The following is a 444,741-nucleotide window of genomic DNA, read 5'->3' on the forward strand; positions in this document are numbered from 1 at the left end:
TCGGACGCCTCGGCGCTGGCATTGCAGATCTGATCGGGATGTTCTGGCTGGTGCGCCGCGGTAAACCCGGCATCGCCGAAGAGTGGAATGATCCGCGCGCCGCCGATCAGGCAATCGACGCGAAAAAGTCCTCATAAAGCGGCGCAGCCTCAACCGACAGAAAGCCCGTCTGGACGCTTACACCAGCCTCCTTCAGCACGGCGCAGCCGCCGGACCCTTTCGGATGCTCATCCATCACAGCGACAAATACCTCACTGACCCCGGCATTGATCAGCCGAGTTGAGCAGGCATCTTCGCCCGTGGACCGCTCGCGGCACGGCTCAAGCGTGACATAGGCGACAGTGCCTTTGGGCAGCGGCCGCCTGAGCTTTTCAAGCGCCAGCTGTTCGGCATGCGGTCGCCCGCCATCGCCGGTGGCCGCTTCACTGATCCGGCTTCCATCCGGCCCGACAATAACGCAGCCAACGGCGGGGTTCGCGCCGGTGCGGCCATGCTGGGTCCGGGCGAGGGCAATCGCCCGGCGCATCTGATCTTCAGCAGACGGGATCATTCGAAGACAACCGTGCGAATACCGTTGAGGAAAACCCGGCCTTCGGCGTGGGCAGTTACGGCCCGTGTCAGAACACGCGCCTCGATGTCTCGTCCAATTTCGGCCATGCGTGCCGCCTTCATCCTGTGATCGATCGGGGCCACATCCTGCGCAATGATCGGGCCTTCATCGAGGTCGGCTGTCACATAGTGCGCCGACGCCCCAATCAGTTTCACGCCCCGCTTATGCGCCTGGTGATAGGGCTTGGCGCCTTTGAAGCTCGGCAGGAATGAGTGGTGAATATTGATACAACGCCCGGCAAGCTCGCGGCACAGATCATCTGACAAGACCTGCATGTACCGCGCCAGCACAACGAAGTCGCTGCCGGTTTGCGAAATGAGCTGCCGAAGCTGATCTTCAGCCTTGGTCTTGGTCTCCGCCGTTACCGGGACATGATGGAAAGGCAGATCGTGGCGCTCTGCCAGCCAGCGCGCATCCTCGTGATTGGACACGATGGCGCTGATCTCAGCCCCCAATTGTCCACGGCGATGGCGATACAGAAGATCGTTCAGACAATGATCGCCCTTCGAGACGAGGATCAGTGCCCGCGGCTCATCCTTTTTGGGTCTGAGGGACCAGTCCATCTCGCGCTTGCGCGCAAGGTCGGCAAAGCCCGCCTCAAACGTCGCCGGATTAAACGCTTCAGGCGCGGCAAATTCAGCCCAGATGAAAAATCGCCCGGTTTCAGCATCGCCAAAGTCCTGGCTCTCCAGAACATTCAGCCCGGCCTGCGCCAGATACGTCGCGACATCCGCCACGATGCCAATGGCATCAGGCGCTGCCGCACGCAGGATGTAGGCCTTGCCGCTCAATTTCGTCTCACGGAAGCGCTGGCAGGTCGGTCGCCCGCGACCCGTCAAGATACCGCGCGGACACAGGCTTCAAGCCCTCGTCCAGCTCGATCAGCAATGGGTTGCCGGTCGGGATCTCGACACCGGTAATCGTCTCATCCGGCACCTGGAACAGATGCTTCACCAGCGCGCGCAGCGAATTGCCATGCGCCGCGATCACCGTATCGGTGCCGTCGCGCAGCTTCGGCGAAATCGTCTCATGCCAGTAAGGCAGAACCCGCTCCAGCGTCAGCTTCAGGCTCTCGGTCGTCGGGACAGTCACGCCCTCATAGCGCGGGTCTTTCGACAGATCGAACTTGCTGCCCGCTTCCATTTCTGGCGGCGGAATGTCGTAGGAACGGCGCCAGACATGAACCTGATCGGCGCCATGCTTCTCAGCGGTCTCTTTCTTGTCGAGCCCCGTCAGCCCACCATAATGACGCTCATTCAGGCGCCAGTGCTTTTCCACCGGCAGCCAGACGCGGTTCATTTCTGTCAGGGTCAGCCAGAGCGTCCGGATGGCCCGTGTCTGAACGCTTGAAAAGGCTTGACGCGGCTCGAAACCGGCCTCTTTGAGCAACTCGCCTGCGCGCTTGGCCTCAGCCTCGCCCTTCGACGTCAGATCAGCGTCCCACCATCCGGTGAACCGGTTCTCGAGATTCCACTGGCTCTGGCCGTGACGGATAAGGGCAAGAATAGGCATGGGAGGTCCTGTCTGTCGTAGGAGTCGTATAAAGTTCGCGCTCTTAAAGCTCAGACGCCGCTTACGCGCAACAGTTCGGCGAAAGCGAGCACGACATGATAGCCGGTCGAGGCAGGCATCGTGTCAGACGCCAACTGGCCATCAGCATGATACTGATCGATCCAGCCACCTTCCGGGGTGAGGTATTCATCCATCAACACATCGAAGCACTGGACGGCGCGCGCATCACAATGCTCGTCGGCGTCCAGCTCCAGCATGGCGAGATGGGCCTTCAGCGCCTCGGTCTGCATCCAGGCCCGCCTCGATCCATCGACAATCTGCCCGCCGCGCGTGCACCCGGCAAAGACCCGGCCGTCCTGATCAAGGGTCTTGAGGCCCGTATCATAGAGCTTTGCCATGGCCGGGTTGAGGTCATCACCCGTCAGATCCGCATGGCGTTGCAGCAGCCACACCCACTCAAACTGATGGCCAGGTTCGACATAGTCATGCGCCTGCCCGGTCTCTGGCGACCAGTCCGGCTTGAAATACTCGCCCAGCGTACCGGTATCGGCCTCGAACATCTTTTCATCAAACAGCGCAACAATCGCCCGCGCGCGATCAAGATAACCGCCCTCCGGATTGGAGTTATGCAGCGCGTGAAAGGCTTCCAGCAGATGCATATGCGGGTTCTGTAGACGCTGCGGGCCACGCGGCAATGTCTCGGCAAACCCGCCATGGTCGGCATCAGACAGTTTCGCATCCACGGCTGTCAGAAGGCTACGCGCATGCCCGAGCGCCTCATCATGATCGCTCATCGAAGCCTCGGCGAGCGCAAACAGCGTAAATGCGATGTCGTAGAGATCGGCCGTGTCATCGATCAGGCCACCGCCATCGCTGGCCAGCAGACGCCCGACCAGACCATCAGGGCGCTGCGCCGGGCCGGTGAGTGTACCGACCCCCATCGACACCAGCCGCTCCGCGCGATCTGGCTCCCAGCCGAGCTTCAGCGCCTGGCTGAAAACATAGGTCTGGCGCGCCTGCACCCGCACCCGCGAGCTGTCCCTGTCGACCGGGCGGTGGGTAATGTCCAACGCCTCACGAAACAGATTGTTTGGTCCGACGCCGTCGCGGCTCCAGAGCGGGAAACAGCCTTCGAGCATCCAGTAGCGTGCTTCGCGCGCACGCCGCTTCAGGGCAGACGATGTCATTGAAATCTACTCCGATGGGTTTTCGGCTCGATTCGACGGAGTGTCATTGCTATCAAGCGCTCAGCGTGTTTTCCAGCTTATTCACAAGTGAACTTCCGCAGGCAAAGGATCGGCCCGCCAATATGTCTGACAAGATCTTCTTTTTTGGCGCGTTCCTCGTCGCCATCCTGCTCGTCACGCTCGCTCTGCTCCCGGGAATGAACCAGATGCCCACTGGCCCCGTCAGCGGCGGCAATACAGACTACACCCGCATTGAGATCAGCGGCGACCAGCTCAATCGCATGGTGGCCGGCGGCGCCTCGGACATCTCGCTAGAGCGCGTCGATGGCCAGACCGTGCTGCGCATCGAGGTTGAGGCCGACACGCTCAGCGAAGACCCTTTGCGCGGGCCGCATTTCGTGCTGGCGGCAGACCTTGAAACCGTCTTCGCTGACCGCAAGCTCAAAATTACGGTCCGCGCCCGCGCCGCAGACCGGTACGGCGCCGAAGGCATCCGGATCAATTACGCCGTCGGCAATGCCGAGTCCTCTGGCTGGCAGGACTTCGGCATGACGCGCGAATTTCAGGATGTGAGCTTTGAGTACATCCTGCCTCCCCGCAATGTTGGCAGCGAACAAGGCTATGACTATCTCGCCATCCGCCCGGAAGTCCCGGAAAAACAGCGCGCGGTCTATGTCCAGTCCGTGATCTTTGAACCAATTGGGCCACCCCGCTCAGCCGTGGCACCTTGATCGAGACCTGGTAAGCTCATGGCCGACCATCAACAGACACGCCGTTTCTGCCGTCCCGTCCTGATCGCCTGCCTCGCCCTCATCGGCTTGTCAGCCTGCCAGACACGCCCGGTGACCATCGTGCCCGCAACGCAGGGAGAGGTCATTCGCGTGTCAGATGACACACACGTCTCCGGCGCACGAATTCTTGTGATCGGAGCCGAAGTCGAGGCTATTTCCGGCGATGACGGCGCCTTCACCCTGCCCGCCCAGACCACAACGACCACTTCCGTCCCCCTGCCCGTCTCTGGCGTGTTCCGCAAAACGGCGGTGCTAAAAGCCGTCACAGACGACGCCCGCGGCTATGGCCCGGCCGATTTCATCAGCATTTCGGACACTGCGCTCCACCCGGTGAACCTCTTTCTCCTGCCCCCCACCGCGCCCTATGACACCGGTGATATCCCGGCGGACTGCGAACTCCCGGATGAAGCGATTTACGCCCTTCAGCTACTGGATCGGTCAGACTGGCTCCGCACCGCGCTCGCCGACACGCCCGAATATCGCTTTTCCCTGACAAGCTGGCTCGACCGGACGCTGGTTCGAGAACTACCGGACACGTGCGAGATACCGCTCGCTCAGCTAACCGGCTGGAATGCTGAGATCAATGCGCTCGACGCGGCAGCGGACTAGAGCGCCGAGCCGCCCAATCCACCGGATAAAGTTACCAGAAATTGCCAATCGGTTAACCAACCGGTCACTCTCCCTGTGGCATGGCGAGAGACTATGTCATTTCGCGCCTCCCTCCTGCTTGTGCCTCTCGCCTTTGTGTTGCTCGCCGCAACACCGAGCGAGTACACGCGCGAAGAGTTAAAAGCGCTCGAAGCCCAGAAAGAGGCGGCGCTTCGCCAACTCAAAGCCCTTGAAGAGGCCGAGACCAGTAGCGTTCAGGACGTTACACAGTTGGAGCAAAGCCTGATCGCCGCCGCGCTCGAAAGCCGTCGCCGCGAAGAGCAGGCCGCCGCGTCAGAGCTCAAGCTTATCGATCTCTCGACCCGTCTCGCCGGGGCCCGCCGCGAAATGCTCGAAGGCAATGCCAACCTTGAAGACATCATGGCGAGCCTCGCGGTCTCAGGCCGCCACCGTCCGCCGGCGCTTGTCGCCTCGCCGGGGGAGGCCAATTCCGCCATCCGCGCCGCCATCGTCATGGGCGCAACTGCCCCGGCGCTGAATGAAAAGACAAAACGCCTTGCTGGCGAAATCGACGCGATGAAAGCGCTGGAAGTCTCGATCAAGCGCGAGCAGGCCCGCCTTGAGGCCACCGAAGCCCGGCTTGCGGTCAAACAGGCCGAGATCGAGAAGCTTGTGGCCGCCAAACGCGCCCAGTATGAAAGCGTCACCGACGAGGCCTCAGCCCTGCGCGCCCGTGTCGACAAGATCGGTTCGGAAGCTGAAACGCTGCGGGACCTGCTGATCGCGCTCGAAAATGCGGCCCCGCGCGCCCCCGGCATGAAGCCGACCGCAAAAATCCAGCTCGCCGCCAGTTCCGTGCGCACACCGAGCGTCTCAAATCCCGTGATTTCAGACGCCCCGAAAACATCGACGCCTGCGCTCAGAAACCTCAAACCGCTTGGAAACAGTGCGATTGGCGGGCTGCAGCGTCCAGTTTCCGGCATGGTCGCCCGTAGCTGGGGCGACAAGCTGCCGGGCGGGGAATCCTCCAAAGGCATCTACATTCAGCCGCGCCCAAATTCAGACGTTGTGGCCCCTGTAGACGGCAAGATCGAGTATGCCGGCATGTTCCGCAGCTACGGTCAACTCTTGATCATTTCGACAAGTGATGGGTACCATATTCTCCTCAGCGGAATGGCCCGCATCCACGGCACCCCCGGACAGACCGTAAAGTCCGGTGAACCGGTCGGACGCATGCCAGACCGTGAAATACCGCCGCCGGAACTCTATCTAGAAGTCAGGCGGTCGGGCGAACCAATGGATCCAGCTCGCTGGATGAAAGGCGGTTAGCCGCCAAGGGAGAGTAAAGCGATGCGTGCAATGCTGACCGGTGCGGCAATTGGTGTGGTTCTCGGCGGCCTCGCCGTCGGCGTTTCCTCTTTCGCTTGGCCTGATGCCCAGCCGGTGGACAGCCGCGCTGAAACCTATCGCCAGCTCGACCTGTTTGCCGAAGTCCTGGCGCGTGCGCGCGCTGACTATGTCACCGAGATTGACGAGAAAGAAGCCATGGAAGCGGCCATCAATGGCATGCTCGGCTCACTCGACCCGCATTCATCCTACATGTCCGCTGAAGACTTCGAGGCGATGCAGGTGCAGACCTCCGGCCAATATGGCGGCCTCGGAATTGAGGTCACGATGGAAGACGGCTTTGTCAAAGTCGTCACGCCCATGGATGACACGCCTGCCAGCCGCGCTGGCCTTGAAAGCGGTGACCTGCTGACCGCCATCAATGGCAAGCCGATTGTGGGTCTCAACATTGACGACGCCGTCCGCGATATGCGCGGCGAACCCGGCACCGAAATTATCGTCACTGTCCTGCGTGAAGGCGAAGATGCCTTCGACGTGACACTAGAGCGCGAAGTGATCCGCCCGAAATCGGTCACCTGGAAAGCGCTGGACGATGACATCGCCTATTTCCGTATCTCGACCTTCAATGAGCGGACAACTGAACTGCTTGAAGAGGCCATCTCCGAAGTCTCACGTGAAATCGGCGGGCGCCCTGCCGGCATCGTGCTCGATCTTCGCAATAATGGCGGCGGCCTGCTCGATCAGGCCATCTCCGTCAGCGACAAATTCCTGTCCGGCGGCGAAGTCGTCTCCACGATCGGCCGCAGGCCGGGCGATATTGCTCGCTACAATGCCCGCAAGGGTGAGGTCTTCAAGAACGTCCCGATGGTCGTTCTGATCAATAATGGCTCAGCCTCGGCCTCCGAGATTGTCGCAGGCGCCCTTCAGGACCGTGACCGCGCCACGGTTCTCGGCATGACAAGCTTCGGCAAAGGGTCGGTCCAGACGGTGATCCCGCTCGGCACCGATCGCGGCGCCATGCGCCTCACCACCTCGCGCTATTACACGCCAGCCGGACGCTCGATCCAGGCCACCGGCATCGAACCGGACATGGAAGTTGCCCAGGCCCGCGTCACCGAGGATGAACTTGACCGTATCCGCCGGTTCTCCGAGGCAGACCTGCCGCACGCCCTCACCAATGAGGACGGCGTGGAACGCCAGATTCCAAAACTGCCGGATGACCAGCCGCCAGAAGATTATGACGGCGAGGACTATCAGCTCGACCGCGCCATCCAGACGCTGCATGGCGGACTGCTGACCGCCAAGGAAACCGCCCAGCCGGGTTAACAGCGATTTGCGTTATCTTAACCTATCAAGGCCATCCTGAACGCTCGACGTCAGAATGGCCCTGGTAGGAGACGCAAGGCGATGAGCACCCGTGTTGCGAAGGACCCGTCTCCGCTGCGCAGCGGCCTCGTCCATGGTGCGATCAGTCTCACCGTTTTTTCTGGGCTGGCCTTTGTCGGCGGCGCGCTCATTCATTTCAAAGGCGATGCGAGTGCGGCCACCGAGGCCCGCCAGATCGCTCTGTTCGATGACAGCGAACCTGTCGCGCCCGCCCCCGTCCACAAGACGCGCTTCTCCCGCCTCGACGAAGACACAGCGCCCGTCCGCCCAACCACGGTCGCCTACGACCCGCCCGAGAACATCCAGTTTGCGGAGACGGATCTGCCAGATCTTGGCGTGACCTATGGCTCACCCAATGCAAAAGTGGTTCAGGTCGCCTCCAGTGAAGCGGCCGCAGACACGGTTCGCATCAATGGCGTTGCCGTCTCGACCGGCCAGTCCTGGCAAGCCTCGCGCCAGGAAACATCCCTTCCTAAGGCGCCCATCGATGCGGTTAGCGAACAGACCGCGCGCGGCCGCCTTCCTGCCATCTCCGCCGATGGCCGCACACCTGCAGGTGCCTATGCGCGCCCCTTCGCCAACCCTGAAGGCCGCCCGACCGTGTCTATCGTGCTCGGCGGGCTCGGGATCAATTACACGCACACCAAATCCGCAATCGATGAGCTTCCGCCGGAAATCACGCTCTCTTTCGCCCCGACGGCCCGCGGCCTGCAGGGCTGGATCGACAAGGCCCGCGCCGCCGGACACGAAGTCCTGCTGGAAGTGCCGATGGAGCCTTACGACTTCGGCCGAGAGCGCCCGCACGCGCAGACGCTCTATGTCAACAATGATGCGCGCGATCTGACCTCCCGCCTCGAAACCCTGATGGCGAGCGCCACCGGCTATTTCGGGATCACCAATTATCAGGGCAGCAAGTTTGCGACGAACGAAGCCGCTACGGATGCTGTCATCAGCGTCCTTAAGGCGCGCGGCGTGGCTTTCGTGGAAGATGGCAGCCTCGCCCGCTCGAGCTTTCCAGATGCCGCCTCCTCTGCGGGCCTGCGCTTCAGACGCGCCGATACCCCGATCGATGTGCGCCCTGAAGGCGAGGATATTCAGGCCCGCCTGCTGGAGCTTGAAACCCTTGCGCTGGAAAATGGCAGCTCACTTGGCTCAGGCTTTGCCTACCCGATCACGATTGATCTACTGAAGGCCTGGACTGAGCAACTGGACGGAAAAGGCGTCGTCCTTGCGCCAGCTTCAGCTGTCACCCGGATCAACCGCGCGGACGCGGATCTGGCGAAATCTGCGGCCAACGACGCAAGCGACACTGGGCAATCGTCTGAAAAAACCCTAGATACAACTGGGTGACGATACAGACCCGGGACCCAAAGCTTTATAGACCGAATGTTGGCCTCGCGCTCTTCTCGAGTGCTGGACACGTTTTCCTTGGTCGCCGCATAAATGGCCGCGGCGCCTTCCAGTGGCAAATGCCTCAGGGCGGCATCGATGAAGGCGAAACCCCAGCCGATGCAGCCCTGCGTGAGCTTGAAGAAGAGGTCGGCGTTTCGGGCAAGCTTGTCGATGTGATGGAAGAAACATCAGACTGGCTGCACTATGATTTCCCGGCCGATGTGAAGCGCCGCATGCCCGGCCCCTATATCGGCCAGCGCCAGAAATGGTTCGCCTTGCGCTTCAAGGGCTCTGACAGCGACATAAGGCTGGACCGGCACACACCCGAATTCGATGCCTGGAGATGGGCACGGCTCGAAGAGGCCCCCGGCGTCATCGTCCCGTTCAAACGCCCCATCTATGAGGAAGTCTCCGTGCGCTTTCGCAAATTTACCGGTGACAAAGACCAGGCTTAACCCACGCTCTCTCAAAAGGACTGCCCGATGACCAAATCCATCCTGATGATCCACGGTGTTGGTTGCGGCGGCGATGTCTGGGACCGGATGCGCCCCGCTTTTGAAGCCGATGGATGGCGCGTCGACGCCCCTACCCTTTATCCTGAACAGCGCACGATCACTGAGCCGCCTGCCTCGCTCAGTGAGCTTCGCCTCAGCGACTATGTTGACCGCATGTCTGCCGCCTGCGCCCGCCTGACCGAAGAGACCGGCGAGAAACCGGCCATTATGGGCCACTCCATGGGTGGCTATATCGCCCAGAAACTTGCCGCCCAGGGCGATGCGAGCGCCGCAGTCTTTCTCACCCCGGCCCAGACGCCAGACTGCCAGGTGCGCGATCTGCGCCTCCTCATCACCTTCTGGAGCATCCTCAAATCCGGTCAGAAGAAGATCCCCGAAAACAGCTACAAGGTCGGCCGTTTCGGTTTCGGCTGGGGCGTTGTCAACGAAGTCGATAAATCTCGCCATGACGAGATTTATGCCAAGGCGCGCTATGATTCCGGCAAGGTCTACATGGATCTGCAGAACTCAGATCCGATTGACGAAAAGACCATCAACATTCCGACCCTCACAATCGGCGCGGGCAAGGACAGGGCGACGCCCATCAAGGCCGTGCGCCGGGTCGGACAGAAATATTCAGAGGCCGCAAAGCCGGGCGATTATCTGGAATACCCCCACAATGCCCACTGGATCCTTGATGAACCCGGCACCGACAAGGTCATTGCGGACATTCTTGGCTGGCTCAACAGAACCCGCCCGGCATCAACTCAGTCGAGCGCACCGATATAGGGCAGGCCGCGGTATTTGCCGGCATCATCCATGCCATAGCCGACGAGAAAGCGCGGCGGCGCATCGAAGGCGTGGAAATCGACATCATCGGCCCCCTCCGGCGCCCATGGCTTACGCGCCAGCGCAACGGTGATCACTTCGCGTGCGCCTTTCGTCATCAGATGTGAGCGCGCAAAGGCAAGTGTACGGCCCGTATCAAAGACATCATCGATGATGAGAACGCCGCGCCCCTTCACAGGCCGGGCAATATCGGCCCGCACCAGCACCCGGCCAGAGCTTTCGCGCTCATCGCGGTAACTTTCCAGCCAGAGCGCATCAAGCACAGGGTGGACCGAGCGGCGCGCCAGCGCTTTCATCAGATCGCTCGTGAACGGCGTCGCCCCGACAAGAATATTCACCGCCGACCAGTCGCCCGTCAGGCGCGGCAAGAGCCGGTCAGCGAGATCGTCGACCCGTTTCATCAACTCATCTTCGCTCAGCACGACTTCGATCGGTTTATCCAACTGGCTCATCCTGCCTCGCCTGCATCTGCTATCGACCGCACATCTCCCGGCGTGCCCGATCCCGGCGCAGCCAATTGCAGCTCTAGCTCAAAAGCCTCATAGGGCGGGTTCTCGACACGGGTCACGAATTTGCCGGTATCGCCCGCCGCAATATTGTCCGGGGAAACCGTCGCAAAGGATTCGCCGATCTCGACGCCCTTTTCGTCCAGCATCACCACGCGGATAAGCGGGGCTGTCCGCACGCTGCCCGTCACATTCTTCACTTCGCCGGTAATTTCCAGAACAGGCGTCGTGCCCTCCAGAAAGCGCTCGGCCTCTGTCTCGGTGAACGTCATGCCGAACCGGTTCACTTCCAGCCCGATCGCATCGAACGCCGAGGCCGATTGCGGCCAGACCTCGACAACCCGGTCCCGGAATAGCAAGCCACCTGCAAGAATGCCTGCAAAAACACTGCCCACGACCACCCAGGCGATCACCGCGACAGACCGGCTGGCCTTCTCCCGGCGCGCGCGCACTTTCTCGCGATACGCCTCATGTGCGCCGCCCGTCACACGCCCGGCTGCAAGCGCTTCACCTTTTGGATCAACAAACCATGTATTGTCACACGCAGCGCACTTTACGCTCCGCCCGGATTCGCCGATCGTGGAGTCGTCAGCAAAATACTGGGTCTCGCAATTGGGACAGGTGAGAATCATGGCTTGGATAATCACTCAATTCGCGGGATTAGTCGATTGGACCGCTGCGGATTTGAAAGGTGGGGCATGAGCCGAATCGGCCCGGACAATTCGAATATGCCAGCTGTCGAACTCAGCGGCGTCAGCCTGCGTTACGACACCTCGGACGCAGTCCTGTCGGATATTAACTTCCGGCTGCGGCCTGGCACATTCTCATTCCTGACGGGCGCCTCCGGCGCGGGCAAATCCTCGCTGCTGAAATTGCTCTACCTCGCACATGCCCCAACAAGCGGCGGCATCCGCCTGTTTGGCCAGCAGACAAGTACATTGTCGCGCAAACAGCTCTCGGCCCTTCGCCGGCGCATCGGCGTCGTCTTTCAGGACTTCCGCCTGCTCGACCACCTCACCGCCTTCGAGAACGTCGCTTTGCCACTTCGTGTGCTCGGCCAGAAAGAGCCTGAATACGCCGCCGAAGTGACTGACCTTATCCGCTGGGTTGGCCTCGGCGCCCGCCTGCACGCCCTGCCCCAAGCGATGTCCGGCGGCGAGCAGCAGCGCCTTGCGATTGCGCGCGCGCTTATCAACAAGCCCGATCTCCTGATTGCTGACGAGCCAACCGGCAATGTTGATCCTGAGATGGCGCGGCGTATCTTCCGCCTCTTCATCGAACTCAACCGCCGCCTCGGCACCACGATCATCATCGCCACGCACGACATGCACATCATCCGCGAGTTTAACGCGCCCGTTTACAAACTGCAGGATGGCCTGCTGTTTCAGGATCAGGAGTTTGGCGCCGCCTGATGTCCAAGCCGACCCCCCTCCTGCCTGAAAGCGATGCGCGCGAAGCGGCCCTCTTCTTTGTGGTCGCTGCGCTCTGCTTTCTCGCCGTGCTCGCCACGCTGATCGCGCGCGGCACCTATACAGCAGCTCATGCCTGGTCGGCGCAGGTCGAAGGTCAGATGACGGTGCGCCTCACCGAAACCGATATGCGCGGCGCAGATGCGGCCGCCGAGCTGATTGAAGAGGTCTCAGGCGTCGATTCTGCCCGCGTCCTTTCGCGTGAGGATCTGGAAGTCCTTCTCGCCCCGAGCTTCGGCCCGGGCGGTATTCCAGAGGGCATTCCCCTGCCCGTCCTCATCGCCGTCGAAGTGAACGGCGAGGCAGCCGATATCTCCACTGATATCAATGCAGAGCTTGCCCGCGCGGGCTATACCGGCGTGGCCGAGGCGCATTCTGAATATGCCGCCGAAGTGCGCAGCGCGCTCGGCACCTTGCGCGTCGCCGCCATCGGCATGGTCATCCTGCTGGCCGCGACCGCCATTGCCGTGATCGCCTTCGCGACCCACGCCGCCCTCCTCGCCCGAAAAGACATCGTCGATGTGTTGCATCTTGCCGGTGCAGAAGACAGCTTCATTGCGAGACTATTTGAGCGCCGCTTCTGGACGCTTGGGCTGAAAGCAGGGTCCGCCGGATCGGTCGCCGCGCTTGCGGTTACCGCCCTCATCGTCTTTTCCGCCCAGAGCACCGCCTCTCATAGCGAGCTATTGCCCCGCCTCTCGCTCGACTTCTGGGACCTCGTCATCCTCGCCGTCACGCCGGTTATCGGCGGCCTGGCCTCACGCTTCGCAGCCGGCGGCACCGTCAGCCAGTCACTGAAGAACGTCCTTTGAACACGATCCGCTCAATCCTCTTTTTTCTGTGGCTCTATGGCGGCATGGCCGTCATCGGAGTCGCCTGCTTGCCGACCCTGCTTTTGTCCCGGCGCTTCGCGATCAAGGCTGTCGCCTTCTTTGCCGAATATGTCCGGCTCGGCCTTCGGCTGATCTGCGGCGTCCGCGTTGAACTGCGAGGCCGCGAACGTATCCCCGACGGCGCCCTGCTGATTGCCGGCAAGCATCAGGCGATGCTGGACGTGTTTATCCCGTTCATCCTGTTCTCGGATGCCGCCGTCATCATGAAGCGCGAGCTGCTCTGGTATCCAGCCCTTGGCTGGTACGCCCTCAAGACGCGCATGATCCCGATTGACCGGGCGGGAACGACAAAAACGCTGAAAGCCATGCTGAAAGAGGCGAGCGTTCGCGCCAAAAACGGCCGCCAGATCCTGATCTACCCGGAGGGCACACGGGCCGCCCCCGGCGCGCCGCCAGAGTACAAGGCCGCTGGCGTCACCGCGCTCTACAATGCGCTCAACATCCCGGTCGTGCCGCTTGCGACCAATTCCGGCCTCTGCTGGCCAGCGCGCGGTCTCACCCGCAAACCGGGACACGTCGTCTATGAGGTTCTCCCCCCGATCCCGGCCGATCTCAATCGCAAGGAAATGTTCGCGCGCATGTCCGCCGATCTAGAGGCCGCCTCTGAGCGCCTCCTCGATGAAGGTCTTGCCGCGCAGGGGCGGACACGAGACGATCTTGCATGAGCGCCCCCTCGCAAGCTGACCTAGTAGAGGCTTGCACCTGGCTGAGCGAACGCGACGCATCCCTCGCCCGCGCCTATAGAGACCTCGGGCTCCCAACATGGCGCTACCGCGAACCGAACTATTCCGTCATTGCCCGCATGATCGCCTATCAGCAGATCACAACCAAGGCCGCCGCCAGCATCTGGGCCCGCGTCGAAGACGCGCTCGGTACGGTCTCGACCGCCTCAGTCCTCGCTGCCTCGGATGACACCCTTCGCGGCTGCGGCCTCTCACGCCCGAAAGTCAGACACCTCCGCTCCATTGCCGACGCGATAGAAAGCGGCGCACTCGACCTCACCCGCGTCTACAGCGCCGAGATAGACGACGCCCGCGCCGAATTGATTGCCGTTAAGGGCATCGGCCCATGGACCGCGGACCTTTTCCTGCTCTATTGCGGCCGGCTCGACGCCTTCCCCGTCGGCGATGTCGGCCTGATGGAAGCCTACAAACTGCTGAGCGATGCGAGCGACCGGCACGACACCAAATCGTTCAACACGCTGGCCGAAAGCTGGCGCCCCTATCGGGGCGTCGCGGCACACCTGCTCTGGGGCTGGATAAATGCTGAGCGCGACAAGGCCAGCGCCCAATAGTGACCGCACAAGGGACAGAAAATGCGCGCCCCCTCTAGCCAAGGGCCAATTCTGTCATAAACTCGTCTCAGGGAATCAGTAATGATACCCTCACAACCGATGGAGGCGCGTGTTCACTGACCGAAAGCCAACAGGATCGACCAGGACTGAAAGAGGGCGTTCACATGCCTGAAGTCCTGACCAGCCCACCAAGTGGGCGACCAGCTCTCGTATTGAACGCGGACTTCCGCCCCCTCTCCTATTATCCGCTATCTCTGTGGCCCTGGCAGGACGTCGTCAAAGCCGTCTTCCTCGACCGCGTCGACATCATCGCCGAATATGACACGGTGGTGCGCAGCCCAAGCTTCGAGATGCGCCTTCCCTCGGTCATCGCCTTGCGCGAATTCGTTCGGCAGGACCGCTCCCCCGCTTTCACCCGGTTCAACGTGTTCCTGCGGGACGGCTTCCAGTGTGCCTATTGCGGCGCGCATGAGGAACTTACCTTCGATCATGTCATTCCCCGCTCAAAGGGCGGGCGCACCAGCTGGACGAACATCGTCGCGGCCTGTTCGCCTTGCAATCTGAAGAAGGGCGGGCGCATGCCCGAGGACGCCAAGATGATACCGGCGCGCAAACCTGCCCGTCCGACCAATTACCAGCTGCAGGAAATCGGCCGCCGCTTCCCGCCAAACCACCTGCACGCCACCTGGATGGACTACCTTTACTGGGATGTTGAGCTGGAAGCCTGATCCCGGCATCCCACAAAAAAGGCCCCGTCACCTCTCAGGGTGCGGGGCCTTCTTCTTTAAAACGGGTCAGACCTAGTATTCCAGATCTTCCTCCGGCTCGATCGTGTCGGCGTCTTCAACAGCCTCAGGACCGGCATTTTCCAGCTGCCCTTCGACATAGCTGTTGAGCTCAGGATCATTCAGCTCGACGTTCGCACCGGCTTCGGCGTTCAGATCGGAGTCAGCCATGGCGGCCGCTTCGTCTTCATAATATTCGCCGCCTTGTCCGTCGCTCATGTCCGCTTCGGTGTCAGTTTCGCCATCAGCGCCAAATTCGGCCTCTGGCACGAGAGCATCACCGCCTTCGTCTGGCTCCAGAACGGCATCGGCTTCGGCATCTTCTTCACTCTCATAATAGAGACCGCCTTCGCCATCGCTCTCGGTCTCCATCTCGGTGCCAAGCTCTGACTCGACATCGTCCTCAGTCGCTATGTCCGGCGTCGTGACATCGACGTCCGCATCGGCGCTCCAGTCAGCATCAGCTTCTGCCTCTGCCTCATTCTCGTAATATTCGCCGCCAATGCCGGTTTCGACATTGCCGTCTGTTTCCAGTTCGGCATCACCATCCCAGCTTGGGGTGGTATCTGTTGGCGTTTCGGCCTCCAGGTCGGTCATGGCGCTATTGCCAGTCTCGACAGCAGTGTCCGGCAGATCGATGGCGACTTCAGCCTCAGTCTTCGCCTGGATGTCGTCATTGACGACCTGCGCAGTTGCAGCGGATGCCATCAGGGCGACGGCAGCGGTAGCGGTAAGCAGTGTGCGTTTCATAACTTTCTCCTTTAGCCTTTCTAGCTATGGGGAAAGAACGGCAGGTCGCTCGGTGGTGTTCCCATTGCCGCGTTAATTCTCCTTAAGGTCGCAAAGCTTCTCTCTACGCCTCTGATTCAACTGATTTAATTTCACACCGATCTCTATCTGACGCCTCTAAACGGCACCTGAAACCGGTCTTTTTTGCTGGTCGAAAGCGTGAAATTATTGTCAGATTCAGCGCAAAATGGGCGTTTGAAGCGCTCCCACCATGAAGGCCCGGCCTGTTTTATCGCCGCGCGAAAGGTTTTGAATGCCAGACATGCCACGCCTGCGCGGCCGCAACGCCAAGATCCTCGCCACACTCGGTCCGAAAAGCAGCAGCCCTGAACAGGTGCAACGCCTCGCCGAAGCTGGCGCTGATCTTTTCCGGCTGAACTTCAGTCACGGCTCGCATGAAGATCACAAGAAGACGTTCGACGCTGTGCGACGCGCTGAGAAAACACTCGGTCGCCCGCTCGCCATACTCGCAGACCTGCAAGGGCCAAAAGTCCGCGTCGGTACCTTTCCGGACGGCAAGATCCAGCTCAGCGAGGGCACCGAATACGCTCTGATCGACGAAGAGAGCACTGACAAGCCCGACACGATTCCCGTGCCCCACCCGGAAATCCTGGCCGAACTGGAAGAAGGCGACACCGTCTTTTGCGATGACGGGATGATCTCGCTCACTGTCAGCGAGGCAGGCGACACGCCGAAAGTCACCGCCGATTTCGCCGGCGAACTCTCAGACCGCAAGGGCTTCACCATTCGCGGCAAGACCCTGCCCCTTAAAGCCCTCACCCCAAAGGACCGTGAAGACCTCGCCTTCGCACTACAGCTTGGCGTGGACCTCTTCGCCCTTAGCTTCGTGCAATCAGTTTCAGACGTCGAAGAAGCCAAGGCCGAGATCGGCGGCGCCGCCCCGCTCATCGCCAAACTCGAAAAGCCCGGCGCGATCAATGAGCTTGAAGCCATCATCGAAGCCGCTGATGGCGTCATGGTCGCGCGCGGCGATCTCGGTGTCGAATATCCGCCTGAACATGTCCCGATTATCCAGCGGCAGATTGTGCGCGAGGCGCGTGAACGGGGTCGCCCGGTCATCGTCGCGACGCAGATGCTGGAATCGATGATTGAGCATGCCGCGCCCACCCGCGCCGAAACCAGCGATGTCGCCACGGCCATCTATCAGGGTGTGGATGCCGTCATGCTGTCAGCCGAGACCGCGATTGGCCATGACCCGGTCGCCGCCGTCTCTGTGATGAGCCGCATCATCTCGGCGACCGAAGATGCACCTGACTTCCGGGGGTCGCTTCGCCAGTTCATGGGTGATCGGGAGGCCGAGCTTAGCATCGATGTCGTCGCCCGCGCCGCCCAGGCGTTCGCGCTGGTCGAACAGGCCGCAGCTCTGGCCCTGCGCACAGGGTCTGCCAGGCGGCTCGCCCAGTTTTCCAAGCATCGCGGCCGCTTCAAGATCCTCTATGGCTCAGCAGACCGCCCCCGCCTCCGCCGCGCGCAACTCCTCTGGGGCGTCCACCCGATCCATATCGAGAACATCGAACAGGAAGACTGGCCTCTCGCTTTGATGAAAGCCGCAAACCTCGACGGCGCCATCGCCTATGCCGCCTGGAAAGGCGACGACGACGAAACCGCATGGGAAATTGGGGTGCGGCGGGGGTAAGGGACGCGTTCTCTTTTGCTCATCTTTTATCGTGTGAGGTCGCGCCTTCCCGTGCCTTTTTTAGCTAAAGCAAGCGAACTCAGCGCATTGAACATACCCGGTGCCCAGTTCGGACCGGATTTCCCGTACACATCATGCTTCTGACCAGCCCCCCCTCTGCGTGCCGGCGAGTCATGTTCGACCCCCGTGGCCCCCCTCCTCCCCAGAAACGAAAGGCTCTTGCCTTGGCAAAATGTTATGTCATTACACAACTCGTTGTTGGAGACATGCATGACCCCTTTCGATGAAGACCACGCGGCCATTTACGACACCCAGTTCGGCAATATGGCCCCCATCCGCGACTGTCTGAATTTGACGGCCATGCTTGCGCTCGAGCCAGTGCCGGAAGACGCTCACATCCTTTGCGCCGGGGCAGGCACGGGCGCGGAAGTATTGACCCTCGCGGCCACTTATCCAGGCTGGCGCTTCTGTCTGGCTGATCCCGCACCCGCGATGCTCGCCGTTGCACGAACCAAACTCGAAGCCGCAGGCATTCTAGGCCGCTGCACCTTCCATGAGGGCTATCTGGAGACGTTGGAAGAGGGAGAAGCCTATGATGGGGCGACCTCGCTTCTGGTGTCTCACTTCCTGACAGACGCGAGCGAGCGCGAAGCCTATTTCCGTGAGATCGCCGCCCGCCTCAAACCCGGCGCCCTCTTCGTCAATGCAGACCTTGCCGCAGATCGCGCCGATCCCGGTTTCGACCAGCTGATGGATATCTGGATCAGAGGCATGAATGCGAGCCAGATGTCCGCCGACCAGAAGTCTCAGTACCGCGAGAACTTCGGCCACGCCTTCGCCGCGCATTCCCCGCAAGACGTCGCCGCCATGATGACAGCGGTCGGCTTCAGTGATCCGGTCCAGATCTTTCAGGGCATGCTCATCCGGTCATGGGTCACCGTGCGCACCTGACGCTGCCCCTCAAAAACAAAACGCCCGGCCATTTCTGACCGGGCGCTTTCATATCTATCTTCTTAACTCCGACTAGATGTCGAGCAGCAGGCGCTCTGGATCTTCCAGCGCTTCCTTGACGCGGACGAGGAAGGTCACAGCCTCCTTGCCGTCAACGATGCGGTGGTCATAGGAGAGTGCCAGATACATCATCGGGCGGATCTCGACCTTGCCATCAATGGCGACAGGGCGCTGCTCGATCCGGTGCATGCCGAGCACGCCGGACTGCGGCGGGTTGAGGATCGGCGTCGACATCAGCGAGCCATAGACCCCGCCATTCGTCACGGTGAACGTGCCGCCCTGCATGTCGCCAATCGTCAGATCGCCATCGCGCGCCTTGCGGGCAAGATTGCCCAGCTCACGTTCGATCCCGGCAATCGACAGCTCATCACAGTCACGGATAACTGGCACAACGAGGCCCTTATCGGTGCCGACAGCCATGCCGATATCGTAGAAGTTCTTGTAGATGATGTCAGAGCCATCAATCTCGGCATTCACGGCCGGGATTTCTTTCAGCGCCGAGACGATCGCCTTGGTGAAGAAGCCCATGAAGCCAAGCTTCACGCCATGCTTCTCGACAAAGCTCTCTTTATACTTCGAGCGCAGCGCCATCACTGCAGACATGTCGACATCGTTGAATGTCGTCAGCATGGCGGCAGTATCCTGCGCCTCTTTCAGGCGGCGGGCGATGGTCTGGCGAAGCCGGGTCATCTTCACGCGTTCTTCGCGTGGGCCCACTTCGCGTGTGGCCTTTGGTGCTTCCGGGGCCTTGGAGGCCGCAGAGGACTGGGCCGCCTTGTTCACATAATCGATCGCATCGGCCTTGGTCGCGCGGCCATCACGGCCTGACCCTGGAATGTCCTGCGGATTGACGCCGCCTTCGCTGGCCACACGGCGCACCGATGGAGACACCGGACGGTCTTCCTGCCCAGAAGCGGACTCGCCGGTTTCTGCAGGGGTTTCGCCTTTGACAGCGCCCTGGCTGACCCGCGCTTCCTTTTCAGGCGCCGAAGAGGCCGCAGCAGAACCACCGCTTGTGCTGATCCGCGCGATGACTGCGCCGGGCGTCACCGTATCACCGGCTGACACCAGCAGCTCGGCAATCGTGCCGTCTGCACTGGCCGGCACTTCCAGCGCGACCTTGTCTGTCTCGATCTCGGCGATCGTCTCATCCTTGGAGACCTTGTCGCCGACCTTCTTGGTGAACTCGGAGATCGTACCTTCTGTGACGCTTTCGCCCATGGTTGGCACGGCCACATCGGTCAGGTCGCCGCCGGAGGACTTCGCAGCCGGCGCGGCCTTTGCGTCTTCCTTCGCAGGCTCAGCTTTTGGCTTTTCTTCAGCTTTCGGCGCTTCAGACTTGGCGGCTTTCTTGTCGTCCTTGGCAGGCGCGTCGGATGCCTTGGCATCGCCGCCGCCGAGACGGCCGAGCACAGCGCCAATCTCAACCGTATCGCCTTCATTCGCGACGATTTCAGACAGCGTGCCGTCTGCCGTTGCGGCAACCTCAACTGAAACCTTGTCGGTTTCCAGCTCGACCAGAACTTCGTCTTTGGAGACAGCGTCACCGGCCTTTTTCAGCCACTGGCCGACAGTCGCCTCGGTTACGCTCTCGCCGAGCTGAGGTACGATAATGTCCGTCATGTCTATTCCGTTTCTTAGTGGTCGGTGATCAGGGGTCAGGCGGAAACGATGCTGTCTTCCACCGGCTGGTCGCCCAGCGCAGCGGCGATCAGGGCATCGCGTTCCTTATTGTGTTGTGAGAGCAGGCCGGTTGCCGTCGCTGCCGATGGCGGGCGACCTGCATATTTCGGGCGCGGCGCTTTCACGCCGACCTGGTTACAGGCCCATTCGATCTCGTCGCGCATGAAAGTCCAGCCACCCATATTGCGTGGCTCTTCTTGGCACCAGATCATCTCGGCCTGCGGGAAGCGCTTCAGCTCCTGCATCAGCGATTTACGCGGCACCGGATAGAATTGCTCGACGCGCAGCAGATAGATGTCGTCGCTGCCTTTTTCCTCGCGCGCTTCGAACAGGTCGTAATAGACCTTGCCCGAACAGAGCACGACGCGGCGGATCTTCTTGTCCTCGACGAGCTTCACCTTGCCTTCGCGGCCCGGCGTCTCGGCATCGTCCCACAGAACACGGTGGAAGGATGACTGCGTATTGAGATCATCCAGCGACGAGGTCGCCAGCTTGTGACGCAGAAGCGATTTCGGCGTCATGATGATCAGCGGCTTGCGGAAATCGCGGTGAATCTGACGGCGCAGGGCATGGAAATAGTTCGCCGGCGTGGTCAGGTTACACACCTGCATATTGTCTTCCGCGCACATCTGCAGGAAGCGTTCGAGCCGCGCAGATGAGTGCTCCGGCCCTTGCCCCTCATAGCCATGCGGCAGAAGGCAAACGAGACCGCTCATCCGCAGCCATTTGCGCTCAGCCGATGAGATGAACTGGTCGAAGAAGACCTGCGCGCCGTTCGAGAAGTCACCAAACTGCGCTTCCCAGAGAACAAGACAGTTCGGGTCAGCCAGCGAGTAGCCATACTCATAGCCAAGAACTGCCTCTTCCGAGAGAAGCGAATCGATCACTTCATAATGGGCCGCATTCTCGCCGAGATTATCCAGCGGCGTGTAGCGCTCGCCTGTATTCTGGTCGACGAAATGGCTGTGGCGCTGGGAGAATGTCCCGCGGCCGGAATCCTGGCCGGACAGGCGGACAGGGAAGCCCTCTTCCAACAGTGTCGCATAGGCGAGATGCTCAGCGGTGGCCCAGTCGAGCCCCTTGCCGGACGAGATCGCCTCACGGCGCCCATCGATAACGCGTTTCAGCGTCTTATGGATGTCCACGCCTTCCGGCACCGTGGTGATCAGCTCACCCAGCTCCTTGAGTTTCTTGACGGTGACGCCGGTCTTGCCACGGCGCTCATCATCCTCGGGCAGGCCGAGGCCTTTCCATTCGCCGTCGAGCCAGTCGGCCTTGGTCGCCTCGAATTCCTTGCCCTCATCGAAGGCCTTGTCGAGGAAATCGCCGAAATCATTGACCTGCGTCTCAACCTCTTCAGCCGTGACGAGACCTTCTTCCACCAGGCGGCGCGCATAGATTTCGCGCGTCGATTCATGTTCCTTGATGTTCTTGTACATGACCGGCTGGGTGAACATCGGTTCGTCACCCTCATTGTGGCCGAACCGGCGATAGCAGAACATGTCGATGACAACGTCCTTGCCGAATTTCTGACGGTACTCGGTGGCGACTTTCGCCACATAGGTCACCGCTTCCGGGTCATCCCCGTTCACATGGAAGATCGGCGCCTGCACCATCAGCGCGACATCTGATGGATACGGCGAGGAGCGCGAATACATCGGGCTCGTCGTAAAGCCGATCTGGTTGTTCACGATGAAATGGATCGTGCCACCGGTGCGATACCCGGCAAGGCCGGACAGCGCGAAACACTCGGACACAACGCCCTGTCCCGCAAAGGCCGCATCACCGTGCAGCAGCAGAGGCAGTTTGTGCGAACGGTCCAGAACGCCGGTTTCTTCAGCTTCCATCGCCTGTTTAGCGCGTGTCCGGCCCAAAACAACCGGGTTCACCGCCTCAAGGTGAGATGGGTTGGCGTTCATGGTGAGGTGGACCTCATTGCCATCGAACGACCGGTCCGATGAGGCGCCGAGGTGGTATTTCACATCGCCGGAGCCGAAGCCTTCAGCGGCTTGCGTTGAGCCACCCTGGAACTCGTGGAAAATTTTCTCGTATGGCTTGCCCATCACGGCAGCGAGCATATTGAGGCGGCCACGGTGAGGCATGCCAACAACGATCTCGTTTACGCCAAGGGCGCCGCCGCGCTTGATGATCTGTTCCAGCGCAGGCACGGCCGCTTCACCGCCATCGAGGCCGAAGCGCTTGGTGCCGGGATAGCGGCGATGCAGGAAGCGTTCGAACGTCTCTGCTTCGATCAGCTTGGTCAGGATCGCCTTCTTGCCTTCCGGCGTGAACGCAACCCCTTTGTCCGGCCCCTCGATCCGCTCCTGCAGCCAGGATTTCTCTTCAGGGCTGGAGATGTGCTGAAACTCGATCCCGATCGTCGAACAATAGGTCCGGCGCAGAATGTCGACCATTTCAGAAATAGTCGCATATTCGACGCCGAGATAACCATCGATATAAATCTTGCGATCCATGTCGTCTGGCCCGAAGCCATAATTGGCCGGGTCCAGCTCAGGCTGGTCACCCTTATTGTCCATGGCCAGCGGGTCGAGCTGGGCAGCGAGGTGTCCGCGCACGCGATAGGCGCGGATCATCATCAGCGCGCGAATGGAATCCTTGACCGCACCGGCCACGTCTTCCAGCGTCGCGGCGGGCTGGTCCGCCTTGATCTTCTTCTCAAGCTTCGGCTCGAGCGCAGCCCAGTTGCCGTCAAAGGCGGCAAGCTGATCTGCATCGGCAGGTTTCGGCCATTTTTCACGCTTCCAGCTCGCGCCATCCGCATTGCGGGTGGCATCATCACCGCCATCGCCAAGCTCGCGGAAGAAGTCCCGCCAGCTTTCGGGCACCGAATTGGGGTCGCGCGAATAGGCGGCCTGCATCTTCTCGATCCAGACCGCACTGCCACCGTAAAGGAACGCGGTATCCAGCATCGCGCTGTTCTGCGCACTGCGCTTTCCCGTTACCGGTGATCCATCATCTGCCATTTAACTAACCGTCCTGAGAGTGTTCAGATGACGGCCCGGCGTGGTCCATAAAGGCCGCGTCTGGCCGTCGTGCGAACCATATAGTCCGCGATTATCCTTTAAGAACCTCTACCATGGTCGTTCCGAGTCGGGCAGGGCTCGGGCTCACACGAATGCCAGCCTCTTCCATTGCCGCGATTTTGGATGGCGCGTCGCCTTTTCCGCCCGAAACGATAGCACCGGCATGGCCCATAGTCCGGCCTTCTGGCGCTGTGCGGCCCGCGATGAACCCAACCATTGGCTTCTTGCGGCCCTTCTTGGCCTCGTCGATCAGGAATTGTGCAGCTTCTTCTTCAGCAGAACCGCCGATTTCACCGATCATGATGATCGATTTGGTCGCGTCGTCGCCGAGGAATTTCTCCAGCACGTCGATAAAGTTGGTGCCGTTGACCGGGTCACCGCCAATGCCGACAGCTGTCGTCTGGCCAAGGCCAGCCTGCGAGGTCTGGAACACAGCTTCATAGGTCAGTGTGCCGGAGCGCGAAACGACGCCGACAGAGCCCTTCTGGAAGATCTTGCCAGGCATGATACCGATCTTGCACTCTTCCGGGGTCAGAACGCCTGGGCAGTTCGGGCCGATCAGGCGGGAGTTTGATTTCTCAAGCTTGGCTTTCACGCGCACCATGTCGAGCACCGGAACGCCCTCAGTGATACAGGTGATCAGCTCGATGCCTGCATCAATGGCTTCTTCGATAGCCGCTGCTGCGCCAGCTGGTGGCACGTAGATCACAGACGCGTTCGCGCCGGTGGCTTCCTTGGCTTCGCCTGCATTGGCGTAGATAGGCAGCTCGGTGCCATTGTCGGCTTTCCATTTCTGGCCAGCCTTCTTCGGGTGCGTGCCGGCCACCATCTTGGTGCCGTAATATTCCAGCGCCTGATTGGTGTGGAACGAACCGGTATTGCCGGTCAGCCCCTGGACAATGACTTTAGTGTTCTTGTCGATAAGAATGGACATGTATTTGGTCCCTGAATGTGTGTCGCGCCTCAGGCGCGGAAAATTCGAAAAAGAAGGCTAGCCTTTGATCGCGTCAGTGATCTTCTTGGCTGCATCGTCGAGATCGTCGGCCGGAATGACGTTCAGGCCGCTCTCCTTGATGATCGCCTTGCCTTCGTCGACATTCGTGCCTTCGAGACGAACGACCAGCGGCACAGCCAGATTGGTCTCTTTCACCGCGGCGATCACGCCCTCGGCGATGACGTCACATTTCATGATGCCGCCAAAGATGTTGACCAGGATGCCTTTGACGTTCGGGTCCTTCATGATGATCTTGAAGGCCGCTGCGACTTTCTCCTTGCCGGCGCCGCCGCCAACATCACAGAAGTTCGCTGGCTCTTCGCCGTACAGCTTGATGATATCCATCGTCGCCATGGCGAGGCCTGCACCGTTCACCATACAGCCGATTGTGCCGTCGAGGGCGATATAGGCGAGGTCCCATTCGGACGCCTCGATCTCTTTTTCGTCTTCTTCAGTCTTGTCGCGAAGCTCAACAATGTCCGGATGACGGAAAAGCGCGTTGCCGTCGAAGCTGACCTTGGCGTCGAGGACGCGCAGATGGCCGTTTTCCATGACGATCAGCGGGTTGATCTCCAGCATCGCCATGTCCTTCTCGGTGAAGGCTTTGTAGAGGATCGGGAAGAGCTTCATGCCGTCGGTGCGGGCATCGCCTTCCAGCTTCAGCGCATCACAAAGCGCGGCGCTATCCTTGTCGGTGACACCGGCAACAGGGTCGATTGGCAGGGTGAGGATTTTCTCTGGCGTCGAATGCGCGACTTCCTCAATGTCCATGCCGCCCTCAGTGGACGCCACGAAGGCCGGCTGGCCGGAGGCGCGATCGACGAGCAGGGAGAGGTAAAGCTCTTTCTCGATGTCAGCGCCGTCTTCGATGTAGAGACGGTTGACCTGCTTGCCCTTGGCATTGGTCTGGGCGGTGACGAGGTGATTGCCGAGCATCTGCTTGGCATGCTCCATCACTTCTTCTTTTGTGAAGGCGAGGCGGACGCCGCCCTTTTCGCCGGCTTCCTTCTCCACGAATTTGCCCTTGCCGCGTCCACCTGCGTGGATCTGGCTTTTGACAACCCAGAGCGGTCCGGGAAGCGTGTCGACGGCCTTTTGGACGTCATCGAGCGAGAGCACTGGCACCCCATCTGCAACGGGCGCACCATAGGATTTCAGGACAGCTTTGGCCTGATATTCGTGAATATTCATGTAGAAAATAGCCTCTTCATAGCGTCGGCAAGTCAGGCGCCAACGCGCCCGTTTGAACTGCTGGCCTTATAACACCGCAAAACTCAGGCGCAACAGAATGGGTCCAGATGTTGAACCAAGCTATTTCAATCGGCCCGTGGATCAATCTCACCTGTTGTAGCCATTGTTGGTAGCGTAATATTCCACGGCTCCTGCGCATCGCGGGGCGGTTCTTGCCGTTTTGCCCTGCGCCACAGCATGGAAATTGTCAGAACGGTCGACAAAATCGCCGCCAACAGGAACAGACCGCCATCTGTAAAAGGCAGCCGGAAGGCGAGACCGGAGAGCGGCGGACCCACAACAGACCCGACCGCCCAGACAAAAAGAAGCCCGGTCATCACGCGTGAAATCTGGCTTGAATCGGCCCGATCAATCGCATGCGCAACGCCGATCCCGTAGAATGAGAGAGAGCCTGCGCCCCAGACGCCCAGCGCGATCAGGATCCACGTCGTCGGCAGGCCGGGAAACAGCCCCAGCACCAGCGCCGCAAACCCGGCAATCCCGGCCATCACAGCGATCACCAGCCGCCGGTCGACATGGTCTGAAAAGCGCCCGGCCGGCCACTGGCTGATCAGCCCGCCGCTCCAGGCTGCCGCCGCCGCAAGCGCCGCAGCCCCCGTCGCGCCACCCGCCGCCTCCGGAAGGGCCACGCCCGCATAGATCGGCAGCAGCGCCATCGTCCCGCTATTGATAAGTCCCGCCAGAAAAACCGCCACGACAGCGCCCGGCGCCATGTTAAACAGCGTGCGAAGCGCCATCCGCTCACTCGTCGGGGGAGGCGGCTCCCCGCGCCGCGTCAGACAGACCGGCAGCAAGGAGAGACAGAGGAAAATCGCGCACCAGAGATACGGCCTGAAATCGAGCGGCGCGAGACCGGCCACAAAGAACGGGCCGATCACAAGCGCGACCTTGGCAATCAGGTGATAAAAGCCGCTGACACTGCCCCGGCTCTTCGGCGACACCGTCGCGCCAAGCCAGCACTCGATGCTCGCAAACATCCACGCAAAGGCGCCGCCCTGAATGATCCGAACCGCCGTCCAGCCCCACGGGTCGAGCGCCAGCTGCATGAAGAGAACGCTCGCGCCGCAAACTGCCGCCGCTGCCGAGAAGACGCGGATATTGCCGAAGGCCAGCACCGCATTGGACGCGGTATACGCCCCCGCCATGAAGCCCATCGCATAACCGGCCGCAATCAGACCGATCAACCCCGGGCTAACGCCGAGCGTTTCCAGCCCCAGCGGCGTGACAACACCAAGAATGCCCCCGCCAAGCTGCAGAAAAGCCGCCGCCGCAATCAGGGCCCAGACATTGCGATAATCAGCCATTTATTGAGCCGGGCTCCCTTTCCCCGGACGGGATGTCCGGACCGGGCTTATTCCAGCCCGATATCGGCAAAATCAACATCGTTCTGCCGCACGACCTGCCCATTAGCATCCTTAAGCTGAAGCGAAAGTTTACGCCCCGCCCAGTCGATCTCGACCTCGCCATAATTTTCCGGCGGGAAGGCCGCGCCGATCTGGCGCTCATCCATCTCGGCGAGCTCCTTGGCAAAGGAGACGTTCAGCGATGACGCCGTCAGCTCATTCGCCTCATAGGGCAGCACGTCTGCCTCTTCATAGATATAGCCAGAATGCCGGTCACCCGAGAGGAGGACAACGCCCTTGGCATCGGTCGATTTCACCAGGTCGAACAGGCGCTGGCGCTCAGCCGGCAGGGTCGACCAGGCTTCCCAGCCATGCACTGTTGGCATCACCTGAATGGACGACACGATCAGACGAATATCAGCCGGGTCCTGCAGCTGGTTTTCCAGCCAGGTCCACTGCGCCGCGCCGAGCATGTCCTGCAGCGAGCCCTCCGGCGCCGGCATATACCGTTCCTTGCCGGGGGCATTGTACTCATCGGTTGGGGTCAGATCACTGCGGAAGAAGCGCGTATCCAGCATGATGATCTGCGTGCGCTGGCCTTCGGGCCCAAAGCTGCGCGCATAATAGGTGCCAGGCCACTGGCCGACATCCTCATCAGCAAGCCCCCAGAACGTCTCATGCACCCGCTCGGCAAGGCCCTTGAACGGGAAGTCCCGGCCGCCATCATTCTCGCCCATATCATGGTCGTCCCAGGCCACCATCATCGGGAATTTCGCGCGCACCGCCTGGAAAACCGGGCTCGCGGCAAGATCGGCAAAGCTTTCGCGCAATTCTGTCAGCTCGACATCATTGACCGCATAGTCGCGCCCGTCGCGGTCACCATAGACATTATCGCCAATCATCAGGAACAGGTCAGCGTCTTCCTTCCCCAATTGGGCGAGCGTCGGGCTGTCCTTTTCCTCGTCATTGCAGGAAGCAACGAGGATACGCGTCAGCACCGCATCATCGGCCGGTAGCGGCACCCCCTCCGGTGCAACCGGCAGCTCAGAGGCCGGGATCGTCTCGTAATACCGGTTCAGGGCCTCAACGGCCGTTTCCGGATCGCCTTCGAACAGGTTCGAAAGAGGCGTCTGCGTCGTGGTGCAGGAAGCAAGGGCAAAAACGGATACAGCGGCGAGAGGTCTGACAAGCATGGGCGGGGCTCCTGGTGGTCGATCTACCCCCTAGCTAAACACCCGCCCGCGACATTGTTCAACGACTTACCACTCGCCGCCGCCAATTTAGTGCGCCTCAGGCCCATGTCCCATGGAAGCCCAGCGGCCAGGACCGCGTCCCCCGCCAGATGCAGACCGGGCCATCGCTGACATGCGCAGCATCGAAAACGCAGATATCCGTCGTGCCGGTTTTAAGGTTCAGCACAGGCCCCACCAGCCAGCTTTCAGCTTCACCCGCCTTGCCGGGCTTCGGCACGAACAGAAACTCTTCCACCATCCGCGTATCGCCAAAGTCGAACGTGTCAGTCTGACCAGTCTCCCAGTCCAGCACACTGATCGCCGTATGCCCCGGATGGACTTTGCTCGGACCGCTCACAAGCGCCGTCATCCGGCGCGACAGGCCATGCCGACGCGGATCGACCTGCGGAAAATCGCCTTCCAGCCCGGTTTCGATCAACCGCGCATCTCCGCTTGGCGGAATGACGATCTGGGTAAAGTTGCTGGTGAACCCGTCATTGCGACCACCCCATTTCCCACGGATCTCATCAACACCGCCGCCAACACCAAGGATTGGCTCTTTATAGAGCGCCGCATCCAGCCGGATCGTACCATCGCTCTCTTCCCAGGCCGCACCTGTATGGAAGAAGGCGCGAGCCGGGCCTTGCGCCCAGCGCTGGTTAGAAAAGTCGTCCTTGTCGACGATCAGGAAGCGGAAGCCCTCTTCCGGGCGCCATTCAAAGCCTTCAACAATCGGCGGGCGCAAATTCTCATTGACCCAGGGCTGGACCATGATGACGAGGTGGCGATCGGTCATCGCCCAGTCATGGATATACGCCGCCTTGCCGATGTTCAGCATGTCGAAGCTCTTGAAGCTGCCATCTGCGCCGATCTTGTAGACCCCGACATTGCGTCCGCCGACCGCGAGATTCCAGACGGTGCCGTCCGGCTCGGTTTTCGGGTGTGCCAGGAAGGGCATCGCCTCAAGATCCGGGCGCCAGTCCTTCACGCCGATTGTCTTCAACGTCTCCGGCTCCAGCTCGATGGCCGATCCGCCTTCCCACAGCGCATAGAGTTTACCGTCGATCACGATCACGGACGTGTTTGCGGCATTGAGGTCATCCGGGCGCTCAATCGGGAAATCAGGGTCGCCATGCGTGCCGAAGCCTGCCGCCATGAACCGGCCTTCGGCCTGCTCAATGCGACGCTTGACGGTTTCGACGAACTTTCCCGAATGCACGGCCTTGCCGCCCTGGATATCGATCCGCTGGACCATGCCGTCGCCGTCAAACCAGTGGCTCGCATAATCATCCTTGCCATAGAGGAATTGCGCCGGGCCGTTGCGATAGAGCGTTCCCGTCAGGCCCTCAGGCACATTGCCATAGACCAGCCGCATCGGCGCCGGATCAAACCCGCCCGCTGGCGCAGTTGAATAGCCAAGGTGCCAGTCCGGCATGCCCTTGGTGTCCGCAAAGACAGACGGGAGACCAAACCCGATTGCTGCAGAGGCAGCCGTACCGGTGAGAAGAAAGTGACGACGTGAAACTTGCATGGCGATCATCCTTGAAAGGTCGAGCTAGCTGGCCGCTGACCCTCCAGGGGCCAGTCGGCTCATGAGCGATTAGTTGATGGAAATGGTCTGGTCGGCGCCGTCTTCGGTGACCTCGAACTTCGCCGCATCCCAGCTTGGCGGGCCGAACCGGCCCTTGGCATTGTTGGAGAAGGCATAGGGCTCGGTCGGCATGCCAAACGGGTTCGTTCTCATTTCTCCGTTGCCATCGACGTCGTGATAGATTTTCAGGCCGTACTCGCCGGGCGCCAGCCCATCGATCGACACCGTGACGGTTGCCCCATCGACGGTCACATCTGCCCCGGTCAGGCTATCGCCATTGTCGTAACCAGCCGCATCATAGACGCCGAGCCGGATTTCGCCGGTCTGCTCGGCGATATTGTCGAATGTGATGTTCAGCGTACCAGCCTGCGCAAAAGGGGCGGCGGCGACAGCGGCGAAGGCGAAAGCGATAAGGGTCTTGCGGCTCATTTGAAGTCTCCTGATGTGTCTGGTCAGCGGCGTTTGCCTGCTGTGAAACAACAGATGACAGGCCCTTTTACCGGCTTCATCCGGGACTTCATGAGCGGACTGGAATCTTTCGCGAAATGCCGCCAATGTCATTCACGAAACGCCAATGACCGGGGGAAAACCGTTTGCGCGACGCGATTGACTGGCCAAAAAGGCGGCGCGAAGTGCTGGTCTACTTCGTCGTCTCCATCTTTCTGACGTTCATGAACCCGTATTATGCGACGCGGGACCTCATCTTTCCGCTCGCCTTTCTCTACTGGTTCGTTCTGATCCTCTCCGGCTCGGTCGCCGGCTGGCTTTGCTCCATCGCCTATCAACGCCTCTGGCCGACCGGCCCAAGATGGCCGATGCTGGCCTTCAGCGCGGCTGGCGCTGCCTTGGCGGTTACAGGTTTCATCATCCTGCTTGAAAGCCGGTTTTTCATGCGGCCCATCCCGCTTAACGAAATCCCGCGTGTCTATGGTCTGGTTCTGGTCATCTCCATCGCCCTGACGATATTATCAGAGCTTGTCGACCGCGCTTTCGTAAAAGACCCGGCAGCCGCAGGCGAAGCCGCCGCCAATCCTCAAGCCAAATTCCTCGAACGCCTGCCCGTGCGCTATCGAACCGCAGAGCTCTGGGCCATCGCGTCAGAGGATCATTACTGCCGCGTCTATACCAGCCTTGGCAGCGAAATGGTGCTGCTTCGCCTGTCAGATGCCGAGCGGGAACTGACAGGGGCGAACGGGCTACGCGTCCACCGCTCCTGGTGGGTCGCACGCGATGGCGTTGCGGACTCAAAACGCGAAGATGGCCGCATCAAGCTGGTCCTAAAATCGGGCGAAGACGTCCCCGTCTCCCGCTCCTATCAGGCCGCCGTCCGCGAAGCTGGCCTCGCGCCCTGAACGCGCGCCAGACCGCCAATCTGCAGATGTCTTGATCTGGCCCCAATCAGGCCCGGAATGGAACCTATTCCTGAATGAGTATGTTTCTTGCACGATGCCGGCTCCATATGGGTTGCTTCAACTGAAGGCTCCGCCAGAGGGCCATTATTCGCAAGATGAGATATTAAGATGACCAGAGCCTTCTCGAAAGGTGTCACCATCGCGCTTCTGGGTGCGATCGCCACCGCGACCCTGATCATGGCATTTGCGCCATCAGGTTCGATCTATAACGGCTAGACCGGCCGCCCCCCTTTAAAATCAGCCCGCAACCTGTTCGACGCCCTCGGTGTCGATCGTGTCTCTATGCTGCGTAATTGTTCGGCCTTCGATCATGAGGTCCGGCAAGATTTTCGCCAGCGGCACAAGCACAAATGCCCGCTCCAGTATCCGTGGATGCGGCAGGGTGAGCGTTGGCGACCTGAGAGCGACCCCGTCCATCCATAGGACGTCGACATCAATCAGCCGCGGCCCCCAGCGCACCCCCGCCTGCCGGCCAAGCGCCTTTTCCACGCCCTTGCAGACGCTGAGCAGGGCCTCAGGCTCAAGAGACGTCTCGATGAGCGCACACGAATTGATGAAATCAGGCTGATCCTCCAGCCCCCAGGGCGGCGTCGAATAGGCGGGCGACAGGGATAGAACCTCAATGCCGGGTTCATCCCGCAGCGCCGCAATCGCCGCCTCGATCATGCCAATTCGGTCCCCGAGATTGGACCCGAAACCGAGCGCGGCCTTACGCATCCCGCTCCAGCATGATCTCCACGCCGACCGTATCAATAAAATGCCGGATCGGCGCATTTGGCTTACGGATACACACCCGCACACTTTGCACCAGAGGAAAGCCGTCCAGCACTGCGCTCGCAATCCGTTCTGCCAGCGTCTCGATGAGATTGAACTTTACGCTTGCAGACACTTCATGCGCGAGATCGCAGATGTGCCCATAGTTTACGGCCTCCTCCATATCATCGCGCATCGGCGCCTCACGGCGCACCTTGCATTCGATATCGGCGAAGAATTTCTGCCCCAGCGTCTTTTCCTGCGGCATCACACCGTGAAAGCCGTGGATCGCCAGATTGGTTACGAAAACTTTTTCAGTCCGCCGCATCTTCCAGTCCTTCCCAGACGGCCAGAGCCTGCCTGTGTTCGCTGACATCGTGGACGCGCAGGATACGCGCCCCGTTCATCACCCCATGCAATCCGGCCGCAATCGTGCCGGGCAACCGCTTTGACTTGCTCGCCCCGGTGCGCTTACCGATCATCGACTTGCGCGACACCCCGACCAGCACCGGCAGGCCAAAAGCCTTAAGCGCGCCTAGATGCGCCATCACCAGATAGTTCTGCCGGTAGGTCTTCGAAAAACCGACGCCCGGATCAAGGATGACATGCGCGCGGTTGAGACCTTCCGAATCGCAGGCCTTGAGCGCCGCCTCGAAGAAGGCCGGCATATCGCGCGCCACATCGCACGCTTCGTCCGCCTCGCCGCGATTATAGGTGATCACCAGCGCAGACCCGGTTTCCACCGCCGCCGCAATCATGTCCGGGTCAGAAAGGCCCGACACATCATTGATGATGACCGCACCTCTCTCAGCCGCAGCCCGCGCCACGCTCGCCTTATAGGTGTCGATCGACACCGGCACACCGCCCGGCGACACAATCGCCTCGATCACGGGGATAACCCGCGCCAGCTCATCGGCCTCGCTCACCGGCACAGCCCCCGGCCGCGTCGATTCCCCGCCGACATCGATGATGTCCGCGCCTTCATCCTCCATCACGCGGGCCCGCGCGACCGCATCGCTCCGCCTCACATGCGCCCCGCCATCGGAAAAACTGTCTGGCGTGACATTCAGAATGCCCATGATGAGCGTCTGTTTGCGCGCGCCGTCGAGGACGCGCGCCCTTTGCAGGTTCCGTTCTGAGCCTGGCAGGCTCACGCTTTTGGTCCGCCTGGCATCACCGGACGGTCTCTGAAAGCGCCGAGTGAGACGGCCCGGTCATACATGACCAGCGCGCCCGCGAGGCTCACATTGATGCAGAACTTGGTCGGGATCTTCACCACATGGTCACACCGCGCCAGCATCTCCGGGCTGAGATCGCCCCGCTCACGGCCGAGCACATAGGCTGCCGCTTTCGGGTGACGAAATTCCGGCAGGGTGATCGCATCCTCGGTCAGCTCAATCCCGACCAGCTGGCAGCCCTTGGGAAACGCCATCTCGTCCATGCTGTCCCACTGATAATACGGCACGCTCTCGAACGTCTTCGACGTGTCTGCCTTGTAGGCGACCTTCACCCGGTCCGCCGCACCGACCGAAAACACGAAACTCGCGCCAAATGCATTCGATGTCCGCATCAGCGCGCCCAGATTCATCGGCTTGGAAATCCCTTCAGCGCCGATGGCGAAATAACCCCGCATCCGTCCTAAACCTCTCCACCTGTGGTCAGTCGCCACGCCACTATGATCACCAGTAGAACCCCCGGCATGATAAGGCTCACCTTACGCGCCAGCCTGATATGCGCCAGCGCCGATGGGTATTCTGCTGTAAGATACTTTGCTGCATCGCCAGCTTCGTCACCCGGCTCAAGCGTATCGCTGCCATTCACCGCATGCAGAACGGCAAACCGCGCCGGGCCATCCTCCAGCGTGTCAAACTTCGCCCGCGCCGCCCGCTTCAGGGCCACCCCTGCCAGGAGGCGCATCTGCACCGCCAGCGCAAACACGAAAAAGACCAGCACGCCGGCAATGAAAAAGATCAGTGTCGTCCCACTCATCGCCCAGTCACCTCATTGTCGCCACTTCAAACCGTCCGGCGCTTGTTACCACACCGCGCTTCATCGTTTCCGCATTGAACGGCATCTCGACATGGCCGAGCACATCGAGACAGATCATGCCGCCATCACCGCCGAGCAAATTGAGATCTTCCAGCGCGCCATCAGACGCGGCCTTAAGGTTCTGCTTGCCATAACGCACGCGGGACGACACATCCGCCGCCGCATTCGTCCGCAGGAAGTACTCGCCCTGCCCCGTACAGCAGACAGCCACCCGCTCATCGGCCCAGATGCCAGCGCCAATAATTGGCGTATCGCCCACCCGGCCGGGCGTCTTGCCAAGCAGCCCGCCGGTCGAGGTCGCCGCGGCCAGCCGTCCCTTGGTGTCGAGCGCAATCGCGCCAACCGTGCCGTGCGACAGCTCGCCCTTCTTCACCGGGATAGTCACCGCCGGCTTGTAATATTTCTTCGGTTTGTGGACGCGCTCCAGCTTGTGTTCGCGCGCAATCATCGCCGCGCCCTTGCCGACGATCAGCACATGCTTTGTCTCTTCCATCACAAGCCGCGCCGCCGTCACCGGGCTTTTAAAGCCGCGCAAAGAGGCCACCGCGCCCGCATTGCGAGAGCGCCCGTCCATGATCGCCGCATCCAGCTCCCATTGCCCGATCGCATTGGGAGAAGACCCGCGCCCGGCAATATGATGACCGCACTCTTCCAGCGCGATGACCAGCGAATGCACAACCTCCAGCGCCGCTTCCCCGCGCGCCAGCCGCGTCTGCCCTTCGCGCAACAGCTCTGCCATATGCGCCTCGGCGCCAGCATGATCGCGCGGCCGCAAAGGCCCCGCACCACCATGAAGGGCCAGCGCCCAGTTCTCAGCCATCGACCCGTTTCTCCTTGCCCAAACCGGATTTTCCCTGTGGAACGCTTCACAGCGCGCGGTGCCATGGATAGGTTCGCCCCGTCAATGCGAACAATCATACACAGTAGAAGAGGAATACGCCCATGAAAGCCCTTTTGTCCAAGACACCAGGTGGCCCCGAAGCCCTCGTCCTTGAGGATGTCGATTCCCCGACCCCCGGTGACGGCGACGTCGTGGTCGACGTAAAGGCCATCGGCGTAAACTATCCTGACGTGCTGATCATTCAGGACAAGTACCAGTTCAAGCCAGAGCGCCCCTTCTCACCTGGCGGCGAAATTTCCGGCACGGTCAGCGCCGTCGGCAAGGGCGTCACCAATGTGAAAGTCGGGGACCGCGTGATGGGCTCGACCGGCTGGGGCGGCATGGCCGAACAGATCGCCGTCGACGCAGGCCGCGTGCGCAAATTCCCTGAATCCATGTCCTATGAAGAGGCCGCCGCCCTTCTGATGACCTATGGCACCTCCTATTACGCGCTGAAAGATCGCGGCAATTGCAAGCCGGGTGAGACCCTGCTCGTCCTCGGCGCGGCTGGCGGCGTTGGTCTTGCTGCCGTTGAGCTTGGCAAGGCAATGGGCATGACGGTGATCGCCGCTGCCTCCAGCCAGGACAAGGTTGACCTCTGCCTCGAAAAAGGCGCCGACAAAGGCCTCGTCTATGATCGTGGGCCCCTGGACCGGGATCAGCAGAAAGAGTTCTCCAACAAGATCAAGGAACTTGGCGGCGGCGGCGTGGACGTCATCTATGACGGCGTCGGCGGCGACTATGCAGAACCTGCCCTTCGCGCCATGAACTGGGATGGCCGCTTCCTCGTCATCGGCTTCCCGGCCGGCATCCCGAAAATGCCGCTCAACCTCACCCTGCTCAAATCCTGCAACATTGTCGGCGTCTTCTGGGGCGCAGCCGTCGCACGCGATCCAAAGGCCAATGAGCAGAACGTCAAGGAGCTGTTCGAGATGTATGAAAGCGGCAAGATCAAGCCGCACGTCTCCAACACCTACCCCCTCGACAAAGCCGCCGACGCCATCACCGAACTGATGGAACGCCGGGCCAAGGGCAAGGTCGTTGTGACGGTTTAATCCAGCCGCTCATCCCCGCGCCCTTAGAGGGGCTCGTGATGAGGGGCGGGGATCTTTCAGCAAAACAGAAACGCCCGGCGGACTAAGGTTCGCCGGGCGTTTTTTCATCGCCGAATGGCAAGCCCGCCCACCCGCCACAGCCAGACCGGACACCAACAAAAAACGAGCCGCACTCGCTTTTCCAATGAATTCGGCGTCCCGTTTCCAATGAATTCGGCGTCCCGACCTTCAGTCAGGTGGCAATAAATGATAGTGGCATTTGGCGTACGTGATTAATAAAAATCGTGGGAACCCTTGCGCTTGCTGTGAAATGGAAAGGATATCGACGATGCGGATGAGAAGCTTCCGCCAATTGACTACTTTTGGTTTAATGTCTTGAAATTCCATACGGATATGGTGATTGAGAACCTGTAAGCTGGGAGATTTAAATGCCGCTGGATACTCCAAGTCAAACAGGCGAAAACCCTCAGAGAAACAACATTGTAAAGTTGCTGGAGGATGCTCGGCGGCGGCTGGTAGAAACTGGCACACGTAATCGGCTAGTTCATACTAACCGCACAAGTAATCGCTCAAAAGTAGTTAATGTCATCAATGAACGCGCGGATGACGTATACCAATTGCTCCGAATAAAATCGAAACGAATGAAGTTTCTGGCGTTGGGCAAAGATGAGAAAGATGACACTCCTGAGACTTTTTCTCTCGCAGCAACAACTGCCCATGCAGATTTTGATGAGGCCCGATTCACCGACAACCTCCTAGAAACGGCGCTCGGGCCAGACAAGCTCGCAAAGCGGCTGTTGAGTTTGGCGAGGGACGCAAAGACGGGCGAAGAAGAACAAGGCATTAACCTGCTCTATCTCGCGATAGGTTTTCTTAACTGGCGAGAGGACAAATCTTCTGCAGTTGATCGGTCTGCTCCTCTCATCCTGTTGCCGGTTGAGTTGGTAAGAAATCAGCAGACTTCGACATACGACCTCAAGTGCCGAAGCGACGAAATTGTTACCAACCTGCCATTGCAGGAAAGGTTGCGCGAAGATTTCGGTATCATCCTGCCCGATATCGATGAAAGTGAAGACTGGTCCCCTGCTCAGTATTTTGACTTGGTGCAGCCCTTGGTCGAGGAGCGGAAACACTGGTCGTTAGATCGCGACGGAATGCAGCTTGGGTTGTTTTCATTCGCCAAAATACTGATGATGCGAGATCTCGACCCCCAGAATTGGTCAGGCACTGAGTTGATCGATCATGATCTCATTTCAGGTCTTCTGGTGTCGGGATTCGAACCAGAGCCACCTCTGTTTCCGGAAAAAGCAAATCTTGATGAGTACCTGGAACCAAAGGATTTGCTTCAGGTGGTTGATGCGGATGCATCCCAGACGAAAGTCGTTGAAGAAGTGCGCGCGGGCAGAAACCTTGTTGTGCAGGGTCCTCCCGGAACAGGTAAATCGCAAACGATCACCAACATTATTGCTTCTGCCGTTTATGATGGCAAAACCGTACTCTTCCTCGCGGAAAAAATGGCCGCGCTTTCTGTCGTTCACAAACGACTTGTCGATTCTGGGCTAGAAGATATCTGCCTCGAACTTCATTCAAGAAATGCCAATAAGAAATCCGTTCTTGTACATCTGAAAAAGACCCTCTCTGCAGCTGCTACCGGCGCAGAGGTTTCCGACTCGTCCACAAATTTGAAAGCCATTCGCGACCAATTGAATGATGTCTCCACGATGCTTCACCAGCCTGTACCGGGACATTCGTTTTCAGCTTACGACGCCTTGGGACGGCTCATCCGCTCTGTGGGCAAGGATACGCCCCCTCCCAAACTGGAAGCATCAAATTTGGCGGACCTGCCCCAAGATGAACTGGACCGCGTACGGGAAGGGCTGACCCGTTATGGAAGCCTGATTGAAGAGATAGGCAATGCTAAGCAGCACCCATTTGCCGGGACAAATGAACTCGGTTTGCAACCCACCGATCTCGAAAGGATAAAGCGCGATGCCGCGAATTTGGCCGAGACTATCGACAGTATTCGGGAGCAGCTTTCCGGCTCTTTGAGGGGGCTTCATATTCAGAAAGAGCCCACAATCAATATGGTGGACAGGCTCTTGAGGTTCGCCGAACATGTCTCGGCGGCTCCATGTAATACAGCGTCGTTAGTCGACTCGCTTGAACCTGATACGTCCCTGGAAAACCTCGAATTCGCGGCTCAAAAAGCTCTTGACTATACCGAAGCTTGGGCCGTCGCCGGAAGCACCTATGTCGAAGCTGCGCTGGCGCATGAAATGCCTCCGCTTCGCACCGCTATTGCTGGCGGCACTTCCTTTTGGTCACGACTGGGCGGCAAATACCGAAGCGCCTCAAAAGAACTAGCTTCGCTCTTGAAGCAAAGCCTCCCAAAGACACAGTTGGATCGTTTGTCTCTCATAGACAACGTTATCGAACTCCAGAAAAAGCGATCTGCTTATATCAGTCAGTCGAGCCAGTTGCGCGTTTTTCTCGGCAATAACTGGCGAGAAGAAGAGACTGACTTTCAATGGGTTCTAAATGCTCTCGAATGGCTCATAGCATTCCAAAAGAACAATCTGGCTGTTTCGCAAGACGTGCTCAAATCGGTGTTGACGAACGCCGACAACAAGATTTTGTCTTCACTTCCGCAAAAGCACGAGATTGATGCTCTGAAATCAGAGCTAAAAGGCGTCATCAACAAACTCAAACTGAACGTGGAGTGGCGGTTTTCATCCAAAGCTAGTGAGCTTCCGCTGAAGGAGTTTCAGGACTTATTATCAAAAATCTCTGCGCAATCTGGTCGTTATGATCAGTGGCGAGAGTACTACATACTTCGGAAGTTCTTTTCTGGTTTGTCCCTCGCGAGCCTGATCACCCGGATCGATAAAGGAGAACTAACCCCGGCAGGAGCAGACGCCGAACTTCTATATGCCCGAGCCGAAGCTCAGTGGCACATCTGTACCGAAGCCCTCCCAAAACTCGCGGATCTTCGCGACACTTCGCGGCATGACCTTGTTCAGGCATTCCGCGAATTAGAGGAAAACCGAATAATCGAAATTCGTGAAGCCGTTCGTCTCAGACACCTGAATCAAGTGCCGCGAGGCGCCGTTGGGGAGATGCAGTACATTCGAGGCGAATTGGCTCGTAAGCGGGGACACAAATCCATCCGCAAGCTGATGGAAAATGCAGGCACCATGCTACAAAGGATAAAGCCCGCACTTTTAATGAGCCCCATTTCGGTCGCCCAATTTCTTCCTCCCGACAGTATAACTTTCGATTTGCTGGTGATTGATGAAGCTAGTCAAGTAAGGCCGGAAGACGCGCTAGGCGCAATTGTACGTGCACGCCAGATCGTGGTGGTGGGCGATCAGAAGCAGCTTCCACCGACGTCGTTTTTCGACCGGGTCTCCAGCCCCGACGAGCAAGATGAAGATGACGCTCTGTCCGACGAGCAGGTCGCTAGGCCTACAGAACTGGAGAGCATTCTCACGCTTTGTGACGCAAAAGGTCTCCGACAGGAAATGCTCGAATGGCATTATCGCTCGCGTGATCCCTCTCTCATCAAAGTCTCCAACAGTGAGTTCTATGATCACAGGCTAATACTACCCCCATCTCCCTTGGAAAGGGACGAGAGCTACGGACTCAAATTGACGAGGGTGCCAGGTGTCTATGCACGAAAGGGAACTGAATCGGGACGACCAAGCACCAACCGAATCGAAGGCCAGGCCATTGTCAAACGAGTGGCGGAGCATGCCCGAAAATCCCCCAATCAATCGCTCGGGGTTGTCACATTCTCAATGGCGCAGCGCGCAATGGTCGAAGAACTGCTCGAATTCGAAAGGCGAACCGACGCGACACTTGACCAATTTCTGCGAGAAGGTCGAAACGAAGACTTCTTCGTAAAGAATATTGAGAACGTCCAAGGCGACGAGAGAGACGTCATCCTTATCAGTGTCTGTTATGGACCACTTGAACCGAATGGGAAGCTTGCGAGTATGAGCTTCGGTCCCGTCAATAGCGAGGGCGGCGAGCGTAGGCTGAACGTCCTTTTTTCCCGCGCACGAATTCGTTGCGAAGTATTTGTTTCTTTTAATCCACGGGACATTGATCTGTCGCGCACCCAGAAGGAAGGCCCCCGCGTCCTCAAGCGCTTTCTCGAATTTGCGCAAACTGGCCATCTCGATGAAAAAGTAGCCACTGGTTTCCTGGCGGACAGCCCTTTTGAGGAAGACGTGGGCGATGTCATACGACGGCTTGGTTATGACCTTGATCATCAAGTCGGCAGTGGAGGATTCCTGATTGATATTGGTGTGAAGAATCCAAAACACCCCGGTCAGTATCTAATGGCTGTCGAATGTGACGGGGCCACCTATCATAGCGCTTTGTGGGCGCGAGAACGTGACCGCCTGCGCCAAGGCGTTCTGGAACACTTGGGATGGAAGTTCCACCGCATCTGGAGCACCGATTGGTTTCACAGACGCGACCATGAAATCGAAAGACTAAAACGTGTTCTGGAGCAGGCCACGGAACAGAGTAGTGAAGGCGTGTCCGTTTCAGGCGCTAACGATTTTGATCCCTTAGGGGAACCTGAAGAAGAAGGCACGGACTGGGGCCTGGAAGTTCCGCTTGAAACGCCGCAACTGAAGGGAGAGCCTTACAAGAGATTTGAGCATATTCTGGGCACATCGCGGGAGCCGCACGATGTTGCGACTGCTTCACTCTCCAAATTGGCAGAGGCCGTTATTCAGACCGAAGGTCCGGTCCACGAAGAGGAAGTTGCCCGAAGAGTTGCATATGCCTTTGGAAAAGAGCGGACTGGAGCACGAATAGTCGACGCCACGGGCAAGGCGTTGAAACACCTTTCAGCCACGACCCCTGAAGTTTTCTCCGTAGATGGCTTCTGGATGACGAAAGCGCAGCACAGCAACCCGGTAGTCAGAGATCGCTCAGGTGAAACTGGTCCTACCCTTAAGGGATCAATGATCCCGCCGATCGAAATCGCGATGGCGAAGAATTTGATTTTCAAGGAATGCGGTGCGGTGGATCGTGAAGAGCTCGTCAAAGCAATCGCATACATGTTTGGATTCAAGCGAGTTGGACCTGATCTCAGGAGTTCGATTGAGCGTGTTCTTGAGGCAAGTCCAAGACCGCGCTAGTCGAAGGCTTTGATCACTCCTCACCCCAACACCCCGCTTCCAATCTTCGCGCACTCACGCCATTCTGTCCGTCACACATCCGGGAGTGCTGACGATGAGTTATGAAGGCCACGAAGAACACCATTTGATCCACCGGGCCGGCTGGCTGCGGGCCGCCGTCCTCGGGGCCAATGATGGCATTCTCTCCACGGCCAGCCTTCTGGCGGGTGTCGCGGCAGCTTCGACCGGGCGAACCGAGTTGCTGGTGGTTGGCGTTGCCGCCCTGATCGCGGGCGCCCTTTCCATGGCAGCCGGGGAATATGTCTCGGTCAGCTCTCAGGCCGACACTGAGCGCGCGGACCTCGACAAGGAAAAACGCGCCCTGAAGGCGATGCCCGAAGAGGAGCTGAAGGAACTTGCAGAGATTTATGAGGCACGCGGGGTTGAGCCAGCAACGGCCCTCACGGTCGCCAAACAATTAATGGCGCATGACGCGCTTGATGCCCATGCCCGGGACGAGATCGGCATTTCGCCGACCGTCATCGCCCGGCCGCTACAGGCGGCTGTGTCGTCGGCGTTGAGCTTTTCAGCCGGGGCGGCTCTTCCGCTAATTGCCGCCTTGCTGGCCCCAGACAATGCCATCGTCGCCACGATCATCGCCGCGTCCCTCGTAAGCCTTGCCCTGCTCGGCTTTGTGTCGGCAAGGATGGGCGGGGCGAAACCGGCGCGCGCGGTGATCCGCGTTGTTGTGTGGGGCGCGCTCGCCATGGCCGCAACCGCCCTGGTCGGCCATCTCTTTGGCGCGGCGGTCTAGACGTCGCCAATCGGCGGCGTCCCTTGCGCCAATTGCTTCGAAACACATCCCAACGACACCCTGATTTGTCCCACACAAGCGGCGCACGACCTAGATCTCAGGATAGAGCGTCCGCGCGACCGTCTATTCTAACAACCGGTCGCCTGGCAGGAGTGCGCTATCATGTCATTATGTTGCTGGATGCGCCGAGACTCTGCTTCACCGTCGCTGTAGTCGTAATTATCGTAGCCGCCGGAGGCGCTGCTGCTAAGCATGCTCACCGCCAGCCCCGCCAGCATCGGACCGGACGGGGAAGCCGCGTTAACAGGACGGCATTGACCCGAAAAATCATGGTATTCGAAACAGCTTACCACTCCGCCAACGAGATGAGCTCTGACCCAGCCGCGCAGTCCCCCATTGTAGGTATACTCGGCAACTGCATCAGCATTCTGACCATCGTCCGACTGGTTAACTAGCTGCACGGAATAGACCGAGCCACGATCATAACGATTCAAAACCCATGACCGCGCATCTGCGGAAATGATGTCGTCCATGTATCCCGCAAGTGTCAGATTCTCTGGCGCGATTCCGCTCTTTGCATTTGCCGCCATCTCCAGCGCTCGCGCTTGACGCGCCTCTGCTTCGAGCTGGCGCTGTCTGTCTCGCTCGTCATAGTCTTCGTAAACAGTCGCATTAGCGGTCCAGTTTACTTTGACCCGCTCTCCGGTCTGGGGGTTCTTGTAATCGCTGAAACCGGACAGAGACCTTTTATCACAAAAGAAGGGTATCAGGACGCCGCTTTCGTAAACGGCGCAGCTATTTCCGTTCAGGCTGCCATTGTATCTGCAGGGCGATAGCGATCCGGAGTTATTGCTCTTCAATTGGCAGCTGCCGGTTATGATGCCTCGGTTGAACTCGAATTCTCCAGTGTACCCACCGCTGATTTGCTTGGTATGAGACATGAGGTTTTGCGGATTGATATTGATAGACCGGCCGCTAAACGAAACGGCGGGCCGTTGCGGGGGCATTTCTGCCGTCCCGTTGTAGAATCCCTCATAGCGAATTCTACCGCGAAAATCTGGTGGTATGGAAAAGTCTTCGATCGTTTGAACATACTCTCCTGGAGCGGATGGGGCTTGTGAGAATGCCGATTGCGACGCAGCCAGCAGGCCAGCCCCGATACACATCCCGCGCCAAATTTTGGTCCATAACAACGGCGTCTTCATGGCGCCGAATGATGACGTTTCCACCCTGCTTTCCCCCAAAACTGGCTTTCGCCAAACTTTCCCACAAGTTAAATATCTTAACCCTAATTTTCAGTCTAGCGCTTTTTTTAGGTGAGCTTGCAGAGTTAAAATCAAAGTCTTTTTGGCGTCTTGGCTTTGTCAAAACGAGCCAGCAGATTGGGAAATAGCAGATAAGAGCAAATCAGTTTGAAGCGCTAATGGCCCCTGATTTCGCATTTGCAGCCCTTTTTGGTCCTCCCTGTCTTGCTCACGGCTAATCTCGCCTGCATGTCGCCCTTTGATCCTTTTACCCTTCGCGCCATTGAGCGCGCCTGGCCGCTTCTGATCGGTCTTGGACGTGAGATCGCAGGGTTAACAGGCAAGACGGAACGAGGCGTACATTTTGTAATTTCGCGCCATAAGCGTAATTTTCTGCTCCGTTTGCTCTGTCCAGCTGAAGCCCTGCTTCGGCGCCTCATCATGGCGATGGCGATTAACCTTCTGGCCGAGAAAAAGGTCCGCCTTTGCGTGCGACCGCCTGCCGCCAAACCGAATCTGGTCGCCCCGCGCGCAAAGCGTGCGGCGCGTGAGGCCTCTGTTCGCAATTTCAGTCTGAATGAACCGGTGCCGAGCCTTGCAAGCTGTATTGGAGCGCCCGGCCCCAACCCCTTCAAGCGGGGCAATCCGCGCATCCTCGATCTCAGCAAACCCTATCCAGTATTGCAGGTTACGACCGACACAGCCCCGCGCCCACCGCGGCTTGAGGCGCGGATCAACGCATTCCTTGCCCGGCTTGAGAAGCCGGCCCCAGCCGCTGAAAAACTGGCCCGCGCGATCCTCCGCTTTCGCGCCGCGCCGCCCGGAAAACGCAAACGTGGCCCAATCCGTCCCGGCCTGCCGCCTGGCCTCAGAAGTCAGCACGTCCCACGTTGGCTCGCCGAAATTCTTCGGCATCTCAGCGTGGAAATCCGGCGCGCCGATCCCCGGTTTTACCCGCCAGACCACCCCTTGTTTGCCCGTTAACCAAAAAGCCGCTCATCGCGGCGATTCGCGCTGCAGGCGAGTCGCAATCAGCCTTCATTTCGAACCCGGAACGGTAGTTATGGTTAACAAAGTACGAACGGTATGATTTGCATGGCGTGTGGGCAGCGCCCTTTCGTCATGCATTTACGGATAGAAAGGCGCGAAAGCCCCGTTTTCTTCGCCGCGAATGCCAAGAAAAAGGCCCGCCTCTTATCTGAGACGGGCCTTCCAAAAACGATCGGTCAAAAGCCTCGATCAGGCGACGCGCTCGACCATCATATGCTTGATCTTGGCGATGGCCTTGGCCGGGTTCAGCCCCTTCGGGCAAACCTGCGCACAGTTCATGATGGTGTGGCAACGATAGAGCTTGAACGGGTCTTCAAGATCATCGAGGCGCTCACCGGTGCTCTCATCCCGGCTGTCGATCAGCCAGCGATAGGCCTGGAGCAGCGCGGCTGGCCCAAGATATTTGTCGCCATTCCACCAATAGGACGGGCAGGAGGTCGAACAACAAGCGCAAAGGATGCACTCATAAAGGCCGTTCAGCTCGCTGCGCTGTTCTTCGGACTGTTTCCACTCTTTCTCAGGCTCCGGCGTATCGGTCTTGAGGAAGGGCTGCACATAGGCGTGCTGGGCGTAGAAATTGGTCAGGTCCGGAATAAGGTCCTTCACCACTGGCAGGTGCGGCAGCGGCGCGATCGTAATCGTCGAGCCAGCCACTTCATCCCAGCCCTTGGTGCAGGCAATCGTGTTGTGGCCACCAATGTTCATCGAACAGGAACCGCAAACACCTTCCCGGCACGACCGGCGGAAGGCCAGCGTCGGGTCAACATTGTTCTTGATCCAGATCAGCACGTCGAGAACCATCGGGCCGCAACGGTCCATGTCGACATGATAGGTATCCCAACGCGGGCTTCCGCCCTCCTCGGGAGAATACCGATAGATCTTGAAAGCCTTGGTGTTCTTAGCACCGTCCGGCTTCGGCCACTGCTTGCCCTTTTGCGGGGCGGACCCTTTCGGGAGTCTCAGCTGTACCATGGTTTTCCCCTAATAGACCCGCGCCTTCGGCTCGATATACTCGATCTCGTTCGACATCGTGTATTCGTGCACGGGGCGGTAATCGATTGTCACCTTGCCGGCCTCATCGACCCAGGCAAGCGTGTGCTTCATCCATTCCTTGTCATCGCGGTCAGAATAGTCCTCGCGGGCATGCGCGCCGCGGCTCTCTGTCCGGTTTGCCGCGGAGTTCACCGTCACAGCGGCCTGCGCGATGAGGTTGTCGAACTCCAGGGCCTCGATGAGGTCCGTGTTCCAGATCATTCCGCGATCCTTCACGTCCATGCCGCCGACGCGGGAATAGACTTCCGCGATCTTCTCGACACCTTCGTCCAGAACCTCGCCGGTGCGGAACACCGCGCAATTGGCCTGCATCGCCTTCTGCATATCGAGACGCAGCTTGGCGACCGGCTGGTCACCCGATGCGTTACGGATGCGGTCAAAGCGGGCGAGGTGGCTTTCGGTCATCTTGTCGCTGACTTCCGGCTGGCTCGCACCTGCATCAACCGTCGCGCCGCAGCGCAGGCCAGCGGCCCGGCCGAAGACGACAAGGTCAATCAGCGAGTTGGAACCAAGACGGTTCGCGCCGTGGACGGACACGCAAGCGGCTTCACCAACCGCCATCAGGCCCGGCACGACGCTGTCAGGGTCTGCGCCCTTCTTCGTCAGCACTTCGCCGTGATAATTGGTCGGGATACCGCCCATATTATAGTGGACCGTCGGCAGGACCGGGATCGGCTCTTTCGTGACATCCACGCCAGAGAAGACTTTCGCCGTCTCGGAAATGCCAGGCAGACGCTCAGCCAGCGTTTCAGGCGGCAAGTGTTCGAGGTGGAGATGGATGTGATCCTTCTCTTCGCCAACGCCGCGCCCTTCGCGGATCTCAACTGTCATCGCGCGGGACACCACATCGCGGGAGGCAAGGTCCTTCGCGCTTGGCGCGTAGCGCTCCATGAAGCGCTCGCCTTCGGAATTGGTGAGATACCCGCCTTCGCCGCGTGCGCCTTCAGTGATGAGACAGCCCGCGCCATAAATACCGGTCGGGTGGAACTGGATAAACTCGGTATCCTGAAGCGGCAGACCGGCACGCAGCACCATCGCATTGCCGTCGCCGGTACATGTGTGCGCCGAGGTACAGGAGAAGAAGGCGCGGCCATAGCCGCCTGTCGCGAGAATTGTCTTCTGGGCACGGAAGCGGTGGATCGTGCCATCATCGAGTTTCCAAGCCGTCACGCCGCGGCAGACACCCTCATCATCCATGATGAGGTCGAGCGCGAAATACTCGATGAAGAACTCGGTCTCTTCCTTCACGCACTGACCGTAGAGCGTGTGCAGCATCGCATGACCGGTCCGGTCAGCGGCTGCGCAGGTGCGTTGGACCGGTGGGCCTTCGCCAAACTCGGTTGTGTGGCCGCCGAACGGACGCTGATAGATGCGGCCCTGCTCGTTCCGCGAGAACGGCATGCCCCAGTGCTCAAGCTCGTAAACCGCTTTCGGCGCTTCGCGGCAGAGATATTCGATCGAGTCCTGGTCGCCGAGCCAGTCGGAGCCCTTGACCGTATCGTACATGTGCCAGCGCCAGTTATCCGGGCCCATATTGCCGAGCGAGGCGGCGATACCGCCCTGCGCCGCAACCGTGTGGGAGCGGGTCGGGAAGACCTTCGAAATACAGGCCGTGCGAAGACCTGCCTGCGCCGCCCCAAGAGCCGCGCGAAGGCCGGAGCCGCCGGCGCCAACCACGACGACGTCAAAAGTGTGATCGATAAATTTGTAGTCAGACATTGATGACTTTCCTTCCGGGGCCGGGCGCTCTACGCGCCTGCCGAAATCCAGATTTTCAGGACCGACAATGCGGTCGCGGCAAACAGGCCGATGCAGGCAAACGTGTTGAGGATAAGCAGACCCTGCTTCATCCCCGCCTTACCGATGTAGTCCTCGATCACGACCTGCATACCCAAACGCATGTGATAGAACGCCGCGCCGAGCGTCAAAATCATGAGGATCGCGTTCCACGGCTGGGACATCCAGGCCGTCGCGCCTTCAAAGCCGGACCGGCTGGCGGCGATGACGGCATAGAGAAACCACGGAACGAGGAAAACCAGTGCAATCGCGGAGACGCGCTGGCGGATGTGGTGATCTGTGCCTGACTTGGCGGAACCAAGGCCTCTTGCAACAGCGGCTGGCGTTTTGAAATTCGTGCTCATCATCGCCCCCTAGAACAGATTGGTCGCGAGCGACCAGATCGTGGCAGCGGCGACCAGCGCGGCTGCGAAATTGAAGATTGACCAGAGGCTGGCGACCTTCGGGGTGAACCCGGCTTTCGGGCCGTCCCAGATAAGGTGCCGGATCCCGTTGAAGAAGTGAAACAACACCGATGCCAGCCAGAAGAAGAGCAGAATCTGCCCCACAGGCGACAGCATGATACCTTCGACAAAGCCATAGGCCTCTTCGCCGGCCGCGATGGAGATGATCCATACACTGACCAGAATTGCGCCAAGATAGTTGCCGACACCGGTAACACGATGGAAAATTGATGCAGCCATCGTCCAGTGCCACTTCCACACCTGCAAGTGTGGTGACATCGGGCGTGGATCAGTCCACTCTGAACCTGACATTGGATACTCCCGAACCAGCTGATTTATATATGACGGGTTCTAGATAGGTGAGGCGCGGTGTCAACGCGGCAAGGAGATCAAACAGCGCATGAACATACGATATCTGCTGCCCGCATTCGCAATTGCCGCTGCGTTACCCGCCTGCGCTCACCAGACCAGCGCCCCCGCTGAGGCGCAAACCGTCGAAGCCCCCGCCACACTTGCAGATATCGTCGATGACTATGAAGCGTTGGTGTTGCTGGATAGTCCATCCGCCGCCGCACGGGCCGAAAATCAGGCCGCGCGGCGCTGGTCGGATGTCAGCGATCTCCATGTCTCACACATGGCAGACCGGGCTCGCCATCTAAAAATGCGTCTCGACGCGCTGGACGATCACACCGCTCCGGAATGGGCCATTCTCTCCCACCTGCTTGATCAGATGATCGCCGCCGAGACGTTTGATACCGCACGTATACCGTTCACCGGCGACTGGGGGTTTCACGCCGAGCCGTTTTTTGCCGCCCGCTCTTTAAAACTGAAATCTGCAGACGATGCGGATGCCTGGATTGCCCGCCTCTATGACGTTCCGCGCTATTTCGCGGACCACACGACTAATATGCGCCGGGGCGTCAGCAACGGCTGGACGGCTCATACCGACCCGCTCGGGACAACCATCGAGCAGGTTCGCGAACAGGTCGTCGACATGCCCGAAGATAGCCCGCTATGGGCGCCGTTCGAAGACTTGCCGGACACGATTAGCGATGAAGACGCAGTCGCCATCCGCCGCAGCGGACGGCAGGCCGTCAGCGCTGCCATCGGCGCCTATGCCGACCTGCTCGCCTATCTCGAAACCGAGTATCTCCCCCATGCGCGCGCCGAGCCGGGAGTCGTCACCCTCTCCGGCGGGCGTCCTTATTATGCACAGGAGATCAAGACGCATACGGCTGGCGCAGGCTATTCACCATCAGAGATCCACGAGCTTGGCCTGTCAGAAGTCGCGCGCATCCGCGCCGAAATGGAGATCATCATCGAAGAGCTCGGCTATCCCGGCACCTTTGATGAGTTTCTGAACTTCCTGCGGACCGATCCGCAGTTCTATTCCGAGACGCCGGAAGACCTGCTTGAGAAAGCCGCGCGCATTTCAAAGCGTCTCGATGCGATCCTGCCGCAATATTTCGGCAAACTTCCGCGCCTGACCTATGGTGTCGAGCCTGTGCCTGATGCCATCGCGCCCGGTTATACGACAGGCCGCTATGCTGGCGGTGACCCTGAAAAGGGCGTGTCAGGGACGTATCTGGTCAACACCTACGCGCTCGATCAGCGCCCGCTCTACGAGCTGCCGGCCCTCTCGGCGCATGAGGCGGTGCCGGGCCACCATTTGCAGATCTCGCTGGCGCAGGAATTGGAAGACGTCTCACGTTTCCGAAAGCAATATTACGCGACCGCCTTTGGCGAAGGCTGGGGCCTTTATGCCGAAAAACTCGCCGGGGAAGCGGGCATCTATCAGACGCCTTATGAGCGCTTCGGCCAGCTCTCCTATGAGATGTGGCGGGCTTGCCGTCTGGTCGCAGACACCGGCATGCACTGGTACGGCTGGTCCCGCGAGGAAGCAGAGGCGTGTTTCACCGACAATTCAGCGCTTGCCCCGCTCAATATTAAAACCGAAGTCACCCGCTATATCGGCTGGCCCGGCCAAGCGACGGCCTACAAGATGGGCGAGCTGAAAATCCTGGAGCTGCGCCAGACAGCCAGGGACGCCCTCGGCGAAGATTTTGACATCCGCGCCTTCCACGACGAACTGCTTGGCGCAGGATCGCTGCCGCTCGACGCACTTGAAGTCAGGATCAAGGCGTGGATCGAGCGCCAGCTCTCCGTGGACGAACCAGAGCCTACTGTTCCTGCGTAACCGGTATCTTCAGATAGGTCCGCCCGTCGGTATCTTCGGGCGGCATTGAGCCGGCGCGAATATTGACCTGAAGGGATGGCAGGATGAGGCGCGGTGGCTGCAGCGTTGCGTCCCGCGCATCCCGCATCTCAACGAACTCTTCCTCGCTGATACCGTCGTGGACATGGCGGTTTGCAGCGCGTTGTTCCGCCACTGTGGTTTCCCAGCGATAATCAGTCCGGCCTTCAGGGAGATAATCGTGACCCACAAAGATGCGCGTTTCGGGTGGAAGCGAGAGAATTTTGGCAATCGACCGGTACAGCGTTGCAGAATCCCCGCCCGGAAAGTCGGCCCGTGCCGTGCCATAGTCTGGCATGAAAAGCGTATCGCCAACAAAGGCGGCGTCTTCGATGACATAGGTCAGACAGGCCGGCGTATGACCCGGCGTATGCAAGACACGCACATTCAGGCCGCCAATCGCGAAAGTTTCGCCATCGCTGAAAAGGTGGTCGAAGACATGCCCGTCCGGCGTGATGTCCACCGCATTGAAGACAGGTCGGAAAATCTTTTGAACGTCGCGAATGTGCTCACCAATGCCATACTCCGCGCCGGTCTTGCGACGGATGTAATCGCCTGCCGAGAGGTGGTCGGCGTGCGCATGAGTGTCGAGCACATAGTCGACGTGAAGCCCCCGCGCTTCAACTTCGGCAAGGACCTCGTCGGCGGAGCTCGTCCTCAGCTTGCCGGATGCAGGATCAAAATCGAGCACCGGGTCGATGATTGCCGCTTTCGAGCTCGCTTCGTCGACCACAAGATAGGTCACTGTTGAGGTGTCGGGGTCAAAAAATGCCTTGATGTCCATGAGAATATCTCCTGTTTGTGAAATACATATATTAGCTATTGCTTATTTAGCAAGAACTAATATATTGGGCGCATGATCAGAACAAAAATGGACCCCGCCCAGCTTGAGGCCAACGCGACTGCCGCTGCGGCTTTCCTGCGCGCGCTTGCGAATGAAAAACGGCTGATGGTGTTGTGTCAGCTCGTCGAAGGCGAAAAGAGCGTTGGCGAACTCCTCGAAGGCGCAGGCGTCTCCCAGTCGGCGCTGTCACAACATCTGGCGAAGCTGCGTGACGAAAAGCTCGTAAAGACGCGGCGCGCCGGGCAGGTTATTTATTATTCCATCGACGACCCGGCTGCAGCGAAACTTCTCGAGACGCTGGCCGACATATTTTGCCCGGAGGATGGACAGTGACCGCCATTTTCGCCGACCCATCCATCATCCTGCCCGCTCTGATCAGCGGCGCCCTCGTCGGCCTGCTCCTGTCGACATTTGGCGGTGGCGGCTCGGTTCTGGCCGCGCCCCTGCTGCTCTATTTTGTCGGTGTCGATGACCCGCATATCGCCATCGGCACGTCGGCGGCCGCCGTCGCCATGACCGCGCTCATCAGCCTGGCCGGTCACTGGAGGGGCGGACGCGTAAAATGGCCCTGCGCCAGCGTCTTCGCCCTTGCCGGACTGGTTGGCTCCATCCTCGGATCCAGCATCGCCAAGATAGTCGACGGGCAACAGCTCCTCCTGGGATTCTCGGTCGCAATGGTAGCGATTGCGCTCTCCATGTTCAGAAAACCAAAGCTGGCTGGTAATCCCGATGTACATCTGGAGCCGAGACTTCTCATCCGTCTCGTCCCGCTTGGTGTCATCGTCGGTTTTGCAGCGGGTTTTTTCGGGATTGGCGGCGGCTTTCTGATCGTCCCCGGACTGCTCTACGCCACCGGCATGACAATGGCCGCAGCCACGGCCTCCTCGCTCGTTTCGGTCGCGCTTTTCGGCACCGCGACATCTGCCAATTATGCGCTAGATGGCCTGATCGACCTCAGATTGGCCCTGTTGCTGGTTGTTGGCGGCCTGATCGGCGGTATTGCAGGACAATATATCGCGAAACTGCTGGTGCCGCGGGCGCAAGTCGCCCGGAGGCTGTTTGCCGGATTTATCATATTGGTGGCGCTCTACGTTGCCTGGAATGCCATCATGGCGATGACATCTGCGGCGTAGAATCGCCTTATCGCGCGCGGCAAACTGCTCTATCCGGTCAGGCATGAAACTGACCATTCTTGAAACCGGCCTGCCACCCGAGGCCATCCGTGCTGACTGGCCGCGTTATCCGGCCATGTTCGAGAGCCTGATCAAGCCGCATATGCCTGGCTTTACCTGCGAAAGCGTGGCCGTTTCGTCCGGCGACGATTTCCCCGATCTTGATGGGATCGATGCCATTCTTGTCACCGGCTCTGCGGCTGGCGTCTATGAGCAGCATCCGTGGATGGGGCCACTCCTGAATTTCATCCAGCGCGCGGCGGCAAAGAAAACCCCGCAGATTGGCGTCTGCTTTGGCCATCAGGCTATCGCAAAAGCGCTGGGCGGTCGGGTCGAGAAGTCCGACAAAGGCTGGGGCCTCGGACGGCATGTCTATGACATTATTGAACGACCAGACTGGATGGGCGACTATCGCGGCGAGACATTCTCGCTTGGCGTCAGCCATCAGGATCAGGTGCTGAGCCTGCCGCCAGGCGCGCAGGTCGTGGCGCGGTCAGACTTCACGCCCTTCGCTGTTCTCGACTATGGCGCTGTCCCCGCGATCAGCTTTCAGGGCCATCCGGAGTTTTCCGCCGGGTTCTGCAACGCGCTATATAATGTGCGCCGGGGCACGGCCTTTTCCCCTGAACGCGTTGATGCCGCCAGCAAGAGCCTCGAAACGCCTGTGGACAATGATCTTGTTGGCAAATGGATGGCAAACTTCCTTAAAGAGGCGTCACATCGGGAATAAATCGCTCGCGGGACTGGAAAAGCTTCACACATTCATGCCATCTGGGGGCTGCAGGAAATAAGGAGTCACCGGCCCATGATGCCGAAACCACGCGCTGATATTGCCCCTAATTCAATCGAGTTTGAAACGCTCCCGCTGGTGAAGCCAACCGGCTTTCGCGAATATGATGCACGCTGGTGGTTTGGCGGGACGGGGCACGAAAAGGCGCCGGAGCTGAACCTGCTCGGCGTCGAGGCGCTCGGTCTTGGCATGGCAACGCTGTTTCATGAGCTGGGCGTGACGCCGAAAGTCGTCACCGGCCATGATTTCCGGTCGATTTCGCTCGGTATCAAGAACGCGCTGAAGCTCGGCCTGGTCGCGGGTGGATGCGAAGTGCTCGACGTGGGCCTGGCGCTCTCGCCGATGGTCTACTGGTCACAGTTCGAGCTCGATGCCGATTGCTGCGCGATGGTGACGGCGAGCCACAATGAAAACGGCTGGACCGGCGTCAAGATGGGCGCGAACAAGCCGCTCACCTTCGGTCCGGAAGAAATGGGCCGTCTGAAAGAGATCGTTCTCAATGGTGATTTCCAGCCGCGCGCTGGTGGCGGCAGCTACCGCGTCGATGACATGCGGGAAAAGTACATCGCATCCGTCTCCGAAGGCGTCAGCCTGAAGCGCAAGCTCCGCGTGATCGCGGCCTGCGGCAATGGCACGGCCGGCGCGTTTGCGCCAGATGCGCTGCGGGCTATGGGCGCCGAGGTCATCGAGATGGACTGTAATCTCGACAACACCTTCCCGAAATACAATCCGAACCCTGAAGACAGCGAGATGCTGCACGCCATGGCGAAGGCCGTAAAAGAGCACGGCGCTGATGTCGCGCTCGGTTTTGATGGCGACGGCGACCGCTGCGGCGTTGTTGATAATACGGGCGAGGAAATCTTCGCCGACAAGATCGGCCTGATGCTGGCCCGTGACCTCTCCAAGGTTCATCCTGGCGCGAATTTCGTCGTCGATGTGAAATCGACCGGCCTCTACAAGACAGACCCCGTTCTGAAAGAGAACGGATCCACAGTCGACTATTACAAGACCGGCCATTCCTACATCAAACGCCGCACGACCGACCTCGGCGCGCTGGCAGGCTTTGAGAAGTCCGGCCACTTCTTCTTCCGCCCACCGATCGGACTTGGCTATGATGATGGCCTCGTCGCAGCCGGCGCGATCCTGCAAATGCTCGACCGGAACCCCGGCAAGACAATGGCCGACCTCAAATCAGAGCTTGGCGTCGCCTATACCTCGCTGACCATGTCGCCCCATTGCGATGATGAGCTGAAATATGACGTCGTCGACAAGATGGTCACCGAATATGAAGGCATGGCGGGCAAGGAAGTCCTCGGCCGTAAAGTTGTCGACGTAAACACCGTCAATGGCGCCCGCGTGACGCTGGATGATGGCTCCTGGGTGCTGGTGCGCGCCTCATCAAACAAGCCGGAACTGGTTGTGGTCGTCGAAAGCCTGCAGTCCGAAGACGATATGCGCGACCTCTTCCACAAGGAAGTCAAACCGCGCCTCGGCAAGCACGAACAGGTCGGCAAGTATAACCAGGAGATCTAGTGTTCGAAGTTGCCTTCTAACGGGAAATTCTCTACCTACGCGTGGTTCAATCAAGGGGGGTTAGCATGCGTTTGTTCTGCATTTCAGGTTTGGCCATTCTAGCGAGCGCTTGCGTGTCTCCGCTCCCACCGGAAGATCAACGCCCGTCATTTGATTATGCGCCCGCAGGGCCTGTGATGGTGTCGGTCATCGAGGACAGGGTTCGCACCAAGGATGGCAAGCCGGACGATTTGATCGGTTATGCGCGCAGCTATGGCATTCCTAACCATTGGAAGCTGAACGTCTTTCGCCAGAAGGACATTCCGGAAGGTGCAGATCTCGGCGATTTTCTGGAACAGCGAATTGTTGAAGGCATGACCGACAGTGGTTGGTCCGCAATCGCCGTTGAAACTGATGAGCCGGTCGCAGACGCGGACGTAGATCAATTTCTATCGCCACAACAGGCTAGCCGGCTTCTGACCATAGTCATCAAGGACTGGCACACCGATGTTAATTTGAACTGGGTTGGCAAATTCCGTTTTGACCACGACGCCGAACTCGCCGTCCAGGGCCCGGATGGCACCATACTGAGCAAGTCATTCAAGGAAACCGAGTCTGTTCCTGGCGACGCAAATGACAGCTGGCCCAACGCAATCCTGCGAGCATTTTCAGCCCAAGTGCAAGAAATGCTGGACGATCCAGAGGTCGTATCGGCCTTGCACGCTGAAGACGGCAAAGGCGAAGAGGCCGCCGAAGCGGCTGGCGCTGTCGCATCAAGGTGACGGAGGTTCTTGACCTTTCGGCCTAAAAAACGCACCCCTCGCAACTCTTCTATGGCGGTGAAAAATACAGGACGAAATCCATGCGCGTAGCGATGATCGGGACAGGTTATGTGGGCCTGGTAAGCGGGGCGTGTTTCGCCGATTTCGGGCATGTTGTGACATGCGTCGACAAGGATGCCTCCAAGATCGAGCGCCTGAAGAAGGGCGAGATTCCGATCTATGAGCCGGGCCTCGATGATCTCGTTGCGCAGAACGTTTCTGCTGGTCGGCTGAAATTCACCACCGAAGCAGCTGATGCAATTGCCGACGCCGATGCGGTCTTCATCGCAGTCGGCACCCCATCGCGCCGCGGCGATGGCCACGCTGATCTCTCTTATGTCTATGCCGCCGCTGAAGAGATTGCTGGCCTTATGGACGGGTTTACCGTCATCGTGACAAAGTCGACAGTGCCTGTCGGTACGGGCGACGAGGTCGAGGCGATCATTCGCAAGGCTGCGCCTGATGGTGATTTTGCCGTTGTCTCAAACCCTGAATTCCTGCGCGAAGGCGCGGCCATCAAGGATTTCAAGATTCCTGACCGGGTTGTTGTCGGCACGGATGATGAACGCGCCCGCGAAGTGATGCGTGAGCTTTATCGCCCGCTTTTCCTCAATGAGACGCCGATCCTGTTTACGACACGGCGCACGTCTGAGCTGATCAAGTATGCGGCGAATGCGTTCCTGGCCGTGAAGATCACCTTCATCAACGAGATGGCGGACCTCTGTGAGGCCGTTGGCGCAAATGTGCAGGAAGTTTCGCGCGGGATCGGGCTTGATGGCCGGATCGGCCGCAAGTTTCTCAATGCAGGCCCCGGCTATGGCGGCTCGTGCTTTCCAAAAGACACGCTGGCGCTGACCAAGACCGCCAGTGACTACAACTCGCCTGTCCGCATCGTCGATACGGTGGTTGAGGTCAACGCGGCCCGCAAGAAGGCGATGGCGCAGAAAATCATCCGGGCGATGGGCGGCGACGTCAAAGGCAAGACGGTTGGCGTGCTGGGCCTCGCCTTCAAGCAGAATACCGATGATATGCGCGATGCCCCGAGCCTCGACATCCTGCCGGCACTGATCGAAGCCGGCGCAACTGTGCGGGCCTATGACCCGGAAAGCATGGATGAGGCGAAAAAGCTAATGGACGGCATCGACTATGCCGAGAATGCCTATGATGCCATCGACGGCGCCGATGCGATGGTGATCATCACGGAGTGGGACCAGTTCCGCGCGCTCGATATGGACCGGGTCAAGGCATCCCTGAAAACTGACACCGTCATTGACCTGCGAAATATCTATTCGCCCGAAGACATGGCTAAACGCGGCTTTACCTATTTCTCCATTGGTCGGTAGTCGGCACCGCGAGTTGACCCTTGTGTTTCATCTCGCGAATGCCGCATAAACCCATATGCACCTAGCTCCTCGCATTCTGGTTACGGGCGGCGCCGGCTTTATCGGCTCTTTCCTCTGTGAACGCCTGCTCGATGACGGGGCGGAAGTCCTCTGCGTCGACAATTTCTTCACGGGCACGCGCACCAATGTCGCCCATTTGATGAGCAATCCGCGCTTTGAGCTGATGCGTCATGATGTGACGGTGCCGCTCTTTGTCGAAGTAGATCAGATCTACAATCTTGCCTGCCCGGCAAGCCCGGTTCACTACCAGTTCGACCCGGTCCAGACGACCAAGACCAGTGTTCATGGCGCGATCAATGTGCTTGGGCTCGCCAAACGGACCAAAGCCCGCATTCTCCAGGCTTCGACCTCCGAGGTGTACGGCGATCCGGAAGTGCATCCTCAGCGCGAGGATTACTGGGGCAATGTGAACCCGATCGGCCCTCGGTCTTGCTATGATGAGGGCAAGCGCTGCGCCGAGACGCTGTTCTTTGACTATCACCGTCAGCACAGGACCGAGATCAAGGTGGCGCGGATCTTCAATACTTACGGGCCTCGCATGCACCCCAATGACGGACGCGTGGTCTCGAATTTCATCATGCAGGCCCTGCGCGGTGAGGACATCACGCTGTATGGCGACGGCCAGCAGACCCGCAGCTTCTGTTTTGTTGAGGATCTCGTTGAAGGCCTGATCCGGCTGATGAAAACGTCGGCAGACGTCACCGGCCCGATAAATCTCGGCAATCCGCGCGAGTTCACGATCAGGGAACTCGCCGAAATTGTGATCGAGCTGACGGGCGCCTCATCAAAGCTGGTTCACAAACCCTTGCCACAAGATGATCCGCGTCAGCGCCAGCCCGATATCACCAGAGCGCACGAAACCCTGGGCTGGGAACCAACCATCGCCCTGCGTGACGGCCTTGCCAGAACAATTGCTTACTTTCGCGCATTGCATGAAGCCGCCTAGCGGCACAGCTGCATCACTGTTAAAGCGCGGCACAGATACTTTCAGGAGCCAGACATGAAATTCTTCGTCGACACGGCCGACACGGCAGAGATCAAGACGCTTGCCGAGACCGGACTGATAGATGGCGTCACGACCAATCCGTCGCTGATTGCCAAGTCCGGACGCAAATTTGCGGACGTCATTGCCGAAATCTGTGAGCTGACCGACGGCCATGTCAGCGCGGAAGTCGTGGCGACTGACTACGAAACCATGGTCAGTGAGGGCAAGAAGCTCCAGGCCATCGCGTCTAATGTCGCGGTCAAACTGCCGCTGACGATGGACGGGCTGCGGGCCTGCCGGGCCCTCACCGATGCAGGCACAGCCGTGAACGTCACGCTCTGCTTTTCGGCCAATCAGGCACTTCTCGCGGCAAAGGCGGGCGCGGCCTATATCTCACCCTTCATCGGTCGGCTGGACGATATCAATATCGATGGCATGGAGCTGATCGAGGATATCCGCACGATCTACGACAACTATCTGTTTGAGACAGAAATCCTCGCCGCATCGATCCGTAGCGCCAACCATGTCCGGCTGTCCGCGCTGGCAGGCGCTGACGTCGCAACGGTGCCACCGAACGTTCTTCGCGGCCTTGCCGATCACCCGCTGACGGACAAAGGCCTCGCAGCCTTTCTTGCCGACGCCAAAAAGGCCGGCATCGAAGTCTAGATCCAGGCTGCCCAATCAGACGTTTTTCCCGAACAAAGAAGTGAGACCAGAGTGACAGATACCCGTTATGACGTTGTTGGGCTTGGCAATGCCATCGTCGATATCATCGCGCCCGTCGAAGACCGTTTTCTTGAGGAACATGACATCCGCAAGAATGGCATGACGCTGATCGATGAGGCGCGGGCCGCAGAGCTGACAGAAGCGGCAAAGGATGCCCGCCAGCTGTCTGGTGGATCAGGCGCCAATACAATTGTCGGGATCTCCAGCTTTGGCGGCACAGCGGCCTATATCGGCAAGGTCGCCGAAGACGAGCTTGGCACCGTCTTTCGCAGCGACATGAAGACGGTCGGCGTTCCTTTTGATACGCCAGCCCTGTCGAGCGGCCCGGCGACGGCACGCTGCATCATCTTCGTCACCCCGGATGGGGCCCGCAGCATGAACACCTATCTCGGCGCGTCTGTTCTGTTCTCGCCTGAGGACGTTCAGGAAGAGACCGTCCGCGCCGGCAAAATCCTCTATCTTGAGGGTTACCTCTTTGACCAGGAAGCGGCGAAAGCTGCCTTCGTACATGCCTCAGAAATCGCGACAGCCGCCGGCCGCAAGGTGGCGCTGACCCTGTCTGACAGCTTCTGCGTCGAGCGTCACCGCGACAGCTTCCTCCACCTTATCAAGAACCATGTCGATATTGTCTTCGCCAATGAGGACGAGGCCCTGTCGCTTTATGAGACGGAAGATTTCGATACGGCTGTGGCGCGCATGCAGGCCGATACGGCGCTGGCGGCAATCACACGGTCCGAGAAAGGCTCAGTCGTGATTGGCGACGGCGAAGCGATTACCGTGCCGGCCGAACCTGTCAGCAAGGTCGTTGATACGACCGGGGCTGGCGACCAGTATGCCGCCGGATTCCTGTTCGGTATTTCGCATGACTTGCCTCTGGCAACCTCCGCGAAGCTTGGACACATGGCGGCGGCCGAGGTGATCTCCCATTACGGCCCACGCCCGGAGACGCCTTATGCAACGCTCGCCAAGGCTGCCGGCGTTTCAGGCTAACGCCCGATTGTGCCAACTCATGGTTGACGGGCTGTTATCCACTTTTTGGAAAGGATGTGGCGCTAGCACTGTATGAACAGGTTCGATCTGGCTGGTATAAATAAATAGAATGGCCTTACCTATGGGTGCCGCAGATAATCTGGAACGTGAGCTTCCTTATTTGCGCCGCTATGCGCGCGCAGTTACCGGAAATGGCGTCCAGGGCGACAAAATTGTAGAATCGATGCTTGTCTCCATGCTGGACAACATTCCGAGCGACTTCAGCCGTATCGCACTTTTCTCCAGTCTCGATGCCCGGTTCAGCATGATGAATACAGGCGAAGTGTCGAGCGAGATTGCCGCGCTGTCGACGGATGCGCGGCGCGCGCTGATGCTGACAGCGATGGAAGGTTTCCCGCTGAACGATGCCGCCAGTATCATGCGCAAGAATTCCGATGAGCTCCTGGAGCTCATCGCTGACGCTGAGAATGATCTGACTGAGTCTCTGGCGAGCAAGGTCTTCATCATCGAAGACGAACCACTTGTTGCCGCTCATATTGCCCAGATTGCACGGCAGGTCGGACACACTGTTATCGGCCAGGCGGTGACGCGGGAAGAAGCTGTGCGGGCCTGCGCAGAGCTGAGACCGGAACTTATCCTCGCAGATGTACAGCTTGCCGACGGCTCTTCCGGGGCCGATGCGGTGGCTTCAATTAAAGAGAATCTGGATGTGCCCGTCATCTTTATAACGGCGTTTCCGCAAAAACTTTTAACGGGGCGGCACGGCGAGCCAGCTTATCTGATTCCGAAGCCTTTTCGACCGGACATGGTCAAGGCGGTCATGAGCCAGGCTTTGATCCAGCGCCGCGTTCGGCATTCAGCCAAAAAATAACCGGCGCCAAAAAGCGCCGGTTGAGAGTTGGTGTCATGGAAGTTGGAGTAGTTATGCTTCACCTGTCCTATGCAGAGCTCCCCAAGACCGTTCCAAAATTTATTCAGGTTTTATTTTCCCGCTTCATTGAGCGCCTCAACCGCATAATCGAGACGGTCATGGCCGAAGAATAGCGTTTCTCCGACGAAGAAGCTGGGAGCGCCGAACGCGCCCCTCTGGATCACTCCATCTGTGTTGGTGCGTAGCTGGTCCTTGGTAGTTTCGTCTTCCATCGCCGCTTTGACCTGCGACCAGTCGAGGCCCGCATTGATACAAAGCGCTTCGACCTGGGCCTGATCCTCGGTGTCGAGCGGCTCGGGCGCGGCCCACATGGCGTGAAAGACCGCATCCATCAGCTTTTTCTGTTCACCTGGTTGATCATCCAGCGCGATGACTGCGCGCAGGAGCGGGCGGGTGTTAATCGCCGGAAATTTCGGATGCATGCGAAACTCAATGCCGTAGCGCTTGCAGCACCTCTGCAGATCGTCAGCCATATAGGCCCCTTTGGCCGGCACCAGACCGGGTGGACGATTGCCGGTGTTCTGCATGATCGCGCCGAGGAAGACGGGCGTGATCTTCAGCTCTGCATCTGTCTGTTCGAGATAGTGGGGCAAGGCGTGCCAGGCGACATATGAGAACGGGCTTATGAAATCGAAGCAGAATTCGAGCGGTTTTGACATGCGGCAGTTTCCAGTCAGGTCTGTAGTGTCTTAGAAGGTTTCCATCCAGGGGCGCAGGTCCAGCTCATGCGTCCAGGCGGAGCGCGGCTGTTGATGCAGCGTCCAGTATGTCTCGGCGATGGCCTCAGGATCGAGAATGCCGTCAACATCCTTGAGCTTGTAACGCTCGGGGAAATTGTCACGGATGAAGGCGGTGTCGATCGCGCCATCGATGATCGTGTGCGCGACATGGATACCGCGTGGGCCAAGCTCTCGCGCCATGGATTGCGCGAGGGCCCGAAGCGCGAACTTGGCGCCGGCAAAGGCCGAAAAGCCCGCACCGCCACGCAGGGACGCGGTTGCCCCGGTAAAAATAATTGTGCCGGCTTCGCGCGGGCTCATCACCCGAGCCGCTTCCCGACCTGCAAGAAAACCTGCAAAGGCCGCCATCTCCCAGACCTTGCGATAGACGCGCACCGTCATTTCCGTGATCGGGAAATTCACGTTTGCGCCAATATTGAAGACGACCACGTCAACGGGGCCAATGTCGCGCTCGACCTCATCGAAGAGGGCGATCATTTCATCTTCAGAGCGCGCATCGCAGCCACGTCCAACCGCTTTGTATCCGTCAGCCTCAATAGTTTCGACGAGCGGCATGACCGCCTCGCGGGTGCGCCGCGTACACACTGCCGTCAAACCTTCACGTGCGAACCGGCGAGCAATTGCGCCCCCGGTTGCATCCCCTGCTCCGATAATAATCGCCGCTGATTTCATGAATTACTCCATTCCATTTTGGAACTCTAGCAAATCAGTCTATACATTGTCATCATGAAATGGACCGATCTTGACGAAAACTGGTGCCCGGTCGCGCGGACGCTTTCCCTTGTGGGGGATCGCTGGACGCTGCTGATCCTGCGCGACTGTTTCCTGGGTCGCTCAAAATTTGAAGAGTTTGCAGAAAGCACCGGCGCGACCCGCCACATCGTGGCAGGCCGGCTCAAGCGTCTGGTTGAAGCAGGGATTCTGGCGCGCGAGCTCTATAATGAGCGGCCGAAACGCTACAGATATGTCCTTACCGACAAGGGGAAGGAGCTCGGCCCGGCGCTCGCGACCTTCCGGGACTGGGGCAAGACCCACCTGCCCGTCCGGAGGATCGCTTCAAGCGCCGAGAGCGCTACAGGATAAATTTCGACAGGTCGCTATTGCCTGCAAGGTCTGAAAGCTGAGCGCTGACATAGTCTGCAGTGATCGTAACGGTTTCTCCGTCTCGATCCGACGCGGTGAAACTGATTTCATCCAGCATCCGCTCAAGCACAGTCTGCAACCGCCGCGCACCGATATTCTCAACCGTGTCGTTGACCCGAACGGCGATGTCAGCCAGCGCATCGATCGCATCGTCTTCGAAGACCAGATCAACGCCTTCGGCCTTCATCAGCGCTTCGTGCTGGCGAATGAGGGAGGCTTCCGGCTCGACTAGAATGCGGCGCATGTCGTCACGGCTGAGCGGTTTGAGCTCCACCCGGATCGGCAGGCGGCCCTGAAGTTCAGGCAGCAAGTCAGACGGTTTGGAGACGTGGAAAGCGCCCGAGGCGATAAACAGGATATGATCCGTGCGGACGGGGCCGCGCTTGGTCGAGACAGTTGTGCCTTCGATCAGGGGCAGAAGATCGCGTTGCACGCCTTCGCGAGAGACATCTGCGCCGCTACGGCCACTGGAGCCGGCGACCTTGTCGATCTCATCGAGGAAAACGATCCCGTCAGACTCGACCAGACGGATCGCTTCACGTGTGACGCTCTCCTCATCGATCAGCTTGTCGGCTTCTTCGCCGATCAATGGCTTGTAAGCGTCGCGCACCGTAGTGCGGACACGTTTGGTGCGCCCGCCCATCGCCTTGCCGAGCAGATCACCAATGTTGATCATGCCCATGGAGCCGCCACCGCCTGGAATATCCATCATCGGCATACCCCCGCCGGTATCGGCGAGCTCAATGTCGATGTCACGGTCATCGAGTTCCCCGTCGCGCAGCTTGCGGCGGAAGACTTCACGCGTGGAGCTTTGCGCATCCTCGCCAACGAGGGAATCGAGCAGGCGTTTTTCTGCCGCCTCGCGGGCCTGATCCTCGACCAGCTTGCGGCGCTGGCTTTTGACCATGCCGACGGCCGACTCGACGAGATCGCGGACGATCTGTTCGACATCGCGCCCGACATAGCCGACCTCAGTAAATTTCGTGGCTTCGACTTTCAGGAAGGGCGCATTTGCGAGCTTGGCGAGCCGACGTGAGACTTCCGTCTTACCGACGCCGGTTGGCCCGATCATCAGTATGTTTTTCGGCGTGATTTCGTCGCGCAGCTCTTCCGGGGCCTGCTTGCGGCGCCAGCGATTGCGAAGCGCCAGGGCGACAGCGCGTTTGGCATCGGCCTGCCCAACAATGTGGCGGTCGAGTTCAGCAACGATTTCTTTTGGGGTCAGAACGTCCATCAGCTTTTCAGGTCCAACTTCTCAATCGAAAAATTCGAGTTTGTGTAGACGCAAATGTCGGCGGCGATTTCCATCGCCTGACGGCCAAGCTTTTCAGCGTCTTTTTCGTAGGAATACAGCGCGCGGGCAGCCGAGAGGGCATAATTGCCGCCCGATCCGACCGCCACGACATTGTGTTCAGGCTCGAGCACGTCGCCAGCGCCTGTGATGACGAGCGTCGTTTCCTTGTCGGCGACGATCAGCAAAGCTTCGAGCTTTTGCAGATATTTCTCAGTGCGCCAGTCCTTGGCCAGTTCGACGGCAGCGCGCTGCAACTGGTTCGGGAAGCGTTCGAGTTTCTGCTCGAGACGCTCAAATAAGGTGAAGGCATCTGCCGTGGCGCCTGCAAAGCCGGCGAGGATGTCGCCATTGCCAAGCCGGCGCACCTTGCGCGCATTACCCTTCATCACGGTCTGACCCATCGAGACCTGGCCATCGCTCAGGATCACGACATGGTCTTCTGTCCGCACAGCAAGGATCGTAGTCCCGTGCCAGGGCGGCGAATGTCTTTGATCAGTATCTGTCACGCCCGGTGATGTGGCGCACCGGACCCCTCTCCGCAAGAGGTAGCGCGCCGATCAGGTCAGTCAGGCGACCTGGCTCTGGTTGTTTTCGCTCAGCATTTCCATGAATCGGTCGATCATGACGGGCGGGCTGAAGTAATAGCCCTGATACTGATCGCAGCCCCGGCGGCGCAGGAAGTTCAGTTGGGCTTCGGTTTCAACGCCTTCGGCCACTGTTTCCATACCGAGCGTCTCGGCCATACCGAGGATCATCTCCACGATCGCCGGCGCCTGCCTGTCTGTGTGCAGGTTGGAGATGAACTGACGGTCGATCTTGAACACATCAAACGGAAGACGGCCGAGCATGGACAGGTTGGAATGTCCTGTTCCGAAATCGTCGATTGCAAGACGCACACCCATAGACTTGAGCGGGTTGATCACATCCTTGAGGCGGTCAGGGTCTTCGACGGCGACGCTTTCGGTGATTTCCAGCTGCAGCAGGCGCGGCGGCAGGCCTGCATCCGTCATCGCATTGATGACCATTTCGCCGAGATCATCGCTCTCGAACTGAAGCGGCGAGACGTTCACCGCAATTGAGACATTGTCAAAGTCGAGACTGTTCCAGCGGGCGGCATCCTCGCACGCCTTGCGAGCGATCTGACGGCCGATATCGCCAATCATGCCACAGCTCTCGGCGACGGGAATGAAGATATTGGGCGAAACGATACGGCCGCTTTCCAGTTTCCAGCGGGCGAGCGCCTCGGCGCCGACGATTTTACCTGTCTGCAGGTCAACCTTCGGCTGGTACATCGGAATGAAGCGTTCAGCCTCGACGGCCGCCAGAACCTCGGCCTCCAGGCGCTTGCGGGCCGCATTCTGCCGGTCGAGTTTGGGTGAATAGAACTGCATGTCGCTGCCCTCGACCCGGCGGGCCTGTAAAAGGGCAGACGAGGCGCGCTTGCGAATATCTGCAGGGGTCTGACCATCTTCCGGGATCATCACGATCCCGGCATGTGCTGGCAGGCGGACCATCTTGCCGGCCAGGCTGTAGGGTTCTCGAAGCTCGTCGAGCACCTGACGCGCCAGACGAATGACTTCCGGGCGGGCGCCAACCCGGTCGACCAGAATCCCGAACTCATCGGATTGAAGCGAGAAGGTCGGCCAATGCCCATGCGGCAGGCTGAGCGCGGCTTCCTGCTCGGACACGATTTTTGAGAACCGGCGCGCGAACGCGGTATGCATCTCCAGCGTTGTGGCCGCGTCATGCGAGTCGGAGAATTGCTGCATGCCATCAGCGTCAATCAGAATGAAAGCTGCCGGGGAGCTGAAAGATGAGCGCGAAATGAACTGCGTCAGCTTGCGCGTAAGGCGCGCGGAGTTGCCAAGACCTGTGCGTTCATCCGTGTAGGCCGCGCTTTTGAGGCGTCTGTTTTCAGCCTGCAAATTCCGCAACTGTCGAACAATGGCAGCTCGAAGCAGGCGAAACTCCCGATACACCAGCGGCGCATGGTTGGTTTCGGCTTTCTGATTGAGCGACAAATGATTGGTCAGTCGGGTGATCTCCTCGACCTGTCGACCAGCGAGTTTGGAAAAGTAATTGGCCATGGCATAGGCCGTTCCGCAAAGAACAAGGATGCAGAAAACGGCCATCACCCCGGGCAAAGGAGGCCTGAAAGGCATCAGCCTGACCATCACCAGTTCGCCAAGCTGCTTGCCATCTGCTGTGATCGGATAAACTCGTCCGTGAGCGATGGCCCGGTCTGAATAATCGCCGCCGATCAGCTCACCGCGCTCATCAAGCAGATAGGCGTGTTCTGGCGCGAAACTCGTAAGTGTACGCGTCGCATTTTCCGGGCGGCCGGCTTCAAGATCAACGCGCAACGTTTCAACGACGCGCAGCGCCATCTCGTCAGACTGCTGCGAAGCCCGCATTTCGGCCGCGACCAAATACACGCCAGCAAACAGCATGCCCGAAACTAACGCGAATATCGCCGCCACCACAGGCACGACGTTCGCGAATCGCATTTTCGAGATGCGGCGTTGTATTCCGGATGATTTGGGCAGCGTCTTCCCCCTTAGAAACACGAAGCTATAGGTATCCAGATCCCACCTTCAGGCTGAACCTTTATAATTCCGTGAACAAATCTGCTGTAGAAGTCTTTGCCTGACTGCCCTATCTGGACGACATATGACCACGAACCGCACCGCCACCGTCACGCGCACGACCCGCGAAACCGATATCACCGTCACCGTCGATCTCGACGGAACGGGAAAAGCCGACATTTCGACCGGCGTCGGCTTTTTCGATCACATGCTGGACTCCCTCGCCCGTCACAGCTTCATCGACCTCACCGTAAAGGCCGAGGGCGACCTGCACATCGATGCCCACCACACCGTGGAAGACACCGGCATCGTGATCGGCCAGGCCATCAAGAAAGCCCTCGGTGACTTTGCCGGCATAACCCGCTTTGGCCACGCCTATATCCCCATGGACGAAACCCTGAGCCGGGCCTCGATCGATCTCTGCAAGCGGCCATATCTTGTCTGGAAAGTGGATTTCCGGCGCGACAAGGTTGGCGATCTCGACACCGAGCTGTTCAAGGAGTTCTTCCACGCGCTGTCCGGCAATGGCGGCATGTGCCTGCACGTCGAGAACGTCTATGGCGAGAATAATCACCACATCGCCGAAAGCTGCTTCAAGGCCACAGCCCGCGCCCTGCGCATGGCGGTGACGCCTGATCCGCGCCTTCAAGGCAAACCGGCGAGCACCAAGGGCAGCCTCTAAACGAGATTCTGAGCATGACGAATTTAAAAGCCGTCATGTTCGATCTCGATGAGACACTCCTGAACCGGCCAGCATCGCTGAAGCACTTCGTTTCAGATCAGAGAACCCGCTTTCCGGTGCTTCAGCAGCTTGAACAGAGCGAGCTTCAGACCCGGTTTATCGATCTCGACCGGCGCGGCACCGTTTCAAAGGATCGCGTGTACGAGCAATTGCTGGAGGCTATATCGATAGAAGACGCTGAGATGCGGGATGTCCTCTGGCGCGACTATGAGACGAATTTCTGGCGCTTTGCAGTTGCGTTTCCCGGACTAAAAAGTCTCTTCAGCGATCTGCACAAGGCCCGGCTGAAAACGGCGATCATCACAAATGGCCAGACGCATATTCAGCTGCGATCAATTCTGGCGCTCAATCTGGACAGGCTTGTCGACACCTATCTCATCTCCGAGGTCGAAGGCTTACGCAAACCAGACCCGGAAATCTTTCATCGAGCCGCCCGGCGCCTGAATGTAGCTTCCGCCGACTGCGTCTTTGTCGGAGACAACCCGGTCGCCGATATTCTGGGCGCCCGGACCTGCGGGATGCGAACGATCTGGTTCGCCAATAGTGCCGACTGGCCTGAAACAGCGACCGAAGGCCCGGACGGAACAATATCTCACCTGGGAGACATCGCGCCGCTTATCGCCCAATGGGGCTGATGGGGCCAGGGCATTATTTGCGATAATCGAGCGGCGGATCGCGGTCGCCAAGCAGCGATTTGTATTCGTAGTTAGGTCCACGTTTCTCGTCGAACTCCGCCTTGGCCGCGTCGATCAGCTCTTCATTCTCATAAAGCTCAATGGCCGCTGCCGTCAGCGTCTTGGCCGCAAGTTCAGCGCCTTTGTGCCCGATCGACATGCCGCTGGCCGCAACGGCCTGCCAGCTATGGGCGGACGTTCCGGGCACCCAGGTGGCCGTGCGCAGACCAACCGTTGGCGCGGCATAGGAGACATCGCCGACATCGGTTGAGCCATAGCCGAGCGAAACATTATAGGGCTGGACCTCTTCCTGAGAGCCAAGTCTGGCATTCGGGTCATTCAGCGTTTGCGAGATCTGTTCAGCAAAATCCTGTTCCTGCGGCGTGTAGGTGATCCCGCCAAATTCGCGCAGCTTGCTATCCATCATCCTGGCGAGCGTCTCGTTCACCAGAAGCGGGTTGTTGCCATGAATGACTTCCCAGTCGACCTCAGTGCCCGTCCCCATGGCTGCGCCGCGCGCCGCGTCCTCAAGACGCGACCATATAGCCTCGACACCATCGGCGTCAGGGTGGCGGACATAGTAGAAGACCTCGGCAAAGTCCGGCACCACGTTCGGAGCTTCGCCGCCAGAGGTGATGACATAATGCATCCGGGCATCCTGCGGGATGTGCTCATGCATCATATTGGCCATCATGTTCATCGCCTCAACACCGTCCAGCGCTGAGCGACCGCGTTCTGGCGCGCCAGCTGCATGCGCGGAAATGCCATGAAAGCGGAACTTGGCAGAGCGGTTGGCGAGTGTCGTGTTCGCGGCGGCTGAGTTCACATCGTCGGCATGCCAGTGCATGGCAATGTCGACATCATCAAAAAGACCCGCCCGGACCATATAGACCTTGCCGCTGCCGCCTTCTTCGGCAGGTGTCCCATAGAGGCGGATGGTGCCTTCAGTGCCGGTATCTTCAAGCCAGTGACGGATCGCGATCGCGGCCGCGACCGAACCTGCCCCGAAGAGATTGTGGCCACAGGCATGCCCGGCGCCGACATTTTCTCTTTGCTCGCGCTCAGGGCTGGCGGTCTGATTAATGCCGGGCAGGGCGTCATATTCAGCCAATATCGCGATAACCGGCTCCCCAGAGCCATATTCGGCGATAAAAGCAGTTGGAATCCCCGCAACACCCGCCTCGATCCTGAACTCTTCGAGTGAAAGCGTGTCCTGCAATAGCTGCGAGGATTTGGTTTCCTGATAGCCAACCTCAGCCCAGTCCCAGAGTTTTTCAGCCAATTCCTGCGTCAGTTGCGGCCGATCTTCCACGAGGCTGGAGGCAGTATCGGTCGAGGGATCCGCAAGCGCGGGCAGGGCGCTCAGCGTGGCCGCGAGGCTGAATGAGGCAAGGGTTCGAGGCAGACGCATGTGGCAACTCCAATCATTTCAGCTGTGACCTTGCGACACGCCGAGCGGCCGATCAAGCCAATCCCTCTTTCACTTCTCGCCCCGCCCGGTTAAGAGCGCGGCAGATGGCAAACCTCGCACTCATCGATTATGGCGCCGGCAATCTGCATTCGGCTGAACGCGCGCTTCGCGCCGCTGCGACGCTGAGCGATGTGGACTGCTCAATTATTGTGACCAGCGACGCCGAGACTGCCGCAAAGGCTGAGCGGATTGTCCTTCCCGGCGTTGGCCACTTTGCCGATTGCGCGAAGGGCTTGCTGGCGCTCGATGGTATGGTGAGCGCGCTGGAAGCGGCTGTCCTGAAACGCGGTGTGCCGTTTCTCGGCATCTGCGTCGGTATGCAGCTTATGGCGACACGCGGCCTGGAAGATGGCGCGACGGCCGGACTTGGCTGGATCGCAGGCGACGTCGACCGGATCACGCCAGCAGGCGGGCTTGTCGTGCCGCATATGGGCTGGAACGATCTTGATTTGCGCGGCGATCACCCGGTTCTCTCGGGTCTAGGGGACGATCCGCACGTCTATTTCACCCATTCCTATGCGTTCCGCCCGGAATCGACGGACTGCATCATGGCAACGGCGGACTATGGCGGCGAGATTGTCGCCGCCGTCGGCCGGGACAATATCTTCGGCACACAGTTTCATCCCGAGAAAAGCCAGCGCGTTGGCCAGAAACTGCTCGCCAACTTTCTTGAGTGGAGCCCGTCATGACATCGAGTTTCGAACTTTGGCCTGCCATCGACCTGAAGGATGGCCAGTGCGTCAGACTGCTCCGCGGGGAAATGGACAAGGCAACCGCCTTTAATCCTGATCCGGCAGACCAGGCAGACCGCTTCCGCAAGATGGGGTTTGACCGGTTGCACGTGGTGGACCTTAACGGGGCCTTTGCTGGCGATAGCGCCAATGGTGATGCCGTTCGCGCGATCCTCGCATCCACCGATGTTCCAGTGCAGCTCGGCGGCGGCATCCGTACCCGCGCGCAGATCGATGCCTGGCTCGAGGCCGGTTTGTCGCGTGTGATCCTCGGAACAGCCGCCTTGCGCGACCCGGAGCTTGTGAAATCAGCGGCCAAAGCACTGCCAGGACAAGTCGTTGTCGGCATTGATGCCAAGGATGGCTATGTGGCTGTCGAAGGCTGGGCAGAAACATCCGACATGAAGGCAGTTGAGCTTGCCAAGATCTTTGAGGGCTGCGGCGTGGCCGGGCTCGTCGTTACCGATATTTCGCGCGACGGCATGAAGACAGGGGTTAATATCGCATTCACTGCCGAGATGGCCGACGCTGTTGCGATTCCCGTGATCGCATCTGGCGGGGTTGCCAGTGTGGACGATATTTCCGGGCTGAAAAATGCCGGTGGGCGCACCGCGATTTCCGGCACCATTCTTGGCCGGGCGCTCTACGATGGCGATATCGATCCTGCCCAAGCCATAGCAACCGCAAAAGCCTGATATCATGCTGAAAGCCCGCATCATTCCATGTCTGGACGTCAAGGATGGGCGCACCGTGAAGGGCGTCAATTTTGTCGATCTGAGAGACGCTGGCGATCCGGTCGCGCTGGCCAAGGCCTATGATGCCCAAGGCGCGGATGAACTCTGTTTTCTTGATATCACAGCCTCGCATGAAGGCCGGGGCACGATGCTGGATGTGGTACGCCGTACCGCCGAGCAATGCTTCATGCCGCTGACGGTTGGGGGCGGAGTAAGATCAGGGTCTGACCTGGTCCAACTCCTGCGCTCCGGGGCAGACAAGGTCGCGATTAATTCGGCAGCCGTTGCGAACCCGGCGGTTATATCGGAATGCGCCGCCAAGGCTGGGAGTCAGGCTGTGGTCGTCGCCATCGATGCAAGGCGCAATGGCGAGAGCTGGGAAATCTTTACCCATGGCGGGCGGACACCGACCGGCATAAATGCGGTCGCCTTTGCCAAAGAGGCGCAAAAGCGCGGCGCTGGTGAGATTCTCCTGACCTCAATGGACCGGGATGGCACCAAGTCCGGCTATGATGTCGAACTGCTTCGCGCCGTCACATCAGCTGTAACAATTCCGGTTATAGCCTCAGGTGGCGCCGGGTCCGCAGAAGACCTCGCGCCCGCCATTCTTGACGGCGGCGCAACGGCAGTGCTTGCAGCTTCGATCTTTCACTTTGGCGAGGTGAGCTTATCTGAAGCGCGTAAGGCATTGTCTGATGCTGGCGCACCTGTTCGCCCATTCTAGTCTCGGAGCTATGGATTTTATTATGTCGAAACAAGACCTTGGATCAGCCAAACGCCTGAACGAGCTTCTCGCGACCCTGGCTGAAACGGTCGATAGCCGGGCCGATGGAAATCCAGAAAAGTCCTATACGGCGAGATTGCTGAAATCCGGGCCCGTCCGGTGCGGAAAAAAGATTGCCGAGGAAGGCGCCGAAGTCGCCCTCGCCATCGCGGCTGAAACCCGTAAGGATGTGGCTGCCGAAACGGCCGATCTTCTGTTCCATCTTTTGGTTGGACTGCGCGTTCGTGGGGTACAGCTGGACATGGTGGCAGATGCTTTGTCAGAGCGCCGCGGTGTGTCTGGTATTGCCGAGAAGGCCGCGCGTCAGACGAAAGCCTAGCGGCGCCGGATAAACACGTAGAATGCGCCCGCTCCGCCATGGCGGGGATGCGCCTCGGCAAAGCCGCTGACCAGCATCCGGGCTTCGGGCATTTCCAGCCAACGCAGGAAATTGTGCCGCAAGATACCCCCGCCCTGCTTACCTTTTCCGGTAATCACGATGACACAGCTGCTGCCGCGCGCCTGTTCGCGCATCAGGAAAGATGGAAGTGCCGACCACGCCGACGCCTGGGTATGACCGTGCAGGTCAAACTTGGCGGAAATGTCGACCTTGCCGCGTCTGACCAGACGTTCACCGCCCCGGTTTTGAGGCCCGACCGAGGCCGCAGAGGGGTGTTGTAACCGTGTTTTTTTGACGGGTTCGGGTGTCGTAGCAGGGCTTTTTCCGATTGCCTTGAGGATTGGATGCTCGGTGACATCGCGTTTGATGCGCGGAGACTTGCCACCCTGAAGCGGACGCACAGACCGGCGAATGGCGTCCCAGGCTTTCTGGTCGTCAGGTTTGAGGGGCCGGTCTGTCATGCCCCACAACTAGGGTGCGACAGGCTCAGCGCCAAGGCCGGCAAACGCTTCGACCCCACCCATCCTGTCTGCAACGGCGCGGGGCAGCAACACCCACATGCGGCCAGGCGCATTCATCGTACCGGCGCGTTGGCCCGCTTCATAGCCGGTGCCAAAATAGATATCGCCGCGCACAGGGCCCTTGATGGCGCCGCCGGTATCCTGCGCGATGAGAAGGCCGGACCAATCCCCACCAAGGCCGGGCGCACTTGTCTGGACAAAGACCGGAACACCCATCGGATTATAGCTGCGATCAATCGCGATAGAGCCAAACGGGGTCAGCGGGACGCCCATTGCACCGACCGGGCCGCTTTCATCATCGGCTGGTTCCAGATTGAAGAACACAAAGCGCGGATTGGCATTCATCGCTTCGCGGACCTGCGCATCGGTGGCGCGATCCATCCAGTCGCGGATGCCCTGCATGTTGGACTGGCCGCGCGTGATCCAGCCGCGTTTCAGCAGCCAATTCGCGGTCGATTTGAAAGGCTGGGCGTTATGGGCGGCAAAAGACGCTTTGCGCACCGATCCGTCTGGAAAGTGGAGCTTTCCAGAGCCCTGGATCTGGAGAAAGAACACGTCGCCCGGATGCGCATAGGCCAGCGCGCGCACGCCAGCCTTGGTGATCTCGGCGCGGGTCGGGTAGGGCCGCCGCGAGCCGTTGGATAGTCGCTGATAAACCTTGCTGCTGCTTTCGGCGATAAGGTCTGACGGTACGCCTGGGACAGGCTCTGTAAAGTCGCCTTCAGGCTGCATACGGGCTTCATAAACAGGCTCAAAATAGCCGGTGAAGCGCGACTCGCCATCTGGCGACTCAATTTCGACGGGACGGAAAAGCGCATGGATGACAGCCCGTGCGCTGTCTTCGTCGCGGACCACATCAAGCGCTTCGCAGGCTGGCATCCAGTCGAGCACCGAGCCGGCCCAAGGGGCGCTGCCAGACAAGGGGGCGTCTGCCGCCCCTTCCTTGAATTTGAGGCAGCTTTTCCGCATCGCACTGACAGCCGGTACCAGCTGAGCCTCGTCCCAACCGGGCAGGGCGGCGAAAGCTGCGGGCACAGGCGGCTTGTAATTCTCAGGCGGATGCTGGGTCTCAGGCTCACCGAGCGTGCCATTGTCTTGCGGCGGCTCATCGATCATGACGCGGTGGGCGCCCTTGTGACGCGCGAAAAATGGCTTGCTAGCGGCGGTTTCGACGCCGCCGTCTTCTGCCGGCTTGTCAGGCGTTGTTGAACAAGCTGCAAGCAGAACAGCGGCGGCCATCAGGGGAATAAGTCTACGCATGGGCCGCAAATTGGCTGGCTTCTGGTTTTTCGACAACCGGAAATTCCCGCTTCAGATGATTTCAGCCCTCGAGCAAAGCATCATCAAGCTGGTCGGCGCGTTGCTTGGCTTCGCGCGAGCTTATCCTGTGCCAGTAGTCCTCAAAGGGTTTGCGCTTTTCGAGCGTTCCGTACTGAAGACCCCAGCCGATCTGAGAGCCCGCATAGACATCGACAGCGGAAAAATCATTACCGGCCAGATAGGGCATCGCCTCGACAGCTTTTTCCAGCGTATCGAGGACCGTCGCCATCGTATCGTAGCCAACCATGCGGCGCTGGTCCTCTGACGGCGATACGTTCAGCATCTGATTTGTCGTAGCAGCTTCCAGCGGCCCGGCGGCGAAGAAGAACCAGCGATAATAGGCCGACCGGCTTTCGGGCGGGGGTGCCAGCCCGGCATTTGGAAAAGCGTCGGCAAGATAGGCGCAAATCGCGGCGCATTCGGTGACTGTCGCGCTTTTATGGACAATGGCGGGGACCTTCCCCATCGGATTGATCTGGCGGTAGGTGTCCGCCTTCATCTCATCGCCATACCCGACCAAAACCGTTTCGTAAGGCGCGCCGACCTCTTCCAGCATCCAGCGCACCATACGTCCGCGTGACATCGGATTGGTGTAGAAAGTGATATCCTTGGGCATTCAACGCTCCCGGTCTTATCCAAGCGTCCTTGATCGTGCCGTCATGGGCCGATCAAGTCACGCCAAAAATGGATCAGCCGGCTGTGTCGACATCATCGAGAAGCCAGTTCGGGTCTGCCGAGCTGGTATCACGCATGAAGGTCCAGAACTCTTCAGAGCGCCGGTTCATATCGCCAACACCGAGTTCTGCCTCAAACCGGACGGTGACGCGCGCGGTCGTTCCGGTCATGCTGGCATCGTCGATCTCGCTATTGCGCAATCTCAATAGCTGCGGTGGTTCGCCGCCATTGGCCTCACGGTCAGCAATCGCCGCATCCCATGTCTCATAGACATCGGTGTCGAGCCATTTTCCAAGCGTCGCGCGGTCACCTTCAGCAAAAGCACCGACAAGCATTTCATAGGCTGAGCGGGCACCTGCCAGGAATTCTCGCGGGTTGAAATCCGGGTCAGCTGCATGGATCGCTTCAAGGCCGGCAGCTGCCGGGCCGGTGAAGGCCGGGCGCAGATCCGCTTTCTGTTCGCGCGAGGGCTGTTTCTCGGCGTCAGGTGTCGGCGGCGTTTGCGAGCGCGGGCGGCCTTCCGGCGGCCCGGCATCACTGCCAAGTGTGGTATAGAGCCGCCAGCCGACGAACAGGGCGATCGCGGCAAGCAACATCAATTCTATAATCGAAGAGGACATTTCGTCTCCATCGGGACTCTCGTTCACCCAACCATATAGGTACGATTTCCGCTGTGCCACCCAATGTTGCGCAAGCAAGGGCCGCATGATAGGCGCGAAAACCAGTTTCCAGAGGATTTCCTGCCGATGACCGATACCCCAGACATGGCGACACAGCCCCAGCAACCTACCGGACCAAGCCTTCGTGTGCTGAATCAGTACATCAAGGACCTGTCTTTCGAGAATCCTGGTGCGCGGGTCAATGAGCAGCCAAATGTGGATCTCGGCATCGACGTCCAGGCCAATGCGCAGAACGCCAATGACGGTGTTTTTGAAGTTGTCCTGAAACTGAACGCCCGCGCAGGAACGGCAGAAACCACGCTTTTCCTCGTCGAGCTCGAATATGCTGGCATGTTCCAGATCCAGGGCGCATCGCAATCAGATGCCGAAGCGATGCTGCTGATCGAATGTCCGCGTCTTCTCTTCCCGTTTGCGCGCCGCATTGTCGCTGATCTGACGCAGGAAGGCGGCTTCCCAGCCCTTCGCATCGACCCGGTCGACTTCACCGCGCTCTACCGCAAGCAACGCGCTGCAGCGACTGCCCAGGGCGCAGCCCCTCAGCCGGTGCAGGACAATCCTGGTGTTGGCACGCAGCCAACCACGCCGCCAAATGGCAACGGCACCAGCGAAAGCTAAAACCAGTAAAACTCGAAGATCAGGAATTCAGGTAGCGTGACCAGATCGCGTTTTCGCCAAGTGTGGCGATGAAAGCGCGGTGCTGGTCAGCTTCCGTTTCTGTCACAGCAGATGGCAGAGGTGTCGGGCGCTGTTTCGCCGTACGGAACCGCGTTCCATCTGCGCCGTCTTCGCCATTCGAGAAGTCGAAGGCGCGGGCACGTCCGCCGCGAAGCTCCAGATAGACTTCTGCCAGGAGCTGACTATCGAGCAGGGCGCCGTGAAGCGTACGGGCTTCAAGACCGACATTGAAACGTTTACACAAGGCATCGAGCGATGCCGGTGCGCCGGGATAACGCTTTTTCGCAATGTCGAGCGTATCGACCCATTGCTCGAGCGGGATTTCAGGTTTGCCGCAGCGGGCGAGCTCTGCGTTCAGAAATCCGCGGTCGAATGCAGCATTATGCGCGACGACTGGCGCATCCCCGATAAAGGCCAAGAGCGCATCAACAATCTTTGGGTCTTCGAAAAACGGTTTGTCGACCAGCATCTCATCCGTAATGCCTGTGATCTCAACCGTTTTGTCCGACACCGGGCGGCGCGGATTAATCCGCTCATGAAAGGTTCGCCCGGTCGGCACATAGTTGACCAGTTCGACCGCACCGACCTCGATGATCCGGTCGTCGCCCGACCAGTTTAGGCCCGTGGTTTCGGTATCGAAGGCGATTTCACGCAAGGGGGTTGTCATTCTGACGGCCTTTCCATGCTGCTCAACAGGTCGATAATTGCGTTTACATGTGTTCGCGCAAAGTCGAAACCAAAGGCTGTGGACACGATGAAATCGGCCCGGGCGCGCTTGTCGGCATCGGGCATTTGCTTGGCGAGTATCTTCTCGAACTCGTCTTCTGACATCCCTTGTCTGGCGAGCACCCGGGCCCGCTGGACTTCGGCTGGCGCTGTCACGACAAGTGTGTAGTCACACCGAAGATCACCGCCGGTTTCGAACAGGAGCGGAATATCGAGAACCATAAGCGGTTCGTCCGCCGCGGCCGCCGTCTCTCGAAAGGCCAGCTGGGACTGTCCGACGAGAGGATGAACGATGGCTTCGAGATCCCGCAAGGCCGACGGGTCCGACAGAACGATCGCTCTCAATTTGTCGCGGCTGACGGCGCCGTCGACGATAATATCGCCAAACCGGGCGCGAAGCGGCTCAACCGCGGAGCCGCCTTTGGCGTAGATCGCGTGAACAGCCTCATCAGCGTCGTAAACTGGGACACCCGCCTCCAGAAACATGCTCGCAGTTGCGCTTTTGCCCATGCCGATGGAGCCGGTCAGCCCAAGCGTGATCATAGGTCTGCCTTGAGCGTTTCCCGGCAGGCCTCAAGCGCGAGCTCAACATCCGGTAAATCGCCGCCAAACCAGATGCGGAAACTCTCAGCGGCCTGACAGACCAGCATGCCGAGGCCATCTTCCGTCGTCCAGCCTTGCTGTTGGGCGTGGGCGAGCTGGCCAGCCGCCGGTGCGCCATAACTCATATCAAAGAAGAGGCGGCCTTTGCCTTCTGGCAGCTGAATGCAAGTGTCCTGATGGCCGGCGCTTGCTGTGTTGATGATGAATTCGGCGTCCTCGGCGACGGTGTGGAGATCTTCCAGCGGCCCGTAGCCATGCGGGGAGTTGCAGCATTCTGCGATCACCTGTCCGGCCTTCTCGACGGTGCGGTTGAGGACGATCACTTCTGCATCGGCACGGTCCAGGGCAAAGAGCGCCGCCCGCGCAGCGCCGCCTGCACCGATCACGATAATCTTGCGGCCGGTCACATAGTCTATGCCAACGCGCTTGAGCGCGGCGATCAGACCTGGCGCGTCCGTATTGTCCGCGCGCCATCTTCCATCAGAGAGACGGCTTAGTGTATTGGCGGCGCCGATGGCCTTTACCGCAGGCGACGCCTGAGACGCGCTTACCAGAACATCCTGTTTATGGGGCAGGGTGACGTTGAGACCGCGGAAATCCTGCCGGGCAAAATCTTCCATCGCCGCAGTGACATCGCCCGCTGGCACGCGGATCGACTCGTAAGAGGCGTCGAGGCCAAGCTGATCAATCCACGTCATGTGGATCTGGGGGGACAGCGAGTGTCCGACCGGGTCTCCTATGACTGCAAGGCGGTCCATCAGGCCTCCAGAAAGCCGCGTGTTCTTAGATAATCCAGCAAGGGCAATAGCGGCAGACCGAGGATAGAGAAATAGTCGCCTTCGATCCGGCTAAATAATTGTGCCCCGAGGCGCTCTAACTGATAGGCGCCGACTGTCTTCAAGACGTCTTCGCCCGACTGCTCCAGATAGCTGGAAATGAAAGCGTCACTCAAGGGCCTTACCGTGAGTTTTGGCTTCGCAAGATGTCGCCAGACAGGTTGGCCGCCTTCTGCAACAACGATTGCAGTTTCCAGCGTGTGCGCCTTGCCGGAAAAGCGGCGCAAATGATTGGCCGCGTCGGCCATATCGACCGGCTTGTCCATTGCTTCGCCTTCAAGGTTCAGCATCTGGTCACCGCCGATGACAAGACCCTCCCGGCTGCGCGAGACCTTGACCGCTTTCAGCTCGGCCAGTCTCATCGCCTGGTCGGCTACCCGCATGCCTTCGGCGCGAAACGTCGCCTTGGCGGCCTCCTCATCGACATTGGGTTTGACACACACCGCCTCGACACCCGCGCTCAGCAGCAGGTTGCGCCGGCTTTCACTACCGGAAGCGAGGATAATGTCTGACTGGCTCATTATTGCCCGTGTCGCTGATTGAGCTTGTTGAGGATCGCTGCAGCGGTTTCTTCCACGCTGCGCCGCGAAACGTCAATAACGGCCCATTTTTTACGCTGGAACAGGCGGCTGGCTTCGGTGACTTCGGCGCGAACAATTTCCTCGTCTGTATAATCCGTCGGGGAGTTCTCATTAAGCGCCATCAGCCTCTGGCTGCGGATCTGGACCAGTCGCTCGACACCGATCTTGAGACCGACGACGAGCGGGCCATTCACCGGATCAAGCTTGTCGAGAACGTCAGGCGTGGGCACGCCCGGCACCAATGGGATATTGCCGGCTTTGACGCCGCGATTGGCGAGATAGACGCAAGTTGGCGTCTTGGAGGTCCGGCTGACACCGAGCAGTACGACATCGGCGTTGACCAAGCCTTGCAGATTCTGGCCGTCATCATGCGCCAGAGCAAAGTTAATCGCTTCAATCCGCTCAAAATATTCAGCGTTCAGGGCATGCTGGCCAGCAACGCGATCGGTCGCGGATACGCCAAGATGGCGGCTGAGAAGATGGATGGATGGGTCGAGGACAGGAAGGGTCGGAATCTGCCGGGTGCGGCAGAATTGTTCGAGCTTCACTCTCAATTCTTCGTCCGATATAGTGAACCAGACGACGCCGGGCGCGGCTTCGATCTCTCGCATCACACGCTCAAGCTGGCGTTCGGAACGCACGAGGTAATAATTGTGCTCGAGCGGCATGACGTTTTCGAACTGAGCGGCGGCGGCCCGCATCACGGCGTTCAGCGTTTCGCCCGTCGAATCGGAAACGAGATGCACATTGAAATAGATGCTCGGGCGCATATCCCCTCCGGACGGTCTTGCGTGATGCGGCGAAACTGCAGCGTAACCAATTAATGGACAACCCCTGTGGACTGTCTGTGCATAACGCATTTCATCCTCAGCCATGCACCGTCAATCCACAATCGGACGAATCCAACATGCAGGATTCACTGAGTGTTCTTTGGCTGCGTGGAACGCAAAAAGTTAACGATGAATTAACAGCGAATCCAATTCGTTAAGGAAGGGTTAAAATTCAGCCTATCTTTGGACTCGCTGTGGAATTCATGGTGACAAGTTCGCCTGAGACTGTTTGTCCACCATATCCAGCGCTTAATAATGATAAGAGCGCATAAATTGCTTGATGAAGAAGAGGACCAGATGGCCAACGGCTCGCTTAAACCACTCCTGAACGTGCTACATGGCAATCGTCAGGACCCTGTTCCCATCTGGATGATGAGACAGGCTGGTAGGCATCTTCCAGAATATATGGAACTGCGTGGACGGGCGAACGGGTTTCTGGATTTCTGCTACACGCCTTCGCTTGCAACTGAAGCCACGCTGCAGCCGATTGAGCGCTATGACATGGATGGCGCGATCCTGTTTGCAGATATTCTTCTGGTACTGGATGCGCTCGGACAGTGTGTGCGGTTCGAGAAAGGTGTCGGACCCATCGTCGAAAAAGTCGAGAAGGGTGGACGGCTGAACAAGGTGCCGGTTCAGCAGGCTGTCGAACGGCTCTCGCCTGTTTATGAAACGGTGTCTCGCGTGAGTAGCCGTCTGGCGGACAACAAGACGCTGATCGGCTTTGCAGGCGCACCCTGGACGGTTGCGCTTTATGCGATCGAAGGCCGCGGCGGCACGGACAAATCACAAGCGCGCATCTGGGCTCATCAGCATCCGGCTGAACTGGCCTTGCTTCTTGATGATCTTGTAGAGGTCACTGCGCACTATATGGCCGCGCAAGCCGAAGCCGGCGTGAATGCGCTCATGATGTTCGACTCCTGGGCTGAGGGCCTGCCGAACGATATTTTTGAGCAGATCATCATCGAGCCAAATAAAAAGCTGGTGAAGCGACTGCGCGAGTTGAAGGTGACGGTTCCGGTCATCGGGTTTCCGCGCGGGGCAGGGGTGATGCTGCCAGATTTTGCGGATCAGACGGGCGTTAACGCCGTAGGCCTGGATACAGCGGCGCTTCCATCATTCATCAACCGGGAGCTGCCCGTCTCCATGCCGGTTCAAGGGCATCTTGATCCGTTGCTTCTTATGGCAGGCGGAGATGTCATGGAACGGCGCGTCATTGAATTGCTGGATGCGTATCGGGACCGGCCACATATCTTCAATCTGGGGCATGGGGTGTTGCCGACGACGCCAATTCCGCATGTTGAAAAAGTCGTTGAACTCGTACGGGCCTGGTCGGCTGACTAAAACATCCGTGTAAGGACGAAAAATGCTCTATCTCTGGATCAAGGCGTTCCATCTCATTTTCGTTGTGGCCTTCATGGCCGGAATGCTCATTCACCCGCGCTACAAGCTGCATCAGCTGACATCTTCGCCGGGAGAGCCGCTGTTCGAGACGATGAAATCGGCGTCTGCCAAGCTGCGGAAAATTATCCTGACACCATCAGTGATCCTGGTATGGGCATTGGGGATCGCGATGATCATCCTCAATCCGAGCCTACTCCAGTCTGGCTGGTTTCACGTGAAACTTCTGTTCGTCATTCTGCTTACCGGTCTGCATGGGTATTTCATTTCCGTCGGAAAGAAGATCGATGCGGGTCAAACGGTGCCGGCAAAGCGGCTGAAGATGTTAAACGAAGTGCCGTTCATCCTGCTGATTGGCATCGTTATCATGGTCATTGTCCGACCCTTCTGATGTGCGAAACATCTTGACTATTGGCCTCATCCGGGACCATAAGGCGACCAATTGCTCGCCGCCCGTCCTGGGTCAGGCCGATCTTTCATAAAAAATTATGCGCCGCCCCTCCTAGCTTTGCGCCACCCATCCAAGAAGAGCTCATGTCCGACACTGAAAACACGCCTAATCCAGATACACAGAGCCACGTCTATCTTCGTGACCTGAAAGCCAAGAGCCCGACAGAACTGCTGGCCTATGCGGAAAGCCTGGATGTCGAGAACGCATCTTCGCTGCGGACGCAGGACATGCTGTTCGCAATCCTGCGGGAGCTTGCCGAGCGTGACATCACGATCATTGGCCGCGGTGTTCTGGAAGTCCTGATCGATGGCTTCGGCTTTCTTCGGTCTCCGGAATCCAACTATCTGCCAGGCCCGGATGACATCTACGTCAATCCAAAACTGCTGAAGCAAGCGGGTCTCAAAACCGGTGATACAGTTGATGGACCGATCAAGGAACCAGGTGAAGGCGAGCGTTACTTCTCCCTGATGAGTGTCAACTCGATCAATTTCGAGGACCCTGAAAAGTCCCGTCAGAAAGTTCACTTCGACAACCTCGTGCCGCTCTATCCGGAAGAGCGCCTCCACATGGAGAGCAAGGATCCAACCAAGAAGGATCGCTCCGGCCGAGTTGTCGATATCGTTTCGCCAATCGGTAAAGGCCAGCGTGCACTCATCGTGGCGCCGCCGCGGACGGGTAAGACGGTTCTGCTGCAGAACATCGCTGCCTCGATCGAGGAAAACCACCCCGACAGCTATCTGATCGTGCTGCTCATCGATGAGCGCCCGGAAGAAGTCACCGACATGAAGCGCTCGGTGAAGGGTGAGGTTATTTCCTCAACCTTCGACGAGCCCGCAACGCGTCACGTGGCTGTGGCTGAAATGGTCATCGAGAAAGCAAAACGCCTGGCAGAGCATGGGCGCGATGTTGTTATCCTTCTCGACTCCATCACCCGTCTTGGCCGCGCCTACAACACGACGGTGCCAAGCTCCGGCAAGGTTCTGACCGGTGGTGTGGATGCAAATGCGCTGCAGCGTCCGAAACGCTTCTTTGGTGCGGCCCGGAATATCGAGAATGGTGGCTCGCTGACGATTATCGCAACGGCTCTGATCGACACCGGTTCGCGTATGGATGAAGTCATCTTCGAAGAATTCAAAGGTACGGGTAACTCTGAGATCGTGCTTGATCGCAAGATTGCTGACAAGCGGACCTTCCCGGCCATCGACATCATGAAGTCCGGCACGCGGAAAGAAGAGCTCATCACGCCGAAAGAGCAGCTGCAGAAGATCTATATTCTTCGCCGCATTCTCAATCCGATGGGGACGTCCGATGCGGTTGACTTCCTGCTCGACAAGCTGCGTCAAACCAAGACGAATGATGAATTCTTCGAGGCCATGAAGAACTAAGGAGTTCCAATGCCACGTCACATAATCGCATTGATCTGCGTTCTTGTGGCAGTGGCGGCATGTGACGAAACGATCGATGAAAGATATGCGAGCCAAGCTGAGTTTCTTGAATCAGGCATGGTTGAGGCCGGTTTTGCTCCTGATTGGATACCGGAAGATGCACGCGACATCCGAATGTCTCTTGATGTTGACAGTTTTCTCCATGTGTTTCGGTTCGACACCAAAGAATTAGACGATGTGCTGGCGGAATGTCGGCCAATTGATATTCCTAATTGGACACCCCACCGACGAGGTAGGAACTACAAGATGTGTTCGAGCGAGCAGGCCTTCGAATGCGGGAAGTTCTTCGTGTCTTTGAAGGGAGAACAAGTCTGTGTTTGGCGGCGAGATGAAAAGTCGTGATACGATCTGCGCGCTCGCTTCCGGGCCGCCGCCATCTGCCATTGCTATAGTCCGTATCAGCGGATCGCAGGTCCGCGTGATCTGCGATGCGATGCTGGAACGCGGCCTGCCGGCGCCGAGGCGTTCGGCGTTCGGGCGATTCCTCGATGTTTCACGTGACACAATTGATGAGGGTCTGGCTGTCTTCATGCCTGGCCCGAATTCCTACACTGGCGAAGATACGGCCGAGTTTTATCTTCACGGCGGTGCGGCGGTCATAGATCACGCGCTGGACGTGATTTGTTCATTTGACGGGACGCGCCTTGCTGAGCCAGGTGAATTTACGCGCCGCGCATTTGAAAACGGTCGGCTTGATCTGGTCGAAGCCGAGGGCGTCGCAGATCTGATTGATGCAGAGACAAGGGCTCAGAAGTCGCTTGCGCTTGATCAACTGGATGGTCGGCTGTCGGAAACTTATGCCGGATGGCGAAATCAGCTTTTGCAGGCACTAGCCTTACTGGAAGTCAGTATAGACTTTCCGGATGAAGATGATGCGCCTGATCAGACGGGCGGACCTGTCTTCGCCACTTTGACAGATCTGCAGTCAGCGCTTCAGGAGGCGCTCGATGATGATAGCGTGGGCGAGCGGATCAGGGATGGGTTTCGGGTCGCCATTATCGGTCCACCAAATGCGGGCAAATCTTCGATCCTAAATCGTCTGGCGCGCCGCGATGCTGCGATTGTTTCTGATATTCCTGGTACAACGCGCGACGTTGTAGAGGTTCGACTGAGGATCGCGGGGCAAATTGTCTGGGTCGCAGACACCGCAGGACTGCGGGAGGCCGCTGATACGATCGAGGCAGAAGGTATTCGCCGCGCCCAGGAACGGGCAGCTATGTCCGATATCCGTATTCAGGTTCGCTCGCCCGATACCGATACGGATTACTCGACCGCGGCTGAAGGCGACATTCTTGTCTTTAACAAGATGGACCTTACGGCAGATACGTCTTTGCAGGACGGCGTCCTGACAATGTCTGCATCGACAGGGCAGGGCTTTTCTGTCCTCGAGAAGGCGCTATCGGATCGAATCCATGAACTCGCTGGGCGAACAACCGCGCCACTCATCACGCGTCGGCGCCATCGCGAAGCTCTGGAAGCCGCAATGTTTCACGTGACACAGGCGCGATCCGGTCTGGAGCTGGGTATGGGCGCTGAACTTGTAGCCGATGATGTGCGGCTGGCGTCTCGCGCGCTCTCTTCGCTCATTGGTGAAATCGGCGTTGAGGAGGTGCTTGGAAGCGTCTTTTCAAATTTCTGCATAGGCAAATGACGTCTTGCCCTGTGTGTAAGGGATAAGATGATGTATATCGGCGCCTCACCCAAAGCTTGCGAGACTGAGGCGTAGATTATGCCCCATGATTTTGATTTCGACGTAATTGTTGTCGGCGGCGGCCATGCCGGCTGTGAAGCTGCGGCCGCGGCTGCGCGGACCGGCGCGCGCACCGCGCTCATTACGCATAAGCGATCAACGATTGGCGAGATGTCCTGCAACCCGGCGATTGGCGGATTGGGGAAGGGGCATCTGGTTCGCGAAATCGATGCGCTTGATGGACTTATGGGGCGCATGGCCGACAAAGCGGGCATTCAATATCGACTTCTAAATCGATCCAAAGGCCCGGCCGTTTGGGGGCCTCGGGCTCAGATTGACCGGAAACTCTATCGCCAGGCGATGCAGGCTGAGCTGTCAGACTATCCAAATCTCTCGATCATCGAAGATGGTGTTGAAGACCTCATAGAGCATGAGGGCAAAGTCTCCGGCGTGGTTGGTCAGTCAGGTCAGAGCTGGTCGGCGCCTGCAGTGGTTATTACGACGGGCACGTTTTTGCGCGGCATTATCCATCGCGGTGAAGAACGCATTGAAGCCGGACGCCTTGGCGAGAAGCCGTCGATTGGTCTCGCTGAGCGTCTTTATGCGATGAAGCTGCCAATGGGACGTTTGAAAACCGGCACGCCGGCTCGGCTGGATGGCGACACCATTGACTGGGACAGCCTCGAGAAGCAGCCGGCCGATGATGAGCCGGTACCGTTCTCTTTCATGTCAGACCGGATTGATGTGCCTCAAATCTCTTGCGGCATCACGTTCACGAATGAGCGCACCCACGAAATCATCGCGGAAAACTTGAACAAGTCGGCCGTCTACTCCGGTGCGATCGCGGGAAGGGGCCCGCGGTATTGTCCATCAATCGAGGACAAGGTCCATCGCTTTGCCGACAAGACACGCCACCAGATCTTTCTCGAGCCAGAGGGTCTCGACGATTCGACGGTCTATCCAAACGGCATTTCGACCTCTCTCCCGACCGATGTGCAGGAAGCGTTTATCAAGACGATCCCGGGACTGGAGAATGTGCGCATCATTCAGCCGGGTTATGCGATTGAGTACGACTATGTTGATCCGCGTGCGTTGACGCGCGGACTTGGCGTGAAAGTGTTGCCCGGACTGTTCCTGGCGGGGCAAATTAACGGCACGACTGGTTATGAAGAGGCGGGCGCGCAGGGTCTGGTTGCGGGACTTAACGCGGCGCGCTTTTCCAGAGATCTTGACCCAGTCATCTTTGATCGTGCGCAAGCCTATATTGGTGTGATGATCGATGATCTTACAACGGTCGGTGTGACAGAGCCCTATCGCATGTTTACCTCGCGCGCTGAGTACCGTTTGGCCCTCCGCGCCGATAATGCAGATCAACGGCTTACTGAGACTGGAATTAGCGTCGGTCTGGTCGGCGAAGCGCGCGCCTCGATGTTTCACGTGAAACAGGAAAAATTGGCCACCGGCCGGGAGCTGCTACAGACAAGCAGTTTGACACCTAATGAGGCGTCCCAAAAGGGATGGAAGGTGAACCAGGACGGTCAGCGACGCTCGGCTTGGGACTTCCTGGCATATCCAACCATCAATATGACAGACGTTGAGACGGCCTTTCCCAGCATTGAAAAACTGGACCCAGATATAAAAGTGCAGCTTGGAATCGAAGCAATCTATGCAGGATACATCGAGCGGCAGTCTGCGGACGTAACCGCGCTACGTCGGGATGAGGCGCTGTCCATCCCGGAAGACATGGACTTTGGATCGGTTGGTGGGCTGTCGAATGAGGTTCGGTCCAAACTCGAAACTGTGAGGCCCAGCACAATCGGACAGGCGTCTCGAATTGAGGGTGTGACACCAGGCGCGCTTGTTGCTCTACTGGCCTATGTAAAACGATCAAAGAAAATGAAGGCGACCGGATAGTGTCAAAGCTGGCTGCGGAGAATGAACTTAGCGAACTCGGTGTTTCACGTGAAACATTCGATCTGCTTGAGCGCTACGTCTCTTTGCTGGACGACTGGCGTCAACGGATGAACCTCATCGGTCCAAAGGAAATGGACCATATCTGGACGCGACATATTTCAGACTGTGCCCAGTTGATCCCTCTGATTGGCCATGAAAAACGAATCGTCGATGTCGGATCCGGGGCCGGATTGCCCGGGCTGGTGCTCGGATGTCATGCAGCAACGACCGGTGGGCACGTCACGCTTATCGAATCGACCGGAAAAAAGTGTGCATTTCTTCGCGAAGTCTCAACGCTGCTTGATCTGCCGGTGTCCGTGCAAAATGTCAGAATCGAAAGCGCAAAGGCTGAATCTGTTGATTTTATTACAGCGCGGGCGCTCGCGCCGTTGCCAAGGCTTCTTGACTACACGAATCCCTGGCTGTCACAGGGCGCGACGGGCCTGTTTTTCAAAGGCGAGCGCTGGCAGCAGGAATTGACGGACGCAGCGGATTGCTGGACCTTATCACATGAAACGATCCCGAGTCGTTCAAGCGATACCGGGGTCATCTTGAAAATCGAGGAGGCGCATCGTGTCTGAGGCGGGAACACGAATTCTGGCAGTGGCAAATCAGAAAGGTGGCGTTGGGAAAACGACGACATCGATCAACCTTGGCACCGCTTTGGCCGCTGTTGGCCGCCGGGTCCTCGTTGTGGACTTTGATGCCCAGGGCAATGCGTCGACCGGTCTAGGCATTATGCGCGCCGACCGACGTCTGACCAGCTATGATGTGGTTGTTGACCAGATCTCGCTGGAGCAGGCGATCCAGCCAACATTGGTCCCACGTCTTGAAATCGTGCCGGGCGACGAAAACCTGTCGGGTGTCGAAACTGAGCTCGCAGATGATCCGCGCCGGTCTTACCGGCTCCGCGATGCAATCCGCAACTATGTGAGCCGCTATCAGAATGACCCGGCCAAACGGTATGACTTCGTCATTATCGACTGCCCGCCATCGCTGTCGTCGCTGACGATTAACGCGATGACGGCAGCGGACGCGCTGCTTGTGCCGCTGCAATGTGAATTCCTGGCGCTTGAGGGTTTGAGCCAACTTTTGCGGACCGTGGAAGTGGTTCGCTCCGGGCTTAATCCGGATCTTGATATCCAGGGCGTCGTGCTGACCATGTATGACAGACGCAACAATCTTTCTGACCAAGTCGCCGACGAAGTTCGCGCGGTTCTTGGAAAAAAGGTTTATAAAACAGTGATTCCTCGGAATGTACGTTTGTCCGAAGCGCCAAGTTTCGGCAAACCTGCGCTTCTCTATGATTATAGATGCCCTGGAAGCGAAGCCTATATCCGTCTGGCCTCTGAAATGCTGCACCGTGAGCGTGCGCGGCAGGTGGCGTAATGGCGGCTGATCCAAAACAGAAACCAAGCCGGTTGGGCCGTGGCCTCTCAGCGCTGATTGGTGAAGTAGAAGGCGCAAGCGCTTCCTATGAAGACCAGGAAACGGGCGAACGCACGGGTGCGGGGCTCATTTCCGTCAATGACATAAGGCCTAATCCGCAGCAGCCGCGTCGGTACTTCGCGGAAGCTGAGCTCGCAGAACTCGCAGAATCCATCCGCACAAAAGGTGTCCTTCAAGCCATTCTGGTCCGGCCCGACCCGAAGGCGGAAGGAAAATATCAAATCGTTGCCGGTGAACGTCGTTGGCGGGCCGCCAAGCAGGCCGGACTTAAAGAGATACCGGCTTCCATCCGCAATATGGACGAGCTCGAACTTCTCGAGATCGGTATTATCGAAAACGTTCAGCGCACTGACCTCAACCCGGTGGAAGAAGCTGAGGCTTATGGCGCGCTGATGAAGCGTTTTGGCCGGACCCAGGAAGGCCTTGCAGAGAGCGTCGGCAAAAGCCGGGCGCATATTGCAAACACGCTACGGCTTTTGAACCTGTCTGAGACGGCGCGAAATCACCTCCGCGAAGGTCGGATCACGGCCGGACATGCACGTGCGGCGCTTGGCGCGCCAGACCCCGACGCTGTTATTGCGCTGACCCTTGAAAAGGGGCTGAACGTTCGGGACGTGGAAAAGCTTGTAAAGTCTACGCGCGACGACAGCACGATCGAAACTGTCGCTGGAAAAGTCCGAAAAGCTGAGAAGGACGTGGACACAGAGGCTCTGGAAGCCGATCTGTCTCGCGCCCTGGGGCTCGCTGTCGATATCCGGCACAAGGCGACCGGCGGTGAACTTCGGATCAAATATGGTGATCTCGAACAACTCGACGATCTTTGTCGCCGGCTGACGGCTCGGCGCTAGCGCCCGGATCTTGCCGAAGCCGACTTAACGACATTCAGTAGCAGGATGCGCAGTGCTGGGTCAGACGCTGGACCGCTTGTTTTTGCCTGCAATTCCAGGTCGTGAATGGCCGCGAGCAGCCGCGTAAGCGATGTTGCTGTCCAGAGATCCATTCGGGAACGAAAAGCGGGCCACTCACTCGTCCAGACAGGTGGCCGAAGTTTGCGGCCAATATCGCCGCCTGACCCGATGAGTCCCCGGGCTTGCAACAGGCGTTTGGCTTCCATTTCCAGCGAGCGGAGGACGGTAATTGACGAGCTACCGGTTTCGCTGACACGATCAAGTTCCGCCTGACACCGGGCACCGTTTCCGTCCAGCGCCGCCTGAACCATATCCCGGACATTATTATCGGCATCGGTCTGGCAAAGAACGCGAATGTCTTCCAGATTGACCGGTCTCCCAAGGCCTCGGCCGTAAAGGGCGAGTTTCTCTGTTTCCTGATTGGCGAGACCTCTATGTCCTGGCAGTAGGGCGATGAAGTCCGCCAACGCGTCGTCTTCAATCTCGACCTGAAACTCTGACAGGCTGGACCTGACGATCGACTGCAGACTTTCCTGCGTGTCGGCGAATACGTGGACCGCTGCCGCCGTCTGGGCCGCTTCAATTGTCGTGCGGAGCTTGGAGCGCTTGTTTAGCGCGCCGTTCAGAATAATCAGTTTATTATCAAAGGGTTGTTTTAGCTTCTCGGCCTTCTCCAAAAGGTCGAGGACCGGCTTGGAGATCTTCTCGCCTGAGGTTCGGATGCGGATACATTCAGTTTCTCCGAGTAGAGAGCTGGTTTCTATGCGATCAGACAGGATGTGAGGTTCGCGCCGAATATCATCGTCATCGATCGTCACCTGCTGACATCCGCCGGCAGAATGTTTTGTCCAGAGCCCGACAATTCCGTCGGCCGTATCACTGACGACGCCATCGTCTTCGCCAAAGACAAGCGCGCACCAGATGTCAGGTTGAGAAGCTTTGAAGCGGCTGTCGATCTGCCCGCTTTTGAGGATCATTGCTCGGTCTGAACCTGCAGTCGCAAGTCCGCAGCAATGCGTCGTGCGAGCTCTTTCATCCCACTTTCCGAGGCACTGATCTGAGCGGCGACGTCACTGTACGAGGTTGGCGCCTGACCATATGGAACACGAACATTTTCTTCGCCGGAGAAGACGTTGTTTTCTGTCTCCAGAGCATATCTGCTGGACGCAACGAGAAATGACCTCGAAACCCCTCCGTCCGAGACGAGCGCGGCACGCTCCAGCCTTTCATCAAGCATAATTGTGAGCGTCGCGGGTTCGGTTAATCCAGGCAGGCCGGTGGCAAGTTCCTGAAGAAGATTACGACGCAGCATGTACCCTGACCGACCGGGGATTTCCGCAATCGAGATATTCTGCCCTTCAACCACGCCATTGAATGACGAACCGGCATAAAGCGGACGAAAACCGCAGGCGGACAGACTTGCAACCGTGGCGGCCAGAAGAAGATGTTTGATCATGCGACTACGATATTCACGATACGGTTGGGCACGACAATAACTTTCTTGATGTTTTTACCGACAACAAAGCTCGCAACTTGATCACTGGCGAGCGCCATAGCTTCGATATCTTCCTTGCTAGCGGTCTTTTCGACTTCAATTTCGCCGCGTCGCTTGCCATTGACCTGGATTGGAAGGATCACCGTATTCTCCACCATCAATGCCGGGTCGGATACGGGCCAGGATGCTTCGGAAATAAACCCGGTTTCACCGAGCGCCGCCCAGCATTCCTCAGCCAGGTGAGGCATGAAGGGCGTGATACAGACGGCCAGCATGCGGGCGCTGTCACGAATGGACGCGTCCGTTTCATCGCTATCATTCTCAGCCTTTTTGAGCGTATTGACCCAGTCATGGCAGAGGGCAATCGCGGCATTGAAGCGAAATTCAGTGATGGCCTTGTCGATCGCGGCCGCGGTGCGGTGCGAGAATCGGGTCAGCGCTGTCGGTTCGGCGTTTGGCTCCGTCGTCGCGTCTCCGAGACGCGCGAAGATCGACCAGACACGCTGTACGAAGCGAGCCGACCCCTCAGCGCCAGCTTGAGACCATTCCACATCGCGCTCTGGCGGACTGTCGGACAGGACGAACCAGCGCGCGGTATCGGCACCGAAAGTCGCGATGATCTCATCGGGATCAACGACGTTTTTCTTCGACTTGGACATCTTTTCGACGGCGCCAGCTTTAAGCGGTTCGTCCGTGCCGGCGAGATACCAGGCGCCATCGCGGCGCTCGGCCTGCGCCGGCTCGATCCATTTGCCATCGGCCGTCTTGAAAGTCTCGTGTGTGACCATGCCTTGGGTGAAGAGCCCCTTGAAAGGCTCGCCGCCCGGCAAATTCAGTTCACCAAGGTCATGCAGGGCCCGCGCCACAAAGCGCGAATATAGAAGGTGCAGAACGGCATGCTCGACGCCGCCGACATATTGATCAACCGGCAGCCAATAACCCCGCTCAACCGGATCGGACACGCTGGCAAAGCGAGCATAATACCAGGACGAGTCAACAAAGGTATCGAGCGTGTCTGTCTCACGTTCAGCCGCGCCGCCGCAGGTCGGGCAGGTGGTTTGCTTCCAGCTTGGATGATGGGCAAGCGGATTGCCCGGCTTGTCGAAGCTCACATCCTTTGGAAGCGTAACGGGCAGATCGGCTTCGGGGACAGGCACGATGCCGCAGCTGTCGCAATGAATGACCGGGATCGGGCATCCCCAATAGCGCTGGCGCGACACACCCCAATCGCGGAGCCGGTAATTGACCTTTCCCTCGCCAAGGCCGAGCTTTTCGAGGCGCGAAATAGCCGTAGCGATGGCGTCTTCTGTCGACATGCCATCGAGAAAATCGGAATTATAGATCGTGCCTGGCCCGGTATAGGCCGTGTCTGTGATGATGTGGTCATCGGCGCTCACGTCCGGTGGCAGGACGACCGGTTGAACCGGAAGATCATATTTGCGGGCAAAATCGAGGTCCCGCTGGTCTCCAGCTGGCGAGCCAAAGATGGCGCCCGTGCCATAGGTCGACAGGACGAAATTCGCTGTCCAGACAGGGATTTCCCATGTCTCGTCAAACGGGTGCTTTACTGTGAATCCAAGATCCACACCCAGTTTGGGCGCTTTCTCGATGGCTTCCTCAGACGTCCCGATCTTGGCAGCTTCGGCGATAAACGCTTTCACCTCAGGGCGGCTTTCAGCCAGCTTGCGTGTGATCGGATGGTCTGGCGCCAAAGCGAGGAAACTCGCGCCATACATCGTGTCAGGGCGGGTTGTGTAAACCTCAATCCCTTTTCCGAACTCAAAAAACTCATCGCTGGAGAAGGGCCAAACAACGCTCGCCCCGCGCGATTTGCCGATCCAGTTGGCCTGCATTGTGCGGACTTTTTCGGGCCAGTTATCGAGCGTATCGATGCCGTCCAGAAGCTCATCTGCATAGCGGGTAATGTTGAGGAACCACTGGGTCAGCTCACGCTGCTCTACCGGCGCGCCGGTTCGCCAGCCTTTACCCTCAATCACCTGTTCATTGGCGAGCACGGTATTGTCGACAGGGTCCCAGTTGACCTTGCTGGATTTGCGATAGGCGAGGCCGCCCTCTACCAGTTTCAGGAAAAGGCGCTGCTGTTCGCCATAATAATCTTCATCGCAAGTCGCGAATTCACGGCTCCAGTCGAGCGTCAGCCCGAGTTTCTGGAGCTGGGCGCGCATCGCGTCGATATTCTTGTAGGTCCAGTCTGCGGGATGGACGTTGCGCTCGATCGCGGCGTTTTCAGCCGGAAGACCAAACGCGTCCCAGCCCATGGGGTGCAGGACATTGTGCCCGTGGGCCCGCCGGTGACGAGCAACGACATCGCCCATCGCATAATTGCGGACGTGGCCCATGTGCAGACGCCCCGATGGATACGGAAACATCTCGAGCACATAGGATTTTGGACGGTCCCCGGCCTCAGCAGGGGACAGGGCACGAAAAATATCGGCGTCAGACCACGCCTGGCGCCATTTGGCTTCCGCTGTTTGCGGATCGTAGCGAGACGTCACGCGTCCCTCCTGACAGTCTATTTTATTGTAAAGGTCAGCTCAGTTCTGACGATTTGATCACGCGGGCGCGGGTCAGGATCGCATTTTCCAGCTGCGCGCCGGTCGCCGGATCAACGGCTGCATCGGTCCAGACACCATTTTCTTCAACCTGGCGGAAGACAGCGACCTTGACGCCGTCGGCGCGCAGGCGGGAATCGAGAATATAGACTGTCGCCTTGATCCGTTCGCCCTGAGCGGCCGGGAAAGATTGCCAGTCATAATTGATGATGCCACCAATCGGATCTGCGGATTCCAGAGGCAGATTTTCAAGCGTATCAAGGCTCGCCCGCCAGAGATACGGGTTCACGCCGCCCTCAAATTGTTCCACGACACTGATGTCGCCGCCCTTGTCACCACCGAACAGGCAGCCTGATAGGGCGAACACAGCGGCAAATGCGGCGGCGAGCTTAATTGAAGCCTTCATATCAAAATCCTGTCGGCAGTAACTATTTCATCTGAACGCCTGTATAGCATCTGCGACCTGTCGGACCAGTGCTGATATGCGGTATGCAATTCGCCTGTTGAGTTAGAGGCCGCAATGACCCGTTTGAATCTTCTGAGTTGCCTGCTTGTTGGCGCGTCTGTGCCCGTATTGGCCGCGCAAGCGACGCCCATCGAGTTTAAATCAGACCTTGAAGCCGCGACGATTGTTTCCGCGATCGATCATGACGGGTTGCTGACGCAGGATGAGAGCCTTCTTTATGAGGTCGCGCTCGACAATCGGATCGAGACTTTCCTCGATAATGGGCTGAAGATCAGCGGCCGGCTGACCTTGCGCGGGCAGAGAGATCATCCGGCCCGGCCGGGTTTTTCTGGTCAGTTCGGCACGTCGGTGAGCGCGCCCGCTGGCGCGTATAGCGCTGTGTCTTCAACGGAGCCGGGAGACGAGACCGGTGCGCGCGGCAGCCTGGAGGCCGCTTATCTCGAATTCGATGGCGGTTATGGGGAGCTGAGGCTTGGGCGTGATCGGGGCGTTGCGGCGCGGTTTCATGAGGGGGCGCCGTCTGCACTGACGTTTACAGGTGTCAGCAATGTCTACCTTGACCCGACCGGGTTAAGTCTTGCGCGGACCAATCATGATCTAACCGGTCCATCGGCCAAGCTAAGCTATGCGACGCCGCGCATCCTTGGCCTGCGGGCCGGTATTTCTTTCACCCCGGATGCGAACGCCAAAGGCCTCGACCGAAACCTCAGCGCCTTTTCAGACCAGCCGGACATTGAAAATGCGGTTGAGCTAGCGGCCAATCTCTCGCGCACCTTGCGTTCGGCGAATACGTCTATTGAAGCCTCCCTGGCCTGGTCTACGGCGAGCGTGGACTCGCCATTTGCAGGCGTGCGCGGCGATGTCAGCACGTTTTCTGCGGGGACCAATATAGAGTTCCCGGCGTTTACGATCGGCGGCTCGTGGCTCTCGAGCGACAACGGTTTCAAAGGCGCGGACTATGAGGCCTGGGACATTGGCGTATCGAAAGAGATCCGCGGCACAGACGTCTCGATTGGGTATTCGGAGGCTGATGACGCGCTGGCCGGCCTGTCGTCTGAAGCCTTCAGCATCAGTGCGGCACGGAACATAACGGACGATCTGACATTAGGTCTGAGTTATCAGGACCAGAAACTTCGTTCACCGGCAGGCAAAAACTCCGGCAGTGGGATTGTTGTAGAAATCACACTGAGGAGCGATTTTTTGGAGATGAGCGCTAATTAATCTTCTCTTGGGCGCATGACCTGTCTAAGTAGACTCTACAGAAGGTGGAAAATGCGGCGTTTTATTGCAGCTACTCTTGTAACTGGTCTTTGTGCAGCGCTCCCGGCGCTGGCGCAAGCTCAGCCTATGGAGTTGTCAGCGCCGACTGTTTCCGAGACCGATAAGGCCGAGCCGGACTGGTACCGCCAGTTTACGCTCAGCTCGCCATCTGAACAGACGCCAATCTGGCAAGGCCAGCCAAGCAAGCAGGTTAAGCTCGCCTGGGTCAAAGGCGACAACTGGCAGCTTAGCGTCGATCTGACCTCTCGTCCGGATGGTTCGCCTCTGGCCCGTGAAGAGATGCGCGCCGGTGCCGAGTTCCGGATTACGCCGCGCATCAGTGTCGGCGGCTCGCTGACTCTCGGCGCAAATGACATTGATGAAAGCCTGCAGCAGTTCAAAGGCGATGCGATCGAAGCGGGTATCCGTCTTCGGTCCGCCTTCAAATTCTAGCTTTCAACGATACTTCCAAAACCTGAAACGCTCGCAAACCCGCCAAAACGGGCAACGCGCTGGGCTGTTCGGACATCTATGCCGCCAAGCGCATAAACCGGCAGTTCTGTTGCGCGGGCGATGGATGCAAATCGCATCAGTCCCATGGGCGCGCGGGCGGACGGACTATCGGATTTGAAGACAGTCGACACAATCAGCGCATCGACGCCAGCCTGATGGGCACGGCGAAATTCTTCTGAGTTGTGCACGCTCATCGTTGAAATACCGAATTTGGTCTCGAAACGGGCCGCCTGCCGATACAGACGAAACGGCCAATGAACGCCATCGGCGCCCGTCCCATTTGCAAGATCAGGATCGGCGGCAATCAGGACTTTGCGCTGCGTATCCACGCATTGCTTAACGAGATCCACCGCTTCGGCTCGCGCATTGGCCTGTCCAAAATGCCTGATGATCACGCCAATACCCGGGGGCAGGGCGTCAATAATCGCAGCTGGGTTCTCAAGCCGGGCCGAGTCCGTCATGAAAAATCCGCCCGGCAGACCCGCGCGCGAAGGTTTTGCGCTTTGTGCGGCATGGCTGAACTTGCGGATCGCGGCGCGTTTGTGGTTCATGCGCACATGCCTAACACCGCGCCCAAAGAAGACATAGCCGCCAATCGCGACCGTATCCTGTCGGATATAGCGTCAGCGGCCGATCACCCCGTAGAGCTGATCGCTGTTTCGAAAGTCCAGCCGGATGAACGTCTGCAGGCCGCGCTTGATGCGGGCCATTTGGTGTTTGGAGAGAACAAGGTGCAGGAGGCGCAGGCGCACTGGGCGGCGCGGCGCGGTATTGAGGGCCTGAAACTTCACCTTATTGGTCCGCTGCAAAGTAATAAATCGGAAGACGCGGTGGCGCTGTTTGATGTCATTCAGACGATCGATCGCAAGAAGATCGTCCGCACGATCAGTGAAGCCGCGGAGAAACTGGACCGCTTTCCCGACCTTTTCATCCAGGTGAATACTGGCGAAGAAGCCCAGAAATCCGGGGTCATGCCGGATGATGTTGAGGATCTCGTTGCCTATACGCGCGAGACCTATCCGGGAAAGCTGGTTGGTCTGATGTGCATCCCGCCTGTCGATGAACCGGCCGCGCCGCACTTCGCCCTGCTGAAGAAGATGGCTGACGGTCTAGGCCTTGAATCTGTCTCGATGGGCATGAGTGCAGATTACGAACTTGGTGTTCAGCTGGGCGCGACGCATGTCCGGGTTGGCAGTGCCTTCTTCGGTGAGCGTCAGCCCGCCTGATCCGAAAACTCAATCTGCGTATCTTTTCCGCACTTTTCCAGAACCTGTAATAGGTCTTCCAGTTTCAGCGCGACGCAGCCCTCTGTGGCGCTGTAATCCGGTTTGGCGACATGGATGAAAATGGCGCTTCCGGCATTTGGCTTGACCGGATCGCTATTGTGATCAAGTTCGACAACGACATTATAGACATCGTCCTCTCGCCACATCTGTTCGTTGCTTGCAGGGTAGGGGCGCTTGACCGGACAATTGTACAAGACATCGCCGGGTTCATCGCACCATCCATCATCTGGATGCAGCGGGACGGTCTTGAGCGGGGTTACAGGCCGGTCAATCCGGTCTGCTCGCCAGAACACGGTCTTCAGGCTCCAGGTGCCCACAGGGGTTGTGCCATCGCGTTCAGTTTTGCGGGCAGCATCGCGCATACCGCCGCGTCCGATGGCGCAGCGGAAGGACAAACCCTGACCGGAAATTGTCCCGTCTTTCGTTACGCGAAACCGCGTGGCCATATTGAAGCTCCCAAAAATGTCATCGCCTGGTTATCAGTTCTTTAGCTGAACCATTCGTGTATCGTGACTAGGTGGAACGCAGCAACCCGGTGGAGAAGGTATGATCAGCAAGAAAACCATACTCCTTGTGGATGACGATCAGGACCTGCGCGAAGCCCTCGCTGAGCAGTTCGATCTTCATGACGGGTTTGAAACCGTGCAGGCGGCGAATGCGACCGAGGCGCTGGAGACAACCGCCACTGACAGGCTCGACGTCATCCTGCTGGATGTCGACATGCCCGACATGGATGGCCGCGAAGCCTGCAAATTGATGCGCCAGCGCGGCGTTCGGGCGCCGATCATCATGCTGACAGGGCAGGATAGTGACGCGGACACGATCCTTGGCCTGGAATCCGGCGCTAATGACTATGTCACCAAGCCATTCCGGTTTTCTGTTCTGCTGGCCCGGGTCAGGGCGCACCTTCGTAGTTTCGAACAAAGTGAGGATGCGACCTTCATGCTCGGGCCATATGAGTTTCAGCCCGCGATGAAATTGCTGGTGCGCGAGGATGATCGCAAAATCCGCCTCACAGAGAAAGAAACCAGTATTCTGAGGTATCTCTATCGCGCGGCCGGCAAATCAGTCCCGCGTGAAGAGCTGTTGTCAGAGGTCTGGGGATATAATGCCGCGGTCACGACCCACACGCTCGAGACCCATGTGTACCGATTGCGCCAGAAGATTGAACCCGATCCCGCCAATGCCCGCATTCTGCTGACCGAAACGGGCGGTTACCGGCTTCAGCCCGGTTAAAGCGCGGCAAAGCTCGTGCTGACAGGCGCGTGATCGGATGGCTTCCAGCCGCCGCGCCATTTCAGGTGAATATCATAGCTTGGCAGGTCGACTTTCCCCATGGCGGTGTCGCTCGCCCAGATATGGTCAAGCCGGCGCCCGCGATTGGACGCGGCCCAGTCTTTCGCCCGGTAGGACCACCAGGAATATAGCTTCTGCGCATCATCATGACGCTCGCGGGCAATATCGGTAAAGCCGCCATCGGCGCGCGCTTTCTCCAGCGCTTCGGTTTCCACCGGCGTATGTGAGACGATTTTCAGAAGCTGCTTGTGTGACCAGACATCATTCTCATGCGGGGCCACGTTGAGATCGCCGACGAGAATGCGCGGCGTGCCATCGTCGCGCAGCGTTGCAAAATCACGGGCCATGCAGGCCAGGAAATCGAGCTTGTGCGCGAACTTGTCATTGGTCTCCGGATTTGGCTCATCGCCGCCGGCCGGCAGGTAGATATTGTGGACCTCATAACCTTCGATCCGCGCGGCCTGCACGCGGGAATGGCCCTCGCGGCAGAGCGGGTGTGCTTCTACAGGCTCAATCGGATGTTTTGAAACAATCGCGACACCGTGATGGCCGCCCGACTGTCCGAGGATATGGAAGTGGTTATAGCCGATTTCGGTGAAAGGCTTCTTCGGAAACTGGTCCGTCTGGCATTTGATTTCCTGAAGGCAGAGGACATCGGAGTCCTGCTCACGAAGAAAGTCCTGCACATTCGGCGCACGTAGCCGGATGGAGTTGATGTTCCAGGTGGTGACCTTGAGGGATTTGTTTGCCATGCGATGGCCTTAGCCGCGTCGCCCTGAGGGGTCAACGCGGCCTTGGCGGTGTCGGGTGGATCAGTTGGAGCCGGCAGGAAGTGGCTCGAACTTCAGCTTCGCGACCTGCAGAGTCACTTTGCCTATCTTGTCTGTATCGGCCTGGATCTTGACCGGCATATAGGCCCCGTTCGGCAGAGGGGCCATCCACATGCGAAGCGGGCCGTCGATGCCTGACAAAGTGTCCTTGTTGGCTTCGCCCTTCTTGTAACCAGCGACCTTGTCCATGCGGACATGACACTCATAGGCTTCACCTTTGTAGCCTTCAGTTTTGACCGTCTTCAGACCGGCATTCGTGAAGTGCAGGTGCGTCAGCTGGCGACCGTCAAAGATTTTCATCGGGCCGCCACAAGGGTTGCCGTCAGCTTCGCGTGGGACAAAAGCGTGCCCAATGAAGGCTGTGAGCGGATCAGCGGCATCCAGTTTTTGCGGCGCTGTTGCGGCCGGGTCACCGAGATTACCGAAGGCCGGCGTCGCCGTCATGCTGACATCAGTTGCGCCATAGGTCATTTCCACGCGGCGGTCTTTCTTGCCGTCATGGTTCTGGGACACATAGGCATAAGGCTGCAGATGGTCATCGCGGACATAGCCGCTTGAGGCGAGGTCCATGTCGTAATTGACCAGAATGTCAGCCAGACCCGTCGTTTTCACCTTCCCCTTGATCGAATAGGTGTCGGGGTTAAGGTCAGCCGTGAAGTTGGCGCGACCCGTGATCGGGATGAAGAGCGCCCAGGCGGTCGCCTTGATCTGGTAGGTCAGCTTCATCGGCTGACCGGCCTTGATTTCTGTCAGAGGGGTCGCTTCCGGTTTCGGCTGTGCGAGGGCAAAGCCGCCCGCAGCAAGGGCGATGACGCTGGTAGCGGCGATCAGCTTTTTCATGATCTTAAGTATCCTTGTTCCAAGCTTTGTTGCTCGAGGCGATTTCTATAACTGTGTCATGGAATGGCATGTGAACAGGCCTGCCCTCGGTTTGCCGCATTAAAATCACGGTTCTGCCTCCTGCGAAACGCTGCCTGCAACGGTTGACGGCGTCCGACATGGCGCGTATGAGCGCCGCTTCGGTTTTACTTAAACACTTATAAGCGAGCGCCCCATGGCACGCCAATGCGAACTTTCAGGCGTCAAGCCGATTGTCGGCAACCTTGTCAGCCACTCGAACGTCAAGACCAAGCGTCGGTTCCTGCCGAACCTGGTGAACGTCACGCTGAAGTCCGACAAGCTTGACCGGTCTTTCTCCATGCGGATTGCAGCGAAAACGCTGCGCACCGTCGACAAGCTGGGCGGCCTTGATGGCTACCTCGCCAAGGCGAAAGAAGACAAGCTTTCCCCAAAGGCCCTGAAGATCAAACGTGATCTTGAAAAGCAGGCTGCCGAGGCAGCTGAAGCGTAAGGCTTCTGCTCCAGCAAGAATTTATCGAAAACGCGCTCCGCATCGGGGCGCGTTTTTGTTTGCGCTGTGCGAATTTATGCGTCAGCCAGACACAAAGATATTCCGGGAGCTGTCCATGCTGAGAAACGCCGCCATTCTATCTGCCGCTATCCTGACTGCCTGTGCGCAGACGGCGCCCGCATCCGCGCCGGAAACAGTAGAGGCCGCTGGCGCCCTACAGCCAACAGCGACCCGCATCTTTTCCAGCGGTACAATCTATACCGGCCTTGGCACCGAGACTGTGGACACAGTTGCTGTGAATGACGACGGCCGGATCGTCTGGACCGGCTCGATTGATGATCTCGACGCACAAGTGGAGATAGAGGGCGCGGAGTTCGTCTGGCTGGACAACGCCTTCATGTATCCGGGCTTCACCGATGGCCATGCGCATCTGATCGGCATTGGGCAGCGTGAACTCTCGCTCGACCTGTCGGGCGTCAAGTCGCTCGCGGAGCTGCTCGAGACTGTGGCCGCGCAGGATGAGGAGTTGCCTGAGGGCGAAATGATCATCGGTGGCGGCTGGATCGAGACAGACTGGCCGGAAGGGCGCATGCCGACCGCGGCCGACCTCGACAGCGTTGCCGGTGACCGCGTGGTCATTCTCTACCGGGCCGATGGGCACGCACTCGTTGCAAGCTCGGCAGCACTTGAGGCCGGCGGCATAACGGACGCTTCTGAAGATGTCTCCGGCGGCAAGATCGAGCGCGGCGCAGATGGCAAGGCAACCGGCATCCTCATCGACAATTCCATGACCCCGATTGGCGCGCTGATCGCCGCCCCGACGCCTGACGGTGTGAAGCGGGCCTTTGTCGAGGGGGCGAATGTCTATGTCGAGCGTGGCTGGACGGGCGTGCACAATATGTCGGTTTCGCCAGGCCATGCCAGCGTTCTGAAAGCGCTCGATGAGGCTGGTCAGATGCCATTGCGGCTCTGGAATGCCTTTGACGCTGAGGGCGCCAATATCGCCGAGGGCCATCTGTTCGAAACCGACACGATCACGAATCGGGCCGTGAAGCTCTACATGGATGGCGCGCTCGGGTCTCGTGGGGCCTTGCTGATTGAGCCTTATAGCGACCGCCCGGACACCTCTGGCGTGGTGCGCACCAGTCAGGAAGAGCTCTCAGCGCAGATGCGCCAGGCCGATGAAGGCGGGTATCAACTGGCCATCCACGCCATCGGTGATCTTGCCAACCGGCACATCATCGACGCCTTCGAAGAGGGCGGCTATGGCCCGGAGAAGCGCTGGCGGATCGAGCACACGCAGATCGTGAACCCTGATGACATCAAACGGATCGGCGAAGACGGCCTGATTGCCTCCATGCAGCCCTCGCATGCGATTGGTGACCTCAAATTCGCGCCCGCCCGGCTGGGATTTGCGCGGCTCGATGGTGCCTATGCCTGGCAAGACTTGCTGGACAATGGCGCGATTGTCGTTGGCGGGTCTGATGCGCCTGTGGAAGTTGGCTCACCGCTGATCGAGTTCTACGCCGCTGTTGCCCGCAAGGATCTTGAGGGCAATGACGGGCAAGGCTGGCACCCGGAACAGGCGCTCAGCCGGACCGAGGCGCTCGCGCTATTTACGTCTGCCCCGGCCTATGCCGCCTTCATGGAAGATGATCTTGGCACGATCGAAGTCGGCAAGCTGGCGGACTTTACCGTCTTCGACCGGGACCTGATGGAGGTGCCTGAAGCTGACATTCTGAACGCTGAGGCGATGATGACAGTTGTGCAGGGTGAAATTGTCTGGCAACGGGCCAAGTAAGATTTACCTTGCGTCGCACTAGGCGCAGCGTGATCGCGTGCTAAAACCCACGAAACGCACCTTTCGGGAACCGATTTCGGAGACATAATCCATGAGTTTGACAAGCGACACCGATGTTCTGACCGGGCTAGAGCCAACAGTTGAGGTGAAGGTTCGCGACGTTTTCGGCATCGACACCGACATGGTGGTTCATGGCTTCGAGACGAGAACCGAATACGTCCCGGAGGTTGACCCGTCCTACCGGTTCGATCCGCAGACCACGATGGCGATCCTGGCGGGCTTTGAGCACAATCGCCGCGTTATGGTCCAAGGCTATCACGGCACCGGTAAATCGACCCATATCGAGCAGGTCGCCGCGCGCCTCAACTGGCCAATGATCCGGATCAACCTCGACAGCCATGTCAGCCGTATCGACATGGTCGGCAAGGATGCGATCGTCCTGAAAGAGGGCGTACAGGTTACAGAATTCCGTGAAGGCATTCTGCCATGGGCACTGCAGCGCCCGGTGGCGATCACCTTTGACGAGTATGACGCCGGTCGCCCGGACGTGATGTTCGTGATCCAGCGCGTCCTGGAGGCCTCCGGCCGCCTGACGCTGCTCGACCAGAACCGCGTGATTGCGCCGAACCCGTATTTCCGCCTCTTCGCGACGACCAACACGGTTGGTCTCGGTGACACGACCGGCCTCTATCACGGTACGCAGCAGCTCAACCAGGGTCAGATGGACCGGTGGAGCATTGTCACGACGCTGAACTATCTTGAGCATGACGCCGAAGTCGAGATCGTCTCCACCAAGGCAACTGATCTCGACAAGGAGCTTCTGTCCAAGATGGTCCGTCTGGCAGATCTCACCCGGAACGCGTTCATGAACGGCGACATCTCAACTGTGATGAGCCCACGGACCGTGATCACCTGGGCGGAAAATTACCGCATCTTCGGCGATCTTGGTCACTCCTTCCGGATGACCTTCCTGAACAAGTGCGATGAGCTTGAGCGGCCACTGGTCGCGGAGATGTATCAGCGCTGTTTCAATGAAGAGCTGCCCGAGAGCGCCCTCATGGTTCGCGTCGCCTGATCTTCGGGTCGCGGGCCTCGGCTCCGTTCCAAAAAAGCCAGCCGGTCGCGCCCGCTCTGACTGCCAGCGCGGCTGACGCTAGGTGAGTTGTAATTGAACCGTCCTGCGCTCTTCGCATCGGCGGACATAAGCGCTATGTGAGCAGGATGGCCAAGACAGACGATACGCCCTTCGAGCTTTTCAAGCAGGCGCTTGCAACGACCGCCAAGGCAATGAGCCAGACGCGGGATGTGGAGACGAGCTTCAGCGCGGAAGCCGGGCGTGCCGAAGGCGGCCGCCTCATCCTGCAGACGCCGCCAAGGGAGCTAAGCGCCCGTCAGGCGGCGCGCGCCCGCGGTGAAGCTGATGCGCTGTCCTTGCGGATGGCCCATCATGACCCTGTGGCCCACAATGCGGAACGTCCAAAAGGCGAGATGGCCCGCCAGGTCTATGAAGCGGCTGAGCGCGCCCGGATTGAGTCCATCGGCGCGAATGCGATGGACGGGACAGCGACAAATCTCGACGCGGCGCTGGCCGCGCGGTGCGAGAAAGCCGGCTACACCCGCATGCAGGACCGCACCGAGGCCCCGATTGCGCCTGCGATCGAGTTTCTCCTGCGCGAAAAGCTGACCGGCCGGACCTTGCCGCCGGAAGCAGAAGGTATCGCGTCGATCTGGCGTGAAGAAGTTACGTCGCGCGGCGGTGATACGCTGGATGAGCTGATTACCCAGATGAGTGACCAGCGAGCGTTCGCCCGCACGGTCCAGCGCCTCATCAAGGACCTCACAGAAGGCGATGAATCGGGCGACGATTCCGAAGACGAGTCGGAAAGCGAGACTGAGGACGACTCCGACGAGCAGTCCACGAGCAGTGAAGACTCCGATGCTGGCGATGAGACCGACGGCAGCTCAACCGAGGAAATGGAAGCTGGCGAGAGCGACGATGTCGAGGGCGAGGAAACCAATGTTTCCGTCGATGCCGATGCGGACGCTGACAGCGATGATGATGTCGACGAGTCCGATGATGGCTCGAAACCCCTGCGGCCAAACTTCCGCGATGGCGATGACAAGCCTGAATTCGTTTATCGGACCTATACGAAGGCCCATGACGAGATCGCGAACGCGGCTGATCTCTGCGACAGCGAGGAACTGACGCGGCTGCGGGCCTATCTCGATCATCAGCTGCAGACCCTGCAGGGCGCGGTCTCGAAGCTTGCCAACAAGTTGCAGCGCCGCTTGATGGCGCAGCAGAACCGCTCCTGGTCTTTCGATCTGGAAGAGGGTGTGCTGGACACGGCGCGCCTGACGCGCGTGATCACCGATCCAACGGCGCCGCTATCGTTCAAGCAGGAAGACGATTCCGAGTTCAAGGACACGATTGTCACGCTGCTTCTGGACAATTCCGGTTCGATGCGTGGCCGCCCGATCATGGTGGCAGCGCTGTGTGCTGACATTCTCGCCCGCACGCTTGAGCGCTGCGGTGTGAAAGTCGAAATTCTCGGCTTTACCACCAAAGCCTGGAAGGGCGGCCTGTCGCGGGAGGACTGGGTGAAGGCGAACAAGCCGGCTGGCCCGGGGCGTCTGAACGATCTGCGCCACATCATCTACAAGTCAGCCGATGCGCCGTGGCGCCGCGCGCGCCGCAATCTTGGTCTGATGATGCGCGAAGGCCTTCTGAAAGAGAATATCGATGGCGAAGCGCTCGAATGGGCGCATGGACGCCTGCTTGGCCGTCCTGAGCAACGCAAGATCCTGATGGTCATATCCGACGGTGCGCCGGTCGATGATTCCACGCTGAGTGTGAATGTCGGCAATTATCTTGAGCGTCATCTGCGTCAGGTCATCGCCGAGATCGAAGGGCGCAGCCCTGTGGAGCTGATTGCCATCGGCATCGGCCATGACGTGACCCGTTACTATCGCCGCGCCGTGACCCTGGTCGACGCAGAACAGCTTGGCGGCGCGATCACTGAGCAGCTTGCCAGCCTGTTTGACGAAAAGGGCAATGCGCCAGCCCCGGAAGCGATGTCCGTCGCGCCTCAAAGCTCGCCGGCCCGCGCACGCAGTAGCGGCATTTCGGCGACCAGCTCGGGCGGGCCGCGATATGGCTCGAAAACCGGGACAGGGCGCGACGTGAAGACCACAAGCTTGCAGGACGTCGCTCGCAAGACATCCAAGTCCTGATTTGCTTTCACATCTAAAGGCGACGATCCGAGCATGACTATGCGCAACCTCCCGGCCGCAATGATGGGCTGCCTCATCGGGCTAGCTGCTTGTACAGCCGCCGCGCCGGACCTGACTCAAATGATCGCTGCCGATGATCTGTGGAGCTTTGACGCTGCCAGTGCGGACATCGTTTCGCAGTCCTGTCCTGAGGGTCAGCAAGACAGTTTCTCGATGTCTTTCAAGCTGCAGGCTGACCCGGTCCTTCCCGGCACAGATGAAGCGCTGGGTGACGCGCTGTCGGGCCTGACTTTCGTGAACGGATGGGCACTTTCCACGCCGTTCGCCTCATTTGGAGGTTTGTCCGGTCTCAAAGTCATGCCCAGCGGCGATCTGCTGGCGGTGTCCGATGCCGGTGCGCTTATCCAGATTCCCTTCGACCAAGAAAAGCTGACACCGCTTGGTCAGGCCAGCATGACCTATCTCACCGATGGCGAGGCAAACATTCTGACGGGCAAGAAAGAGGCCGATGCCGAAGGTCTCGACTATCGCGATGGCATTGCGTTCGTCAGCTTTGAGCGTGACCACAGGATTGAGGCTTATGGTTTTGACCTTTGCGGCGCCAAAGCGCATGCCGTGCTTGTGTCGCGTTTGGGCGATCGTCCGGCGGGCCTTGGTCAATCCATCGGCAACAATTCAGGGCCTGAAGCGCTCGCGCTCGATGGCGACGGGATGATCTTTGGGCTCGAGACCGTGGTCAATGGCCTGGGCCCCGTCGGGACTGTCGCTCGCGGTGGTGCCATTGGCTTCGACAGCGAAGACTGGATCGACGCGCACCGGGTGCCACTGGTCGGGATGGATGTCCTGAATGGCGAACGGTTCAGCCTGCACCGGTCGTATAATCCGCTGACCCGCAAAAACACCCTCTATATCAACGTCCGCCGCGCAAATGGTGAGGTCGAGCAATTGGCCAAACTGAATAGCCCGCTTGAGGTTGATAATTTTGAAGGCATCGCGGCCATGGGCCTGCCGGACGGGCGGGTCCGACTGTTCATCATATCGGACGACAATTTCAGCGATCGCCAGCGAACCCTGCTTTACGTCTTCGAGACGCCATCGTCTTGATGCCAGCCTATTGGGCCCACATCCGGATCAGGTTCGAAATCGTTTTGTCGAGGGCGAGCCGCTGATCGGTCGATGTGCGCGGCAGGCTTGAACGCACCGCTTCAAGGTCTGCCAGAACCTCCCGCCGGTCGGCGCGCTGAATGCGGCTCTCGATCCAGCCCACACAGGCAAGACGCGACCCGGATGTGACCGGCTTGACCTGATGAATGGCGCCGGATGGGTACAGGATCAGCGTCCCTGCTGCCGGCTTGGCCTCGAACACGCCTGCGCCCGTCGAGATACTGAGCTCGCCGCCCTCATAAGTGTCCGGATCTGCCAGAAAGAGCGTGAAAGAAAGATCCGTGCGCAGCTGCTTCTCGTCGCTGCCCATCAGGGCATTATCGACATGAAATCCATAATGCCCACTATCCTCAGTGCGGCTGAGAAGGAGGCGGGAAAACCGCTTTGGGCGCGCAAGGGAGCGAACCATGCGGTGATTGGCGATGGCATTCATCAGAAACTCATGCAGGCCAGGACCGATGCCGGATTTCAGATCTGCCTGCAGGTTTGATTTCACAGCTTTCGCTGACCGGCCGGCGGTAATTTTGCCGTCCACCCAGTCCAGCGTCTCAGCTTTGGTGCGCACCCGCTCGACATCTTCCTGCCCGAGCACATCAGATATCGTAAAGAACATGTGTCCTACCATTGAGTTTGAGAATGATTTGCACTAAAGAAATCGCACAGATTTGTCATTACACAATATGAGTGGATCCTCCCATGACGTTTACCCCAAAAGACCTGATGCGGTTTGGTTTGACTGCCGCGCTTCTCAGCACAACGAGCCTCGCGGCTTGCGGGGGTGAGGGCGGCGAGGCAGCCGGCGAAACCGGTGAAGCTGCGGTCGTTGGCGAAGCTGGAGAAGCTGCGGCGCCCGCTGGTGAAAGCGGCGAGAGCGCCGGGGCGAGCTATGCCGGGGAATCCGGCGAGGGGGAAGGCGGAGAAGGCGAAGGCGGCGAATCTGGTGCCCATTCGCCAGGCACACTGCCAATTCAGGACCGTCTGGCCTTCATGCGCGGCCATGTCGAAGCTGGTCTCGCACTCTACCGCGCGGGTGCCCCGGATCAGGCGGCCCGCCACCTGTTGCACCCGGTTTCAGAAACGCATGCAGATGAGCGCGCAGGGCTTGATGAGCTCGGCTTCAAAGGCGATCTCTTCGTTGAAATTTCCGAAGCGCTTGAAAGTGGCACGGAGTCTGACGCCATTGAGGATCAGCTTGTTGAGGCTGAGGAAAACCTCGAAATGCTGGCAGCTGAGGTCGGCGGCGAACCGCAGCAGATCATCGGCTTTCTGATGGACACCACGGTTGATGAGTACGGTGTCGGCGTGGTCGATGGCGAAATCGTCAATGCGGGCGAATATCAGGACGCCTTCGGCTTTGTGACGGTTGCAAGCTATTATGCGCGTGATCTGGAAGGTGAGGCCGGCGAGGCTGTTCGCGCAGAGCTTGCCCGGCTGCTGGCTCTCTGGCCTGAGGCCCCGCTCGCCAGTTCGACACCCGCGCCTGTCAGCGAAGTGGCTGCGCAGGTTGCCCGCGTTCAGCTGGAGCTGTCGGCGGTTCGCTAATTGGTGATCGCGTCGATCAGGGCGACCGCTTCATAGGAATCCCATTCAGCTTCGCCAGCGAGACGCGCAATCTCTTTGCTGTCGGCGTCATAGATCACGGTCGTCGGAAATCCTTGAGCCTTGCTCTCGTAGACGATGTCCCATTTTTCAGGGGGTGCGAAATAGAAATCTATGTTGCCACCTGCCAGCTCCTGCAGGCGTTGGCGGGCATAGTCCTTGTCGTCGCTGGCATCGACGCTGATGGCGACGACCTGGAATTTATCGCTGCCTTTGGCTTGCTGTAGCGCGGCCAGTGAAGGCATTTCGCGCTCACACGGTCCGCACCAGGTGGCCCAGAAATTGACGAGGATGACCCGGCCCTCAAAGTCTCCCAAAGTCATCTCACGGCCATCGGGCCCCTCGAAAGTCGAGGTGGATGCAGCAGTGCCGCGACTATCGGTATTCAGCTTTGACAGGCTGCCAGTTGCCAGTTTTGCGACCTGGTCTTCATTTCCGCCCTTGGAACTCGCGCTTAGCAATGCATAAAGCAGCGCTAGGACAAGTCCGACCAGCATGGCTGGAATAGCAAATTTTAGAAAACGGGGCATTTCGCAAGGCTCCAGGCAACGGGATTGAACATATGGTCGATAAGCCGTCTCAAGGCCAGCAGATGTGGGGAGGACGCTTTGCCGCGCAACCATCCGACATCATGCAATCCATTAACGCGTCGATCGATATTGATCGACGCATGGCGCTGCAGGATATCGCGGGCAGCCGTGCCCATGCCGATATGCTGGCTGAGACCGGCATTATTTCCGAAGAGGACAATGAGGCGATTCAGTCCGGTCTGGATACCGTCCTGGAAGAGGTGAGGGCTGGCACCTTCCCTTACCGTGTCGAGCTGGAAGACATTCACATGAATGTCGAAGCCCGTCTGAAAGAGCTGATCGGTGAGCCTGCGGGCCGGCTGCACACCGCTCGCTCTCGCAATGACCAGGTCGTCACCGACTTCCGCCTCTGGACGCGCGGCGCCATTATGGAAGCAAGATCTGCGCTTTCGGGGCTGCAGGTTGCGCTCTTGAGGCGCGCCGGCGAGAACGTCGATGCCGTGATGCCCGGCTTCACCCATTTGCAGACCGCGCAACCCGTCACGCTCGGGCACCATCTTCTCGCCTATGTCGAGATGATCGAGCGGGACCGCGCGCGCCTGCATGGCGCCGCCATCCGCATGAACGAGTCCCCGCTCGGCGCCGCCGCCCTCGCAGGGACAGGTTTTCCGATCGATCGGGACATGACCGCAGAGGCACTCGGCTTTGACAGGCCGATGGCCAACTCGCTCGATGCGGTGTCGGCGCGGGACTTTGCCCTCGAAGCGCTTTCGGCTCTCTCCATCGCGGCGACGCATCTCTCGCGTCTTGCTGAAGAGATCGTGCTTTGGTCCAGTGCGCAGTTCAATTTTGCGCGGCTCTCTGATGAGTGGTCGACCGGCTCATCCATCATGCCGCAAAAGCGCAATCCGGACGCGGCTGAGCTTATCCGCGCCAAAGCGTCGCTGATCACCGGCCAGTTCGTCAGCCTGCAGGGTGCCGTCAAAGCCCTGCCGCTCGCTTATGCCAAGGACCTTCAGGACGATAAGCGCCTGACATTTGAGGCGTTCGACACGTTCGGCCTCTGCGCCCAGGCGATGACCGGAATGATCGAGACGATCACCTTCAACCGCAAAGCCATGCGCGCGGCCGCCGCCAAGGGGTTTTCGACGGCGACGGACCTTGCCGATTATCTGGTGCGGGAAATGAAGATGCCGTTCCGCGATGCGCACCATGTCACGGGACGCATCGTGGCCATGGCAGAAGCAGACGGTGTCGAGCTGGAAGCGCTGTCATTACAATCCATGCAGACCGTCGAACCACGCCTTACCGACGACATATTTTCCGTGCTAAGCGTCGAAGCATCTGCTGGCAGCCGTCAAAGTTATGGCGGCACCTCGCCCGTGCGGGTAAGTGAGCAAGTGGAACTCTGGACGAAACGCCTGGGCCTGGAGGCCAATACCTGATGAAACGACCTATTGCGACAATCTTCCTTCTCAGCACAGCCGCGGCCCTCAGCGCCTGCGGCATTCGCGGAGAGCTTGAGCGGCCCCCTCCGATCTTTTCGGCGGCGCCAGCCGATGCCGCAGAGCGCACGCCCGTCGCTGTCACGGTGGAGGCCGACGCGGCCGCGCCCAAGGATGCGGATTCGCCCTATTACAATGATCTTGGCGGTGAGATCCCGAAGGCAGACCCGGTTGGCGACGTCAATGAGGGCGGTCTCGACGAAGTCGAGCCGGGCTGAGGCAGTAGTCAATTGCACCATTTTACCTATCGAGACGGTCGCCTTTTTTGTGAGGATGTGGCCCTGGACACCATCGCGGACGCGGTTGGTACGCCGGTCTATGTGTACTCGTCGGCAACGCTGAAGCGCCACGCACGCGTCATCGCCGAAGCGTTCGATGGCATGAGCTGCCTGATCGCCTATTCAGTAAAAGCCAATGGCAATCTCGCCGTGCTCCGGACGCTCGCCAATGAAGGCTGCGGCGCGGACGTGGTCAGCGGCGGCGAACTAAAGCGAGCCCGCGCGGCAGGCATTCCGGCCTCGCGGATCGTTTTCTCCGGTGTGGGCAAGACCCGCAGCGAGATGCGCCTTGGTCTCGAAGAGGGTATTCACCAGTTCAACATTGAAAGCTCGGCAGAGCTCGCCGTACTCGCTGACGTGGCCAAGTCTATGGGCAAGACGGCAAAGGTCGCGGTGCGGGTTAATCCTGATGTTGCCGCGGGCGGACACCCCAACATCTCCACCGGCAAATCCGGCGACAAGTTTGGTGTGCCATGGAGCGAGGCTGAGCTGGCCTACGACCAGATCGCTGAGACTGATGGCATCGAAGCGGTCGGCGTTGATGTCCATATCGGCTCCCAGATCGACGAGATCGCGCCTATGCAGGCGGCGTTTGAGCGGGTGATCGACCTCATCAAGCGCTTGCGTGACAAAGGCCATGCGATCAGCCGGGTTGATCTCGGGGGCGGTCTTGGCATCCCTTACAAGTCGTCTGACACGCCGCCACCTCCCTCGGATTATGCCAATATGATCCGGGAGGTGACGGAAGGGCTCGGTCTCGATGTCATCCTGGAGCCAGGCCGTGTGATTGCGGGCAATGCCGGTGTCCTCGTGACAGAAGCGCTGTTCGTAAAGCCGGCGCCCCAGCGTAATTTCCTCATTATCGATGCGGGCATGAATGACCTCATGCGCCCGGCGCTCTATCAGGCCCATCATGATTTCATGCCGCTCCGTGAGCGACCCGAAGACGCCGAACAGGTGCGCTATGACATTGTCGGCCCGATCTGTGAGTCGACCGACAAGTTCGCTGCAGAACGCCTCATGCCCCGCATTGAAGGCGGTGACCGTCTCGCGATAATGTCAGCGGGTGCCTATGGTGCCGTGCTTTCGTCGCAATACAATGCGAGACCTCTTGTTGCGGAAGTGCTTGTCGATGGCGACCAGTATGCGGTCGTGCGCAGGCGTCCTGAATTTGAGGAAATGGTCGCGCTGGAGAACATACCTGATTGGCTGAGCTGAAACGCATCCCCGGAATAGAGCCCAAGATTGCGCGGACCAAACGCGCGCTCTGGCGGCTTAGCGCGGTGCGCGCTTTCTGGCCTTTGCTGATCATCCTCTCGGTTTTTGTGTTTCTGGCCCTGACAGGCCTTCTCGACGCGTCGACCGACAAGCTCGCCGCGCTCTCCCTGATTATCTTCGTTGTCGGCGTTGGCGTGCTGGGTGTGCTTGGCTGGATGCGGTTTCGCGGTCCGCAGCGGCGTGAAGCCATCGATCTGCTCGACCGCCAGTCAGACCTGCGCCCTCTGTCCACCCTCAATGACCGGCCCGCGCGGCCTGAAGCCAAAGGTGTCGCGCTCTGGCGGGCGCATGAGACGAGGCTGACCGATGCGGCCCGCCGTCTGCAGGTGCCGTCCTTTGCGGGGCGGTGGAAAGAGGTCGACCCGTTTTATCTCCGCTACCTCGTTCCGGCCGCGCTATTTGTCCTGGTTCTGATGACATGGAATGTAGCCGGCGAGCGGCTGCAGCGTGCCGTCAATCCGGACTTTGGCAGCCTGTTTGGCGCTGAAACGATCCGCATCGAAGCCTGGATCACGCCGCCGCGCCATACCGGCAAGCCGCCCATCTTTCTCCAATCCGGACAGGACGCTGTTCGCGTGCCGGCTGGCTCAGAAGTGACGGTGCGCGCTGAGGCGCCGTCTGCGCCGAAGCTCGTCGTCGATGCCAGCGATGAGCGCCAATCCTTCCGGTTTGACACCACGCCTGAAGGCGCCTTCGAAGCGCGGGCGATCATTTCCGCTGACAGCGATATAAGCGTCACCTGGTGGGGGGATCGGGCCACCTGGCAAATCCTCGCCTCGCCGGATGCCCCGCCTGAGGTCGAGTGGGTCTCGACCCCTGAACTGACGCCGACCGACAAGACAGAGTTTTCCTGGAAAACCTCAGATGATTACGGCGTTTCGAAGCTGGAGCTGGTGCTGACGCGCACCGACCAGTCAAATGGCGTGGAAGAGGCCGTTGAGGTTCAGTTGCCTTCAATTGCGCCGAAAGAAGCTGAAGATACCACCGCCATCGACATGACCCGCAATCGCTGGGCCGGGCTTGAGGTTAGCGCGCGCCTCAGGGCCACCGATGGGGCCGGACAGGCAAGCCTTTCAGAGCCTGCCGTCTTCATTCTGCCGGAAAAGCTGCTGCTTCAACCGCTCGCCCGCGCCATTCAGGATATCCGTGTCACTATCCTGCGCGAGGATGGTGAATATGAAACGGTCGAGAATGAAAATGGTGAGGCGCTGGAGGCAGGCGCGGTCTTTACCGCCGCCACACAGCGCATTGGCCGCGCGCCACCAGGCATTCAGCGCGCGTCGCTGATGATTGAAGCCGTCACCTATGAAGCGCCGCGCTACTTCGAGGATATCAGCATCTATTTTGCCCTGCGCCATGTTGAAGGCATGTTGCAGGCCGCAAGTTCAACTGACGAGGCCGACACGACCGAGCCGATCCTCTGGGCCATGGCGCTACGGGCTGAGTATGGCAGCGCCGCAGATGCCTTGCGCGCGCTACAGGCCGCCCGCAAAGCGCTTGAGGAAGCCTTGCGGGACGGCGCGTCCGAAGCAGAAATCCAGCGCCGCCTGGAAGCGTTCAAGCAGGCGGCCAAGAACTACATGGCCGCAAGAATGGCAGAGGCGCTCGCCAATGGCCTCGAAGCGCCGCCGGACGATACCGATGGCGCACAGAACGGGGCAGGGGCTGGCCTCGGCGGGTCTGACTTCGCTGACATGCTCGACGCCCTGTCTGACCTCACAGAGACCGGCGCGACCGATCAGGCGCGCCAGCTTCTCTCCGACATCACCAACATGCTCGAGAATCTGGAATTCCAGCAGGGCAATGGCAGCGGCGATGGCATGCCGGGAATGCCCGGCGAGCAGGGCGAAAATGATGAGGACGTGCCGCAGGAAGAGCGTGAGCTCTCAGATACCCTGCGCGAGCTGTCAGACCTTCTGCGCGAGCAGCGCGAACTGAATGACGAGACCCTGGCAGAGCAACGCGGCGAGCGCGGGCCTCAGCCCGGCCAGCAACCGGGTGAGCCGCAGGGCCCCGACGGCGAAGGGCAGGATCAGCCCGGCGCAAACGGCGAATTTGGCGAAGAGGGAACATCGCTAGCCGAGCGGCAGGACCAACTTGGCGATATGATCGAGGAAATGCTGCGCCGCCGCGGTGAAGACGGTGAGGGTGCCGGCGCGGGCGAACTGGATGAGAATGCCATGCGCGCCATTGAGCGTGCCCAGCGCCGCGCGGCGGACTCTCTACGCGACGGCAATACGATGCGGGCCCAACGCAATCAGGATGACGCGACCGACCGTCTCGGCGAGCTTGCTCAGCAGCTGGCTGGCGAACTGGATGCCGCCCGCCGCGAACGCCTCGGCGATGAATATGGCAGCTCATCTGATGAGGTTGATCCGTTCGGCCGTCCAATGGGCGGCGTGGCTGATGGCCGGGACGTCAATATTCCCGATGAGGCTGAGCGTCAGCGCGCGAAGGATATTCTGGAAGAATTGCGCCGGCGCTATGGCGATGCGGCCGATGAAGAAGAGCGCGATTATCTTCAGCGCCTTCTGGACCGCTTCTAGGCCGCGTCCGGCCCGTCACCGCCGGATTTGGCAAATGTCCGCATCATGAAAATCGGCACAGAGCCGCGCTCGGTAACGGCCCAGTCGAGCGGCTCATCATGGTCCTCGACTGGCAGATTATCCATCATCTGGGCGTGAAAGCCGAGACCGCAGGTAAACACCCGTCCATCCTTGCGGATGTCAGAAATAGCGCGGTCATAATGGCCCTTGCCGTACCCAATGCGCGTTCCGGCGCCGTCAAATCCCAGCAATGGCACCAGCATCAGGGTCGGCTGAACGCGCACGGCGTCCTCTGAAGGTTCGCTAAGGCCGAACGCCCGGTCCTCCAGCGCATCGCCTGGCTGCCAGAGCCGGAATGACATCTCGCCAGCATCAATGCGCGGCAAAGCCAGCTTCGCCCCGGCCTTCGCCAGCTTTCCCATCAGCGGCCGAGGGTCAATCTCGCTGCTGATCGGCAGATAGCCGCTGACAATCGGCCCATAGCGTTCAAGCAGCTTCATTGGAAACTTGTCCGCAAGCGTTTCGCCGGCATCCGGGTCGCGGGCATGGGCTTCTTCGCGCAGGGTCTTCAACTCATCGCGCAGGGCCTGTTTGTCGGCAGCACTCAAACCGCAGTCTCTTCTTCTGCAAGACCAACCAGCGCGCGGGCATAGGCCTTGGCGCTAAAGGGCTGGAGGTCTTCTGCGCGTTCGCCAACGCCGACGAAGTGAATTGGCAGATCATGGGCCTCAGCCACCGCAACGAGGACGCCGCCTTTTGCGGTGCCATCGAGCTTCGTCATCACAATGCCAGACACCTCAGCCGTGTGACGGAAGGCCTCGACCTGCGAGAGCGCATTCTGGCCGACCGTCGCATCCAGAACGAGGATCACATCATGCGGCGCGTCCGGATCGAGCTTGCGCGTCACCCGAACGATCTTGGCGAGCTCGGACATCAGCTCGGCCTTGTTCTGCAGACGGCCCGCCGTGTCGACGAGAACAAGATCGAGATCTTCGGCTTTCGCCCGTTCAATCGCTTCATAAACAAGTCCGGCCGCGTCTGCGCCCGTCGGCTTGGACATCACTGGAATATCGGCCCGCTCCCCCCAGACGGTGAGTTGCTCAATGGCGGCCGCGCGGAATGTATCACCGGCGACGAGCAGCGCCTTGGCGCCCTGTTCCTTAAGTTTGGAGGCAATCTTGCCGATCGTGGTCGTCTTGCCGGAGCCGTTGACGCCGACAAACAGCACGACGCGCGGGCGAGGCCCATCAGAGAAATCGACGATCTTTTCGCGCGGCTTCATGATGGCTTCGATTTCTTCAGCCAGCGCGAAGCGGATGTCGTCATCGGTGACATCCTTGTCAAAGCGGGTCTTTGCGAGATTGGTTGTGACGCGCGAGGCGACCTTTGCGCCGAGGTCTGAAGTAATCAGAAGATCTTCAAGATCTTCCAGCGCCTCATCATCGAGCCTGCGGCGATTGAAAACGCCTGTAAGACTGGTGCCAAGTTTCGACGAGGATTTTGACAGTCCGCCCGAAAGCTTACCGAAAAAGCCTGGATCGCGGACTTCGGCATAGGGGTCTGGCTCACCGCGCGCGATGGCGGCCTGGCGCTCTTCTTCCTTGAGGCGGGCTGCCTCACGGGCCGCTTCGGCTTTGCGCCGATCTTCCAGCAGCTTCAGTTCAGCTTCAGCTTTTTGCCGCGCGGCCTGACGTTCGGCCTCGGCGGCACGCGCGCGCTCGGCTTCTTCCTCGAGACGCTTGGCTTCGGCTTCGGCGGCCTCGGCAGCTTGCCGGGCAGCTTCATCGGCTTCAGCCTTCTGCCGGGCTTCGGTAGCGGCCTTGCGGGCAGCTTCTCTCGCCTCTTCAGCGCGCTTCGTTTCAGCTTCAAGCCGTTCGACTTCTGCGGCAGCTTCTGCTTGTTCGCGCTTCTGACGCTCTTCCCAGGCCTTGTTGGCCTCGGCGACCGCGCGGTCGATCTCGGCCTGTTCAGCGGCCTTACGCTCCGCTTCAGCCTTTTCAGCCGCTTCCTTGGCCGCGAGTTCTTCTGCCGACAGTTGCGGCTCAGGCATCGCCGCGCCGGCGTCCTGTAGCTCTTCTTTTTTCTTTTTCTTGCCGAACCAGAGGATCATGCGGGCTCCGCCATCAGTTTGTTTCCGTCTTCAGCGACTATCCGGGCTTCCACCGGGCGTCCAGCCTCCAGCGTGTCGAAACCTTTAAGCGCCACTTGCGAGAAGTCCGGGAGGCGGCCGCTATTTTCCTGCTCGACCAGCACGCTGCGCACCGCGCCGACATGGGTCTTGAGGTGCCGCGAGAGGGCCGCTGCGCCGGTTTCACGCAGCCGCGCCGCGCGGGCCTTGATCACGGCTTTCTCCAGCTGCGGCATGCGGGCAGCAGGCGTGCCGGGGCGTGGGCTGTAGGGAAAGGCATGCAGAAAGGCGATGCGGCACTCGTCCACCAGTTTGAGGGAATTCTCGAACGCCGCTTCGGTTTCGGTCGGGAAACCTGCAATAATGTCAGCGCCGAGCGCCATGTCCGGCCGGATCGTGCGTAGCCGCTCGGCCAGCTCAATGGCCTGCTCGCGTGAATGGCGCCTTTTCATCCGCTTGAGAATGAGATTGTCGCCGTGTTGCAGCGATAAATGCATGAAAGGCGCAAGGCGCGGCTCCGCCATCGCTTCGAACAGCGCGTCATCCATCTCAATCGCGTCGATTGAGGAGATTCTGAGCTGTTTCAGATCCGGCACGAGTTTCAGGATCCGCTGGACGAGATTTCCAAGTTGCGGCTGGCCCGGCAAATCCGCGCCCCAGCTTGTGAGATCCACACCGGTCAGCACAATTTCATAATGCCCGGTCTCAACCAGTCGGCGGATCATCTGGACGACATCGCCTGCTGGCACAGAGCGGGAGTTTCCGCGGCCATAAGGGATGATGCAGAAGGTGCAGCGATGATCGCAGCCATTCTGGACCTGTACATAGGCGCGGGCCCGGCCCTCCATCCCATCGATGAGATGGGCCGCGGTTTCCTTCACCGACATGATGTCGTTGACGAGGATTTTCTCATGGCCTTCGAGCAGGGCAGGTGAGGCCCATGTCGCGGCCTGCATCTTTTCATGATTGCCAATCACCCGGTCGACTTCCGGCATGTCGGCAAATTCACCCGGATTGATCTGCGCCGCGCACCCCGTCACCAGAATGCGCGCGTCCGGATTATCCTTTTTGGCGCGGCGGATCGTCTGGCGCGCGGTTCGCACCGCTTCTGATGTCACCGCGCAGGTATTGATAATGATCGCATCGCCAAGACCTGCATCCTCGGCATGGCCGCGCATCACCTCGGACTCGTACGAGTTCAGGCGGCAGCCAAGTGTGATGACTTTGGCCTTGCTGCTGGCGGCCTTCGTCTTTGGAGGATTGGTTACGGTCATGGGCAATTTGTCCTGCAGCAGGCCACTTCGCGCTGAATGCTAGCTGAATCAAGGGCGCGCGTCAGGCCCGGCTGTATGGCCGATCAGACGTCGAAGGTCATTTCCAGCTCGACCGGGCCGGTCATCAGCACATGGTCATCGCTGCGCTGCCAGTCGATTATAAGCTCGCCGCCGTCCAGAATGAGCTTGGCGCGGCGCTCCGTCTTGTTGGCCCGTGCGGCGCAGACAAGGGCCGCGCATGCGCCGGTGCCGCAAGCCTTGGTCAGCCCGGCGCCGCGTTCCCAGACGCGAAGACGGATCGTTTCCCGGTCAATGATCTGCGCGAAGCCGACATTGGTGCCTTCCGGAAACAGCGGATGCCACTCAATCAGCGGGCCGATGGCCGGAATGTCATAGGCGTCCACATCTTCAACGAAGAAGACGGCATGCGGATTGCCCATGGAGACAACAGCTGGCTTGGCGAGGTAGGGCTTGTCCATTGGCCCGATACGAACATCGACGCCGCGCACATCCATCTTTTCCGACAGCGGAATACGCTCCCATTCCATGATGGGGCGGCCCATATCGACCGTCACCAGCCCATTGTCCGCGCGAAGGCCACGCAGGAGATCGGCCGCGGTGCGGATGCGCACTTCATCCACCCCGCTCTCTTCCAGAAGGAGATGCGCCACGGCGCGCGTGCCGTTTCCGCAGGCGCCAACCTCTTCGCCAGATGAATTCCAGATGCGCAGGAAGGCTGTCGCGCCCTCATCTGCCTCGATGGACATTACCTGATCGGCTTTCATTTCAGCCGCAATCTCACGAATTTTGTCCGGGCTGGGCGCAAAGCCCTGCTGACGCGCATCAAAGATGGCGAAGGCGTTTCCCGCTCCATTCATTTTCCAGACTTGCATGGCCGCTCATGTAGGGGGTCTGGGCGCTGAGCGGAAGCTCAAATCTTACTTCGGCAATTTATACGCAAGCGCCCATCCGGCGATCTGGACACAAGCGGCCAGCACGAGAAGCCCTTCGACAATTGGATGGCGCCAGAAAACGGCGATCACGGCAATCGCGATACACGCCTGATCGATGCGGTCATTGCTGATGAGATGGCCTGCGATCCGGCGCTCTTGCAGGATCATCGGCAGTGTCAGCCCGTGCCACACCCGGTTCATCGCAGGCGGGCCGAAGACATCCTGCAAGTCACGCGGGTCGGTAATCCCGGTCAGCTCACAGAGCGCGGCGGTATCCACCATGCCCATCTCGACCTGTTGCTTCCGGGTCATCGTGCCAAGAAGGCTCGCAATCGCTGACAGAATGACGGCGATGATCGTCGCAAAGAGTGGAAGGCCGTCAAAGCCGGGGATGCCTGTCATATCCGTCTCAGCCGCCAGCTGTCATGGCGAAGTAGATGCCGATGCGAATGATGGCTGTGGCAATGAGGGTCACGGCCAGCCGACGCCCGGACAGCCAGCCAATGGCGAGACCTGCGAACGCACAAAGGGTCGAGACGACCAGGAAGGGCACCAGCACAAACACGCCGAATATCGCCCAGAAGGCGAGAGACAGGCCGAATGAGACGGCGAGGGCGAGCAGAAGGTGTCGGACAAACATCATGCAGACCCTTATTTGGGGATGGCGACCCAGTAATCGAAGTCGAGCAGCACATCTGGATGATATTTCCCATCCTCGCCGCGTAGCGGGAAATCACTGCATGGGTGGTTCTTGGCAGCGACCAGACGAAGCCGCAGCGCGCCAGTGGTCTCATTCAGCTCTGCGGTGTCCAGCACTTCAGACCAGGCATAGATCGTATCACCGGCAAAGAGTGGCCCGGCATGGGTGCCCGCATTGATTGCCAGCATTTGCGCGGCGCTCTCCAGCCCGTTGAAGGATAGCGAGCGGGCAATCGAGATCACCACACCGCCATAGATCAGACGCTTGCCAAACCGGCTGTCCTTCTGGGCATGTGCATCGAAGTGCACTTTTGCGGTGTTCTGATAGAGGCGGGTCGCGGTCTGATGCTCGGCTTCTTCCACCGTCATGCCGTCGACGTGATCAATTTTCTCGCCGACCTCATAGTCGCCAAAGCGCCAGTTCGAACCTGCAAGCGCCGGATCCCAAGTCTTGTAGGCCGGGGCGACGAGGTCTTCGGCGGCGACGACCTTTGGAAGATCAGGGATTACCGCTTCCGGGGCCGGGTTCGAGGCATTCTTCTTGTTCACCATCACCCAGCGAACATAGGAGAGGACGATCTCGCCATGCTGGTTCTCGCCGCGCGTGCGCACCCAGACGACGCCGGTCTTGCCATTGGAGTTTTCCTTCACGCCGATGACATCGGAAATCGCGGTCAGCGTGTCGCCGGGGTTCACCGTCTTCAGGAATTTGCCATCGGCATAGCCAAGATTGGCCACAGCGTTGAGGGAGATGTCCGGCACCGTCTTTCCAAACACCGCGTGAAAGGCGAGCAGCGGGTCAATCGGCAACTGGTCAAAGCCATTGGAGACGGCGAAGGTCGCAGCCGAATAAAGCGCGTGCCGATCTCCGGTGAGGGCGCGGTAGAGCGAAATATCGCCCGTGGTCAGCGTCAGAGGCGTCGCGTGAACAAGCTCCATGCCGGGCTTGAAGTCTTCGAAATAATTGCCGGGATTGGATTTTGTCATGCTGCCCTCAGTGTTGTCCGGGGCAGCTCAGTGCATCGCGTCAGGCGATGCTGGCCCCTACAGGTTCAATCTGAACCACCTGCACCGTGTCACCACTGGAAATCAAGACCGTTGCGGGCCCGGCCGCAAAAACCAGCAAGCAGAGCGCGCCTATCAGGAAGGCACTTACGAACCGCGCATCGCCGCGGCGGGCAAGGGACCGAAGGCCATCTGTGCCATAGGTCACGAGCTGCGGTCCGAAGAGGAGGGCAGCCGAAGCCAGCAGCAAAACGCATGCGAGAAGGATGAGCAGTGTCATGCGAAACTGTTTCGCAGAAACTGGTTTCAGCCGCGCTTCACCGATAGATGAAATTTGATTGATCGGGTGTGATCAGACGATATCGAGCAGTTTTTCAATCGGACGTCCAAGCGCCGCCTTGTCGCCCTTGATGCCGATCGGTCGCTGGATCAGACGCGGATTGTCCGCCATGGCCGCGTAAAGCTCTTCGTCGGAAAGCGTGTCTGGCACATCGAACTTTTCAGCATCTTTCGCGCGAAGGAAATCGCGAGGGGAGCTCGCGCCCATTTTCTTCGCGATGTCTTTCAGTTCATCGAAGCTCAGCGCTTCGCCGGCATTCATGTATTTGCGGATCTCTGGCTGAATGCCGTTTTCCTCAAGCAGGGCCAGGCCCTTGCGCGAGGTGGAGCAGCCGGTGTGGTGCAGGAGTGTGTAGGTCATTGGATGTCCTTGCAATCAAGTCCCTGTAAAGTCGCTTCTGAACTATCGAGGGTGCAAAATTTGATCAATTGTTCCTGTAGAAGATCTTTGTTCATGTCTTCTGTCACCACTTGCGTGAGGTATACGCACGCTTCCACGCTATTTTCAGCGCAACCCATCCAGAAATAATCTGCCGCGACTTCAAAGTTGGTTGGGCGGGCGCGAACCTGAGAAACGCCATATGCTGTGCAGCCGATGATGATGTTTGCGTCGCAGGCTTTAAGGGCTGCTTGTTGTTCTCTGAGGAATTGAGGCCCTGCGTTCTCATCGCCAAGGCGTGGAAAGTCGGCCTTAACCGACTTGTCGGCGTAAAAGGCGCACGCAAGTGGTTCTTCCATTTCGCATCCAACCCAAAGATCCTCAAAGTATCTGCGGGCGAGAGGTTCGGGCCACTGGTCTGGTAGGGTGTGCCCGACTTGCGCCTCGATCTCGGCTAACACGATCATGCCACTGATTAGACATGACCTCCCATTGCGCAGTTGGCAGCCCTTTTCAGCCAGTGCGCCTATTTGGTCACGCTCAGACTTATCGGGAAAATCCGACGTCCTGTTTTGCATCAAAAGCTCAGCGGCGTCGCCACAGCTCAACGCAAATTCCTCTTCGCACGCTTCGCTGTGAAGAGCTAAAGCCCTGTCAAAATTTGTCTCTTGGCTAGCTTGCTCAAAAAGGCAGGCCCCCCGTTCCTTGTTCGAACAGTCGACCTGCGGTTTTTCCGCTTCCTCTGATAATGAGGCTGGCGAGCACGCGGTGCTGAAGCACAATAATAGCAAAGAAGTGAAAATGCTTTTCAAGCGGTCTCCATCGCTTTGATGGCCTCGTCGACGGCGACGATGCGGCGGGCTTCTTCGAGGTGCAGCAGCTCGGTCATCTTACCGTTCACCTTCAGGACGCCTTTGCCTTTGTTTGCAGGGTCTGCAAATGCCTCGATCACGTCGCGGCATTGTTGAACATCGGCCTCGGCGGGGGCGAAAATCTCATTCGCAGCGGCGATCTGAGAGGGGTGGATCAGCGTCTTACCGTCAAAGCCGAGCAGGCGGCCCTGACGGGTTTCGGCCTCGAGGCCGTCCGTGTCTGAAATGTCGTTGAAGACGCCGTCAATGGCGATCACGTCATAGGCGCGCGCAGCGGCCAGCGTCAGGCCGAACGAGGTCTGAAAAGCGGTGCGGGCCGGATCGTTCACCGCGCGCAGTTCCTTGGCGAGATCATTCGTACCCATGACGAAGGCCGTCAGGCGCGTGCGTCCAGCCGCTTCTGCAATGTCGATAATGTTGAAGAGCGCCTTCGGCATCTCGATCATCACCCAGAGGCCCATATCTTTCGGGGCGCCAGCGCGGCTCAAGGCGTCGTCCAGCCGGTCAATATCGCCGCCATCAATGACTTTCGGTGCGAGGATGGCATCCGGGCCGGCCTCGACGGCGGCCTTGATGTCATCGAGACCCCATTCGGTATCGTGACCATTCACACGAATAACGACTTCGCGCTTGCCATACCCGCCAGCTTTCACCGCGTCACACACGGTCTTGCGGGCCTCAATTTTCGCATCTGGCGCGACGGCGTCTTCCAGATCCAGAATAACGACGTCAGCTGGAAGGGATTTTGCTTTTTCCAGCGCACGCGAGTTGGCGCCAGGCATGTAGAGGCAGGAACGGCGAGGGCGGTGGGTCGTCGAAGTCATCTGGTGTCTTTCCGTAAGCGGCTTTGTCTCGCGCATTTACAGCGCCAGCCCGGCAGAAGACAACCGCCGCGATACGAAAGGCCGCGTCGAAAGACCGACAAATTGGTCTCGGCCGATCGCGGTGGCCGTTGATGGTCAGGATTTACTGCGTCGCTTCGGCCACGATTGCCGCCAGCGTTTCATCCATCTTGGCTGCCGGAGTGTTTTCTGGCGAAACGCCGTACTGTTGCAGCACGCCGAAGATATCCTGCCGGATCACCTGCACGCCCTGATCGGTTTCGATCACCAGTATCTTCATCGGAAGCTCAATGCCGAGCGCCGGATTGGCCTGCATCAGGGGCGCCCCGGACTTCGGATTGCCGAAAATAAATAGCGTAGATGGCGAGAGGGAAAGCCCCGCCTTTCTTGCGCCTTCTGCATGTTCAACCGTCGCGAAGATCGTCAGCGGCCGCGATTCCAGGGCCGCGCGAAGCTGGTCGACTGTCGTTGCAAAATCCGAAGCGCTTTGGGCAGCAATAATGGCTTGCGTCGACGGCTGCTCAGCGGCTTCCTCCTGAACCATATTCTCCAGCTCGGGATTTGTGGCGCACGCTGAAGCGAGAATCGAAGCGCCTGCGATGGCGGCGAGAATTGAATGTTTCATCTGAAGTCCTGACTTGCTATCGCCAGATTGAACGCACAGCTGGAAGGGTCGTTCAGACAATCCCAGGAAAAGGAGCCGGCATGGCAGACATCAGAGGCAAGGTCGCAGCAGGATTTGAGCCCGTGCGGGATGTCTTCGAGGCCACTTTCGAGGCAGGCGAGGAGCTTGGCGCAGGCTTTGCGGCCATACTGGACGGTGAGGTCATCATTGATCTTCAGGGCGGCTATGCGGACCGTGCAAAAGAGAAACTCTGGGATGACCGCACGCTCGTGCCGATCTATTCCACGACCAAAGGGATCTCCGCCCTCGTCATTGCTTCGGTCATCGGCGAGCTGAATGATGACTATGAAACCCGGGTGAGCGAGATCTGGCCGGAATTTGCCGCCGCCGGAAAGGCAGAGGTGACGCTCGGTGAAATGCTGTCGCATCAGGCGGGCCTTGTCGGCTTCGTAGAGCCGATTGATCCTGAGCTCTGGCTCGACCCACCCGCTCTCGCTGCAGCGCTTGCCGAGCTTGAGCCCATGTGGGAGCCGGGCACAGCGCACGGCTACCATCCGTCAACATGGGGCTATCTCGCAGGCGAAGTTGTAAAGCGCTTTACCGGCCGCTCCCTCGGGACGATCCTGCGCGAGGATTTTTGCGAGCCGGGCGATGTTGATTTCCATATCGGCCTGCCAGAGTCCGAGCATGACCGGGTCGGCGACATCATGCGCCCCCGCGAAATGCCGAGGCTTGGTGAGATTAATGAGTACAAAAAGGCCGCTTTCCTCACGAAATGGGCCTCACCCAGCCGTGGCGGGTCCGACTGGCGCACGATGGAGCAGCCGGCCGCCAATGGGCACGGCTCGGCGAGGTCTGTCGCTGAACTTTACGGCGTTTACGCCAATGGCGGTATGCTGAAGGGCAAGCGGGTGATCAGCGAAGAGGGCTTTGCCGCGCTCACAAAGCGGCGTGTCATCGGCGATGATCTCATCCTGCCCTTCGTCACAGAGTTCGCAGCTGGCGTCATGCGCAACAATCTCGGAATCTACGGCCCGAACCCTGAGACGCTGGCCCATTCTGGCTGGGGCGGCTCGCTCGCGCTTGGCGACCCAGACCGGCAGCTGTCGGCGGCCTACATCATGAACCGCCAGTCTGGCTATTTGCAGGGCGATCCAAGGGCGCGGCGCCTCGTCGATGCGCTCTATGGGTGTCTTTAGCGCAGACTGGCACGGCGCTTGCTCCACCCTGTCCTGAATATGGATATCCAGCCATCTTCACATGCATCTGACTGCCCCGGCCCCTCCGACGAGTGGTCGGGGCTTTTTTATTCCGCGAGTCTTGCTGAGCGCGCAAGACGCCGGGCCTTGCGCTCGCCCAGCACACTGTCGGTCGTGAAGATGGCAAGGGCGGTCCAGATCAGGCCGAAGGCAATGGCATCGACCAGGCCGAAGGGTTCGCGGAAGATCAGCACGGCAATCAGGAACTGAATGGTCGGGGTCATGTATTGCATCATCCCGATCGTTGCGAGCTTCAACCGTTTGGCCGCCAGCGCGAAGAGGATGAGCGGCACCGCCGTGATCGGGCCCAGCAAGGGCAGGGCGATCCAGTCCCAGCCGCCATCACCAAGCCAGCTGCCGCCATCAGTTGTCTGAAACCAGCTCAACCAGATGAGCGCGATGGGAAACAGCAGCGCCGTTTCGATGCAGAAGCCGACGCGGCTATCAACCGAGATCACTTTTCGCACGGCACCATAGGTCGCGAAGCTGAAGCACAGCACCAGCGACACCCATGGCAGGCGGCCAAGCTCCCAGGTCAGCACGCCGACCCCGACGCAGGCGATGACAATCGCGATCCATTGCGCGCGGCGCAGCGTTTCTGAAAAGAACACCATGCCGAGCAGCACGCTAACCAGCGGATTGATGAAGTAGCCAAGGCTCGCCTCGGTCACCCGCTCAGCGGACACCGCCCAGATATAGACCAGCCAGTTGATTGCGATCAGCGTCGCGGAGATGGCGAGATAACCGATACGTCTCAGCGTCAGAGCGGCCCGAAGTTCTTTCCAGCGCGAGGCCGCGAGAATGAAGAGAAGCGCGGTCGGCAGGCCCCACAGAATGCGATGCGCGAGGATTTCCGTCGGCGCGATATGATCGAGCGCCCGGAAATAGAGCGGCAATCCGCCCCAGAGCAGGTAGGCGCCCAAAGCGCTCAAGAATCCAAGGCGAAGCTCTGCTGACATGCGCGGCAGGTAATGCGCCTTGCGTCACAACGCCACCTGATTCTTGCGCAGGGACTGCGTCGTTGAGTTTTACTTAAACCTAACGAAAAACGCCGCTCCGAAAGAAACGAAGCGGCGCCTTTTTTACATAGTAAGGCCGAAAATCAGGCCTGCTCTGTCTCTGGCGTCACAGCGCCGCGCTTGACCAGCTCTTCAGCGATCTGGACCGCATTAAGGGCAGCGCCTTTGCGCAGATTGTCGGCGACAACCCACATGGAGAGGCCGTGCTCGACCGTTGGGTCGATGCGGATGCGGGAGACAAATGTGTCCCACTCGCCGGCGCAATCGATGGCCGTGGCGTACTGGTCTTCTTCCGGATTATCGATCACCTGAACGCCGTCAAAGTTGCGAAGAACTTCGCGGGCATCTTCAACCGATAGAGCGTCATTGAGCTCAAGATTCACCGTCTCTGAGTGGCCGACAAACACCGGCACGCGGACGCAGGTCACCGTCAGCTTGATGTTCGGGTCGATCATCTTGTGGGTTTCGTTCCACATCTTGGCTTCTTCATCGGTGAAGCCGTCATCGCGGAACGAGCCGATCATCGGGATGGCGTTGAACGCGATTTGACGGGAAAACTCGTTCGCTTCAGGCTTGTCGTTGACGAAAATGCCCTTGGTCTGGTTCCAGAGCTCGTCCATGCCGGCTTTGCCCGCGCCCGACACCGATTGATAAGTCGAGACGACGGCGCGTTTGATGCCAACGGCATCATGGATCGGCTTCAGCGCCATGACGAGTTGCGCGGTTGAGCAATTCGGGTTCGCGATGATGCCCTTTTTCTTGTAGCCCATCACGTCTGCGCCGTTCACTTCCGGCACGATCAGCGGGACATCATCGTCCATCCGCCACGCAGATGAGTTGTCGATCACGATTGCGCCCTTGGCGGCGATTTTCGGCGACCATTCCTTGGACAGCGTTCCGCCAGCCGACATCAGCACGACATCGACCTTTGAGAAATCGAAGTCATCCAGGGCCTGGCATTTCAGCGTCTTGTCGCCATAGCTGACCTCGCGGCCGACCGAGCGGCGCGATGCGAGCGCGTAGACCTTGTCTGCCGGAAAATTCCGCTCATCCATAATGTTGAGAAGCTCGCGCCCCACATTGCCTGTTGCGCCGACGATTGCGACTCTGAGTGCCATATTTTTATCCTTTCACGAGCGACCATCCCTTAAGACAGAATGTTCCGCTTCTCAATCCAGTGTCCCGTATGCCTTGTTGCTGCGCGATAGCCGCGCCGCAACATTAGGCTTGATTCAAAACGCATGTAGTGCAGGGTTAAGGCGGATTCAGGGTGGGAACTGTAATCAGCTGATGACGGGAGAGATCATGATGGAAGACATGATCACCAAATATATAAAGAGCTATAATTCCCGAGACATTGAGGGGATGCTCGATTGCGTCACTGAAGATGTCGTGTTCGAGAACATTTCGAACACCGGCCGGACCATGACATTCGAGGGCCGCGACAAGATGGGCGAAGTGGCCGAATTGTCAGGCCATGCCTTCTCCTATCGTCGCCAGAAGCTCATCAGCCTCGTCATCGGACAGGGCCGGGCCGCTGCCGAAATCGAGTTTGAGGGCAAAGCCGCTGTCGATCTGCCAAATGGCGTCAAAGCCGGCGAGACAATCAAGGTGCACGGCGCGAGCTTCTTTGAGTTTCGCGGCCCGCTCTTGTGCCGGGTTGCCGATTATAGCTGAGGCGCCGCGTGCCTAGAGCTGGTCAATGATGGCGTCGGTCATCTGATCGGTCGACATTGACCCACCAAGATCGCGTGTGCGGGCCCCGCCCTCAAGCGCTTTGGCGACAGCGCCCATGACACGGTCTGCTGCGTCCGGTCGGGCGAGCGACCAGCGAAGCGCCATTTCGAGCGACAGGATCGCCGCGCACGGATTGGCAAGGCCCTGACCAGCGATGTCTGGCGCAGACCCATGAACCGGCTCGAACAGGCCAGGCGTGCCTTCAATGCCAAGGCTGGCCGATGGCAGCATGCCGATCGAACCCGTCAGCATCGAGGCCTCATCCGATAGCAGGTCGCCGAACAAATTATCCGCCAGAATAACGTCGAATTGCTTCGGGTTGCGCACCAGCTCCATTGCGCACGCATCGGCCAGCATGTGTGACAATTCGACCCCGGCGCCATGCACCTGGTGAACCGATGTCACTTCATTACGCCAGAACAGGCCGGTTTCCATGACATTCGATTTTTCGACTGAGCACACACGCCCGGCACGTCCACGGGCAATTTCGAGGGCGACCCGCGTCACACGTTCGACTTCAGGCGAGGTGTAAACCGAGGTGTCATAGCCGCGGCGCGTGCCATCAGCATCGGTGTCGATGCCACGCGGCTGGCCGAAATAAACGCCGGACGTCAGCTCGCGCACGATCATCAGGTCGAGACCCTCAACGATCTCACGCTTCAGGCTGGACGCATCGACCAGCGCGTTGAAGCAATAGGCCGGACGCAAATTCGCAAAGACGTCGAGCCCCTTGCGTAGACCGAGCAGGCCCATTTCCGGGCGCTTGTCGCGAGCCACATCTGTCCATTTCGGTCCGCCGACGGCGCCGAGGAGGACGGCGTCCGCATCTTTTGCGCGGGCCAATGCGTCGTCCGTCAGGGGCGTGCCATGGGCGTCGATAGAGGCGCCGCCGACCAGATCATCCTGCAGCTCGAGATCCGGGGCGACGAGTCCTGCGATGCGGGCGGCCGCTGCGGTAACTTCGGGGCCAATGCCGTCGCCGGGCAGAAGAAGGAGCGTCTGTGTCATGTTGAATGTGCCATTATTTTGCGGTTAGCGGTGAGGTCAGAGCTGAACGGTACGCCTAGGTCTGCGCGCCTGCGAGCCAGGGCATGGCCAGGCGTCGCTGCTCTTCAAATTTGGAAATGCTGCTCTCAGCCGTCAGCGAGACGGCGATATCGTCGAGCCCTTCAAGCAAGGTGGCTTTGCGACCTTCATCCACATCGAAATTCAGCACTTCGCCATCGGGAGTGGTGATGGTCTGCGCGGCGAGATCGACGGTGAACTGGTGGTTGGCGCCGCCTGTCTGACCAGCGAGCGCCTCACAGATATGGGCGGGCAGCGCGATTGGCAGAATGCCGTTCTTGAAACAATTATTGAAAAAGATGTCGGCAAAGGAGGGCGCGATCACGCACGTAATCCCCTGATCCAGCAGCGCCCAAGGCGCGTGTTCGCGGGACGAGCCGCACCCGAAATTTTCTCCGGCGATCAATATGCCAGCATTCTGTGCGGCGGGTTTGTTGAGCACGAAGTCCGGATTGGGGCTTCCATCAGCGAGCGTCTTGAGTTCATAAAACAGACCCTCGGACAGACCTTCGCGCTCTGTCGTTTTCAGAAACTGCTTCGGAATGATCATGTCGGTATCGACATTGGCCATCAGCCGATCATGGTCGGTCAGAGGCGCGGCGGTCGTGGTGAGCGTCGTAAAGGCTTTCATGAAGTCTGCTTTACCTTGGCATGTGAGAAATGAATAGGGTCGGAACATTCAACGTGCCGTCTCTCACCGTGAAGACGCGAGAGCCTGGCTTGCGGCCCTTACGAATGTCCGAGACATTCAGGCCAGAGTCCTCAAGCCGCGAGTGCGCAGCATCCAGATTCTGAACGGACCATGTCAGGTCCCAGATGTGGTCGTTGACCTGGGCGTCCTGTTTATTGTCCAGCCTATGAATGACCTCAAAGGTAAGCCCACCCACTCTGAAAAAGAGGAAGCGCGTCTTCCATTCCTCGGCGGTTCGGTCGAGCGCGAGGTCAAGCCCAAGCCGCCCGCCATAGGTTGCAAGCGCCCGGTCAGGGTTCGGCGTGTTGATCACGATGTGGTCGAGAGATGAGACACTGGCGTCCGCTCCGTTCCGGTAATCGAGCTCTGTTTCAGGCTGCAGGACAAAGGTCTTGATTCCCGCCATCCTGTTGTCACTACAGCGGAACCGGCGCCAAGAGCGCTTACGTTCACTTATGGTATCCAGACTTTCGCCAACAGAAATATCGCTAGGCTCCAGGCCGCGCCGGCCAAGCTTGTGATGCGCCGTCTCTATATTTTCGGTCGAAAATGCGAGGCTGGTAAGCGCTGGACCGTCTGCAGTCAGTTCACGAAGCCGGGGCGCTGCGCCGTCAGCGCCATCCGGTGCCATAAGTTCAACTGCTGTATTCTGAACCTTGAATACAGCTGTTGCGACGCCGTCTGAGCTGGCACGCCAGTCCGGGGTGCGTCCGAGCAGCGTCGCATAATCTTTCGTGCCCGCCTCGATGTCGGGACAGAGAAGAACGACATGGTCAAGGCTGGAGACAAGCTGCATCTCGTTCACAGACCTAATTGATCACGCCGCGTATCGCAGCACGCGCAGCCAGGACTGGGCTTACAAGATGGGTCCGACCCCCGCGCCCCTGCCGACCTTCAAAATTCCGGTTGGAGGTCGACGCGCAGCGCTCGCCGGGCGCGAGCGTGTCCGGGTTCATGCCGAGGCACATGGAGCAGCCAGGCTCTCTCCATTCAAATCCGGCATCCAGGAATATCTTGTCCAGCCCTTCGGCTTCGGCTTGCGCCCGGACCAGTCCGGACCCGGGTACGACCATGGCGCGAACGCCTGAGGCTACATGCGCGCCTTCGGCAATTTTGGCGGCCGCACGCAAATCCTCGATCCGCGAATTGGTGCACGAGCCAATGAAGACGCGCTGCACGGGCGTCCCTGAAATGGGTGCGCCAGCGTCTAGCCCCATATATTCGAGCGCGCGTTCGGCGGCTGCTTTCTTGACCGGGTCGCGGATATCGGCCGGATCCGGCACGCGGCCGGACAGCGGAATGGCCTGCTCAGGGCTTGTGCCCCAGGTAATGGTCGGTTCGACTTCCTCTGCGCGGATTTCCACGATCCGGTCCCAGTGGGCGCCGTCATCGGAATGCAGCGTCCGCCAGACTTTCTCGGCCATTTCCCAGGCGCCGCCTTTTGGCGCGGCAGGTCGGCCTTTCATATAGGCGAATGTCTTCTCGTCCGGGGCAATAAGCCCGGCGCGCGCCCCGCCTTCGATCGACAGATTGCACAGCGTCATCCGGCCTTCCATCGACAGGGCTTCAACCGCCTCGCCGCGAAATTCCATGACATGGCCTGTGCCGCCAGCCGTCCCGATAACCGAGATCAGATGCAGGGCGAGATCCTTCGCGGTCACACCGTCGCGCAGCTTGCCGCTCACTTCGATGGCCATATTCTTGTTCTTGCGCGCCCGAAGCGTCTGGGTCGCGAGCACATGCTCGACTTCAGACGTGCCGATGCCGTGGGCCAGGGCGCCGAACGCCCCATGGGTCGAGGTATGACTGTCGCCGCAGACGATGGTCATACCGGGCTGGGTACGGCCCTGTTCGGGGCCGACCACATGGACGATGCCGTTTCGAAGGTCGCCCATCGGAAAGAATTCGATCCCGTGCTCGGCGACATTACGCGACAGCGCCGCAAGCTGGTTGCGCGCGGCCTCATCCTTCACGCCTTCAAGGCCAGCGGCCTGGTTCTCTGTCGGGGTGTTATGGTCAGCCACAGCCAGCGTAAGATCGGGGCGGCGGACCTTGCGATTTTCGACCTTCAGTCCGGCAAAAGCCTGGGGTGTGGTGACCTCGTGGATAAGATGAAGGTCGATATAGATGAGCGATTCGCCGCTCGACTTGTCGGTCTGAACCGTGTGGGAATCCCAGATCTTGTCGTAAAGCGTTCTGGCCGTCATAGCTTGGTCTCCTGATGCGGCGCAACAAACCATCGGAGCTTCGATTACGCAAGTTCAGGCATGCCTGAATTTCCCACCACATATACGAAAAAGGGCCAGCTTCGCAGCTGGCCCTCTATCTTTATAAGGCTGGGTCAGTTTAGCAGACGCAAGTCGGGCCAACATTCAGGACAACCAGCGAGGCACGTTGTGTCTCATACCGGGTCGGTGCAGTGACGCGCTCGACCTGTGGGCGGACCCGGCGGTATTCGACAGGCTGGATGATCTTGCGAACAACCGGCTGGATGATATCGCGCTGGGTCACCGCTTCGAAGTAGGATTCTGTCACTTCTTCACGTGTGCGGGTCTCAACCTGCGGGATGTAGTTCACCTGGGTTTGCGGGATCGGCTCAGCTTCAACGCGGCCTTGAAGGTACTGTTCTTCATAGCGTGTTGGCGCAGTGACCGTTTCCGTCGTGCCGCGAAGGATGCGACGCTCAACAGGCTGGATCGTGGTGACGACAACCGGCTGGATCACATTGCGGGTGACCTGGTCGATATAGACGTCTTCAACTTCCAGAACCGTACGCTCGGAGACCTGCGGGATAACCTGCTCGGAGATCTGTGGCGCGGTCTCGGTTTCGACGCGAACTGGAAGGTACTCTTCCTCATAGCGGGTCTGGTTGGTGACGGTTTCGGTCGTGCCGCGAAGGATGCGGCGCTCGACAGGCTGAACCATCGTCTTGACGACTGGCTGGTACACGTCGCGGCGGGTGACAGCATCGACATAGGTCTCGGTCACTTCCGGGCGGGTCACTTCATTGACCTGCTCGATAACATTTTCGACCACTTGTGGAACAGCGTCCTGCTCGACACGAACCGGCGCGCGGCGCGTTTCGTAACGGGTGTCAGCGGTCACAGTTTCCGTGCGAGGACGGGTCACGCGGCGCTGAACGGGGATAATCGTGGTGCGCTCGATCGGTTGGGTGATTTCGCGGCGGGTGACGACGTCGTAATAGGTTTCGCTCTCTTCAGTCACGTTTTCGACGGTGACTTGCGGGATCACGTTTTCCTGGACGGCTGGAACAGGCTGCTGTTCAACGCGAACTGGAAGGTACTCTTCCTCGTAACGTGTTTCTTCAGTGACTTGTTCTGTCTGAGGGCGAACGATGCGACGCTCGATCGGCTGGATCAGCGTGCGCTCAACCGGCTGGATAACTTCGCGGCGGGTGACAGCATCGAAGTAGGTGGTCGTCTCTTCGACTTCGGTCTTCTCAGTGACACGCTCTTCAACGTTCTCACAGCAGAGCACGCTCTCAACGGCCGTTTCGTTGCCGCCGAGATAGCTGACATCGGCGACGCCGGAGGCGCCGCTGCGCTGGATAATGTCACGGACCTGTTCGTCGGACAGGACGCGTTCGGTCGTGGCAGATCCGTTGGACGAATAACGCTCACCAACGGCATCGCCGTCCCAAGTACCCATTTCACCGTCGGCGTGGGCTGCGAAAGGTAGGGCGGCCAAGGCGACAACACCCACCAGAAGTTTCTTGCTCAGTTTCATATCACCTTCCCCAATATGACCCACGGCCATCAAAGGATTTAAATTGTGTTCCCGAACGCCCTCGGGATTGCTGGTTGACGCGCTGAAAACAACGCCGCTCATTTCGTATACGAAACGATAATGGTGAAACCAAATGGATTCGCTTCGTACGCGAGCGGGCGGTTGAAACCACGTGTCCCGGTTTGGGATCATTCGGCCTCTAGGACCGCTCTACGGCCTACTCTGCAAAGGGCGTGCCGAAATCCACAGCCGTAATGATTGCTAGGAATCCGGCCGAGATACAAAAAAGGCCCCGCGGATCTCGCAGGGCCTTTGTGTCATGTATTGAAAGGGGAAAACCTATTCGCCGCTCTTTTCGGCATCGGCTTCAGCGGCAGCAGCTTCCGCCTCAGCAGCGGCCGCTTTTGCTTCAGCTTCTGCAGCAGCAGCTTCCGCCTCGGCGGCTTTTTGCTTGGCTTCTGCTTCAGCAGCGCGGTCTTTTGCGGCCTGCTCACGGCGGGCTGCTTTTTCTTCGACACGCTGGCGCTTACGCTCGGTTTTCGAAACCGTGACTTCAGCGACTTCCATGCCGTGGCCGGATGTCCGCTCAGCGATACGGGCCGATTTGCCGCGCAGATTGCGCAGATAGTAAAGCTTGGCGCGACGAACGCGGCCCTTGCGCTTCACTTCAATGCTTTCGATCATCGGCGAGACAACCGGGAACACGCGCTCGACACCTTCACCGAAGGAGATCTTGCGAACCGTGAAGTTCTCGTTGATGCCTGCACCGGCGCGTGCAATGCAAACGCCTTCGAAGCGCTGAACGCGCTCACGGTCACCTTCGCGAATGCGCACATTCACAGACAGGGTGTCGCCAGGGGAAAATTCTGGAATCTCTTTGCCGGAAGTGACGCGGGCCACTTCTTCAGCTTCGAGCTGCTCAATCATGTTCATCGTCCGTCTCCGACGCTCGTATTTCTTGCCCGTTGAGGTAAGCGGCCCATAAATCGATCCGGCGGGCCTCTGTCAACAGTTTACTGCGGTTGAGCCGCCATTCGGCAATCTTTTGATGATCCCCGGATAAAAGGACATCCGGTGTCGGGTGATCTTCCCAGACGCGCGGCAATGTATATTGCGGATATTCAAGCAATCCGTTGGAGAAGCTCTCATCCTCAATCGAGGTCTGGTTGCCAGCAACGCCGGGCAGAAGGCGCACGGTTGCTTCTATAATGGTTTGCGCGGCAACTTCCCCGCCCGCCAGAATAAAATCCCCGATCGAGACCTCAATCATGTCGCGATGTTCGATCACTCGTTCATCGAGGCCCTCAAAACGTCCGCAAAAACAGACCATGCCCGGGCCTCTGGCAAACGTCGCTGCCATGTCCGCATCGAAGGGCTGGCCCCGCGGACTTAGATAGATAAGCGGGCGCTCGGATGGCCCAAGACTGTCGATGGCCGCTGCGGCCACATCAGGGCGCAAAACCAGACCAGCCCCGCCGCCAGCTGGCGTTTCGTCGACCTGTCGGTGCCGGCCTAAGCCGAATTCGCGCAGATCAATCGTGTCGAGGGACCAAAGGCCGTCTCGCCTGGCGCGCCCAAGAATGGAAACATCCAGAACGCCCGGAAAAGCTTCCGGGTAGAGGGTTATAACAGAGACATCGAAGGCCATGATGATTGCACGGGGCCGATCACGGCCCTCGCTTTAGCCTTTCATCATGCCGGCGGCCTTGAGCGTTTTGCCCGCCCGAAGAACCCGCGCCAGCATATGCTCGGTCGAGCGGTCGCCGCCATTCGAGTCCGGGTGATACCGGCGAACATATTCGCTGTACCGCACGCGGATTTCGGTGGCGGTTGCGCCGGGCTCAAGGTCCAGCTCATCAAGGGCACGCGAGGTGACACCAGCCGATTGCTGTTCCTTGCGCCGGGCCTGACGGGCTTCGGCATTTTCCTCGAAGAATTCGCGGCCACGCCAGCGACGCGGATCGTGCGCAGCTGCGGCCTTGTCCTTGCCCATCGGGCCGGTGCCGAACTTCCAGGTCTTGTTGAAACCGTGGCGCGCCATCTCATTGAAGGCTTCCAGTTCGGCTTCCGACATGCCTGCGAAGAAGTCATAATTGCGATTATACTCGCCAGCATGCTTCTGGCAGAACCAGAGCACACCATCGAGGCCACGCGGTTTAGGCGCCGGATGGGCACCGGCCAGGTCGCAGTCTTCACGGTGACATTCACGCGTTTCGACAGCTTTCTGGCGCTCGGCCTCGTCCTTGGGGGGCTTCACCCTTATATCGGTGAACTTGACGCGGTATGAAAAGTCTTTTGCCATGGGTCGGGCAACATAGAGCGTACTTCTTAATGAGGCTAGAATTGACAAACAGATCAGAGCGGATTCGTGCAGTTTTGACGCAGGTTTTTTCACCGGAGACGCTGAACGTCACCGATGACAGTGCCCGTCACGCCGGTCATGCCGGGGCATCCCCCGAAGGTGAGACCCATTTCAACGTCGAAATCGTTGCGGCTGAGTTTTCCGGAAAAAGCCGTGTCGAGATGCAGCGCGCGGTCAATTCGGCGCTGAAGGATGAGTTTGATCGCGGCCTGCACGCCTTGTCGATCAAGGCGCGGGCGCCAAGCTGATCTGGCTTTGAGTCTGTAATCAGGATGTAGGATAATCTGCAATATTCATTACAGAACACGCGTCTAGATGCGCGCGACCGCAAACCCGATCGCGACGAGGATCACCAGGATAAGCACAAGCGTCAGGCTCACGGCCACCACGCGGCGCGCGCTGCCGCGTTGCTTCTTCCGGGTGGCTGCGCTCGCGGAGCGACGATGCGGGGCAAGTGTCCAGCGATGGGTGAAAAACCCGATCGCGGCGACCATGCCGATAATCCCGGACGTAAAAGCCTGCGCAAAGAATGCGAGACCTGCGCCCAGTAAGACCACGAAGCAGACCTGCGTGCTGACATTCACCAAAAGCGAGCGGACATGAAGGTCAGCCCGGCGCGCATCAAGATTGTCATAAGAGGCATTCGGCGCGGCAATCGCAGCCGTCCACGCGCTGCCAGCGCCAAAGCCGTAAAAGGCGATGGCCAGCAATTGCGACAGATCCCGCAGCTGTTCGATCATTTCTGCCCTTACTTTCCGTTGAAGAGCCCCGACTGGGTTGGCGTATCTGGAGGGGTAAGCCCCATACGCTCATAGGCCAGCGGCGCCGCCACACGTCCTCGCGGGGTTCTGGCAACATAACCCTTCTGCATCAGAAAGGGTTCAATCACGTCTTCCACGGCGTCGCGCGCCTCTGAAAGTGCAGCCGCCAGCGTATCGGCGCCAACCGGGCCGCCCGCATAGGTTTTGACAAGGGCATTGAGATAGCGCCGGTCCAGCGCATCAAGACCATCCTCATCGATTTCCAGCCGCGCCAGCGCACGGGTCGCGGCCGCCTGGTCAATCTTTGCGCCTTCCGCTTCAGCAAAATCTCTCACGCGTCGCAAAAGCCGGATCGCGATTCGCGGTGTGCCGCGCGCGCGCCGGGCAATTTCCAGCGCCCCGTCTTCGCTAAGCTGCGCACCGAGTTTCCGGCCTGCCGCCATGATGATGCGCGCCAGCTCGTCCGGCTCATAGAATTGCAGGCGCATCGGAATGCCGAACCGGTCGCGCAACGGATTGGCGAGGAGTCCCGCCCGCGTTGTCGCGCCGACCAGCGTAAATGGCGCAAGGTCCAGCCGGACAGACCGGGCAGACGGCCCCTCGCCGATCACGATATCCAGCGCATAGTCTTCCATCGCGGGATAGAGGATTTCCTCCACCGCCGGTGGCAGACGATGGATCTCGTCGATGAAAAGCACGTCATTGGCTTCGAGATTGGTGAGGATCGCCGCCAGATCCCCGGCCTTGGCAATCACCGGTCCGGACGTCGATCTAAAACCGACACCCAGCTCTTTCGACACAATCTGGGCGAGCGTCGTCTTGCCCAGCCCTGGCGGGCCGAACAACAGGACATGGTCCAGTGCCTCCCCCCGGGCCCGCGTCGCATCGACATAGACTTTAAGGTTCGAGATGATGGTTTCCTGCCCGACATAATCGGCAAAGCTCTGCGGCCGCAGCGCCCGGTCAAGCGCTTCGCCGGATTGGCGTTCGGGATCAGTGAGGCTTCCATCACGGCTCATGAGGTGGAAAGCTCTTTAAGGCCAGCCCGGATCAGGGCCGAGACATCAGCCTGAGGATCATTTCTGGATGCAGATAGAACCGCGCGAGAGGCATCGGCTTGTGGATAGCCGAGATTAACGAGGGCCGAGACCGCTTCGCTTCTTGCGCCCGATGCCGGTGCAGAGTCTGCCTCAGTGCTTGATTTGGATGTAGCGGGAGCGAATGCGCCAAAGCGCCCCATTGGCGGCGGCTTTCCAGAAAGTTCGCCCACAATACGCTCGGCCAGTTTCTTGCCGACGCCCTTGGCGCGCGTGATCGTCGCCGCATCTCCGGTCGCCAGTGCGTCGAGAATTTCCGGCGGCGATAGCGCATCCATTATGGCCATGGCAGATTTGCCCGCGACGCCCGGCACATCCTGCAGCCGCACAAACCAGGCACGTGCTTCGTCGGACTCAAATGCAAACAGGGTGATCGAACTTTCGGTAACCCGGGTCTCTATATGCAACTCAGCCTTCTCGCCCGGTGACAGGCGCGAAAGCAGTCGGCTTCCCGCCAGGGCGACATAGCCGACGCCGCCAACGTCGATCATCACGCTGTCTGTGCCAACTGTCGCGATCTCTCCTCTGAGGCGCCCAATAATCATGCTGCCCCCCGCTTGAGGGAGACTGCGTGATGCGCGGTACAGATCGCGCAGGCGAGGGCGTCAGACGCGTCAGACGCCATCTTCCCGGCCTTGGGCAACAGCCGCGCCACCATGAAGGCGACCTGCGTCTTGTCTGCCCCGCCCGTGCCAACCACGGCGAGCTTGATGGTGCGCGGCGAAAATTCGAGAACCTCGAGGCCCTGCCCATGAAGCGCGGCCATCGCTGCGCCGCGGGCCTGGCCGAGTTTCAGCGCTGAGCGCGGGTTCGCATTCACAATCGTTTCCTCAACCCCGCCATAGCCCGGCCGATATGCTGCAGCGAGCTCACTGATCGCGGCATGGATACCGCCGAGCCGAGCCGCCAGCGCCAGACCCGGATCAATCCGGATCACACCATGTGCAATGTGAGTGAGACGAGAGCCGGCCTGCTCAATTACGCCCCAGCCAGTATGGCGGAGGCCGGGGTCGATGCCGAGGATGCGAATTGCGTCAGTCATACGCCCAGAGAAGCCCGCTTCAGGTTAACACCAGCTTTCACTATTCCTGATTTGTTCACTTCTGCAAGGCAAGGGCAAGTGTCAGGAAAAGAGGTAATGCACCGGCTCATCCGGCCCGGCGAAGACACCTGCCGTCAGCTTGCCGCCATAGACGGCGCCTGTGTCGAGATTGTAGCGGCGCACCGGTGTGCCGGCGGCATCAGGCTGAAAGTCGCGGGTTGGGGTGTGTCCATGCACAACGGTCCAGCCGTCCAGCGCCGTTGTTCGCCACGTGCTGGGATCGAAAAAGCGCTTGGAGCGCGTCCACATATGCACCCGCTCGCCGCTATCGGGAAAGGTGCGCGGCTCAACGCCCGCATGCACAAAGGCCAGTTTCTGGTCTTCGATCATATGGATCGTGTCGAGATTCTTTGCCCAGTCGAGATGGGCTTGCGGCGGGTGTTCACGCCCACGCCGCCCATAGCTGCCAATCGTCTCATCGCCGCCATTGATCAGCCAGTGAAGGCGCGCTTCTGACTTGTCCGGCCCATAGGCCTCGATCATCATCTGCTCATGATTGCCGCGAAGATTGATGACGTTGATATCGTCGCGCGCTTCCATCTCGATCAGAAGCTCCAGCACACCCGCGCTATCAGGCCCGCGATCAACAAAGTCACCGAGATGGATGAGGGTCATCGACCGGTCGCTGTAAAGCCGCTCATGATGGAACATGATCCGCGCATGCAGATCACGCAGCCGGTCAAGCTCACCGTGAATATCGCCGATGGCATAGATAACTGGCTGGTTCATGCGCTCGCTCATAGATGGCCAGAAGGTGTGGACTCTTGCCTATAGGCGCAAGACTCGCCGCTCAGAGACGCCCCTTAATGAGGGAATGTCAGTCGGGAAAAGGTGCGTGACCGCTTATCGGACAAGCAGGACAGGTGCACGCGCTAATTTGCGCCTACGGGGTTTTCGACCGCACCGCCAAGCGCATCAACGACACTTTGCGGCGCAGTGCTGACCGAACCAGCATTGAAAGGCGGCGCCGGATCATACTCGATGCCCAGCTGCGCCTTCATCGCCGTCTCGTCGTCATAAAGATCGGCGATCAGGGCCAGCGTCAGATCGATCCCGGCGGACACACCTGCCGAGGTCCAGTACTTGCCGTCCCGCACCCATCTCGCGTCTTCATAGATGGCGCCGCCACCGGCGAGCATCGGCGTGAATTTCCAATAGGTCGTGGCGCGCCGCCCTTCCAGCAGACCGACATGCGCAAGGAAAAGTGCGCCCGTGCAAATACCGACTGTATATTGGCTGGTCTCGTCAATTGCCTTGATCCAGTCTGCAATTTCCGGATCGTTGGCTGCCGTCATCATCTCCTTCGCGCCGCCCGGCACGATCAGGACGTCAGTGTAGTCGATCTCGCTGAGCGGCACATTGGCCTTGTACTCCACGATCCCGCTATCGCTTTTCATCAGATCGGTCGTTTTCCCTGCGAGCACGACCTCGACGCCGTCGACACGGTGAAGGGCCTCATACGGGCCGATCCAGTCCAGCACAGTCGTGCCTGGATAAAGAAGAATGGTGACGCGTGTCGGCCGGGCTTCGGCTTTTTCTGGTTCAGCCTGATCGGCATGTGCGCTGCCGACGGCAAGACTTCCGCCGGCGGCCAGGATCAAGGCATTAAAGGTGCGGCGACTGATATCATTCTTGCTCACGAGTACCTCTTCATCGACAGGCTTGTTCGCAGGTTTGCGACGTCCACTCTGCCGCATCAGACGAGGCCAAAGCAAGCCGGTCGACCGAGGGGCCAAAAGCGCCACACAGAGAGATGAACATCAGAGCTGATGTCCATTCGTCTCGACGAAGAATAGTGAGAAAATTTGGAGCGGGCGATGAGATTCGAACTCACGACCCCAACCTTGGCAAGGTTGTGCTCTACCCCTGAGCTACGCCCGCATCCGATAGGGTAACTAACTGGCCAAGGCCAATCAGCGAGAGACGGGCTTTAAGCGCAAATCTGCGGCCCTTGCAAGGGGGATTCACACCTGTCTGCTCACAATCTGCATACGCAGGAAGCCTAGACGTCCTTCGGGGGTTTCAGGCGGCGTTTGGTCTGGTGAGCGTCTGCCTTGTCGCCGGTGACTTTCTCGCCGCGCATATAGTGGCGCTGCCAGCCAGCCTTCACCGTGTCGGAATCCAGCGCGTTCAGCTTTTCCAGAAAGCTGCCGCGGCTCTTATGCCAGGCATGATAGTCTTTCTGCAGCTCCGGATTGGAGGCAAGCAGCTTGCGTTCCGGCTGAATCTGCTCGGTCTTGCCGTGCTCGAACGGCATGATGAAGCAGAAGGGCTCACCTTTCTTGAAGGTCACCTCTCCGGGCCGGGTCATCTGCCAGTTCATGGTGAAAGGAAAAGGCAGCCAGTCTGTCTCGACAAGTCCAGTCAGTGGCGCAATGCCATCCTTGAAATAGTTCGGCGGGCCAGACGCCCAGAGGCCCCAGCCAGGCGGGGTGCGGAAAAGGTGCCCGGTATGGAAGGTCACGATGCCGCGCCGGAAATGACTGTCGGCAAATGACGGGATCGCCGCTGGATTGCCTGTGGTGAAGAGTTTCAGCGAATAGTCATGTTCGCCGCCGTCCCAGATGATCTTGATGTCCATCGGGCAGAGAATTTCCCAGCCCGTCGAATTCGCCATGGTCAGCGGCAGGCAGCGATAAGGATGCCTGTCGGGGAAAGCATCCATCCAGTCGCGCTGGGAACGGCCCGGCACGATTTCCGGAGCGGTGTTGTAGATCTTGTAGCATTCGAGCTCCATCAGGAGCCTCCTTGTCCGTTTTCAATTCTGGTTTCCCAACCATCATACACCCCGGAAAGCGCTTCGGCCTGCCGTCGATGCTTGATCGTGTGATGGGTTATGTCGTCGAGTTTCATTGTGCAGTCATGATGACTGCGAACCAACCATTCTGGGCTGAAGAACTTGCCTCGCTTCTCGACACCGCTGGGCTGGTAGCCGGCAGCTTCGAGCCAATTGCAAAATGCCTCTGCGCCCTGCTTGGTTTTGAAATATGTCCAATGCTGCACCGCGTGAACGGCGTCCTTCTTGTCACCCTTTTTGGACAATTGCTCCAGGACCAGCATGTCTTTCAGCACCTGGCGGCTATCTGGATCGGGGTAGAGATCGTCCCAGTAAACGGACTTCTCGGGATCGGGCTCAACGAAAAGATCAAATTCATATCCTGTTGCAGCAAAGAGCCTGGAAAGTGATGCTTCAGATTGCTCCGAAGAAAGCAGACCGAGCATCCATCGGATGCCATTCGTCGTGACCCTGCCGAGCAAGATGCCGCCCTCATTGCCAAGACTTGCTTCAAGCTCGCGCTGGATCTGATCGAGGGTTTCTGCTTCCTCATCCGTCGTCAGGCCGTCAGGTCGCGCCGACCGCAGGCCTAGACGCAGCCTGAAGGCGAACGAATGGGGAAGTTTGTCGATGTCGTCGGAAATGCCGTCGTCGAACACGATTGACGCCGGGTGCCCGGCCATATCGGCAAAGTATAGTCCCCAATTATCAGACATTATCGCGGTCCCTGCTTGACCTTCTGAACCTGATTGCCTGAAACACCGCTATGACCGCAAGCCCTGACGATCTTTTCGCCTATCTCGACGAGTTGAAAATAGCCCACGAGACCCGCCATCATGAGGCGACCTTCACCGTCGATGAAGGCCGCGAGCTGAAAGCCAGCATGCCGGGCGGGCACACCAAAAATCTTTTCATGAAAGACAAGGACGGTGTGATCGTCTTGATCTCTGCCCTCGCCGAAAGCGAATTGAAGCTCAACCAGCTCCACAAGCTGATCGGCACACGGCGCCTCTCTTTCGCGAGCGCTGAGTTGATGGTTGAGCTGCTCGGCGTCACCCCCGGCTCTGTCACGGCTTTCGCGCTGATGAATGACAAAGACCAGAAGGTCCGCTTTATCGTCGACAAGGCGCTGCTCGCGCACGAAACGCTCAACTTCCACCCGCTGGTGAACACAGCCACGACGGCGATTTCCCGCGAGGATTTCCGCAAATTTGTCGCCGCAACCGGGCATGACATGACTGAAGTCGACTTTTCTGAGCTTCTGGGCGGCAGTTAGCCGCTCGCCTGCCTGTTGCCTTTTGCAAGGCGCGATCCCAAGTTCTGGCCAGCAGATCCGAAAGGCTCAAAAGACATGGAAAATATCTCGCTTGGCCCCGCTGGCGGCAACATCAAAGACGCAACCGACCAGAGCTTCATGGCCGACGTCGTCGAGGCCTCCAAGGAAGCACCAGTACTGGTCGATTTCTGGGCCCCATGGTGTGGGCCGTGTAAATCCCTGACGCCCGTCCTCGAAAAGGTCGTCAATGACCAGCAAGGCAAGGTCAAACTCGTCAAGGTGAACATTGATGAGAACCCCGGCGTTGCCGGACAGCTTGGCGTGCGATCCATCCCGGCCGTCTTCGCCTTCGACAAGGGCCGCCCGGTCGATGCCTTCCAGGGCGCCCTGCCTGAAGGCCAGCTTCGCGAATTTATCGCCAAAATCCTTGGTGGCACCGATGAAGGCCAGCAACTCAAGGAAGCCATCGAAAAGGCAGATGAGCTGCTACAGGCCGGCGATATCGCCCAAGCGGCCCAGATCTATGGCGCCGTAGTCGAGGCGGACCCTGAAAACATTACCGCGATTGCAGGTCTCGCACGCTGCTATCTTGCCAATGGCGATGCAGAGCGCGCCGGACAGATCCTCGATATGGCAGGCCCTGAACGCCAGACCGACCCGGCCATCAAGAGCGTCCGCATGGCAATCGAACTGACCGCCGATGCGCCCAAGGATGATGAGCTCGACGTGCTGATCGAGAAAGTCACCAATGACCGGTCAAACCATGAGCTTCGCTTTGAACTGGCCGAGGCGCTCGTCGCACGTGGCAAGAACAAGGAAGCGGCCGACCATTTGCTGAAGATCCTGTCCGATGACCTCAATTGGGAAGAGGGCAAGGCGAAGGCGAAGCTGCTCGAACTGTTCGAGGCTGCAGGCCCGAAAGACCCCGCCACGATTGAGGGACGCCGTCGTCTGTCATCCCTGATGTTTGCCTGATCGCTCGACACAGCGCGTCATCGCTCCATGTAAAGTGTTTGAAGGGCCCGAGGAGTGCCCGTTATGACACGACACGGATATCGAAAAGTCACTGACCTGCCGGAGACGCTTGCCGTCTTTCCGCTGAGCGGCGCTTTGCTGTTCCCGCGCTGGTCGCTGCCGCTCAATATATTTGAGCCGCGCTATCTCAACATGATTGACGATGCGATGTCCGGCTCCCGGATGATCGGTATGATCCAGCCGGCGAACGACGACCGCACCTTTCCGGCCCTGACAAGTGTCGGCTGTGCCGGTCGGCTGACCTCGTATTCGGAAACCGAAGATGGGCGCTATCTGATCAGCCTGACGGGTGTCTGCCGTTTCCGCGTCGCCAGAGAACTCGATGAGAAGACGCCATACAGGCAGGTGAAACCGGACTGGTCGCCCTTTGAGGATGACCTGAAAGAGGCCGATCTTTCAGGCGTGCCTGAGCGAGAACAGCTCGGCGGGGCCCTTAAGAAATATGTGTCGGTGAACGCGATGGATGTGGACTGGGATGCTGTCGAGTCCGCGCCCATCGAAACATTGGTGAATGCCCTGTCAGCGGGTTGCCCGTTCTCGCCGATGGAGAAGCAGGCCCTGATCGAGGCGCCGGACGTGTCGGCAAGATGTCGCGCGCTCATTGCTTTGCTTGACATGGATACGCCGGGCGACGATTCATCGACCCTGCAATGACAGACAACACATCCTCCACTGAGCCTTCGCCAGAAACCGCGGCCCGCACAGACCCGCGCCTGCTGGAACAATTGGTGTGCCCGGTCACCCGGACGCCGCTGACTTATGACCGCGAACGACAGGAGCTGGTGTCCAAGCGCGCCCGTCTTGCCTTCCCGATCCGCGACGGTTTGCCCATCATGCTCGAAAGCGAAGCCCGCTCGCTCGATGAGGACGGCGCGCAATGACGGTGATGCCGTGGCCAACAGAATTGCGCTTCCAGAAAAGCGCCGCCCGGCTGCTTGTCCGGTTTGAAGACGAAGCCGTCTTTGAGATTCCGTACAAACGCCTGCGTGAGGAAAGCCCATCGGCCGAAGTGCGTGGGCATGGCTCTGGCCCCCGACCGCCGCAGCCCCCGGTTCCGGCAGATATAAGTGTCACCAAGGCTGACCCGATTGGCCGCTATGCCGTCCGCATCCATTTCAGTGATGGCCATTCGAGCGGGCTCTATACCTGGAAGCAGTTGCGCGAGCTTGGTGAAGCCGCGGCCTGACGGCGCTTTCAGCCGCCTGACAATTTAAGAAAGTACGCTTTCTGGCGGCTGCATGAGCCGAGGCACATCCGTGCCTGAGGCGCTGGCAACGCCGGCAATGGCCTGGCGCAGCGGCGTGATTTTGTCGGCCATCATCAGGCCGAGACTGCGGATTGGCTTGGTCAGCATGTGATCATTTGAAAAGAGACGGTCAACGCCATCGAGCGCCAGGGCGGCTGATGCTGCATTAAAGCGGCGCGCAATCTCATACACGCTCAGCGCTTGCGGCGACCCGATATCAAGGCCGGCATGGTCGGCATCGACAATCGCATCATAAAGCGCGGCCACATCGCGGAAGCCCTGATTCAAACCCTGCCCCGCGAGCGGATTCATGCGCCGGGCCGCATCGCCAACCAGCGCTCTTCTCTCAGCCACTAGGTTTTCGGCAATCCGCAGGATCAGAGGATAGGCGCCCATGCTGCCTTCAATTGTCATCCTGCCGCAGAAATCCGCGAAGCGGTGATTAAGTTCAGCCTCGGCCTCCTCGACCGAGCCTTTCGACAAGGCCTCGGCGGCGCCGCGCCTCATATACCAGGCGAGGTTCGCCCGATCGCCCCGCAAGGGGAGTGTCGCAAACGGGCCTTCCGGCGTGAACAGCTGCCGTGCGATCCCGTCATGCGGCGCGCTCAGTGTGACATTGGCGACAAAGACCGATTTTTTGTAATCGCGGCCGACGGTCGGGATGCCTGCATCGCTTCGGACTGGAGAGTTCATCCCGTCTGATCCGACAAGCACCCGCGCCTTGATGGCTGTGCCGTCTTCAAGATGCACATCAATCTGGCCCGGTTTAGCGTCGGCATGTGAAAAGCGCGCGGGTGCGAAGAGCGTGATTTTCGGCTCCGCCGCAATCGCCTCGTCCAACGCAGCCTGCAAAATGGACGCTTCGACCATCCGGCCGAGTGTTTCGTCCTCGTCGCGCACGACAAGATCATCGTCGCCAAACAGCGCTTGAGGGGCGCCAAACCAGTGTGTGCCGCCATCTACGGCTTCCAGTCCGTGCAGCGCCACCGTCTCTGACACGATCTCATCGGCAATGCCGATCGCTTTGAGAAGGCGCCAACTGCCCGTGACAATTGCGTAATTGCGCATATCCGGGGGCCGTGCCGCGTGCGGATCGCGCGCGTCGATCAAGGCGACGTCAAACCCGGCCTGCGCCAGTGCCAGCGCCAGAGGGGCGCCTGTCTGGCCTGCACCAACAATTGCGATTTCAGTTTCGTGCGCACTCATGGGTCTGAACTTAGAGCGGGTGCCGATTCCGGTCCAGAGGTGACACACAAGCGGGCGTTTGCGTCGCAGTGTGCACGATTTTTGTTCATCGGGCCTGCCGCCTCATGACCCGGACGTAATCTAGCTGGTCGATGTGTGAGCAGGTCTTTTTATTCAGCCGGGTCATACCAATGAATGGGAGAAGGGCATGAAAAGTTTGATCAAGGGGTCAATGCGGGGATTGGCAGTTTTGCCATTTGCCGCGCTAGGCGCGCTGAGCGCGTCCGCGCAGGAGATTTCCGAAGTCAGCGCATATGTGGACAATAGCTATCTGTTCCTCATCGGGGGATTGATCGTGATGTTCATGGCTGCGGGCTTCTGTATGCTCGAGGCGGGCCTCGTCCGCAAAAAGAATGCCGCCATGCAGTCGATGAAGAACGTCGCGCTGTTTTCGGTGGCCGGTATTATGGTCTGGTTGGTCGGCTACAATATGGCCTATCCGTCCGAAACCATCCTTGGTGGCTGGCTCGGTATTCCAACCTTCTTCTGGTCACCCGTAGAAGACCTTGCGACTGGCTATGCAGCCTCGTCCGACTGGTTCTTCCAGATGGTGTTCGTGGCCACAGCTGCCTCCATCGTGTCAGGCACCGTCGCAGAACGCGTCAAGCTCTGGCCCTTCCTGATCTTCACCGTTTTCCTGACCGCGTTCATCTATCCTGTCGTGGCGTCATGGGAATGGGGCGGCGGCGCGCTTGATGCACAGTTCGGCTTCTCCGACTTTGCAGGCTCGACGCTGGTTCACTCCACCGGTGGCTGGGCAGCGCTTGTCGGTGCCATCATCATCGGGCCACGTATCGGCAAGTTCGTGAACGGCCAGGTGCACCCAATGCCAGGTTCGAACATTCCGCTCGCGGCTCTAGGTACATTTATCCTCTGGTTCGGCTGGTTCGGCTTCAACGGTGCATCGCAACTTGCCGCTGGCAGCTTCGATGACATCAATGCGGTCTCCAAGATCTTTGCCAACACGAACATGGCGGCTTGCGGCGGTGTCATCGCGGCAATGATCCTCACGGCGATCCTCTACAAGGGCAAAGTCGACGCCACGATGTGTTTCAACGGTGCGATCGGTGGTCTGGTTTCCATCACGGCTGAGCCGCTGGCGCCAACCATGGGTGCATCCATCCTGATCGGTGCTGTTGGCGGTATCCTCGTCGTCCTGACGGTTCCACTGCTCGACAAGTTGAAAATCGACGATGTTGTCGGTGCCATCCCGGCTCACCTTGTCTGCGGCATCTGGGGCACGATCATCGTCGCTGCGTCTTATGGCAACGCCATCATGATCCCGGCAGCCGATGCAGACGGCGCTATCGGCGTCAGCTACATGGGTCAGCTGATCGGCGTCATTGCGACAGGTATCTTTGTCTCCGCAGCTTCTGCGATTGTCTGGTTCGCTCTCAAAGCGACGGTCGGTGTTCGCCCGAGCGAAGAAGACGAAATCGCCGGCATGGACAAAGCCGAAGTTGGCCTCGAGGCCTACCCAGAATTCAGCTGAGGCTGATTACCGGTTCGCTTTCCTTCGTGGAAGCGTTTCCTCCCAGACTTCCCCGGTCAGGCAACTGACCGGGGATTTTTTTGTGGATTTATCAGCGGTCCGGCCCCGCGTTTGCGCTGTGTTAAGGCGAAGGCGTCAATTTAAACGAAAGTTTATGAAGCCGAGGGCCGCGCCAGATGGCAAATTCAGTCGCCAACACTCCCACTCAGATTAGCCGTGAGGCATCAGACCCTGTCTGGCGCATCATGACCGGCGCCGCTGCTTTTGCGGTCGGCGTCTTTCTCTGTGGCAGCGTCGGATCCTACAAGCCGACCGATCCAAGCTGGAATTCAGCTACCGGACTCGACATCGCAAACCTGTTCGATGGCCCTGGTGCCCTTGTCGCAGATGTTGCCCTGCAAACACTTGGCTTCGCGGCCTGGATGGCGGGGCTGTGCCTGATGATTGGCGGGGCCATGCGCGCCGTACTGATCGGCGCCCCAAAACTGCGCCGCTGGTTCTACGGCTTTGCCTTCATCCCTATCCTGGCCGCGACGCTGGCCGCCTTTCCTGTCCCGGCCTCGTGGCCTCTCTGGACGGGCCTTGGCGGCATGGTCGGTGACGCTCTGTTTGGCCTCGTCGAGATGCCGTTCAAAGCTTTGCTCATTCCATTCCCCGGCTTCTTTGCCGGATTGTTGCTTGGCGCGGCTGCGCTCACGCTCGCCTTTTCCGCGCTCGGGTTCCGACGCGGCGACGCGCGTCTCCTGCAATCTGCGGCGGCCAGCTCCGGCCTGCGCGCCGCCCGAAGTGCCGGACGTATGAGCCAGGGCCTTTTCGGCCTCTTCGGCCGCAAGCGGGCCTCGTTCGATGATGACCCGCTGTCCTATGAAGACGACGCGCCCTCCCGCGTGAAGCAACGCGTCCCGGTGCCAGAGCCGGACGATGACGACGATTATATTGAGGATGAGGACGACACACCGCGCCCGGCAACCCGTCCAAAACTCAGCAAGCCCAAAACGCCTCAGCCAGAGAGCGTCACCGTCAGCAAGCGCTCCCGGCGCGGAGCTACAAAGCTGCCTTCGCTGGATCTGCTGGGTGTTCCGCCAGCCCGCCGCGGCGCTATCGATGAGGACGGTCTCCTGCTTCAGGCGAACCGCCTCGCGGAAGTCCTGCGTGAGTTCGGCGTGCGCGGCCGCATCAAGGAAGTGCGCCCCGGCCCCGTCGTCACGCTGTTTGAGCTTGAGCCGGCCGCCGGCGTAAAATCCGCCCGCGTGATCTCACTGGCAGATGACATTGCCCGCTCCATGAGTGCGGTCTCCGCCCGCGTCGCGGTGATCCCCGGCAAGAACGCCATCGGGATCGAACTGCCAAATGAAGAGCGTGAGACGGTGTATTTCCGCTCACTCCTGTCCTCGACCGCCTATACCAGCTCCAAGGCGTCGCTGCCCATGGCGCTTGGTGAGGATATTGGCGGTACGCCGACGGTCGTTGATCTCGCCAAGATGCCCCACCTGCTCATCGCGGGTACGACGGGTTCGGGTAAGTCGGTCGGCGTCAACGCAATGATCCTGTCGTTGATCTACCGGCTGACCCCGCAGCAGTGCCGTTTCATCATGATCGACCCGAAAATGCTCGAACTTTCGATCTATGAGGGCATCCCGCATCTCCTCGCCCCGGTCGTCACAGACCCCAAAAAGGCGGTGAATGCGCTTCAATGGGCCGTTCGCGAGATGGAAGGCCGTTATGAGCTGATGTCGAAGGCGGGCGTGCGTAATCTTGCTGGCTTCAACGAGAAAGCCGCGAAAATGCGCGAGCGCGGCGAACAGCTGACCCGCAAGATCCAGACCGGCTATGACGAGCGCGGCAAGCCGATCCACGAAACCGAGATCCTGTCGATTGACCATATTCCGAACATCGTCGTGGTGATCGACGAGATGGCGGATTTGATGATGGTCGCAGGCAAGGAAATCGAAGGCTGCATTCAGCGCCTCGCCCAGATGGCGCGGGCCGCTGGCATCCACCTCATCACCGCGACACAGCGTCCATCGGTTGACGTCATCACCGGGACGATCAAGGCCAACTTCCCGACGCGTATCTCCTACATGGTCACGACCAAGATCGACTCACGCACCATTCTTGGTGAGCAGGGCGCCGAACAGCTGCTTGGCATGGGTGACCTTCTCTATCAGGCCGCAGGCGTGAAAACCAAACGCCTTCACGGTCCATTCGTCTCCGATGAGGAAGTCGAGACGGTCGTTGGCTGGCTGCGCGAACAGGGTGAGCCTGACTATAATGAGGATATTCTGGAAGAGCCCGATGAAGGCGGCACAGGCAGCGCGATCATGGACGCCATGCTGGGCGTCTCGACCGGTGATGGCGATGATGATCTCTACGGACAGGCCATGGCCATCGTCCTGCGAGACAAGCGCGCCTCGACGTCCTATCTGCAGCGCCGCCTGAAGGTGGGGTACAATAAAGCTGCCACGCTGATCGAACGGCTGGAAGAAGAGGGTGTCATCTCCGCGCCAAACCATGCCGGCAAACGCGAAATCCTCGCGCGTGGGGACCCTTCAGACTAAAAAAGACGGTTCGCTCAGAGACTGAACGACAGGCAACGAAATCCGGCGGAAATACCTTATTTCAGCCCTGTTTTGAGGCTGATGCGTTGCTATCTCTTGTGGGCAAACACAGGAGGACGAAATGACGTCACTACTGCCATCAATCGCTGCGATGTTCTTTATGGGCACCAGCCCGCTCGCCTTTCAGGCGGAAGTTTCTTTTGTTGCGCCGACCGACGGCGCAGCCTGGCATTATGTGCCATCGAGTGCGCAGCTGTCGCCAAAAGGGGCTGCCCCAGTGGTGAACGTTGAAGACGCCGTCATGAGAACGGTTGAGACGCCGAAGCTGCAAACGGTTCAGGCCAATGACCCAACCGGTGTCGCGCCGCCACCGACACCGCCGAAGGCTGAAGTTTCGACAGAAACGGAAGCATCGGTTGAGACTGACACCAAGGCCGTGTCGGCCACCGACCGCCGCGCAATCCTGAAGGCTGCGGCCAACTCGCTTGCAGCGGCGAAGACGGCCAAGGGCCGGTTCACCCAGATTGCGCCGAACGGATCGGTCTCATCAGGTGATTTCGCCCTCCGCCGTCCCGGCCGTATGCGCTTTGACTATGATGCGCCGACCCCTGTTCTGATCGTTGCTGATGGCACGACGGTTGCCATGGAAGACCGGGATCTTGAAACGGTTGACCGCGTGCCGCTCGCTTCGACGCCGCTTGGTCTTATCCTCGACGATGAGCTGAGCTTCGAAGACGAGGCCCGCGTCACAGATGTCGAACGCCTCGACGGCGAGATCGCAATCACCATTGAGGACCGCTCTGGCGAGTCCGAGGGCAATCTGACGCTCTACTTCGATGCGGCGAACTATCAGCTGCTCAGCTGGCGCGCCGTCGATGCGAACCAGCAGGTCACCCGCGTCGCCCTGCAGGACATCCAGACAAATGTCTCGGTCGATCCGCGCCTCTTCCGTCTGGAAGACCCGGCCGACAAGGAAGACGACGAGCGCTAGGCTCGAAAACCCCCAAGAGACCCAAAAAAGAAACCCCGCGAGCTGTCTCGCGGGGTTTTTGTTTTGTCTGAACCGGAAGGGCTCTAGCTGTCTGCGGGCAGTTTACCGGCCTCATCGCCCCAGAGTTCTTTAAGCTTTGCGTCGCGGCCGCAGCCCTGACGATAGAAGCGATACTTCACCGACGTCGTGTTGTGATAGTCCTGGTGGTAGTCCTCTGCTGGCCAGAACTGGCTGGCGTCGAGCACCTTGGTGACGACGGGGCCTGGAAGCACGCCGGACGCTTCAATCTCGTCGATCTCGCTCTCGACGACCTCGCGCTCATCATCATTCTTCACGAAAACGGCGGAGCGATAGCTCGATCCCTTGTCGCAGAACTGTCCGCGAGGGTCGGTCGGGTCGATGGTGTGAAAATAATAATCGACCAGCGTGTCATAGGACACTTTCTGCGGGTCGTATGATACTTTCACAGCCTCATAATGCCCGGTCGTCCCTGTGGTGACCTGCCTGTAGGCGGGGTTGTCGACAGTGCCGCCCGTATAGCCGGACACAGTTGAGACAACGCCATCGACCTTGTCGAAATCGGCTTCTGTGCACCAGAAACAGCCGCCCGCGAAAATGGCTGTCGACAGGGTGGACGACTGGACGGGCGCGTCTGGCGATTGGTCGGCCATGGCGCTCCACACAAAGGCTGACGCGGCCGCGGCAGCACCCGCAACGATAGCGATTGTGAGCGACGAGGTTTTTTTCATGATTATGCTCCAGCTCCGACTGTCTTTATTCTGAAGCTCATATGGTCATTCGCCCCTCCGCTTTGGAGAGGGGAATCACATTCCTCACACAATGGTGACTGCGTCGTGATCGGGTCTGAAGACCGCGCCGACTTTAGCTCGAAAGACGCTCGATCTCTGCTTCAGAAAGTTCTGAATTGTCGTAGACGTTCTGCACGTCATCGAGATCATCCAGCACATCCAGAAGCTTCATCAGCGTATCGGCGCTGTCGCCTTCGACCGGCACATTGTTCTGAGGTTTCCAGATCAGCTTGGTCGATTTGGCTTCAACCTCACCAAACTTGCCTTCCAGCGCACCCGCGACATCCATCAGGTCTTCACGCTCGGTGTAGATCCAGTGGCCGTCTTCATCGCTCTGAACATCGGTCGCGCCGGCCTCGATGGCCGCTTCCATGACAGACATCTCGTCGCCAGCCTCTGGTGGATACTCGATCTCGCCGACCTGCTCGAAGCCAAACGACACAGACCCGGTTTCACCGAGATTGCCGCCATTCTTCGAAAACGCGGTACGGATTTCCCCGGCTGCCCGGTTTTTGTTGTCGGTGGAGGCTTCAACGATGATGCCAACGCCGCCGGGGCCGAAGCCTTCATAGCGGATGTCGATATACTCTTCGCCGCCGCCGCCCTGGCCCTTATCGACCGCGCGTTTGATATTGTCCTTTGGCATCGATTGGCCGCGCGCATTGTTGATGGCAAGGCGCAGGCGTGGATTGGCGTCCGGGTCCGGTCCGCCAAGTTTCGATGCGATTGTGATTTCCTTGGACAGGCGCGCGAACAGGGCAGCACGCTTCTTGTCCTGTGCACCCTTGCGGTGCTGGATGTTGGCCCATTTGGAATGACCGGCCATTGAATACCTCTTCAAGCTTGAAGCTGTTGCAGATTATCGCGCCGAAATAGCCGAGCTACAGCAATATTGAAAGGCATCGACGCAGACTTACAGTTTTCGCAAGGAACATATTAACGAGCAAGCGTCAGATACGGCCACAGATAATAGGAGCCGTCCTTGGATCTCGACCGTTTTACCAGACGCATTTTTGAGCTCGATGGAGGCTACAACGCTTTCGGTTTCGGGGCGTTTGAGATTCAATCGGCCTTTCAGCCCATCTACGCCATCAATAATCAGGCCGGAATGCTTTATGGCGTCGAGGCTCTCGCCCGACCACTCGCGCGTGGTCATGCCTCGTGCTCCATCTGCTCAATACCCGTGCCTGGGAGCTCGATGGCACCAGCCTTTTCGTCAATCTGAACCCGGCTCCTGCCACCTGAAGACCGCAATGTGGAGCGGGCTGAACGCCTATGCCGACCTCGCCGCAGCGCAGGGTGTTTCGCCAGACAGGATCGTTTTCGAGATTTCAGAGCGGAGCGACGCGGACAGGGCCGTGCTTGCCGAAACCGTCGCGCGAATCAAATCCCTCGGCTTTCGCATCGCGATTGATAGTTTTGGCGTTGGAAACTCCAACCTATTGCGCCCGGATATCGTGAAGATCGATGCCGGCTGGTTTCGGCGGATGATGGAAGATGACGACAGCCGAAGGCTTGCCCATTGCATCATCCACAAGCTGCATGAGATCGGCGTGCACCTCCTGTTCGAAGGGGTCGAAACGCCGCGAGAACTGCATTGGGCGCGCGAGTTTGCCGGATCGCTGATCCAGGGCTGGCTGTTCGGAAAGGCTGCAGCCATGGTTGACGCGACGCGCGACCGCCGGGTCAACATGCCATCAACCGCACTCCTCGCCAGACATCGCGCCTGACGGGCCGACGGTTCAAACTCGGTCAGTCAGTCAAAAACATCGGCAAGTGGCCCATGTCGAAATGATCTTTGGCGAACCTCAATCCGCTGCATGATCCCCAGTAGAGATAGGGCTGCGACGATCCCGGTCAGGCAGGACAGTCCGTCAAGGACCGTCGTAAAGAGCGTATAGGTCCCTATTGAGCCACTGATTTGAGATGCACAGAATGATACTAGCCAGGCGCCCCACCATATCGATATCGGTGAGTTTGCCCGGCTTTCCTCTCCGGTCATCTTGTACGTCCCGTGATAGATCTCGCTCATCGCTTGGGCTGGCACAAACAGGTTTGCAATCGGTAGAAAATAACTACCGACGGCCCATCCGGGATGATGGGTGACGGTTTTCGGGGCAACTGAGTAGAGGTTGCGATTGGCGCGATAGGTGAACCGGCAGACAAAATAGGCGCATGCCAGGAAAGGCAGCAAATAGAGCGCAAGACCCGCCCAGGCGAAATAGGTCAGCGCATCGCCAGGCTCTGAACCAGCCTGAAAACGCCGCGCCTCCTGATACAGCAGAATTGACTGAGCGATCAGTACAAGTTCGCCGACCACGTAAAATCCCACCAGCAGTCGGTAGCCTGTCAGGAAGGGACCTAGAGGCTTCGCCCCGTCATCATAAGCATGCCGGTGAGGCGCCGACTGTTTCGGCTGACTGGCCTCGCGGCCGGTTTCCCGTGCGGGCGCGTCATCTATACTCTGATCCAATAATTCGTCCGCCTCTTTCGACTTATGGTTTTGTCGGCGGTTTTGAAATATCAGGCAAGCGTTTTCTAGCGGGGAATTGCCTCGGCCAGCCGCCCACCAATCCGGATCGGTTCAATGCGTGTGGCATAGCCTGTCTTGTCGTCTGTTTCGACATAGACCCCGCAAAGCGTCCCTTCGCCCAGCGCCGGCGCGTAACGCTCTCCCGGCAACTGGGTGGCGAACCGCTGGACAGAGTTTTCCTTCTTCATCCCGATGACGCTGTCATAGTCGCCGCACATGCCGGCATCTGTCTGATAGCCGGTGCCGCCTTCAAGGATCATCAGGTCTGCGGTCGGGACGTGGGTATGGCTGCCGACGACCAGACTGGCGCGGCCGTCGCAATGGTGGCCCATCGCCATCTTTTCGCTGGTTGCTTCGCAGTGCATGTCCACGATCAGCGCGTCGACTGCCATGCCGAGGGGAATGTCGTCGAGGACGCGATCGGCATGCTGGAATGCGTTTTCCAGCTGCTGCTTCATGAACACATTGCCCTGCAGCTGAACGACGCCGACGCGGCGACCATCCGGCAGGACGAAAACATGCGCGCCCTTTCCGGGGGCGCCAGCGGCCTTTGGATAATTGGCGGGACGCAGCAGACGCGGTTCGCGCTCAATATAGGTCAGCGCCTCGCGCTGGTCCCAGGCGTGATCCCCAAGCGTCAGACAATCTGCCCCAGCATTGAAGAAATCCCCGGCAATGGATTCGGTCAGTCCGAAACCGCCCGCAGCGTTCTCTCCGTTCACCACGACGAAATCGAGCTTCAGCTCCCGCCGAAGGCCCGGCAAATGGTCCATCACAGCCGCGCGGCCCGGTTTGCCGACGACATCTCCGAAATAGGCTAGTTTCATGGGATAGGGATATGCGCCGCGCGGGCGCAAAAGAAAAGGCGCGCCAGACAGATCGTCCAGCGCGCCTTCAATTGTTCAGGCTGAAACGCCCTGCTTATTTATGCGAAGCAGAGAAGCCGAGATATTCCTTGGTCAGGAGGCTCGGGTCTTCCATCTCAGCAAGGCTCGCGACCGAAAGCGGCTGCTCTGGTGCCACTTCAATCGTCAGTGTGCCCGGATCGGTGATGAAGGCGGAGACGGCTGTTGCCAGCTCGGTTACCAGCTCCATGTCGACGCCGCTGCCCTGCGCCATCATTGGTGCCATGCCCATCATCATCGAGACTTGCTGGCGCATCTGTTCTGGGTCTTCGCCGCTCTGGGCGGCCACCGCGTTGAAGATGCGATTGACGAGGCTGTCATCTTTGATTTTCAGCTCGAACGCGCCGATTTTCAGCTCGCCGAGGGCTGCCTGCATGGCGGCCGTATCAGGCTCCTGGCCTTCAGCCATGGCTTCGAAGTCCAGCGATTCGCCGGCTTTCTTGCTGTAAGCAGCATAGCCTGCGATGTCGCCACCGAAGGAGAAGGTCGCCCCGTCCACCAGCTCAAAATAGTTATCCTTGGCTTTGAAGCTGATCGTGTCGGAGTCAGGATCATAGTCGCTGGTGCTGGCCGCTTTCAGCTCGATGCTTTCATAGCCGATCATGCTGAAGCCTTGTGCGAGGCTGGCCCCGGCTTCGCCGCCATCTGGATCAGCATCAAGCGTCATGGAGAACGGCTTGGTGATGTATTGTACCGGCTGACCTTTGGAATTGCGCTTAACGGAAGCGTCGAGGGATGGAAGCTTGAAGCTTGCCCCCGCCGCATCGAACGCAAATTTGTCGAGCGTGAAGGTGTCATAGCCCGGGTCCATCGGGTTTTCGTAGGCATTCTCCATGATGGCTTCCATCATGGCTTCACCGTCTCCCGAATTTTCCTGCATGGCTTCGATGAAGCTTGCATCAACGTTCGACACCTTGAATGCGCCGAGGCTCATATTGATCGGATAGCCTTCTTCAGCATCCGTAAAGCTGAATGCCACATCCTTGATCATGGCGAGAGCAGCTTTCTCGTCTTTCAGATCACGAACTTCCATCTTGGCGACCGAGAAGGTCCCATCGCCGTCTTCGTCTGCCATCGTGGCGGCAATGTCGCTGACCGACCATGCATCGAAACCGAACTTTTCGGCTGTCGGGAAGGGCGCAGCGCTCGACTGGCCGAGTGAGGCAGCGAACCAGCTTGCCAGTTCAGGCGTCGGGTTCAGAAGTTCGATGTTGCCGATACCCAGCGTGCCATCCTCCATCTCGTCACTTTCGATCGAGATGTCTTTGAGGCTCATCATGGAGAAGGCGGCTTTGCCGTCGATCATGTCGAGGCCATCAAGCACCAGCGTGCCGGCTCGCACCGTTGAGCCGTCATTCGTCGCGACGAGGTTTTTGAAGGTGGCCTTGTCGCCGTCGAGTTCCTTGGAATCAAACTGGATGGCGCCGTCGCCGGAATTTGACAGCATCATCGCAGCAAGCGCATCTGGCGCTTCGGCTGGATCGCCGTCGCGGATGCTGATGTCACCAATTGGCTTGCTGGCTGGGTCTTTGGAATCGGACTTGCCGCAAGCTGTAAGCATCGCAACAGCGGCGACGCCGCAAAGCAGATATTTCATGTTAGGTTCCCCTAGAGTGTATGCATAAGGCTGATTTAATCGCACCGCGCCCAAAGGTTTATCATGATTGTCGATAAAAACCAGACTTTGATGCTGACGGCTCGTTCTGGCCAAGATGTGCCGTTGCGGGTTGAAATCAACCCGCGTGCTAAACGGCTCATTTTAAGGCTTGATGAAAAAAAACGTGAACTTGTTGCGGTCGCTCCATCGCGCCGTCATGTCGGCGATGCTGCCAGATTTGCTCAGGACCGGGTCGAATGGGCTGTGTCGAAACTCGCCAGCCTGCCCCCGCAGGTGATGCTTGCGCCGGGACAGACGATCCAGCTACGGGGTCGCCCCTGCGCAATCACGCATGAAGGCGAAGGCCGACGTGCCCGCCTGCTGGAGGGGGACCCCCAGACACTCTGCCTGCCAGGGGATGAAGAGACGCTCTCGCGCCGGGCCGAACGACATCTTCGAAAGATGGCACGCGAGGATCTGTCTGTCGCCGTTCAATCCTATTGTGAAATTCTTGGCGTCGATGCCCGGCGGGTCACGGTGAAGGACACACGCTCACGCTGGGGCTCCTGCACATCGGACGGCCGGCTCGCTTTTTCGTGGCGGCTCATCATGGCGCCGCGTGAGGTGCTCGACTATGTCGCCGCGCATGAATGCGCGCACCTGCTTGAGATGAACCATAGCCCGCGTTTCTGGGCACATGTTGCGAGATGCCGCCCCGGCTGGAAGGCCGAACGGGCCTGGCTGCGCAAGCATGGATCAGGTCTGCACGCCGTCACGCTTGCCTGATCCGCTCTAGGCTTTTTCCGGTTCTGACGCTGGCGAATTGGCCGGTGAGGTGTCAGCGGCCGGGGCTGGCTGCTGATCAGGTGCGAAGCTGAGAATGGTCGCGCCTTCGCCGCCACGGGCTTCGCGGCTCGGCCCCAGAAGAACCAGCGTTCCGTCTGGCCGGATCTCTGCGACGAGATCGCCCTTGGGCCGTTCAGCGAGGAATTGCTCCAGCGTGTATTTGTCGGTGAGGCGCGTGCGCGAGAACGTCCAGCCGCGATACTGGTCACGCACGAGGCCATCATAGGTCCGGCCACGGCGGATCAGCGTGCGACCGCGCGCCGAAGAGCCGACCGACTTTTCATCCACTTCGTCGCCTTCAGACAGTGACAGCTGATAGACGCGGTGGCGGCCAACTTCCGGCGCGAACTGGTTACAGACGAGCGCATTGTGGGAGTCATTCGTCGACAGGGCGACCACAGTGTCAAAGCGCGAATGGTCGAGCTTGATCTCGGCGTCTTCGGAGAGAACCTCGCCGAGGAAGGTGTCGAGACCCGTCTCGCGGGCAGGGCGCAGGCGGCGATAATTGCTGTCCGCCACGATGACATCGACCTTGCTGGCTTTCAGGGCCTTGGCAAAATCAATGCTCCAGGAATTCGCCCCGACCAGCAGCACGCCGGGCTTTTCTGACCGGGCAAGGCCCAGCCGGCGGGCAAGCGGACCAATGGTAAAGCCGTGAAGCACAACCGTCGTGAACACCATTGCAAAGGCCAGTGGCACGATCTGATCTGCGCCGGAAAAGTAGAAACGGCCTTCGCGGGAAAGGTCCACCAGCAGCGAGCCGAACAGGCCAGAGACGGCCACGGCCACAATACCGCGCGGCGCGATCCAGCCGAGCAGCAAGGCCTCCTTGCGGCTGAGCGTTCCTGCCGTTGCGATCCAGACCGACAGTGGCCGGACAACAAACAGCATCGCGATCAGGAAGAGCAGCGTATTCCAGTTCAGCGCCGAGCGGATGATCTGCGGGGTAAGGTCCGCCGTCAGGATGACGAACACGCCCGAGACAAGCAGGACGGCGATGTCTTCCTTGAATTTTCGAAGTTCGGAAAGGTCTGCGAGGCGCGAATTGGCGAGCGTCATACCATAGGCGGTCACAGCAACGAGGCCGATTTCCTTCTCGACCTGTTCGGCCAAGGCGTAACAGAGAATGATCGAAGCGAAGATCAGCGGCGCCTTGAGGTATTCCGGCGTCCAGCCTTCGCGGAAGGCGCGCGACATCGCAAAGCCAAAGGCGATACCGAGCACTGTGCCGATGGCCGCCGCGCCAAGGATCCAGCCACCTGCGAGCAGCGTGGATTCGCCCTGCGAGGCCACGCGAATGATCTCATAGGCCGCCACGGCAAAGAGGGCGCCAACCGGGTCATTCACGATGCCTTCCCATTTCAGGAATTGCGCCGGACGGCCTGAAAGCTTCGACTGGCGTAGCAGGGGCATGATCACGGTCGGGCCGGTCACGACCATCACACCCGCGAAAACGATGGCGCTGGCCCAGTCGAGGCCAGCGGCATAACGCGCGGCGAGCGAGCCAAAGAACCAGGCAAGCGGGCCGCCAAAGAACACCACGCGCCGGACGGCTGCGCCGGCATCGCGGAGGTTCTCAAACTTCAGGATCAGGCCGCCTTCAAACAGGATGACGGCTACACAGAGCGACACGATGGGCCGCAGCAGATCACCGAATGTGCTCGATGGGCTGAGTAGCGGTTCGCCAAAAATAACCTGCCAGAGCGGGCCGGCGGTCAAGCCTGCCAGCGCCATTAGAACGATGGCCGGGGCCTGAAGACGCCAGGCCAGCCATTGCGCACCAAGCCCAAGGGCGCCGATCAGCGCGCAGGCGAAGATCAGGCTGTCAGAGCCGACGGCGGCGGAGAGAATGTTCAGGTCTGGCATGGGTCTATGATAAGGAGCTGTTCACTCAGGCCTGAGCGCTGTCGGTCACGTGCGAAAATTCAAAACCGATTTCGCGCGTTCCGTATTCACCGGTCTCGTAACGATCAATCTGCGTCTGAAACCAGCCCATCAGGTGCTGGTAGACATATTCGAACAGCTGACTTGAATCATCCTTTGTGAGTGGAAGGCTTAACGTGAAGGAGTCTCCCCCCTGAATGTCAAGTACAAAGCGGTCTCCGATTTTCTGACACTGGGTAATTACCCGCATCCAGTCAGTTCCGCCTGAGACGCGGACGGCGAGACCAAAAGCAATCGGTCCAAGAGGCCGGAACCCCTGCGGCGGGATTGAAAAGGCCTTCGGGCCGTAATCCTTGGGCTCAAACTGACCGGCAGGCGGCACGAGCCTTACGCAAACCCCGTCAGATGCATCAAGATAGTCGCAGAGGCCCGCGCGCACTTCCTCAGCGAGCTGGCGCACGCGCGCATAATTTTCTGCTGCGAGATCCTGATAGGTCTTCGCAATAGCCTTCAGTTCGTCGAATCGTGACATTCAGGCGCTCCGTCAGCCTCTTTAACTGGGCAGAACCTAGGTTGCCTTGGCCTGCAAAACCAGATCAGCACATGAATTTAGTGTAAGACCTCAGGCGACGCGGTCTTTGCGGCGGACCGGAAGCGTCTCGACTTTCGTCATTGAGGCATCGATGTCCTGAAGCGATGGCCGCAAGTCCATCGGCAGGCTGGAGCGGACCAGTTCCACAGCCGTCGCGGGCGCAACGCCTTCCTGCCAGGAGCAGATCAGCGCCCGGATCGTATCAAGATAGCGCATTTCCTCATCGACGACCTGTCCGAAGCGGCCAGCAATCGGCCCGACGATCCCGTACGCCAGAAAAACGCCAAGAAATGTCCCGAGAAGGGCCGCTGCAATCAGTGGGCCCAGCACATCGGGTGATTGGTCAATCTGGCTCATCGTCTTGATGATGCCGAGGACGGCGGCAACAATGCCGAGCGCTGGCAAGGCATCTGCCAGACCGTTCAGCGCACCGACGGCGCGGTGGCGTGTTTCGGCTGTCGTGGCGATCGCTTCCTCTAAGTGGGCGGCGACAGGTGCACGGCCACCGGGATTCAGCGCCAGCAGCCGGAAACTGTCTGTAATCAGCGAAACGGCAGCCGGGTCTGCGAGCAGTCTTGGCCGGTTCTGGAAGATGGGCGAGGATTGGGGGGCTTCGATATCGGCTTCGATGGCGACAATGCCGCCGCGCCGGGCCCGGCGCATCAGCTCATGCATGCCCGTCAGAAGGTCTGTATAGTCGCTTCGTTTCCACTTCGAGCCACGCATAGCTTTGGCGAATCCACCCAGCGCCTCACGTGTGATGCGGGGCGAATTGCCGATCAGCAGCGTGCCAAATCCGGCGCCGCCAATAAGGGCGAGTTCAAACGGAAGCGCGCTCGCAAGCGCCGGGCTGCCGCTGAACACAAGCGCGCCCGCGATGAGGATCACCACGACCAGAAGGCCGATCAGCTGGGACATGTGGCAGGCTCCATACTCGTTACGAAACAACAGTGTGGCGCAACAGGCTTTAAATATCCTTTCACGGCGGTGAAGGTCCGTGGCGTCACCCAAAGCAGCGCTTGAATTTTTTCTCGTACAAGCCGATGAACCATCATGGCTCAAACCGTCGCACCCCAACGCGGAACCGACAGGCCGGACCGCAGAGGCGCGTTCCGGCTCTTATTCTTTGCCCTTCTGGCGGTGGGCGCAGGCAATACAATGCTGGTCAGCGCGATCCTGCCGCCCCTGTCGCGGGACCTTGGCCTGCCAGACTGGATGGCAGGCGCGATCTTCTCCCTGTCGGCAGCGATCTGGACGATCACCTCCTCCTTCTGGGGCCGAAAGAGTAATGATTGGGGGCGGCGCCCCGTCGCCGCGCTCGGCATGCTCGGCTTCTCAGTGTCGATGCTGCTCTTTGGCACGAGCGCCGCGCTCGCCATGGCGGGCTATCTGGAAGGTTCAATCGTCATCTTCGTCTGCCTGCTCGCCTCGCGGACGCTTTTCGGCCTCTTCGGGTCAGGCACCAACCCGGCAGCCCAGGCCTATATCGCCGACCGGACAAGCCGGGAAAACCGGACTGAGGAAATCGCGTCGTTGACGTCCGGCTTCAGCTTTGGCGCGGTGGCAGGCCCGGCTTTCGCGGCCGCCGCTGGCGCCGTCTTTGGGCTACTGACGCCGGTCTTCATGATCAGCGCGGCAGCCGCGCTCCTGTCTTTCCTGATCTATACGCGCCTGCCAGAAAAGACGCGGCCAAAGAAGGAAATGGGCCTCAAGGCGAGCGGCAAGCGCGAAGGTGACGGCCTCTGGCGCGACCGGCGCGTCTTCCCGTTCCTCGTCTTTGCTGTGTCGCTGTCGCTCGTGACCGGCGTCTTGACCCAGACATTTGCGTTCGCGATCATGGACAAGCTGTCGCTCACCGGCGCGACGGCCATGCAGTTTACCGGGCCAGCCTATACTGTGGGCGCAGCGGGCACGCTGATTTCCCAGCTTGCGATCATTCCGCGCCTGAAAATGACCAATCGCACGCTGATGGTCACCGGCGCGCTCTGCTTGTCGGTTGGGGCGTTCCTGATCGTGCCGACGGCGCAGTTTGCTGTCCTGGTTCTGGCGCAATTCTTTGTCGGGATCGGCCAGGGCCTTGCGCGCCCCGGTTTCTCCAGTGGTGCGTCACTTGCCGTGGGCTCCAGCCTTCAGGGCAATGTTGCAGGGCTTGTGATTTCCGCCAACGGCATGGGCTTCATCGTCAGCCCGTTCTTTGGGCCGTGGATGTATGAAAATGTCGACCCAAGCGCGCCCTTTATCGGGGCCGGGTGCATTCTGCTCGTGATGGCAGCGCTCGCTTACCGCGTCTTCCCGGCCAACCAGGTCATGGAAGACGACCCGGATGATAGCCCTGACATCTACGATTAAAGCCTAGCTTCTCAGCCGTGCCAGAACCTGATCCAACGCCGGACGCGAGGCATAGCCGTCTGCAAGCAGACCGTTTGCCTTCTGGAACTTCCGCAAGGCTGCGCTCGTGCCTGTGCCCGCGATCCCGTCAACGACACCGGCATCATAGCCAAGCTCATTGAGCGCCGCCTGCAACTGTTTGACCTCGCCATTGTTCAGCCGCGTGATGTCCTTCGGCCAGGCGGCAACAGGGCCGTATTGACCCGCAAGACCATCGGCCAGCAGGCCAACCGCCAACGCATAGGAATTGGACCGGTTATACGTCTTGAAGACGTCGAAATTCTTGAACAACAGGTATTTCGGACCCGTCGCGCCGGTCGGCAGCCAAAGCTCGGCATAGTCGCTGTCTTCGACACCAAAATCGCCGCCCCGGATCGGGCTCACGCCGAACGCCTTCCAGGTCGACAGGCGCCGGTCATTGCCATCCGCCATGGACCAGTCGAACCCCGATGGCGTGATGACTTCAACGCCCCACGGCTCATCAAATCGATATCCGGATGAGGCGAGATAGTGCGCCGCCGAGGCGAGCGCATCCGGCGCAGATGACCAGACATCTGAAAGCCCGTCGCGGTCAAAATCCTGCGCATAGGAGAGATAGGTTGTCGGCATGAACTGCGTCTGTCCCATCGCGCCGGCCCAGCCTGAGCCGAGCTGCGCGCGCCGGGCATAGCCCTGCTCGACGATCTTCATCAAGGCGATCAGCTCGCCTTCGGCAAAGCTGCGACGGCGCCCTTCGACCGCCATGTTTGCCAGCGTGTTGGCCGCATCGAAGTCACCGATATAGCCACCGAAATTGGTTTCCATCGCCCAGATCGCACTGACGGCTTCGCGGTTAACGCCATAGGTCTGCTCAATGACATCGAAGACCGGGCCAAGCTCGGCGAGTTTTTGCGCGCCGGTCTCGAAACGCGCATCGGTCACGGCCGTGCTGAGATAGTCCCAGACAGGTTTGGCAAATTCGGCCTGGCTGGCCACGCCGCTGCGATTATCGTCCTTGTCGAGATAGATGGAGAGCGGCGAAATGTTGGCCAGCAGGGAATAGACGACGGCGGGGTTATGGCCCTGAGCGCGGGCGCGGGCGGTAAAATCATCGCGCCAGGCATCCATCTCCGCATGTCCCGAACTTGTGAACGGCCCGGCCGGGCCGGTGAGGTCGGCAGAATTCGGCACGCCGGTCGGATCGCCAGGGATCAAGCCAGAATTAGTCGTCGTTCCGGAATTGGTCGTGTACACCGTGCCGCCATCGGTCGTTGCCGCTTGTGGGGTGGCCGCGCATGCGCCCATAAAGGCCCCGAAGGTAGCTGCGATTGCCCAGCGATACGGTATCGTCTTCATTTCGTTCATTCCCGGATATTCCTTTTACCGCTCTGGTGTGTCTGCATCGTTGACTCTTTACAAGCCATTGGCTATCTCGCCGCCCTTACGAGTTTCCAAAAATCGCAGGGCCCGCCCCATGAAAGTCAAGTCATCGCTTAAATCCCTGAGAACGCGTCACCGTGACTGCAAGGTCGTGCGCCGCAAGGGACGGACATACGTCATCAACAAGACTGATCCACGTTTTAAAGCAAAACAGGGTTAAGAAGAAGATGAACGCGCAGTTGCGGCCTGGAAGGTTTTCCGGCCGTGAGTGAGCGGATCGTCCTCTTTGATCTTGGTAATGTCGTGGTGGACTGGCAACCAGTCCGCCTGTACCGCAAGATATTTCCGACAGAGGCAGACGCTGAGGCGTTCTGCAATAATGTCTGCACGATGTCCTGGCACGTCGAGCATGACCGTGGGCGCAGTTTCGCTGAAGGCGCGCGCCTGCTGAAAGCTGAGTTTCCGCACTTCGCTGACGAGATCGATGCCTGGCATGGGCGCTGGTTCGAGATGTTCGACGGATATGAGTCCGGCGTCCCGGCCCTGATGGCCCGTCTCGAAGAGGCCGGACACCCGCTCTATGGTCTCTCCAACATGTCCGCGGAAGTCTGGCCGGAAACGCGTGAGCGCTTCCCCATGATCAAGCTTTTGCGTGATGTTATCGTCTCGGGCCATGTAGGCCTGATCAAACCTGATCCTGCTATCTATGAAGTGGCGCTGGAGCGTATGGGCCGCCCGGACCCAGCCGATGTCTTCTTCATCGATGACAGCCTGAAGAATATTGAGGCGGCGAGGGCATTCGGGTTCACCGCCCACCATTTTGCTGGGGCAGCCGGGCTGGAAGCTGCGCTGCTGGCTGAGGGCCTCCTCTGAGTTTCCAAGCAATTGCCGCATTCAGGCCTTGCCGGAAACCAATTCAGCCTCATAGTTGAAACCATGTTCAAATCGCTTTTCACCGCAGGACTTATCCTCGTCGCAGGGCCGCAATACGGCCCGTCTGATGAGATGTTCGAGGAATTGAAAACCGCGCCCACCGAAGAAGAGGCGACCAGCGTTGCGCTTGATATCTGGGCCGCCTGGATGGAAAGCGGTTCAGCCGCGGCAGATCTCGTCATGGAGCGGGCGGTCACCGCCCAGTCAAACGGAGAGCTTGAGCTTGCGCGCGAGCTCTATGACCGCGTGATCGCCATCCAGCCAGATTATGCGGAAGTCTATAATCGCCGGGCGTCCCTCTTCCTGCTGGAAGACAATATGCCCGAAGCCCTGCGCGACGTGAACGAAGCGTTGCGGCTTGAGCCGCGCCATTTCGGCGCCTGGGTCGGGCTGGGCCGCGTGCTTGAGCAGCTTGGCGCACCCGACGAAGCGCTCGTGGCGTATCAGGAAGCACTGAAGATACACCCGACGCTTGCGCCTGCCAGAGATGCCAAGGCGCGGATCGAACGGGCCAATAACGGTCAAGGGCTTTGAAACTGATACTCACCGGGATCTTTATTCTCGCGCTGGCAGGTGGGCTCGGCGCCTGCGTGAGCAGCGCGATTTACACAGACCGTGTTGAGGAAGCCTATCCCCCCATAGGCAGACAAGTCGAGGTGAACGGCGTGCCCGTTCACGTCATCGAAGCCGGACAGTCTGGCCCCGTCGTCTTCATGATCCATGGCGCATCGGCCAATGCGCGTGAGTTCACAACCACACTCGCCCCGCATCTTGATCGCGATCATCGCGTGCTGATGGCGGACAGACCGGGGCATGGCTATTCCGGCCGCCCACCACATTCCGAAGAGCTTGGCGTTCAGGCCGCCCAGATGGCCGGCGCGCTGAAAGTGCTGGCACCGGGCGAGAAGGCTGTGGTGGTAGGTCATTCTTTTGGCGGCGCGGTCGCGCTGCGCCTCGCGCTTGATTATCCGGAGCTGGTAAAGGGGCTCGTCCTGCTCGCGCCGGTCACCCATGATTGGGGCGGCGGCGGCGAGACCTGGTATAATCAAGTCGCCGGCCCGCCCATCATTGGCCCCATCTTCTCCCAGCTCGCGCCGCTTGTTGGACCATCGGCGGCAAAGAGCGGCATCGATGGCGTGTTCAGCCCGAACGAGGCGCCTGAAGGGTATTACGAAAATTCCGGTCTCGGCCTTCTTTTCCGGCCACCTGAGTTTCGTGCCAATGCTGACGATGTGAACGCGCTGCGGCCGGAATTGGCCGCCCAGCAGGGCCGTTACCCTGAGATCAAGGTACCGGTGATCCTGTTTTCAGGCGCGCAGGATTCGGTGATCAACCCGACCTTACACGCCGGGAAGATCAAGTCTCAGATCGAGGACTTCACGCTGGTCCCCCTGGCCGATAGCGGGCACATGCCGCACCACGATCACGGCGCAGAGGTCGCAGACGCAATCCGCAAGCTCGCCGACTAGTCTTTTTCGGCGGCGAGCAGACCGCTGGCCCGTCCCATGACGTGGAAGATTTCATTCTGTTCAATCGTGCCGCGGAACAGTTCCGCGCCCGGTCCGCTGGCATAGACCGGCACATCCTCACCCGCATGGGTTTCGGACCCGGAGAAGATCAGCGTCTGCTGCTGGAAGTTTTTATCGGTCGTATCGACATCGGTGAGGTCTTCACGCACGCAGCTTTCCGCGCCGGGTTTGCAGCCGGTTGCGCCATTGGCATAGCTGAGCGTCGTGTAAGGCTTGCCGTCATCGGCGCGGGCCATACCGCCGGGGCCGTACGCCACCTTGCCGAGGATCGGGTTTCCGCGGGCTGGATAGCCTGCAATCGTCAGCGTGTGGGAGTGGTCAGCTGTCACGATGATCAGCGTGTCTGAGCTGTCCGTCATTTCAAGAGCTGCGGCGACGGCCTGATCCAGCGCGTCCGTATCGGACAGCGCGTGGGCGGCATTGACATTGTGATGGGCGTGGTCGACGCGGCCGCCTTCGACCAGCAGCACGAAGCCATCTTCATCGCGTGACAACCTTGTGATCGCTGCGCGGGTCAGCTCTGCGAGCGAAGGCTCGCCGGCTTCATCTTCGTCCCGGTCCAGATCGTACTGCATATGCGACGGCTGGAAGAGGCCGAGGACCTTTGTGTCGCTGTCGAAATCAACGCTGTCAAAACCGGCCTGATCGGTGATGTAGACATGGTCAGGCGATTTGGCGGTCCAGATGGCCGTCAGGTCTTCGCCATCCTTGCGGGCCCCGGCAGGTTTTCCGGTTTCCGGGTCGGTGACGCTCGCAGGCAGAAGCGATGCGCGCCCGCCGCCAAGGACGACTTCAAAGCCATCCCCGGCCGGCCATTCAACGAGCTGACGGCCAATATCTGCGCAGCCGGATCCGCCGACCATCCGGTCATCTTCCCAGTTGCGGTCAGCGCTTTCGGCATAGGTGGCTGCTGGCGTGGCGTGGGTGATGCGGGCGGTAGAAATGATGCCCGTGGCGAGCCCGGCGGCCTCAGCGATCTCGAAAATGGAATCGGTGCCCTGTCCTTCGGTGGAGGCGCAGTTTCCGTAAGAAATACCTGAGCGCAGGCCCAGGGTCCGCGAGAGCGTTTTCACGCCGCTCATCATCGCCGTCGCTGTGGAGGCGCTGTCAGCGACCTGGGCGTCGTGGCTATAGGTCTTGGAAAAGGCCGAATAGGGCAGGCTCTCCATGGTGAGGCGATAGCTTTCGCCGTCGAGGCCGCGTCTCTGCCCGGCATAGATGCGCGCGGCGGTGACGGTCGCGATGCCCATGCCGTCGCCGACGAACAGGATGACATTCTTTGCGTGCGGGGCGAATGTTTCGGGGGCGCGGGCGTCTACTGCGGCTGCGGCGGCTGTGAAATACGGGTCATCTGCTTGTTGTGGGACGGCCGCCGTCCGGTTCAGCGATGTTGGCGCGGCCGCCGGTTCAGCCGTCTCAGGCTGGACGTTCGTGGCGGCGCAGGCCGCGATCGCGAGCGTGCTGGCGAGCGAGAAAAACAGAATGCGCATGGGGGGCCTCCCGGAGGTGCTTAAGGTCAGATGTGGGTCTTAGCCGTTTCTTGTGACGGTTTCGATGCGATTTTTCGGCGCCGCTTCATGCCGCGCTGCGATAGCCAGATGCCGAACAGGATAAGGGCTGCGCCAGCGCCTTGAACGCCAGAGAGTGGTTCGTCGAACAGTTGCCAGGATATCGCAGCGGCAAACACCGGCTGGATCAGCACGATGATGCCGGCAATGGCCGCGGGTGTTCGGCCGAGCCCGGCGATGATCAGGCCCTGTCCGCCAACTTGCGCCGCCAGCGCCAGGAAAGCCGGGGCCGCAAAGCCGGACAGGGTGGCCGGGATGAAGCTCTCGCCCGAAACGATCACGATGATGGCTGCGACACCGGCTTCGACAACTGTCAGCCAGAAGATGACATCCATTGCGCCGAGCCGGTTCCGCGCGAGCTTGGAGCACAGCATATAGCCAGCCACGAGACAGGCTGCGCCGAGGGCCAGCAAGTCGCCGCGAATATCGGTCTTGCCACCTGTTTCACCGCCCAGCGACAGGGCGGCTGCGCCTGCAATGGCAACGAAGACAGCGACGAACCAGATCGGCTTTGGCTTGTCCTTCAGGAATAGCCATGCCGCAAAACCGACGCAGATATTGCCAAGGTTCACGATGAAGGTCGCGTTCGCGACGGTCGTCAGCGTCAGGCCCCAGTGCCAGAGGCCGATGTCGAGCGCAAAGAAGATGCCCGCCATGATGACATAACGGTTGATGCGCGCGGGCATACGCCGCTCGATCCCGATGAGCAGAATGAAGAGGATGGGGGCGGCGAAAGTGTAGCGCCAGAACGCAATCGCCTGCGGGCCCATCGTGTCGAGCCCCATACGCAGACCGATCGGCGCCAGACCAATCAACATGCCGCCCAGCAACAGAAGAAGCGGGCCGAGCCAGGCGCGTGCGACTGGCGGTGTCTCTACAGTTTGGGTCATTCAGACACCTGCCAGTCGACGAACATCCTGCGGCGTTAAACCGTCCGCCCTGAGGCTCGCAAGGCTTTTTGATTGAAAGCGCTTGGCAAGCCGCTTGCCATCTGGCCCGAGCACGAGGTCATGATGTGTGTAGATGGGCTGCGGCCAGCCCATCAAAGCTTGCAGCAGGACGTGAATATGGGCGGCGTCTTCAAGGTCGCGCCCGCGGATCACATGGGTGATGCCTTGCAGGGCGTCATCATGGGTGCAGGCGACATGATAGGCGGTGGGCGTATCCTTGCGGGAAAGCACGATATCGCCATGGCTCGCCGGGTCGGCCTTGATGATTTCGTGGTGGCCGTCTGGCGTTGTGAGATCAAAAGCCAGCTGATCGTATCGTTCGCCGAGGTCTGCGCGGGCCGCCTCCAGCGATAGTCGCCAGGCAAAGGGCTCACCTTGCTCAAGTCGGCGCGCTTCTTCCTCAGCTGGCAGCGGCGCGCCGGTATAGGGGGCAGATGGCGGCAGGCCTCGCTTGGCTTGCAGCTCGCCAATTTCGCGGCGCGTCAGGAAACAGCGATAGGCGAGCCCGCGTCTCGCGAGGTCGTGTGTGACCGCTTCATAGTCTGCGAAATGCTCTGACTGGATGCGGACAGGGCCGTCCCAGGAAAATCCGAGCCAGGCAAGGTCTTCCAGAATGGCCTTGGTGAATTCCGGTTTGCAGCGGGTCTGGTCAATATCCTCGATCCGCAGCAGCACCGTGCCGCCCGCTCGTTCGGCGGCCTGCCAGACATGAAAGGCCGAGGCGGCGTGCCCGAGATGAAGGCGTCCGGTGGGTGAGGGCGCAAAGCGGGTCACGAAATCTGGCACGTGACCCGCTTAGCAAATCAATCAGGCGCTGACACCTGTCGGCAGCGGACAGGACACGCCCGTGCCACCAATCCCGCAATATCCGTTCGGATTCTTGGCGAGATATTGCTGGTGGTAGTCCTCAGCGTGGTAAAACTTGTCGAGCATGTCGATCTCGGTCGTGATCTGGCCACGGCCAGCCTCGTTGAGGGCCTTCTGGAAAATCTCACGCGTTGCCGCAGCGATCTTTTCCTGCTCTTCGGTCGTGGTGAAGATGGCCGAGCGGTACTGGCTGCCAATATCATTGCCCTGGCGCATACCTTGCGTTGGGTCATGGCCTTCCCAGAACCTCCTGATCAGATCGGTCGCCGAGATTTTTGACGGATCATAGACCACGCGGACAGCTTCGGTGTGCCCGGTCTTTCCAGAGCAGGTTTCTTCATAGGTCGGGTTTGGCGTTTCGCCGCCAGCATAGCCGACCTGCGTCAGCCAGACGCCGTCAAGCTGCCAGAAGATACGCTCAACGCCCCAGAAGCAGCCCATGCCGAAGACGATCTCTTCAAAGCCTTCGGGGGGACGCGAGTTGAGTTTAACGCCGTTCACATAATGGACCGGTGCGGTCGGGATCGGTTGGTCCCGGCCGGGTAGAGCCTCGCCTTTTGCGGGCATGTCAGGTGCTTTTCTGCTAAAGAACATCTCATAGGTCCTTTCGATTTCCTGCCCATTATATGGGGTGTCTGCAGTTGAGGGACAATCTCAGGCTTGCTTAAGTCTGCATCCATCCATTATAGACGCGCCCTTACGGTGAGGTGGCCGAGTGGTCGAAGGCGCACGCCTGGAAAGTGTGTAGGCTAGCGATAGTCTCCAGGGTTCGAATCCCTGTCTCACCGCCACTTCCTTCCTGCGCTACCAGCACGTCAAAGAAACCCGCGATGGCGCCGTTGGTTTTCCATACGTCTGAAACGCAGGACATTGAGCCCTTGAAAACGATCCAAACCGACCGCCTGACGATCAGAAATTTCCGTGTGGGGGATGCGGAGGCTTTGTTCGATTACCTGCGGGAGCCGACTGCGAGTTGCTTCTTCTCGCTTAAGCTTGCCGACCTGGCAGCCGCCGAAAATGAGGTTCTGAAACGTGCCGGCGATGACGAGTATCTCGCCGTCTGCCTGACAGAATCAGGTCAGCTCATCGGCGACCTCTTCAGCCATGCGGATGCTGCTTGGCCGGAAGACCCGGAAAACCCTCAACAAACGGACACGGTTTCAGTGGGCTGGAATTTCAATCCCGTGTTCGGTGGCAAAGGCTATGCGTTCGAAGCGGCGCAGGCCCTGTGTGCCGACTTATTCACGCAACAAGGCAAAAGGCGCATCTACGCCTATGTCGAGGATCACAACGCCCCGTCGCAGCGGGTCTGCAAAAAGCTTGGCATGCGATTGGAAGGCCGGTTCCTGGAATATGTGACGTTCCAGAACGATAGCGACGGAAATGCAATCTACGAAAACACCATGCAGTACGCGATTCTGTGGCACGAATGGGATCGGCGTTAGAACACGCGTGACGGCTGTTTCAACTTGATCGCAGGCAAAGGCCGCCCGCCCTCAAGGGGCAGATTTTGCGGCTTCGGCCTGTGCGCGGGCGACGATGAAATGGCGGATCGAGGCCAGGTCCTCATCATTCATGACCGGCGAGAAGCTGACCATGCCGCGCGATTCCAGCGCGCCATCCTTCACAACTGACATCCAGCCAGCCTCGCTATCGATGGCTGCCGAATAGCGAAGATCGGTGATCGCGCTCCCGCCCGCATGGCAGACGACACAATAGCGACCATAGAGCTGTCCGCCACGTGCGACCTTGGCCGGGTCAACCTCCATGACGGGCGGATCGAGTACGCGGGCAGTCTCAGTGGGCTCGGGCAGGGTCGCCTCACCATTCAGCTTGAAGACGAGCAGGCGGCTATGGTTCTGCACCACACCGCTCAAGAGGCCATAAACGCCGCCCCAGCCGGTGACGATGGCAACATATTGCTCGCCATCGATTTCATAGGTCATCGGGGCTGCGATCGCGCCGGTCTGGATGGGGTAGGACCAGAGCTGGTCACCCGTCGCGGCATCATAGGCGCGGAACTCGCCGCTGGCCGTGCCCTGAAAGACAAGACCGCCAGCCGTCGATAGCAGGCCGCCATTCCAGATGCCCGGATAGTCGACGCGCCATTTCTCGGTCTGGGTGACAGGGTCCCAGGCGAGGAGGGCGGCGACGCCGATCTTCCGTTCTTTGACCGGCTGCATGTTGTCAGGCGCTGGGTCTGGCGCCGCGTCTGCAGGGGCCGCAGCTTTCTGGAAAACCTTGGACTCCCCCGCCGATGAGCCTGTCGACGCGACTGAGGAGCCAACCGCATTGTTCCAGCCGAGCGGGGTCGGGGCCCATTCATCCGGGCTGCTATAGGGCTGCGGGGCGTTCTGGGCGGGGATGTAGACGAGGCCCTCATCCGGATTGAACGCCATCGGGTGCCAGTTGTGGCCGCCCAGCGCGCTTGGATAGACGAGCGCCGGGCCGCTCTTATAGCGCGCGGCAGGGTTCTCGATCGGCCGGCCGGTCTCAGGGTCGATGCCGAGCGCCCATGTCACCTTAGTGTAGTTGTCGGCTGAGATGAATGCGCCAGTTTCCCGGTCGAGCACATAGAAGAAACCATTCTTTGGCGCCTGCATCAGGACTTTGCGAGTTTCCCCGTCGATTTCGAGATCAGCCAGCATGATGTGCTGGGTGGCTGTATAGTCCCAGGTCTCGCCCGGCGTTGTCTGGAAGTGCCAGACATAGTCGCCGGACTTTGCTTCAATCGCGACGATGGAGGAGAGGTAGAGATTGTCGCCGCCTTCAGGGGAGCGAAATTGCTGGTTCCAGGGCGCGCCATTGCCGACGCCGATATAGAGAAGGCCGAGCTCAGGGTCATAGGCCATGGCGTCCCAGACGGTGCCGCCGCCGCCAAGCTCCCACCAGTCGCCGGTCCAAGTGTCGGCGGCGGCTTCGAGATAATCTGGCTGCGGGCCATTGGCCGGATTGTCCGGCACGGTGTGAAACCGCCAGACGAGATCACCCGTTTCGGCATCATAGGCGCTGACATAGCCGCGCACCGCGCCCATATCGGCGCCGCCATTGCCGATGATGACAAGCCCATCGACCACGCGCGGGGCGCCAGTGATCGTATAGGGGCCATCGCCGTCTACCGTCTCAGCCGTCCAGACAGGTTCACCACTTTCGCGGTCGAGGGCGACGAGACGTCCGTCCAGCGTGCCGAGATAGAGTTTGTCGCCCCAGGCCGCGAGGCCGCGATTGACGACATCGCAGCAGGCTTTCGCGCCGGTCGCGCCGGGAACCTCGGCGTCGAATGACCAGACCGGTGCGCCGGTTTTCGCGTCATAGGCTTCGACATTGCTCCACGAGGTGCTGGTATAGATGCGCCCATCAATGACGAGGGGGGTCGCTTCCTGACCGCGGGCGGTGGAGAAGTCCGCCGACCAGGCGAGGCCTAGCTCGCTGACATTCTCGCGGTTGATGCTGTCGGCCGGGCTGAAGCGCTGCTCGGACCAGGTGCGCCCATAGCTCAGCCATTCGGCAGTGTTGTCGCCAGCCGCCTTGAGATCAGCTGAGCCGATGGTGCGGGTGTCATCTGAAGATGTGCCACCTGCACCAGTAGAGCTGCCCGCGCGGTCACACGCCGCCAGGCTGCCGCAGGAAAGAAGAACAACAATGGATGCTGCAAAAAAACGCATTTGATCTGGCCCCTCGCCGACTGGGCAGAATCTAACGTCCGCACCAATAGTGCGCAAAGTGCCCGCGACAGGTCATCGGCGTCAAGTCAAAGCAGGCGTCAGCTTTAAATCCGGCGGATCGGGTCGCTGCCATCCCAGCCCTGGGCGACTTTGCGGATATGGGCGAATGTCTTGCCCTTGGTGCCGCTGATGTCGGAAATCTCGACCACTGTGCCGGGATGCGCCTCGGTATCGAAATAAGCGAACCGGCCTTTCTCGCCGCCGATACAGCCTTCATGCCCGACCGTGTAGCCGAGCGAGAGCGCCTTGTCGTAGAGGGTCTGATAATCCTCGGTCCAGTAGGACATGTGCTGCAGGCCTTCACGGCCGGCATCGAGGAATTCCTTGTACATGCTCGGCGCATCATTGCGCTGCTGGATGAGCTCAATCTGCAGATCACCGGAATTGGCGAGCGCGATCGACATCTTCACGTCAGACGGCTGTCCGCGATGGCGGAACCAGTCTGTCTTCACGTCCTCAATGTAAAACCACGGTCCGACGCCCATGACGTCAATCCAGTGCTGCATGGCCGCTTCAATGTCGCGAACCACATAGCCATTCTGGCAGACATTTCCGAAGATGCGGCTCATTTGGCCGGGCCGTAAATGTCGCGCAGCTCCCGTTTCAGCACCTTGCCGATGGCGCTGCGCGGAAGATCGTCGGTGATGACAAAGTCTGCGATCCGCTGCGTCTTGCCGAGCTGGCTATTGGCCCATTCACGAATGTCCTCGGCGGTCGACTTGGCGTCCTTGGTGAGCACGGCAAACGCAATTGGCGTCTCGCCCCAGTCACGTGATGGCACGCCGACCACGGCAACATCGGCGACGTCCTCATGCTGGCGCAGCAGCAGCTCGATATCGCTTGGATAGATATTGAAGCCGCCGGAAATGATCATGTCCTTCTTGCGGTCCATCAGCGTAATGAAACCATCCTCATCGAACCGGCCAACATCGCCGGTGCGGATGAAGCGCGTGCCTTCCGGCGAATACCATTCGGCCTCGGCGGTCTTGCCCGGCTGGTTGTGGTAGCCGTTCATGATCGCTTCCGATGAGCCGACAATTTCACCCGTCTGACCGGGCGGAAGCATATTGCCGTCTTCGTCGATGATACGAATGTCATGCCCCTCTATCGGCTGGCCGACCGTGTGCAGCTTGTCGGGATGCTCATGTGCGACAAGCATGCAGCTGCCACCGCCTTCAGTCATACCGTAATACTCAACCAGGCCCCCGGGGAAACGTTTGAGCACTTCGGCCTTCAGCTCAGGGGTAAATGGCGCGCTGGTGCAGAACTTTATCACGAAGGATGAGAGGTCGTAGTCGTCAAAGCCCTCGAAATCCATCAGGCGCTGATACTGGACCGGGACCAGCATGGCGTGTGTCGCGCGCCATTTTTCGGCAAGCTTCAGGAATTTCTCCGTGTTGAACTTCTCCATCAGGATCGCGGTGCCGCCCCCCGACAGGGTGGGGATGAAGCTGACCAGAGTCGTGTTCGAATAAAGCGGGGTCGACACCATCGTGATGGCGTCCGGCCCATGTCCCGGTGGATCCATAGGGCGGCAATGGCCCCAGCGCATCTGATGCGACTGGACGATCCCCTTGGGTGTGCCCGTCGTGCCGGAGGAATAGATGATGTTGAAGCCAAGATCCGGGTCGATCTCGACAGGCGCGGGCTTTGTTCCGGCCGGTGCGAGAAAGCCTGGCACGCTGCCCTCGCCGGTTTGATCCATGCGCAGCACCGCAACGTCGAGGCTTTTCAGCTCTTCGGCCAGCGCCTCATGAGAGGCGGCATCGACGAGGAAGAGTTTTGCGCCGCTGTCCCGGATCATGTCAGCCAGCGAGGTGGGGGTCGAAGACGGGGCGAGCGGCGCAACCGTCATGCCGGCGCGCAGCGTGCCGAGAAAGCCGACAACGTATTCAATGCTGGTCAGGCCGCAGATGGCGACTGACCCGCCGGCCTCATAGCCATTTGCTTGAAGGGCCGCGGCGAAACGATTGATGAGATCATCAAGCTCGCCATAGCTGACCTCCCGCTCATTGTGCACCAGCGCGAGGTGGTCCGGTTTCGCGGCCGCCTGCAGCGCCACAAGGTCTGAAAGCGTTCCGAAGTCGCGTGTCACATAATCTACAATCGCCTGGCTCATGGTCCATCCCTTGGTGTTCGATAATCTGACGCAGGCTGTAGCCCGCTGATGCGTGCGACGCAATTTGCAGCTGTGATCAATCTCCGGAGGTCGTTTTGCCGAGCCCCAATTCCTTCAAAACCTCGTCGCTATGTTCGCCAAGGCGCGGGGCTGGCCGGATGACGCGCTCAGCTTGACCCACGAAGCGCACCGGTGGCTGCACTTCCCAATACCCACCTTCGGTCGGATGGTCGCGCCGCTGGAAGAAATTGACGGCCTTTAGATGGGGGTCTTCACGCAGATCGGAAATGTCGTTGACGCGGGCCGCTGGAATATCGGCCTTGCCCAGCATGTCGAGCAGCTGCTCGGTCGTGAAGTTCACAAAATGCGCCTGAACGCGCGACATCATATAGTCATGATTGAAGTAGCGGCCGCGATAGTCGTTGATGCGCTCGTCTTTCAATTCGTCCGGCGCGCCGATGGCGTCGAACAGCGTCACCCAGCGATGGTCGACATAAGGGGCAATGGTGATCCAGCCATTCTGCGTGCGGACGGGCTGGCGCGACGGGTCGATCTGGCGCTGATAGTAATAAGGGCCGACGGGTGGGTCGAAAGCGGCCTCATAGAAATGCTCTTCCAGCAGAAAGTTGGACACGCATTCAAACATTGGCACTTCGACATGCACCGGCTCACCTGTGCGGTCGCGGTGATGCAGGGCGGCCAGCGTCGCATACATGGCGTGAAGGCCGGAGACCTTGTCGGCAAACGCCGTCGGAAGGAAACGCGGGGCTTCATTGCCATCGACCTGCGGCAAGAGATTGGTCGCGCCAGACAGCGACTGGATGAGGTCATCATAGGCTGGCCGGCCTGCATACGGCCCTTCCGCGCCGAAGCCGAGACAATGGACATAGACGATATCCGGCTTGATGGCTTTCACCTCATCGAAGGTCAGGCCCAGCCGCGCGACGGCGTCGGGCCGGATATTGTGGATGAAGACATCGCTTGTCTCGATCAGCTTGCGAACCGCCTGCTGGCCCTCATCTGACTTCATGTCCCAGACAACCGACCGTTTGCCGCGATTGATCGTCATATGGCAGGGGCCCATGCCGCGCGTGTTCGCAGGCTTGCCGACCTCTCTGAACGTGTCGCCTGTTTTGGGCTCCAGCTTGATCACCTCGGCGCCCATATCGCCCAGCGTCTGCGTGCAATAGGGGCCAAAGATGACGGTCGTCATGTCAGCGATGCGGATATCGGACAGAAGCGAAGTGGCAGGCATTGGGTCGTCTCCTTCAGTCATCTATTCAGCAGGATCAGCCGGGCAGGTAAACAATGAGCAGAAGGTGTCGCCGCGTAAGTTGGCCTGTCAGACGCCTCGCAGCTTGACTTGCCCATGGGTGAGGTCCACCTCCTCGCGCCATGACATATGTAAAAATCTGCGGTCTGACCGACGAATCTTCCGTGCGCATCTCCGCTGAGGCCGGGGCTGACTGGGTGGGCTTTGTGCTTGCGCCCAAAAGCCCTCGAAATGTGCTCGGCCATGGGCAGGAGACTTTTGATCGCGTCTTCGACCTGATGTTCGCGGCCGCCGACATGGATATCCGCTGCGCAGTCCTGCTGACCAATCCGAACGAGCAGATGCTCGACGCCCTGACCGGGAATGTGATGCCGGATGTCTTCCAGTTGCATGGCACCGAAACACCGGAATTTGTTGCCAAGCTGAGATATCGCTTGCCCGACAGTGTCGAGGTCTGGAAAGCGATTGGGGTGGCGAGCGAGGACGATCTGGAGCGCGCGCTCGAATATGACGTCGCCGACCGGCTTCTGATCGACGCCAAACCGCCGGAAGGCTCTGACCGGGCGGGCGGCCATGGCCAGACATTTGACTGGTCGATCCTTGAAGGCTGGGAGCCGCCGCGGCCCTGGCTTCTGGCGGGCGGACTGACGCCGGACAATGTCGAGGAAGCGATCGCTGCAACAGGCGCACCTGCGGTCGATGTGTCATCTGGTGTGGAACGCGCGCCCGGCATAAAGGATGAAGAGCTTATCAGGGACTTCATTGCAGCCGCGAAGATGGCCGACTAGGACGGGATGCGAGGCATATGACCAAACTCAATACATGGGACCAGTGGCCGGATGAAAATGGCCGCTTCGGCGAATTCGGCGGGCGCTATGTCGCCGAGACGCTGATGCCGTTGATCCTTGAGCTGGAGGACGAGTATCGCGCCGCCAAGAAAGATCCGGCCTTTACCGCGCAGATGGATGATCTGTGGGAGCACTATGTTGGCCGCCCGTCGCCGCTTTATTTCGCAGAGCGGATCACAGAGCATTTCGGCGGGCCGAAAATCTATTTCAAACGTGACGAGCTGAACCATACCGGCGCGCACAAGATCAACAATTGCCTCGGCCAGGTCCTGCTGGCGATGCGGATGGGCAAGAAGCGGATCATTGCCGAGACCGGCGCCGGACAGCACGGCGTGGCGACGGCAACCGTTTGCGCGCGGTTCGGTCTCAAATGCGTCGTCTTCATGGGCGCGACCGATGTTGAGCGTCAGAAGCCGAACGTCTTCCGGATGAAGCTGCTCGGCGCCGAGATCGTCCCGGTCTCGTCGGGCACGGGCACGCTGAAAGATGCGATGAACGAAGCGCTCCGCGACTGGGTCACGAATGTTCACGACACTTTCTATGTGATCGGTACGGCGGCAGGCCCGCACCCTTATCCAGAGCTGGTGCGCGACTTCCAGTCAGTGATCGGCAAGGAAGCCAAGGCGCAGATCATGAAGCGCGAAGGCCGCCTGCCGGACGCCGTCATGGCGTGTATCGGCGGCGGATCGAATGCCATCGGCCTGTTCCATCCTTTCATCGAGGATGAGGGCGTCCGTCTGATCGGCGTGGAAGCGTCCGGTCATGGCATTGAAACCGGTGAGCATGCGGCCGCGCTAAACGGCGGCAAACCCGGCATCCTGCATGGCAACAAGACTTACCTGCTGCAGACCGATGACGGACAGATTATCGACGCCCACTCGATTTCAGCCGGTCTCGACTATCCGGGGATCGGGCCGGAACACGCTTTCCTTCGCGATACGGGCCGTGCCGAATATCTCACCTGCACCGACAAGGAAGCGCTCGAGGCGTTCAAGCTCTGCACGCGCCTTGAAGGCATTATTCCGGCGCTTGAGCCAGCCCACGCCATCGCGCGGCTGGGCGATGTCTGCGAGACGATGGACAAGGACCAGATCCTGATCATGAACCTTTGCGGTCGCGGCGATAAGGATATCTTCTCGGTGGCTGAGCATCTGGGCATGGAGATTTGAGGGCAGACCATGATCTCTCACGTCACGATCGGCACCAATGACATTGACCGGGCGACAGGCTTCTACACCCCGATCATGGCGGCGCTCGGCCTGAAGCGTGTGCCGATGGAGCGGTCGGCGCCGTTTGTGATGTGGACCGGGCAGGAGAGCTTCCGTCCGGTAATCGCCCTGACCACGCCGGAGAATGGACGACCCCACGAGCCCGGCAACGGCCAGATGCTGGCCCTCCTTGCGCCGGACCGTGCCGCGGTCGATCGGGTCCATGCGATTGCGCTGAAAGGCGGCGGCAGGGACGAAGGCATTCCGGGCCTTCGTGCACACTATCATTCCAACTATTATGGCGCCTATTTTCGCGACCTCGATGGCAACAAGATTTGCGTTGTCTGTCACGATCCGCTCGATGACTAGATCCAGCGCCGCGCCATGTTGAGCTTCAAGCGACCGTCCGACTGGGCAGATGTTTGTCAATCTTGCTTCTGGCAAAAAGAACTGGCTGGCAAATTGCATCAATTTTCCATACCGGGCCTGTTGCCGAGATGCTGTTGGCCATAAGGTCTGCATTGTGCGGATGACATCGGCCATGAGGCAAACAATATCCGTCAGACAGGTGACAGGGAAACTTTTACGATAATGACCGACGCGCTTCTCATCCGGATCACATGCCCGTCCAAGGACGTGGCACAGAAGATTGCCGATGCATCCGTCGAGCAACGCATTGCCGCCTGCGCCAATATCGAGGGGCCGGTCTCCTCGACCTATCTCTGGAAGGGCGTGGTGGAGCAGGCGTTTGAGCATGTGCTCTGGCTGAAATCGGTGAAGAGCTGCTGGCCAGCGCTCGAAAAACTGGTGGCAGAGCTTCACCCCTATGATGTTCCGGCTATGGTGGCGCTGCCCTGTACGCAGATGCTAAGCCCATTCGCCAGCTGGCTTGAAGACAACACGGAAGCGCCCGCAAACTGATGCCTACTCAAAGAATTACTGACCGGTTCGACAAGGTGCGTGCCGAAGGCCGCGCCGCGCTCGTGACCTATCTCATGGCCGGCGACCCGGATATCGAGACGAGCTATGAAGCCTTGTGCGCGCTGCGCGATAATGGCGCAGACATTATTGAGCTCGGCGCGCCGTTTACTGACCCGATGGCCGATGGCCCCGCGATCCAGATGGCCGGACAGCGCAGCCTGAAAGCGGGTACGACACTGAGAGATGTGCTGGCGCTCGCCAAGCGGTTTCGTGAAACCGATGAAGACACGCCGCTGATCCTGATGGGCTATGCCAATCCGGTTCACTCCATGGGTTACACCACTTTCGCCGAAGCCGCCGCCTCCGCCGGGATCGATGGCACAATCATCGTCGACCTGCCGCCGGAAGAGGACCAGGAGCTGCGCGACGCCTATGAGGCGTATGGCATCTCGGTCATCCGGCTGGCGACGCCAACCACGACTGACAAGCGTATCGCCAAGGTGGCTGAAGGCGCTTCGGGCTTTCTCTATTATGTCGCCGTTGCGGGCGTCACCGGGTCTGGCTCCGCCGATCCGGCTGACATTCGCGAAGGCGTCGAGCGGGCACGGAAAGTGTCTGGCCTGCCGGTCTGCGTCGGATTTGGCGTAAAGACCGGGGAACAAGCCGCTGCGATGGCCGCTATTGCAGATGGGGTTGTCGTCGGCTCCGCATTCGTGGATCATGTGCGATTAGCTCTTGAGGCTGGCGAACGCGGCGATATAGCCGCACGCATGGGAACGCTGGCCGAAGAATTGTCGAGCGCGCTTAAAGGCGCGGCCTGAAACAGACGGGCGGTCCAAGGAGTCCGAAACTATGAACTGGCTGACAAATTTCAGAACACCTGGTCTGAAGACATTCCTGTCTTCCAAAAAGGACACGCCGGATAATCTCTGGGTCAAGTGTCCGAAGTCCGGTGAGCTTGTCTATCGCTCTGATCTTGAGGAGAGCTGGTATGTGACGCCAGCAGGCGCGCATCTGCGCATTTCGCCGCGCCGCCGCTTCCGTCTCTTCTTCGATGGCGAGAAGTGGGAGCCGCTTGCGCTGCCGCCGGTGACGCAGGACCCTCTGAAGTTCAAGGATGACAAGCCCTATCCCTCGCGCCTGAAAGCGGCCAAGTCCAAAATTGCCGGACGCGAGAAAGAAGAGAGCCCTGAAGGCAGCCCGCCGATTACGCAGGATGACTGTATGGCTGCGGCCTTTGGCCGGGTGAATGGCAAACCGGCTGTGATCCTCGTTCAGGACTTTGCGTTCATGGGCGGATCGCTCGGTATGGCGGCTGGCGAAGCTTTCATTGCGGCAGCTCAGATGGCTGTCGCCCGCAAGGCCGCCTTCGTGGTCTGCACCGCTTCTGGCGGCGCGCGGATGCAGGAAGGCACATTGTCGCTGATGCAGATGCCGCGCACGACGCTGGCCATTGATGAAGTCCGCGAAGCGGGCCTTCCTTATATTGTGATCCTCACCGACCCGACATCGGGCGGCGTGTCTGCGTCCTATGCGATGCTGGGCGATGTTCATATTGCTGAGCCGGATGCGATGATTGCGTTCTCTGGCCCGCGCGTGATCGAGCAGACCATTCGCGAGAAACTGCCGGACGGCTTCCAGCGCTCTGAATTCCTGCGCGAGAAGGGACAGGTCGATATTGTCTGTGACCGTCGCAAGCTGAAAGAGACGCTTGGCCGCCTCTTGAACCATCTTCTGCCTAAGCGGGCATCGGACAATGCACCAATCGGTCCGATCAAGGCGCCGTCGGCGGATGTGCCGGCAGCCGGTTCAAAGGGCAAGAAGGCTTGATTGACCTGGAGTTGGCCGTCGATGCGGCGTTGAAACGGTTCGAACGGTTTAATCCGACGGACCGGGTTCTGACGCTGGACCGCCTGCTTGTTGTTCTCGAAACGCTCGGTAACCCGCATCTCGATCTGCCGCCGACGATCCATGTCGCGGGCACGAACGGGAAGGGCTCGACCACGGCGTTCATGCGGGCGATGGCCGAAGCGGCGGGCCTCAAAGTTCATGTCTCGACATCGCCGCATCTCGTTCGGTTCAATGAGCGTATTCGTCTGGCCGGTGAGCTGATCAGCGACGCCGAGCTGGTGAAATATCTCGACCGGGTCGAGCAGGCGCTCGAGGGCCGGGACATTACCCATTTTGAAGCGACGCAGGCGGCGGCGTTCCTCGCCTTCCATGAAGTGCCGGCGGATTTGCTGATCCTCGAAGTTGGTCTGGGCGGGCGGTATGACGCCTCGAATGTGATTGAAAAGAGCGCGGTCTCCGTGATTACGCCGATCGATTTTGATCACATGCAATTTCTTGGAAATACGATCGAGAAGATTGCGAGCGACAAGGCGGGCATTCTGAAGCCGGGTTGCCCCGGCGTGTCGGCGATCCAGCGGCCAGAAGCGCGGAGCTCGATCGAGGCCGAGGCGCTGAAAGTCGGCACCGAGGTCTCGTTTCTGACCCCAGAAGATGTTGCCGCGATTTTCCCGCCACTGGGCCTTGCCGGGAAGCATCAGTTTTCGAACGCGGCGCTCGCGGCAAAGGCGCTGCGGCAATGGGGCCATCCGGCGATTGATGACCGGGCGATCCTGACCGGTTGCGCGACAGCGAATTGGCCAGCGCGGATGCAGCGCCTCTCGGATGGACCGGTGACCGCGATGGCGGGTGGTCATCCGGTCTGGCTCGATGGCGGGCATAATCCGCATGCGGCGCGGGCGATTTCCGAGACGCTGGATGATCTCGATCGGGAAGAACCGGCGCGGCGGACGATGCTGGTCTCGGCCATGCTCGCGACCAAGGATGCAGCGGGTTTCTTTTCGGAACTCGCTCGGCCGGGCCTAAAGGTTTTCACGACCGAAGTGGTCGATAATGAGTTTACGGCGAGCGCTGAAGACCTGGCTGAAGCAGCCCGTGAGGGCGGGGTTGAGGCAACGGCCTGCCCGTCTTTCGAGGCGGCGATGAAAGCGGCGCTTGAGGCGGGCGCTGAGCGGATCTTGATCTGCGGTTCGCTTTATCTCGCCGGTGATGTGCTGCGCCAGAACGGTGATTTGCCGAAATAGAACGGTTTTCAAGATTTGTCGCTGAGCTTGCGGCCACACGCTCGCTATGAGGATGTGGTCAGGGGCGCAGGTTTGGGGGTTACATTTGCCTGAGATCCCCGCTTTCGCGGGGAAGATCGGATGTTAAGGCGGGGCGCGATATTTAGCTTGAGCTGAAAAAGCGCCTCAGCCCGGCATTGAGCTCGAACGCCAATAGATTTGGTAGCCCGTCCAATTTTTGCCAGTTGCGACGCGGGCGTTTTTCGTAAGTGCAAACAGGCCGCATTTCGCCATTGGCGCGAAGCCTGCGAAGTCGAAAGGCCATGCGCCGGGCCGCTTTTGCGGGATTCTCCAGCATCGCTTTCAGAAGCTGGTAGCGCTGATGAAGCTTCGTCAGATCTGGCGGATCAAGATGGGCGGTGCTTGGCCGGGTTTCGGGCGCGCGCGGCGCGTTAGGGTCCAGCCGGTCAGCGACGAGATAGGCAAAGCTGGGGCCGATCAGTTGCGGAGCCTGTGATGCAGGGTCGCCGGGGTTTTCCGGCTTCGGCTTGGCTGAAAGCTCCACTTCAATCTCGAGAGCCATAAGAACAAGCACGCGCCGGAGCAGTCTTGTGACGAAGCGCAGGCTTGCGGAGAGGCGCCTTGCGGCGGCGTGGGTGACGGCGGTCGGATAGAGATCGATGTCGGCGAGACCCCATGCATCCTGCAAGGCGTCCTTGAGGGTCGCGAGCCCGTTTTTGATGAAGGCCAACATATTTTCCATGCGCCAAGCATAGGTGCCGGTAAAACCGGGGCGGAAATTTTCGGGAAAGTTTGGTGGCTTCTGCGCCGCTACGCGCACTGCCTAGAAGTCGACCGTGATTTCAGCGAACCCGTAGAGGGAGCGATCGCCTGCCGGGCCGCCGGGGACGTTCTTGGCAAACTCGCCATAGAAAAGCGCCGAGCCGCCAAATTCGAAACGGACCGAATCCGGGATCACCCAATAGCGGATCCGCGAATCGATGGCGTGGCCGATAAAGTCGCCGGACTGGCCGGAGGGGTCGCGTAGGCGTGCGACGACCCATTCGTCGGTCGCCGAGGCGAGATGGGCCGCCTGATACTTGACCCAGCCATCCCAGCGTCCGTTCGGCTTGACCGTAATTCTGAATCCCGGAGACGAGATATTCGCCGGGGTCAGCGGGCCATAGATGGAGGTGTTGTTGAGGTCCGATCGGCGCCCGCCGAAGAGGCGCTCATGCTGATCGAAATTGAAATCGTTCGGGTCGTCATCGCCGCTGGCATAATAATATTCCAGCGAGAGCCGGGGCTGCCACGGTGCGTCCCAGGTATACCCGGCGGCGGCAAACAGCATCTCGGCGTTCACATTGAGGCTTTGTGTGTCGGCTGGGTTGGAGGAGGCATAGCGCGTGCCCTTGCGAAGCGCGCCTTCGATATCGACGTCCCACTGGCCAACTTCTGGCGCGCGATAGAGCCGGGCGCCCGGGCTGACATAGGAGCGGTCCGGCGTCTGGACGTCGGAGGTATCGCGCTCTTCCAGGCCATAGACGAAGAGCTCGGCTGTGAGGCCCGGCGCGGCAGTGGGCAGGACATCGGCGCGGCGATAATGCGCGCCCCAGATGCGGCGGCCCCACTGTTCCTCGTCGCCCGACAAGTCATTGTCATCGAGCGCGGGCCGCCCGGACGGGAAAAGAGAAAGCGGCGAGACATAGAAGAGGTGAAACTCGTCCCCACGCGGATTGGTCGAGAGGAGATAGGCGCCGGTAAAGGGTTTGATGACGTTGGCGTAGCTCTGGCGCTCAATCTGGCGCTTTGAGCCGATGGCAATCGTCTGGCGACCGAGTTTCAGACTGCTGACGGAATTTTCGCCCAGCAGGCCGGGCAGATCATCGAAGCGAGCATAGAGCTGAAGGATGTCGAGTGGATTGGCGATGCTGGTCGAGAGCGGCGTGCCACTATCGCCGAGATAGGTCCGCGCATCCTGAAGCTCGATCCCGAAGCTGACCGGGCCGGTGTCGGCCTCTGCCAGCAACAGGGACCGAAGGGCGATAATCTGATCGGAGCCGGTGCGCCCGGCGCGGAACTGGCCGTCGAGCGTTTCATAGCGGATGCGGGTGTCGCCTTCGAGGGTCAGCCAGTCTGGCGTGTCGAGCGCGGTTTCGAGCCGGAAGGGCTCGTCAGCGCCTGCGTTGAAGGCGGCAACGCAGGCAAGAAAACACACACATAACAGTTTCATGACGGCCCACGTATCTTTTCGACCGTATACGATCAAGCGGATTTAGGGCGGGTGGGGCCTATTGTGCAGAGTTGCTGCTGGGGTGTCCCCTGGAATGTTGAGCCATGGATACCTGCCTTCGCAGGTATCTGCGGAGGTTGAGGGTTTAAATTGGTTCGGGGTGAAGCCTAGTGGTTGAGTTTGAGGTAAAGGTCATCCCAGTCGGGATTGGTTTCCTCAATCAACCTGATCTTCCAGGCGCGTTTCCATGCCTTGATCTGGTATTCGCGCGTCTTCGCGCCGTCGCGGGTCTGGTGATGTTCGTACCAGACGAGGCGTTTGACGCCGTATTTCCGTGTGAAGGCAGAGCCGCGTCCTTCCTTGTGCGCATAGATGCGCGTCGAGATGTCATCCGTATGGCCCGTGTAGAGCGTGCCGTTCTTCTGGCTGGCGAGGATATAGACGTAGAAGGGTTTCATTGGTGCTCGCTCCAAATTCCGCAGACCCCTGCGAAGGCAGGGGTCCATGGAATGAGCTTGGAGGCAAGTGGAAGTTGAAAAGTTGAGCCATGGATACCTGCCTTCGCAGGTATCTGCGGACAATTTCAAGCGTCGTCGCTTTTACGCGTTCTTGATCGTCATGCCGCCGTCGACGGGGATGTGAACGCCGTTGAGGAAGCTGGCGGCGGGGAGGACGACCGAGAGGGTCATGTTCGCGACCTCTTCCGGGATGCCGTAACGGCGCAGCGGCACGCGGCGTTTGGCGTAGATGGTCTTGTGCTCATCGGAAATGCCGGAGGTGATGCCAGTGTGGATCGGGCCGGGGCAGATGCAGTTGACGGTGATGTCGGTTTCATCGTCGCGGCCAAGGTCGCAGGCGAGGCCGCGGGTGAGGCCGATGACGCCATGTTTGGCGGCGACATAGGGTGAATTGCCGGGGGTGGCCCCGAGGCCTTCGGTCGAGGCGACGTTCACGATGCGGCCGAATTTGGCTTTGCGCATATAGGGCAAGGCCGCGCGAATGGCGCGCTGATGGCTGGTCAGCATCACATTGATGCTCGGGCCCCAGCTGTCTTCATAGGACTCCTCGGCGACATTGGCCGGGATGGCGAAGCCGGCATTGTTGACGAGAATTTCGAGCCCGCCGAAATGGGCGGCGGCTTCGTTGACGACGCGCTTGATCGCGTCGCCATTGCCGACATCCATGGCCCAGCCTCTGACGTTCTCGAAGCCGGCATCCTTGATCTCCTGCACGACCTTGTCGACGGCCTCCTGTTTGAGGTCCGTGACGGCGACATTCGCGCCCTCATGGGCGAAGAGATGGGCGGTCGCGCGGCCCATGCCGGAGGCGGCACCGGTGATCAGTGCGGTCTTGCCTTTGATCGAGCGGGACAGGGGTTGATAGGGCTCCATGATGTTTCCTCAGATTTGTTTCATGTGTGAAGTAAATCAGTAGGGCTGGCGAGGCGCGGCGTAAATGGGTGACGTGTGGGGAAAGGGTTTTTGGGTTTTGGGGGTGGGGGATGGTGGCTTCATCCTTCGACGGGCTCAGGATGAGGTTGGGGTGGGTGTTCAGGATGAAGGCGCGATATGTGGCGGTTGTCCGATCTTCTTTTCCGGGTCAAGGGCGCTTCGCGTCCGGAGGATTTCACCCTTGACCCGGAAAAGAAGATCGAAAGAGGCTGGCTGTGGCCGAATGGCAGGATTTGCCATTAGGCCTGAATGAAACTTGTAAGTCCCGGTTTAAGCGCCCTGCTCAGTCACTCGAGTGCGTCACCCTCGACCGCGCAGCGGTCTGAGGGTCCATCTCCTGTGTTTTCATCCTGCGGGACTTTTGGGGGTGCAGGAGATGGGCTCCCAGATGAGCCTGCGGCTCATCGGGAGTGACGCGGAACGGTGAGGGGTGTGCTTCTTCATCCTTCGACAAGCTCAGGATGAGGTTGGCGTGCTCAGTATGAGGTGGGGTGGGCTCAGGTTGAGGTAGGGGAGCGGTGAACAAGAAAAAGCCCGCCGCGGTAGGACCGGGCGGGCTTTCTGGTTCATTGGGTCGGCAGAAACTAGCTGCTTTCCTTGATCCATTCGGCGATGCGTTGTTTGGACATCGCGCCGAGATGGGTTGCGGTGACCTTGCCGCCCTTGAACATCATCAGGGTTGGCAGGCCGCGGACGCCGAATTTGGAGGCGGCAATCGGGTTCTCGTCGACATTGATCTTGGCGATCTTCACCTTGCCGGCGAGCTCATCGGAGACCGCTTCCAGATGGGGGGACATCTGCTTACAGGGGCCACACCATTCGGCCCAGAAATCCACGACAACTGGCGTGTCGCCAGCAATTGCGGTGTCGAAATTGTCATCAGTGATATGTTCGGCGGCCATGTCTGCCTCCTCGCTTTTTGTGTCTTGTTACCCGTTATAGATAGGCCGTGTCAGGATTCTTCAAAGGCCGCTAGCTAAACGGTCGCGTGAGTTCTGCAATAAGCTGTCGGAAAGCTCAATCAGGCGCGGGCCGTCGGTGTAGAGGAGGGCCGGGCGCACGGGGCGACCTTTGAAGGCCTTTTCCAGTACGGCCTGATAGGCTGCCATCTGTAGCAGATATGCGGCATCCACGTCTTCGGCGCTGTCTGGCGCGGGACGGTCTGTCTTATAGTCGATGATGAGGATTTCATCGTCGGAAATGACGAGACGGTCGGCCCGGCCATTGATGATGATCTCGCTGCCGCCACTGTCAATTGTTCCGACAATCGCTGCTTCCGAGCGACCGCCGGGGGCAAAGACGTGGGCAAAGCCGGGCGTTGCGAGCGTGTCGAGCGTCGCCTGCAAGATTTCCGTGCGAGCGGCCGGCTCAAGGCTGGTGTGGCGTTCGAGATAAGATGTGGCGGCCTCATTGCGGGCGGGCTCTGGCAGGTCTGGCAAATATTGCAGCAGGGTGTGGATGAGACGGCCGCGTTCGAGGGCAGCGCTGCGGGCCTTGCCGAAAGGTTTGGCGACGCGGGCCTTGTCCTCAAGCAGGCGGCTCGGCGCGCTGATGCGCTGGGCGGTGTCTTTTGCGGCAGGCTGGCGGGCCCAGTCCGGGGCGCTGGGTGGCGGGCGTTTGGGGGCGGCGTCCTTGCTGACCGGGGGGAGGGTTGCGCCGTAAGTCAGCACTTTGTCGTCGTCTGTGGCTTCACCTGCCTCTCCGGTAAGGTCGAGCATGGCGTCGCGGCAGAGCGCATACCAGGAGTCGTCGCTATAGCCCTTGCCGGTGCGCCGGCCAGCAAAGGCGCCGCCGATGATCAGCCGGTCCTGCGCGCGGGTGAGGGCAACGTAGAGAAGGCGGCGCGACTCGCGGGCCTGAGCGGTGTCGCGGGCGGTGCGGAAGGGCTCAAGCTCGGGCGGATCGGCGCTCTTGCTGGCGCTGAAAATGGGGAGGTCATCTTCGACCATGAAGAGGCTGGAGCTGTCGGCGCGGTCGCTTCCCGTGGTGTCCGGCAAGAAGACGATGGGCGCTTGCAGGCCCTTGGCGCCGTGGACGGTCATCACGCGGATCTCGCCATTTGGCTCGGCAAGGTCGCGTTTGAGCTGGCTGGTATCGCTTTCGATTTCGGCGAGGAAGGTCTGCAGGCTTGCCGCCTCGCCCATGTCGAAGCCGAGAGCGTGGCTTATGAGGGCGTTGACCGGGTCGCGGGCCGGCTCGCCAAGGCGCTGGATGATATGGTCCCAGCCGGACCGGCCATCTTCGCGCCGTGTGTTGAGGACCTCGGAGAGGAAGTCGAAGGCGGGCAGGTGTTTGTTGTCCAAGAGGGACTGGCAGAAGGCGCGGGCGGCGGCGAAGCGGGGGTCTGTGTGCGTGCGCAACCGGTCCCAGAGGGTTTCGCCGCGGGCGCGCTTATGGGCGAGGACGAACAGCTCATTATTGTCATCGACGAGGCCGCAAAAGGGCCCGCGCAGGATTTCGGCGAGCGTCAGATCATCGGACGGGAAGAGCGCAAAGCGCAGGAGGTTGAGACAGTCCTGCACGGCGATATGGTCCAGCAGGACGAGACGGTCGGCGCCAGCGACGGGGAGGTTCTGTTCTTTCAGTTCGCGGATGAGCGCGTCGAAGAGCGGGCCGCGTTTGCGAACGAGGATGAGGATGTCTTCAGGCGAGACGGGGCGTTTGTCGCCGCGATCCCAGACCGGGTCTCCGCGCTCGATCATGGCGGCGATTTCTGTCGCGACATTGAGGGCGAGGCGATTGCGCGGGGAAGCTTCCGGCAGCTTGTCGACGGGGGAGTCCCACGGGTCGTCTTCCTCACTCTCCGTATGCTGAACAATTGGCCAGAGCTCGACGCGGCCGGCTTCATCCGCGCGGCGGGCGACGTGCTGAAGCGTGTCAGCTTCATCGGGCGGGGTGACGGAGAAGGGGTCGCCACCAAACTTGTCGAGGTTGAAGACGCTATCGACGAAGCCAAGGACTTCGGAGGTCGAGCGGAACGACATGGTCATGGCGGGCAGATTGGCCTGCCCGTGGAGGGCTTCCTCGGCGCCGATGAAGCGGCGCTTCTCGTGGATGAAACGTTCAGGGTCTGCGCCCTGGAAGGAGTAGATGGACTGCTTCTTGTCACCGACGGTGAACTGGGTGCGTGGGTCCGCCTTATGGTCAGCGCCCTTGCCGGCGCGGAACTCCTCGACGAGGGCGTTGATCAGCACCCATTGGTCGGGGCTGGTGTCCTGGGCCTCATCGAGCAGGATATGGGTCAGCCCGCCATCGAGTTTGTAGAGCACCCATTCGGCGGTACCGGGCGCGGTGAGAAGATCGCGCGTGCGCAGGATGAGGTCATCGAAATCGAGCGCGGCGCGCTGAGTCTTGCCGGCGGCGTAATCGCGAAGGACTGGCAGGCCGACATCGAGAAGGGCGGCGGTCTGCTCATAGCATTGGCGCGCGGCAATGGCGCGCGACAGGGCGCGGAAGCGGGCGGTTTCGGTGCCGTCGCCATCCTTGATCTGGAAGAGATCAGCCAGCGCGGGGAGCGCATTGCCCGTAGGCTTCGTGTACGGATTAGTTTTGCGCCAGTCGCCTGAGCTCGTCAGGAAGAGTGAGGCATAGGTGGCCCAGCGATCCTCAAGGGATGCGTCCGACATGATGAAGGGCAGCTTTTCGAGCAGGGTGAGATCAGCCTTGCCGAGTTTGTCGATATTCTGAAGCTCGGCCAATATGGACCGTACACGGATAGTCTGGAAGTCCGCATCCAGTGCGCGCTGTAGCAGCGTATCGACGGAGTCCTCTGGCGCATTGAGGAATGCCAGAACGCGGTGTTTCAGATCATCAGTGTCGGCACCGGCGAGCCGGCCTGCTTTGGAGCGCAGATGCGAGAGCACGCTCGCCGCGCCATTGCCGCCGCCGATCTGCGAGAGGGTGACGAGGGCGTCCGGCGCATATTCGTGCGCGTGGAGGATCTGCTCGCGAAGGCTTTCGGCCCAGAGGCGGTCTGCCTCGCGGTCCTCAATCTCGCCGAAGCCCGGCGAGACATCGGCTTCCAGCGGGAAGCGGCGGAGGATGCGCGAACAGAAGGCGTGAATGGTTTCAATGCGCAGGCCCCCCGGCGTTTCAAGCGCGTTGGCAAAGAGGGCGCGGGCGGCATCAAGGTCTTCCGGTTGATAGGCGTCAACCGGGCGGCTCTCGAGTTTCGAGAGCTCGTCGCGCAGCTTTTCATCGTCCGCGACCGACCAGTCGCCGAGCGTCTTGAACAGACGGCTCAGCATCTCATTGGCGGCGGCCTTGGTGTAGGTGATGCAGAGGATCGTGTCTGGCGCAGCGCCTTGGCGTCCGTCTTCACGGCGAAGGAGGAGGCGGGCGACGCGGTCGATCAGGACTTTCGTCTTGCCTGACCCGGCATGTGCCTCAACCCAGGCCGAGCGCTCCGGCAGGGCGGCGATACGCTGGGCCTGTTGGGCGGCTTCGAAGGCTACCGTGCTACTCATCGCCGCTCTCCCCGATCCATTCGTCCCGGCGGGCGAGGCGCTCATAGTCAGAGCCATATTTGGCGCGCTTGGGACGTGGCATGCTGAGATAGGGGTGGGTGGGGTCAGCGAAGCGGGCGATGAGCTTGCTGACGCCGACGCGCGTATCTTCGATAATGTCTTCCAGCGCCATGGCTTCATAGTCGCGCCCGGAGGCATCGCCGATATTGCGGACATCGAATTTGGAGCCGAACCGGACATAGGTGAGGGCGCTGACCTTGTCGGTTTTCAGGGTGTGGCCCTTCTCGGTCTTGAAGCCGTCTTCGAGGGCGATGATCGCCGAGAGCGGCATTTGCGGATTGAGGCCCGTGCGCACTTCGCCTTCGCCTGGCGGCAGGCCTGACTTGAAATCGAGGATGGCGAGCGAGCCGTCCTGATGACGCTCAACCCGGTCTGCATTGGCGCTGAGCATGAAGGTCTCACCGGGGCGGCCTTCGATCGGCATGGGATAGCTGCCGCTAATCTCCGTGTACGGAGCACCTGATAAGAGGTGGAGGCGTTGTTCGCGCCAGGCGAGATATTCCTCGACGACTTTGCGGCGGACGGCGACCGCGCCGAGGATCGCTTCTTCAGCTTCGCCAGCATCGCGTAGTTCCTGTTCCAGCATGGCGACGAGCTGGTCGGCGGACTTTTCGATGCCGGGTAGTTCGAACTTTTCGAGCGCGGCGTGGATGGCGGTGCCGCGCGGGCGGACATCGACGGGCATGTCGAGTTGTTCGAGCGGATAGAGGCCGAGCACGCGCTGGGCGTAGATGGCGTAAGGGTCTCGCTGCAGCGTTTCGATCCGGGTGACGGAGAGGGCTTTCGGGCGGGCCTCCCAGTCTGGTGTCGGGCGAGGTTCTGCGCTGAAGCTTTCGAGTTTGTCCGGTGTCTTGAGGGCGGCGAGCCAGCGGCGTGGATCGTTCTCTTCTGACGGGGCGAGCGCGATGGCGCCTTTCTCTTTCAGCGCGCCGCGGGCCAGCGTGGTGAGGCGCCACACCCAGCGCGAGGCGACAGCAGGGGAATCGCCGCGCCGTTTTGAGGTGAGCAGTGTGACATCCGGGGCAGCGGCGAGCTGCGCAAAGTCATGCGCGGAAAGGCCGATCCGCTCATCCGGGTCAGAGAAGCCGAGCTTGCGGCGGAAGTTTCGCGGCAGGAAGGCGTCGGGCGAAGGCTGGGCAGGCCAGACGCCTTCATTGAGGCCAGCAAGAATGAGGCAGTCCGCGCTTTGCAGGCGCGCTTCGAGCGGGCCCCAGATGGAGAGGCGCGGATGTTCACCGCCTGCGCCGCGCACGGTGATCGTCGCGCACCAGGCTTTGAAGAGTTCGGTCCAGACCTCGGGCGTTGCTGGCAGGAGGCTTGTACTGACGTCTGCGAAATCACGAAGCGCGCGCGAGAGCGCGGCGCCGTCTTCGCCCGCCCATGGTAGGGGCGCGCTGCCGAGGCTGCCGAGAAGCTCACTGATGCCGACGAGATAGTCCTGCCCGTGAAGTTCCGTATCCGGATCAATGAGGCCTGCCCCTTCAAAGCGGGCCTGGAGATCATCTGCGATCTGGCGGGAGGCGGCGATGTGGTCGTCCGTGATACCTGAGCGTTTGCGTCCGTCCTTGTCTGCTTCGATCCGGTCAATGTGGGCGTGGAAGCCCGGCCAGTCTTCCCAGCGGCGGGGGCCGCGCAGGAAGAAGCGTTCGAAATCGAAGAGGTCGTAGTCGTAGGTGACTTGACCGTGTTTGAGCGCGGCCAGCATCAGGACCGGATGGGTCGGGTCGCGCGACCAGTCCATGACGAGGCTGGAGAGACTGCCAGCCGGGGTTTGCAGAAGCGGGCGGCCGCCTGAGGGGGTGAGGTCCACATTCCACTGGCGCATCAGGGCGGCGACGCGGCGGGCGAGACCGGCATCGGGCGTCACGAGGGCGGCGGTGCGGCCCGGCGTTTCGAGTGTGCGGCGCATGAGGAGCGCGGCGCACCAGGCTTCCTCGCCATCATCATCGGCTTCGATGAGGGTGAGGCCGGAGAGGCCGTCTTCCGCGAAGTCCTCCGGGCGGCGACCGCCTGCAAGCTCATTCAGGCGCTTCAGCCAGTGGGCGGTGCCATCAGCAGGGGCGAGCGCCTCATGGATGAGGGCGCGGCGGGCTTCGGCTTTCTCGTCGGACTTAAGACCCGGCCAGTCGGCAACTTCATCAGGCTGATAGTCGAGATCGGCGAGCGTCTGCGCGAGGGAGAATTGCGGGTGGCTGGGCGAGGTTGCGATATCGGCCCAGGCATCCTTGTCGACAGAGCGGTCGAGGCCGGGCAGGACGATGAGGGCGCGCGGGAGATGAAGCGCGGCTTTCATCAGTGTGCGGCCTGTCGGGTCTGCGCCGGTCGAGCCCGCAATGATGACATCGCCTTTTGGCGGGGTAGCGGCCCAGCTATCGGCGACGGCTTTCGCGGCAAGCAGGCGGCGGGTGTAGGGGTCTTCGCGGTCCTGAAGGCGGAGCGCATCCGGCCAGGCCTCGATGATGATCTTCAGGAACTGGACGGACTTTTCCCAATGTTGGGAGAGCTGCTGATCCTCGACCACGGCATCGAGCTGGTCCCAGTCCACCTCGCCAGAGAGGGCGGCCTGATCGAGGAGGCGCGCAAGCTCCCGCGCAGCGGCGAGCGATGAAGCGGGCGGAATGGGTTTGCCCTGGCGGTCATAATATTCACTGACGAGACGCGAGAGCTGACCGAGGCGTTCAGCAGGCGAGATGGCGGGCGGCAGGTCAGCGAGGGCGGACTCAGTACCGGGTGGCGGCTCATCGCTTTCAAGATCGCCGAGCGGGCGAATGTCCGGCATCAGGATGGTTGTGCCGCCGGCCGCCTTGAAGAGGGCGAGCGCTAAAGCGCGGGCCGAGCGCCGGTTTGGCACATAGATGAGATCATCCGCGAGCGCGTCGGCATTATTGGCGAGGTCTTTTTCTTCCGCCAGCGCGCGGGCGAGTTCTTTCAGGAAATCAGCGCCGGGCGGAATGGTGCGCAGCTTCGGGGCGCCGGGCGCGAAAAGGCCGGGCGCGCTCATGCCCCGTGGCACTTCAGCCACATTTCAGCGTCGCGCAGGGCTTGCGGGTCGCCGACATGCAGCCAGAAGCGATCAAGTGCAAATCCATGCATCCGGCGATTGGGCAGAAGCTCTGACCAGATGCGGAAGGCCGAAAACGGCTCGGCGGCATGGGCGGCGTAAAGGGTGGGATTGACGATGCGCAGGCCCGCATAAGCCCAGGGCGCGGCGTCGGCGTCGCCGCGATGGGTGAGCGCGCCATCCTCATCGAGGAAGAAGTCCCCCTTGCCGCCAAAGCCGAGGCAGCGCTGGGTGTCTGCCAGCAGCAGGATTTCATCCATGCGGGAGGGGAAATAGGCGTCGGCGAGATCGATCAGCGGCTGGGGATCATTCGGCATCCAGAACGCGTCAGTGTTGACGACGAAGACCGGATCGTCGCCGAGCAGCGGGGCGGCCTTTGCGAGCGCGCCGCCGGTTTCCAGAACCTCATCGCTTTCGTCGGAGAAGACCACTTCGACCCCGCCAATGCCGCGGGCATGGGCTTCGACCTGATCGGCGCACCAATGGGTGTTCACGACGAGGCGTTTGACGCCGGCTTCAATGAGCGGGGCGAGTTGCCAGTCCATCAGGCGTTTGCCGGCGACCTCGAGCAGCGGCTTTGCGGTTTCATTGGTCAGCGGACGCATCCGCGTGCCAAGGCCCGCGGCGAGGATCATGGCGGTGTGGGGCAGAGCGTTCATCATGCGTCCTCGAAAATAAAGGGGGCGGTGTCGCGCACAAAGGCGGCCATGCCGGCGGCCGAGGGGTGTTCGAGATTGCGGGCGAGCAGGTATTTCTGGCGGGGCAGGAAGTCCCGGTAGCGGTCTTTTCCATCGCGGGCGATGAGGCGGGAGAAGATGCCGACAATGCGCAGGGCATTCAGCGTGCCGATGATGGCGAGGCGCTCGAGGAAGTCGGCTTCGGATTTGCCAGTCTTGTTGAGATAGGTCGCGATGGCGGCGCTATGGGCGTCTGGTGAGACGGTGCGGCGGGCGTCCTGGACGAGCATCGCCATGTCCCAGGCGTCCCAGCCGATGACGGCGTCCTGAAAGTCGAGCAGGCCGACACGGGCGCGGCCTTCGCGCTCTGGCAGCCAGATGAGGTTCTCGGCGTGGTAATCACGCAAGGTGAGCTCGCGCGGGAAATCGCGGGCGCGCTCCAGCAGGACATCTAGCTCTCGTGACCAGGTGGCGTGGTCGGCGTCGGTCATCCGCATGCGGGTGTCGAAGCGGGGAAACCAGTTGGCGAACAGGCTGGCATTTACGTTGAGGGCCAGATCATCAAAGTCGAGGATCGGCCAGTCGCGGCCAAGGCCATGGAGCTTGTGAGGGGTTTCAAGCGCGTGGAGATCGGCCAGAGCGGCGGCGGCAGCGGTGTAGAGCGTCACCTCGTCGGTGCCCTGCTCGATGAGGCGGGCGAACTCATTCTGTGTGCCGAAATCCTCGATGATGGCGAGGCCGAGCGGGGCGCTGCCGGTGTAGATCTCAGGCGCGCTGAAGCCGTTGGACTTTAGCCAGCCACCGATCGCGGCAAAGGCTTCGACGCGGGAGGCGGCGAGGCGGGACTGCTTGTTCCAGCCGCCCGCGAGGCGTTCCTCGGCGCTCATCTCAGGCGTGCACGGATCATCCTCGACAAGCGGGGCGTCCATGAGAAGGGCGGTCGAGCCATCCGGGCGCGTCAGGCGTCCATAGCGGCGGGTGGAGGCGTCCTGACCCAGCCAATCGAGGCGCGCATCGGCCCAACCTTCCTCGGCGAGGAAGGCTTCGATCTGCATCTGCCGGTCTGCGTCAAATCCCATGCAGGCGAGATTGCCAGTCTTCGCCGCGCGGTTCCAGCCTTGCTGTGCGCCCGTCGGCTGTTTCCTGCAGGGTGAGGTCAAGCCGCCAGGCGGGGAGGTGGTCGCCCGCCTTGTCTGGCCATTCGATGAGGGCGAGGCCGTCTATCGTGTCTTCCCAGCCAAGCTCCTGCACATCGTCCGGGAATTCGAGGCGATAAAGGTCAAAATGGTAGACCGGGAAATCGGGCGCCTCATAGGTCTGCACGATGGTATAGGTCGGGCTCGGCACTTCGGTCTCGGTGCCCATCAGGGCTGAGACGAGCGCGCGGGCGAAGGTCGTTTTGCCTGCGCCAAGGCCGCCGTGCAGCGCGATCACGTCCCCGGCTTTGAGATGCGGGGCGAGACGGCGCGCGAGGCGGGCGGTCGCGGCCGGGTCAGCGAGATGGAATTCCAGCGCATCCATGGCCTAGAGCGAGTCCAGTGTTGCCCGGATCGTGTCGATAAGGGCGGTGGTTGGCTCACAGCCAGCTGAGAGCCGGACATAGCTTTCAGGCACAGCGTCGCCCCAGCGGGCGCGGCGCTCAGCGCTGGTCTGGATGCCGCCAAAGCTCGTCGCCGCGAAGATGGCCGGGCAGTCATTGATGAAGCTTTCAGCGGTGCTGGCGCTGCCAAAGGTAAGGCCGATGACAAAGCCAGGCCGCATCATCTGCTTTGAGCAGAGCCCGTAGGACGGGTCATCGGCGAGGCCCGGGAAGCGGACAGATTTCACGGCTTTGTGAGTGTAGAAGAGGTTCGCGAGCGCCTCGGCATTGTCGCACATGCGCGAGAGGCGAAGCTCAAGCGTCATCAGGCCGCGATAGGCGAGATAGGCTTCGGCTGGACCGGGGGTTGAGCCCGACAGCTTCCGCCACTGGCGCACGCGCTCCATGATCTGGCCATTGCGGCTGGAGACATGCCCGAACAGGACGTCGGAATGCCCGGCGATGGCTTTGGTGTCAGATGAGACGGTGATGTCGGCGCCGAGGCCGAGGGGGCGCTGCAGGAGCGGCGTCGCGGTCGTGTTGTCGACGCAGACGAGGCCGCCCGCCGCATGGGTGCGTTGGGCGATGGCCGCGATATCGCAAATGTCGAGGCCGGGATTGGACGGGGTTTCGAGCCAGACGAGGTCAAAGCCCTCGACGTCATGGTCAGTCAACTGGCGCGTCGGCACTTCGGTGACGCTGATCTCATGCTGGTGGAAGAACTCCTGCAGCAGGACGCGCACTGTGTAATAGCCATCCGAAGGAATGAGGACGGAGGATTTCGGGGTCAGTGAAGCCATGATCGCGGCAGTGACCGCGGCCATGCCTGACGGGAAGCAGAGGGTTTCGGCATCTTCCAGCGCGCCAATCGCGCTTTCCACGCTTTGCCAGGTCGGGTTGTCGTACCGGCCATAGGGCAAGGGATGGTCGGGCGAGCCGGGCAGGGCGTATTTAGCGGCATTGACGATAGGCGGGGTCAAGCTCTCGCCCTTGGACAGGCGGCCTGCGCGCCCATGAAGCAGCGCCATCATACGGGCTTCGGACTCGGTCGTTTCGCCAAGGATCCTTGCACGGTCTTTCCGGTTTCTTTTTCGCATGGGGCGGAGATAGCGCGGGCACCCTTCAGACACAAAGGAAAAGACATGTCCGACCGGGACTTGCTTGCGTTTTGGGCAAAATAGGGTATGCACCCTAAAAAATATAAATACACGGGAGGACTATATGGCTGACACGATGCAAATCTCGGACGATCCGATTGAGCGGAATCTGAAAGGGCCGATTGAGGACGTTGATCCGAGCGAGGCGATCCTGTTCGAGAGCCAAGCCTATCATGAGGTTTTCAGGCGCCTTCGCCGCGAAGACCCGGTTCATTACACTGCCAAAAGTGCGTTCGGGCCGTACTGGTCGATTACCAAGTTTCAGGACATCGTCACGGTCGATTCCAATCACAAGATCTTCTCGTCCGACCGGGATATCGTGATCGGCGATGCACCGGAGGACTTCGAGACGCCGATGTTCATCTCCATGGACCAGCCCAAGCATGATGTGCAGCGCCGGGCCGCGCAGCCTGCGGTGGCCCCCACGCAATTATCTGAGCTGGAAACGCTGATCCGCACGCGCGTCTGCAATATTCTGGACAGCCTGCCGGTCGGCGAGACATTCAACTGGGTCGACAAGGTCTCGATCGAGCTGACGACGCAGATGCTGGCGACCCTGTTCGACTTTCCGTTCGAGGACCGGCATTTGCTGCCCTACTGGTCAGATGTGACGACGACGAGCGAGACAGTCGGCGCGGACGCCGACATGGCAGAGCGTGCCCGCATCCTCGGCGAATGCCTCGCTTACTTCACCGAGCTCTGGAAAGACCGCGCCGCCAAGCCGCGCCAGTTCGATTTCATCTCGCTGCTCGCACATGACCCCGAGACCAAGGATATGATCAACAATCCGATGGAGCTGCTCGGCAATATGATGCTGCTCATTGTGGGCGGCAATGACACGACCCGGAACTCGATCTCGGGCGGGGTCTATTTCCTCAACAAGAACCCCGACCAGTATGAAAAGCTGAAAGCCAATCCGGACTTGATCCCGAACATGGTGTCAGAGATTATCCGGTATCAGACGCCGCTGGCCCATATGCGGCGCAATGCGCTTGAGGATTTCGAGCTGGGCGGCAAGACGATCAAGAAGGGCGACAAGGTGGTGATGTGGTACGCTTCCGGCAACCGCGATGAAGACGTGATCGAGGACCCGGACGCCTTCCGCGTTGATCGTGAACGCGCCCGGCATCATGTTTCCTTCGGCTTTGGTATCCACCGCTGCATGGGCAACCGTGTCGCCGAGATGCAGCTGCGTATTCTCTGGGAAGAGATTCTCGCGCGGTTTGACCGGATCGAGATGATGGCAGAGCCGACACGTGTGCGGTCCAACTTCGTGACGGGCTATACCCACTTGCCGGTGCGCCTGCATCCGAAACTGTAAGCGGCGTATGCGGACACGTGACCGGATCATCGATACGGCTCGACGCCTGTTTAATCGGCTACACTATGCGCATGTGACCACGGCAATGCTGGCGGCTGAAGTCGGCATTGCCGAGGGCAATCTATGGTACCATTTCAAGACGAAGCGGGACCTGTTGGAGGCCCTTTCAGAGCAGTTCATCGCGCGCAACAAGGCTCGCCTCGCGATTGTGCCGGACCATGCGGACGTGCTCGCCTCCTATGTCGGTTATCTCGAGGTGCTGGCGGCTGAGTTGCGGGATTTCCGCTTTCTTTATCGCGACCAGGCCGATTATGGCGCCCATACCGATGCGCTCGAGCAGCGACTGCCAGAGATCTATGCCAAGTCTCATTCCGGCTTCAGCGCGTTTTTTCTTGCTATGCGGGATGCGGGGCTTCTGGACATCGAAGACACCGAGATCGACGATCTTGCCACGAACGCAATCATCGTGATCCGTTACCAGCTTGAATATCTGCGAGAGTCTGGTCAGGCGGAAACTGAGGGCTCAGGTGCCGTTACGAGAGGTATAAAGCAACATTTGACCTTGTTTTCTCATCGGCTTACGCCTGCCGCAAAAGCAGAGCTGGAGCGACGTATTGGCGCCTTGTCCAGCAATGGCTTGAAAATTGGTGACGCCTGCGTCATGTAACGGCGTATATTGGGAGGAAAGCGGATTTGGACCTGTCCAGTTCAGAAAAGATTGTGATCATTGGTGGTGGCCAGGCGGGCGCGCAGGCCGCGCAATCGCTTCGGCTGTTCGGCTATGAGGGCGCGATCACGCTTGTCGGCGATGAGACCGCGCTGCCCTATCAGCGGCCACCGCTCTCAAAGGCCTATATGAAAGGTGAGCTTGGCGAAGACCGGCTCTATTTCAAACCGGCCGCCTGGTATGAAGACAATAATGTCGAGACACTTCTCTCCCAGAGCGTGGAGCGCATTGAGCGCAGCACGCGTGAGGTGGTGCTGGAGCATGGCGGGCGCCTGTCCTATGACGCGCTGATCATTGCGACCGGCTCTCGCCCGCGCGCCTTGCCCGTGCCTGGCGCGGATTTGAAGAATGTGTTCGACCTGCGCGGTCTTGCCGATGTCGAACATATCCAGCCGAAGATGATCGAGGGGCGCAAGCTCGTGATCATCGGGGCGGGGTATATCGGCCTTGAAGCCGCAGCCGTTGCGCGCCAGCTTGGCCTTGAAGTGACGGTGCTGGAAATGGCGCCGCGCGTTCTTGAGCGTGTCACAAGCCCGGTCATCAGCGAATTCTATCAGGACCTTCATGCCAGCCACGGTGTCGATATCCGGACCGGCGCGCGCCTTTCCTCTCTGAAAGGCAAGGACGGGGCGGTGACGCATGCGGTGCTCGCCGATGGCGAGGAGATCGAGGCGGATATGGTGCTCGCCGGGATCGGGATTGTGCCGAACATCGAGCTCGCTGCCGAAGCTGGTCTACCGTGCAAGAACGGCATCATCGTTGATGACAATGCGCAGACGAGCGATCCACGGATTTTCGCGGCAGGCGACTGCACGGTGCGCCCACTCAGCCATTATGCGCGCACGGGGCGCCTTGAAAGCGTTCACAACGCCATCGAACAGGGCAAACTCGCGGCCGCTGCGATCATGGGCAAAAAAGCCCCGCCGCTGGATTGCCCATGGTTCTGGTCTGACCAGTATGATGTGAAGCTGCAGATTGCCGGTCTGTCCGAGGGCTATGACGAAATCGTCGTGCGGGGCGACCGGGCGAGCGGCAAATTTGCCGCCTTCTATCTGAAGAATGGACGCCTGATCGCAGTCGATGCGATCAATAGTCCGCCAGAATTTATTGCATCCAAACGCCTAATCATGTCTGGTGCGCACATTGCGCCTCAGACGCTGGGCGATACATCCATAAGCATGAAAGAGATTGCGGCGCAGGCCGCCTGAGGAGACACGAGAAGACCATGCCAACAATTACCTTTATCGATCACGACGGTACCGAACGCCCAATCGAAGCCAAGAATGGCGAAACCGTCATGGAAACGGCGATCAAGAACTCTGTGCCCGGCATCGACGCCGATTGCGGCGGCGCATGTGCCTGCGCGACCTGCCACGTCTATGTCGACACCTCCTTCATGGACAAGGTTGGCCAGCCGGAAGAAATGGAGCAGTCGATGCTCGATTTCGCCGAGAACGTTCAGGAGAATTCCCGCCTGTCCTGCCAGATCACAATCTCCGATGAGCTTGATGGTCTGAAAGTGACAACGCCTGAAAGCCAGCACTAATTGCCGGCCTATAGCGAGCTGATTGGTGGGCTGAAGCCTGCCGGTCCTGGGCGGATTGAAACGACAATCCCGGAAGACTGGATGCAGGGTCGCACGACCTATGGCGGGCTGACGGCTGCGCTCTGCCTCGAGGCGGCCAAGCATCTGGTGGATGACATGCCCGTGCGGGCCGCGCAGGTCGCGTTTGTCGGGCCTGTGGGCGGCGATGTGGCCGTGTCGTCAACGATCCTGCGGCGCGGCAAGTCATCTGCGTTTGTGTCGGCCGACATGGTGAGCGCGGACGGGATTATGGCCCGTTGCCTGTTCACCTTCGGCGCGAAACGCCCTTCATCGCTCAGCCAGGCGGCGCCGCGCGCGCCGGACCTTCAATCCCCTGATGACTATCCATCCTTTTTCGGCGACCAGCGCCCGACCTTTGCCAACCATTTCAATATAAGGCTGGCCGCAGGGAGTTTCCCTGTCACTGGCGCCGAGACAGGCGACATGCTGCTCTGGCTGAGGCACAAGGATGCCAATGCGCCGATGACGGATACGACCCTGCTGGCGATCGCGGATTCGCCGCCGCCAGCGGTCATGCCGATGATGAAAATGCCAGGCCCTGTCAGCTCGATGACGTGGATGGCGGAATTCCTGACCGATGATATCTCGACGCAGGATGGCTGGTTCATCGCCCACCACGTGTCACAGTCCGCCACAGATGGCTATTCAAGCCAGTCGATGCGGTTGTGGTCAGCCGACGGCACGCCGATAATGATCGGGCGCCAGACGGTTGCGGTGTTTGCTTGAGGGCTTGCGGGCCTAGTTGACCAGCGCTGCTTTCAGATCGCTCAGATAGTCGACCTGCGCCTGAAGGGCGCTGACGTGCGGGCCGTCTTTGCCTTGTTCGAGCAGCTTGGCTTTTGCCGCTTCGAGGTCTTCAGTGACTTTCGCGACATCGGTGCTACCAAGATCGACAGCTTCCTCGGCCAGAATGGTGAGGCCAGCTGGCGTGATGTCAGCAAAACCGCCGCGCACGAAGAGGCGCATCTTGGTGGTGTCGCCATCGAGAACGCGCACAACGCCATTCTTCAGCGTGGTCATGAAGGGGGCATGGTTCACCAGCACGCCGAACTCGCCTTCCGTGCCCGGAGCGATCACGTGATCGACTTCGCCGGAGAACAGCTCCTTGGCAGGAGATACGAGAGAAAAGTGAAGCTTGTCAGCCATGAGATATGTCCGATTTGAATTCGCTGTGGTTTCAATACTTGTCTGAGCGCCAATGTCCACCGGGACGTGCTGTCGCGGATGAGGTTTCGCCTATTTTGCTGGTGGTGGGAGAGGCTCGCAGGCGGCAATAATACTGTCGACGGCATCGAGTAGCGTGGCTGGCGCGCCGGCCCGGCCGGAGAACTCGACGCTCGCTTTTGAACCGGCATTGATCGAGTAGGCGGTGACAGTGAGCCAAGGCGAATGGGCGATAGCGGGGGCCGTCTCGCTGGGGGTGCCATAGTTTTCGATGTTCAGATTGCCGAGTGAGATGCTCTCGACCTTGTCGAGGGCTGCCGGAAAGGCGTCGCAAGTGCGGCTAGTCCAGATACGGGTTCTAAGGGTTGGGGCTTCGCCAAGGACGGCCGGGTCCTGATAGCCGCTCCAGTCGATCGTGCGGGCCATGAGATCTTTGCCAGGCTTGATGCCGAGGGATTTGAGGTAATCTGCGGCGCGCTGTGGGTCGAAATCTGCAATCCATTTTGCGGCAAAGGACTTTGCGTCCCGGGCATCATTCACCCTGAGCTGCCAATAGCATTTCTCCGCGATTTCCTCGGCGGACAGGGCTGAGGTACCGACGATGAATGGCATGATGCTGTTCGGATCATAGTCGCATTGCTGCTCGATGCCGCCGACGGAGTCGGTATAGGGCCAGTCACCGAGGATGCTGAAGCTGAGGACGCGGACCGTGCTGCCAAGCGACAGCATCAGCTCTGTGCTTTTCACGCTCTCACGGACGGCTTTCGCAGCTTCACGCTCTGTCCAGCGGATGAAGTGGCGCTGCATCGCGGCGGTGTCATAGCCCTCGATGGTCTCCGGTGTGCCGTCAGGCAGGCCTGGTGGGACCGGCGGAGGTGCGGCCTCAGCGGCAGTAAGGCCAAGCGAGAGGAAGGCGAGGCCAGACAAGGCGGCTCTGATCATTTTTTTGCGTCCCAAAAACGATAACAGCCGCATCGTTTCCGATGCGGCTGCTAAAATCAATTGGATTTTGAAAGCGCGGTCTACGCGTCTTCCATCATCTTTTCGGCTTTCTTGATCACCTGGTCGATGTTGCCGACCATGTAGAAAGCTTGTTCTGGCAGGTGGTCATACTCACCAGCGATGAGGCCTTTGAAGCCCTTGATCGTGTCTTCGAGCTTGACCTGCTCACCTGGCGAACCGGTGAAGACTTCAGCCACGTCGAACGGCTGGGACAGGAAGCGCTCGACTTTACGGGCACGGGCAACGACCATTTTGTCTTCTTCGGACAGTTCGTCCATGCCGAGGATGGCGATGATGTCCTGAAGTTCCTTGTAGCGCTGCAGGATTTCCTGCACGCCGCGAGCGACTTCATAGTGTTCCTGACCGACGGTGATCGGGTCAAGGATACGCGAGGTGGAGTCGAGCGGGTCAACAGCCGGGTAGATGCCTTTTTCCGAGATGGCGCGGTTAAGAACCGTGGTCGCATCAAGGTGGGCGAACGAGGTGGCTGGCGCAGGGTCGGTAAGGTCATCGGCTGGCACGTAGATGGCCTGGACCGAGGTAATCGACCCCTTGTTGGTGGAGGTAATACGTTCTTGCAGCTGACCCATGTCGGTGGCCAGCGTTGGCTGGTAGCCCACAGCCGAAGGAATACGGCCGAGAAGGGCGGACACTTCGGAACCGGCTTGCGTGAAGCGGAAGATGTTGTCGACGAAGAACAGAACGTCCTTGCCTTCCTGGTCACGGAAGTACTCAGCTTGAGCAAGACCAGTCAGAGCAACACGGGCACGTGCGCCTGGAGGCTCGTTCATCTGACCGTAGACCAGCGTCACGCGGCTGTCGCCTTCGAGGTTGATCACGTTGGATTCGATCATCTCGTAATAGAGATCGTTACCTTCACGTGTGCGCTCACCAACGCCGGCAAACACAGAGTAGCCGCCGAAGAGTTTCGCGATGTTGTTGATCAGTTCCTGAATAAGAACCGTCTTGCCGACGCCAGCACCGCCGAAGAGGCCGATCTTGCCGCCTTTTGCGTATGGGCAGAGCAGGTCGATGACCTTGATGCCGGTCACGAGGATCTCGGCTTCGGTCGACTGGTCGACGAATTCAGGGGCCGGCGCGTGGATCGGGGCGCGGGTCTTGGTGGCGACCGGGCCGCGCTCGTCAATCGGCTCACCGATGACGTTCATGATACGGCCGAGCGTTTCAGGGCCAACAGGCACCATGATCGGCTCGCCAAGGTCTGTCACCGGGTGGCCGCGAACGAGGCCTTCGGTGGAGTCCATCGCGATCGTGCGGACAACGTTCTCACCGAGGTGCTGAGCAACTTCGAGAACGAGGCGGTTGCCGTTATTGTCGGTTTCAAGCGCGTTCAGAATGTCGGGAAGGTGGCCGTCGAACTCAACGTCGACAACGGCGCCGATAACCTGTGAAATTTTACCGGTCGGGCCGGAAGCAGAGCTGCTCATGGAAGGCGTCTCCTTGGGAGCGGGTGTCGTTTTGGGCTTTTTAGCCGGCTTGGATTTTGCCGCCGGCTTAGGGGCAGGTTCTGTTTTTGAGGCGGCCGCAATTGCAGGGGCCACATCGACCAGCTTGATGCCGCGACGCTCGCTGGCCTGGGCTGGTTTGCAAACACCGCAGGCGCGGGTGTCTTTCTGGTTCAGGGCGTTGGCCTGGGTCTCGGCCTCGGCGAAAGTCTTGTAGGGGCCGTGCCACTTGTCATCATCATTGGTCTGGTCGCCACCGACGCCCTGACCGTGATTGCAATAGCGGCAGTCCGCAGCATGGATGCGGGCGCGCTTGTTACCGAAATTTTCGTAAATCCAGAAATTCATCGCATCCAGCTCCTATAGCGCCTCAGCACCGGAGATGATCTCGATCAGCTCCTTGGTGATCTGTGCCTGGCGGGCACGGTTATATTGCAGGGACAGATCATCAATCATGTCGCCGGCATTGCGCGTGGCATTGTCCATCGCGGTCATACGGGCGGCCTGTTCGCCAGCGCCGCTTTCCAGCATGGCGGAGATGAGCTGCGTGTTAATATAGCGTGGCAGAAGCGTCTCGAGAATTTCTTCCTGTGACGGCTCGTAGATGTAAATCGCGCCCTTGAGGTCAATCACCGGGGCATCATCAGGCGCCTTGGCCGGAATAAGCTGCTGGGCGACTGGGACTTGGCTGATGACGTTCTTGAACTGGCTGTAGACCAGTGTGGCAACGTCAAATTCGCCATCTTCAAAGCGGGTTGTGATGTCTTTGCCGAGGCCGATGCCGGCTTCGGTATAGTCATTGCCGCGGACGTCGGAGAGATCGACATGGCCGACGAAGAACTCAGCGTAATCACGCTTGAGCTGCTCACGGCCTTTTTTGCCAACGGTCAGGATCCTGACCGTCTTGCCTTCACCGACGAGGCGGCGGATCAGCGTGCGGGCTTCTTTCACCACATAGGTGTTGAAGCCGCCAGCCAGACCGCGCTCGGACGTCATGACGACGACGAGGTGCGTCTGGTCAGAGCCGGTGCCGGACAGGAGTTTCGGCCCGGTTGAGCCGTCCCCCATGGAGCTCGCCAGATTGGCCACGACAGCAGACATACGCTGGGCGTATGGCCGCGAGGCTGCAGCGGCGTCTTGCGCGCGCTTCAGCTTGGCCGCGGCCACCATCTGCATGGCCTTGGTGATCTTCCGCGTGGATTTCACGCTGGAGATCCGGTTTTTCAGATCCTTCAGGCTGGGCATTGCTCAGCTCCTACTCGCGTGACGGTTCTAGGCGAACGACTTGGTGAAATCTTCGAGCGTCGATTTGATCTCGGCTTCGATTTCGTCGGTCAGGGCCTTCTCCTTGCGGATCTTGGCCAGAAGCTCCTTCTTCGCACCGCGCAGGTGGGTCAGAAGTTCCTTCTCATAACGGGTGACCTGACGGGCAGGCACGGTGTCGATATAGCCGCGGGTACCGGCATAGATCACGACAACTTGCTCTTCCATCTGAAGCGGCGAGAACTGTGGCTGCTTGAGCAGCTCGGTCAGACGCTCACCACGGTTCAGCAGGCGCTGGGTCGCGGCGTCGAGGTCGGAACCGAACTTCGCAAAGGCGGCCATCTCGCGGTACTGGGCGAGCTCACCCTTCATCGAACCGGCAACTTTCTTCATCGCCTTGGTCTGCGCAGCAGAACCCACGCGCGACACCGACAGGCCGACGTTCACGGCCGGACGGATGCCTTGGTAGAAGAGGTCGGTTTCGAGGAAGATCTGACCGTCGGTGATCGAAATCACGTTCGTTGGAATATAGGCCGACACGTCGTTGGCCTGGGTCTCAATGATCGGCAGAGCCGTCAGGGAGCCTGAACCATGATCTTCGTTCAGCTTCGCAGCGCGCTCAAGAAGGCGCGAGTGAAGGTAGAACACGTCACCTGGGTAAGCTTCGCGGCCTGGTGGGCGACGCAGAAGCAGGGACATCTGACGATAGGACACAGCCTGCTTGGACAGGTCATCATAGATGATCAGGGCGTGCATGCCATTGTCGCGGAACCACTCGCCGATCGTACAGCCGGTGAACGGTGCAAGATACTGAAGCGGGGCAGGCTCGGACGCCGTTGCCGAAACGATGACAGTGTAGTCGAGGGCGCCGCGCTCTTCGAGCGTCTTGACGACCTGGGCAACCGTGGAACGCTTCTGACCGATAGCGACATAGACGCAGAACAGCTTGTCGCTGTCGTTCTTGGCAGCTTCGTTGGTCTGCTTCTGGTTCAGGATCGTGTCGACACAGATTGCGGTCTTGCCGGTCTGACGGTCACCAATGATCAGCTCACGCTGGCCGCGGCCAACCGGGATCATGGCGTCGATGGCTTTGAGGCCCGTCATCATCGGCTCATGGACCGATTTACGTGGCAGGATGCCTGGGGCTTTAACGTCAACGCGGTTACGCGAAGCAACGTCTGTCAGTGGGCCCTTGCCGTCGATCGGCTCACCCAGCGGGTTCACGACGCGGCCGAGAAGGCCTTTACCGACAGGGGCGGCAACAATCTCGTTGGTCCGTTTAACAGTCGCACCTTCCTTGATGCCACGGTCGTCACCGAAAATCACGACGCCGACATTGTCGGCTTCGAGGTTGAGGGCCATGCCCTTGACGCCGCCGTCGAACTCGACGGTCTCGCCGGCCTGGACAGAGTCGAGGCCATAGACGCGGGCAATACCGTCACCGACGGACAGAACCTGTCCAACGTCGGAGACTTCTGCCTCGACACCAAAATTTTCGATCTGGGATTTCAGGATGCCTGAAATTTCTGCAGCGCTGATGTCCATCGAGCCTCTAAGCTCCCTTCATGGCGGTGTTCATACGTTCAAGTTTCGAGGCGACACTGGCATCGATCAAAGTTGATCCGACACGCAGCTGGATGCCGCCGATGAGGCCGGGGACGACCTCGGTTTCTAGTTCTACATCGCTGCCTACCGCTTTCGCGAGAACAGCTTCAAGTTTCTTGCGCTGTGCAGCGGTCATTTCTTCCGCCGTGCGGGCGACTGCACGCTTCACGCCGCGATGCTTGGCATAGAGTTCATCAAAATGTCCAGCCGCATCAACGATCTCGTTGGCACGGCCATTCATCGCCATGGTGGCGAGGAAGTTGGAGACCATCTTGCTGAACTTCGCTTTGTCAGCCAGCGCGCGCAGCGCTTTGGACTTGGCGTCGCGTGAGAAAGCCGGGGAGTCCAGAAGGCGTGTGAGATCGACGCTGGCTTTCGCCATCGAGATCACATCCTTCAGGTCCTTGTCGACCGTTGGAAGCTCGCCTTTTTCATTGGCGAGATCGAACAGGGCGCTCGCATAGCGGCGCGCTGTTTCATTAGCATGGGAGGCGGAAGCTGCGGCCAAGACCTTTTTCCGTCTGTTGGGGGCAGAAGCCCCGGGAGTGGAACACGAGTGTACGGATCGGGCGCACGAAGCCCCAACCCGATGCTTGGCAGGGCGCTTAGCACTTCGTTTCAGAGCTGACAACATGGCCGCAGCGGTAGAATTGCGACCGATTGGCACGTTGGGGCGCTAAAGCACCGTGTACGTTGTGTTCCGGGGCGGTTTGCGTTCCGCGCGGTCCTTTATGATCTGCAGGACATTGGACTGGATATCGCCGAGAATAAGCTCACCCCAGAGATAGGCATATGCATTGATGGGCGTCTGGGCAGTATAGGTCGTATCCAGGGTGAGCCGAACGCGATTTCCGGGCAATGGCTCCAGCCTGTAGCCGCCAGTCTCGATCCTGAGATGCGCGCTGTCTGGCGAAATATGTCGGTCGGAATGGCGCGAGATGGAATCGTTGGGAAACGCAAAGCGCCAGCGCATTTCAGTGCCGGTGTCGAGGTCGATCCGCTCTTCGAACGAGACGTCATTCTGCCAGCGGGCGAGCCGTGTCTCACCTGTCACGACAGCGGAAACGGGACGCGGCACGCCGAGAAGGTCCTGCGAGATATTCCAGCGTCCCTCGTCTGGAGAAATGTCGCGCATCTCCTTCAGCAGAGGCCGGACCGCTTCTGGCGGCGCGTCTATGGTGATGGCCCGACTTATGACATAGGTCTGCGCGCTTGGTTGAAGATACAGCTCCGCGCCGAGCATGGCATACGGCACCAGGAGGAAGGCTGCTCCGTTCACGCGCGGCCTGTTTGGGGCGCGGCGCACAGTGAGGCCCATGCAAACGACGCCGAGCCAGCCGCTGAATGCCCAGAACGGTGCGGCCATCACTACGCAGATTATGGCTTCCCGAAGGATCACGGCGCCGGCGAGGAAGACCACAAGCACGGTATAAAAGCTGACGCCCACAAGGCTGCCACCCTTCGCAAGGCGAAACAGTCTGAACAGCAATCTACCAATTGCGCCGATACAAAACGGGAGCCCTACCAGAATACTGAGGATCCCGATCATCGGATCGTATTTGCCTGTAGCGGCGATGATCCAGGGCACGAAGACAAGGGCAATGCCGAGCAGCAGGACAAACACCACGCCACCTCTGATCAGCCGTGTTGACGGTGACAGATCCGGGTCTGGTTGTCGTTCGTCTACCAAAGGCGCGCCTCCGTTAATGTCTGATAGAAGGTCTGCGAACGCGCCGCCAGCTAATTGGAGACGCTGCGACAATGTTCACCAAGGCGGTTCAGAGAAATGAATACGGATCAATATCTGCCGAGACGCGAACCGCAGATGGCAGCTTCATCGCTTTGAGCCAGGCGGCCATGTAGGCTGACAAATCTACGTCGCGGGGGCTGGTGATGAGGAAGCGGATGCGGTGGCGTCCGCGCAGCATTGAGATGGGCGCCGGGGCCGGGCCGTAGACAGTGACGCCTTCGCCATTGGGGGCGGCAGCACCGGCTGTGCGGCCTGCTTCGGCGATCATTTCAGGGGTCGGGGCGGAGATGATCAGTGCGGCCATACGCCCGAAAGGGGGCAGCATCAGCTCAGCGCGGACATCGCGTTCGATCTGCAAAAAGCCGTCCCTGTCACCGGCGGCGAGCGCGATCATGGCGGGGTTGTCGGGGCCATAGGTCTGCACGAGGGCGCGGCCGGGGCGTTCGGCGCGGCCTGCGCGTCCTGCGACCTGGCTCAGCAGTTGATAGGTGCGTTCACCGGCGCGAAGGTCTCCGCCTTTCATGCCGCTGTCTGCATCGACAACGCCGACCAAAGTGAGATTCGGGAAATTGTGGCCCTTGGCGACGATCTGCGTGCCGATGAGGACGTCGATCTCGCCGCCGGCCATGCGGTCAACAATGCCACGTGTTTCTTCGCCAGAGCGGGCGGTGTCGGAGGAGAAAATCTCGATCTTGGCCTCTGGCATCAGGAGGCGGACTTCCTCGGCGACGCGTTCAACGCCGGGGCCGACGCCCATCAGCGAATCCTTGGCGCCGCACATCGGGCATTTTTCCGGCTTGGGGATCGACCAGCCGGTGAGGTGGCAGACGAGGCGGTTGGTGTAGCGGTGCTCTGTCAGCCAGCTTTCGGTCGCGGGGCTTTTGAGGCGCTCGCCGCAAGCCTTGCAGATGACGAGCGGGGCATAGCCGCGCCGGTTGAGAAAGAGGAGGCTCTGCTCGCCTGCCGCGAAGGTCTCTTTCAGCGCATGGGTCAGCCGGGAGGACAGCCAGTGGCCTTTTTCGGGCGGGTCGACGCGCAGGTCGACCAGTTCAATCTCAGGCAGTTTGGCTGCGCCGGGGCGGGCGGAGAGTTTGAGGCGCTGGTAGCGGCCTTGCTCGGCGTTCACCATCGTCTCCAGCGCTGGGGTGGCCGAGGCGAGGATGATGGCGGCGTCTTCCAGCTTGGCGCGCATCACGCCCATGTCGCGGGCATGATAGGTGACGCCGTCTTCCTGCTTGAAGCTGGTATCGTGCTCTTCATCGATGATGATGAGTTTCAGATTGCGGAAAGGCAGGAAGAGGGCTGAGCGCGCGCCAATCACGATGCGGGCGCGGCCATGGGCGGTCTCGCGCCAGGTGCGGCGGCGTTCGGCGTCCGAGAGGCCTGAGTGCCAGGGCGCGGGCGGTGCGCCGAAACGGGCCTCGAAACGCGACAGGACAGCCTGAGTCAGGGCGATTTCCGGCAGGAGGACTAGGACCTGCGCGTCGTCGGCCTTTTGCAGGGCTTCGGCGATGGCTTCGAAATAGACTTCGGTCTTGCCGGACCCGGTGATGCCGTCGAGCAGGAAGGGCTGGAAGCCGCCCTTTGCGATGGCGGTGCGCAGCTCCGCGCCCGCTTCGGCCTGTTCGCCGGTGAGATGGGTGCCGACGCTGAAATCAGTGGGCTGGGCATAGGGCGCGTCGGTCTCGATTTCGCGGGCTTCGAGGGCGCCGATCTCGACGAGGCCTTTGACGACACCGGGGGAGACACCGGCCTGCCGGGCAAGTTCTGCGGCGCTGGTTGGCCCGGCGTCCTTGGCTGCATCGAGGACTTTCACCCGGGCATCCGTCATCCGGTTGGAGCGGAAGCCTGTCGGGACATAGATCGTCGAGGTCGGGGACGGGCGAAGGCCGCCGCGGGCGCGCAGCACCATTGCGAGGACATGGCCGGGCGCGGCGACATTGTAGCGGGCCGCAAAAGTGATGAAGCGCCGCATCGGCGCAGGCATGGGCGGGACGGGGAAGACGTCGAGGACCAGTTTCAGGGCGCGCTCATCGTCCGGTTTCTGATCAACGACCTCCCAGACGACGCCGGTCCGCTCAATCTTGCCGAGCGGGGCGCGGACATAGGCGCCGGGTTCGACGTCCATGCCGTCCGGAATGGTGTAGTCGAACGGCTCTGGCAGCGGGAGCGGGAAGAGGATGCGGGCGATTTTCATGTCTGGGAGACGGTTTAGTGCGCGTGGAGGGTGGCGTCACCCGAGGAGTTTCACTGGGCTGTGTGGTGGGTGGGAGAGAGCTGCTGATGTTTCGCCAGCGGCCTCGCCCTTCGCCCCTCATGGTGAGCGAAGTCGAACCACGCTCAGGATGAGGCCTTTGGAAGGTTCAAGAGGAGGAAATGTGCTGCTTCATCCTTCGACAGGCTCAGGATGAGGTTGAAGGGCGCGCGCTTGGCGCTGCGTCACGATTGACGGCGCGGGCCGGGGTGGCAGGCTCTCCACAACAAAAAAGACCGGAGGAAGCCCTATGACCGATATTCTGAAGATCGAGCGCCATGGTGATGTCAGCCTGCTGACGCTGAACCGGCCCGACGCGATGAACTCGCTCGATTACCCGCTCTATATGGCGCTGGAGGATGCGATCCGGGCCAGCGATGCGCGGTGTATCGTAATTACAGGGGCGGGCGAGCGGGCCTTCTGTGCGGGCGATGACGTCAAGCAGATCCTCTCCAAGGGCGCGCCCTCGACGCCGGAAATGGCTGAGCGGGCGAAGGCGACGGGCGGGCTGACCCCAGCGGCTGATGCGCTGCTGCATACCGACATTCCGGTGATTGCCGCGATCAATGGCTATGCGCTGGGGTGGGGCGCTGAACTTGCGATCATGGCGGACATGCGGGTGATGGCGGAGACGGCGAAGTTCGGGGAGATTTTCGTGACGCGCGGGCTTTGCTGTGATGCGCCGGGGCTGGGGCGGCTGGCACAGATCGTCGGGCGTGAGCAGGCGAGCGAGCTGCTCTTTACCGGCGATGTGATCGATGCGGCGCGGGCGAAAGAGATCGGGCTGGTGGGCCGGGTCGTGCCACAGGCGGAACTATTGCCGACGGCCATAGGCCTTGCGCAAAAGATCGCGGCGAACCCGCCACAGGCGGTACAGGCGCTGAAGGCAGGGCTTCGTCGCACGCTCGACCCGGACTGGCGGGACACGGGCAAGTGGGCGATCACCGAGATCAGGCGGCTGATGCAGACTGAGGATGCCAAGGAAAGCGCGGCGGCGTTTATCGAGAAGCGGACGCCGGTTTTTACCGGGCGGTAGGGGTTGGGGGTGTGCGGCTTCATCCTTCGACAGGCTCAGGATGAGGCTTCGACCCCTGCCTTCGCAGGGGCAGGCAGGCTCAGTCCTTCGACAGGCTCAGGATGAGGTTGTTTTATATCTCAAACGTCTCCTCACCCTGAGCTTGTCGAAGGGTGCTGCTCAACGGTTGCTGCCCGCCTGGTTCGACTTCGCTCACCATCCGGGCTGTGTGTGATGGTGCCTCAACATCCTCTTAATCTCTCGCGCTGACACTGATGGCATGGAGATTCTCAGCGCCTTTCTCGATTATGTCGGTCATGAGCGGCGTCTCGCCGACAATACGGTTGAGGCGTATGGCCACGATCTTGAGACGTTTTTCGGCTTTCTTGAGGGGCATCTCGGTGAAGAGATTGCGATCAAGGCGTTCCGGTATCTGCATGCGAGCGACATTCGCGCCTTTCTGGCCAAGCGGCGGCGCGATGGCCTGTCGGACGCGTCGATTGCGCGGGTGCTGTCGGCGATAAAGACATTTTACCACTGGCTGGACCTTCATCACGGTATCGAAAACCCGGAAATCGCCTTCCTGCAGGGGCCGCGCCGCAGTGCCCGTCTGCCGCGGCCGGTGTCTGTTTCGGCGGCGCGCGACATGATCGAGACCGCCGAAGCGTTTGGCAAAGAGCCGTGGATTGCCGCGCGCGATGTCGCGGTGCTGACCCTGCTCTACGGGGCGGGCTTACGGATTTCAGAGGCGCTGAATCTCGATGGCGGGATGGCAAATGCGCCTGCGCGCCTGCGGATTACTGGCAAGGGCGGCAAGGTGCGTCTGGTGCCTCTGATCCCGGCGGTGCGTGATGCGATGAATGAATATGCCCGGCTTTGCCCTTACCGGATGGGGCCGGAGACGCCGTTCTTTTATGGGGCGCGGGGCAAACGGTTGCAGCCGGCGATCGTGCAGCGGGGCGTTCAGGGCTTGCGCGGGGCGCTCGGCCTGCCGGAAACGGCGACGCCGCATGCGCTGCGCCATGCCTTTGCAACGCATCTTCTCTCGCATGGGGCTGATCTGAGGGCGATCCAGACGCTGCTTGGCCATGCGAGCCTTTCGACAACGCAGGTCTATACCGGTGTGGATTCAGAGCGCTTGCGCGCCGTTCACGCGAGCGCGCATCCGCGCGGGTGAACCGAAACGGGTTTCAATCCGTTAATCTGGTATGCCGACCTCGAATGATCTTGCCGAAGAGCGGACCGACCTCGCCCATGATCGCACTGACTGGGCTGAAGACCGGACGATCCTGGCCAATGAGCGCACCTTTGCGGGCTGGATGCGAACCGGGCTCGCGTCAGCCGCTCTTGGGCTTGGTTTCCAGGCAATCTTCCGGGTGGTCGAGCCGACCTGGCTCGCCAAGGCCGGCGCGAGCATCTTTCTGGTCATTGCGATCATCGTCTTCTGGCTGGCACAGGCGAAAGCCTGCAACCTCGCAGAGCGGATGGACTCCCACGCGGCCACGCCGATGGGTCATTCCAATTTCAGACGGATTTCACTGCTCTTTATTGTCGGGACAGCGACGCTTTCGGTGATCCTCTGGTTGCTATGATCATTTGAGAGCGATTGACGTGAGCCTTTGAAGGCTGAACAAGCGCGGCGATGGTTCTCTGGATTCCGATCACATTTGCAGCTGCCTTTGCGCAGAATCTGCGTTCGCTCTTGCAGAAGAAGCTTCGCAGCGAGCTTAGCATCTGGGGGGCGACGTCGGCGCGGTTTATCTATGCGGCTCCGCTCGCGGCCATTGTGGCGGCTGTGCTGTGGGGCACCAGCGATACCGTTATGACCATGCCGGGTATCCGGTTTACCGGCCTGATGGTGGTGGGCGGCCTTGCGCAGATCATTGCGACGGGCTGCATGATCCACCTGTTTTCCTATCGAAATTTCGCGGTGGGCACGGCGTTCACGAAAACTGAAGTGCTGCAGACGGCGCTCTTCGGCCTGGTGCTGCTGGGCGAAGGGATTAGCCTGCCGGCTTTGCTGGCGATCATTGCAGGGCTCGTCGGCATCCTGCTGATCTCGTTGCCTGCAGAGCCGGGCAAGTCGCGTTTCGCCCTTGATGGCCGCGTGATTTACGGCATCGTTTCAGGCGGATTTTTTGGTCTGTCGGCCGTGTGCTTTCGAGGGGCGTCTCTGGCGCTGGGGGATGGGCCTGCGCTTTTAAGGGCCAGCCTGACGCTGGCCTGTGTCCTGGCGTTTCAGGCCTTGGTGATCAGCGTCTTTCTGAAGCTGAAGGAGGCGGGTGAGCTATCGCGCGTCTTCCGCGCCTGGAAGATTGCCGGACTGGTCGGTGTCGCCGGCATGCTGGCTTCGCTCGGCTGGTTTACGGCGATGACGCTGGAGAATGCCGCCCATGTCCGTGCGGTCGGGCAGGTCGAGATCATTTTCACCATCCTGACCTCATGGTTCGTCTTCAAGGAGAAGATCAATGCGCGCGAGCTGGCGGGCCTTGCGGTGCTGACCGCCAGCATCGTGGCGCTGGTCGTGATGGCGTGAGCCTATTTCTTCATGAAGGCGGCGATGCGGTCCTGCATGTCAGGGCCAACGCCTTCATTCTCCATGATTTCCCATTGCAAGCCGGCATCGAGGGCGTCCATGTCGGTCGCTTCGAGAAGGCGCTTGTTTGCGGCATGGCTGAAGGGCGAGTTGGCGAGGATCTGGCGGGCGAAGGCTTCAAGGTCTGTCTCAAAGCTTTCATCCGGGTAGACCGCTTCGCAGAGGCCAATGCGGAGAGCCTCATCTGCGCGAACGGTTTCAGCGGTGAACATGAGGCGTTTGGCGGTGGCGATGCCGACGCGGCGGGGCAGGCGCTGGCTCATGCCCCAGATCGGGGTGAGCGCCCATTTGGCATGCGTGTCGGCGAATTTGGCCGACTGGGAGGCGAGGATAAAGTCTGCCGCCAGCGCGACTTCGAGGGCGCCGGTATAGCAGTGCCCATGAACGGCGGCGATAACCGGCTTGGGCAGCTTTTCCATCAGGCGAAGGGTTTCTGAATGCCAGCCGCGGGAGGGGACTTTCTCGCCCTCGGCAATGTCGCCAAGGTCATGTCCGGCGGAAAAGCATTTGCCCGCCCCGCGCAGGATGACGACGCCGATACTGTCGTCTGATTTCAGGTCGATGATGTGCTCACGCAGTTCACGAAACATGGCCACGGTCAGCGAGTTGAGCTTGTCCGGCCGGTTCAGGGTGAGCCAGCAGATGCCGTTATCATTGATGCGTAGAACCAGATCGCTCATCGCTTTTGTCTCCTCGATTTTCGGTCGAGGGTAGAGCCGCTGGCGACAAGCGCAATCGGTGCCGCGTGGTCAGTCCGGCTTTTCCATGCCGAAACGGCTCGCAAAAATCTTGTCCAGCCAGCGCTTCGGGATGTGGGTCGGGATGGTCCAGTTGGTGAACTTGTTTGGCACGGGGGCATAGCGCGCCTTGGGGCTGGAATCGGTGAGCGCGGTTTCGATGACCTGAGCGATCTTTTCCGGCTCAAGGCCTTCGCGCCCGCCTTTCAGCATGGTGTCTGAGAATTTGCTGATCGGCTCTGCCCAGGCGGAATTGGCGTAGGGCTCATCCTTGTTCATGTCCTCGGCCTTATCCCAGATCGGGGTCTTCACCGAGCCGGGGCCGATGGCGATGGCGTCGATGCCATAGATGATCAGCTCGCGGCGGAAACTGTCGGTCATGCTTTCAACCGCGTGCTTGGTCGCGGTGTAGGCGCCGAGGAAAGGGGCGGCGATGCGCCCGCCAAGCGAGGTAATGTTGATGATGCGGCCGGGGCTGCCGATGCGGGAGGTGTCCATGCCGAGCAGGGGGAGGAAGGCTTGCGTCGCGTTCAGCGTGCCGAAGACATTGACCTCGAAATGCTGGCGAAACTCATCCGCGGGCTGGAGGGCGAGCGGGCCCATATTTGCGATGCCGGCATTGTTGACGAGACCGTCCAGGGTTTGTCCGTCGAGTGCCTTGGAGACGGTTTCAACCGCAGCGCGGACCTGATCGGTCTTGGCGACATCCAGAATGATCGGCTTGATATTGCTGTTGGCCTTTTTCAGTGGCTCGCCATCCGACATCTTTCGAACGCCTGCAAAGACGCGCCAGCCCTGACCGGCGAGATATTCTGCTGCGGCGCGGCCAATGCCGCTGGAGGCGCCTGTGATGACGACTGTTTTCATACCCGTTCGCTCCAATTGCGTATCTCAGCTGAAAGCTAGGATGGCGGGGGGCCAAGTCGAGTCGGCTGGGCAGGTTTGCCGCGCTTAGGTGTCGTCCGGATCTGACTTGATCAGGCGCAGCACCGGTTTTGCGCGCTTGGTTGGCGCAGTGACAGGTTTTTCAGGCCGGTCTGGCAGCTCGCTCGCCTTGACGAGGCCCAGGATCGGTTTTGTGCCGGGTTCGGGCCGGGGCGGTGCGGCAGGTTTTTCAGCGTCCACATCGTCGTCGAGCTGGCGGATGCGCGGGCTGAAGGCGGGTTTCTTGCCGGCGCCGAGTGGCTTGCGCGTCTTGAAGCCGCCCCCTTTGCCGCGTGCTTTCTTGTCGATCTCGCGCAGCTTCTGGGTCTGAAGGGCTGACATCGGATCATCGAGATTGCCCTTGTCCGGATCGGCAAAGGCCGAGCCGAAGGTTTCGATGCGTTCCTCGACCTCCTGCAGAAACTCCTTTTCCCAGTCAGACAGCTTCGGGCCTTCGCCGCGCGCAGCGAGATCAGCCGCCTTGCGCAGCTTGCGCAGAGCTTTTCGTTTCTTTTTCTCGTCAATATCGCGTGGCATGCTGCACTAGAGAATAATTGGCCCGGCGCCGAACGCAAACCTCGCGCGTTCATCCCGTGCCAGCAAGGTGGAGATAAGCGTTTGGTAGAGTCGATTGAAAGCCAGTGCTGCATTGCGGGCGGCGGACCGGCCGGCATCATGCTTGGCTATTTGCTGGCGCGGCAGGGCGTGAACGTCACAGTGCTGGAAAAGCATGGCGATTTCCTGAGAGACTTTCGCGGTGACACGGTTCACCCCTCAACCATGCAGGTGCTGCATGAGCTGGGCCTGCTGGAAGCTTTCCTGAAGCACCCGCATCAGAAAACAGAGCGCATTGGCCTCAATTTCAACGGCAAGCCCTATCAGATGGTGGACTTCACCCATCTGCCGACGGAGGCGAAATTCGTGGCCTTCATGCCGCAATGGGACTTTCTCAACTTCGTCGCGGATGAGGCGCGGAAGATGCCGAATTTCCGGCTGATGATGTCGACCCGTGCTGACAAGCTTATCGGGTCGCAGGGGCAGATCATGGGGGTTAGGGCGAGCGGTCCGGACGGGGAGTATCGTATCCGCGCGCCGCTTACGGTTGCCTGTGACGGGCGGGACTCCACCATGCGGGACGCTGCGCGTCTGAAGCTCGTCGACAAGGGCGCGCCGATTGATGTGCTGTGGTTCCGCGTGCCGCGCGAAGAAGGCGACGGCGATGAACAATCCTTCGGCTATGTCGGGCCGGGCGGCTTCCTGGTGACGATCAATCGCGGCAGCTATTGGCAATGCGCCTTTCTGATCGAGAAGGGCGGCGAGGCAGCCGTCAGAGAGGCGGGGATTGAAGCGTTCCGGGAGAAGGTTGGCGCGCTTGCAGCCCCGCTCGAAGGTCGGCTGGACGCGGTGACAAGCTTTGACGATGTCAAATTGCTGAACGTGCAGGTGTCCCGGCTGCTGCGATGGTGGCGCGAGGGCTTTCTCGCGATTGGCGACGCCGCGCATGCCATGTCACCGGTTGGCGGCGTCGGGATCAATCTGGCGCTGCAGGACGCAATTGCCGCTGCGCGTATGCTGGGGCCGCATTTGCTGGCCGGGACAGTGACAGGGGAAGCGCTTGCCGCCGTTCAGGAGCGGCGCGAATGGCCCGCGAAAGTCACCCAGTCGGCCCAGGTCTTCGTGCATGAGAAAGTGCTGCTGCCAGCCATCAGGGGCAACTCGCCAAAGCGGCCCCCGCTCATGGTGCGGACGCTCGACAAGGTGGCATTGCTGCGGCGTTTGCCAGCGCGGGCGATTGGCCTTGGGGCTCGCCCTGAACACTGGCCGAAAGACCTGCGCTAGATCTCGCCCAGCGCGATCAGATAGGTTTCCAGCACGGCTTCCTGCTCTTCGCGTTCCTGGCGATCCTGCTTGCGGACGCGGACGACCTGGCGCAGCGCCTTGGTGTCATATCCCATGGCCTTGGCCTCGGCGTAGACATCCTTGATCTGGTCAGCGAAGGTCGAGCCTAGGGTTTATATGCGCTCGTCAAATTCCTGCAGGAACTTTTACCCCAGTCCGACAGTTCAGGGCCCTCGCACGCGCCGTAAAATCCGCAGCTTTGCCCAACCCGAGAAAAGCTGTTCGTTTCATTTTTCCGCTAACTTCGATCAGTATTCAAACGACCATCGCCCTTATTCGATTGGATGCCAGCAGAAAACTGAACTAGATGACAGAAAATACTATTTAGTGCGATGTTGAGCAACACAATTGAGAAACTTGGGAGTTCTATTGCGAAGCAGTCATGAACTACAAGTGAAGGTCAGCTCTGTATCGCCCTGACTGTCTTCAAATTTTTTCAAACCGTAGGTGTTGCCGCCAACTTTCACGGAGTGGGCGTCTCCCTCCCAAACATATCCATCACCAACAGCATAATAGTACATTATGGAGTTGTTTGTTTTTAACCGTTTATTGTCCTCCGAGCTTAGGTAATTCGTTTCATAGGGGTCGAAATTCCACCAGTATTTGGTGTTCCAGTCGTTGGATAAATCTTTGTAGTGGATGAGAATCGATATCTCTTTATGACAATTATTCGTCACCTTAATACCGAAACCGTTCGTTGATGATGAGGTGGAAGATGCCGATGATGTCTCGTCTCCGCAGCCGTCCGTCAAAGCACAAAGCAGTACCGCGGCACCTATGCCCCAAAGTGCCGTTTCGCCGACGTCGTCACTGAATGAGTCTTCATAGCTGCGAAGCAGCCGACTTGAACTTACCCATTCCGTGCGCGCATTGTCATCGTAGCGAATTAATACTTTGCGGCTTTGAGAATCAACTTTGACTGCAATTGCGGTTCTATTGGAGCCCACCCCGCTCACTGAGTATCGCGCGCTAGGAACGACTTCATCAATCGGCACAGCCTGCGCTGTGAAGGCCGAACAAATTATCGCCGCTGATACTACGCACGCTAGACGCATATTCATTTGGCTGCCCCCCGACAATGATTAACAATTCCTAATTAATCATTGGATGAAGCAGAGTCAACCAAAGGGAGAGTGCGGCCATTCTAGCTTTGCTCGATCCTATTTCTGCAGCCTTCTGTTCTTTCTGCCGAGCTAGGGTCTCAACCCTCGACTTAGTCCATGAGTTCTTTCTCTCATTGAACGCCCAGACCAGATGCCATCACTTCAGGCCGGTCTGATCAAAACGCAAAGGTGGAGGTCTCGCGCCCACGCCCTGAACACTGGCCAAAGGACCTGCGCTAGATCTCGCCCAGCGCGATCAGATAGGTTTCCAGCACGGCTTCCTGCTCTTCGCGTTCCTGGCGGTCCTGTTTGCGGACGCGAACGACCTGGCGCAGCGCCTTGGTGTCATACCCCATGGCTTTGGCCTCGGCGTAGACATCCTTGATCTGGTCAGCGACTTCTTTTTTCTCTTCTTCGAGGCGTTCGATACGCTCGACGGTGAGGCGCAGCTTTTCGCGTGCGGCGTCTGTCAGCTTGGCGTCATCCATGACTGTTGCTCCGGTTAACCCTGGTCGATGAGCGCGGGTTCTAGTCGCTGCGGGCGGGTCTGGCGACCCCGGATCGCACTGCAGGTGGCTCTCACGCTCACTTTATCCACACGCATTTGTGAGTCGAAGCTTCGCGCAGGCGCCCTATATTCCCTGCTATGACACAGATATCGAAACGCTTTTCCCGCCGCGGCATCCTGTTAGGGGGTGTCGCAGGGACCATTATCGCCGCCTGCACCAATTCCAGAAGCGAGGCAGACGTCCCCGGCGCCTCGACGACAGAGTATGCGGACACCAAGTGGCGTCAGCTGACCGAGGCCGAATGGCGCGAGCGGCTGGACCCAGCTTCATTCAATGTACTGCGCAAGGAAGACACCGAGCGGGCCTTTACCTCGCCCCTCAATGACGAGAAGCGCGAAGGCGTCTTTCACTGTAAAGGGTGCGACCTTCCGCTGTTCAAATCCGAATGGAAGTACAATAGCGGCACCGGCTGGCCGAGCTTTTATGAAGTCATCGACGGCGCGGTCGGGACCAAGGCTGACAATACGCTCTTCATGACGCGGACCGAATATCACTGCGCGCGATGCCTCGGCCATCAGGGTCATGTCTTCAAGGACGGACCGGCCCCGACAGGCCTGCGGTACTGCAACAATGGCGCGGCGCTGACATTCAAGCCTGCCTGAGGGTTGGAGGGGGGGCGTTGTGCGGCTTAAAGTTGCGACATGACCAATCAAATCGCCAGATGGTGGCGCGATGACGTCACCGATGCAGAGAAACCCGGACTGCGCACATTAGCGGCCATACTGATTGTCGTACTGGCCCTGGGCCTAGGGGCGCGCGCCGTTTCAATCCTCTTCGGAAGCGCCTGACTCTCCGCCGCCAAACGTCGTCCCGGTGCCTTCTTCTTCAGTTAGCATGGTGTTTGGATTGTTCGGATCCTTGCGCTCATAGCCGCGCTGGTCCGGGCTGACAAAGAGGTCCATCTGACGCGGATCTGATTGCGGTTTGCGGGGCGCCTTCCGGGTGCGGCCATGGCGGAAATAGAGATCATCGGTGTGATCGATCTCCTCGCGCTTGGGCTTTTCCTGTTTGGGCGGCGTCTCTGGGGATGCAGGCGCGGTCTTTGTTTCAGCCTTGGCCGGTTTAGGGTTCACCGGTGCGCCGAGTTTCCAGAAGGTGACGGCGAGCACCGGCATGCCATCAGCATCTTCATAGACCTGCATGAACCCTTTGGCCTCGCCAGATTCGGCCTGCTTCATCAGGGCGGGCAGATCAGCGGTGGCCGGTTTCAGCCATTCGGTTTCCAGCGAGAGAATCTCGGCGTCCCCGGCCATATCCTCGGCCTCATAGCGCGTGCGCGCGGCGGGGCCGACGCCTTTCAGGGCGTCTTCTCCGGACTGGGCGAGGGGATAGGCAAGACTCATGACTGATCAGCTAGGGGTTAGGCCTTCCCGCGTCCAGTGGGACGCATCAGGCCTCTTTCAATAAATCACCGGCAATGGGTTCTGCGCCAAAGGACAGACGATTGGCGGCAAGGCGGGCAAAGCGCAGCGTCACGGCCTTGCGACGGGCAGGCGCGAGGGGTGTGCGGCCGGAGGCGCGCAGGACCGCCCCGCCAAACCCGTCCGCGACGATAAGGCCGACATGTTCGGGGATAAGGTCTTTGGGAAAGCCATGGCCGACGGCGAAATAGAAGCGGTCACAATAGGGCAGATAGTCTGGCCATTTTGCATCGGCGCGAAAGTCAGGCACCGAGCTTTTGACTTCGACGATGGTGATCTCCCCTGACGCATCGATCGCCGCGATATCGGCGCGCCGTCCATTGGCGAGCGTCATCTCTGTCACCCCGGCAAGGTTCATATCCGCGAAGAGGCGTAACACGCCCCTGCAAATATGGGCGGCCTGGGGATTGAGGGGATCGTCAGTGATGACCGGCTCCAGAGGATTTTGAGTTCCTGATCTGTTCTCGATTTTCTATAGAGAGGCCAGCGAGTCAAGAAAAAAGCCCCGATGCGTCTGCACCGGGGCTTTTCCTGTTTTTAGGTCTGGTCGATGGCTTAGTCGCGAGACGCGAGCAGCATCAAGACAAAGCGGAACATGTTCACGAACATGATGAAGAAGTTCAGCGCGCCCCAATTGGTCATCACTGCCATGCTGCGGTGATCGCCAGCAAGCTGGTAATAGCCTTCCTTCAGTTCCTGTGTCTGCCAGGCGACGAGAACCGCCGAGATCAGGGCGAAACCGCCGGAAATCAGCCATTCCATGCCGGAAGATGGCCCAATCAGGCCGAGCATTGGCAGGATCATGTAGACCACAGACACGGCAAACAGAGCCCAGATCGCCATGATGGCAAAGCTGCCAATGGCCGACAGGTCACGCTTGGTTGAGTAGCCCCAAAGGGTTAGCGCGCCAAAGGCTGAAGCCGTAATGAAGAACGCCTTCGCGATCACCATGTAGTTGATGTTTTGCTGAATACCGCCAGCGGTCTGTGATGAAATGCCCATCTCGGCCATCGCAACGTAGACGCCCATACCGAGGCCGATCGTCGACACAATCGCCCAGTAGAGTATGGCAGATCCGGTTGGCGATGGGTTCTTCATGAAGAACATCGAGCCAAAGATCAGGGCAGCCGGTGCAAATGCCAATACGTAATAGATCGGCGCGGTGAGCACGATGTCGCGAACTGCCGGAACAGCGCCTGCAACATATGCGAGCGCGCCAGCGAGCAGGATGCCCCAGGTCAGCTTGGTGTAAACGCCGAGCATGAAGCTGCGAAGCCCCTGATCGATGCTCGCGTCCAAAGTCCTGCCGCGGGCAACAGATTGATTGAAGTCGTTCATTTATCCCTCTTTCGAAAGGCCGGCATGATCGTCATGCCGATTAGCGATAATATGTGGGAAAAGCAGGCTGAATTCAAGCAAAACCGGTTGCCAGTACGCAGCGCTGATCCCTAGGTTCGGCGCACAAAAGGGAGACTGACGGCATGCATGATAAAATGAGAAAACTGGGCACTACCGATATCGATATCACGGCCTGCTGTCTCGGTACGATGACCTGGGGGCAGCAGAACACCGAGGAAGAAGGCCACGCGCAGATGGACTATGCCGTCGAGCGCGGCATAAATTTCTTCGACACCGCCGAAATGTATGCGGTCCCACCCAAGCCGGAAACGCAAGGCTCAACCGAGCGGATCATCGGCACCTGGTTCAAGAAGACCGGCAAACGCAAGGACATCATCCTCGCCTCGAAGATTTCCGGGCGCTCGCCAATGACATGGACGCGCGATGGCGACGTCCAGATGACCCGCCAGACCAAGGCGCAGATCGATGAGGCGGTCGAGAAAAGCCTGAAACGTCTGCAGACCGATTATATCGACCTTTATCAGCTGCACTGGCCCGACCGGCCGGTGGGGATGTTCGGCAGCAAGGCTGACGCGAGCACATACACGGTCGATTATGAGCCGTTCGAGGAGATTCTCTCCCACCTCGAGGCGCATGTGAAGGCGGGCCGGATCCGCCATCTCGGGCTTTCCAACGAGAACGCCTATGGCGTGATGCGGTTCATTGCCGAGAGCGACAAGGGCGGGTTGCCGCGCATGCAGTCGATCCAGAATGCCTACAATCTCGTCAACCGTACGTTTGAAGGTGATCTTGAAGAATGCTGCGTGCGCGAGAAGGTCAGCCTGCTGGCCTATTCACCGCTGGCGCAAGGCTATCTGTCGGGGAAATATCGCGATGGCGCGCTGCCCGAAGGCTCCCGCAAGCAATTGTTCGACCGCCTCAGCAGGTATGAGAAGCCGGGCGCGGACGAGGCGATCAACGCTTATGTGGATCTCGCGGCCAAGTATGGCGTCGATCCGTCCGCCTTTGCGATCAAGTTCTGCGATACGCGCCACTTCATGGGCTCGACGATTATCGGCGCGACCACGATGGAGCAGCTGAAAATCTGTATCGATGCGTTCAGCGTTGACTGGACCGATGAGATGGAGGCCGACGTAAATGCCCTTCATCAGCGCCAGCCCTCACCGTGTCCGTAGGCCAAAGGATTGTTTGACTTTCCCTTTCCTCGACGGCAGCATACCAACGCTGTCGTGGCGGCAGTGGGACGATTTAAGAAATTTGAGGGGAACAATATATGGCAGATGCATCGGCGTATGCGGACAATGTCAAGAAATACGCAAAAGGATATAATCAGAAGGCGGCAGAAAAAATTGTCGGCCATCTGGGCATTGCTCTGAGAAACCGGGATTCATCGCTGGTGTCATGCTCGGACGAGACCGAACTTCAGCGCGTGCGCGACAAGTTCTGTCGCAACAAGCTTGGCCTGTCGCAAACCAATGCGGAAATCGACGCGGCGATTGGCAAAGTGTGCGAAACGCTGAAGCCTGAGGGCAGCCACAAGTCGCGTGTGACGTTTTACTATCTTCTGGCCGAGCACTTCGGCAAGCTGGACGAGCTGGCTGGCTAGTCGGCGAACAGCTCACGCTCTGCGTGAAATGTTTTTTGAAAGCCCGGTCTTGATGGCCGGGCTTTTTGCTTGTCTGGTGGCGGTATGCTGACCCTTTTTGCTGCCTTGCCTGTGCCCGACGATGTGGCGATGCGCCTTTTGCCATTGCAGACGGGGCTTGCCGGCGGGCGCTGGCGTGAGCGCATGCATTTTCACATCACGCTCGCCTATTTCGGCGAGATGACCGAGCCTGTCGCCGAGGAGCTGGATGCCGCACTTGGAGATATCGAGGCGCCGCAATTTGATCTGGAGATTGAGGGCGCGGGCTGGTTTGGGCGCAAGGAGCCCAATTCGGTCTTCGCGACGGTGAAGCGCTCGGCTGAGCTTGATGAGCTGGCGCGCCGGTGCCGGAAGATTTCGGCGCGGCTCGGGCTCGACCTGGACGACAAGCCGTTCAAGCCGCATATTACGATGGCCTATTGCAGCGACACGCCACTGGAGGCGGCCATGGCCTGGTCTGAACGCTGGCAGGTGCTGCGGGCCGGCCCATGGACGGCGGACCGGTTTCATCTGTTCGAAAGCGTGCCGCGCGCGGGCAAGACCTCGCTCTATGAGGCGGTGGCGGATTATCCGTTGGGGTAGGGGTCCACGATGCGGCGCGGCGGACATGAAAAAAGCCCCGACCGCTTTGGCCGGGGCTTTGAGATTTGGCTGAAAATCAGTCTTCGGCGGGCGGATTTTCCAGACAGGCATAATAGTCGCCGCCATTGTCAGCGATGCACCCAAATACTTGATCGAGTAGATATCGGCGCTGGCGGTTCTGCTTGCCCATATTGCTGAGACCGCGAAGGGCTTTGTCATTCTTGTCCCAGTCAGGATTGCCCGTCGGTTTAAGCGGTGTGTTGTTCTGGGCCTCTTTTTCGACCGACTTGCCGTAGGGCAAGATAACGCGTGGGCTTCCGGCCGCCTGCCAGATGGTGTCCACTTCGGCATTATCAGCTGACCACAGAAATTTGTGATAGGCGATTGCCGCCATCAGATAGGGATCGGCTGAGGTTTCGTCGCTGGTATCGGCATCGTCGCTGGTCAGCGTTTGCAGGCGGCCATAGGCAGCAAGGGCGTCTTCAAGCGTCCATGCCTTTGTTGCTGTAGGGGCATAGAACAGCCATCCGGCCATAGTGCCGGGGTTCTTGCAGCGTGGATTGTGCTGATAGCAGCCGGGCTTGGCGTTCCAGTCTGCGCCGTGCTTGTCAAGAAAATCTATAAAATCCTGATCGCTCAGCCTTAAGGCTTCTGCCGTCAGACTGGTGGTCGTTCCGGCTTGTAGCGGTTCGGAGGGGGCAAAGCCGTTCTCGAACATGGTTGCGAGGATCGAGCGATAGGCTGGGTCAGCGAAGTTTGCATTCAGGTTTGCTGGAAGTTTCGGTTCTTCATAGGCCCCCGCACGGTTCGCCGGATAGCTGAGCGCATCAGCCATCGCATTGGCGTCATAACCAGCGGCGATGAAAAGCGCTGCGGTATCTGCGTCGAGATAATCCACACTCTCCCGAAAGCCTTGCTGGTCTGGCTGATACCCGTTCTCCATGATCCGGTTGCGGGCTTCTGGCGGGTCGAGCTGCGCAAGCTTGTTGGCCTCGGTTTTGCCCGGTCCGCCGCCTTCGCCACCCGAGCAGGCCGGAACGACGACAATTGCCAGAGCGGCGAGCGCGATTGAAATAGGTTTCATCATGATGTGTGATCTCCTTGTGCCCTAGCGTGACCGGATGGATGTCACGACTTCGGTCGGCTTGCCGGCGCCGTAGAAGATGATGGATTGAAGTTCGTTATCATCCGAGCGCCAGGTGAGCTTGCGCTGTCCCTGGCTCGCGGGGACGCTGCCGAATGTGCTGAACCCGCCCGCCTTCGGCTTCTGGTTGGTGTCGCCGCTGGGCAGGCCGTAAACGGCCTTCAGCTCATCCACAGTATCGCTCATCGATTGGCTGCCAGCGTTTACGCGGTGTTCGAGTGATGTGACGGTGTTGCTGCTGTCGAGTTTGGCGACGAGCTTCTGGCCGGTCTTGAGATGCACTTCGCATTCGCCCCCTGCCGGATTGCAGACCACGCTACCCCGCGGAAGCTCATCCTTGATCGATTGCAGCGATCCGCCGGGGACTATGCCGAAAAGACTGAGGGATTTGGGTGACGCCGCCACCGAGGAAGTCGCCGCAGGCGCCGAGCCGGTATATTCGGCCAACGTGCGGCCATCGAGGTCGCGGTAGCGGGCAGTATTCAGCACGCGGGCTTCGACGATATGGCCTTGCAGCATCTTTCCGTCGCGCGCCTGCAGAACGAAGTCGATCTCCAGGGCGACGCTGCGATCGACATCCCCATTGCGCTTGCGGGAGGTCAGGAACTCCTGCGCCTCATCCTTTGACATGGCGATGCCGTCGATAAGGTCCGAATTGTCGAACTTTACGCGGATTTCCGAGGGCAGGCCGCAGGTATTGTTCTTGCGCTCATAAAAATAGGACGTCTTGGAAATGGGCGAAAATTCGAACTTGTTGGTATCGAAATCATAGTCGCCGAAATCCTTGTTGGTGCGGATCGTGAAGACATCTTCGAGGTTCGCCTCACCAACGCGCGACTTCATGATGTCGATCGTTTCATTACGCTTGTCGTCGCGAAGGAATTCATCGTCGCGGGAGCGTTGCCAGACTTCGTAGCGGTACATGCGCATGTAGCAGTCGACATTGCTGTCATAGTCGAAATAATTGTCGAGCTTCATCCAGCCATAGAGCAGGTTGTCATAGGTGAACTCCTTGGCATTTGCGGTCGGCGAAATGGCCAGTGTGGACGCGAGCGCAAGCGCCAGGACGCCCAATCCTTTGCTTTTCCACTTTGTGGACGTGTTCTTGTTACCGAGCATTTTGAGCTCTCTCCTCTTCAGCATGGATTGGATAGGCCAGCCCGGTCGCTTCGCGGCGGTAAAAGGCTGGCATCAGGGAAAAAGATTCAGAAGATGGGGACCGGGCAAGACGGTGTTGCGCGGGAGAGAAATCCAGATTGCTGTCAGGGTCGACCCCCTGCCACTTATTTACCCGCAATGTAGATAGCCCCAGTCGCCGCCCGATCCGGATCGCACTGTGTTTATCCAAGACGAACACGCTGCGAAGCCGAACAATTGAGATCAATATATGCTCGGTTCAGTAATGAAATCAACAGAGGCGGAGATTTGGCTTTTGCCACACCGCGCCGAATTCAAGCTCTCTGCAGGCGCTTTTTTTAGGGGGGTGTCTGGTCCTGCGAGACCAGATCAGCTCGGGGCGGACTTCATCACGGATCGAACTGGAGCAGCCTTGAACGCGATTTATATGAGGCATGCAGCGCCGATACGGACTCAAGACCTGAGGTCCCTGCCGGGGCATTCATTCCGTAAAATCAGATTGTTTGGAATGGCGGCTGCCGCCGCACTCATTTCCTATTTTTGGTCCACTGGACCAAAAATTTTGCGAAGCAAACCGGGAAATGAATGGTGCCGCTAAGGTGACTTGAACACCTGACCCCCGCATTACGAATGCGATGCTCTACCAGCTGAGCTATAGCGGCGAACCAATTGAAGGCGCCTCCATACCGTTTGGATGGCGCGCCCGCAAGCCTGCTTTTCAGATGCGGCGGGCGTTAAGCGTCGTCATCGTCAGAGACATAATCGAGCGGCGGCTGTGTCAGGGTTGTCGTGGTGCGCTTTTCGACCGGCGGCAAAGCGGCTGCCGCGCCCGGGCGGGCGGCCGGCTGGCTGCTGGCGACCGGGGCGGGAAGCGCGATGTGGCGACCGGCCTCGAGCTCCCGTCCATAGGTTTCATAGCGCGGATGGACGAGATTGCCCGCGTCGCCAAAGGCGTAGACAAGGCGCGCCCAGTCACGGCGGGAATAGTCAAAGGCAGTGCCATTCGGATCAATGTCGGACCATTCAGCCTCACGCGAGGCGGTGATCGCCATGCGGCCCCAGCGGTCGGCTTCAGCGGTGTCGCCATAGCCGCGAAGGGCCTGTTCCAGCAGCAGGCAGAGCCGGGCGGTCGGGCGTTCTTCAACGAGGATGGCAAGTTCGCGGATGGCGCTCGTCCATTCGCGGGTCGCCATGGCGATTTCGGCTTTCAGGATGCGGCTTTCGCGGGCGTCCGGATTGGTATTGGCGAGGGCTTCGAGGCGGGCCATCTGGCTTTTTGGCGTGTCGTCCGGGTCAAGTCGGCGGCAGAGCTGGGCGAGGGCCGGATGCGGATTGGCCTTCCAGCCAAGCTCCAGCACGCCCTGGGCCGCTTTCAGCTTATTGCTGACTTTCAGCTGGCGCGCGCCGTGATAGGCGGCAGGCGGGAAGGTCGGCGCGGCGCGGATGGCGTCGGCGAGCAGTTTCTGCGCGTCCTGACGCTCAGCATTTGGCAGATTGCAGGCGAGTGCGGTGTAGAGCACGGCGCGGCGGCGGCGGAGGCTATCGCCGGATATGGCGCCGCGTTTCTCACCGATGGCCAGCGTGTTGAGGGCATCCTGCCAGTGGCCGCGGGCGATCTGGCTGTCGAACAGGGAATTGAACGGCCAGTCGGTATCGCTACGAAGCTCAAGGGCCTCACGGGCGCGCGCTTCAGCGGAGATGATGTCACCGCGCTCTGAGGCGGCGGTGGCTGCGCCGCGAAGGCCGGCGAGTTTGCCACCGGGCAGGGCGGCCAGCTGGCCCCAGGCGCGCTCGGCCCCTGACCAGTCATCGGAGATTTCGGCGGTCCGCGCTTCAAGCAGCAGTTTCAGCCGGTCGTCCTCAGCATGCTGGGCGGCGCGGCTCGCATATTTGCGGGCGGTGCTGACATCACCAGCCTCGGCGGCGAGCAGGCCGTCGGCCAGCGCCTTGTTGGCGTTGCGCGTCTTCGATGCCTGGCGAGACCGTGAGAAGCGTTTCGGCATTTTGAGGAGGCCGGTGAGCGCGCCCCAGATCACCGCCATCGCCGCGCCAAGCAGCAGGACGGCAAGGATTGCGACGACCAGCTTCAGCTCGACAGCGCTGTCAGGCCCGAGCGAGATGATGACGCTGCCGGGCAGGCGCGAGGCCCAGAGCACGGCCAGTCCGGCAATGACAATCAGGCAGATGATGAGGAAAAGAACGATCATGTTGGGTCTTATCTATTGTCTGGCTGTGATCAATTTAAGGCGCAAAGCATCAAGACTTTGTTCAAGCTGCAAACGGCGCTGCGCATCGGCAAGCCATGGGGCCAGCACATTGCGGGGCTCGGCGGGCAAATCATTGAGGGCCGACGTGGCAGCCTTCAGGTCACCGCGCGCGAGGGCCTGACGGGCGGTGTCGAGTTGTTTTGCCGTTGGGCTGTCGGCTGAAGAGCGCCGGACACTCACCGTGCCGCCGAAGATATTGTCGATCCAGCCAGGTTGCGCGGTGCCGCTCGGGTCTGCGTGGCGGGCCTCTTCGGCAAGGTCTTCGAAGGATTGCTTCAGCTCTGCGCGCGTGGGGACGGGCGAGCTGGCAGGCTGAGCGAGGGCTTTTACGTCCGGGTCATCGGGCATCAGCTGGCTCAGCTCGCGGTAGGGCTCGGCGAAGGGTTCACCGCGGGCGGCGGCGGTCTCGATGGAGGTGAACAGGATCGAGGCACCCACCGTGCGGGCGGTATTGTCGCCGATTTGCTGCGTGCTTTTCTTCAGCTGGGCGAGAGCCTTACCCGTGCTGGATTGGGCGGATTTGACCGCGTCGAGCTCTGTGCGGAGCGTCTGGATGTCTGATTGCAGGGCCGCCAATTGCTGGGCTGAGGCGCCGCTGGCGGACTGAATGGCGGTTTCAAGCTCTGCCACACGGTCAGGGTCGACGCCGGCACTGGTCTCGCCAGAACTTATGGCGGTCAGGCGGGTTTCGAGACGGCTAAGGCGCTGCTTGAGGGCGGCAAGGTCACCGCTATTGTCCGGGGCGGCGGTTTGTGTGGAGGGTTTGGCGTCGGCGATGCGGGCATCGAGATCGCCGATTTCCTTGCCCAGGCGCGTTTCGAGCTTGTCGATATCGGTGGAGAGGCCTTCAACGGTCTTGCGAAGGTCGGCCTCGCGGTCGGTGAGTGCGGCAAGCTCCGTGTCGGTGGTGGATGGCAGCTTCGATGTCTCAAACAGCCCGGAGGACCAGACGGAGAGACCGAGGCTGCCGAGCGCGATCAATGAGACAAGGCCGAATGAGAGCCAGCCGGGGCCGGATGTCTTCGTCTTCTTCTCAGGTTCGACAGGCGTGGCGGTGGCGGTGGTCGTCTGCGCGTCTTCAGCCTCTTGCGGGCTGTCGGCAGGCTCGAACTCGGCGTCGATCGCGTCGTCTGTGTCTTTGTTGTCTTCGCTCATTCGTATTGGTCCCTCAAATGGGGCTCATCACCACCGGTTCGATTGTGACACGATCACCTTGCGGCGAGTACCCCTTGCAGCGCGTCCATTAGGTGCGGTTCGTCTGGATGGCTGGCGATGGAGATCGCTGCGCCTGAAACGGACCGGACCGGACGAGCGGCCTGTTCTGAGATAGCAACGAATGTCACAGAAGAAAGATCAATGCCGTCTGCAAGTGCTTTGAAAGCTTCGGCGCCTTTTGCAGAATGGATGAGGCAGATGACCGGTTCGCCGGATGCCAGGACGGCTTTTGCCGGGTCGGACAGGGCGGCTGCATGGGTCGCCTCATAGAGCGGGGCGAAGGTCACCTCGAAGCCTTCGGCCCCGAGCGCCTCCTTCACGATGCCTTTGGCGGCAGAATTGGCGACGTGGAGCAGTTTGCGTGGCCGGCCCTCGCTCCAGTGGTGAGCGATATAATGGGCAAGATCATGCGCATCGCCGGAAGATTGATGGACGGGGCTGAAGCCTTCGCGAAGTGCTTCGGACGCCGTGGCAGGCCCGACGCACCAGGCCGGAAGGGAGACCGGGCCGCAAGCTTCGACGAGGAAGCGGACACCATTTGCGCTGGTGAAAATCAGCCCTTCAAAGGCGGAGAGATCAGGCACGGGCGCGTCCGTCCGGCTTAGTCCAAGCGCGGGGGAGGCGATGGGGGTGAGACCCAACTCGTTGAGGCGGCCTGCTGTTTCGCTGGCGCCCGGCTCCGCCCGGATGACCAGAATGGGCGGGCTGCTAGACATCTTCATAGGCGGGGAGGTCTCCGCCTGCCGCGTCCCGGATGCGGCGCCCTGCGGCGCGCCCGAGGTCGGCCAGTTCGGCTTCGCTCGCATCGCCGCTCGTCGTGCAGCTATCGGCCCAGCGCTCAGAGCCGTCTGGCTTCAGCACTTCGCCGTCGAACTTCCAGAGGCCGTCTTCAAGGCGCGCATGGCCGCCCATGGCGGTGCGACAGGAGCCATCAAGCTCAACGAGGAAGGCGCGCTCGGCGCTGGCGGCGAGGCGGCTCTCAGCGTGGTCCAGCCCGGCGAGCAGCGTAGAAAGCTCGTCGCCAAGGTCATCTGGACGGATAGCAACCGTAATGATGCCCTGACCGGCAGCCGGGATCATGTCTGAAACCGGCACAGGTGTCGCGACATGGGTCATGCCGAGACGTTCCAACCCTGCCATGGCGAGGTAGGTCGCGTCGGCGAGGCCATCCTCGAGCTTTTTGAGACGGGTCTGCACATTGCCCCGAAACGTGACGATCTGCAGGTCCGGGCGCATGGCGAGGGTCTGGGATTCGCGGCGAAGGCTGGCGGTGCCGACAACCGCGCCGGATGGCAGGTCCTTCGGGTGGGTGAGGCCGGTTTTGGTGATGAAGCCGTCGCGCGGGTCTTCACGCTTCGGGAAGGCGATGAGGGACTGGCCCTCCGGGATCGCGCCGGGCACGTCCTTCAAGCTGTGGACGGCGAGATGGCAGCGGCCTTCATCGACGGCGCGGTCAATCTCACGGGTGAAGAGGCCCTTGCCGCCAGCATTGATCAGGCGCTCTGTGGTGAGCTTGTCGCCGCCTGTCGTGAAGGTGACGATCTCGCAGGTGACCTCGCCATTGGCCAGCTGCTCGATATCGGCGGCAACCTGGCGGGCTTGTGCCAGTGCAAGCGGGGATCCGCGTGTTCCGATTTTGAGCGTGAGGCGCGGCGCCTTGATCGCGGACATGGTCTCTCCTGCTGTTTGCGGGCTGTGGACCTGCTAATCTGTCCGCAACTGCACTGCAAGAGATGGCGCCTGCGGCAACTGGCACGCGCTGTGCGCGCAGTTTCTTAATGAAACAGCGCCAAGGTCACCTCATGATACGTCTTCTTGTGTTTCCGATTGCGATGCTTGCGCTGGCGGCATGCTCGAAAGGTGATGCGTCGGCGCAGGCCGATATGGTCTATGATGTCCCGGCGTCCCCGATTGATCGCTGCATAAATCTAGGCGGCGCGCTGGAAGCCCCGAATGAGGGCGACTGGGGCTATACGGTCCGCGTTGAGGACCTTGAGCGCATCAAGGCGGCTGGCTTTGACACGGTACGTCTGCCGGTCAAATGGAGCGCGCATGCAGGCCAGAGCGCGCCCTATGAAATTGACCCGGCCTTCCTCGCACGTGTGAAAGACATCGTGGCAGAGGCCGATGCGGCGGGGCTGAAGATCATCGTCGATCTCCATCACTATAATGAGCTGATGGCGTTTCCCGACGCGCATGAAGCGCGTTTGCGGGGGATCTGGCGGCAATTGTCAGAGGCGTTCGAGGGCGCACCCGACAATCTGATCCTTGAGCTTTTGAATGAGCCGAATGACAAGATGAGTGTGAAGCGGACCGACCGCATCAATCAGGAATTGCTGGATATCGTGCGCGAGCACCATCCTGACCGCTGGGTGATTGTCGGCAGCGCCGGTTGGGGCGGACTGGACGCGCTGTTGAAAAGCAAGCCGCCGGAAGATGACCGGATCATTCTGACCTTCCACACTTATGAGCCTTATGATTTTACCCATCAGGGCGCTTTCTTTGCTGACCCGCCGCCGCCGGTTGGGACGCGTTGGGGCACGCCAAATGATTATGCGGTGATGGAGGATGCAGCCGCCAGGGCAGCGAAATTTGCGAGCCGCGAAGGCCATCCAATGTTTCTCGGCGAGTTCGGCGTCTATGAAGAAGTGCCTCTGGCGCTTCGAGTGTCGTGGACGCGGGCCATTCGGGAAATCGCCGAAGAGCGCGGCTTTGGCTGGTGCTATTGGGATTATGCGACGACCTTCAAGGCCTACAATCTTGATCGTGAGACATGGGTCCACTCCATGCTGTCGGCGCTGATCGAAGACTGACCATTTGATCTTCCGTCCTGCAGGCCATGCCATTAAGTGGGCGACATGACCGCCATTACTGTCCTTGGAATTGAATCGAGCTGCGATGAGACGGCGGCGGCTGTGCTGCGCCATGAAGGCGGCACGGTGACGGTGCTGTCGGAGGTCGTGCGCTCACAGGTTGAGGAGCATGCGCCCTATGGCGGTGTGGTGCCTGAGATTGCCGCGCGCGCCCATGCCGATGTTGCAGACCGTGTGGTCGCTTCGGCGATGGCAGATGCCGGGCTTTCCTATAGCGATCTTGATGGTGTGGCGGCAACGTCCGGGCCGGGCCTTATTGGCGGGGTCATGGTCGGCATGATGACCGGCAAGGCGATTGCGCTGGCGACGAGTAAACCGTTCATTCCGGTCAATCATCTGGAGGGGCATGCCCTTTCCCCGCGCCTCGGGGCCGATTGTCCGTTCCCGTACCTGTTGCTGCTGGTCTCTGGCGGGCATTGCCAGTTTCTGGAAGTTCAGGGCCTTGGCCAGTATCGCCGGCTTGGCACAACGATTGATGACGCGGCAGGTGAAGCATTCGACAAGCTGGCCAAACTATTGGGGCTTGGCTTTCCAGGCGGGCCTGCGGTCGAGCGGACAGCGAAGACGGGTGATCCGGCGCGCTACAAGCTGCCGCGGCCGCTGCTGGACCGGGATGGTCTCGATATGAGCTTTGCCGGGCTGAAGACGGCCGCCGCGCGGATTGTGGAGAAGGGCGACCTCAGCGATCAGGACGTCGCCGATCTCTGCGCCAGCTATCAGGCGGCGATTGCGGACTGTCTGTCGGCGCGCACGGACCGGGCGCTGGCCGGGTTCGAGGGCGGCGCTGATGGCAAGCGGTTGGTTGTGGCCGGTGGTGTTGCGGCGAACATGGCTATCCGCACAGCGCTGGAGACGGTGGCCGGGCGGCATAATGCAGTGCTGATTGCGCCGCCGCTGCGCCACTGCACCGACAATGCGGCGATGATTGCGCTGGCCGGCGCCGAGCAGCTTCTGGCCGGGCGCGTGGCCGATGATGCGATGAATTTTGCCGCGCGGCCGCGCTGGCCCCTGGACGAGGAAAGCGCTGAGCGCAATCCGGTCTATGGCGGCGGCAAACGCGGCGCGAAAGCGTGAAGCCTTAGGCTGGCGCCAACACCTTCAAAAGACGGCTGGCCTGCTCACGGGCAAACCCTTCTTTCAATGGGGCGCGCATGATCAGCATGTTGTGCCAGGCTGGCGCGATCAGCAGATTGACCGCCTCGTCTATGTCATAGTCCCGGCGGACGGTCTGTTTTGCGGCAAGCTCTGCCAGAATGAGCCGGAGCGGCGCGCGAATATTGGAGCGCATCCAGTTGCGCCAGCTTTCCCCGGCATCCTTGTCATCGGCGGCGGCCATAAGGGCTCCGCGCAGGATTGCGTGACCACTGCCGATGCGGGTGCAGGCTTCAAGCGGCTGAAGCAGGACGGACAGGCGGTCGATTGTGTCTGTGCTGGTGCCAGCGGTGACGGGCTGAATAAGTTCGAGCGCGGCTTCGATGCACATATTCCCGGTGGCGGGCCACCAGCGATAGATGGTCTGTTTGGACGCGTGGGCGCGGCGCGCGACACTGTCGACACTGAATTTGCGCCATCCGGCGGCGGCCAGTTCTTCTCGCGTGGCCTCGAGTATGGCGGCGCGCGAGGATTCGCTGCGACGTGGCCCCTGGCGGCGACGGGCCGGTTTTTTCTCAGGCTTTGTTGCTTCGTCTGCCATAAGCGGCCTCCATCGCCAGTTTCCTAGCTTATGTCCCAATCGCGTTCTTAGCAAAAAGAATGACGATAAAACGACATATCCTTCGCCCAGACATTGATGCGGGGTGCAGCTGCCGCTATTTCGATCAAAATCAGGCCTCAAAGGAGCTTTCATGCGTACACCTGAAGAATTGCTTGAGGGTTACAGGGCGTTTCGCCGCGGCATTTATGTCGATCAGGCAAAGCTCTATGAAAAGCTCGGTGGGGGGCAGGACCCGGACATCATGGTGATCGGTTGCGCCGATAGCCGTGCGGACCCTTCCGATATTTTCAATGCCGCACCGGGCCAGCTGTTCGTGGTGCGCAATGTCGCCAATCTGGTGCCGCCTTATGATGACTCCGGCGGCCTGCACGGTGTCAGCGCAGCGCTGGAATTTGCGGTGACCGCGCTTGAAGTGAAGCATATCGTTGTCATGGGGCATGGCGGGTGCGGCGGCGTATCAGCGTCCCTTTCCGCAGCCGATAACCGCCCGGTCGGCACGTTCGTCGCGCCATGGGTCAAGCTGCTGGATAGTGCGCGCGACCGGGTGCTTGCCGGCAAGCCGGATGATCCACAGACCTCGCTTGAATTTGAAGGCGTCGCGACGTCCCTCAAGAATTTGATGAGCTTCCCGTTTGTCGCTGAACGCGTCGAGCGGGGCGATCTGACCTTGCATGGGGCGTGGTTTGCCATCGCGCTTGGCCAGTTGCACTGGCGCGATGCCGACACTGGAGAGTTCGAACTGATCGAACCCTAGCCGCGGCTGGTCGCCCAGACGGCGAAGGCGGCAGACCCGACCATCAGGGTCGCCGCCCCGATATTGAACCAGCGGGCAAATGACGGGTTGGCAAAGCTTCGCGCCATGCGGTCAGCGGCGCCCGCATAGATGGCGAGGCCGAACATCTCGCTGAACGTGATCGTCGCGATCATGATCAGCACTTGCGGCAGCAAAGGGTGGCCCGGGTCAAAATAGCCCGGCAAAAGCGCGCCGAAGAAGACCAGCGCATTCGGATTGGCCAGTTGAAGGCCAACGCCTTTGCCGAACAGGGCGGCCCGTTTGGGCACTTTTTCCTTTGAAATCCGCAGATCGCGCGGCGCGGCGCGGACAAGGCCGAAGGCAAGCCAGATGATGAAGGCGAGGCCAGCGAGCTTCAGCACCAGAAAGAATTGCGGAAACTGGCTGGCGAGCGCAGCTGCGCCGCTGGCGGCGAGGCCGATCCAGACCAGATTGGCTGTCGAAACGCCCATGGCGGGCAGCATGGCTGGCCGGAAGCCGTAGCGAAGCGACGACGACACGACCAGCATGACGGCAGGACCGGGCGTCAGGCCGCCGGCCAGAAACAGGCCAATCAGGGCGAGCCAGACGCTGAGTTCCAACTAGAATGGCCTCCCGGCCGGGTTCATCTCAGGCTTAGCTGTTCTTCGCCCGTTCAATGGATGCAGAAATCAGCTCGCGAGCTTTGTCGACATCTTCCCAGCCGCGGACCTTGACCCATTTATTGGGCTCGAGATCCTTATAGTGCTCGAAGAAGTGGGTGATCCGGTCACACAGCGTTTCTGGAACGTCAGTGTAGCTGTGGATCTTCTCGTAATAGCGGGTGAGCTTCGGGTGCGGCACAGCGAGAATTTTCTCGTCTTCGCCGCCATCGTCTTCCATCAGAAGCACGCCGATCGGGCGGGCGCGGACAACGGCGCCGGGCACCAGCGCGCGCTGGCCAACAACCATCACGTCGATCGGGTCGCCGTCGAGGCTGAGGGTGTGGGGCACGAAGCCGTAATTACATGGATAGCGCATCGACGTGTAGAGATACCGGTCTACGAACATCGCGCCGGAGGCCTTGTCGATTTCATATTTGATCGGCTCGCCGCCAAGCGGGACCTCGATCAGTACGTTAATGTCGTCTGGCGGATTTTGGCCCGATTTGATTTTCGAGATATCCATGACCGGACTCCTCACTGGTTTGATTTAAAAGCCTTGCTGCACTGCACATGCAGGGCGCGGGCGTCAAGTGGCGCAATTGCGCGCAGGTGATCTAATCGCGCTTGTGCCCGAAATTGAAACTGACGGAGATGCGCGGGTCTTCGGTTCGGCTGGGCATAACTTCATGACGAAGCCAGCTTTCCCACATCAGGATGTCACCCGCAGCCGGGCTGACATAGACGAAGCGTCTGACGTCTTCTGCAACGTCATCCTGAAGCTGTGGCGCGGCCATCATCATGGCGAGGCGCGGGTCCTCAAAGCGGATGTCGCCCGCGCCTTCGGGAACGGCAACGTAAACGGTGCCCGACAGAATGCTGCCGGGGTGGATGTGGCCGGTGTGGTGGCCGTCCTCGCCGAGAATGTTCACCCAGAGCGCATCGAGGCTGAGCTGTTTGCGCTCAATGTCCCAGCCAAGCTGGCGCGCGAAGGCCAGCGCATGATCTGTCAGGACGGTTTCGAGGGCGGCGAAATCTGGTGTGCGCGAGGGCAGATCATCCAGCGAGGCGTAAGACGTGTAGCCGGGATAGCCTTTCTCTTCGCACCAGGCATGACCGGCTTCGTCGCCTTCCTCGAGCATCCAGCAAGAGGCTTCAAGGCCGTCGAGCAAACCCTCGTCTTCGAGGCGGGCTTCGTACAGGCGTGTCGGAAAAAGAAGGCGGGTTGTCATGCAGCACTTATATGGCGCGCCAGCTATTCCACGAAATGGTCATTCAGTGGCGGGATGGAGAATTCGATCCGGTCATCGCCAGATTTTCGACCTGGCGTAAAGATCAGCGTATCGTTTGCGACAGGAAGGATCTCACGTTGACCGTCAGGCCTCACCAAAGTCGCTGTGGTGTTTTCGGCAAGGTCGAACTGGACTGATTTCATTTTTGGCGCCGCGAATGCCATTAAACCGGCTTTCTTCTTGATCGTCTTGTTGGCCTGCGACAAGGCGAGTTTAACGTCGCTGACAGCCACATCAGCCGACAGATCAAGGCGGGGCGCCAATGTCATGGAAACGCTTCCACGCCCCTTTGGAATGGTGGTGTAAACCACGGGGTCGTCGTCAATAAAGGCGGCCAGCCGATCTGGATCAACATGGTCGTCGGCATTTCCTTGCAGATCTACTCTGGTGCCGTCTCTCTCAATCCAGAGCTCAAACGCACCATCGTCTTTTGACTGCACCTCGTAAGTCAGTTCGAAATTCGAACGGCTTGCAGGGTCAATGGCCAGATAGTCTTCCAGAAACGGAAACATTTTTGTGAGCGGGACGGTGGGTCTGCCCACATCAGCCGCTGCCACGCTGAATGGCATGAACGGAATACAAAGGACCACAAGCCAGATACGCATAAAAAACCCCTTCCGACCGACCAAGTATTTCATCGGCTGAAAGGGGTTTCAACGTTAAAGACTGTCGATGTGCTATTCGGCAGGTTTGACAAATTTCAGCGTCATGCGGTCGGACTCGCCAATCTCCTGATACTTGGCAGCATCAAAGCCCTCGGGCGTGTTGCCGTCGCCGTCAGCGGTGGTTGACACAGGTGGCAGGGTCCAGACGCCGAAAGGATGATCAGCGGTGTCGGCCGGGTTGGCGTTGACCTCGCTTGAGCCTTCAAACACGAAACCGGCATCTTCAGCCAGCGTCTTCACATAGTCTTCGTGCACATAGCCCGTTGGCGCTGATGGGTCCTGCTCACGCGCGGATGGTAGACGGTGCTCCACGACGCCGAGCACACCGCCCGGCTTCAGCACAGCATAGGCATCGGCAAAGAACTTGTCGTCATGATCGCCGCTCATCCAGTTGTGGAGATTCCGGAACGTCAGAACAGCATCGACACTGTCAGGCGCGCCGAGCGGGCCGGATTTGGCGTCGTAATAGGTGTATTCGATGACGCCGAATGTGTCGGGATAGGCTTCATAGTTCGCCTGGTAGGCCGCGAGGGCTTGAGCCGCGCGTTCTGAACGCTCTGGAGTGACGACAGCTGCGATGAACTGTCCGCCATTTGCGTTGAGCCAGGGGGCGATCACATTTGTGTACCAGCCGCCGCCGGGCCAGACTTCGATGACGGTATCGTCGCCTTCGATGCCAAAGAATTCGAGGGTTTCAACCGGGTGACGGTATTGGTCGCGCGCGCGCTCTTCAGCGGTACGCCATTCGCCTGCCAGGGCCGTTTCAACAGTATACGCCGCGTCCACTTCAGTCGGCTCTGCGGCCGTGTCGCCTGCATCGGCTTCAACTTCCGGAGGTGTCGGTGCGGCCGGGGTGTCGTCGACCGTCGTCTCATTTCCACAAGCGGCCAGAAGTAAAGCCAGTACGCTAGCGCCAAGAATGTGTTTCATCGTGTTCTCCCATTGAGTCCTTGAATGGTAGTTCAACTTTCCCAAATAAACCATGTCCAGGCGCTGCAAAGCAGGCCGGGATCGGCAATCTGCCGGCGCCGATGAACGGGCCGGAGTGACAGATGAGCCGCAAAATGATTGTCCGGCGATGCCGGACGCAGTTGCTAAAGAGGACTGTTCGTCATGAGCACAATTGATTTGACCCCCCTATACCGCACCATGGTCGGCTTTGACCGTATGGCCAGCCTGATCGATTCAGCCAGCCGCCTTGATGGCGCGCAAGGCTATCCCCCCTACAATATCGAACGCGTCGCTGACGACGCTTTTGCGATAGAGATCGCTGTTGCCGGTTTCTCCGAGGACGATCTTGAGATCGAGACCAATGAGAACCTGCTCACGGTCGCTGGCAAGAAGTCTGCGAGCGAGGATGGCGAAGCGCGCCAGTTCCTGCATCGCGGCATTGCCGAGCGTGGATTTCTGCGCCGCTTCCAGCTTGCCGATCATGTGATCGTGACCGGCGCCAGCCTGCAAAATGGCCTGCTTCGTGTGGACCTGCTGCGTGAGCTGCCGGAAGCCAAAAAGCCCCGCAAGATCGAGATCGGCACCACGGCAAAAGGCAAGACCAAGCCGAAGCTGATCGACAGCAGCAAGGCGTCCGCCGCCTAAGCGCGAACGATAGCTAAAGACACGAAACCCCGGGCCGATGGTCCGGGGTTTTTTCTTAGTTGGCGTTGCCTTTTTCGAAGTAGGTCGCGGCGCCAGCATCGCTGAGGAATTTGGCGAGGGCCTCATTGTCGCTGAGGCGGCGGACCGCTTTCTGGACGGATTTGAACGAGGTCGCGGCATAGCGCTGGGTGACCTGTTCAAACTCTTTCTTCTCGAGCTTGACGCTCATCCGGTCATTCTTGGCGTAGTTGGCTTCAAGATTGGCCTGCGCCCACGGCAGATAGGTCTGAGCCAGTTCATCGCGGAAGATCGGCAGGAGTGTGGCTTCAAGCTCGGCAAGGGGTTTGAAGTCCCCATCGGCTTTCGGTGCGTCCATGAATTCGCACCAAGCAGTGACGAAGGGCGCGCTGTCGCGCAGGAATTGCGCGGGTGTTTCGTCCTGCAGCATCTGGGAGAGCTGACCGGCGATCGCGAAATCGGCGACCGATGGACGTCCACCGAAGAGGAACATGTTCGTCTCAAGGTGCGTGTTCAGCAGGGTTGCGAACCGCTCGAACGAGGTTTTCAGCGTCTTGTCGGTCTTGCGCTCGATCCCGATCATTGGGAGGCGGTCACGCATGCGCTTGATGATCTGGTCGCGCGTCTTTTTCTTGGCGCGTGGCAGGTCACCGCTGAAGAGTTGTTCCATGGTGCGATCGGCCGCCGCGTCGCGGTCAGGCTTCTGGCCCCAGCGTTCGCGGAACATCGCCTTGTTCAGCCACTCGTCGCCATAATCCTCAAGGATCAGCGCGAGCACGGCGCAGGCTGGATCGTCCGGCACGCAGGATGGCTCTGCATGGTCGTTCTCGACGCAGGACAGGATGTCAGTGGAATCCTGATTGGGCGAGCGGTTCGGGGACACCAGAAGTGGCAAGGTCGGCACTTTGGCGAAGGATTGGAATTCCTTCTCCGTGGCCGACGATTTGCCGATCCACTCAAAGTCCACGCCCTTATATTTCAAGAAAGAGCGAACTTTCATCGAGTAAGGCGAGGTTTCGGCGCCGAACAGACGGTATTCTGGCATGTCGGTGTCCTTAATGAAGCTTAAGGGCGGGTCTTAGGCGATGCTGCTATTGCTGCCAAGACGTGTTTGACGGTTAGGGAGGGCTGCAATACTCAGGTTGCGGCCAACCACAGCGAGGTTTCAAGCGTGAGCAAGACCCTGTCATGAGTGAACCAAAACGGTTTCTGGCGTATTGCGACAAGCTGTTCACGCCGTCTGAAAGCTTTATCCCGCGCGGCTATTCCGCCTTCAGCGAGCTCAAGCCCGTCTATATCGGCCATGAGCTGCGGGGCGAGGTGCCTGAGGGCGCTGAAGTGATCGAGCTTGGCCCGCTGCATGGGCGCGGCGGTGAGGCGGCGTTCAAGCAGCTGGGCACAATTTCATCACAGCTCGAAGCGCGGCTGAAAGAGGTCAATCCGGTGGCCGTGCATGCTAGTTTCGGCAAGTCGGGGGCGTATGCCCTTCCGATTGCGTCGAAGCTGAAGCTGCCGCTAGCGGTGACCTATTATGGCGGCGACGCGACCAAGACGTCGAACACCAAGGACAGCTTCATCCGCGTCTATAACCGTCGGCGCGCGAAGCTATGGCGAGAGGCGCGACTGATCCTGCCCTGCTCGCAATTTATCTATGATGAGCTGGCCGCCAATGGCGCGCCGACGATCAAGATGAAGGTCCATCACAATACAGCCGATCCTGACCGGTTTGAGCCCGGCGAGAAGAAAGACCTGCTCGTTTTTGCCGGACGCTGGACTGAAAAGAAGGGCATCGACACGCTGATCGCGGCGCTGGCGCGCCTCGGCGAGGAGTTGCAGGGCTGGACCGTGCGCCTGATCGGCGATGGGGAGCTGAAGGAAGGTCTGGTCGAGACGCTGAAAGCGGCCGGGGTTGAAGCCGAGCTGCCCGGCTGGGTGCCAGCTGATGAGATGCCAAAGCACTGGGCCGAGGCGCGGATTGCGGCTGTGCCGTCCAAGCGCGCCAAGTCAGGCGATGCCGAAGGGCTGCCGCTTGTCTGTATCGAGGCGATGCTGTCGGGCTGCGCACTGGCGGCAACGCGGCATGCGGGCATTCCGGAATGTGTGAAAGACGGCGAAACCGGCTTTCTGGTGGATGAGGGCGATGAAGCCGCACTGGCTGACCGTCTGGCCCGGATGCTGACCGATCGTGAGCGTACAGCAGAAATGGGCGAGGCGGGGCGTGAATTCGCGCTGAGCGACTTTAATCTGCAGAAACAGAGCCGGAAGTTGGAATCCTATCTGCTCGATCTCGCCCGGCAGGCGCGCACGCTCTAGGCGTCTTCGCTCTCGCCCTTGCGTGGATCGGACTGATCGGCCCAGCCTTCGGGGTCGAGGATAGTGACGGTCCCGGCCTCAAAATCGACTTCCGGCACATCGGCCAGCGTGAATGGCACGAAGTAGGACGCTGCAGACGTGTCCACGGGGGTGATCTCAACCAGATCGCCTGCGCCAAAATTCATGACCGTTTTGACCGCGCCAATCCTGGCGCCCTGGGCATCAATAGCGTTCAGGCCAATCAGATCCTCGACGTAGAATTCATCATCGTCCGGCGGCGGCAGCATGTTTCGCGGCACATGGAGCAAGGTGCCCTTGAGGCTGTCCCACTCTTCTTTCTGGCGCGTTTTCGACGGTGTCACGATGAAATGATCATTGCCGGGGCGCGCCTTGCGAGGCTCGAGGATCTCGGCGGACTTGTCGGACAGAAGCGGCCCGAGTTCGAATAGAGCTTCAGGGTCTTCGGTGAAGCTTTTTACGCGCACATCACCACGCACGCCATGGGCGCCAAGAATGACACCCACGACGATAAGACGCTGATCATGTTGTTTGGTATTAGCCATTGGCGGGCTTCCTAGCCGTCAATTCAGGCGGCGGGAAGCCCTCTATGGCGGCATCTTACCAGGGACGTCCATACCCGCCGCGTCCGGCCGGGCGGATCGAGCTGATATTGTCGTTCAGTCGGTAGTGGCCAAGATTAGACTGCGACGCGTAGATTACCTCACAGCGACCGCGGAAATTCGGGTCAGTGCAGACCTCCCATGCGCCGCTCTGAACGGCGATGGAGGAGACATTGTCGTTGAACCCAAGCTGGTTAAGGTGCGCCACGGCGCCGTTCAGCGGCAGTGATTTCCCGCGGAAGTCACCATGCTCAAACAGGACGATCGGGGCATTCTGACGGTAACCGTTGCCGTGTCCGCGATCCCAGTCACGATCCCGGCCACGGTCATGATCATAGCGTGGGCCGCGACGGTCGCGTTCATAGCGGTCCCAGCGATCGCCGCGATAGGTGACGGGCCGGATGGACGAGATATTGTCATTCAGACGGATTTCGTTGAGCCGGTCCTCGCGATATTCGATGATTTCACACCGTCCGCGGAAATCTGCATCGACACAGACTTCCCATGCGCCGCCGGTGATGCGGATAGAGGAGGCCTTGTCGTTAAACCGGTATTGGGTAAGGCGCGGCACCGTGCCCGTCACCCGAATGGACTGACCGGTGAAATCCGGGTTGGCATAGAGAATGGCTTCGCCCTGACCGCCGCGATGGCCGCCATACTGCGCCATTGCGGGCGCTGCGAGAGCCGTTGAAGCAGCAAGAACCAGGCTGAGGGTCTTGAGGGGTTTCATGTGGTTACTCCGTTTCTATCCCCTCCTGTTTAACAGAGCGCGGCTGAACGCTGTGCAACCGCGCCTTCAGGAAACCGCTGGCGGCGGGTGGTGTTCCCGCCGCCTCGCCGCGAGGGCGCTATTCAGCCGCGTCCATCAGGCCGCGCATCCGCTCGATCCACTCCAGCCAGGCTTTTCGGCCGGCTTCGGTGAGGAAAATGCGGGTCTGCGGGCGCTTTCCCACGAAGCGTTTTTCCTGGCGGACATAGCCGGCATCCTCCAGTTTTTTCAGGTGGGTGGACAGATTGCCGTCCGTGGCGCCCACCTTGTCCCGCAATTCACCGAATATGGCGGGGCTGACAGTGGAGAGGTAGGCCATCACGCCAAGCCGGAGCCGGCCGTGGATGACGTCATCGATATCAGAATGGTCGAAGGGGTTGTCCGTGGTCATGCCGTTCCCCTCAAACCGTCGTGTCCGGCTCATTGCGGAGCAGCATGAGGCCCGGACCAAACACGCTGAGCGCAGCGGCAAAGGCGGCGGCAAGCCAGAGTTCTGGTCGATCAATCAGCAGGACGGTAATGCCGACAAAGGCGATTGCGATGAAGCCAGCTGCCTTGAGGACCGAATTACTCGCGATGAGACCGGATACGAGCTGGGACATGCCATAAATGCCGAGCACGATCGGCACGGACCAGGCGAAACCGGGCGATGCGGCGCCTTCAAGCACGGATTTGATAATAAGGCCGGCAAAGAGAGAGAACAGCACGAAGCCGCCGGCCATCCAGACATTTGAGGACACTCTGTTGCCGACAGAGGACTGGCCCGGCTTGTCACTCGGGAAGCCGCGCATCAGCAGGAAATAACCTGCCGGGGCAATGATCCCGAACGCGGTCCACATGATGGCAAGCGCGGACATCGGAACACCGAGTGTGCCCGAGCTGACAAGGTAATGGCCGATATAGGCGAGGGTAACGATGCCGCCCCACCACATAAGGAAGCGCCCGTCAAGCAGGGGGGCACTGGCGCCAGCTTCGGCAATTTCACGCACATAGGCGAGGTCGTCTGACATGGTCTTGTTCATCTTATTCTCCAATAACTTTGAAATACAAAGTACATAGATGTGCAGAACCGGTCAAGTGGCTTCGTCTTTTTTTGAGGATGAGACCCGGAACGCCCTTGTCGGGCGGCATGTCAGGTCAGGCAGCGATCGTCAGGCCGCTGGTTTCAACGTTGCGCACCCAGGCGCCGCGAAGGTCACGTGATGGGTCAAGCCCCGCGATCAGGCCAGCCGCGCTTTCCTGCTTGCCGAGGACAAGCGTGCCGCCTGCTGCCAGCTGTCTGGCGGCCGTGAGCAGGGCTTTTGAGCGCTGCGGGCGGGCCATGTCGCAAATGACATTGCGGCAGAGGATAATATCGAACTGGCCGAGGCCGTCGGCAGGCTTCATCAGATTATGAGGCCGGACGCCGACGCGGCGCGCAAGGGCAGGGGAAACTTGCCATTCGCCGGTTTCAAGCCGGGTGAAGTGTTTGAGGAGGCGATGGATCGACAGCCCCTTCTGCACTTCGAAATGGCCGAAAATGCCCGAGCGGGCGGCTGCATTTGTTTTCTTGCAGATGTCGGTCGACACGATTTCGACCTGCACGTCTTTCAGCGCTTCGTCGGTCGACTCTTCGAGCAGGATGGCCAGCGAATAGGCTTCCTGGCCGGTTGAGCCACCAGCGCACCAGATGCGCAGCTTGCCGTCTTTCGCCTTGGCGGCGCGCTTTGGCAGAAGATGGTTGACGACGCGTTCGAGCGACTGGCGCTCAGAAAAGAAGCTGGTTGTTTTTGAGGTCAGGGCGCCAACCGCTTCGCCCGCCAGCTTGGAGCCGGGGCGCGCATTGAGGCAGGCGACGAGCTCATCCACCGTCGAGAAGCCTTCGCGGCGCAGGATTGGGGCCAGCCGAGCCTCGATCAGATACGATTTGGTCGGCGAAATGAACTGACCGGACCCTTTCTGGGCCAGGTCAGCGATCTCGCGGTAAATCATCTCATCCATGAAAGTCGTCTCGTGGGTCTGGTCGGGCTTGAAGGTGTTAACGTAAACACCTTCCGGGTTAATAATCTGGTCTATAAGAGGCCGGCTTCGGCAAATTTGCTTTCGATGATGTCGGCATCGAATGGCTTCATGATGAATTCGTTCGCGCCGGATCGCATGGCTTCGCCGATATATTCAGCGTCATTCTCGGTGGAGCAGAAGACGACGGTTGGCTTGTCACCGCCGCGCTCCCGGCGCAGGGCGCGCAGGAAATCGAGCCCGTTCATGACAGGCATGCTCCAGTCGAGCAGGATGGCATCGGGCATGTCTTCGCGGCAGGCGGTGAGGGCTTCAGCGCCATCCCCGGCTTCGCGGACGTCAAATTTCAGGTCCTGAATAATGCGTCCGGCGACTTTGCGCACAACGCGGGAGTCATCAACAATGAGACAGGTTTTCATGTGTTCCCCCCGGGACTAGCGCGCCAATCAGAACAGATTTGCCGCATCGGGGTTAATGACGGGTTTAACCCTCGGCATCGAGTCCTGGCGCACGTAGAATAATCCGTTCTTCCTCAGCCTCGGCAACAAGAGATCCGCCAAGCCCTTCGGCAATGATGCGGGTGAAGAGGGGCTGGACGGTCCGTGCGGACCAGCCGTCCTGCGGTTCGATCCCCTGAATGGCGTCAGCCGTGTCCTCGCGCAGTTTGCAGCGCTGACCGGAGGCAGTGACGATCATACCGAGGCCTTCGCTCTCATTGCGGACCTTGATGTTGATCTTGCCGCCGCGCGGCAGGCAGTCGACGGCGAGCATCACCATATTCATGATCAGCCGGGCGTGAGAAAAGCTCAGATGCTCAGTCTCAATGTCCCATTCCAGCTCGGGCGTCTTGTTGTGGGTTTCGACAAAGCGTTCGGTGATCTGGCGCGCATCGTGGATGTCTGCCGCGCCTTTCGAGAGGCCGACAGAGCCAAAGGCGTAACGCAGGAATTTAAGTTTGGAGGCCGCGCTCTCAGCGCCGTCATGCAGAAGCTTTTCAGCTTGCTGGCTCATTTCCGCGTCATGCGGATCGTTCATGAAGTCGATGGCATTGGTGATCGACGAGACAGATGAAACCAGATCGTGGCAGATGCGCGATGAGATGTAGGCCGACAGGTGCGCCGGATCGATCGTAGCTTGCATGGACTGGCCCCTTCTTCTGCGCCAAAGGGGAATCTAGCTGATTCGCAACGATTTTGCGTGCCGGAACACCGTCGCGTCTGTTATCCGTCGTCGTCTTCGGGGCGCTCTATGTCGTCATGGCCGTGGCGGGCGCTGTGGAAGAGCAGCCAGAACAGCCCGCCTGACAAGACAAGACTGCCAATTGCGCCAAACGCGTAAGCGGCCCAGCCATGCGGCGTCATGGTCACGCCAAAGTCTGACCAGAGCATGACAACGCCCCAGCCGGCCACGAGCGCAGCAAAGGCTGCGCCGATGAAGACGAGGAGCGTTGTTCGGGTCATTCAGCGTGAACTGGGGTGATCTATTTCTTCTTCCAGCTGCCGCTGTCATCCATGATGTATTCACCTGGACCGGCGGCGGCTGTCAGCTTTTCACCTGTGACGCGCGCGACTTCCTGAGGCGTGGTGCCTGTCTGGCTGGCCAGCGAGTCATAGGCGGCGCGGCGCTTGTTATTGGTGTCCTGCACGAGGCGAACGAGGGCCGGATCGGCGCCGCCGCTGACAATACCGAGATAACCGTCAATGCGCTCGCCAACGACGCCCTGGTCTTTGGCGGCTTCGATCTGAGGGTCGGCGGCAGAGGCCGGGCCAGCGAAGGACAGGGCTGCACCGGCCATCAGGACGGCTGCGAGAAGAGTTCGAATGATGCTTGGCATTTTGATCAAGGTTCCTTTGTGGACCTAGAAGATATCAGGATTGGATGAGATCAGGTCTTCGACCTCACGGTCGAGTTTTACGCGCACTTCCTGATCGATCTTTACATTGAGATTGATCGTGATCGGCTCACTAGGGGCCTGTACGCGGACCGTTGGGGTGCAAGCAGCCGCCAGGGCGACCGTTGCGCAAGAGAGGATGGAAAGTCGTGTCATGTCTAGGGCTTTCATGTTGGGCACACTTTGTATCATTTAAGCTGAACGTCAATTGAATAGACTTGTAGGGCTTGTTCAGTTCAGGGGCTTGGTGTCTCCGCCGCTTCAGGCGGTTCGCTTTCTATTTCGGTGACCTCGGCACCCGTCTGTGACTGGGCTGTCGCTTCGGCCAGCCAGCCAGTACTGGTCATGCTCTGTCCGGTGCGGATGAGTTTCATCAGTTCAGAATCGACGCCGATATTGAAGGCGAACGGGGCGCCGCCGAGAACCTTGGGCGACTTGCCGACAAGTTTGAGCGTGATCAGGACGTCGCCGCTGAGATTGCCGTCTGCGCCAACTTCCAGGACCGAGAAGCGAAAATCCTTCAGCGCGTCGAAGGCGAGTTCGACCCGGTCATCGGCTTGCGCTGCGGCGTCCCCAATCTCGCCGGTATAGGCAATCTTGCCGCCCTCGCTGTCGGCTTTCAGGACTGCGTTCCGGATATAGGCGTTCGGCCCGACAAGCTCGACCGGGAAAGTGCCGGAGACAGTGCCATCGGCTTCGACATCGGGCAGTTTGAACGTGCTGATAATGTCCTTCAGCTCAAGCTTGCGCGCTGAAATCTCGATGATGTCGCGCGTGCCAGAGATGGTCCAGTCAGAGCGCCCGACAACGAGTTCACCGCCTGCGAACGGCCAGCGGGCCTCTTCGATCGTGGCATTGGTGGCCTCTGTAAGCTTGAAGTGGATCACACCGTCTTTCAGCGGGATGCCGGGATTGATGGAGCCGAGGCGGACTTCCTGACCGGGCGGGGTGCTGAGCGCCATGATGTCGTCAAAGACAATGCGCCCATTCACGCCATCGACCGCACCGACCCGCAAAGTGTCGAAGCCGAGATCGGTGGCTTCGACGAAGCCGGTGCCGCTGACATTTCCGCCATCGATCAGGAAACTTGCGCCGGCATTGAGTTGGCCGCGGGCGTTCGACAGCAAACCGCGGACGCGTTCGCTGAGCGCGGTCGGCTGGAAGCCATTTGGCTCGAAGGTCAGATCGCGGGTCGTGACCGAGGCTTCGCCGTCCATCTTTACCAGATCCAGCGTGAGGTTCATGTCCGCGACGGTGCGGCCGGCGCGCGCTGTGCTGATCGGGCCGTTGACCTGCATAAGGCCATTGCCGAAGTTTGCCGTCAGGTCTCCAGTAAATGGGCGATATAACGGGTCATCCCCGCGATCACGAACCTCGACTTGGTTGGCCGTTGCGCGTCCCGAAAGCCCTGAGGCAGGCAGCGTGGCCGTGAAATTTGCCGACTGAAGCGAAATGTCTGCGGGCACGAGCGATCCGGAGAATTCGGCGCGCCCCGTCGTGGCGGTGATTTTTAGCGGGTTCGCAGTTGCCAGCTTCAGATCAGGCGATGCGGCGCTGATGCCGAGCGTATTGTCTCCAATATCCATCTGCAGGACCATTTGTCTGGCGCTGATATCGAAGCTGGCGGATTTGGCAGCCTGCCAGTCGAGCAGTCCGCTCTGAAGTGAGAGCGTCCCGGATGTGTCTGTGGTGCGAAACGGAATAGCCGCATCGCCGAGGTCCAGTACGCCCGTAAAACCATCCTTGGTCCGGCGAACAAGACGACCCTCCTTGGGGCATAGCTGCAGCTGCATCGCCCCGATCGCGAGATCACCGGCTGCGTCGATGCCCTTGGTGTCGAGCCCGATGCAGCGGGTGCTGTAGGACTGGACGCGGAGTGCGTCGCCGGAAATCGCTTCCAGCCCGCCAAACAGGCGCGCATTTTTCATGTCCATCCCGAACAGGCGTCCATTGATCCTTATCTCGCCGAGGCCTTGGACGTGCGCATCGCCGGAGGTGCTGTCGAAGTCGAGTTCGCTGAGATTTGCGCCGAGTGTCAGGCCGGAGGCTGTCCAGGGGTCAATGGAGAAGCCGCCGGCTTTCAGCCTGATGCCCTCATCAGTCACCAGCAGGTCTGACACGTCGGCGGCAAGAGTTGGCAAGCCGGGGCCGTGCAGGGTGAGGACGCCGGCCACGTCAATAATGTCCCCCGAGACATTGAGCGCTGGCTGTGTCTCGTGCGGTGTCAGGGCAAAAACAGCGCCATTGGCAGCGGTCGCGCTAAGCTTGCGGGTCGTCCTGAGTGACCAGTCGCTGCCATTTGCGAGACTGAACGTGTAGCCGCTGCCGGTCGCAAAATCCGAGAGGGCAGCCGATAGCCCTGAGCGCAGCGCCTTGCCGTGCGCCTCGAAGGGCGCAGCCGGGGCGATCGAATCCAGTATCCGGCGGCGTGTGTCGGCCTCGACCGTGGCGCCGTTTGCGACGGCTTCGCCGGTCAGGTTGATCGTTGAAAGGTCCTCGCTCGCGCTTCCCTGTCCGCTGAGGGTCAGCTCGCTTGCTGAAAGGTCTGGATGCTGAAAGTCCGTCAGGCGGGCCGCGAAGTCACCCTCGAACTGGTCCTTGCCGTTGCGTTTGGTCTCCAGTGTGAGGCTGGCCGTCTGGGCCGTGAAGTCCTGCCATCTAACGCTTGCCGAATTGGCCTCAGCGCTGAGCCGTCTTAGCCGCGCCAGCAGTGGGGCGCCTTCATCTACTTCGCCTGCAACAATCCCGGCGCGTCCGCTCGCATGTGTGTCTTCCAGGGCCAGATCAGGCGCCGAGAGTGTGTCGATTGATGCTGACCACTCAACGGTCGGCAGCAATGTGTCGGCCATGGAGGCATCAAGGGTGATGTTGCGCGCTTCCAGCCCTTCGAAGACGGCTTCCTTCAATTGCAGACGCGCACTGCCCTGGAGGCGAAAGCCTGAGAGGGACAAGTCGACCCGGCCTTCCGTGAGGCTCAGACTTCCTTGTTCGGATGAGAGGTCGACAGGTTCAATGCGCGCATGAAGCGTCGCCTTGTAGGGGAGTTTGCCTTCAAACCGGCCCGTCGCCACGACCGTGCCAGCAGGTGTTTGCGCCTCAATGCGGGCATCGCGAACGACGATTTCCGGCATGGCTTGCGGCGTTTCGGAGGAACCACCGGGCGCCAGGTCTTCAAGACCGCCAACCGATATTTTCCCATCTTCGGTATAACTGAGCCTGATGACAGGGCGATTAATCTCGACGCGCTCGACAACCGGCTTCAGAAAACCCTTCCAGCTTAATTCAACTGTCAGGCGTTCAGCCTCGAACGGGATTTGACCTGTCTCATTTGTAAGGCGGATGGCATCGATGGTTGTGCCGGAAAGACTCAGGTCTGTAGCTTCAATCTCGCATTCCAACGCCTGGGAGCGGCACCAGCGCTTGGCTATGGTCTCGGTCAGGGACAGCCGGAAAACCCATAGGAGCAGCAGCGTGAACAGTAATAGCAGCAACACAAGGCCGATGCCTGTCAGCCAGGGGTGTCTGCTCAATTTTCGACCGAACATAACAAACCCTGACAAAAAATTAGGAATTTGGACTGCAAATTGCAGCTCAAATTGCCTTGCACTGCCCTCCGCAGACGAATACGTACATCGGTGGGCCGGATTGATAAACGCATTTCGCTTAATTTTAGCGAAAGAGATTCAACCGATAGGGGCAAGGACTTGTATTGCCTATCAGCGTGTGCACGCTGAAACCAGAGGGAGGCCCGATTGCTGAACATGAATTTTTCGCGCGGAACCGTAACAATGACGGCGATAGGGGCAGTTGCTGTCGGCCTGTCGATGTCAGCGTTCCATTTCCTCGGACAGTCGAAAGCTGCAGAAGCGCAGGTTTCGCCCGCAGTTCACCTTGCCACTCCGCTGGCGGCGACCTTGCTGAGTGCCCAGGGCTTTGAAGCCCAGGATGACCTGATTGTCCGGGACGGTACGCTGAAATCCCGCGAAACCCTGCTCGGGCTTGTTCAGGAACTTGGGGCCGATAGTTCACAGGCGGCCAAATCGCTGCAGGTCATTTATGACGCAGAGCTTCTTGACCCGCGCCGTGTGCGAGCCGGAATGACTGTGCAGGCTCAGTTCCGCGGCAATACGCCCGAAACAGCCGAACTGGTTTCGCTCTCGCTGAGCGAAGACTCCGGCAAGCAGATCCTCTCCAAGCGCAAGAGCGACGGCGAATTCATGCCGGTGGTTCTTCAGGCCAGAACGCAGCCGGTCGAACGGCGCATCAAGGCCAAGATCAATTCCAGTATCTATGAAGCTGCGCTTTCAAATGGCGCGCATGACCAGCAAGTCGTCGATTATGCGACGATCTTCGGGTACGACCTCGACTTCCAGCGCGACATTCAGCCGGGCGACGAGTTTGAAATCGTTTACGAGGAACTTGTCGACGAACGCGGTAATCGCGTGCGCTCTGGTGACGTCCTCTATGCATCGCTCAACGGCAAGGCGCTGAACAAGTCCTACTACCGTTTTACCCCCGAAGAGGGCGGTGAGCCTGACTACTTCAATTATAACGGCGAGAGCGCCACAAAGTTCCTGATGAAAACACCTATTAATGGTGCACGTCTGTCATCGAGCTTTGGCTACCGTCGTCACCCGATTTCCGGATATAACAAGCTTCACAAGGGGACCGACTTTGCTGCCCCGACCGGCACGCCGATCTATGCAGCAGGCAACGGGACCATTGAGCGCGCCAATCGCTATGGCGGCTATGGCAACTATATCCGCATCAAGCATGCCAATGGCTATTCGACCGCCTATGCGCACATGTCACGCTTCGGCAAGTACCGGACTGGCCAACGTGTTCGCCAGGGCGACATCATCGGCTATGTTGGCACCACGGGCGCGTCGACCGGGCCTCACCTGCACTATGAGGTGATGATCAATGGCAAGCAGGTGAACGGCATGAAACTTGACCTGCCGACCGGCCGCAAACTGGCTGAAACGCCAGAGCTTCTCAAAGCCTTCATTGAACGCCGCGATCAGATCGATGCGTTCCGGAATGGCGATGCTGATGTGCAGTCGCCAGCCCAGATGCTGACGATGACCAGCTATGAAGCGCCTCCTGCGCCCTGATTGAGCTTTGCCAGGTGGTCGCTGAGAGCGGCGGTCTGCAAACAGATACTCTATAAACGCCCCTACCTTTTTAAGGTGGGGGCGTTTTTTGTGATGAAGATCATGGTCCTGGCCTTGCCGGAGCCCTGAAATTTGGTCGCGCCCGTCCCGGATGAGCGATAACGAAATGCATAAACGCATACCTATATTGCACGTTTATGCGTTTACAGAATGCTGCATGTGCTCACAACTGATGCTGCACCCGCGAAAAGCGGGGCAAAGGGCGGGCAATGTCCCGCGTAGATCAGGGGTTTAGATCATGAAAATCCGCGTTTCCTCCATCCTTTTCGCTCTTTCGCTTTTCTCCGGCGCTGCCTATGCCGACGATTTGAAAGACGTCACAACCTCAATGACGTTCAACCCGGAGCTGCTGAGCAGCGACGCTGGCGCTGCGCGCGTGCTCACCAGCCTTGAACGGCAGGCCAAACGCAGCTGTAGCACCGTGTCCATGGCGCGTGTTGGTCTCCTCGTTGACTCTGTCTGCGTCGAAGACATCATGTTCCAGGCGGTGACGGCGATCAGCGACAGCAATCTGTCGGCTCAGTATGTCGGGTCTGACTATTATGTTGAGACGACTTCGCCGCGCATTCAGGTCGCTTCCAACTAGTTTTATCTAAGGGTCGGCCCGGTCTTTCCGGGTTTGGCCGCATCATCAAAAGGCTCCGGACCCAATCACAGGTCCGGAGCCTTTTTTGTGCGCATCCACTCACGCGCACTGCCCGCATATAGAAACGCCCCCGCCAGATACTGGCGGGGGCGCATGATGTGGCTTTACCGCTCGGCTAGTTGAGCGCGGCGGCGCCTTTCGCAAAGTCATTTGGCACGCCGTTGATCGACAAGGCATTGCCTTCGACATCCACGGTGACCGTGCTGTTGTCGGTGACCTTGCCTTCGAGAACCAGTCTTGCGAGCGGGTCTTGCAGCTCTTTCTGGATGACGCGCTTCAGAGGGCGGGCACCGTAGACCGGGTCATAGCCCTTGTCGGCCATCCATTGGCGGGCCGCTTCGGTCAGCTCGACCTTGATCTTGCGATCGGCCAGAAGCTGCGACAGGCGATCCATCTGAATATCGACCACATGGTCAATCTCCGCCCGGCCGAGCCGTTTGAAGAAGACGATCTCGTCGATCCGGTTGATGAATTCAGGCCGGAAATGTGCGCGGACCGCATTCATCACCATGTCACGCTGGGCTTCGCTGATTTCGCCGGCGTCTCCGCTTGCGAGGGCATCTGCGCCGAGGTTCGACGTCATGATGATGATCGTGTTGCGGAAGTCGACCGTGCGGCCATGACCATCGGTGAGACGGCCATCATCAAGCACCTGAAGCAGCGTGTTGAAAAGGTCCGGATGGGCTTTCTCCACCTCGTCGAACAGGACGACCTGATAGGGCCTGCGCCTCACAGCTTCAGTCAGGACGCCGCCTTCTTCATAGCCGACATAGCCCGGAGGCGCGCCGATGAGACGGGCCACCGAATGCTTCTCCTGAAACTCGGACATGTCGAGCCGCAGCACTGCCGTATCGTCGTCGAACATGAACTCGGCGAGCGATTTGGTGAGCTCTGTCTTACCGACGCCGGTTGGGCCGATGAAGAGGAACGAGCCGATCGGACGGTTCGGATCCTGCAGGCCGGCACGCGCACGGCGGACGGCATTGGACACGGCGCTGAGGGCTTCTTCCTGGCCAACGACCCGGCTGCGCAGGGCATCCTCCATGCGAAGGAGTTTCTCCCGCTCACCTTCCATCATCTTGTCGACAGGGATGCCCGTCCACTTGGAGACGACGGCGGCGATGTGCTCTGGGCGGACAACTTCGGACACGAGGCCCTTATCGTCCTGACCATCATCGGTCTCGGTGCTCTCGACCGCTGCGATGCGGGCCTCAAGCTGAGGGATGACCGAGTATTTCAGCTCGGACGCACGTGAGAGATCACCGCGGCGTTGCGCTTCGGCCATGTCGGCGTGGGCACGGTCAAGCTCATCCTTGGCGGACGCAGCGCCTTTCAGCTTGTCCTTCTCGGCCGCCCAGGCGGTCGTCAGCTCATCAGAGCGGGCCTGAAGATCGGCGATTTCGGCCTCGATCGCTTCGAGCCGGTCTTTCGACGCGCGGTCTTTCTCTTTCTTGAGAGCTTCCGCCTCGATGCGCAGTTGCATCAGGCGCCGGTCGATCTCGTCGAGCGCTTCCGGCTTGGAGTCGACCTGCATGCGCAGGCGCGAGGCGGCCTCGTCCATGAGGTCAATCGCCTTGTCCGGCAGGAACCGGTCCGTGATGTAGCGGTTCGACAGGGTCGCTGCAGACACAATGGCCGCATCGGACACGCGAACGCCATGGTGCGCCTCATAGCGGCCCTTCAGGCCACGGAGGATGGACACAGTGTCCTGCACGGTAGGCTCATCGACGAACACAGCCATGAAGCGGCGGGCGAGGGCCGCGTCGCCTTCGACATATTTGCGGTATTCATCGAGCGTGGTCGCGCCGACGCAATGGAGCTCACCGCGGGCGAGCGCTGGTTTGAGGAGGTTGGACGCATCCATGGCCCCGTCCGTCTTGCCGGCACCGACAAGCGTGTGCATCTCGTCGATAAAGAGGATCACGCCGCCTTCGGCTTGCTCGATCTCCTTGATGACGGCTTTCAGACGCTCCTCGAACTCGCCGCGGAACTTCGCGCCAGCGATGAGCGCGCCCATGTCGAGGGCGAGCAGGCGCTTGCCCTTCAGGCTTTCAGGCACGTCTTCATTGATGATGCGCAGGGCAAGACCTTCGGCGATGGCGGTTTTACCGACGCCGGGTTCACCGATGAGGACCGGATTGTTCTTGGAGCGGCGCGAGAGCACCTGCACCGTCCGGCGGATTTCCTCGTCGCGGCCAATGACCGGATCGAGCTTGCCCGAGCGGGCATCTGCTGTGAGGTCGCGCGTGTACTTTTTCAGGGCTTCATAGCCCTCTTCAGCATTCTCAGTGTCGGCCGTGCGGCCCTGGCGCAGCTTGGCGACAGCGGCCTCAAGACCGGAGGCATCTGCGCCGCCTGATTTGAGGGCGTCTGCGGCTTTGGCGCCGGAGAGCCCGGCCAGTGCGACTAGCAGGCGTTCAACCGTGACGAAGCTGTCGCCCGCCTTCTTCGCGCTGGCTTCAGCGTCGGCGAAGAGCTTGGCGGTTTTCTGGTCAAGGCGAAGGCCAGTATCGCCACCGGTCACAACCGGTTGGGCGCGCAGGGCCTCGTCATTCTTCTGCTGGACAAGTTCAGGATTGCCACCCGCGGCGCGAATGAGGTTCGCGGCGAGCCGGTCGCGGTCTTCCAGCAGGGCTTTCAGAATGTGCTCTGGCAGGAAGGTCTGGTGGCCGGCAGCCAGTGCAGCGGTTTGGGCCGACTGTATGACGCTGCGGGCGCGTTCGGTATAAGTCTCAAAATTCAATGTCTATCCCCTTTCTAAGGCAGATCGTGCTCAACTTGACCGCCTGCGCGCGAGGGTGCGCGAATGCGGCATTTCAGGTGCGCCCCGCTCAGCGGCAACGCCCTTCACAAGAGATATGGGGACATGAATAAGGCGCCGCAAGCCAATGGATGCGACGCCTCTGAATTAGTTTTGCAGGTGGACTAGCGGATCGGAATAAGCCCGGTTTCTTCCGGGTCGCCGACCATGGAGACCAGCACCTTGCGCAGTTTGCCGAGCGCCTGATGTTCAATCTGGCGGACGCGCTCCTTGGAGATGCCGAGGCGTTTGCCCAGCACTTCGAGCGTGACGGTATCGTCGGTGAAGCGGCGTTCGCAGATGATCAGGTTTTCGCGCTCGCTTAGCGATTTGAGGGCTTCTGCGATCCACTCACGGCGGCGGACGCTGTCGCGCATTTCCATGACGCGGTCTTCGGTCGCCTGATTTTCGTCTTCGAGGAGATCTTGCCACTGGGCATCGCTATCGGTGGCCAGCGGGGCGTTGAGAGAGCGGTCAGAGGCTGAGAGGCGCGAGGCCATGTTCTCAACATCGCGCTCTGGCACGCCGAGATGCGTGGCGATCCAGCTCTTGTTCTCAGGGGTCATGATGCCGTCGCCGGTGTCATCGATCTTGGCGCGCAAGCGTTTGAGATTGAAGAAGAGCGACTTCTGCGCGGCCGTGGTGCCGGTGCGCACGATCGACCAGTTGCGAAGCACAAAGTCCTGAATGGAGGAGCGGATCCACCATGAGGCATAGGTCGAGAACCGAACTTCGCGGTCCGGGTCAAAGCGGGCGGCCGCCAGCATCAGGCCGACATTGCCTTCCTGGACAAGGTCAGACAGGGGCAGGCCGTAATGGCGGAATTTCGAGGCCATGGAGATGACGAGGCGCATATAGGCGCTGGTCAGTTCGTGAAGGGCATCTTCGTCGTTATCGTCGCGCCAGCGCAGCGCCAGATCTGTCTCATGTTCGGCGCTGAGCATCGGTTTGTTCATGGCGTTCCGGACAAATCGACGATCGGCGTTTTCGGTTGTCATCTGGACGGCCATGCGGTGCTCCTGCAGCTTGGGAAACAAACTCTTCCTCAAGTTCCTACGCATGGGGGGATGCTTTGGTTCACTTCTTGTTCATAAATTTTTCGAGTTTCCGCCAAAATCTGGACAAAGAAAAAGCCCCGCTCGGCTGAGCGGGGCTTGATAATCGGCCTGTCAAAGGGTGATCAGGCGGCTTTTTTCTTCGCGAGCGACTTGGCCAGACGCTCCATGGCGGCGTCGTGATCGGTGTTCTCGACAGCGGCCAGTTCGCGGGCCATCCGATCAAGCGCGCTCTCATAGAGCTGACGCTCTGAGTAGGATTGCTCAGGCTGGTCTTCGCCGCGGTGAAGGTCGCGAACGACTTCCGCGATGGAGATCAGATCACCTGAATTGATCTTGGCTTCGTATTCCTGCGCGCGGCGCGACCACATGGTGCGCTTGATGCGGGCTTTGCCGCCGAGCGTCTTCAGCGCGTCATCAACGAGCTTGGAGCCAGCGAGCGAGCGCATGCCTGAAGCTTCGGCGCGGTTTGTCGGGACGCGAAGGATCATCTTGTCCTGGTCGAAAGAAACGACATAAACTTCGAGTGACATGCCGGCGACCGTCTGCTTTTCGATCGCGGTGACCTTGCCGACGCCGTGGGCTGGATAAACGACGGACTGGCCGACGTCGAATGCGAGTTCCTGTACATCACCCGTTGCTTGTTTTGACATGTGTCTGGTAGCCTTTCTACGCAACAAGAGCCTACGCCCTCCGGTGACATTTCAAGCGTCGGTCCGGAGATGTGAGCAGGCTCCCTGAAAAATTGACACTTAATATATATCAGAAATACGACTAATTCACAACTGCCACGTGATCGGGGTCAGTGTTTCAATCGCCTTCGCCCGGATTCGAACTGAAATATTTCTCCAGTTTACCGGTTTCCTGCGCAAATTTTTCCCGATCAGCCGGCGGCTCTTTCATCCGCGTGATGTTCGGCCAGACCTTGGCATAATCCGTATTCAGCTTCAGCCATTTTGAGTCCGGATCGTCTTCGGTGTCAGGTTTGATTGCCTCAACCGGGCATTCAGGCTCACAGACGCCGCAGTCAATGCACTCATCTGGATGAATGACGAGCATGTTCTCGCCTTCATAGAAGCAGTCCACCGGACAGACTTCCACGCAATCCATGTATTTGCAGCGGATACAGGCGTCGACAACGATATAGGTCATTCAGTCTCGTACATCTTGCTTAGTGGCACACGAGCGGTGCATTTGGCGTTGATGCGGCTCGCTGTCAATTGCTAGAGGCTGCGCGATTCGGCGCGCCTGCGCGCCTGGGCCCGGCGAATATCGTCAACATAGAGCAGGCTGGAGACTTGCCGGATAAAGGCTTCCTCAAATTTGCAGGAAGCCCCGTCGGCCATCGAGACCAGATAGAGGCCCTCGATTACCTTCACGCGTTCAAGCAATGGCAGCTTCTTTACATGCTGCGTGAACTGGTGCGCGCCGATTGAATTTTCGGCGAGTTCCTCTGCCTGAGCAAGAATATCATCGACCCGATCAGCATCGAGACCGAGGCTGTCGAGCAGGATTTCGGCAATCTGGTCGCTTTCGAGATTGGCGTAAACGCCGTCGACAAGGGCGGCTTCGACAAGCAGCGCGGCGGCTGCGACTTGCGGGTCCATATCGCGGTTCGGCTGTTCGGCCCGGCCGGAAAAGAATTTCTTCAGTCCTTCAAGCATTTCGGCTCTCCTGTTCGGCCTCAGATACCGATTCATAAAGGGCCTGCGCTTCGCTGGCCGGACCGCGTCTTGTGCCATACGCAAGAACGCGGATGCTTACTATTTGAGTGCCCGGAGCAAAACTTGCAACGTCACCGACGAGAATACGCGCACCGGGCTTGGAAACCTTGCGGGTCGAACCGTTGCGCGTGAGGCGCACGCCGCGCCGTCCGATATAGTCAGCCGCAAGTGAGCGGGTCTTGAAGAAACGGGCCCGCCACAGCCACACATCCAGCCGAACCTCCTCGACTATGACGATGTCTCCGGCTTGTCGGTCGGGGTCTCCGCTGGCGGGGACTCCGGGGTCTTGTCAGCGGGTGGGGCTGCTTCGTTTTCAGGTTTGGCGGCGGCCTCAGGTGCCTGCTTTGCCTTCGATTTCTTTTTCTTGCGCGGCGGTTTGGGCGCCTTTGCAGGGGGCAAGAGGCTGGCGAGCGCCGCAAATGGGCTATCGGGATCTGGCTGCTTCTCACGTGGGTTTGGCCGTCCGCCGCCGCGTTGCGGGCGATTGCCAGACGGCTTGCCTTTTGGTGGGCGACCACCGGGTTTGCCCTGCGGGCGCTTGCCGCGCGGCGGACCGTCCTGGCGGTTGCGCGAGAGGTAGCGCCACAGCGTCACGGCGCCGGTTTCAGGGTCTTTCTCAGCAGGCGCGAGGCCAAAGCCCTTTACGATGGCGGGAAACTCGTCGCCCGGACAGGAGACGATGGAGGCGAGTTCTGCGGGCAGTTCGAAGGCCGGTTTGTCGGCTTCCCTGCGGCGTTTGGAAATCTCCCAGCCAAGACGTTCGGCGAGGTCGGCGCGTACGGCGCGGGCGCCAAAGCGCAGATAGCCTTGCGAGTTCAGCTCTGCCTCGGCCCATTCCCCGTCGAGCGGGAAGGAGCCTGCGCCTTCTGGCGCGACACGGCGGCTTTCATTTGTGTGGGTCGCCTGAAGAATGGCGATGAGGCGCTGGGCAGCCGGTTTCTGCGCGTCCGGGATATGGGCGGCAACGCGGCCAGTGCGGATGCCAGCGGTTTTGAGCGCTTCGCGGTCTTCCTTGGAAACGTTTGGCGGCGGGCTTTCCTGGCGAAGGTCAATCGATGCGCCGCTTTCAAGAAGACGGAAGGCGAGACCGCGTGCCATGCCTTGCAGCTCGCTGCCGGTTTCGGCCGTTTTGAGCTTGGCGTGCGTTGGCAGGACACGCAGCATTTCTGCGCCCAGCCATTCTTCGACCCGTTTCAGTGTCGCCGCCTTGCGATGGGTTTCTGCATCTTCTGCGCCGATCAGCTCAAGCCGGGGGGCTAGCCAGTCCGGTCCGGCCTTGAGTCGGGCAATGTCGGCGCCCTTCCAGCTGATATGGCCTTCATCTGTCAGCGCAAAGGCTTCGGCCGGGGCACCTGCGATTTCGCCGAGGCGTTCAGCCAGGATCGGGCCGAGCGCTGTCACGGCGGCGCTGCGCACCGCTTTGCCTTCCAGCGTCTGGGCGGTTGAAGCAGGTTCGAAGTGCAAGCCGACGAGTTTGCCAACAACATGGCCTTCGACGGTTACTTCTCCAGTTTCGGACAATTCGGTCACAAGCAGGTCTTCTCTTTTCAGGCCGGCGAGCAGGGCCGTGGTTCTTCGGTCAACAAAGCGCAATGTGAGCGCGGCGTGAAGGGCATCTGATAATCTGTCTTCGATTTCACGCGTTTTTTCCCGCCAGTAGGCAGGGTTTTCCAACCAGTCATCGCGATGGGCGGCATAGGTCCAGGTGCGGATCATGGCAAGCCTGTGCTGAAGGCTGGAAATATCAGGCACGTTCGATTCAAGGTTTTCCATGCGCTTGGCCATGGCGGTATCGCCGAGGCGGGCGTCCGGATCTGCCAGGGTTTCGGCGAGGCCAAGCACCAGCCGGGCGTGGCCGTCATGGCCGGATTTGCGGAAGTCCGGCAGGCGGGCAAGATCCCACAAGCGTCGCACCTTGTCTGTCCCGCGCACCTCTGGCCCGATGGCCTCGTCCTCGGCCATGCGCCGCAGCACCCATTCATCCAGCGCATGCGGGTTCTGGCGCAGCACCGGGCTGCCCGAGGGGCGAGCAAGGCTCGCGATCAGCGTCTTGATCGAGCGGTAATCGAGATCGGAATTGCGCCACTGAAGATCATCCACCGGATCAAAGTGGTTGGTCTCGATGGCGTTGATCAGCTCTTCCTCGAAAGGCGGGCAGTCACCGGTTTCGCCGAACTCGCCATCGGTGCGGAAACGGCCTGCGCGCCCGGCGATCTGGCCGCATTCAGCCGCCGACAGCCAGCGGTGACGGCGCCCGTCAAACTTGGAGCGGCCGGCAAAAGCGATGCGGTCGACATCGAGGTTCAGCCCCATGCCGATCGCGTCGGTGGCCACGAGATAGTCAACTTCGCCAGACTGATAGAGCGCGACCTGCGCATTACGGGTGCGCGGGCTGAGCGCGCCCATGACGATGGCCGCGCCGCCCTTCTGGCGCCTCAGCAGCTCGCCAAGCGCGTAGACCTGATCTGTCGAGAAGGCGACGACGGCGGTCCGCTTGGGAAGCTTTGTGACTTTTGTCGGTCCGGCATAGTGAAGCTCAGAGAAGCGCTCACGCGTATTGGTGTCGACGTCGAGGTCGAGGTCACGCAGGACCCCGCGCATCGTTTCGGCGCCCAGCAGCAGGGTTTCGGCTGTGCCGCGCGCCTTCAGGATGCGGTCTGTGAAGACGTGTCCGCGGTCACTGTCTTCAGCAAGCTGGATTTCGTCGATCGCAAGAAACTCGACGCGTTTGTGGACCGGCATCGATTCCACGGTGCAGATCCAGTAGCGGGCATTCGGCGGCTCGATCCGCTCTTCCCCGGTGATCAGCGCGACGGCTTTCTCGCCCTTGGCGCGTACGACCCGGTCATAGACCTCGCGCGCCAGCAAGCGCAGCGGCAGGCCGATCATGCCTGTCGCATGACCCATCATCCGTTCGATGGCGTAGTGCGTTTTACCGGTATTGGTTGGGCCGAGAACGGCCTTGAGGGAATTCATGGCTTCGGATGTGAAGTTTCAGGGCGACAAGGGCAAGGCGAAAAGTATGCTGGCTTTCGTGTTTGTGGGAGGACGCAATGAATATAGTGAAGATGTTGGGAGCCGCGGCGGCCGTGTGGCTGTTCGTGCCGGGCGTTGCGGTCGCGCAGGACAAGCCGGCCTGTCCAACTGGCGAAACCGGCGGCTGGAAATGGCAGGTCATGGGCTCGGACATCCAGCTCAAAAACCCGGGCTTCCCGATCGGATGGGACACGATCGGCGGCGAGGTCGCGACCGAAGGTTTCGCCCTTTCGATAAATCTTGAAGCAATGGACAAGGAAAAGGTCCGCATGGTTAGCTTCGAGGTGCCGCTGCTCGATTTTAAATTCGTCCGCGACGCCGGCACCAATAGAGAAGCCACCTATCTGATGTTCTCGAAATTTCCGATGTCCGAGGAATCTGTCGCGGCAAACCACATATTGTTGCCTATGGATTTCACCATGTCCGGGTTCTCCTCGGCGGGTGAAACGCCGAGCCTGCTGTTCCAGACCCGCGTGGAATCCTATGAGGGCCGCGAGCGTGCAATTGAAGGGGACTGGGTGAGCTGGGACTATCCGGTCGACTGGTCATTCAGTGACCACGAGGATTTCCTGCTGCTGCTCTCAACGCCCTTTTTCACCCCCTATGGGCAGCCCCCGGTATGGTCCAATGTCGCTGTCAGCAAGCCGATCGACCTCACTGTGCTGACGCCGGTTATCGAAAGCTTGCGGGTGAAGATGCTGGAGCAGTCGCAGATCTACAATATGTGCCAGCCCGATTATCTGTTCATGAGGCGCGACTAGGGCTTTATCTGGCCTTGCAAGGCTCGGGCGCATCCATGGTCTGGTCCTCGAAGCGATCGACCCAGTCCTGCGTGCGTGGAAGCGGGTCATAGCCGGAGGCGCGATAGAGCACGAGCTCTCTGATGATGGGGCAGCCATTGGAGCGATGGCCGAGATCGACGCTGACCTCACCAACTTTCTCGAAGGTCTCGAAATCGGCCGCGATGGCGGGGCGCCGGTTGGGCCGATAGCTTGCCACGAGCACGTCGCCATCGATATCTGACGTGAGCGGCTGTTGCTCGGCAAAGCTGTGGGCGCCTTCATTGTAGCGCCACAGGATGAGCGGCGCGTCGATCCGGTCTTTCAGATAAAAGTCGAGCCCGTGCCAGATTTCTCGCTCATCGGTCAGCAGGGCGGTCGGGGCGGGCTGTGTTTCAGAGAAGGCGACCAGCTTGTCAGCGAGGGCATCCCAACCGCGCGTGCGTTTAAGCGCATTGTCGAGATCGAGCTGTGCAGAGAGGGCCTGCGGCGCGATCAGGACGGCCATCATGGCAAAACCCACCACGCCGTGGAGGGTCAGCCCTGCCCAGAAGAGGCCGATGGGGCGGAACTTTGTGGCAAAGGCGAACACCATGATCCCGGCGGCCAGGCCAAGGCCCATCATGATGCGGGCCGTGAGTGTGAAGTCCGGCGCCAGAATAAAGCTGACGGCGCACAGGGCTGCGATGACATACCAGAGCCATTTGTGCGCGCGGGCCCTCAAGAAGAAGAGGGAGATCAGCACCGAGCCTGCCGGATAGGCGGTTGCTGCCCAGTTGGCGTGCGCACGTGACAGGACCGCCTGGACCAGGATGATGACGAGAACTGGTACGACGAAACATGTCAGCCACAGTTCCCGGCGACCGTCCTCCCCGGACACGGTGCGGCGCATGAAGATGAGGCCGCCGATCAGGGCGAGGAAGCTGATCGGGCCGAACACGCCCATCTGGTCAGCGATGAATGTCAGCGCGTTTTCCGGATTGAAGAGCTCGCCGCCGAGATTGGCATTGTCGACCGTGTGCCCGACCGTTTCGAAATTGTTGGAGGCATTCCAGAGGATGTGCGGGGAGATAACGACCAGCAAGGCGGCCAGCATGGCGGCGCCTTTGGGCGTCAGCAGGTTCTGGCGCGTGGGCCGGTCCAGAAGGATCGTCAGCACGATGCCGATGGCAAAGTACAGCATCGCATATTTGGCCAGGAAGCCTGCGCCGATGGCGAGGCCAAGCGCAATATAGCCGAGCCAGCCGGCCTCGCCCTGGCGAACCCGCCAGAACAGGAAAAGCGCGGTCGCCCAGATGGGCATCAGCACGCCGTCGGTCGAGAGCACGGTTGATGACAGGAACACGGCCGGCATCAGCGCATAGCCGACAGCCGCCATCAGCCCGACCTTCGGGCTGGCAATGCTACGGCCCAGCAGGAACAGACACCAGGCCGCGATCGTGTGAAGGAAGGGCGCTGGAAGCCGCACACCGAGGGCCGAATCACCAAACATGGCGGTGCTGGCATGGATGACCCAGGCGATCAGGGGCGGCTTTGAGTAATATCCCCATTCCAGCGTCTCAGACCAGCGCCAGTACTGGGCTTCATCGGCATAGAGTTCGAGCGGGGAGAGCACGACGCAGGCCACCCGGAGGACCAGAAGTCCGAAAAGAATCAACGCCGTGAGGCGCGCATAGTCTGTTGAGTGGGGCAGCGTGTTTTTCATCTGAAGATGGAGCTAGCGCGCGCGAGCTTTCTTGACCAGCCTTGACAGGTAGGTGTGGCTTTTTTGCCAGCCTTGTTAAGACTTTGCTGCAGCGCACAGAAGAGTCACGTGACTGTCACATAACTGTCGCGCATGAGGAATAGAGGCGCGATCAATTGGCCTTGGTGTCTCTCGTGCAACCATGCCGGGCCGTCCAACGAAGAGGGGTTCTTCATGTCCAACTGGAAACTACTTTCAGGCGTAGCCGCCGCTACGCTTTTCACTGCGGCGATTGTCGCCCCTGCCGAAGCGCAGGTGACGTCAGCCGGCATTCGCGGCGACGTTGTCTCGCCAACCGGTGAAGCTGTCCCAGGCGCGACTGTCCGCGTCGTCGATACACGGACGGGCTCCACGAGCTCATCAACGACCAGCCCGACCGGTCAGTTCACGACACGCGGTCTGCAAGTTGGCGGTCCATACACGGTCGAGATTTCTGCACCGGGCTATCAGACAACCCGCATTACGGACGTCACCCTTCAGCTGGGTGAGACGGCCAATCTCAATCTCGTTTTCGCCGCCACCGATGATGCTGCGGATGGTGAAGCCCGTATGGACACCGTGACCGTCTCTGCGACGTCAGGTGGATTTGTCCAGACAGCGATCGGGCCATCGGCAACCTTCTCGCTCGCCGACATCCAGAGCTCGCCTGCGATCAACCGCGACCTGAAAGACATCGTTCGTCTCGATCCGCGCGTTTACCTCGACGAGTCCTTCAACGACTCCATCCAGTGCGCCGGTGCACACCCGCGCTACAACTCGCTGACAGTTGACGGCATCGGCCTCAATGACGGGTTCGGCCTGAACTCGAACGGCTACCCGACGCAGCAAATGCCATTCCCGTTCGACGCCATTCAGAACGTCTCGGTTGAACTGGCGCCATTCGATGTCGAATACGGCTCGTTCACAGCCTGTAACATCAACGCTGTTACCAAGTCCGGCACCAACGAATTCCATGGTTCTGCCTTTTTCGATTATGGCGATGAGAGCCTCATCGGTGATTCGACCGAGGGCGACGAATATGCCGTTCCGGCATTTGAAGAGAAGCGCTATGGCTTCACCCTTGGTGGACCGATCCTGAAAGACCGTCTCTTCTTCTTCGGCGCATACGAGAAATTCGAAGGCCCAGGCAACGAGATCAACCGTGTTCCAGAAGGTTCAGGTATCGCTGGTCAGGAAGTGACTGGTTTCACGCAGGCAAAGTTCGATGAAATCCGCGACATTGCCCAGAACGTTTACGGCTACAATCCGGGTGGCATTCCGACGTCGACCGGAACCGAAGACGAGAAATATCTGGTTCGTCTCGACTGGAACATCACGAACAACCACCGTGCGTCTTTCACCTACAACTACAATGAGGGCTTCAACCTCACTGAGTCGGACGGTGACTCGAACGAGTTCGAATACTCCAACCACCTTTATAACCGCGGCGCTGAGCTGAAAGCGTATTCCGGCCAGGTTTTCTCGGACTGGTCAGACAATTTCTCCACCGAACTTCGTTATTCCTACAATGACGTGACCTTCCTTCAGTCGTCGGTCGGCGGCACAGATTTCGGCGAAGTCCAGATCTTTGATGGCAACAACGTCTACTATCTCGGTGCTGATGACTCCCGTCATGCCAACGAGCTCAAATACTCGGTCGGCAACTACAAGGCGCTCGGTCGTTACACGCTGGACAACCACAACTTCACAATCGGTGGCGAGCGTCTTGAGTATGACGTCTTCAACCTGTTCGTTCAGGAAGCAGAAGGCGAGTACCGCTTCAATTCCATCGATGATTTCCGGAATGGTATTTACAGCCGCATCACCTATGAAAACGCTGTCGGCACCAACAATGCTGCAGATGCTGCGGCCTCGTTCAAATATGCGGTCAACACCCTTTACCTTCAGGACGAGTGGACCGGTCCAAACGGCCTGACCGTTACAGGTGGTCTGCGTTATGACTTCTACTCGTCAGACGACAAGCCTCGGTACAACCAGGACTTCTTCGACAAGTACGGCTTCCGTAATGATGAGAACATGGATGGCCGCGACCTGCTGATGCCGCGTGTCGGCTTCACCTGGGATTACAAGCCGAACCTGTCGTTCCGCGGCGGCTTTGGTCTTTACTCCGGTGGTAACCCGAACGTCTGGATCTCGAACAACTACTCCAACAATGGTGTGACCCAGGTCGAATTCCAGGATCGCAATCCGACTGATCAGTCGCTGCTCGGCTTCACCTATGTGAATGATGAAGGCGGCTCAGGGCGTCCAATCTTTGGTATTCCGCAGCAGGCCTTCGATTTTGTTGCCAATGCAGCAGTCAGCGGACCGGTCAACGCGCTGGACCCGAACTTCGAAATCCCATCGGAATGGAAGTTCGCACTCGGCTTCACCTCCGACCTGGACATTCCGGGTCTGGGATCGGGCTACGTCCTGAACGGTGATGTTCTTTGGTCAAACGTGAATCAAGCTCCGCTGGTCAAGGCGATCTCTCTTAATCAAGTCGGTACGGCTCCTGATGGTCGTCCGATCTATGACGAAGACACCGACGATTTCGTCCTCACAAACACCGATGAAGGCTCCACATTTGTTGCTTCGCTCGGCGTGTCTAACACCTTCGACTTCGACGCCGCAGGTGAACTGGACTGGTCGCTTGGCTATGCCTACACGGATGCAGAAGACGTAAACCCGATGACGTCGTCGGTCGCCTTCTCGAACTGGTCGAACCTTGCGGCTGTTGACCCCAACAATCCGGGTCTGGGAACGTCCAACTACGAGATTCCGCACCGCTTTACGCTGCGTCTCTCTTGGGAAAAGGAGTTCTTTGGCGAACTCGCAACCCGCGCAACCCTGTTCGGCCAAGCCTGGCAGGCCCGTCCGTACTCGATCACCTTTAATGATGGTCCGTTCGGTGACGACTCGCGCGGTCGCTCGCTGCTCTATGTGCCGATTGACGGCTCCAGCGATCCACTGATCGACTATGCTAATTCTTCAGTCGATTGGGATGCCTTCTTCCGCTACACGGATGGTCAAGGCCTCGGCCGCGGCTCGATCGCGTCTCGCAATGAAGGCGAAGGCCAGTGGAACAACAAGTTCGACCTGCGCCTTGAGCAAGAACTGCCAGGTCTCATGAGCGGACATGAATCCTCTGTCTTCATGGTCATGGAGAATGTCGGTAACTTCCTCAACGAAGACTGGGGCACCTACTATCAGGCTGGATTCCCGCAGACGACCAGCGTCGTCGATGCGGACATCGTAGGCGGTCAGTATGTTTACTCTGACTTCAGCGCGAGAGACCCTGAGCGCCGCACGGACTCACTGTCTGTCTGGTCGGTTCGCTTCGGTGTGAAGTACGAATTCTAGGCCTTTCAACAGACCTGAATAAATCATCGGAAGGGCGGCTCCATTGCGGGCCGCCCTTTCTCTTTGGGGCGGGTTATGGCAAATCGCGCCTCATGAGTGATACGACGATTGCCTCCACACCGCCCGAATGGGCAAAACAGTCCGCCATCTGGGTCGGCTGGCCGCATCTGAAGGATGCCTGGGCCGACGATTATGAGGGCGCCCAGCGTGAAATTGCAGACCTGATCAAGGCGCTTGCCCCCGTGGTGCATGTGAAGCTGGTCATCGGTGCGCCGCATTCGCGCGCCGAAGCTGCAGAGCTTGTTGGCGAGCACGCCGAGATGTTCGATGCGCCGATGGGCGACATCTGGCTGCGCGATATCGGGCCGGTCTTCGTGACCTATCTCAACCGGCTTGAGGGCCTTGGCTTCACCTTCAATGGCTGGGGCGGCAAGTATGAGCTGGAGGGCGACACAGAGACGGCGGCAGCAATCTGCCGGCTGGAAGGCCACCCGCTAAAGCGCCTCGACTTCATCCTTGAAGGCGGCGCGATCGAGCAGGATGGCGAGGGCACGCTGATTACAACACGCCAGTGCGTGCTGAACCCGAACCGCAATCCCGGTTGGAGCGAGGAGAAGGCCGAAGAGGCACTGCGTCTGGCGTTTAATGTCGAGCGCGTCATCTGGCTGGGCGAGGGGCTCGCCAATGACCATACCGACGGACATGTCGACAATATCGCGCGTTTCATCGGGCCGGGGCATGTTGTCTGTCAGACGCCATCTGGCGATGATGACCCGAATGCGGACGTGCTGCGCGAGATTGAAGCGACGCTGCGGAGCGCGGAGCTTGAGGTCTCAACGATCCCGTCTCCGGGACGGATCCTCGATGAGGATGGCGAGCCGGTGCCAGCGAGCCATATGAATTTCCTGATCTCGAACGGCCGCGTCATCCTGCCGATCTATGAAGAGACGCATTCAAAACTGGCGGCAGCCGAGCTTGCGGCGCTGATGCCGGACCATGAGATTATTGCACTGCCTGCCAATCATATCCTGACGGGCGGCGGGAGTTTTCATTGCATGACGCAGCAAGTGCCAGCGGTCGACGGAGGTCTTTCCACATGAGCCGGACTTTGAAAGTTGCAGCGATCCAGGCCTCCTACAGCCAGGACATGCAGGAGAATATCGACAAGGTGGTCTCGCTGGTGCGCGAGGCGGCCGCCAAGGGGGCGGAGATTATCCTGCCGTCTGAACTCTTCTGCGACCATTATTTCTGCAAGGTGCAGGACGAGACCTATTTCAACACGGCCTATCCCTGGCATGAGCATCCGGCGGTGACGCAGCTCTCGGCGCTCGCCGCAGAGCTCGATGTCGTCATCCCGGTCTCGATTTATGAGAAGGATGGGCCGGAATATTATAATTCCATCGTCATCATCGATGCGGATGGTGAGCCGCTGGGCGTCTATCGCAAGAGCCATATTCCGGATGGCCCGGGCTATATGGAAAAGTTCTATTTCCGCCCCGGCAATACCGGCTTTCGCGTCTGGGACACGATGAAGGGCCGTATTGGCGTCGGCATTTGCTGGGACCAGTGGTTCCCGGAAGCGGCCCGCGCCATGGCGCTGCTCGGCGCAGATTGCCTCTTCTATCCAACGGCCATCGGCTCTGAGCCGCATGATGCGACGCTCGACACGGCTGCGCGCTGGCGCCGGGCGATGCAAGGGCATGCAGTGTCCAATGTCATGCCTGTCGTCGCTGCGAACCGCACTGGCGATGAGGACGGCCAGCATTTCTATGGCACGAGCTTTATCGCAGACCATGCGGGCGAAATCGTCTCCGAGCTTGGCCGCGATGAAGAAGGCGTGATCACCGCCGAGTTCGATCTTGATTTCCTTGACCGGCACCGCGCCGCATGGGGCTTCTTCCGCGACCGGCGCACCGAGCTTTACGACGTTCTGGGATAGGGTTTGCCCGGCGCCGCCCCGCGAAGACTCGCTCGTCCCCTCTTTGACAGGGAACTGTCACGACGCCTGACCGCTATCTCCCTCAACAGGTGTGAAGGAGAGCTGCTTGGCGGATATCGAGACGGACGTGGCCATTATTGGTGCGGGCACTGCAGGTCTGGCGGCTGAACGGCACGCGCGGAAAAATGGCGCAACAACGCGGCTGATCGATCCGGCCTTTGCCGGGACGACCTGCGCCACGGTTGGCTGTATGCCGTCGAAACTGCTGATTGCGGCCGCTGAGGTCGCCCATTCGGCCCGCCATGCCGCACCTTTCGGGATTGAGCTTCCGGCGCCGAAGATAGATGGGCCGAAGGTGATGGGGCGCCTGCGCAATATGCGCGACAATTTCGTTGAGGCGACCAAAGAGACATTTGAAAAACTGCCCGATGGCGTCGCGATCAAGGCGAGCGCGCACTTTACCGGCCCGAACGATTTGAAGCTTTCGGATGGCCGCTCGCTCAAGGCGAAAGCGATCATCATTGCGACAGGATCGGCCCCGGTCATTCCTCCGCCATTTGAGGGCTTGGGCGACCGCATTCTGACGAATGAAACCCTGTTCGAGTTGCCGGATTTGCCAAAGTCGGTCGGTGTAATGGGTGCCGGGCCGATTGGGCTGGAGCTGGCGCAGGCTTTGGCGCGGCTTGGCGTGCGGGTTGGTGTATTCGATATTGGGGATACGCTGGGCGGCCTGCCCAAGGGCGATGTCGAGACCTCGCTTCGCGACGCGCTGGAAGCTGAATTCCCGATCTATCTAGACGTCGACACCGAGGCGACGAAAACTGAGACCGGCGTGAAGCTTAGCTGGTCAGGCAAAGGTGCCCGCGGCGAGGCTGAATATGAGCGTGTGCTTGTGTCCGCAGGACGGGCGCCGCAGCTGGACGCGCTGAAGCTGGAGACGACTGGGCTGGAGCTTGACGGTCACGGCACGCCGGTCTTCGATGCAAATACCTTGCAGTGTGGGAGTTCGAGCGTGTTCATCGCAGGCGACGCCAACCATCGGCTGCCGGTGCTGCATGAAGCCTCAGCTGGCGGAACGATTGCGGGAGTAAATGCGGCGACATTCCCGGACGTTCAGCCGATGAAACGCAAGCACGCCATGCAGGTCATGTTCACAGACCCGAACCTCGCCGTGCTCGGCGCGCCCGAGGAAGGCGAGATTACAGGCCGGGTGGATTTTTCCGATCAGGGCAGGGCCAAGGTGCATAATTGCAATCAGGGCGTCTGCGAGATCTATGCGCGACAGGCGGATGGTCTGATCGTCGGCGCGCGGATGGTGGCGCCGAACGCCGAGCATCTTGCGCATCTTATTGCCTGGTCCATCGAGCGCGGAGCGACAGCGAACGAATTGCTCGACATGCCGTTCTATCACCCGACGCTGGAGGAAGGGCTGAAGACAGCGCTTCAGGATGTCTGCAAACAGGTCGGCAGTCCGGTCCCACCTGAACGCGATGACGAGTTCTTGCCGGGGGACCGGTAATGCCGGTTTAGGCTGCTATTTGGTTTAGTGGAGGGAGACGTTCGCGGCCAGTTTCTCGGCCTGCTCAATCCACTTTTCACGCGCAACGCGGCCCTTGAATGACAGATAGTCATCGACCCAAAGCGCTTCGGCTTCTTCCCACGCCGCGATCTGGCTGAAGTGGTACACGCCAATTTCATTCAGCGTCTGTGACAGCTTCGGTCCGATGCCTTTGATCTGGGTCAGGTCATCAGCTTCGCCTTCAGGCGCGCTGAGGCTGACTGGACGACGAACGGCATCTTCAGGATCTTCGCCTGTCACGTCGGACAGAGTGAAGTAGCTAGCGAACATGCTTGCCGGCGCATTGCGGCGCATCTGGTCAAACCAGTCGGTCAGGACGCCGCCTGGAACGGTCTGAGGCCAGCGCATCCAGGTCGGCATGGCTTCGATGACTTTTGCGGTATTTTCCCAATGCTGAAGATTCATGTCCGCCAGTTTGCGGAAAAGCTCTTTGGTGGCGTCTTCAGAAGCGGCGATGTCTGCGCCTGGCTGCATGGAAGACATGGCGTCGGTCCAGGTTTTGCGCGCGGACTGGCCAAGTTCGCCCCACGCTGCAAGTGAATCGGTCCAGAGGGTCATCGGGTTAAGTTTTGTCGTCTCGGTGGTCATCGTAAAGCTCCTTTTGAGCGGATGCTGCACTGCAACATAATCCGTATCGGCCCTTTAATCAAGGGTATCCCCGGCTGGCGGCGGTCTGCTGGACGCCGTTCGTGCGTCAATCGCCATATTCACGACAGGTTCGAAGCGCCCTATGGCTGACAGGCAATTGGCATGACGACAGAACGAACCCTCTCCAGCAAAATCGTCCCGGTCCCTGAGAAAGGCCGGGTATTGGTGTTTGACTCCGGCATGGGCGGACTGACCGTTGCGCGCGAGATCATGGCGCGTGCGCCGTCAATCTCTGTCGACTATGCTGCCGATACCGGCTTTTTCCCTTATGGCGACAAGTCTGACGCTGCGCTGCGCGATCGCCTGCCGCGCATTGCCGCCGAGCTGGTTAAACAGGCGCGGCCCGACGTCTTTGTCATCGCTTGCAATACGGCCAGCACGCTGGCGCTGGAGGAGGTGCGGGCGGCGCTCGACATCCCCGTTGTCGGGACCGTGCCCGCGATCAAGCCCGCCGCCGAGCAGAGCAAGAGCGGTGTGATCGGTCTTCTCGCCACGCCTGGCACGATCCGGCGGGCCTATACCGCCAATCTGATCAGTGAGTTTGCAAGCGATGTAACGGTTATCCTGCATGGTAGCGTCGAACTGGTCCGGCTGGCCGAGGCGCATGCGGCGGGCGAGCCCTATGACCCGGCAGGCTTTGCGGCGGCTCAGGACCCAATCTTCGAAGTGGAGCAGGGTGGGCTGGTCGATACGATTGTGCTGGCCTGCACGCATTTCCCACTGGTTCAGGCTGAGCTGGCGGCGGCCGCGCCAAGACCTGTCACCTATATCGATTCCGGCGGCGCGATTGCCCGCCAGACGCTGCGGGTGCTGGCTCGTCAGAGCTTTTCTGATGACCATGCTGAGTTGCCCGATCATCGTCTATTTGTCTCGTCTGACCCCTCGGACAATGCGCGGCTGGTGAAGGTATGTGCCCGGTTCGGCTTTGAGACGGTGGTGCAAGTGGCCGTATGAGGCTGTGGAGAGATGACAAAACTTTGCTCACCTGCATCGGACTGTCACAAAACTTCGATATTGGGGTCTGAAATTATGTTTACCCCGAAAGGGACGCCGCGATGCGCAATCTTCTTCTCGCTCTCAGTGCCGGGCTTCTGGCCAGTGCCTGTTCGCCGGGCACAGACCTCTCTGAAATCGATGCGAGTGCCGGTGAACTGCAAGTTTTCGCGGCGGCCCCTGACGAGAAGATAAAGATTGTCGGATCGTCGACCGTCGCGCCCTTCTCGACGACCGTTGCCGAGCAGTTTGGGGCGATATCGCCGTTCCCGACGCCAATCGTCGAGACAACGGGAACGGGCGGCGGGTTCAAGGCCTTCTGCAATGGTATCGGGCCTGACCAGCCGTCGATTTCCAACGCTTCGCGGCCGATCAAATCATCCGAAGTCGAGTTATGCCGCCGCGGCGGTGTCACCGATATTGTCGAAGTGAAGATTGGCTATGACGGCATCGTGCTGGCCAATGCCAAGGGCTCTCCGGAGCTGGATCTCTCCAAGGCCGAAATCTTCCTCGCGCTGGCCGAAGAGATCCCGGACGGCAATGGCGGCTGGATGGCGAACCCCAACCAGACCTGGCAGGACGTTGCCGACCATTTGCCCGACATGAAAATCCTCGTCTCAGGCCCGCCGCCAACATCCGGGACCCGTGATGCGTTCGCCGAACTGGCGCTTGAAGGCGGGGCGGAAGAGATCCCGCAACTGGCCGCGTTGAAAGAGAGCGACAAGGGCGAGTTCGTCAAGCGCGCGACCACGATCCGTAATGACGGCAAATGGATCGATTCAGGTGAGAACGACACCGCCATCGTCCAGACCCTGATGAAGAACCCCGACAGTATCGGCATCATGGGCTACTCATTCCTTGAGCAGAATCTCGACCGCCTCAAAGGTGCGCATGTCGAGGGGACTGACCCGACCTTTGAACAGATTGCCAGCGGCGAGTACGGCATCTCCCGTTCGATGTTCTTCTACGTCAAAAAGCAGAATGTGAATTTGGTGCCCGGCATCGAGGAATTCATTTCCGAGTTCACGCAGGAAGATGCCTGGGGGCCGACCGGCTATCTCGTTGATAAGGGCCTCATCCCGCTGCAGGCAGAAGAGCGCGAAAAAGTGCGGGCGCATGCGCTGGCGCTCGAAGTCATGGACACCAAGAGCTAGGCTTTTCGTTTCAGCTTGCCTCAGCGAGGATTTCGCCGATCACTTCGCGGGACCGCGCGACGATGGGCGCGTCGCTGCCGCGATAATAGGCCAGCGCGACAACAGCCGTTGATAGCGCCCAGCCGCGGGCTCGCATCCAGACACTTTCGCTTGCAGCTGTCGCCCGGGCAAAGGCGTCACGGGCCTGGCCACTGAACACTGTATAGGCGGCCATCAGGTCACAGGCCGGGTCGCCAAGCCCCGACAACCCCCAGTCCAGAACGCCGGTGACGGCGCCGTCGCGAACCACCAGATTGGCCGGATGCAAGTCTCCATGGATCCAGGTCCGGTCATCGGGTCTGCATGGATCAGCGGTGAGCGCGGTCGACCAGACGCGGGCCAATGCGGTGGCATCGAATTCGTCTGAAAGTGTCGTGATCGCGTCTTCTGTCACGGTGTTGCGCTGGATGAGGTCCACGCCGCGCCAGTGATTGTCCGGAGCTGGTTTCGCTGCGTTTCGGGTGGGACAGCCCTGAAGGTCCAGCAGGAAGAGGGCGAGCCGGTTGGCATCTTCAATTGTGGCCGTGTGGCCGGCGGCATCCATGGAGACCCCGTGGAGCCAGGTGCAGATCATCCATGGCCATCCGCGTGGATCAGGCAGCACGCCCTTGGCCATGAAACGCGGGGTTTCGAGCGGCAGGTCGGACAGGGTTTTCAAGGCAACGGGTTCGCGCTGGAGCAGCGAGGGCAATGCCGCATCGCGCTTGGCGATCCGCAGGCAGAGATCATTGTCGATTCTGAAGACGTAATTGTCAGTCCCGCCAGACCTGACGAGCCGGATGTCGGCGTCTGCCAGGTCGGGAAAGCTGGATTTGACCAGCGACCGGATAAGGAAGATATCCGGCTGGTAAATCACTCCTTGGTCTCTGGAACGATTGGCGGCTTTTTCCTGCGGCGGCGCAGGCGGATCTTTTGCCAGAAGCGTTTGCGCTCTGGTACCGGGAGCGTGTCGAGGTTTTCGATGAACGCTTCGGCGCAAGCCTTCCAGCTATAGCCCTCTGCATATGTCCTCGCCGTGGCGCGGTCGAGGTCCAGGCAATCGAGGCAGGCCTGCTTGAGGTCCTCGCCGATCACGCCGGCATCTGAGCCGGGGATGATGTCTCTTGGCCCGGGTGCATTATAGGCGGCCACCGGCGTTCCTGCGGCCATGGCTTCGAGTATGACGAGGCCGAATGTGTCGGTCAGGCTTGGGAAACAGAAGACGTCAGCGCTCGCAAAGCAGGTCGCGAGCTCTTCATTGAAACGTGCGCCGAGGAATTTGACCTTGGGGTACTTCTTTTTCAGCTCGTTCAGTTGCGGGCCTTCGCCGACGATGACCTTTGTGCCGGGCAGATCAAGCTCAACGAAAGCTTCGATATTCTTCTCCACCGCGACCCGGCCGACATTGAGGAAGATGGGCCGTTCCATGCCTTCAAACGGATCGCCGGGCTCGCCCGCTTCGACGCGGCGGGACGGGTTGAACAGATCGACATCGACCCCGCGCGTCCAGGAGACGACATTGTTGAAATTGTGGTCTTCCAGCTCTTTGCGCATCGACGGTGTCGCGACCATCACCTTGCCAGAATACTTGTGAAACCAGCGCACAAAGCCATAGCCCCAGGCCGTTGGGACCGGGAAACGGGCTGACACATATTCGGGAAAGCGGGTGTGATAGCTGGTCGAGAAGGGGTGTTTTTCCTTCAGGCACATGGCGCGGCCAGCCAGGCCGAGCGTGCCTTCGGTCGCAATGTGAACAGCATCTGGCTGGAAGCGTTCGAAGCGTTCTGATATTTGTCCGCGGGCAAACAAAGCGAGTTTGATCTCGCTATAGGTCGGAAGTGGGACGGTGAAAAATCCATCTGCTGGTGAGACGATTTCCCATTCATGGCCCATCTCTTCGCACTCGGCGATGACGCGCTTCATCGTTCGGACGACGCCATTGACCTGTGGTTCCCAGGCGTCGGTAATCAACATGATGCGCATACGGTTTCCTTAAGGTGCACTTTCGACAGTTTTAGGGCCATTCGAGCTGTCGTAAACCCGCAGGTCCGTGTCAAATAGGACGTTATTGCAGGCCAATTCCCAAATGGAGCACATCAATGCCCGACACGCTCAAAACGACAAGCACTTCCTGGGATAGCATCGATGAACACAAGTTCGCCGATGAAGAAGCGCTGGTCGCGGACATATTGAAGTCCTTGCCGCTTGATGAACGCGCCAGAGCCGCCGCGGTTCGACGCGGGCGCGAACTGGTGCAGATCGCGCGTGCGGCCGGGCGGCCCAAGGGCATGATGGAAAGCTTCCTGGAAGAGTTTGGTCTGTCGAACTCTGAGGGGCTGGCGCTGATGTGTCTGGCCGAAGCCTTGTTGCGGGTGCCCGATGCAGAGACACGAGATGATCTGATCGCAGAGAAAATCCGGTCCGGCGACTGGGGGTCTCATAAGGGCCAGTCCGATAGCTGGCTGGTCAATGCCTCGACCTGGGGGCTGATGCTGACAGGCCGCGTGATCGGAACGCCGGACGATGCGCGTAAAGGCCCGTCGACCTTCGTGCAGAGCCTTGTGCGCGAAAGCGGTGAGCCGGTGATCCGGGCCGCGATGATGCAGGCGATGCGCATCATGGGTGAACAATTCGTGCTGGGCCGGACGGTGAAGGAAGCCATCAAACGCGGCGCCAAGATGGTGAAGGCTGGCGATGCGGCCAATTTCAGCTTCGACATGCTGGGCGAAGGTGCACGGACCGCTGATGATGCATCGCGCTATCTGAAGGCCTATGAAGAGGCTATCGCAGCTGTGTCCGCCAAGAGTGACGGCTCCACTGCGCCTGAAGACAAGAACGGTATCTCGGTAAAGCTGTCGGCGCTGCATCCACGCTATGAGGCGGTGAATGAAGCGCGGGTGATGGCTGAGCTTTATCCGCGCGTCCTTGGGCTTTGTGAGCAGGCCGCCAAGGCGAACATCAATCTTTGCCTTGATGCCGAAGAGGCCGAGCGCCTCGTCATTTCGCTGAAGATCCTCGAAAAGCTGATGCGGGAGCCGTCACTCAAGGGCTGGGAGGGGCTCGGCCTTGCCGTGCAGGCCTATCAGAAGCGCGCCCATCTTGTGATCGAGCGGCTTACGCGCCTTGCGGGTGAGACGAAGATGCGCCTGATGGTGCGTCTGGTTAAGGGCGCCTATTGGGACACGGAAATCAAACATGCCCAGGAAGATGGGATGGTGAACTTCCCGGTCTTCACAACCAAGCACGGCACGGACATCAACTACCTCTCCTGCGCGTATGCCCTGCTGAAGGCGAGCCCGCGCATCTATCCGCAATTTGCCACCCATAATGCCCATTCCCTGGCCACAATCCTGATGATGGCTGAGAGCGAAGACGTCACGCATTACGAGTTCCAGCGTCTGCACGGCATGGGTGAGCCGCTTTATGGCGCCGCCGAGAAGGGCGGGAAGGTCCGCGTCTATGCGCCTGTCGGGGCGCATAAGGATCTTCTGCCCTATCTGGTGCGCCGGCTTCTGGAGAATGGCGCGAATACGAGCTTCGTGCATTCTTTCCTCGACCCGGATGTGCCGGTTGAGGCGGTCGTTGATGACCCGATTGCCAAGGTTGAAGCGGGCCCGCGCCGTCATCCGCGTATCCCGACGCCGCCGCGCCTTTATGGGCCGATGCGGAAGAATTCGATCGGGGTCGATCTCAGCCAGGCGAGCGAGCGGGCGGTGCTGGAGCGGAATGTTTCTGAACTCGTTGACGGCAAGGCGCTGGAGGCCGGGCCGATCATCTCCGGCAAGGCGAAGACATCGGGCGGCGCTGACGTGTTCGCGCCGGCAGATCTGTCGCGCAAACTCGGAACTGTGTTGGAAGCATCCGAGGCCGATGTTGATGCTGCGCTTGATGCAGCCGTGAAGTTTCAGCCTGAATGGGACCGTCTCGGCGGGGCGAAACGGGCGAAAATCCTCACCGATATGGGCGATGCGCTGGAAGCCAATATGGACCGGCTGGTCGCGCTGATGTCGCAAGAGGGCGGCAAGACGTTTGGTGACGGGGTCGCTGAAGTGCGCGAGGCGGTCGACTTTTGCCGCTATTATGCGGTCCAGGCCGAAGACAAGTTTGAGGGCCAGACGCGGCTGCCGGGGCCGGCGGGTGAGACCAATCATATTTCCCTGCATGGGCGCGGCGTGTTTGCCTGCATCTCGCCATGGAATTTTCCGCTGGCGATCTTCACCGGGCAGATCACGGCGGCGCTGGGCGCGGGCAATACGGTTGTAGCGAAACCTGCCGAGCAGACGCCGCTGGTCGCGTTTGAGGCTGTCCGCATCTTTCAGGCGGCGGGCCTGCCAGCCGATGCATTGCATCTGCTGCCGGGGCGTGGTGAGACGGTTGGCGCAAAGCTGACGAGTGACCTTCGCGTATCGGGCGTCTGTTTTACAGGTGGCACAGACACGGCGCGGATTATCAACCGCACACTGGCGGGGCGCGATGGCCCGATTATTCCACTGATCGCGGAGACGGGCGGGCTGAATGGTATGTTCGTCGACACGACAGCGCTGCGTGAGCAGGTGATTGACGACGTTCTGGTGTCGGCTTTCGGGTCAGCTGGGCAGAGGTGTTCGGCGCTTCGTCTTCTCTTCCTGCCCAAAGACACGGCTGATGGCCTGATCGACGGGCTGAAAGGTGCGATGGATGAGCTGAAGATCGGTGATCCGGGTAAGACTGACACTGATATTGGGCCTGTCATCGATGACGAGTCGCTTGGCCATCTGGCGGACTATCTCGCCCGGATGCAATCGGAAGCGAGCCTCATCAAGCAAATGCCTGCGCCAGAGGGGGGCCACTTCTTCGGCCCGGCCGTGGTGGAGCTGTCCTCGCTCGATCAGATCGAGAAAGAGACATTCGGGCCGGTGCTGCACATCCTGCGCTATGACCCGGACCAGATTGCCAGTGTCGGGGCAGCGCTTGAGGCCAAAGGGTATGGCCTGACACTGGGCGTTCATTCGAGGCTTGAGAGCTTTGCGGCCAAGGTGCGCGCGGCTGTGCATGCGGGCAACACCTATGTGAACCGATCGATGACGGGCGCGGTGGTTGGCGTGCAGCCATTTGGCGGCGAGGGCCTGTCAGGGACGGGTCCGAAGGCTGGCGGGCCGCATTACATGCTTCGCTTTGCCAGCGAACGCGTCGTTACTGTGAATATCACCGCCCAAGGTGGCGATCCCGAACTCTTGAGCCTATAAATGCAAGACGAAATCCAACGGAGGCGCCGATGAGGCAGTATTCGATCCTGCTGATCGCCGCATTGGCGGGCGTAACCGCCGGATGTGCAGACAATAGCGACAGCGCGAACGAGCCTGTGCGCGTTTCAGAGATTGAGCGTCCCGAGACGTCAACGGCGACGGCGTTCAGTCAGGATGGCGGCGGCATCGCAATCGTCAATGGCAACGAGGCGGCCAGCATCGACATAGACATGCCGGCCGACCTTGCCGAGTTTGACCCCAAGCTGGCCGACACGCTGCGGGCGCGCGTGAATGAGCTCACCGAAGGGTTCGCCGAGAGCGCTGAGCAGGATATGCGTGATGCTGCGGAGAAGAATTTCACCTTCAGGCCGAACACGCTCGAAATAAGCTGGGTCGAAACCGGCCCGGAATCAGGCCCACTCCAGTCATTTCTCGGCACCAGCTACAGCTATCAGGGCGGGGCGCATCCGACGTTCAGCTATCAGATGCTGAACTGGGATACCGATGCGAACCGCGAGCTTGGTTTTGAGGACTTGTTTGAGGACGCAGACAGCGCCCGCACAGCCGTCATCGAAACGCTTAAGTCATCGTTGATCGAGCAGAAGCGCGAGCGGTTCGCGGACGATTTCACCGAAGAGGATATACTGGACTCCTGGATCGAGCCTGCCTTTGAAGCGCCAGAGACGAAGCAGGACCGGTTTACGTTTGCGACCTCTTCAGACCCTGCCAAATCAGGTGGGCTGATCTATCATTTCGGGCCGTATGAAGTCGGCTCCTATGCTGAGGGCGCCTACACTGTTGGCGTGCCGGCATCGATATTCGCGGCGTTTCTGAAACCTGCCTATTCGGACAATTTCGGCGGCGAGATGCAGATGCCTAAAGAAGATCTCTAGACCGGCTCGGACGTTCAGGACCCGTCCTCTATAAGCACGCATCCAAGACCCTGCTCGAACCGGGCTTCGGCGCTGGCGATGAGGGGGACGCTGGCGCGGATCGTCTGATCGGTCTCGTTAAAACTGACCGCGCTGACATCCTCAGTGAAGTCGCCCTTGCAGCTCTCCATCTCGCGTTCGGCTACGAAGCGGCAAGAGCAGACCATTTTTGCGCCATAGGCGGTCGCGACCTTAGCGTATTTGACCTGCTCTTTCAGCCAGAACTGCCAGACGCATATCGCAATCACGCCGAGCGCGACCACAATCACCGCTAAGGCTTTGACGAGTTTCATGGCGTGCCTCTAAAGTCCGAAAACACAATGGTTAGGGAGCAAGGCCATGTTCGGCAAGTCACTGGTTCTGGGCGCGCTTTGCTGGATGGGGCAGGTGGCTGTTGCCCAAGAGCTTGTCCCGCTTCCGCCGCAGCCGGAAGGCCTCGCCTGGCCGACAACTAGCTGGGAAGAGGGGGCGCTTGCCGACGAGATTGATGGTGATGTGCGCGCGCTGGTCGATGATGTGATGGGCCGCGAGCTTGCCGATGTGATGGGCGAGACGCGCGCTGTGGTCATCATCCATCGCGGCAAGCTGGTGTTTGAAGCTTACCGGGACGGGTTTGGGCCAGATACCAAACAGGTCTCATGGTCGATGGCGAAATCGGTCACTTCCGCGCTGGTCGGGCGCGCGGTCGAGCTCGGCCTCATTGAGGATATCGACTATCCGATGCCTTCGCCCTTTGCCGAGGATGATCCGCGATCCGAGATCACCTGGCGCCAATGGCTGACCATGACGGATGGGCTCGACTATACCGAGATCGGTTCAACGGGGCTGGAGGACAATGATGTCGTCCAGATGATGTACGGGCCGGGCCGGTTCGATGTCATACAATATGTGGTGGATGAACTGCCGCTTGTGCGCGAGCCGGGTATCACGTGGAATTACTCGACGGCCGGGTTTCACCTGATTGGGCGGGCGTTGCAGGCGGTGGTTTCTGATAACACAACATGTAGTCACCCTGAGACCAACCTGTGCGCTGAAGCGAAGGCGGACCAGCAGTGGTTTTCTGGCACGGTCTCGGAGCTGCTCTTCGATCCCATCGGCATGGACGCCGTCCCCGAATTCGATTCGGCAGGCACGTTCCTTGGCGGCTCGCTCGTCTGGGCTTCAGCGCGGGATTTTGCGAAGTTTGGCTATCTCTATCTGCGCGATGGCGTGTGGGAGGGGGAGCGCCTCCTGCCGGAAGGCTGGGTCGACTTTTCGCGGCATGACCCGGTCGCGACCGAGGCGAACGTCTATGGCGCAGGTTGGTGGCTCGGCGCCGATCCGGATCCAATTCCCGCAGGGCAGGCGGCGACCACGCCGCCCTGGGACGCGTTTTCCGCGCAGGGCCATGAGGGCCAGACGATCTGGGTTGTCCCGTCCAAGGACCTGGTCATCGTGCATCTCGGCCTGATGGCGAATGCAGGCGAGAACTGGCCGGCGCTTTATGAATGGAATCAGTCAATCGTGCGCGCTTTTCCAGATGTGTCGACTAGAGACAACGTTCCTTCCGATAACTGATCTGACCCGGAATCTGGCGATCCTGCGCCTCTTTCTATGTGAGCGAAGAAGGTAGACTTCATGTCGGGCAAAGAAATTGTGCGCGTCGAAAAGGGGATCTGCATCGTCACCGCGAGGCGGCGCGTGATGGACCGGACGCGTGTCATGGCGCTCGCGACCCTGCTCTTCCCGCCGATCTGCTTTGTTGTTTTCATCCTGGCCTTCTCCCGGTTCGATCTTGGGCGCATCGGCGCGAATGAATTGACCGTCTGGGTTTCAATTGGGGCGCTGATTGTGGCGATGCTGGCGGCGCTGTCTGTCGCCATGCTCGCCTTTGCGGACCTTGGGCGCCTGGTGCATCAGACGATTCTGCTTGATGTCGACGGCGTGAAGGTTGATGGCCGCATGGTTTGTAAACTCAGCCCGGACGCGAGCATCTTTGTCTCTGAGCTTGGGATTGCTGACGCCTTGCGAGCGAAGGCTTTTGATGCGCCGATGTTGTGGCTCTGGTTGCCTCTGAGAGCGCTGCTTGAACGGGTGAAGCTCCGCAATCTTGCCCGTGAGGTGCCCGCTTCAGTCTGGTGTGTACGGGCTGGGGTTTGCACGCTGCCCGTACCGTTTCTGGATCGGAGCGCGGCAGACGAGCTTGCGAGGTGTCTTTCCGCGCAGCTGGACAGGCACCATGGTCGGGCGGCCACCGACGGCGCCCAGCGTGTCCTTGAGCCGGTCGATTCGAGTGATGCTGACCTCACCATTCCGCGCGTGCCAAATTTTGGGTGAGTCGTTTACCATGATGGCTAACGATTCGCTTCTCAGGCGAATTTTGCCCGTGTTCGAGACACCAAATCTGGCTTTACGAGCGTCGGCTCTGCGCAAGTGATGCGCAGCCAAAAACTTTCCGCACACGTAACGAATTTTCCTGCGAATGCCTGAACCTCAATTGTGGTGGGCATCTGACGGACGTGTTAAGAATTTGTTTACCGTCTTTCCACCGCTTTGATGTGGAAAACAGGGTTGGACCCCATTGACCAAGGCTTAACCTTAAGACCACTATATCTAGTGTTGGGAGAGGGCTGAAGCACCGCATATATGGCGCTTCAGACAGATAATCCCTATATTTTACGGGCTGATTAAAGAGGTTTTGACGATGTCTGCGAGTAATGTTGCGACCAAAACAAAAGCATCCCTGCGCCGGGGCAAGCCCAAGGGGCAGATGCGTCCGGACCTCAAGGTTGTCTCCGATATGGAGATCACCATCGATCCGTCGCGCGATGCGTTGCTGACCGAATTTGGCAAGAAAACGCTGGAAGACCGGTATCTTCTGACGGGCGAAACCTATCAGGGCATGTTTGCCCGTGTCGCGAAGGCTTTCGCTGACGATCAGGACCACGCCCAGCGCATCTATGACTATATGTCGAAGCTCTGGTTCATGCCGGCGACGCCCATCCTGTCGAATGGCGGCGCAGATCGCGGCCTGCCGATCTCCTGCTTCCTCAACCAGGTCGGTGATTCGCTGGACGATATCGTCGAGACGTGGACGGAGAATGTCTGGCTCGCCTCCAACGGTGGTGGCATCGGCACCTATTGGGGCCATGTCCGCTCTATCGGTGAGAAAGTCGGCCAGAACGGACAGACCTCCGGCATCATCCCTTTCATCCGCGTTATGGACAGCCTGACGCTGGCGATCAGCCAAGGCTCGCTGCGCCGCGGCTCGGCTGCCTGCTATCTCGACATTCATCACCCTGAAATCGAGGAATTCCTCGAAATCCGCAAAGCGTCGGGCGACTTCAACCGAAAGTCCCTCAACCTGCACCATGGCATCAACATCACTGATGAGTTCATGGAAGCGGTCCGCAATGATGGCGATTTCGGTCTTCGCTCGCCGAAATCTGGCGAAGTGCTGCGCACGATCAATGCCCGCAAGCTCTGGCAGAAGATCCTGGAACTGCGCATCCAGACCGGCGAGCCCTACCTGCTGTTCACGGACACGGTGAACAATGCGATGCCGGCCCACCAGCGCAAGCTCGGCCTCAAGGTCCACCAGTCGAACCTCTGTTCCGAGATCACGCTGCCAACTGGCGTCGACCAGAACGGCGAAGACCGTACGGCCGTTTGCTGCCTGTCTTCGGTCAATGCCGAGAAATTCCTCGAATGGTCCAAGGATGAGAACTTCATCGAGGACATCTTCCGCTTCCTCGACAATGTGCTGGAAGACTTCATCCAGCGTGCGCCGAGCGAAATGGCCCGCGCGGTCTATTCGGCCAAGCGTGAGCGCTCTGTCGGTCTCGGCCTGATGGGCTTCCACTCCTTCCTGCAGACGATGAACGTGCCGATGGAAAGCGCGATGTCGAAAGTCTGGAACGAGAAGATGTTCAAGCACATCCGTGCCGGCGCAGACAAAGCGTCCGTCAAGCTCGCCAAGGAGCGCGGACCGTGTGAAGACGCGCGTGATGCAGGCATGATGGCCCGCTTCAGCCACAAGATGGCCGTTGCGCCAACCGCATCGATCTCGATCATCTGCGGCGGCACCTCAGCAGGCATCGAGCCGATCCCGGCCAATGTCTACACGCACAAGACGCTGTCAGGTTCGTTCACCGTGAAAAACCAGGAGCTCGAGCGCCTGCTTGAGACCAAGGGTGAGAACACTGATGAGGTGTGGAACACGATCCTTGAGAATGAAGGCTCGGTTCAGCATCTCGAATGCCTGGATGATCATGAGAAGTCCGTGTTCAAGACGGCCTTTGAGCTCGACCAGCGCTGGATCATCGAATTGGCGGCAGACCGCACGCCATATATCTGCCAGAGCCAGTCGCTCAACGTCTTCCTGCCGGCCGACATCAATAAGTGGGACCTGCACATGCTGCACTGGACGGCATGGGAAAAGGGCCTGAAGTCGCTCTATTATTGCCGCTCCAAATCGGTTCAGCGCGCTGGCTTTGCCGGCTCGGCGGACAAGGAAAAGGTCGTGGGTATGGAGATGCCACAGACCGATTATGATGAGTGTCTCGCCTGCCAATAGGCTTTTAGAGACCTTTCAAACTGAACAGCCCCGGTGCCCAAAGCGCCGGGGTTTTCGTTTTTGATGGCATATGCGTTTTCTTGCGCCTTATATTCATTCAACAAAAGCGGCCCCAAAAACCAATGGAATTTGAGTGACTTACAATCGGTGAGCCGCATGCTCATATTAAAAGGGCGGAGTGTTCAGGCCGCATCCAGTGCAGGCCAGATCGGCTGTCTTGCGCCCTCTTGAAAGCGCTTTTTATGGCGAACCGAATTTCCAAGAAGATGGTCACCTTCGAATTTCCGTTTCAGCTCGATGAGCTGGACGAGGAGCTGCCCGCAGGCGGCTATACGATCGAGACTGAAGACCAGGCGATAGATGGCATGAATTTCATCGCCCATCGCTGCATCGAGACGGTGATGGTGATCCGCCCGCCCAAGGGCTCTCACAAAGCGATCCGCTATGTCGATATAGACCCGGCGGGGCTTGAGGCTGCGCTTGCGCGCGATGCTGCTCAGGCCGAAGCCCTGCGAAGTGCCGTGAAAGCCTAGTCTCATTCGGCTCTGCCACGCCGGAATTTATCCCACCTGATTGCCCCGTGCCCGAACTTCGATTATCGATATAGTTAACTATAATGATGTCGCATGGGAGCGAGACACATGAAGTCGATTTTTACGCCAAGCCGGCGGTTTTTTCTGATGTCAGCGGCCTCTATTGCGGGCGCAGGCGCCCTGGCCGGCCCGGCCTGGGCGCGCCGTGCGCTCTTTCCCGTTGTTGAGACCGCGCAGGGCAAACTTCAGGGCGCAAGCTCAGGTGGTATATCGAGCTTCAAGGGCGTGCCTTACGGCGCGCCGACAGGTGGGGCGAACCGCTTCATGCCGCCGCAACCTGTCGAGCCATGGGGTGGTGTGCGCGAAGCCATAGCGTTCAGCGATGTCTCGCCGCAGATGCCCGGCAATCGCGTGTCCGACTATGCCGATCTTATTGCGTTTGACCGCCAGCCTGCCGGGCAGGGCGAGGATTGTCTGTCGCTGAACCTCTGGACGCCGAGCCTCGACAAGGAGGCAAAGAAGCCCGTCATCGTCGTTCTGCATGGCGGCGGTTTCTATGCCGGGTCTGGTAACTCCTTTGGCATGGACGGCGAGCGCATGGCGCGCTTTGCAGACAGTGTCGTGATTGCCGTGAACCATCGCCTTGGCGCGTTCGGCTTTGCGCATCTTGCCTCATTCGATGAAGATTTCGCCCAGTCCGGCGCCGTGGGCATGATGGACATCGTCGCCGCGCTTGAATGGGTCCGCGAGAATGTGGCCCAGTTTGGCGGAGATCCGTCGCGTGTTCTGGTCTACGGCCAGTCCGGCGGCGGCGCAAAGACGAGCAATCTGTTGGCCATGCCATCGGCGAAGGGGCTGTTCCATGCGGCCGGTGTGATGAGCGGCTCTATGCTGGAATCGGCCACGCCTGAAGCAGCGACCGAGATTTCCGAGAATCTGATGCGTGAACTGGGCGTTGCGCCGGGTGAGGTCCGCAAGCTGCAGGAGACCCCGTTCAAGAAGGTGCTGGCGGCGCAGGCCAAACTCGAAGCGGCCGACCGCGCGAAGGGAGAGTATCCGCGCAGCTTCGGCCCTGTGGTGGATGGAACGGCGATCCCGCGCCATCCTTTTGCGCCGGATGCGCCGGCTGTCTCTGCTGACGTGCCGATGATCATCTCGACCGCGCTCGATGAGCGAACCTATCGGATGATTGACTTTGATCTCGATGAGGCGGGCCTCTTGGCCTATGCCGAGAAACACGCTGGCGATCAGGCGGAAGCGGCGGTCGCGCTCTATCGCGCAGAAGATGCCGATGCGACGCCGTACCTCCTGAAAGCCCGGATGGATACCGACCTTTCCTTCCGCAAGAGCGCGTTTGCGCAAGCTGAACGCAAGGCGGCGCAAGCCAAGGCGGGCGGCGCACCGGTCTGGACGTATCTCTGGACATGGCCAAGCCCGGCCTATGGCGGGCGTTATGGCGCGGTGCATGGCATTGATGTGGGCTTAAGCCTCAACAGCGTTCGGGGTGGCCTGACTGGTACCGATGAAGCGAGCCTTCTCATGGCGGACCGGATTTCATCTGCCTGGGCGGCGTTCGCCGCGACGGGAGACCCGAACAATGCGCAATTGCCGGAGTGGTCGCCTTATACCAGCGAAACCCGTGCGACGATGATTTTTGATAATGAGACCCGCGTTGAAAACGATCCACGCGCGGACATAAGGGCGTTCTGGGAAAGCGTCTAAACACCGAAAAGAAACTCGGTCCCGGCATGTTGTACCGGGACCGAGTGATTGGGCCGAAGCCTAGAAGACGAGCCTGATGCCGCCGCGGATATTGCGTCCGGGGGCGGGAACCGTGTCTTTCAGGACAGATGTTGCATAACGAACTTCTTCATCGGTGACGTTGCGCGCCTCGATGAACAGTTCTGTGCCTTCGCGGCCAAAGCCGGCATCTGCCAGTGAGAACGCGCCGCGCAGATCAAGCGTGGTGTAGCCATCCGTTGGAAGTTCGCCTTCGGCTGGATCGTCCTGATCGCCCGCAACAGTAACGCTTGCCCCGGCTTTCCAGAGGCCCCAGTCACCATCAAGGGCGGCGTTGAACGTGACCGGCGGAATGAGCGGCAGGTTGCCGCCATCATCAAGCTCGGCGGACACAAAGTCGACATTTGCCGTCGCACGCCAGTCGGCGCCGAGCGGGCCATCGGTCACTTCATAGTCGGCATAGATCTCGCCGCCGGTGAACCCGGCATCTTCTTGCTGGAAGAGGAAGACCGGCAATCCATCGACCTCATCCACGAGTGCGCCGCCTTCCAGTGTCTCGCCCGGCGTCAGGTAGATGAAACCGTCAAAGTCTGCGTGGAAGAGGTTTGCACCGAAGCCGAAGCCATTGTCCCCGCGCCAGCGCACGGTGCCTTCGAGGTTCAGGCCGCGTTCCTTCTTGGTCGAGCTATTGCCGACTTCATACTGGCTTGTGGCGAGGTGTGCGCCATTGGCGAAGAGTTCGCTTTCTGTGGGCGCGCGTTCCGTCACGCTGAGCTGGGTGCCGACGAACCAGCCATTGTCCCAATGCTGGTGGAGGCCGAAAGACCCGGAGACGAGGTCGAAGTTGCGTTTGCCGAAGGTGGCGTTCTGAAGCTCAACCGCGTCATAGCGCAGGCCGCCTTCCACGCCAAAGCCGCCATCCCACTCACGGGTCTGATAGGCAAACAGGCCGGAAGACTTCGTGTCGGTCTTCGTGATGAAGGCTTCATCGCCAAAGGCGTTCAGCGACTTGTCGAGGGTCTGGAAGCCGATGGCCCCTTCCCATTCGCCGAACAGGGTGCCGACTTCGACACGGCCTTCTGCCCCGTCACTGACATAGCGGGTGCCGGGTTCGCCGGGGGCCTCAAACTCGATATGTTCATAGTCAGCGATGGAGATGTTGGCGGCGACCTTCGTAAACGGCCCGCCATCAATATCGGCGCCCGCGCGGAAATCATAACGGGTCTGCTCAAGGTCGATGAAGGGCATCTCCTCCTCGCCTTCTTCATGCTCGTGCTCGTCATGATCCTCGCCTTCGTGATCATGCTCTTCGCCGTGCGCGTGGCTGTGTCCGGGGAGGCCATAAAGTGCGGTCTGTCGGCGAATCGCCAGGCCAGCAAAAGCATTGTCGCCGACCCAGGAGAAACCAGCTGCAAGCGATTCAGTCTCTGCGAAGGAGTTTTCCAGCGTGTCGCGGATCTCTTCCTCTTCATGCTCGTGGTCATGACCATCCTCGCCTTCATGGTCCTCGTCTTCGTGGTCATGTTCTTCATCGTGGTGATCTTCACCCTCCAGGGCCCGCAGGCGAGAGGATTCAGCGAAGCCTGGAATATCGTAATTATCGAAATCACGCTTCGAGGCCGACAGGGAGAAAACGAACGGCCCGGCGACAAACTTGCCCTTCACCGCGCCTTCAGTGCCATCATTGACGCTGTTATAGGCCCCATAGGCTTCACCGGACATTGGCTCATCCGGGATCTCTTCGGCGATCAGGCCGTCGATGACATTGACCACGCCGCCAATCGCCTGGCCGCCATAGGCAAGGGCCGCTGGTCCGCGAAGGATCTCGATCTTGTCGGCATCAATGCCGTCAGACGCGACCTGATGGTCCGGGGAAGCTGCAGAGGCATCGATCACGCCGATGCCATTCGTCAGGACAAGGACCCGTTCAGCGCCGAGACCGCGAAGAACCGGGCGGCTCGCGGCCTGGCCGAAGTGTGTGGTGGAAACGCCGGGCTGGTTGTCCAGCGTATTGCCGAGCGAGGCCTGCAGCGACTGTACAATATCCTCGCGCGTGACGGCGGAGGCGTTGCCGATCATTTCATCTGTTTCGCGTTGCGGGCCAACGCCGGATACGATGACAGTGGACAGACGTTCAGGCGCTTCGGTTTCAGAAGCAGTGTCGACGGATTGTGCGAAGGCGAGCGGGCAGGCGCTCAGCAGGAGAGTTGCCGCAAATGCGCGGCGAAGTGGTTTCGGTGACATGGGTGTCAGTCCTTCAATCAATAGGAGGCAGCCCGTCCGGTTGGCGGGCGTTAAAGTTCGCTATTGCTGAAGGATGGGTGGACTTCGCGGCGGCGGCGCGCGGCCGGGTGGCTGCGACCATGGGCGGAACTCCAGAACCGGCTGGGAAATGGCGATCCGCGTGCGGAAAGGCAGCGGGAGTTGCGGTGTGACAGGGATCGGCGCGACTTCCGTCGTGACCGCATGCAGGTCACACGAAATTCCATAGTGCTCATGGGGCTGTTCGCCATGGGCCGCAGCGTCAAGCAGGGCTGCGCCCTGAACCCAGAGGAACAGAGCGGCAATCAGCGCCTTTAAGGCTATGGAAGATCTCACAAACCGCATTTTGTTACGAGATAACAAAAACGCGTGACGACGCAAGGCGCCAGAACAGGGCCGCTGCTGTGGCGGGCATGTTTGACACGAAATTGCTACGATTCTGGCGCAATCTTGGTGAGATTACATGCATTCTGGAACCGTATTGCAACACAGGAATTATAATTATTCAAACATGGCATGAATTGATGCTCAGGGACTCGGAGATACCAGGCATCCATGTTAGTTTGATAGTTCTAGGTCGCTCGATCGCCTGACGTGAGTGTGGGCCGAGCCAGAAAAGGGTTTGATTGCAAGGATGCTTATATCAATCGCCGCGCTTACGTTTGTTAGCTGCCAGGGGTGCACACCAGCGCCTGCGGTTGAGCCCTCTTCGACATCAGAAACCCAATACATCATATCATCGAGATTAGAGGCGCCCGAGCCCCTCGTCGATATGAAGTCCTCTTTTTCATTGTCGCAGGGACAGACGACAAACGCGCCGCCTATCGCCGTGCAGCCTTTTACCTCCCGCACGCGCGGGCCTGTGAGTGTTGATTATCGCACGACTGAAGCCCTCGGAAGCGTGCGCATGTCTGGCGCGGCACCGATTGTCGATTTTGAACGCCGTCGCCGCACAGCGAATATCGCAAATCCTGTTCGGTCCGTGCGTGACTTTGATGCCGAGATGGAATTCTCCGCATCGACAGAGCAGACGGGCCTTGGCTTTGATGTGGGGGTCGTTCCTCGGGTCAGCGTCAAGGAAGACGGTGAGTTTGCGCAGCGCAGCTTCGGTGGTGAAATCCGGATTGGCCAGAATTTCGATCAACGCGGTAAAGATGTGGATGCCAAAAGCTGGTATCTTTTCGCCGCTGCTGATGGTGAGGCCCTGGTTTACGAACCCGATGATGGCCGCAGCTTTACAAACAGCATGGCCCTTCGTGACCAGGTCACGGTCGGTGACATGCAGGCCGGTGTTTCCTTCACACGCGGCGCCGGACAGCTTTCGCTGAGCTATATTCACCGCGAGGTCGAATATAATGAGCGGGGCCTTCGCGGGCAGCAGGCCTCTGAAGACTTTGCGGGCGTCAGCTTCACGATTCGCCGCTAAGGCATTCCAGATAATATGGATTGAGCCGTAGCGGGTCTGCCTGCTTGGCGGCTGTGCGCCTTTATTTGGTGTAATCCTGTCCACAGGGCTGGCTCAGCCTGTGGAAATGCAAGTCTCATCAGCGGATATATCTTGCGCATCTTTACCCATTTTGGCACTATATGTGGTGCTGATGACAGGGAAAGGCGCGACCAATGGCAGACGGTATCATTCAAATTCCAGGTCTTCTCAAGCCAAGCAAGGCTTATAAGCCTTTCCGGTATCCGTGGGCGTATGACTTCTGGAAAATCCAGCAACAGGTGCACTGGCTGCCGGAAGAAGTGCCGCTGGGCGAGGATTGCAAGGATTGGTCGAACAAGTTGACCGACAAGGAGCGTAATCTGCTGACGCAGATTTTCCGCTTCTTCACGCAGTCTGACGTCGAAGTCGGCGCCAACTACATGGAAAACTACATGCCGCTCTTCAAGCCGGTTGAAGTGCGCATGATGCTGGCGGCGTTTTCGAACATGGAGACGGTCCACATTGCAGCCTACGCGCTGCTTTTGGAGACGATCGGCATGCCGGACAGTGAGTTTGGCGCCTTCATGGAATATGAGGAGATGGCCGCCAAGCACGACTATCTCGGCCAGTTCGGCGTTGGGTCGGACAAGGATATTCTGACCAGCATGGCTGTTTTCGGCGGCTTCACCGAAGGCCTTCAGCTGTTTGCCTCCTTCGCGATGCTGATGAACTTTCCGCGCTTCAACAAGATGAAGGGGATGGGGCAGATCGTGTCCTGGTCCGTGCGCGATGAGTCGCTGCACTGCGAAGGCATGATGAAGATGTTTCACACCTTCGCTGAAGAGACCGGCGCACTGACCAAGTCAGTGAAGGACGACATCGCCGATTGCTGTCAGACCGTGGTGAAGCTCGAAGACAAGTTCATTGATCTCGCCTTCGAGGCCGGCGAAGTGCAGGGGATGACCCCGCAGGACATCAAGAATTATATCCGCTACATCGCTGACTGGCGCATGGGGCAACTGAAGCTCGACCCGATCTACGGTGTCGACAAACACCCGATCCCGTGGCTGACCGAGATTCTGAACGGCGTCGAGCATGCCAACTTCTTCGAAGCGCGCGCGACAGAGTATTCCAAGGGTGCAACGTCCGGTGACTGGCATGGCGACGATGGCGTCTGGTCAACGTTCGACAAGCAGAAGCGGACGGTCGCCGCCGAGTAGCCGCCTAGGTTTCAAGCGGCGCGATCCGCACAAAAGAAAAAAGGGCGCAACCAGCTGGTCGCGCCCTTTTTGTTAGCCTTGAGATCAAGTCTGATCGTACGGCTGATCTTATTCCGCAGCTTCAGCCGGGCTTTTCTCGCTCGATGAATCGTCGCTTGAAGCTTCAGGGCGGCCGCGCGACAAGGTCGACATCACGCCATCCGTATCGGCGCTGGCGGCAGCGTCGGTCTTCTTGCGATAGGTGCGGCGCTTAGGCTTTTCTTCGGTTTTCTTGTCGTCAGCCTTTTTGCTGTCGTCGCTCTGCTCGGCGTCGATGACCTTCATCGGGTCGTCTTCAGTTTTCGGCTTGCGGCTGCGTGAGGACGTGGCGCGAGGCTTTTTCTCGCGCTCTTTCTTCTCACTGTCCTTCCGGGAGTTGTTGGAAGACTCCTGGCTGTCATTGTCAGACCGGTTCGACGACTCATTATTGTCATCGTTCGACGAATTATTGTTGTCATCGTCGTCTGACGAATTGTCGTCATTGCGGTTCTGATTCTTGTCTTTCTGGAAGCTGGCCACGATGCGAGCATAGTGCTCAGCATGCTGGAAATGGGCCTCAGCCTTGACCCGATCACCCGCTGTCAGGGCGTCGCGCGCATATTGCTGGTATTTGTCCAGAATCTGCTGGGCAGATCCCCGGATTTTCACATCCGGTCCGGTGCTTTCATAGTGCCGGTTCGGATTGTTGTTGTTATTGTTGCTGCCTGAACGGCGGCCGCGTCCGCGCTTGCGTTGCATACGCTAGATTCCTGATCCCATTGTGTCCGTTGTATCAGACCCTTTGCGTCTCATCCCGGCTGGGAATAACTCGGTGATGTTTCGCTTGCTCCCGGCGGGGCTCTGAATATGTAGAGCCGCCTGCCCGATAACTGCTGTAGCGTGCATTTGCAGGTTCGCCAAGCCCCTGACTGCGGATCAGCGCCTGGCGCAGACGACGCGGTCTCTCTGACCGCTATCCTGACGACAGCTGATCGAGTTAAACCCCGCGCGATCTAGAAGCGCCATTACAGCTTCGCGCTGGTCAAAGCCGATCTCGAAGACAAGCCATGCGTCCGGCTTCATCTGCTCTGCGGCAAGATCAATTATGCTTTGATAAGCCTCAAGTCCGCTCGCGCCCCCGTCGAGCGCGACATGGGGCTCGAACGCCCGCACGCTTTCATCGAGCGTGTCGATGACATCTGTGCGGATGTAGGGCGGATTGGAGATAATGAGGTCCATCTCGGCCCAGCCGGCCCAGTCCGACCAGCTCATCGTCTCGATGTGGCCCCGATCGGAAAGGTTGTGCATGGCAAGGTTTCGAGTGGCAATAGCGGCGGCTGGCGCTGATTGTTCAATGCCGACGCCCTGAAGGCCAGGATGATTGGCGAGCAATGTTATCAGCAGACAGCCCGTGCCGGTGCCAAGATCAGCGACCTTCACGTCCCGGCCCAAAGGCAAACGTGCCAGCGCCTCATCAACTACAACTTCGCTGTCGAGACGCGGGATGAGCGTGTCGGACGTGCAGTGAAAGGCGAGGCCGTAGAACCAGGCTTCATTGGTCAGATGCTCGTAAGGCTCGCCAGTTGCGCGGCGTTCAACAAGCGCGAAGAAACGGCCTCGCTGGTCTGCCGGCATTGGATCGTTTTCGATGCCGATGAGGCCAGCGGCATCCTTGCCGCAAACATGTTGCATCAGGTGGCGGGCTTCGCGCGCTGGCCGATCTATTCGAGCGCCTGCGAGTCGCTCAGATGCCGTCTTCAGATGAGCCCGGTAGCTATCCTTGTCATGCATCTTCGTCCATCGCAGCCAGCTTGCGTGCCTGATCCTCGGAAATCAGCGCCGTGATGACTTCGTCCAGCTTGTCGCCAGCAATGACCTTGTCGAGCGAGTAGAGGGTAAGATTGATGCGGTGGTCGCTGACCCGGTTTTCCGGAAAATTGTAGGTGCGGACCTTCTGGGAGCGGTCGCCCGAGCCGATCTGTTCTGAACGGGCTTCTGCGCGGGCCGCATCCTTTTCGGCGCGCTCACGCTCATAGAGGCGGATCTTGAGCTGATCCATCGCCTTCTCGCGGTTCACGTGCTGGGACTTTTCCGAACTCGTCGTCACGATACCGGTGGGGAGGTGAGTGATCCGCACGGCCGAGTCGGTCGTGTTGACGTGCTGGCCGCCGGCGCCGGACGAGCGCATTGTGTCGATCCGGATATCTTCTTGGCGAACCTCGATCTCGATATTCTCTGGTGCGGGCAGCACAGCAACGGTCGCGGCCGATGTGTGGATGCGTCCGCCGCTTTCAGTGTCCGGCACGCGCTGGACGCGGTGGACGCCGCTTTCCCATTTCATACGGCCGAAAACGCCGTCGCCTTCGATGTTGGCGATCACTTCCTTATAGCCGCCGACGTCGCCTTCAGACATTGAGACGACATCCACTTTCCAGCCTTCGAGCTGGGCGTAGCGGGAATACATCCGGAAAAGGTCGCCTGCGAACAGGGCCGCTTCGTCGCCGCCCGTGCCGGCGCGCACTTCCAGAACGACGCTCGCCTTGTCGTCGACATCCTTGGGGATGAGCAGAAGCTGGACTTCTTTTTCCAGTGCGGGCAGGCGTTCCTTGATGTCGTAATATTCTTCCGAGGCGAGCTCGGCCATCTCCTTGTCCGCGCCGTTCATCATTGTCTCGGCGTCTTTCAGCTCTGACTGTAATTCTATGAGGGCACGCGCCTTTTCGGCGACGGGGCGCAGTTCAGAATGCTCACGCGAGAGCGCAACGATCTCGTCGCTGTCTGTGGTCGAGCCCATACGGGCCTCGACTTCGTCAAACCGGTCGATGACCTGTTCAAGTCGGGAAGTGGGTATAGAAGCCATGGTCCGCCATCTAAACCGGAATGGCGATTGGGGGAAGCGGGGTCATGCGGCAGATGTAGGCCGACCGGGCGCGGCGGCCTTTTGCCAGCTTAGCCCGCGATACCCGGACTTGTGAGGACGCGGATCACTTCCTTGCCGGCCATCACCATGAGAACCAGCGTGCTGATCGCAAAGACCAGAAAGCGGTTGGTGACCTTGGAGGACAGGATCTGCACCAGAGAGTGGATGACGCGAAGCAGGACATAGGCCCAGGCCAGATACATGAAGATATTGTCGCCGCCGCCGGTCAGCGCTGCGAAGAAGACCAGCGCGTAGAAGAGTGTCGGCTGCTCATGCAGGTGATTGTAATTGTCCGCAATGGAGCGGACGTTTGCGGGGATCTTGGAATTGTAGCCTGCGTCCGGGTGGCGCGCATCGTCAGGGTTGATGCCGGCTTTTGCGAAGGCCGGAATGCGCGTCAGATACATCCAGACGAATATGATGAGCGTCCAGACGATCAGCGCCAGGACGGGCAGCAGGTCTTCGGTTTGAAATGGCATTTGGCTTTCCCCCAATATGATTATGGGGAGACATTAGCCTTATTCGGTTCGCCGGGCACCTCATTCCTCTGGGGCAGGGCGGCGTCCAGAAAATCCATGAAGGCGGTGATGTCCTGCTGGGTGATGCTGTGTCCGCCCGGGCGGATATAGTAGCTGATCGCCGCTGCTGGGTTGAAGTCCTGCATACCGGACTGGTCGAGCCCATCGGTGCCGTAAAGCTCGTAAACGCGGTCGGCGCCTTCGGCCATTCGATAGGTGGAATTGGGGTCTGACCAGACATCGCGCCGGCCATTGCCGAGGAAAACGGGCGTTGGGGCGAGGAGGGCCAGATACTGGTGCTGATCGACGGGCAAATCTTCGGTGTGATTGGCGTAGTCCACGAAGGTCTGATCGAACCAGTGCGGATAGCCATCAAGCTTGATGACGCCGAAGGCGCGCGCACCATGGATCATGCGTTTGACGGTCTCGCCGGTCGTTGAGCGCGAGGAGGCGGCGCCGCCAAAGCCGGACTGATGCGCGATCACGGCGCTTATCCGCCGGTCATAGACGCCGGCCACAATCACGGACTTTCCATGACGCGAATGGCCAAGCGCAGCGATCCTGTCCTGATCGATGGATGGGTCTTGTTCCAGCACATCAATGACTGCCGATATGCCTGCCCCCCACCCGGCCACTGCCCCTGTCGGCGAGGTGACGCCCTCGCCCGTCATCGCTGACATGATCCTTTGCGCGTCGCCATCGCGATCCGGGATCAATTCACCGGCGAGCCAGCTTGCATAACCATAGCCGCGCGCAAAATACTGGTCGGCCGGAACCAGAGCGATGAACTCGCCGAAAATCGAAGAGACAAAGCCCGGCATCGTGTCGTGGTCTTCGCAGCTGCCGCCATCAGGCGCCGTTAGCGGCTGGCCTGGAAAGGCTTCGCAATTGCTCGAGAAGCTCTGGCTGATGATCAGCGGCGACTTGCCATTGCCCGACGGCAGGGCCAGCGCGACATGGAAAATGCGGGCGCCTTCACCGCTGCCAACGCGGATCGTGAGCTCTTCCAAGGTGCCGGCACCATTGGCAAGGTCCGGATCGATCATGCGCCGGTCGACGAGCTCTACCGCCAGACCTGAGGGCCAGGGGCCATATTCGACGGTCTCGAATGTCTTCAGCAGGTCGGCGCGGCCGGACTCCCATTCGCCAAGCGTTTCAGCCGTGATGGCGGGGCGGGCCTCTGGTTTGTTCTCTGTGTCGAGACTGGCATAATTGAGGCCGAGCATCGTGCAGCTCGACATCAGTGCAAGGATGACCAGCACGACGGCAAGTCGGACGATCCAGCCGACAATGTTCAGGACGAGACCCATGAATGTACTCCTGTGGGCCAGAGACATAGCAGCCGGGCGGCAGGCCGCCCACCCTTAATCAAGCCGTTCACCGTTTCTTGATAGCGCCGACATGCAGGCACTGTTATCGTGGCATTTTCCGGCAGTCAGGCCTGGGCGTTCCGGGGAGGGGGGCTGACATGCGTATATTGCTGATCTCGTTGATTGCTGCGGTTTGTGGCACGGCCATAGGCGCTGTGTCAGCGCTCTGGATGGGCGGCTTGCTGTCGGGCGGCCTGCGCATTGGCGACTCGATCAAAGTTGATGACTGGTCCAGCGACTGGTCAATCGGGTCTGAGGCGGCCAATCCTTATGTCCGCGCCAGGATTGCGCGCGTCGGTCTGCTGGCCTTGCGAAAGGAGGAGGCGGTCTACTTTAACCGCGCCGTCGATGATGAGGGCCGCGCCCTCACTGAAGCCTGCACATATCGCGTCAGTGCCGGCGCGCTTCCGGCGGAGTGGTGGTCAATCACGCTGTATGATCGCGATAGCCGTCTGCCGATGAATACCGATGGCGCGCTTTCCTTTGATGCCACAGATGCGGCTGACCTTGGTGATGCGGGCGACTGGTCTTTCACGATCAGCCCGGCGAAGGGGACAGGGCCAAAGCGCCAATGGGTCTCGAGCAAGGCGGCGGATGTGTTTGACCTTACGCTGCGCCTCTATCTGCCAACGGATGCTTTGCTGGATGATCCCGCCGCAGCGCTGAGACCGCCCAGGATTGAGCGTCTCTCGTGTGAGGGAGGTGTCTGATGCGCTGGTTGATTGGTCTTATCGTCTTTGTGCTCACAGCGATCATTGCCCATCTGGTGGTGCTGAATTCCATCCCGGCGAAAATCATGTCCACGGCGATGGAGCGGATGGCCGATCGCGGTATTGCCTTGAATGGGTGGACCGCCGCGCCGCGCATAACGCCCGAGACGCAGACAGTTGTGCGCCCGTCGCCGGATCTTTCCTATGCCATCTGCCGCTTCGACACCTCCGATGGCCCGGTCCTGCTATCAGCCCCGACAGCGCAGACATATGGTTCGCTGTCGATTTTTGATGACCGCACGAACAATGTCTTCGTTGCCAGCTTGCAGGACGGAAGCGACTTCGAAGGTGTCATCGCCTACCCGCCGGGCAATCCGCCGATAGAAGAAGGCCGCGGCTATGCCGCCAATGGTCTGAATACAGTGGAGATCGACGGCAAAGGCCTCGCTTTGATCCGGCGGCTCGCGCCCGATCAGGACACCCATGATCTGGCGGCAGCCCTGATTGAGGCATCGCGATGTGAAAAACTTGGTAGGTGAACGCCGTAAAATCTCACGAAAAGTAGGGTGACATCCGCCCGATTTCTTTCATATTATCAGACTTTAGAGTCCTGAAATGTGGGGAAATCATGCGTCTCTTTGCCGTTTGCGCGGCCATGCTTGGCCTGTCGTCATTAGGGCTCTCCCTGTCTGCGGATGCGCAGGCGGTAGGGTGCTGGAAAGGCGATGATCTGAAGTCTGCCTTCGACACCTCATCCGGGTCGGTCAGCGCCCGCATGAAGGCGCAGAATATCTCCAGCGATGAGGCCCTCGCAGAAACGCAGGCGCTTGGTATTCTGTATTGGAGGGATGCGGGTCTGAAGGCGCTGGAGGATAGCGGGGTCAGAACGACGCTCGACCTCTGCAAGTATGACAAGACCTGCGGTGTGCCTGTTCCGATGGAGGGCTCGGCTTTCGAGCGGCTGACCAAGTATAACGGGCATAATCGGCTTTACATGGCCGATATGCGCGACGCGCCTGCCGTACTGACGGCTGACATGGCCGCGCCAGACGCATCGATGGTCAGCTGGGCGCAAGAGACGCTCCAGTGCGACATCAGCCTGCCCGCGCCTCCGCCACCGCCGCCGCCCGCTCCTACGGGCGTTTGCGTGAAAGGTGAGCTGCTGGACAATGCGATCGACCAGAAGATGCAGACCGTCTTCGCAAGGCCAGGCACGGCGGCAGCCAGTGACGCGCTGACCTATCTGCAGGCCTATGCGATTCAAGCCTGGCAGGAGCGGGGCCGCGCCGGAGCGATGGATGGACGGGTCCGCTGGGCGCTCGCGCAGTGCGCAGAGGATGGATGCGGTGAGCCTGCGAGATTTGATACAGCGCCTTATGGCGGCCTGATGGCGTATTCCGCTGAGCTCGAAAAGTACAAATCCGGCCAGCGCGCAACGGTCCCTTACCCGCCGACGATCAAGCCGGAAGGTAAGATGCTGACTTGGGCAAATTCCGTGATTGGCTGCGACTGGGAGGAAAGAGGCTCTCTGCAGCAGACCTATGGGTCTATGTCACGCAATCAGCGCCTTCTGCTCGCAGGGGCCGATGTCGAGGGTGACCGCAGCTTCTTTGAAGACGCGCTGCTCTATGGCGGACCGTATCTGTCGCTCTGGTGGAAGCACAATGAGGGCCTCTGGTCGCTGCAGGATCGCGAATGGGCGTGCGAGAATTTCGGCCCTTCCGACCGTCGATGTGCGAATACCGAGGCCTGGGTGCGGAAGGTTCGCGATGCCGAATATGTCGCGAAATACGGCAATGGAAACTGGAACCAGCCGGTTGAGCGAAGCAGCGCCAATGCGGGCTACCGAGGCACCGTACCGAAGCCGACCTATCGTCCGCCTATTTCCTACACCCCGCGCTGCTATAATCAGGGCGATGGCACGGAGAAGTGTTTCTTCGACTAGGCCTTATTGCGCCGCGACTGTCTCTTCAGCTTCGCGCTGGGCGCGCAGGCGTTCGGCCTTTTCCTCGACCTGCTGGACGATATGCTCGACCATGTCGCCGTTGGAGACCTTGTGGTCAGGCCGGCCTGAGACGTACATCATGCCGCTTTCCTTGCCGCCGCCGGTAAAGCCCATATCGGTGAGGGCAGCTTCGCCCGGCCCGTTGACGACGCAGCCGATGATCGACAGTGAAATCGGCTCTGTGATGTGCGAGAGGCGGTCTTCCAGGATTTCGACCGTCTTGATGACGTCAAAGCCCTGACGCGCGCAGCTGGGGCAGGCGACGATGTTGACGCCGCGCGTGCGAAGGCCCAGCGATTTCAGCATTTCAAAGCCGACTTTGACTTCCTCGACCGGGTCTGCCGATAGCGAGACGCGGATCGTGTCGCCAATGCCCATCCAGAGCAGATTGCCCATGCCGATGGCGGATTTCACCGTGCCGGTGCGAAGGCCGCCCGCTTCGGTAATCCCGAGGTGCAGCGGCGCGTCCGTAACCTCGGCGAGCTTCTGGTAAGCGGCGACCGTCAGGAACATGTCCGAGGCCTTTACCGAGATCTTGTACTCATGAAAGCCTAGATCATCGAGGATACGAGCATGATCGAGCGCGCTTTCGACCATCGCATCGGGGCAAGGCTCGCCGTATTTTTCAAGCAGGTGGCGCTCTAGCGAGCCGCCATTCACGCCGATACGGATCGAGCAGCCATTGGCGCGCGCGGCGTTGACGACTTCGCGCACGCGGTCTTTCGAGCCGATATTGCCGGGATTGATCCGGAGGCAAGCCGCGCCTGCATCGGCCGCTTCGATCCCGCGTTTATAGTGAAAGTGAATGTCCGCCACGATCGGGACAGGGCTGAGGCGGCAGATTTCCGGCATGGCGGCGGTAGATTCCACCGTCGGGCATGAGACGCGCACGATATCTGCCCCGGCCTCTGCGGCGCGCTCGATCTGCGCGATTGTGGCGCTCGCATCTTCGGTCGGTGTGTTGGTCATGGTCTGCACAGCGATAGGGGCGTCGCCGCCGACTTCGACAGGACCGACATTAATCTTGCGCGATTTGCGCCGTTCGATGGACCGCCATGGCCTTACGGGGTTGTGGCTCATCTAGATCACCTTGGCATGTTTCTCGTCTCTATGTGGTCAAACAAGGTGGCAAGGTAAAGGCAGACGCTGACGTCCGGCCTCAGAAGCATCAAATTTCACCTATGGGCTGAACGTGATCTCAACCGAGCGGAGCTAAGGATGTGTGCTGATAAAGATCGCTCGGCGCGAAAGGCCTCCATGTTCCCGTTTATTCTGCCAGGAATATTTGCTCCGCATCTGCACAAAAGGCTGAAGGCCTGGGCTGCGGACAATCGCGGCGTTGCGGCCGTTGAATTCGCGATGATTGCTGTGCCGTTCTTCTTCCTGATTTTCGGCCTGCTGGAGATCTGTGTGATCTTCATCATGTCGTCGGTTCTCGAGCATGGCCTCAATGAGGCCGCGCGTGGCATTCGGACCGGCCAGCTGCAAAGCGCTGATGGCTTTGACCGCGACGGTTTTGAGGACATTCTGTGCTCTGAGGTGTTCGAGCTGTTTGAGTGCAAGGGCAAGATCCAGCTCGACGTCAAAACCTTTGACAGCTTTGCCGCGACGGGCAATCCGAGCCCGATCGATGATGATGGCGAAATGAACACCGACGATTTCGCGTTTGATCCAGGCGGAGCAAATGACATTGTGGTCGTGCGCGCCTTCTATGCGTGGGACCTGATGACGCCTGTGCTGAGCGCGCCGCTTGCCAATCTCAGCAATAATCGCCGCCTCCTGCAGTCGACGGTCGTATTCCGCAACGAGCCATTTGGGGACTAGGTGATGCAGAATATTTTCCACAAGGCGCGCCTGCTTCGTAAGGCCAATCGCGGTGTCTCGGCGATCGAATTTGCGCTCATCGCGCCGGTCATGATCCTGATCTATTTCGCGTGTATCGAGCTGTCTTTCATGATGGTGCTCGACCGTAAGGTGACCAGTTCGGCGTCTGCCCTGGGGGACCTGGTCGCGCGGGCCTCGACGGTGACCGATGACGATCTCAGCGATATCTTTGAAGCGTCCCGTATGATCTTCCAGCCGAACCCGATTGGCGATGCCCGGCTGCGCGTGACCAGCATCTATGACGATGGCGGAACGGTGAGAGTCGCGTGGAGCGATGCCATGAACATGTCCGCCTACTCCGATGGTCAGACAATTGAGGTCCCAGACGGCCTGATCCCTTCAGGTGGGTCCGTGATCCTCTCGGAAGTCGAATATGACTATGAGTCGACGCTCGGCTATTTCTTCACCACCAATAAGACGCTGAGAGACAAGTTCTATCTTCGCCCACGCCGGACTGACTTCGTCGCCCGTATTCGCGATTGATCAGTCAGGTGCGTCGTCCACCGCGGGATGGTGCGGTGAGTGGACGGTTGTCAGCACAATAAAGCCAAGAATGAAAAGCAGGCCAATCGCGCTCATGCCGATCCGCTGGTCGCCTGACCATTTGGTGAAAAGCTCCACGAGCAATGGCCCCAGCCAGACCGTGACGGTGCCGGCGATGGCGTAAAGTCCAAAGAATTCGCCAACGCGGTGTGACGGGGCGAGATGGACCAGCATTGAGCGGCTGGACGAAATGCTGGCTGTGGCCGTGACGGCGATGAAGGCGGCCGAGGACAGGTAGACGACATCCGAGAGCGTGTTGAACACTGGCCCGTCCCAGATCGTGAAGCCGGGGATCAGGCCATAGAAAATAGCGTCCGGCGTGATCGACAGCTGATAGACAAGCGTCGCGACCATACCCGAAATCTCGATCATGAGCGCCCGTTTGGGCCCGACAACACCGTCCAGCCAGCCCCCGAAAATGCCACCAGCAAAGGCAAAGAGTGAGGCCAGGACGGCATAGGCCGACAGCTCAACGACGTTCCATTCCAGATAAAGGCCGATATAGACCCCGCCCAAGGCAAGGAGCGCGGCCATACCGTCGGCATACAGCATGCGGGCGCCAAGATATTTCAGGATATTGATGTTCTCAGAGGCGTTTCGGATCGTCCGGTAAAGACCGACCGCGCCATTGCGAGCCGCTTTGCTCCAGCTTGCGCCCGGTGTGCCGCCGTCTTCGGTGTAGAGAAAGAACGGGACCACGAAGACAACAAGCCAGATCGCACAGATTGGCCCGACAAGGCGCTGGTGCTCGCCAGCGGCAACATCCACGCCAAATAGCGGGGCGCTGAATGGCCAGCCGGTCAGCGCGGGCAAGGCGAACGAGAAAACGATGGCGGCCATCAGGATGGCGCCGGCCAGATTGCCCAAAGCCAGACCGAGGCCCGAAATAGCGGGCAGCGAGCCCGGACGCCCATTGACGTTCAGCATCGAATTGTGGGTCACCTCTGAATAGGTGTAGCCGACCGAGGCCAGCACCAGCGCCGTCATACCCATCCAGATCGGCATGCCCGTGTCATCAGGCGTGACCCAGTAAAGCGAAAACGACATCACAGCCATCAGGCCGAGGAAGACGACCATCAGTGGTTTGCGTCGCCCGCCCCGGTCGAGTGCGGCGCCCAGGAAGGGCGCTGTGAAGGCGGCGATGAAGCCTGCATATTTCACTAGACCGGAAATCGTCGCCTGGCCTTCGGCATTGGCCGCTGCGCGCTGGGCGGCGCCATCAAGGCCATCGACTGCGCCACTCGCGATCAAATTCTGCCCGATGATCGACGCGAAATAGGGCGCGAACAGATAGATGATAACGAGGATATAATAGGGATTGCGGGCCCATTCGAAGATCGCCCAGGCAAGGCCCCTTCGGTTAAGGGCGCCGCCAAGGTCGATAGTGGGCTCGACCATGGAATCGGGAGCTGTGGTGACGGGTGGATGCATGCGAAAATCTCCCTGGGCGCTCTTTGATGGCACCTCTGGCATGCAGTCTGCGGCATCGTGGCCTAAAGTAAATATGCACTTTTGCATGACGCGACGGAACGCGCTTCTGAGATTGAGAGTAATTGTCACTTGCGTTTGAGATTTGGGGTCGCTAGGCGAGAATAATTCTCATTCACACTTAGATGGCTGCTTCGGGCAGACGCAGGAAAATGACGCGTAAATTACTGATCTCACTTCTTCTTGGCGCCTGTGCTGTGCCTTTCGCAGGCGCGCAGTCGCCTGATTCCACCCCAGAGACGCGGGACGATGATCCCTATCGCTTGCTGTCCACGGTTCTGGTGACCAGTAGCGCCGCCGATGCGAAAGAAGTCGCAGGCTCAGTGTCATTCCTCTCTGACGCTGACCTGTCGGCGCAGGCGCAAACGGATGTTCTGCGCGTGTTGCGCTCTGTGCCCGGCGTCAACATTCAGGAGGAAGACGGGTTTGGCCTTCGTCCGAATATCGGCCTGCGCGGGTCAGGTTCTGACCGGTCTTCGCGGATCGTTCTGATGGAAGACGGCGTGCCGATTTCGCCAGCGCCATATGCGTCTCCATCGGCCTATTACTTCCCGACAACAGGCCGGATGCACGCCATTGAGGTGACAAAGGGGCCAGCGGCAGTGCGCTATGGGCCGCGCACCACGGGCGGCGCGATCAACCTGTTTTCGACCCCCGTCCCGGACGATTTCTCTGCTTTCGGGCAAGCCTTTTTCGGCACCGATGATCGCCAGCGTGTGCATGCCTGGGTCGGTGGACGCGAGGAGGTGGCTGGCACACTGGAGGCGGGCGGCCTGCTGGAAGTGTTTCACGATGAAAGCGACGGCTTCAAGCGGCTCGATTCCGGCGGCCCGACCGGGTTTGACGCCGATGACATTGTCCTGAAGTTCGGCCTCTACAATGAGGATGCTGCGCTGCCGCAGTCGCTGGAATTCAAATATCAGAGCCGCGAGGAAACCTCGCACGAGACCTATCTCGGCCTGACGCTGGATGATTTCAGAGCATCGCCATACCGGCGCTATGATGCGAGCGGGGGCGATGAGTTCAATGGCGAAAACGAACTCTTTCAGCTGACCCACAAGATCGAATTCTCGCCTGAGGTCTCGCTCACCACCATCGCTTATAGCCATGACTTCAACCGCAACTGGTACAAGCTGCAGGGTGTCTCCGCCGCAGGTCTCGGGGCGTCCGGCGATGTCGGCATTTCGGCGATCCTCGCTGACCCGACCACCTATTCGGCTGAGTTCGACCTCATCACCGGTCGGACAAGCCTCGACAATTCCATCGTGCTGCGCGCAAACCGCCGCGCCTATTCCAGCGAGGGTGTGCAGTCGGTCCTCAATTGGCAGACCGGGTTTGCAGGCGCGGACCATGACATCACGGTGGGTGTGCGCCTTCATCAGGATGAAGAGGACCGCTTCCAGGAGGAAGACGCCTATCGTCTGGAAGGCGGTGATCTGTTCCTGACAGATGCCGGTGTGCCGGGCAGTCAGGCCAACCGTGTATCCAGTGGGGACGCGGTGGCGATCTTCATCGAAGACCGGATCCGCTGGGGACGCCTGACGGTCACGCCCGGTGTGCGGATTGAAGATTATGAGCTGACACGGGCCGATTACAGTACCGCTGACCCGACGCGCGCCTTGGGGCCGACGCGGGTCCGGAAGCTGGATGACCAGGTCGTGGTGCCGGGTATTGGCGTTCTCTATCAGGCAACTGATGACCTCACCTTGCTCGCAGGCGTCCATAAGGGGTTTGCCATCGCAAGCCCTGGCAACACCACGTCCGACGCTGAAGAAAGCATCAATTTCGAGGCTGGCGGACGCTATAGTAGTGGCACCTTCGACGTCGAAGCGATTGCCTATTTTAATGATTACTCGAACTTGCTGGGCGTCTGCACGAACTCGTCCGGCGGCAATTGCGTCATTGGCGACCAGTTTGATGGCGGCGAAGTCGACGTCAAAGGTCTGGAGCTGACGGCCGGCTGGGATGCGGCGAGCGTGATGAATACCGAGCTCTCCCTGCCTCTGTCTCTGGTTTACACCTGGACGGATGCCGAGTTTCAGGAAGATTTCGCAAGCAGCTACGAGCCATGGGGCAATGTGGTTGCGGGCGACAGATTGCCTTATGTGCCAGAACACCAGCTGACCATCTCAGCAGGCGTGGAAGCAGCGCGTTGGGGCGCAAACCTCGTTGGCAATTATGTCGATGAAGCCCGTGCGCGCGCCGGACAGGGCGCTATTCCGGCTGGCGAGCGCATCGATAGCCGCTGGGTCGCTGATGCATCCATCTGGTATGATGTGACCGAGAGCATTCGTCTGCGGGCCAAGGCGGAAAACCTGTTCGACGAAGTCTATGCCGCGTCTATCGATCCGGCGGGCCTCCGCCCCGGCAAGCCACAAGAGATTCTGGTCGGCCTGGAGCTCAGCTTCTAGGCCCTAGACCAGCAGTTTCTGGCGGATCACCTCGCGCTTGGCATCATCAACGCCGAGCTTGCCTGCGAGATAGGCGTCGATTGAGCCCGACTGGTCCTTGATCGAGCCAATCGCCGCCTCAAGGAATTGTCGCTCCACGCCAATGAAGGGCTGGTAGACGGCCGCGTCGAATGACTTTGAGAGCAGGTCGTTGAAATAGTCGCGCGCCTCGGGAAGGCGCGTTGCGACGTCAGCGGCCTCATTCGTCAGTTCATAATCGACAAAGATGTCGTCCATCGACACTCCAAGGGTATGGTGCGTGAGCGCGCAGAGGATGCCGGTGCGGTCTTTGCCGGCGGCGCAATTGACGAGGCCGGCCTCATCGTCGGGCATCTGCGAAAGGTGGTCGAACCAGGCCGAATAGGTCGAGATGAGATTGTCGCGATAAGGCGCCTGTACGTAGTAATCCCGCATCCAGCCTTTCGAGGCTTCGGCATCGACAGCGACCTGTTTCAGGAAGTTGACGTGCGGCGCATCCTTTTCGCGCCCAAGGTCTGAATAGAGGCGATTTACACCAGCCACGGGCCATCTGTCGCCGTGGCGCTCACGCTCATCCGGACGGCGGAGATCGGCCTGTACCGTGATGTTGAAGAGGTTGATGGCGGCAAGATCATTTTCGGAGGCTTCACCGAAATGGCCAGACCGGAAGAGTTTGCCTGGCTTTATGCGGGCGCCATCCACGCCTTCATATCCGCCAAAGTCACGGAAATTCCTGACGCCTTCCAGCGGTTTGATCCTGTCATCCATAATCTTCTGTCTCACACCTGTTGCCTGCCTGCCCTCAGCTAGGGTGGCGGGCACTTGGCGTCCACCCGGTCCTAGCGGAAAGGTGGCTCGTCGAAGGCGCGGAGCTTGCGCGAATGCAGCGCGGCGCCGCCATCACGGGCGAGCCGCTCCAGCGTTTCGATGCCGATGCGGATATGCTCTCCAATCGCACGCTCATAGAAGCGATTGGCCGCGCCGGGCAGCTTGATCTCGCCGTGCAGAGGCTTGTCCGATACGCAGAGCAACACGCCATAAGGCACGCGGAGGCGATAGCCATTGGCCGCGATCGTGGCGCTTTCCATGTCGATGCCAATGGCGCGTGACTGGTTGAAGCGGCGAGCCGTCTCGGTGAAGCGAAGCTCCCAGTTGCGGTCATCAGTCGTAACGACCGTGCCAGTGCGCAGGCGTTTTTTGAGCGCGTCGCCTTGTTCGCCGGTGACATCGGCAGCAGCCTGCTGAAGCGCGATCTGCACTTCGGCAATTGGTGGAACCGGAATGTCTGGCGACAGGACACCGTCGAGCACATGATCATCGCGCAGATAGGCGTGGGCGAGGACGTAGTCGCCAATCTGCTGGGAGTGGCGAAGGCCGCCGCAATGGCCGACCATCAGCCAGCATTCCGGACGAAGCACGGCCAGATGGTCTGTGATCGTCTTCGCATTGGATGGCCCGACGCCGATATTGACGAGGGTGATGCCCGTGCGGTCTTCGGCCATCAGGTGATAGGCTGGCATCTGGAAGCGGCGCCATGGGGCCGCGTCGATGGCGGTTTTGGCGTCAGGTGTATTGCCGTCGACCTGGAGGCCACCTGCAACCGAAAGGCCGGTATAGCGCGAGCCTTTGTGAAGCTGTTCAACGCCCCAGTCGCAGAACGCATCGACATAGCGGTGATAGTTGGTGAACAGGACATAGCGCTGCATGTGCTCTACCGGCGTGCCGGTGTAGTGCGCGAGGCGCTTTAGTGAAAAGTCCGTGCGCGGGGCATCGAACAGGGAGAGCGGCCGGTGGGATCCAGGGTCATAGAGTTCGCCATCGGCGACTTCATCGCCAATCGCGCCAAGATGCGGCGACGGGAACCAGCGCGCGAGCTCAGCCGGGCTGACTTCATCGAGGCCACCTGCATCCGCCTTGTCCCAAACATAGGCGTAAGGGATTTCTGAGCCCGATGGTTTGACCTCGATCTCGACCGGATAGTCCCGCATCAGCGGCGTTAGCTGTTCCAGCAGATAGGGCCGGAAATAGTCAGGCCGGGTGACGGTGGTGATATAGGTGCCAGCTTCGGACATTTTGCCGAATGCGCGCGAGATCGGCGGCGGCGGGCCTTCCGGGTCATAGCGGATGATCAGGGCCGGATAGCAGAAGGCGCGAGAGACCCGAAGGTCTGCATCGGGCGCCGTTCCGCTTGCGAGGTAGGATTCAAGGCTTGACGTAAGTGCGCTCACGGCCTGCTGGTACAGGCGCTCCAGCGCATCGACGACTTTTTCTGGTGTATCTAGATTTGACATGCTTCCCGTTGCCGCAAAGCTGCGCGGGCGTCAATTCCGGTCGAACGCAATCGTGTAGATGACAGGTCCGTCTCCTGCCGGTGTGGCGGTGTTCAAAGGCACCAGCCAGTTTGGCAGATCGCCCTTTTTCAGATCAGCCGCAAAACCGTCAGGTCCGCGTTCGGCATAGCCTTCAAGTTCGTTGAGGCCTGGACAGTAAAGCAGGTGCGTGGCGCCCGTCCGCGCAATCTTCTGGCGTGCCTCTTCGGTCGGTCCGGTGAAGACGCTGATCGCGGTCTGAATGGCTTGCGCATTTCGGTGGTAGGGCGCTGCGGTTGCGTAATGGCGGGTATGATAGATGAGCGGCGCGCCAAGATCGATCGGTGTGAAGACAATCATGCGAGGAGCGGCAGCGATCGTGCGATAGCTTTCGGCAGACTTGCAGTCCGCAGCGGCGGCGGCCTGCGCGTCCTCAGATGGCGGCGGCGCGAGGAGGCCGGGAAGACGCCAGCCAATCGGCGATATGATGAGCGCCCCAGCAAAGAGCGCCAGCGCCGCCGGCGTGCCACGGGAGTTGAACCAGCGAGAGAACAGCTCCCCGAAGACCAGTCCGGCCGCGATCACAGCCGCGCCGTGAGATAGAATTGTGCCCCGCAGCTGCCAGATCGCGATCAGAAGGGCGAGCGTACAGAACGCAACCAGCGCCGCCCGGGCAAAGCGCAACCCAATTGGAGCTGTAACCAGGGCGAAGATGGCGCAACCAAGCCCGGCAAAGGCGAAACCATAGTAGAAGAGCCCATCGGCGACACTGTCTGCGAAGACGGCGCCCATAGACCGCGCTTCCCCGACAAGGTTTAGCCAGCCCGTCTGGACCTCTTTCGGCATGCCGGCATAAGGGTCGCCAAGACATCCCGGATTGACCACGACAAAGCTGATCGCAGCCGCGGTCCCCGCAATGGCCAGCAGGATCAGTCGGCTGCGCCAGTTGCGGGTGGTTGGCATGGCGGTCGCGATGGCGAACATGCCAGCCCCGGCGACCAGAAGCGCAACAAAGTGCGACTGGCCAAGCGCATCGCAGACGGCCCGTTCGCCGCCCGCGCCCGGCGCGTCGAAAATATAGGCGACGAGTGTTGCGACAACGAGGGTTGCCCCGAAGAAGCGAAGCCGGTTTGTCTCGGCTTCTCCGCGCACGATCCAGGCCATGCCGAAGGCGCCGATCGTGAAGGCTGCGGCAGGCAGATTTTCGATCGCGACCGTCAACATGGCAGCGACGCTGAGGCCCGCAATGATGGCGGATCGCCCCGTCTTTCGTTCGGACAGGAGGCAGGCGAATGCCGTCAGCGTCAAAGCAAGGCCAAGCCCGTGATGATCGACGCGGCCTGGGAGGAAATTGACGATGGCGAAGGACACGCAGAAGAAGAACATGCCTGCAAGCTGGCCGCTGAGCGTTGCGCCGAGACGGCGAAGTGAAACAGCAAGCGCCGCCAGGACCCAGCCGAGCTGCAGGAGGGGCCAGATCGTCGCCGCCAGCCCTTCAGCAGAGGCGCGGCCAATCAGCGGCTGAAACAGAAACACGATCCCTGCGATGAAAAGATCGGGCAGCCGCGACCAATGCATCGCGCCGCCGTCTGATGTCAGCAGGCGTTTCTGGTCGACATCGAACCAGCCGGAATCGCCGCTCAGAAGGTCGCGGACCTGCTGCATGCGCAGCATGTCGTCATTGCCCAGCAGGTCTCCGCCAAGTGCGGGGCCAGCCCGCAATGAGGCCGCGATAATCGCGATAAGCCCGAAGGCCAGCAGCGGCCAGAGCGGGGCTTTTTGAGGGTCTGAACGCGTTTCCATCAGGTCTCACTTGAAAGGTCGCAGGCGTAACCAGCTGTTCACCAGGCTCTGTTAAGCCCTGATTGTGGTTACTGAAAGGCTGACAGCATGAAGACTGCGAACCTTGAAACATTCGATCCGCGCCCGGTGTCTGACGCGGAAGAGGCGCGCATTGCGGTCACTTTGCCTTGTTATAATGAAGCGGCGACCATCGCGGATGTCATCGCAGCCTTTCGCACAGCGCTTCCGGCCGCAGATATCTATGTCTTCGACAATAACTCCACAGATGGCACCGCTGAGATCGCCCGCCAGGCTGGCGCGATCGTGCGCACCGAGATGCGTCAGGGCAAAGGCCATGTGGTTCGCCGTATCTTCGCTGATGTCGAAGCGGACATTTACGTCATGGCAGATGGCGATGGCACTTATGATGCCTCGCTTGCGCCCACCCTTATTGAGCTGATGAAGCGCAATCATGTCGATATGGTCGTGGGGACACGCGCCAATGTGACCAAGGATGCAGGCCGCGGTGGCCACGCCTTTGGCAACAGCATCTTCAACAGGCTGTTCAACGCCATGTTCGGGCGCCAGTTCAGCGACATCTTTTCCGGCTACCGCGTTTTCTCGCGCCGGTTCGTGAAGTCATTCCCAGCTGTGTCCGGCGGGTTTGAGATCGAGACCGAAATGTCGGTCCATTCCTGCCAGATCGGGATCCCGACCCTGGAACGGCCAACGCCTTATGGTGTGCGGCCAGAAGATTCAGCCTCAAAGCTGCGGACCTTCCGGGACGGTTTCCGTATTCTCGGCATGTTCTTCATGCTGGCCAAGGAGACCCGTCCAGCGGCCTTCTTCGGCGCGATCGGCCTGCTTCTGACGCTTTGCGCACTGGGGCTCTCAGCGCCAATTATCATGACTTATCTTGAAACGGGTCTTGTGCCGCGCTTCCCGACAGCAGTGCTCTCCATGGGGCTGATCATCGTCGCGACCGTGGCGGCTGTGTGCGGCTTGATCCTCGACAGCCTGGCCCGCGCGCGAGTTGAAGCGAAGCGATCGGTCTTCCTCAGCTATCCTGCAGGGAAATGGTCGAAATGATTTCATCGCATCAGGCGCAACGCATATTCCGCTTCGGAATTGTTGGCGGGGTCGGCTTTGTCGTCGACGCAGCAATTGTAACGGCGCTTATCCATAGCGGCCTCGACCCGTTCAGCTCACGTGCGATCTCCATGGGGGCCGCCACACTTGTGACCTGGCGGCTCAACCGCTCCTTCACCTTCAAGCCAAGCCAATCAAGCCAGGCGAGCGAAGGTGTACGGTATGCGTTCGTTGCCGGCTGCGCCGCGCTTGCCAACTATCTTGTCTATGCCGCGCTAGTGATGAGCAGCATTCATATGATCCCGGCCGTCGCTGTCGCTGTCGCAAGCGCGGTCTCGATGTGGATCTCATACTTTGGCTATGGGCATATCGCCTTTCGTCGTAAGGCCGTGCGCCCGGACCGCGGTGGCACAACCGAGATGCCTTATACAGGCGTTGAGGAGCTCGATATCCTGGCCAATGCGAAGAACTATAATCGCTCACTCAGTGAGTTTGTCGCTGCGCCGATGCAGCCCGGTGACCGGGTTCTCGATTTCGGGGCCGGCATCGGCTCTTTCTCCCGCCCGCTTCGCGGCGAGGTGGCCTCGCTCACCTGTCTTGAGCCGGATGAGCGTCTTAGCCGCCGGCTGGAAAGCGAAGGTTTTGAGGTTGCCCGGTCGGCAGATGAAGTCGCTGATGCCTCAGTGGACTATGCCTTTACGCTGAACGTGCTCGAGCACATCGAAGACGACAAGACGGCGATGGCTGATCTCTATCGGATGATCAAGCCGGGCGGACGTCTGGCTGTCTACGTGCCCGCTTTCGATTTCCTGTACTCGAACATGGACAAGAAAGTTGGACATTGGCGCCGCTATGGCCGCCGTGAACTGGTCGAGAAGCTGCGCGATGCGGGTTTCTACGTCGAGAAGGTGCGGTTTGCCGATAGTCTGGGTGTGCCGGCGACAATGGCATTCAAGCTGGTCGACAATGGATCCGGCGATGTCAGCGAAAAGTCGATCACGATTTATGATCGTCTCATCTTTCCGTTTTCAAGGGCGCTGGACGTTATCGCCGGGCGCTTCTTTGGCAAGAATCTGGCTGTGTACGCTGTGCGGCCGAACTAACCCTATCCGGGGATTGGCGCACGCAGCACGATGAAGGCAATTCCGTAAACCTGTAGCGCGACGAGGGCGAGACCCCCGACCAGAGCGATGAAGAAGCGCCGCCAGCATGTGCCCTGGCTGAGGGCCATCAGGCCTGCACCAAGCCCACCCAATAGTGTTGAAACGGCGAGCGGATCAGCCCGCCCAAGGCCATAAATCGAATCCATCGCATAAACGGCGAGCGGCGCGCAGACCAGCAGGGCTCCAAGGATCAGAAGCGGCCGCTCCACGCGTTTGGCCCATACGTCCCCAGTCTGATTTGCCATGCTTTATTATCCGGTCAGCCCGGGGCCATTTCGCCCAAAGCAGGAACACCTGTCACCCTTGTTTTGAACAAAGATGTGGATCGGCTCGCCAGATGTTTACTGGATGGGCACAGCGCGCGCCGGATGAATGTCCGGCAGGATGCGTTCGTCGAATATGCAGGTCTGAAGCGTGCCGGGATCAGACCGGTCTGGCGCAGCGAGATAGGCCTGCATCGCAAGTATCGCTGTCTCTTCTATGTCTTCCGGGCTGACCGTCTCTGTCGTGCGGGCCAGAAGGCGGCGGGCGCGGCAGCGATAGAGGCGGACATGTTTCACATCTGCTGCGTCTTCACCCGCGCGCAGGCGATGAAAAGCATTGAGCTGAGCTTCAGAACTTACCGACAGGGCGGCCGGCCAGCCAGCTCTATGCGGCCATGCGAGCCAGAGCTGGGAGGTGGGATTGTCGGCATCAACTTGCCGGAAAGTGACCGACAGGATGAGGCCGCCTCTGGTCTCGGTCGTCTTGATATCGGCCTGCCTGCGGCGGGCGAGCCTTTCCAGCCAGCTGGAAATGGCAGCGTCGCGGAGCTTCCAGGCGGCGTCATCTTCTCCAATGGCGAGGCTTGCGGCGGTGTAGAGCAGGAGCGACTTGCTGTCCGTCAGTGTGCCGACTTGTTCAAAATGGCTCACGGCCGCCTCTGCATTGCCATCCCAGACTGACGACATGGCCGCGAGCCTGTGAGCCTCGGGGACTTCCGGGCGGTCCGGGCAGCGATCAATGAAAGCCTCAGTGACACGGACGGTGTAGGCGGGCGTCACTTCTTCAGTGGGGTTCGTCAGTGCGGCCTGCCAGGCGCTCACATCGGTCAATGAGCAGGCTGGCACATCAGGCGCTTCGGCCAGTGCAAAACGGGACAGGCCGGTATAGGTCGAAATAACCGAAACAAGCAGCGCACCTGCGTATCTTAACACCGTTTTGCGCATCTTCACTCCTGCCGGTTACCTTTAGCTAACCATGGCGAGTGCAAGTGCGATGCCGTTCAGAGCGAGCAGGCCAAAATATCAGAGGCGATTGCCGGACGGATCGGCGTCTTTGCCTGGTAAATAAGGGGCCGGCATTTCGTGGGTATCATGATCATCGTGCAAACCTGCATGGTCGTCATCATGCACAGGCGCCATGACCAGAATGACGGCGGCGCCGATCCCGGCGGCGATGGCGCCAAGGCCACGCGCGGGCTTCATATCCTTCAGAGGGGCCATCAGCGGTCCGGTCGCTACATATATCAGCAGGCCGGCCGAGACGGCAAATAGCGAGCCGATGGTCTCCGGACCCATGCCATAGACGAAGGGACCAGATATGATGACGCCAAGCGGTGTTGTCGCTGCCGCTGCGACGAAGGCGAGCCAGAAGGATTTCACATTGCTGACGCCATATTTGCGAAGGATCGCAAAAGCGATCACGCCTTCTGGAAACTCATGCAGGGTCAGACCCACAGCGGCATAAACGCCTGAGGCAAAGCTCGCCGCGAATGTGACCGCGTAAATAACGCCGTCCAGAAGGGAGTGGATGGCGATGGCGATGATGGGGGTGATGGCCTCGTGCTGGCTGCCGCCGTCCGGCTTGGTCGGAAACAGGGCACTCACCGCCTTGTTCAGAAGCAGCCCGCCGAAAAAACCAACAGCCAGCCACGCAGGCGCATTTGGCGCGAGGTGAAAGGCTTCTGGAATGATGTGGAGGAAGGCGAGTGTCGTCAGCATCCCCGCAGCCGCAAGGCCGAACAGGGACGCGTTGCGCTCACTCCACGGCGCCCGCTGGGCCACGAAGATCAGTCCGACAGTTGTGCAGAAAGCGGCGATCAGCCCGAAGAAGAGCGGCGCCTGCATGGAAGACCACATGTTTCCGATTGCCTTGCAGGTTTCTTGCTGAAAAGACAGCTAAAGGTTCAAAGGGCGCGATTGCTACGTGGGGCATGTTATAGTATCTCATTTCAGGGATTGCGACCCCTTTTGTAACGAGGCGCTGCTGCCTGCGCCGGAAAGGTCATTGATGACGCTGAAATATCCACTGTCGGCCCTGCTGATATCGAGTGCGCTTCTTGTTGGCTGTTCGCCGGGCTCGCCTGACGCGCCAGAGGATACCGTGACCCCGGAAGCGCCCGCCGCGCCGGCTGAGCCTGCCGAACCGCAGGCGGACACTGACAATGCTGTCGATGCCCTTGAGGAAGCTGGGGCCGGACGGCTCGAAGCGCATGAACATGGACATGCTAATCTTGTCGCCGCGATGGACGGCGACATGCTGACGGTCACATTCGAGTCGCCGCTCATGTCTGTGATCGGCTTCGAGCATGAGCCGGAAACAGAAAAGCAGGTGGCCGCGATGGAAGCGCTCCAGGACTCGCTCAGCGAGACGGCTAATTTTGTGACATTGAACAGTCAGGCCGGTTGTCTGCCATCTCAGACTGAGACCGCGACGCGGATGACTGGCGACCATGGTGAGCTTCGGGTCGAGCACGTCTTTCAGTGTTCGTCGCCCGAGCGCCTCAAGCAGGTCGATCTGGTGATGCTCGCGCAATATCCGGACATCAAAACGGTCGATGCCGTTTTTGTCTCCGATACACAGCAAGCCGCTGCGGAACTGACAGGCGCGACGACTGCGCTCAACATTGACTAGGCCGCGATTTGTCGTCTGAACCTGCCATAGATATTCGCGATCTGCGCTTTTCATGGGGCGACGGGCCGGTTCTGCTCGACGTCCCGGTCTTTACGCTCGGCCAAGGCGAACGACTTTTCCTGCGGGGGCCGAGTGGGTCTGGCAAGTCCACCTTGCTGGGGCTTATTGCCGGTGTGCTGGAGGCTGATGCCGGAGAGATCAATGTCCTCGGGCAGGATATGGTCGGCCTGAAAGGGGCGGCGCGTGACGCCGTGCGCGCAGACCGGCTGGGCGTCATCTTCCAGATGTTTAACTTGGTGCCATATCTCTCGGTTATCCAGAATGTGACGCTACCTTGCCGGTTTTCGACCGTCCGTCGCCGAGCTGTTGAAGCCGCTGGCGGAGCTGCTGAGGAAGCGCGCCGTCTTCTGGCGCGACTGGGGCTTGATGATAGCGACCTGTTGGAACGCAAGGTGACAGATCTCTCCGTTGGTCAGCAGCAGCGTGTGGCGGTTGCCCGGGCGCTGATCGGCGGGCCGCAAATTGTCATCGCGGATGAGCCAACCTCTGCGCTCGATGCGGATGCGCGCGACAGGTTTATCGAATTGCTCAAGGACGAAGCGACCCGGTCGGGCGCAGCGCTCCTTTTTGTCAGCCACGACGGCGCACTTGCCAGCCATTTTGATCGCAGTGTCGATCTCTCCGAGCTTAACAGATGCGGGGCGCACGCATGACCGGCTTTTCGATCCTCGGCCTTGCCTGGCGTAGCCTCGTCAATCGGCGCGGCTCTGCGCTTTTGACCGTGCTTGCGGTTGCCCTTTCCGTGGCGCTGTTTCTTGGCGTCGATAAAGCCCGTCATGGCGCGCGCGACGGCTTCGACAATACCATTTCCGGGACCGACTTGATTGTTGGCGCGCCGACAGGGCAGATCAATCTGCTGCTCTATTCGGTATTCCGGCTGGGCAATGCGACAGCGGAAATGTCGTGGCCGACCTATCAGGATATCGCTGACCGCGAGGATATCGCATGGACCATTCCGATATCGCTGGGCGACAGTCATCGCGGCTTTCGGGTGCTCGGCACGAATGAAGCCTATTTCGAACACTATAAATATGGGCGGGGACAGGCTCTGGCGCTGCAGGAAGGGCGTCAGTTTGAGGATATTTACGAGGCGGTGCTGGGCGCTCGTGTGGCGCGCGATCTTGGCTATTCGATCGGCAGTGAGATTGTCCTGACGCACGGTTTGGGGGCAGGCGGGTTGACCGATCATAAGGACAAACCGTTCATCGTTACGGGAATCCTTGAGCCGACAGGTACGCCCGTGGACCAGACCATCCATGTCTCTCTGGAGAGCATCACGGCTATCCATGTCGGCTGGGAAACCGGTACGCGCAGCCCGTTGGCCGATACGATCAGTGACAAGATGATCCGGGGATTTGATCTGACCCCGAAATCCATAACAGCCGCGTTCGTCGGCCTGGAGCGACGTGGGTCGATCCTGTCGACGCAGCGGGCGATCAATACCCGTCCGGGTGAGCCGCTTCTGGCGATCATACCGGGCGTTGCGCTCGGCGAGCTCTGGCAGGTGACCGGTGTTGTCGAACGGGCCCTGATCGCTGTGTCGATATTCGTGGTGGCTGTGGGACTGGTGTCTGTGCTGACGAGTATTCTGACCAGCCTCAATGAGCGGCGGCGCGAAATGTCGATCCTGCGGGCGACCGGCGCACGGCCGGTTCATATTTTCCTGCTGATGGTGCTGGAGGCCGGGCTGCTGGGCTTTGTCGGGGCGGTGCTTGGTGTTGTGCTTGTACAGGTCGGGCTGGCGATCGCCGGTCCTATCCTCGCCTCAACCTATGGCGTGTCGCTTCAGGGGCTGGGGCTGGCGCCTATTGATGGCCTGACTGTTCTGGCGGTGACCTTAGCGGCACTTCTGGTTGGAACGGCGCCGGCCGTGCTGGCTTTGCGCCGGTCTCTTGCGGACGGGCTGACGGTGAAGATCTGATGGCGGGCCACGGCAAGAAGTGCCGGAAATATGCACAAGGCTTATGGATGAGGCCCGCAGAGGGGATTAGATAGAGATCATGAGACATTCACATTTCCTGACGAGCGCGATTGCCATTCTGGCGCTTCATGCCTGTGGCAGCGAACCTAGCGAGGCCGCTGAACCACCGGTCGAGGTTGAGGCGCAAGAGGTCGCCGAGACATCGACGCCTGAACCTGAAATCGGTGACAAGGTTCCTGAACCTGCCCCAGAGGTCACAGATGCTGCGACCTCTGACGAATATGAAGAGATCACCTGGGAAGACCTGATGCCCGAAGGCGAGGAAGAACGTATCGCCCAGATGTATCAGGCGCAGATGGCTTCGCTCTATTCCGGCGGCGGTGGTGGCGGGATCGCTGAAGGGTCTGCAGCAGATCAGGCGATACAGATCGGCACGTTCAACACCGTCAAGGACATGGACGGCGTCAAGATGCGTCTGCCCGGCTACACGGTGCCTTTCGAATATGGCAAGGACGCGCAAATCACAGAATTTCTTCTGGTGCCTTATTATGGTGCCTGTCTCCATGCGCCGCCACCGCCGCCCAATCAGACCGTCTTTGTCCGGACCGAGACGCCAATCAAACTGAAGGACCTGTCTCAGGCCGTCTGGATTGAGGGCACGATAAAAGTCCAGAAGCAGACCTCTGATCTGGCGGATGCGGCCTACACGATCGAGATGACGGACTGGGAACCCTACGAGTACTAGGACGGGTTTCAGGCGACCATGAAAAAGGCGGCACCGGGACCGGTTGCCGCCTTTAATCTCTACACAATCTACTTCACGCTTTTTGTCGCGCGATTTGGTTAACAGTTTACGATTGCTGTTTGGCGAGCAGATTGCGGATTTCTTCGAGCAGGACTTCCTGGCGCGGCGGTGGCGGGGCTTCAGCCGGGGCTTCTTCCTGTTTGCGCTTCATTTGGTTGATGCCCTTGACCACAAAGAAGAGGGCAAGCGCCATGATCACGAAGGAAATAACGTTGTTGATAAAGAGGCCATAGGCGATGACCGGCGCGCCGGCTTCATTGGCCGCTTCGAGCGATTCATAAGTCCCGCCATCCAGTGGGTAGATCAGGTCGGCGAAGTCGACACCGCCAAGCAAAAGGCCAAGGGGTGGCATCATGATGTCGTTGACGAGAGACTTCACGATGGTCGAGAACGCACCACCCAGAATGAAACCAACGGCCAGATCGACCAGGTTTCCCTTCATGGCGAATTCTTTGAATTCCTTGAACATAACCGGCTCCTTTCAGAAATTACTGCACCAGCACTAACAATACGGGGATATTCCCGGCTTTGGTGCGAGCGTCAACTAATTGTCTATTGGAAGTAGCCGTAGGCCCGAAGGGCGTCTAACGCGCTTCTGGGTCCGAGCCGCCATTGACGCGGGCTCTCAATTCCTTGCCCGGCCGGAAGAAGGGGACCGATTTGGCCTCCACCATCACTTTTTCGCCGGTTCTGGGATTGCGACCGACCCGCGGCTTGCGCTCGCGAACCGAAAAGGCGCCAAACCCTCGGAGTTCTACGCGGTCGCCATTGGCGAGCGCCTCAGCAATTTCTTCCAGGATGACAGCAACAATTCTCTCAAGATCATCATGCTTGAGATGAGAATATTCGGCTGCGAGCCTGGATATGAGTTCGGACCTAAGCATAGCTTTGAATGTAAATGAAATTCGGGGCAAACGCCAGTGGCGCTTGCCCCGAAAAAATTAAAAGATGCAAATTTGGCGACGGGGATGCCGCCAAATCATGCACTATTCGTCGCTATCGTCCGATTTCTTCGCATCGGCGTCGCCTTCGCCGTCACCGGACGCCAGCGCTGCACCGAGAATGTCACCGAGCGACGCACCGCTATCAGCGGATCCGTACTGCTTGACGGCTTCCTGCTCTTCGGAGATTTCGAGCGCCTTGATCGAGACGGAAACGCGGCGTGAAGCCTTGTCCATCTGAGTGATCTTGGCGTCGACCTTGTCACCAACCGAGTAACGCTCTGGGCGTTGCTCAGAACGGTCACGCGACAGGTCCGAACGACGGATAAAGGCCGTCATGGCTGGATCGCCGAACTGGACCTCGATGCCACCGGAGGTGACTTCGCTGACCGTACAGGTCACGACGTCGCCGCGGCGAACATCCATGTCCGTCATCGGATCGCCAGCAAGCTGCTTGATGCCGAGCGAGATACGCTCCTTCTCGGTGTCAACGTCGAGCACTTTCGCGCGGACAACGTCGCCCTTGTTGAAGTTGGCAATCGCTTGCTCGCCGGGGACATCCCAGGAGATGTCGTTGATGTGAACCATGCCGTCGAGCTCTGGTCCAAGACCGATGAACAGACCGAATTCCGTGATGCCACGAACTTCGCCTTCGACTTCGGTACCGGCTGGGTGCTCTGCCATGAAGGCCGACCAAGGATTGTCCTGGGTCTGCTTGAGGCCAAGCGAGATACGACGCTTTTCGGAATCGACATCGAGAACTTCGACCATGACTTCCTGAGAGGTCGACACGATCTTGCCCGGATGAACGTTCTTCTTGGTCCAGCTCATTTCAGAGACGTGGATCAGACCTTCAACGCCATCTTCCAGCTCAACGAATGCACCGTAATCGGTGATGTTGGTGACCTGGCCTGGCAGACGGGTGCCGACGAGATACTTGCTCTCGACGCCTTCCCATGGATCAGCTTCAAGCTGCTTCATGCCGAGGGAGATACGCTGGGTATCTTCGTTGACCTTGATGATCTGCACTTTGACCGTGTCGCCAACATTGACGACCTGGCTTGGGTGGTTGATCCGCTTCCAGCTCATATCGGTGACGTGAAGCAGGCCATCGATGCCGCCGAGATCGACGAATGCACCGTAATCGGTGATGTTCTTGACGACGCCGTCGCGGACATCGCCTTCATTCATCGCTTCAACGATTTCAGCGCGCTGTTCTGCACGGCTCTCTTCAAGGATAGCGCGGCGCGAGACAACGATGTTGCCGCGTGCGCGGTCGAGCTTGAGAATTGCGAAAGGCTGAACTTCGCCCATCAGTGGGCCAACGTCGCGAACAGGACGGATGTCGACTTGCGAGCCTGGAAGGAACGCGTTGACGCCGCCAAGATCGACGGTGAAACCGCCTTTGACGCGGCCAGAGATCGCGCCTTTGACCGGCTCGTCCTTGTTGTGGCTGTCTTCGAGCTTGATCCAGCTCTCTTCGCGGCGAGCCTTGTCGCGCGAAAGAACGGCTTCGCCCATCAGGTTTTCGATACGGTCGAGGTAGACTTCGACGATATCGCCAGCTTTTGGCTGCTCGTCTTCGAGCAGGAATTCCTTGAGTGGCACGCGGCCTTCGACCTTCAGGCCGACGTCGAGGATCAGATTGTCGCCGGTAATTGCAACGACAGTGGCAGGGACCACGCGGCCTTCCTGCAGGGTAGAAGCACCGGTTGAGTCTTCGAACATTGCTGCGAAGTCGTCGGTGCTCGGGTTCATGGTTTCAGTTGACATTTTTTCTCCAGAACTGACCAGCGCGGGTTCGTGACGCCCAGCAGGATTGCTGGCGTTATAACGCTGTCAGGTATAATCGGGTCGGGCAGAGGCAGGTTTTGGGATTTGACGCGCTGGGCGCCAGAACCTGCTACTCAGGGCGGGCCAATGCCTTTTCGACAGCAGCCCGTGCCTTATCCACAGCCGCGTCTATAGTCAGATCAGTGGTATCGATCAAGACCGCGTCTGCGGCCATTTTCATCGGCGCATCCTTGCGATTGCGGTCACGCTCGTCGCGTTCGCGCAATTGCTGGGTCAGCTCGGCCAGCGTTATCGTGTCGCCAGCCGCACTAAGCTCGCGGTGGCGACGCTCGGCCCGCACGTCTGTCGCCGCATCGATCCAGAGCTTCACATCGGCAGTCGGGCAGACGACCGTGCCGATGTCGCGGCCATCGAGAACGGCGCCCGTTGGCTGGTTGGCGAAGGCGCGCTGAAGTTCCAGCAATGCGGCGCGCACCTCCGGAAGGGCGGCGACTTTCGACGCGGCCTGACCGGCTTCAGCCGTGCGAAGCTGGTCTTCTTCGAAATCGTCAAGATCGAGACTGACGGCAATGCGTGCCACGGCAGAACCGTCATCCAGCGCGGCCCCTTTGTGGAGACTGGCAACCCCGGTCGCCCGGTAAAGCCGACCTGTATCCATATAGGGAAGGCCGTACCACGCGGCTATTCGCCGGGCGATCGTGCCCTTGCCGGACGCCAGAGTGCCATCAATTGCAATAATCATGTCGCGCGAAATGCGGGATCATCCGGCTGGCGTCAAGCGTTGGCCCAGCGGCGCATCAGATTGTGATAGATGCCGGTCAGCCGGATCACTTCTTCATTGTCCTGGCCGTGCGCGGCCGCCAGCGTCTGAACGGACTGGTCGAGATCAAACAGAAGCTCGCGTTCTCCATCGTCCCGGACCATGCTTTCAATCCAGAAAAAGCTGGAAATGCGGGCGCCGCGCGTGATCTGCGTAACGTTATGAAGACTGGAGGCCGGGTAGAGGACCATGTCACCTGCTTCCAGCTTCACTTCCTGCGCGCCAAACCGGGTTTCGATGACAAGCTCTCCACCATCATAGGTGTCCGGCTCGGTGAGGAACAGCGTGGCCGACAAATCGGTCCGGATGCGTTCCAGGGAGTTTTTCACCGGCCTGATCGCATTGTCCACGTGCGCGCCAAATCTGTCGCCAATGCTGTAGCGATTGAACAGCGGCGGAAAGACCTTGCGGGGCAGGGCAGCGGACAGGAAGAGCGGGTGATTGCCAAGCGCGCGGCTGATCATCGCGCGGGCCTCAATTGCCGCTTTGCTGTCTTCGGGCAGTTGTGTGTTTTTCTTGGCCTGCGCCGACTGCGCGCCGGCGGTCACGCGTCCATCGACCCAGTCGGATGCATCGATGAGCTCGCGAACCGCCTGGACCTCGTCTTTCGACAGAACGCTAGGAATACAGATCAGCATGGGTCACCTCCGGCAAAGTAGAGGCGGGCCACTTCTTACGGTGGCCCGCTCTGGTTTTATTGAAATGATCTACCGATCAGAAATCGACATCAAGCGTGATGGACGCAGACCGCCCGGGTGCAACATAGCTGAATGGCGTGCCGGACCTGTAAAGCGCGTCATAGTAAAGCTCGTCCGTGATGTTGAGTATGTTGAAAGAAAGCTCCAGGCCTTCGCGCAACTCAATCCCGCCAAACATATCGAACCGCCAATAATCAGGCACCTGCGTTGATCCGGCGGCGACCGTACCGCCGAATTTCTCGCTGTTGTAGTTCCCCGTGCCCCCGATATGGATCCGGTCCGTGATCTGATAGCGCGAGGTCAGCGTGAAGCTTGTCTCAGAGACGTTCGGGAAACTTTCGCCGATCTGGGAAGGGTCGGAACTGTCGGTGACTTCGGTATCGAACGCAGTGAAGCCGCCGAACAGGCTCCAGTCTTCGGTGAGGTTACCGGCCACGCCAACTTCGAAGCCATAGACTTCCTGATCCTGAGACCCAATAGTCGCGCTGGCGCCGCGGCCGATACCGATCGGCACGCCGTCCCTTTCAATCAGGAAGACTGCGCCGGTCAGGTCAAAATGCCCGAAGAGGTTGGCCTTCGCGCCCAGTTCGTAGGAGAGATTTTCCACCGGATCGAGATCCGTCGTTGCCGCGTCGCAGCCGCCATAATCGATGGCGAACGCGTCGAGCTGTTCGCAGGGCGGATTGGAGGCCGATGAGAAGTTGCCGTAGATCGTTGCATTCTCGACGGGCTTATAGACCAGACCCGCATTCCAGTTGATAAACTGACTGTCCGATCCGCGGTCCGGCTGTGGGCCACTGCGTCCGGAAATGTTGGTAGCTTCGGCAGAATAGTCATCTGCGCGAATGCCAATACTGGCCTGCCATTTGGGTGAGAAGGTCAGCGTATCGACGGCATAGATGGCCGCTGTTTCAGTTTCAATTGTGGGGCGACCCGTCACAGCTGTTTCGTTGCCAAACGGAATGCCATTGTCCGGATTGTCGAGATCGAGAATTGGGTTGGCACTGGTGCCCGTGCAAGGAAGTGTTGCGCATTCGGTGAAGGCCTGCTGGCGATTGATGATTTCCTCGCGCGATAGCTCAATGCCGGTCACCAGGGTGTGAGAGACGCCGCCGGTGTCGAAGTCCATCGTGAGATAGGACTGGTTGGTCCAGTATTCTGTAATGGCGTTGCGGCGCTTGGCGTTGGCGCTGACGGTGCGGGCAACCGGATCGGGCCGCTCAGGCGCCGAAGCTGTGTAGGCGTTTTTGGACTGGCCGTAGCGAAGAATAGTATTGAACTGCATCGTGTCCGAAATCGCCCAAGCCAGTCGCCCGGTATAGATGTCCGAGAAGGTCTCGCCATAATCGCGCGAGAGAACGCCATAGAAATTGTCCCGCCGAACATCGAACGGCCGGTTCTTGTTGGTGTCGTAAGGGTGGCCCCAGTCTGGCAGGAAGTCGGTCGACAGGTGATAGTAGTCAAAGCCGACTTCGAGCGCGGTTGAAGGGGTCCACTCTGCTGCGAATGCCGTGCCCCAGCGGTCATTGTAGACATGATCGCGGCCAGCCACGCCGGATTCGTGCACCATGCCGTTGAAGCGCACAGCGAACGTGTCGGTGATCTGTTCGTTGAGGTCGATCGTCGCGCGACGGGTATCGTCGGTGCCGAGCGTGAATTCTGCGTCGCCCCAGTCACCCTTTCCGGGCTGTTTGGAAACGAGGCTGACGGCCCCGCCGGTCGTGCCACGGCCGCCAAATGTCGACGAAGGGCCTTTCAGGACCTCAATCTGCTGCACGGCAAATGTTTCGCGCGAACCGACGCCCGGATCACGCACACCATCGACATAGACATCGTTCCGCGCATCGAACCCACGAATGAAGATGCGGTCGCCAAATGCGTTGCCGCCTTCGCCTGTGCCGAGGGTAATGCCCGGCTGCGTGCGGAACACGTCCCGGAAGGATGTCGCGCCGAGGTCTTTCAGGGTCTCGTCTGTGATGACGCTAATCGTCTTGGGCGTGTCGATCAGGTCCTCGGTCAGAAGGCCGCTGGCGGACCGGACCGCGCGATAGGGCGCCTCTGGATCGGCATAGGGGTTCGTGTCCGCGCCCGGATCGGTGACCGTGATGGTCGGGTTACGAAGTTCCGGCTCGTCAGGTTCTGCGACGGCTGGCAGCCCGACCGCCAACGCAGCAGCAGAATAGATAGCGGCATGCCGGCGAAGGCTTGCCGGTCGGCGGATGGCGGTACTCATGAACAGGCTCCAGAATGCAAATTGTTCTCAATTGCAGGGAGCGCTACTGCATATGAGAATTAATCGCAACCGCAAGCGGCAAAATATTTGGAGCCGTTTAATTCACGGGTCTTTAGGGCGGGGCGTTGGCGCGCGCGTCCGGTCCGCAGCGCGTGTCCGGTCAGGTCTCGCGAATGTCTGCGCCAAGTTCGGCCATATGGCTCATGAATGCCGGGTAGGAGGTCGCGATCATGGCCGCGTCATCAATGGAAACCGGGTTCTGGCTAGCGGTGCCCATGACAAGTGCGCTCATGGCGATCCGGTGGTCGTGGTGGGTCTCCACCAGGCCGCCGCCCGGAGGCGGTCCGCCGCATCCGTGCACAACGAAGCCGTCCTCGGTCTCATCCACCTCGACACCGTTGACGCGCAGCATGGCGACAATGGCCGCGATGCGGTCGCTTTCCTTGACCCGCAGCTCCTCAGCGCCGGTGACGACAGTGTCGCCTTCGGCAAAAGCGGCGAGGACGGCGAGGATCGGAAACTCGTCAATCATCGAGGCGACGAGCTCTTCCGGAATGGCCCGGCCTTGCAGCTGACTGGAGGCGCCCTGCATGTCGATCAGACGTTCACCGGCCGCATCGCCCATCTCTTCTGCGCCAAGGTCAGCGCCCATCAGGGCCGCGGCCTGGAAGAACCCGTCCCGCGTCTCGTTTGACATGATGCCTTCTACGATGACGCCGCCGGAGCGGGAGATCAGCGCGGCTGCGATCAGAAAGGCGGCCGAAGACGGGTCGCCAGGGATCGCGGTGTCGACCGCCTGCAGTTGTTGGCCGCCCTCAATGGAGACGATGTTCTGCGTGCCTTCGCCGCTGGCCGTGCCAACTTCGGCGCCAAACCCGCGTAGCATCCGCTCTGTGTGGTCGCGTGTGGCCCGCGTCTCTGTGACGACGGTTTTTCCGACCGCGTTCAGTCCGGCGAGGAGGACGCAGGATTTCACCTGTGCAGAGGCTTGCGGCGGGGCGAATGCGATTGGGGTAAGCTTGTCAGAGCCATGCAGCCGTAGAGGCAACATGCCGCGGCCATCATGCTCGAATCGGGCGCCCATTTTTTCCAGTGGATTGATCACGCGGTTCATCGGGCGTTTCGACAGGCTTTCGTCGCCGATGATTTCGACATTGATCGGGTATCCGGACATCAGCCCCATCATCAGACGTGATCCTGTCCCGGAATTGCCAAAGTCCAGCGCCGCATCCGGCGAGCGCAATCCGGCGCGTCCAACCCCCTTTACTGACCAGCGTCCATCGCCCGTGCGGGTGGTGACAGCGCCCAGTGCCGCCATGGCTTTTGCCGTGTTGAGCACATCTTCGCCCTCCAGCAAGCCGGAGATTTCGGACGTGCCTTCGGCAATGCCTGCGAACATCAAAGCGCGATGCGAACAGGATTTGTCGCCGGGTGCGCGAATGGCACCCTGGAGGCGGGGAACAGGGAACGAAGTCCAGGCCAATGGTTTCTCCTATGCAGAAGCAGCGAAAAGCGCTTTGACAGGGGCGGACGTTTCTGGCAAGCGCGCCAACATTATTTCAATCGCGTCCTGGAGACCCGGCCCATGTCCGATCCTGATCTTGGTACCAAACAGATTTGCCCGAGCTGCGAAGCCAAGTTCTATGACCTGAACAAGCGTCCAGCCGTCTGCCCTAAGTGCAAGACCGAGTTTGACCCTGAGGATGATGAAGTGCGCTCAACCAGCGCAAAGCTGAAAGCCAAGCGGGCCAAGAGCGCCGTCCCGGTCGATGATGACGATGAGGACGAGGCCGAAGAAGACAACAAGAAGAAAAAGAAAAAGAAGAAGGCGGCCGCTCGCGACATCGACGATGACGATATCGACGATGATGACGAGGAAGACGACGACGAGGACGAGGAAGAAGACGACGAAGATGACGTCGCTTCCCGCGAACTCGGGTCCGAAGCCGATGAAGTCGTTCTCGAAGGCGGCGATGAAGAGGAAGACGAAGAAGCTGCACCGGGCAAAGTGCCTGCAGGCTTCACGGAAGATGGCCTCGACGACGACGATGACGACGTTGACCTCGACGACGAGGAAGAAGACTTCGAACTCGACGACGATATCGACATTGACCTCGACGATGATGACGACATCGACCTCGATGATGACGAAGATGACCTCGGCGATGACGAGGATGAGGAAGACGATAATAAAAAGTCCTGATAATTGGACTTGATCAGGAGCGCGTGAGCCGATAACTCACGCGTCTCCAATGAATTGGGGCCTTAGCTCAGCTGGGAGAGCGCCTGCATGGCATGCAGGAGGTCAGCGGTTCGATCCCGCTAGGCTCCACCATTCAACTCCGGTTTGCGTCGCAAAAAATCGGTCCAGTGGACCGATTTTAGGATTTGAATGCTGCGGCAGCAGCCCGGTTACCGTGAGATTGGCTTTACGAAATAAGTGTCCCGGCAGGGGCCTTTCTTGTTCTTGCTCAATTGAGCCGGGCCGACTCACTGTCATGCAATGGTGCCTTTTGCCCTGTGCGGGGTTCTCTGTGCGCGCCCTGCGACCGACGCAGTCCGGAACAGCGCTGCAAGGCTTCGCGTTACTCCCTTTGAAAAGGAGTATCCCATGCCACAGACACTGACGCTGCAAGCGATCGAGAAAGTCACCCCCGACGTTAACCGCCTGACCTTCACCATGCCGCAGGGCATGCGCTACCGCCCAGGCCAGGCCTTCGATGTCGCGCTGGACAAGGAAGGCTGGCGCGGCGAAAAACGCCCGTTCACGCCGACAAGCTTGCCCTCAGAAGGCAAGCTTGAATTCACGATCAAATCCTATCCAGAGCATGACGGCGTCACCGAGCAGATCGGCAAGATGCAGCCGGGTGACAAGATTATCGTGGACGAGCCATGGGGCGCGATCAGCGATGAAGGCAAGGGCTGGTTTATCGCTGGCGGGGCAGGCGTCACGCCTTTCGTCGCCATCATGCGTCAGCGCCTTGCTGATAAGGGCACGCTGGAAGGCTGTGAGCTGATTTTCTCTAACAGTACCGAAGCAGACATCATCTATCGCGACGAGTTTGAAAGCATGCCGGGCCTGTCGACCTATTTCACGGTCACGGACCAGAAGAAGGCCGACGTGCACACAGGCCAGATCGACAAGGCGCTGCTGAGCGACCGGATCAAGCCTGGCAAAGGCAAATGCTATGTTTGCGGGCCGGACGACATGATTGAGGAAATCGTAGCGACTCTAGGCGATATTGGTGTTTCTGAAGACGATATTGTGATCGAGCAATTCGACTAGATGTCGGCTCGGGACTGAACAGCTGTTCAGAGAAGGGCTACCAAAGTGATCAAATGCCCACTTCCTGCCGCTTTATCGGCTTGAACGCGGCAATTTGAGTCACCAGATTTAACAGTGACACAGCACCCGGCGCTCAAAGAGGCGTTGCCGCTAAGCGGGGCGAATCAGCCGGGTTGGATGTGTCGTGGCCCTGTCTTTGAAAGGAAGGTAATTGCCATGACGACAGACATTCAAAACCACGCTTCCAAAGTGTTCTCTGCCAAGGACCTTGTCTATATCCGTCGCATTGCGGAGCAGGAATTGGCCGGATTGCCACCCGAAGCGCTCGATACGGTCGCAGACCGCGATGCGCTATTCGTGCTCGCCAATGGCGAAGGCGAACAGCTTGCCATCGTGGAAGGCCGGGACGCCGCATTCGCTGCCGCCCGCGCCCACGAAATGCGCCCGGTGAGCGTGCATTAGGCGCGTTCAGACGGAATTTCGAAATGAAAAGCCCGGCAGCGATGCCGGGCTTTTTTAGTTGGGTTCAGCTTCAGCCGGAACTGGCGCGTCCAACTCCATCCCTGTTTCAGCCTTTTCGGTTTCTTCCCCGGATGAGGCCGATGTCGTACCGGATTCATATTGCCAGGGCGTCAGGGGCAGGTACCGGTCCAGGAAGTTCAGCGTCTCGAGCAACTCCTTTTTCTGATCCTGCGGCGTGCGATAGGTATGGCCTCCCTCTTCCAGACGTACAAACTTGAAATAGCGTCCGGCGTCCCGCAGCGCGTCGGCCATCAGTTCGCTCTGTTTGATCGGCACGATTGAGTCGTTTTCGCCATGAATGAGCAGGATCGGGGCTTTTACGCGGTCGGCGAGTTGCGCCGGAGAGATCGCCCGTAGCGCATCCTTGTCCCGTGAAGGGTGCCCCATGTGCTTGACCCAGTACTCGTAGTTTTCGGAATCGCTACCGTCTTCCTTTTTGACATATTTCAGCTGCTCGAGAAGATCGGAGGGCGCGGCGCCCGCGATGACGCACTGGTACATGTCCGGTGTCAGTGTAGCCGCAGCCAGCGCTGCGTATCCGCCATAGCTGTAGCCCACGATGCAGGCCCGTCCATCTTCCGCGCGCCCGGTTTGCTGCAGATATCGCAGGCCATCCTCAATATCTGTCTGCATGGCCCGGCCCCACTGGCGGCGGCCGCCATCAGCGAAGCTCAGACCATAGCCTGAGGAGCCCCGGAAGTTCGGCTGGAAGACGGCATATCCTTGCGCCGCCAGGATCTGGGCGTCCCGGTTGTACTCGTAGATATCACGATTTTCCGGACCGCCATGGGGCATCATGATGAGGGGCGGTATCTCTCCCTCAGCCAGACCGTTCGGAACCGTATAATAGCCTGTGATCTCCAATCCATCACGCGCCTCGTATTTGATGACGTCCACATCGGAGAGAGCGTCGTGATGCAGATCTGGAAACGCCGTGCCGAAATGGTCGATTTTCGCCTCATCGGTTGAATAGACGTAGTAGTGGGATGCGAACTTCGGTCCGTCAGCCAGCAAAAGCCATTTCTTTCCGTCCCGGCTCGCATCGAGGGGAATGAGATTGGCCTTGCCCTCGAAAAATGTGCTCAGGCCATCGATATGGGCCTGAAGGCGAGGATTATTATATTCGAGCTTGAGAACATCTTCGAAGTGATAGCTGCCGAGATATTCATAGGTCTCCGGATTGATGATCGCGTTTTCAATATCGAGCGTCGGGTGGGTCTTGATGGTCTCCAGGATTTCGCCGGTTTCGAAATTGTAGAGGTATATGCCCGTCGTGTTTGTCCCCTCAGGACGGGCGGCGACGTAATATGTCGCGAGCTGTGGACCGGGTGAGAGTGGCCGAAAGTCGGTCGTTTGCTTTGACACATTCTCGATGTCACTCACGCGGACCGTTTTCAGTTTCCGCCATTTGATGTCGCCATTTTTCTTCTTTTCCGGGCCATAATAGTAAAGCACAGTGCCGCGGCGATTCTGGTCGACGCGGAAGGCGGGATTGCCCTCAGCATCCACGAACCACCTGGTCGTCAGCCACCGGCCAAGCGCGACCCGCTCATACTCGCCGGTAGAGATCTGCACCTTGAAAAGATCGAGATCGCCGTGGAGGTTGGCCGCAATCAGAAAATGGTCTGGATCATTTGGCAGGAAGCTTACGACGCGCCCGAGATCAAGGTTCCGACGTTCTAGCGAGCGATTACCTTCAAACACGACATGATGCTTCTGGCCGTCTCTGGACAGAAGGATTAGGCGGGTCATCGGGATAGGCAGATGGCGGATGTTATCGAAACGGGCGTCCAGAATTGTCTCGCGCGTGAAAACCTCGCCCCGAAGGTTGCCGAACATCGTGGCGGAGATCATCAGCCAGTCGTCGCTGGCCCACTCGACCCAATTGATGAATAGCTCTTCGCCGACATTGACATGGCGGACCTTGAACTCATCCGATCGCAGATCCACGAGGGCCAGCACCTCGCCAGATTCGCCCTGTTGCAGGGCCGCTAGCCAGTTACCGCTCGGAGACATTTCTATTTTGCTGAGCGCAGGCTCTTTGAGGAAGTCGTCAAGCTTCAGGCCGTTGCGCAATTCATTCGTGACCGTGCCCTGGGCCGTCGCCAATGCGCAGGACAGGATTAGCCATGCGCAAACCAGCAGATATCTCATTCCGGCAACTCCCACTTTTACGCAGGAGTTGACGCATGAATGGCTTTTCCGTCAACCAGTGACTTAAAGGATTGCCGGGATGACCCTGTCTGGCGGTCGGTGGCCGTCAGCAAATGTCTTGATGTTGATGATGACTTTTTCGCCCATCTCGATCCGGCCTTCGATGGTGGCCGAGCCCATATGAGGCAGCAGGATCACGTTTGGCAGGCCGATCAGCTCTGGATTGACCGAAGGTTCACGCTCAAACACGTCGAGGCCCGCGCCGGCGATCTTGCCCGCCTTGAGGGCGCGTGCGAGCGCAGCTTCGTCGATCACCTCACCGCGCGCGGTGTTGACGATGAACGCGTCTTTCCGGATCAGTTCGAGACGGCGCGCCGATAGCAGGTGGAACGTGGCTGGCGTGTGCGGGCAATTGACCGAAATGATGTCCATGCGCGACAGCATCTGGTCGAGGCTTTCCCAATAGGTCGCGTCCAGTTCTTCGGTGACCTGACGATTGACCGGCTTGCGGTTGTGATAGTGGATCTGCAGGCCAAATGCTTTGGCGCGCCGGGCGACAGCCTGGCCGATACGGCCCATCCCGATAATGCCTAGGCGCTTGCCAGAAAGGCGGCGGCCCAGCATCCAGGTTGGTGCCCATCCATCGAACTTGCCTGCTTCCAGAAGCTGGATACCCTCATGCAGGCGGCGAGGCACACCGAGGATCAGCGCCATGGTCACGTCGGCGGTATCGTCTGTCAGGACGCCTGGCGTATTCGTTACGGTGATGCCGCGCTGAACCGCGCTTTCGATATCGAGATTGTCCACGCCTGCGCCAAACTGCGCGATATGCCGGAGCTGCGGCGCGGCCTGAGCAAGCAGGCGCCCATCGATTTTGTCGGTCACGGTCGGGACGAGTACGTCCGCCCGCTTCACCGCATCGACCAGCTGAGCATCGCTGAAAGGGACATCGGTTTCATTGAGTTCGGTGTCGAACAATTCCTTCAGACGGATTTCGACAGGGTCCGGCAAGCGCCGCGTTACAATTACCTTCAGCCGCTTTGCGGTCATCGACGTTTCCTTTCCTTGCAAAAAGCGCATAGCAGAGCCAGCTGCGCGCGCCAATGCATATAGCTAAAGAGCTTTACCTCTGATTCACCACACTGGGCGAAGATGGAGACATGTTAATGCTCATTCGCTCTTTCGTTTCGGCTTGCCTTATCCTGACTGTGACCAGTTTTGCAACGGCTGGTGCAGACCCTCAGGCGGTGAAGATCAGCCAGTTTTCAGGAAAGCCGGTGCCGCGCTTTGAATCTTTGCGCTATTCGGCCGTGCATGGACGCAAGGGTCCCTCGCGCGACCATAAGATCGTCTGGCGCTATGAGCGCGAAGGCATGCCGGTTCTGGTGATCAAGGAAACACGCGACTGGGTTCAGGTTCGCGACGCGGATGGCGACGAAGTCTGGGTGCAGGCCCGCATGTTGAAGGACGCGCCGCACATCGTGTTGATGACGGAATCGGTCATGCGTAAAAAGCCCAATGTGGCCGCCCGCGGGGTTGCGACCCTTCAGGAAGGTGTCGTGGCCGAGCTTGATCATTGCGAGGCGGCGTGGTGCGAAATCAAGGCCGATAAATATCGTGGCTGGGTCAGCAAGAGCGCTATCTGGGGCACCGAAATCCAGACCGGCGGCCTTTGAGCTGTACCACTATCGCAGGCCTGCTGCCCGTGACGTTTGCTTGACAGCGCGGCTTGTTGCAGGCTCATGGCCTGTTTTTCTGAAGTAAGCGACAGGTGGCCAATGAGCGGTCCTCACGATTTTCACACTCCGAAATCCTCCTACACCAAGGAAGATCTTCTCGTATCCGGTCACGGGCAACTCTTCGGACCGGGCAATGCGCAGCTGCCTCGGCCGCCAATGCTGATGATGGACCGGATCACCGAAATCAGCCTCGATGGCGGCGAGTTCGGTAAAGGCCACGTGATCGGCGAATATGACATCGATCCAGAACTCTGGTTCTTCCAGTGCCACTTCCCGGGCGATCCGGTGATGCCGGGCTGTCTCGGCCTTGATGCGATGTGGCAGGCGGTCGGCTACTGGCTCGGCTGGTCGGGGTCGCCCGGCAAGGGCCGTGCGCTGGGCGTTGGCGAAGTGAAGTTCACCGGCGAGATCACGCCGGACAAGAAACTAGTCAAATATGTGATCGACATCAAACGCGTGCGCCGCGGCAAGCTCAATCTCGGCATCGCCGATGGCCGTGTCTATGTCGACGATGAGCATGTCTACACAGCGCTCGACATGAAAGTCGGTCTGAAAAACGTTCTCGACGCAAAGGCCTAGCGCCTCTCATCAAAGATTCGTGATGGCATGGACCTCTGCTCAGGCAGGCGTCTACGCCTTACCGTTGCTTGACGATTTGTCCGCCTGCGCCTAGCCCGTTGGACGAACTTGTAACTCACCTCAAGGGGAAGATCATGGCTGACGACTGGAACATGCCCGAAGGCAATCTGATGAAGGGCAAGCGCGGCATCGTAATGGGTGTGGCCAACCAGAACTCCATTGCCTGGGGCATTTCAAAGCAGCTCGCCGCGCAGGGCGCCGAGATCGCGTTCACCTATCAGGGCGACAGCCTTGAGCGCCGCGTGCGCCCGCTGGTCGAGAGCATCGGCATGGACACGATGATCCCCGCCGACGTCACTAATGATGAGAGCATGGATGCTGCCTTCGCGCAGGTGAAGGAAAAATGGGGCAAGATCGACTTCCTCGTCCACTCCATCGCCTTTGCCGGCAAGGATGAGCTGCAAGGCTCGATGGTTGCCAACACCACGCGCGAAGGCTTCCGCCGCGCCATGGACATCTCCGTCTACAGCTTCATCGACAGCGCGCGCCGCGCCTCCGAGATCATGCCGGATGGCGGCTCGATCATCTGCATGACCTATCTTGGCGCAGAGCGTGTCGTACCATCCTACAACGTCATGGGCGTCGCCAAGGCCGCACTCGAAGCCTCCACCCGCTATGCCGCGCGCGATCTTGGGCCCCAGGGCATTCGCGTCAACGCGATCTCTGCCGGCGCCATGCGCACGCTCTCGCTCGCGGGCATCAAGGGCGGCAAGTCGCTGATGGGCACCGGTCGCGACATGTCCCTTCTGAAGGAAGACACGCGCATGGAAGGCGTCGCAGGCGCCGCGCTTTATCTCCTCTCCGACATCGGCCACTCGGTGGCTGGCGAAGTCCTGCACGTCGATGCAGGTTTCCACGTCGTTGGCGTGCCGGATATGGGCGACGAATAGCGGCCCGGGTGGCGGCCTCGTCCTTCGACTTCGCTCAGGATGAGGCCTTTTGAGAGGTTAGCAACAAAGCGCTCATCCTGAGCGTGGTTCGGCAGGCTCACCATGAGGGTCGAAGGACGAGCGCTTCTGGCAATACAGCAATGGTCATCGCTGATTCCCCCTTCCAAACATGGTCTGGGTAGGGCCTTGCTTCAGGTCAGGATGTGACGCAAAATAAGCACTCCAATGGAGTGTTGATGACACGCAACCAGTCTGAGTCCCGCTAGAGGGGTCTGCCGTACACGCCGAGAGGCAAGGCAGGCCGGCAAGCGAATGCCGGTTTCTCATCTTGAGAGGCTGACCTTTGTCATGCGCGGTCACCGGGAAGCCCGGCCCGCGCACCTTCCGGACTTACTTCAAAATGGATATCTCACGCGCCGAACAGCGCATCCTCCACCTGCTCGCCCAGGGCGGGCGCATCGAAATCGTACGACACCAGAAGAAAATCGCAGAACTGCACTGCTACTCCCGCGACGGCTGGCGCTATCCGGGCCTTGATGAGCATCTCTTCCGCAAGCTGAAGAAGAAGCGGGCCATCGCCTCCAAGCAGAGCCAGCCTTACCGCATCACACGGCGAGGGCTGGAGCTGGTGAGGTCAGAGCTGGATAATCGCTAGACTAGCAGATGCGCGCGGACCTCGCCCTTCGACAATCTCTGGTGAGGTCCGTCGCTCCCAGCGGGACGAAAAGTGCAACCTCATCCTGAGCCTGTCGAAGGATGAAGCCCCAAGCGCCTCACCCCGGCGCAATCGCCTCGCGCAGTTTTGCGAAGATGCTCATGCCGAAGTCGCCTTCATAGGCTTTTCTCGGGGTCTTGCGGACGGCTTCGTCGATCGCTTCGGCGTCGGGGCCGATCAGGATGCGCCAGTCGCCTGCGCGAACCCCGTCCAGGATGACCTTTGCGGCATCTTCGGCTGAGGTGATGGCATTGTCGCGGAACTGCTCGCCGCGGGTCTTGGCCTCATCATAGCTCTCGCCTGCGCCGCCGACGCCCGCATCATTCTCAAACTCACGCAGCGTGTTGAGCGCGATCTGCGTGCCGATATGGCCGGGCATGACGACGCTGGCTTTCACGTGCGGGGCGTTGAGGCGGAGGTCCGTGATCAGCGCCTCGGTGAAGCCCTTCACGGCGAACTTGGCAGCGGAATAGGCGGTGTGCGGCGTGTCCGGCCCAAGGCTCGCCCAGAAGCCATTGACGGAGCTGACATTGACGATGCGCGCCTCATCGGCGGCGACCAGCATCGGCATGAAGGCGCGGGCATTATTGTAGACGCCCAGCCAGCAGACATTGAACGTCCGCTCCCAGTTCTCGCGCGGACCGGTGACGAAGCTGCCGCCGCCACCGATCCCGGCATTGTTGATGAGAAGGTGGATATGGTCGGTCTCATGGGCGGTGCGTACATGCTCTGCGAAGGCGTTGACCTGGGTCTCGTTTGAGACGTCGGCCTTGTAGCTCGTGATCCGCACGCCTTGCGGGGCGAGGGCCTCGGCGGCTGATACAGTGGCGGCCATGTCCTCTTCGGAGATATCGCAGATGGCGACGCTGCAACCGGCCTCGGCGAGCTGTTTGGTCATCTCGCGGCCCATGCCAGCGCCGCCGCCTGTGACCACGGCGATTTTTCCGCTGAAATCCTTCATCCTATCCTCCCGGTTTTCTTGTTTGGGACGAGCCTAGCGCCGCCGTGCCGGGCCGCCCAGCCATGACCGAGAGGAAAGGCGCCATCGCAGCGTCACCCGGCAATGGCTTGCATTCTCTACGTTGCACAGTTGCGAGTATGTTCAATATTCAAACGAGAGCATCATATGGCGGGTCGTTTTTATCTGGGTGGGCCATCTGCGCTCCACCTAGCTGTCGCAGGGGCTCGCCGGTGCCTTTCAGGCCGCCGCTGAAACCGCTGGCGCCGAAGTGTGCCGAACCAACCTCGCCGACATGGACTTCGATCCCGACCTCACTGACGGCTATCACAGCCGCAAGACTCTGGAGCCCTGCCTTGAGGACTGGCGCGAGAATATCATGTGGGCGAACCACCTTGTCTGGGCCGATCCAAAATGGTGGGACAGGCTGCTCGCTGCTCGCTGCTCGCTGCTCGCTGCTCGCTGCTCGCTGGGCGCTCGGCCGATATCTTCATGACGTCGGACGCGCCGGTCGTCTACGACTCCGTCGCGTATCATCGCGCCGCCAAGAACCGGGTCGAACGAACGGTCCTTAACTATGCCGGCGTGAAGCCACGGCGGACCTTCCAGTTCGGCCCTGTAAAGACCGCGACTCCCCGGAAAATCGATGGCTGGCTCAAACAGGCCGGTAAGCGCGGGACCGGGATGGCGAAGCGGCTCGCCAGAGCGTGACTTGCGGGCGGGGTCCAATTGAAGGATGATACCAGTATCCACAGAGATGTCGGAATCGTGCGACCATTCAAAATAAGACGTCATCACATCGTTTATGCGATCCAGGCAAACCGGGCGGTTGTCTCGCTGATGATGATCTTTTCGGTGGGCTTACTAGGTCTCTATTTTTGCGGCGCGGCGGATCTTCTGGGGCTTGCAATCGCCATTGGCATAAATGTCTTTCTCCTGGCGATCCTGTTCCTTATCTCATTGAGAAAGGCGATGGGAGAGAGCCAAAGGGCTAGGCCTTAGCAGGTGAAGACTTCCCCCGACACCCACGTCCCGCTTGAGGCCTATGAGCGGCTCAGCAACGAGGAAATGCGCGCGCGGGCCGCCAGCTTCCATAAGCAAATGGCGACGCGCCGGTCTGTGCGCAAGTTTTCTGACCGGCCGGTGCCGCGAGAGATCATCGAGGCGTGCGTTGCTGCGGCGGGCACAGCGCCATCAGGTGCGAACCATCAGCCCTGGTTTTTTGCCTGCGTTGGCTCTGCGGAGAAGAAGCGGGAAATCAGACGGGCGGCAGAAGCTGAGGAGGGCGCCTTCTATGCCGGCAAGGCCGGGGAGGACTGGCTGGATGCGCTCGCGCCGATCGGGACGGATGCCGACAAGCCCTATATGGAGACCGCGCCGTGGCTCATCTGTATCTTCGCGCAGCGGCGCGGCGGGGCTGAGGCCGGTGAGGACCGCAAGAATTACTACATCAATGAAAGCGTCGGGATTGCGACGGGGCTATTGATTGCTGCCTGCCATGAGGCAGGGCTCGCGACGCTCGTCCATACGCCAAACCCGATGAAATTTCTCAATGGGCTGTGCGACCGTCCGGAAACGGAAAAGCCGTTCCTGATTCTCGTTGCAGGGTATCCGGCAGACGATGCGATGGTGCCGAAACATGCGCTGAAGAAGAAAGCCCTCAAGGAGATTGCGAGCTTTTTCTGATCAAGCCGACGCCCGCCGCAATCAGCTCGAATGTGCCGGGACAACAACCACGGTGGGCCCGTGAAAATGCATGTAAGAGCGCGTATTCGGGCGTGGGCCTGGACGTTCGCCGCGGACGGTGAAGGTCAGCTTGCCAAGAATTTCGCTTGGTACGCTGGCGGTAAAGTCGCTGACGGTCGGCAAATCGACAGGTTCATCTGAAGCTTGCAGGGCCAACGCCTTGAATCGCCAGTCTTTCAGGCGAGCGGGCTGATTGACGAGCGATCCGGCCTCGATACGCAGCGGCACAGGGCGCTCGAACGAGCCATCCTCACGCACAAACAGTTCGGTCAGCCAGACGCCATTGTCAGTCTTCACGACCCCCATCGCAAAATGTGTGACATCCTTTTGCAGGATGGCATCGCGGTGGCTGGGGCTGTTCATCAGGCCGGTATGTAGGCGGTCGACAACCGTGTCCCAGTCAAAATCACCATTGATCGAGGCGATGTTCTCGAGCAGCAAGCTGGTCAGCAGGGTGCGGTCCAACGCGGTGATGCGGTCCTTCGGCATCGAGGCGTCGAGGCCCTTGTGATTGAAGAAATTATTGGCCGCCATGTCGAGGCTGTGCCAGCGCGCGGCGTTTCTGAGCTCCTTGCGAAACTTCAGAGGGGCAAGGCCATGCGCGGTGCGCGTTTCATTGATGCGGTCGCGGAACATGATTTCCATCGATTCATCAAATGAAAAACCATTGGGGATATGTTGCAGGCAGGCTTGACCATTGCTGACATAGGTCGGTAGATCAGCCGCTCGCTCCTTAAGCGAAATCCGGCAGTCCGCATTCGCCTGAGAGGCGAAAAATGCCGCAAACATGGTTAAAAAAAGTAATATTCCCCTCATATTGGGGATTATACGCTAAAATCGTTTATAAAACACCATTTAAACTCAATCTCGACAAAACTGGCGCCAGCATGCGGTCAATCGCATCCTCACCCGGGGTGACCTTGCCATAGGCAGGCAGGCCTTCGTCGGCGATGACGAGGTCAGCTTCAAACTTCGAAGGAAAGGTGAAGCGATAGTGCGCAGCGCGCACGGTATCGAGATAATGTTGCAGCACATTCTGCACCGTTCGGCCCCGCTCAATCACGTCACGGCGCAGGCGCCGCGCCAGGCGCAGATCGTCTGGCGTATCGACATAGATTGAGAGATCGATGAGGGATGAAAGCGCCGGAATGGACAGCGCGTGAATGCCTTCCAGAATGATGACCGGCGCTGGATCGATGCGGGTCGTCTTGTTCGGATCACGGTCATGTTTGTCAAAATCGTAGACGGGCTGATCGATGTACTGGCCGGATTTCAGCGCCGACAAATCATTGACGAGGTGACGCGTATCCTTTGAGGCCGGGTCGTCATAATTGGCGTCGGCAATGATGCGCGCGCGCTGTTCTTCGGTCTCGCACGGGCCATAATGGCGCATTGGCCAGTAATAGCCATCTTCATGAAAGATGACGGCTTTTTCGGGTGTCAGACGCGTGACAAGGGCATCCGCCAGCGTGGACTTGCCAGAGCCGGAGCCGCCGGACATGGCGATAAGAAAACAGGAGGACTGGGTCATGCGTTCGCTCTAGCCGCTTATCGGCTGAGGCGAAAGCCGCGCGAGGCTCTATCTACTGTAAAGGAAAAAGGGGCCGCTTTGCCAAGCAGCCCCTGTTCCATATCTGACCATTTGGCGAAGGCGCCCTATTGGCGCGAGACCATCGGGCCCTTCAGCACATAGGTGTCGGCATTCAGCTCAACGAGGACGTCGAGATAGCCTGCATCTGCGCGTTCGAGGCTGTCGGCATTCATCCGCATCAGGCGGCCACCGGCAAGGCGGTTGCCATCTTCGTCGCTGAGATTCCATCCAGCGGTGCGGAACATGCCTTCATTGATCTGCGGATTGAAACTGGTCGCATCGGCCAGCGCGAGCGGCAGGGGATTTTCCAGCTCGCCATCGACGGTTGTCAGCATCTGGACGACATAAATCCGTCCATTGCCTTCGGCGATGCCTAGCCCGGTCGCGTTGAAGCGATCGCGTGTCAGGTTTTCGCGGTTGGCCTCGTCCGACTGGATCGTTGCGAAGATGGTGTCGGCATCGGCGCCAGCGTCCAGGACGACGACATTTGCGCCTGTGGCACTTGCCAGCACCTGACGGTCGATGGCGCGCATCCGGTAAACATGGCCGCGGCCTTCAAGGTCATTGTGGCCGGCATAATTGCGAGCGGCCATGTCGAGCGCGTGGGCGCGGGCTGCAGCGTCGAGCGAGGCGCGGCGCTCAAGCGCGGCTTCACCTTTGTCGTTGCGAACAGCGTTTGTATGATCTGCGATAGCGGTTTCGAGGTCGCCGTCAAACGTTGCTTCGGCAAGGCAGGCCTCAACCTCATCGACATAGGAAACCAGCGTCTGGCCGTATCCATCCGAGAGGTCGCAATTGGTCTGCGCCTGCGCGGGAAGCGCGGTCATTGCACCGCCCGCTGCCGCCAAGGCCAGCAGAGACGCAGTGCGAAGAGTGTCATATTTCTGTAACATTACGCATCATTTGAAATATGACAGTTATGTGTCAACAGAAAAACTGGGCTGCAACGCAGCATTTTTTAAGGCCGTACACGGACGGACTCTGATTGTATTGCACTTTCCGGAAAGCCTATTCCGCGCCCGAAATGAAAAAGGCCGCCCCAGCAGGGACGGCCTTTGACTTTAAAGTGTTTGCACGGTGTTCGGACTATTCGGCGTCGTCGCCTTCCTTGTCCTTACCGGTTTCCTGATCGACGGCTTTCATCGACAGGCGAACCTTACCGCGATCATCGAAGCCCATCAGCTTGACCCAGATCGTGTCGCCTTCCTTGACGAGGTCCTTGGGGTGACCGATGCGCTCGTCTGCCATCTGCGACACGTGGACGAGACCGTCCTTCGGGCCAAAGAAGTTCACGAAGGCGCCGAAATCCTTGATGGAGACGACTTTGCCTTCGTAGATCTCACCAACTTCCGGCTCAGCCGTCAGTTCACGGATACGCTTCTTGGCCGCATCGATCGAGGCGCGGTCGAGCGCGGAGATCTGGATCGTGCCATCGTCTTCCACGTTGAGCTTGGCGCCCGTCGTGTCGACGATATCGCGGATCGTCTTGCCGCCGGAACCGATAACGTCACGGATCTTGTCGACCGGGATGTTCACGATTTCCATTTGCGGGGCATTTTCCGAAAGGCTGTCGCGGGAGCCGGACAGGGCCTTGTTCATCTCTTCCAGGATGTGGGCGCGGCCGCCCTTTGCCTGTTCGAGCGCGGTTTCCATGATGTCACGGGTGATGCCGGCGATCTTGATGTCCATCTGAAGCGATGTGACGCCTTTGTCGGTACCAGCAACCTTGAAGTCCATGTCACCAAGGTGGTCTTCGTCACCCAGGATGTCGGAGAGGACAGCAACGCCGTCATCGTCCTTGATCAGACCCATCGCGATGCCGGAAACCGGACGTGCGATTGGCACACCAGCGTCCATCATGGCGAGCGCACAACCACAGACCGTTGCCATCGAGGACGAGCCATTGGACTCGGTGATCTCGGAGACAAGACGGATCGTGTATGGGAACTCGTCCGGGTTCGGCAGAACGGCTTTCAGCGCGCGCCAGGCGAGCTTGCCGTGACCGATTTCGCGGCGGCCTGCACCGCCCATACGGCCGGTTTCACCAACCGAATATGGCGGGAAGTTGTAGTGAAGCATGAACTTCTCTTTGTGCGTACCGCCCAGGCCGTCGATGAATTGCTCATCGTCGGAGGTGCCAAGCGTTGCGACACAGATCGCCTGCGTTTCACCGCGGGTGAAAAGAGCCGAGCCATGCGTGCGTGGCAGGAAGCCAGCTTCGGACGTGATCGGACGAACCTGATCGAGCGAGCGACCATCAATCCGTTTGCCGGTCTTGATGATGTCGCCACGAACGACTTTCGCTTCGGCCTTCTTGAACGCGGACTTGAAGACCGCCTCATTCATGCCTTCAGGCTTTTCTTCGGTTGCCACGAGCGCTTCCGAGGCCTTGGTGCGTGCGGCGCCAACGGCTTCCTGACGTTCCAGCTTCTCGGTGATCTTGTAGGCAGCCGACAGATCGGAGCCAACGAGGTCCTGAATCTGCTTCAGCTCGCCGGAAAGGTCTTCACCTTCGAAGTCGAACGGCTCTTTGGCGGCTTTTTCAGCCAGCTTGATGATCGCGTCGATCACAGGCTGCATGGCTTCATGGCCGGCCATGACAGCGCCGAGCATCACATCTTCAGGCAGTTCCTTGGCTTCGGACTCAACCATCATCACGGCATCATTGGTGCCGGCGACAACGAGGTCGAGTTCGGAGGTTTCAAGGTCTTCCGCCGTCGGGTTGATCAGATAGTCGCCATCGCGGTAGCCGACGCGCGCTGCGCCGATCGGGCCCATGAAAGGCGCGCCGGACAGAACGAGCGCTGCGGAAGCGCCGATCATGCCGACGATGTCCGGATCATTTTCCATGTCATAGGAGATCGCGGTCAGGACAACCTGAACTTCATTCTTGAAGCCGTCGACGAAAAGTGGACGGATCGGACGGTCGATGAGGCGAGACGTCAGCGTCTCTTTTTCGGTCGGACGGCCTTCACGCTTGAAGAAGCCGCCAGGAATGCGGCCCGAAGCGTAGTACTTTTCCATATAGTTGACCGTGAGCGGGAAGAAGTCCTGCCCCGGTTTTGCTTCCTTGCGGAAGGTGGCTGTGGCGAGCACGGTGGTGTCACCGTAGGTCACGACGACGGCGCCATCAGCCTGACGAGCGACACGGCCCGTCTCGATCGTCAACGTGCGGCCGGCCCATTCCAGCGACACGGTTTGTTTGTCAAACATGCGTATATCTTTCTCTTCATACGAAAAGCCCGCCTGGACCCTATGTCCGGCGGGCTGATTTTTGCCGGGAGCCTAGCGGCGAATACCCAGCTCTTCGATAAGGGCGCTGTAGCGGCCCTCATTCTTCCTCTTGAGGTAGTCGAGGAGTTTACGACGCGTGGCGACCAGGTTGAGCAGGCCGCGGCGCGAATGGTGGTCTTTTTTGTTGGTCTGGAAGTGCTCGGTCAGGTTGTTGATGCGCTCTGTGAGGATCGCAACCTGGACTTCCGGTGACCCGGTATCGCCCTCTGTTTGGGCGAATTTCTTGATCAGTTCAGCTTTTTTTTCTGCCGTGATCGACATCGTGAATACTCTTTCGTTATGGCTCCAGCGGAGCCGTTTCTGATAACCCTTGATTTTAAGGGTGGTCCTTTGGGGAGAGTGCCCGGGATGCCAGCCAGGATGTCGTCCAGCCAGCGGAGAGCCCGGAAAGCTCGCCTCAAGGCGCGCACATGGCACAGAATGCCCTGAAAGGGAAGGGGCGGGGTGCGGTCGGCCTAGGTGGCAGGCAGAGCGTTTCGGCGTGCTCCAGGCGCGGAAGGCTGCCGGACGGGAATGTAGACCCGATCTGCCACTGCCGATACTAGGATCGTCATCTTACCAATTCGAAGGGCGGCTCTAGGGTCGCCCTTTCTTCTTTGCTTTTGCGCACCTGCAAGGTGAGGAGAGCGACCCGCCCGGCAACCAGCCCAAATTAGAGGCGTGCCGAATTTTCTAAGCCTTCGTCAGAGGCAGTACTCGACGCGGTTACGTAACCGTTGTAGCGGTTTATTGAGGTAATTGGGCGCACGGCATCTGGTTCGCACGGACCAGCGCGCGATGCAAAGGGGTGGAAATGAAGTTTCGCCAGGATATTCAGGGGCTTCGGGCCCTCGCCGTCATCTCGGTCATTCTGTTCCATATTGACGTAAGTGTGTTTCAGGGTGGTTTTCTGGGCGTTGATATTTTCTTCGTCATTTCGGGCTTTCTGATCACCGGTATCATCCTGAACGAACGCGAAAGCGGCGACTTCAATTTTACCAATTTCTACGTCCGACGCCTTCGGCGCTTGATGCCTGCGAGCGTGTTCACCATTCTGGTTACGCTAATCGCAGCCTATTTCTTTTTTGGCGGTTCCGATTTCGCAGAAACAGGCCGAACGGGCTTACACGCGCTTCTGTTCACTTCAAATATCGTGTTTTGGCTCGATGCCGGCTATTTCGATGCGGAAGCCTACATGAAGCCCTTCCTGCATTTCTGGTCGCTATCGGTTGAAGAGCAATTTTATCTTCTCTGGCCAGCCATCATCGTGCTTGCGTTTGCCATAGGAAAGCGCGCGGCCGTGTTGGCGACCATATTGTTGTTAACGGCGGCTTCGGTTGGTGCTGCTGAATGGTTTTACGGTAAAGACCCTGCGGCCGTTTTCTTCCTGACGCCATTTCGCGTATTCGAGTTCGGCGGCGGCGCGCTGCTGTCGGTCTATGGCTGGAGGTTTAAAAATCAGATCGTTCAGGAAGTCGGGTTCATTGTCGGCCTGTCCCTGATGCTCGGTTCGATCATCGTGTTTGATGAAGTAACGCGTATGCCCGGCATTATTTCGCTGGTGCCGACGCTCGGGTGCATGCTTTGCCTGATGACCCCGGACGCAAAGACGGGCGTCATCCTCAAGAATCCGATTACTACATCAGTGGGGAATGCATCCTATTCCCTCTATCTTGCGCACTGGGCACCGATTGTGTTCTTCAAATCGGCCTATTCGGAAACTCTGGAGCCTCTGCATCAGATTGGCTTGCTGGCGGGTGGCCTGATCCTAGGCTATCTCATGTATTTTACCATAGAAACCCCGTTTCGCCGGGAAGGTATCTGGACCAATTCTGGCCGGGGCGGGGGGCGCATTGTGCTCGGCGCATTTGCCAGCATTGGCGTTCTCTATCTGTCGGCGAACATCTGGGCTACAAATGGCTGGCAGGGCCAGATGATCGCCGTTGAAACGATGTCGGCTCAATCAGGTCAGCTCGGCAGTGCACCTGTACGCGCACCGGTACTTATAACCGACCGCAAGTATCTTCGGTCAGAATCAAACCAACACCGGGAGTCGTTGAATAAGCGGGCGCTGGACCCCGGCAAGCCCACTGTCTTGGTGATTGGCGACAGCCACGGCAAGGACTTCGCAAATGTGCTGAGCTTCATGGGCGATTTCAATGTTCGACACGAATGGATCAATCAGTGGTGCCAGCCAATCATTGGTCCTCGTACGGGAGAATACAAAGAGGGCAACAAGACGGTAACGCGTAAAGATATCGAAGCGTGTGAAAAGCACGTTCCGACTGTGCTCGAAAGCCAGCTGGCCGCTGATGCCGACATTCTGGTTTTCCATGCCCGGTGGGAACCTTGGTCAATGGAATATTTCGGGGATACGCTTCAGTTTGCCCGTTCGAAAACCGACGCGAAGCTTGTCTGCATTGGAGAAGGCGCGACGTTTGATCAGCCTGTGCCCAGACTTGTGGAGCTTTCAGACAAGCGCGCATCGGTCGACCCTGTCGAGCCGTTAAACTATGACAAGACCCTCGAGTTTAATAAGCGCTTCTTTGAAATTGCAGAGAGCAACGGTTGTTTGCCGCTCAAGAAAATAGAGATGCTTTGTTCTGAAGGCCGCTGTCCAATTGCGTCCGAGGCGGAGAATGCCATCTACTATTATGACAAGCATCACCTCTCACTGTCAGGTGCGGCCCATTATGCGCGCCTGATCAGTTCGGAGTGTGATGATCCTGCGTGCGCAGCGCTCAAGGCGCTGAGCGTGCCAAAATAGTCGCAGGATCCCCCGCAACAATTGTTTCGATGGGCGCGCGCGATGAGCCGTCTCTTTGAAGAACTCGACTATCAGGTGACGCCCATTGGCGCGATTAGCCTGCGTCGTCGTCATATTCTGTCGCTCGGTATCGATGTGCATGAGGTTTTGCTCGGCGATGAGCATCTTATGTCGAGCCTTTTCACCGCCTCTGAAATCGCGCTTGCGAGGCTCGGCATCGAGGCCCTGGAGATGGCAGGCAAGCCCCCGGCAGATGGATGGGATATCGTCGTTGGCGGCCTTGGCCTTGGCTATACGGCGGCGGCGGCGCTTGAGTATAAGAGTGTCGGCAAGCTGACCGTGGTTGAGTTTCTCGCCCCAGTGATCGAGTGGCACCGCGCGCATCTCGTCCCGCTTGACCCGCCGCTCACCAGCGATCCGCGCTGCAGCTTGCGTGAAGCGGACTTTTTTGAACTGGCGGCCTCTGATGAAGGGTTTGGCGCGCCAAAGGACGCGATCCTCATTGACATCGACCACACGCCGGACTGGCTGCTGAATGAGCGCAGCGGCAGCTTTTACAGCGTTGAGGGCATGCGCAAACTCGCCCGCCATCTCAAGCCTGGCGGTGTGATGGGGCTCTGGTCGGACGCTGTCGGAGATGCAGACTTTACCGCACGCATGGCAGAGGTGTTTGAAGCCGCCTGGTCCGAGCCTGTCACGTTCAAGAACCCGCTACAGGACGGTAAACCGTTCACCCAGAGCGTCTATCTCGCCCGCAAAGCCGGGCCAGGAAACAGTCTCTAAATCCAGATTGGCAACTCTCTGCACTGGTGCTAGCGCTATAGTTCCAATCAGGAGGTGTTGCTTGAAGTCCAGACTATTTGCGGCACTGGCCGCCACTTTCATCCTCGGTGCGTGCGAAAGCATGTACGAGCCGATCCTGCTCGAGCGCCAGACGATCAGCAATGAGCAGGGCATCTATGTCTATGGCGATCTGGAAGAGGGTTTTGAGGGCGACCGTTTCTGGAACTTCTACGCCACCAATAACAATGCTTTTCCGGTCTGTGTCGGGCTGACGCTCGGCGCGGGGTCTAATACGAGCGGTCACAGTTTCGACGGCGTCCACAGGATCGAGCCCGGTGACACTGAGGGTGTCGGTTATCTTTACCTGCCGGCAAGCTACACGCTTGAAACGGGGGCCTGGAATCCAGACGACTATGGCAGCTGCGACTAGATCGCGTTAGCCCATCTGGAAGACGCGCATCGGCTGAAACCGCCCGGCGCGCACTTCGCCCATCGCAACCGCCTCGTCGCCATACATGGCGAGCGTCAGCCGGTCGTCCGGATCGGGCGACTTTTCCGTGCGCCAGCGCTCAACCACATGCGGCATCAGCATCACGTCGCGGCCGAGCCGGATATCGGCGGCGTCCTGCGCGGTGATTTCGACGTCAGGGACATCATCAAGCACCTGCTCAATTGGCGCGAGCGTCTTGAGAAGGTCGTCGCGGCTCTCCATGGCTTCGAGGTCGGCAAGCTTCACAGCCGCGCCCTCATGCATGACACCGACGCGGATGCGCCGCAGCTGCGAGACGTGGCCATCGCAGCCAAGCGCGCCGGCAAGATCACGCGCCAGGGCCCGCACATAGAAGCCCTTGCCTGAGCGGACATGGATCACCGCATGGTCTTCATCAGGCACCTCAATGAGGCGCGCTTCATGGACAACCACCGTGCGCGACGGGATCTCGAACTCCTCGCCGTCACGGGCAAGATCATAGGCGCGCTCACCATCGACCTTGATGGCCGAATATTTCGGCGGGATCTGGTCAATCTCGCCTTCGAACTTTTCCAGCGCAGCCTCAATATCTTCCGCAGACGGGCGTGTATCGGACGTTGCCACGACGTCGCCTTCGGCGTCCAGCGTGGCGGTTGAGCGGCCCCACTCAATCGTGAAGACATATTCCTTGTCGGCGTCCATCGCCCACTGGACGGTCTTGGTCGCCTCCCCGAAGGCAATAGGCAGGATGCCATCGGCCAGCGGGTCGAGCGTGCCGCCATGGCCGCATTTCTGCGCATTGAAGAGGCGTTTGAGAATGCCGACGACCTGCGTCGAGGTGATGTCGACCGGCTTGTCGACATTCAGCCAGCCATGAACCGGCAGGCCCTTTTTCTTGCGATTGCGTCCCACGAGGTGTCTCCATTTGGCCGGGCTTCAGCGGATCGGACGCTGGCCGGGTCGGGTAGTGGATCGATTTGAACTTCGGGCCACGGGCTAGAGGCGCAATGGACCTCCGTCAACCGGGCAGGGGCGGTGTCAGATGCCCTTGCTGAGATGATCGAGCAGAATGTAACCGCCAATGGCGATCAGCACGACACCGCCGGCCACCTCGGCCCAGTGTCCCAGCCAGCGGCCGGCGTGGCGCCCGATCAGCACGCCAATCGTGCAGAGCGTCGTGGTCACGACCAGAATGATGAGACAGGCGAGCCAGATATTGGCATCCATCATGGCAAGGCTGACCCCCACCACCGTGGCATCAATGCTGGTCGCGAGCGCCGCGAGCGACAGATGGATCCAGCGCGGCCCGCGGATCGGCCCATTGGCGGTTTCCTCGGCAAGCTCTTCAACATCATCATGGCGACCGGTGAACGCTTCCCAGATCATGTGGAGGCCAACACCGCCAAGAAGGACAAAGGCAATCCAGTGATCGACGTTGGCGACAAGTCCGGCCAGAGCCAGCCCGATGACAAAGCCGATCAGCGGCATGGCCGCTTCCATTCCGCCAAAGACAAACCCGATGCGCAGGGCGCCCGTGAAGGTCGTATGACGCGCACCAGCACCCTTGCCGAGGGCGGCGGCAAAGGCATCGACTGAGAGGCCGAAGGCGAGCGCGAGAAGGGTCAGAAATGAAACCATAGTCGCTCTCTAGGGCCACTGGCGGGCCGCACGCAAGCCTGTCATATGGGAACCTCCCTGCCTCTTGCGAAGTTAGGTGTCTGGATGATCAAAAAATATCGAATTCTGGCGTTCGCGCTGCTCGCCTGTTGTCTGCTCGCGCCTGCTTCGGCGCAGGATGCGACGACACCGTCCGACCCGATTGAGGTGCAGGCGGTAGATGATAGCGCCATTGATGCCCGCATCTCGGCCATCTTCGCCGAGATTGGCGGGCTTTCAGACATCGAAGTTGAGGTGAATGAGGGCGTCGTCTCACTGTCCGGCATGGTCGCAAGTCAGGCGGATGCGAACCGGGCGGTCTCTATTGCGAGCCGTTTTCAGGGCGTCGTGACCGTTGAGGACGGCCTTGAGCGAGACCTTTCTGTCGGCCGTTCGATTTCCCCGGCGATCTCGAATTTGCAGCAAAGCCTGGAGCGCGGCTGGCAGGCGCTGCCTCTGGTGGGCCTTGCCATCATTATCTTCCTTATCATCGCTGTTCTCGGCCATTTGCTGGCGAGCTGGAAAGGCCTCTGGCGGCGTCTGACGCCGAACCCGTTCCTTGCTGAAATTCTGGCGCAGGCGATCCGGTTTATCGCGATCGTGCTCGGCCTGGTTGTCGCGCTAAACCTTATCGGTGCCACCGCGCTGATGGGCGCCATTCTTGGCGGCGCAGGCGTGATCGGCCTTGCCATCGGCTTTGCCGTTCGCGACACGGTCGAGAACTATATCGCCTCCATCATGCTCAGCTTGCGTCAGCCCTTTCGCGCGAATGACCATGTGCTGATCGACGATCATGAAGGCCGCGTCGTGCGCCTCACCTCGCGCGCCACCATCCTGATGACGCTCGATGGTAATCATCTTCGTGTGCCAAACTCGTCGGTCTTCAAGGCGGTCATCCTCAACTACACCCGTAACCCTGAGCGCCGCTTCGAGTTTGAGCTTGGCGTCGACGCTGAGGATGATCCAGTCGCCGCAATGGCCACCGGGATCGCCGCCATGTCGACGCTCGACTTCGTGCTCGATGAACCAAAGCCCGAAGCCATTATCCGCACGGTGGGCGACAGCAATATCGTGATCCGTTTCATGGGCTGGGTGGACCAGTCCCAATCAAACTTCGGCAAGGCCAGAAGCCTCGCCATCCGCGCGGCGAAAGATGCGGTCGAGGAAGCCGGCTTCACCCTGCCAGAGCCGATCTATCGCCTGCGCATCGATGGCTTGCCGAAAGCGCTGTCAGGCGATGCGACGGTGACAGAAGGGGCCTCCGAGGCGCCAGCCCCGACCGAACCGCCCAAGCCGAAAGCCGCTGCCCCGGCTGGCGCCGCCGCCAGCGAAAAAGATGTCCTCGACGTCCGGCCCGACGATCACATCGCCGAAAAAGTCGACGAAGAACGCGCCCAGACCGGCGAGAACGACCTATTGGATAGCGAACGGCCGGTGGAATAGGCTAATCTAGATAATCGAAAAGCGTTGGGGTTTTACCGTAATCCTCAATCAACTCCGCAGTACGTGGACGCCGAAAAAAAGTATAGTAAGCAGGGTTCCCAGCTTCACGAACCACGTTGTCAACAAGCTCTATTGCCTCGTCTACTAGCGCGTCTTTGTTCAGTCTCTTTTTGCTGTCCCGAAGCACAATTAGGCGACAAGCGTAAAGAACGTGAAAGACCCCATATGTAATGAAGTCCCGACCAACTGCGCGACTACCTCGTATCCTAATTTCGTCCTCGACCACCGCGCGGCGATACATGATTATCCAATAGAGTTGGATAGCAAATTGAAGTTCGGTGATTTCTATCGATCCAAAAATTGGCTCGTACAGAGATTCAAAAATCGCATCGGAATCTCGTTTAGCCCTCTCTGGCTGCTTCAATGAATATGAAAGCCAAATCTGGCCAACCTTGAGGGCATCAATCGAAGTATTTGAAAAAATGTCCTCCCCTTCGGTGTCCACAAAGTTAGAGTAGTCTTCAGTAATGCCTCGTTTTCTCAGATACCTAATGCCGCGCTTTTCTAGTTCTTCTTCTAGCGCTAACTGGTGTGAATGGTTGGCTTTTAAGTCTCTGGAGTTGACGCGGTTTTGGCTATTGCTGCTAATTGCGATGTCTTCGACAAATTGCGGATCTAGAGTTTCATAAAGCCGGAAGCTCACGGCTAAGTCTTTGAATCTAGACCATTCAAGGGAAAAATCGTTTATAGCCTGAAATATTGCTCCACAAGTTTGCGCGCCGTTCACGATACAGAGATTTTTTGCCCCCACTTTTGGCGTTTCCGCAAGGCGCCTCAGTTCAAATCTTGAACAGGTCATAGTGATACCATTGTTCAGGCACCAAAATCTGGAGTTTTGTTCGGAAACCGCCGATCTGTAAATTTGCTTATTGATCTGATTGTCGGAACCTAGAAAGCCGCGAATATTTAGATCAAAAATTCCGTAGTCCAGTGACGTTGGGTCTGTAATATCTAGGATAAGATTAAATAGTTGCTCGGCAGAAATAAGACCAAGCACCCCTTTGACTGCCCCGCTGCTAAACTCAACTACTTCGCCTCCGCGAGCGTGAAACGCATGATCCGTTCTCTTGCTTCGTGCGAGGATACAAAAGTTGTAAAATTCACTCAGGTGGAATTCTTCCAGCTGAGCGTCAAACTTGGCGATTTCATTCTCAAACAACTCGTATTCATGCGGCACACAGCGATTGCCATTGCTGATGCACCACACTTTCAGTAGTGGAAAATGGTGTTGAAGGAGTTCTCGTATCTCAAGGATTTTTTCTTGCAGAACAGGGTTGGATAGCTTCTCTAAATCCGCCTCTCTATCCTTAAGTACTCGCAGAAAATCTCTAAATTTTTTCAGGTCTGAAGCTTTAAACGGGTTTGCTGCTTTACGCTCACTAGTATGATGCTTCGACTGGATGACGTGGATTTCTGGCTGTTCAGCAAGCCTGTTTATGTAGATTGCATCCACGCCAAGATCATTTCCACCATCTGTAAGCGTGTCATGGATCGAATGCTCGTCGAGGCGAAATTTCGATGCCAAAAATAGGAATATCAAGGCCTTCGAAGAATGACTGACTGTCCCTGTAGAGACCAGCTTTTCAACCTTCGAGTTTACCTGTTCGAAGTGGCGCTTTGCGGAGGCGGTGAATTGAGAGAACGCTAAACTCCTTCTTTTAAACGTAGAATATGGCCGGATTCGCTTGTTTGATACAGTACCGAAACGATTAGGATGAAATTTTTGGTAGATTTTCGATATGCCAGATCGCTTGCGCACTAAGGCGCTAAGTCAAATCATTCGTTCACGGGTTTGTGCGGCGAACACTCTCACCAGACACTACAAACTTGATCGCCCTCTCCCCTGACCCGTCTCCCGCAGCCGGAAGAGGAAAAGCGCTTCATATCGTCTCTTCCGTGAAACCTACGAAATCACCCCTTCCCAGAAACTTCACCTCAACGCCCAGCACATAGGCTCTGGTCCGAACCAATTGCCACGAAACGGCGGGTGAGGGTGGATGGATCAGTTTCTCAGGCTGCTTGAACGCATATCGAAGGCTTGGGACCGCGCCTTTGGGCTCTTCCAAACCATCATCCTGATCGCGGCAGCTGCTTTGGGGGCGTGGGTTGTCTGGACGATCCTGACCGATGCTGAGACGGCACTTCTGATCAAGCTGGGGGCGAGCTTGCTGGGTGCGATTGTTGCCGCCGGCCTCGCATGGGTCGCCTGGTTCATCATGAAGCTGTTTGCCTGACCGGCGCTGGGCTTGGAAAATCCCTAACCCACAAGACTGTAGGGCGAATGATGCTCGATCTGGCGGCGTTCGGTCAGGGTGTGGCGGACGAGCAGGTGTGCGCCATTGATGAACTCGCTCGGTGTGCGGCCATTGAACAGGCGAAACTCGCGGATGAAGTGTGACTGGTCAAAATAGGCGGTGGTGGCGACATCGCGCCAGTCGGTCAGCTCTTGCCAGGTGAGCCGGTTGGCAGAGTGCAGGGCGCGGAATTTGCGGTGCAGTTTCTTCGGCGCCGAACCGAAATACTGCTTGCTCAGCCGCTCGACCTGTCGCGGTGACAGGTTGACTGAGGCCATCAGGTCTTCGAGCTCGTTCGGCTCAGGATCGGTGATCCAGGCGGTCACCTTGTCGAGAAAGTCCTGATTGATCTTTTTGTGCGGGTGGTCGAGCGCAGCGAAAAGCTCATCGGCCATCTGGACCCGTTTTCCATCATTGGCGCTGTCGAATACCGCATCCAAATGGGCGTGCAGGGCTTCGGGAATGCAGTCCTTCAGGGGGCGGATATTATCGGCGAGGTCATTTGCTGGAATATCGAACATGCGGGCCCAGCCAAGCGGAGTGATGGCTGCGCCGATGAGGATAGTGTTCGGCTGGAACTCGACACGGCTCCATTTGAAGGTCGGCCCACAAAGAATGGCGCTTCCCGGCCCATAAAAGACTGGCGTGCCGCCAATGTCAGATGTCACGCCGCCGCTCAGAATGAAGCGGATATTGGCAATCTCGGCGCGCATGACGTCGACCAGATGGTCCGTTACCGTCGTCCGGTAATAGCTGCCGATGAGGTCGCGTACAGTCGCGTCAGGGCGAAAGTACTCAAATTGCATGGTGCGGCGCTCTCTAAACGTGGGCTTCTGATGACCCCTGTTTTCTGTCCTTCAGCGGACACTGGCGCAGAATGTCGTATTTGTACAATAACATATATTGTTTTCGAACAAATATAGATGGGTCGCAGGCACCAAATGCCGTTCGGACCGCCCTGGGGGACGAGGCGGTTCGATCACCTTCCGGCCTTGATGCTTGCGGCGGGGGCTGCCCATACTTGGGTGGGGCGACGCACAATTCGTCGCGCGAGCCGTCGAAATCTCGATGGTGACGAATAAGCGGGGAGTGATGAGCGGGCCGGTGTTGAGCTGGCCTGCTCCGCTTTTCCGGGGAACCAGAAAAACACTGCTACGACACCGCTACGACACTGGCACGACACCGTTTTGAGGGTCTGAGTTTGCGAGATCGCTGAGCGATGTATGACGTGCTAGTCGAGGTCGCGTTTCACTTCCGGGCGGTTGAACAGCGAGTCCATATACGCGCCTTCATCATAGGAATGGTCGGCGATGAAATGCAGTTGCGGGGTGAACTTCATCTCGATCTGCTTGCCGAGACGGCCGCGGATATAGGCAGATGCGCGGTTCAGGGCCTTTGCAAGCTCGTCCTGCGCGGCCTCATCCGTCACGCCCAGAGGGGAGCAGAAGACATGCGCATGACGAAGGTCCGGCGAGGTGCGAACTTCGCCGATTGTGACATTCACGCCCTGCAAGGCAGGGTCACGAAATTCCTCGCGCGCCATGATATCCGTCAATGCATGACGGACCAGCTCGCCTGCCCTTAGCTGGCGTTGGCTGGGCTCATGACCGCCCGGGTCTGATCTCTTGGCTCTTCGCGCCATTGCTGCATCCTTCCTTCAGCCGCGCCCTGAAACGCCCGGCCGCAGCCTTGTCCTTACCGAACCACTTATTCGGGATAAGCAGAGGATCTGCTCCCTCGAACGTGATCAGCGTGTCGCGGCGGGTTTCCTGAACCGTGCGGACAGCGGACCATCCGACACGTGTCTCCACCGCGCCTCTGCGGATGTGGACACCCCGGTCGTTAAGGTCAATGACTGTTTCAGCATCAAGCTCATCCCCGCGGCCATGATGGTGTCGATAAGACCAGCGCAGGAAGATCAGATACCAGCACACCCCGGCCATTGCCGCCAGGATCGAGGAGATCATCACGATCCAGTATTCCGAGAGACCCGCGCCGTCGATCATCTTGCGGGAGACAAGCGCCATCCCCGCAGAAATGATCGGAGCTGTGACACCTGCATAGTAAAGTGCGGTCGGCCCAATATTGGATGTACGTGTCTTGCCGACGAGGCGCTTCATGTCCTTGTCGGAGAAACGGCCGCCAATGTGCATGGAAGGCGCCGCTGAAGGCGCTTCGTTTTCGTTGGCGGGTGAGGCGAAAGAAGGTTGAGGCATGATCTGTCCACCGTCGCACGACAAGCTTAACCAGACATGGAAAAAGCCGGGAAATCTCCCGGCTTTCTCACATCTTATAAAGTAAAGGCTTCGAGGCCGGATCTTGCCTAGTCGAGCGTACGCTCGATCATCTGGACCTCGAAACACTCGATCTTGTCGCCTTCGCGGATGTCTTCATACTTCTCGAAGGCCATACCACACTCCATGCCGGAGCTGACTTCAGGCACTTCGTCCTTGAAGCGCTTGAGGGTCTTCAGCTTGCCTTCGTGGATCACGACATCGTCGCGAAGCAGACGGACACCGCAGCCGCGTTTGACGACGCCTTCGCTGACCTTACAGCCGGCAACCTTGCCGACCTTGGTGATGTTGAAGACTTCCAGAATATCGGCGTAACCGATGAAGTTCTCGCGCTTCTCTGGCGACAGCATGCCGGACAATGTGTCTTTCACGTCGTCGATGAGATTGTAGATCACCGAATAGTAGCGGATCTCCACGCCTTCCTTCTCGGCCAGTTCGCGCGCCTGCTTGTTAGCCCGCACGTTGAACGCGAAGACCGGGGCACCGGACGATTTGGCGAGCAGAATGTCGCTTTCGGAGATACCACCGGCTGCGCCATAGATAACATTCGCCCGAACTTCGTCGGTTGAGATGTTGGCGAGCGAATGGGTGATCGCTTCGACAGACCCCTGGACGTCGGCCTTGACGACGAGCGGAAGCTCGGACGCCTGCGTGCCATCCTTGAGGTTGTTCATCAGCGATTCCAGCGAGGCACGGCTTGAGGCCACGCCCTGCTTCTGACGCTCCATGCGCTGGCGATATTCAGTGATCTCACGGGCGCGAGCTTCACTATCGACAACGTTGAACATGTCACCTGGGTCTGGCGCCCCATCGAGACCAAGAATCTCGACTGGAACGGCCGGGCCGGCATCCTTCAGTTGCTGGTTGCGTTCATTGATGAGCGCACGGACCTTGCCCCACTGCTTGCCAGCCACGACGATTTCGCCGCGCTTCAGCGTACCGCGATTGATGAGCACCGTTGCGACCGGGCCGCGGCCCTTGTCGAGCTGGGACTCGATCACGATACCATCAGCGTCGCGGTCAGGGTTGGCTTTCAGTTCGAGAATTTCTGCCTGAAGCGAAATCGCCTCGGTCAGTTCATCAAGACCAGTTTTTTCAAGCGCGGACACCTTGATGGCCTGAACGTCACCGCCCATCGCCTCGACCTGGATGTCATGTTGCAGAAGCTCTGTCAGGACATTATCCGGCTTGGCATCTGGTTTGTCGCATTTGTTGACGGCAACAATGATCGGCACTTCAGCCGCCTTGGCGTGTTTGATCGCCTCGATCGTCTGCGGCATCACGCCGTCATCTGCAGCCACAACGAGGATGACAACATCTGTGACGGTCGCACCGCGAGCCCGCATGGCGGAGAATGCCGCGTGGCCTGGCGTATCGAGGAAGGTGATCTTCTCACCGGATTTCAGCTGAACCTGATAGGCGCCGATATGCTGGGTAATACCGCCAGCTTCGCCGGCAACCACATCGGTTTCGCGCAGGGCGTCCAGAAGGGACGTCTTGCCGTGGTCGACATGGCCCATGATCGTGACGACCGGAGCACGTGGCTTCAGGTCTTTTTCGTCATCGGTATCGCCTTCAAGACCGATCTCAACGTCGGATTCAAGGACGCGCTTGACGGTGTGGCCAAACTCTTCAGCGATCAGTTCTGCGGTATCGGCATCGACGATGTCGTTTGCCCGCATCATCTCGCCCTGACGCATCATGTATTTCACGACGTCTGCGACGCGCTCATTCATGCGTTGCGCAAGATCCTGCAGCGTAATCGTCTCTGGCAAGGTGACTTCGCGGGAGACTTTCTCCTGCTGCTCACCGCCCTGACGGCGTTCACGCTCACGCTCACGGGCGCGGCGAACCGATGCCAGTGACCGCTGACGATCACCATCATCGCCAAGTGCGCTGGCAATCGTGAGCTTCCCGCGGCGACGCTTGGAGTCTCCGCGTGAGCGGTTTGCGTTGCCATCGGAGAAGTCGCGGTCTCCACCGCCCTTGCGGGATTTCTTGCTGCGACCCTGCGCCGGTTCTGGCGGCGGCATGTCCGGAGACGCGGCAGCTGCATCGGCAGGCGCGCGCCCACCAGTGCGTTCTTCGCGGGCTGGAGCAGCAGCTTTCTTGGCCGCTTCGGCAGCTTCGCGGGCCTTGCGTTCTTCTTCCTCAGCCTTGCGGCGGGCTTCGGCTTCGACGCGTTCCTTGTCTTCCTGGACCTTACGTTCCTGTTCAGACAGCAGACGCTCACGTGCCGCTTCCTGACGCTTGGTCTCGACTTCGCGCTTCTGCTCGGCGTCACGGCGTTGCAGCAGCACTTTCTGGCGCGCAATCAGTTCCTGTTCCGTGATGCCAAGTTTTTTCGCGGCTTCGGCAAGCTTTGACGACTGGCTGCTGGCGGCACCGCCTGAAGACTTGGAAGCAGGGCCTTTCGACCCGCCGGTGGATGGGCCTGAGCCCGGACCGACGATTTTACGCTTCTTCGTCTGGACGATGACCTGCTTGGAGCGGCCATGGCTGAAGCTCTGCTTGACCGTCCCGCTTCCGCGCGAGACCGTCAGGGGCTTACGTCCACCATTATTGTCGTTGTCTTTCGTATCGCTCATGCGACTCCATATACCTACGTGTTTTATCGGCAGAGGCCTGTCCCCTGCCGTAATGTCTTACCTATCCAGACCAGAGAACCAGTCTCGCTCCGGTGCTGATCGAAACCCGACAAGCCGCTGATACGCGGCGTCGAAAGCTTTCGACAGCGAACCCTTCTGAAGCAGCGCATGTATCACATGCGGGCGTCCAAAGGCCATGCCCAATTCAGCAGACGTCAGAGCGCCTGCCGTTCTAGGCGTGTCATACATCGCCTTTGCGAGAAAATGAACCTTGTTACGGCCATCTTCACTGCCATCGCTCGCTTCAAGGAGGATGCCGGGCTCTTGCTTTCTAAGATAGGCACGAACCTGGTCGAATCCAATGACTACATCACCTGCCTTGCGCGCCATGCCCAATGCACCGATGCACCGTTGCAACAATTGCTGTTCGATCAGCTCGGTCGTGTCATCGCGGATGGCGGTTTTCTGCTTGAACGCACGGGAGAGAACGCCGCCCTTTATCGCCGCGTCGATGCTTGCCCTGTCGGCTGTCACCCATGCCCCACGTCCGGGGAGTTTTCCGGCGATATCGGGAATAGCTTCGCCATCAGGCGAGCGGACAAAGCGGATCAGCCTGTCCTGAGGCAGGCTTTCACGCGAGACGGCGCACTGGCGGCTCGGGCCGCCAGTGTCCTTGTCATCTGACGCCTTCAGGCGCCTTTTCGGCTCATTCTTTTTGGTCGGCATCATCGCCGTCCTCTGGCTGAACCTCTTCAGCGGCAAGCGCATCAAGGTCAAAGATAAGCTCTTCTTCGGCCAGTTCGGTCGACTCTTCGGTGACCTTGCCAATTTCGCCGAGCGCCAGAAGCGCACGTTCTTCAGCGGTGAGGTCGGCTGCATCGTCTTCTGCCTGAGCGGCCATATCGGCTTCAAGCTGAGCGAGCGCTTCCGGCTCGACCCATCCAGCGGCGACGCGGGCCTTCATGATGAAGAGTTGGGCCTCATCCTTGCGCATCTCACCCTTTTTCAGGATGCCGTCCTGGAAGACAGGCTTGCCATCAGGGCCTGGCTCACGCCAGCCGGTGATGTCGTCTGGGACCAGACCTGCAATGTCTTCGACGGTTTTGACGTCGTTCTCGCCAAACTTGACGGCGAAACCGGTCGTCATGCCATCCAGCTCCATCATCTCGTCCTCGACACCCAGCTCCTTGCGGCGGGCATCCTGCTCGGCGGCGAGCTTCTCAAGGTATTCGCGGGCGCGTTCCTGGATCTCGTTGGCAACTTCGAGGTCGAAGCCGTCAATCGTGATGAAGTCTTCCGGTGCGACGTAGGCGATTTCCTCAACCGTCTCAAAGCCTTCCGAAGCCAGCAGCTGCGCCAGCGTTTCGTCGGCATCGAGCGCTTTCATGAAGAGCTCAGTGCGCATCTGGAAGTCACGCTGGTAACGCTCGGAATCGGCGCTCTCGGTGACCAGGTCGATCTGCCAGCCGGTCAGCTGGGAGGCGAGACGCACGTTCTGACCGCGGCGGCCAATGGCCAGCGGGAACTGGTCATCGGCAACGACAACTTCAACGCGCTGCTCGTCTTCATCGAGCACCACTTTCGACACTTCGGCCGGCTGCAGGGCGTTCACGATGAAGGTCGCGGCGTCGTAATTCCATGGAATGATGTCGATCTTCTCGCCCGACAGCTCGCCAACGACGGCCTGAACACGGGCACCGCGCATACCAACACAGGCGCCGACCGGATCGATCGAGCTGTCATTGGAAATCACGCCGATCTTGGCACGTGAGCCTGCATCGCGGGCACAGGCGCGGATCTCGATGACGCCGTCATAGACTTCCGGCACTTCCTGGGCGAACAGCTTGACCATGAAGTCAGGATGGGCGCGCGACAGGAAGATTTGCGGGCCTTTGGTCTCGCGGGAGACCTTGTAGAGATAGGCACGCACGCGGTCATTCGGCTGGAAGTTCTCGCGCGGGATACCGTCATTGCGGCGGATAATGCCTTCCGCGCGGCCAAGGTCCACGATGACGTGGCCATATTCGACGCGCTTGACGATGCCGTTGATGATCTCACCGACGCGGTCCTTGTACTCGCCGTACTGACGCTCACGCTCTGCGTCGCGTACCTTCTGCATGATGACCTGCTTGGCGGTCTGTGCAGCCACGCGGCCAAAGTCGAAGGGTGGAAGCTCTTCAGTGATCTCGCCGCCAATCTCGAGCGTAGGGTCGATCTTCTTGGCGTCGGTGAGCGAGAGCTGCTGGGCAGGATCTTCGAGCTCATCATCGGCAACGACGGTCTGGACGCGCCAGAGGGTCTGTTCGCCAGTGTCACCGTCGATGCGGGCACGGATGTCGTGCTCCTGACCGTAGCGGGATTTGGCAGCTTTCTCGATTGCTTCCTGCATCGCCTCGATCACGATCGAGCGGTCAATCGCTTTTTCTTCAGCGACCGCCTTGGCAATCTGCAGGATTTCGAGCCGGTTGGCTGATACGCCGACTGTACTCATCTGTCTGCTCCACTTTCTTCTTCATTATTGTCGTCAGTGTCTTCGTCATCGCTCTCGTCAACTTCGAGACCGGTGAAATTCTCATCGTCTGGCTGGGGTGGCAGGCCACCAGCGGCCTTGGCGGCGTCGATCAGCTCATCGGTGAGCACCAGGCTCGCCTTGGACATCTCGTGCACCTGCGCCACCAGCTCGCTTTCGTCGTCGAGCTCGATGGCGACGCCATTATCGTCTTCACGTTGTATCACGCCCTGGAACCGGCGCCGACCATTGATCGGCATGGCCAGCTCGACCTTGGCGAGGTGGCCGACCCAACGGCCGAAATCGCCGGTGCGGGTGAGGGGGCGGTCAATGCCCGGTGTCGAGACTTCGAGACGGTACGGATCGGAGATCGGGTCTGCTGCTTCCAGGACCGGCGAAATGCCGTGTGACAGGTTTGCGCAATCCTCGACATCTGTCGGGGCGCCGCCTGCCTTCTCCGCCATGATCTGAAGCAATGGCCGATGTCCGCCCATGATACGCACGCGCACAATCTCCATGCCGAGATCGTCTGCGACGGGCTCGATCAGGGAGAGAATGGTTTTTTCCTGCTGTGTCAGGGCAATCACGGCTAAATGTCTCCGGGACAAAAGAAAGCGGCGGACCCGTTTCCGGACCCGCCGCCGATATTTTTCGACTTGCTGGCTATGTAGCCATGAAGGCCGGTTTTGTCCATAGGCCTGCATCAGCAGGCGATCTGGGCGAAAACAAAAACGGCGGGCTCTTGCGAACCCGCCGTTTCGTAACCTGTCGCTGAGGCCCAAGGGCCAAAGCATCAAGCCTAGAGAAGTTTCAGGTCCACGGCCGAGGTCTTGCCACGGCGTTCGTCGGTCTGAAGCTCATATTGGATCGGCGCATCTTCTGCGAGGGTGCGCATGCCTGAGCGTTCAACCGCAGAGATGTGCACGAAGATGTCCGTGCCACCGGCGTCCGGCTTGATGAAGCCATAGCCTTTTTGGTCGTTGAACCATTTTACTTTTCCGGTTGCCATATTGGCTACTCCAGTCTTCTCCCCGTGCCATCCCACACTGTGCGGGTGGTCACGAAGGGTCTCGAAGTACGGGGGGAAGTGAAGCAAAGGCCGCCGGTCCGACGGGGTCTCGTTATTCAGACCGACCGCAAATTCGATTTACGGAGTATGCCTGAAAACTCGCCTGACCACAATCAGACTTTCATGACAGCTGTTAATCGTCGAGCGACGCCCTGAAAACCATGATGAGATTATTGCTGGTGGTTGTGCAGGTTTCTCCAGGCACGCCTTCCTCGACGATCCACTTCCACTGAAGCGCCGTTTCGGCCGCCTGATCCTCAAAAATGCCGGCGGGAACAGCGGCGAGAACGGTCGTGTCGCTGACGCGCCCGTCTTCCAGGGACATTCTGAAAACCACCGACCCGTATTTGGCGCCCTCATATTCAGGGTCACTATAATACAGCCTTGGAACCTCGCTCATATGACCGGCACAGAGCGGAAGTTTTGTTTGATTTTCCGACGACGCCGATGAGGCGCTTGAAGAGGCTATGCCGTTATCGGCCTCGAGAATGGCGTTGACCTCGGTGTTAAGGCGGCCCGGATCCTTGTGATAGCGTCGATTGAGCCGGTTATCGCCACCGACGGACTGGAAGTACGCCATCATCGTGTTGCGCCATGCCACTGTCTGGAAATAGTGCTCTGCGAGCCATTCGGGCTGTGCGCTGAGCTCGCCCGATAGTTTTGAAAGGTCAGCCTGATGTTGCGCCATGTCGAGGACCTGCTGATCGTCAGGGGCAATTTTGAACGCGGATGTCAGCGCGAACATCTTCGCATTGCTCCAATGGCTGCCGATCATCTGCTTGACGGGGGCGAAATGGGCTGCGGCGGCATCGGCGGCCGCAATTGCTTTGCGCCAATCGCCGTCCTTGGCATCCGAGAAATAGCGCTTGTTGAAGGCGGTCAGCGAGAGCATCGATACGGTCCCGTCAGCCTTGGCCTTTAACGCCTCATCGAGCGTCTTGCGCGTTTTTCTGTCGTCCGGAGCGCTGCGCCATGCTGAATAGGCGCTAAGCAATTCAACATCCTCTGCGCTTAGCGGCGCAATCGCTCGGCCCGGGCTTGCCGCGAATTCAGCGAATGGAGCGGCGCCCTCGCAGTCGGCATACTGACAGAGGGCTTGTCCGGCTTCATAGGCGAGCTGTCCGGCATCTTCGCGATCAGTATTTTCAAGCGCGGCCTTGCCAAGATTTGTCGCGGCGACGATCTTTTCCTGCGGCGTGCCGTCCGCCATGGCCTGATTATAGGACACCATCACTTCACTGATATCGGCTGCCTGCGCAGGGACACCAAAGGCAATACATGCCAGCGCCGCAATTAAGCTCATTCGTTTCACGGTGATCTCCCCGATTATTTCGCTCGGAGATTAAGCGGCGTTTCAGTCTGCACAACCCAAAATCGCTATGAGGGTCGCCGTAAAAAGTCGTAAAATACCGGGGCGATATCCCCCAGATTCTTGGTCTCGTAGCGGGTGCGGACATGGTCTGCCGGTGGGGTGCGCCAGTCATCGGCTTTCTGCGCCTGCCACTCGAAGGCTGGGTGCGCGATGAATTTGACCAGTGCTTCATCGGCATAGGAGCGGACATCGGTCGCAAACCTCAGCTGCGCGCCCGGCTTCATGATGCGGGCCACGGCATCCAGAAAGTCCGGCTGAACAATCCGCCGCTTCTGGTGGCGCTTTTTCGGCCATGGATCAGGAAAGAGAATAAACAGCCGGTCGACCGACTGGTCCGGCATTCCGTCGATCAGAATGCGCGCATCCTCATCCCAGATGCGGACATTGGTCAGCGCCATCTCGTCGATATCTGACAGGCATTTGGCAATGCCCTCGATGAACACTTCGCTCGCAAGATAGCCGACGTCCGGATGCTTGCTGGCCTGCGCGCTGACATGCTCGCCGCCTCCAAAACCGATCTCCAGCCAGACCTCCTTGCGGGGGCTTCCAAAGGCTTTCTGAAGGTCCACAGTTCCGTCTGGGTCAAATGCGACCCTCATTTCGGGCAATAGATTATCAACCAAACTCTGTTGTCTGGCGGACAGGGGGCGACCGCCCTTACGGCCAAAGGAGCGTATCGGTGCATGATGAGACGATGTCACTAGACTCTCCGGTTCAATCGCGGGCTTCGCTTCTGGACAAGCCTGCCGATAAGATTTCGTGGCGCTGGTGGGCCTTGTGGCTGGTCGGTTTCGGCGTTTTCTCGATGATGGCGCCGCGCGATGCAAGCTTTGATGTCGCTCATTATCATCTGCACAATGGCTGGTCGGTCCTGAATGGCCGCATGGGCCAGGATCTGGCGCCAGCAGAGCTGCACAGTTTCCTCAATCCGGTTTGGCAGGTTTTCGTCTGGCTGCTGGTCGACACGTTGCCGGGAAGACTTGTCGGGTTTTTGCTTGGCGCGCTTCAGGGGCTGATCCTGCCGGCGCTATACGCCCTGACGCGCCGTCTTATGCATCGCGCCGATGCGACCCCGTCCCAGATGGCGGTTCTGGCGATTAGTCTTGCTGGTTTCACGGCTGAGGGCATGTTCGGGCTGCTGTCATCGGTCCGCAATGATGCCGTGTGCGCTGCCGCGTTTCTCGGCGCGCTCGTGATGATCATTCCGTCCGACAGGGCCCAGCCCAGCCTTCTAAGGTTCGGCCTTGCGAGCTTGCTGATGGGGGCGCTGGTCGGGATGAAGCTGACAAATAGCGTCTATGTCCTGTTTTTCGCCCTGGCCGTACCGCTCCTCGTGACGGGATGGCGCATGCGGATAAACGTTCTGGCGGTTTGTGCTGTGAGCGGGCTTGTCGGCATTCTGGTCACAGGTGGCTGGTGGGCCTGGTATATGTACCAGACCTTCGAGAACCCGATCTTTCCATTCATGAACACCTTCTTCGAAGGCCCGTTGGGCCCAGACACACCGTTCAGGGATGATCGCTATGTGCCCTCCGGGCTGCTCGGCGCGGTCTTCCGGCCGTTCGTTTTTCTCTTCGATGGCGAGATGATAAATGAAGACGGCTTCTTTGATCCCCGGCTGCAGCTTGGCTACCTCGCCAGTTTTGCTCTGCTCGCAGCAGCGATCTGGAAAACTTCGAAGATGCCTGCAATCGCCGCCAGAACCGCTGTTGCATTCGGCGCGGCCTTTATCTTCACCATCATCGCCTGGGGGCTGATGTTCTCGATTGCGCGGTACCTGCTGGCGATCTGGATACTCGGGCCGACGTTCGTGGCGTATGCACTTGCTGTCTGGAAGCCTGAAATCTGGTCAGCGAAATATGCGCCGCATGCGTCTCTCGGCGCGTTGGCGCTTCTGTTTGTTGTGACGCAGCCATCCGAGCTTCGGCGAGTGGCTTGGTCGACCTGGACCGGGCCGTATATCGAAGCCGAGCTGCCAGAGCGCGATTTCGCGAATGCGACGATTGCGTTTTCGGGCGGCTACCCGTCTGCGTTTTTGTCGTCATTTTTCCCTGAGAGCGCGCGCCTCACGCATCTGGTGCCGCAGGTCTGGAGCGCGCCTGCGCTGGCCAATTACAACTATCAGATCCGCGATCTGATCCGGGATCCATCGCGCGATCTATATGTCGTGATTGTCGATACCGAAAGCCATTGGGACGAGGCCCGTGAAAGGCTGCGGCGCGACGAGAATGTGGTTTTTGATGAGGCGGCCTGCGAGCGGATTTATACGTCGCTCGATTCACCGGGCGTAGAATGGAAAATCTGTCCGGCAGAGGTAACGCCCGGCTGAAGCATGTCCAGCCGGGCGATCAGTTCTTTTGACTAGACTGCAAGGTCTTTGAGGCTCTCGACCAGATCAAGGCGCTCCCAGGAGAAGCCGCCTTCATTGTCCGGTGTGCGGCCGAAGTGGCCATAGGCTGCTGTGCGGGCGAACACAGGACGGTTCAGGCCAAGCGCCAGGCGGATCCCGCGCGGGCTGAGGTCCATGATTTCCATCAACCGCTTTTCAAGTGCACGTTCGTCGGTGTTTGCGGTGTCGTGCAGATTGACGTTGATCGACAGCGGTTTTGCAACGCCGATGGCGTAGGACAGCTGCAGCGTGCAGCGCTTGGCAAGGCCAGCCGCCACGACGTTCTTCGCAAGATAGCGCGAGGCATAAGCGGCAGAGCGGTCAACTTTCGTCGGGTCCTTGCCGGAGAAGGCACCGCCACCGTGCGGGGCAGAGCCGCCATAGGTGTCGACAATGATCTTGCGGCCTGTGAGGCCCGCATCGCCGTCCGGTCCACCGATCACGAAATTACCGGTCGGATTGACGTAGAAGCTCTCTTCTTTCGGGAACCAGCCTTCAGGCAGGATATCAGCGACAATCGGGCGAACCAGCTCGCGAATGTCAGAAGCCGAATAGCCTTCGGTGTGCTGTGTGGAGACGACGACCGCATCGACGCCGACGGGAACGCCGTTCTCGTAAGCCATGGTGACCTGGCTCTTGGCATCGGGCTGGAATTCCTTGCGCTCGCCGGAGTGGCGCAGCTCGGCCATCCGCTTCAGGATGCGGTGGGAATACGAAATCGGCGCCGGCATATATTCGTCGGTCTCGTCGCTGGCATAGCCAAACATGATGCCCTGGTCGCCAGCACCTTCTTCGGTGTAGGTGCCCGTGCCTTCATCAACGCCTGCAGCGATGTCTTCCGACTGGCCGTGCAGCCAGTTGGCAAGCTTCAAATTTTCCCAGTGAAAGCCGTCCTGCTCATAGCCAATGTCGCGCACGGCAGACCGAACAACGTCCTCAATCATGTCGGGCGTGATGGTGTCGGGCCCGCGCATCTCGCCAAGCAAAGCAACTTGATTGGTTGTCGCGGCGGTTTCGCAGGCGACACGAACACGTGAAGGTTCATACCCGGCTTTCAGCGCTTCGCGGAAGTAGAGATCGACCACTTCGTCGGAAATCCGGTCGCAGACCTTGTCCGGGTGGCCTTCGGAAACGCTTTCGCTGGTGAAGAGAAATTTCGTTGGGGTCAATTTAATATCCAGTGTCGTGATCGGGTTTAAGGAAGGTCTCTGATAGTCGGTCTGTTCTGGCCCGCCTAGCCGTCATCGTTCTTTTTACCGGATGCGGCTGCCGCTTTGATAGTGTTGAGGAAAGATTTGCGCAATGTTTCATCACGAATCTGCTGGAACGCAGCGACCAGCTCCATGGCTTCATGATCCATGAGGGGTAAGGGACCTGGCTCGGAATCCTCGGCCAGTTGCTGGTTCGGCATCGCCAGATAGTCTTCGGCGCCGTCGAAAAAGTAGAGGACGGGAACGTCGAGCGCGACCGACATTTCGTACAGTCGCCCGGCGGATATGCGGTTCACGCCTTTTTCGTATTTCTGGACTTGCTGAAATGTCAGGCTCAGTTTTTCACCGAGTTGCTCCTGTGTGAGGCTGAGCTCCCGGCGGCGCCAGCGCAGGCGTTGGCCGACCAGCTGGTCTATCTTGCTTGGCAATTTGCTATCGGTCATTCGGGGCCTTTGCCTGATCGTTCACGTTGCGAACGTGTCTAGCGCTGCCAGGTCAGGAAGGCCAGAATGCTGGTGCCAACAAGCGTGAGCCAGAACAGGGCGGCTCCAAACCGCTGATAGGGGGTGGCCGCCAATGCGACCGGTAGCTGGGTCGTGACAACTGAGGATTCCCATCCTTCGGGATCACCGTCGACAGGCTGCCCGTGCGCCGTTTCGCGTCCGTAGCCGTCCACCATGGCTGTGTCGCCCCGGCTGGCCACGCGGGCCATTGGCAGACCGCTTTCGATCGAGCGGTAGCGGTTTTGGGCATAGTGCTGGGCCGGGCCCATGCCGCGCCCGAACCAGGCGTCATTTGAAATTGTCACGATCCACTGGGCGTCTTCGCGCTGCGGGCCAGCCGTGCGTGTGACCTCCGGGAACAGGGCTTCATAGCAGATTAGCGCGACGAATGGCGGAAGGTCGCGTGGGAACAGAACGGTGGCCTCGCTTCCAGGTGTGAAGCCACTCACGGCCAGCTGCTGCATCGCATCGGGCAGAATGCCCGAGATATGGCGCCCGAACGGAATGATTTCCGATGCGGCCAGCTCGCCGAAAGGCACCAGCCGGAACTTGTCGTAAAGCGCAATCAATTCGGCGCGGCCGTTTTCAGTCTGCAGGACGGCCATGCTGTTATGGAAAAGATCGGTATCGCCTTCAACATTGCGGCGGGTCGAGCCCGCGATGAGGGTGCGTGGACCAAGATACGCCGCAATCACATCGAGCGCGTAATTGCTGGCGAGCATATCGAAAGGCATCGCGCCCTCAGGCCAGATGACAATGTCGCCTTCAGTGCCTTCAATATCGCGGAGAAAGCTTCCATAGCGCGCCAGGACCAGTTCCCCGGCACCAGGCTGGAACTTCTGGTTCTGCGGAACGCCAGCATCCATCAGGGTTACGGTCTGCGCCGTCAGCTCGCTTGGTTCTGCGATGCGCTGGGCCCCGAATGTCCAGCCGAGCGCGACGAGTATCACGCTCATTGTGACCGGCAATGCTCGCCCGAGAACGCCGCGTGTGCCGCGCGTGTCAACGAGCGCGGCGGGGGCGGCGCAAATGAAGAGGGTCACAAGCGTCAGCCAGTAGACGCCGCCAAGGGACGCTGCTTGCGACAGCGCGCCACCCGGTCCCCATGTGGTGCCGAAGATATTCCAGGGAAAGCCGCCGAAGAGATAGCCTCGGGTGACCTCTGCGAGTGCCATGAATATGGCAAAGATGAAAACACGAGATGGCGAGGCGGACCAGAACGCTCCGGCGAGGGCAATTGCGCCTCCCCATATCAGCGCCATGCCGCCGGGAAGGGCAATCAGAGGCATCCAGATATAGGCCGCGTGGCGGGCTGGATCGACGAGGAAGGGGGAGATCGTCCAGTACATCCCGACAAGGAAGAAGCCGTAGCCAAATGCCCAGCCTCGCATGAAGAGTGACCGCCCCCAGCGCACTTTCATACGGCTGCCGTCCAGCATCCAGATGAAGGCGGTGACACACAGCACAAGTACCGGCGTGAGATGGAAGGGGGCAAAGGCCAGCGCTGAAAGCGCGCCCAGCAAAACGGTCACGCCAAAGGCAGACCAGCCAGACAGGCTTGCCAGCGCTTCGTGTATAGGGCTTAGCGCCGTGAAACCGTGGCTGCGGATCCGTGTGCTCAAGCGGGGACCTCGGTGGGCAGTTTTCGGATCACAAGCCGGTCGATCCGGCGCGCATCGCCGTCGAGGATTTCGATGTCGGCGCCAACTGGATGGCGCAGCACTTCGCCGCGAAGGGGCACTTTGCCAGCCAGTGCAAACGCGACGCCGCCAAGGGTATCGACTTCCACATCCTGCTCGACAAGATCGAGATCGAGGCCGGTCTTCTCTTCGAAGTCCGAGATTTCCATCCGGGCATCGACTTCCCAGGCGTGCCGACCACGTCGCACCACCATGGCAGGTTCCTCGTCGTGCTCGTCCTCGATGTCGCCGACGATCTCTTCCATCAGGTCTTCGAGGGAGACAAGGCCGTCCGTGCCGCCATATTCGTCGACGACGAGCGCCATATGGATGCGGCTGGATTGCATCTTCACAAGCAGATCGGCGAGCTTCATAGAAGCCGGCACGAATAGAATGTCCCGGCGCAGGCGCTCCAGCGGCCGGTCCAGGCCGTCGCCGCCACGTGCGATCTCTCCGACGACATCCTTGATGTGAACAAGCCCGATCGGGTCGTCCAGGGACTCGCGGTACACTGGCAGACGAGAATGGGACTCTTCGGCATAAAGCTGGATCAGGGCTGGCAGGTCTGTGCTGAGTTCGACACCGACGATTTCGGCCCGTGGCACCATCACATCAGCGACGCGCGCTTCTTCAAACTCTGCAAGTCTCAGACGCATCTGTTGCGGCGTTTGCGGCGCTGAATGAGCAACCGTTGGCTCTGGCTGGGGGGATACATTGCGCCGCCGGCCGAATTTGAAAATTCGCGGGCGGCGCCGTCTCTCTCGGTCTGTACTGTCAGTCATTAGCCTTCAACTTGGGACTGCACGAAGTATGGATCTGCGATGCCTAGCGAGGCAAGCGCCTGAATTTCCAAGGCTTCCATTTCGCGCGCTTCTTCATCTTCCATATGGTCATAGCCGATCAAATGAAGATAGCCGTGAATGACGAGATGCGTGAGATGGTCAGCGAGTTTAATTCTGCGTGTGTCCGCATCAACACGGCAGATGCCGAGACCAACCGCAATGTCGCCAAGGAAAGGCGCGTCCATTTCGTCTGCGGGGAAGGACAGGACGTCGGTCGGCTTGTCCTTGCTGCGCCAGTCACGATTAAGCTGCTGCATCTCGGCATTGTCGGTGAGAAGAACGGCGATTTCGCCCTCAACGCCGGTCAGCGCGATGGCGGCATTCAGCGCGCGAACACAAATCGCTTCGGCGTCAGCTATTTCCGTTGTCCAGGCATCGCATTCGACGCGAAGATCAAGAGCAAGCGTCATTTGCTGGCCTCGGCGTCGCGGTCATAGGCGCGGATAATCCTCGACACCAGCGCATGGCGGCGAACATCAGCGGCGGTGAAGTGGACCATGCCGGTGCCTTCAACGCCGTCGAGGATGCGCAGGGCATGAGCGAGGCCGGATGGCGTCTTTGGCGGAAGGTCCACCTGACCCGGGTCACCCGTGACGACCATACGGCTGTCGCGCCCAAGCCGGGTGAGTACCATTTTCGTCTGACCAACCGTCGCATTCTGGGCTTCGTCCATGATGACGAAGGCATTCTTCAGCGTACGGCCGCGCATGAAGGCGAGCGGGGCAACCTCGATGATCTTCTTTTCGCGCATCCGCTCGACATGATCGGCGCCCAGAACTTCGTTGAGCGCATCCCAGATGGGGCGCAGGTATGGCTCGACCTTTTCTTCGAGGTCACCGGGAAGAAAGCCGAGATTTTCGCCAGCTTCCACGGCCGGCCGCGTAATGATGAGGCGTTCCTTGGTCTTCTTGCGAAGCTCTGCTGCGCCTGCTGCAACCGCCAGAAACGTCTTGCCGGTACCGGCCGGGCCAACGCCAAACACCAGATCTGTGGCGGGCTTGGTCAGCAGGTCCAGATAGCGGGCTTGCGTCTTGGTCTGCGGCATGACGGGCACGCGCAGACCTGTGAGCGAACCATAGCTTTCCGCTGGCGCCTGGGCCTGATCGATCGCGCCTTCAAAGGCTTCCTCGCCCGCCTGCGGGTCCGATCTCAGCATTCGCTCAAAGGCGGCGAGTGCGGCCTCGGCGTCGGCAACGGCAGCCGGCGTGCCGGTCAGCCGGATGCTGCCGCCCTGACTGTCGGCTTTCAGCTTGCCGTCAATCAGGGCCATTTCGAGCTTCATGAGATTGCGGTGCTGCGGCCCACAGATTGCGGGCAGCTGAGCAGGGTTTTCAGGCGTGTAGAGCCGGGTGATCGCGCCTTTCAAATCAGGCAACCTCCGCCACAGCCGCAAATTCGCCCGCGAGCGCATTTTGCGTGGCGCCCACGACTTTGACGTCCACGATGTCGCCCATGACGTGTTCCGGCGCATCGAAATGCACGGCCTGTTGCCAGGGCGAGCGGCCATGCATTTGCCCGGCTTCGCGGCCTTTGCCGGTCACCAGAACTTTGATCGTCTGACCCACTTTTGAGGCATTAAACGCGCGCTGCTGCTCCCAGAGTAGGGCTTGCAGACGGTGCAGGCGCTCTGTCGCAACTTCATCTGGGACATGGCCGAACATGTCGGCAGCAGGTGTGCCCGGACGCGGGGAATATTTGAATGAATAGGCGATGGCGTAGCCAACTTCACGAACCAGGTTCATCGTGTCCTCGAAATCCTGATCGCTCTCGCCGGGAAAGCCGACAATGAAGTCGCTCGCCAGCGCAATGTCAGGCTGGGCCTCTTTCAGCTGGCGCATTATGTCGAGATAATGCTCAGCCGTGTGGCCGCGGTTCATCGCTTTCAGGATGCGGTCTGATCCAGACTGCACCGGCAGATGCATGAAGGGCATCATTTCAGGCGTGTCGCCATGGGCGGCAATCAGATCAGCATCCATGTCGCGCGGATGGCTGGTCGAATAGCGAATGCGGTCGATACCGCCGATTTTCGCGATGTGACGCGAAAGCTGGCTAAGGCCCCATTCGCTGCCACCTTCGAGCTTTGGCGCTGCGCCGTGCCAGGCATTGACGTTCTGGCCGAGTAGAGTGACTTCGCGCACGCCCTGAGCGGCGAGGTTTCGCGCTTCCATGACAATGTCATCGACTGGACGCGATAGCTCTGCCCCGCGTGTATAAGGCACGACGCAGAAGGTGCAGAACTTGTCACAGCCTTCCTGAACCGAAAGGAAGGCCGTTGGCCCATCGGCTTCGCGGGTCTTTGGCAGGGCGTCAAACTTCTCAAGCGTCTCGAATTCGGTCTCAAGCCGTTCACCGGCGGCGCGGCTGGCGCGCGCGACCATTTCAGGCAGCTTGTGATAGGCTTGCGGCCCAAGGACGAGATCCACCGCTGGCTGACGGCGCATGATTTCAGCGCCTTCGGCCTGCGCCACGCAGCCAGCGACAGCAATTGTCATCTTGCCGCCGGAAGCCTGTTTCATCTTCTTGATCTGGCCAAGCTCGGAATAGACTTTTTCGGTCGCCTTTTCACGAATGTGGCAGGTGTTCAGCACAACGAGGTCGGCATTGTCCGCCGTATCCACCGGCTGATAGCCAAGCGGGCGCAACACGTCGCGCATACGCTCGCTGTCATACACATTCATCTGGCAGCCATAGGTCTTGATGAAAAGACGCTTCGGCTCGGGTTTCGAGGTCTCGGAAGTCATGGGCGCGCTTATGCCTCAAAACAGCGTTTCAGGCCAGCGTGCGTGTAAGTATCCATCAGTGCGCCAGGCAAAGGACGGACCCCTGCAGACCGCCTAGTCTTTCTTGAGCGGCACGCCATAAAGCTCAAGCCGGTGATCGACGAGCTTGTACCCAAGCCGTTCAGCAATCTCGATCTGGAGACGCTCGATCTCTTCTGAGTGAAACTCCACAACGTCGCCCGACTTTACGTCGATCAGGTGATCATGGTGTTCGTCAGGCACTTCCTCAAAGCGGGCGCGTCCATCACGGAATTCGTGGCGCTCGATGATGCCGCTTTCTTCAAACAGCTTCACAGTCCGATAGACGGTGGCCAGCGAGATGGAGCTGTCGAGGGCGTTTGCGCGGCGATGGAGCTCTTCGGCATCGGGATGGTCCTCGGATGAGGAGAGGACACGGGCAATCACCCGGCGCTGCTCCGTCATTCGCAGGCCTTTTTCGGCGCAGAGTTTCTCAAGTCGATCCATAGGCCTGTTCATGCCTTCGATTCCTCAATCTGTCCAGCAAGCTTGCGTGACATCAGGACAGCATCAACAGCTGCGCCGCCTTCGCGCGGATAATAGCTGCGGCGAAGGCCATCCTGCTCAAATCCATTGCGCGTGTAGAAGGCAATGGCAGGTTTGTTGTCGGCAGCGACGTCCAGCAGCAACCGGTCGATGCCGTGTCCGCCGAGGAGGTTTCGCGCATGATCCAGCAAGGTCTGTGCATAGCCTTTGCGACGATGGGACGGGTCCACGGCAATCGTCAGGATCTCAGCGTCAGGCGGTGTTTTCTGCACCAGAAGCAGGCCAACAAGATGTCCGGCTTGCTCCAGCCCGACAGACAGCGTCGATGTGAGCTCGATCGCGCTTTGCATCGAATTGGCTGACCATACCTCCTCAGCCGGGAAAGAAGCCTGATGGAGTCTGGCGGCCCGCGCGCTGTCATCGGGGCGCAGCAGGATAATGCCGCTGGCTGCGTTCATGGTTTGCGGCCGCCGGGCAGGGCGGCATCAGGGGCGCGGACATAGACCGGGTTTGCTGACGCGGCATCGTTTGCTGCTGTGGCCGCAAGGTGGGCGACGCGTGCAGCCGATGGGGCGGCCTCGTGCGTTTTTAGTCCGGGAACGACAGCCGATAGCGCCTCCAGCCCAGTTCCAAATACGAAGTGCGGATGAGCGCTCAGCTCGGCTGCCAGATCGTCAAGGCCAAGCTCTTCCGGGGCGCCTGTCGCCTTGCCTGTCCGGAAGCGCTGTCCCCAATAGCTGATATCGGGTGGGCGGCGTTTGGCCGGCAATAGAACGATCGCGGAGCCTTGCTGGCCGTCTGGCAGGCTGGCTTCCAGAGATGTTACGCCGATGCACGGAATATCGAGCGCGAGCGCGAGTCCTTTTGCGAAGGCGACGCCAACGCGCACACCGGTAAAGCTTCCGGGGCCGGTGACGATACCAATTCGCTGAAGGTCGGCCAGGCTGTAGCCCGCCTCAGTGACGACCTCTTCAACAAGCGCGGCCAGCCGGGCATCCTGCCCGCGAACCATGCCTTCATTGCGTTCGGCCAGGACTTGCCCGGCCGCGCCAACTGCGACGTCACAAGCTGGGCCTGACGTATTGATACCGAGGGTCAGCATCAGCTTACCCCATCACAGAATCTGGCAGGCCTCGTTGAAGTCGAGACGTGGGCTGCGTTCGAACAGCGTGCTTTCATCGCCATGGCCGATCGCGACCAGGAAGTTTGAACGCCAATGCTTGGTCTCTTCCTTGCTGGAGAAGAACTCCATGTCGACGCCATCCTGGCTGAAGCCGGACATCGGGCCGCAATCAAGGCCGAGCGCGCGGGCTGCCATGATCAGGTAGGCGCCTTGCAGCGTGCCGTTGCGGTCTGCCGTGTCCTTGCGCGTGTCCTTGTCCTCGAACCACTCTTTCGCGCCCGGATTATGCGGGAAGAGTTGCGGGATCTTCTCATGGAACATCATATCGGTTGCCACGATGCACACCCATGGGGCGTTCATTGTCTTCTCGCGATTGCCTTCGGACAAATGCGGCGCAAGGCGCTTCTTTGCTTCGGGTGAATTGATAAACACGAACCGGGCTGGCGAGCAGTTGGCGCTCGTTGGGCCCATCTTCGTCAGGTCATAAACGGCGCGGACGAGTGTTTCCGGGACAGGTTTGTCCAGCCAGCCATTATAGGTGCGTGCGTTGCGCCAGATTGTGTCCAGGGCATAATCATTGACCGGATCGGACATGGGTAAACTCCTTGCTGAGGCGCTTAAAGCGCCGCTTCGACTGCATTTACTTCAGGCACGTACGCCTTCAGCATATTCTCGATACCCTGTTTGAGGGTCATCGTGGAGGACGGGCAACCGGCGCAGGCCCCGCGCATCGCGAGATGCACGACGCCGGAGTCCGGATCAAAGCGATGAAAAACGATGTCGCCGCCATCCTGCGCCACAGCTGGGCGAACCCGCGTTTCGATAAGTTCGAGAATTTCGCCGACGATCTCTTTGGTCTCGCCTTCATAATCATCAGCACTGGTCGCGCCGGTCTCGCGCTCAGGCTCGGTATGCCCGTCATGGATAATCGGCATGCCAGCCACATAGTGATCCATGATCGCGGCCAGCACCATTGGGCGCACATGTTTCCAGTCAGCAGCTTCGTCTTTTGAGACGGACACAAAGTCTGCGCCGAGGAAGACGCGCGTCACACCCGAAACCTGAAATATCGTCTGTGCCAGAGGGGCTGAGCCAGCCTCCTCTTCGCGTGCGAAGTCGAACGGGCCGGCGGCTCCGGCGACGGTTTCGCCAGGAATGAATTTGATCGTGTCGGGGTTCGGTGTCGGTTCGGTCTGAATGAACATTGGGTCCGCCGCGCGTTTGGAGTTTAAGTGCAGCAGCTCAAATGGACGGTCGCAGGCGCCGTTTCAAGCAGAAGCCTTAGTCGGCCTCAGCCGTTGAAACCCGGGGACGCATTCCGGCTGCAGCGTTTGCCGCCGAAGTCCTTGCGTCTTCAGCGCTGATTAGAGCAGCGCCAAGCTCGCGTGTTGCATCGCCCGCTTCGGCCATATGATAGGCCATCATGGCAAGGTGGTCTGCCATCAGCCGGGCATCACCGGACTGGCTGGACACGAACATCGGGTTGAGCTGCGCGGCCCTGCGCCATTTGCCTTCAAGCCTGTCGATGTTGCGCTGAATGTCCTCGCTCACGGCAATATCAGGGCGCGACATCGCCGAATGCCGGAAAAGCTCTCCGGCCAGCTGTGCGCGGGCGCGGGCGGTATAAAAGGCGCGGATATCATCTTTTGAGGCAGGCCATCCGTCCCGGAGGCCGATCCGTTCCGTCAGGTCTTCGTGCGAGCGATCCGCCCAGTTGGCGAGCAAAGCGAGCTCATCCAGCGTGTCTTCAAGACCTGTGGGCGAAGATGCCAGACCGCGTTCCAGCCGCCCCTCATAGCGGGCAAGGGCTTCAGCGGCGGCTGCGAGGCGCGGCGTCTGCTCGAGTGTGGGGTCGATGCTCATGAGTCTGGCGGCCGCGGCAAGATCCGGGTCTGCCTGTCCGGCTGAGCTGGGCGACTTCAGCGACATCATGCGCGCATATTCGCTCATCGATGTGGAGAGGCCTTCCTGCCAGGCCGGGAGCGCTGTCAGCCGGGCCTGTGGGTGCCAGCCAGCGCGGTCGCCTGCCCAGCCCGGGCCTTCAAGCTCGCGGCCGATAAGGGTGACCATGACACCTGTCTCTGGTGACGCCCATGGCCTGTCCGTGGCAAGTGTTACGGGGTCATCTTTGACAACATGTGAACCAATAACGAGCAATGGATAGAAGGCGATAATGGCCAGAATGCCGACGACTTTGATGGCCAGAACACCGCGTTTCCACCATTCGGCGGCCGAATGCATGAGCGGAGACGGTTCGGCTTCCTCGAGATAGGAGGCAGGAAGGCTGGTTCCAATCAGCGTGACAGCTGGCCCGGTCTCACGACGTTTGACCGGAAGCTTCTCGACATTGCTCATCGACGCCCGCTTTCTACCACACTCAACCCATCGGCCTTCATTTCAGTGCAGAAATGAAAACATTAGCATTCTATTAACACATGAGCCTGTGGAAAGGTAAGGGTTCGCGATGAAAATGCCGCGTCAGGCACGCGGCCTGCTTGATTTTCAGTCATTGGAGGAGGGCGCGACGCCGCCTGCTACTCCTGCTGCTCGACATAGCTGAGACCCTTCATTTCGCCGATTGCAGCGATCGTTTCTCCGAGGGTGCGCTCGCCATTGCTCACCAGAACGAGTTCGCCGGTGAGATCGGCGCGTTCCAGGCGCAGGCCTTTGAGGGCGGGCTTGTCGGCGGCCCATTCGGAATAGGTCTCCCGCGCGCCAACCGGATCGACCCGAAACCGGCTTGTGACCGCGTCTGGAACGACCCCTTCTTCAAAGCGCACGATGAGGCTGAAGTCCCGCACATTGGCGTCTGTGCCTTCTGTGCCGCCCGCGTCGTTTTCGTCATCTGACGTGTCGACAATTGTTTCGGTGCTTTGTGAGGAGGACGGCGCTGCAGACAAGGACAGCGCTGCGGCTGGATTTGGTCCGAAGCGGATGACGGCAAGCGCAACAACGCCTGCAAGCATGATGACCAGCAGAAAGATACTGATCTGTCCGCCATAATGGCGCCGGATCCGCGGAGTGTCAGATACGCTCATTCTCTAATCCTCAAAGCCTCAGGGCTGAGCGTGGGAAGCGTCTGAAGGATCATCCTGTTCCCGCTTGTCCGTTTTCTTGCGGGCGCCGCTTATTTGATCGCCGACCGCATCGGCCAGTTCGCCTGCGCGTTCGATGCGCTCATTGTGGCGGTCGCAACCGGACAAGGACAAAACGCTCAACAGAAGGAGCGAACCCACGAGCAGTTGAAGACGTCCAGACATCGATATTCCTCGCAGCCTTGCAGTTCGTTTCATTGGAGGTTGTAGAGCGGTTCGCCCGGCGGACAAAGCTCAGCGACCTATAAAGCGCCGAGGGCATTGCCGACGACTTCACCGGCTTCCTGAATGGCGTCGCGCGCGGGCACGGAGACGGCCGTCAGATTCATGAACCCATGCACCATGCCCGAATGTTCTCGAATGGTCACTGGAACACCATGCGCAGACAGCTTTGCGGCATAGGCGTGGCCTTCATCCTTCAGCGGGTCCCAGCCACACAGTACCATATGCGCCGGCGGTAGGCCGCGGAAATCACCGTCTGGCGCAAATAGTGGCGAGACCCTCGGGTCCATCCGGTCGGTCTCTGAGTGGATGTAGGCGTCGCGGAAATAATCAAACAGCTTCTCCGACAGGAAGAAGCCTTCCTGGAAGGTGAGTTTCTTGGTGCGGATGTCGACAAACTGAACCAGCGGATAGAGCAATAGCTGGAAGGCGGGGGCAGGCTCACCCGCGCGGTTGAGGTGCTGGCAGAGGTAAGCAGCAAGATTTCCGCCCGCACTGTCGCCAGCCACGCATAGGCGGTCCGGATCCATGTTCAGAAGTTCTGCCCGCCGGTTTGCCCATTGCCAGATCGCGATGGCATCATCATGCGCAGCCGGAAACGGATGCTCCGGTGCAAGTCGGTAATGAACGGAAAGAACCCTGCAGCGCGCCCCGGTCGCAAGCCGCCGACAGATCATATCGTGGCTGTCGAGATCGCCGAGCACAAAGCCGCCGCCATGAAAGAAGATAATGCCAGGCCCTGGCCCAATGCCTGCGCCGAGCGGCGTGTAGAGGCGGCCTTTCAAAGGTCCATCGGCGCCATCGACGGCCATGGTCGAGATATCCGCCAGCTCTGGCGCGTCCCGTTCGACGGACTGGCTCGCGCGATAAAAGCTCTGGCGAAGCCGATCCGTCGACTGTTTCCAGTCGAGTCCAGAGAAGTCCGGCAATTTGAACCGGTCCATGAATGTCTTGATCGTCTCGTCTAGCGCCATGGTTACTAGATGCCTCTTCAGAACGGTATTTTGAAGGCGGATTTTTGCGGCAAATACAATTTATCCGTTAGCGGTGTTGATGCGCAACACATGGGGCATCGGGCTGTTGTCTGCGGGGCTGCGATCAATACCCCTGCAAACGCCAGATCATACGCTGCAGGCCCTGTATGCGCAGCTGCGTCAGCGCTTCGTTCCAGACCCGGCCTTTGGTTGTCTCGGGCAGGCCATCAATCCGGTTCACCATCCGAAGGCCCAGCTCACAGAAATCAACCGCTTCAAGCGCGGCATCCATTTCGGTGCGGCTTTTGCCCTCTGTCGTCAGCAGGCGAACCATATCGGGGTCTGTCAGCATCGCGAGCCCAAGCGTTTGCAAGGCGCCCATGTCCGAATTGCTGAGACGGTCATAATAGTGAGGGTTGGAGCGGGCATCGCGTATGGCATCGAGGAAGAGGCCGTTCAGCTCCAACCCCGCTTCATAAAGCGGCGTGCCGTGACGCGCTCTTTTCAGAACGGTGCGATAAAGGTCCTGCTCGGCGAGGCCGGCATATTCGACAAGATCAGCGCCATTGCAGTAAGGCTCGCCGGACGCCGACAGCGCGTTCAGCTTGTCTGAGGCAAAGCCCAGCAGGCGATCGAAAAAGCGGACATCCGCCTTCGAAAGCCGGTCGAGGCTTCCATAGATGTCGCCCGCGCTCGATTGCAGAACGAGGACGCCAAGCTCTTCATCGTCGGCGCCGCGGGACCTGGCTTCATTGAGACGGGTACGAAGGTCGCTCGCCGATGAAGGAAACGTCGCAGCGAGCTTGTCGAGATAGATTTGTGTCGGCCGATCGGAAAACATGGTTTCCAGAGTCGTGTTCTGAGCAGCAGCCTCGGTCTCGGATGGCCGCTCCTGCACGCCATCGCCGCCCGTCAGACCCGGAAAGACAACCAGAGCGCCGATAACAAGACCAGCAAGCACAAAAGTGCCGACGCCCAGAAGGACGCCGCCACCCGACTTTGCCTTGTCGCTCTCATGCTTGCTCATCTACCGTCTCCGCTTGCGCTCTATATCTAGGGCGAGGCGGGCCGGTTTCACAGTTTGCGGGTCTCAGGCCAGTATAACGCCAGTCGCTGGCGGCTCGGCATAGAGGGCATCGACCAGCTGGCTGCGGCGGTCAATGACGCAGCGCTGGTTCACATATCCCTTGTCGGTGATCTCGCCCGCGTCGATGGATGGCGCCTCAGTCATCACCATGAACCGCTTGATCTTGCGCGAGGAGCCTTTTTCACCGGCATTGAAGGCCTTCACTTTGGCTGCGAGATCTTTGCAGAACGCGCCAAACGCCTTCTGCATATCGCCGCCGGCATTCTTGACATAATCTGTGAAGACAGCCTGCGAGGGCCAGAAGAGGGCGCTTGCATAATCCTTGTCCTGTCCGGCGATCACCGCATCGAAAACAAGCGGGGAGCAGGCGGCCACGAGATCGGGGCGCAGCGTGCCGACCGACACCCATGTGCCGGTTGAGAGTTTGAAGTCCTCACCAACTCGGCCGTCAAAAATGATGCCCTTGTTCGGATCATTCTCGTCAACAAAGCGGGCCGCATCGCCAAGCTTGTAGAAGCCTTCTTCGTCGAAGACGTCCTTGTTCTTCTCGTCCATGCCGAGATAGCCGTGCATGACGCTCGGGCCTTTGACCCGGACTTCAAGTTTCTCGCCATTCGGCACCAGTTTCAGCGTCATACCTGGCAGGGGCAGCCCGATCAGGCCAACCCGGTCCACTTCCCAGTGAACGACGGTGATGCCTTGTGTTTCTGTCGCGCCATACATGGTGACGATGGGAATGCGCTTGCCGGTCGCCTTGATCGATAGCGCCTGAAGCCGGTCATAAAGGTCATCTGAAAGTGTGGCGCCGCCATAGCCGATGGACTTCATGTTGCGGAAGAAGGCTTCCAGCAGCTTGTCATCATGCTCCATGGCATCGGCGAGCATCGAAAGCGCAATCGGGGCGGTCCCGAAGCTTGATGGGGACACATCGTAAATATTGCGGATCGTCTCACCGAAGAGCTGTGGGGTGGGTTTGCCGCCATCGATCCAGAAGGTCGCCCCGTTCCAGAGCGCGCCATTGAAGTTCACGTTCGCGCCGGAAATGTGGTTCCAGGGCAGCCAGTCGAGAACGTTGTGAACCTGATCCGGATCGTAGTCCGGGTCCCGCGAGTTGTCCCTCAGGCCTTCGGTGCCAGCGATCATCGAGCACATGGCGCCTTGCGTCGTCGGCACAGGCTTCGGCATGCCGGTTGAGCCAGAGGTGAAGAGGTATTTGGCGATGCTCTCATCGTTGAGCTTGTTCATCGCCTCGGCGACGGCGCCTGTCGGGTCTGTTTGCAGCAGTTCGTCGAAACTGCGGACCTCATTAGTCGCACCGTCCTTGGCAATCACTGTGCAGCCATGATCGCCGAGCGCGTTCAGCGCTGGTTGGAAAGGCGCGAGCTCCTGAACGAAGATGATCTTCGGCTTAACGGCGCCGAAGCAATGCTTCAGCTTTTCAAAATCGGTCGACATGGTGGAATAGGGTACCGAGATTGGCGCGGCGGGCGCGCCGATTGTCTGGGCGGCCATGATCGCGATGGCGCTCTCGATCGAATTGCCCGAGAGGATCATCACGGGCGACTTCGGGCCGGCGCCCAAATCGAGGAAGGCCTGCGCCAGGGCATCGACCTTTTTCTTAGCGTCGCCATAGGTCAGCACGCGCCACTCATCGGTCTCAGGATCGCGCTGTTTCAGCCAGGGACGGTCTGGATGCTCGGCGGCGCGGTCAGCCAGGCAATGCGGGATCGTCTTTGGGCGATCCCCGGGCTGTTGGCGGGGCGTCAGATAGATCGTGCCGTCCGGTTTGCGCACCATCTCAATATCAGGTTCTTTTTGCGGCAAAGGCCTGAAGGGCGGGAGCGCCTGTCCGTCAGCCATGGTATCCTCCGAAATATGTCTGCTTGTTTTGATCCAGTGTATACGTCGTCCAAATCCTGCCAAGGGAGCGGTTTTCATGACCTCGCGTAACTTCACATTGCAATCGATCGGCACGGTTCATTCGGCTCGCTCAGAACCCATCGACGATGGCTGGGACGAGATTGCCGCACATGTCCAGCTTGATGCAGACCGGTTCGGCCCTGAAGCGCTTTTCGGCCTCGACAGCTTCTCGCATGCCGAAGTGATTTTCCTCTTCGACCGCGTGCCGGATGAGAAGATTGAGACCGGCGCGCGCCACCCGCGCGGCAATAAGGACTGGCCGCTCATCGGCATCTTTGCCCAGCGCGGCAAGAACCGCCCGAACCGGTTGGGTCATACGGTGTGCCGTATCCTGAAGGTGGATGGCCTGAAGCTCTACCTTGAGGGCCTCGACGCGATAGACGGAACACCTGTCCTCGACATCAAACCGGTGATGGATGGCTTCCTGCCGCGCGGGGAGGTGAAAGAGCCGGACTGGTCGAAAGAATTGATGCGGGGATATTGGGTGTGATGCAGAGTTCCGGCGTTCCGCGCTCGTCCTTCGACTGCGCTCAGGATGAGCGCTATGGTGACGAATGAATTTCTTTGTCTACATCCTGCTTTGTTCAAATGGTGCCTATTATGTCGGGTCTCATCGCGGGCAGGAGGTCGACACGCGCGTTCACCAGCACAATGAGGGCAGCGATCCTAGAGCGTTCACCTATCGCTTCCGACCGGTGGAACTGTTGTGGAGCTGCCAGTTTCAGGACCCGTCTGACATGGTCGCGTTCGAGCAACAGCTCAAAGGCTGGTCACGCAAAAAGAAGGAAGCGTTCATGCGGAGTGATTGGGTTGAGCTAAAAGCCCTGTCAAAATCCCGGACGGCGCCAGCCATTCACGAGAAAGGCCGTTTCCATCTTCTGACCAAGGGAAACGCCCCGGAGCGCTCATCCTGAGCGAAGTCGAAGGACGAGCGCGGGCCGCACGCGGACTTTTTCAAACTTGAGGTATATCGGCCGATAGCCGGTGAGCCGCAATCGCTGCATGGCTTTCGCGGGCTTTTTCCGCCAGCTCCATCAGCTCTGAGGGCAGGCCCATCACATGCATCTGCGGCTCGCCAAACCCGGTTGATTGCCAGACGGTATCATACCAGTGCGGCGCCCAGACACCGTCTTCCGGCTTGGGGCCAGCAGGCCATGACAGCATGTCGCCGGTATAGGGAATGTCCAGCGCCGCGCAGAGGGCGCGCAGCATGCCGGGCGGATCATTCAGGATATCATCGGAATCGATCACGGGCGGCGCTTTCCCGATTTGCTGGCAGACGCGGTCAAACAGCTCGGCCTGTTGCGGCACGCCGATGGCCTCGAGGCTGACCTCGTCCATCTTGCGGGCGTAGGAGGCGAGCACGCGGGCGGGGTCTCGGATCAGGAAAGCGTTCGTCACTTTTACCATCCAGTCCCGCGGGATGGATGGCGCCATATGGTGGGTCATGTGCTTCTGGTAGAAGATGGGTTTGCCGCCCGGCACTGGCGCGGTCGTGAGCTGGCGGGCAACCTCCCCGCCATCATGTGACTGCGCGGCGAGGATCTCTTCCTGCATCGGGTGGACGACGCCCGTCGCCGTCAAATAGGCCGCATAGAACGGCTCATCCACGCAGGCCGTATCGGCCCGCGCGCCAAAGCTGCGCATCATCGTGGTCGAGAGGTTTCGTGGCCCGGACCACATCGCGATGCGGACAGGTTCGCTCATGTGATCGGCGTCAGGCTGTGTTTGACGAGATCAGCGTAAAGCTTGGTGATCTTCTGCGCCATCGGCCCGCCAACATTTTCAATCTGCCGGCCATCGACTTCCCGTACGGGTGTGACCCCGGCAAAGGTGCCCGTCACGAAGGCTTCGTCGGCTGAGTAGACATCGAACAGTGAAAACCGCTTCTCATGCACGGGGATGCCCGCTTCGCGGCAGACGCGGATGATGTTGCCGCGGGTAATCCCGCCGAGGCAGTAATCGGGCGGTGAGGTCCACACTTCGCCGTCCCGCACGATGAAGAAATGCGTTGAGTTGCACGTCGCCACAAAGCCGTCCGCGTCCAGCATCAGGCCTTCATCGGCGCCGGCCGTATCGGCCTGGATGCAGGCGAGGATACAGTTGAGCTTGGAGTGGGAGTTGAGCTTCTGGTCCTGTTCGGCCGGGCCGGTGCGCCGGACATGTACGGTGAACAGCGACAAGCCGCGCTCAATGATCTCCGGCACGGGGGATTTGTATTCCGGAATGATGACGATGGTTGGCTTGGTGATGGTAAAGCGCGGGCCCTGATAGGGTGTCTTCTTGATGCCGCGCGTCACCATCAGGCGGATATGGACGCCATCGCTCATGTCCTGCGCTTTCAGGCAGTCGAAGAGGCGCATGGTGAGTTCGGTCTTTGTCAGGCCGATATCCATGTCGATGGTCTTGGCCCCGGCGTAGAGGCGTTTCAGATGCTCATCGAGGAAGGCCACGGCGCCATCCTTGACGCGCAGGCCCTCCCACACGCCATCGCCCAGCAGATAGCCGCTGTCGAAGACCGACACTGTCGCCTCTTCGCGGCGCTTCAGGTCTCCATTGATGGAGATCAGGACATCGGCGTTTCGCGGATCGTAAACAAAGTCATGAACGCCGTGCGGTTCGTCTTCCATTTTATCGTTCTTTCGTCCTTGCCCGCGCTCGTCCTTCGACTTCGCTCAGGATGAGCGCTGTGGTGCGTTTCGCTTTAGTGGTTGGTGCTTGCGCATATCGACGTCCTGCCCGCGATGAGCGCTCATCCTGAGCGAAGTCGAAGGACGAGTGCATGCCACATCATGACTAGCCAATTTGGCGTTCATGCCCGTCCCAATGCGGCGCGCGCAAATCCTTGCGGAGGATCTTGCCGGATGGATTGCGCGGCAGGGCTGGTACAAAGTCCACGCTCTTGGGGCATTTGTAACCAGCGATCCGCTCGCGGGCCCAGGCAATGACGGATGCGGCGTCGCAGTCGTGGCCTTCCTTGCAGACGACGATGGCCTTGACCTCTTCGCCCCATTTCTCGCTCGGCACGCCGATCACGGCGACATCCGCAAGATCGGGATGGCCGAAGATCGCGTTCTCAACCTCGGCCGGATAGACGTTTTCGCCGCCCGAGACGATCATGTCCTTGATGCGGTCATGGATATAGAGAAAGCCGTCCTCGTCGAAATATCCAGCATCGCCAGTATGGAAGAACCCGCCAGTGAGCGCCTCTTCAGTCGCCTCTTCGCGGTTCCAATAGCCTTTCATGACAAAATCAGCCCGGATCACAATCTCGCCGACGGCGCCCTGTGGAACGGGCTTGTCTTCTGCGTCAACCACCTGAACGACCGCGCTCGGATAGGGCACGCCGCAGGATCTGAGTTTGCCCCAGGACGGGTCATGCGCCTCATGCGGCAGATAGGTGCCGAGACCGACGGTTTCGGTGAGGCCGTAAAGCTGGGTGAAACGTGCGCCGAACAGGTCAATGGCACGTTTGAGGAGGTCTTCCGCGATCGGCGAGGCCCCGTAGGAGATCGTTTTCAGGGAGGAGAAGTCCCGCTCGTCCACGCCCGGCATCTGGCTCAGCATCAAAATGACGGCGGGCACCCAGAAAGCGTGGTTGATCTTGTGCTCTTCAACGAGGTTCAGAATGACGCTCGGATCGATCTCCCGAAGGATAACGGTTTTTGCGCCCTGCGCCGCCGCGAGGACGCCAATATTGCAGCCTGCCACATGGAATAGCGGCATCGCGTTCATCACGGCGTCGCCTTCATCATAAGCAGACCATTCCAGCTTGGCAGCTTCCTCGAAGACGGCGCGGTAATTGTCGTTCGTCAGCATGACGCCCTTGGGCAGCCCCGTCGTGCCGGAGGTATAAAGCTGGATAACATCGTCATTGCCTTCGGTCTTGAGGCCGGGCGCGGCCGGGGATTGCCCGCTACGCCACTGGCGGTAGGCTGGCCAATCTGCATGTTCGCCGTCAATCGCGATTATCTGTTCAAGCTTCGGGCAATCGGGCGCGATCTTCGTCGCAGCGTCGTAGAACTCCTGCGCGACGAAAAGGACTTTCGCGCAGCTGTCCGACAGGATGAACTGCATTTCTGGCGGCGCGAGACGATTGTTGATTCCCGTCATAGCGGCCCGGGCCTTGGCGCATCCAAACAGGATCTCGTAATAGGCGCCCATATTCTTGCCGAGATAGGCAACGCGATCGTCCGGCTCTACGCCGAGCGCAATAAGCCCGTTTGCGATCTGGCTCGAGTATCGGTCAAGCTCCGCAAAATTTGTCGTCTCCCCCTCGAACCAGATCGCTGGTTTGTCTGCCAGCTTTTGGCCCTGAACGCGTGGAATATCTGCGATGTGCGGCATGGCGACGGGATCGAGCATGGGTCTGGGCTTCCTCTCTTTTTATACGTAATCTTGGCTACGGATTTTTTTGCTTAACCGCTTGAAAGTGCTTACAGCGTCAAGTGCAAGCCCTCAACTTTGACAGGGCGCGTGCAGAAGGGCGCAAAGGAAAGACATGGCTGGACCACAAACGATTATCCTGCATCATTATCAGGCATCTCCATTTTCGGAAAAAGTTCGTCTTGCCCTGCGCATGAAAAACCTTGGCTGGGCCTCGGTGGAAACGCCCAGCATGATGCCAAAGCCGTTGCTGGTGCCGCTGACGGGCGGATACCGCAAAGCGCCGGTCATGCAGATCGGGGCAGACATCTTCCTCGATACGGCGATGATCCTGCGCACGCTGGAAGAGCGATTCGAGATACCGGAACTTGACCTGCCGGGGCATGAAGGCCTGTCGAGCATGGTCGGTGCCTGGACGGACGGAAAATGGTTCCAGACCAGTGTGGGCATCATTTTCGGTACGCTCGGTGACAAGGTACCGGAAGACTTCAAAAAAGATCGCGAGAAGCTGTCTGGTCGCCCGTTTGATACAGATGCCATGGCGGCGGCTATGCCGATGCTCAAGGACCAGTGGCGCGCCCAGCTGGCCTGGATTGAGGAGCGCCTGGCTGGCGGACATGGCGCCGGCGCAGGCAGCTGGCTGGTTGGTATGAAGCCTGGGCTTGTCGACGTGCACGCCTTCATGAATCCGTGGTTCATTGAGAGTACAATTCCGGAGTTTCTCGAAGCGTGCTTCAAGTCCACGCCGCGCACGGCCGACTGGTACAAGCGCATGAAGGAAATCGAAGGGCAGACGCCGGAAACGCTTTCCGGTGAAGAGGCGCTGAAAATTGCGCGCAATTCTGCGCCGCGCCTCAAGGCCGCCAAGACCGATGGTGAGATGCAGGGCTTTGAGCCGGGCGAACGCGTTGCCGTCGCCCCCGATGACTATGGCCGGGACTGGGTCGAAGGCGAGATCGTCATTGCCAAGGCCGACCGGATTATCCTGCATCGCTTCGACGAAGAGGCTGAAACCGTCAATCTTCACTTACCGCGGACTGGCTACATGGTACGCCGGGTGTAGTGGGGCCGCCCGTCGCTATCAGTTCTGGTGGCCGGTATAGGATTCTTCGGTGATGATTTCATCGCTGACTTTTTTCGAAAGCGTCTCGTCTTCATGGACGAGGCGTTTTTTCTTCCAGTCTCCTTTCGCGATGATCGCGATGCTGACCAGTGACACGATCAGATAGCTGATCGGGAAGGCCCACCAGACGCCATTGAGGCCAAGGCTGGTATTCTGCGACAGGATATAGGCGAGCGGAAACAGGATCACCCATTGCGAGATGATCGTGATCATCATCGTGGTCAGCATGTTGCCCGACGCACGTAATACGCCGCTTAGCGCGAACTGAACGCCCAGCAGACCCCAGGCCAGCGAAACGGTCCGAAGGAAGGTCGCGCCGGTTCTGATGACATCCTCTTCGCCTGGGACGAAGAAGGCCACAAAGTGCGGAGCGAAGGCAAAGACGATAATGCCGAACACGCTGAGTACGCAAAAGGAGACCATTGCGCCAAGTCGGCCAATCTTCTCAGCCCGGTCCATCTGGCCCGCGCCAATGTTCTGTCCAACCAGTGTCGAGATCGCCATTGAGAGGCCCATAGCCGGGATCATCGCGACCTGGATCATGTTTGAGCCGACGCCGTAGGACGCAATCGCCATTGTCCCGAAGCTCGCGATCAGGAAGGTCATGATGATCAGGCCAAAGGCGCGCGCCGACATTTCTATTGAGGCGGGCAGCCCGAGGAAAAAGGCCTTGCGAATGAAGGCGAGATCCGGCTTGAAATTCTTCAGGGAAATCTTGATGCCGAACCGGCCGCCAAACAGCACCGCGAAGCCGATCAGCGCGGCAACGCTTTGGGTGGCCAGTGTCGCCAAGGCTGCGCCCATAACGCCCATGGCAGGCACGGGGCCCCAGCCAAAAATGAAAAGCGGATCGAGAAAGAAGTTTGCGATCACCGTCCCGAAGACAATCATGATCGGCAATTTCATCTCGCCGATCCCGCGCATGACTGACTGGAACATGATGAAGGTGAAGCTGAACACCAGACCGGCGAAAGCGACGTGAAGATAGCCCTTGGCGCCTGCATAAACTTCCGGTGTCACGCCCATCAGCTTAAGCAAAAAAGGCGTTGCGACATAGCCGACCGCGCCCAGCAGGAGGGAGGTCATCACCACCATCAGCATGGTCTGTCCCGCGACATGGTTGACCATCTCGCTGTTCCGCGCGCCAAAATACTGCGCAATCAGGATTGAGCCTGCGATACCAAGGCCGGAGCCGACCGCAATCGTCAGAAAGATCACAGGAAACGAGATCGACACCGCTGCAATGGCCGCATCGCCCAGCCGGCCGACCCAGAACGCGTCGATCAGCTGATAGGCGGACTGCAGCACATTCGCCAAAATGATGGGCACGGCCAGCAGCATCAGCGAGCGCAGGACAGGGCCTTCCAGAAGCGCAGCCGCGCGTGCAGATTTCGTCATTTACTATCGCCCCCTGAAGTTAGGCGACTACAATTATATCAGGCTGCCTCGGTTGTCATGGCGACAAACACGTCTTCCAGCTTTGGCTGGTCGGTCGAGAGGTCAGCCACGCCAATCCCGGCATCGCGGACCTGTTCCAGCAGACGCCCGATCCCTGTCTCGCTATTGCGATAGGTGATCTGAAGCTCGCCGGTTTTCAGAAGCTCGATATTGAGATGCTTCAGACTGTCTGGGATCGTCGCAACCGTTTCGCGGGGCACGACGCGCAGAAGGCGCTGGTCGAGCCGCGAAAGGAGTTTCGGCGTCGGCTCGCAGGCGATGATGTCACCATGATTGACGATCGCAATCTCGTCGCAAAGCTCTTCAGCCTCTTCCAGATAGTGTGTGGTGAGAATGATCGTCGTGCCTTCGTCATGCAGACGGCGGACATATTGCCAGAGTGAGCGACGCAGCTCGACATCGACACCGGCGGTCGGCTCATCGAGGATCAAGACAGGTGGATTATGCACCAGCGCCTTGGCGATCATCACGCGGCGCTTCATGCCACCTGAGAGCTGGCGTACATAGGCGTCACGCTTGTCGAGCAGGCCAACCGCCTCAAGAATTTCAGCCGTGCGGCGTTCCTTTTTGGGGACGCCATAGAAACCCGCCTGCAACTCCAGCGCCTCTTCGGGCGTGAAGAAGGGGTCCATGGTGATTTCCTGGTTCACGACACCGATCGCTGCGCGGCTTGCGCGCGGGTGCTGGTCGATGTCCATGTCCCAGATGCGGGCCGTCCCGCCCGTCTTGGTCACGAGCCCGGCGAGAATATTGATAAAAGTCGACTTGCCGGCCCCGTTCGGTCCAAGCAGGCCAAAAATCGAGCCGCGCGGAATTTTGAGGTCGATGCCATTCAGCGCCCGTTTTTCGGGCATCTTTCCTGATGCGGCGTACACCTTGTCCAGGCCCTGGACTTCAATTGCATAGTCGGGTGCAGACATGTGCTCTCCGTCAATCCTTGCTGAAGGCGACATATAGGGCGCCGCGCGCGCGAACTAAACCACCGGCGTTTCTTTTTGCCGCTTCATCGCCCGTTTAAAGCCGTCACGCGCCTTCAACCGGCTGAGATATTCTTTACAGGTTGAGGTCATGCAGTTTTCCAGCGGCGGGATCACAGTCGACAGAAGAAGGGCATAACCGATCGCAATATCGGCCATGGTGAAGCGGTCCGCCGCCATCCACATCGAATGCTCAAGATGCGTATCCACCGCGCGAAGCCGCCCGGAATACCAGAGGCGGTAATCGTCGGCGACCTGCGGCTGACGCCGGCTTTTGGCTTCAAGCACTTCGTAACGCAGCACCAGAGTTTGCGGAAAAGTGAGTGTCGCGTCTGAAAAATACATCCAGTTGAGATAGCTGCCAAAGGCGGGCTCATCCGGCGAAACGACGAGGTCCGTCGGCCCATGCATGCGGCCGAGATACTCACAGATGGCGCTCGATTCGGTCATCTTGGTGCGACCATCGGTAAAAAAGGGGACGGTGCCGAGCGGATTTATCTCAAGATACTGCTTGTGAAGCGCACGCGGCGGGAAAGGCAGATTGATCAACTCATAGTCCAGTCCGAGCTCCTCCATGGCCCATAGCGGGCGGAATGAGCGGGCGTTCCGGCAATGATAGAGTGTCGGTTTCATCGTTTCTCGCCCTCTTTCTTGGTGAGTGTGGCAATTGACGGCCTGTATCGTCGCAGACTACCTATGCCTTTGACCACATAGCGGGCAACGCTGACACTGGGGAAGCTAGTTCATGGCCATCGAAACGCTGCCGGATGCACCGGAAACCATCGTCACCGAAGAACATCACGTCGCTTGTGATGGCGGCAACGGGCCGCTCGGCCATCCGGTCGTCTGGTACGAAATGGGTGACGACGAGATGGCTGAGTGCGGCTATTGCGACCGCCGCTTCGTCCTCAAGGGCGGCCGCTACGACCCGAACCATCAATAAATAGACCTTGAGTGGCCGCGGTCAGCTCTGGCTGGCCTTGCGCCGCTTGCGGTCTTTCCACCAGATCGCAAAAATTTTCGGTCCGTCGAGCAGATAGCGTTTGACCATGCGTTGAGGTTCGCTGGTCAGGCGGTGGAGCCATTCAAGCCTGAAATCGCGCATCCATTCCGGCGCACGCGTCGCGCGGCCTGTCAGGAAGTCGAGGCTTGCCCCGCAGCAAAGGCCAGCACCCGTCACGGTGCCGAGACGTTTGGCGGCGAGGGCGACCATTTCCTGTTGCGGAGACCCGACACACAGAAAGTGAAACCGGGACGGATTTCTCGCCATGAACTCAGCCGCGGCCTGAACAGCCTCCGGCTTGTTGCGCAGGCCCATGGGTGGATCATGCCAGCGTACATCTGACAGCCCATATTTGGCTTTGAGGGCTGAAATTTCGCTCGCTGTGCAACCAATGACGACGATCGGTTCGTCGGTGTCGACTTCTCTATCGAAGAGCGTTTCGACCACATCCGCCCCGGGTGAGGCGGGCAGGTCCAGGCCGTCAAACTGGCCGAGCAGTTCCAGGATGCGGCTGTCATTGAGGATGAGACCGGCTTCATAATAAAGCTCGCGCAGCTGGGGCTGCTTTTCCAGGCGCACCATATGATCGACATTTGGCGTCACGACATACCAGAATTCTGTGGAGTCGAGGGCCTGTCGGGCAATATGCCGAGCCGCATCGCGCGTTGGTTTTGGCCTGAAGGGAAGGTCGAGAAAATGCGTAACGGGCGCATCATCCTGTGTACCTGTGGCGGGAGCGCCCTTCGGATTTGCTGGAGTGGCCTGCATGGAATCTCCTTGGCAGGTTGGAGCGGGAGGCCGCTAAAGGGTTTCGGCGTCGTCCGGTTTGCCCGGCTTCTTTCCGTAATCATGTTTTCTCAGAAGGCCGCGTAGCTGGTGATAGGTCAATCCCAGTGTTTCCGCTGCCTTGCCCTGATGGCCATCATGCGCTGCGAGCGCGGCATCAATCAGGGACGTCTCGAATATTCTGGTCTGATCCTCAAAAGGCACGCCAAGTTCCGGTTTCGGCACGCCCGGTTGCTTCGGCGCAGATGGGGTTTCGGCGCTGCCGTTCAAGATGGCCGGTGGACGGAAAGGCGATTCAAAAGGATCAAGCGCAGAGGTGTCAAAGCGGATGGCTTCGCCGTTTGGGTTGGTCAGCGCGCGCGCCGTGATGCGTTGGGCAAAGTTTCTCAACTCACGAACATTGCCCGGCCAGGAATACGCTTCGATCGCTTCGACGGCTGATGGCGCAAATCCGGGAAAATCTTCCAGCATCTCGCGCGCCATCCTGCGGGCAAAGAAGTCGGCCAGTATGGTCGCATCCCCTTTGCGTGCCCGAAGAGGGGGCAGGGTGACCACGTCAAAGGCCAGCCTGTCGAGAAGGTCAGCACGGAACTTTCCGGCGCGCACAGCCGATGGCAGGTCGATATTGGTCGCGGCCACAACACGGACATTGGTGGAGAGCACTTTCTCGCCGCCGAGACGCTGAAACTCTCCATACTCAACCACGCGCAGAAGCTTCTCCTGAACGCGGCTGGAGGCCGTCGCAATCTCATCGAGGAAGATTGTGCCGCCATCGGCAAGCTCGAACCGGCCGGTCCGTCTTTCCGTGGCGCCCGTAAACGCGCCGCGCTCATGGCCAAACAGTTCGGAGTCCAGCAAGTCGTCTGACAGGGCCGCGCAATTGACCTTGATGTACGGCCCCTCCCATCGCTTCGACAGGAAGTGAAGGCGCTCGGCCACGAGCTCCTTGCCCGTACCGCGTTCGCCGATGACCAATGCGGGCCGATCAAGCGGGGCCAGGCGCGAGATGTGCTCAAGCGCAGAAAGCCATTGCGGCGCTTCACCAACAATTTGAGGGGTTTGACCAATCATGCGGTTAAAATAACCAAATCATTCGTCAAAACAACATATAAAAATAGCGAAATAGACTAAAAAATTGTTGAGGTCGGTGAGGCCGGTAAAATAAAATACAATAAATACAGCGGTCTAAATGGTTAGCGCAAAACTGGCACGGTCCTTGAAATGTAAATGGCAAATCAGGCGATGGGCGTCGCCACAAACGAAGGACGTAAAAGACATGACCGACCATTCATATGACACCCGCCACAAGTCAGCCCGTGAAGACGGAGGCCGTTTCGGCCGTTGGCTGGCAACCCGTCCAGCTGAGTGCTGGATGTTTTTCGCGGCAGGCGTCTTCCTGGGCGGCCTGTTCTTCTAGAGCCTGAAAGAGCTTTTGAACGTCTCCTCCCAGACACAACCCGAATATAAAAAGGATACATACAATGGGACTTTTTTCTCGCCTCGGCGACATCATCAACTCCAACATCAATGCGATGCTGGACAATGCAGAAAACCCTGAAAAGATCGCACGTCTGATCATCCAGGAAATGGAAGATACGCTGGTTGAGGTTCGCACCTCCGCTGCCCGCGCCATGGCCGACAAGAAGGAAATGGAACGCGAGATCGAGCACTATACCCGCGTCCGTGACGACTGGGAAAACAAGGCCGGCGTCGCCATCGACAAGGGCCGTGAAGACCTGGCCCGCGGCGCACTGGTTGCCAAACAGAAAGCTGATGGCGAAATCGAACGCCGCAAGCATGCCATGACGGCAGCTGAAGAAGCTTTCGAAAAGCATCAGGACGATCTGTCGAAGCTTCAGGCCAAGCTGGATGAAGCCAAGGCCAAGCACCGCGCGCTGATGATGCGCCGGGAAGCTGCTGAGCAACGCATCCGCATGCGCTCACAGACCTATGACGGCCGCGTTGACGATGCTCTGGCCCGCTACGCCAGCGTCGAACGCAAAGTCGATGAGATGGAAGCCTATGCTGACCAGATCAGAGGCGCAGAGCCGAGCCTTGAAGCAGAGTTTGCCGCCCTTGAGCGCGACGAAGCTGTCGAGAAGGAACTCGAAGCCCTCAAGAAGTCGCGCGCCAAGCCGGCTGCAACCAAAAGCGAGGAATAGATCATGCTAACGTCACTCATCGTTCTGGCTATTCTGCTCTCGCTTATTATCGTCCCAGGCCTCATCCTCCAGAACATGGATGATCAGGATGGCGCAGAAAGAGGATAATCATGGATCCGGAATACATCATTGGACTTGTCGCGGTCGTTTCGATCTTCGTCGTCTTCCCGGGAATGGTATTTCACTACATCACGCTCTGGCGGAAACAGAAGACACTCGAACCCGATGACGAGCGAATGCTCGAAGACCTCTGGCGCTCTGCGAAAGCCATGGAGCGCCGTATCGAGACCATCGAGCGGCTCGTTGATACTCACCCGGAAGACGACATGCCGGCCCCGCGCCGCCCCCGTTCTTCCTTCGACCGATAGGATTTAACTAACATGACCCATCATCGTCATCACCGCAGTCGCCGCGAACATTCGCAGCCCTATGAGGACGAAATGTTCCGTTCGCCAAACCCGAAACGCCTTTACCGGTCCCGCCGGAACAAGGTCTGGGCCGGTGTTTGTGGCGGGATCGCAGAGCGGTTTGGCTGGGATCCAATCATCGTCCGGCTCCTCGCCGTGGCCTCTTTCTTCCTCTTCGCAGGGCCTCTGGTCATCCTCGCCTATATTGTGATGATCCTGCTCGTTCCGAAGGCACCGAAAGACTACAGCCACCTGGCGCCAGAAGAAGAAGCTTTCTGGCGCGGCGTATCGGACCGCCCGAAGCGGACCTATTCCGGCCTGAAGTACACCTTCATGGACCTGGAAGACCGTCTGCAAAACCTCGAGGCCTCCGTCACGTCGGATGAATGGCGCCTGCGCCGCGAATTCCGCAACCTCGAGAAGAACTAAATTATGTCGGCTCTCATCCTTACCCTGCCAGTCCGGCACTATGGGTCAGAGCCGGCACCCCACTTCAACCCGATCAGCCCAGAGGGGGCAAATACAATGACCAACAGACTTCAGACCAGCGGATGGATTGCACTGAGCATCGCGCTCGCAATGCTCGGCGCGGCCGTCTTCGCCAGCGCCACCGGCGGACTGCATGTCGAGGCAGGAGGCGTGCAAATGACGCTCCAGACCTCCGCCGAAACTGGCCTTCAGCTGGTCTTTGCCGCAGCAAGCTAGGCTTAACGGCCCCGCTTCAGGTCTCTCAGGATCTGCCGCATCGGGGCCACTGCTTCCAGAGCAGGCTTGCTCGCCGGCGATGGCTCACCCAGCAGCTGCGCCGCGAGTATCTCCCCGGCCCACGGACCCCAGGTAAATCCGCGAGAGCCGAATCCACCCGAAAGGTAAAGACCGTTGATGAGGGGGGCATCCTGATCAACGGTCTGTCCATGTCGGACCCCATCAAAAACATCTCTGGCACGCGCCTCATCTGGCACCGCGCCTATCAGCGGCAGACGGTCCGGCGTCGTGGCCCGCACACCCGCCCGGCTTTGGATGTCGGCCTTTTTGGCCATTTGCCGCCAATAAGGATCGAGCCTTTCGAGGGCTGCCATGTTTTCGGCGTGGGCGGCGTCCGTCGTTTCTGGTGTTTTCTTGTCCCAGCTTTCAAACGTCGCTCCCCAGAGCCGCATCTTGCCGAGCGCCAACGCATAGTGGCCGCTCGCAATAGCTGACGGCGGCGCATCGACATCTGTTTCGGCGAATTCGACCTGACCGCTTCGGCCAACGAGAGACAGCCAGGGAAGGTTGTCAGCCGCCGCCATGCCGCAGGCCAGAATGGTCGGCACGCCGTCTTCCAGCTCATCCATGTCAAAGACCCGGCCCATCTGAAGCCGGGCGCCGTCGAGCAGGGCAGGTAGCAGATGTTGTGGTTCCAGGATCAACGCCCGCTTGTGCAACTGGCCGCCTGCCATGGCTTCGAGGTTCTCCAGCCCGAGCGGCGGATCTGCGAGCAGTTTCGCGATCCGCTGCGCCTCGCGCTCATCCTTGGGTCTGTGAGCGACATCGGTTTGCGTGACACCGACGCGTTCGCTGTAGAAGCGGCGGGCCGAGAGATACGCATCGATCAGAAGCCCGGCCTGGACCGTGTCGCCTGCATCAAGGCGCGGCATGACCAATGCCAGAGGATTGCTGCTTGCGCCCTCGCCAAGGCTGGACGCAGCATCGATGACCTCAACTTCCAGGCCGCGATCAAGAAAGGTGCGTGCCAGACAAGCCCCGGAAATACCCGCGCCGATAATCCGCACGCGATCAGGGCGGGTTTCTGCCTGGCGCAGGCCATAGACGTCTGCCTGCTCTGCCGGTTCTTCTTTAAGGGAGACTTCCAGCCGTTCCCGCTTGCGGCCAAATCCTTCAGTCTTCGCGACCTCAAAGCCGGCCGCCTGGAGGCCACGGCGAACGAAACCAGCGACCGTGAATGTCGCGAGTTTTGCGTCCTTCCGGCATCTCTCTTTGACGAGGGGCCAGAGCGAGGCATCCCACATTGCGCTATTCTTTGCGGGTGAGAACCCATCGAGAAACCAGGCATCGGCCTTGAAATGCGCGCTCGCCAATGTGTCGGCGATGTCACCAATATGAAGGGTCAGCGTGACGCCGTCCTGCGACCAGACCATACGCTGGACGCCCTTGGCCCGCTCAGGCCAGGCGGTGGCAAGGCGAGTGGGGAGGTCACCGAGTTCGGGCCAGGCAGATAACGCCTTTGCGGCATCTTCGCGGTCGAGTGGAAACGCTTCGAATGACACAAAATGAAGCCACGCATCCGTCGACGGCCTCGTGCCATTCCAGAGTTGCCAGGCGGCTAGAAAATTGAGGCCCGTGCCGAAGCCCGTTTCTGCAATCGTGAAACGCTTCGCCCCGGCCCAGCTTTCAGGCAGGCTGCAGCCTCTTAGAAAGACAGTTTTCGTCTCTTCAAGACCGTTGTGACGCGAAAAATAGACATCCCCGAAGGCGTCATCGACGGGGGTGCCGTCTTCTTTCCAGGCAAGATCGGGGCGGGGGGGCAGGCGGCTCATGAGACGCGTGTAGCACAGGATTTAATTTCGGCATCCATGGAACGCTGCGGCCTGTTCGCCGGTTGATTCAGCAAGTTTAGCAATCTCCAGAAAGGAGAATACAATGGGAAATGACAAGGAAAAAGGCTTCGCCAAAAAAGTTGAAGGCAAAGCAAAAGAAGTCGCTGGCGTCGTCACAAATGACCGTGAGCTAGAGGCTGAAGGCAAGGCCAAACAGGTCGAAGGCGAAGGTCAGGAGACCTTTGGCGAGGTCAAGGACGCGCTCTCTGGCGACAAGAAAAAAGACCAGAAGTAATCTTCTGGCTGGCGTGTTGGCGCAGCCTAATTGAATGCGCATGAGCACTGGAAATATCAACTCCACGCGCGAGACGGCCCTCAAGATGCTGAATTATTTCGTCCCGAATATGGGCGAGGTCTATGCGTCACAGCGGAATATTGATTTTGGGCGAGTTGGCCGGACGAACGTGTCCTGCCTCTCGCCCTTTCTGCGTCATCGCCTGATCAGTGAGCGGGAAGTCGCTGCAGCCGCACTTGAGGCGTATGGCTTCGAGGCGTCGCATAAATACCTGCAGGAGCTTTGTTGGCGTACCTATTTCAAGGGCTGGCTGGAGCATCGCCCCGGTGTCTGGACTGCCTATTGCGCTGAGCGCGACCAGCTTTTCGCATCGCTAGAAAGTGACACGGAAACCAAGGAAGCCTACGAACGCGCCATTGCCGGTAAGACGGGGATAGACGGGTTTGACACCTGGGCAAGCGAACTCATCGAGACGGGTTATTTGCACAATCATGCGCGGATGTCTTTTGCCTCAATCTGGATGTTCACGCTCAAGCTTCCCTGGCAGCTCGGCGCTGAGTTCCTTCTCAGGCATTTGATGGATGGGGACCCTGCCTCAAATACGCTGTCATGGCGCTGGATCGGCGGGCTTCACACCGAAGGCAAGACATATCTGGCGAGCCACAAAGCCATCGAAGTCTGCTCAAATGGTCGTTTCAGTCCGGACAATCTGGCTACGCAGGCCGATCCCGTAGGCGGCGCGGCTAACCCCGAACCAGAGGACATCTCTCCGGCAGACGGCGTGCCGAGTGGCCGGTTTGCACTGCTTTTGACCGAGGATGATCTCAGCCCCGAAACGATGCTAGGCAAAGAGGCCGATATCGCGGCAATTGCAGGCGTTTCGAGTGCGGAGTTGCGGTCGCCACATGGCGCTGGAGAAAAGGCCTCGGCGTTTACCAGTCAAGCAATGACGGACGCGCTCAGCCGGGCCTCAAAAGTCTATTGCGTCGATACCGTGGATTTTAGTGAAACCGCATCGCTGACGGACGACATTCATGAGTGGGCGCAGTCGCTCGACACAGATCAGATCGCCATTCCCTGGGTCCCGGTTGGCTGGAGCCGTGACAGGATGATCCCGGTTCTGGCTGATCTTGAAAACAGGGGCCTCACGATCTCATATCTTCGAAGACCCTGGGACGACATTTTCTGGCCGCACACGACGGCAGGCTATTTCAAGCTCAGGAAAAAACTGCCCCGCCTTTTTGATGAAGCGGGGCTCGAAGGCGTGGAAGGCCGTGTATGAGCGATCTCGATATCCAGCAGACGGAGACTGAAAGCGGCGGGCGATATTTCGTCACCGTTTCCGGCCATGAGGCTGAAATGACCTATTCACGCGCAGGCGAAAAGATCATCATTATTGATCACACCGGGGTGCCGTCAGAGCTAGGCGGACAAGGGGTCGGCACCAAGCTGGTCCTGAGGGCGGTTGAGGATGCGCGGCGCCATGGCCGCAAGATCGTACCGCTTTGCCCCTTTGCCAAAGCCCAATTTGAAAAGCATGGCGATTGGAAGGACGTATTGAAATGACCGATCTCAAACTTGAAGACAGCGGCTCCAGATTGACCGCAGATGTCGACGGCCACGAAGTCGAGATCCGCTATGGCTGGGACGCCAAGCACATCATGCGGGTCGATTTTGTCGGGGTGCCCAAGGCGCTTGGTGGACGCGGGCTCGGCACCAAGCTGGTCGGCAAACTCGTTGAAAAGGCGCGCAAGGAAGACTTTCGCTTGCGCCCGGTCTGCGGATTTGCCCGTGTGCAGCTGCAACGACATCCGGAGTGGCAAGACGTCGTCGCCTGAGCCATCATGGCGGCATGACGAAACCGTTCTGGCAAACCAAACGTCTCGATGAAATGACCCCGCAGGAGTGGGAGTCGGTCTGCGATGGCTGTGCGAAATGCTGCCTGCTCAAACTCGAAGACGAAGACAGCGGTGATATCGCTTACACCCGGCTACACTGCCGGCTTCTCGATGCTGATCTTTGCAAATGCGCCGATTATGAAAACCGCAAGGCCAAGGTGCCCGATTGCGTGATCCTGACCCCGAAATCGGTTTCAGAGCTGAAATGGATGCCGCAAAGTTGCGCCTATCGCCGTCTCCATGAGGGTAGGGGCCTGCCGGACTGGCACCATTTGATCAGCGGCGACCGCGATCTTGTCCATAGCGGTGGTCACTCTGTCATGGGTCAGACGGTCAGCGAGGACACGGTTTTCGAGGAAGACCAGATCGACTGGATCATCGATTGGGACGGCAATCCGCCTTGAGGGCAAAAGGCCAGGGCGGTCGCCCTACGGCCCCTCGACCTCATAGCCTTCGTCCCGAAGCATCGTGATGACGCTATCTGGCCCGGCAAGATGCCCGGCGCCCACAGCGATAAAGACCGTGCCCGGTTCATCCAGCATGTCTGCGATTTTGGGCGCCCAGTTTTGGTTTCTGCTGAGGAATAGCGCATCGTAGACGCCCTCGCCGCCGCCCGTATCGGGATTTGCGACCAGTGTTCCGAGACCTGCAACATCGCCGTCGGACCATTCTTCAACGACCTGATCCAGCATTTTGGTCGTGTCGTCGAGCGTCAGGGCCGTTTCGTAGAGATATTCCTTCTGGACAGGCTCTGGAAGCGTATCGAAAATGTCTGCCTGAATGCTGGCCGTTTCGAGATAACCGAATGATTTGCCATCTTCGTGGGCATCCGCCAGCAGGATCTGTTCAACGCCTGCATTCGGGTCAAAGCCGTCCTTCTGGAGCCTCAGCACAGACAGATTGATTGCGGCCATCCACGGTTCCATAGGATTGATCGCGGCGATGGGAAGCCCGAGGGAATCCAGCGCGCTTTCAAGGGCTTCAAGATCGCCTTCGCTGAGCTCGCTGCTCAGCGTGCGCCCATCGCCATAGAGGCCCTTGGACATGAAGTCCTTTGCCATTTCCCGCTGGCCTTCAGGGCTTTCCATGTCCAGTTCGAGAACCAGCTTGTCAGCGCTATCGAACGCTTCAGAAAATTCAGCCGTGCGCCATTCCATATCGGGGCGCATCAGGTGGACCGTGCCGAAAATGTAGATCGTGGTGTCGTCATCGGAAAGCGTCCACAGCGCGGGAGACCCGCTCCCGGATGTCGCTTTCGCTTCTGCCAGGGCCGTCTCGAATTCTGCGAGAATGTCCTCGCGATCGCGGCGGACGTCTTCTGGCGCTTCGGTTTCAGTCGTCGCCTCGACGATGCTGACGTCTTCCTCAGTCTGCGCGGGCGTAGTCGGTTCATCGGACTGCGTGCCGCAGCCTGCCAGCAGGAAGGTTAGCGCGAGCCCTGAAACAGCGGCGGCGCGGGGGAGGGAAAAAGTCATGCCGGAAACAGGCTCCTGTTGGAAAAATCAGTATCTGCCCTGTCTTATAGGCGCAGTGGGTGCAAAAGCGAATGCCTTGCGTGCTGCGAAAAGATTGCACCATGCGACAGCTTCGAATATGGACACCCCAACGCACCTATAGCTCAGCTGGATAGAGCGCTGCCCTCCGAAGGCAGAGGTCACAGGTTCGAATCCTGTTAGGTGCGCCATTCCCCTACTGGCACGGCAGGCAAAAAACCAATCAACGCTTGATGTCAGAGAGCGGCGGACTGGAGCGGGTACACGGAATCGAACCGAGATCCTCAGCTTGGAAGGCTGCTGCACTACCGTTGTGCTATACCCGCCCTGTAAGTCCGGGCGCCCGGCTAAATCCTATCAGAGAACAGGGCAGTGGTGGAGGGGACAGGATTCGAACCTGTGTACGCTATGCGGGCAGATTTACAGTCTGCTGCCTTTAACCACTCGGCCACCCCTCCAGGGCATGCCCTGCGACGCTCTGATTGACGTCGCCGGAACAGGACGCCAAATGTCTGCAACAGCAGTCACCGGCGCACCGAAGGCCGCTTTATAGGGATGAAGCCAATCGCACGCAACCATGAGAAACGTCGATTTGCAGCGAGAGCTGCTCCTGACCCGTCCGCACCTGTTTGGCTGTGGGGGCAACATGCCGTTGAAGCGGCAATTGCGAACCGAAGCCGCGAGATACTGCGTTGTGTCGCAACAGAAAATGCGGCGCGGCGCACCGGCTTCGCGCAAGCCGAGATTATGGACCCGAAGGCACTGGATAAGCTATTGCCACCGGGGGCCGTGCATCAGGGCCTGGCGGTCAAGGTCAATCCACTGGCGCCTGTCGCGCTGGATGAGTGCATTGCCCGGGTCGATGCGCCGGACCGGGTCTGCGTGCTTGACCAGCTATCGGACCCGCATAATCTCGGCGCGATTTTCCGATCTGCTGCGGCGTTCGGTGTGGGCGCCATGATCCTGCAGACGCGCCATACGCCCTTGGTGACAGGCGTTGCGGCAAAAGCGGCCGCTGGCGCAATCGAAGCGGTTGAGGAAGTGCGCGTCGTCAACATAGCGCGCGCCATCGATGCGCTTGGTGAGGCCGGCTATCATACGGTCGGGCTGGCCGGTGAAGGGATTGAGACGGTTGCCGATGCCGTGTCAGGTGCGCGCAAGATTGCTTTCGTGATGGGCGCCGAAGGTTCAGGCCTGCGCCCGGCCGTTGCAAAAGCCTGTGCACAGCTTGCGCGCATTCCGATGACACCCGGCATGGAAAGCCTCAACGTCTCCAATGCGGCCGCGATTGCCTTCTACGAAGCGATGAGAAACAGGGAAAACCTATGACACTGCATGGTCCGGTCTCACACTCTTACTACTCTCAGCGTCTCAAGCTCCATTATGTCGACTGGGGCAATGACGAAGCGCCGCCGCTGGTTATGGTGCATGGCGGGCGCGACCATTGCCGCAGCTGGGATTGGGTCGCCCAGGAATTGCGTCAGGACTGGCATATCATCGCGCCAGACCTTCGCGGCCATGGCGACAGTGCCTGGTCGCCTGAAGGCAATTACAACATGCAGGCTTATATCTACGATCTGGCGCAGCTGATCCATCAGCTGAAGCTGGAGAAGGTGACCCTGATCGCGCATTCGCTCGGCGGGAACATCGCGCTGCGCTATACCGGCCTCTATCCGGACAAGGTCGACAAGCTGGTGGCCATCGAAGGCCTTGGACCGTCACCAAAGATTATCGAGCAGCGTCAGGAAACGCCCTGGCAGGACCGTTTCCGCAAGATGATCGAGGATAAGCGCGCGCTCTCTGGCCGTCAGCCCAAACGCTATGACAGCCTCGAGCAGGCCTATGCCCGCATGAAGGAAGAGAACAGCTTCCTCTCAGCCGAACAGGCCCGCCACCTGACGATCAACGGCATCGCCCGCAATGAAGACGGCACCTATAGCTGGAAGTTCGACAATTATCTGCGCGTCTGGGAATCAGTTGATCTGACGATTGAGCAGATCCACCAGCTCTGGGAATCGATCACCTGTCCGACATTGCTGCTCTATGGCGAGAAAAGCTGGGCCTCGAACCCGGCAGAGGATGGCCGCGATCAGTATTTCCAGAATGCAGAGGTTAAACTCTTCCCGGACGCCGGCCACTGGCTGCACCATGACCGGTTTGACCTGTTCATGGAAACGCTGAACGAGTTTCTCTAGAAGCCTCACTCGTTGACTTCAAATGCCTGAATCAAGAACTCAATGGTCGCCTGATCTCTGAGTTTGCAAACAATGTTCTGATTAGCAAATGCGCCTTTGAATCTTTTGGCGTGCGACACGTCAAAAGTCTTGGACCAGTCTATGCCGACGACATATTCAGCGATCTCTGAATCTTCAGCATTCAGCTTTATATTCGGCTGCTCGAGCGGTTGTGAAAATAATGGCCCGTTTTCGGTAGAGAACTCGCTTGCCCGAACTTTGCTTTGGTTCACAATCCCGTAGCCGATATACCCGTTGCCTTTGTCGTAAACGAAAACTTTGTCACCAGGTTTGAGTTGGTCTAGTCGCTTGGTATAGAAACTTCCACCACTTGCGCCAATGAATCCGTATCGCACCATATCGGTCCAACCGCGGTCTTCTCCAATGCCTGCATTCACGAAGTAGTAGCCGGACCAAGGTGCTTTGACTTTGCGTTCAGAGCGTTCTTCCACGGCCGCCTGATCAAGCAAGAAGTCGGTCGTCAGCCATTCTCCACCATCGTGCTCAAAGACGTTGAAGAACGCCGTATTTATCGCCACGCCATGCTCCTCAGAAAGATACTCGACTATTCTGCGAGATGAAGGGTCAAGTTCGCTGGCAACGATTAGCATTGAATGTGTTGAATTTAGCTGTTCCGGAATGTTCTCATTGAAATATTCCGAATAAGCGGAAGTCAGGTGCTTTGAAGTATATTGCTCGGCAATCTTATAGATATCCGCCGTTGAAAGCGTTTTGATCCAGGACGCATAGTCCAAAACTTGACCGACAATGTCGCGTGCAGTTTTGTCTTTCTTCAACTCGATTATGATAATCGTACCTTCGCGGTCCATCGCGACGAGGTCTATATATTTTCCATGCGCGGTGGGGACCTGGCGTCCAATAATCATAGCGTCGAGACCAAGAAGTGCGGGATTGCGCTCAACCCAGTCTTCAATCTGACTTTCTCGGCTTAATCGCCCTGCGGAGGCCGCGACCAATTCGTTACCCTGTACCTTAAAAAGGTTCGTCATTGTCTCTCCTACAGGTTTAACCGCATCAAACACTGATGGCACGGTAGTGCTTTACAACGAGTTGTGATTAGCAATCTTTCTTGAGCTATTTCAGGCGAGTTTCAAAAAATACGCTGCCCAACAGGCCTGACCGCGCGCATCATAGGTCTTCATCGTTTCGACCATCTGTTCGAACAGCCTTGCCTCGGCGAGCTCTGCGGGCAGCAGCGGATCAAAGTTGATGGTGCGGATGACGGCCTGCCCGATGAGCAGGGTTTCGCGGGCGGCATCTGCCGCGTCCAGATTGTCGAGGCCGCTCAGGCTGCCCGTCATCCGTTGAATGGCGTCGCGATAGGACTGCTCCAGCGCGTCGATTGACCAGAGACGGGACCAGTCTTCCTTCGCGTCCGGGGCGCTTGCGGTCGATTTCAGCAACCGGATGTCTTCATCGGCGCCGATATCGATCAAATCTGCTCTGTGATCGGCCAGAGACCCCACCAGATTGGCGGGACGCACCCACAGCGCCATGTCCGCCGCGCGATAGCCTGACAAAGCGAGGGCGCGCTCGCGGGCGCGCACCTGTTTGCGGTCTGTGCGGCCGAGTTGATGGGTAAGCGCGACCAGCCAGTCTCCGTCCCAGTCTTGTGTGCGCTCTGGCGCGCTGCGCCATTGCTGGACGCGGCGGGTCAGCGCTTTCGCTTTCGGGCCTGCAATATAGACGCCGCGCTCGGGACTTCCCAGAAGACCGGCCTTCTGCAGGCGGGTGATCGCGACCCGCAGCGTCGCTGGTTCAATCCCGAACAAGGCTCCGGCATTGACCAGGCTCGACACGCTCTGGCGCTCGGTGCCTGTGCTGCTCAGTAAAGAGAGGACCAGACCCCGCGCGGAGATGTCATCCGGTGTCAGAGGCTTAAAATAATACAAATATTGACCCAATGTGATAAAAAATGTAATAAACGATAATGATCGTTACGGAGCAAGCCCCATGTCGACCTTGATGAAACTATCTGACGCGCTTTCAAAGGACGAAATGCGCAGCCTGCGTGAGAAGTCTGACCTGAAAGCGGCGGCGACTCTCATCTGGAACTGGGGGTTGATCGTCGCTGCCTTTGCGATGGCGATCATTTGGACGAACCCTCTCACCATCCTGCTCGGCATCATCCTGCTAGGGGGACGCCAGCTGGGGCTGGGCATCATCAATCATGACTGCGCGCATCACGCCTTCTTCAAGAGCAAGGACGTGGACGAGTTTGTCGGTGAATGGATCGTGGGCGCCCCCATGAACATTTCTCTTGCGGCCTACCGGGCCTATCATCTCAAGCATCATAAATATGCCGGCACGCCCGATGACCCGGACATCGGCTTTGTGAAAAACTATCCCGTTCCGCGCGAGAGCCTGATGCGGAAATTCAAGCGTGACCTGACCGGCCAGACCGGATTTCGCGATACGATGTACAAGATCCGCAAGTTCAAACTGTCGCGCCACTGGAAATGGCTCGCTTTCCATGTCGGCTTGCTCGCAACCTTGACGGCTGTTGGCGCGCCTTGGGCGTATCTGATGTGGTGGGCAGCCGAGCTGTTTATCTATCCAGCCGTCGTCCGCCTGCGCCAGATCGGTGAGCACGGCACCGCGATTGACCGCTCGCAGCTCGATGCGCGGCTCAATACCGGGACGACGGTCGCGCCCTTCTGGCAGCGTGTTTTCATCGCCCCGAACAATGTGAATTACCATCTGGAGCATCATCTGCTCGCCAGTATCCCGCCTTACAATCTGTCGAAGCTTCACCGCCTCCTGTCAGAGCGCGGCTTCTATGCTGAAACAGACTGCATCTCGTATGGCTATGGGGATGTCTTGCGCCGGGCGGTGCGACGTCAGGAAGCGCCGATGGTGGCCGCCGAGTAGCGTCAGCTCTTGGCTTTCGGCAGCATCCAGCCAAACAGAATGGCCGAGGCCCGCAGAATAAAAGCTGTCGCCACGCCGGCCGATAAAGCCAGCGCTTCGCTCGGCCCATGCCGCATGAGCAGGAAATAGACGACCGAGCCGACAATCGCGCAGGTCGCATAGAGTTCGCCTTCTTTCAGAACAAGCGGCTCTTCATTGGCCACAACATCGCGCATCAAGCCACCCGCACTGGCGGTGATCGTGCCCATCATGACGACCACGGCGAAACCGTGGCCAAGCTCCATAGCCTTGGCCGCGCCGACGATTGCGAACAGAGACATCCCCGCAGCATCCGGCCAGCGCAGGGCCCGGAACTGGCTGACGAACCGGTAAAAGAAAAACGCCGTCATGCCGCCTGCGGTGGCAAGGATCAAAGTCGTCGTATCGCTTAGCCAGAAAACCGGCTGGTCGAGCAGGAGATCACGCAATGTGCCGCCGCCGATGGCCGGCAGAAAGGCGAGCACGATGACGCCCAGAAAGTCCATATCCTTGCGCACAGCGACAACGCCTCCAGAAATGGCGAAGACGAAGATGCCGACCCTGTCGGCGAGAGAGAGAAGCAGTTCCGGGCTCATCCGCGCCCCTATGCCGAAGATTGCGCTTTGCGTCCATTCGCAGCTAACATTTCTACATTACAGATGTAGAGCTTGTGATCGGCGACTTGAGCGGGTCGTCGATGTCTGGGGCATGACTGGACGGCGGCTCATGAGACGGCCTGCACAAATATGCTGAATGAGCGCTCGGCCGTTACTGCGGCGGCCGGTTGAGGCTCAATTTTTCGCGGCATATGGGCCTCGATATTGATCTAGATTAAGCCACTGCGTGTTTTTTCAAAAATTATGCAACCTATAGCTGCGTGTCCGCGTAACAGGCCCCGGACGGCCCGATGCCAGAACGGCATGTTCCGTCAAAAGTAATGACCAATCCGACGGAGAACACGTCGGTGATATGTAATGAGGACGACAGAATGAGGACGCAAGACACGCGAGAGGATATCTATCAGACCCGCAGGACAAATGATGTTGAGCGCATCGCCAGACGTGACGAGGTCGTGCATGCGGATGGGCGCAGACGCCCGCCGATTTGCCCGTCCCTGATCAATGAATTTGAGCAGAACGGCTTTGTTGTGCTCGAAGACGTTTTCTCCCCGGCTGAAGTCGCCCGCATGAAGGGCACCGCCAATGAGATGCGGGACTATCCGTCGAGCCTTGCCGACAGCACGGTTATCAGTGAACGCGATAGCGGCGCGGTTCGGTCAGTCTTTTCAATCCACCGTCAGACCGCTGATTTTGACATGGTCGCCCGCGATCCGCGCCTGTCCGATGTGGCCCGCTACATCCTCGGAGACGATGTCTACATCCACCAGTCACGGCTGAACTACAAACCGGCTTTCAAAGGCAAGGAATTCTACTGGCACTCTGATTTTGAGACCTGGCACGCCGAAGACGGGATGCCGAATATGAGTGCGCTGTCGATGTCCGTCATGCTGACAGATAACCACCCACAGGCCGGGCCGGTCATGTTTGTCCCCGGCAGCCACAAGACTTTCATTTCGTGTATCGGTGAAACGCCGGACAACAATTACAAATCCTCGCTGAAGCGACAGCTAACCGGCATTCCGGATGCGCAGAGTATTGAGACACTTGTCGACGAGGGCGGTATCGTCGCTCCGGCGCCCAAGGCCGGGTCTGTTGTCGTGTTCGATTGCAATACGCTGCACGCCTCGAACGGCAATATCACGCCATTTGAGCGCATGAACGCCTTCTTCGTCTTCAATGCGTGGTCTAACCGCCTGGAACGCCCCTTCGCTGGCAAGCGACCTCGGCCCGAGCACATTGCTCACCGCAAGGTCGACGCGCCAATGAGGCGATTGAGCGAGATTCAGCGCAAAGTCGCCTAAGCTCGCCAGGTTCCGGTCAAAACGGCCCGCTCATATTTGCGGGCATACTTGGCCGGAACGTCGAGTAGCTTATGGGTGCCTTCGACCTTGAAGCTGAGCTCCGTGCAGCGCGTGGCGAGCTTCTGGGCTGGCGACAGGGCGAGCGTGCCGCAACGTACCGGTGCCATCCATGTTGCCATCTGGCGCTTATAACGCGTTTCGCCGAGGCCAAGATGCAGTTCGCGAATGCCATTATCCGCGCCCCACATCGCGAGGCTGAACAAAAGGGCGAGGCCGGGTTTCTGTTTAGCAAAGGCCTCTTCGTACGCTGGAAACCAGTAGTGCATCACGTCTCGTGACCGCATGCAGTAGCTGATCGCGGCGACTTTGCCGCCAATGCTCAGCGTTGAAAGAATGCCTCGAGCCGTCTCATCGCGACGCTCGAGCAACTCGGTGAGAAGCTTCGCAGGCCAGTCAATTGCAAAGAGGTCAAAGTGGCCAGACTGACGATAGGCTTCTGATTTCTGCTCGAAGAGGCGCTTCATGATGGCCGGATCGTCAATATCGTGCGTGACGATTGTGTCAGGCGCGTCCAGCAGTTTCTCGACCTTGCGCTGCTCGCGCCGAAAATTGGAGCTGTCTCCGGCGCGCTCATCCAGCCAGGCCTGATATCCGCTAGAAAGGTCCATGACCTGATTACCAGAGCCGACCTGTCCAATAATGCCGTGGCGGCGCTGGCTGGAGGGCACGGCTGAGAAGGAATAGCCGCCCACCGCGCGTGTGACATCCGCTCCGGTCAGGTCCAGCACCGTGTCAGGCGCAGCAACGATGCCGTGTAGATCATCCATCGGGCCGCCGACGGGACGCGCTGTGCCCAGCGGGCCGGGCCGAAATGGCCAATAGGCAATGGGCGCTCCGGCCTCAGAAAAGCGAAGCACACGTACGCCGGGGCGTGCCACATCGGCCGCTGCGACATACCCAAAAGAAAAATAGGGGCTGGCAAGGTCGGGGTCGCTCGCCTGAAGTTCACCCCAAGTCTGCCGATCGTCTTCAGTCAGATCGCGAAAGCACAGATCGTCTGCCTTGATCGCCATGGCGGCCCACTCCTGTCACTCGACACGCATCGGAAGGTGGCAAGGTCTCAGATTTGGGTTATTTTTTTGCCAAGACGGCCCGCGAAATTGATCGAAGATGCCTGCGGGCGCTGGAGCGGGTGAAGGGAATCGAACCCTCGTCGTCAGCTTGGGAAGCTGCTGCTCTACCATTGAGCTACACCCGCACGGCCGACGCTATGGACGCGGATGCTGGGCCGTCGTCAAGTGAAATCACATCTGCGAGAGCGCATGCGCCGGGCTGCTTGTCATGCGAACCGACACGGCTAGTTTCTGGGGCCATGGCTCATACCACGCTGATAGATCAGAAGTTCCAGGACCCATTCGTGACGGCGAAAGGGGAAACGCGTGCCAGCGTGGATTGGCGCGGCCTGAAAACGCTTTGGCTGAACACCGGCACGCTTTGCAATATCGAGTGCGTGAACTGCTACATCAAAAGCTCCCCGACGAATGATGATCTGGTCTATCTGACGTCTGCCGACGTCACGCCTTATCTCGATGAGATCGATGCGCTGGGTCACGGGCCCAAAGAGATTGGTATCACGGGCGGTGAGCCCTTCATGTGTCCCGACATTCTGGACATCATGTCGGATATCCTCTCGCGCGGGCACACGCTGCTACTGCTGACCAATGCCATGCGCCCGATGATGCGCCCAAAAGTGCAAGCTGGCCTTGTGAGGCTTCAGCAAGAGTACGGACCGCAAATGTCGCTCCGCGTCTCGATGGACCATCATGCGCGCGATCTTCATGACGCTGAGCGTGGCGCGGGAAGCTATGACATCGCCTGCGAGGGCCTGAAATGGCTGGGGGCGAACGGCTTCCGTGTCGCAATTGCGGGCCGTCAGGCACTGTCGGAAGATGAGCAGCAGGCCCGGGCCGGCTATGGCGCCCTTGCGAGCTCGCTTGGCCTGAAACTGGATCCGTCAGACCCGAAGCAACTGGTCCTCTTTCCAGAAATGATCGAGGGCGACAGCCCCCCTGAGATCACCACCGCTTGCTGGGGCATTCTCGATGTCGACCCGGCCGACATGATGTGCGCGACGCAGCGCATGGTTGTTCGCCGCAAGGGCGCAGGCAAGGCCACCGTCACGGCGTGTACGCTGCTTGCCTATGACAAAGAGTTTGAGCTCGGCGATACGCTGGAAAGCGCAACCGCCGAGCCCGTTCAGCTCAATCATGCCTGGTGTGCAAGTTTCTGCGTGCTCGGTGGCGGCAGCTGCTCGGCCTGAGCCTATTCAGCTGCCTTTACTTCAGGCGTGGCCGGGTCCTGAAAGACCTCTTCAATCGATTTTCCGAAAAGCCTTGCAATGGCAAAAGCGAGCGGAAGGGACGGGTCGTACTTGCCGGTCTCAATGGCGTTGACGGACTGTCTCGAAACGTCGAGCTGATCGGCGAGGGCGGCCTGGCTCCAGCCATGTTCGGCGCGAAGGGCACGTATGATGTTTTCCATGATCCGTCCCATCAAACCGTCTTGCCAAAAAGCATAGGGACGCAGTTGAACAGGCCGTAGGCGATGAAGAAGGCCGGGCCGAACCAGAACACTTCAACATTGCCGATGACTTCAAAAATCTGAAGGAAACCGACGACGAATATGGCTGATATGACCAAAGCGGCACCGTAGGCAAAAGCCTTCAGATGGCGCATCCGGGTATACTCATCTGTCTCCAGCATCCAGCGAACGATTGCCCATAGCGCGACACAGACGGGAAGCGCTGTCGCAATCGCGACCAGTGACGCAATCCATGGCGGTGTGACGCCTTTATCCACATACCAGACTCCGCCGGCGACGATCAGGCAATAGCTGGCCATGGCTGGCCAGAATACCCGTTTGTAGCGTTTGCGGGCCGCGTTGAATCCAAATGTTTGGGCCATTCTTTTTGATCTCCTGTTTTCCAGTTTGGGGTTGTCTAGTTTCCTTGACACTATGACAAGTATCCTTGTCATGTCAAGCGTGCTTTACAAACAAAATTCATTGCGGGAATTCGAAGGCGCGATAGGACAGCGCGCATATGCTTCTTGCTCCCAACCTTCATGTGTTCCGGCACCGCGCTTACCTGCATTTCTGGCTGATGCGGGTCTCAATCGCTGCGGCCCGCCAGATGGAAGCGGTGGCGATCGGTTGGCAGGTCTACAATGTGGCAAGAGATCCGGTCGCGGATGGCGGGCTTGGTTGGGGCATCGAGGAATCGGCCCTGCTGCTGGGCCTGATTGGGCTGACGCAATTCGTGCCAGTGCTGCTTCTGTCGCTTGTCGGCGGGCAGGCGGCTGACCGGCTTAACCGGAAAATGATCCTGATCGCGTCCAACACCGTCCGGGTGCTGGTCTCGTTCGCGCTTCTGGCGTCAGTTTTCCTGCCGGCAAGCTATGCCTTGCCGATCATTTTCAGCGTCGCTGGCACGCTCGGCTGCGTGAACGCCTTCACGCCAGCGGCCGCAAACTCACTCTTTCCCCAGCTTGTGCCGCGCGATGAATTGCCGAACGCGATCGCCTGGAACTCGCTCGGCTTCCAGACCGCGACGATAACCGGCCCCGCCATTGGCGGCCTTCTCTACGCAGCAGGCGGCGCAGAAGCGGTCTACATCACGGCCATTGTCCTCTCGATCTTTTCCATCGCGGCGATCGCGACGGCAAACACGCCCAAGCACGAAAAGCTCGCCAATGCTCGCGGCTGGTCAATGGTGTTTGAAGGTCTTGGTTATATCCGGCGCAACAAGATTGTGCTCGGCGCCATTTCGCTGGATCTCGTCGTCGTTTTCTTTGGCGGGGCCAAGGCGCTTCTGCCGGTCTTCGCGCGCGACATCCTGTTTGTTGGATCGGTGGGTCTGGGCCTGCTGCAGGCAGCGGTCGCTGTTGGGGCCGTCTCTGTCGCCTTCGTTCTGGCAACCCGTCCGCTTGCCAGGCGCGTCGGTGCCTGGATGATGTGGGCCGTCGGCATCTATGGCGCCGCGACGCTGGTGTTTGGCCTGTCGCAGATGTTCTGGCTGTCCTTCGCTGCGCTCGCGGTGACCGGTGCCGCGGACGAAATCTCTGTCTATGTGCGCGCGTCGCTCATTCAGCTCGCAACGCCGGACAAGATGAAAGGGAGAGTGTCTTCTGTCTCCTTCATCTTCATTTCGGCCTCTAATGAGCTTGGTGAGTTTGAGAGCGGGGTCGCCGCGCGGCTCTTAGGGCCGGTTGGTGCGGTCGTGTTTGGCGGATGCGCGGCGATTGCGACAGCGCTGCTCTGGACGCGTCTCTTCCCGGAGCTTGCCAAGGCCGATCGCTTTGATCGGATTGAGGAACAGGCCGTCGAACCGACTGGTTCGGCCTCTACGTAGCCCGTCTATTCCGCCGCGACCCCCACAGTGCTCGCGAGGGACTGCGCGCCGCGCACCAGCCTGCCAGGACGTGCGCCGGTCGGGCCGCCATCGCGGTAGATCACCTGACCAGCCACAATCGTTGCCGTATACCCCGTGGCGCGTTGCATCAGCCGCCGCCCCCCGGCGGGCAGGTCACGGATGATTTCGGGCCGGTGCAGCGTCAGGCCATCATAGTCGATGATATTGAGGTCCGCGCGATAGCCCGGCTGAAGCAGGCCGCGATCTGCGAGCCCCATCCAGTGGGCCGTATCAGATGTCTGGCGCTTGACGATGAACTCCAGCGGAAGACGGTCTCCGCGGCTACGGTCCCGCGTCCAGTGGGTCAGCATTGAGGTCGGGAATGAGCCATCGCAGATCATCCCGACATGTGCGCCGCCATCCGACAGGCCGGGTATCGTCGCCGAACTGGTCAGCATTTCATAGGACGGATCAAGCGATCCCTGCGCGTAATTCAGGAAGGGCAGATAAAGCATGCCGCGGCCGTCATCTTCCAGCAGGGTATCGAGTGCGACCTCTTCGGCTGACACGCCGCGCGCGCTGGCAATCGCTTCCACGGTGCGGGTCGCGTCTGGCTCATAGTCCGGCACGGCATCCAGCGTGAACATCTTGCCGAAGCTGCGCAGCATCACTTTGGCAAAAGGATTGTCGGTCTGCGGCTCCTCAGAGAGCAGCTGCGCACGGAAGTCGGCGTCACGCAGGGCGTCGACCTGCTCGGCCAGCGGCTTGTCCTTGATCGTGCGATAGGACGGATGCGCCGAAAACGGGTTCATGGTGAGGTCGAGGCCAAGCAGTACGCCAACCGGACGCCCGCACACTTGTGCACGCATGGGCAGGCCGTCCTCTACGGCTTGCTCAATCGAGCCGAGCAGCACGCGCCAGCCTTCGGGGGCAAGATCAGATTGTGCCAGAGAGACAGACAGCGGGCGGCCGGACGCTTCAACGATCCGGCGAAGCATGGCCGCTTCCTTCTTCGGGTCATCAAAGTCCGACACAAATTGCAGGACGCCTTTGCCGGCCTCTTTCAGCGCCATCGCAATTCCGGTCAGCTCCGCTTCAGATGCGGTCAGCGTCGGCGTTGGTTGGCCATCTGATGTGCGGTGATTAAGCGTTCGCGATGTGGAGAAGCCAAGGGCGCCAGCATTTACGGCGTTTTTCGCAAGACGCGCCATTTCGGCAATATCGGCCTCGCTCGCATCCTCGCGATTGGCACCGCGCTCACCCATCACGTAAACGCGAAGCGCCGCATGCGGCAGCTGGGCGGCAAAATCGATGTCGAAGGATTTGTTCGACAGGCTATCGAGGTAATCGGGAAAACTCTCCCAGTTCCAGGGCAGGCCCTCGGTGAGGACCGGAAACGGGATATCCTCAACCCCTTCCATCAGGCGGATGAGGCGGTCATGGTCTTCCGGCTTGCACGGGGCAAAGCCGACGCCGCAATTGCCCATGACAGCCGTCGTCACCCCATGAATTGACGAGGGCGTCAGCTGGTCGCCCCAGGTCACCTGACCGTCATAATGGGTGTGCACATCGACAAAGCCGGGCGTGACAAGCTCGCCCTTTGCATCGATCTCTTCCCGTCCCTTGCCAGAGATGGAGCCGACAGCCGTTATCCGCCCATCATCGATTGCGATGTCGGCGTCACGGCCCGGCGCGCCGCTGCCATCAACGACAAAACCGTTTCGGATAACGAGATCATGGGTCATGCGGGCTGTCCTCCTGATATCCGTCTTGATGCGGAAACTTCAGGTCAGGAAAGCCCGCCTCACGCGGGGTAAGTCAATTGAATTGATGGCGGGCGATCAGCTGATGGGGCAACTGCCTGTCTCTTCGAAACCTTCGCCGATTTCATCGATGGCCATGCCGATCTTCTGAATGCCGGTACCAAGCTCTGTCATTTCGCCATTCACCGCGGACTCCAACATGATCTCACGCATCAGCTGGGAGACAACCTCTTCGGCGCCGGTATTCATTTCCTGCATGCCGTCAGTGACCCGCACAAGCGCAACGTTGATGGCTTGCTGGTCGGTCTCACTTTGAGCACGAACATATTTGACCATGCAGTCACAGAAGCCATCGGCATCAGTACCCATTTCATCAAAGTTTTCCTGCGCTTCCGGGTCGCTCGCAAGAATTGCGCAGCGATCATCCAGCGATGCTTTGGCCGTTTTGGCGGGTGTGGTCGCGCCTGTTTCGTCAGTAGATTTTTCACCGCAGCCGGCAAGCGTAAGGGCTGCGACAGCGCAGATGGCGAAAACTGTTTTCATGGTGTGTCCCCAATAAATGATGCATCGAACAAGAGCGTCGGTCTGCCCGCTTGTCCAGCATAAATTCACTCAGGCAAAATGCTTTGATAGTTTCAGACCCTGGCCCTGATAATTGCTCGTCTTGCCGCCATAAGGCGCCGAAGGCGGCGCGCTCATATCTTCATAGATGAGTTTGGCGACAGGTTGGCCGTGCTCGAGAATAAACGGCACATCACGTGAGCGCACTTCCAGAACGGCGCGCGAGCCGCCTGCATTCGTGCCGAAGCCGGGGTCAAAGAAGCCCGCATAATGGGCGCGAAATTCGCCGAGTTCAGGGGCAATAGGCGCCATCTCGGCAGCTTGCTGAAGCGGTACTTCCACGGCTTCACGCGAGGCGAGGATGTAAAAATCCTCCGGGTTCAGGACCAGCCGCCCTTTATGCGGAAACAAAGGCTCCCAGAAATCGGCGACCTCATGGCCAGCGATTTTCTTCAGGTCGATAAGGCCGGCATGGTGCTTGGCGCGCCAGCCGACCGGTTGCCCATCCGGCATGTCCATGTCGATCGACACGATGATTTCGCTGGTATTCTGCGGTTTTCCGCGCCGCAGCCGAAGCTGGGCCAGTCGATCGCCCGGACGCACGAGGATCGAAAATGTCCGCGGGCTGATCTCCAGCCAGAGTGGGCCACGATAGCCTGCCGGAATATCGTCAAACGCCTTGCCGTAATCGGTGACCAGACGTGTGAACACGTCGATCCGCCCGGTTGAGCTTTTTGGATTCGCGCGGCCCGATACATCCTCAGGAAGATCGACCGTCTCCATAAGGGGCACGAGATAGACACATCCGGTCTCCAGCACGGCCCCGCCTTGGGAAAGGTCCATCCGGTGCAGCTCCATGCCGGGCTCACGAAGAACCGCCTCGACGCTGCGATGGGCCCCGGTCAGAAAGCTTGCGCGGACACGGTAGGCGGTCTCTCCGAGCCTCAGATCAAGGCTGGCAGGTTGAATCTGGTCAGCGTCCAGCGCGTTGCTGGATGCAATGCGGCCTTCCCCGAACAAATCTTTCAGTTCCAGATCGGACAAAACGCCCATACTTGCGACAGCCATCCCTTGATCCCTTTCCGACAAGAGGCTTAAGACGGACCGCTCTTGATTGGAAGGACTAAGGCCATGGCAAAGCGCGATGGGGAAGACTGGAAGCCCGCGACGAAACTCGTGCGCGGCGGCACCATGCGCTCTCAGTTCGGAGAAACCTCCGAAGCGATCTTTCTGACATCCGGTTATGCCTATGACAGCGCCGAGCAGGCCGCCCGCCGCATGTCCGGGGAAGAAGAAGGCTTTGTCTATTCCCGCTACGCCAATCCGACGGTGCGTATGCTTGAGGACCGGCTTGCCCTGCTCGAAGGCGCTGAAACCTGCCGGGTGACGGCGTCCGGCATGGGCGCGATCTCGTCTGCGATGATTGCCCCAGTGGGCACCGGCGACCGTGTGGTTGCCGCCAGCGCGCTTTTTGGCTCCTGCCGGGTGATCTGCCAGACCATCCTGCCGCGCTACGGCGTTGAGACAGAATTTGTCCAGGGGTCTGACATGGACGCCTGGAAGAAGGCCCTGTCGCGCCCGGCCAAGCTGGTGCTGATCGAGTCTCCTTCCAATCCGCTGCTAGAGGCCGTCGATATCGCAGCCGTGGCTGAGCTCGCACATAAGGCGGGTGCCAAACTGATCGTGGATAATGTGTTCGCGACCCCTGTTCTCCAGAAGCCTCTGGAGCTTGGTGCGGACGTCGCCGTCTATTCCGCCACCAAACATATGGACGGGCAGGGCCGCGTGCTGGCCGGCGCCATTCTTGGCCAGAGCGACTGGATTGAAGAGTTCATCGATCCATGGCTGCGTCATACAGGGCCTGCGCCATCGCCCTTCAATGCTTGGGTCGTTCTGAAAGGGATCGAGACGCTTGACCTTCGCGTACGCGCTGCCTGCCGGACGGCGGCGCGTCTTGCTGACGCGATTGCTGGCCATGCGAACGTGAAAGCCGTGCGCTATCCGGGGCGGACAGACCATCCGCACCATGCGGTGCACGCCAAGCAGATGGATGAGGGCGGCACGCTGATTGCCTTTTCGATCAAGGGCGCGCGGGCCGAAGCCTTCAGGGTGCTGAATGCGCTCAACCTGGTCGACATCTCCAATAATCTCGGAGACACCAAGTCGCTTGCCTGCCACCCGGCCTCAACCACGCATCGCGCCCTCAATGAGGAAGAGCGAGCCTCGATGGGCCTCGATGAGAGCTGGATCAGATTGTCGGTCGGCCTTGAAGATGCCAGCGACCTCGAGGCGGACCTGATGGCCGCGCTCGATGCCTGTGCAAGCTGAATTAGGTCTAATGGCATGACCGATAATCAGTCGATACCTGAATATGAAGCGGTAACGGACGGTGTTCGTATCCGGGTGCGGCCCCGCTTCATGCAAGAGGAGTCGAGCCCAGTGCGTAGCCGCTATATCTGGTCCTACACGGTCGAGATCGAGAACAATTCCGATCACACCTGGACGCTGACGACGCGCCATTGGGACATTGTCGATAGCCTCGGTCGCCGGCAGATTGTCGATGGCGACGGCGTTGTCGGCCAGACGCCTTGCCTCGCGCCTGGCGAGAGCTTCCGCTATTCCTCCGGCGCGCCTCTGTCCTCGCCTTCGGGCATGATGAGCGGCATGTACACCTTCGTGAAGGACGGTGGCGAAGCGCTTAACGCCCGTATCCCGACATTCTCGCTCGACAGCCCGTATGAGCGCTCGCGGCCAAGCTGATCGCGCGCTTGCCCTTGCGAAAGCGCTGAAATCTGCGTGACCGCCATGGCCGGATACTGCTAGAGGCGGAAAGATGGGCTTTCGTGACTTTCTTCTTCTCTTTGCCGTCTGTTTCGTCTGGGGCCTCAACCTTGTCGTGACGCGATGGGTCGTTGCGGACGCAGCCGTCCCGCCGGTATTCTTCGCCAGCATCCGGTTTCTCGGCATCGCTCTGGTGCTCGTCCCGTTTCTGTTTCCGGCGCCAAAGAACATGCGCGCCCTGTTCCTCATTTCGATGTGTATGGGCGCGATCCATTTTGCGCTGCTTTTTACCGGTCTCGCGAATGCAGAGGCGAGCGCCGTCTCGGTGACGGGCCAGCTCGGCGTGCCTTTCTCGACATTGATGAGCATGGCGTTTCTTGGCGAAACGGTCGGCTGGCGGCGTGGTCTTGGCATTATGCTGGCCTTTGCCGGCGTCACGCTTATTGCGTTCGACCCGGAAAGCTTCTCCGTCAGCTTCGGCCTGATCTATGTCATTGTATCCGCCTTCATTGGCTCGATCGGCGGCATATTGATGAAGCGTATGGCCCCGATCAGTGCCCTTCAGCTTCAGGCCTGGGTCGGCATGTTCAGCTTTGCGCCGCTGATGGTGTTCTCCTTCTTTGTGGAACAGAACCAGATCGGCAGCTTCGTCGGTGGCGGATGGATGGTCTGGGCCGCGACGGCCTTCGCAGTCCTCGGCGTCAGCGTTTTCGGGCACGGCGCGTTTTATACGCTGATCAAGAAATACGACATCTCGCTGCTCTCGCCGCTAACTTTGATGACGCCAATATGGGGTGTTGTGCTTGCCGTCTCGCTGCTGGGTGAGCCACTGACGTTGCGGCTTATTGTGGGCGCCGCGATATCGCTCGGCGGCGTCTTTGTGATTGCCGTGCGGCGGAATAAAACCTTGCCTGAGGCAGCCTTCACCGAACAGGTATGAGCGCCAAAATGAAGATCATCCAACGCCCCAGCCCCAATTTCAACGAGCGCAAGGCGCCCCTCGATATGCTCGTTCTGCATTATACGGGCATGGAGACGGGTGACGCGGCCCTTGAGCGGATGTGCGATGAAGAGGCTTCGGTCTCGGCCCATTACATGATCCGCGAGTGCGGCGAAGTGGTTCAGCTCGTCGCCGAGGACAAGCGGGCCTGGCATGCGGGCGTTTCGCGCTGGCAGGGCGATGAGGACCTTAACTCCCGCTCAATCGGCATCGAGATCGTCAATGGCGGACACGACTGGCCAGATGATGACGGGGCGTTGCCCGCTTATCCAGACGCGCAGATCGACGCGGTTATCGCTTTGTCCAAAGCGATCATTGAGCGGTGGAGCATTCCGCAAACCCGGATCGTCGGGCACTCTGACATTGCACCTGCGCGCAAAAAGGATCCGGGCGAGCATTTCCCATGGAAGCGTCTCTCCGAACACGCGATCGGCTTTTGGCCATCGGTCGTGGAGCCATCCAGTGCGCCGCTAGCGGCGTCGTTGATGGCAATTGGATACGATGTGGAGGATGGGCATGCCGCTATCTGCGCCTTTCAGCGGCGCTGGCGACCCTCAGGCGTCACCGGGGCACCAGACCCAGACACCGTAAACATCGCCGCTGCTGTCGCTTACCTCTATTCCGTCGGCTGATCGCCAGCGTCCTGGCCGGTCTTTGACGGCGTTTCAGCTCGATCAGCGTCCAGCTGAGCAAAACGCGCGGACCACTCCACTGACAGGGCGGCCCCAAGCAGAAGGGACGACACCGACACCATCAGCCAGATGAAACCAAGGATCAACGAGGCGAGGGCCCCATAGATCGTGTCGAGCACCGAAACCTTGAGATAAAGATGGTAGGCCCAGGTCGCGACACTCCAGCTGAACGCGCCGGCGGCTGCGCCCGCAACCATGGACCGGCCAGAGCTTAGCCGTCCGTAGAGGGACAGGGAGATGATCAGGTAGAAGATTGCGAAACAGGCGAGGAATTTGCCGATCCAGAGCCTCGACGCGATTTCTGATATCGTTCGCGCCAGTTCAAAGGCGACAAAGCCCTCTCGCTCAGTTGTGACCGAAAGAACCAGCTGGATGGCCCCCAGTATCCAGACCAGCAGGATGAGTAGCGTGGTCATCAGGAGGGATATCCCCTGAAACCGGATAATGTTTGATCGCTTGTCGCTGCCCGCCACCATGCGGATGCCGGTAATCGCACCTTTGGCGCCGGAGCTGGCCGTATAGAAGACGAGGATGATCGCCAGTAAGGCGCGGATTGTCAGGCCCTGCGGCGTCGCATCGCGGATCGTTGTCAGGTCGGCCTGCTGCAAGGGGGCCACGGCAGAGGTCAGCACCTGATCGACCGTGTTGGAGAGGCTCTGTGAGATTTCATGCGGTAGCAATGAGAAGAGCAGGGTCAGCGTCAGATAGATGATCGGGAAGATCGAGAAGAGCGCATAGAAGCTGATGCCGCCCGTGACGATCCGCACTTCCGGCTTGGACATGCGAACGATCGCGCACCAGAGCGGCAGGATCAGCCAGTCCAGGACGACTGCGGGTACAGGCAGCTTTTTAAGCCAGGCTTGCATCCGCTCGATTCCTTGTATTGCGGCAAATCATGAGATGAAGATTGGCGCAACTTGCCCCGTCTGGCCAGACGGCTAAAGGCGTTCGCGCCAATCAACATGACGATTGTACGCTTGCAAAGCGCAGTTTGGTCGGGATAGAAGCGCGTCGTTCTCATATTGCCGCGGCTGCTGACCCGTCAGGCAATCATTGAGGATCATTATGTCTCACCCGAACTCGCGCGGCGAGCGGCGGGCGCTGTCGCGCAAGCTGGATCGTCGCATCGACCATAAGGCCCAGACAAATCGACGCTTTGGCATCGAGAAAAACTGGAAAAAGATCTATCTGCGTCGCAACAAGCTACAGCGCGCCCGCCAGCTCGGAAAGATCTGGCCGCATCGTGAATGGAAACAGCTAATGGCTGAAACCGAGCCGCTTCGTATTCTGTTTGTGTGCTCCCGCAACCGGCTGCGCAGCCCAACGGGCGAGGCCGTTTTCAACCAGATTGAAGGCATTGATGCGCGGTCTGGCGGCACGGCGCGGGACGCAGACCATCAAGTCGACATGGACGATATCAGATGGGCTGAGCTGATCATCTGCATGGAAGCCAAGCACGCGAACCGGCTGAAGGCGGACTTCCGGCAGGCGGTTGCCCATAAGCGGATCCGGGTGATTGACGTGCCCGACAATTACAAATTCATGCAGGACGAACTCGTAACTCTATTACGCGAGCGTGTCATGCCGCTCATTGACCGTATCGAATAGATCGAGGCGTTATGGCCCGCAGGTCCACTCGCCATCATAGGTGCGGCTGGCGCCATCTGCCCGGTTCGTCGTCAGCGTTGCGGCCTTGGACACCTCTTCGGTGTTCGGGCCATCCAGCATTTCGCTGCCGGTTTCGATCGTCACGACATATCCGGTTCCCGCGAAAGTGCCGCCATTGGTCTCCAGGGCGCTGAAGCCGCCCTTTTGCTCGCCAACCAGGCCTTCTGCATCGTCATTAATGTTGATCACGGCATCGGCGCGGCTGTCATCGCCGACGTTTGCCATGGCGACGAGCAGCAGTTCACCATCTGCGGAAAAGCTGCACCCGAGTTCACCTTGCAAATCTTGCGTGTCTTCGGCGCGAAGGGCCTGAAGTCTGATTTCAGGTTTGTTGCCCATGACCGTTTCAGATAGTTCGCCAGGCTGTTTTTCACCTTCTGGCAATGTCGCGTCATCAGGCACAACAGCTTCATTGTCCGCGTCAGTCGAAGACGGCTCTGCCGGCTGCGATGCGTCGGGTGAGCAGGCCGTGAGGGCTGCGCCAGTGAGGAAAAGGGCTGGGATCAAGGTTTTGCGTATCATGCTGTTGGCAACACTGCAGGAAGCGGAAGGTTCCAGTGGGCGTCGTTTTGTCGAGTAGATAGAGCGCGCGCTGAAGATCCATGTGAGCTGCCTGGCGCGCCAACACTGCAAGGGCTGGCTTTTTGGCGGGTTAGGCCTTACGTCGCTGCTTGACCAGACGGTCGGGCAGCCGCTGATAGTGGGGTAACCTGCTATTGGAGGAAAGTCCGGGCTCCATGGAGACAAGGCGGCGGATAACGTCCGCCCGGCGCGAGCCGAGGGAAAGTGCCACAGAGAGTAGACCGCCAATCCTCATCCTGAGATACGTCGAAGGACCGATTGGTAAGGGTGAAAGGGTGGGGTAAGAGCCCACCGCGGGGCTGGTAACAGTCCTGGCATGGTAAACCCCGCCTGGAGCAAGACCGAATAGGGGGCGCATATGGGCCGTTTCCAGCCCGTGCCCCGGGTGTGTCGCGTGAGGGCTCTTGTGAGAGAGCTCCCAGAGGAATGGCTGCACAGGCGCTGCAAGGCGCTGGACAGAACCCGGCTTACAGACCGTCTGGTCATATTTTCCGTCTAGGGGCGCGACTTTGTCGCCGTTAGAAATACCGTTTCCAGAAACGCCGTTTGGCCTGCCGCTTGCGCCTGACTTTTTCCAGAAGGTCGGTCCGCACCCGTAGCATCGCGGCGGCGACATGGATCTCCCAAAGAAAACTGCCCGTTGCGGCGATCAAGGCGCCCATCGCACAGATGAACAGAATGGACACCAGGATTGATAGATCGATCGCCAGAAGCTGGCCGGTAAATATGCTCACGATGACAAGGCAGACGAAGAGCAGCGCCGCCGTCGAGAGCACAATGGCCCGGTTGATCCAGGAGATACGCCGGTCCAGCAGGAACAGTTCAGCCCGCCAGCGCGGATGCGCCTCCATGGCCCCTTCCACGGCAAGCTCGACCTCTAGCGACCGCGACCGGTCGACGATCCGCGCGAGACGATTGGTCAGGACGGTGAGCAGGGCGCCGACACCGGCAATCAGGAAGACTGGCGCGACGGCCAGTTCAATGCTGTGAGCAATATCGACTTCGAAACCTTCCATATCTTCGGCATTCGGTCCGGCGCGGCAGATTGTCAATACAGATCACAGCACTTGGACCTGCGCGGGCTGCTTGATGGCTTGACCTGATCGGCTTTGAAACGCACACCCTCGATAACCGCGACAGGCAGCTGCTTCATGAAAACGCTCATCGTTATTCCCGCGCGACACGGCTCAACCCGTTTTCCGGCGAAGCCATTGCACATGATTTCCGGCCATTCGCTCCTCGCACGGGTGAGTGCGATTGCATCTGAGCTTTCGAACCGCCGCGATGATGTAAGCTTTGTCGTCGCCACCGATCATGATGATATCCGCACGCACGCCGAGGATCTCGGCATGCCCGTTGTCATGACGTCGCCAGACCTCGCTTCGGGCACGGACAGAGCGCTTGCCGCCGCCCGCCTGCAGGAAACGGCGCCGGATTTCGTACTCAATCTACAAGGCGATGCGCCGTTCACGCCCGCCAGCTATCTGGAAGCCCTGATTGAGGAGGCTGAGACCTCGTCAGCGGATGTCGTCACGCCAGTTGTCAGGCTGGACTGGGCCGCCCTCGACACCGTGCGTGACCAGAAAACCCGCGAACCGTTTAGCGGGACCAGTTGCGTACGACTTGCCGATGGCCGCGCCGTCTGGTTCTCCAAACAGGTTCTGCCCGCCATCCGCAAGGAGGCGCAACTTCGCGAGGCGGGCGAGCTATCCCCAGTCTGGCGCCATATCGGGCTCTACGGCTACCGGATGCCCGCGCTGGAGCGGTTCGCCGCCTTGCCGGTCGGATATTATGAGGCGCTGGAAGGACTGGAACAGCTGCGCTTTCTGGAAAATGGCATGACGGTCCAGGCGGTCGCCGTGGAGCCGGCCGATAATGCCATGTGGGGCGTCGATACGCCGGAGGATGCGCGGCTCGCCGAAGAGCTGCTGGCGAAATTCGGTGACCCTTTGGAAGGCACCTCATCATGACGCGCGTCTACATCCTGCGCCACGGAAATACATTCGATGCAGGCGACACGGTCACGCGTGTCGGCGCGCGAACGGATTTGTCGCTGTCTGCTTCAGGCAAAGCGCAGGCCGAGGCCATGAGCGCACATTTTGCCGCCAAAGGTGTTGAGTTCGCGGCGATTGTCGCGGGCCCGCTGAAACGCACGCTTGAAACAGCTGAGGCGGTCCAGCGGGGCCAGCAGGCCGGCGGGAAGATGATCGTCGCGGAGTTCCTGCGGGAGATCGATTACGGCCCGGATGAGAACCAGCCGGAAGAAAACGTGATCGCACGAATTGGCGAGGATGCCCTGCGCGCCTGGGAAGAAAACGCCACGCCGCCGCCGGGTTGGCAGGTTGATCCTCAACAATCCCGGCAAAACTGGCGCGAGTTCTTTTCTGCCCTTGCCGCTGATGCGCCAGAGGGGCCAGTCCTCGTGGTTACAAGCAATGGTGTGGCCCGTTTTGCGTTGCTGGCGGCGGGCGGAGACGTGGCCGAACGCCCCGATCTGAAGCTCAAAACCGGTGCCTATGGCACGCTGGAGCTGGATGAGGCTGGCAATGCCACATTAATCGACTGGAATGTGCGGCCCTGAGCGCACCTAGATATAGCCTTCTTCCAGCAGATCCTTGGTGTGGATCACGCCAACCGGCTTTCCCTGTTCCAGTACAAAACCGTTGCCGATGCGGAGTTTGGTCATCACGTCGATGACCAATGCAATCCGGTCATCACGGGCAAAGGTCCGCCCGCCTTCCGTCATCATGGTCGCTGCAGAGCTTGTATCGCCGCCAGCCTGCATCGACCGGCGCAAATCGCCGTCAGTGATGATTCCGCGGTATGATCCTTCTTCATCGACAACCGCAACGCACCCCTGCCGGCCTTCCGCGATCGCCTGAATAACATCCTGCAGGTTTGCGGTGTCACGTATCTTGGGCACCTGCGTGTTCCGCACCATCAGATAGTCACCCACCGTATGCAGGGCTTTGCCCAGCTTTCCGCCCGGGTGGCGCGCGCCGAAATCTTCAGGCGTGAAATTGCGCCGGGCCATCAAGGCGACGGTCAGAGCATCACCAAGCGCCAGGGTCATCGTCGTTGATGTGGTCGGGGCGAGCCCGTTCGGGCAGGCTTCCTCGAACTGCGGCAACGTCAGAACCGTATCTGCGTGCCGGCCAAGCAGTGAGCCCGGCGCCCGCGTCATCGCGATGACAGGGATGGAATTGCCGCGGCAGTAGCGCAGAAGATCGATGAGCTCGCGGCTCTCGCCGGAATAGGAGATGGCCAGCACGACAGAGTCGCCACGCACCATGCCAAGATCGCCATGGCTGGCTTCCGTCGGATGGAGGAAGAACGAAGCCGTGCCGGTTGAGGCAAGGCTTGCGGCAATCTTCTGGCCAATGTGACCGGACTTGCCGACCCCGGCCACGATCACATAGCCCTTGCAGGCCAGCATCGTATCGACGGCGGTCGAGAAGCTTTCGTCCAGCGTGGCAGACAGTTCTCTGAGGGCGTCCGCCTCGACCTGCAACACGCGCCGGGCGGCATCGATATCCGATTTGCCTTTATCAGCCATTCTTTGTCCTCGGCTCAGCATGATCCTGTGGGAGCATGGTCTGTCATAATTGGGTGCCTAGCAACTAGCGCCCCATCGAGATGTCAGTTGTCCGGTTCAGCAAAGCCCCAGCCATCGGGTCTGAAGCCGCGCGCGAGCGCCATTTTGGTGGTGCGTTCCTCGTGCAGCCAGATGTCTTGCGGCGTAAACGGGATCGGGCCGATCGAGGCGGCGACTTCTTCGTCTTTTTCCGCTTCACCCAGCTCATAGCCGAAGCTCGACAGGGCTTTCTCAAAAGCCTCCCGGCGGGCCTCTTCGCCTTCGATGGGCACGAAAAAAAGATCGAGCACGATTTCGCTGTGCGGCTTCACACCTTGCGTGTCGCGTAGCTGCTCGCAGGTGAAGACGGTCTCTGCCTGCTGCTCTGTAAAGTTCCAGTCCGCTTCGTCCATCTGATCCTTGCTCCTGTCAGGGCGGCCTTATGGCAGATGCGCGCCGTCCAGAAAACGCCCGTTTGCACTCGCAACCTCTGGCGTGCTCAAACATTGCTTGGGGGAGCATGGACATGAACCAGACAAACACAGGCGCAAACGCCTCCTCAGCGGATGATCACATACTTGTCGTTGGAGAGACCTGCTGGCGCATCGAGACGGCAAATCGTCTGCGCGTCATCATCGATGGTGAGTCCTATTTCAGAGCCGTGAAGGAAGCGATGCTGAAAGCCTCGCACACGATCATGCTGATCGGCTGGGACTTCGATACGCGGATAGAATTTGAGCCAGCTGAGAAAACGCTCGACGGTCCGAACCAGCTTGGCGAATTTCTTTCCTGGCTCACCCGTTCGCGCGAAGAGCTCGATCTCTACATGCTCAAATGGGATACGGGGGCGATTCAGTCCGTGATGCGGGGCATGTGGCCGGTGGCCCTTCGGCCATTGAGGTTCTCAAAGAATTTTCACTTCCGTCTTGATAGCGAACACCCCGCGGGGGCCGCTCATCATTCCAAAATCATCGTAATTGATGACCAGCTTGCCTTCTGCGGCGGTATCGACATGACCGATGGCCGCTGGGACACGTGCGAACATCTCGACAAGCAGCCCTGCCGCGGACTTCCGGGTAATGATGACGGCGGGCAGCCCTGGCATGATGCCACCACGGCGGTGTCAGGTCCGGCAGCAAAGGCGCTTGGTGATGTGGCGCGAGACCGTTGGCAACGCGCCTCCGGTCATGAGCTAACGCCGCCTCCGAAAGATGCCGCGCCCGTTTGGCCCGCCCTTGATGAGACTCTTGAGAACGTGCCGATGGCCATTTCGCGCACCTATCCTGCTTTCAAGGATTATGAAGAGGTGCGGGAGATTGAGGCGCTCTATCTCAGCGCCATCGCAGTGGCAAAAGACCATCTCTACATTGAGAGCCAGTACCTCGCCTCTGAAGCCTTGTGCGACGCGATCGAGGCGCGCCTTCAGGAAGAGGAGGGGCCGGACATTGTCATTGTTCTGCCTCAGCATGCCGAAGGCTGGCTCCGAAAAAAGGCCATGGATGGCGCGCGTGCGCGGCGGTTGAGACATCTCTGGGATCATGATCCGCATGGGCACTTCGCAGCCTTCTATCCGGTCACAGATCAAGGCTCCGCGATTTATGTGCACGCCAAAGTGCTGATCATGGATGATGAGCTGTTGCGCGTCGGCTCTTCCAATCTCAACAACCGGTCCATGGGCTTCGACACCGAGTGCGACATCGCGGTCGAGGCGAACCAATGTCGAGAGCCCGATCATGTCCGCACGACGATCAAGGACTTGCGGGTCCAGCTAATCTGCGAGCATCTGGCGTGCGAACCTGACGATCTGAAGGACGCATACGAAACTCATGGCCGACTGATTGGCGCCATCGATCGTTTGCGCGGCGAGGGCAGGTCCCTACGTCCCTTCTCGCCAGACCAGCTCGATGATGATGAGAGCATCGTCGCTGAAAACGAGTTCGCAGACCCTGAAGAGGTTGGTGACGGCCTCGGTGAACGGCTCATCGACGGCATACGCGACCTTTTCCACCAAATGACCCGCTAGCGATCCAGTCGCCGCGGATGGGCCTCCACGCTGAGCCCACTTGTGCGTCCCTCCTTATCCGTTCATTAAAAAGAGAATTACATGCGATTAGGCGCAGCGACGAGCTTTGCAGTCGAAGGCGCTCGCGGTCACCACGGATGCAAATAATATGGATCACAAGAGCGATATCGAGATCGCACGCGCGGCGCCGAAAAAGCCTATTCAGGATGTTGCCAGTCAGCTCGATATAAAGGCAAGCGATCTGATCCCCTATGGCCATGATAAGGCCAAGATTTCTGCTGAATTCATCAAGTCGCAAGCGGGACGGCCCAACGGGAAACTCATTCTCGTCACCGCCATCAATCCGACCCCAGCCGGCGAGGGCAAAACCACCACCACGGTTGGGTTGGGCGACGCACTGACCGCCTCGGGCGCCCGCACGGCCATCTGTATCCGCGAAGCGTCACTAGGCCCCTGTTTTGGCATGAAAGGGGGCGCCGCCGGCGGCGGCTATGCGCAGGTTATTCCGATGGAGGAGATGAACCTTCATTTCACGGGTGATTTTCATGCCATCACGGCCGCTCATAATCTTCTGTCGGCGATGGTCGATAACCATGTCTATTGGGGAAATGAGCTGAACATCGATACGCGCCGGATCACCTGGCGCCGTGTCCTCGACGTCAATGACCGCTCTCTCCGTCAGATCGTGACTTCACTTGGCGGCGCGTCGAACGGATTTCCGGCAGAAGCTGGTTTCGATATCACGGCGGCCTCCGAAATCATGGCCATCCTCTGTCTCGCCGAAGACATGGCAGACCTGCAGACCCGCCTTGGCAATATCATCGTCGCCTATCGCCGCGATCGGTCTCCCGTGTTCTGCCGCGATATCAAAGCCGATGGTGCGATGACGGTGCTTCTGGCGCAGGCGCTTCGACCAAATCTCGTCCAGACCCTCGAACACACGCCCGCCTTCGTGCATGGCGGGCCGTTCGCAAACATCGCGCATGGCTGCAACTCGGTCATCGCGACGAAGACGGCGCTGAAAGTTGCCGATTATGTCGTCACCGAGGCCGGGTTCGGCGCGGACCTTGGCGCTGAGAAATTCCTCAATATCAAATGTCGCAAGGCAGGGCTCGCGCCAGACGCCGTGGTCATTGTCGCCACAGTGCGGGCGCTGAAGATGAATGGCGGCGTCGCCTATGCGGATGTTGGCCGCGAGGACGTCGCCGCCGTTGAGGCTGGGTGCGCCAATCTTGGTCGCCACATCGAAAATATCGGCAAATTCGGCGTGCCAGCCATCGTCGCGATCAATCATTTTGCCGGCGACACGGACGCCGAGATTGCGGTGATTGAGGCCTATGTCGCGGCGCTGGGCAGCGAAGCGGTTCTCTGCACCCATTGGGCAGATGGCGGGCAGGGCGCCTCAAAACTGGCCGACAAGGTGCTCGGCGTTATCGAGCAAGGCGAGGCAAAGTTTGCGCCGCTTTATGCGGACGGAATGCGGCTGTTTGAAAAGATCGAGACGGTCGCCCGCGAAATTTACCGCGCTGGCGAAGTCTCTGCCGATCCACGCATTCATCGTCAGCTGGAGCAGTGGGAAAAAGATGGCTATGGCGAACTGCCAGTCTGCATGGCGAAGACGCAGAACAGTTTTTCTGCAGATCCGAATTTGCGCGGAGCCCCTGAAGGCTTCGTATTGCCAATACGCGACGTGCGCCTGTCAGCCGGGGCCGGTTTCATTGTTGCGATCTGCGGCGACACGATGACGATGCCCGGTTTGCCACGCGTGCCCGCCGCAGAAGAGATAGGGCTGGACGCGGACGGACATATTGTCGGCCTGTCATAGGCAACCAAGCTAAGCGTCATGATGTTGTTTACTCATCATCACTCATGCCCATCAGGCGCCTCATGTTTACCCAGCTTAATCCACCCATTCCGCTTACAGTGCTCGATAAGGGCGATGGGTTTGCCATTGCCGTCATAGATTATGGCCAGGAGCATAATCTGATCTGGGTGACCATGATCACCGCCACTGGTGAAATCTGGTGTGCGCCCAACCCAAAGGTGCGTGCCACGTCGAACTGGACGATGGGCCGGGCCCGTCCTGCAGCAGACAATGCGCATTAGGCGCAAGCCGATAACGGATCCTTCTTGACGGCTGCCCCATCGCCGCAGCACATCTCGAAAATGGCTCTTTCACCCTTTCATCTTGCTTTTCCGGTTCATGACCTTGAGGCCGCGCGCACCTTCTATGGCGGCCTGCTTGGATGTCCTGAAGGGCGCAGCTCGGATGAATGGGTGGATTTCAATTTTCACGGTCATCAGATCGTGGCGCATCTGGCACCAGAGCTTTGCGGCGAAAGCGCCACAAATGCCGTCGATGGCAAGGGCGTGCCCGTACGCCATTTCGGTCTCGTCATGGACATGGAAGCGTGGAAGCAGCTTGCAGACAGGCTGACTGGAACCGTCGATTTTCTGATTGAGCCCTATATCCGCTTCAAGGGCGAACCGGGGGAGCAAGCCACCATGTTCTTTTCAGACCCGTCCGGAAACGCCATAGAGATCAAGGCATTCGCTGATATCGGCCGGTTGTTTGCGACCTGACCGGCCTGGCCTTACATTAGCTGAACGCAACATAACGGATTGTTGTGGGAACGGCTTATCGCATGCTCCGTTTTAGTCCTCATGCAGAAGGCATGATGAAAGGACGAAGAGCCATGAGACATCTTGTGAAGTATAGCGCGTGTGCCGCCGCCGCGACCGCATTTATGGTCACCGCAGCCCCGGCCAATGCGGATCCGAAACACTGCCCGCCAGGGCATGCCAAAAAGGGCTGGTGTTCACCTGATCGCCACCATGATCGCTATGAAGACCGCCGCGATGAAGCCCGGGCCTATCGCGAGGGGTACCAGGAAGGCCGCCGCGATGCGATCCGCTACAATGGGCGCACCTATACCGATTACCGCGTCATAGACGACTATGGTCGCTATGGTCTTAACCAGCCACCGAATGGCTATTATTATGCTGAAGTCGATGGCGACATCATGATGGTTCAATTGGCCACACAGCTCGTCACGCAGCTGCTCAGCCAGTAGATTTTTACCAGCCACAAGAAAATGCCCCGACCTGTCGGCCGGGGCATTTTTTGTTTCAAATTTCAGAAGCCTTTAAGGGGAGCCTTCGGTCTGCACGCGCTCTTCAAGGCCGTCGCAATCAGCTGGCATAAGCATGATATCCAGCCCGTCTGGCACAGCGCCCTCACTTCCAAGATACCAGATTGCATCGGATGTCTGCGTGTCACCATCGACTTCAGTCACTGTATCAAACTTGACCGCGGCGCTCTCTCCAATGTCTCCATTGCTGAGCTCAGTCGAAAACGCTGCAAAATAATCGGCAGCGCGCTGGTGAATAATGCCGAAGTTCGATCCGGAAACGCCGCCATCTTCGCCGACCGTGATGCTGACACCCTCAGTGACGTTCTCGTCATTGCGATAATAGCAATAGACGCCAGGCGTCAGAGGGTCTGCATCTGCCAGGGGCGAGACGATCTCGGGCAGTGGCTGTTGTTCTGCAGGGACAGTTACCGCTGAGCCGGTTTCAGCCGGCGGTTCATCTGGCGTCGGGGCCTCGTCCTTATCGCCGCCACCACAGGCAGCCAGCGGGAGTAGGACTAAGGCGATCAGGGCATGTCTCATTGGATATAGCCTTCTGGGGTTCGTTGCCGTTCTTGTCGCTAGACTTCCATCGGTCGCAAAGGATGACAAGTGATATCTCGCGCATCGGAAGGCACGATGAAGAATTTGTGCGCCTGATAAAAAAAGCCCCGCCGACAAAGGCAGGGCTTTTCCATATTGGCCGTCCATCAGGACTATCGGCCTGAGTTATTAGCCGCTCATTTCAGCGCGCAGTCTTGCGGCAAAATCGGCATCCATTTGCGCCAGCTGGGCAATCTGCGTGAACCGTTCCGCTGTCAGGCCTTCATCCTTGATCGCTGCGATCATGTCTTGCCGCGCTTCAGCCTGCAGGGTCTGCGCTGCGGCCTGGTCCTCAGCGGCCTGGAGCTCGGCATTGGCTTCCGTCGCGATCTCGCCGACCTGCTGGTTGGCGGCGACGAACTGCGAAATCTCGGCATCGGTCACAGGCTCAATCTGCACCTGGCCGGGCTGTGCAGCCGGGGCCTCGTTTGCCTGTTGCGCCACTGCGGCGCCTCCAAAGCAGGCTGTGGCGGCTGCGAAAGCGGCGATTGTCGGCGCGCGAAGCGTTTTGAAATCCATGGTGTGGCTCCCTTTTTCTGTTGAGCACCCACCAGACAGAACAGACATGCCGGCCCGGTTCAACCCGGGGGCATGAGAGGTGTATGCATTGTAATATAAAGAAAAAATGTGAACTATTGTTTATGTTTCGGTGGCGTGCCGCGTCGCCGTTAAATGTGCAGCAGCTCTGTTCAACCGCATGGTGACGCACTATCTGTAGAGACTGCACAAGGGCTGCGGCGTTCGAGGAAGCCAGCTGTCCGCCGACCTTAAGTTCCGTCAGGGAACTGGCTCTGGGACTGGCCGTGGCCTATCCTACCCGGTACCCACCTAGTTAATAGGTCGACGGGACACGAGTGCCAAGACGGCGCCTGTGGTCCTTGTGCTTCACTGTTCGCTCGGCGGCGACAAGCCTCTTATTAGATTGTTGACATCCCGCGCCGGTCGCACGACCAGCATCCCCCTGATGTCTGACAGTCTTTTCCCGTTTCTTCTTTGCCTGCTATCGGCTGTGACGGTGGCGCTCGCCAATTTCGCGGTAAAGCGCGGCGGGGATGTGTTGAGCGCACGAATGGTTCTGTCGATCACGTCGGCGCTCTGTGTCCTGCCATTTGCCTTCATCGTTCCTTTTCCGGAAGCTGGCCTCTGGCTGCCGATTGCCTATGCGATCGGAGCCCACTGGGTCTATCAGTTCTTCATGATCCGCGCCCTGCATCGCGGAGACCTCTCGCTCGTTTTCCCCGTCATGCGCGGGCTGGCGCCGCTCGCAACAGCGGTCATCGCCGTGTTCGCGCTGAATGAGTATCCGGGTCTGCTTGGCTGGTTCGGTCTCTTCCTCGCCGCAGCGGCGATCATGGTCTTTGCTTTGCCGCAGGGGGAGACGTCCCGTCAGACAAAGCTCAATCAGACGGCCCTCATCTGGGCTGGGCTGACGGCACTGGGGATCGGCCTCTATTCGGTGACAGATGCCTATGGCGTTCGCATCGCCGAAAACCGGTTCACCTTCATCGTCTGGCTGTTCATGCTGGACTGGATCGGCACCACAGCCGTCACCGTCTGGACCCGGCGCGGCCAGCTGATCCGCCGGTTGAGGCCACAACTCGTCGCTGGCGCGGTCGGCGGCGCATCGTCTGTCATCTCCTATGGTGCCGCGCTTTTGGCCTTTTCCATGATGGAGGCAGCGACCGTAACTGCCCTTCGCGAGACGTCCGTCGTCTTCGGCGCAATCCTCGGCGCGGTCTTTCTGAAAGAAGGATTTGGCAAACGCCGCATCATTGCAGCCGGGGTCCTGGCGACCGGCTTATTACTACTTGAACTGAATATTTAATTCTCCCTTCGCACATTGTTGCTACGCAGCACCGCGATGAAACTGATCCGTCACCTTGCCGGCTATCTTCCGGCCAATATCACAAGCGCGCTGACATCGTTCGGCACGGTCTATGTGTTCACCCGCCTTCTCGGGGCGGATGAGTATGGCCGATACGCGCTCATGTTCTCGGTCATGTCGCTGATCCACACGGTGACGCTGGCCCCGGGTGAAGCTGCCGCCTACCGGTATACGGCGCAGGCCAATGCACGCGGCGATACGGCGGATCACTATGCCACGGTTCGCGCCCTGCTTCTGAGGTCGCTGGCCTTCGCGGCAATCCTGACTCTGATCCTAACCATCGCTGTCTCTCATATGCCGCGCTATCTGAGGATCCTTCCCTGGATCGCGGTATTGTTCCCGCTTGGCACCATCATTCAGGCAACGCTTGAGGCGCACCGGGCGAGCCAGCAGGTGCAGCGCTATGTTATCGTCTATTCAACCAAGCTGCTGGGCGGTTTCGCGGTTGGGGCCCTTGTCGCTTTTTATACGCATATCGGGGCCGCAGCACCCTTCATCGGTCTGACTTGCTCATCAGCGGTGCTTTGCCTGTTTCAGGCGCCATGGCTGATGCGGGCGGCGAAGGGCGGACATGCCGACCCTGCGCGAATTCGAAAATATTATGCCTATGGTCTACCCGTGGCGGCGGCGCTTTCTCTGGATCTGTTGCTCTCTGTCGCCGACCGGTTCCTGATCTCGCTCTTTCTTGGCGAGGCAGCTGTCGGTGCCTATGCGGCGGGGTACGGCGTTGCTGACAAGACCATCCTTCTGCTCTGTGCATGGGCGGCGATGGCAGGGGCGCCGCTTGTTCTCGCCGCCTTCGAAGAGGAGGGGCCTGAGGCCGCCCAGAGAGAAGCACGCGGGCTCGTATCGACGATGCTGCTGCTCGGACTGCCTGCTGCGACGGGGCTCGCGCTTGTTGCAGAACCGCTTGCCGAGGCCCTGATCGGTGAAGATGTCCGGGCCGGGGCGACGCGGATCATTCCCTGGATTGCCTTTGCAGGCCTGATGAATGGCTTGCTCATGCATTACTATTCAGAAGCGTTTCAGCTCGCCCAGAAAACGCGTGAGCAGGCTCTGCTCATGATTATTCCTGCGGGAATCAACATCATTGCGAACATCATTCTCATTCCGCTTATTGGCATGATCGGCGCGGTTGTCGCGACGATTGGCAGTTATGTGATCGGCATTCTGGTTATCAGCTTGCGCGGACGCCGATACATCCACTTTCCTTTTCCGTTTTTTGCCGCAGGAAAGATTGCGATCGCCTGCGCAGCGATGTGGCCGGCCGTCATGCTCGTGCCTCATTTTGGAAGTTGGCTGGAGCTGTTCTGCAAGGCCGCCGTCGGCGGTGTTGTCTACATTGCAGTGGCTCTTTTGATTGACGCTGGCGGGGCCCGGGCATTCGTGCAAGACAGGCTTCGCACATCCAGCGACGCGCCGACTACGTAAGAGTGATATGACTGACGAAAATAATGACCTCGGCAAGGCCGCAGACAAGGCGAACCAGATCTGGGGTGACCTTGTACCCGTCATCGGCTTTGTCCTCGTCTACAATCTTATTCGCCTGTCGGGCCTCGACACAGCCTGGATCGACAAGGACTCTTCGCTGTATTGGGCGACCGCTGTCCTGATCGTCCTGTCGCTCGGCGTTGTCGGCTACAAGCTGAAGAATGGGGAGAGAATACCGCCATTTCTGATTATCAGCTCGCTGATTGTGGGTGGCTTTGGTCTGATGGGCATCCTGCTGCAGGAAAAGTCCTTCATCTATATCAAACCGACCATCCAGAACCTCTTCCTCGCCACGATCATCTTCGGCAGTATGGCTGTCGGTCAGAATGTCTGGCGCGTGATGTTCAAGAACGTGTTTTCATTGCCGGACTTTGCCTGGAAGCAGCTCGCTATTCGCTGGGGTCTGTTCTTTATCGCGATGGCAATCTGGAACGAGTATCTCTGGCGCACCTATGCGCCGGGCTTTGAGCAGCCGCTGATATTCTTTGGTATTCCTCTGGCCCCGGCCGGCACCTACGAATTTCTGGGGATGACCTTTGGCGACAAGAATGCTGAGGACGTGTGGGCCAACTGGAAGATTGGCAACATGGTCATCACCTTCATCTTCGGCGCGTTGAACGTGCCTTATACGATGAAGCATTTGCAGGACGAGCCGGAAGCTACCGCGTAATACGGGCCGTCTGAGGCGGGTTGCTGAACGGCACGAAACTGTCCTGTTGCCGGGTTTCAGAATAGTGCGTCAGGGCCCAGACGACGGTCGGGAACGCCAGCTGTGACCATGGAATATCCTTCCAGGCGACAAGCTCTGTCTCGAGGCTTTCAGGCCCGGGGGCGATCTCGGACTCCAGTGTCGCACGAAACATGATCTGCACCTGACCGATGCGTGGCACCGAATACGTCGCGAGCAGACCATTGATGCGGATGTCGGCGCAGGCCTCTTCTTGCGCCTCACGCATCGCTGCTTCCTCAACCGTTTCGCCAAGCTCCATAAAGCCGGCCGGGAGCGTCCAGAAACCTCGGCGCGGCTCAATCGCGCGCTTGCAGAGCAGGATCCGTCCATCCTCGCTGACGACAACAGAGCCGGCGACGATACGCGGATTGCGATAGTCTATAAAACCGCATGTGTTGCAGATGCGGCGCTGGCGATCATCGCCTTCAGGGATGGCAAGCGTGAAATCTTCTTCGGTATTCTGTGTCATGAAGCTGTTACTGTCTCGCCTTATTGGTGAAGTCTGTTGATCCGCACACGGTTTGTTTTTAGATTCTTCGTGTGAACTTCGGCAAAATGCTGTTGAACTGAAAGGGTAGTGTGTGATGGCTGATGAACAAGCAGGATCTCAGTTCGATCTGGCCACATCGCCCAGCCACTTGCTGCATCGCGCGCAGCAGGCCGCTGTCAATCTTTCATCCGAAGCGCTGTCCGCACAAGGGCTGACGTTGCGCCAGTTCGCCGTTCTGGCTGCGCTTGCAGAAGAAGAAGGTCAGAGCCAGGCTGGTCTTGTCGACAAGACCGGCATTGATCGCTCCACTTTGGCAGACATGGTCCGCCGCATGGAAGCTTCCGGTCATATCAAGCGCGTGGTCTCACCAGAGGATGCGCGCGCCAAGGCCGTGTCCCTGATGCCTGCGGGTAAAGAGGCCTATCTTGCGGCCTTGTCCGGCGTCGAAGCCGCTGACCGCGAGCTTTTGTCGGTTGTGCGGGCCAATCGGCGTGCCGGATTTTTGGCGTCGCTGACCTCCATCGGTAATCCTGCAGACGTTCTCGAGGTCGACGAAGCGGACAATGTCGACGAGGCGGGATCAACAGATCCAAAGCCAAAAAAGAAGAAAGACAAGGGCGATAAATCTTCCAAGTCGAAATCCGACAAGAAGAAAAAGAAGAAGAAAAAGAAGTAGGGCGTTAGCCCTCCAGCGCGCGGCTCACCTGCTCGCGCGTCGATGGATCAAGAGGCCCGCGAATGTGCAGGATGATCTTGCCCTCAGGGTTGATCACGAACGTCTCCGGCACACCCGTTAGTCCGAAATCCAGCCCGCCCTGTCCAGACGGATCGACGCCTATGGCCGCGAACGGATTGCCGAGCTCTTGTAGAAACTCTTCCGTCGCCGGTTGCTGATCCTTGTAAGCCAGACCGAAAACCTGTCCGGGATGCTCGTTCGCGAGCCAGGTTATATCGCCATGCTCCGCGCGGCAGGGGGCGCACCAACTGGCAAACAGATTGACCATCACGGGCTGGTCACTGGAAGGTTGGCTGAAATTGATGGCGGACGTCTCATCTGCCAGCAGCGGGAAGGCACGGTCCGGCGCATTGCGGTCCGTCTTGGCGACAAAGCTGTCATCGTCTGGCCGCATCAATTGAACAGCGCCCAGCACGCCGAGGCCGACAAGAGCGGCGAGTGGCAAGGCTGCCTGCCAGGCTTTCATCGGTCCCTCTCCGCTTGAAGACGCTCAAGCCGACGCTTGGCCATCCGGGCCTTTAGGACGGCGTACACCAGCAAGGCGGCAGGCACGGCGAGGCCGATCACATAGATCGTCCAGATATAAGCCGCGTTATGATCAAAAACCGGTAGCATGCGTCACTTCCCCGCCAGCTTGCGCGCGACCAGAACGGCGCTGCGGCGCTGCCAGACTTCGGCGCGCATCAGCATCATGGTCAGTGACGCAAAGAAAATACTGTTGCCCAGCGCGCCGATCAGAAGCGGTGTCAGATAGACCGCAGGCATCGCCGGACCATCCATCCGCAGCACGCTCGCATCCTGATGGATGGACGACCAGATATCGACCGAGAACTTGATCAGCGGCACATTCACCGCGCCAACCATCGCCAGAATGGCGCCGGCCCGCGCGGCTTTCTGGCGGGTGTCCATGGCGGCGCGCAGCGCCATATAGCCAAGGAACAGAAAGAACATGACCAGCACGGACATCATCCGCGCATCATCCCAGAGCCACCAGGTGCCCCAGGTTGGTTTGCCCCAGATCGAACCGGTTGCAAGGCAGAGCGCGGTATAGCCTGCCCCGATCGGCGCGATTGATTTTGCCGCCATATCAGCGAGCTCATGCCGCCAGATGAACCAGATAAAGCTGCAGAGGGCGAGGCCCATATAACTTGCCATGGCAAGCCAGGCGGACGGGACATGGATGAACATGGCGCGCATGATATCGCCGCCTTGATAGTCATCCTCCGGAATGATCCAGAGACCCTGCCAGACGCTGTAGGCAATCAGCGCTATTCCAACGACCAGGCAGGTCGGCGCAAGCCAGCGCGAAAGCGCCATGAAGCGGTGTGGATTGGCAAAGGCTGAAATCATGGTGTCCCTGTCTACTCGCCGATCAGTCTACCGCCAAGCGAAGCGCCGCAGATGCGGCGAAAGGCGCAACAGCGAGGGCGAACATTGTCGAGGCAGCCAGGAACAGAACATTCGGTCCCTGCATGCCATCCTGCACGGAAAGCGATCCAAAGATTGCGGTCGGAATGAAGAGGGGCAGCGCAAGCAGCGCGATCAGCAGGCCTCCGCGTGGCACACTTGCGGCCAGTGCACCGGCGACACCGCCCCACAAAAAGAAGGACAATCCACCAAGGCCATAGGCGAGCATCGCCGGCACAAGCTCTCCCGCCGGGATCTGCAATGCAATTCCGATAGGCGGTGTCAGGATGACAAGCGGCAGGCCGGACACCAGCCAGTGCGCCAATATCTTGCTGGCGGCCACCAGAAAGAGCGGCGTCTCTTCCTGCGCCCACATATCCAGCGTGCCGTCTTCAAGGTCAGCCTGAAAGAGGCGCTCCATCGACACAAGCGATGCGAGCGCCAGTGCGACCCAGAGCACGCCGGACCCGATTGCGGAGAGCTGGCTCGCCTCGCTGCCAACCGTGAAGGGCACAAGCATCGCCGCGCCCGCAAAAAAGCCGATCGGCAGCAAGGCACCGGCCCCGCCACCCCAGGCTTCGCCAATCGCCTGACGGAAAGCGGCGCGTATCGGGGCGGGGCTAGACATCATGCCCTCCGACAATCTGGCTCCAGTGATGAGATGGCCCGATCATAGCACCACTTCCGCGCTTGCCTCGAACGGTGCATCGCCATGCAGGGCTGAAATGACACCGCCTCCAGACGCTCGATGCGCCTCGATCATCCCGGCGAGCATCTTGCGGCCATCGGCATCCAGAGCGTTGAACGGTTCATCCAGCAGCCAGACAGGCCGTTGCACCAGTCGCAGCCGTCCAATGGCGGTACGCCTGCGCTGACCGGCAGACAGCAGGCGGCCTGCGACATCCATTGGCCGCTCCAGCCCCATCTCTACGGCGACCTCGGAGACATCCGACTCACTGCCCCATGCGCGGGCCCAGTGTCGCAGATGTTGGCGCGGGGTCTCATGCGGTTTGACGCCGTCGCGATGGCCAAGCCAGTGATGCCTGGCCCGGCGCTCAATCTGCCCGCTATCAGGCCGTGACAGGCCTGCCAGCATGCGCAGCAAGGTCGATTTACCGGTGCCGTTTGCGCCGCGCAGCACAATGGCGTCGCCGGCTTTCAGGTCGAGCGAAACACTGGTGAACAGCACTCGTTCGCCCCGGATGGCGCCAAGGCCTTCCGCCTGAAAGAGAAAATCACCGCTCAAATCGGCCTCCAGCAGCAAAACAGTCACCGTGCTGCGATTGCACACAGCAAGTATGGCCTATATGAGACAGGCAACGACGCGCTGCGCAACTGCGCGCGCCACAACCGCTTATGCAAGAAGAGGTCATTCCGACGATGCCATCCCTCGACAGTTTCAATTCCCGCCGCACCCTGGACGTTAACGGCAAGTCCTATACCTATTACTCGCTCAAGGCCGCCTCCGAAAACGGTTTGGGTGATGTGTCACGCCTGCCAGCCTCGCTCAAGGTGCTGCTGGAAAACATGCTGCGCTTTGAAGATGGCAAGACGGTCACCAAAGACGACATCGCTGCCTTCGCCAAATGGCTCGACAATAAAGGCAAGACCGGCCACGAAATCGCTTATCGCCCGGCCCGCGTCCTCATGCAGGACTTTACCGGCGTTCCAGCCGTGGTGGACCTCGCTGCGATGCGGGATGCGGCCAAGAAGCTCGGCGCCTCGGCTCAGGCCATCAACCCGCAAGTGCCGGTTGACCTCGTCATTGACCACTCCGTCATGGTCGACAATTTCGCTCACGCCGACAGCTTCAAGAAAAATGTGAAGATCGAATATGAGCGCAACCAGGAGCGTTATGAGTTCCTGCGCTGGGGCGCATCGGCCTTTGAGAACTTCCGCGTTGTTCCACCCGGCACCGGCATCTGTCACCAGGTGAACCTCGAATATCTCGGCCAGACCGTCTGGACCCGTGAAGAGAACGGTGAAACCGTTGCCTATCCGGATACCTGCGTCGGCACAGACTCCCACACCACCATGATCAACGGCCTGTCCGTGCTTGGTTGGGGCGTTGGTGGTATCGAAGCTGAAGCGGCCATGCTCGGCCAGCCTGTCTCCATGCTGATCCCTGAAGTGATCGGCTTCAAGATGACCGGCAAGCTGCCAGAGGGCGCCACGGCCACGGACCTCGTCCTGACCGTCACGAAGATGATGCGCGACAAGGGCGTTGTCGCCAAGTTCACCGAATTCTTCGGTCCTGGCCTCGCTAATCTGACGTTGGAAGATCAGGCGACCCTCTCGAACATGTCGCCAGAATTCGGCTCGACCTGCGCCTTCTTCCCGACCGATGAGCAGACCTTGAAATATCTGCGCTCCACGGGCCGCGAGGATGATCGCATTGAGCTCGTTGAAGCCTACACCAAGGCGCAGGGCTACTGGCGCGAAGACATGCCAGATCCTGTCTTCACCGACACGATCGAGCTTGACCTGTCGACCGTCGTTCCATGTATTTCCGGCCCGAAACGCCCGCAGGACAAGATCCTGCTCGACACGGCGCCAGAGCAGTTCCGCAAGGACGTCAAAGTCATCAAGGGTGGGGCCGTCGAGGAAGATAAAGAGCCGGAAACCCGTGGCGAAGCGCGCTTCGAGGATGAAGGCGCGAACATGGCCTACACTGAACCGGAAGATTACGGCGTGCCGACATATGCCGTGCCGGACAGTGACTATCATATCCATGACGGTTCGGTCGTCATCGCGGCCATCACCTCATGTACGAACACCTCAAACCCGTCCGTGCTGATTGCAGCTGGTCTCGTTGCCCGCAAGGCGCGCGAGAAGGGCATGCAGGTCAAGCCTTGGGTGAAGACATCGCTCGCGCCCGGCTCACAGGTTGTGACCGACTATCTTGAGCGTGCTGGCCTGCAGGACGATCTTGATGCGCTCGGCTTCAACCTTGTCGGCTATGGTTGCACGACCTGTATCGGTAACTCCGGTCCGCTGCCGCCAGCCATTTCCAAGACGATCAACGAAAACGATCTGGTCGCCTGTTCTGTCCTCTCCGGGAACCGCAACTTCGAAGGCCGGATCAGCCAGGATATCCGCGCCAACTATCTTGCGTCGCCGCCGCTGGTCGTTGCCTACGCGCTGGCTGGCTCGATGCACCGCAATGTCGCCACCGACCCGCTTGGCAAGGACAAGGACGGCAATGACGTCTTCCTGAAAGACCTCTGGCCGACCTCGAAGGAAATCTCCGACATCATGGCTGATGCTGTGACGCCGGCCATGTTCCGTGACCGTTATTCCGACGTCTTCAAAGGCGACGAGCTCTGGCAAGGCATCGAGGTGTCAGGCGGACAGACCTATAGCTGGCCACCTGAGTCCACCTACGTTCAGAACCCACCTTACTTTGAAGGCATGGGCCTCGATCTCGACAAGCAGGAAGACATCAAGGACGCCCGCGTTCTGGCTGTCTTCGGCGACTCCATCACGACCGACCACATTTCTCCGGCCGGTTCGATCAAGGCGTCCAGCCCGGCTGGCATCTATCTTCAGGAACACGGCGTCACACCGCTGGACTTCAACTCCTATGGCTCGCGACGCGGCAACCATGAAGTCATGATGCGCGGCACCTTCGCCAATATCCGCATCAAGAACCAGATGGTGCCGGGCGTCGAAGGCGGCGTAACGGTCCACTATCCGGACGGCGAGCAAATGCCGATCTATGATGCGGCCATGAAGTATGAAGCGACGAACACGCCACTCGTCGTGTTCGCGGGTGATCTTTACGGCAACGGCTCCTCGCGTGACTGGGCCGCCAAAGGCACGATCCTGCTTGGTGTGCGCGCTGTCATCGCCGGTAGTTTCGAGCGGATCCACCGCTCCAACCTGATCGGTATGGGTGTCCTGCCGCTTGAATTCGCTGAAGGCCAGAGCGCCAAGGAGCTTGGTCTCACCGGCAAGGAGCAGGTCACGATCACCGGGATCGATAGCATCAAGCCGCGTCAGACGATGGACGTTGAGATCACGCGCGAGGATGGCTCCAAGGTCACGGCGAACACCGTGGTGCGGATCGATACCGAGAATGAGCTCGATTACTACCGCAATGGCGGCATTCTTCACTACGTGCTGCGTAATCTCGCCAATGAGGCCGCTGCCTGATTCAGGCTTTGAAAAATTCAAATCTGTGGAAACCGCTCCTGAAAAGGAGCGGTTTCTGTTTGTGGGGCAGGCACTGATTTAAAACTGTTACACGATCTCGCTATTGGGCGGATCATGACACGAAGCCTTTTGATTCTCGCTCTGGCGCTAACGCCGGTTGCTATCGCCAAAGCCGATGCGCCTGAGCTGGCAGCCTTTGAGGCTACGGGCCCTAAAGGCGCGCTCATAGGTGCCCGGACTGCAGCCCACGCAGGCTCTGGCGTTGAGATCACCTCATCGCAGCATGGTTTTACGATTTCCGGCTTCGCGCCAGGCGTCGCTGATGTCCGGGTTGTCGAGTTCGACCCCGCCGACCCGCAAGCCGATAAAGAGATCCAGACTCGCGACTTTGGCAAATGGACCGGCGGCGCCGTGACCTATCGCTATACGTGCACAAGCACATGTGCCGTCATCGTGCAGAAGCCGGGCCAAGGCGAGATCTATGCAAGCCAGCCCATCGGCTGATCCGTCGGCCTGTTCCAGGCAGGCCTGGTCAGGCCGACGCCTGGCTATTCCTTGCTGGTGAGATTGTTCAGCTGTTCCTGCATCATTTTCATTTGAGCTTTCAGCGCGGCCATCGCTTCATCGCGCGAATCTGAATCGGCCTTGTCGCTGTCCGTCTCGCCTTTGGTGGACGGCCCGGTTTTGCCCATCGACCCGCTCATGGAGGCCATTGGCGGGGTGAACATCTGCATGGCCTTCTCGAACATTTCCATGTTCCGGCGCGTCTGATTCTCGAAAATTGCCATCGGGTGGGCACCGCCAACGGCTTTTTTCCAGCGCTCCTGGCTTTCGGCAAAGCTGTTCATGCTCATGTCCAGCCAGGCTGGAAGCATGGCTTGCGCGCCGCCGCCATAGAAACCGATCAGCTGTCGCAGGAATGACAGGGGCAGGGCGCCATCGCCCTTGGTTTCTTTCTCGAAGATGATCTGTGTAAGGACGGCATGCGTCAGGTCTTCGCCGGTCTTGGCATCACGAACTTCGAAATTAACTTCACGCCGCACGAGGTCCGCCAGATGGTCCAGCGTCACATATGAAGACGTTGATGTGTCATAAAGTCGCCTGTTTGCGTACTTCTTGATTATGACTGTCTCGTCAGATCCGTTTCCCTTGGTCATTTCGTGCCCTTTTCCTCGCCAGCAGCGGCGTTTTTATTCGTGATTTAAGCTCTTGATGGCATGGCTTGGCCAGACTTTCAAAACTACCCATCTTGTTTATAGGTAAGCAGCTTACATCAAGTTGAGCGGACGCAGCAAAATTTTTGCTGCGCAACAAAAATTCGGAGGAATAACATGGCGCGCGTAGCACTCGTAACGGGCGGCACACGGGGGATTGGCCGGGCGATCAGCGAAAAGCTGAAGTCTGCAGGTTTCCAGGTGGCAGCAAATTATAGCGGTAATGAAGAGGCCGCGAAGGCTTGCGAACAGGAGCTGGGCATCAAGTGCTACAAGTTCGACGTATCTGATTTCGATGCCGTCGGCGAAGGCATCAAGGCCATCGAGGCTGATCTCGGCCCGGTGGATGTCGTGATCAACAATGCTGGCATCACCTGGGATGGGCCTTTCCACAAAATGTCCAAGGACCAGTGGGACAAGGTCATAGATGTTGACCTGACATCCGCGTTCAACGTCTCACGCCAGGTCTGGGAAGGCATGCGCGAGCGCGGCTGGGGCCGCATCGTGAACATCTCCTCGATCAATGGTCAGAAGGGCCAGTTCGGCCAGGCCAATTATTCGGCCGCCAAGGCGGGCCTGATTGGCTTCACCAAGGCGCTCGCCCAGGAAGGCGCCAAGAAGGGCATTACGGTCAACGTCGTCGCGCCTGGCTATATCGACACTGAAATGGTTCGAGCTGTGCCTGAAAAGGTCCTCGAGAGCATTATCAGCACCATTCCGGTCGGCCGTCTCGGCAAGGCAGAAGAGATCGGCTCCATGTGCGCCTATCTCGCGTCTGATGAGGCCGCCTTCATCACCGGCGCGACCATGACGGTCAACGGCGCGCAGTACATCGCCGGCTAGTCTCCTGCCGGAAGCTCTGTGACATGCAGCGGGTGCGTGATTTCCATGCGCCCGCTGCTCACCCAGCCTCGCATCTCGACCGGCATGCCACCCGGCAGGTCGCACACGGCGCTTGCTGTCACCATCACATCCAGTACCAGTCGCGCCCCTTCAATTGAACGCGCGCAGACGGGCACCCGGTCCTCCCGCGAATTCTCGCGTATTTCGGCCTTGGCGCCAATTCGGCCACGTGCCAGCACAAATCCGCGCTCATCGCCCGTAATCGCATTCGCCTGTTTTGGCCTGTACGCATTCAGCGCCCATAGTCCGCGGCCATCAGCCCGTGCCGCCGCTTCGGCCTCCAGCAGTTCGGCGCCTGCACCATCCGTGTCCGGATAAAGCCGGACGCGGGCCGCGCCGCGCCTGGCAAGCTCGAGATTGACCCACAGTTCCGGCCCATTGGCGTCATCTGTTTTTATATGCGCCAGGGCGCGATCATACCGGTCGCGCGTGAGCCCCGGATAGTAGAGCTTCACCTGCCGCCCCATCACCATGTCTTCCAGCGCGCGCTGCGCACTTTCGGCATAGGGCTGCGGGTCGTCATAACGCGAATTGAGCACCGGTGCCTCGATGCCGACCAGCCGGACGCTCTGGCCTGTGTCCAGCACCAGCGCATCCCCGTCGATCACCCGCACAACACGGCCGGTTTCACCGGTTTCCATCTTGCTCAGCGGCGAAGCAGGCGCGCAGGCGGTGGCCAGAACCAGTGCAATCGCGATCGCGATAAATGTCCCGCGCATAAGGGCCCCTTCAACCAGACCAAAAAACAGGCTATCGCAAACTCAAGCGACCCCGTAGCTCAGCAGGATAGAGCAACAGATTCCTAATCTGTAGGTCGCGCGTTCGAATCGCGCCGGGGTCGCCAGTTTTCAAAGGGTCAGGTCACTTTTGCCTTGGCGTGGAAACGCGGCTGATCCCAGCTTTTGGTCATGAGAATGTCTTCCAGCGCGTCCATTGCGTCCCACACATCGCAGAAGCGCAAATAGAGTGGTGAGACGCCGAAGCGGATCGTGTCTGGCGCGCGAAAATCCGCCAGAATGTTCCGGGCGATGAGGGCCTGCACAATCGGATAGCCGTCCGGATGCCGGAAGCTCACATGCCCGCCGCGCCGGGTGCTATCTAGCGGTGAAACCACTTCACAGCCCATCGCCTGAGCGCGTTTCACAACAAGATCGCCCAGCGTCCGCGCCTTGGCTTGAACCAGCTCCATGTCCGCGCCTTCAAACGCCTCAATCGCACCGCTGAGCGCAGCCAGCGACAGGATAGGCGGCGTTCCATTGGCAAAGCGGCCAATGCCGTCGACGGGGGCATATTCGGGCTCAAACGCAAAGGGGCGGGCATGGCCCATCCAACCGGGCAGCGGCGTCTGAAGTGCGCTCGCAATATCAGCGCGGGCATAGACAAAGGCAGGCGCGCCCGGTCCGCCATTCAGATATTTGTAGGTGCACCCTGTCGCGAGCTTCGCGCCCGCCTGATGCACATCAACATCGACCACACCTGTCGCATGACTAAGGTCCCAGACGATAACGCCGCCTGCGTCTGTCGCCCGCTGTTCGGCGCGCGCCATGTCCTCAATCTCGGCGGAGCGATAATTGACGAGGCTTTTGACAAGAACGCCGCCCGTCTCAGCGAGCGCATCCAGTCCTTGTCCTGCCGCAGCCCGCCGGAACTCTGTCGCCGAAACGCGGCTCAACGCTTCGATGATATACTGGTCTGTCGGAAACTCGTCCTCTTCGACGATGAGGACCTTCGCGCGCGCCAGGGGCAGGGTCGCCGAGGCGAGCTTGAACAGATTGGTCGAGACACTGTCGGCGACGATCACTTCGCCCGCCTCAGCGCCGATCAGCCGGCCCAGTCTAAGCCCTGTCTCACGCGCGAGATCAAACCAGCCAGCTTCATTCCAGGACCGGATCAGCCCGGTGCGCCAGTCGCTTTGCCCGGCCTGCGAGAGCGCATCGAGCGCATTGTGGGTCGCAGGTCCAAGTGAATGGCCGACCAGATAGATCACGCCCTCCTCGATATCGAACGCCTCGCGCGCATGGCGCAGAATATCGTGTTCATCGAGGCTCTTGGCCGCCCTGCGGCTGTCGGGGACAGAATAGCTCATCAGGCAGGCTCCAGTTCAAACATTGCGCACGTCACTTGCCAGAGACCTATGCGCCGGGCCACATGAATCCAAACACTTCAAGGCGGCAAGATGAAACGTATTACACACCTCATGGCTCCCATCGCGCTGTTCATCGCAGCCTGCTCAGCATCACAGACCCCTTCCAGCGAGGCGCCTCAAATGGCCGAGACCGACATCGCGCCGATCATGACATGGTCTGACCTTCTGTCGCGCGAGCGACCAGAGCCGACGCAAACAATTACTGTCGGGGAGCTGGAAACGGACGTTGTCGATCTGTGGCTGCCGGATGGTGCAGGGCCGCACCCGTCCGTCATCATGATCCATGGCGGCTGCTGGCAAAAATCAATCGCAGACCGGACGCTGATGAATTACGCCGCAGAAGCGATGCGTGAGGCCGGGCTCGCTGTCTGGAATATTGAGTATCGCGGCGTGGACGAGGATGGCGGGGGTTATCCCGGGACATTCCTCGATGTCGCAAGGGCGGTCGATGCGTTCGGGGAAAGAGGCGAGGGTTATGGCTTTGACACGGCCCGCGTCGCCGCGTTCGGCCATTCGGCGGGCGGGCATCTCGCCTTATGGGCGGCGGCCCGGTCAAAGATTGCAGACACCAGCCCGCTTTATAGCGACGCGCCCTTCTACATTCCGGCCGTTTTAAGCTCGGGCGGGTTGCCGGACCTTGAAGCATCCGCTCCGGTAACGCAGGCCGGGTGCCTGGCAGACATTATGGACGTCCTCACCGGCGAAGCTTCGCCAGAGCGCCAGAATGTGTTTTCCGATACCTCGCCGACTGAGCTGCTGCCCATCAGTGCGGTTCAATTCACCGTCAATGGCATGCGGGACCGGATCGCGCCGTCTGAGCTGGGTAAGGCGTATACCGAAAAGGCCAAGGCCGCTGGCGATCCAGCCATATTTGTCGCTATTCCCGGCGAGGGCCATGTGGAGCTGATCGCTCCCGGGTCAGAGGCTTTCGCCGAACAGCTCCGTCTATTGAAAGAGATGCTCGGCGAAGAGGGGTCTGACTAGCGCATCACGTCAGGCAGGCCGTCGGTGTCGGCTGGCTCATGCTGGATGATGACCTTTGCACCCAACTCGTCGGCTTTCGCTTCGAACGCTTCCATCGATGCCAGGGTCGCAGCTTCATCGGTATTGAATTGCGGCACCCGCTTTAGCTCCCGGCTTTCGACGCGGTGATAAAGGTCGCCGGTCAGCAGGACAGGCCCCGTCTCCGGCAGGTTCACAAGAAGGGATGCGTGCCCTGGCGTGTGGCCGGGCGTTTCGAAGATAACGACAGATCCGTCGCCGAACACATCATAGTCGTCGCCGATGATTGTGTGGCGCAGCGGCTCGAAGGCGGAATAATCCACATCGGCTTCGCTGGCTTCACCTTCTTGGGTGTCTGCCGGGAACATAAAATCGTACTCGCTTTCATTCACCAGCCACTCGGTGGCATCGGCATCAATGGCGCCCGCCTGTCCGACATGGTCAAAATGGCTATGCGAGATGGCAAGATAGTCGATGTCCGCCATGGCAAGGTCCATCGCCGCCAACTGGTCCTCGAGAGAGGTGTCCATCGACACGGTGAAGACGCCATTGGTCTGCTCGCCGGCGCCAACGAGATTGCCCGGCAGGCCAAGGTCCCACAGGAGATTGCCTTCAGGGTGACGCACCAGCCAGCACGTGTCGGTCAGCGTATCGGTCTGGCCAGCATAGTCGCCCGCGCTGGAGAAGATATCGAGGTCGGACACGTAGATTGAACCGCAGTCCAGCTTGATGAGCTCAACAGCGTCCACGGTGGCTGCCTCGGCCGTCTCGGCTTCCGGCTCGGACGCCTCAGCCGCTTCGGGCGCAACCGTTTCGGTCTCGGGAGACGTGCCTTCGGGTGCGCCTGTCTCGTCCGCAGGGCCTGAACATGCCGCCATGGTCAGCGCCAGAATGCTGGCAGAAAAAAGTGTTATACGTGTCATGTTGAAATAGCCCCTGTTTGCCCGCCTCTTCTACGCGTGCGTACCCGCAAAGGAAAGCGAAACGCCATCCTCGCCAATCTGGCGGTAGAAACAGGACGGACGACCGGTATGGCAGGCTGCGCCCGTCTGGCGAACTTTCAGCAAGACAGCATCCTGATCGCAATCGACGAAAACTGCGCTCACCGCCTGCACATGGCCGGATGTCTCGCCCTTCTTCCAGAGGGCCTGACGTGAGCGCGAATA

General features: G+C 59.5%; 458 protein-coding genes, 9 tRNA genes and 2 other RNA genes (2 of these 469 only partly in view). 200 read left to right on the forward strand and 269 right to left on the reverse strand.

All coding sequences use genetic code 11. From position 1 onward, the window contains the following. Window positions 1-137, forward strand: the 3' portion of a protein-coding gene (locus B8783_RS13910; RefSeq protein WP_084420701.1) for a glycosyltransferase family 2 protein. It extends 643 nt beyond the left edge of the window; the window shows 137 of its 780 coding nt (coding positions 644-780); its start codon lies off the left edge, out of view; the stop codon is at window positions 135-137. Here the strand turns inward: B8783_RS13910 and B8783_RS13915 are convergent. Genes B8783_RS13915 through B8783_RS13930 form a run of 4 tightly spaced genes read right to left on the reverse strand, consistent with a single transcriptional unit; the run spans window position 107 to window position 3,309 of the window. Beyond that, window positions 107-550 carry a riboflavin biosynthesis protein RibD gene (locus B8783_RS13915; RefSeq protein ID WP_233355798.1) on the reverse strand — a complete coding sequence of 148 codons (444 nt, stop codon included), beginning with the start codon at window positions 548-550 and terminating at the stop codon, window positions 107-109. The genes B8783_RS13910 and B8783_RS13915 overlap by 31 nt on opposite strands. Then, on the reverse strand, window positions 547-1,401 hold the full coding sequence (gene purU, locus B8783_RS13920; RefSeq protein WP_084420702.1) for a formyltetrahydrofolate deformylase: 855 nt from the start codon (window positions 1,399-1,401) through the stop codon (window positions 547-549). The genes B8783_RS13915 and purU overlap by 4 nt, the downstream gene beginning before the upstream one ends. A gap of 7 nt (window positions 1,402-1,408) precedes the next feature. Then, window positions 1,409-2,122 carry a 2,3-diphosphoglycerate-dependent phosphoglycerate mutase gene (gene gpmA, locus B8783_RS13925; RefSeq protein ID WP_084420703.1) on the reverse strand — a complete coding sequence of 238 codons (714 nt, stop codon included), beginning with the start codon at window positions 2,120-2,122 and terminating at the stop codon, window positions 1,409-1,411. Between the two features lie 50 nt (window positions 2,123-2,172). After that, window positions 2,173-3,309: an AGE family epimerase/isomerase gene (locus B8783_RS13930; protein WP_084420704.1), complete on the reverse strand. Its 1,137-nt coding sequence runs from the start codon at window positions 3,307-3,309 to the stop codon at window positions 2,173-2,175. A gap of 122 nt (window positions 3,310-3,431) precedes the next feature. Here B8783_RS13930 and B8783_RS13935 point away from each other — a divergent pair, with 122 nt between their 5' ends. The 7 genes from B8783_RS13935 (at window position 3,432) to B8783_RS13965 (ending at window position 10,117) form a co-directional block, all read left to right on the forward strand. After that, complete coding sequence (locus tag B8783_RS13935) at window positions 3,432-4,040, forward strand: hypothetical protein (RefSeq protein ID WP_139792374.1); 609 nt, start codon at window positions 3,432-3,434, stop codon at window positions 4,038-4,040. An 18-nt stretch (window positions 4,041-4,058) separates the two neighbouring features. Beyond that, a complete protein-coding gene (locus B8783_RS13940; RefSeq protein ID WP_084420706.1) occupies window positions 4,059-4,709 on the forward strand; it encodes a hypothetical protein in 651 nt (216 codons plus the stop codon). Window positions 4,710-4,802: 93 nt separating this feature from the next. Further along, window positions 4,803-6,038 carry a murein hydrolase activator EnvC family protein gene (locus B8783_RS13945; RefSeq protein WP_084420707.1) on the forward strand — a complete coding sequence of 412 codons (1,236 nt, stop codon included), beginning with the start codon at window positions 4,803-4,805 and terminating at the stop codon, window positions 6,036-6,038. Between the two features lie 21 nt (window positions 6,039-6,059). Beyond that, a complete protein-coding gene (locus tag B8783_RS13950) occupies window positions 6,060-7,382 on the forward strand; it encodes a S41 family peptidase (protein WP_233355799.1) in 1,323 nt (440 codons plus the stop codon). A gap of 81 nt (window positions 7,383-7,463) precedes the next feature. Further along, on the forward strand, window positions 7,464-8,792 hold the full coding sequence (locus B8783_RS13955) for a divergent polysaccharide deacetylase family protein (RefSeq protein ID WP_084420708.1): 1,329 nt from the start codon (window positions 7,464-7,466) through the stop codon (window positions 8,790-8,792). 2 nt (window positions 8,793-8,794) lie between these two features. Beyond that, entirely contained in the window at window positions 8,795-9,289 is a 495-nt protein-coding gene (locus B8783_RS13960) for an RNA pyrophosphohydrolase (protein WP_407646334.1), read from the forward strand. A 27-nt stretch (window positions 9,290-9,316) separates the two neighbouring features. Beyond that, on the forward strand, window positions 9,317-10,117 hold the full coding sequence (locus B8783_RS13965) for an alpha/beta hydrolase (protein ID WP_084420710.1): 801 nt from the start codon (window positions 9,317-9,319) through the stop codon (window positions 10,115-10,117). Here B8783_RS13965 and B8783_RS13970 read toward each other — a convergent pair. Continuing rightward, window positions 10,096-10,629 (reverse strand): phosphoribosyltransferase, encoded by a 534-nt coding sequence (locus tag B8783_RS13970; RefSeq protein ID WP_084420711.1) that lies wholly within the window; start codon window positions 10,627-10,629, stop codon window positions 10,096-10,098. The two genes, B8783_RS13965 and B8783_RS13970, sit on opposite strands and share 22 nt — an antisense overlap. Then, complete coding sequence (locus B8783_RS13975) at window positions 10,626-11,315, reverse strand: MJ0042-type zinc finger domain-containing protein (RefSeq protein ID WP_084420712.1); 690 nt, start codon at window positions 11,313-11,315, stop codon at window positions 10,626-10,628. Before B8783_RS13975 ends, B8783_RS13970 begins: the two co-directional genes overlap by 4 nt. A 66-nt stretch (window positions 11,316-11,381) precedes the next feature. Between B8783_RS13975 and ftsE the strand changes: the two genes are divergently transcribed. The 5 genes from ftsE to B8783_RS14000 all read left to right on the forward strand — a co-directional run bounded on the left by ftsE (window position 11,382) and on the right by B8783_RS14000 (window position 15,067). Continuing rightward, window positions 11,382-12,095 (forward strand): cell division ATP-binding protein FtsE, encoded by a 714-nt coding sequence (gene ftsE / locus B8783_RS13980; RefSeq protein ID WP_084420713.1) that lies wholly within the window; start codon window positions 11,382-11,384, stop codon window positions 12,093-12,095. Further along, window positions 12,095-12,964 (forward strand): cell division protein FtsX, encoded by an 870-nt coding sequence (locus tag B8783_RS13985; protein ID WP_084420714.1) that lies wholly within the window; start codon window positions 12,095-12,097, stop codon window positions 12,962-12,964. Before ftsE ends, B8783_RS13985 begins: the two co-directional genes overlap by 1 nt. Then, entirely contained in the window at window positions 12,961-13,710 is a 750-nt protein-coding gene (locus B8783_RS13990; protein ID WP_084420715.1) for a lysophospholipid acyltransferase family protein, read from the forward strand. The genes B8783_RS13985 and B8783_RS13990 overlap by 4 nt, the downstream gene beginning before the upstream one ends. Then, window positions 13,707-14,339 (forward strand): DNA-3-methyladenine glycosylase family protein, encoded by a 633-nt coding sequence (locus tag B8783_RS13995; protein WP_084420716.1) that lies wholly within the window; start codon window positions 13,707-13,709, stop codon window positions 14,337-14,339. Before B8783_RS13990 ends, B8783_RS13995 begins: the two co-directional genes overlap by 4 nt. A 164-nt stretch (window positions 14,340-14,503) precedes the next feature. Beyond that, window positions 14,504-15,067 carry an HNH endonuclease gene (locus B8783_RS14000; RefSeq protein WP_084420717.1) on the forward strand — a complete coding sequence of 188 codons (564 nt, stop codon included), beginning with the start codon at window positions 14,504-14,506 and terminating at the stop codon, window positions 15,065-15,067. A 72-nt stretch (window positions 15,068-15,139) separates the two neighbouring features. Here the strand turns inward: B8783_RS14000 and B8783_RS14005 are convergent, their stop codons facing one another. Continuing rightward, window positions 15,140-15,874 (reverse strand): hypothetical protein, encoded by a 735-nt coding sequence (locus B8783_RS14005; protein ID WP_084420718.1) that lies wholly within the window; start codon window positions 15,872-15,874, stop codon window positions 15,140-15,142. Between the two features lie 301 nt (window positions 15,875-16,175). Between B8783_RS14005 and pyk the strand changes: the two genes are divergently transcribed. Beyond that, window positions 16,176-17,570: a pyruvate kinase gene (gene pyk, locus B8783_RS14010; RefSeq protein WP_233355800.1), complete on the forward strand. Its 1,395-nt coding sequence runs from the start codon at window positions 16,176-16,178 to the stop codon at window positions 17,568-17,570. 270 nt (window positions 17,571-17,840) lie between these two features. After that, the gene (locus B8783_RS14015) at window positions 17,841-18,521 is read left to right on the forward strand and encodes a class I SAM-dependent methyltransferase (protein WP_084420720.1); all 681 of its coding nucleotides are present in this window, start codon (window positions 17,841-17,843) and stop codon (window positions 18,519-18,521) included. Window positions 18,522-18,593: 72 nt separating this feature from the next. On the opposite strand, the gene odhB is transcribed toward B8783_RS14015, so the two are convergent. The 8 genes from odhB to B8783_RS14055 all read right to left on the reverse strand — a co-directional run bounded on the left by odhB (window position 18,594) and on the right by B8783_RS14055 (window position 30,148). Next, a complete protein-coding gene (odhB, locus tag B8783_RS14020) occupies window positions 18,594-20,204 on the reverse strand; it encodes a 2-oxoglutarate dehydrogenase complex dihydrolipoyllysine-residue succinyltransferase (protein ID WP_084420721.1) in 1,611 nt (536 codons plus the stop codon). A gap of 35 nt (window positions 20,205-20,239) precedes the next feature. Continuing rightward, a complete protein-coding gene (locus tag B8783_RS14025) occupies window positions 20,240-23,248 on the reverse strand; it encodes a 2-oxoglutarate dehydrogenase E1 component (RefSeq protein ID WP_084420722.1) in 3,009 nt (1,002 codons plus the stop codon). Between the two features lie 91 nt (window positions 23,249-23,339). Continuing rightward, window positions 23,340-24,242, reverse strand: coding sequence for a succinate--CoA ligase subunit alpha (gene sucD / locus B8783_RS14030; RefSeq protein ID WP_084420723.1), 903 nt, complete (start codon window positions 24,240-24,242; stop codon window positions 23,340-23,342). A 57-nt stretch (window positions 24,243-24,299) separates the two neighbouring features. Next, on the reverse strand, window positions 24,300-25,493 hold the full coding sequence (gene sucC, locus B8783_RS14035; protein ID WP_084420724.1) for an ADP-forming succinate--CoA ligase subunit beta: 1,194 nt from the start codon (window positions 25,491-25,493) through the stop codon (window positions 24,300-24,302). A gap of 125 nt (window positions 25,494-25,618) precedes the next feature. After that, entirely contained in the window at window positions 25,619-26,857 is a 1,239-nt protein-coding gene (locus B8783_RS14040; protein WP_084420725.1) for an MFS transporter, read from the reverse strand. Window positions 26,858-26,904: 47 nt separating this feature from the next. Further along, a complete protein-coding gene (locus B8783_RS14045) occupies window positions 26,905-28,089 on the reverse strand; it encodes an alkaline phosphatase D family protein (protein WP_084420726.1) in 1,185 nt (394 codons plus the stop codon). A gap of 97 nt (window positions 28,090-28,186) precedes the next feature. Beyond that, window positions 28,187-29,659 (reverse strand): carotenoid oxygenase family protein, encoded by a 1,473-nt coding sequence (locus B8783_RS14050; protein ID WP_169711802.1) that lies wholly within the window; start codon window positions 29,657-29,659, stop codon window positions 28,187-28,189. A gap of 69 nt (window positions 29,660-29,728) precedes the next feature. Next, window positions 29,729-30,148, reverse strand: coding sequence for a DUF2141 domain-containing protein (locus tag B8783_RS14055; protein ID WP_139792375.1), 420 nt, complete (start codon window positions 30,146-30,148; stop codon window positions 29,729-29,731). Between the two features lie 164 nt (window positions 30,149-30,312). On the opposite strand from B8783_RS14055, the gene B8783_RS14060 reads away from it, so the two are divergent. Next, complete coding sequence (locus B8783_RS14060; RefSeq protein WP_084420729.1) at window positions 30,313-31,071, forward strand: LytTR family DNA-binding domain-containing protein; 759 nt, start codon at window positions 30,313-30,315, stop codon at window positions 31,069-31,071. Between the two features lie 297 nt (window positions 31,072-31,368). Here the strand turns inward: B8783_RS14060 and folK are convergent, their stop codons facing one another. Genes folK through B8783_RS14090 form a run of 6 tightly spaced genes read right to left on the reverse strand, consistent with a single transcriptional unit; the run spans window position 31,369 to window position 34,753 of the window. Then, entirely contained in the window at window positions 31,369-31,848 is a 480-nt protein-coding gene (gene folK, locus B8783_RS14065; protein WP_084420730.1) for a 2-amino-4-hydroxy-6-hydroxymethyldihydropteridine diphosphokinase, read from the reverse strand. Continuing rightward, window positions 31,841-32,212, reverse strand: coding sequence for a dihydroneopterin aldolase (gene folB, locus B8783_RS14070; RefSeq protein ID WP_084420731.1), 372 nt, complete (start codon window positions 32,210-32,212; stop codon window positions 31,841-31,843). Before folB ends, folK begins: the two co-directional genes overlap by 8 nt. Beyond that, window positions 32,199-33,038: a dihydropteroate synthase gene (gene folP, locus B8783_RS14075; protein ID WP_233355801.1), complete on the reverse strand. Its 840-nt coding sequence runs from the start codon at window positions 33,036-33,038 to the stop codon at window positions 32,199-32,201. The genes folB and folP overlap by 14 nt, the downstream gene beginning before the upstream one ends. Then, a complete protein-coding gene (locus B8783_RS14080; protein ID WP_084420732.1) occupies window positions 33,035-33,517 on the reverse strand; it encodes an RNA methyltransferase in 483 nt (160 codons plus the stop codon). The genes folP and B8783_RS14080 overlap by 4 nt, the downstream gene beginning before the upstream one ends. A gap of 5 nt (window positions 33,518-33,522) precedes the next feature. Continuing rightward, the gene (locus B8783_RS14085) at window positions 33,523-33,873 is read right to left on the reverse strand and encodes a hypothetical protein (RefSeq protein WP_084420733.1); all 351 of its coding nucleotides are present in this window, start codon (window positions 33,871-33,873) and stop codon (window positions 33,523-33,525) included. 7 nt (window positions 33,874-33,880) lie between these two features. Further along, entirely contained in the window at window positions 33,881-34,753 is an 873-nt protein-coding gene (locus B8783_RS14090) for an isoaspartyl peptidase/L-asparaginase family protein (protein ID WP_084420734.1), read from the reverse strand. A 122-nt stretch (window positions 34,754-34,875) separates the two neighbouring features. Here B8783_RS14090 and B8783_RS14095 point away from each other — a divergent pair, with 122 nt between their 5' ends. The 3 genes from B8783_RS14095 to B8783_RS14105 all read left to right on the forward strand — a co-directional run bounded on the left by B8783_RS14095 (window position 34,876) and on the right by B8783_RS14105 (window position 41,817). Further along, on the forward strand, window positions 34,876-35,868 hold the full coding sequence (locus B8783_RS14095) for an NADPH:quinone oxidoreductase family protein (RefSeq protein ID WP_084420735.1): 993 nt from the start codon (window positions 34,876-34,878) through the stop codon (window positions 35,866-35,868). Window positions 35,869-36,296: 428 nt separating this feature from the next. Next, window positions 36,297-41,024 (forward strand): DUF3320 domain-containing protein, encoded by a 4,728-nt coding sequence (locus B8783_RS14100; protein WP_084420736.1) that lies wholly within the window; start codon window positions 36,297-36,299, stop codon window positions 41,022-41,024. A gap of 94 nt (window positions 41,025-41,118) precedes the next feature. Beyond that, a complete protein-coding gene (locus B8783_RS14105; RefSeq protein ID WP_084420737.1) occupies window positions 41,119-41,817 on the forward strand; it encodes a VIT1/CCC1 transporter family protein in 699 nt (232 codons plus the stop codon). Between the two features lie 128 nt (window positions 41,818-41,945). Here B8783_RS14105 and B8783_RS14110 read toward each other — a convergent pair whose 3' ends face one another. Next, entirely contained in the window at window positions 41,946-43,046 is a 1,101-nt protein-coding gene (locus B8783_RS14110; RefSeq protein ID WP_139792376.1) for a hypothetical protein, read from the reverse strand. A 240-nt stretch (window positions 43,047-43,286) separates the two neighbouring features. Between B8783_RS14110 and B8783_RS14115 the strand changes: the two genes are divergently transcribed. Then, the gene (locus B8783_RS14115; protein WP_139792377.1) at window positions 43,287-44,045 is read left to right on the forward strand and encodes a hypothetical protein; all 759 of its coding nucleotides are present in this window, start codon (window positions 43,287-43,289) and stop codon (window positions 44,043-44,045) included. Between the two features lie 255 nt (window positions 44,046-44,300). Here B8783_RS14115 and B8783_RS14120 read toward each other — a convergent pair whose 3' ends face one another. From B8783_RS14120 to sdhC, 4 genes are read right to left on the reverse strand one after another with little or no spacing between them, the layout of a single operon-like run. Beyond that, a complete protein-coding gene (locus B8783_RS14120) occupies window positions 44,301-45,083 on the reverse strand; it encodes a succinate dehydrogenase iron-sulfur subunit (RefSeq protein ID WP_084420740.1) in 783 nt (260 codons plus the stop codon). A gap of 9 nt (window positions 45,084-45,092) precedes the next feature. After that, window positions 45,093-46,883 carry a succinate dehydrogenase flavoprotein subunit gene (sdhA, locus tag B8783_RS14125; RefSeq protein ID WP_084420741.1) on the reverse strand — a complete coding sequence of 597 codons (1,791 nt, stop codon included), beginning with the start codon at window positions 46,881-46,883 and terminating at the stop codon, window positions 45,093-45,095. A 29-nt stretch (window positions 46,884-46,912) separates the two neighbouring features. Continuing rightward, window positions 46,913-47,305: a succinate dehydrogenase, hydrophobic membrane anchor protein gene (sdhD, locus tag B8783_RS14130; protein WP_084420742.1), complete on the reverse strand. Its 393-nt coding sequence runs from the start codon at window positions 47,303-47,305 to the stop codon at window positions 46,913-46,915. Window positions 47,306-47,314: 9 nt separating this feature from the next. Further along, window positions 47,315-47,716 (reverse strand): succinate dehydrogenase, cytochrome b556 subunit, encoded by a 402-nt coding sequence (gene sdhC, locus B8783_RS14135; protein WP_084420743.1) that lies wholly within the window; start codon window positions 47,714-47,716, stop codon window positions 47,315-47,317. Between the two features lie 88 nt (window positions 47,717-47,804). Between sdhC and B8783_RS14140 the strand changes: the two genes are divergently transcribed. Then, entirely contained in the window at window positions 47,805-49,601 is a 1,797-nt protein-coding gene (locus tag B8783_RS14140) for a DUF885 domain-containing protein (protein WP_084420744.1), read from the forward strand. Here the strand turns inward: B8783_RS14140 and B8783_RS14145 are convergent. Further along, window positions 49,585-50,442: an MBL fold metallo-hydrolase gene (locus tag B8783_RS14145; RefSeq protein ID WP_084420745.1), complete on the reverse strand. Its 858-nt coding sequence runs from the start codon at window positions 50,440-50,442 to the stop codon at window positions 49,585-49,587. The genes B8783_RS14140 and B8783_RS14145 overlap by 17 nt on opposite strands. Window positions 50,443-50,514: 72 nt before the next feature. Here B8783_RS14145 and B8783_RS14150 point away from each other — a divergent pair, with 72 nt between their 5' ends. From B8783_RS14150 to B8783_RS14195, 10 genes are all read left to right on the forward strand, one after another. Further along, window positions 50,515-50,835, forward strand: a complete 321-nt coding sequence (locus B8783_RS14150) for an ArsR/SmtB family transcription factor (RefSeq protein WP_084420746.1) — start codon at window positions 50,515-50,517, stop codon at window positions 50,833-50,835. A gap of 5 nt (window positions 50,836-50,840) precedes the next feature. Continuing rightward, complete coding sequence (locus B8783_RS14155) at window positions 50,841-51,635, forward strand: sulfite exporter TauE/SafE family protein (protein ID WP_084422114.1); 795 nt, start codon at window positions 50,841-50,843, stop codon at window positions 51,633-51,635. A 43-nt stretch (window positions 51,636-51,678) separates the two neighbouring features. Beyond that, window positions 51,679-52,404, forward strand: coding sequence for a type 1 glutamine amidotransferase (locus B8783_RS14160; protein ID WP_084420747.1), 726 nt, complete (start codon window positions 51,679-51,681; stop codon window positions 52,402-52,404). A 78-nt stretch (window positions 52,405-52,482) separates the two neighbouring features. Then, window positions 52,483-53,997: a phosphomannomutase/phosphoglucomutase gene (locus B8783_RS14165; RefSeq protein ID WP_084422115.1), complete on the forward strand. Its 1,515-nt coding sequence runs from the start codon at window positions 52,483-52,485 to the stop codon at window positions 53,995-53,997. Window positions 53,998-54,110: 113 nt separating this feature from the next. Continuing rightward, on the forward strand, window positions 54,111-54,758 hold the full coding sequence (locus B8783_RS14170) for a YajG family lipoprotein (protein WP_139792379.1): 648 nt from the start codon (window positions 54,111-54,113) through the stop codon (window positions 54,756-54,758). 80 nt (window positions 54,759-54,838) lie between these two features. After that, a complete protein-coding gene (locus B8783_RS14175; protein ID WP_084420749.1) occupies window positions 54,839-56,140 on the forward strand; it encodes a UDP-glucose dehydrogenase family protein in 1,302 nt (433 codons plus the stop codon). A gap of 55 nt (window positions 56,141-56,195) precedes the next feature. Further along, window positions 56,196-57,146: a UDP-glucuronic acid decarboxylase family protein gene (locus B8783_RS14180; RefSeq protein WP_084420750.1), complete on the forward strand. Its 951-nt coding sequence runs from the start codon at window positions 56,196-56,198 to the stop codon at window positions 57,144-57,146. A gap of 54 nt (window positions 57,147-57,200) precedes the next feature. Continuing rightward, window positions 57,201-57,851, forward strand: a complete 651-nt coding sequence (gene fsa / locus B8783_RS14185; RefSeq protein ID WP_084420751.1) for a fructose-6-phosphate aldolase — start codon at window positions 57,201-57,203, stop codon at window positions 57,849-57,851. 51 nt (window positions 57,852-57,902) lie between these two features. Then, on the forward strand, window positions 57,903-58,901 hold the full coding sequence (locus B8783_RS14190) for an adenosine kinase (protein WP_084420752.1): 999 nt from the start codon (window positions 57,903-57,905) through the stop codon (window positions 58,899-58,901). 121 nt (window positions 58,902-59,022) lie between these two features. Continuing rightward, window positions 59,023-59,772: a PhyR family response regulator anti-anti-sigma factor gene (locus B8783_RS14195; RefSeq protein WP_169711803.1), complete on the forward strand. Its 750-nt coding sequence runs from the start codon at window positions 59,023-59,025 to the stop codon at window positions 59,770-59,772. A gap of 110 nt (window positions 59,773-59,882) precedes the next feature. Here the strand turns inward: B8783_RS14195 and B8783_RS14200 are convergent, their stop codons facing one another. Beyond that, window positions 59,883-60,491: a 2-hydroxychromene-2-carboxylate isomerase gene (locus B8783_RS14200; RefSeq protein ID WP_084420754.1), complete on the reverse strand. Its 609-nt coding sequence runs from the start codon at window positions 60,489-60,491 to the stop codon at window positions 59,883-59,885. 30 nt (window positions 60,492-60,521) lie between these two features. Further along, entirely contained in the window at window positions 60,522-61,244 is a 723-nt protein-coding gene (locus B8783_RS14205; protein WP_084420755.1) for an SDR family oxidoreductase, read from the reverse strand. 54 nt (window positions 61,245-61,298) lie between these two features. Between B8783_RS14205 and B8783_RS14210 the strand changes: the two genes are divergently transcribed. After that, on the forward strand, window positions 61,299-61,655 hold the full coding sequence (locus tag B8783_RS14210) for a winged helix-turn-helix transcriptional regulator (RefSeq protein WP_084420756.1): 357 nt from the start codon (window positions 61,299-61,301) through the stop codon (window positions 61,653-61,655). Here the strand turns inward: B8783_RS14210 and hslU are convergent. The 3 genes from hslU to B8783_RS14225 are packed head-to-tail and all read right to left on the reverse strand — an operon-like array spanning window position 61,645 to window position 65,516. Continuing rightward, window positions 61,645-62,949: an ATP-dependent protease ATPase subunit HslU gene (hslU, locus tag B8783_RS14215; RefSeq protein WP_084420757.1), complete on the reverse strand. Its 1,305-nt coding sequence runs from the start codon at window positions 62,947-62,949 to the stop codon at window positions 61,645-61,647. The two genes, B8783_RS14210 and hslU, sit on opposite strands and share 11 nt — an antisense overlap. Beyond that, window positions 62,949-63,515 (reverse strand): ATP-dependent protease subunit HslV, encoded by a 567-nt coding sequence (hslV, locus tag B8783_RS14220; protein ID WP_084420758.1) that lies wholly within the window; start codon window positions 63,513-63,515, stop codon window positions 62,949-62,951. Before hslV ends, hslU begins: the two co-directional genes overlap by 1 nt. A gap of 60 nt (window positions 63,516-63,575) precedes the next feature. Next, the gene (locus B8783_RS14225; RefSeq protein WP_084420759.1) at window positions 63,576-65,516 is read right to left on the reverse strand and encodes a putative bifunctional diguanylate cyclase/phosphodiesterase; all 1,941 of its coding nucleotides are present in this window, start codon (window positions 65,514-65,516) and stop codon (window positions 63,576-63,578) included. Window positions 65,517-65,679: 163 nt separating this feature from the next. Here B8783_RS14225 and hisB point away from each other — a divergent pair, with 163 nt between their 5' ends. Next, entirely contained in the window at window positions 65,680-66,276 is a 597-nt protein-coding gene (hisB, locus tag B8783_RS14230; protein WP_084420760.1) for an imidazoleglycerol-phosphate dehydratase HisB, read from the forward strand. A gap of 14 nt (window positions 66,277-66,290) precedes the next feature. Next, window positions 66,291-66,971 (forward strand): HAD family hydrolase, encoded by a 681-nt coding sequence (locus tag B8783_RS14235; protein ID WP_084420761.1) that lies wholly within the window; start codon window positions 66,291-66,293, stop codon window positions 66,969-66,971. A 13-nt stretch (window positions 66,972-66,984) separates the two neighbouring features. On the opposite strand, the gene B8783_RS14240 is transcribed toward B8783_RS14235, so the two are convergent. Then, window positions 66,985-68,421: an amidohydrolase gene (locus tag B8783_RS14240; RefSeq protein ID WP_084420762.1), complete on the reverse strand. Its 1,437-nt coding sequence runs from the start codon at window positions 68,419-68,421 to the stop codon at window positions 66,985-66,987. A gap of 104 nt (window positions 68,422-68,525) precedes the next feature. Between B8783_RS14240 and hisH the strand changes: the two genes are divergently transcribed. The 4 genes from hisH to hisE are packed head-to-tail and all read left to right on the forward strand — an operon-like array spanning window position 68,526 to window position 71,049. After that, window positions 68,526-69,170 (forward strand): imidazole glycerol phosphate synthase subunit HisH, encoded by a 645-nt coding sequence (gene hisH / locus B8783_RS14245; protein ID WP_084420763.1) that lies wholly within the window; start codon window positions 68,526-68,528, stop codon window positions 69,168-69,170. Next, window positions 69,167-69,907: a 1-(5-phosphoribosyl)-5-[(5-phosphoribosylamino)methylideneamino]imidazole-4-carboxamide isomerase gene (hisA, locus tag B8783_RS14250; RefSeq protein WP_084420764.1), complete on the forward strand. Its 741-nt coding sequence runs from the start codon at window positions 69,167-69,169 to the stop codon at window positions 69,905-69,907. The genes hisH and hisA overlap by 4 nt, the downstream gene beginning before the upstream one ends. A gap of 4 nt (window positions 69,908-69,911) precedes the next feature. Continuing rightward, entirely contained in the window at window positions 69,912-70,670 is a 759-nt protein-coding gene (gene hisF, locus B8783_RS14255) for an imidazole glycerol phosphate synthase subunit HisF (RefSeq protein WP_084420765.1), read from the forward strand. Window positions 70,671-70,692: 22 nt separating this feature from the next. Next, a complete protein-coding gene (gene hisE, locus B8783_RS14260) occupies window positions 70,693-71,049 on the forward strand; it encodes a phosphoribosyl-ATP diphosphatase (protein ID WP_084422116.1) in 357 nt (118 codons plus the stop codon). Here the strand turns inward: hisE and B8783_RS14265 are convergent. The 4 genes from B8783_RS14265 to B8783_RS14280 form a co-directional block, all read right to left on the reverse strand. Continuing rightward, complete coding sequence (locus B8783_RS14265; RefSeq protein ID WP_084420766.1) at window positions 71,046-71,570, reverse strand: Smr/MutS family protein; 525 nt, start codon at window positions 71,568-71,570, stop codon at window positions 71,046-71,048. The genes hisE and B8783_RS14265 overlap by 4 nt on opposite strands. Window positions 71,571-71,579: 9 nt before the next feature. Further along, window positions 71,580-72,890: a murein transglycosylase A gene (mltA, locus tag B8783_RS14270; RefSeq protein WP_084422117.1), complete on the reverse strand. Its 1,311-nt coding sequence runs from the start codon at window positions 72,888-72,890 to the stop codon at window positions 71,580-71,582. Between the two features lie 61 nt (window positions 72,891-72,951). Continuing rightward, window positions 72,952-73,566, reverse strand: coding sequence for a glutathione S-transferase family protein (locus B8783_RS14275; protein WP_084420767.1), 615 nt, complete (start codon window positions 73,564-73,566; stop codon window positions 72,952-72,954). A gap of 73 nt (window positions 73,567-73,639) precedes the next feature. Continuing rightward, a complete protein-coding gene (locus B8783_RS14280) occupies window positions 73,640-74,245 on the reverse strand; it encodes a Tim44/TimA family putative adaptor protein (protein ID WP_084420768.1) in 606 nt (201 codons plus the stop codon). Between the two features lie 126 nt (window positions 74,246-74,371). Between B8783_RS14280 and secB the strand changes: the two genes are divergently transcribed. Further along, complete coding sequence (gene secB / locus B8783_RS14285) at window positions 74,372-74,920, forward strand: protein-export chaperone SecB (RefSeq protein ID WP_084422118.1); 549 nt, start codon at window positions 74,372-74,374, stop codon at window positions 74,918-74,920. Window positions 74,921-74,939: 19 nt separating this feature from the next. Here secB and dnaQ read toward each other — a convergent pair whose 3' ends face one another. Genes dnaQ through B8783_RS14310 form a run of 5 tightly spaced genes read right to left on the reverse strand, consistent with a single transcriptional unit; the run spans window position 74,940 to window position 78,496 of the window. Further along, on the reverse strand, window positions 74,940-75,647 hold the full coding sequence (gene dnaQ / locus B8783_RS14290; RefSeq protein ID WP_084420769.1) for a DNA polymerase III subunit epsilon: 708 nt from the start codon (window positions 75,645-75,647) through the stop codon (window positions 74,940-74,942). Next, a complete protein-coding gene (coaE, locus tag B8783_RS14295; protein ID WP_084420770.1) occupies window positions 75,644-76,249 on the reverse strand; it encodes a dephospho-CoA kinase in 606 nt (201 codons plus the stop codon). The genes dnaQ and coaE overlap by 4 nt, the downstream gene beginning before the upstream one ends. Beyond that, window positions 76,246-77,067 (reverse strand): shikimate dehydrogenase, encoded by an 822-nt coding sequence (aroE, locus tag B8783_RS14300; protein WP_084420771.1) that lies wholly within the window; start codon window positions 77,065-77,067, stop codon window positions 76,246-76,248. The genes coaE and aroE overlap by 4 nt, the downstream gene beginning before the upstream one ends. Beyond that, window positions 77,067-77,666: a Maf family protein gene (locus B8783_RS14305; RefSeq protein ID WP_084420772.1), complete on the reverse strand. Its 600-nt coding sequence runs from the start codon at window positions 77,664-77,666 to the stop codon at window positions 77,067-77,069. Before B8783_RS14305 ends, aroE begins: the two co-directional genes overlap by 1 nt. Then, window positions 77,666-78,496 (reverse strand): pyruvate, water dikinase regulatory protein, encoded by an 831-nt coding sequence (locus B8783_RS14310; RefSeq protein ID WP_084420773.1) that lies wholly within the window; start codon window positions 78,494-78,496, stop codon window positions 77,666-77,668. The genes B8783_RS14305 and B8783_RS14310 overlap by 1 nt, the downstream gene beginning before the upstream one ends. 333 nt (window positions 78,497-78,829) lie before the next feature. On the opposite strand from B8783_RS14310, the gene hemE reads away from it, so the two are divergent. From hemE to B8783_RS14355, 9 genes are all read left to right on the forward strand, one after another. Continuing rightward, window positions 78,830-79,900, forward strand: coding sequence for a uroporphyrinogen decarboxylase (hemE, locus tag B8783_RS14315; RefSeq protein WP_233355804.1), 1,071 nt, complete (start codon window positions 78,830-78,832; stop codon window positions 79,898-79,900). A 22-nt stretch (window positions 79,901-79,922) separates the two neighbouring features. Further along, window positions 79,923-80,348 (forward strand): CopD family protein, encoded by a 426-nt coding sequence (locus tag B8783_RS14320; protein ID WP_084420774.1) that lies wholly within the window; start codon window positions 79,923-79,925, stop codon window positions 80,346-80,348. A gap of 143 nt (window positions 80,349-80,491) precedes the next feature. Next, a complete protein-coding gene (gene rho, locus B8783_RS14325; RefSeq protein ID WP_084420775.1) occupies window positions 80,492-81,793 on the forward strand; it encodes a transcription termination factor Rho in 1,302 nt (433 codons plus the stop codon). A 9-nt stretch (window positions 81,794-81,802) separates the two neighbouring features. Then, window positions 81,803-82,195, forward strand: a complete 393-nt coding sequence (locus tag B8783_RS14330; RefSeq protein WP_084420776.1) for a hypothetical protein — start codon at window positions 81,803-81,805, stop codon at window positions 82,193-82,195. Further along, entirely contained in the window at window positions 82,182-83,504 is a 1,323-nt protein-coding gene (gene mnmE, locus B8783_RS14335; RefSeq protein WP_084420777.1) for a tRNA uridine-5-carboxymethylaminomethyl(34) synthesis GTPase MnmE, read from the forward strand. Before B8783_RS14330 ends, mnmE begins: the two co-directional genes overlap by 14 nt. A 78-nt stretch (window positions 83,505-83,582) precedes the next feature. Continuing rightward, window positions 83,583-85,457, forward strand: coding sequence for a tRNA uridine-5-carboxymethylaminomethyl(34) synthesis enzyme MnmG (gene mnmG / locus B8783_RS14340; protein WP_084420778.1), 1,875 nt, complete (start codon window positions 83,583-83,585; stop codon window positions 85,455-85,457). Beyond that, a complete protein-coding gene (gene rsmG, locus B8783_RS14345) occupies window positions 85,457-86,077 on the forward strand; it encodes a 16S rRNA (guanine(527)-N(7))-methyltransferase RsmG (RefSeq protein ID WP_233355805.1) in 621 nt (206 codons plus the stop codon). The genes mnmG and rsmG overlap by 1 nt, the downstream gene beginning before the upstream one ends. Next, window positions 86,070-86,885, forward strand: coding sequence for a ParA family protein (locus B8783_RS14350; protein ID WP_084420780.1), 816 nt, complete (start codon window positions 86,070-86,072; stop codon window positions 86,883-86,885). The genes rsmG and B8783_RS14350 overlap by 8 nt, the downstream gene beginning before the upstream one ends. Next, window positions 86,885-87,793 (forward strand): ParB/RepB/Spo0J family partition protein, encoded by a 909-nt coding sequence (locus tag B8783_RS14355; RefSeq protein ID WP_084420781.1) that lies wholly within the window; start codon window positions 86,885-86,887, stop codon window positions 87,791-87,793. The genes B8783_RS14350 and B8783_RS14355 overlap by 1 nt, the downstream gene beginning before the upstream one ends. Here B8783_RS14355 and holA read toward each other — a convergent pair. Genes holA through B8783_RS14375 form a run of 4 tightly spaced genes read right to left on the reverse strand, consistent with a single transcriptional unit; the run spans window position 87,790 to window position 92,327 of the window. Next, window positions 87,790-88,830, reverse strand: a complete 1,041-nt coding sequence (gene holA / locus B8783_RS14360) for a DNA polymerase III subunit delta (RefSeq protein WP_084420782.1) — start codon at window positions 88,828-88,830, stop codon at window positions 87,790-87,792. The two genes, B8783_RS14355 and holA, sit on opposite strands and share 4 nt — an antisense overlap. Continuing rightward, a complete protein-coding gene (locus B8783_RS14365) occupies window positions 88,827-89,309 on the reverse strand; it encodes a hypothetical protein (RefSeq protein WP_084420783.1) in 483 nt (160 codons plus the stop codon). Before B8783_RS14365 ends, holA begins: the two co-directional genes overlap by 4 nt. Next, window positions 89,306-91,864 (reverse strand): leucine--tRNA ligase, encoded by a 2,559-nt coding sequence (gene leuS, locus B8783_RS14370; RefSeq protein ID WP_084420784.1) that lies wholly within the window; start codon window positions 91,862-91,864, stop codon window positions 89,306-89,308. The genes B8783_RS14365 and leuS overlap by 4 nt, the downstream gene beginning before the upstream one ends. A gap of 34 nt (window positions 91,865-91,898) precedes the next feature. Beyond that, window positions 91,899-92,327, reverse strand: a complete 429-nt coding sequence (locus tag B8783_RS14375) for a DUF3576 domain-containing protein (protein ID WP_084420785.1) — start codon at window positions 92,325-92,327, stop codon at window positions 91,899-91,901. A gap of 114 nt (window positions 92,328-92,441) precedes the next feature. Between B8783_RS14375 and B8783_RS14380 the strand changes: the two genes are divergently transcribed. Further along, a complete protein-coding gene (locus tag B8783_RS14380; RefSeq protein WP_084420786.1) occupies window positions 92,442-93,608 on the forward strand; it encodes a porin in 1,167 nt (388 codons plus the stop codon). 51 nt (window positions 93,609-93,659) lie between these two features. Continuing rightward, window positions 93,660-94,100 (forward strand): NtrZ family periplasmic regulatory protein, encoded by a 441-nt coding sequence (locus B8783_RS14385; protein ID WP_139792380.1) that lies wholly within the window; start codon window positions 93,660-93,662, stop codon window positions 94,098-94,100. Here the strand turns inward: B8783_RS14385 and B8783_RS14390 are convergent. Beyond that, on the reverse strand, window positions 94,097-94,711 hold the full coding sequence (locus B8783_RS14390; RefSeq protein WP_084420788.1) for a thiamine phosphate synthase: 615 nt from the start codon (window positions 94,709-94,711) through the stop codon (window positions 94,097-94,099). The genes B8783_RS14385 and B8783_RS14390 overlap by 4 nt on opposite strands. Window positions 94,712-94,717: 6 nt before the next feature. On the opposite strand from B8783_RS14390, the gene B8783_RS14395 reads away from it, so the two are divergent. Beyond that, a complete protein-coding gene (locus B8783_RS14395) occupies window positions 94,718-95,386 on the forward strand; it encodes a YggS family pyridoxal phosphate-dependent enzyme (protein WP_084420789.1) in 669 nt (222 codons plus the stop codon). On the opposite strand, the gene B8783_RS14400 is transcribed toward B8783_RS14395, so the two are convergent. After that, window positions 95,374-95,892, reverse strand: a complete 519-nt coding sequence (locus tag B8783_RS14400; RefSeq protein WP_084420790.1) for a L,D-transpeptidase family protein — start codon at window positions 95,890-95,892, stop codon at window positions 95,374-95,376. The genes B8783_RS14395 and B8783_RS14400 overlap by 13 nt on opposite strands. A gap of 100 nt (window positions 95,893-95,992) precedes the next feature. On the opposite strand from B8783_RS14400, the gene B8783_RS14405 reads away from it, so the two are divergent. Further along, window positions 95,993-96,682 carry a response regulator transcription factor gene (locus B8783_RS14405; protein ID WP_084420791.1) on the forward strand — a complete coding sequence of 230 codons (690 nt, stop codon included), beginning with the start codon at window positions 95,993-95,995 and terminating at the stop codon, window positions 96,680-96,682. On the opposite strand, the gene xth is transcribed toward B8783_RS14405, so the two are convergent. Further along, window positions 96,679-97,494: an exodeoxyribonuclease III gene (gene xth / locus B8783_RS14410; protein ID WP_084420792.1), complete on the reverse strand. Its 816-nt coding sequence runs from the start codon at window positions 97,492-97,494 to the stop codon at window positions 96,679-96,681. The two genes, B8783_RS14405 and xth, sit on opposite strands and share 4 nt — an antisense overlap. A 60-nt stretch (window positions 97,495-97,554) precedes the next feature. Continuing rightward, window positions 97,555-98,412 (reverse strand): DUF3108 domain-containing protein, encoded by an 858-nt coding sequence (locus B8783_RS14415; protein WP_084420793.1) that lies wholly within the window; start codon window positions 98,410-98,412, stop codon window positions 97,555-97,557. Between the two features lie 214 nt (window positions 98,413-98,626). On the opposite strand from B8783_RS14415, the gene rpmB reads away from it, so the two are divergent. The 5 genes from rpmB (at window position 98,627) to B8783_RS14440 (ending at window position 105,062) form a co-directional block, all read left to right on the forward strand. Beyond that, entirely contained in the window at window positions 98,627-98,923 is a 297-nt protein-coding gene (gene rpmB, locus B8783_RS14420) for a 50S ribosomal protein L28 (RefSeq protein WP_084420794.1), read from the forward strand. Between the two features lie 115 nt (window positions 98,924-99,038). Continuing rightward, window positions 99,039-100,724: an amidohydrolase gene (locus B8783_RS14425; protein WP_084422120.1), complete on the forward strand. Its 1,686-nt coding sequence runs from the start codon at window positions 99,039-99,041 to the stop codon at window positions 100,722-100,724. A 91-nt stretch (window positions 100,725-100,815) separates the two neighbouring features. Next, the gene (cobS, locus tag B8783_RS14430; protein WP_084420795.1) at window positions 100,816-101,799 is read left to right on the forward strand and encodes a cobaltochelatase subunit CobS; all 984 of its coding nucleotides are present in this window, start codon (window positions 100,816-100,818) and stop codon (window positions 101,797-101,799) included. Window positions 101,800-101,945: 146 nt separating this feature from the next. Then, on the forward strand, window positions 101,946-103,958 hold the full coding sequence (cobT, locus tag B8783_RS14435) for a cobaltochelatase subunit CobT (RefSeq protein ID WP_084420796.1): 2,013 nt from the start codon (window positions 101,946-101,948) through the stop codon (window positions 103,956-103,958). Window positions 103,959-103,991: 33 nt separating this feature from the next. Continuing rightward, a complete protein-coding gene (locus B8783_RS14440) occupies window positions 103,992-105,062 on the forward strand; it encodes an esterase-like activity of phytase family protein (RefSeq protein ID WP_084420797.1) in 1,071 nt (356 codons plus the stop codon). A gap of 7 nt (window positions 105,063-105,069) precedes the next feature. Here B8783_RS14440 and B8783_RS14445 read toward each other — a convergent pair whose 3' ends face one another. Next, complete coding sequence (locus tag B8783_RS14445; protein ID WP_084420798.1) at window positions 105,070-105,735, reverse strand: Fe2+-dependent dioxygenase; 666 nt, start codon at window positions 105,733-105,735, stop codon at window positions 105,070-105,072. A gap of 83 nt (window positions 105,736-105,818) precedes the next feature. On the opposite strand from B8783_RS14445, the gene B8783_RS14450 reads away from it, so the two are divergent. Beyond that, window positions 105,819-106,664 carry a hypothetical protein gene (locus B8783_RS14450; protein WP_084420799.1) on the forward strand — a complete coding sequence of 282 codons (846 nt, stop codon included), beginning with the start codon at window positions 105,819-105,821 and terminating at the stop codon, window positions 106,662-106,664. Here B8783_RS14450 and B8783_RS14455 read toward each other — a convergent pair. After that, entirely contained in the window at window positions 106,661-107,251 is a 591-nt protein-coding gene (locus B8783_RS14455) for a TlpA family protein disulfide reductase (RefSeq protein WP_169711804.1), read from the reverse strand. The genes B8783_RS14450 and B8783_RS14455 overlap by 4 nt on opposite strands. Window positions 107,252-107,283: 32 nt before the next feature. On the opposite strand from B8783_RS14455, the gene argH reads away from it, so the two are divergent. Genes argH through B8783_RS14475 form a run of 4 tightly spaced genes read left to right on the forward strand, consistent with a single transcriptional unit; the run spans window position 107,284 to window position 112,858 of the window. Further along, a complete protein-coding gene (argH, locus tag B8783_RS14460; RefSeq protein WP_084420800.1) occupies window positions 107,284-108,696 on the forward strand; it encodes an argininosuccinate lyase in 1,413 nt (470 codons plus the stop codon). Next, window positions 108,696-108,974, forward strand: a complete 279-nt coding sequence (gene lptM, locus B8783_RS14465) for an LPS translocon maturation chaperone LptM (protein WP_084420801.1) — start codon at window positions 108,696-108,698, stop codon at window positions 108,972-108,974. Before argH ends, lptM begins: the two co-directional genes overlap by 1 nt. Window positions 108,975-108,986: 12 nt before the next feature. Continuing rightward, complete coding sequence (lysA, locus tag B8783_RS14470) at window positions 108,987-110,252, forward strand: diaminopimelate decarboxylase (protein WP_084422122.1); 1,266 nt, start codon at window positions 108,987-108,989, stop codon at window positions 110,250-110,252. After that, a complete protein-coding gene (locus tag B8783_RS14475) occupies window positions 110,240-112,858 on the forward strand; it encodes a DUF4175 domain-containing protein (RefSeq protein WP_084420802.1) in 2,619 nt (872 codons plus the stop codon). The genes lysA and B8783_RS14475 overlap by 13 nt, the downstream gene beginning before the upstream one ends. Here the strand turns inward: B8783_RS14475 and B8783_RS14480 are convergent. From B8783_RS14480 to B8783_RS14535, 12 genes are all read right to left on the reverse strand, one after another. Continuing rightward, window positions 112,855-113,466: a 5-formyltetrahydrofolate cyclo-ligase gene (locus B8783_RS14480; RefSeq protein ID WP_084420803.1), complete on the reverse strand. Its 612-nt coding sequence runs from the start codon at window positions 113,464-113,466 to the stop codon at window positions 112,855-112,857. The two genes, B8783_RS14475 and B8783_RS14480, sit on opposite strands and share 4 nt — an antisense overlap. Next, the gene (gene ftsY / locus B8783_RS14485) at window positions 113,463-114,968 is read right to left on the reverse strand and encodes a signal recognition particle-docking protein FtsY (protein ID WP_233355807.1); all 1,506 of its coding nucleotides are present in this window, start codon (window positions 114,966-114,968) and stop codon (window positions 113,463-113,465) included. Before ftsY ends, B8783_RS14480 begins: the two co-directional genes overlap by 4 nt. Then, window positions 114,965-116,260 (reverse strand): tRNA (N(6)-L-threonylcarbamoyladenosine(37)-C(2))-methylthiotransferase MtaB, encoded by a 1,296-nt coding sequence (gene mtaB, locus B8783_RS14490; protein ID WP_084420804.1) that lies wholly within the window; start codon window positions 116,258-116,260, stop codon window positions 114,965-114,967. Before mtaB ends, ftsY begins: the two co-directional genes overlap by 4 nt. 83 nt (window positions 116,261-116,343) lie before the next feature. Beyond that, window positions 116,344-117,153 (reverse strand): diaminopimelate epimerase, encoded by an 810-nt coding sequence (gene dapF, locus B8783_RS14495; protein ID WP_084420805.1) that lies wholly within the window; start codon window positions 117,151-117,153, stop codon window positions 116,344-116,346. 45 nt (window positions 117,154-117,198) lie between these two features. After that, window positions 117,199-117,615 carry a hypothetical protein gene (locus tag B8783_RS14500; protein WP_084420806.1) on the reverse strand — a complete coding sequence of 139 codons (417 nt, stop codon included), beginning with the start codon at window positions 117,613-117,615 and terminating at the stop codon, window positions 117,199-117,201. Window positions 117,616-117,622: 7 nt separating this feature from the next. Further along, window positions 117,623-117,856 carry a hypothetical protein gene (locus tag B8783_RS14505; protein ID WP_084420807.1) on the reverse strand — a complete coding sequence of 78 codons (234 nt, stop codon included), beginning with the start codon at window positions 117,854-117,856 and terminating at the stop codon, window positions 117,623-117,625. Window positions 117,857-117,864: 8 nt separating this feature from the next. After that, window positions 117,865-118,899, reverse strand: a complete 1,035-nt coding sequence (locus tag B8783_RS14510; RefSeq protein WP_084420808.1) for a MaoC family dehydratase — start codon at window positions 118,897-118,899, stop codon at window positions 117,865-117,867. Window positions 118,900-118,939: 40 nt separating this feature from the next. Then, window positions 118,940-119,197 (reverse strand): hypothetical protein, encoded by a 258-nt coding sequence (locus B8783_RS14515; protein WP_084420809.1) that lies wholly within the window; start codon window positions 119,195-119,197, stop codon window positions 118,940-118,942. 72 nt (window positions 119,198-119,269) lie between these two features. Continuing rightward, on the reverse strand, window positions 119,270-119,617 hold the full coding sequence (locus B8783_RS14520) for an ArsC/Spx/MgsR family protein (RefSeq protein ID WP_084420810.1): 348 nt from the start codon (window positions 119,615-119,617) through the stop codon (window positions 119,270-119,272). Beyond that, window positions 119,614-120,447: a hypothetical protein gene (locus B8783_RS14525; protein ID WP_084420811.1), complete on the reverse strand. Its 834-nt coding sequence runs from the start codon at window positions 120,445-120,447 to the stop codon at window positions 119,614-119,616. The genes B8783_RS14520 and B8783_RS14525 overlap by 4 nt, the downstream gene beginning before the upstream one ends. Next, window positions 120,444-121,331: an HpcH/HpaI aldolase/citrate lyase family protein gene (locus tag B8783_RS14530; protein ID WP_084420812.1), complete on the reverse strand. Its 888-nt coding sequence runs from the start codon at window positions 121,329-121,331 to the stop codon at window positions 120,444-120,446. The genes B8783_RS14525 and B8783_RS14530 overlap by 4 nt, the downstream gene beginning before the upstream one ends. Window positions 121,332-121,473: 142 nt before the next feature. Continuing rightward, complete coding sequence (locus tag B8783_RS14535; protein ID WP_084420813.1) at window positions 121,474-121,974, reverse strand: DUF302 domain-containing protein; 501 nt, start codon at window positions 121,972-121,974, stop codon at window positions 121,474-121,476. 80 nt (window positions 121,975-122,054) lie between these two features. On the opposite strand from B8783_RS14535, the gene B8783_RS14540 reads away from it, so the two are divergent. Continuing rightward, window positions 122,055-123,173 carry a serine hydrolase domain-containing protein gene (locus tag B8783_RS14540; protein ID WP_084420814.1) on the forward strand — a complete coding sequence of 373 codons (1,119 nt, stop codon included), beginning with the start codon at window positions 122,055-122,057 and terminating at the stop codon, window positions 123,171-123,173. Window positions 123,174-123,280: 107 nt separating this feature from the next. Here the strand turns inward: B8783_RS14540 and rarD are convergent, their stop codons facing one another. Together rarD and B8783_RS14550 are read right to left on the reverse strand one after the other, a co-directional pair. Beyond that, window positions 123,281-124,165, reverse strand: a complete 885-nt coding sequence (rarD, locus tag B8783_RS14545; RefSeq protein WP_233355808.1) for an EamA family transporter RarD — start codon at window positions 124,163-124,165, stop codon at window positions 123,281-123,283. Window positions 124,166-124,335: 170 nt separating this feature from the next. Then, window positions 124,336-125,370 (reverse strand): aspartate-semialdehyde dehydrogenase, encoded by a 1,035-nt coding sequence (locus B8783_RS14550; protein ID WP_084420816.1) that lies wholly within the window; start codon window positions 125,368-125,370, stop codon window positions 124,336-124,338. 187 nt (window positions 125,371-125,557) lie between these two features. Between B8783_RS14550 and B8783_RS14555 the strand changes: the two genes are divergently transcribed. After that, window positions 125,558-125,929, forward strand: a complete 372-nt coding sequence (locus B8783_RS14555; protein ID WP_084422124.1) for a nuclear transport factor 2 family protein — start codon at window positions 125,558-125,560, stop codon at window positions 125,927-125,929. A 12-nt stretch (window positions 125,930-125,941) separates the two neighbouring features. On the opposite strand, the gene leuB is transcribed toward B8783_RS14555, so the two are convergent. The 8 genes from leuB to B8783_RS14595 form a co-directional block, all read right to left on the reverse strand. Then, on the reverse strand, window positions 125,942-126,997 hold the full coding sequence (gene leuB / locus B8783_RS14560; RefSeq protein ID WP_084420817.1) for a 3-isopropylmalate dehydrogenase: 1,056 nt from the start codon (window positions 126,995-126,997) through the stop codon (window positions 125,942-125,944). A 55-nt stretch (window positions 126,998-127,052) separates the two neighbouring features. Further along, window positions 127,053-127,685: a 3-isopropylmalate dehydratase small subunit gene (gene leuD / locus B8783_RS14565; RefSeq protein WP_084420818.1), complete on the reverse strand. Its 633-nt coding sequence runs from the start codon at window positions 127,683-127,685 to the stop codon at window positions 127,053-127,055. A 10-nt stretch (window positions 127,686-127,695) separates the two neighbouring features. Continuing rightward, window positions 127,696-128,541 carry a VOC family protein gene (locus tag B8783_RS14570; protein WP_084420819.1) on the reverse strand — a complete coding sequence of 282 codons (846 nt, stop codon included), beginning with the start codon at window positions 128,539-128,541 and terminating at the stop codon, window positions 127,696-127,698. Window positions 128,542-128,554: 13 nt separating this feature from the next. Beyond that, window positions 128,555-129,952 (reverse strand): 3-isopropylmalate dehydratase large subunit, encoded by a 1,398-nt coding sequence (gene leuC, locus B8783_RS14575; protein ID WP_084420820.1) that lies wholly within the window; start codon window positions 129,950-129,952, stop codon window positions 128,555-128,557. 139 nt (window positions 129,953-130,091) lie between these two features. Further along, window positions 130,092-131,492 (reverse strand): DUF2147 domain-containing protein, encoded by a 1,401-nt coding sequence (locus B8783_RS14580; RefSeq protein WP_139792382.1) that lies wholly within the window; start codon window positions 131,490-131,492, stop codon window positions 130,092-130,094. Between the two features lie 339 nt (window positions 131,493-131,831). Then, window positions 131,832-132,425, reverse strand: coding sequence for a 50S ribosomal protein L19 (gene rplS, locus B8783_RS18865; protein WP_084420822.1), 594 nt, complete (start codon window positions 132,423-132,425; stop codon window positions 131,832-131,834). Next, window positions 132,412-133,140, reverse strand: a complete 729-nt coding sequence (gene trmD / locus B8783_RS14590) for a tRNA (guanosine(37)-N1)-methyltransferase TrmD (RefSeq protein WP_084420823.1) — start codon at window positions 133,138-133,140, stop codon at window positions 132,412-132,414. The genes rplS and trmD overlap by 14 nt, the downstream gene beginning before the upstream one ends. A gap of 33 nt (window positions 133,141-133,173) precedes the next feature. Then, window positions 133,174-133,794: a J domain-containing protein gene (locus tag B8783_RS14595; RefSeq protein ID WP_084420824.1), complete on the reverse strand. Its 621-nt coding sequence runs from the start codon at window positions 133,792-133,794 to the stop codon at window positions 133,174-133,176. 41 nt (window positions 133,795-133,835) lie between these two features. Between B8783_RS14595 and B8783_RS14600 the strand changes: the two genes are divergently transcribed. Further along, complete coding sequence (locus B8783_RS14600; RefSeq protein WP_233355809.1) at window positions 133,836-134,102, forward strand: BolA family protein; 267 nt, start codon at window positions 133,836-133,838, stop codon at window positions 134,100-134,102. Window positions 134,103-134,165: 63 nt separating this feature from the next. Here the strand turns inward: B8783_RS14600 and B8783_RS14605 are convergent, their stop codons facing one another. From B8783_RS14605 to B8783_RS14645, 9 genes are all read right to left on the reverse strand, one after another. Continuing rightward, window positions 134,166-134,594 (reverse strand): hypothetical protein, encoded by a 429-nt coding sequence (locus B8783_RS14605; RefSeq protein ID WP_084420826.1) that lies wholly within the window; start codon window positions 134,592-134,594, stop codon window positions 134,166-134,168. An 8-nt stretch (window positions 134,595-134,602) separates the two neighbouring features. Continuing rightward, the gene (ruvB, locus tag B8783_RS14610; protein ID WP_084420827.1) at window positions 134,603-135,634 is read right to left on the reverse strand and encodes a Holliday junction branch migration DNA helicase RuvB; all 1,032 of its coding nucleotides are present in this window, start codon (window positions 135,632-135,634) and stop codon (window positions 134,603-134,605) included. After that, window positions 135,631-136,257 (reverse strand): Holliday junction branch migration protein RuvA, encoded by a 627-nt coding sequence (ruvA, locus tag B8783_RS14615; protein WP_084420828.1) that lies wholly within the window; start codon window positions 136,255-136,257, stop codon window positions 135,631-135,633. Before ruvA ends, ruvB begins: the two co-directional genes overlap by 4 nt. After that, on the reverse strand, window positions 136,254-136,742 hold the full coding sequence (gene ruvC, locus B8783_RS14620) for a crossover junction endodeoxyribonuclease RuvC (RefSeq protein ID WP_084422125.1): 489 nt from the start codon (window positions 136,740-136,742) through the stop codon (window positions 136,254-136,256). The genes ruvA and ruvC overlap by 4 nt, the downstream gene beginning before the upstream one ends. A 93-nt stretch (window positions 136,743-136,835) precedes the next feature. Continuing rightward, window positions 136,836-137,543: a metallophosphoesterase family protein gene (locus B8783_RS14625; protein WP_169711805.1), complete on the reverse strand. Its 708-nt coding sequence runs from the start codon at window positions 137,541-137,543 to the stop codon at window positions 136,836-136,838. A 143-nt stretch (window positions 137,544-137,686) separates the two neighbouring features. After that, window positions 137,687-138,454, reverse strand: coding sequence for a DJ-1/PfpI family protein (locus B8783_RS14630; RefSeq protein ID WP_169711806.1), 768 nt, complete (start codon window positions 138,452-138,454; stop codon window positions 137,687-137,689). Between the two features lie 166 nt (window positions 138,455-138,620). Next, window positions 138,621-138,695: transfer RNA gene (locus tag B8783_RS14635), tRNA-Gly, on the reverse strand. A 121-nt stretch (window positions 138,696-138,816) separates the two neighbouring features. Then, window positions 138,817-139,551: a DUF6065 family protein gene (locus B8783_RS14640; RefSeq protein WP_084420831.1), complete on the reverse strand. Its 735-nt coding sequence runs from the start codon at window positions 139,549-139,551 to the stop codon at window positions 138,817-138,819. Next, window positions 139,551-140,306 (reverse strand): DUF695 domain-containing protein, encoded by a 756-nt coding sequence (locus B8783_RS14645; protein WP_084420832.1) that lies wholly within the window; start codon window positions 140,304-140,306, stop codon window positions 139,551-139,553. The genes B8783_RS14640 and B8783_RS14645 overlap by 1 nt, the downstream gene beginning before the upstream one ends. Before the next feature lie 50 nt (window positions 140,307-140,356). On the opposite strand from B8783_RS14645, the gene B8783_RS14650 reads away from it, so the two are divergent. The 5 genes from B8783_RS14650 to B8783_RS14670 all read left to right on the forward strand — a co-directional run bounded on the left by B8783_RS14650 (window position 140,357) and on the right by B8783_RS14670 (window position 143,087). After that, complete coding sequence (locus B8783_RS14650) at window positions 140,357-140,866, forward strand: prolyl-tRNA synthetase associated domain-containing protein (protein WP_084420833.1); 510 nt, start codon at window positions 140,357-140,359, stop codon at window positions 140,864-140,866. A 75-nt stretch (window positions 140,867-140,941) separates the two neighbouring features. After that, window positions 140,942-141,841, forward strand: a complete 900-nt coding sequence (gene trxA / locus B8783_RS14655) for a thioredoxin (protein WP_084420834.1) — start codon at window positions 140,942-140,944, stop codon at window positions 141,839-141,841. Window positions 141,842-141,904: 63 nt separating this feature from the next. Further along, window positions 141,905-142,555 (forward strand): LON peptidase substrate-binding domain-containing protein, encoded by a 651-nt coding sequence (locus B8783_RS14660; RefSeq protein ID WP_084420835.1) that lies wholly within the window; start codon window positions 141,905-141,907, stop codon window positions 142,553-142,555. After that, window positions 142,552-142,782 carry a Trm112 family protein gene (locus B8783_RS14665; RefSeq protein ID WP_084420836.1) on the forward strand — a complete coding sequence of 77 codons (231 nt, stop codon included), beginning with the start codon at window positions 142,552-142,554 and terminating at the stop codon, window positions 142,780-142,782. Before B8783_RS14660 ends, B8783_RS14665 begins: the two co-directional genes overlap by 4 nt. Next, window positions 142,779-143,087: a gamma-butyrobetaine hydroxylase-like domain-containing protein gene (locus tag B8783_RS14670; protein ID WP_084420837.1), complete on the forward strand. Its 309-nt coding sequence runs from the start codon at window positions 142,779-142,781 to the stop codon at window positions 143,085-143,087. Before B8783_RS14665 ends, B8783_RS14670 begins: the two co-directional genes overlap by 4 nt. Before the next feature lie 24 nt (window positions 143,088-143,111). Here the strand turns inward: B8783_RS14670 and B8783_RS14675 are convergent, their stop codons facing one another. Further along, complete coding sequence (locus B8783_RS14675; RefSeq protein ID WP_084420838.1) at window positions 143,112-144,353, reverse strand: FAD-dependent monooxygenase; 1,242 nt, start codon at window positions 144,351-144,353, stop codon at window positions 143,112-143,114. Window positions 144,354-144,540: 187 nt separating this feature from the next. Between B8783_RS14675 and amt the strand changes: the two genes are divergently transcribed. The 3 genes from amt to B8783_RS14690 all read left to right on the forward strand — a co-directional run bounded on the left by amt (window position 144,541) and on the right by B8783_RS14690 (window position 149,433). Then, window positions 144,541-145,884 (forward strand): ammonium transporter, encoded by a 1,344-nt coding sequence (amt, locus tag B8783_RS14680; RefSeq protein WP_084420839.1) that lies wholly within the window; start codon window positions 144,541-144,543, stop codon window positions 145,882-145,884. Window positions 145,885-146,060: 176 nt separating this feature from the next. Beyond that, window positions 146,061-148,442, forward strand: coding sequence for an FtsK/SpoIIIE family DNA translocase (locus B8783_RS14685; protein WP_084420840.1), 2,382 nt, complete (start codon window positions 146,061-146,063; stop codon window positions 148,440-148,442). Between the two features lie 121 nt (window positions 148,443-148,563). After that, the gene (locus B8783_RS14690) at window positions 148,564-149,433 is read left to right on the forward strand and encodes a LolA family protein (protein ID WP_084420841.1); all 870 of its coding nucleotides are present in this window, start codon (window positions 148,564-148,566) and stop codon (window positions 149,431-149,433) included. Window positions 149,434-149,516: 83 nt separating this feature from the next. Here B8783_RS14690 and msrA (B8783_RS14695) read toward each other — a convergent pair whose 3' ends face one another. The 3 genes from msrA (B8783_RS14695) to B8783_RS18545 form a co-directional block, all read right to left on the reverse strand. Then, window positions 149,517-150,182, reverse strand: coding sequence for a peptide-methionine (S)-S-oxide reductase MsrA (gene msrA, locus B8783_RS14695; protein WP_084420842.1), 666 nt, complete (start codon window positions 150,180-150,182; stop codon window positions 149,517-149,519). Between the two features lie 133 nt (window positions 150,183-150,315). Next, a complete protein-coding gene (locus B8783_RS14700; protein WP_084420843.1) occupies window positions 150,316-151,068 on the reverse strand; it encodes a YebC/PmpR family DNA-binding transcriptional regulator in 753 nt (250 codons plus the stop codon). 87 nt (window positions 151,069-151,155) lie between these two features. Beyond that, window positions 151,156-151,398 (reverse strand): hypothetical protein, encoded by a 243-nt coding sequence (locus B8783_RS18545; protein ID WP_169711807.1) that lies wholly within the window; start codon window positions 151,396-151,398, stop codon window positions 151,156-151,158. On the opposite strand from B8783_RS18545, the gene B8783_RS14705 reads away from it, so the two are divergent. Beyond that, the gene (locus tag B8783_RS14705; protein ID WP_169711808.1) at window positions 151,397-151,972 is read left to right on the forward strand and encodes an EAL domain-containing protein; all 576 of its coding nucleotides are present in this window, start codon (window positions 151,397-151,399) and stop codon (window positions 151,970-151,972) included. The two genes, B8783_RS18545 and B8783_RS14705, sit on opposite strands and share 2 nt — an antisense overlap. Before the next feature lie 26 nt (window positions 151,973-151,998). On the opposite strand, the gene B8783_RS14710 is transcribed toward B8783_RS14705, so the two are convergent. The 3 genes from B8783_RS14710 to B8783_RS14720 all read right to left on the reverse strand — a co-directional run bounded on the left by B8783_RS14710 (window position 151,999) and on the right by B8783_RS14720 (window position 155,277). Beyond that, entirely contained in the window at window positions 151,999-152,715 is a 717-nt protein-coding gene (locus B8783_RS14710) for a DUF4328 domain-containing protein (RefSeq protein WP_169711809.1), read from the reverse strand. 65 nt (window positions 152,716-152,780) lie between these two features. Beyond that, a complete protein-coding gene (locus B8783_RS14715) occupies window positions 152,781-153,602 on the reverse strand; it encodes a TIGR00282 family metallophosphoesterase (protein ID WP_084422126.1) in 822 nt (273 codons plus the stop codon). A 94-nt stretch (window positions 153,603-153,696) separates the two neighbouring features. Continuing rightward, a complete protein-coding gene (locus B8783_RS14720) occupies window positions 153,697-155,277 on the reverse strand; it encodes a hypothetical protein (protein ID WP_084420846.1) in 1,581 nt (526 codons plus the stop codon). A 63-nt stretch (window positions 155,278-155,340) separates the two neighbouring features. On the opposite strand from B8783_RS14720, the gene B8783_RS14725 reads away from it, so the two are divergent. Then, on the forward strand, window positions 155,341-156,063 hold the full coding sequence (locus B8783_RS14725; RefSeq protein ID WP_084420847.1) for a M48 family metallopeptidase: 723 nt from the start codon (window positions 155,341-155,343) through the stop codon (window positions 156,061-156,063). A 6-nt stretch (window positions 156,064-156,069) separates the two neighbouring features. On the opposite strand, the gene B8783_RS14730 is transcribed toward B8783_RS14725, so the two are convergent. The 3 genes from B8783_RS14730 to B8783_RS14740 all read right to left on the reverse strand — a co-directional run bounded on the left by B8783_RS14730 (window position 156,070) and on the right by B8783_RS14740 (window position 159,517). Beyond that, complete coding sequence (locus B8783_RS14730) at window positions 156,070-157,989, reverse strand: cation:proton antiporter (protein ID WP_084420848.1); 1,920 nt, start codon at window positions 157,987-157,989, stop codon at window positions 156,070-156,072. A 25-nt stretch (window positions 157,990-158,014) separates the two neighbouring features. Next, window positions 158,015-158,539 carry a hypothetical protein gene (locus B8783_RS14735; RefSeq protein ID WP_084420849.1) on the reverse strand — a complete coding sequence of 175 codons (525 nt, stop codon included), beginning with the start codon at window positions 158,537-158,539 and terminating at the stop codon, window positions 158,015-158,017. A 90-nt stretch (window positions 158,540-158,629) separates the two neighbouring features. Continuing rightward, window positions 158,630-159,517, reverse strand: a complete 888-nt coding sequence (locus tag B8783_RS14740) for a motility-associated protein (RefSeq protein WP_084420850.1) — start codon at window positions 159,515-159,517, stop codon at window positions 158,630-158,632. A 135-nt stretch (window positions 159,518-159,652) separates the two neighbouring features. Here B8783_RS14740 and B8783_RS14745 point away from each other — a divergent pair, with 135 nt between their 5' ends. Next, on the forward strand, window positions 159,653-160,948 hold the full coding sequence (locus tag B8783_RS14745) for an MFS transporter (protein WP_084420851.1): 1,296 nt from the start codon (window positions 159,653-159,655) through the stop codon (window positions 160,946-160,948). Window positions 160,949-160,951: 3 nt separating this feature from the next. Here B8783_RS14745 and B8783_RS14750 read toward each other — a convergent pair whose 3' ends face one another. Further along, entirely contained in the window at window positions 160,952-162,331 is a 1,380-nt protein-coding gene (locus tag B8783_RS14750; protein ID WP_084420852.1) for a lytic murein transglycosylase, read from the reverse strand. Window positions 162,332-162,440: 109 nt separating this feature from the next. Here B8783_RS14750 and ykgO point away from each other — a divergent pair, with 109 nt between their 5' ends. The 4 genes from ykgO to B8783_RS14770 all read left to right on the forward strand — a co-directional run bounded on the left by ykgO (window position 162,441) and on the right by B8783_RS14770 (window position 164,748). Next, window positions 162,441-162,566 carry a type B 50S ribosomal protein L36 gene (gene ykgO, locus B8783_RS14755; protein ID WP_083910979.1) on the forward strand — a complete coding sequence of 42 codons (126 nt, stop codon included), beginning with the start codon at window positions 162,441-162,443 and terminating at the stop codon, window positions 162,564-162,566. 44 nt (window positions 162,567-162,610) lie between these two features. Beyond that, window positions 162,611-163,219 (forward strand): HAD family hydrolase, encoded by a 609-nt coding sequence (locus B8783_RS14760; RefSeq protein WP_084420853.1) that lies wholly within the window; start codon window positions 162,611-162,613, stop codon window positions 163,217-163,219. Between the two features lie 63 nt (window positions 163,220-163,282). Then, on the forward strand, window positions 163,283-163,813 hold the full coding sequence (locus B8783_RS14765; RefSeq protein WP_233355811.1) for a tetratricopeptide repeat protein: 531 nt from the start codon (window positions 163,283-163,285) through the stop codon (window positions 163,811-163,813). Further along, a complete protein-coding gene (locus B8783_RS14770) occupies window positions 163,810-164,748 on the forward strand; it encodes an alpha/beta fold hydrolase (protein ID WP_084420855.1) in 939 nt (312 codons plus the stop codon). Before B8783_RS14765 ends, B8783_RS14770 begins: the two co-directional genes overlap by 4 nt. On the opposite strand, the gene B8783_RS14775 is transcribed toward B8783_RS14770, so the two are convergent. From B8783_RS14775 to msrA (B8783_RS14790), 4 genes are read right to left on the reverse strand one after another with little or no spacing between them, the layout of a single operon-like run. Beyond that, entirely contained in the window at window positions 164,745-166,298 is a 1,554-nt protein-coding gene (locus tag B8783_RS14775) for an alkaline phosphatase (protein ID WP_084420856.1), read from the reverse strand. The genes B8783_RS14770 and B8783_RS14775 overlap by 4 nt on opposite strands. A 26-nt stretch (window positions 166,299-166,324) precedes the next feature. Next, window positions 166,325-167,266 (reverse strand): DMT family transporter, encoded by a 942-nt coding sequence (locus B8783_RS14780; protein ID WP_084420857.1) that lies wholly within the window; start codon window positions 167,264-167,266, stop codon window positions 166,325-166,327. Then, window positions 167,267-168,112, reverse strand: a complete 846-nt coding sequence (gene gluQRS, locus B8783_RS14785) for a tRNA glutamyl-Q(34) synthetase GluQRS (RefSeq protein WP_084420858.1) — start codon at window positions 168,110-168,112, stop codon at window positions 167,267-167,269. Window positions 168,113-168,133: 21 nt separating this feature from the next. Beyond that, on the reverse strand, window positions 168,134-168,787 hold the full coding sequence (gene msrA / locus B8783_RS14790) for a peptide-methionine (S)-S-oxide reductase MsrA (protein WP_084420859.1): 654 nt from the start codon (window positions 168,785-168,787) through the stop codon (window positions 168,134-168,136). Between the two features lie 107 nt (window positions 168,788-168,894). Here msrA (B8783_RS14790) and B8783_RS14795 point away from each other — a divergent pair. After that, window positions 168,895-168,984 (forward strand) — tRNA-Ser (locus B8783_RS14795). 87 nt (window positions 168,985-169,071) lie between these two features. Further along, window positions 169,072-169,638, forward strand: a complete 567-nt coding sequence (locus B8783_RS14800) for a GNAT family N-acetyltransferase (RefSeq protein ID WP_084422127.1) — start codon at window positions 169,072-169,074, stop codon at window positions 169,636-169,638. A gap of 51 nt (window positions 169,639-169,689) precedes the next feature. Here B8783_RS14800 and B8783_RS14805 read toward each other — a convergent pair whose 3' ends face one another. The 4 genes from B8783_RS14805 to B8783_RS14820 all read right to left on the reverse strand — a co-directional run bounded on the left by B8783_RS14805 (window position 169,690) and on the right by B8783_RS14820 (window position 175,292). After that, on the reverse strand, window positions 169,690-171,858 hold the full coding sequence (locus B8783_RS14805) for a PQQ-dependent dehydrogenase, methanol/ethanol family (RefSeq protein ID WP_084420860.1): 2,169 nt from the start codon (window positions 171,856-171,858) through the stop codon (window positions 169,690-169,692). A 104-nt stretch (window positions 171,859-171,962) separates the two neighbouring features. After that, window positions 171,963-172,487 (reverse strand): VOC family protein, encoded by a 525-nt coding sequence (locus B8783_RS14810; RefSeq protein ID WP_084420861.1) that lies wholly within the window; start codon window positions 172,485-172,487, stop codon window positions 171,963-171,965. Further along, window positions 172,484-174,037: a class I adenylate-forming enzyme family protein gene (locus tag B8783_RS14815; RefSeq protein WP_084420862.1), complete on the reverse strand. Its 1,554-nt coding sequence runs from the start codon at window positions 174,035-174,037 to the stop codon at window positions 172,484-172,486. The genes B8783_RS14810 and B8783_RS14815 overlap by 4 nt, the downstream gene beginning before the upstream one ends. A 76-nt stretch (window positions 174,038-174,113) precedes the next feature. Beyond that, window positions 174,114-175,292, reverse strand: a complete 1,179-nt coding sequence (locus B8783_RS14820; protein WP_084420863.1) for a CaiB/BaiF CoA transferase family protein — start codon at window positions 175,290-175,292, stop codon at window positions 174,114-174,116. Between the two features lie 140 nt (window positions 175,293-175,432). Between B8783_RS14820 and B8783_RS14825 the strand changes: the two genes are divergently transcribed. The 7 genes from B8783_RS14825 to B8783_RS14855 all read left to right on the forward strand — a co-directional run bounded on the left by B8783_RS14825 (window position 175,433) and on the right by B8783_RS14855 (window position 181,379). Then, complete coding sequence (locus B8783_RS14825; RefSeq protein ID WP_084420864.1) at window positions 175,433-176,098, forward strand: phosphoribosylanthranilate isomerase; 666 nt, start codon at window positions 175,433-175,435, stop codon at window positions 176,096-176,098. 17 nt (window positions 176,099-176,115) lie between these two features. Further along, window positions 176,116-177,327, forward strand: a complete 1,212-nt coding sequence (gene trpB / locus B8783_RS14830; RefSeq protein ID WP_084420865.1) for a tryptophan synthase subunit beta — start codon at window positions 176,116-176,118, stop codon at window positions 177,325-177,327. A gap of 9 nt (window positions 177,328-177,336) precedes the next feature. Further along, complete coding sequence (locus B8783_RS14835) at window positions 177,337-177,735, forward strand: VOC family protein (RefSeq protein WP_084420866.1); 399 nt, start codon at window positions 177,337-177,339, stop codon at window positions 177,733-177,735. Window positions 177,736-177,957: 222 nt separating this feature from the next. Beyond that, entirely contained in the window at window positions 177,958-178,287 is a 330-nt protein-coding gene (gene cutA, locus B8783_RS14840) for a divalent-cation tolerance protein CutA (RefSeq protein ID WP_084420867.1), read from the forward strand. Then, complete coding sequence (gene trpA / locus B8783_RS14845; RefSeq protein ID WP_084420868.1) at window positions 178,287-179,108, forward strand: tryptophan synthase subunit alpha; 822 nt, start codon at window positions 178,287-178,289, stop codon at window positions 179,106-179,108. The genes cutA and trpA overlap by 1 nt, the downstream gene beginning before the upstream one ends. A gap of 31 nt (window positions 179,109-179,139) precedes the next feature. After that, window positions 179,140-180,117, forward strand: coding sequence for an acetyl-CoA carboxylase carboxyltransferase subunit beta (locus B8783_RS14850; RefSeq protein ID WP_084420869.1), 978 nt, complete (start codon window positions 179,140-179,142; stop codon window positions 180,115-180,117). Further along, complete coding sequence (locus B8783_RS14855; RefSeq protein ID WP_084420870.1) at window positions 180,114-181,379, forward strand: bifunctional folylpolyglutamate synthase/dihydrofolate synthase; 1,266 nt, start codon at window positions 180,114-180,116, stop codon at window positions 181,377-181,379. Before B8783_RS14850 ends, B8783_RS14855 begins: the two co-directional genes overlap by 4 nt. A 142-nt stretch (window positions 181,380-181,521) precedes the next feature. Here B8783_RS14855 and B8783_RS14860 read toward each other — a convergent pair whose 3' ends face one another. From B8783_RS14860 to B8783_RS14910, 11 genes are all read right to left on the reverse strand, one after another. After that, window positions 181,522-182,121, reverse strand: a complete 600-nt coding sequence (locus B8783_RS14860) for a hypothetical protein (RefSeq protein ID WP_139792384.1) — start codon at window positions 182,119-182,121, stop codon at window positions 181,522-181,524. An 81-nt stretch (window positions 182,122-182,202) separates the two neighbouring features. Next, on the reverse strand, window positions 182,203-183,591 hold the full coding sequence (locus B8783_RS14865; protein ID WP_084420872.1) for an alginate export family protein: 1,389 nt from the start codon (window positions 183,589-183,591) through the stop codon (window positions 182,203-182,205). Window positions 183,592-183,758: 167 nt separating this feature from the next. Then, window positions 183,759-184,049: a GIY-YIG nuclease family protein gene (locus B8783_RS14870; RefSeq protein WP_084420873.1), complete on the reverse strand. Its 291-nt coding sequence runs from the start codon at window positions 184,047-184,049 to the stop codon at window positions 183,759-183,761. Window positions 184,050-184,190: 141 nt separating this feature from the next. Beyond that, a complete protein-coding gene (locus B8783_RS14875; RefSeq protein WP_084420874.1) occupies window positions 184,191-184,982 on the reverse strand; it encodes an SDR family NAD(P)-dependent oxidoreductase in 792 nt (263 codons plus the stop codon). A 644-nt stretch (window positions 184,983-185,626) separates the two neighbouring features. Further along, a complete protein-coding gene (gene trxA, locus B8783_RS14880) occupies window positions 185,627-185,944 on the reverse strand; it encodes a thioredoxin (protein WP_084420875.1) in 318 nt (105 codons plus the stop codon). Window positions 185,945-186,004: 60 nt separating this feature from the next. Beyond that, window positions 186,005-189,508 carry a double-strand break repair helicase AddA gene (gene addA / locus B8783_RS14885; RefSeq protein WP_169711810.1) on the reverse strand — a complete coding sequence of 1,168 codons (3,504 nt, stop codon included), beginning with the start codon at window positions 189,506-189,508 and terminating at the stop codon, window positions 186,005-186,007. Continuing rightward, complete coding sequence (gene addB, locus B8783_RS14890) at window positions 189,501-192,569, reverse strand: double-strand break repair protein AddB (protein WP_084420877.1); 3,069 nt, start codon at window positions 192,567-192,569, stop codon at window positions 189,501-189,503. Before addB ends, addA begins: the two co-directional genes overlap by 8 nt. After that, on the reverse strand, window positions 192,566-193,291 hold the full coding sequence (locus B8783_RS14895) for a nucleotidyltransferase family protein (RefSeq protein WP_233355812.1): 726 nt from the start codon (window positions 193,289-193,291) through the stop codon (window positions 192,566-192,568). Before B8783_RS14895 ends, addB begins: the two co-directional genes overlap by 4 nt. Next, on the reverse strand, window positions 193,288-194,385 hold the full coding sequence (locus B8783_RS14900) for an aminoglycoside phosphotransferase family protein (protein WP_084420878.1): 1,098 nt from the start codon (window positions 194,383-194,385) through the stop codon (window positions 193,288-193,290). Before B8783_RS14900 ends, B8783_RS14895 begins: the two co-directional genes overlap by 4 nt. After that, entirely contained in the window at window positions 194,375-194,827 is a 453-nt protein-coding gene (gene tsaE / locus B8783_RS14905; RefSeq protein WP_084420879.1) for a tRNA (adenosine(37)-N6)-threonylcarbamoyltransferase complex ATPase subunit type 1 TsaE, read from the reverse strand. The genes B8783_RS14900 and tsaE overlap by 11 nt, the downstream gene beginning before the upstream one ends. A 3-nt stretch (window positions 194,828-194,830) precedes the next feature. Next, complete coding sequence (locus tag B8783_RS14910; protein ID WP_233355813.1) at window positions 194,831-195,916, reverse strand: cystathionine gamma-lyase; 1,086 nt, start codon at window positions 195,914-195,916, stop codon at window positions 194,831-194,833. Window positions 195,917-196,106: 190 nt separating this feature from the next. On the opposite strand from B8783_RS14910, the gene B8783_RS14915 reads away from it, so the two are divergent. Genes B8783_RS14915 through B8783_RS14935 form a run of 5 tightly spaced genes read left to right on the forward strand, consistent with a single transcriptional unit; the run spans window position 196,107 to window position 200,422 of the window. Then, window positions 196,107-197,363, forward strand: coding sequence for a cytochrome P450 (locus B8783_RS14915; protein ID WP_084420881.1), 1,257 nt, complete (start codon window positions 196,107-196,109; stop codon window positions 197,361-197,363). A 7-nt stretch (window positions 197,364-197,370) separates the two neighbouring features. After that, window positions 197,371-198,030: a TetR/AcrR family transcriptional regulator gene (locus B8783_RS14920; RefSeq protein WP_084420882.1), complete on the forward strand. Its 660-nt coding sequence runs from the start codon at window positions 197,371-197,373 to the stop codon at window positions 198,028-198,030. 32 nt (window positions 198,031-198,062) lie between these two features. After that, entirely contained in the window at window positions 198,063-199,298 is a 1,236-nt protein-coding gene (locus B8783_RS14925) for an NAD(P)/FAD-dependent oxidoreductase (protein WP_084422129.1), read from the forward strand. Between the two features lie 17 nt (window positions 199,299-199,315). Next, window positions 199,316-199,636 carry a 2Fe-2S iron-sulfur cluster-binding protein gene (locus B8783_RS14930; protein ID WP_084420883.1) on the forward strand — a complete coding sequence of 107 codons (321 nt, stop codon included), beginning with the start codon at window positions 199,316-199,318 and terminating at the stop codon, window positions 199,634-199,636. Further along, window positions 199,637-200,422 carry a thioesterase family protein gene (locus B8783_RS14935; RefSeq protein ID WP_139792385.1) on the forward strand — a complete coding sequence of 262 codons (786 nt, stop codon included), beginning with the start codon at window positions 199,637-199,639 and terminating at the stop codon, window positions 200,420-200,422. 12 nt (window positions 200,423-200,434) lie between these two features. On the opposite strand, the gene B8783_RS14940 is transcribed toward B8783_RS14935, so the two are convergent. From B8783_RS14940 to B8783_RS14975, 8 genes are all read right to left on the reverse strand, one after another. Continuing rightward, window positions 200,435-200,842 (reverse strand): F0F1 ATP synthase subunit epsilon, encoded by a 408-nt coding sequence (locus tag B8783_RS14940; RefSeq protein ID WP_084422131.1) that lies wholly within the window; start codon window positions 200,840-200,842, stop codon window positions 200,435-200,437. Between the two features lie 90 nt (window positions 200,843-200,932). Next, the gene (locus B8783_RS14945) at window positions 200,933-201,802 is read right to left on the reverse strand and encodes a hypothetical protein (RefSeq protein WP_084420884.1); all 870 of its coding nucleotides are present in this window, start codon (window positions 201,800-201,802) and stop codon (window positions 200,933-200,935) included. Window positions 201,803-201,882: 80 nt separating this feature from the next. After that, window positions 201,883-203,310, reverse strand: a complete 1,428-nt coding sequence (atpD, locus tag B8783_RS14950) for a F0F1 ATP synthase subunit beta (RefSeq protein ID WP_084422132.1) — start codon at window positions 203,308-203,310, stop codon at window positions 201,883-201,885. A 378-nt stretch (window positions 203,311-203,688) separates the two neighbouring features. Beyond that, complete coding sequence (locus B8783_RS14955; protein WP_084420885.1) at window positions 203,689-204,573, reverse strand: F0F1 ATP synthase subunit gamma; 885 nt, start codon at window positions 204,571-204,573, stop codon at window positions 203,689-203,691. Window positions 204,574-204,600: 27 nt separating this feature from the next. After that, a complete protein-coding gene (atpA, locus tag B8783_RS14960; RefSeq protein ID WP_084420886.1) occupies window positions 204,601-206,136 on the reverse strand; it encodes a F0F1 ATP synthase subunit alpha in 1,536 nt (511 codons plus the stop codon). Between the two features lie 7 nt (window positions 206,137-206,143). Continuing rightward, a complete protein-coding gene (atpH, locus tag B8783_RS14965; protein ID WP_084420887.1) occupies window positions 206,144-206,704 on the reverse strand; it encodes an ATP synthase F1 subunit delta in 561 nt (186 codons plus the stop codon). A gap of 168 nt (window positions 206,705-206,872) precedes the next feature. Beyond that, a complete protein-coding gene (locus B8783_RS14970) occupies window positions 206,873-207,886 on the reverse strand; it encodes an SRPBCC family protein (protein WP_139792386.1) in 1,014 nt (337 codons plus the stop codon). Window positions 207,887-207,974: 88 nt separating this feature from the next. Beyond that, entirely contained in the window at window positions 207,975-210,143 is a 2,169-nt protein-coding gene (locus tag B8783_RS14975) for a primosomal protein N' (protein WP_084420889.1), read from the reverse strand. A 307-nt stretch (window positions 210,144-210,450) separates the two neighbouring features. On the opposite strand from B8783_RS14975, the gene B8783_RS14980 reads away from it, so the two are divergent. The 4 genes from B8783_RS14980 (at window position 210,451) to B8783_RS14995 (ending at window position 213,751) form a co-directional block, all read left to right on the forward strand. Continuing rightward, window positions 210,451-211,236 (forward strand): enoyl-CoA hydratase/isomerase family protein, encoded by a 786-nt coding sequence (locus B8783_RS14980; RefSeq protein ID WP_084420890.1) that lies wholly within the window; start codon window positions 210,451-210,453, stop codon window positions 211,234-211,236. A 259-nt stretch (window positions 211,237-211,495) separates the two neighbouring features. Beyond that, the gene (locus tag B8783_RS14985; protein WP_084420891.1) at window positions 211,496-212,392 is read left to right on the forward strand and encodes a tyrosine recombinase XerC; all 897 of its coding nucleotides are present in this window, start codon (window positions 211,496-211,498) and stop codon (window positions 212,390-212,392) included. A gap of 31 nt (window positions 212,393-212,423) precedes the next feature. Beyond that, window positions 212,424-212,807: a YidH family protein gene (locus B8783_RS14990; RefSeq protein WP_084420892.1), complete on the forward strand. Its 384-nt coding sequence runs from the start codon at window positions 212,424-212,426 to the stop codon at window positions 212,805-212,807. 50 nt (window positions 212,808-212,857) lie between these two features. Next, window positions 212,858-213,751 (forward strand): DMT family transporter, encoded by an 894-nt coding sequence (locus tag B8783_RS14995; RefSeq protein WP_084420893.1) that lies wholly within the window; start codon window positions 212,858-212,860, stop codon window positions 213,749-213,751. Between the two features lie 2 nt (window positions 213,752-213,753). On the opposite strand, the gene B8783_RS15000 is transcribed toward B8783_RS14995, so the two are convergent. The 3 genes from B8783_RS15000 to B8783_RS15010 form a co-directional block, all read right to left on the reverse strand. Continuing rightward, entirely contained in the window at window positions 213,754-214,491 is a 738-nt protein-coding gene (locus tag B8783_RS15000) for an enoyl-CoA hydratase/isomerase family protein (protein WP_084420894.1), read from the reverse strand. A gap of 69 nt (window positions 214,492-214,560) precedes the next feature. After that, window positions 214,561-215,415, reverse strand: coding sequence for an SDR family oxidoreductase (locus B8783_RS15005; protein WP_084420895.1), 855 nt, complete (start codon window positions 215,413-215,415; stop codon window positions 214,561-214,563). Between the two features lie 84 nt (window positions 215,416-215,499). Next, the gene (locus B8783_RS15010) at window positions 215,500-216,009 is read right to left on the reverse strand and encodes a hypothetical protein (protein WP_084420896.1); all 510 of its coding nucleotides are present in this window, start codon (window positions 216,007-216,009) and stop codon (window positions 215,500-215,502) included. 81 nt (window positions 216,010-216,090) lie between these two features. Here B8783_RS15010 and B8783_RS15015 point away from each other — a divergent pair, with 81 nt between their 5' ends. After that, a complete protein-coding gene (locus tag B8783_RS15015) occupies window positions 216,091-217,311 on the forward strand; it encodes an FAD-dependent oxidoreductase (protein WP_084420897.1) in 1,221 nt (406 codons plus the stop codon). Here the strand turns inward: B8783_RS15015 and B8783_RS15020 are convergent. The 3 genes from B8783_RS15020 to B8783_RS15025 form a co-directional block, all read right to left on the reverse strand. Beyond that, on the reverse strand, window positions 217,308-217,457 hold the full coding sequence (locus B8783_RS15020) for a DUF2312 domain-containing protein (RefSeq protein WP_267889696.1): 150 nt from the start codon (window positions 217,455-217,457) through the stop codon (window positions 217,308-217,310). The two genes, B8783_RS15015 and B8783_RS15020, sit on opposite strands and share 4 nt — an antisense overlap. A gap of 294 nt (window positions 217,458-217,751) precedes the next feature. Further along, a complete protein-coding gene (locus B8783_RS18390; protein WP_139792387.1) occupies window positions 217,752-218,432 on the reverse strand; it encodes a hypothetical protein in 681 nt (226 codons plus the stop codon). Between the two features lie 278 nt (window positions 218,433-218,710). Continuing rightward, window positions 218,711-218,962, reverse strand: a complete 252-nt coding sequence (locus B8783_RS15025) for a DUF2312 domain-containing protein (protein WP_084420898.1) — start codon at window positions 218,960-218,962, stop codon at window positions 218,711-218,713. A gap of 158 nt (window positions 218,963-219,120) precedes the next feature. Here B8783_RS15025 and msrB point away from each other — a divergent pair, with 158 nt between their 5' ends. Continuing rightward, the gene (gene msrB, locus B8783_RS15030; protein ID WP_084420899.1) at window positions 219,121-219,645 is read left to right on the forward strand and encodes a peptide-methionine (R)-S-oxide reductase MsrB; all 525 of its coding nucleotides are present in this window, start codon (window positions 219,121-219,123) and stop codon (window positions 219,643-219,645) included. A 162-nt stretch (window positions 219,646-219,807) separates the two neighbouring features. Here msrB and B8783_RS15035 read toward each other — a convergent pair whose 3' ends face one another. The 3 genes from B8783_RS15035 to B8783_RS15045 form a co-directional block, all read right to left on the reverse strand. After that, complete coding sequence (locus tag B8783_RS15035) at window positions 219,808-220,386, reverse strand: hypothetical protein (protein WP_084420900.1); 579 nt, start codon at window positions 220,384-220,386, stop codon at window positions 219,808-219,810. A gap of 46 nt (window positions 220,387-220,432) precedes the next feature. Further along, window positions 220,433-220,903, reverse strand: a complete 471-nt coding sequence (locus B8783_RS15040; RefSeq protein ID WP_084420901.1) for an MmcB family DNA repair protein — start codon at window positions 220,901-220,903, stop codon at window positions 220,433-220,435. Window positions 220,904-221,019: 116 nt separating this feature from the next. After that, a complete protein-coding gene (locus B8783_RS15045) occupies window positions 221,020-221,802 on the reverse strand; it encodes a Bax inhibitor-1/YccA family protein (protein ID WP_169711811.1) in 783 nt (260 codons plus the stop codon). A 143-nt stretch (window positions 221,803-221,945) separates the two neighbouring features. Here B8783_RS15045 and B8783_RS15050 point away from each other — a divergent pair, with 143 nt between their 5' ends. From B8783_RS15050 to thpR, 3 genes are all read left to right on the forward strand, one after another. Beyond that, complete coding sequence (locus B8783_RS15050; protein WP_084420902.1) at window positions 221,946-222,998, forward strand: aldo/keto reductase; 1,053 nt, start codon at window positions 221,946-221,948, stop codon at window positions 222,996-222,998. 98 nt (window positions 222,999-223,096) lie between these two features. Continuing rightward, window positions 223,097-223,429, forward strand: a complete 333-nt coding sequence (locus B8783_RS15055; RefSeq protein ID WP_084420903.1) for a DUF2853 family protein — start codon at window positions 223,097-223,099, stop codon at window positions 223,427-223,429. 84 nt (window positions 223,430-223,513) lie between these two features. Further along, window positions 223,514-224,050: an RNA 2',3'-cyclic phosphodiesterase gene (gene thpR / locus B8783_RS15060; RefSeq protein WP_139792389.1), complete on the forward strand. Its 537-nt coding sequence runs from the start codon at window positions 223,514-223,516 to the stop codon at window positions 224,048-224,050. 76 nt (window positions 224,051-224,126) lie between these two features. Here the strand turns inward: thpR and B8783_RS15065 are convergent, their stop codons facing one another. The 7 genes from B8783_RS15065 to hemC all read right to left on the reverse strand — a co-directional run bounded on the left by B8783_RS15065 (window position 224,127) and on the right by hemC (window position 231,484). Further along, the gene (locus B8783_RS15065) at window positions 224,127-225,137 is read right to left on the reverse strand and encodes a hypothetical protein (RefSeq protein ID WP_084420905.1); all 1,011 of its coding nucleotides are present in this window, start codon (window positions 225,135-225,137) and stop codon (window positions 224,127-224,129) included. A gap of 21 nt (window positions 225,138-225,158) precedes the next feature. Then, the gene (locus B8783_RS15070) at window positions 225,159-226,313 is read right to left on the reverse strand and encodes a DUF4852 domain-containing protein (RefSeq protein WP_169711812.1); all 1,155 of its coding nucleotides are present in this window, start codon (window positions 226,311-226,313) and stop codon (window positions 225,159-225,161) included. Window positions 226,314-226,917: 604 nt separating this feature from the next. Next, window positions 226,918-226,993, reverse strand: a tRNA-Thr gene (locus B8783_RS15075). A gap of 72 nt (window positions 226,994-227,065) precedes the next feature. Next, window positions 227,066-228,538, reverse strand: a complete 1,473-nt coding sequence (locus B8783_RS15080) for a heme biosynthesis protein HemY (protein ID WP_084420907.1) — start codon at window positions 228,536-228,538, stop codon at window positions 227,066-227,068. A gap of 12 nt (window positions 228,539-228,550) precedes the next feature. After that, window positions 228,551-229,753 (reverse strand): hypothetical protein, encoded by a 1,203-nt coding sequence (locus tag B8783_RS15085; protein WP_084420908.1) that lies wholly within the window; start codon window positions 229,751-229,753, stop codon window positions 228,551-228,553. 53 nt (window positions 229,754-229,806) lie between these two features. Further along, window positions 229,807-230,535, reverse strand: coding sequence for a uroporphyrinogen-III synthase (locus B8783_RS15090; RefSeq protein WP_169711813.1), 729 nt, complete (start codon window positions 230,533-230,535; stop codon window positions 229,807-229,809). Next, window positions 230,522-231,484: a hydroxymethylbilane synthase gene (hemC, locus tag B8783_RS15095; protein ID WP_084420910.1), complete on the reverse strand. Its 963-nt coding sequence runs from the start codon at window positions 231,482-231,484 to the stop codon at window positions 230,522-230,524. The genes B8783_RS15090 and hemC overlap by 14 nt, the downstream gene beginning before the upstream one ends. 131 nt (window positions 231,485-231,615) lie before the next feature. Between hemC and B8783_RS15100 the strand changes: the two genes are divergently transcribed. Continuing rightward, entirely contained in the window at window positions 231,616-232,626 is a 1,011-nt protein-coding gene (locus tag B8783_RS15100) for a glycoside hydrolase family 5 protein (RefSeq protein ID WP_169711814.1), read from the forward strand. A 54-nt stretch (window positions 232,627-232,680) separates the two neighbouring features. Beyond that, the gene (gene tsaD / locus B8783_RS15105; RefSeq protein ID WP_084422134.1) at window positions 232,681-233,760 is read left to right on the forward strand and encodes a tRNA (adenosine(37)-N6)-threonylcarbamoyltransferase complex transferase subunit TsaD; all 1,080 of its coding nucleotides are present in this window, start codon (window positions 232,681-232,683) and stop codon (window positions 233,758-233,760) included. A 4-nt stretch (window positions 233,761-233,764) separates the two neighbouring features. On the opposite strand, the gene B8783_RS15110 is transcribed toward tsaD, so the two are convergent. After that, window positions 233,765-234,379, reverse strand: coding sequence for a TetR/AcrR family transcriptional regulator (locus B8783_RS15110; RefSeq protein WP_084420912.1), 615 nt, complete (start codon window positions 234,377-234,379; stop codon window positions 233,765-233,767). Window positions 234,380-234,530: 151 nt separating this feature from the next. Here B8783_RS15110 and B8783_RS15115 point away from each other — a divergent pair, with 151 nt between their 5' ends. Then, complete coding sequence (locus B8783_RS15115) at window positions 234,531-235,154, forward strand: carbonic anhydrase (protein WP_084420913.1); 624 nt, start codon at window positions 234,531-234,533, stop codon at window positions 235,152-235,154. On the opposite strand, the gene B8783_RS15120 is transcribed toward B8783_RS15115, so the two are convergent. From B8783_RS15120 to B8783_RS15140, 5 genes are all read right to left on the reverse strand, one after another. Beyond that, window positions 235,151-235,774 (reverse strand): LysE family translocator, encoded by a 624-nt coding sequence (locus tag B8783_RS15120; protein WP_084420914.1) that lies wholly within the window; start codon window positions 235,772-235,774, stop codon window positions 235,151-235,153. The genes B8783_RS15115 and B8783_RS15120 overlap by 4 nt on opposite strands. Before the next feature lie 34 nt (window positions 235,775-235,808). Then, window positions 235,809-236,339: an inorganic diphosphatase gene (gene ppa, locus B8783_RS15125; RefSeq protein ID WP_084420915.1), complete on the reverse strand. Its 531-nt coding sequence runs from the start codon at window positions 236,337-236,339 to the stop codon at window positions 235,809-235,811. A gap of 91 nt (window positions 236,340-236,430) precedes the next feature. Next, window positions 236,431-237,045, reverse strand: coding sequence for a TIGR02466 family protein (locus B8783_RS15130; RefSeq protein WP_084420916.1), 615 nt, complete (start codon window positions 237,043-237,045; stop codon window positions 236,431-236,433). A 23-nt stretch (window positions 237,046-237,068) separates the two neighbouring features. Continuing rightward, window positions 237,069-237,710 (reverse strand): hypothetical protein, encoded by a 642-nt coding sequence (locus tag B8783_RS15135; protein WP_084420917.1) that lies wholly within the window; start codon window positions 237,708-237,710, stop codon window positions 237,069-237,071. Window positions 237,711-237,782: 72 nt separating this feature from the next. Further along, window positions 237,783-238,700, reverse strand: coding sequence for a class I SAM-dependent methyltransferase (locus B8783_RS15140; RefSeq protein ID WP_084420918.1), 918 nt, complete (start codon window positions 238,698-238,700; stop codon window positions 237,783-237,785). 183 nt (window positions 238,701-238,883) lie between these two features. Here B8783_RS15140 and B8783_RS15145 point away from each other — a divergent pair, with 183 nt between their 5' ends. Further along, window positions 238,884-239,366 (forward strand): Hsp20 family protein, encoded by a 483-nt coding sequence (locus tag B8783_RS15145; protein WP_084420919.1) that lies wholly within the window; start codon window positions 238,884-238,886, stop codon window positions 239,364-239,366. A 55-nt stretch (window positions 239,367-239,421) separates the two neighbouring features. On the opposite strand, the gene B8783_RS15150 is transcribed toward B8783_RS15145, so the two are convergent. Then, window positions 239,422-240,429, reverse strand: coding sequence for a glutathione S-transferase family protein (locus B8783_RS15150; RefSeq protein ID WP_084420920.1), 1,008 nt, complete (start codon window positions 240,427-240,429; stop codon window positions 239,422-239,424). A gap of 143 nt (window positions 240,430-240,572) precedes the next feature. Here B8783_RS15150 and B8783_RS15155 point away from each other — a divergent pair, with 143 nt between their 5' ends. Further along, a complete protein-coding gene (locus B8783_RS15155) occupies window positions 240,573-241,697 on the forward strand; it encodes a glycosyltransferase (protein ID WP_084420921.1) in 1,125 nt (374 codons plus the stop codon). Here B8783_RS15155 and rimM read toward each other — a convergent pair. The 11 genes from rimM to B8783_RS15210 form a co-directional block, all read right to left on the reverse strand. Then, entirely contained in the window at window positions 241,694-242,260 is a 567-nt protein-coding gene (rimM, locus tag B8783_RS15160; RefSeq protein WP_084420922.1) for a ribosome maturation factor RimM, read from the reverse strand. The two genes, B8783_RS15155 and rimM, sit on opposite strands and share 4 nt — an antisense overlap. A gap of 55 nt (window positions 242,261-242,315) precedes the next feature. Further along, a complete protein-coding gene (locus B8783_RS15165) occupies window positions 242,316-243,047 on the reverse strand; it encodes a beta/gamma crystallin-related protein (RefSeq protein ID WP_084420923.1) in 732 nt (243 codons plus the stop codon). A 118-nt stretch (window positions 243,048-243,165) separates the two neighbouring features. Continuing rightward, window positions 243,166-243,477: a winged helix-turn-helix domain-containing protein gene (locus B8783_RS15170; protein ID WP_084420924.1), complete on the reverse strand. Its 312-nt coding sequence runs from the start codon at window positions 243,475-243,477 to the stop codon at window positions 243,166-243,168. Window positions 243,478-243,487: 10 nt separating this feature from the next. Further along, the gene (locus B8783_RS15175) at window positions 243,488-244,108 is read right to left on the reverse strand and encodes a hypothetical protein (protein ID WP_084420925.1); all 621 of its coding nucleotides are present in this window, start codon (window positions 244,106-244,108) and stop codon (window positions 243,488-243,490) included. Between the two features lie 115 nt (window positions 244,109-244,223). Then, on the reverse strand, window positions 244,224-245,066 hold the full coding sequence (locus B8783_RS15180; RefSeq protein ID WP_084420926.1) for a CheR family methyltransferase: 843 nt from the start codon (window positions 245,064-245,066) through the stop codon (window positions 244,224-244,226). Window positions 245,067-245,137: 71 nt separating this feature from the next. Next, window positions 245,138-245,503 (reverse strand): response regulator, encoded by a 366-nt coding sequence (locus B8783_RS15185; protein ID WP_084420927.1) that lies wholly within the window; start codon window positions 245,501-245,503, stop codon window positions 245,138-245,140. A gap of 64 nt (window positions 245,504-245,567) precedes the next feature. Then, on the reverse strand, window positions 245,568-246,224 hold the full coding sequence (locus tag B8783_RS15190) for a histidine phosphotransferase family protein (RefSeq protein WP_084420928.1): 657 nt from the start codon (window positions 246,222-246,224) through the stop codon (window positions 245,568-245,570). Window positions 246,225-246,304: 80 nt separating this feature from the next. Continuing rightward, on the reverse strand, window positions 246,305-246,544 hold the full coding sequence (locus tag B8783_RS15195) for a hypothetical protein (protein ID WP_084420929.1): 240 nt from the start codon (window positions 246,542-246,544) through the stop codon (window positions 246,305-246,307). 20 nt (window positions 246,545-246,564) lie between these two features. After that, window positions 246,565-246,918 (reverse strand): YdbL family protein, encoded by a 354-nt coding sequence (locus B8783_RS15200; RefSeq protein ID WP_084420930.1) that lies wholly within the window; start codon window positions 246,916-246,918, stop codon window positions 246,565-246,567. A gap of 24 nt (window positions 246,919-246,942) precedes the next feature. Continuing rightward, entirely contained in the window at window positions 246,943-247,131 is a 189-nt protein-coding gene (locus B8783_RS15205) for a YnbE family lipoprotein (RefSeq protein WP_084420931.1), read from the reverse strand. 80 nt (window positions 247,132-247,211) lie between these two features. Beyond that, window positions 247,212-250,505 carry an intermembrane phospholipid transport protein YdbH family protein gene (locus tag B8783_RS15210; RefSeq protein WP_169711815.1) on the reverse strand — a complete coding sequence of 1,098 codons (3,294 nt, stop codon included), beginning with the start codon at window positions 250,503-250,505 and terminating at the stop codon, window positions 247,212-247,214. A 258-nt stretch (window positions 250,506-250,763) separates the two neighbouring features. Here B8783_RS15210 and B8783_RS15215 point away from each other — a divergent pair, with 258 nt between their 5' ends. After that, a complete protein-coding gene (locus B8783_RS15215) occupies window positions 250,764-252,089 on the forward strand; it encodes a M23 family metallopeptidase (RefSeq protein ID WP_084422135.1) in 1,326 nt (441 codons plus the stop codon). 298 nt (window positions 252,090-252,387) lie between these two features. After that, window positions 252,388-252,735 (forward strand): UrcA family protein, encoded by a 348-nt coding sequence (locus B8783_RS15220; RefSeq protein WP_084420933.1) that lies wholly within the window; start codon window positions 252,388-252,390, stop codon window positions 252,733-252,735. Window positions 252,736-252,910: 175 nt separating this feature from the next. Here the strand turns inward: B8783_RS15220 and clpB are convergent, their stop codons facing one another. From clpB to B8783_RS15255, 7 genes are all read right to left on the reverse strand, one after another. Next, a complete protein-coding gene (gene clpB, locus B8783_RS15225) occupies window positions 252,911-255,538 on the reverse strand; it encodes an ATP-dependent chaperone ClpB (RefSeq protein ID WP_084420934.1) in 2,628 nt (875 codons plus the stop codon). A 182-nt stretch (window positions 255,539-255,720) separates the two neighbouring features. Beyond that, window positions 255,721-256,605, reverse strand: coding sequence for an RNA polymerase factor sigma-32 (locus B8783_RS15230; protein ID WP_084422136.1), 885 nt, complete (start codon window positions 256,603-256,605; stop codon window positions 255,721-255,723). Between the two features lie 170 nt (window positions 256,606-256,775). Further along, window positions 256,776-257,303, reverse strand: a complete 528-nt coding sequence (locus B8783_RS15235) for a CarD family transcriptional regulator (RefSeq protein WP_084420935.1) — start codon at window positions 257,301-257,303, stop codon at window positions 256,776-256,778. Between the two features lie 157 nt (window positions 257,304-257,460). Then, complete coding sequence (gene fdxA, locus B8783_RS15240; RefSeq protein WP_084420936.1) at window positions 257,461-257,802, reverse strand: ferredoxin FdxA; 342 nt, start codon at window positions 257,800-257,802, stop codon at window positions 257,461-257,463. Window positions 257,803-257,873: 71 nt separating this feature from the next. Next, on the reverse strand, window positions 257,874-258,314 hold the full coding sequence (locus tag B8783_RS15245; protein ID WP_084420937.1) for a tellurite resistance TerB family protein: 441 nt from the start codon (window positions 258,312-258,314) through the stop codon (window positions 257,874-257,876). Further along, entirely contained in the window at window positions 258,307-258,582 is a 276-nt protein-coding gene (locus B8783_RS15250) for an RNA-binding S4 domain-containing protein (protein ID WP_233355817.1), read from the reverse strand. Before B8783_RS15250 ends, B8783_RS15245 begins: the two co-directional genes overlap by 8 nt. A 20-nt stretch (window positions 258,583-258,602) precedes the next feature. Continuing rightward, complete coding sequence (locus tag B8783_RS15255) at window positions 258,603-261,350, reverse strand: helicase-related protein (RefSeq protein WP_084420939.1); 2,748 nt, start codon at window positions 261,348-261,350, stop codon at window positions 258,603-258,605. A gap of 77 nt (window positions 261,351-261,427) precedes the next feature. Here B8783_RS15255 and B8783_RS15260 point away from each other — a divergent pair, with 77 nt between their 5' ends. Beyond that, window positions 261,428-262,171, forward strand: a complete 744-nt coding sequence (locus tag B8783_RS15260) for a hypothetical protein (RefSeq protein ID WP_084420940.1) — start codon at window positions 261,428-261,430, stop codon at window positions 262,169-262,171. A 4-nt stretch (window positions 262,172-262,175) separates the two neighbouring features. On the opposite strand, the gene B8783_RS15265 is transcribed toward B8783_RS15260, so the two are convergent. Beyond that, window positions 262,176-263,894 (reverse strand): ArnT family glycosyltransferase, encoded by a 1,719-nt coding sequence (locus tag B8783_RS15265; RefSeq protein ID WP_084420941.1) that lies wholly within the window; start codon window positions 263,892-263,894, stop codon window positions 262,176-262,178. A 213-nt stretch (window positions 263,895-264,107) separates the two neighbouring features. Between B8783_RS15265 and B8783_RS15270 the strand changes: the two genes are divergently transcribed. From B8783_RS15270 to B8783_RS15285, 4 genes are all read left to right on the forward strand, one after another. Next, window positions 264,108-267,275, forward strand: a complete 3,168-nt coding sequence (locus B8783_RS15270; RefSeq protein WP_084420942.1) for a TonB-dependent receptor — start codon at window positions 264,108-264,110, stop codon at window positions 267,273-267,275. Between the two features lie 92 nt (window positions 267,276-267,367). Further along, window positions 267,368-268,375, forward strand: a complete 1,008-nt coding sequence (locus B8783_RS15275; protein ID WP_084420943.1) for an agmatine deiminase family protein — start codon at window positions 267,368-267,370, stop codon at window positions 268,373-268,375. Continuing rightward, the gene (gene aguB / locus B8783_RS15280) at window positions 268,372-269,214 is read left to right on the forward strand and encodes an N-carbamoylputrescine amidase (RefSeq protein WP_084420944.1); all 843 of its coding nucleotides are present in this window, start codon (window positions 268,372-268,374) and stop codon (window positions 269,212-269,214) included. Before B8783_RS15275 ends, aguB begins: the two co-directional genes overlap by 4 nt. A 106-nt stretch (window positions 269,215-269,320) precedes the next feature. Beyond that, window positions 269,321-270,733, forward strand: a complete 1,413-nt coding sequence (locus tag B8783_RS15285; RefSeq protein ID WP_084420945.1) for a dihydrolipoyl dehydrogenase — start codon at window positions 269,321-269,323, stop codon at window positions 270,731-270,733. Window positions 270,734-270,757: 24 nt separating this feature from the next. On the opposite strand, the gene B8783_RS15290 is transcribed toward B8783_RS15285, so the two are convergent. After that, the gene (locus tag B8783_RS15290; protein WP_084420946.1) at window positions 270,758-271,381 is read right to left on the reverse strand and encodes a hypothetical protein; all 624 of its coding nucleotides are present in this window, start codon (window positions 271,379-271,381) and stop codon (window positions 270,758-270,760) included. A 162-nt stretch (window positions 271,382-271,543) separates the two neighbouring features. Between B8783_RS15290 and murI the strand changes: the two genes are divergently transcribed. After that, window positions 271,544-272,395 carry a glutamate racemase gene (murI, locus tag B8783_RS15295; RefSeq protein ID WP_084420947.1) on the forward strand — a complete coding sequence of 284 codons (852 nt, stop codon included), beginning with the start codon at window positions 271,544-271,546 and terminating at the stop codon, window positions 272,393-272,395. Window positions 272,396-272,496: 101 nt separating this feature from the next. Beyond that, window positions 272,497-273,588, forward strand: coding sequence for a substrate-binding domain-containing protein (locus tag B8783_RS15300; RefSeq protein WP_084420948.1), 1,092 nt, complete (start codon window positions 272,497-272,499; stop codon window positions 273,586-273,588). Window positions 273,589-273,598: 10 nt separating this feature from the next. On the opposite strand, the gene B8783_RS15305 is transcribed toward B8783_RS15300, so the two are convergent. Together B8783_RS15305 and B8783_RS15310 are read right to left on the reverse strand one after the other, a co-directional pair. After that, a complete protein-coding gene (locus tag B8783_RS15305) occupies window positions 273,599-274,483 on the reverse strand; it encodes a phosphotransferase (protein WP_169711816.1) in 885 nt (294 codons plus the stop codon). Further along, window positions 274,480-275,589 (reverse strand): glycosyltransferase family 4 protein, encoded by a 1,110-nt coding sequence (locus B8783_RS15310; protein ID WP_084420950.1) that lies wholly within the window; start codon window positions 275,587-275,589, stop codon window positions 274,480-274,482. Before B8783_RS15310 ends, B8783_RS15305 begins: the two co-directional genes overlap by 4 nt. Before the next feature lie 116 nt (window positions 275,590-275,705). On the opposite strand from B8783_RS15310, the gene putA reads away from it, so the two are divergent. Both putA and B8783_RS15320 read left to right on the forward strand, forming a co-directional pair. Beyond that, window positions 275,706-278,831 carry a bifunctional proline dehydrogenase/L-glutamate gamma-semialdehyde dehydrogenase PutA gene (gene putA, locus B8783_RS15315; protein ID WP_084420951.1) on the forward strand — a complete coding sequence of 1,042 codons (3,126 nt, stop codon included), beginning with the start codon at window positions 275,706-275,708 and terminating at the stop codon, window positions 278,829-278,831. Window positions 278,832-278,860: 29 nt separating this feature from the next. Then, the gene (locus B8783_RS15320; protein WP_084420952.1) at window positions 278,861-279,724 is read left to right on the forward strand and encodes a DUF3298 and DUF4163 domain-containing protein; all 864 of its coding nucleotides are present in this window, start codon (window positions 278,861-278,863) and stop codon (window positions 279,722-279,724) included. A 14-nt stretch (window positions 279,725-279,738) separates the two neighbouring features. On the opposite strand, the gene B8783_RS15325 is transcribed toward B8783_RS15320, so the two are convergent. Continuing rightward, window positions 279,739-280,056, reverse strand: coding sequence for a hypothetical protein (locus B8783_RS15325; protein ID WP_084420953.1), 318 nt, complete (start codon window positions 280,054-280,056; stop codon window positions 279,739-279,741). Window positions 280,057-280,102: 46 nt separating this feature from the next. On the opposite strand from B8783_RS15325, the gene B8783_RS15330 reads away from it, so the two are divergent. From B8783_RS15330 to B8783_RS15350, 5 genes are all read left to right on the forward strand, one after another. Continuing rightward, window positions 280,103-281,320, forward strand: a complete 1,218-nt coding sequence (locus B8783_RS15330) for a serine hydrolase domain-containing protein (protein WP_084420954.1) — start codon at window positions 280,103-280,105, stop codon at window positions 281,318-281,320. A 60-nt stretch (window positions 281,321-281,380) separates the two neighbouring features. Then, window positions 281,381-282,079, forward strand: coding sequence for a hypothetical protein (locus tag B8783_RS15335; protein WP_084420955.1), 699 nt, complete (start codon window positions 281,381-281,383; stop codon window positions 282,077-282,079). A 433-nt stretch (window positions 282,080-282,512) separates the two neighbouring features. Further along, window positions 282,513-284,318: a ribonucleoside-diphosphate reductase subunit alpha gene (locus B8783_RS15340; protein ID WP_407646335.1), complete on the forward strand. Its 1,806-nt coding sequence runs from the start codon at window positions 282,513-282,515 to the stop codon at window positions 284,316-284,318. A gap of 242 nt (window positions 284,319-284,560) precedes the next feature. Further along, entirely contained in the window at window positions 284,561-284,851 is a 291-nt protein-coding gene (locus tag B8783_RS15345) for a hypothetical protein (RefSeq protein WP_084420956.1), read from the forward strand. A gap of 108 nt (window positions 284,852-284,959) precedes the next feature. Then, complete coding sequence (locus B8783_RS15350) at window positions 284,960-286,573, forward strand: carboxylesterase/lipase family protein (protein WP_084420957.1); 1,614 nt, start codon at window positions 284,960-284,962, stop codon at window positions 286,571-286,573. Between the two features lie 60 nt (window positions 286,574-286,633). Here the strand turns inward: B8783_RS15350 and B8783_RS15355 are convergent, their stop codons facing one another. Continuing rightward, window positions 286,634-288,835 carry a TonB-dependent receptor gene (locus B8783_RS15355; protein ID WP_084420958.1) on the reverse strand — a complete coding sequence of 734 codons (2,202 nt, stop codon included), beginning with the start codon at window positions 288,833-288,835 and terminating at the stop codon, window positions 286,634-286,636. Window positions 288,836-288,895: 60 nt separating this feature from the next. Next, window positions 288,896-289,189, reverse strand: coding sequence for a hypothetical protein (locus B8783_RS18395; RefSeq protein ID WP_139792392.1), 294 nt, complete (start codon window positions 289,187-289,189; stop codon window positions 288,896-288,898). A gap of 526 nt (window positions 289,190-289,715) precedes the next feature. Here B8783_RS18395 and B8783_RS15360 point away from each other — a divergent pair. Both B8783_RS15360 and B8783_RS15365 read left to right on the forward strand, forming a co-directional pair. Further along, entirely contained in the window at window positions 289,716-290,279 is a 564-nt protein-coding gene (locus B8783_RS15360) for a lipid A-modifier LpxR family protein (RefSeq protein WP_169711817.1), read from the forward strand. Window positions 290,280-290,473: 194 nt separating this feature from the next. Then, window positions 290,474-291,499: a ribonucleotide-diphosphate reductase subunit beta gene (locus B8783_RS15365; RefSeq protein ID WP_084420960.1), complete on the forward strand. Its 1,026-nt coding sequence runs from the start codon at window positions 290,474-290,476 to the stop codon at window positions 291,497-291,499. 108 nt (window positions 291,500-291,607) lie between these two features. Here B8783_RS15365 and B8783_RS15370 read toward each other — a convergent pair whose 3' ends face one another. The 5 genes from B8783_RS15370 to B8783_RS15390 all read right to left on the reverse strand — a co-directional run bounded on the left by B8783_RS15370 (window position 291,608) and on the right by B8783_RS15390 (window position 296,265). After that, window positions 291,608-292,276: a DUF4167 domain-containing protein gene (locus tag B8783_RS15370; RefSeq protein WP_084420961.1), complete on the reverse strand. Its 669-nt coding sequence runs from the start codon at window positions 292,274-292,276 to the stop codon at window positions 291,608-291,610. 177 nt (window positions 292,277-292,453) lie between these two features. Then, entirely contained in the window at window positions 292,454-293,308 is an 855-nt protein-coding gene (gene prmC, locus B8783_RS15375; protein ID WP_084420962.1) for a peptide chain release factor N(5)-glutamine methyltransferase, read from the reverse strand. After that, entirely contained in the window at window positions 293,301-294,377 is a 1,077-nt protein-coding gene (gene prfA, locus B8783_RS15380) for a peptide chain release factor 1 (RefSeq protein ID WP_084420963.1), read from the reverse strand. The genes prmC and prfA overlap by 8 nt, the downstream gene beginning before the upstream one ends. An 89-nt stretch (window positions 294,378-294,466) precedes the next feature. Then, window positions 294,467-294,916, reverse strand: a complete 450-nt coding sequence (locus B8783_RS15385) for an MAPEG family protein (protein ID WP_084420964.1) — start codon at window positions 294,914-294,916, stop codon at window positions 294,467-294,469. Between the two features lie 20 nt (window positions 294,917-294,936). Next, window positions 294,937-296,265 carry a glucuronyl esterase domain-containing protein gene (locus B8783_RS15390; RefSeq protein ID WP_084420965.1) on the reverse strand — a complete coding sequence of 443 codons (1,329 nt, stop codon included), beginning with the start codon at window positions 296,263-296,265 and terminating at the stop codon, window positions 294,937-294,939. A 158-nt stretch (window positions 296,266-296,423) separates the two neighbouring features. Here B8783_RS15390 and B8783_RS15395 point away from each other — a divergent pair, with 158 nt between their 5' ends. Both B8783_RS15395 and B8783_RS15400 read left to right on the forward strand, forming a co-directional pair. Then, window positions 296,424-297,035: a DUF1214 domain-containing protein gene (locus B8783_RS15395; protein ID WP_084420966.1), complete on the forward strand. Its 612-nt coding sequence runs from the start codon at window positions 296,424-296,426 to the stop codon at window positions 297,033-297,035. Further along, on the forward strand, window positions 297,035-297,574 hold the full coding sequence (locus B8783_RS15400) for a DUF1254 domain-containing protein (protein WP_084420967.1): 540 nt from the start codon (window positions 297,035-297,037) through the stop codon (window positions 297,572-297,574). Before B8783_RS15395 ends, B8783_RS15400 begins: the two co-directional genes overlap by 1 nt. A gap of 451 nt (window positions 297,575-298,025) precedes the next feature. On the opposite strand, the gene B8783_RS18870 is transcribed toward B8783_RS15400, so the two are convergent. Beyond that, the gene (locus B8783_RS18870) at window positions 298,026-298,250 is read right to left on the reverse strand and encodes a hypothetical protein (RefSeq protein WP_407646323.1); all 225 of its coding nucleotides are present in this window, start codon (window positions 298,248-298,250) and stop codon (window positions 298,026-298,028) included. 172 nt (window positions 298,251-298,422) lie between these two features. Between B8783_RS18870 and B8783_RS18875 the strand changes: the two genes are divergently transcribed. Next, window positions 298,423-298,980: a hypothetical protein gene (locus B8783_RS18875; protein ID WP_407646324.1), complete on the forward strand. Its 558-nt coding sequence runs from the start codon at window positions 298,423-298,425 to the stop codon at window positions 298,978-298,980. A 3-nt stretch (window positions 298,981-298,983) separates the two neighbouring features. On the opposite strand, the gene ispG is transcribed toward B8783_RS18875, so the two are convergent. Then, window positions 298,984-300,120, reverse strand: coding sequence for a flavodoxin-dependent (E)-4-hydroxy-3-methylbut-2-enyl-diphosphate synthase (gene ispG, locus B8783_RS15410; protein ID WP_084420969.1), 1,137 nt, complete (start codon window positions 300,118-300,120; stop codon window positions 298,984-298,986). Between the two features lie 138 nt (window positions 300,121-300,258). Between ispG and B8783_RS15415 the strand changes: the two genes are divergently transcribed. Together B8783_RS15415 and B8783_RS15420 are read left to right on the forward strand one after the other, a co-directional pair. Then, window positions 300,259-300,864, forward strand: coding sequence for a TadE/TadG family type IV pilus assembly protein (locus B8783_RS15415; protein WP_233355818.1), 606 nt, complete (start codon window positions 300,259-300,261; stop codon window positions 300,862-300,864). Between the two features lie 3 nt (window positions 300,865-300,867). Beyond that, on the forward strand, window positions 300,868-301,407 hold the full coding sequence (locus B8783_RS15420; protein ID WP_084420970.1) for a TadE/TadG family type IV pilus assembly protein: 540 nt from the start codon (window positions 300,868-300,870) through the stop codon (window positions 301,405-301,407). Here B8783_RS15420 and B8783_RS15425 read toward each other — a convergent pair whose 3' ends face one another. Beyond that, the gene (locus tag B8783_RS15425) at window positions 301,408-302,898 is read right to left on the reverse strand and encodes an MFS transporter (RefSeq protein WP_084422139.1); all 1,491 of its coding nucleotides are present in this window, start codon (window positions 302,896-302,898) and stop codon (window positions 301,408-301,410) included. Window positions 302,899-303,107: 209 nt separating this feature from the next. Between B8783_RS15425 and B8783_RS15430 the strand changes: the two genes are divergently transcribed. After that, window positions 303,108-305,366, forward strand: a complete 2,259-nt coding sequence (locus tag B8783_RS15430) for a TonB-dependent receptor family protein (protein ID WP_169711818.1) — start codon at window positions 303,108-303,110, stop codon at window positions 305,364-305,366. 3 nt (window positions 305,367-305,369) lie between these two features. On the opposite strand, the gene B8783_RS15435 is transcribed toward B8783_RS15430, so the two are convergent. Genes B8783_RS15435 through B8783_RS15445 form a run of 3 tightly spaced genes read right to left on the reverse strand, consistent with a single transcriptional unit; the run spans window position 305,370 to window position 309,496 of the window. Further along, window positions 305,370-306,167, reverse strand: coding sequence for a tyrosine-protein phosphatase (locus B8783_RS15435; RefSeq protein ID WP_233355819.1), 798 nt, complete (start codon window positions 306,165-306,167; stop codon window positions 305,370-305,372). Between the two features lie 56 nt (window positions 306,168-306,223). Next, window positions 306,224-307,675: an AMP nucleosidase gene (locus B8783_RS15440; protein ID WP_084420973.1), complete on the reverse strand. Its 1,452-nt coding sequence runs from the start codon at window positions 307,673-307,675 to the stop codon at window positions 306,224-306,226. Window positions 307,676-307,705: 30 nt separating this feature from the next. Next, window positions 307,706-309,496: a hypothetical protein gene (locus tag B8783_RS15445; RefSeq protein WP_084420974.1), complete on the reverse strand. Its 1,791-nt coding sequence runs from the start codon at window positions 309,494-309,496 to the stop codon at window positions 307,706-307,708. A gap of 87 nt (window positions 309,497-309,583) precedes the next feature. Here B8783_RS15445 and B8783_RS15450 point away from each other — a divergent pair, with 87 nt between their 5' ends. After that, on the forward strand, window positions 309,584-310,564 hold the full coding sequence (locus B8783_RS15450; protein WP_084420975.1) for a glycosyltransferase: 981 nt from the start codon (window positions 309,584-309,586) through the stop codon (window positions 310,562-310,564). Then, the gene (locus tag B8783_RS15455) at window positions 310,561-311,667 is read left to right on the forward strand and encodes a GtrA family protein (RefSeq protein ID WP_169711819.1); all 1,107 of its coding nucleotides are present in this window, start codon (window positions 310,561-310,563) and stop codon (window positions 311,665-311,667) included. The genes B8783_RS15450 and B8783_RS15455 overlap by 4 nt, the downstream gene beginning before the upstream one ends. Before the next feature lie 2 nt (window positions 311,668-311,669). On the opposite strand, the gene B8783_RS15460 is transcribed toward B8783_RS15455, so the two are convergent. The 3 genes from B8783_RS15460 to B8783_RS15470 all read right to left on the reverse strand — a co-directional run bounded on the left by B8783_RS15460 (window position 311,670) and on the right by B8783_RS15470 (window position 313,847). After that, entirely contained in the window at window positions 311,670-311,972 is a 303-nt protein-coding gene (locus tag B8783_RS15460; RefSeq protein WP_084420977.1) for a hypothetical protein, read from the reverse strand. Between the two features lie 96 nt (window positions 311,973-312,068). Next, the gene (locus tag B8783_RS15465) at window positions 312,069-312,935 is read right to left on the reverse strand and encodes a hypothetical protein (protein WP_084420978.1); all 867 of its coding nucleotides are present in this window, start codon (window positions 312,933-312,935) and stop codon (window positions 312,069-312,071) included. Window positions 312,936-313,013: 78 nt separating this feature from the next. Continuing rightward, window positions 313,014-313,847, reverse strand: a complete 834-nt coding sequence (locus tag B8783_RS15470) for a ZIP family metal transporter (protein WP_084420979.1) — start codon at window positions 313,845-313,847, stop codon at window positions 313,014-313,016. 151 nt (window positions 313,848-313,998) lie between these two features. On the opposite strand from B8783_RS15470, the gene B8783_RS15475 reads away from it, so the two are divergent. The 4 genes from B8783_RS15475 (at window position 313,999) to B8783_RS15490 (ending at window position 317,348) form a co-directional block, all read left to right on the forward strand. After that, window positions 313,999-314,622: a ZrgA family zinc uptake protein gene (locus tag B8783_RS15475; protein WP_084420980.1), complete on the forward strand. Its 624-nt coding sequence runs from the start codon at window positions 313,999-314,001 to the stop codon at window positions 314,620-314,622. A gap of 8 nt (window positions 314,623-314,630) precedes the next feature. Beyond that, the gene (locus tag B8783_RS15480) at window positions 314,631-315,335 is read left to right on the forward strand and encodes an ABC transporter ATP-binding protein (RefSeq protein ID WP_084420981.1); all 705 of its coding nucleotides are present in this window, start codon (window positions 314,631-314,633) and stop codon (window positions 315,333-315,335) included. After that, the gene (locus B8783_RS15485; protein WP_084422140.1) at window positions 315,332-316,603 is read left to right on the forward strand and encodes an ABC transporter permease; all 1,272 of its coding nucleotides are present in this window, start codon (window positions 315,332-315,334) and stop codon (window positions 316,601-316,603) included. The genes B8783_RS15480 and B8783_RS15485 overlap by 4 nt, the downstream gene beginning before the upstream one ends. A 79-nt stretch (window positions 316,604-316,682) precedes the next feature. After that, window positions 316,683-317,348 (forward strand): DUF3299 domain-containing protein, encoded by a 666-nt coding sequence (locus B8783_RS15490; RefSeq protein WP_084420982.1) that lies wholly within the window; start codon window positions 316,683-316,685, stop codon window positions 317,346-317,348. Window positions 317,349-317,454: 106 nt separating this feature from the next. Here B8783_RS15490 and mscL read toward each other — a convergent pair whose 3' ends face one another. From mscL to aroA, 7 genes are all read right to left on the reverse strand, one after another. Beyond that, the gene (mscL, locus tag B8783_RS15495) at window positions 317,455-317,877 is read right to left on the reverse strand and encodes a large conductance mechanosensitive channel protein MscL (RefSeq protein WP_084420983.1); all 423 of its coding nucleotides are present in this window, start codon (window positions 317,875-317,877) and stop codon (window positions 317,455-317,457) included. A 115-nt stretch (window positions 317,878-317,992) separates the two neighbouring features. Next, a complete protein-coding gene (locus B8783_RS15500) occupies window positions 317,993-318,292 on the reverse strand; it encodes an integration host factor subunit beta (protein WP_084420984.1) in 300 nt (99 codons plus the stop codon). Window positions 318,293-318,394: 102 nt separating this feature from the next. Next, on the reverse strand, window positions 318,395-320,122 hold the full coding sequence (rpsA, locus tag B8783_RS15505) for a 30S ribosomal protein S1 (protein WP_084420985.1): 1,728 nt from the start codon (window positions 320,120-320,122) through the stop codon (window positions 318,395-318,397). A 130-nt stretch (window positions 320,123-320,252) separates the two neighbouring features. Next, a complete protein-coding gene (gene cmk / locus B8783_RS15510; protein WP_084420986.1) occupies window positions 320,253-320,885 on the reverse strand; it encodes a (d)CMP kinase in 633 nt (210 codons plus the stop codon). A gap of 32 nt (window positions 320,886-320,917) precedes the next feature. Further along, a complete protein-coding gene (locus tag B8783_RS15515; protein WP_084420987.1) occupies window positions 320,918-321,601 on the reverse strand; it encodes a Fe2+-dependent dioxygenase in 684 nt (227 codons plus the stop codon). A gap of 76 nt (window positions 321,602-321,677) precedes the next feature. Continuing rightward, entirely contained in the window at window positions 321,678-323,894 is a 2,217-nt protein-coding gene (locus tag B8783_RS15520) for a TonB-dependent receptor (RefSeq protein ID WP_084420988.1), read from the reverse strand. Between the two features lie 160 nt (window positions 323,895-324,054). Next, entirely contained in the window at window positions 324,055-325,377 is a 1,323-nt protein-coding gene (gene aroA / locus B8783_RS15525; RefSeq protein ID WP_084420989.1) for a 3-phosphoshikimate 1-carboxyvinyltransferase, read from the reverse strand. 102 nt (window positions 325,378-325,479) lie between these two features. Here aroA and B8783_RS15530 point away from each other — a divergent pair, with 102 nt between their 5' ends. The 4 genes from B8783_RS15530 to B8783_RS15545 all read left to right on the forward strand — a co-directional run bounded on the left by B8783_RS15530 (window position 325,480) and on the right by B8783_RS15545 (window position 327,642). After that, complete coding sequence (locus B8783_RS15530) at window positions 325,480-326,097, forward strand: TIGR02300 family protein (RefSeq protein WP_084420990.1); 618 nt, start codon at window positions 325,480-325,482, stop codon at window positions 326,095-326,097. Between the two features lie 56 nt (window positions 326,098-326,153). Then, window positions 326,154-326,229, forward strand: a tRNA-Ala gene (locus B8783_RS15535). Window positions 326,230-326,505: 276 nt separating this feature from the next. After that, window positions 326,506-327,180, forward strand: a complete 675-nt coding sequence (locus tag B8783_RS15540; protein WP_084420991.1) for an FAD-binding oxidoreductase — start codon at window positions 326,506-326,508, stop codon at window positions 327,178-327,180. Between the two features lie 216 nt (window positions 327,181-327,396). Continuing rightward, window positions 327,397-327,642, forward strand: coding sequence for a DUF1150 family protein (locus B8783_RS15545; protein WP_084420992.1), 246 nt, complete (start codon window positions 327,397-327,399; stop codon window positions 327,640-327,642). A gap of 54 nt (window positions 327,643-327,696) precedes the next feature. Here the strand turns inward: B8783_RS15545 and B8783_RS15550 are convergent, their stop codons facing one another. Both B8783_RS15550 and B8783_RS15555 read right to left on the reverse strand, forming a co-directional pair. Further along, on the reverse strand, window positions 327,697-329,856 hold the full coding sequence (locus tag B8783_RS15550; protein ID WP_084420993.1) for an alpha/beta hydrolase family protein: 2,160 nt from the start codon (window positions 329,854-329,856) through the stop codon (window positions 327,697-327,699). A 63-nt stretch (window positions 329,857-329,919) separates the two neighbouring features. After that, window positions 329,920-330,906 carry a 2-hydroxyacid dehydrogenase gene (locus tag B8783_RS15555; RefSeq protein ID WP_084420994.1) on the reverse strand — a complete coding sequence of 329 codons (987 nt, stop codon included), beginning with the start codon at window positions 330,904-330,906 and terminating at the stop codon, window positions 329,920-329,922. Window positions 330,907-331,022: 116 nt separating this feature from the next. Here B8783_RS15555 and B8783_RS15560 point away from each other — a divergent pair, with 116 nt between their 5' ends. From B8783_RS15560 to B8783_RS15575, 4 genes are all read left to right on the forward strand, one after another. Continuing rightward, a complete protein-coding gene (locus B8783_RS15560; RefSeq protein WP_169711820.1) occupies window positions 331,023-331,532 on the forward strand; it encodes an SH3 domain-containing protein in 510 nt (169 codons plus the stop codon). A gap of 102 nt (window positions 331,533-331,634) precedes the next feature. Continuing rightward, window positions 331,635-332,174: a bifunctional 3-hydroxydecanoyl-ACP dehydratase/trans-2-decenoyl-ACP isomerase gene (gene fabA, locus B8783_RS15565; protein ID WP_084420996.1), complete on the forward strand. Its 540-nt coding sequence runs from the start codon at window positions 331,635-331,637 to the stop codon at window positions 332,172-332,174. 134 nt (window positions 332,175-332,308) lie between these two features. Next, window positions 332,309-333,124, forward strand: a complete 816-nt coding sequence (locus B8783_RS15570) for an enoyl-ACP reductase FabI (protein ID WP_084420997.1) — start codon at window positions 332,309-332,311, stop codon at window positions 333,122-333,124. Between the two features lie 400 nt (window positions 333,125-333,524). After that, entirely contained in the window at window positions 333,525-333,779 is a 255-nt protein-coding gene (locus tag B8783_RS15575; protein ID WP_084420998.1) for a YjhX family toxin, read from the forward strand. A gap of 118 nt (window positions 333,780-333,897) precedes the next feature. Here the strand turns inward: B8783_RS15575 and B8783_RS15580 are convergent, their stop codons facing one another. Further along, entirely contained in the window at window positions 333,898-334,800 is a 903-nt protein-coding gene (locus B8783_RS15580; RefSeq protein WP_084420999.1) for an SDR family NAD(P)-dependent oxidoreductase, read from the reverse strand. A 211-nt stretch (window positions 334,801-335,011) separates the two neighbouring features. On the opposite strand from B8783_RS15580, the gene B8783_RS18400 reads away from it, so the two are divergent. The 4 genes from B8783_RS18400 (at window position 335,012) to B8783_RS15600 (ending at window position 336,483) form a co-directional block, all read left to right on the forward strand. Next, complete coding sequence (locus B8783_RS18400) at window positions 335,012-335,293, forward strand: NAD(P)H-dependent oxidoreductase (RefSeq protein WP_139792394.1); 282 nt, start codon at window positions 335,012-335,014, stop codon at window positions 335,291-335,293. Continuing rightward, the gene (locus B8783_RS15590) at window positions 335,290-335,508 is read left to right on the forward strand and encodes a hypothetical protein (RefSeq protein ID WP_139792395.1); all 219 of its coding nucleotides are present in this window, start codon (window positions 335,290-335,292) and stop codon (window positions 335,506-335,508) included. The genes B8783_RS18400 and B8783_RS15590 overlap by 4 nt, the downstream gene beginning before the upstream one ends. Before the next feature lie 18 nt (window positions 335,509-335,526). Continuing rightward, a complete protein-coding gene (locus B8783_RS15595) occupies window positions 335,527-335,799 on the forward strand; it encodes a hypothetical protein (RefSeq protein ID WP_084421002.1) in 273 nt (90 codons plus the stop codon). Window positions 335,800-335,865: 66 nt separating this feature from the next. Further along, the gene (locus B8783_RS15600) at window positions 335,866-336,483 is read left to right on the forward strand and encodes a nitroreductase family protein (RefSeq protein ID WP_084422141.1); all 618 of its coding nucleotides are present in this window, start codon (window positions 335,866-335,868) and stop codon (window positions 336,481-336,483) included. Between the two features lie 21 nt (window positions 336,484-336,504). On the opposite strand, the gene B8783_RS15605 is transcribed toward B8783_RS15600, so the two are convergent. The 5 genes from B8783_RS15605 to rpsO all read right to left on the reverse strand — a co-directional run bounded on the left by B8783_RS15605 (window position 336,505) and on the right by rpsO (window position 341,689). Beyond that, window positions 336,505-337,188, reverse strand: coding sequence for a CAP domain-containing protein (locus tag B8783_RS15605; protein WP_169711821.1), 684 nt, complete (start codon window positions 337,186-337,188; stop codon window positions 336,505-336,507). Window positions 337,189-337,384: 196 nt separating this feature from the next. Then, complete coding sequence (gene udk / locus B8783_RS15610) at window positions 337,385-338,074, reverse strand: uridine kinase (RefSeq protein ID WP_084421004.1); 690 nt, start codon at window positions 338,072-338,074, stop codon at window positions 337,385-337,387. Window positions 338,075-338,199: 125 nt separating this feature from the next. After that, window positions 338,200-338,961: a CAP domain-containing protein gene (locus B8783_RS15615; RefSeq protein ID WP_169711822.1), complete on the reverse strand. Its 762-nt coding sequence runs from the start codon at window positions 338,959-338,961 to the stop codon at window positions 338,200-338,202. 259 nt (window positions 338,962-339,220) lie between these two features. Continuing rightward, on the reverse strand, window positions 339,221-341,347 hold the full coding sequence (pnp, locus tag B8783_RS15620; RefSeq protein ID WP_084421006.1) for a polyribonucleotide nucleotidyltransferase: 2,127 nt from the start codon (window positions 341,345-341,347) through the stop codon (window positions 339,221-339,223). Between the two features lie 72 nt (window positions 341,348-341,419). Further along, complete coding sequence (rpsO, locus tag B8783_RS15625) at window positions 341,420-341,689, reverse strand: 30S ribosomal protein S15 (RefSeq protein ID WP_084421007.1); 270 nt, start codon at window positions 341,687-341,689, stop codon at window positions 341,420-341,422. A gap of 532 nt (window positions 341,690-342,221) precedes the next feature. On the opposite strand from rpsO, the gene B8783_RS15630 reads away from it, so the two are divergent. The 3 genes from B8783_RS15630 to B8783_RS15640 all read left to right on the forward strand — a co-directional run bounded on the left by B8783_RS15630 (window position 342,222) and on the right by B8783_RS15640 (window position 345,387). Beyond that, on the forward strand, window positions 342,222-344,174 hold the full coding sequence (locus B8783_RS15630) for an acyltransferase family protein (protein WP_084421008.1): 1,953 nt from the start codon (window positions 342,222-342,224) through the stop codon (window positions 344,172-344,174). Between the two features lie 42 nt (window positions 344,175-344,216). Continuing rightward, window positions 344,217-344,957: a spermidine synthase gene (locus B8783_RS15635; RefSeq protein WP_084421009.1), complete on the forward strand. Its 741-nt coding sequence runs from the start codon at window positions 344,217-344,219 to the stop codon at window positions 344,955-344,957. Between the two features lie 61 nt (window positions 344,958-345,018). Beyond that, window positions 345,019-345,387, forward strand: coding sequence for a hypothetical protein (locus B8783_RS15640; protein ID WP_139792396.1), 369 nt, complete (start codon window positions 345,019-345,021; stop codon window positions 345,385-345,387). 6 nt (window positions 345,388-345,393) lie between these two features. Here B8783_RS15640 and truB read toward each other — a convergent pair whose 3' ends face one another. After that, window positions 345,394-346,338 carry a tRNA pseudouridine(55) synthase TruB gene (gene truB, locus B8783_RS15645; RefSeq protein ID WP_084421011.1) on the reverse strand — a complete coding sequence of 315 codons (945 nt, stop codon included), beginning with the start codon at window positions 346,336-346,338 and terminating at the stop codon, window positions 345,394-345,396. A 126-nt stretch (window positions 346,339-346,464) separates the two neighbouring features. Next, window positions 346,465-347,064 carry a manganese efflux pump MntP gene (locus B8783_RS15650; RefSeq protein ID WP_084421012.1) on the reverse strand — a complete coding sequence of 200 codons (600 nt, stop codon included), beginning with the start codon at window positions 347,062-347,064 and terminating at the stop codon, window positions 346,465-346,467. Between the two features lie 84 nt (window positions 347,065-347,148). Between B8783_RS15650 and B8783_RS15655 the strand changes: the two genes are divergently transcribed. Continuing rightward, window positions 347,149-348,525: a mechanosensitive ion channel domain-containing protein gene (locus B8783_RS15655; protein WP_233355822.1), complete on the forward strand. Its 1,377-nt coding sequence runs from the start codon at window positions 347,149-347,151 to the stop codon at window positions 348,523-348,525. A 1-nt stretch (window position 348,526) separates the two neighbouring features. Here the strand turns inward: B8783_RS15655 and B8783_RS15660 are convergent, their stop codons facing one another. Next, the gene (locus B8783_RS15660) at window positions 348,527-350,110 is read right to left on the reverse strand and encodes an AIPR family protein (RefSeq protein WP_169711823.1); all 1,584 of its coding nucleotides are present in this window, start codon (window positions 350,108-350,110) and stop codon (window positions 348,527-348,529) included. A gap of 472 nt (window positions 350,111-350,582) precedes the next feature. On the opposite strand from B8783_RS15660, the gene B8783_RS15665 reads away from it, so the two are divergent. Next, entirely contained in the window at window positions 350,583-350,819 is a 237-nt protein-coding gene (locus B8783_RS15665) for a hypothetical protein (protein WP_084421015.1), read from the forward strand. 23 nt (window positions 350,820-350,842) lie between these two features. Here the strand turns inward: B8783_RS15665 and B8783_RS15670 are convergent, their stop codons facing one another. The 10 genes from B8783_RS15670 to trmB form a co-directional block, all read right to left on the reverse strand. Further along, window positions 350,843-351,685 carry an AraC family transcriptional regulator gene (locus B8783_RS15670; protein WP_084421016.1) on the reverse strand — a complete coding sequence of 281 codons (843 nt, stop codon included), beginning with the start codon at window positions 351,683-351,685 and terminating at the stop codon, window positions 350,843-350,845. Window positions 351,686-352,110: 425 nt separating this feature from the next. Then, window positions 352,111-352,521 carry a 30S ribosome-binding factor RbfA gene (rbfA, locus tag B8783_RS15675; RefSeq protein WP_084421017.1) on the reverse strand — a complete coding sequence of 137 codons (411 nt, stop codon included), beginning with the start codon at window positions 352,519-352,521 and terminating at the stop codon, window positions 352,111-352,113. Continuing rightward, entirely contained in the window at window positions 352,481-353,095 is a 615-nt protein-coding gene (locus B8783_RS15680; RefSeq protein WP_084421018.1) for a YcxB family protein, read from the reverse strand. Before B8783_RS15680 ends, rbfA begins: the two co-directional genes overlap by 41 nt. A 107-nt stretch (window positions 353,096-353,202) precedes the next feature. Then, a complete protein-coding gene (gene infB / locus B8783_RS15685; RefSeq protein WP_084421019.1) occupies window positions 353,203-355,761 on the reverse strand; it encodes a translation initiation factor IF-2 in 2,559 nt (852 codons plus the stop codon). Between the two features lie 57 nt (window positions 355,762-355,818). Continuing rightward, a complete protein-coding gene (locus B8783_RS15690; protein ID WP_233355823.1) occupies window positions 355,819-356,487 on the reverse strand; it encodes an RNA-binding protein in 669 nt (222 codons plus the stop codon). Beyond that, the gene (gene nusA / locus B8783_RS15695; protein WP_084421021.1) at window positions 356,468-358,252 is read right to left on the reverse strand and encodes a transcription termination factor NusA; all 1,785 of its coding nucleotides are present in this window, start codon (window positions 358,250-358,252) and stop codon (window positions 356,468-356,470) included. The genes B8783_RS15690 and nusA overlap by 20 nt, the downstream gene beginning before the upstream one ends. After that, on the reverse strand, window positions 358,249-358,857 hold the full coding sequence (gene rimP, locus B8783_RS15700) for a ribosome maturation factor RimP (protein ID WP_084421022.1): 609 nt from the start codon (window positions 358,855-358,857) through the stop codon (window positions 358,249-358,251). Before rimP ends, nusA begins: the two co-directional genes overlap by 4 nt. A gap of 212 nt (window positions 358,858-359,069) precedes the next feature. Continuing rightward, the gene (locus B8783_RS15705) at window positions 359,070-359,279 is read right to left on the reverse strand and encodes a cold-shock protein (RefSeq protein WP_084421023.1); all 210 of its coding nucleotides are present in this window, start codon (window positions 359,277-359,279) and stop codon (window positions 359,070-359,072) included. Window positions 359,280-359,472: 193 nt separating this feature from the next. Next, window positions 359,473-360,651 carry an energy transducer TonB gene (locus tag B8783_RS15710; protein WP_139792397.1) on the reverse strand — a complete coding sequence of 393 codons (1,179 nt, stop codon included), beginning with the start codon at window positions 360,649-360,651 and terminating at the stop codon, window positions 359,473-359,475. Window positions 360,652-360,716: 65 nt separating this feature from the next. Next, window positions 360,717-361,319: a tRNA (guanosine(46)-N7)-methyltransferase TrmB gene (gene trmB, locus B8783_RS15715; protein WP_407646326.1), complete on the reverse strand. Its 603-nt coding sequence runs from the start codon at window positions 361,317-361,319 to the stop codon at window positions 360,717-360,719. Between the two features lie 86 nt (window positions 361,320-361,405). Between trmB and B8783_RS15720 the strand changes: the two genes are divergently transcribed. After that, complete coding sequence (locus B8783_RS15720; protein ID WP_084421025.1) at window positions 361,406-363,040, forward strand: hypothetical protein; 1,635 nt, start codon at window positions 361,406-361,408, stop codon at window positions 363,038-363,040. A gap of 32 nt (window positions 363,041-363,072) precedes the next feature. On the opposite strand, the gene metK is transcribed toward B8783_RS15720, so the two are convergent. The 18 genes from metK to B8783_RS15810 form a co-directional block, all read right to left on the reverse strand. Beyond that, window positions 363,073-364,269, reverse strand: a complete 1,197-nt coding sequence (metK, locus tag B8783_RS15725) for a methionine adenosyltransferase (RefSeq protein WP_084421026.1) — start codon at window positions 364,267-364,269, stop codon at window positions 363,073-363,075. Window positions 364,270-364,334: 65 nt separating this feature from the next. Beyond that, window positions 364,335-364,754: a helix-turn-helix domain-containing protein gene (locus tag B8783_RS15730; RefSeq protein WP_084421027.1), complete on the reverse strand. Its 420-nt coding sequence runs from the start codon at window positions 364,752-364,754 to the stop codon at window positions 364,335-364,337. A 38-nt stretch (window positions 364,755-364,792) separates the two neighbouring features. Continuing rightward, window positions 364,793-366,436: an apolipoprotein N-acyltransferase gene (gene lnt / locus B8783_RS15735; RefSeq protein WP_084421028.1), complete on the reverse strand. Its 1,644-nt coding sequence runs from the start codon at window positions 366,434-366,436 to the stop codon at window positions 364,793-364,795. Continuing rightward, the gene (locus tag B8783_RS15740; RefSeq protein WP_233355824.1) at window positions 366,433-367,149 is read right to left on the reverse strand and encodes a hemolysin family protein; all 717 of its coding nucleotides are present in this window, start codon (window positions 367,147-367,149) and stop codon (window positions 366,433-366,435) included. The genes lnt and B8783_RS15740 overlap by 4 nt, the downstream gene beginning before the upstream one ends. 125 nt (window positions 367,150-367,274) lie before the next feature. Further along, complete coding sequence (gene ybeY / locus B8783_RS15745; protein ID WP_084421030.1) at window positions 367,275-367,745, reverse strand: rRNA maturation RNase YbeY; 471 nt, start codon at window positions 367,743-367,745, stop codon at window positions 367,275-367,277. Next, the gene (locus B8783_RS15750; RefSeq protein WP_084421031.1) at window positions 367,742-368,701 is read right to left on the reverse strand and encodes a PhoH family protein; all 960 of its coding nucleotides are present in this window, start codon (window positions 368,699-368,701) and stop codon (window positions 367,742-367,744) included. Before B8783_RS15750 ends, ybeY begins: the two co-directional genes overlap by 4 nt. Before the next feature lies 1 nt (window position 368,702). Continuing rightward, complete coding sequence (gene miaB, locus B8783_RS15755; protein ID WP_084421032.1) at window positions 368,703-370,076, reverse strand: tRNA (N6-isopentenyl adenosine(37)-C2)-methylthiotransferase MiaB; 1,374 nt, start codon at window positions 370,074-370,076, stop codon at window positions 368,703-368,705. A 93-nt stretch (window positions 370,077-370,169) separates the two neighbouring features. Further along, on the reverse strand, window positions 370,170-370,580 hold the full coding sequence (locus B8783_RS15760; protein ID WP_084421033.1) for a Fur family transcriptional regulator: 411 nt from the start codon (window positions 370,578-370,580) through the stop codon (window positions 370,170-370,172). Window positions 370,581-370,588: 8 nt separating this feature from the next. After that, window positions 370,589-371,077, reverse strand: a complete 489-nt coding sequence (locus tag B8783_RS15765; RefSeq protein WP_084421034.1) for a GNAT family N-acetyltransferase — start codon at window positions 371,075-371,077, stop codon at window positions 370,589-370,591. Continuing rightward, the gene (gene tsaB / locus B8783_RS15770) at window positions 371,074-371,721 is read right to left on the reverse strand and encodes a tRNA (adenosine(37)-N6)-threonylcarbamoyltransferase complex dimerization subunit type 1 TsaB (protein WP_084421035.1); all 648 of its coding nucleotides are present in this window, start codon (window positions 371,719-371,721) and stop codon (window positions 371,074-371,076) included. The genes B8783_RS15765 and tsaB overlap by 4 nt, the downstream gene beginning before the upstream one ends. Window positions 371,722-371,733: 12 nt before the next feature. Continuing rightward, window positions 371,734-372,336, reverse strand: coding sequence for a malonic semialdehyde reductase (locus B8783_RS15775; RefSeq protein ID WP_084421036.1), 603 nt, complete (start codon window positions 372,334-372,336; stop codon window positions 371,734-371,736). Window positions 372,337-372,359: 23 nt separating this feature from the next. Beyond that, on the reverse strand, window positions 372,360-372,947 hold the full coding sequence (locus B8783_RS18775) for a NifU family protein (protein WP_084421037.1): 588 nt from the start codon (window positions 372,945-372,947) through the stop codon (window positions 372,360-372,362). A gap of 76 nt (window positions 372,948-373,023) precedes the next feature. Then, window positions 373,024-374,097, reverse strand: a complete 1,074-nt coding sequence (locus B8783_RS15785) for a hypothetical protein (RefSeq protein WP_084421038.1) — start codon at window positions 374,095-374,097, stop codon at window positions 373,024-373,026. 179 nt (window positions 374,098-374,276) lie between these two features. Next, window positions 374,277-374,780, reverse strand: a complete 504-nt coding sequence (locus B8783_RS15790) for a hypothetical protein (RefSeq protein ID WP_084421039.1) — start codon at window positions 374,778-374,780, stop codon at window positions 374,277-374,279. An 18-nt stretch (window positions 374,781-374,798) separates the two neighbouring features. After that, the gene (locus B8783_RS15795) at window positions 374,799-375,002 is read right to left on the reverse strand and encodes a hypothetical protein (protein ID WP_084421040.1); all 204 of its coding nucleotides are present in this window, start codon (window positions 375,000-375,002) and stop codon (window positions 374,799-374,801) included. Window positions 375,003-375,079: 77 nt separating this feature from the next. Then, entirely contained in the window at window positions 375,080-376,033 is a 954-nt protein-coding gene (locus B8783_RS15800; protein WP_084421041.1) for an alpha/beta hydrolase, read from the reverse strand. A 124-nt stretch (window positions 376,034-376,157) separates the two neighbouring features. Then, the gene (locus tag B8783_RS15805) at window positions 376,158-377,060 is read right to left on the reverse strand and encodes a hypothetical protein (RefSeq protein WP_084421042.1); all 903 of its coding nucleotides are present in this window, start codon (window positions 377,058-377,060) and stop codon (window positions 376,158-376,160) included. Window positions 377,061-377,123: 63 nt separating this feature from the next. Beyond that, window positions 377,124-378,980, reverse strand: coding sequence for an AMP-binding protein (locus tag B8783_RS15810; RefSeq protein ID WP_084421043.1), 1,857 nt, complete (start codon window positions 378,978-378,980; stop codon window positions 377,124-377,126). Between the two features lie 76 nt (window positions 378,981-379,056). Between B8783_RS15810 and B8783_RS15815 the strand changes: the two genes are divergently transcribed. Together B8783_RS15815 and B8783_RS15820 are read left to right on the forward strand one after the other, a co-directional pair. Continuing rightward, window positions 379,057-379,530 (forward strand): SAM-dependent methyltransferase, encoded by a 474-nt coding sequence (locus B8783_RS15815; RefSeq protein WP_084421044.1) that lies wholly within the window; start codon window positions 379,057-379,059, stop codon window positions 379,528-379,530. Between the two features lie 64 nt (window positions 379,531-379,594). Beyond that, window positions 379,595-379,954, forward strand: coding sequence for a GIY-YIG nuclease family protein (locus B8783_RS15820; protein ID WP_084421045.1), 360 nt, complete (start codon window positions 379,595-379,597; stop codon window positions 379,952-379,954). A 40-nt stretch (window positions 379,955-379,994) separates the two neighbouring features. On the opposite strand, the gene B8783_RS15825 is transcribed toward B8783_RS15820, so the two are convergent. The 3 genes from B8783_RS15825 to B8783_RS15835 all read right to left on the reverse strand — a co-directional run bounded on the left by B8783_RS15825 (window position 379,995) and on the right by B8783_RS15835 (window position 383,405). Further along, a complete protein-coding gene (locus tag B8783_RS15825) occupies window positions 379,995-380,747 on the reverse strand; it encodes a sulfotransferase-like domain-containing protein (protein ID WP_084421046.1) in 753 nt (250 codons plus the stop codon). Then, the gene (locus B8783_RS15830) at window positions 380,744-381,670 is read right to left on the reverse strand and encodes an aminotransferase class IV (RefSeq protein WP_084421047.1); all 927 of its coding nucleotides are present in this window, start codon (window positions 381,668-381,670) and stop codon (window positions 380,744-380,746) included. Before B8783_RS15830 ends, B8783_RS15825 begins: the two co-directional genes overlap by 4 nt. A 166-nt stretch (window positions 381,671-381,836) precedes the next feature. Continuing rightward, window positions 381,837-383,405, reverse strand: a complete 1,569-nt coding sequence (locus B8783_RS15835) for a long-chain-fatty-acid--CoA ligase (protein WP_084421048.1) — start codon at window positions 383,403-383,405, stop codon at window positions 381,837-381,839. 136 nt (window positions 383,406-383,541) lie between these two features. On the opposite strand from B8783_RS15835, the gene B8783_RS15840 reads away from it, so the two are divergent. Further along, window positions 383,542-384,489, forward strand: coding sequence for a glutathione S-transferase (locus tag B8783_RS15840; protein WP_084421049.1), 948 nt, complete (start codon window positions 383,542-383,544; stop codon window positions 384,487-384,489). Window positions 384,490-384,507: 18 nt separating this feature from the next. On the opposite strand, the gene B8783_RS15845 is transcribed toward B8783_RS15840, so the two are convergent. Genes B8783_RS15845 through B8783_RS15855 form a run of 3 tightly spaced genes read right to left on the reverse strand, consistent with a single transcriptional unit; the run spans window position 384,508 to window position 387,617 of the window. Next, complete coding sequence (locus B8783_RS15845) at window positions 384,508-385,947, reverse strand: MATE family efflux transporter (protein ID WP_084421050.1); 1,440 nt, start codon at window positions 385,945-385,947, stop codon at window positions 384,508-384,510. A 38-nt stretch (window positions 385,948-385,985) separates the two neighbouring features. Next, entirely contained in the window at window positions 385,986-386,927 is a 942-nt protein-coding gene (locus B8783_RS15850) for an ABC transporter ATP-binding protein (protein ID WP_084421051.1), read from the reverse strand. 54 nt (window positions 386,928-386,981) lie between these two features. Continuing rightward, the gene (locus B8783_RS15855; RefSeq protein ID WP_084421052.1) at window positions 386,982-387,617 is read right to left on the reverse strand and encodes a glutathione S-transferase family protein; all 636 of its coding nucleotides are present in this window, start codon (window positions 387,615-387,617) and stop codon (window positions 386,982-386,984) included. A gap of 112 nt (window positions 387,618-387,729) precedes the next feature. Here B8783_RS15855 and B8783_RS15860 point away from each other — a divergent pair, with 112 nt between their 5' ends. After that, complete coding sequence (locus tag B8783_RS15860) at window positions 387,730-387,927, forward strand: zinc-finger domain-containing protein (RefSeq protein WP_084421053.1); 198 nt, start codon at window positions 387,730-387,732, stop codon at window positions 387,925-387,927. 21 nt (window positions 387,928-387,948) lie between these two features. On the opposite strand, the gene B8783_RS15865 is transcribed toward B8783_RS15860, so the two are convergent. Together B8783_RS15865 and pspF are read right to left on the reverse strand one after the other, a co-directional pair. Then, window positions 387,949-388,755: a WecB/TagA/CpsF family glycosyltransferase gene (locus tag B8783_RS15865; RefSeq protein ID WP_084421054.1), complete on the reverse strand. Its 807-nt coding sequence runs from the start codon at window positions 388,753-388,755 to the stop codon at window positions 387,949-387,951. A gap of 33 nt (window positions 388,756-388,788) precedes the next feature. Further along, window positions 388,789-389,844, reverse strand: a complete 1,056-nt coding sequence (pspF, locus tag B8783_RS15870) for a phage shock protein operon transcriptional activator (protein ID WP_084421055.1) — start codon at window positions 389,842-389,844, stop codon at window positions 388,789-388,791. A gap of 205 nt (window positions 389,845-390,049) precedes the next feature. Between pspF and B8783_RS18550 the strand changes: the two genes are divergently transcribed. The 5 genes from B8783_RS18550 to B8783_RS15890 all read left to right on the forward strand — a co-directional run bounded on the left by B8783_RS18550 (window position 390,050) and on the right by B8783_RS15890 (window position 392,047). Then, window positions 390,050-390,190 (forward strand): hypothetical protein, encoded by a 141-nt coding sequence (locus B8783_RS18550; RefSeq protein WP_169711824.1) that lies wholly within the window; start codon window positions 390,050-390,052, stop codon window positions 390,188-390,190. Between the two features lie 64 nt (window positions 390,191-390,254). Next, window positions 390,255-390,935 carry a phage shock protein PspA gene (gene pspA / locus B8783_RS15875; RefSeq protein WP_084421056.1) on the forward strand — a complete coding sequence of 227 codons (681 nt, stop codon included), beginning with the start codon at window positions 390,255-390,257 and terminating at the stop codon, window positions 390,933-390,935. A 110-nt stretch (window positions 390,936-391,045) separates the two neighbouring features. Further along, window positions 391,046-391,303 carry an envelope stress response membrane protein PspB gene (gene pspB / locus B8783_RS15880; RefSeq protein WP_084421057.1) on the forward strand — a complete coding sequence of 86 codons (258 nt, stop codon included), beginning with the start codon at window positions 391,046-391,048 and terminating at the stop codon, window positions 391,301-391,303. A gap of 12 nt (window positions 391,304-391,315) precedes the next feature. Further along, a complete protein-coding gene (pspC, locus tag B8783_RS15885) occupies window positions 391,316-391,771 on the forward strand; it encodes an envelope stress response membrane protein PspC (RefSeq protein WP_084421058.1) in 456 nt (151 codons plus the stop codon). A 96-nt stretch (window positions 391,772-391,867) separates the two neighbouring features. Beyond that, window positions 391,868-392,047, forward strand: a complete 180-nt coding sequence (locus tag B8783_RS15890; protein WP_084421059.1) for a hypothetical protein — start codon at window positions 391,868-391,870, stop codon at window positions 392,045-392,047. A gap of 2 nt (window positions 392,048-392,049) precedes the next feature. On the opposite strand, the gene mnmD is transcribed toward B8783_RS15890, so the two are convergent. Further along, the gene (gene mnmD / locus B8783_RS15895; RefSeq protein ID WP_084421060.1) at window positions 392,050-393,879 is read right to left on the reverse strand and encodes a tRNA (5-methylaminomethyl-2-thiouridine)(34)-methyltransferase MnmD; all 1,830 of its coding nucleotides are present in this window, start codon (window positions 393,877-393,879) and stop codon (window positions 392,050-392,052) included. A 103-nt stretch (window positions 393,880-393,982) separates the two neighbouring features. Here mnmD and B8783_RS15900 point away from each other — a divergent pair, with 103 nt between their 5' ends. Genes B8783_RS15900 through B8783_RS15920 form a run of 5 tightly spaced genes read left to right on the forward strand, consistent with a single transcriptional unit; the run spans window position 393,983 to window position 396,476 of the window. Next, the gene (locus B8783_RS15900) at window positions 393,983-394,174 is read left to right on the forward strand and encodes a CsbD family protein (protein ID WP_084421061.1); all 192 of its coding nucleotides are present in this window, start codon (window positions 393,983-393,985) and stop codon (window positions 394,172-394,174) included. 40 nt (window positions 394,175-394,214) lie between these two features. Next, window positions 394,215-395,456, forward strand: a complete 1,242-nt coding sequence (locus B8783_RS15905; RefSeq protein ID WP_233355826.1) for an FAD-binding domain-containing protein — start codon at window positions 394,215-394,217, stop codon at window positions 395,454-395,456. Further along, complete coding sequence (locus B8783_RS15910) at window positions 395,453-395,740, forward strand: GNAT family N-acetyltransferase (protein ID WP_084421062.1); 288 nt, start codon at window positions 395,453-395,455, stop codon at window positions 395,738-395,740. Before B8783_RS15905 ends, B8783_RS15910 begins: the two co-directional genes overlap by 4 nt. Then, window positions 395,737-396,012: a GNAT family N-acetyltransferase gene (locus B8783_RS15915; protein ID WP_084421063.1), complete on the forward strand. Its 276-nt coding sequence runs from the start codon at window positions 395,737-395,739 to the stop codon at window positions 396,010-396,012. Before B8783_RS15910 ends, B8783_RS15915 begins: the two co-directional genes overlap by 4 nt. A 14-nt stretch (window positions 396,013-396,026) precedes the next feature. Continuing rightward, a complete protein-coding gene (locus B8783_RS15920; RefSeq protein WP_084421064.1) occupies window positions 396,027-396,476 on the forward strand; it encodes a YcgN family cysteine cluster protein in 450 nt (149 codons plus the stop codon). 24 nt (window positions 396,477-396,500) lie between these two features. On the opposite strand, the gene B8783_RS15925 is transcribed toward B8783_RS15920, so the two are convergent. Next, the gene (locus B8783_RS15925; protein ID WP_084421065.1) at window positions 396,501-397,547 is read right to left on the reverse strand and encodes a TraB/GumN family protein; all 1,047 of its coding nucleotides are present in this window, start codon (window positions 397,545-397,547) and stop codon (window positions 396,501-396,503) included. A 132-nt stretch (window positions 397,548-397,679) separates the two neighbouring features. On the opposite strand from B8783_RS15925, the gene B8783_RS15930 reads away from it, so the two are divergent. Next, window positions 397,680-397,756, forward strand: a tRNA-Arg gene (locus B8783_RS15930). A 61-nt stretch (window positions 397,757-397,817) separates the two neighbouring features. Here the strand turns inward: B8783_RS15930 and B8783_RS15935 are convergent. Together B8783_RS15935 and B8783_RS15940 are read right to left on the reverse strand one after the other, a co-directional pair. Then, window positions 397,818-397,891 (reverse strand) — tRNA-Gly (locus tag B8783_RS15935). Between the two features lie 47 nt (window positions 397,892-397,938). After that, a tRNA-Tyr gene (locus tag B8783_RS15940) sits at window positions 397,939-398,023 on the reverse strand. A gap of 97 nt (window positions 398,024-398,120) precedes the next feature. Between B8783_RS15940 and B8783_RS15945 the strand changes: the two genes are divergently transcribed. Then, entirely contained in the window at window positions 398,121-398,894 is a 774-nt protein-coding gene (locus B8783_RS15945; protein WP_084421066.1) for a TrmH family RNA methyltransferase, read from the forward strand. Then, entirely contained in the window at window positions 398,891-399,760 is an 870-nt protein-coding gene (locus B8783_RS15950; protein WP_084421067.1) for an alpha/beta fold hydrolase, read from the forward strand. The genes B8783_RS15945 and B8783_RS15950 overlap by 4 nt, the downstream gene beginning before the upstream one ends. Before the next feature lie 5 nt (window positions 399,761-399,765). On the opposite strand, the gene B8783_RS15955 is transcribed toward B8783_RS15950, so the two are convergent. Further along, entirely contained in the window at window positions 399,766-400,809 is a 1,044-nt protein-coding gene (locus tag B8783_RS15955) for an endonuclease NucS domain-containing protein (RefSeq protein ID WP_084421068.1), read from the reverse strand. Window positions 400,810-400,899: 90 nt separating this feature from the next. Then, a complete protein-coding gene (locus B8783_RS15960) occupies window positions 400,900-401,712 on the reverse strand; it encodes a hypothetical protein (protein ID WP_233355827.1) in 813 nt (270 codons plus the stop codon). 61 nt (window positions 401,713-401,773) lie between these two features. On the opposite strand from B8783_RS15960, the gene B8783_RS15965 reads away from it, so the two are divergent. Next, entirely contained in the window at window positions 401,774-402,691 is a 918-nt protein-coding gene (locus B8783_RS15965; RefSeq protein WP_084421069.1) for a fatty acid desaturase family protein, read from the forward strand. A 2-nt stretch (window positions 402,692-402,693) separates the two neighbouring features. Here the strand turns inward: B8783_RS15965 and B8783_RS15970 are convergent, their stop codons facing one another. Next, on the reverse strand, window positions 402,694-403,305 hold the full coding sequence (locus B8783_RS15970; protein ID WP_084421070.1) for a trimeric intracellular cation channel family protein: 612 nt from the start codon (window positions 403,303-403,305) through the stop codon (window positions 402,694-402,696). A gap of 392 nt (window positions 403,306-403,697) precedes the next feature. Here B8783_RS15970 and thpD point away from each other — a divergent pair, with 392 nt between their 5' ends. Continuing rightward, window positions 403,698-404,630: an ectoine hydroxylase gene (gene thpD / locus B8783_RS15975; protein WP_084421071.1), complete on the forward strand. Its 933-nt coding sequence runs from the start codon at window positions 403,698-403,700 to the stop codon at window positions 404,628-404,630. On the opposite strand, the gene B8783_RS15980 is transcribed toward thpD, so the two are convergent. Both B8783_RS15980 and B8783_RS15985 read right to left on the reverse strand, forming a co-directional pair. After that, on the reverse strand, window positions 404,627-405,703 hold the full coding sequence (locus tag B8783_RS15980; RefSeq protein ID WP_084421072.1) for a GNAT family N-acetyltransferase: 1,077 nt from the start codon (window positions 405,701-405,703) through the stop codon (window positions 404,627-404,629). The two genes, thpD and B8783_RS15980, sit on opposite strands and share 4 nt — an antisense overlap. Before the next feature lie 111 nt (window positions 405,704-405,814). Next, a tRNA-Gly gene (locus tag B8783_RS15985) sits at window positions 405,815-405,888 on the reverse strand. Window positions 405,889-406,002: 114 nt separating this feature from the next. On the opposite strand from B8783_RS15985, the gene B8783_RS15990 reads away from it, so the two are divergent. After that, complete coding sequence (locus B8783_RS15990; protein WP_084421073.1) at window positions 406,003-406,950, forward strand: radical SAM protein; 948 nt, start codon at window positions 406,003-406,005, stop codon at window positions 406,948-406,950. 2 nt (window positions 406,951-406,952) lie between these two features. On the opposite strand, the gene B8783_RS15995 is transcribed toward B8783_RS15990, so the two are convergent. Both B8783_RS15995 and B8783_RS16000 read right to left on the reverse strand, forming a co-directional pair. Continuing rightward, on the reverse strand, window positions 406,953-407,171 hold the full coding sequence (locus B8783_RS15995; RefSeq protein WP_084422145.1) for a helix-turn-helix transcriptional regulator: 219 nt from the start codon (window positions 407,169-407,171) through the stop codon (window positions 406,953-406,955). Window positions 407,172-407,182: 11 nt separating this feature from the next. Further along, window positions 407,183-407,593 (reverse strand): hypothetical protein, encoded by a 411-nt coding sequence (locus B8783_RS16000; RefSeq protein ID WP_084421074.1) that lies wholly within the window; start codon window positions 407,591-407,593, stop codon window positions 407,183-407,185. Window positions 407,594-407,730: 137 nt separating this feature from the next. Here B8783_RS16000 and B8783_RS16005 point away from each other — a divergent pair, with 137 nt between their 5' ends. Further along, window positions 407,731-409,038: an MFS transporter gene (locus B8783_RS16005; protein ID WP_084421075.1), complete on the forward strand. Its 1,308-nt coding sequence runs from the start codon at window positions 407,731-407,733 to the stop codon at window positions 409,036-409,038. Window positions 409,039-409,043: 5 nt separating this feature from the next. Here B8783_RS16005 and B8783_RS16010 read toward each other — a convergent pair whose 3' ends face one another. The 3 genes from B8783_RS16010 to B8783_RS16020 all read right to left on the reverse strand — a co-directional run bounded on the left by B8783_RS16010 (window position 409,044) and on the right by B8783_RS16020 (window position 412,430). Then, a complete protein-coding gene (locus B8783_RS16010) occupies window positions 409,044-410,783 on the reverse strand; it encodes an N-acyl-D-amino-acid deacylase family protein (RefSeq protein WP_084421076.1) in 1,740 nt (579 codons plus the stop codon). Window positions 410,784-410,879: 96 nt separating this feature from the next. Next, window positions 410,880-411,344, reverse strand: coding sequence for a hypothetical protein (locus B8783_RS16015; protein WP_084421077.1), 465 nt, complete (start codon window positions 411,342-411,344; stop codon window positions 410,880-410,882). Between the two features lie 69 nt (window positions 411,345-411,413). Next, window positions 411,414-412,430, reverse strand: a complete 1,017-nt coding sequence (locus B8783_RS16020) for a 2'-deoxycytidine 5'-triphosphate deaminase (RefSeq protein WP_084421078.1) — start codon at window positions 412,428-412,430, stop codon at window positions 411,414-411,416. 63 nt (window positions 412,431-412,493) lie between these two features. Here B8783_RS16020 and metZ point away from each other — a divergent pair, with 63 nt between their 5' ends. The 4 genes from metZ (at window position 412,494) to B8783_RS16040 (ending at window position 415,775) form a co-directional block, all read left to right on the forward strand. Then, entirely contained in the window at window positions 412,494-413,690 is a 1,197-nt protein-coding gene (metZ, locus tag B8783_RS16025) for an O-succinylhomoserine sulfhydrylase (protein WP_084421079.1), read from the forward strand. A gap of 15 nt (window positions 413,691-413,705) precedes the next feature. Continuing rightward, on the forward strand, window positions 413,706-414,122 hold the full coding sequence (gene apaG, locus B8783_RS16030; RefSeq protein WP_084421080.1) for a Co2+/Mg2+ efflux protein ApaG: 417 nt from the start codon (window positions 413,706-413,708) through the stop codon (window positions 414,120-414,122). 73 nt (window positions 414,123-414,195) lie between these two features. After that, complete coding sequence (locus B8783_RS16035; protein WP_084421081.1) at window positions 414,196-415,083, forward strand: DMT family transporter; 888 nt, start codon at window positions 414,196-414,198, stop codon at window positions 415,081-415,083. An 8-nt stretch (window positions 415,084-415,091) separates the two neighbouring features. Continuing rightward, entirely contained in the window at window positions 415,092-415,775 is a 684-nt protein-coding gene (locus tag B8783_RS16040; protein WP_084422146.1) for an N-acetylmuramoyl-L-alanine amidase, read from the forward strand. Here the strand turns inward: B8783_RS16040 and B8783_RS16045 are convergent. Further along, complete coding sequence (locus B8783_RS16045) at window positions 415,760-416,701, reverse strand: YihY/virulence factor BrkB family protein (RefSeq protein WP_084421082.1); 942 nt, start codon at window positions 416,699-416,701, stop codon at window positions 415,760-415,762. The genes B8783_RS16040 and B8783_RS16045 overlap by 16 nt on opposite strands. A 199-nt stretch (window positions 416,702-416,900) precedes the next feature. On the opposite strand from B8783_RS16045, the gene B8783_RS18660 reads away from it, so the two are divergent. Next, window positions 416,901-417,443 (forward strand): low molecular weight protein tyrosine phosphatase family protein, encoded by a 543-nt coding sequence (locus B8783_RS18660; protein ID WP_233355828.1) that lies wholly within the window; start codon window positions 416,901-416,903, stop codon window positions 417,441-417,443. A 9-nt stretch (window positions 417,444-417,452) separates the two neighbouring features. Here the strand turns inward: B8783_RS18660 and B8783_RS16055 are convergent, their stop codons facing one another. After that, the gene (locus tag B8783_RS16055) at window positions 417,453-418,025 is read right to left on the reverse strand and encodes a hypothetical protein (RefSeq protein ID WP_084421083.1); all 573 of its coding nucleotides are present in this window, start codon (window positions 418,023-418,025) and stop codon (window positions 417,453-417,455) included. A 153-nt stretch (window positions 418,026-418,178) separates the two neighbouring features. Here B8783_RS16055 and rnpB point away from each other — a divergent pair. Beyond that, an RNA gene (gene rnpB / locus B8783_RS16060) (RNase P RNA component class A) lies at window positions 418,179-418,571 on the forward strand. Between the two features lie 32 nt (window positions 418,572-418,603). Here the strand turns inward: rnpB and B8783_RS16065 are convergent. Further along, entirely contained in the window at window positions 418,604-419,137 is a 534-nt protein-coding gene (locus B8783_RS16065; protein ID WP_233355829.1) for a DUF2721 domain-containing protein, read from the reverse strand. Window positions 419,138-419,236: 99 nt separating this feature from the next. Here B8783_RS16065 and B8783_RS16070 point away from each other — a divergent pair, with 99 nt between their 5' ends. Continuing rightward, window positions 419,237-420,055, forward strand: coding sequence for a 3-deoxy-manno-octulosonate cytidylyltransferase (locus B8783_RS16070; RefSeq protein WP_084421084.1), 819 nt, complete (start codon window positions 419,237-419,239; stop codon window positions 420,053-420,055). Next, a complete protein-coding gene (locus B8783_RS16075) occupies window positions 420,052-420,666 on the forward strand; it encodes a histidine phosphatase family protein (RefSeq protein WP_084421085.1) in 615 nt (204 codons plus the stop codon). The genes B8783_RS16070 and B8783_RS16075 overlap by 4 nt, the downstream gene beginning before the upstream one ends. Window positions 420,667-420,672: 6 nt before the next feature. Here the strand turns inward: B8783_RS16075 and B8783_RS16080 are convergent, their stop codons facing one another. Both B8783_RS16080 and B8783_RS16085 read right to left on the reverse strand, forming a co-directional pair. After that, the gene (locus tag B8783_RS16080) at window positions 420,673-421,641 is read right to left on the reverse strand and encodes a KpsF/GutQ family sugar-phosphate isomerase (RefSeq protein ID WP_084421086.1); all 969 of its coding nucleotides are present in this window, start codon (window positions 421,639-421,641) and stop codon (window positions 420,673-420,675) included. Window positions 421,642-421,724: 83 nt separating this feature from the next. After that, on the reverse strand, window positions 421,725-422,072 hold the full coding sequence (locus B8783_RS16085; RefSeq protein WP_084421087.1) for a hypothetical protein: 348 nt from the start codon (window positions 422,070-422,072) through the stop codon (window positions 421,725-421,727). 113 nt (window positions 422,073-422,185) lie between these two features. Here B8783_RS16085 and B8783_RS16090 point away from each other — a divergent pair, with 113 nt between their 5' ends. The 5 genes from B8783_RS16090 to B8783_RS16110 all read left to right on the forward strand — a co-directional run bounded on the left by B8783_RS16090 (window position 422,186) and on the right by B8783_RS16110 (window position 426,756). Further along, window positions 422,186-423,682 (forward strand): phospholipase D-like domain-containing protein, encoded by a 1,497-nt coding sequence (locus B8783_RS16090; protein WP_084422149.1) that lies wholly within the window; start codon window positions 422,186-422,188, stop codon window positions 423,680-423,682. A gap of 148 nt (window positions 423,683-423,830) precedes the next feature. Then, window positions 423,831-425,507, forward strand: coding sequence for a formate--tetrahydrofolate ligase (locus B8783_RS16095; RefSeq protein ID WP_084422150.1), 1,677 nt, complete (start codon window positions 423,831-423,833; stop codon window positions 425,505-425,507). 62 nt (window positions 425,508-425,569) lie between these two features. Beyond that, complete coding sequence (locus tag B8783_RS16100; protein ID WP_199288162.1) at window positions 425,570-425,788, forward strand: hypothetical protein; 219 nt, start codon at window positions 425,570-425,572, stop codon at window positions 425,786-425,788. Window positions 425,789-425,848: 60 nt separating this feature from the next. Next, the gene (locus B8783_RS16105) at window positions 425,849-426,265 is read left to right on the forward strand and encodes a VOC family protein (protein ID WP_139792398.1); all 417 of its coding nucleotides are present in this window, start codon (window positions 425,849-425,851) and stop codon (window positions 426,263-426,265) included. A gap of 113 nt (window positions 426,266-426,378) precedes the next feature. Further along, window positions 426,379-426,756 (forward strand): RcnB family protein, encoded by a 378-nt coding sequence (locus tag B8783_RS16110; RefSeq protein WP_169711825.1) that lies wholly within the window; start codon window positions 426,379-426,381, stop codon window positions 426,754-426,756. A gap of 72 nt (window positions 426,757-426,828) precedes the next feature. On the opposite strand, the gene B8783_RS16115 is transcribed toward B8783_RS16110, so the two are convergent. Together B8783_RS16115 and B8783_RS16120 are read right to left on the reverse strand one after the other, a co-directional pair. Further along, window positions 426,829-427,356: a hypothetical protein gene (locus tag B8783_RS16115; protein ID WP_084421090.1), complete on the reverse strand. Its 528-nt coding sequence runs from the start codon at window positions 427,354-427,356 to the stop codon at window positions 426,829-426,831. 189 nt (window positions 427,357-427,545) lie between these two features. Beyond that, complete coding sequence (locus tag B8783_RS16120; RefSeq protein ID WP_169711826.1) at window positions 427,546-427,935, reverse strand: DUF4168 domain-containing protein; 390 nt, start codon at window positions 427,933-427,935, stop codon at window positions 427,546-427,548. 207 nt (window positions 427,936-428,142) lie between these two features. Between B8783_RS16120 and ssrS the strand changes: the two genes are divergently transcribed. From ssrS to B8783_RS16140, 4 genes are all read left to right on the forward strand, one after another. Then, window positions 428,143-428,298, forward strand: a non-coding RNA gene (gene ssrS, locus B8783_RS16125) — 6S RNA. Between the two features lie 82 nt (window positions 428,299-428,380). After that, entirely contained in the window at window positions 428,381-429,241 is an 861-nt protein-coding gene (locus tag B8783_RS16130) for a DMT family transporter (protein WP_084422152.1), read from the forward strand. 36 nt (window positions 429,242-429,277) lie between these two features. Continuing rightward, on the forward strand, window positions 429,278-430,732 hold the full coding sequence (locus tag B8783_RS16135) for a lipopolysaccharide biosynthesis protein (RefSeq protein ID WP_084421092.1): 1,455 nt from the start codon (window positions 429,278-429,280) through the stop codon (window positions 430,730-430,732). Window positions 430,733-430,739: 7 nt separating this feature from the next. Continuing rightward, window positions 430,740-431,462, forward strand: a complete 723-nt coding sequence (locus B8783_RS16140) for an inner membrane-spanning protein YciB (RefSeq protein ID WP_084421093.1) — start codon at window positions 430,740-430,742, stop codon at window positions 431,460-431,462. Here B8783_RS16140 and B8783_RS16145 read toward each other — a convergent pair. Beyond that, window positions 431,452-431,991 (reverse strand): NUDIX hydrolase, encoded by a 540-nt coding sequence (locus B8783_RS16145; RefSeq protein ID WP_084421094.1) that lies wholly within the window; start codon window positions 431,989-431,991, stop codon window positions 431,452-431,454. The two genes, B8783_RS16140 and B8783_RS16145, sit on opposite strands and share 11 nt — an antisense overlap. Window positions 431,992-432,106: 115 nt before the next feature. Here B8783_RS16145 and B8783_RS16150 point away from each other — a divergent pair, with 115 nt between their 5' ends. Then, window positions 432,107-432,688 carry a MarR family winged helix-turn-helix transcriptional regulator gene (locus B8783_RS16150; RefSeq protein WP_084421095.1) on the forward strand — a complete coding sequence of 194 codons (582 nt, stop codon included), beginning with the start codon at window positions 432,107-432,109 and terminating at the stop codon, window positions 432,686-432,688. A gap of 4 nt (window positions 432,689-432,692) precedes the next feature. On the opposite strand, the gene B8783_RS16155 is transcribed toward B8783_RS16150, so the two are convergent. Genes B8783_RS16155 through ccmA form a run of 5 tightly spaced genes read right to left on the reverse strand, consistent with a single transcriptional unit; the run spans window position 432,693 to window position 435,401 of the window. Further along, window positions 432,693-433,214, reverse strand: coding sequence for a redoxin family protein (locus B8783_RS16155; protein WP_084421096.1), 522 nt, complete (start codon window positions 433,212-433,214; stop codon window positions 432,693-432,695). Next, window positions 433,211-433,363 carry a heme exporter protein CcmD gene (gene ccmD / locus B8783_RS16160; protein WP_084421097.1) on the reverse strand — a complete coding sequence of 51 codons (153 nt, stop codon included), beginning with the start codon at window positions 433,361-433,363 and terminating at the stop codon, window positions 433,211-433,213. The genes B8783_RS16155 and ccmD overlap by 4 nt, the downstream gene beginning before the upstream one ends. Before the next feature lie 3 nt (window positions 433,364-433,366). Further along, window positions 433,367-434,098, reverse strand: coding sequence for a heme ABC transporter permease CcmC (gene ccmC, locus B8783_RS16165; RefSeq protein ID WP_084421098.1), 732 nt, complete (start codon window positions 434,096-434,098; stop codon window positions 433,367-433,369). Between the two features lie 22 nt (window positions 434,099-434,120). Continuing rightward, the gene (gene ccmB / locus B8783_RS16170; RefSeq protein WP_084421099.1) at window positions 434,121-434,783 is read right to left on the reverse strand and encodes a heme exporter protein CcmB; all 663 of its coding nucleotides are present in this window, start codon (window positions 434,781-434,783) and stop codon (window positions 434,121-434,123) included. A gap of 42 nt (window positions 434,784-434,825) precedes the next feature. Then, window positions 434,826-435,401, reverse strand: coding sequence for a heme ABC exporter ATP-binding protein CcmA (ccmA, locus tag B8783_RS16175; RefSeq protein WP_169711827.1), 576 nt, complete (start codon window positions 435,399-435,401; stop codon window positions 434,826-434,828). Window positions 435,402-435,535: 134 nt separating this feature from the next. Here ccmA and acnA point away from each other — a divergent pair, with 134 nt between their 5' ends. Both acnA and B8783_RS16185 read left to right on the forward strand, forming a co-directional pair. After that, window positions 435,536-438,310 carry an aconitate hydratase AcnA gene (gene acnA, locus B8783_RS16180; protein ID WP_084422153.1) on the forward strand — a complete coding sequence of 925 codons (2,775 nt, stop codon included), beginning with the start codon at window positions 435,536-435,538 and terminating at the stop codon, window positions 438,308-438,310. A gap of 114 nt (window positions 438,311-438,424) precedes the next feature. Beyond that, window positions 438,425-438,814 carry a hypothetical protein gene (locus tag B8783_RS16185; RefSeq protein ID WP_084421101.1) on the forward strand — a complete coding sequence of 130 codons (390 nt, stop codon included), beginning with the start codon at window positions 438,425-438,427 and terminating at the stop codon, window positions 438,812-438,814. A gap of 44 nt (window positions 438,815-438,858) precedes the next feature. Here B8783_RS16185 and phaR read toward each other — a convergent pair whose 3' ends face one another. Then, window positions 438,859-439,467: a polyhydroxyalkanoate synthesis repressor PhaR gene (phaR, locus tag B8783_RS16190; RefSeq protein WP_084421102.1), complete on the reverse strand. Its 609-nt coding sequence runs from the start codon at window positions 439,465-439,467 to the stop codon at window positions 438,859-438,861. A gap of 174 nt (window positions 439,468-439,641) precedes the next feature. Between phaR and phbB the strand changes: the two genes are divergently transcribed. Beyond that, window positions 439,642-440,367, forward strand: a complete 726-nt coding sequence (gene phbB / locus B8783_RS16195; protein WP_084421103.1) for an acetoacetyl-CoA reductase — start codon at window positions 439,642-439,644, stop codon at window positions 440,365-440,367. Here phbB and B8783_RS16200 read toward each other — a convergent pair. Beyond that, window positions 440,364-441,146 carry a thermonuclease family protein gene (locus tag B8783_RS16200; protein WP_084421104.1) on the reverse strand — a complete coding sequence of 261 codons (783 nt, stop codon included), beginning with the start codon at window positions 441,144-441,146 and terminating at the stop codon, window positions 440,364-440,366. The two genes, phbB and B8783_RS16200, sit on opposite strands and share 4 nt — an antisense overlap. Before the next feature lie 48 nt (window positions 441,147-441,194). Between B8783_RS16200 and B8783_RS16205 the strand changes: the two genes are divergently transcribed. After that, a tRNA-Arg gene (locus B8783_RS16205) sits at window positions 441,195-441,271 on the forward strand. Window positions 441,272-441,283: 12 nt separating this feature from the next. Here B8783_RS16205 and B8783_RS16210 read toward each other — a convergent pair. Continuing rightward, window positions 441,284-442,513: a kynureninase gene (locus B8783_RS16210; protein ID WP_084421105.1), complete on the reverse strand. Its 1,230-nt coding sequence runs from the start codon at window positions 442,511-442,513 to the stop codon at window positions 441,284-441,286. Between the two features lie 90 nt (window positions 442,514-442,603). Here B8783_RS16210 and B8783_RS16215 point away from each other — a divergent pair, with 90 nt between their 5' ends. Next, window positions 442,604-443,557: an alpha/beta hydrolase gene (locus B8783_RS16215; RefSeq protein WP_233355830.1), complete on the forward strand. Its 954-nt coding sequence runs from the start codon at window positions 442,604-442,606 to the stop codon at window positions 443,555-443,557. On the opposite strand, the gene B8783_RS16220 is transcribed toward B8783_RS16215, so the two are convergent. Then, window positions 443,554-444,498 (reverse strand): N-acyl homoserine lactonase family protein, encoded by a 945-nt coding sequence (locus tag B8783_RS16220; RefSeq protein ID WP_084421106.1) that lies wholly within the window; start codon window positions 444,496-444,498, stop codon window positions 443,554-443,556. The two genes, B8783_RS16215 and B8783_RS16220, sit on opposite strands and share 4 nt — an antisense overlap. Before the next feature lie 30 nt (window positions 444,499-444,528). Then, a protein-coding gene (hisI, locus tag B8783_RS16225; RefSeq protein ID WP_084421107.1) for a phosphoribosyl-AMP cyclohydrolase crosses the window boundary here: on the reverse strand, window positions 444,529-444,741 show its 3' portion. Its footprint extends 189 nt past the window's final position; the window shows 213 of its 402 coding nt (coding positions 190-402); its start codon lies beyond the right edge, outside the window — the gene reads right to left on this strand; the stop codon is at window positions 444,529-444,531.

This window comes from Henriciella litoralis, from assembly GCF_002088935.1.
Classification (GTDB): Bacteria; Pseudomonadota; Alphaproteobacteria; order Caulobacterales; family Hyphomonadaceae; genus Henriciella; species Henriciella litoralis.

Bases quoted from the DNA above. Each gene is read 5' to 3' on its own strand.
- B8783_RS13915 (WP_233355798.1), bottom strand. From the start codon at position 550: ATGATCCCGTCTGCTGAAGATCAGATGCGCCGGGCGATTGCCCTCGCC.
- gpmA (WP_084420703.1), bottom strand. From the start codon at position 2,122: ATGCCTATTCTTGCCCTTATCCGTCACGGCCAGAGCCAGTGGAATCTC.
- B8783_RS13930 (WP_084420704.1), bottom strand. From the start codon at position 3,309: ATGACATCGTCTGCCCTGAAGCGGCGTGCGCGCGAAGCACGCTACTGG.
- B8783_RS13935 (WP_139792374.1), top strand. From the start codon at position 3,432: ATGTCTGACAAGATCTTCTTTTTTGGCGCGTTCCTCGTCGCCATCCTG.
- B8783_RS13940 (WP_084420706.1), top strand. From the start codon at position 4,059: ATGGCCGACCATCAACAGACACGCCGTTTCTGCCGTCCCGTCCTGATC.
- B8783_RS13945 (WP_084420707.1), top strand. From the start codon at position 4,803: ATGTCATTTCGCGCCTCCCTCCTGCTTGTGCCTCTCGCCTTTGTGTTG.
- B8783_RS13950 (WP_233355799.1), top strand. From the start codon at position 6,060: ATGCGTGCAATGCTGACCGGTGCGGCAATTGGTGTGGTTCTCGGCGGC.
- B8783_RS13955 (WP_084420708.1), top strand. From the start codon at position 7,464: ATGAGCACCCGTGTTGCGAAGGACCCGTCTCCGCTGCGCAGCGGCCTC.
- B8783_RS13965 (WP_084420710.1), top strand. From the start codon at position 9,317: ATGACCAAATCCATCCTGATGATCCACGGTGTTGGTTGCGGCGGCGAT.
- B8783_RS13970 (WP_084420711.1), bottom strand. From the start codon at position 10,629: ATGAGCCAGTTGGATAAACCGATCGAAGTCGTGCTGAGCGAAGATGAG.
- B8783_RS13975 (WP_084420712.1), bottom strand. From the start codon at position 11,315: ATGATTCTCACCTGTCCCAATTGCGAGACCCAGTATTTTGCTGACGAC.
- ftsE (WP_084420713.1), top strand. From the start codon at position 11,382: ATGAGCCGAATCGGCCCGGACAATTCGAATATGCCAGCTGTCGAACTC.
- B8783_RS13985 (WP_084420714.1), top strand. From the start codon at position 12,095: ATGTCCAAGCCGACCCCCCTCCTGCCTGAAAGCGATGCGCGCGAAGCG.
- B8783_RS13995 (WP_084420716.1), top strand. From the start codon at position 13,707: ATGAGCGCCCCCTCGCAAGCTGACCTAGTAGAGGCTTGCACCTGGCTG.
- B8783_RS14000 (WP_084420717.1), top strand. From the start codon at position 14,504: ATGCCTGAAGTCCTGACCAGCCCACCAAGTGGGCGACCAGCTCTCGTA.
- B8783_RS14005 (WP_084420718.1), bottom strand. From the start codon at position 15,874: ATGAAACGCACACTGCTTACCGCTACCGCTGCCGTCGCCCTGATGGCA.
- pyk (WP_233355800.1), top strand. From the start codon at position 16,176: ATGCCACGCCTGCGCGGCCGCAACGCCAAGATCCTCGCCACACTCGGT.
- B8783_RS14015 (WP_084420720.1), top strand. From the start codon at position 17,841: ATGACCCCTTTCGATGAAGACCACGCGGCCATTTACGACACCCAGTTC.
- odhB (WP_084420721.1), bottom strand. From the start codon at position 20,204: ATGACGGACATTATCGTACCTCAGCTCGGCGAGAGCGTAACCGAGGCG.
- B8783_RS14025 (WP_084420722.1), bottom strand. From the start codon at position 23,248: ATGGCAGATGATGGATCACCGGTAACGGGAAAGCGCAGTGCGCAGAAC.
- sucD (WP_084420723.1), bottom strand. From the start codon at position 24,242: ATGTCCATTCTTATCGACAAGAACACTAAAGTCATTGTCCAGGGGCTG.
- sucC (WP_084420724.1), bottom strand. From the start codon at position 25,493: ATGAATATTCACGAATATCAGGCCAAAGCTGTCCTGAAATCCTATGGT.
- B8783_RS14040 (WP_084420725.1), bottom strand. From the start codon at position 26,857: ATGGCTGATTATCGCAATGTCTGGGCCCTGATTGCGGCGGCGGCTTTT.
- B8783_RS14045 (WP_084420726.1), bottom strand. From the start codon at position 28,089: ATGCTTGTCAGACCTCTCGCCGCTGTATCCGTTTTTGCCCTTGCTTCC.
- B8783_RS14050 (WP_169711802.1), bottom strand. From the start codon at position 29,659: ATGCAAGTTTCACGTCGTCACTTTCTTCTCACCGGTACGGCTGCCTCT.
- B8783_RS14055 (WP_139792375.1), bottom strand. From the start codon at position 30,148: ATGAGCCGCAAGACCCTTATCGCTTTCGCCTTCGCCGCTGTCGCCGCC.
- folK (WP_084420730.1), bottom strand. From the start codon at position 31,848: ATGCGTAAGGCCGCGCTCGGTTTCGGGTCCAATCTCGGGGACCGAATT.
- folB (WP_084420731.1), bottom strand. From the start codon at position 32,212: ATGCGGCGGACTGAAAAAGTTTTCGTAACCAATCTGGCGATCCACGGC.
- B8783_RS14080 (WP_084420732.1), bottom strand. From the start codon at position 33,517: ATGCGGGGTTATTTCGCCATCGGCGCTGAAGGGATTTCCAAGCCGATG.
- B8783_RS14085 (WP_084420733.1), bottom strand. From the start codon at position 33,873: ATGAGTGGGACGACACTGATCTTTTTCATTGCCGGCGTGCTGGTCTTT.
- B8783_RS14090 (WP_084420734.1), bottom strand. From the start codon at position 34,753: ATGGCTGAGAACTGGGCGCTGGCCCTTCATGGTGGTGCGGGGCCTTTG.
- B8783_RS14095 (WP_084420735.1), top strand. From the start codon at position 34,876: ATGAAAGCCCTTTTGTCCAAGACACCAGGTGGCCCCGAAGCCCTCGTC.
- B8783_RS14100 (WP_084420736.1), top strand. From the start codon at position 36,297: ATGCCGCTGGATACTCCAAGTCAAACAGGCGAAAACCCTCAGAGAAAC.
- B8783_RS14105 (WP_084420737.1), top strand. From the start codon at position 41,119: ATGAGTTATGAAGGCCACGAAGAACACCATTTGATCCACCGGGCCGGC.
- B8783_RS14120 (WP_084420740.1), bottom strand. From the start codon at position 45,083: ATGGTACAGCTGAGACTCCCGAAAGGGTCCGCCCCGCAAAAGGGCAAG.
- sdhA (WP_084420741.1), bottom strand. From the start codon at position 46,883: ATGTCTGACTACAAATTTATCGATCACACTTTTGACGTCGTCGTGGTT.
- sdhD (WP_084420742.1), bottom strand. From the start codon at position 47,305: ATGAGCACGAATTTCAAAACGCCAGCCGCTGTTGCAAGAGGCCTTGGT.
- sdhC (WP_084420743.1), bottom strand. From the start codon at position 47,716: ATGTCAGGTTCAGAGTGGACTGATCCACGCCCGATGTCACCACACTTG.
- B8783_RS14140 (WP_084420744.1), top strand. From the start codon at position 47,805: ATGAACATACGATATCTGCTGCCCGCATTCGCAATTGCCGCTGCGTTA.
- B8783_RS14145 (WP_084420745.1), bottom strand. From the start codon at position 50,442: ATGGACATCAAGGCATTTTTTGACCCCGACACCTCAACAGTGACCTAT.
- B8783_RS14150 (WP_084420746.1), top strand. From the start codon at position 50,515: ATGATCAGAACAAAAATGGACCCCGCCCAGCTTGAGGCCAACGCGACT.
- B8783_RS14160 (WP_084420747.1), top strand. From the start codon at position 51,679: ATGAAACTGACCATTCTTGAAACCGGCCTGCCACCCGAGGCCATCCGT.
- B8783_RS14165 (WP_084422115.1), top strand. From the start codon at position 52,483: ATGCCGAAACCACGCGCTGATATTGCCCCTAATTCAATCGAGTTTGAA.
- B8783_RS14175 (WP_084420749.1), top strand. From the start codon at position 54,839: ATGCGCGTAGCGATGATCGGGACAGGTTATGTGGGCCTGGTAAGCGGG.
- B8783_RS14180 (WP_084420750.1), top strand. From the start codon at position 56,196: ATGCACCTAGCTCCTCGCATTCTGGTTACGGGCGGCGCCGGCTTTATC.
- fsa (WP_084420751.1), top strand. From the start codon at position 57,201: ATGAAATTCTTCGTCGACACGGCCGACACGGCAGAGATCAAGACGCTT.
- B8783_RS14195 (WP_169711803.1), top strand. From the start codon at position 59,023: ATGGGTGCCGCAGATAATCTGGAACGTGAGCTTCCTTATTTGCGCCGC.
- B8783_RS14200 (WP_084420754.1), bottom strand. From the start codon at position 60,491: ATGTCAAAACCGCTCGAATTCTGCTTCGATTTCATAAGCCCGTTCTCA.
- B8783_RS14205 (WP_084420755.1), bottom strand. From the start codon at position 61,244: ATGAAATCAGCGGCGATTATTATCGGAGCAGGGGATGCAACCGGGGGC.
- B8783_RS14210 (WP_084420756.1), top strand. From the start codon at position 61,299: ATGAAATGGACCGATCTTGACGAAAACTGGTGCCCGGTCGCGCGGACG.
- hslU (WP_084420757.1), bottom strand. From the start codon at position 62,949: ATGGACGTTCTGACCCCAAAAGAAATCGTTGCTGAACTCGACCGCCAC.
- B8783_RS14225 (WP_084420759.1), bottom strand. From the start codon at position 65,516: ATGCGATTCGCGAACGTCGTGCCTGTGGTGGCGGCGATATTCGCGTTA.
- hisB (WP_084420760.1), top strand. From the start codon at position 65,680: ATGACCACGAACCGCACCGCCACCGTCACGCGCACGACCCGCGAAACC.
- B8783_RS14235 (WP_084420761.1), top strand. From the start codon at position 66,291: ATGACGAATTTAAAAGCCGTCATGTTCGATCTCGATGAGACACTCCTG.
- B8783_RS14240 (WP_084420762.1), bottom strand. From the start codon at position 68,421: ATGCGTCTGCCTCGAACCCTTGCCTCATTCAGCCTCGCGGCCACGCTG.
- hisH (WP_084420763.1), top strand. From the start codon at position 68,526: ATGGCAAACCTCGCACTCATCGATTATGGCGCCGGCAATCTGCATTCG.
- hisA (WP_084420764.1), top strand. From the start codon at position 69,167: ATGACATCGAGTTTCGAACTTTGGCCTGCCATCGACCTGAAGGATGGC.
- hisF (WP_084420765.1), top strand. From the start codon at position 69,912: ATGCTGAAAGCCCGCATCATTCCATGTCTGGACGTCAAGGATGGGCGC.
- hisE (WP_084422116.1), top strand. From the start codon at position 70,693: ATGTCGAAACAAGACCTTGGATCAGCCAAACGCCTGAACGAGCTTCTC.
- B8783_RS14265 (WP_084420766.1), bottom strand. From the start codon at position 71,570: ATGACAGACCGGCCCCTCAAACCTGACGACCAGAAAGCCTGGGACGCC.
- mltA (WP_084422117.1), bottom strand. From the start codon at position 72,890: ATGCGTAGACTTATTCCCCTGATGGCCGCCGCTGTTCTGCTTGCAGCT.
- B8783_RS14275 (WP_084420767.1), bottom strand. From the start codon at position 73,566: ATGCCCAAGGATATCACTTTCTACACCAATCCGATGTCACGCGGACGT.
- B8783_RS14280 (WP_084420768.1), bottom strand. From the start codon at position 74,245: ATGTCCTCTTCGATTATAGAATTGATGTTGCTTGCCGCGATCGCCCTG.
- secB (WP_084422118.1), top strand. From the start codon at position 74,372: ATGACCGATACCCCAGACATGGCGACACAGCCCCAGCAACCTACCGGA.
- dnaQ (WP_084420769.1), bottom strand. From the start codon at position 75,647: ATGACAACCCCCTTGCGTGAAATCGCCTTCGATACCGAAACCACGGGC.
- coaE (WP_084420770.1), bottom strand. From the start codon at position 76,249: ATGATCACGCTTGGGCTGACCGGCTCCATCGGCATGGGCAAAAGCGCA.
- aroE (WP_084420771.1), bottom strand. From the start codon at position 77,067: ATGGACCGCCTTGCAGTCATAGGAGACCCGGTCGGACACTCGCTGTCC.
- B8783_RS14305 (WP_084420772.1), bottom strand. From the start codon at position 77,666: ATGAGCCAGTCAGACATTATCCTCGCTTCCGGTAGTGAAAGCCGGCGC.
- B8783_RS14310 (WP_084420773.1), bottom strand. From the start codon at position 78,496: ATGCGCCCGAGCATCTATTTCAATGTGCATCTCGTTTCCGATTCGACG.
- B8783_RS14320 (WP_084420774.1), top strand. From the start codon at position 79,923: ATGCTCTATCTCTGGATCAAGGCGTTCCATCTCATTTTCGTTGTGGCC.
- rho (WP_084420775.1), top strand. From the start codon at position 80,492: ATGTCCGACACTGAAAACACGCCTAATCCAGATACACAGAGCCACGTC.
- B8783_RS14330 (WP_084420776.1), top strand. From the start codon at position 81,803: ATGCCACGTCACATAATCGCATTGATCTGCGTTCTTGTGGCAGTGGCG.
- mnmE (WP_084420777.1), top strand. From the start codon at position 82,182: ATGAAAAGTCGTGATACGATCTGCGCGCTCGCTTCCGGGCCGCCGCCA.
- mnmG (WP_084420778.1), top strand. From the start codon at position 83,583: ATGCCCCATGATTTTGATTTCGACGTAATTGTTGTCGGCGGCGGCCAT.
- B8783_RS14355 (WP_084420781.1), top strand. From the start codon at position 86,885: ATGGCGGCTGATCCAAAACAGAAACCAAGCCGGTTGGGCCGTGGCCTC.
- holA (WP_084420782.1), bottom strand. From the start codon at position 88,830: ATGATCCTCAAAAGCGGGCAGATCGACAGCCGCTTCAAAGCTTCTCAA.
- B8783_RS14365 (WP_084420783.1), bottom strand. From the start codon at position 89,309: ATGATCAAACATCTTCTTCTGGCCGCCACGGTTGCAAGTCTGTCCGCC.
- B8783_RS14375 (WP_084420785.1), bottom strand. From the start codon at position 92,327: ATGAAGGCTTCAATTAAGCTCGCCGCCGCATTTGCCGCTGTGTTCGCC.
- B8783_RS14380 (WP_084420786.1), top strand. From the start codon at position 92,442: ATGACCCGTTTGAATCTTCTGAGTTGCCTGCTTGTTGGCGCGTCTGTG.
- B8783_RS14385 (WP_139792380.1), top strand. From the start codon at position 93,660: ATGCGGCGTTTTATTGCAGCTACTCTTGTAACTGGTCTTTGTGCAGCG.
- B8783_RS14390 (WP_084420788.1), bottom strand. From the start codon at position 94,711: ATGAACCACAAACGCGCCGCGATCCGCAAGTTCAGCCATGCCGCACAA.
- B8783_RS14395 (WP_084420789.1), top strand. From the start codon at position 94,718: ATGCCTAACACCGCGCCCAAAGAAGACATAGCCGCCAATCGCGACCGT.
- B8783_RS14400 (WP_084420790.1), bottom strand. From the start codon at position 95,892: ATGGCCACGCGGTTTCGCGTAACGAAAGACGGGACAATTTCCGGTCAG.
- B8783_RS14405 (WP_084420791.1), top strand. From the start codon at position 95,993: ATGATCAGCAAGAAAACCATACTCCTTGTGGATGACGATCAGGACCTG.
- xth (WP_084420792.1), bottom strand. From the start codon at position 97,494: ATGGCAAACAAATCCCTCAAGGTCACCACCTGGAACATCAACTCCATC.
- B8783_RS14415 (WP_084420793.1), bottom strand. From the start codon at position 98,412: ATGAAAAAGCTGATCGCCGCTACCAGCGTCATCGCCCTTGCTGCGGGC.
- rpmB (WP_084420794.1), top strand. From the start codon at position 98,627: ATGGCACGCCAATGCGAACTTTCAGGCGTCAAGCCGATTGTCGGCAAC.
- B8783_RS14425 (WP_084422120.1), top strand. From the start codon at position 99,039: ATGCTGAGAAACGCCGCCATTCTATCTGCCGCTATCCTGACTGCCTGT.
- cobS (WP_084420795.1), top strand. From the start codon at position 100,816: ATGAGTTTGACAAGCGACACCGATGTTCTGACCGGGCTAGAGCCAACA.
- cobT (WP_084420796.1), top strand. From the start codon at position 101,946: ATGGCCAAGACAGACGATACGCCCTTCGAGCTTTTCAAGCAGGCGCTT.
- B8783_RS14440 (WP_084420797.1), top strand. From the start codon at position 103,992: ATGACTATGCGCAACCTCCCGGCCGCAATGATGGGCTGCCTCATCGGG.
- B8783_RS14445 (WP_084420798.1), bottom strand. From the start codon at position 105,735: ATGTTCTTTACGATATCTGATGTGCTCGGGCAGGAAGATGTCGAGCGG.
- B8783_RS14450 (WP_084420799.1), top strand. From the start codon at position 105,819: ATGACGTTTACCCCAAAAGACCTGATGCGGTTTGGTTTGACTGCCGCG.
- B8783_RS14455 (WP_169711804.1), bottom strand. From the start codon at position 107,251: ATGCCCCGTTTTCTAAAATTTGCTATTCCAGCCATGCTGGTCGGACTT.
- argH (WP_084420800.1), top strand. From the start codon at position 107,284: ATGGTCGATAAGCCGTCTCAAGGCCAGCAGATGTGGGGAGGACGCTTT.
- lptM (WP_084420801.1), top strand. From the start codon at position 108,696: ATGAAACGACCTATTGCGACAATCTTCCTTCTCAGCACAGCCGCGGCC.
- ftsY (WP_233355807.1), bottom strand. From the start codon at position 114,968: ATGATCCTCTGGTTCGGCAAGAAAAAGAAAAAAGAAGAGCTACAGGAC.
- mtaB (WP_084420804.1), bottom strand. From the start codon at position 116,260: ATGACCGTAACCAATCCTCCAAAGACGAAGGCCGCCAGCAGCAAGGCC.
- dapF (WP_084420805.1), bottom strand. From the start codon at position 117,153: ATGCAAGTCTGGAAAATGAATGGAGCGGGAAACGCCTTCGCCATCTTT.
- B8783_RS14500 (WP_084420806.1), bottom strand. From the start codon at position 117,615: ATGACAGGCATCCCCGGCTTTGACGGCCTTCCACTCTTTGCGACGATC.
- B8783_RS14505 (WP_084420807.1), bottom strand. From the start codon at position 117,856: ATGATGTTTGTCCGACACCTTCTGCTCGCCCTCGCCGTCTCATTCGGC.
- B8783_RS14510 (WP_084420808.1), bottom strand. From the start codon at position 118,899: ATGACAAAATCCAATCCCGGCAATTATTTCGAAGACTTCAAGCCCGGC.
- B8783_RS14515 (WP_084420809.1), bottom strand. From the start codon at position 119,197: ATGACACTGCTCATCCTTCTCGCATGCGTTTTGCTGCTGGCTTCGGCT.
- B8783_RS14520 (WP_084420810.1), bottom strand. From the start codon at position 119,617: ATGACCTACACACTCCTGCACCACACCGGCTGCTCCACCTCGCGCAAG.
- B8783_RS14530 (WP_084420812.1), bottom strand. From the start codon at position 121,331: ATGACTTCGACGACCCACCGCCCTCGCCGTTCCTGCCTCTACATGCCT.
- B8783_RS14535 (WP_084420813.1), bottom strand. From the start codon at position 121,974: ATGAAACATTCAATTCTCGCCGCCATCGCAGGCGCTTCGATTCTCGCT.
- B8783_RS14540 (WP_084420814.1), top strand. From the start codon at position 122,055: ATGGCAGACATCAGAGGCAAGGTCGCAGCAGGATTTGAGCCCGTGCGG.
- B8783_RS14550 (WP_084420816.1), bottom strand. From the start codon at position 125,370: ATGGCACTCAGAGTCGCAATCGTCGGCGCAACAGGCAATGTGGGGCGC.
- B8783_RS14555 (WP_084422124.1), top strand. From the start codon at position 125,558: ATGATGGAAGACATGATCACCAAATATATAAAGAGCTATAATTCCCGA.
- leuB (WP_084420817.1), bottom strand. From the start codon at position 126,997: ATGACACAGACGCTCCTTCTTCTGCCCGGCGACGGCATTGGCCCCGAA.
- leuD (WP_084420818.1), bottom strand. From the start codon at position 127,685: ATGAAAGCCTTTACGACGCTCACCACGACCGCCGCGCCTCTGACCGAC.
- B8783_RS14570 (WP_084420819.1), bottom strand. From the start codon at position 128,541: ATGCAGCTTGTCTCCAGCCTTGACCATGTCGTTCTTCTCTGTCCCGAC.
- leuC (WP_084420820.1), bottom strand. From the start codon at position 129,952: ATGACGGCCAGAACGCTTTACGACAAGATCTGGGATTCCCACACGGTT.
- B8783_RS14580 (WP_139792382.1), bottom strand. From the start codon at position 131,492: ATGAAACTGAGCAAGAAACTTCTGGTGGGTGTTGTCGCCTTGGCCGCC.
- rplS (WP_084420822.1), bottom strand. From the start codon at position 132,425: ATGAACATGATTGAGCAGCTCGAAGCTGAAGAAGTGGCCCGCGTCACT.
- trmD (WP_084420823.1), bottom strand. From the start codon at position 133,140: ATGGCCTTCGATGTCTCTGTTATAACCCTCTACCCGGAAGCTTTTCCG.
- B8783_RS14595 (WP_084420824.1), bottom strand. From the start codon at position 133,794: ATGGCAAAAGACTTTTCATACCGCGTCAAGTTCACCGATATAAGGGTG.
- B8783_RS14605 (WP_084420826.1), bottom strand. From the start codon at position 134,594: ATGATCGAACAGCTGCGGGATCTGTCGCAATTGCTGGCCATCGCCTTT.
- ruvB (WP_084420827.1), bottom strand. From the start codon at position 135,634: ATGAGCCGTGATGGAAGCCTCACTGATCCCGAACGCCAATCCGGCGAA.
- ruvA (WP_084420828.1), bottom strand. From the start codon at position 136,257: ATGATTATTGGGCGCCTCAGAGGAGAGATCGCGACAGTTGGCACAGAC.
- B8783_RS14625 (WP_169711805.1), bottom strand. From the start codon at position 137,543: ATGAACCAGCCAGTTATCTATGCCATCGGCGATATTCACGGTGAGCTT.
- B8783_RS14640 (WP_084420831.1), bottom strand. From the start codon at position 139,551: ATGGAGCTCGAATGCTACAAGATCTACAACACCGCTCCGGAAATCGTG.
- B8783_RS14645 (WP_084420832.1), bottom strand. From the start codon at position 140,306: ATGTCTGATAATTGGGGACTATACTTTGCCGATATGGCCGGGCACCCG.
- B8783_RS14650 (WP_084420833.1), top strand. From the start codon at position 140,357: ATGACCGCAAGCCCTGACGATCTTTTCGCCTATCTCGACGAGTTGAAA.
- trxA (WP_084420834.1), top strand. From the start codon at position 140,942: ATGGAAAATATCTCGCTTGGCCCCGCTGGCGGCAACATCAAAGACGCA.
- B8783_RS14660 (WP_084420835.1), top strand. From the start codon at position 141,905: ATGACACGACACGGATATCGAAAAGTCACTGACCTGCCGGAGACGCTT.
- B8783_RS14665 (WP_084420836.1), top strand. From the start codon at position 142,552: ATGACAGACAACACATCCTCCACTGAGCCTTCGCCAGAAACCGCGGCC.
- B8783_RS14670 (WP_084420837.1), top strand. From the start codon at position 142,779: ATGACGGTGATGCCGTGGCCAACAGAATTGCGCTTCCAGAAAAGCGCC.
- B8783_RS14675 (WP_084420838.1), bottom strand. From the start codon at position 144,353: ATGAGTGCGCACGAAACTGAAATCGCAATTGTTGGTGCAGGCCAGACA.
- amt (WP_084420839.1), top strand. From the start codon at position 144,541: ATGAAAAGTTTGATCAAGGGGTCAATGCGGGGATTGGCAGTTTTGCCA.
- B8783_RS14685 (WP_084420840.1), top strand. From the start codon at position 146,061: ATGGCAAATTCAGTCGCCAACACTCCCACTCAGATTAGCCGTGAGGCA.
- B8783_RS14690 (WP_084420841.1), top strand. From the start codon at position 148,564: ATGACGTCACTACTGCCATCAATCGCTGCGATGTTCTTTATGGGCACC.
- msrA (WP_084420842.1), bottom strand. From the start codon at position 150,182: ATGAAAAAAACCTCGTCGCTCACAATCGCTATCGTTGCGGGTGCTGCC.
- B8783_RS14700 (WP_084420843.1), bottom strand. From the start codon at position 151,068: ATGGCCGGTCATTCCAAATGGGCCAACATCCAGCACCGCAAGGGTGCA.
- B8783_RS14705 (WP_169711808.1), top strand. From the start codon at position 151,397: ATGCCTCGTGCTCCATCTGCTCAATACCCGTGCCTGGGAGCTCGATGG.
- B8783_RS18545 (WP_169711807.1), bottom strand. From the start codon at position 151,398: ATGACCACGCGCGAGTGGTCGGGCGAGAGCCTCGACGCCATAAAGCAT.
- B8783_RS14715 (WP_084422126.1), bottom strand. From the start codon at position 153,602: ATGAAACTAGCCTATTTCGGAGATGTCGTCGGCAAACCGGGCCGCGCG.
- B8783_RS14720 (WP_084420846.1), bottom strand. From the start codon at position 155,277: ATGAAATATCTGCTTTGCGGCGTCGCCGCTGTTGCGATGCTTACAGCT.
- B8783_RS14725 (WP_084420847.1), top strand. From the start codon at position 155,341: ATGATTGTCGATAAAAACCAGACTTTGATGCTGACGGCTCGTTCTGGC.
- B8783_RS14730 (WP_084420848.1), bottom strand. From the start codon at position 157,989: ATGCCAGACCTGAACATTCTCTCCGCCGCCGTCGGCTCTGACAGCCTG.
- B8783_RS14735 (WP_084420849.1), bottom strand. From the start codon at position 158,539: ATGTCACGATTCGACGAACTGAAGGCTATTGCGAAGACCTATCAGGAT.
- B8783_RS14740 (WP_084420850.1), bottom strand. From the start codon at position 159,517: ATGTCCCAGCTGATCGGCCTTCTGGTCGTGGTGATCCTCATCGCGGGC.
- B8783_RS14745 (WP_084420851.1), top strand. From the start codon at position 159,653: ATGGCTCAAACCGTCGCACCCCAACGCGGAACCGACAGGCCGGACCGC.
- B8783_RS14750 (WP_084420852.1), bottom strand. From the start codon at position 162,331: ATGAACGAAATGAAGACGATACCGTATCGCTGGGCAATCGCAGCTACC.
- ykgO (WP_083910979.1), top strand. From the start codon at position 162,441: ATGAAAGTCAAGTCATCGCTTAAATCCCTGAGAACGCGTCACCGTGAC.
- B8783_RS14765 (WP_233355811.1), top strand. From the start codon at position 163,283: ATGTTCAAATCGCTTTTCACCGCAGGACTTATCCTCGTCGCAGGGCCG.
- B8783_RS14775 (WP_084420856.1), bottom strand. From the start codon at position 166,298: ATGCGCATTCTGTTTTTCTCGCTCGCCAGCACGCTCGCGATCGCGGCC.
- B8783_RS14780 (WP_084420857.1), bottom strand. From the start codon at position 167,266: ATGACCCAAACTGTAGAGACACCGCCAGTCGCACGCGCCTGGCTCGGC.
- msrA (WP_084420859.1), bottom strand. From the start codon at position 168,787: ATGTTCTTTAGCAGAAAAGCACCTGACATGCCCGCAAAAGGCGAGGCT.
- B8783_RS14805 (WP_084420860.1), bottom strand. From the start codon at position 171,858: ATGCGTTTTTTTGCAGCATCCATTGTTGTTCTTCTTTCCTGCGGCAGC.
- B8783_RS14810 (WP_084420861.1), bottom strand. From the start codon at position 172,487: ATGAGCCGCATCTTCGGAAATGTCTGCCAGAATGGCTATGTGGTTCGC.
- B8783_RS14815 (WP_084420862.1), bottom strand. From the start codon at position 174,037: ATGAGCCAGGCGATTGTAGATTATGTGACACGCGACTTCGGAACGCTT.
- B8783_RS14820 (WP_084420863.1), bottom strand. From the start codon at position 175,292: ATGCCTGCCACTTCGCTTCTGTCCGATATCCGCATCGCTGACATGACG.
- B8783_RS14825 (WP_084420864.1), top strand. From the start codon at position 175,433: ATGACATATGTAAAAATCTGCGGTCTGACCGACGAATCTTCCGTGCGC.
- trpB (WP_084420865.1), top strand. From the start codon at position 176,116: ATGACCAAACTCAATACATGGGACCAGTGGCCGGATGAAAATGGCCGC.
- B8783_RS14835 (WP_084420866.1), top strand. From the start codon at position 177,337: ATGATCTCTCACGTCACGATCGGCACCAATGACATTGACCGGGCGACA.
- cutA (WP_084420867.1), top strand. From the start codon at position 177,958: ATGACCGACGCGCTTCTCATCCGGATCACATGCCCGTCCAAGGACGTG.
- trpA (WP_084420868.1), top strand. From the start codon at position 178,287: ATGCCTACTCAAAGAATTACTGACCGGTTCGACAAGGTGCGTGCCGAA.
- B8783_RS14850 (WP_084420869.1), top strand. From the start codon at position 179,140: ATGAACTGGCTGACAAATTTCAGAACACCTGGTCTGAAGACATTCCTG.
- B8783_RS14860 (WP_139792384.1), bottom strand. From the start codon at position 182,121: ATGGAAAATATGTTGGCCTTCATCAAAAACGGGCTCGCGACCCTCAAG.
- B8783_RS14865 (WP_084420872.1), bottom strand. From the start codon at position 183,591: ATGAAACTGTTATGTGTGTGTTTTCTTGCCTGCGTTGCCGCCTTCAAC.
- B8783_RS14870 (WP_084420873.1), bottom strand. From the start codon at position 184,049: ATGAAACCCTTCTACGTCTATATCCTCGCCAGCCAGAAGAACGGCACG.
- B8783_RS14875 (WP_084420874.1), bottom strand. From the start codon at position 184,982: ATGGAGCCCTATCAACCCCTGTCCCGCTCGATCAAAGGCAAGACCGCA.
- trxA (WP_084420875.1), bottom strand. From the start codon at position 185,944: ATGGCCGCCGAACATATCACTGATGACAATTTCGACACCGCAATTGCT.
- addA (WP_169711810.1), bottom strand. From the start codon at position 189,508: ATGAGTAGCACGGTAGCCTTCGAAGCCGCCCAACAGGCCCAGCGTATC.
- addB (WP_084420877.1), bottom strand. From the start codon at position 192,569: ATGAGCGCGCCCGGCCTTTTCGCGCCCGGCGCCCCGAAGCTGCGCACC.
- B8783_RS14895 (WP_233355812.1), bottom strand. From the start codon at position 193,291: ATGATGAACGCTCTGCCCCACACCGCCATGATCCTCGCCGCGGGCCTT.
- B8783_RS14900 (WP_084420878.1), bottom strand. From the start codon at position 194,385: ATGGGATTTGACGCAGACCGGCAGATGCAGATCGAAGCCTTCCTCGCC.
- tsaE (WP_084420879.1), bottom strand. From the start codon at position 194,827: ATGGATGCGCTGGAATTCCATCTCGCTGACCCGGCCGCGACCGCCCGC.
- B8783_RS14910 (WP_233355813.1), bottom strand. From the start codon at position 195,916: ATGATGGCGCTGCTTCATGGGCGCGCAGGCCGCCTGTCCAAGGGCGAG.
- B8783_RS14915 (WP_084420881.1), top strand. From the start codon at position 196,107: ATGGCTGACACGATGCAAATCTCGGACGATCCGATTGAGCGGAATCTG.
- B8783_RS14920 (WP_084420882.1), top strand. From the start codon at position 197,371: ATGCGGACACGTGACCGGATCATCGATACGGCTCGACGCCTGTTTAAT.
- B8783_RS14930 (WP_084420883.1), top strand. From the start codon at position 199,316: ATGCCAACAATTACCTTTATCGATCACGACGGTACCGAACGCCCAATC.
- B8783_RS14940 (WP_084422131.1), bottom strand. From the start codon at position 200,842: ATGGCTGACAAGCTTCACTTTTCTCTCGTATCTCCTGCCAAGGAGCTG.
- B8783_RS14945 (WP_084420884.1), bottom strand. From the start codon at position 201,802: ATGATCAGAGCCGCCTTGTCTGGCCTCGCCTTCCTCTCGCTTGGCCTT.
- atpD (WP_084422132.1), bottom strand. From the start codon at position 203,310: ATGAGCAGCTCTGCTTCCGGCCCGACCGGTAAAATTTCACAGGTTATC.
- B8783_RS14955 (WP_084420885.1), bottom strand. From the start codon at position 204,573: ATGCCCAGCCTGAAGGATCTGAAAAACCGGATCTCCAGCGTGAAATCC.
- atpA (WP_084420886.1), bottom strand. From the start codon at position 206,136: ATGGACATCAGCGCTGCAGAAATTTCAGGCATCCTGAAATCCCAGATC.
- B8783_RS14975 (WP_084420889.1), bottom strand. From the start codon at position 210,143: ATGAAAATCGCCCGCATCCTCTTCCCGCTCCCGCTGCCAGAGCCGTTC.
- B8783_RS14980 (WP_084420890.1), top strand. From the start codon at position 210,451: ATGACCGATATTCTGAAGATCGAGCGCCATGGTGATGTCAGCCTGCTG.
- B8783_RS14985 (WP_084420891.1), top strand. From the start codon at position 211,496: ATGGAGATTCTCAGCGCCTTTCTCGATTATGTCGGTCATGAGCGGCGT.
- B8783_RS14990 (WP_084420892.1), top strand. From the start codon at position 212,424: ATGCCGACCTCGAATGATCTTGCCGAAGAGCGGACCGACCTCGCCCAT.
- B8783_RS14995 (WP_084420893.1), top strand. From the start codon at position 212,858: ATGGTTCTCTGGATTCCGATCACATTTGCAGCTGCCTTTGCGCAGAAT.
- B8783_RS15000 (WP_084420894.1), bottom strand. From the start codon at position 214,491: ATGAGCGATCTGGTTCTACGCATCAATGATAACGGCATCTGCTGGCTC.
- B8783_RS15005 (WP_084420895.1), bottom strand. From the start codon at position 215,415: ATGAAAACAGTCGTCATCACAGGCGCCTCCAGCGGCATTGGCCGCGCC.
- B8783_RS15010 (WP_084420896.1), bottom strand. From the start codon at position 216,009: ATGCCACGCGATATTGACGAGAAAAAGAAACGAAAAGCTCTGCGCAAG.
- B8783_RS18390 (WP_139792387.1), bottom strand. From the start codon at position 218,432: ATGAATATGCGTCTAGCGTGCGTAGTATCAGCGGCGATAATTTGTTCG.
- B8783_RS15025 (WP_084420898.1), bottom strand. From the start codon at position 218,962: ATGGATGACGCCAAGCTGACAGACGCCGCACGCGAAAAGCTGCGCCTC.
- msrB (WP_084420899.1), top strand. From the start codon at position 219,121: ATGACACAGATATCGAAACGCTTTTCCCGCCGCGGCATCCTGTTAGGG.
- B8783_RS15035 (WP_084420900.1), bottom strand. From the start codon at position 220,386: ATGAGTCTTGCCTATCCCCTCGCCCAGTCCGGAGAAGACGCCCTGAAA.
- B8783_RS15045 (WP_169711811.1), bottom strand. From the start codon at position 221,802: ATGAACGACTTCAATCAATCTGTTGCCCGCGGCAGGACTTTGGACGCG.
- B8783_RS15050 (WP_084420902.1), top strand. From the start codon at position 221,946: ATGCATGATAAAATGAGAAAACTGGGCACTACCGATATCGATATCACG.
- B8783_RS15055 (WP_084420903.1), top strand. From the start codon at position 223,097: ATGGCAGATGCATCGGCGTATGCGGACAATGTCAAGAAATACGCAAAA.
- thpR (WP_139792389.1), top strand. From the start codon at position 223,514: ATGCTGACCCTTTTTGCTGCCTTGCCTGTGCCCGACGATGTGGCGATG.
- B8783_RS15065 (WP_084420905.1), bottom strand. From the start codon at position 225,137: ATGATGAAACCTATTTCAATCGCGCTCGCCGCTCTGGCAATTGTCGTC.
- B8783_RS15070 (WP_169711812.1), bottom strand. From the start codon at position 226,313: ATGCTCGGTAACAAGAACACGTCCACAAAGTGGAAAAGCAAAGGATTG.
- B8783_RS15080 (WP_084420907.1), bottom strand. From the start codon at position 228,538: ATGATCGTTCTTTTCCTCATCATCTGCCTGATTGTCATTGCCGGACTG.
- B8783_RS15085 (WP_084420908.1), bottom strand. From the start codon at position 229,753: ATGAGCGAAGACAACAAAGACACAGACGACGCGATCGACGCCGAGTTC.
- B8783_RS15090 (WP_169711813.1), bottom strand. From the start codon at position 230,535: ATGAAGATGTCTAGCAGCCCGCCCATTCTGGTCATCCGGGCGGAGCCG.
- hemC (WP_084420910.1), bottom strand. From the start codon at position 231,484: ATGTCCGCGATCAAGGCGCCGCGCCTCACGCTCAAAATCGGAACACGC.
- B8783_RS15100 (WP_169711814.1), top strand. From the start codon at position 231,616: ATGATACGTCTTCTTGTGTTTCCGATTGCGATGCTTGCGCTGGCGGCA.
- B8783_RS15110 (WP_084420912.1), bottom strand. From the start codon at position 234,379: ATGGCAGACGAAGCAACAAAGCCTGAGAAAAAACCGGCCCGTCGCCGC.
- B8783_RS15115 (WP_084420913.1), top strand. From the start codon at position 234,531: ATGCGTACACCTGAAGAATTGCTTGAGGGTTACAGGGCGTTTCGCCGC.
- ppa (WP_084420915.1), bottom strand. From the start codon at position 236,339: ATGGATATCTCGAAAATCAAATCGGGCCAAAATCCGCCAGACGACATT.
- B8783_RS15130 (WP_084420916.1), bottom strand. From the start codon at position 237,045: ATGACAACCCGCCTTCTTTTTCCGACACGCCTGTACGAAGCCCGCCTC.
- B8783_RS15135 (WP_084420917.1), bottom strand. From the start codon at position 237,710: ATGCGTATCTGGCTTGTGGTCCTTTGTATTCCGTTCATGCCATTCAGC.
- B8783_RS15140 (WP_084420918.1), bottom strand. From the start codon at position 238,700: ATGAAACACATTCTTGGCGCTAGCGTACTGGCTTTACTTCTGGCCGCT.
- B8783_RS15145 (WP_084420919.1), top strand. From the start codon at position 238,884: ATGAGCACAATTGATTTGACCCCCCTATACCGCACCATGGTCGGCTTT.
- B8783_RS15150 (WP_084420920.1), bottom strand. From the start codon at position 240,429: ATGCCAGAATACCGTCTGTTCGGCGCCGAAACCTCGCCTTACTCGATG.
- B8783_RS15155 (WP_084420921.1), top strand. From the start codon at position 240,573: ATGAGTGAACCAAAACGGTTTCTGGCGTATTGCGACAAGCTGTTCACG.
- rimM (WP_084420922.1), bottom strand. From the start codon at position 242,260: ATGGCTAATACCAAACAACATGATCAGCGTCTTATCGTCGTGGGTGTC.
- B8783_RS15165 (WP_084420923.1), bottom strand. From the start codon at position 243,047: ATGAAACCCCTCAAGACCCTCAGCCTGGTTCTTGCTGCTTCAACGGCT.
- B8783_RS15170 (WP_084420924.1), bottom strand. From the start codon at position 243,477: ATGACCACGGACAACCCCTTCGACCATTCTGATATCGATGACGTCATC.
- B8783_RS15175 (WP_084420925.1), bottom strand. From the start codon at position 244,108: ATGAACAAGACCATGTCAGACGACCTCGCCTATGTGCGTGAAATTGCC.
- B8783_RS15180 (WP_084420926.1), bottom strand. From the start codon at position 245,066: ATGGATGAGATGATTTACCGCGAGATCGCTGACCTGGCCCAGAAAGGG.
- B8783_RS15185 (WP_084420927.1), bottom strand. From the start codon at position 245,503: ATGAAAACCTGTCTCATTGTTGATGACTCCCGCGTTGTGCGCAAAGTC.
- B8783_RS15190 (WP_084420928.1), bottom strand. From the start codon at position 246,224: ATGCAAGCTACGATCGATCCGGCGCACCTGTCGGCCTACATCTCATCG.
- B8783_RS15195 (WP_084420929.1), bottom strand. From the start codon at position 246,544: ATGACCCGAACAACGCTCCTCGTCTTCATCGGCGCAGCCTTTGCTGCG.
- B8783_RS15200 (WP_084420930.1), bottom strand. From the start codon at position 246,918: ATGCCAAGCATCATTCGAACTCTTCTCGCAGCCGTCCTGATGGCCGGT.
- B8783_RS15205 (WP_084420931.1), bottom strand. From the start codon at position 247,131: ATGACACGACTTTCCATCCTCTCTTGCGCAACGGTCGCCCTGGCGGCT.
- B8783_RS15215 (WP_084422135.1), top strand. From the start codon at position 250,764: ATGACGGCGATAGGGGCAGTTGCTGTCGGCCTGTCGATGTCAGCGTTC.
- B8783_RS15220 (WP_084420933.1), top strand. From the start codon at position 252,388: ATGAAAATCCGCGTTTCCTCCATCCTTTTCGCTCTTTCGCTTTTCTCC.
- B8783_RS15230 (WP_084422136.1), bottom strand. From the start codon at position 256,605: ATGGCCGTCCAGATGACAACCGAAAACGCCGATCGTCGATTTGTCCGG.
- B8783_RS15235 (WP_084420935.1), bottom strand. From the start codon at position 257,303: ATGTCAAAACAAGCAACGGGTGATGTACAGGAACTCGCATTCGACGTC.
- fdxA (WP_084420936.1), bottom strand. From the start codon at position 257,802: ATGACCTATATCGTTGTCGACGCCTGTATCCGCTGCAAATACATGGAT.
- B8783_RS15245 (WP_084420937.1), bottom strand. From the start codon at position 258,314: ATGCTTGAAGGACTGAAGAAATTCTTTTCCGGCCGGGCCGAACAGCCG.
- B8783_RS15255 (WP_084420939.1), bottom strand. From the start codon at position 261,350: ATGAATTCCCTCAAGGCCGTTCTCGGCCCAACCAATACCGGTAAAACG.
- B8783_RS15260 (WP_084420940.1), top strand. From the start codon at position 261,428: ATGAATATAGTGAAGATGTTGGGAGCCGCGGCGGCCGTGTGGCTGTTC.
- B8783_RS15265 (WP_084420941.1), bottom strand. From the start codon at position 263,894: ATGAAAAACACGCTGCCCCACTCAACAGACTATGCGCGCCTCACGGCG.
- B8783_RS15270 (WP_084420942.1), top strand. From the start codon at position 264,108: ATGTCCAACTGGAAACTACTTTCAGGCGTAGCCGCCGCTACGCTTTTC.
- B8783_RS15275 (WP_084420943.1), top strand. From the start codon at position 267,368: ATGAGTGATACGACGATTGCCTCCACACCGCCCGAATGGGCAAAACAG.
- aguB (WP_084420944.1), top strand. From the start codon at position 268,372: ATGAGCCGGACTTTGAAAGTTGCAGCGATCCAGGCCTCCTACAGCCAG.
- B8783_RS15290 (WP_084420946.1), bottom strand. From the start codon at position 271,381: ATGACCACCGAGACGACAAAACTTAACCCGATGACCCTCTGGACCGAT.
- murI (WP_084420947.1), top strand. From the start codon at position 271,544: ATGACGACAGAACGAACCCTCTCCAGCAAAATCGTCCCGGTCCCTGAG.
- B8783_RS15300 (WP_084420948.1), top strand. From the start codon at position 272,497: ATGCGCAATCTTCTTCTCGCTCTCAGTGCCGGGCTTCTGGCCAGTGCC.
- B8783_RS15310 (WP_084420950.1), bottom strand. From the start codon at position 275,589: ATGCGCATCATGTTGATTACCGACGCCTGGGAACCACAGGTCAATGGC.
- putA (WP_084420951.1), top strand. From the start codon at position 275,706: ATGCCCGACACGCTCAAAACGACAAGCACTTCCTGGGATAGCATCGAT.
- B8783_RS15320 (WP_084420952.1), top strand. From the start codon at position 278,861: ATGAGGCAGTATTCGATCCTGCTGATCGCCGCATTGGCGGGCGTAACC.
- B8783_RS15325 (WP_084420953.1), bottom strand. From the start codon at position 280,056: ATGAAACTCGTCAAAGCCTTAGCGGTGATTGTGGTCGCGCTCGGCGTG.
- B8783_RS15330 (WP_084420954.1), top strand. From the start codon at position 280,103: ATGTTCGGCAAGTCACTGGTTCTGGGCGCGCTTTGCTGGATGGGGCAG.
- B8783_RS15335 (WP_084420955.1), top strand. From the start codon at position 281,381: ATGTCGGGCAAAGAAATTGTGCGCGTCGAAAAGGGGATCTGCATCGTC.
- B8783_RS15340 (WP_407646335.1), top strand. From the start codon at position 282,513: ATGCGTCCGGACCTCAAGGTTGTCTCCGATATGGAGATCACCATCGAT.
- B8783_RS15345 (WP_084420956.1), top strand. From the start codon at position 284,561: ATGGCGAACCGAATTTCCAAGAAGATGGTCACCTTCGAATTTCCGTTT.
- B8783_RS15350 (WP_084420957.1), top strand. From the start codon at position 284,960: ATGAAGTCGATTTTTACGCCAAGCCGGCGGTTTTTTCTGATGTCAGCG.
- B8783_RS15355 (WP_084420958.1), bottom strand. From the start codon at position 288,835: ATGTCACCGAAACCACTTCGCCGCGCATTTGCGGCAACTCTCCTGCTG.
- B8783_RS15365 (WP_084420960.1), top strand. From the start codon at position 290,474: ATGGCAGACGGTATCATTCAAATTCCAGGTCTTCTCAAGCCAAGCAAG.
- B8783_RS15370 (WP_084420961.1), bottom strand. From the start codon at position 292,276: ATGCAACGCAAGCGCGGACGCGGCCGCCGTTCAGGCAGCAACAATAAC.
- prmC (WP_084420962.1), bottom strand. From the start codon at position 293,308: ATGCATGACAAGGATAGCTACCGGGCTCATCTGAAGACGGCATCTGAG.
- prfA (WP_084420963.1), bottom strand. From the start codon at position 294,377: ATGGCTTCTATACCCACTTCCCGACTTGAACAGGTCATCGACCGGTTT.
- B8783_RS15385 (WP_084420964.1), bottom strand. From the start codon at position 294,916: ATGCCATTTCAAACCGAAGACCTGCTGCCCGTCCTGGCGCTGATCGTC.
- B8783_RS15390 (WP_084420965.1), bottom strand. From the start codon at position 296,265: ATGGGTCTCGTCCTGAACATTGTCGGCTGGATCGTCCGACTTGCCGTC.
- B8783_RS15395 (WP_084420966.1), top strand. From the start codon at position 296,424: ATGCGTATATTGCTGATCTCGTTGATTGCTGCGGTTTGTGGCACGGCC.
- B8783_RS15400 (WP_084420967.1), top strand. From the start codon at position 297,035: ATGCGCTGGTTGATTGGTCTTATCGTCTTTGTGCTCACAGCGATCATT.
- B8783_RS18875 (WP_407646324.1), top strand. From the start codon at position 298,423: ATGGCGTATTCCGCTGAGCTCGAAAAGTACAAATCCGGCCAGCGCGCA.
- ispG (WP_084420969.1), bottom strand. From the start codon at position 300,120: ATGAGCCACAACCCCGTAAGGCCATGGCGGTCCATCGAACGGCGCAAA.
- B8783_RS15415 (WP_233355818.1), top strand. From the start codon at position 300,259: ATGTGTGCTGATAAAGATCGCTCGGCGCGAAAGGCCTCCATGTTCCCG.
- B8783_RS15420 (WP_084420970.1), top strand. From the start codon at position 300,868: ATGCAGAATATTTTCCACAAGGCGCGCCTGCTTCGTAAGGCCAATCGC.
- B8783_RS15425 (WP_084422139.1), bottom strand. From the start codon at position 302,898: ATGCATCCACCCGTCACCACAGCTCCCGATTCCATGGTCGAGCCCACT.
- B8783_RS15430 (WP_169711818.1), top strand. From the start codon at position 303,108: ATGACGCGTAAATTACTGATCTCACTTCTTCTTGGCGCCTGTGCTGTG.
- B8783_RS15440 (WP_084420973.1), bottom strand. From the start codon at position 307,675: ATGTCAAATCTAGATACACCAGAAAAAGTCGTCGATGCGCTGGAGCGC.
- B8783_RS15445 (WP_084420974.1), bottom strand. From the start codon at position 309,496: ATGGAAACGCGTTCAGACCCTCAAAAAGCCCCGCTCTGGCCGCTGCTG.
- B8783_RS15450 (WP_084420975.1), top strand. From the start codon at position 309,584: ATGAAGACTGCGAACCTTGAAACATTCGATCCGCGCCCGGTGTCTGAC.
- B8783_RS15455 (WP_169711819.1), top strand. From the start codon at position 310,561: ATGATTTCATCGCATCAGGCGCAACGCATATTCCGCTTCGGAATTGTT.
- B8783_RS15460 (WP_084420977.1), bottom strand. From the start codon at position 311,972: ATGGCAAATCAGACTGGGGACGTATGGGCCAAACGCGTGGAGCGGCCG.
- B8783_RS15465 (WP_084420978.1), bottom strand. From the start codon at position 312,935: ATGCGCAAAACGGTGTTAAGATACGCAGGTGCGCTGCTTGTTTCGGTT.
- B8783_RS15470 (WP_084420979.1), bottom strand. From the start codon at position 313,847: ATGTGGTCTTCCATGCAGGCGCCGCTCTTCTTCGGGCTGATCGCCGCT.
- B8783_RS15475 (WP_084420980.1), top strand. From the start codon at position 313,999: ATGACGCTGAAATATCCACTGTCGGCCCTGCTGATATCGAGTGCGCTT.
- B8783_RS15485 (WP_084422140.1), top strand. From the start codon at position 315,332: ATGACCGGCTTTTCGATCCTCGGCCTTGCCTGGCGTAGCCTCGTCAAT.
- B8783_RS15490 (WP_084420982.1), top strand. From the start codon at position 316,683: ATGAGACATTCACATTTCCTGACGAGCGCGATTGCCATTCTGGCGCTT.
- mscL (WP_084420983.1), bottom strand. From the start codon at position 317,877: ATGTTCAAGGAATTCAAAGAATTCGCCATGAAGGGAAACCTGGTCGAT.
- B8783_RS15500 (WP_084420984.1), bottom strand. From the start codon at position 318,292: ATGCTTAGGTCCGAACTCATATCCAGGCTCGCAGCCGAATATTCTCAT.
- rpsA (WP_084420985.1), bottom strand. From the start codon at position 320,122: ATGTCAACTGAAACCATGAACCCGAGCACCGACGACTTCGCAGCAATG.
- cmk (WP_084420986.1), bottom strand. From the start codon at position 320,885: ATGATTATTGCAATTGATGGCACTCTGGCGTCCGGCAAGGGCACGATC.
- B8783_RS15515 (WP_084420987.1), bottom strand. From the start codon at position 321,601: ATGCTGATCTGTATTCCTAGCGTTCTGTCGAAAGACGAGGTCCAGGCG.
- B8783_RS15520 (WP_084420988.1), bottom strand. From the start codon at position 323,894: ATGAGTACCGCCATCCGCCGACCGGCAAGCCTTCGCCGGCATGCCGCT.
- B8783_RS15530 (WP_084420990.1), top strand. From the start codon at position 325,480: ATGTCCGATCCTGATCTTGGTACCAAACAGATTTGCCCGAGCTGCGAA.
- B8783_RS15540 (WP_084420991.1), top strand. From the start codon at position 326,506: ATGCCACAGACACTGACGCTGCAAGCGATCGAGAAAGTCACCCCCGAC.
- B8783_RS15545 (WP_084420992.1), top strand. From the start codon at position 327,397: ATGACGACAGACATTCAAAACCACGCTTCCAAAGTGTTCTCTGCCAAG.
- B8783_RS15550 (WP_084420993.1), bottom strand. From the start codon at position 329,856: ATGAGATATCTGCTGGTTTGCGCATGGCTAATCCTGTCCTGCGCATTG.
- B8783_RS15555 (WP_084420994.1), bottom strand. From the start codon at position 330,906: ATGACCGCAAAGCGGCTGAAGGTAATTGTAACGCGGCGCTTGCCGGAC.
- B8783_RS15560 (WP_169711820.1), top strand. From the start codon at position 331,023: ATGCTCATTCGCTCTTTCGTTTCGGCTTGCCTTATCCTGACTGTGACC.
- fabA (WP_084420996.1), top strand. From the start codon at position 331,635: ATGAGCGGTCCTCACGATTTTCACACTCCGAAATCCTCCTACACCAAG.
- B8783_RS15570 (WP_084420997.1), top strand. From the start codon at position 332,309: ATGGCTGACGACTGGAACATGCCCGAAGGCAATCTGATGAAGGGCAAG.
- B8783_RS15575 (WP_084420998.1), top strand. From the start codon at position 333,525: ATGGATATCTCACGCGCCGAACAGCGCATCCTCCACCTGCTCGCCCAG.
- B8783_RS15580 (WP_084420999.1), bottom strand. From the start codon at position 334,800: ATGAAGGATTTCAGCGGAAAAATCGCCGTGGTCACAGGCGGCGGCGCT.
- B8783_RS15590 (WP_139792395.1), top strand. From the start codon at position 335,290: ATGACGTCGGACGCGCCGGTCGTCTACGACTCCGTCGCGTATCATCGC.
- B8783_RS15600 (WP_084422141.1), top strand. From the start codon at position 335,866: ATGCGCGCGCGGGCCGCCAGCTTCCATAAGCAAATGGCGACGCGCCGG.
- B8783_RS15605 (WP_169711821.1), bottom strand. From the start codon at position 337,188: ATGGAAATCATGTTCCGCGACCGCATCAATGAAACGCGCACCGCGCAT.
- udk (WP_084421004.1), bottom strand. From the start codon at position 338,074: ATGACCCAGTCCTCCTGTTTTCTTATCGCCATGTCCGGCGGCTCCGGC.
- B8783_RS15615 (WP_169711822.1), bottom strand. From the start codon at position 338,961: ATGACCGCGCTTCCCGCGCAGGCGCAGACCAATTGCGACCTCTCGGAT.
- pnp (WP_084421006.1), bottom strand. From the start codon at position 341,347: ATGTTTGACAAACAAACCGTGTCGCTGGAATGGGCCGGCCGCACGTTG.
- rpsO (WP_084421007.1), bottom strand. From the start codon at position 341,689: ATGTCGATCACGGCAGAAAAAAAAGCTGAACTGATCAAGAAATTCGCC.
- B8783_RS15630 (WP_084421008.1), top strand. From the start codon at position 342,222: ATGAAGTTTCGCCAGGATATTCAGGGGCTTCGGGCCCTCGCCGTCATC.
- B8783_RS15635 (WP_084421009.1), top strand. From the start codon at position 344,217: ATGAGCCGTCTCTTTGAAGAACTCGACTATCAGGTGACGCCCATTGGC.
- B8783_RS15650 (WP_084421012.1), bottom strand. From the start codon at position 347,064: ATGGTTTCATTTCTGACCCTTCTCGCGCTCGCCTTCGGCCTCTCAGTC.
- B8783_RS15655 (WP_233355822.1), top strand. From the start codon at position 347,149: ATGATCAAAAAATATCGAATTCTGGCGTTCGCGCTGCTCGCCTGTTGT.
- B8783_RS15665 (WP_084421015.1), top strand. From the start codon at position 350,583: ATGGATCAGTTTCTCAGGCTGCTTGAACGCATATCGAAGGCTTGGGAC.
- B8783_RS15670 (WP_084421016.1), bottom strand. From the start codon at position 351,685: ATGCAATTTGAGTACTTTCGCCCTGACGCGACTGTACGCGACCTCATC.
- rbfA (WP_084421017.1), bottom strand. From the start codon at position 352,521: ATGGCGCGAAGAGCCAAGAGATCAGACCCGGGCGGTCATGAGCCCAGC.
- B8783_RS15680 (WP_084421018.1), bottom strand. From the start codon at position 353,095: ATGCCTCAACCTTCTTTCGCCTCACCCGCCAACGAAAACGAAGCGCCT.
- infB (WP_084421019.1), bottom strand. From the start codon at position 355,761: ATGAGCGATACGAAAGACAACGACAATAATGGTGGACGTAAGCCCCTG.
- B8783_RS15690 (WP_233355823.1), bottom strand. From the start codon at position 356,487: ATGCCGACCAAAAAGAATGAGCCGAAAAGGCGCCTGAAGGCGTCAGAT.
- nusA (WP_084421021.1), bottom strand. From the start codon at position 358,252: ATGAGTACAGTCGGCGTATCAGCCAACCGGCTCGAAATCCTGCAGATT.
- B8783_RS15705 (WP_084421023.1), bottom strand. From the start codon at position 359,279: ATGGCAACCGGAAAAGTAAAATGGTTCAACGACCAAAAAGGCTATGGC.
- B8783_RS15720 (WP_084421025.1), top strand. From the start codon at position 361,406: ATGTCACTAGACTCTCCGGTTCAATCGCGGGCTTCGCTTCTGGACAAG.
- B8783_RS15730 (WP_084421027.1), bottom strand. From the start codon at position 364,754: ATGACCGATAGCAAATTGCCAAGCAAGATAGACCAGCTGGTCGGCCAA.
- B8783_RS15740 (WP_233355824.1), bottom strand. From the start codon at position 367,149: ATGCGTCTGAGACTTGCAGAGTTTGAAGAAGCGCGCGTCGCTGATGTG.
- ybeY (WP_084421030.1), bottom strand. From the start codon at position 367,745: ATGACGCTTGCTCTTGATCTTCGCGTCGAATGCGATGCCTGGACAACG.
- miaB (WP_084421032.1), bottom strand. From the start codon at position 370,076: ATGACTTCCGAGACCTCGAAACCCGAGCCGAAGCGTCTTTTCATCAAG.
- B8783_RS15760 (WP_084421033.1), bottom strand. From the start codon at position 370,580: ATGGATCGACTTGAGAAACTCTGCGCCGAAAAAGGCCTGCGAATGACG.
- B8783_RS15765 (WP_084421034.1), bottom strand. From the start codon at position 371,077: ATGAACGCAGCCAGCGGCATTATCCTGCTGCGCCCCGATGACAGCGCG.
- tsaB (WP_084421035.1), bottom strand. From the start codon at position 371,721: ATGCTGACCCTCGGTATCAATACGTCAGGCCCAGCTTGTGACGTCGCA.
- B8783_RS15775 (WP_084421036.1), bottom strand. From the start codon at position 372,336: ATGTCCGATCCGGTCAATGATTATGCCCTGGACACAATCTGGCGCAAC.
- B8783_RS18775 (WP_084421037.1), bottom strand. From the start codon at position 372,947: ATGTTCATTCAGACCGAACCGACACCGAACCCCGACACGATCAAATTC.
- B8783_RS15785 (WP_084421038.1), bottom strand. From the start codon at position 374,097: ATGAGCAATGTCGAGAAGCTTCCGGTCAAACGTCGTGAGACCGGGCCA.
- B8783_RS15790 (WP_084421039.1), bottom strand. From the start codon at position 374,780: ATGAGCGTATCTGACACTCCGCGGATCCGGCGCCATTATGGCGGACAG.
- B8783_RS15795 (WP_084421040.1), bottom strand. From the start codon at position 375,002: ATGTCTGGACGTCTTCAACTGCTCGTGGGTTCGCTCCTTCTGTTGAGC.
- B8783_RS15800 (WP_084421041.1), bottom strand. From the start codon at position 376,033: ATGGCGCTAGACGAGACGATCAAGACATTCATGGACCGGTTCAAATTG.
- B8783_RS15805 (WP_084421042.1), bottom strand. From the start codon at position 377,060: ATGAGCAAGCATGAGAGCGACAAGGCAAAGTCGGGTGGCGGCGTCCTT.
- B8783_RS15810 (WP_084421043.1), bottom strand. From the start codon at position 378,980: ATGGCTGACGGACAGGCGCTCCCGCCCTTCAGGCCTTTGCCGCAAAAA.
- B8783_RS15815 (WP_084421044.1), top strand. From the start codon at position 379,057: ATGACCTCGCGTAACTTCACATTGCAATCGATCGGCACGGTTCATTCG.
- B8783_RS15820 (WP_084421045.1), top strand. From the start codon at position 379,595: ATGAATTTCTTTGTCTACATCCTGCTTTGTTCAAATGGTGCCTATTAT.
- B8783_RS15825 (WP_084421046.1), bottom strand. From the start codon at position 380,747: ATGAGCGAACCTGTCCGCATCGCGATGTGGTCCGGGCCACGAAACCTC.
- B8783_RS15830 (WP_084421047.1), bottom strand. From the start codon at position 381,670: ATGGAAGACGAACCGCACGGCGTTCATGACTTTGTTTACGATCCGCGA.
- B8783_RS15835 (WP_084421048.1), bottom strand. From the start codon at position 383,405: ATGCTCGATCCCGTCGCCATGCCGCACATCGCAGATATTCCACGCGTT.
- B8783_RS15840 (WP_084421049.1), top strand. From the start codon at position 383,542: ATGGCTGGACCACAAACGATTATCCTGCATCATTATCAGGCATCTCCA.
- B8783_RS15845 (WP_084421050.1), bottom strand. From the start codon at position 385,947: ATGACGAAATCTGCACGCGCGGCTGCGCTTCTGGAAGGCCCTGTCCTG.
- B8783_RS15850 (WP_084421051.1), bottom strand. From the start codon at position 386,927: ATGTCTGCACCCGACTATGCAATTGAAGTCCAGGGCCTGGACAAGGTG.
- B8783_RS15855 (WP_084421052.1), bottom strand. From the start codon at position 387,617: ATGAAACCGACACTCTATCATTGCCGGAACGCCCGCTCATTCCGCCCG.
- B8783_RS15860 (WP_084421053.1), top strand. From the start codon at position 387,730: ATGGCCATCGAAACGCTGCCGGATGCACCGGAAACCATCGTCACCGAA.
- B8783_RS15865 (WP_084421054.1), bottom strand. From the start codon at position 388,755: ATGCAGGCCACTCCAGCAAATCCGAAGGGCGCTCCCGCCACAGGTACA.
- pspF (WP_084421055.1), bottom strand. From the start codon at position 389,844: ATGATTGGTCAAACCCCTCAAATTGTTGGTGAAGCGCCGCAATGGCTT.
- B8783_RS18550 (WP_169711824.1), top strand. From the start codon at position 390,050: ATGACCGACCATTCATATGACACCCGCCACAAGTCAGCCCGTGAAGAC.
- pspA (WP_084421056.1), top strand. From the start codon at position 390,255: ATGGGACTTTTTTCTCGCCTCGGCGACATCATCAACTCCAACATCAAT.
- pspB (WP_084421057.1), top strand. From the start codon at position 391,046: ATGGATCCGGAATACATCATTGGACTTGTCGCGGTCGTTTCGATCTTC.
- pspC (WP_084421058.1), top strand. From the start codon at position 391,316: ATGACCCATCATCGTCATCACCGCAGTCGCCGCGAACATTCGCAGCCC.
- B8783_RS15890 (WP_084421059.1), top strand. From the start codon at position 391,868: ATGACCAACAGACTTCAGACCAGCGGATGGATTGCACTGAGCATCGCG.
- mnmD (WP_084421060.1), bottom strand. From the start codon at position 393,879: ATGAGCCGCCTGCCCCCCCGCCCCGATCTTGCCTGGAAAGAAGACGGC.
- B8783_RS15900 (WP_084421061.1), top strand. From the start codon at position 393,983: ATGGGAAATGACAAGGAAAAAGGCTTCGCCAAAAAAGTTGAAGGCAAA.
- B8783_RS15905 (WP_233355826.1), top strand. From the start codon at position 394,215: ATGAGCACTGGAAATATCAACTCCACGCGCGAGACGGCCCTCAAGATG.
- B8783_RS15910 (WP_084421062.1), top strand. From the start codon at position 395,453: ATGAGCGATCTCGATATCCAGCAGACGGAGACTGAAAGCGGCGGGCGA.
- B8783_RS15915 (WP_084421063.1), top strand. From the start codon at position 395,737: ATGACCGATCTCAAACTTGAAGACAGCGGCTCCAGATTGACCGCAGAT.
- B8783_RS15920 (WP_084421064.1), top strand. From the start codon at position 396,027: ATGACGAAACCGTTCTGGCAAACCAAACGTCTCGATGAAATGACCCCG.
- B8783_RS15925 (WP_084421065.1), bottom strand. From the start codon at position 397,547: ATGACTTTTTCCCTCCCCCGCGCCGCCGCTGTTTCAGGGCTCGCGCTA.
- B8783_RS15945 (WP_084421066.1), top strand. From the start codon at position 398,121: ATGAAGCCAATCGCACGCAACCATGAGAAACGTCGATTTGCAGCGAGA.
- B8783_RS15950 (WP_084421067.1), top strand. From the start codon at position 398,891: ATGACACTGCATGGTCCGGTCTCACACTCTTACTACTCTCAGCGTCTC.
- B8783_RS15955 (WP_084421068.1), bottom strand. From the start codon at position 400,809: ATGACGAACCTTTTTAAGGTACAGGGTAACGAATTGGTCGCGGCCTCC.
- B8783_RS15965 (WP_084421069.1), top strand. From the start codon at position 401,774: ATGTCGACCTTGATGAAACTATCTGACGCGCTTTCAAAGGACGAAATG.
- B8783_RS15970 (WP_084421070.1), bottom strand. From the start codon at position 403,305: ATGAGCCCGGAACTGCTTCTCTCTCTCGCCGACAGGGTCGGCATCTTC.
- thpD (WP_084421071.1), top strand. From the start codon at position 403,698: ATGAGGACGCAAGACACGCGAGAGGATATCTATCAGACCCGCAGGACA.
- B8783_RS15980 (WP_084421072.1), bottom strand. From the start codon at position 405,703: ATGGCGATCAAGGCAGACGATCTGTGCTTTCGCGATCTGACTGAAGAC.
- B8783_RS15990 (WP_084421073.1), top strand. From the start codon at position 406,003: ATGGCTCATACCACGCTGATAGATCAGAAGTTCCAGGACCCATTCGTG.
- B8783_RS15995 (WP_084422145.1), bottom strand. From the start codon at position 407,171: ATGGAAAACATCATACGTGCCCTTCGCGCCGAACATGGCTGGAGCCAG.
- B8783_RS16000 (WP_084421074.1), bottom strand. From the start codon at position 407,593: ATGGCCCAAACATTTGGATTCAACGCGGCCCGCAAACGCTACAAACGG.
- B8783_RS16005 (WP_084421075.1), top strand. From the start codon at position 407,731: ATGCTTCTTGCTCCCAACCTTCATGTGTTCCGGCACCGCGCTTACCTG.
- B8783_RS16010 (WP_084421076.1), bottom strand. From the start codon at position 410,783: ATGACCCATGATCTCGTTATCCGAAACGGTTTTGTCGTTGATGGCAGC.
- B8783_RS16015 (WP_084421077.1), bottom strand. From the start codon at position 411,344: ATGAAAACAGTTTTCGCCATCTGCGCTGTCGCAGCCCTTACGCTTGCC.
- B8783_RS16020 (WP_084421078.1), bottom strand. From the start codon at position 412,430: ATGGCTGTCGCAAGTATGGGCGTTTTGTCCGATCTGGAACTGAAAGAT.
- metZ (WP_084421079.1), top strand. From the start codon at position 412,494: ATGGCAAAGCGCGATGGGGAAGACTGGAAGCCCGCGACGAAACTCGTG.
- apaG (WP_084421080.1), top strand. From the start codon at position 413,706: ATGACCGATAATCAGTCGATACCTGAATATGAAGCGGTAACGGACGGT.
- B8783_RS16035 (WP_084421081.1), top strand. From the start codon at position 414,196: ATGGGCTTTCGTGACTTTCTTCTTCTCTTTGCCGTCTGTTTCGTCTGG.
- B8783_RS16040 (WP_084422146.1), top strand. From the start codon at position 415,092: ATGAAGATCATCCAACGCCCCAGCCCCAATTTCAACGAGCGCAAGGCG.
- B8783_RS16045 (WP_084421082.1), bottom strand. From the start codon at position 416,701: ATGCAAGCCTGGCTTAAAAAGCTGCCTGTACCCGCAGTCGTCCTGGAC.
- B8783_RS18660 (WP_233355828.1), top strand. From the start codon at position 416,901: ATGTCTCACCCGAACTCGCGCGGCGAGCGGCGGGCGCTGTCGCGCAAG.
- B8783_RS16055 (WP_084421083.1), bottom strand. From the start codon at position 418,025: ATGATACGCAAAACCTTGATCCCAGCCCTTTTCCTCACTGGCGCAGCC.
- B8783_RS16070 (WP_084421084.1), top strand. From the start codon at position 419,237: ATGAAAACGCTCATCGTTATTCCCGCGCGACACGGCTCAACCCGTTTT.
- B8783_RS16075 (WP_084421085.1), top strand. From the start codon at position 420,052: ATGACGCGCGTCTACATCCTGCGCCACGGAAATACATTCGATGCAGGC.
- B8783_RS16080 (WP_084421086.1), bottom strand. From the start codon at position 421,641: ATGGCTGATAAAGGCAAATCGGATATCGATGCCGCCCGGCGCGTGTTG.
- B8783_RS16085 (WP_084421087.1), bottom strand. From the start codon at position 422,072: ATGGACGAAGCGGACTGGAACTTTACAGAGCAGCAGGCAGAGACCGTC.
- B8783_RS16090 (WP_084422149.1), top strand. From the start codon at position 422,186: ATGAACCAGACAAACACAGGCGCAAACGCCTCCTCAGCGGATGATCAC.
- B8783_RS16095 (WP_084422150.1), top strand. From the start codon at position 423,831: ATGGATCACAAGAGCGATATCGAGATCGCACGCGCGGCGCCGAAAAAG.
- B8783_RS16100 (WP_199288162.1), top strand. From the start codon at position 425,570: ATGTTTACCCAGCTTAATCCACCCATTCCGCTTACAGTGCTCGATAAG.
- B8783_RS16105 (WP_139792398.1), top strand. From the start codon at position 425,849: ATGGCTCTTTCACCCTTTCATCTTGCTTTTCCGGTTCATGACCTTGAG.
- B8783_RS16110 (WP_169711825.1), top strand. From the start codon at position 426,379: ATGAGACATCTTGTGAAGTATAGCGCGTGTGCCGCCGCCGCGACCGCA.
- B8783_RS16115 (WP_084421090.1), bottom strand. From the start codon at position 427,356: ATGAGACATGCCCTGATCGCCTTAGTCCTACTCCCGCTGGCTGCCTGT.
- B8783_RS16120 (WP_169711826.1), bottom strand. From the start codon at position 427,935: ATGGATTTCAAAACGCTTCGCGCGCCGACAATCGCCGCTTTCGCAGCC.
- B8783_RS16130 (WP_084422152.1), top strand. From the start codon at position 428,381: ATGTCTGACAGTCTTTTCCCGTTTCTTCTTTGCCTGCTATCGGCTGTG.
- B8783_RS16135 (WP_084421092.1), top strand. From the start codon at position 429,278: ATGAAACTGATCCGTCACCTTGCCGGCTATCTTCCGGCCAATATCACA.
- B8783_RS16140 (WP_084421093.1), top strand. From the start codon at position 430,740: ATGACTGACGAAAATAATGACCTCGGCAAGGCCGCAGACAAGGCGAAC.
- B8783_RS16145 (WP_084421094.1), bottom strand. From the start codon at position 431,991: ATGACACAGAATACCGAAGAAGATTTCACGCTTGCCATCCCTGAAGGC.
- B8783_RS16150 (WP_084421095.1), top strand. From the start codon at position 432,107: ATGGCTGATGAACAAGCAGGATCTCAGTTCGATCTGGCCACATCGCCC.
- B8783_RS16155 (WP_084421096.1), bottom strand. From the start codon at position 433,214: ATGAAAGCCTGGCAGGCAGCCTTGCCACTCGCCGCTCTTGTCGGCCTC.
- ccmD (WP_084421097.1), bottom strand. From the start codon at position 433,363: ATGCTACCGGTTTTTGATCATAACGCGGCTTATATCTGGACGATCTAT.
- ccmC (WP_084421098.1), bottom strand. From the start codon at position 434,098: ATGATTTCAGCCTTTGCCAATCCACACCGCTTCATGGCGCTTTCGCGC.
- ccmB (WP_084421099.1), bottom strand. From the start codon at position 434,783: ATGTCTAGCCCCGCCCCGATACGCGCCGCTTTCCGTCAGGCGATTGGC.
- acnA (WP_084422153.1), top strand. From the start codon at position 435,536: ATGCCATCCCTCGACAGTTTCAATTCCCGCCGCACCCTGGACGTTAAC.
- B8783_RS16185 (WP_084421101.1), top strand. From the start codon at position 438,425: ATGACACGAAGCCTTTTGATTCTCGCTCTGGCGCTAACGCCGGTTGCT.
- phaR (WP_084421102.1), bottom strand. From the start codon at position 439,467: ATGACCAAGGGAAACGGATCTGACGAGACAGTCATAATCAAGAAGTAC.
- phbB (WP_084421103.1), top strand. From the start codon at position 439,642: ATGGCGCGCGTAGCACTCGTAACGGGCGGCACACGGGGGATTGGCCGG.
- B8783_RS16200 (WP_084421104.1), bottom strand. From the start codon at position 441,146: ATGCGCGGGACATTTATCGCGATCGCGATTGCACTGGTTCTGGCCACC.
- B8783_RS16210 (WP_084421105.1), bottom strand. From the start codon at position 442,513: ATGAGCTATTCTGTCCCCGACAGCCGCAGGGCGGCCAAGAGCCTCGAT.
- B8783_RS16215 (WP_233355830.1), top strand. From the start codon at position 442,604: ATGAAACGTATTACACACCTCATGGCTCCCATCGCGCTGTTCATCGCA.
- B8783_RS16220 (WP_084421106.1), bottom strand. From the start codon at position 444,498: ATGACACGTATAACACTTTTTTCTGCCAGCATTCTGGCGCTGACCATG.